The organism is Celeribacter indicus, from assembly GCF_000819565.1.
Taxonomy (GTDB): domain Bacteria; phylum Pseudomonadota; class Alphaproteobacteria; order Rhodobacterales; family Rhodobacteraceae; genus Celeribacter; species Celeribacter indicus.
The window spans coordinates 1-450,856 of the sequence record NZ_CP004393.1 but is presented as its reverse complement, the minus strand read 5'-3'; the positions used below and the strand labels follow the sequence as shown (position 1 = coordinate 450,856).

The following is a 450,856-nucleotide window of genomic DNA, read 5'->3' as shown; positions in this document are numbered from 1 at the left end:
CGACCGCGAGCACCACCCAGCCCCAGCGCAACAGATCGCCATGTCCGGAGAGAAGACCGAAATTCGCTCCGCGGTTCCAGGCCATGCGGAACACCAGAAAGGGTGGCAGGATCTCCACCACCCCCACGGATTTCAGGTTCAGCAGGTGCACCACGACCAGTTTCGACAGCTGATCGAGCACGAAGGTGACGAGGGCGGTCGAGATCGTGGCGCGCATCGTCCCGCCTCAGTGCCGGAAATGGCGCATGCCGGTGAAGACCATGGCGAGTCCCGCCTCGTTGGCCGCGTCGATCACGTCCTGGTCTCGCATCGAGCCACCCGGCTGGATGACGCAGCTCGCGCCCGCGGCGGCCGCTTCGAGGAGCCCGTCCGGGAAGGGAAAGAAGGCGTCGGAGGCGACGGCGGATCCCTTGGTCAGCGGCTCCGAAAGCCCCAGGGCCTCGGCCATGCGCTCGGCCTTCTTCGCGGCGATCAGCGCCGAATCCACGCGGCTCATCTGCCCCGCGCCGACGCCCACGGTCGCCTGATCCTTGACATAGACGATGGCGTTCGACTTGACGTGTTTCGCAACCTTCCAGGCGAACAGAAGATCCTGCATCTGCGCCTCGCTCGGCGCCTTCTCCGTCACGACCTTCAGATCGCCCAGACCGACGAAACCTGCGTCCTTGTCCTGAAACAGATATCCCCCCGCGACCTGACGGATGGTCGAGGGCTTCTCGAGCACGTTCGGCAGGCCCTCGGTCGTCAGGAGGCGCAGGTTCTTTTTCGCGGCGAAGACCTCCTTCGCCGCCTCCGACGCGCCGGGCGCGATGACGACCTCTGTAAAAATCTCGGTAATCGCCTTCGCCGTCTCAGCATCGAGCGCCGTGTTCAACGCCACGATTCCGCCGAAGGCCGAGGTGCGGTCGCAGTCGAAGGCTTTCCTGTACGCCTCGAGAAGCGTTGCGCCCTTCGCCACGCCGCAGGGATTGGCATGCTTGATGATCGCCACCGCAGGCGTCTCCGCCGGGTCGAATTCCGCGACGAGTTCGAAGGCCGCATCGGTGTCGTTGATGTTGTTGTAGGACAGTTCCTTGCCCTGATGCTGGACCGCGGTCGCCACACCCGGACGATTCGAGCCATCCACATAGAAGGCCGCCGACTGGTGCGGATTCTCCCCGTAGCGCAGCGTTTGCTTCACCGTTCCGGCGACGACGCGGCGGCGCGGGGTGGCTTCCCCGATCGCATTCGCCATCCACGTGCTCACCGCGGCGTCATAGGCGCCGGTGCGGGCATAGGCGATCTGCGCCATCTTCTGCCGGAAGGCATAGGTGGTCTGGCCGCCATGGGCCTCGAGTTCGGCAATCAGCGCGTCGTAATCCTCGACATCGACGACGGTCGTCACGAAACCGTGGTTCTTCGCCGCCGCGCGGATCATCGCCGGGCCGCCGATGTCGATATTCTCGATCATCTCCTCGTAGCCCGCTCCGCGCGCAAGGGCTGCCTCGAACGGGTAGAGATTGACCACGAGCAGGTCGATCCCGCCGATCCCGTGCTCCTCCATCGCCGCCACATGCTCCGCGTTGTCGCGCAACGCGAGAAGCCCGCCATGCACGCGCGGGTGCAGCGTCTTCACCCGCCCGTCCATCATCTCGGGAAAGCCCGTGACCTCGGAGACATCCTTCACCTGGAGCCCCGCGTCGCGCAACGTCCCCGCCGACCCGCCGGTAGACAGAAGTTCGACCCCCTTCTCGGACAGCGCCTTGCCCAGTTCGACGAGGCCGGTTTTGTCGGAAACGGAAAGAAGCGCGCGCTTCACGGGATAAAGATCGGTCATATGGCAGTCCCCAGAGGTCAGATATCTCTAAGTCTCGTCGTCCATCTCGAGGTCGCGGAGCGTCGTGGGCGTCTCCTGCGCCTTGGCGAGAGTCCAACGGACACGGGTCGCATAATCCATTGCCGCCGCCGAGAGAACCACTTGTTTGCTGCCGCGCGGCTTCAGGCGCCCTTTTTCGAGATAAACCGACCGCTCAAGGCTCAGACTCGCGATGCCGTCGTGGCGGAACACCCAGATTTCGCCGGACTTGAGCGCCATGGATACCGCCGCCCCGCCCATGTCGAGTTCCGCATCCACGTCGGGATGCAGATGGAAACGGACCTGGAACGGGATCCCCATGAGCCTGCGCCGGTCCATCATCCGGTCGAACTGCGCCTCGTTTTCGGCGGTGATCGTGGCGAGCGTGTCCTCGCCGGCGATCCCCCGCCCGTCGCGCGACAGCTCGATCTGGCGAATATGCGTCAGGCCGTGGGTCGGGACGTAACCGTCATGCCCGGCGACGAAACCGCCGCCATCCTCGGACCGCCGGAGTTCGAGACGCACCTCCGTCGGCACATCGACCAGAAGCTCCCGCAGATGCCCGCCAACGACCCTTTTCGATCCGAGCCGCGAGGAGGAGTAGCCCTCGATCCCGAGCGTGGAATGCGACGGCGTTGCACGCCCGGCGCGCCGCCATTCGGGCCCGAAACTGCCTCCTGCGCCGCAATTCACCACAAGCGGCCGACGCCCCGAGGTCACCTCGAACGCAAGCGTGGAGGCATGGGCGTTGTAGGACGACTCGAGCCGCGGCGGCGGCGCGGCATCCACGATGACCGAGGTACGCCCCGCCGACAGCCGCAGAAATCCCATATGGAGTTCCTGCCCCGGCGGCACCTTGTTGCCCGAGGCCGCGAGCGCCAGGTCGAGCCGCCCCTCGACGCCGCGCCCGCCGCCGTGAAACCGCGCCAGCCCGCCGTCGGAATGCCGCAGCGCGCGCAGCGTCGGCGCGATCCGGTCGATCGCCGCCAGAATGACCTCGTCGCCCACGCGCCCCGCCTCCGACAGCGCACCTGCCGCCCATGTAAGGAGCGTGAACACCTCGAGAAGCTCCTCTGGATTGCGCGTCGCGATCCCGCCTTCCGCATCCACATGGCTCTCGCATTCCCGCGACAGCGCCCTCACCGCGGGATCGACCCGGTCCTCCATCCCGACAAGCGACAGCCCGGCGTAGATGAGCCCCGTCAGCGCCTCGAACCGCGGCAGGCCCGGACTTGCCGTCTCCCAGCGACGCGAGAGAAAGATCGTCTGTTGCGCGAGCGTCTTGTAGAAGGCGGCGCACATCGCCGCATCCTGACCGTTGAGGAACATCAGCGCGTGATTGATCCAGCGGATGAGTCGCCGCCCGGTGAGATCGGGCGTCCAGCCGGGCCCCTTGCCCCCGCTGTAGCGGTCGATCCAAGCCGCGATCCAGGCCTGTGCCCGCTTGCGCGCATTCACATCGCCCACCGCCGCGAGGTCGTCGAGCCATGCGAATCCGTGGATCTCCTCGACAAAACCCGGCGCAGGGGCCGAAAGATCCCAGATCGCGGCCGCCGGCGCCTCCACGAGATACCCCGCGAACAGGAAATTCCCCGCGATGAGCTGTCGGCCACGCGCAAAGGAGCCAATGGATTTCGGTTCGGGCTGCGACACGAATCCCGTCGCGGGCTTCGCACGGGCGGCGCGCCAGGCATGATACCGGTTCATCCGGCGAACATGTTTTGCGCGCCAATCCTCGCGTTGCGACATCTCGGGCCTGCCTCACCCTGTTGACCGGGTCATTCTCGTTTGCCCCGGAAGATAACCGGCACACCCGTCCCTGTCATCGGGAAATGCCCGCCCGTTCAGCCGCGCCGGAAACCCGTGATGAAGAATCCGTCCATTCCGCCCAGTTCGGGCCAGAAATCCGGCCGCGTCCGCAGCCCTTCCGGCCCGATCCAGTCAGGCTCGACTCCGTCGATCCGCAATCGGTCTAGATCCAGGGTCAGGCCCGGATGCCGCGCCAGCGCGTCGCGCACCTGCTCCTCGCCCTCGTCGATCAGCAGGCTACAGGTACAATAGACGAGTCGCCCGCCCGGCCTGAGCATCCCGAGCGCGCGGTCGATCAGATGTTCCTGCAATTCGAACAGCCCCGGAAATTCCGTCCCGTCCTTGACCTGCGGCAGGTCGGGATGGCGCCGGATCGTCCCGGTCGCGGTGCAGGGCGCATCGAGGAGAATCGCGTCGAACGGCCCGCCCACGTAATCGAGCGCATCCGCGACAACCGTCTCCGCCGCCAACCCGCAGCGCGTGAGATTTTCGCGCACCCGCGCCATGCGACTTTCGGAAATGTCGAGCGCCGTCACCTCCGCGCCCATCGCCGCAAGCTGCATCGTCTTCCCGCCCGGTGCGGCGCACATGTCGAGCACACGCATGCCCGGCTCAGGCGCGAGAATGCGCGCGGGCAGTGCGGCGGCTGCGTCCTGCACCCACCAGTCCCCGGCCTCGAATCCCTCGAGCCGCGTCACCTGCACCTGACCCTCGAGCCGCACCGACCCCGTCGGCAGAACCACGCCGCCGAACCGTTCGGCCCAGCCCGCCGCATCGCCCTTCACCGTCAGATCGAGCGGCGCACCGCGCGCCTGCGCCGCCTCCATCGCCGCGACGGTCGCCTTTCCGAAGTCCGCGATCAGCGGCTTGCGCAGCCATTTCGGCAGCATCGGCGCCGGCAGCGTCTCCCATTTCGCTCGCTCGCCGTCGATCCGGCGCAGCACGGCATTCACCAGCCCCTTGAAATGACTTGATTTCGGACGCTCCTGCATCAGCGCTACATAGGCATTCACCACACCATGCGCCGCCTCGCCTTCCGCGCAGATCTCGCAAACGCCGAGCCGCAGCGCATTCATCACATGCGGCGCCGGGCGTTTCGCGAGATGCGGGCCCAGCATCCGGTCACAGCGGTCGATCACGCGCAGGCAGTCGGTCACAAGCCGCTGTGCCCGCGCACGGTCCTCAGGCGAAAGATCCCTTGTCCGCGGCAGGAGCACCTCGGACAGGAGCCGTTTCTCGACCGTCACCGCATCGAGCAGCGCAAGCGCGGCGCGGCGTGCGTCAAGTCCCGCAACGGGCGGTCTGGGGGCGGAGGATCTTGTCTTCATGGCTCTGGCCCGTATATCAGTTGCAAAGGAGCGACAAGGAGTTCCCGATGAGCGACGACACCCGAGCCCCGCAGCAGCGCGAGATTCCGCCCGCCGCGCAACGCGCGCTGGCCGAAGCCGACGAGCGGCGCAAGGCACGCGAGGCCGAGATCGCGAAGATGCCGACCGAGCTTGGCGGGCGCGACGGACCCGAACCGGTGCGCTATGGCGACTGGGAGAAAAAGGGCCTCGCCATCGACTTCTGAGACGCCCCGCGGGTCCAGTTCCGCCTCAGAGCCCGAGCACGTCGAGCATGTCGTATTCGCCGGGCTTCTTCCCCTGCCCCCAGAGCGCCGCCTTCACCGCGCCTTTCGCGAACAGCGACCGGTCGGAGGCGACATGGCGCAGCACAAGACGCTCGCCCTCGCCCGCGAAGATCACGTCATGTTCACCGATGATATCGCCGCCGCGGATGGCGCTGAATCCGATATCGCCACGCTTGCGGGCGCCGGTGATCCCGTCACGCGCGGCGTCGCGCACATCCGCGAGCCTCATCCCCCGCCCGTCTGCCGCGGCCTCTCCCAGCATCAATGCGGTGCCCGAGGGCGCGTCCACCTTGCGGTTGTGATGCGCTTCCACGATCTCGATGTCGTAATCCGCGTCGAGCGCGCTCGCGACCATCCTGGTCAGCTTCATCAGAAGGTTGACGCCGAGCGACATGTTGCCCGCCCGGATGATCGTCGCGTGACGTGCGGCGGCGGCGATCCGCGCCAGATCGTCCTCGCCCATCCCCGTCGTCCCGATCACATGCACGCAACGCGCCTGCGCCGCGAGCCCCGCGAATTCGACGGTCGCGGCGGGGGACGTGAAGTCAATGACCGCCTGCGCATGGCTGAACGCCTCGAGCGCATCGTCGGTCACGGTGACGCCGAGTGCCGCACCGCCCATCGCCTCGCCCACGTCTCGGCCGATCCAGTCATGCCCCTCCCGCACGGTCGCGCCCACCAGCCGGCACGCCTCGGACGCCGCGACGGTCCTGATCAGCATCTGGCCCATGCGACCGGAGGCGCCGGTGACGACAATGCCGGGAAGCTCGCTCATGTCTCAACTCCTTCAAAGCTCCGGCGTGGTTTAGCGCGGTGCGTGCGCTTTGGCAAAGCCAGCTTGCATGAGGCGCGGTTCGGCACTATCTCGCCCGCATGGCAAAGAGATCTCATTCCGGCGGCCCCTCGGGTTCGCACCGCACCCTCCGCATCGGCGAGGCGATCCGCCGCCGCCTGTCGGAAATGCTGACACGTGGCGAAATCCACGATCCCGACCTCACCGCGATGTCGATCACGGTGGGCGAGGTGCGCGTCTCGCCGGACCTGCGGACCGCGACGGCCTATATCCTGCCGCTCGGCGGACAGGCGGCAGGCACCGCGCTCGAGGCGCTGCGCCGCAACAGGGGCGAGATCCGCCACCAGATCGGCAAGGCGCTCGGGATCAAGCACACGCCCGAGTTGCGCTTCGAATTCGACGATACCTTCGATCGGATGGATGCGACGCGGCGGATGTTCTCGGATGAACGCGTGCAGCGGGATATTCACAAGAGCGACGACGAGGAAGAATAATGGCCCGCCGCAAGAAAGGCCGCGCAGTTCACGGTTGGCTGATCGTGGACAAGCCCGCCGGCATGACCTCCACCGCCGTCGTCAACAAGGTGCGCTGGGCGCTCGATGCGCAAAAGGCCGGTCATGCCGGCACGCTCGATCCCGATGCGACCGGCGTCCTGGCCGTGGCGCTGGGCGAGGCGACGAAGACCGTGCCTTTCATCACCGAAGCACTCAAATGCTACCGTTTCTCGGTCCGTTTCGGACAGGCGACGAACACCGACGATGCCGAGGGCGAGGTGATCGCGGAGAGCGATGCGCGCCCCAGCGACGAGGAGATCTCCGACGCGCTGCCGCGTTTCGAGGGTGACATCCTCCAGGTGCCGCCGAAATTCTCCGCCGTGAAGATCGACGGCGAACGCGCCTACAAGCGCGCACGCGAAGAGGAGGAGTTCGAGATCGCCGCCCGTCCGCTCTATGTCGAGGCATTGACATTCCTCGAACGGCCGGATCCCGATCACGCGATCCTGGAAATGACCTGTGGCAAGGGCGGATATGTCCGCGCCGTGGCCCGTGACCTTGGCGAGACACTCGGGTGCCACGCCCATGTGGAATGGCTGCGCCGCGAATGGTCGGGGCCGTGGGAGGCCGGAGAGGGCATTTCCATCGCGGAGGTGGACGAGATGGCCCGCACCGAAGCGCTCGACGCTTTCCTGCGCCCGGTCGAAGAGGGGCTTGCCGATCTCGACGAAGTTCTGTGCACCCCTGAGAGTGCAACACGGCTCAGGAACGGCAATCCCGGCATGGTCTATCCCGCCGAAGGCATCGAATACGGCGACGAGGTCTGGGCCTCGTTCGAGGGACGCCCCGTGGCGGTCGGCATCTACAGGGGCGGCGAACTGCACCCGAGCCGTGTCTTCAACCTCTGACGGAACTCCCCCTGCGCCGGCCGCGTTCTGCGGATATGACGTTCGCGCGCACCGACAGCTTCCTCCCTCTTCCCACCCTCCTCACCGTCGCGGGCACACCGCGCCGCACCGGGGTGGAGATCGAATTCGGCGGGCTGCCCGAGAGTGCCGCCGCACGGATCGTCCGCGACCTGTTCGGCGGAAAGATCGCCGCGAAGGGCTCCCACGGTTTCGTGGTCGAAGGCGGCGAGATCGGGAAGGTCGAGGTCTACCTCGACACCGCACTGCGCAAGAAATCCGACAGCCGGATCAGCGAGCTCGGCCTCGACCTGAGCCGCGCCGTCGTTCCGGTGGAGGTCGTGACTGCGCCGCTCGATGATCTGTCCCCGCTGACCCGTGTCATCCAGGCGCTGCGCGAGGCCGGCGCGGAAGGCAGCGGCGACGGCGTCTTCTACGGCTTCGGCGTGCATTTCAATCCCGAGGTCGTCGCGCTCGACGCGGAACATGTCGTCCCGATCGCGAAGGCCTATGCGCTGACCGAGAATTTCCTGCGTGCGGTCTGGCCGATCGACGCGGCACGGAATCTGCTGCCCTTCACCGACGACTATCCAAAAGCCTATCTCGACGCCATCGCCGGGCGCGCCTTCCCCACGCTCGGCGATTTCATGCGGACCTATCTCGACACGACGCCGAGCCGCAATCGCGGACTCGATCTGCTGCCGCTTCTGCGCGCCCATGACGAGGCCGCCTTCACCCGGCTCGCCCCCGGCATGCGTTCGGTCTCCGCGCGGCCGGCCTTCCACTTCCGCCTGCCCGACTGCCGCATCGACGAACCTGGCTGGAGTCTCGCCCAGGAATGGCGGCGCTGGATCTTCGTCGAGCGTGTCGCCGCGGATCCCGCGCGCCTTGCCGCGCTCGAAGCGGACTGGTGCGACTACAGCCGGACGCTCTTCGCCACGCGCAGCGACTGGATCGACCGCTCCCGCGCCCATGTCGCCGATCTCGCGCAGGAGGTCCTGGGCCGTGTCTAGCCATCGCAGACCGCTCATCGGCGTCACCACTTCCCGCCGCTCCGGCTGGCGCATCTTTCCCCTCATGGCGTTCAACATCTGGCTTGCCGGGGGAAAGGCGATCCGCTTCGGCACGGGTTACGGCAATCCGGTCAGCGAGGTGGACGGCATCGTCATCGGCGGCGGCGACGACATCTCGCCGGATCTCTACGCGGGGGAGATCATCGCCTCCGCCCGCCTTGATCCCAACCGCGATGCACTGGAGAAGGGACTCGTGCTGGAGGCACTCGACCGCGAGATGCCCGTCCTCGGTGTCTGTCGCGGGTCCCAGATGATCAACGTCGCCTTGGGCGGCACCCTAGATCAGGATGCCTATGGCACCTACGCCACGTCGCAACATGTCCGCACCATCCTGCCAAGGAAGGCGGTCTGCCCGGTGGCGGGCAGCCGGCTCGAGGAGATCGCCGGAGCGGGCGAGATGGTGGTCAACGCACTCCATTCCCAGGCGGTCGCACGGCTCGCCGCCGACCTGCGCGTCTGCGCCCGTGATCCGGGCGGCATGATCCAGGCCATCGAGCGGACCCGCGATCCCTTCGCCCTCGGCGTCCAGTGGCATCCGGAGCACCTGTTCTATGCCCACCGCCAGCGGGCGCTGTTCCGCGCCATCGTCACCGCGGCCCGCGCCTATCGCAGCCGCCGCGCGCAGATCGCCGCGGTGGATGCGGAACATTCTGCCTGAGACTTGTCAAACCCGGACCGGCAGGCCATTGAGAGGGCCATGATCACGCGCACCCATACCAAGGGCGATGCCCCTTCCACCGCCGTCTATTCCGATTGCGAACGCTACCGCTATTCCCTTTTGCGGACATGGGACCCGGAGGGCCGGAAGGCGCTCTTCGTCATGCTGAACCCCTCAACCGCGACCGAAATCCAGAACGATCCCACCGTCGAACGCTGCGAACGGCGGGCGCGGGCGCTGGGGTTCGGGGCCTTCTGCGTCACGAATATCTTCGCCTGGCGCGACACCGATCCGAAGAAGATGCGCGCGGCCGCGGATCCCGTCGGACCGGAAAACGACGCCGCCATCGCGGAATACGCGCATTGGGCCGATCAGGTGATCTGCGCCTGGGGAACGCATGGCGCCCATCTCGCACGCGGCAAGGCGGTGGAGGATCTGCTGCGCCGGACGGGGCGGAAGCTCTATCACCTCGGCCTCTCGAAAGGCGGACATCCGAAACATCCGCTCTACATCGCCTACACCCAGCAGCCAGAGCTCTGGCTCTGAGTTCAGCCGAGCGGGACCGGCCCCACCTCTACCACGATATCGTCGGCGGTGACGTTCGGTGCGCCCCGCAGCACCGCGACGAGTTGCCCGTTCACGACAACCCCGCTCGCCGTGCCATCCTCGCTCTGCACGACCTCGACCGTCGGCGCGGGCTGGCCTTCCTCTTCCGGCGCCAAAGTGATCCGCAGGAGGTCTTCTCCACGGGTGAAATCCGTGATCTCCGCATGCCCCGCCGCGTTCCCCGGCTCGAGGCCCAGCCTGAACAGGTCCGCCCCCGCGCCGCCGGATGCCGTGTCCGAAATGTCCATCAGGATCGTGTCCGCCGCCGCACCGCCATGGAGCGCATCCGCGCCTCCGCCGCCGGAAAGGATATAGTGCGATCCCGTATCGTCGCCCGCATGGATGACGTCGTCGCCCGCACCACCCGACAGGATCGCCGTGCCGTCACCGCCACGGATCATGTCATTGCCATCTCCCCCCTCGACGATCGCCGCCGCGTCACCCGTGACGATCGTATCGTCACCGGCACCCCCGATGACGATGTTGAGCGTGCCCTCCGTCCGGATCGCCGGCGCGCCGCTCTCATCCCCCGTCAGCGTGGCATCGAGCCCGCCCTCCATCGGATCATCGGGCAGGATCAGCGTTTCCCCTCCGTCGCCCAGTTCGAAGAGCCGCGCTTCTCCCGTCGCCGCGCGCAGAGACATATCCATATCCGTCTGCGGGGGCAGGACGATATCCTCCTCTCCGCCCGGAACGGGATCGTCCGGCACATCTGGATCGTTGACCTGCAACACCTCCTCGCCGTCGCTGCCTGCCGGGCCGGGCAGATCCGGCAGGTCGGGATCGTTCGGCGCGAGGGCGCCGAAATCCCCGAGTTCCGCAAGGCTGTAAAGACGCAGCTCCCCGGTCTCCGGATCCGTGATCTCGACGGAGATGTCGCCGAAGGGCAGGTCGGACATGCCGATAAAGGTCACCGTCGTCTCGTCCTCCTCGGTCGCGTAGGACAGGCTCACCCCGATCTCCGCTCCGTCGGCGTCATGGGCAGCCTCGACGATGAATTCCCCCTCGCCGCCGTCACCGATCCGCAGGGTCACATGATCCTCGCCCGGCCGGAAATCATGAAGCACGGTTTCGCCGGAGCCCTCCGCCACCTCGTGCTCGACCTCTTCCGCGATCCCGTCGCTTTCCACCTCCGGCACCGCCGCACTGTCCATCGCCTCGACATCGACGGCATCGTCCTCCGCGGAAAGATCGCCCGTCGGGGCGAGCAGGTCGATCGTCACCGAACCCTCCGCGCCCGTCTCTTCCGCTCCGGCCTCCTCCGCGCCGGGTTCCGCATCGGACTCCGTCTCTTCGGAGACTGTCAGATCGCTCACGGCCATCGCCGCAGGGAACAGTCCTATCAACGCCAATGCCCAAAGCATCGCGACACCTCACAGATCCACACTCCTCCTGAAAAATACGCGATCCGGCCTGATCTCAAAGGAAATAATCCCGAAAACTCAATCTAAATCCCTGTTTGAAAAGGTTAATTTCCCTCGTCGTCCGCAATGCGCTACAGAGAAGGGATCACAGGAGCAGGAGGAATCCCGGCGATGTCCGAAGACGGCGATGATTTGAAAAGCAATATCAAGGACCTGCGCGACGAGATCGCGCGGCTTAACAACCATCGCTTCATCCGAATCCACAATTCGACCCTCCGGCTCGTGTGGTTCCAGTTCCTCCGCGGCCTCGCCTTCGGCTTCGGGTCGGTCGTGGGGGCCTCGATCGTGGTCTCCATCGTGGCCTTCATTCTCAACCAGATCGACTTCGTCCCCATCGTCGGCGACTGGGCGAAACAGATCGCCGCGGAAATCCTATCGAACACCACACGGGTCGAAACCGGCGAGTGAGGGAGAAATTCCTTTCCTTTCCTGAAGAATCCGCCTATATGCGCGCATCTTCGGTCGAGCTGCCGAAGAGATTTCTCCAAGGGCCCTGCTGGACGACATCCCGGCTTGCGCCATAACCCTGTTTTCGAAAGGAGACCCCGATGTCGATCACGCCTGAAGAAAAGACCCGCCTGATCAAGGAATACGGCGCCAAGGACGGTGACACCGGTTCCCCCGAAGTCCAGGTCGCGATCCTGTCCTCGCGCATCGCCACGCTCACCGAGCACTTCAAGACGCACAAGAAGGACAACCACGGTCGCCGCGGTCTTCTGAAGCTCGTCGCCCAGCGCCGCAAGCTTCTCGACTACGTCAAGGCCCGCGACGAAGCGCGCTACCAGTCCCTGATCGAGCGTCTCGGCCTGCGCCGCTGAGCCGGCCGGATACCGAAAAGATTCCAAAAACCCTCCGGCCTGCCGGAGGGTTTTTTTGCGTTCAGGCCCCTCTGACGGTCAGATCAGCGGCCGCGGCTGAAATCCCTCCTCGGCCAGAAGCGCGATGTCCCTGAGCGCATCGAGATCCCCGATCTCCAGTTCCCCGTCCACCCAGGTCGCCAGCCCCTCGCCATGCAGGGCGCGCAGCGTCTTGTTCGTGTGCACGAGCGACAGGCCGAGCGAATCCGCGAGATCCTGCTGCCGGAACGGAAGGGGCACGCGCTCGCCGTCATCGAGGCCGAGCGCCGAGAGACGTTCGAACAGCTTCACCAGCGCCCAGGCGACCCGCTCCCGACCAGACCGCTGTCCCAGCGTGGTCAGGGCCTCTCCGAGAAAGCTCTCCTCCACCGCCGACATCCAGACGAGATCATAGGCGCGGTCCGGGTGCCGCTCGAACAGCGTCCACAGGTCACGGCGCTGGAAGGCGCAGAGGCGCATGTCCGTCTTCGCGTCCACGGAGTTCTGCGCCTCCCCCATCACGCTCGCCTGCAACCCGATGAAATCTCCTGGCAGGATGAAACCGATCACCTGCCGCCGCCCGTCCTCCAGCGTCTTGTACCTCATGCCCATGCCGCTCAGGACGGTATAGAGATGCGGCGCGTCCGATCCTTCGGTCACGAGCGTCGTACCCGCCTCGACCGCCAGTTCTCCCTTCTTGAATCCATTCATGAAATCCACTTCCGTTCCGGTCAGGGGAACGAAGGCGTTCTTGCTCTTCAGCGGACAGTTTTCGCACCTGTCGACGATCACGTTTCTTTCTCCGTCTATGTCACAGTTTAATGCGCAGAGGGTGCGTTTGGTTCAGCTTGCGGCAGCTTTTTTCGAACAGGATTCGCCCGCCATGCGCCGCCCGCCGCCTCGCCCTGCCGATCCGGTCTTCGTGATCCTCGCGCTCAACAGGGATTTTGCAGAACAGCTCCGGGACGCGCTCGCGCAGGCCCTGCCGGGGGCGGAACTTCTTATCGCCCGCTCGCCGGGAGACGCGATCGTCCTGCTCGGCGCCAACGACCGCATCACCGCGGTCTTTCTCGCCATGCGCCAGGACGAAATTTCGCTCGGATCCCTCGGCCGGCGGCTGACGCAGCGTGGCATCCGCACGATCTTCATCTCCGATGGCAACACGCCGGGAGAAAGCGGGGTGTCCGAAACACTCCGGTGGCCGCTCGATCCCGAACAGATCGAAACCCTGCGCGCGCCTCAGCGGCCCCGTTCGACCTGAAGGATGATCTCCGACACCTTCCGGCCGATCACATCGGATCCCTTCTTCGACGGGTGGATCATGTCGATGCCGTGATAGGAGCGGTCCCCGTCCGGCACGAGACCGGCGAGCGACAGGAAATACACGCCGGGATCCTGCGACGCCAACCGCGCGATCCGCGCCTCGAACCTGTCCCCGATCTCCCGGCAGCCGTCGATGACCGAGGGCACACCCGGACTGCGCAGGTAACCGAGATAGATCACCCGCGCCCCGGTCCGGCGGATCGCCGCGACGAGATCGGGGATAGCGCCCTGCCGCCCTTCCGCCCCGATCATCCGCGCCATCCGGCGATCGCAGGCCTTGCAGCCGCAGCCCAGCCAGAGGTCGTTGCCGCCGCCGTTGACGATCACCCAGTCCCAGGCCCCCGCCTTGAACTGCCGGGCGATCTTCAGCCCCATCGCGCCGGAAATCGGCAGACCGTAGAGGATGCGTGCACCGCCCACGGCCCGGTTGACAACGGGCTCCCCGAGCCGCCGCGCAACGACATCCGCGATGGAATTCCGGCTGACGAGATGCCAGGCCATCATCGAGTCCCCGATCGCCAGGATCCGCGGCGCGCCGGCAGGCCGGGCGGGGTCGCCCTCCTCGGCCAGTGCGGCGAAACCTGCCGCGAAGATGCCGACGCCAAGCGCCAGGAGAAGGGACAGAAAGCGGGTGCGCAGCATGGGCCATAGCCTCTCTTTTGTGTCGTCCAGAACGGGATTCGGTGGCCCACCCCTGCCGATATCCAAGTCTTCGCATACCGCACAGTTGGTTGAAAACGTCTAAATGCGCGGAATTCCGCGAGTAGCTGGAATTCCCAATATTCCCGGTTCGTTCTCGCCAAAATCCTGTTTGGCGTCCCGAATCTGGACCGCGACACATTATTTTGCGCAGGGGACCGTCTTTTTCTTGCCTTGCAAGCCGTCTTCTGCATGGTCCCCGCCCAAACCAACAAGGGGAGACATGTCATGGAAACCGGAGTCTGGATCAGCCTGATCCTCTATTTCGCGCTGATGCTCGGCATCGGCTTTTACGCCTGGCGCAAGTCCACGGACACCGCCGAGGGCTACGTGCTCGGCGGGCGCAATCTGCATCCCGCTGTCGCGGCCCTTTCGGCCGGGGCCTCCGACATGAGCGGCTGGCTGCTCCTGGGCCTGCCCGGCGCGCTCTACGCTTCCGGGCTGATCGAGGCCTGGATCGGCATCGGCCTGTTTGTCGGCGCCTTCATCAACTGGATCGTCGTGGCGCCGCGCCTGCGCGAACAGACCAAGCGCTACGACAACAGCCTGACGATCCCGGAATTTCTCGCGAACCGCTTTCCCTCCGCCGCGCTTACGCTGCGCGTCGTCTCCGCGGTGATCATCGTCGTCTTCTTTGCGGTTTATACCGCCTCGGGCCTCGTCGGCGGCGGCAAGCTCTTTGCCTCGGCCTTCGACGGCGGCTACATGACCGGCGTGCTGCTCACCCTCGGCGTCGTCCTCGTCTACACCGTCTTCGGCGGCTTCCTCGCGGTGTCGCTCACCGACTTCGTGCAGGGCTGCATCATGATGCTCGCCCTCATCATCATGCCCATCGTCATCCTCACCACCGGCCAGGGCGCCGGCGTGGACGCGGCGGCCGAACGCCTCGCGACGGAGGTCGACCCGAACTTCCTGTCGATGACCCACGGGCTGACGCTGCTGGGCTTCCTCTCGACATTCGCATGGGGTCTGGGCTATTTCGGCCAGCCGCATATCATCGTGCGCTTCATGGCCGTGCGCTCGCTGAAGGACGTACCGGTGGCGCGCAACATCGCGATGCTCTGGATGGCGATTTCCCTCGCGGGCGCGGTCGGCGTCGGCATCTTCGGCCGCACCTACATGGAGCGCAATGGGCTCATGCTCGAAGATCCCGAAACCATCTTCATCGTGCTCTCCGAACTGCTGTTCCACCCGCTCGTGACCGGCTTCCTCTTCGCCGCGCTTCTGGCCGCCATCATGTCCACGGTCTCCTCGCAACTCCTCGTCTCCTCCTCGTCGCTCACCGAAGATTTCTACAAGGTGTTCCTGAACCGGAACGCGACCGAGCACGAACTGGTGACCGTGGGGCGCATCTCCGTGGCCCTCGTCGGCGTCGTGGCGATCCTCATCGCCTCCAACCAGGACTCGAGCGTGCTCGACCTCGTCTCCAACGCCTGGGCCGGGTTCGGCGCGGCCTTCGGGCCGCTCATCATCCTGTCGCTGACGTGGAAACGCATGACCGGCGCGGGCGCCGTCGCAGGCCTCGTCGTCGGCGCGGGTACGGTGGGGATCTGGATCGCCGCCGGCCTCTCCGGGGTGCTCTACGAGATCATTCCGGGTTTCCTCGCCTCCGCCGCCGCCATCGTGATCGTCAGCCTGCTGACGAAGGACCGCGGCGAATTCCGCGCGCTCGAGACGTCTGCGGAGTGATCCTCACGATCAGGTGACGCAATGTGCGGGCGGGCCTCCGGGTCCGCCCTTTTCCTTTGCCCGGCGGATCGCCACCTCGACACCATGCGCGGCCCAATGATGGCTTTGCAAAACAGCCATTTTCCTGTATGGCCCTGCGCATCTGAGACGTAACGCAGAAGACCCCGGCGTTGTGAAATAGGATATGGGGTCGGCGGCAATGGGGCCGCCACGCAAAACGGGAGACGCGGGAGGGCCCGCGAGTGCTCCCAAACAGGATACACTTGATGTTCAACGAAGTGAAAAAATCTATCCAGTGGGGCGAGGAAACGCTCACGCTGGAAACCGGCAAGATTGCCCGCCAGGCCGACGGCACCGTCGTCGCGACCCTCGGGGAAACCTCGGTGATGGCCAACGTCACCTTCGCCAAGCAACAGAAAGAGGGCCAGGACTTCTTCCCCCTCACTGTGCATTACCAGGAAAAATACTACGCCGCCGGCAAGATCCCTGGCGGCTTCTTCAAGCGCGAGGCCCGTCCGACGGAAAAGGAGACGCTCACCGCGCGCCTGATCGACCGTCCGATCCGCCCGCTCTTCGCGCCGGGATTCAAGAACGAAGTGCTCGTGATGTGCACGGTTCTCTCCCATGACCTCGTCAACGATCCCGACGTCGTCGCGATGATCGCCGCCTCCGCGGCCCTGACCCTCTCCGGCGCGCCCTTCATGGGTCCGATCGCCGGCTGCCGCGTCGGCTTCGAGGATGGCGAATACATCCTGAACCCGACCGTCGACGACATGCAGGATCTGCGCAACAACCCCGACCAGCGCCTCGACCTTGTCGTCGCGGGCACCAAGGACGCGGTGATGATGGTGGAATCGGAAGCCTACGAGCTGACCGAGGACGAGATGCTCGGCGCCGTCACCTTCGCGCATGAACAGATCCAGCCGGTCATCGACTGCATCATCGACCTCGCCGAAGAGGCCGCGAAGGAACCCTTCGACTTCACCCCGCCGGATTACTCCGACCTCTACGAGACGGTGCGGAAGGCCGGCGAGGAGAAGATGAAGGCCGCCTACGCGATCCTCGACAAGCAGGAGCGCGTGGCCGCCGTCGCCAATGTGAAGGAAGAGATCAAGGCCGGCCTCACCGAGGACCAGCTCGAGAACACGAATCTCGGCTCCGCGTTCAAGAAGCTCGAATCGACCGTTCTGCGCTCCTCCGTCGTGAAGGACGGCAAGCGCATCGACGGCCGCGCCCTCGATCAGGTCCGCCCGATCGTCTGCGAAACCGGCATCCTGCCGCGCACCCACGGCTCTGCCCTGTTCACCCGCGGCGAGACCCAGGGCCTCGTGGTGACGACGCTCGGCACCGGCGACGACGAGCAGATCATCGACGCGCTGCACGGCAACTTCCGCTCGAACTTCCTGCTGCACTACAACTTCCCGCCGTATTCCGTCGGCGAAGTGGGCCGCGTCGGCTCTCCGGGCCGTCGTGAAATCGGTCACGGCAAACTGGCATGGCGCGCGCTTCAGGCCGTCCTGCCCGCCGCCACCGACTTCCCCTACACGATCCGGGTAGTCTCCGAGATCACCGAATCGAACGGCTCCTCCTCGATGGCCTCCGTCTGCGGCGGTTCGCTGTCGATGATGGACGCGGGCGTGCCGCTCAAGGCCGCCGTCGCGGGCGTCGCCATGGGCCTCGTGCTCGAGGATGACGGCTCCTTCGCGATCCTCACCGACATTCTCGGCGACGAGGATCACCTCGGCGATATGGACTTCAAGGTCGCTGGCACCGAGAATGGCATCACCTCGCTCCAGATGGACATCAAGGTGCAAGGCATCACGCCCGAGATCATGAAGCAGGCCCTCGCCCAGGCGAAGGCAGGCCGCATGCACATCCTCGGCGAGATGAACAAGGCGCTGTCGGGCGCGGGCGAATTCTCCGTCCACGCACCGCGTATCGAGACGATGACCATCCCCACCGACAAGATCCGCGAAGTGATCGGCTCGGGCGGCAAGGTCATCCGCGAGATCGTGGAAACCTCCGGCGCCAAGGTCGACATCAACGACGACGGCGTGATCAAGATCGCCTCCCCGAACGGCGACGCCATCCAGAAGGCCTACGACATGATCTATTCGATCGTCGCGGAGCCGGAAGAGGGCAAGGTCTACAAGGGCAAGGTCGTGAAGCTCGTCGATTTCGGTGCCTTCGTGAACTTCTTCGGCAAGCGGGACGGCCTCGTGCACGTCAGCCAGATCGAGAACCGCCGCCTGAACCACCCGTCGGATGTTCTGAAGGAAGGTCAGGAAGTCTTCGTGAAGCTCCTCGGCTTCGACGACCGTGGCAAGGTGCGCCTCGGCATGAAGATGGTCGATCAGACCACCGGCGAAGAAGTCAGGAAAGAGGAAGAGGCCGAGTAACCGGCGTCCCTCCCGGAAAGGAAAAGCCCCGCCTCCGGCGGGGCTTTTTGTTTGAGTATTTGAAGCACAAAGGAGGGATCAGCGCGCCGCGAACCACCGTTTCGCCGCCAGATCCTCGATGCTCTCCGCCTCGATCTGATCGACCTTGCGCATCACACGGCGCATGTGGTCGGCCTCGTTCTGGGTCATGTTGGAGCCCCGCGCGATCTTCTCCTGAAGCTCGGCATTCGAGCGGGTGTAATAGTGGTTGAGCTGGATATGGTCGGCGGAGTAGAAGCCCGGCGCCTTCCGTCCGGAGGCGGAAGCGCGCTCGCCCCTGTCGTTGACGCTGTCCGTCGATCCCTCCGTCTCGATCGAATGCACCCTGAGCGCGGTGACCCGGCTGGGGTCCACGATCATCTTGAAATTGCACATGCCTTTCAGCGGGCTCATCGGGTCCGGATGGCGGCGGGTGTAGTTCGGCACGACCCCGCCTTCCGGCGGGGTTTCGAACCCGTTGCGCCCGAACATGTGCCAGGGCAGCGATACATTCGCCTCCCCTTCGAGATGCGCAAGGCAGGAGATCAAATCGTCATGGGATTTCGGGACGAGGAATTCGTCAACGTCAATGAAGGACATCCATCGAAACCCGCTGCCGAAATTGCGCACGGCATGGGCATAGGCCAGCACCTGATTGTGGATCTCCGCCCCGGTGATGCCGTCGCGCAGCTTCTGGTCCCAGGGCATTACCGTGACGTTCTGCACGCCCACGGCGGCGACGAGCTGCACCAGCGTGCCGTCGGTCGAGCCGTTGTCGTAGACGTGGAAATGCCGCACCCCCGCCGCGAGGTGGAAGCGGGCCCATTCGCCGATATGGCGCTCCTCGTTGCGCAGGATGACAACGAGCGCCAGCCCCTCCCGACCCACGAACGGCCGGGGCGGATCGAGGGCGATACGGGAAATGGATCTGGTGCGGCGCAGGAACGACAGCATGGAAATCTCCTTTTCGCAGGGCAGCCTAGGCAAAAGCGGCGGGCGCGAACAGGGCGATCTTCGCCTCCGGACGCCGGGAGAGGGTGCTCAGAACGGACAGGGCGCGGTGAAGGAGAGGCCCGCACCACCGTCGGGATGGCGGAACCGCAGTTGCTCCGCATGCAGCATCAGCCGCGGCGCCTCCCGCGCGGGACCCTCGGCATAGAACGGATCGCCCATGATCGGATGGCCGAGCGCGAGCATGTGCACGCGCAGCTGATGCGACCGGCCCGTCTTCGGCATCAGCCGCACCCGCGTCTGCCCCTCCGCATGCCGCACCACCCGCCACTCCGTCACCGCGGGCCGGCCGTTCTCGTGATCCACCTTCTGTTTCGGCCGGTTCGGCCAGTCGACGATGAGCGGGAGATCGACGGTCCCCGTCTTCGGCGCGAGTTCGCCGTGGAGCCAGGCGACATAGGTCTTCTTCGTCTGGCGCTTCTCGAACTGGAGCCCCAGATGGCGCTGCGCATGCGGCGTCAGCGCAAAGACCATCACCCCCGAGGTGTCGCGGTCGAGCCGGTGGACGAGCAGCGCTTCCGGAAACACCGCCCGGATGCGCGACATGAGGCAGTCGGACAGATGCTCTCCCTTGCCCGGCACGGACAGAAGGCCAGAGGGCTTGTCGACCACGAGGATCTCGTGATCGGCATGGAGGATGCTCAGGGGCTCCTGCGGCGGGGCGTAATCGTCACTCATGCCCGCGCGGATAGCATGGCGCGGCGGTGCTGGCAAAGACCCGGTCGAGAATGTCCTGCAACGCGGTCGCATCCTCCGCGGTGAAGGCCGCGGCCCGGTCGCTGTCGATATCGAAGACGCCGATCAGATCGCCCTGCGCATTGCGCACCGGAAGCACCAGCTCCGACCGGGTCGAGGAGGAACAGGCGATATGCCCCGCGAAACGCTCCACATCTTCGACGATCTGTGCCTCGCCACTCCGCGCGCAGGCACCGCAGACGCCCCTGTCGAAGGGGATGACGAGGCATCCGTGACCGCCCTGATAGGGCCCGATCTTGAGGACGCCCTCGGAGACGACACGGTAGAAGCCGGTCCAGTCGAACCGATCGTCGCTGTGGTGGACCTCGCAGACGAGCGTCGCCATCAGCGCGACCGTGTCCTCCTCTCCGGCACAGAGGCTCCCGATCCGGGCCGACAGGGCACTGTAATCCATCCACTCCTCCTTCGTTTTTCCGGGATGTGCAAACCCATTGGTAAGAAATGCTGGCTAGAGTCCAGCCCATGCAGGGAACAAAGGGGCCACCGATGAAACTCAACCACCGGGATCTTGTGAATGTGCGCGTCGTGCGCGTCGACGAAAGCCGGATCGACGCGGCCTGTGCGATCCGGTTCAAGGACGAGATGCGCGCGCTGAGCGAGGACGGACCCGCGCGGATCGTCCTCGACCTCGGGCAGGTCGAATTCCTCGACAGCTCCGGCCTCGGCGCGGTCGTCGCCGCGCTGAAGGCCGTGCGCCAGGGCCAGCGCCTCGAGCTCGCCGACCTTCATCCGACGGTTCAGCGCGTCTTTCACCTGACGCGCATGGACAGCGTGTTCACGATCCACGACTCGGTTGCCGACGCGCTGGAGCGTGGCAGAGATGCGTGCTGAGGGCACAGCGGAGACGTCCCCCGACACCAGGGTAAGGATCATTCTTCCCGCCAACACCCTCACCGTGCGCCGCACGCTTCGCAGCATCCGTGCCGGACTGGAACCGCTCGGCATCGCCCGCGACGAAATCGCGAGCGTCGAGATCGTTCTGGCCGAACTGCTCAACAATATCGTCGAACATGCCTACGCCGGAATCGCAGGCGGCATGATCGACCTCCGCCTGTTACGGAACGCCGATGGCCTCTGCTGCACGATCCTCGACACGGGCAGGAGCATGCCGGGGGACGAGCCGCCGCCGGGTCGTCAGGCCGAGCCGGGGTGCGCGACCCCGGATCTCGCCGAAGGCGGCTTCGGCTGGTTTCTCATCCGCGCGCTGACCTGCGATCTCGAATACGTCCGGCACGGCCACTGCAACCGCACGAGCTTCCGCATGCCCGTCTCGCCCCGCCCCTGATCCGGGTCCGGCGCAGGTCAGTTCAACTGAAAATCGAGCGGATAGGCCCCGTCCTCGAACGGGCCGAAAAGTTCGGGCAGGTCGGGATGGTCCACCGGCTCCCCCGAATAATCCGCCATCAGGTTCTGCTCCGACACATAGGCCACATAGAAGCTCTGCTCGTTCTCCGCGAGCAGGTGATAGAAGGGCTGGTCCTTGCGCGGGCGCTGGTCCTCGGGAATCGCCTCGTACCATTCCTGCGTGTTGGAGAATTTCGCGTCGACATCAAAGACGACACCGCGGAAACGGTGCCGCCGGTGGCACACCACCTGTCCGAGATGATACTTGGCACGTGTCGACATCATGGCGTTGCAACCCCCATGAACGGTTAGTAGACCGTTGGAACCTCACCTGTCCACAAGGGACGGGCCCTAAATAGGGAAACAGACTGTGAACCTCGTCCTGACAGTGCTCGAAATCGTCTCGCCGGTCTTCCTGCTGGCGCTGATCGGCTTCGTATGGGTCCGCTCGGGCCATGAATACCGCCTCGAGTTCGTGACCAAGCTCACGATGACCCTTTCCGTGCCCGCGCTGATCTTCACCTCGCTTGTGACGGCCGATATCGACCCCGCGGCTCTCACCGCCCTGTCCCTCGCCGCGGCGGTGGCCTACGGCGGCGTCACCGTCGCCGCCTGGCTCTTCATCCGTGTGATGCGCCTCGACATGCGGACCTTCCTCGCGCCGCTGATCTTCGGCAACACCGGCAATCTCGGCCTGCCGCTCGCCCTCTTCGCCTTCGGCGAAACGGGGCTGAGCTATGCCGTCGTGGTCTTCGCCGTCATGGCACTGTGGTCCTTTACCTTCGGTGTCTATGTCACCGCCGGCGGCGGCTCGATCGGCAAGGCGTTCCGCGAACCGCTCGTCTGGGCAACCGCCCTCGGCGCGATCTTCCTGTGGCAGGGCTGGACCCTTCCCCGCTTCGCGATGAACACACTCTCGCTTCTCGGCCAGGTGGCGATCCCGCTCATGCTCATCACCCTCGGCGTCGCAGTCGCACGGCTGCATCCGAAGGGGCTGAGCCGCGCCGCGCTGATCGCACTCGGCAAGGCGGTGCTCTGCGCAGGCATCGCCGCGCTCGCCGGTCTCGCCTTCGGGCTCGAGGCCGTGCCCTTCGCCGTGCTCGTGGTGCAGCTCGCCACGCCGATCGCCGTCACCTCCTACATGCTGGCCGAGAAATACGGCGCCGATTCCGACACGGTCGCGGCCCTCGTCGTCGCCTCCACCCTGCTGTCGATCGTGGTCCTGCCCGTACTCCTCGCCCTGCTGATCTGAGCCCGCCGGAGCGCCAAACAGCACATACACCCTCACAGGAAAGACATTTCACACGGCGCATGAATTCGCTATTCTGCCGCAAAACCAAGAAAGCGAGAGGCAGAGATGAGCAGACGTCTTCGCGCCGTGGCCCTTCTTCTACTGGTGTCGGCCTGCGGCAGCGGCAATTTTTCCGCGCCGCGCGATCTCGACAACGCCTGTTCCATCGTGGCGGAACGTCCGGCCTATCTGCGCGCGATGCAGAACACCCAGCGCAAATGGGGCATCCCGGTAAACGTGCAAATGGCGACGTTCTATCAAGAAAGCAAATTCATCGGAGACGCCCGCACCCCCTACCGTTTCGTGCTGGGGGTGATCCCGATGGGCCGCCAGAGTTCCGCCTTCGGCTATGCCCAGGCGCTCGACGCCACCTGGGAGGAATATCGCAAGGAACAGAACCGCCGCGGTGCAAAACGCGACCGGATCCGGGACGCGACCGATTTCATGGGATGGTACATGAACAAGAGCTACGAAACGCTCGGCATCCCGAAGAACGACGCCCGCAGCCAGTATCTCGCCTATCACGAGGGCCGCAACGGCTATGCCCGCGGCAGCCACAACTCGAAGGCCTGGCTCCTGCGCGTCTCGGCCGATGTCGCAAAACGTTCGGCCGTCTACCGCGAACAGCTCATCGCCTGCCGCAAGCTCTGAGATCAGTCGAGCGGCGTGCCGCGCCGGCGCGCCTCCGAGCGGATGTTGAAGACACCGTCGGACACTGACCCGCCAAGGGACATCCGCTGAAGCTGCACCTCCGTCGTCGCGCCGCTCTCGTCATGCACGATCCAGGCCTTGAGCACCGGCGTGTTGCTGAAGATGAGGTCGATATATCCGTATTCCGGATGGTCGGGATCCTGCGCGCGCACGATCGTATCGCCATTGCGCTCCGTATGGGACACGACCATCTTCGCACGCGTCAGGTCGATGTTGCGGGCGAGGATGACGTTGAGCGGCGTCTGCGACATCGGAAAGCGCTGCGGCGGCTCGTTCGAGCCGGGATCGAACACCGCGACCTGCCCGCCCATGCCCAGCACCAGCGGATCCCCCGGTCCGCCGTATTCCAGGCGGATGCGCCCCGGCCGCTTGATCGTCACCGTTCCGTTCGAACGCGATCCGTCGTCATTGGTCTGGACGAACTCCGCCTGAACCGTCGACAGACCGTTGAGATAGGCCGAGAGGGTGGACAGCGGCAATTTCTCCGCCACCGCCGGAGCGACGGTCGAGAGGGCGAACAGGACGGCGGGCGCGAGAGCGGTCAGAAATCTTTTCATGACCGGAATATATGCCCGTTTTCGCGCACCGCCACATCTCTTTGCCTCACGAGCGCGCGAGACCGCCGAGAGCGCGCAAGTCACTGTTCGGGCACAAGGATCTCGCGCTTGCCGACATGGTTCGCGGGGGAGACCACGCCCTCCTCCTCCATCTGCTCCACCAGCCGCGCCGCCTTGTTGTAGCCGATCGCGAGCTTGCGCTGGATGTAGGAGGTCGAACATTTGCGGTCCTTGATGACGATCGCGACTGCCTGATCGTAGAGCGCATCTTCGCCGCTCGTGTTGCCGCCGGTGCTGCCGAGGCCAAGAACGGCGTCGATATCGGCCTCCTTCTCGCTGTCCGGCCCCTCGACCACACCGCCGACATAGTCGGGCGGCCCGTAGGACTTGAGGTAGGACACGACCTTTTCCACCTCCTCGTCGGAGACGAAAGGCGCGTGGCATCGCTGGATGCGCCCACCCCCGGCCATGTAGAGCATGTCGCCCATGCCCAGAAGCTGCTCGGCCCCCTGCTCGCCCAGAATGGTGCGCGAATCGATCTTCGACGTCACCTGGAAGGAGATCCGCGTGGGGAAGTTCGCCTTGATCGTGCCGGTGATAACGTCCACGGACGGGCGCTGCGTCGCCATGATCAGATGGATGCCGGAGGCCCGCGCCATCTGCGCAAGCCGCTGGATACAGGCCTCGATCTCCTTGCCCGCCACCATCATCAGGTCCGCCATCTCATCGACGATGACCACGATATAAGGCAGTTTCTCGGGCTGGAATTCCTCCGTCTCGAAAATCGGGTCGCCGGTTTCGTCGTCGAATCCCGTCTGCACCGTACGGGAGAACATCTCGCCCCGCGACAACGCCTCCTTCACCCGGCCGTTGTAGCCGTCGATGTTGCGCACACCCATCTTCGACATCTTGCGGTAGCGGTCTTCCATCTCCGCCACGACCCATTTGAGCGCCACGACCGCCTTCTTCGGATCAGTCACCACCGGGCTCAGCAGGTGCGGAATGCCGTCATAGACCGAAAGTTCGAGCATCTTCGGGTCGATCATGATCAGCCGGCAATCCTCCGGCGTCAGCCGATAGAGCAGCGACAGGATCATCGTGTTGATCGCCACGGATTTCCCCGACCCGGTTGTCCCCGCGATCAGCAGGTGCGGCATCTTGGCGAGGTTCGTGACGACCGGATCGCCGCCGATGTCCTTGCCGAGCGCGAGCGGCAGGGCATGCTTGCCATCGCCGAAATCGCGGCCCGACAGGATCTCGCGGAAGGACACCATTTCGCGGTTCTCGTTCGGAAGCTCGATCCCGATCACCGACCGCCCCGGTACGGTGGAAACCCGCGCCGACAGGGCCGACATCGACCGCGCGATATCGTCGGCCAGCCCGATCACCCGGCTCGCCTTCAGACCCGGCGCGGGCTCGAGCTCGTACATCGTCACCACGGGGCCGGGCCGGACCGACACGATCTCCCCCTTCACGCCGTAATCGTCGAGCACGTTCTCCAGCATCCGCGCGTTTTCCTCGAGCGCCTCGTCGGAAAGCGAATGGCGCACGATATTGACCGGATTTTCCAGAAGCGACAGCGGTGGAACCTCGTATTCGGCCTCCTTCGGGTCGAATTTCAGAACCGGCTGCGCCTCGGCCTGGGCCTGCCTCGAGGGCTGGACAGGCTTGCGCACCGGGTGCTGCACGACCTTTTTCGCCTCCGGAAGCGGGGCGGCGGGTTCGTAGCGAAGCGCCTGCGCCGCGACATAGTCCGGCGTCTCGAGGTCGTCGGGCTCGTCCCAACCGGCCTCTGCGGTCTCCATGCCCTCCCAGTTGTCCGCATCCCACTCCGCGTGGGAATAATCCTCGCGCACATAGCCGCCCTCCGCAGGATCGTCCATGCCGCTCAATTGCCCTGCATACTCGGCATAGTCGACATCATGACCGGCCCCGTAAGCCGCCCCGCCATGGCCGACCGCCTCTGCCCCGGCTGGCGCCTGCACCACGGACGGCGCCGCGACCGGCTGCGGCGCGGGCGGCGGGGTGAAGATCATCGGCTTCGGCCCCTTCTTGTACCTCGCGACAGCCTTTTGCGCGGCGGTCAGAGGCGGCTCGACCCGTTCCATGCCCGGCGTGATCGCCCGCGATCCGGCGCGGGCGCGCGCGTTGATGACATTCGCGATCTTGGAGCTGATCCGGTCTTCCTGACCCGGTGCGATCTCCACATCGGGCGCATAGCCACGCTCCACGAGTTCCGGCTCCTCGGCCGGCGCGCGCCTGAGCAGGTTCGGCACTTTGGCGAAAAGCGACGGTTTCGTCTCCGGCAGGGGCAGTTCGGGCGCCTCCTCACGCTCCACCACATCGAACGCGTCCTCGCGCTGCGCCCGCAGCACCCGCGCCGGCTGCGGCGCGGCCTGCGCGACCTGAAGCGCCTCGAGTTCGGCAAGCTCCGCCGCGGCCTGACGTCGCGCGTCGCGCCGTTCCGCCGCCGTGGCGGCAAGGCGCTGGCTGACCGCGACGGAACCGCGTGCGGAGCGCCCGAGAAGGTGCAGCACGAGCGCATAGAGCGACACGATGCCGATCAGCAGGAAGCGAAGCCCCGACACGAGTTCCGCACGGGTGAAGCCGAAGGCGAAGAGCGACAGGCCTAGCGCCGCGAAGAAGGCGCCGAAGGACAGCACCTTGAGGCTCAGGCCGGCGCCGAGCGGCACGATCTGGATCAGCGCGGCCAGCACCGTATCGCCAAAGAGCCCGCCGAAGGATTGCGGCGCCGAGGAGGCATGGGTCGAGGCATAGACGGCGGCGACGGCAATGGCGATCGGCGCGAAGACGGCACGTGACAGCGCCCGGTCCGATCCGCGATGCAGCACGAAGCGCAGCCCCCAGGCGAGGAAGACGAGCGCGAAGCCCCAGGAGGCGACGCCGACGATGATCATGAGCGGCGAGGCGACGGAGGCGCCGAACCGGCCGAGGATGTTGCGCACCGGCGCGTCCGTCGCCGCCAGCCAGCTCGGGTCCTCGGGCACGTAGGAACCGAGCATCAGCGCGAACAGCACGCCCACACCGATCAGGCCGATGCCGATCAGTTCCTTGCTGCGCCGCTCGAGCGCGGCCTGGGTGTTTCTGTCGAAAAGCGGATCGCGGCCACGTGCCTGATAGGATGCCATACCTGCCTCTTAACCTTTCCCGTACAAACAGTCGCGAAGCGTGACGAGCCCGCGCCGTGTCTCTTCTCTTGGGGCCACCAGCGCGACCCGGATATAGTCCTTGCCGGGGTTCTCCCCGTTCACCTCCCGCGACAGATAGGCCCCCGGAAGCACCCGGACACCCGTCTCCGTCCAGAGCTTCAGGGCGGTCTGCTCGCCATCGCCGACCGGCAGCCACAGGAAGAAGCCCGCATCCGGCGCCCCGGCGCCCTCGATGCCGGCAAAGATCTCGTCGGCGAGGTCGAATTTCTCGACATAGAGCGCCCGCGACGCCTCGACATGCGCCTCATCCGCCCAGACACGGGCGGAGACCGCCTGGATCGGGTCGGGCAGCGGCGCCCCCGCATAGGCGCGCAGCCGCCGGATGCGCAGCATGTTCTCCGGCCCGGCCGCGACGAACCCGGAACGCAGCCCCGGAAGGTTGGAGCGTTTCGACAGCGAATGGAAGATCGCCACCCGCTCCGGATCCGCCCCCATCTCCCGCGCCACTTCGAGCGCCCCCGCGGGTTTTTCACCGCGATAGATCTCGGAATAGCACTCATCCGCGAAGATCTTGAAGTCGTGCTTTTCGGCGAGCGCGATCAGCCCGCGCAGATAGTCCCGCGAAGCCACCGCCCCCTGCGGGTTGGACGGGCTACAGACATAGGCAATGGCCGCACGGTCGAGGATCTCAGCCGGGAGCCCCGCGTAATCGGGCAGGAAGCCCGTCTCCCGCGTCGCCGGCACGAAGACGGGCTCCGCCCCCACGGTCACGGCGGCCACGGCATAGACCTGGTAGAACGGGTTCGGGGTCAGCACGACCGGCTGGCGGCCGTTCTTTGTCTCGGGACACAGCGCGAGGCAGGCGTTCATCAGCCCCTCGCGCGTCCCGTTCACCGCCATGATCTCCGTCTCCGGATCGACCGCGATGCCGAAACGGCGCGACAGCCAGCCGGAAATCGAGGAGAGCAACGCATCGCTGCCGTAGTTGTTGGGATACTTGCCGAACCCCCCGATATTCTCCGCCAGCACCTCTCCGACGAAATCCGGCATCGCATGGCGCGGTTCCCCGATGGTCATGTGCACCACCTCGCCCCCCGGCGCATGCGCGTCGAGAAGGCTCCGCAAGCGCGGAAACGCATATTCCGGCAGGTTGGAAAACCGCTCAGGGAACGTCATGGATACTGCTACTGCCTCGGTTTGACGGATCTTTTCTTTTTGCCCGCGTGTTTGCGCTCAGGATAGCGGGCCGCTCCCGCCTGGTCCAGCAAAAGAGAGGGGTGGACAGCGGGGCGAATCGCCGGCTGTGGCTTTTAGGCCAGCGCCGCCTCTGCCGCCGCACCAAGCCGCAGGAGCCGCGCCTCGGTCATCGGCGGCGTCTGCAACAGGACGCCGCAGGACGGCACGCCCGTCGGCAGGGTCAGCGCCGGAAGCCCCATCAGGTTCGCGACACGGGTATTGCGCAGCGCGAGCAGGTTCTCCGTCACGTAATAGTCGGCGTCCTGCAACAGCCGCTCCGCATGCGGCGGCAGGATCGGCGCGGTCGGCAGGATCACCGCGTCATAGCCCGCCGTCGCCTCGAGATAGCGCGCGCGCAGATGCTCGAGCAGCTTCCACCCGGCGAGAACATCGGCCCCGCCAAAGACCCCGCCCGCCCGGAACCGGTCGAGGATGCGCGGATACATCATCTCCGGACGGCTTTCGATCAGGTCGCGCCATTCTGCATAGGCCTCTGCGGTGAAAAGGATGCCGGACAGGCCCATCGCCTCCGTCAACGCGCCGATCTCCGCCCGCACGATCTCCGCCCCCGCCGCCTCGAACCGTTCCGCCGCATGGTCGAACGCATCCCGCGGCGCATCCCGGATGTCGTCGAAGACCACGTTCTCGAGCACCAGAAACCGCCTGCCCTCGAGCGTCGCGCCGCGCAGGTCCGGCGCCGCCGAACCGTCGAGCACGGCGAGCGTCTCGGCGGCATCCTCCACCGTCTTCACGATGGGACCCACCGTGTCGAAGGCGGCAGCGAGCGGCACCACGCCCTCGAGCGACAGCCGGCCGGAGGTCGTCTTCAGCCCCACGAGATCGTTCCACGCCGCCGGAATGCGGACCGAGCCGCCGGTATCCGTCCCGATCGCGCCCGGCGCCAGCCCGAAGGCGACGGAGGCCGCCGCGCCGGAGGACGAGCCGCCCGACACCGCCTCGGCATCGTTCACGCAGGGCGGCGTGGCGGTGACGGGGTTGAGGCCGAGACCGGAGAACGCCAGTTCCGACATATGGGTCTTGCCGAGCGCCACGAGACCCGCCGACGAAGCCCGCCGCAGCACCTCGCAATCCCGCTCCGGCACCCGATCTTTCAAAAGCGCCGTGCCGGCCTCGGTCGCCACCCCCGCGGTGTCGAAGAGATCCTTCCACGACACCGGCACCCCGTCGAGAAGCCCGCGCCGCATCCCGGCCCTCTGCCGCGCGAAGGCGGCCTCCGCCTCCGCCATGGCACGGTCCTCCATGAGACGCGCGTAGATGCGATCCGCCAGCGGATGCGCCCGCGTGCGGTCGAGGCAATCGGCGGCAAGCTCGCGCGGGTCGATCTCCTCGCGACCGATGGCCCGGCCGAGCTCGCACATGCTCATGTTCTCGAAATCGCCCATCGTGTGCCCTTTCTCGTGCTTCGCGGCCAAGCTAGCGGCGCAGCGGCGCATGGACAATCCCGCGCCGCACGTCATATTGCCCCCCGAAGGAGGCCGCCATGACCACAGACGCAATCCCTGAAAGCGATATCCTGATCGTCGGCGGCGGGCTCAACGGCCCCGCCCTCGCCCTCGCCTGCGCCAATGCGGGTGTGACGGTGACCATCGTGGACACCCTGCCGAAGGCCGCGCGCACCAGCGACACGTTCGACGGGCGCGGCTATGCGCTCGCCCTGTCGTCGCAGCGCCTGCTGAAAGCGGTCGGCATCTGGGACGGCGTCGCGCAGAACGCCCAGCCGATCCTCGACGTGAAGGTGACGGACGGCAGACCGGACGAGGGCCCCGCGCCCTTCCTCCTGGAATTCCGCGACGGCGAAATCGACGAGAGCCCCATGGGCTACATGGTCGAGGACCGCTATCTGCGGCAGGCCTGCCTCGCCGCGCTCGACGCCCACCCGAAGATCACCCAGGTCGAGGGCTATGTGGCCGGCCAGACCGTCGATGAGGGCGGCGCGGAGCTGACGCTGTCGGACGGGCGGACCCTGCGCGGGCGGCTGATTGCCGGCTGCGACGGCCGCACCTCCGGCACCGCCCGGCGCGCCGGGATCGGGCGCACCGGCTGGGGCTACGGCCAGACTGCCCTGGTCTGCGCGATTTCCCATGAAAAGCCGCATCACGGCTGTGCGCACCAGTTCTTCCTCCCCTCCGGCCCGCTCGCGATCCTGCCCCTTCCCGGCAACCGGAGCTCGATCGTCTGGACGGAGAAGGACAAACTCGCAGCGGATATCGAGGCGCTGTCCGAGGAAGACTATCTCGCCGTCCTGCGCCCGCGCTTCGGCGATTTCCTGGGCGAGATCTCCCTGGCCGGGCAACGGTTCAGCTATCCGCTCAACATCACGCTCGCCAATGCCTTCATCGCCCCGCGCGTGGCACTGGTGGGCGACGCGGCGCACGGGATGCACCCGATCGCAGGCCAGGGCCTGAACGCCGGGCTGAAGGATGTGGCCGCCCTCGCCGAGGTGCTGGTCGATGCACGCCGGCGGGGCGAGGACATCGGCCGTGAGGAAGTTCTGGCGCGTTACCAACAGTGGCGTCGCTTCGACATCTCGACGATGGCGCTGATGACCGATGGCTTCAACAGACTGTTCTCGAACGACAATCCGCTCCTGCGTGTCGCGCGCGACATCGGCATGGGTGTCGTGAATTCCGTGGCCGGCCTGCGCCGCGCGGCGATCCGGGAAGCTGCGGGGGTCAGCGGCGACTTGCCGAAACTCCTGCGCGGGATACCGCTCTGAACCGCACCCTCCCCGCCGCGGGGCACAGCACGTCTGCGTTCCGCGGGATCAGTCCTCGAGCGTGCGCGCCTCGCTCACCAGCATGATCGGAATGCCGTTGCGGATCGGATAGGCGAGACCGGCCGTCTTCGAGATCAGTTCCTGTGCCTCCGCGTCGTAGACAAGGACGGCATGGGTCTGCGGACAGACCAGTGCCTCAAGCATGCGACGGTCGAATTGCGGCTGCGTGTCCATCACATCATCTCCTCGCTGGACCCGCCCCTCAGGGCGAACTCCATCAGCGTTACCAGAGTTTCGCGCCTCGTGGAAAGGGTCGGCGCCTCCAGGAGCGCCTGTTTGTCCTCCGGCTCGAACGGGCAGAGCATGGAGAGCGAATTGATCAGCAGCTCGTCCTCCGCCTGTCCGAGGTTGTCCCAGTCGGTGCGCAGGTCCTCCTGCCGGAAATAGCGTTTGAGCAGGTCCATGAACGCCTCCCGATCGAGCGCGGGATCGTGTTCGCTCGCGCCGAGATCCGCGCGGAAATCCGACCAGTCGACGATGAACCGGCGATAGGGCAGGAATCCCGTCGCCTCCCGCAGCGTGCGGAAGCGGGAAATGCCGGTGAGCGTGATCATGTAACGCCCGTCCTCGGTCTCCGAAAACCCCGTCAGCCGCCCGGCGCAGCCGATCGCGTTGAGCTTGCCCTCCGCGACCCCGCCACGCGGCTGGATCATACCGATCAGACGCGTTGAGCTCTTCAGGCAGTCCTCGATCATCTGGAGATACCGCGGCTCGAAGATGTGCAGCGGAAGCCGCGACCGGGGCAGCAGAAGCGCTCCGGGGAGCGGAAAGACGGGAATCGTCTCGGGAAGGTCGGCCGCGTTCAGCATGGGCCTAAGGATAGAACGCCGACCCTGTCAGGCAAATATCATGGAGGACAATTTGCGCCGCCCGTTCAGCACGATCGGATCGTTCGGCTTGAGGCTGTCGAAGATCTTGAAAAGCTGCTCCTTCACCGCCCCGCCGTTCCAGTCGCGATCCTGCCGGAACGCCGCGAGAAGGACATCGACCGCCTCCTGGACCTGACCGCTGGCATGGAGCGCCACGGCAAGGTCGAAACGTGCCTGCATGTCGGCCGGATTGGCCTCCACCTTCGCCATCAGTTCCGCGACCGGGCCGGCATTCTCCGCCTCCCGCGCCAGCGCGATCTGTGCGCGCACGCCCTCGATCGCCGCATCGGTCGCGGCTGCCGCCGGAACACCGTTCAGCACCGCCTCCGCCTGCTCGATCTCCCCCTTCGCGAGATAGCCGCGCGCAAGCCCGGCGAAGGCCGCGGCAAGGTCGGGATCCTCCTCGAGAATGGCGGCGAAGGTCTGCATCGCGTCATCCACGGCACCGGCCTCGAGCATCTCCTCTGCCGCAGCCACCGCCTCGGCAAGCCCGCCGTCCCCCGTGAGGTCCACGAGCTTCTTCACGAAATCCTTGATCTGCGAGGGCGGCAGGGCGCCCTGGAACCCGTCCACCGGCTGCCCCTTGTAAAAGGCATAGACGGTCGGGATCGACTGCACCCGCATCTGGCCCGCGATCATCTGGTTCTCGTCCACGTTGACCTTCGCCATCAGAACCTTGCCACCCGCCGCCTCGACCTCGGCCTCGAGCGCGGGCCCGAGCTGGCGGCAGGGGCCGCACCAGGGTGCCCAGAAATCGACGATGACCGGAACCTCCTGCGAGGCGTCGATCACATCCGCCATGAAAGTGGCTTCCGTCACGTCCTTGACATAAGCGCCATGCGCCGCAGCGCCGTTCGGTTGACCGAGTTCCATCTCGCAGATCTCCCCGTTTGACTGTGTAGCTGCCAGAGCTGTTCCTGCGCGATATATGCGCCCGCCCTGCCGGAATTTAAAGATCGAAGCTCGCAAAGACCGGGGCGTGGTCCGACGGCTGCTCCCATCCGCGCGCGGTCCGCAGGATGCGCGAGCCGTGCCCCGCGTTCGAGATGTCGGGCGTCGCCCAGACATGATCGAGCCGCCGGCCCTTGTCGGCCGCGTCCCAGTCCTTCGCCCGATAGGACCACCAGGAATAGAGCTGCCCTTCGGGAATGTCCTGCCGCGTGATGTCCACCCACCGGCCCGCGTCCTGCGCCGCGCCCAGATGCTCGACCTCGACCGGCGTATGCGACACGATCTTCAGAAGCTGCTTGTGGTTCCACACGTCGTCCTCGCGCGGCGCGATGTTCAGGTCTCCGACAAGGATCGACCTCTCCGGCGCGACCGCGTGGAAGGCATCGCGCATCTCCGTAAGGTAGTCGAGCTTCTGCCCGAACTTCTCGTTCACCTCGCGATCCGGCACGTCGCCGCCTGCGGGCACGTAGAAATTGTGGATCACCACCCCGTTCTCGAGCTCGGCCGCGATATGCCGCGCATGGCCCAGCGCGGCATAGTCATAGGCGCCCACCTCCCTGAGCGGCAGTTTCGACAGGATCGCCACGCCGTTGTACCCCTTCTGCCCGCGCGCGACCATCTGGGTGTAGCCCAGGGCCCGGAAACGCTCCACCGGGATCTTCTCCACCGGCGACTTGCATTCCTGGAGGCACAGGATGTCGGGCCCCTCCTCTTCGAGAAGCCTGCACACGATCGGTTCGCGCAGACGCACGGAATTGATGTTCCAGGTGGCGAGAGTGAACGGCATGTGGGCTCCTCGGTTCGTGGCGCGCAGAGCCTAATCGGCCTTGCGCCGCGATGCCACCCGGAATCCGGCAAAGCTCCCCCGCGAAGAATGCCGATGGAATCTCCAAGAAAAATGCCCGGCTCCTGGGAGCCGGGCAAAGTGAGTATCGGAACGAGGGAATGCGCATCCGTCCCCCGATGCGCCGGGGCTTCGACATTCCAACCCGCGAGCGGCCGGAAGGTTCCGCCGAATCTCACTCCCGCCACGACGGCAGGGCCCGCGCGCGGAAAAGCGCGAAAAAAAGCCCGGCTCCTGGGAGCCGGGCAAAGTCGGGAACGAGGGACATGCGCATCCTACCCCGATGCGCGAGGGCTTCTGTCGTCTCAACCCGCGGGCGCCGGACAGGTTCCCGCAGGTCGGAAAAATCTCACGAGGCGAGCCGGTAGCCGCCCGATTCCGTCACCAGGAGCCGCGCGTTAGAGGGATCGGGCTCGATCTTCTGGCGCAGGCGGTAGATATGGGTTTCGAGCGTGTGCGTGGTCACCCCCGCGTTGTACCCCCAGACCTCGTGCAACAGCACGTCCCGCGGCACGACCCCCTCGGTCGAGCGGTAGAGGAACTTCAGGATGTTCGTCTCCTTCTCCGTCAGGCGGATCTTCTTGTCATCCGCGGTGACGAGCATCTTCTGCGCCGGCTTGAACGTATAGGGCCCGAGCTGGAAGACGGCCGCCTCGGATTGTTCATGCGTGCGCAGCTGCGCGCGGATCCGGGCGAGCAGGACCGGGAACTTGAACGGCTTCGTCACATAGTCGTTCGCCCCCGCATCGAGGCCGAGGATCGTATCCGCATCAGTATCGTGGCCGGTGAGCATGAGGATCGGCGACTTGACCCCCGACTTGCGCAACCGCTTGCACAGCTCGCGGCCATCGGTATCGGGCAGTCCGACGTCGAGAATGATCAGGTCGTAATGCCCGTCCTTCGATTTCTCCATCGCCGCCGCACCGCTGTCGGCTTCGAACACGTCGAAATCCTCGGTCATCACGAGCTGCTCGCTCAGCGCGTCGCGCAAGTCGTCGTCGTCGTCGACGAGAAGAATCTTTTTCAGAGTGGCCATTGATGGGCCTCCTTTTTCCGTGTCTTGCCCGTGATGTGCGTCCCTCGGGGGTCCGCGGCAAGATTTGCAACATCCGGATCACGCAAGCGTGTGAAGATCGTGCGCCATGTTTCACTTTGTGTCAGGACTCGCTAGATGAAGGAACCTTCACACCGGACGGAAATCCCATGAGCCTCGCTCTGAGCCTGCCCGAAACCCTCGCCCGCGCCCGTGCCGACCTCAGGATGGGCGTGCCCGTCGTGCTCGAGACCGGAACCGGCGCCGCAATCGCCGTGGCGGCCGAAGGCGTGTCCGACAGCCGTCTTGCCGACCTGCGCGCGCTCGGCGCGCCCTATCTCGCCATCACCACCCGGCGGGCGGAAACACTTGCGGCGCGGCCCTATGACGGCGATCTCGCCCGGCTCGTCGTGCCGCAGGACGCCGACGTGACCTGGATCGAGGCCGTCGCGGACCCGGCGGACGACCTCACCCACCCGATGAAGGGACCATTCCGCTCCGCCCGCGGGGGCGACGCCGCCTGCGCGCGGGCCGCCATCGCGCTGGCCAAGACCGCGCGGCTCCTCCCGGCCGCGCTCATGGTCGATGTCCCCGACGCCCCCGCGCTCGCCTTCGCCAACGGGCTGACGATCCTTCCGGTGGACCGCGCCATGCCGCTCATGGCCGATCTGGCCCCGCTCGCCGATGTCATCCATGCCCGCGTCCCCCTGCTCGCCGCGGAGAATTCCCGCGTTCACGTCTTCCGCCCCGACGATGGCGGCGAGGAACATTTCGCCGTGGAGATCGGCCGGCCCGACCGCGCGAAGCCTGTCCTCGCGCGGCTGCATTCGGCCTGTTTCACCGGCGATATACTCGGCTCCCTCAAATGCGACTGCGGACCGCAGCTCAACGCGGCGCTGTCCCAGATGGGCGAAGCGGGCGAAGGCGTGCTTCTCTATCTCAACCAGGAAGGCCGCGGCATCGGCCACGCCAACAAGATGCGCGCCTATTCGCTTCAGGATCAGGGCTTCGACACGGTCGAGGCCAACCACCGGCTCGGCTTCGAGGACGACGAGCGCGATTTCCGCATCGGCGCGGCGATTCTCAAGGAAATGGGATTTTCCTCCGTCCGGCTGCTGACCAACAACCCCAACAAGATCGCGCGGATGACGGATCAGGGCGTCACCGTCACCGAACGCGTGCCGCTCAGGGTGGGGGAAAACCGCTACAACGCCGCCTATCTCGCGACCAAGGTGCGCAAGTCGGGACACCTGCTGTGACCTTCTCCCCGCGCGACATCGTCGTCACCCGCTGGGGCGCCCGCTTCATGGGGCGCCGCTTTCCCTGCGCCATCGGCAAGGGCGGGATCGTCGCCGACAAGCGCGAGGGCGACGGCGGCACGCCGGCGGGCATCCATCGCCTGCCCGCCCTGCTCTACCGCCCGGACCGCGTTCCCGCCCTGCCGGGACGGCAGATCGGCCCGCGCGACCTGTGGTGCGACGCGGGCGATCATCCGGCCTACAACCACCTCGTCCGCGCGCCCTTCGCGGCAAGCCACGAGCGCATGCGCCGCGCCGACCGCCTCTATGACCTCGTCATCCTCACCGACTGGAACTGGCCTGAGGCGACGCCCGGAAAGGGCTCTGCCATCTTCGTGCACCGCTGGCGCAAGCCGCGGCACCCGACCGAGGGCTGTGTCGCCTTCCGGGCCGATCACCTGCGCTGGATCGCAGAGCGGATCACGCCGGAGACGCGGCTGGTCATCCGGTGATCCGGTGCCCGACGCAAGCCCGACGCCAGGCCGACGCAAATCCGACAGCCGGTTTCAGGCATAATCCCGCGCTCCGAAGATCGCGGAACCGACCCGCACATGGGTCGCTCCCTGCGCGATCGCACTCTCGAAATCGTCGGACATGCCCATCGACAACCCCGCAATCCCGTTGCGTTTCGCGATCTTCGCCAGCAGTGCAAAATGCAAAGACGGCTCCTCATCGACGGGCGGAATACACATCAGCCCCTCGATCGGGAGCCCCAGATCCCGGCACTCCGCGATGAAGCCATCCGCCTCCCCCGGCCGCACCCCGGCCTTCTGCGGCTCCTCCCCGGTGTTGACCTGGATAAAGAGCTTAGGACAACGTCCCAACTCCTCCGCGATCCGCGCGATGCTCCGCGCGAGCCGCGGCCGGTCGAGCGTGTGAATCGCGTCGAACAGCTCCATCGCCTGACGCACCTTGTTGGTCTGCAACGGGCCGATGAGATGCAGCTCGACCCCCTGGAACCGCGCCCTGAAAGCCGGCCATTTCCCCGCCGCCTCCTGCACCCGGTTCTCGCCGAAGACACGATGCCCCTGCTCCAGAACCTCGAGGACGCGCGCGTCCGGCTGGACCTTGGACACCGCGATCAGCGTCACGCTCTCCGGCGCGCGGCCGACACGCTCCGCCTCCGCCGCCACCCGCGCCCTGATCTCCTGAAGCCCCATATCTGCCTCCAAATCCTCGATAATCCACACTCCGTGGAGTTCTATGCTCCCTTCGCACCAAGGCGCAACAGGTGTGTGACCAAGTTGCATCATTTTGGCGGGAGCTTGTCACGCGACCTCGCGTTTGCTTGACCGAAAAGTCATCTGGGCGCATTCCTCTGGCCATGTGTCGGGTAAGCCGGCATGCCTGATATTCAAAATCCACGAGGGAAAAAATGAAAAAGATCCTTCTTTCTTCCGCCGCCATCGTCGCCTTCGCCGGCGCCGCGGCCGCTGAAGTGTCCTGGTCCGGCAAGGCCGAGATCGGCTACAACGACGATTACGAAGACGGCTTCTACATCGATTCCGACATCTACATCACCGCGTCGCAAGAGCTGAACAACGGCTGGACCGCGGAACTGACCTTCGGCATCGAGCTGAACGACACCAACAACGACGATGACGAAGAAGACGGCTTCAACGCCGACGACAACGATCTGACCCTCAGCATCTACAACGACATCTACAACTTCACCTATGGTGATACCGAATACGCGCCGATTTCCTACTGGAGAGGCGTGTCGGACATGGTCGCTGACGGTGTCAACGAATACGACGACGAATCCGTGGTCCGTTTCGACGCTGACTTCGGCACCATCAAGGGCGGCATCTCCGCCACCGTCGACAATGATACGGGCGATCTCTACAGCGTGGGCGTCGGCTTCCAGGCTGACTTCGACACCTTCTACGTCTCCGGTATCTATCAGGAAGAAGACGAGGATCTCCTGGATGCTTGTGACGCCGACGGGCTCCCGGCTGGCTGTGACCCGGATACCATCCAGGATGATGATATCCTTGACAACCTCGCCCAAAACGGCGGCGACCTGAACGGCGACGGCATCTGGGGCCTCTCCGTGGGCACCGTGTTCGCTGGCGCCGATGTCCGTCTCGCCTACGCCTCCAACGATACCGACGACACGGAATCCGTGGGTGTCCAGGTCTCCTACCCGATCGGCCCGGTCACCCTCACCGGCTATTACGTGTCGGAAGACCAGGATCGCTCCTGGGGTGACGACTACACCTATGGCCTGACCGCCCTCTACGCCGACGGCCCGGTCACCGTTCTCGCCCACTACGAATCCTACGGCGGCGAAGAAGAATACAACCTCGAAGGCGCCTATGACTTCGGCTACGGCCTGGTTGTGACTGCCGGTTACATCGACGGTGACGACGAAGGCGATGACGACTTCGCGACCTACGTCGTGGCCGAATACGACCTCGGCGGCGGTGCGTCCTTCCTCGCCTCCTATGCCGATGCGAACTCCGACGCGGCCGAGTCCACCGACGACATCGACACCGGCGTCGGCGGCTACGAGCTGTATTCCGGCGGCACGCTGGCTCTGACCTTCGAATTCTGATCCCTTCCGGATCCGGATTTACGGGGGCCGCCCTTCGGGGCGGCCCTTTTCTTTTGCAATCTGGACACTTGTTCCCGCGTCCAACCGGTTATACGGTTGCCGCGATCTGGAAAGAGGGGAGCCCCTGCATGTTTCGCCGTATTCACGTCCTGGCCGCCGGCCTCGCCGCAACGCTGACACTCGCGGGCTGTGGCAGTTTCGGCTCGCTCGGCGACAGCATCGGCTCCGGCCCCTTCTCCGGCGGACGGACCGTCACCACCGCCACAGGCGAAGAGGAGGTCGTGGACACGCGCAGCACCGCGCAGGTGGTCGAGACCCCGCCGGGCGAAACCGTCATCGTCGAACAGCCGAGGCGCCGCATCCTCTTCGGCGGCGGGCGCGGCTCGATCGAGGATCGCGTGCAGGTGAACAAGTATATCTGGAACGCCGCGCTCGACGTGCTTTCCTTCCTGCCCGTGCAGGAGGCCGATCCCTTCACCGGCGTCATCATCACCGGCTACGGCACGCCGCCGGGCGGCGGCACGGCCTATCGCGCGGTGGTCCATGTCACCGATCCGGCGCTCGACGCGCGCACGCTGAACCTGTCGCTTTACACCCGCTCCGGCGCGGTGAGCGCGGAAACCGTCCACGCCGTCGAGGACGCGATCCTGACCCGCGCACGGCAGCTCCGCACAGGCCAGTAAGCACGCGTTCCGACTGGACCGCGGACGCTCCACGTTTTAAGACAACGCCGGGCCGGACGCCCGGCGTTTTTACTGACACTCCCGAAGGACTTCCCATGAGCCGCTACGCGCCGAGTGAGATCGAACCGAAATGGCAGACCGCCTGGACCGAGGCGGAGGTCTTCCTCGCGAAACGCGACGAGACGAAGCCGAAATACTACGTGCTCGAGATGTTTCCCTATCCTTCGGGTCGCATCCATATCGGCCATGTGCGCAACTACACGATGGGCGACGTGGTGGCCCGGTTCAAATCCTCCACCGGTCATAACGTGCTGCACCCGATGGGTTGGGACGCCTTCGGCATGCCGGCGGAAAACGCGGCGATGGCCTCCGGCGGGCATCCCGGCACCTGGACCTACCAGAACATCGACACGATGCGCGAACAGATGAAGCCGCTTGGCCTCTCGATCGACTGGACGCGCGAATTCGCAACCTGCGATCCCGAATATTATGGCCAGCAACAGGCGATGTTCATCGACATGCTGCACAAGGGGCTGGTCTATCGCAAAAACGCCACCGTGAACTGGGATCCGGTGGACATGACCGTGCTCGCCAACGAGCAGGTGATCGACGGCTGCGGCTGGCGGTCCGGCGCACCGGTGGAACGGCGCGAACTGGTGCAGTGGTTCTTCAAGATCTCGGACTATTCCGAGGATCTGCTCGACGCGATCGACGGGCTCGACAACTGGCCCGAAAAGGTCAAGACGATGCAGCGCAACTGGATCGGGAAATCGCGCGGCCTGCAATTCGCCTTCTCCCTGATCGACCGGCCGGAGGGCGCGGACCGGGTGGAGGTCTACACCACCCGCCCGGACACGCTCATGGGCGCCTCCTTCGTCGGCATTTCCTCCGATCATCCGCTGGCAAGGAAACTCGCCGCAGACGATCCCGAGATTGCCGCCTTCTGCGAGGAATGCCGCAAGGGCGGCACCACCGAGGAAGCCATCGAGAAGGCCGAGAAGCTGGGGCTGGACACCGGGCTGACCGTGCGCCACCCGTTCGACACGTCCTGGAAGCTGCCGGTCTATATCGCGAATTTCATCCTGATGGATTACGGCACCGGCGCGATCTTCGGCTGCCCGGCACACGACCAGCGCGATTTCGATTTTGCAACGAAATATGGCTTGCCGATCACCTATGTCTTCGAACCCGTCGAAGGCGAGCTGAACACGAAGGAAGCCTTCGTCCCGCTCAAGTCAGAGAAGGTCCGCTACATCCGCGGCTTTGCCGGCGACGAGATCCAGACCGGCGAGGAGGGCGTCGAGACGGCGGTCGATTTCTGCGAAGCAAACGGCGTCGGCCATGGCGTGACGAAATTCCGCCTGCGCGACTGGGGCCTGTCGCGGCAACGCTACTGGGGCTGCCCGATCCCGGTGGTCCATTGCGAGAGCTGCGGCGTCGTCCCGGAGAAGAAGGAGAACCTTCCCGTCCGGCTTCCCGAGGACGTCACGTTCGACGTGCCCGGCAATCCGCTCGATCGTCACCCGACCTGGCGCAACACGACCTGCCCGCAATGCGGCGGCGCGGCGCTGCGCGAGACGGACACGATGGACACCTTCGTCGACAGCTCGTGGTATTACGCCCGCTTCACCGCGCCACACGCGAACACGCCGACGGTGAAGGAGGACGCGGAATACTGGATGAACGTCGACCAGTATATCGGCGGGATCGAGCACGCGATCCTGCACCTGCTCTATTCGCGCTTCTTCGCGCGCGCGATGAACGAGACCGGGCATCTGCCGGACAAGTCCCGCGAGCCGTTCAACGCGCTGTTCACGCAGGGCATGGTGACCCACGCGATCTATCAGACCCGCGGCGCAGACGGGCGGCCGAAATACCATTATCCCGAAGAGGTCGAGCTGCGCGACGGCAAGGGCTATCTCAAGGACGGCGCAGAGGTGGAGATCGTGCCTTCGGCCAAGATGTCGAAATCGAAGAACAACGTCGTCGATCCGGTCGCGATCATCGAACAATACGGCGCGGACACCGCGCGCTGGTTCGTCCTGTCCGACAGCCCGCCCGAGCGCGATGTGGAATGGACCGCGGCGGGCGCCGAAGCCGCGAACAGGCATCTCGCCCGCGTCTGGCGGCTGGCCGCCGAGCTGGAGAGCATGCCGGAGACAGGCGAAGGCGACGAGGATCTCTTGCGCGCGACGCACAAGGCGATGTTCGAGGTGACCCAGGGCATCGAGAGCTTCGGCTTCAACAGCTCCATCGCGAAGCTCTACGCCTTTACCAACGCCGTGTCGAAATCGAAGGCGGGGCGCGAGGCGAAACGGTTCGCGCTCAGGACCATGGCACAGCTCATGTCGCCGATGACGCCGCATCTCGCGGAGGAGATGTGGGCCATGCTCGGCAGCGAGGGGCTCGTTGCGCAGGCGCCCTGGCCCGTGCCCGACGAGGCGATGCTCGTGGAGGACAGCGTGACGCTTCCGATCCAGATCAACGGCAAGCGGCGCGACGAGATCACCGTGCCGAAGGACATGCCGAAGGAAGAGGTTGAAAAGCTGGTTCTGGCGAACGAAGCTGTGCAGAGGGCGCTCGAGGGCGGGCAGCCCAAAAAGCTCATCGTCGTGCCGGGTCGCATCGTCAATGTCGTCATTTGATCGCCGCATCTTTCTGCTCTCGGCCATGGCCCTCACGGGCTGTGGCTTTACCCCCGCCTATGCGCCGGGCGGCGCGGGACGGGCGCTGAGAGGCCGGGTCGCGATCGACGCGCCCGACACCCGCGAAGGCTATGCGCTCGTCGAACAGCTCACGAAGTCCTTCGGCACCCCGACGTCTCCCGCCTACCGGTTGAGCTATCGCATCCGGACCGAACGGAATTCCGTGGGCATCACCCGCGATCAGGAGATCAGCCGCTATCACATCACCGGACGGGTGGCCTATACGCTGACGGAAATCGCCGGGGGCACGCCGGTGGCGAGCGGCGAGGCGCAGAGCTTCACCGCTTATTCCGCCACGGGCTCCACCGTCGCCTCCGTCACGGCGCCGCGCGACGCCTATAGCCGGCTGATGGTGATCCTCGCCGATCAGATCGTAAGCCAGATCCTCGTCCAGACCGGGACGGAGGCATGAAACTCTCTGCCCGCGATGCCATCGGCTATTTCGCAAAGCCCGATCCGAACAAGGCGGGCCTGCTTCTCTACGGTCCCGACACGATGCGGATCGCACTGCGCCGGCAGGAGGTGATCGCCGCGCTCATCGGCCCGCAGGGCGAGGAGGAAATGCGCCTGACCCGCATCGGCGGCGGAGAGCTTCGCAAGGACAAGGCGCTGCTGATGGACGCGATGAAGGCGGTGGGCTTCTTTCCCGGACCGCGCGTCGCCTTCGTCGAGGAGGCGACGGACCAGATCGCCGACATGGTCAAGGAGGCGTTGTTCGACTGGCGCCCCGGCGATGCCCAGATCGTCGTCACCGCCGGACAGCTCAAGGCCAGTTCCAAACTGCGCAAGCTCTTCGAAGGCCATCCCTCCGCCTATGCCATCGCGATCTATGCCGATCCGCCCTCGCGCGCGGAAATCGAGGCGACGCTCGAGAAGGCGGGCGTAGCCAATATCTCCCGCGAGGCGATGACGGATATCGAGGCCCTGTCGCGCACGCTTGATCCCCGCGATTTCCGCCAGACGCTCGACAAGCTCGCGCTCTACAAGTTCGGCGACACGAATCCGGTGACGAGCGAAGACGTGCAGACCTGCGCGCCGGCCACGTCCGAAGCGGAGGTGGACGACGTGCTGAATGTCGTGGCCGAGGGGCGTGCCACGGAACTCGGTCCGCTCATGGTGAAGATCGACGGACAAGGCATCGATCCGGTCACGCTGTCGATCTTCGCCATGCGCCATTTCCGCACGCTCCACGCCGCCGCCTCCGATCCCGGCGGCGCCGCTGCGGGTATCGGGCGCGCGCGTCCGCCGATCTTCGGCCCGCGCCGCGACCGCATGGTGCGCCAGGCTTCGACCTGGGGGATGCACAAGCTCGAGACGGCACTCGGGATCCTCACGGAGACCGATCTCACCCTGCGCTCCTCGTCGAAAGCGCCCACTTTCGCCGTCATAGAGCGCGCCTTCATCCGGCTTGCGATGCTCGCGCAACGGCGCTGAGCGGAATTCCACAGGCCCGCGGATTTGACCTCGCAGAAATGCGCACCCATGTCTGGCGGAAAGGAGAGGCCCATGATCCCCTATTCCCTGCTCGACCTCGCTCCCGTGCCCGAGGGCGCGACCATTGCTCAAGCGCTGAGGAACAGCGCGGATCTCGCGCGCCACGCCGAGGACTGGGGCTATAACCGGTACTGGCTGGCGGAACACCACAACATGCCGGGCATCGCCTCCGCGGCCACGGCCGTGGTGATCTCCCATATTGCGCAGCACACACAGACGATGCGGGTGGGCGCGGGCGGCATCATGCTGCCGAACCATGCGCCCTTGCAGGTGGCAGAGGCCTTCGGCACCCTGCGCGAACTCTATGGCGACCGGATCGACCTCGGCGTCGGACGCGCGCCGGGCACGGACATGCCGACCGCGCGTGCGCTGCGCCGCAACCTCCTCCCCGGTCAGGCGAATGCGGAAAGCTTCCCGCAGGATGTGCAGGAACTCATCGCCTACCTCGGCGACATGCCCGATGATGCGCCCGTGCATGCCTTTCCCGGACAAGGCACGCATGTCCCGGTGTGGATGCTCGGCTCCTCCACCTATGGCGCGGAACTGGCGGCGCTCCTCGGCCTGCCCTATGCCTTCGCCTCCCATTTCGCGCCCGCGGCACTCGACCAGGCGGTGCGCATCTATCGCGACCTGTTTCGCCCCTCCGATCTTCTCGACAAGCCCTATTTCATGCTCGCGACCAACATCTTCGCTGCGGAAACCGCGGAGGAGGCGTTGTTCCTGCGCTCCTCCATGATGCTGACCTTCGCCAATCTGCGCATGGGGCGGCCCGGCAAGCTGCCGCACCCTGTGAAGGACGTCGCCAGCGTCATACCGAAACAGTTCCTGCCCGCGCTCGAAGCGATCTTCGACGTCTCCGCGACCGGCACTCCGGACATGGTGCGCGATCAGATGGAGGCCCTGCTCCGGCGCTATCAGCCCGACGAGGTCATCATCACCGGCAATATCCATGACCATGCGGCCCGGCTGCGCTCCTTCGAGATCGCCGCGGAGGTCATGAAATCGCTCTGAGTGCCCCGAGCGCGGCATGGCGGCCCGTGGCCAGACAGGCGGTCAGGAGATAGCCGCCGGTCGGCGCGTCCCAGTCGAGCATTTCGCCTGCAAAGAACCATCCCGGCCTCGCCCTCGCCTCGAGATCTTCGGTGAGACTGTCGAACCTCACACCTCCCGCCGTCGAGATCGCCTCGTCCATCGGGCGAGGCACCGCGCCCGTCATCTCGAGCCGTTTCAGCGCCCGCGAAAGATCCTCCGGCTGCGGCCCCGCGAATTCCATCAGCAACGCGCGCTTTTCCGGCGGGAGGCGGAAGGCGCGGGACAGAAACCGGCTCGTGCTCTCCTTCGGCTTGCGCCGCGCCAGCGCCTCCTGCACCTTCATGTCGGGCCAGTCCGGCAGGAGATCGACATACAGCGGCGCGCCCTCCCGGATCTCCCGCGTGAGCGCATAGATCCCGCCGCCTTCCAGCCCGCTGGACGAGATCACGAATTCGCCGCGGCTTTCCAGCTCCCCCGCATGCAGCCTCACGCCCTTCACCGGCCGACCGAAATGCGGGCGCATGTGCGGCGTCCACCGGATCGACAGGCCAACGTTCGATGCCGCGAAGGGCGTGAGCGCGACGTGGGGCGACAGGAGGTCCGTCCAGGCGCCCGTCGAGCCCAGTCTGGCCCAGCTCGCACCGCCGAGGGCAAAGACGACGACCCCTGCCGACACGCAATGCACACCGTCGGGTGTGTCGAATTCCACCGCATCGCCTAGCCCGGCCATACGCCAGTTTCGCCGCAATTCGACGCCCTGCCCGTCGAGCCGCGCAAGCCAGGCGCGCAGGAGCGGAGAGGCCTTCATCGCCCTCGGAAAGACACGGCCGGAAGACCCGGTGAACATCTCCTGGCCAAGATTCTCGGCCCAGCCGATCACCTCCCGCGGTCCGAAGGCCGCGAGGGCGGCCTGCAAGGCGGGCGGTCGCGGACCATAGGCAGACATAAAGCGCGGGATCGGCTCATCCTTCGTCAGGTTCAGTCCCGATTTCCCCGCCATGAGAAACTTGCGCGCGGGTGATGGCTTTGCCTCCGCAACCACGGTGCGGAGGCCCGCGGCACCGAGCATCTCCGCGGCCATCAGCCCGGCAGGCCCCGCGCCGACGACAAGGGCGTCAACCTGTTCTGGCGGCTGGCTCACGACGGGATCAGCGCCTTGATCCCTGCCACATGGGCGGGATCGGCCGCACGTGCCGCCTCGGCGAGGGCAAGAACGGCCTCCGGCTGCTCCGACGCCGGAACGAGGCGATCGACAAGCCCCCAGCCGAGCGCCTCTTCGGCAGAGACCTTCTGACCCGCCATGAGGATCATCTTGGCCCGCGCGGGACCGACGAGCGTGCTCAGGCGCAGCGGATCGGAGGGTTGCGGCAGGAAACCGAGTTTCATCACCGGATAGAAGAAATGCGCACCGGGATCCGCAATCCTGATGTCACAGGCGAGCGCCATTCCGAAGGCGCCGCCGGCCAGCGTGCCGTTGAGCGCAGCGATGGTGAGGCAGGACAGGGCCGCGATCCGCCCCGACAGCTCCTCCCAGAGCGGCGAGGTAGCAAGACCGTTGCGCGCCTCCTCGAGATCCGCCCCGGCGGAGAATACTTTGCCCGCTCCCGTCAATACCAGAACCTTCGCCCCGCCCGCAGCAGCCGCAGCGATCTCGCACAGTTGCGTCAGCATGTCGGCGGTCAGGGAGTTGGCCTTTTGCGGCCGGGTCAGGGTCGCGGTCCAGAGATCGCCGTCCTTTCGAAGCTCGATCATGCGACCAGCCCCAGCCTGCGGCGAAAATCCTCGTCGCGGAGTTGCAACTCCTCGCCCAGATGCCGGTCCGCCTCCGGGCCGCACATCCACAGCAGCGCGTGAGCGGGCCAATCGGGCGGAATATGCTCCGACCAGTCGAGCTGGCTGACGGGATTGACACCCGAGGCCCTGATCTCCCGCTGCATCTGTGTCGCGACCGTACCCGGCGAGAGGCCCATGGCGCGAATGCCTTGCGCGCGCTCCTCGTGATCGAGCATCGCCGTCAGCATCGCCACCCCGGCCTTCGAACTGCAATAGGCGCTCCAGCCCTCGACGGGGCGATGCGCCGCGCCCGAGGAGATCGTGAGAACGGTGCCGCCGCCACGGGACACCATACCCGGCACGACGCGACGCATGGCGTGGAACACGCCCTTGAGATTGACGTCGAGCGCCGCGCCGTAGGCGGCCGGATCGGTCTCTCGAAGGCGCGAGATCGGCTCGATCACCCCGGCATTGTTCACCAGCACGTCGACGGGGCCGAGTTCGGCCTCGATCCGGCCGACCGCGGCGTCGATCGCGTCATACTCCGCGACATCGCAACTGAGGGAGAGGGCATCGCCCCCGATCTCCCGCGCGATCCGTGCCACCGCATCGGCACTGCGCGCGAGCAAGGCGACCCTCGCCCCGGCCTCCGCGAAGAGCCGCGCGGTCGCCTCTCCGATACCGCGGCTCGCGCCCGTCACGAGCGCGGTCTTTCCGGTGAGATCCGTCATGGTGCTGTCTCCCTCACGTTTCCCTCCGAGCTTACTCACAGCATTGTCGGGGTTCCAGTCTTGACCCCCCCGACAAAGAAGGAAACTGTGGGGCCGACCTTTTCGGGAGAAGAAGAAATGCAATCCAGAATCCTTGCCGCCGCCCTGTCCACGACCTGCCTCGTCGGTGCGCCGGCCCTTGCCGACGTCACGCCGGAGGACGTCTGGGAGTCCTATCGGGACATGATGACCGCCACCGGCATGGAAGTCAGCGCCGACGAAAGCCGCGATGGCGAGACGCTGGTCGTCCGCAACATGATCTACAGCATGACGATCGAGACGCCCACGGGCCCCGTCACGACGAGCGCGACCGCACCCGAGCTGCGGTTCGAGCAGCTGCCCAGGGGAGAGGTGAGCCTGCGCTTCGCCTCCCCCATCACCACCATATCGCGCGTGCCGGAGGATCCGGCACTCGGCACCCCCGCCTTTGAAAGCCGTGCCGAAATGACCATCGAGGGCGAGACCGTGGTCTCCGGCGATCCCCGCGATATGGTCTATGCCACGCAGGGAGGTGCCGTCGTGATGACGAGCGCACCGGTCGAAGTCGACGGACAGCAGCTCCAGCCGGGCGTCCGTCTGGCGATCGACCAGATCGACGGCAACTTCTCCCTGGTGCGCGAGCAGGAAACCCTGCGCTCGGAGACCGATTTCACCGCCGGCACCTTTACCTACGGGATCGACCCGTTCACCTCCGAAGGCGCCACGGTCGAGGCCGCCTTCACCGCCTCCGGCATCACCGGGACGGGCAATTTTTCCATCTCGGACGCGGGCACGCCGGGCGACATGGCCGCCTTCCTCGGCGGGGGCGTGATGGATTTCACGCTCAAGGCGGGCAAGAGCAGTTCGACCATGCGCGTCACCGGCGCCGAGGACAACGCGCCGCTCGATATCCTCGCCAATACCGGCCCGACCGATCTCGCCATCACACTCGACAAGGGCATTCTGACCTATGACGCGGCCGCGCAGAAGGTCGATCTGTCCTTCGCGGGGCCGCAGATCCCCGGCCAGCAGGCGCAACTCGTGGTCAACCGCTATGCCGCCGGGCTCACATTCCCCATGGGGGCGAGCGACGCGGATCAGCCCTTCCGCCTCAAGCTCGCGCTCGAGGAGGTGACGCTGCCGCCGATCGCCTGGGCAATGCTCGACCCGCAGAACGAGATGCCGCACGATCCGGCCACGCTGCGCTTCGAACTCGGCGGCACGGTGCAGAGCGACATCGCGTTCTACGACATGGAGCAGATCAGCCGGCTCGAAAGCGAAGGCGAGGAGGCCGTCACGCCGAAGACCGTGAAGATCCCGGAGCTGTTCCTGTCGCTTGCGGGTGCGCGCATCAGCGGAAGCGGCGACGGCCGGTTCCTCGACAAGGCCCCGGCAATCCCCGGCGGCCTGCCCCCGTTCGCGGGCACCCTGTCGCTCAACCTCAAGGGCGTGCCGACCCTCATCGACCGGCTGGCGAACTCCGGCCTGCTGCCGCAGGAAACGGCCATGTCCGCGCAGATGATGCTCGGCATGTTCGCCCGCCCCGGCGAAGCGCCGGACGAACTCGTCTCCGAGCTCGAGCTGACCGAACAGGGCCAGATCGTGGCGAACGGACAGCCGCTGCCCTTCTGACGTCGGATCCCGCACCGCTTGCATGCGGCCCGCGGGCGGCTTAACTGCTCTTTCGGGGCCCGCACGGCGGGCCTCGGAACGAAAGGGGAGCACATGACCCAGACCCTCGGCGAACTGACACAAGCGCTGCTCGATCAGGCGATGCGGGCGGGCGCGGATGCCGCGGACGCGATCGCGGTGGACGGCACTTCCGTCTCCATCGATGTGCGCGAGGGCGCGCTCGAACACGCGGAACGCTCCGAGGGCGTGGATATCGGCCTCCGGGTCCTGATCGGAAAGCGGCAGGCGACGGTCTCCGCCTCCGACACGCGTCCCGAGACGCTCGCGACCATGGCCGAACGCGCGGTGGCGATGGCCCGGCTCGCACCCGAGGATCCCTTTGCCGGCCTCGCCGATCCGGCACAACTCATCGCGACGACCGACAGCACCACGCTCGATCTCTTCGATCCGTCGGAGCCGCCCTCCCCGGAGGCACTGAAACAGGACGCGCTGCGCGCCGAAGCCGCCGCGCGCCGGATTGCGGGGATCAGCAAGGTCGAGGCCTCTGCCGCCTATGGCGCACGCCGTGTCCACCTGGCGGCGACCAACGGCTTTTCCGGCGGCTACCGGCGCACCGACCGCATGACCTCGGCCGTCGCCATTGCGGGCGAAGGCACGGGGATGGAGCGCGACTATTGCGGCGAAAGCCGGATCTACGGCGCCGACCTGCCGGACCCGGAGGAGATCGGAAGGCGTGCCGCGGAACGAACGGTCGCCCGGCTCGGCGCACGCAAGCCCAAGACCGGGGCCTCCCCCATCCTCTATGACGAACGCGTATCCTCCTCGCTTATCGGCCACCTGCTTGCCGCGATCAACGGCAGCGCCATCGCCCGCGGCGCGAGCTGGCTTCGCGATGCGATGGACGAACCGGTCCTGCCCGAGGGGCTGTCGCTGGTCGAGGATCCCCATCGCCCCCGCACCGCCGCCTCCCGGCTGTTCGATGCGGAAGGCATCGCAACGCGCAAGGCGGCGCTGGTGCAGGACGGCCGGCTGATGGAATGGGTGCTGGATCTTGGCACGGCGCGCAAGCTCGGGCTGGAGACGAACGGCCATGCTGCGCGCGGCGTCTCTTCCGCACCCTCGCCTTCGGTGACGAATGTGGAACTGACCCAGGGCAACAGGACACGCGACGAGCTGATGCGGGAGATGGGGACGGGGCTGCTCGTCACCTCGATGATCGGCGCCTCGATCAACCCCACCACCGGCGACTATTCGCGCGGAGCGAACGGGTTCTGGGTCGAGAACGGCGAAATCGCTTATCCCGTCAACGAATGCACCATCGCGGGCAATCTTCGGGAGATGCTCCGCACGCTCGTGCCCGCGAACGACGCCCGCACCTATCTCAGCCGGGTCGTGCCCTCGCTGCTCATCGAAGGAATGACCGTTGCGGGCGAATGACGATCTCGAGCTCCTGATCGAGGCGGCGAGGAACGCGGGCGACATCGCCCGGCCCTACTGGCGCGCGGAGCCGAAGGCATGGGACAAGGGCGGTGGCGCAGGACCGGTGACGGAGGCCGATCTCGCCGTCGACCGGATGCTGCACGAATACCTGCTCTCCGAGCGGCCGGACTACGGCTGGCTTTCGGAGGAGACGGTGGATACCACCGCGCGTCTCGGCCGGAACAGGGTCTTCATCGTCGACCCCATCGACGGCACCCGCAGCTTCATCGACGGGGATCGCAACTGGGCGCATTCACTTGCCATCGCCGAAGAGGGGGAGGTCGTGGCCGCCGTGGTCTATCTGCCGCTGCGAGACCGGCTCTTCACCGCGACGAAAGGCGAGGGCGCGCGTCTGAACGACGAGACGCTGCACACCTCCGGCCGATGCGATCTCGACGGGGCGCAGGTGCTCGCGACGAGGCATCACCTGCGGGACGAGCACTGGAAGGGCGGGACGCCGAAATTCGTGCACAAGTTCCGCCCCTCGCTGGCCTACCGCCTCTCGCTCGTGGCGCAGGGGCGCTACGACGCGATGCTGACGCTGCGCGAGACATGGGAATGGGACGTCGCCGCCGGAACGCTGATCGTCGCGGAGGCGGGCGGCCGCGTCAGCGACCGCCGCGGCGCCCCGCCACGCTTCAACCGCCCGATCCCGAAGATCGACGGCCTCGTCGCGGGCTGTCCGCCGCTCGCGCAGGGCATCCTCGACCGTCTCGCCTGAGCCTCAGGCGAATTCCGCCATGTCCTCCGCCACGGCGCGGGTCATCGAGGCGATGATGTCGGGATCGGCCGCGTGCACGCGACTCCAGTTCGAGATGAACGGCGTCTCCATCGGATTTTCCAGGAACACGTTGCCCGCACGAATGATGTTGTTGGCGAACATTTCCACGGCCTGCTCCTCCACATGCCGGTCGACGTGCAGACCGTTCATGCGCGCATCGTTGAAATAGGTCTCGATGAGATCGAGGGCGCCGCGGTAATATGTGGCCTTGATCGAGCGGAAGATCTCCTCGGTAAAGACCGTGCCATCGGCGGCGAGCTTGCGATAGAGCGCCTTACAGATATCGACGGACATGCGCGAAAGGCCGGTGGAGGCGTCCTCCTGGCTCAGGTCCTGATGCTTGTGGTCGTAACGGTCGGAGATCTCGACCTGACAGACCGCACGGGGACTGAGATTGCGCCAGGCTTCCGACAGGAGCCCGATCTCGAGACCCCAGTCCGAGGGAATGCGCATGTCCGGCAGGATGGAGGTCCGCATCGCGAATTCCCCTGCGAGCGGGTAACGGAAATCCGCCAGGAAATCGAGATAGTCGCGCGGCCCCAGCACCTTTGCGAGCGCGTGGATCATCGGCGTGACGAGAAGGCGGGAGACACGCCCGTTGAGCTTTCCATCGGCCACGCGCGGATAGAACCCCTTGGACATCTGGTAAGGAAAGGTCGGGTTGGCGACCGGATAGACCAGCCGCGCCAGCAATTCAGCGTTGTAGGTCACCACATCGCAGTCATGCACCGCCACGACGGCGCTGTCGGCACGGGCGATCGTGTAGCCGACGCAGAACCACACGTTGCGCCCCTTGCCCGGTTCCGAGGGCGACAGGTCGAGCTCCCTCAGCCGCGCATCCACCGCCTGGAGCCGCGGCCCGTCGTTCCATAGCACGACATGATCGGCCCGCAGCCGCGAGAAGAACCGGCAGGCATGGCGATATTGCGCCTCGTCCGCCCGGTCGAGGCCGACGACGATCCGATGGATGAACTCGACCTTGTTGAGCTCGTCTATGATGTTCGGAAGCGCATCGCCCTCGAGTTCGGAATAGAGCGACGGCAGGATCAGCGTGATTTTCCGCGTGGCGGCGAAGGCGTTCAGCTCGCGGTTGAGATCCGCTGCCGAGTTGAGCCGAAGGTTATGGAGCGTCGCGACCTGTCCGCCCTGATGGAAATCCGCCATGTTTCAGCCTCTCTGTTCATACTGCTCTGAAATACGTGCCAGAACCGCGCGATTCCAGCCTTCCGGGCCCTGCGCGGCGGTGCGGGTGATCCGCCCCTCCGCCTCGCCGGGAAGCTCCGCGATCCCCGGCCCGTGCAAATTCCTCACGATGACGCCGAAATCCGCCGCCTCGATCATCTCGACATCGTTGGGCGCATCGCCGAGCGCCATGGTGACGGCGCGGGGCGCAATCCCGGCGGCGATCTCCGCCATGCGGTCGGCCTTTGTCGCCCCGAAGGAGAGGGTGAGAAAACGGCCCCCCTGGCGGGCGACGATCCCGCCTTCGGCAAGCGCCGCCTCGAACGCCAACCGCATCTTTTCCGTGCCGCTCCAGAGGCCAGGCTCGGAAAACTGCCTTTGCACCGCAAGCCGCGCCTCCGGCAGGGCAAGGCCCGTGCGTGCGGCGACCTCCTCCACGCTCCAGTCCGAAAATCCCCGGAACGGGGCACGAAGATCCTGCGGCAGCCTGTCGAGACAGGCGAGAATGGCCTCATGGGCATCGCCTTGGACCGGCGCCTCCTGTCCCGCGGGAAGAAGCCCCGCCCCGTTCTCCACGATCGCGGGACAGTCCAAAAAACCCATGTCGGCCCGCAGGGGGGCGATTTCCGCCGCCGTCTTCGAACTCGCGAGCACGAGCGGAAGTCCGAGCGTCTTCATCAGCTTGAGCGCGGGAAGGGCCTGCATCCAGGAATAGCTGTCGTGACAAAGCAGGGTGCCGTCGAGATCGGAAAACACGATCAGTCGCGGAGCGGTCTTGGGGTCCGGTGTCATGGGGCCATGATGTCGCTAACGGTACCCGAGGGAAACAGGCAGCCCGAGGAATTGGTTCCTGCACTCTGCGGCGCGCCCAACAATTAGGCGACGCACCGCTCCTGCCTCCGTCAAATCATCTGTTTCACCTTTCCGGCGAAACGCATTAGGGTGCGCGCACACAGACCGGAGGTGTTCCATGGCCCAAAGACTTCATCTCGTATTCGGCGGGGAGCTCGTCGATCCGTCCAAGACCGTCTTCCGCAACGTGGACGAGATCCACATCGTCGGCATCTTTCCGGATTACCAGAGCGCCCATGCAGCATGGAAAGCCGAGGCACAGCGCACCGTGGACAACGCTCATATGCGCTATTTCATCGCGCATCTGCACCGTTTGAGGGATGAAGAACAGGTGGCCTCGGCCACCGAAGAGCTTGGAGCGTGAGGCCAAGGCCGAATGGCCCGACCACTCCTTCCCCTGTTTCTCTACAAGAGCCTGAACCGGCGTTCGGAGGCGCGTCTTTCCGGCCGGCTTGAACGTCTCGTCGCCGCCGGTCAACTGGCGCCGGAGCTTCGCGACGCCCGCCTCGCATGGAGCCTGCCGGCCCGGCCGAAAGGCCAATTGATTTGGTTGCACGCGGCAACCGCCCCGTCCGTGCGCCCCGCGATGGAGCTTTTTTCCCGCGTAGCGGAGGATCGGGCGGCGGTGCGCGGTCTCGTCACCGTCGGCTCGGGCAACCCCGTGACGTCCGTCGACACGCCCGAAGACTGCGTGGTCGGCCCCGCACCCGAAGAGGACCTGGCCGTGATACGCCGTTTCCTTACCCATTGGGATCCCGACTGCCTCGTCTGGATCGGCGGCAGGTTCCGCCCGCTCCTGATCGACGCGGCGCGGGAGCGCGGGGTGCCCTGCCTGTCGATCGACGCCCTGAAACCCGCGCTCCAGCTCGACACATCGACCCCCTTCCCCGGTCTCAGGTCCGCGATCCTGCGGTGCTTCGACCATGTCTTCGTCGCCAATGCGGAGGCCGCGGTGCCATGGCGCCGGGCCGGGCTCGATCCCGACGCGATCGACGCCGTCGGATTTCTCGAAGAAGGCGGAATGGCGCCCGCCTATGACGAGGAGGTGCTCGAACGGCGGCGCGGCGAGATCGGGACCCGCCCGATCTGGTTCGCCGCACATGTCCGGTCGGGCGAGGTCGGAGAGGTCATCCGGGCGCACAAGCGCGCCCTTCGCCGCGCGCACCGTCTGCTTCTCGTCCTCTCGCTCGCCGATTGCGCGGATATGCCGAGGGTGCTCGAGCAGTTCGAGAGCGCGAACCTGTCCGCTGCCCTGCTCGACCCGGAAACACCGATCCCGGAAGATCTCCAGGTGCTCCTCACCCACCCCGGCAAACGCGACGGCCTCTGGTATCGGCTCGCGCCCGTCTCCTTCCTCGGCAGTTCCCTGACCCCCTCCGGCGGGATCGACCCCTATCCGGCCGCCGCGATGGGATCGGCGATCATCCACGGTCCCCATGTGGCGGATGTCGCGGCCGCCTACGACAGGCTCGGCAAGGCAAAGGCGACGCGGAAGGTGCGCGACGGTTATGAGCTCGGGGAGGAGATCGACCGGCTCCTCGCCCCCGACCAGGCGGCGCTTCTGGCCGCGGCGGCATGGAACATCTCGTCCTCCGGCGCGGAGGCAACCGACCGCGTGGGCGCGGTGATCGAGGAGATTCTGGACCGGCGCGAGGGAGGGGGCACATGAGGGAACCGCGGTTCTGGTCGAACCCGAAGGAGCGGCCCGGCTGGCAGGCCGGGCTCCTGTCCCCGCTCGCCGCGCTCTATGCCCGAGCCACGGCACGGCGCGTCGCGCAGGACGGTTACAAGGCCGGTATCCCGGTCATCTGCATCGGGAACATCAACGCGGGCGGCACCGGGAAGACCCCGACGACCATCGCCCTCGCGCAGCGGCTGATTGCCCGCGGACAACGGCCGCATGTGGTCTCGCGCGGCTATGGCGGACGGCTCGAAGGGCCGGTCCGGGTCGATGAGCGCCGTCATGACGCGGATGCGGTCGGCGACGAGCCGCTGCTTCTGTCGGCCTTTGCGCCGGTCTGGGTCGCAAAAGACCGCGCCGCCGGCGTGCGCGCGGCCGAGGCGGCGGGCGCGAGCGTTGTCCTTCTCGACGACGGCTTGCAGAATCCGTCGGTACGGAAGGATCTCAGCATCGTCGTGGTCGACGCATGGCGCGGCTTCGGCAACGGGCGGGTGATCCCGGCCGGCCCGCTGCGCGAACCCGTCACCACGGGGCTTGCGCGGGGCGACATCCTTTTGTCCATCGGGAATGGACGGGCGCAGGCCAGGTTCGACACCGGCTGGGCCGCATCCGTCCCGATCCCGCGGATCCGGGGCGAACTCGCGGTGCTCGAGACCGGCCTCGACTGGCCGGGGCTGCGAGCCGTGGCATTCGCGGGGATCGGCCACCCGGAGAAATTCTTCCGCAGCCTGCGCGAGTTGGGCGTCGAGTTGCTGCGCGCGGAAGCGTTGCGGGATCATCAGCGACTGTCCCTGCCGCTGATGACACGTCTCGAAGCCGAGGCGCGCGCCCTGAACGCGCAGATGGTCACCACGGAAAAGGATGCGGTGCGCCTGCCCCGCGCCTTCCGGATGAAGGTGATCACCCTGCCCGTCAGGCTGGAGCTTGCGGACTGGTCCCCGCTCGACGCCCTGCTGAGCCGTCTGGGGCTGGACTAGCCCCTATTCCGCGAGCTTCGCGTCAAGGATCTCCTTGAGATCCGCATAGCTCATGTTCGAATGTTTCTCTCCGTCGATGACGAGCGTGGGCGTGGCATCGACATTGTGTTCCTCGATCTCGCGGGTGAACTTCGCATAGAGGGCTTCGGCCATCGCGCCGTCATTGAGGCAGGCGTCCAGGTTCTCGTCCGTGAGCCCCGCGCGCTTGCCGATCTTGCGCAGGTTCTCGACGATCTGCATCGTGTCCTTGCCACCGGCGAGCCAGTCCCGCTGCTCGTCGTAGAGCATTTTCTGAACGCCGAAATAGCGCATCTCGCCGCCGCAACGCGCGACCATCGAGGCCCAGAGGCCGAACTTGTCGAAATAAACCTCGCGATAGACGAACCGCAGTTTACCCGTGTCGATATACTCCCGCTTGAGAGGCTCGAAGACGCTCTTGTGGAATTCCGCGCAATGCGGGCAGGTGTAGGAGGCGTATTCGATCAGTTCCACCGGCGCGTCGGCATTTCCCAGCACGAGATCCGGCACCGTGACATCGCTTGCCTCCTGCGCATTGGCCGGAGCGACGATGAAATCCGTCACCGAGGCGGAGGGTTTGAGTGCCAGAACGGCACCCGCGCCAATGGCCGCCGAAGCGGTCGTGAGCATGAAAAAGCGACGATTCATTTGTCTTCCTTCGATTGACTGCGGTGTCGGGCGAGAAAAGTCCCGGCGAATGTTTCGAGCGCACGGCGCAGGGACTCGTCCTGAACACCCTCGGAGAGGGCCTTCGCTTCGGCGAGCGTCTCCGGCGTCGGCGCGGGACGGGCCTTCGGAGCGGCGCGCTCGAAGGCGACCCGGCCTTCGGAGAACCCTCCCGGTGCGGTCTGGGTGACGTGGATCCGGGCGATGGCGCTGTATCCATAGACCGCGTTCACCCTCTCACGGATCCGCGGCACTTCTGCCTGAAGCATCGGCGCATGGGCGCCCGTGGTCAGAAGCGTCAGGACCGCACCGAAGCCGCCCTTCGCATAGGACACCTTCACCGGGCGGGACATGGCGGCGATCCGGGTTCCGACGATCTCTTCCCAATGGGTGAGCAGGCGGGATTGCGAAAAGCCCCGCGCCTCGGTCGCCTCGCGGATACGCGCCTGCAAAAGCCCGGAGGTCATCTCGAACCCCCGCCTGCGGCGTTTTCCGCGCTCTGGTGCGATCGTGTTGCTCATCCCTGCCCATCTGGCTTATCCCGTCACGGTCCTTATCTTAGGGACACGCGCGTAACGCGCCAGAAGAAAGCACATGACGAGAGCTAAAGATTGCGTGACGCACTGAAACAGTCGGAGATTTCCGACCTCCTGCTGGAGTGGTACGACCGGCACGCGCGCAGCCTGCCCTGGCGTGTCAGCCCCGACGCGCGCCGCGCCGGGATCCGTCCCGACCCCTACCGTGTCTGGCTGTCGGAGATCATGCTCCAGCAGACGACCGTCGCCGCGGTGAAAGCCTATTTCGAGCGATTCACCTCTCTGTGGCCCGATGTCACCGCACTTGCCGACGCCGAAGACGACATGGTCCTCGGCGAATGGGCGGGCCTCGGATATTACGCGCGGGCGCGCAACCTGCTCAAATGCGCGCGCGTGATCCGCGACGACCATGGCGGGAGGTTTCCCCCGAGCCGCCCGGAACTCCAGGCCTTGCCCGGCATCGGCCCCTATACCTCGGCCGCCATCGCCGCCATCGCCTTCGACCGGGCGGAAACCGTGGTCGACGGAAACGTGGAAAGGGTCGTCTCGCGCCTGTTCCGGATCGAAACGCCCCTGCCGGCCGCAAAGCCCGAATTGACCGCCCGTGCGGAAACCCTGACGCCCGGAAGCCGTCCGGGGGACTACGCCCAGGCGATGATGGATCTCGGCGCAACGGTTTGCACGCCCCGCTCACCCGCCTGCGCGATCTGCCCGATCGCCTCGTTCTGCGCCGCCCGCGCCGCCGGAGACCAGCCGCGGTTCCCGCTCAAGGCGCCCAGGAAGGCGAAGCCGACACGCCACGGCCATGCCTATGTCGCGCGGACCGCGGCAGGCGAATGGATCCTCGAGAAACGTCCCGAAAAAGGACTGCTCGGCGGGATGCTCGGCTGGCCGGGCACGGACTGGCAGGAGGCTCATCCGCAGCGCGCGCCCTTCTCCGGCGCCTGGACGGAAATCGGCGAGGTGCGCCACACCTTCACCCATTTCCACCTTGTTCTGACGGTGCATGCCGCACGCCACGTCGAGCCGACCGAAGGCTATGTCCTGCGCGGCGACAATTCCTTCCGGGCGAGCGATCTGCCGACGGTGATGCGCAAGGCATTTGATCTCGCGCAACACTTTCTTGATGATTAGATCATAGCATCGTCGGGCGCACGCATATGGGGATGGCAATGAACGTGGCGGAAATCAGAACCCGGAACGCCCTGCCGTTCTGGCTCTCCCTCGGGGTGGTGCCGCTCCTGTGGTTCGGGGCGGTGCACGGCGGATGGGCGACCATCATCGTGCCGCTCTACGCCTGGTACATGTTCTCCGCGCTCGACGCGGTGCTCGGCCTCAACACCGGCAATCCGGACCCGGAGACGGAGGAGGACCGGTTGTTCTGGTACAAACTCGTCACGCTGATCTGGTTTCCGGTGCAGGCCGCCAACATCTTCGGGCTGATCTGGTTCGTGACCCATGGCGATCATCTGTCATGGCCGGAAACGATCGTGCTCTTCTTCGGCCTCGGCGTGTCCTCCGGCACGATCGGGATCGTCTATGCCCACGAGCTTCTGCATCAGCGCAACCCGTTCGAGCGCTGGCTTGGCGATCTGCTTCTGGCCTCCGTGCTCTATTCCCATTTCCGCACCGAACATCTTCTGGTCCACCACAGGCATGTCGGCACGCGGCGCGACGCGGTGACCGCGCTCTACAACGAAGGCTTCCATCGCTATTTCCTCCGGGTCCTGCGCGAATGTCCACGCTCCGCCTGGGAGGCGGAGAAGGCGATGCTGGCGCGGCGCGGCCTGTCGCCCTGGCATCCGCGCAACCCGCATTTCCGCTACTGGACCCTCCAAATCCTCATGCTTCTCCTCGCGGTGCTGATCGGCGGGGTGCCGGGGCTCCTTCTCTTTGCCTGGCAGGCTTTCGTCGCGATCTGGCAGCTTGAACTGACGAACTACGTCGAGCATTACGGGCTGACGCGGCGGCATCTTGGAGGGGGAAGGTATGAGCATGTGAAACCGCATCATAGCTGGAATGCGGCGCATGCGGCGACGAACTGGCTGCTGATCAACCTGCAACGCCATTCGGATCACCATTACAAACCCGACCGGCGCTTCCCGCTCCTGCAAACCTATGACGCGTGCGAGGCGCCGCAGCTGCCCTATGGTTATCCGCTGATGACGATGGCCGCGATGGTGCCGCCGCTCTGGCGTAAGATCATGAATCCAAAGGTGAAATCCTGGCGCCGGCAATTCTATCCGGACATGTCGGAGTTCGAGGACTGGGAACCTTACAAGCGCGGAACGCTGCCGCTGCCGCGGAGCTGACGAAAAGGGGCCCCGTCACGCGGACGGGGCCAGGAGGGTGCCGCGATGTCAGGCCGCAGGCACCAGGCAGTAACTTTTCGAATGTCGGATTTGCGTCGGGCATGTGTCGGACAAGCGTCGGACCTTTTCCGGCCCGACACCGTGCCCGGAGGACTACTGCATCTCCGCGCGGATCTGCTGGCGCAGCACGTCGATCGGCACCTGCTTGCCGTCGCGCCGGAACGTCCAGTAGGTCCAGCCATTGCAGGAGGGCGCGCCTTCGAGATGGGCGCCCACCTGATGGATCGACCCCTTGACGTCCTTGGCGATGAGCGTGCCGTCGGCGCGCACCTTCGCCTTGCTGCGCCCGTTCATCGACACGAGCTCCTCACCCGGCCGCAACAGGCCGCGCTCTACGAGCTGACCAAAGGGCACGCGCGGTTCGGCACGCTTGGAGGCGGAGACGGCAAGCGCCTCCCTGTCGTACTTGCGCACGCTCGCGATGCGTTTCTCCGCGACGACGCGATATTTCTCTTCCCGCTCGATCCCGATGAATTCGCGACCGAGCATCTTGGCGACCGCGCCTGTCGTGCCGGTGCCGAAGAACGGATCGAGCACGACATCGCCGGGATTGGTCGTGCCCACCAGAAGACGATGCAGCAGCGCCTCGGGCTTTTGCGTCGGATGCGCCTTTTCGCCATTCTCGTCCTTGAGCCGCTCACCGCCGTTGCAGATCGGCAGCACCCAGTCGGAGCGCATCTGGATCCCCTCGTTCAGGGCCTTCAGCGCCTCGTAGTTGAACGTGTATTTCGCGGCCTCGTTCTTCGACGCCCAGATCAGCGTCTCATGCGCGTTGGTCAGGCGCTTGCCGCGGAAGTTCGGCATCGGGTTGGACTTGCGCCACACGACATCGTTCAGGATCCAGTAGCCCTGATTCTGAAGCTCGGCGCCGAGGCGGAAGACGTTGTGATAGGAGCCGATCACCCAGATCGCGCCGTTCGGCTTGAGCACGCGGCGCGCGGCCTTCAGCCAGTCGCGGGTGAAATCGTCGTAAATCCTGAAACTGTCGAACTGGTCCCACGCGTCGTCAACCGCGTCCACCTTCGAATTGTCCGGCCGGTGCAGATCCCCGCGGAGCTGAAGGTTATAGGGCGGGTCGGCAAAGATCAGGTCGATGGACTCTTCGGGAAGAGCGTTCATCACCTCGATGCAATCGCCGGCCAAAATCTGGTTGAGCGGAAGCGTGGCTGCCTCCGAGCGGGTCTTCGTTTTCATCTTCTGCCTCTTGATCGCGCCCCTCGGTTGATCCTCGGTGGCTCGCTTTTGCCGCGCCGTTTTCGGCGTCGTCTTGTGGGGTCAAAGATGAGTCATTGCCGATTCGCAGTCAATTTCTTTTTCGAATCAGTTACTTACTGTTTCTTCTTGATACAAGATATTGTGCACCGGTTTGAACGAACGTCTATGGTGTGGGGTCACACCAAGATTTCGGAGGCCTTCGAGATGCAGCTTCGTGCCGTAGCCCGCGTTTTTCTCCCATCCATAACCGGGATGCTGTTGCGCCAAATCCACCATGAGCCGGTCGCGCCATGTCTTCGCCACGATGGAGGCCGCGGAGATCGACAGGCAGCGGGCGTCGCCCTTCACCACCGCCTCGGCATCCTGGCCCAGCCCCGCCGGAAGGCGATTGCCGTCGATCAGGACGTAATCGGCAGGTCGGGACAGCCCCGCCACCGCCCGCTCCATCGCGCAGAGCGAGGCGCGAAGGATGTTCATCCCGTCGATTTCCTCGACCGAACAGGCGGCGATGGACACATCCGCCACGGCAAGGATCTCCGCATAGAGCGCCTCGCGCCGTTTCGCGCTCAGCACCTTGGAGTCGTTGAGACCGTCGGGAATGCGAAGGGGATCGAGCCGGACGGCCGCGGCCACGACGGGACCGGCCAGCGGCCCGCGCCCGACCTCGTCCACGCCGACGATTCGGAGATATCCCCGCCGCGCGGCGGCCTCTTCGAAGGTGAAATCGGGAAGAACCTGCATCATGCCTCCGTGAAAGCCGAAGCGCGGCCCGAGAGCAAGAAAAAAGGCGGATGGTCCGAAAGGAAACCATCCGCCAGGTGCGCGGCGCTGTTGTTTGCCGCGGTCTGCTCGATCAGTGCTTCTTGTTGTAAGACGGGGCGCCGAACCGGACGGGTTCGTCGACGCGATAGCCGAAATTCGTCAGGCAGCCGAGATCATAGGCATCCACCCTGCCCTGGCGGGTCGGCAGCCGGGTTTCGCAGGCCCGTGGCAGGGGCGTCCGCGAGGCACGCGCGCGGGTGGCGCAACGTTCGGTGACCACGAGGCGGGACCGGTCGCGATATCCGCCGCGGCGGTCGTCGGCCGTGGCGCTGGTGACGCATTCGCGGGGAATGAGGTATTCGGCGTGCCGGCCGGCCGGCTTGCGGTCCTTGTGCTTCTCCTTGGACTTGTCGCGGTTGTTGTCGATCGCCTTGCCGATGACGACGATGGCCGCGAGACCGCCCAGCGCCTTCAGCAGATCCTCGTTGGCGGCACGGGCCGGCGCGGCGGCGAGTCCGGCCGCGGCGAGGGAAAGCGCCAGCAGTCCGGCGGTGAATTTTGTGAGTCTCATCGTTCCGTCCTTTCAGTGTCCCTGCCCGGCCCCGGTGACGGGAGCGGGGCGTGAGGGAGGGGGTGGGACGGTGATGCCGGAGGCGGCGACGATCGCTCAATAACGGCGCGGCGACATCCGATAGCGCGGTGCGCCCTGTGCTCTGTTATTGAATAGCAGGGCGATCTGCGCCATGCAGGGGCGCATGAAGACATGCCGCTTTCTCCCACTCATGACCGTGCTCTGCCTCGCGCCCGCCTTCGCCTCCGCCGAATGCTATGCGAGCTACAAGGCCAAGCGCGACGATCCGCTCCAGCTCCATTTCGGTGTGGCCGAGGTGGGGGATGGCAATTGTTCGAAGGAGGCCGCCGGAAAGGTCCTGGCCGGGCGGCTCGCCAGAGACGGCTGGATTCTCCTTTCCATCGTGGAGATGATCCCCGCGGACAGACTGGGCGAGGTGAAGGACCGTGCTGGCGACTATTTTCTCCGATACTGACAGCCGCAAGGTTTCGAAAGTCGTCGTCTACGGCGTGATTGCGGTGGTCGCGATCCTGCTCTTGGCGGCGGTCCTGCTGTTCCTGAACCTGCCGGATGCGAATGCGTTCAACGCGCGGGTCGAACGGATCTTTGTCGAGAACGATCTGACTACGCGGGCGGAGATCAAGCTGCTCGAGATCCTCGCACAGTCCGGGACGAGTTTCGCGGAGACGCTCACCTCCTACCGCATGGTGATCTTCGTGCTCCTGCTGTTCTCGAGCGCGCTCCTCGTCGCGACGCTCGTCTTTCTCATCACCATCGTGGCGCTCAACCGGCGGATGTCGGAGATCGAGAAGCGGGGTATCGAGGTGTCCTCGCTGCTGATCTCGCGGGCGGAGAACACGGTCTATCTCAACAACATGGAATTCAAGCTGACGCCCGCCGCGCTCGAGACGCTGTCGGTGCTCGCGGAGGCGCGGCTCGACGACGATGTGCTTTCGGGGGCGGAGATCGAGGCGGTGATCTCGGGACGCGCGGCGGCGGATTGCGACGAGGCGGCCGGGGCGACGCGGATCAAGCGGCTGCGCGACACGCTCGGCAACCAGATGGTGAGTGAGCTTCTGGTAAAGAATATCGCGCGCAAGGGCTACATGCTGTCCTGTCCGCGCGACGTGATCAAGATGATCTGACATGCGAAGGGAGCGGCCAGCGGGCCGCTCCCCTGTTTTGCGGGAGAAACGCGCTCAGAAACGGTAAGCGGCGCGGATCTGCACCATTTCCGCGTCGAGGTCGATGCTCTCGCCACCGATCTCTTCCACCTCGTCGAAGTCCTGCTTGCTGTATTCGAGACCGACCGAGAAACGGTCGCTGACGAGGTAGTCGACACCGATACCATAGGTGACGCCGGTTTCGGAGAAGTCGGCATCGTCGTCGATCACGTCGGTGAAATCGGAGGAGATGTTCGCCACGCCGAGGGTCACGTAGGGCAGGAAGCGACCGAGGTCGTAGCCCGCGCGGCCGCGGAGGCGCACGAGATCGGCCTCATCGGCTTCGTCGAAATCCGCCTTGTTGTAGTCGAGTTCGGCACCCGCGACCCACTGGCCGAAGTCCCACATGTAGCCGGCATGCAGACCGTAGGCGTCGAAGTCGTCTTCGTCATCGGCATCAACAAGGATGTCGTCGTCGAAGTCGAGGGACGCCGTGCCCTGGCCGTATTGGAGACCGGCGTAGAAGCCCGTCCAGTCCACGCCCGGATCGACAACCGCCACGGGGGCCGGTGCGGGTTCGATGACCGGCTCGGAATAGCCGCCGGCGAAAGCGGGGGCGGCGGTGCCGAGGGCCAGGGCTGAGACGATGAGGTAACGTTTCATTCTTTACACTCCTGTAAGATGTGATGGTGGACGAAAGATAGGTCTTCGATCCGCGGCGTCCTCCCCTCCAGGTGCAAGAAGCAAAACGAGAACCGTCACCTGTTGCAGAAATATCTCATGGCAAAAATCCGCTGAACTGCCCGCGACGCAGGCGCGCAGCGGGGTCGGCAGCCGTCGCGCGACCGGGCGGCGCTGGCATCGGTCCTGTCCGAAAGATCGCCGAAACACGCTCAGGCGCGCCTCGGGAGGACTGTCGGGGATCCTTCCAGCGCGCGATGGGGCGGGCCGGATGCCGGAGCGAATGGATTTCCGATAGAGCGCCCCCATTGACAAGGCCGAGGTCTGCCGTCTGCCGCCGCACAGATTCGCCCGCGCCGGCCCTGTGGACGTTGCAGGACATGCGGGAAACGGGTGGAGGCCGGGCTGGTGAATTCCGCGGGTGGGGAGCACCTGACCCAAGTTCAATTTTGGACTTTATTCATTTTGAATCAATTATTTACATGGTATTATTCTGTGTTTTCGGAGGGCAAGAAGCTTCACCTATATAGCGGCGCGTTTCCCCGCCATGCGCGCGTCAGCATCTCTGTCAGCGGGCCGGCTGCGAGCGGTCGGGGATTCGCATAGGGATTTTCCAACGCCATCTGCGCGACCTTCGCGATCCCGTCCTCCGGCATGCCGAGGTCGGAGAGCGACTGCGGTGCACCCAGATGCCGGGACAGGTCATACAGGGCGCGCGCAGGGTCGGCGCCAAGCAGGGGAACCAGCCGCGCCATGACCGGCGCGATAGCCGGCGCGTTATAGGCCAGCGCATGAGGCAGCATGACGGCATGTGCCTCCGCATGCGGCAGATCGAAACTCCCGCCCAGCGTGTGACAAATCTTGTGATGAAGCGACATCTCCGCCGCGTCCAGGCAAAGCCCGCAGAGCCAGGAGCCGTAAAACAGATCTGCGCGTAGGTCGACGTCGTCCAGCGCGTCCGCCAGGTCGGGCAGCGATTTTGCCAGAACGCCGATAGCCTCGAGCGCCATGAGATCCGTGACGGGATTCGCATGCGGCGCATAGAGCGCCTCGATGGCATGAGCCATCGCGTTCATCCCCGACAGGCCCGAAATGCCGAGCGGCAGACCGAGCGTCAGTTCGACATCGTAGATCACCGTCGTGGGGCGGATTTCGGGCGCGCGACGCGTGGTTTTCCGACCGCCTTCGGTCTCACCCAGAATATCGGTCATTTCCGAGCCGGAATAGGTCGTCGGGAGGCTGATGTGCGAAAGGCCTCTGCGTCCGGCCAGCGCCTTGCCCAGCCCGATGGTGGAGCCGCCGCCGACCGAAACGACACCATCCGCACCACAGGCATCGAAGCGGCGAAGTGCCTCTTCGGTCACGGCGACAGGCGTGTGCATGGCCGCTTCGGGGAACAAGGTCCAGTCGCGATGCGCGAGCGTATCGGAGAGTTGGTCAACCAAGCTCGCCCGTTGCTTTGTCGTCACAATCAACGGATGGGTCATGCCCAGCCGATCCAGTTCATTGCCCAGGGCCTTGCGTGCTCCAGGCGCGAACAGGATGCGGCGGGTATGGGACAGGTAGGTGAAATCTCTCATGAGAGCCTTTGGGGAAAAGGGCAGGTATTTCGGACGGGTCGCCGCAGCGGGTCTCCTGCCGGACGGCCCGCCGCTCTTTTGCCGCGTCACATCATGTTGGGAACGAGAAGGACAATCAACGGGAACGCCAGGATGAGCGCGACACGCAGGACGTCGACGGCCAGGAAGGCCACGAGCCCGCGGAAGATCGCACCGAGTTGCACATCCTTGACCACGGATTTCAACACGAAGGCGTTCAGCCCCACCGGCGGGGTGATATAGCTCACCTCCGTCACGATCACGACATAGATCCCGAACCAGATCAGATCGAATCCTTGCGCGGCCACGATCGGATAAAAGATCGGCACGGTCAGGGTGATCATCGACAGGCCCTCACTTTCCAGTTCATCGGCACGGAGAACTGATGCTCGCCCAGCACCTTCACCGGAAAGCCGCCGCCCTGTTTCATGAACAGGTCGATGTATTTGCGCACCCCCTCGCCGAGGAAATCCTCAAGCGGTTCGATATCTTCCCTGAAGGTCGCGAAGACCATACCGTTATAGGACTCGGTCCGCAGCTTTTGGAGCCCGTGCCGGGCCTTGTCGAAATCGTCGCCGTATTGCTCCGGGTAAGGCAGCGCGCGCAGGGAGTCGTCGAGACCGTAGCCCCAGCCGTGATAGGGGCACTGGAAGGACGAGGACTTGCCCTTTTTCACCTCGCAAATCGTCGCGGCACGGTGGCGGCAGCGGTTCACCATGCAGTGTATCCTGCCCTTGCGGTCGCGCACCACGATCACCGGCTCAAAGCCGACCTGCGACAGTTTGAACGATCCTTTGTCGGGAAACTCGCTGTCATGCGCGACCCAGACCCAGGTGTTCCTGAAGATCTTCTCCATCTCTTCGTCGAAGAGGGCGGGATCTTTCGTACATCGCGGTCGCGACCTTCGCGTTCTTGTCGTCATAGAGCGCATCGAGATCGCTGAACTTCGGCATATCGAGAGACATGTCAGTTCCTTTCATATGGCGGCCTCCCAGCCCACCCCCCCGAGCCCCACCATCTGAACCGCTCCGGGTTTGCCGGAGGCTCCAACTCTTGAGTAGGATGGAGCATCATGAGCAAGACAACGAACAAATATTCCCCTGAAGTGCGCGAGCGAGCGGTTCGTATGGTTTTGGACAACGCCGGTCAGCATGAGAGCCGCTGGCAAGCGATCGTATCGATCTCGGCGAAGATAGGCTGTTCGACGAACACGCTGAATGACTGGGTCAAAAAGGCAGAGATTGATCGTGGCGACCGTGCTGGGGTCAGTACCGAGATGGCCGAGAAGATGAAGGCGCTGGAGCGCGAGAACCGCGAACTCAAGCAGGCGAATGAGATCCTGCGGAAGGCGTCGGCGTATTTTGCGATGGCGGAGCTCGACCGCCGACCGAAGTCATGATCGCCTTTATCGACGATTATCGTGGAGAGCTCGGGGTCGAGCCGATCTGCAAGCACCTGCCGATTGCCCCGTCCACATACTACGATCATCTGGCCAAACGGGCCGACCCTGATCTGCGCTCGGATCGGTTCAAGCGCGACGACGAGCTTCGCCCCGAGATCGAGCGCGTGTTCGATGAGAATTACAAGGTCTATGGCGTGCGCAAAGTCTGGCGCCAGATGCGGCGGGAAGGATTTGATGTGGCCCGATGCACGATAGCCCGGTTGATGAAGGATTTGGGCCTGCAGGGCGTCATCCGGGGCAAGCCGCATAAAACGACGATCCCTGACAAGAAGCAGCCGTGCCCGATGGACAAGGTAAACCGGCAATTCCGGGTGCCGGCACCGAACATGCTCTGGGTCAGCGATTTCACCTATGTCGCCACCTGGCAAGGGTTCGTTTATGTGGCATTCGTGATCGACACGTTCGCGCGCCGGATCGTTGGGTGGCGCGTCAGCCGCACGGCTCACACAGGCTTCGTTCTCGACGCTTTGGAACAGGCTGTTCATCAGCGGCAGCCTGGTGTGGGACTGATCCATCACTCAGACCGCGGATCGCAATACCTGGCGATAAAATACACCGAACGCTTGGCCGAGGCAGGAATCGAACCCTCGGTCGGCAGCGTCGGTGACAGCTATGACAACGCTTTGGCCGAGACAATCAATGGTCTCTTCAAGGCGGAGGTCATCCACCGCCGTGGCCCGTGGCGCAGTCTGGACGCCGTGGAATACGCCACTCTGGAATGGGTCGACTGGTTCAACAATCGCCGCCTCCTCGAGCCCATCGGGAACATCCCACCAGCGGAAGCAGAGGCAAACTTCTACGCAGCTCTGGTAACTAAGACCATAGCCGCATAACTTAAACCAAACAGCCTCCGGCAAACCCGGAGCGGTTCAGTTTCCGAGAACTTGCAGCGATTCACGGGGTCAGTTAATCAAGAAATGCCCGCACCTAAGAACAACTAGTGGCTTTATCTACCCCGAAACCGACCGTCCAGAGGGTGGCGCTCCCGGTGGCCGGAAGCGCCTTGCCCTGTGGGCTGCGCCGGATGGCCCCGGCGTGACCTTTTCGGGGTGGTGTCAGGCAGGAACCTTCGGGCGCTGCGGCTCCTCCAACGGCCATTCGGCAACACAACGGTAGGTGCCCCGGTCGGGACCGTGCTTGTGGAAGAAGTAGAAGATGCGGTTGCGCAGCCGATGGCTGAACCACTCCTCCCAACTATGGTAGACACGGCTGCTGCCGCCATGCTCGTTGTAGTGCTCGTGGGCGGTGGGCATCTGCGGCTTGAGCGTCTTCGCGGCGTTTTCTGCGGTGACGCCCAACTGCGCCAAGGTGCTATATCCGTCGATGTAGTCCCATACCGTGAGCCCCCGCAGTGCTGCTCCGCGAGGATCCAGCGTGCAATTGCTTCGATAACAATGCGGCCCTCGCCGCTGCGCCAGTAGTTGCTTGCCATCCATTTGGCTCCTTTGATTCGGAACGCTGACAGACGGATCGGGCCACGCGGGCGCACAGACAGCGGACAGCCAGCGCAACCGGGGTTACACTTGGTCTTGTCGGCTCGCGGACCGGCGTAGTAATCCGCGATGAGGGCCTTCACCGTTCGCACCCAAAGGGCAGCCCCCGTTTCAAGGGGAGCAATTAAGCGACCGCGCTTCTGCTTGGCCCACCTATCCCGAAGATGGGGCCGCCAGGGTCGTGCGTCAACAGCAAGTTTTCCCTGAGCAGGTGTGCGGACCTATGCCTTGCCGTCGCGCTTCTCGATAGCCTTCACCGCGCCTTCCGACAGCGAGGCATAGACCTCTGCGACGTCCTTGGGCTCGGATATGGTCTTGTCCACGATGAGGTTGAGGAGCTTAAAGAGCGTCTCCGCTGTCGCCCGGTCGTCCCGCAGGTCGATTTGACCGGGATGCACGGCGCTGTTCCCGATGACGCGGACGGCATCGAGAGCCTGCTGCACCCTTGGGTCGAGACCGCCCCTCACCAAGGCGCCAATGTCGTCGTTGATGTTCTTTCCGGGCTGGCCCAGCTCCTTGCAAAGCTTCTGGATAGCAAGGCGGATAAGTGCTGCCGCCCCTCTGGGCGACTGGTCGAGGATCGTGCTTGCCTCGTCATAGTCCCGCCGAATGTCATCGGGCATGTCCGGGTTCGCCGCCGGAGCCTCGCCTGTTTGGGGGTAGGCGATGGAGTTGTTAACCCAAATCGCGATCTTGTTGCAGCTAACGCAACGACTTGCGAGAACGCTGGAAACGCCAATATTGTTCTGTCCATGCTTGAGTTCGAATAGCGTCGGCGCAAGTTCTTGCTGGTAGGAAAGCGCATCGACCAAGCCACGACCGCGCTCTGTGCTTTCGGCAGTTCCCGCGCCCCGAGCCCAAACCACTCCTGATGTGAGAACGCTCGGCAATTAGGGCAGTTGAACGCGGCTTCTCGGACGGACGGCGGGACGTACTTCATGGGCAACTCGCTGATGCTGGAAATCGCCCAAGCCATAGCATGACGCACGGGGAGATGGAACAAAGGGCGCACACCAAACCTTCTGGGCGACGGTTCGCAGCCCAGAGGAACACGGTTCGCGCACAGGATATCGAGTAAAATCAAGGAGAAGATGGTGACCCCGGCAGGACTTGAACCTGCAACCTATCCCTTAGGAGGGGATTGCTCTATCCAGTTGAGCCACGGGGCCTAATTTTCACCTTCATACGGTTCGGAACACGGTTCGTGCAAGGCTGCCTTTTTCCTAACCGCATGTCTCTCCATCTTCTTTCGGCCCCGGACCCTCCGCTTAGGAGGCTGCTCTATCCAGTTGAGCCACGGGACCACGCGGAACTCCTTTTGCCCGTTCACAACGCCATGCACAAGGGTGTTGAGGCGGGTAAGGCGCTTCAGGAGCGTGTTCAGCGGCAGGGAAGGGCAATAGCGAGGGGGAGCAAGTTGGCCCACCCCTCCCCCTCGGCGATCCTTTCCGGGCGTCGCGGGCGCGGGCCCGGCGCCTGAGGAGCGCATCGCACAGTTCGGACGCGCGCCGGAGGGAATGGTCCGGCATATCACGACTGTTATCGCTAACATAGCCGATGTGCGACGCGTGGACAAGGACGCGTTATGATGTAGAGTGAGCGAAACGGAACGGGGTAACGAAAGGTCGCGCGATGTCACAGGGTTCGAGGAACACGCCGGCAAGACGGCCTTTGACGCTCAGGGACGTCTCCGAGGCGTCCGGCGTGTCGGAAATGACCGTCAGCCGCGTGCTGCGGAACCGGGGCGACGTCTCCGAAGCGACCCGCACGAAGGTGCTCGAGGCGGCACGAGAGCTGGGCTATGTCCCGAACAAGATCGCGGGCGCCCTGGCCTCGAGCCGCGTAAACCTGGTGGCGGTCATCATTCCCTCCATGTCGAACATGGTCTTCCCCGAGGTGATGACCGGCATCACCGAGATTCTCGACGAGACCGAGCTCCAGCCGGTCGTCGGCGTCACCCATTACAAGCCCGAGCGGGAGGAGGCGGTGCTCTACCAGATGCTGTCCTGGCGGCCGTCCGGCGTCATCATCGCGGGGCTTGAACATACCGAGGCGGCAAAGGCGATGCTCGGCGCCGCGGGCATTCCGATCGTGGAGATCATGGACACGGACGGGGAACCGGTCGACTCGGCTGTTGGAATCTCCCACCGACGCGCCGGGCGCAAGATGGCGCGGGAGATCATCGACTCGGGCTACAGGCGGATCGGGTTTCTCGGCACGAAGATGCCGCTCGATCACCGCGCACGCAAGCGCTTCGAGGGGTTCACCGAGGTGCTGGCGAAGGCGGGGCTCGAGATCGTGGATTCGGAATTCTATTCCGGCGGGTCGGCTCTCGCGAAGGGACGGGAGATGACCGAGGCGATCCTGAAGCGCAACGAGGAAGAGCCGCTCGATTTCCTCTATTACTCGAACGACATGATCGCGGCGGGGGGGCTGCTTTACTGTCTCGACAAGGGCATCGACGTGCCGGGCGAGATCGGGCTGGCGGGCTTCAACCGGATTGAATTCATCGACGGTCTGCCGCGCAGGCTCGCGACGATGGATTCCTGCCGCATCGAGATCGGCCGCGCCGCCGCGCGCATCATCGCGCAGCGCGTCGAAAACCCGCAGGAAGGCATGGGAGAGGTGATCACGCTCGAACCCTCGATCGAGCTCGGGGATACGCTGAAGCGGCGCAAGAAGCCTCTCTAGGGTCGCTCGCCACCAGGCAGCCAGCGCAAGGATGGCGTGCAAAAAAGGGACGTCGGAGCCCGCGGCCGCGCCGCTTCCCCCACGTGTCTCAGCGGGTGTCGCCCCAACTGTCCGGAGGCGTCGCGACATGCGGCGAGAGGCGGCCGTCTCCCTCTCCGGCGTTCTGCAAGGCGCTGCGGCTCTGCCACGAATACGGGGAGGGAGGAGCCCGGAGCAACTTTATTCAAAGCTGCACATCCCCTCGTGACTGGAAATGGCGCGCCGAAAGTCTTATTGAGCGTCAAAGCCCGCCTCACCGCGGGCCCTCAGCCGTTCAGACAGGAAAGCCAAGACAATGCCACATTACAGATCCCGTCGCTCCACACACGGCCGCAACATGGCCGGCGCCCGCGGCCTCTGGCGCGCGACCGGCATGACGGACAGCGATTTCGGCAAGCCGATCATCGCAGTGGTCAATTCCTTCACGCAATTCGTGCCCGGCCATGTCCATCTCAAGGATCTGGGCCAGATGGTCGCGCGGGAGATCGAGAAGGCGGGCGGTGTCGCCAAGGAGTTCAACACGATCGCGGTCGATGACGGCATCGCCATGGGGCATGACGGGATGCTCTATTCCCTGCCCTCGCGCGAGGTGATCGCGGATTCGGTGGAATACATGGTGAACGCGCATTGCGCGGACGCGATGGTGTGTATTTCCAATTGCGACAAGATCACGCCCGGCATGATGATGGCGGCGATGCGGCTCAACATTCCCGTGATCTTCGTCTCCGGTGGGCCGATGGAAGCCGGCAAGGTGCAGATCGGTGATCTGGAACGCGCGGTCGACCTCGTGGACGCGATGGTCGCGGCCGCCGATGATCAGTATACCGACGAACAGGTGAACGAATTCGAGGCGAATGCCTGCCCGACCTGCGGATCGTGTTCCGGCATGTTCACGGCGAACTCGATGAACTGCCTCGCCGAGGCACTGGGTCTCGCGCTGCCGGGCAACGGCTCGACGCTCGCGACCCATGCGGATCGCAAGCAGCTTTTCCTCGAGGCGGGCCGCAAGATCGTGGAGATCACCAAACGCCATTACGAGGGCGAGGAGCCGGGGCTGCTGCCGCGCGAGATCGCGACTTTCGAAGCGTTCCAGAACGCGATGAGCCTCGACATCGCCATGGGCGGGTCGACCAATACGGTTCTGCACCTTCTGGCCATCGCGCATGAGGGCGAGGTGGATTTCACCATGCAGGACATCGACAAGCTCTCGCGCAAGGTGCCCTGCCTGTGCAAGGTCGCGCCGAACATCCACAACGTCCACATGGAGGATGTGCACCGCGCGGGGGGTATCTTCTCCATCCTGGGCGAGCTCTATCGCGGCGGGCTTCTGCATGGCGATGTGCGTACCATCCATGCGGACACGATGGCGCAGGCGATCTCCAAGTGGGACATCGCAGTCGCGAACAATCCCGAGGCCGAACAGTTCTTCCGCGCGGCGCCGGGCGGGGTGCGCACCACGCAGGCCTTCTCTACCGAAAACCGCTACAAGGAGCTAGACACGGATCGCAAGGGCGGGGTGATCCGCTCGGTCGATCATGCCTTCTCGAAGGATGGCGGTCTCGCGGTGCTGTTCGGCAATATCGCGGAGCGCGGCTGTATCGTGAAGACGGCGGGCGTGGACGAAAGCATCCTGAAATTCTCCGGCCCGGCGCATGTCTTCGAATCCCAGGACGATGCGGTGAACGGCATCCTGACACGCAAGGTCGAGGCGGGCGAAGTCGTGGTGATCCGCTACGAGGGGCCGCAGGGCGGGCCGGGGATGCAGGAAATGCTCTACCCGACCTCCTATCTGAAGTCGAAGGGGCTGGGCAAGAAATGCGCGCTCCTGACCGACGGGCGGTTCTCCGGCGGCACCTCCGGCCTGTCCATCGGCCACGTCTCCCCGGAGGCGGCGGAGGGCGGGCTGATCGGGCTCGTGGAGACCGGCGACATCGTCGAGATCGACATCCCGAACCGCACGATCAACCTGAAGGTCGACGATGCCACCCTCGCCGCGCGCCGCGAGGCGAAGGGGCCGCTGCCCTGGAAACCCACCGAGGAACGTCCGCGCGCGGTGTCGACCGCGCTCAGGGCCTATGCGATGTTCGCCTCCTCTGCGGACAAGGGCGGAGTGCGGATCCTGCCCGAGAACGCGGGCTAAGCGCAAGGCACAGGACGCCGCCCCATCGGGCGGCGTTTCGCGTCAGCGGCGGGCGGTGAGGACCGGTCCCTCCGGTCCGTGCAGGACCAGCGCCCCGTCCTCGGCGATCTCGAACCGGGAGGTCGAGGAAAGCGCATCGAGGAGCGCCGTCTCCTGCGCCATGAGATCCGCCGGACACATCATCCGCGTGGCGGCCATCGGGCCGAAGGCGATGCCCTCCCCGGTGATCTCGAGACCGCCTGAAAAGCGGTTGCACCCGGAAGTGCCCGCGACCCTGAGATCGTCGGAGATCGAAAGCTCCGGCATCCGCCCCTCGACCGGGACCGCCCCGTCGATCGTCTCCACCTGCCAATTCGCCCCGGCAAGAAGGTCGAGCGTGCGCCCTCCGCAACCGGACAGCTCCCGCTCACCCAGCCTGAGGGTGACCTTCTCCGGATAGGCCTGTCCACTCATCCCGTCGTAGCAGATCTCCCGCGACAGGCTCAGTGTCAGATCGTGATCGGGCAGCGTGTGCACCAGGCTTTCTCCCTCGCGCACCGGGGCGGTGAGATCAGCCTCGAATTCCGTTTCGCCGTAGTCAAGCTGCGCGGAGAGCCGCCCCTCCTCGACCGTCAGGATCCAGCCCGGTTCGTTGCCCTGGGCCCGCCAGGGCGTGTCGGGAAGTGTCAGGGCGCAGGACTGGTTTCCCGTTCCCGCCACCTGCAACAGCGCCTCCTCCCCTTGCAGCCAAAAGACCGTGTCGCCGGTCTCGGTCGCGTATTTCTCCCCGGAGGCGGAGGGAAGGCGCATCAGGTCGAACCGGGATCCGCGGAGGTACAGCAGGGCGGTGTCGCCGGCAAACCCCACGACGCCCGCCTCCGCCTCACAGGTTACCCGCGTCTCGAAACCGAAAGGGGTCGCGGCCGCCGGAGCACCGAGGGCGAATGCGAGAAGAACGGAGAGACCTCTGGGGAACATGTGACGACCTTTCGTGAAACGAGCTGCTCCGACAGTAGCCTGACAGTGGAAAGGGGCAAAACGCAAAGCGGTGCGCCCGGCCGATCTGACGTCAATGTGAGGCGGGGCCGCGGTGCACGCGGAGCCGGACAGAGCCGTCACGCGCGGCCGCCCTCCGGCCAGAACCCGTGCCGACCCGGATCAGCCGTCCCATTGCCGTGCCTGCGCCGGGCCGAGACGCAGAAGGTCTATGGCGCGGGCAGCGATCTGTTCGACCGCCGCCTCAAGGCTCGGGAGGCCGAGGTAGAAGGCCGGCACCGGAGGGAACACAATTCCGCCCAGTTCCGTCACCGCCAGCATGTTGCGCAGATGCGCGGCCGTGAGCGGCGCCTCGCGCGCGATCAGCACCAGCGGGCGGCGTTCCTTCAGCTGCACGCCAGCGGCGCGGGTCAGCAAGCTGTCGTCGAAGCCATGCGCAATCGCGGCGAGCGAGCGCATCGAACAGGGCGCGACGATCATGCCCGCAACCGGCACCGAGCCCGAGGCGATCGACGCACCGACATCCCCGACCGAATGGCTTCGGGTCGCGAGCGCGCGCAAGCCGGCGAGCGCATCGGGGCCGAGTTCCGCGGCAAGCGTGCGTTCGGCCGCGCGGCTCACCACCAGATCCGTCTCCACCCCCCGCACCCGCAGTCCGCGTGCCACGGCCAGCGCCAGCGCCGCCCCCGAGGCGCCCGCCACGCCCAGGACCACGCGCGGCGCGGTCATGCGCCCGGCCCCGGCATCAGCTCCGGCATCACCCGGCGCAACAGTTCGTCGGCAAACGCCGCATCCTCCGGCGCGGTGCGCATCACCTCGCCCCAGATACGATGGGTCTCCGCGCCGATCTTGGTGGTGGCGTCGATGCCGATCTTGCCTGCGAGCCCCGGTTCGGGCGAGGCGAAATCGAGATAGTCCATCGGCGTGTCCTTCAGCACCGTCACATCGCGCGCCGGGTCCATCCGGCTCGCCAGCGCCCAGGCGATGTCGTCCCAGTTGCGCGGGTCGATATCGGCGTCCACGACGACGATCATCTTGGTGTAGCTGAACTGCGCCAGCATGCCCCAGAGCGCCATCATCACCCGCCGCGCCTGCCCTGGATAGCGTTTCTCGATGGCGATCACCGCAATGCGGTAGGAGCAGGCCGCCGGCGGCAGCCAGAGATCGCGGATCTCCGGGATCTGGGCCCGGATCGTGGGCAGCGCGAGACGGTTGAACACCTCGCCGACGATGGCCGGTTCGTCGGGAGGGCGGCCAGTATAGGTGGAGAGGTAGAGCGGCGCGCGGCGCCGGGTGAGGGCACTCAGTTGCATCACCGGGAAGGGTTCGGCGGGGTTGTAATAGCCGGTATGGTCGCCGAACGGACCTTCGGGGGCGGTGTCCTGCGGCGCGACCCGGCCCTCGAGCACGATCTCCGCCCCGGCGGGCACCATCAACGGCACCGTGCGCGCGGGCACCATTTCCGGCCGGCGCCCGTTCATCACGCCCGAGAAGCTCAGCTCCGAGACCGTCTCGGGCAAGGGCAGCGCAGCCGAGAGCAGCGTGGCGGGATCGGCACCGAGCACGACCGCCACCGGCATCGCCTCGCCCGCCTGCTGCCAGGACCGGTGATGCGCCGCGCCGCCTCGATGCGCGAGCCAGCGCAGAATCAGCCGGTCGCGCCCGATCACCTGCGCGCGGTATATCCCGGCGTTGTAGCGCCCCACCTCGTCGGCGCTGCTGTCCCTTGGCCGGGTGATCACCACCGGCCAGGTGACCAGCGGCCCGGCGTCGCCCGGCCAGTGCGTCGGCACCGGCAGCCGCGCGAGGTCGATGTCGCCGCCGGTCAGCACCTCCTCCTGCACCGGCGCATGGCGCAGCAGGCGCGGACGCATCGACAGGGCCGCCTTCAGCATCGGCCATTGCGCCAGCGCCCCGCGCAGCCCGTCCGGCGCCTCGGGCGTGCGCAGCGCGGCGAGAAAGGCACCTAGGGCGTCGAGCCCTTCCGGAGCGATGCCGAGCCCCGCGGCCACCCGCCGCGTCGTTCCGAAGAGATTGGTCACCACCGGCACCGGCAGCACCGCCCCCTCCGCGTCCACCGGCCGTTCGAAACGCAGGACCGGACCGCCCGCCTCGAGTACCCGGCGGTGGACGGCTGTCATCTGGTGGCGGAGCGCCACGGGATCGGGAATGGAGGCCAGCTCGCCCTCCGCCGCACACCAGTCGAGAAAACGGCGCAGGGTTGGAAATTCGGGCAGGGTACGCACGGGGGAGCTCCGGTCTGTCTGGCGGCGCAAGGGTCTGCGCGCCGGGTCCGGCCGGAGCTAGCAGAAAGAAGCCCGCCGGGATGTGACGATCGTCACATCCCGCAGCGGCACAATCGCCTAAGAGCGGGGGAGCCACCGCGCCGAGGAGGAAAGATGTCCGACACCCGCCCAAGCCTGCCGCGTGTTCCGCGCCCCTTGGCACAGGCGCTGGCCCTCACCCCGCCCGGTGCGCTTTCCCTCGGCCTGACCCGCTACGCCCGCGCGGTGGCGACACGCCATCCGGCCATGTTCCGGCGGCTGGGCGCGCATGGCCAGGCGCGGTTTCTCATAGATCCGACCGACCTGCCCTTCGCGCTGCTGCTCGAGCCTGGCGGAGGACGCCCGCGCGTCACGCTTCTGCGCCGGAGCGCGCAGGCGCAGGCCACGGCCCGCATCGCCGGATCGCTTTCGGCGCTCCTCGGCCTCGTGCACGGCGCCTTCGACGGGGATGCGCTGTTCTTTTCGCGCGACCTCGCGATCGAGGGCGATACCGCGGCGGTGCTGGCGCTGCGCAATGCGCTCGACGATGCCGAACTCGACCTGAGCGAGGAAATCTTCGCATTTGCCGGCCCGCTCGCCTCCGGGCTCCGCCCGTTCGTTGGCCTTGTCGAGCGACACACGGGCGTGGTGCTGCACCGTCCCGCGGAGACGCTGCCATGGTGATGGAGATCGTCTGCCCGGCCGGCACGCCGGCGGCGCTGCGTGCGGCGGTGAAGGCGGGTGCGCATAGCGTCTATTGCGGCTTTGCCGATGCGACGAACGCGCGCAATTTTCCGGGTCTCAATTTCGAGCGGGACGAGATGCGGGCGGGGATCGACTTCGCCCATGCGCACGGGGTGAAGGTGCTGGTGGCGATCAACACCTTTCCCCGCGCAGGCGAGGCCGGCCCGTGGCACCGCGCGCTCGCGGATGCCGAGACGGCGGGGGCAGACGCGGTCATCCTAGCCGATCCCGGCCTGCTCGCCCATGCGGCCGACCGCCATCCCGGCCTGCGCCGCCACCTGTCGGTGCAGGCGGCAGCCTCGAATGCCGAGGTGATCAATTTCTACGGCCGCGAATTCGGAGTGAAGCGGGTGGTGCTGCCGCGTGTGCTCTCCGTCCCCGAGATCGCGGCGATCAACGCCGAGACCGACGTGGAGACCGAGGTCTTCGTCTATGGCGGCCTGTGCGTGATGGCCGAAGGCCGCTGCGCGCTTTCTTCTTATGCGACGGGGCTGTCACCCAACATGAACGGCGTCTGTTCGCCCGCCAGTCACGTCTCCTATCACGAGACGGCAGGGGAGCTCGATGCGAAACTCGGGGGCTTTACCATCCATCGCGTCCGCGCCGGCGAAAGCGCGCCCTACCCGACCCTGTGCAAGGGCTGTTTCCGCGCCAGCGGGACGGAGGGCCATCTCTTCGAGGATCCCGTAAGCCTCAACGCGACCGAACTGATGCCGCAGCTCGCGCAGGCCGGGGTACGCGCGCTGAAGATCGAGGGGCGGCAGCGGTCGCGGGCCTATGTGGCGCAGGTGGTGGCGAGTTTCCGCGCCGCGGTGGATGCGCTCGCGGCGGGCCACCCGCTGCCCGAGACGGCGCTTGCCGCACTGTCGGAGGGGCAGGCCACCACCACCGGCGCCTATCGCAAGACATGGCGTTGACCGGTCGCCGACCGGCAGGGAAGGAGTGAAAATGGACCTCACCGTCGGACCGAACCTGTTCTTCTGGCCGCAGCCGCGCCGCCTCGGGCTCTACGAGGAGATCGCCGATGCGCCGGTCTCGCATGTGGTGCTGGGAGAGGCGGTCTGCTCGAAGCGCGAGCCTTTCGTGGCGGCGGAGCTGGGCGCGGCGGTGGAGCGGATGCGCGCGGCGGGCAAGACCGTGGCGCTCTCCACGCTGGCGCTGGTGACCCTGCCGCGGGAACGGCGTGCCGCGCAGGCCCTGATCGGCACCGCCGCCGAGGCCGGCGCCGGGATCGAGATCGCGGATCTCACCGCCCTGGCCTGGCTGCCTGCGGGCACAGCCTTCTCGGTCGGGCCGCTCGTGAACGTCTACAACGAGGCGACGCTCGCCTGGCTCGCGGCGCGGGGGGCGCGGCGGATCTGCCTGCCGCCGGAGCTGCCGCTCGCTTCCGTGGCGGTGCTCGCGCGCGAAGGCGCGGCGCGGGGCGTGACGGTCGAGGTCTGGGGTCACGGACGGGTGCCGCTCGCAATCTCGGGCCGGTGCTATCACGCGCGGCTCCACGGGCGCACGAAGGACAGTTGCAAGTTTGCCTGCGAGGCCGATTCCGACGGGCTGACCGTGGAAACGCTCGATGGCCAGCCGTTTCTGGCGATGAACGGCGTACAGACTCTCTCGGAAAGCCATGCCTGCGCATTGCAGCAGATCGACGCGCTGCGCGAGGCGGGGGTGGCGGCGCTGCGCCTGTCGCCGCAATCCACAGGCTTCGGCGAGATCTGCGCGCTCTATCGGGCGGCCCTCGACGGGCGCCTTGATCCCGGCGAAGCGGTGCGGCGGCTGCACGCGGCGGCACCCATGCGGCTTTCGGATGGGTTCCTCACGGGCACGCGCGGCGCCGACTGGTCGACCGAGGAGGCGGAACCCGCGGGCGGCGCCTGAATGCCTCGCGCAGCGCGCAGCCGCCGCGCCAGTCACGTCACGCGGCGGCTGCGACGAAGGGAACCTGTGCCGGAGTGTTGGGACGCGCCCGGCACAGGCGCCGAGGGGGCGGAAAGGGATCAGCCCGCGCCCCTCGGCATCGGCAAGGACCCGGTCTTGTAGGGGGTCCAATCGGTGATTTCGGGATAGAACTGCCGCCGCCATGCCTTTACCCGCGGGTTGAAGATCCGCCGCCAGACCGGCGGGATCATCGCGAGGAAAGTCATCGGCGGGTAGCCGGTCGGCAGCATCGGCACCTGTGTTTCGTCGTAGATCTGCAAGAGCGGAAACCGGCGCAGCGGATGCAGGTGGTGATCGGCATGGCGTTGCAGGTTGATCAGCAGCAGACCGGACACCCGATGCGCCGAATCCCAGGAATGATGCGGCTTCACCGGCTCATATCGCCCGTCGCCCAGGTATTTGCGGGTCAGCCCGTAATGCTCCACATAATTGGTCAGCTCGAGCTGCCAGATCGCCACGATGGCCTGGAGGGCGAAGAGGCCGATGCCAGCCCATCCTCCCACGGCGAAGGCAAAGGCGAGAAAGAGGGCCTGTAGCGCGAGATATTTCCAGATCGGATTGCTGCGATGCCACGGGCTCCGCCCGCGCCGCGCGAGCATCGCCCGTTCGGCGCGCCAGGCGGAGGGAAAGCCGGTGCGCAAAATCCGGAAGAAGGCGCGGTGGAACCCCTCGTTGTAGCGCGCCGTCACGGTGTCGCGCGGCGTGCCGACCCAGGGGTGATGCACCAGCAGGTGTTCCGTGCGGAAATGACCGTAGAGCACCAGCGCCATGAGCAGATCGCCCAGATTGCGCTCGAACCGGTTGGTCTTGTGAAAAAGCTCATGGGCGTAGACGATCCCGACCGTGCCGGTGGTGACGCCGATCGCGAACATGATCCCCAGCGTCTCCGCCGTGGAATAGCCGTCCAGATGGGTCAGGCACCAGATTGCGCCGTAGACGAGGCAAAGTTCGAGCGGCAGCCAGATCCAGGTGAGCAGGCGGAAGGCGAAGAGTTCGCTGTCCGGCGTGTCGGGGTCGGGGTTGCGCAGGTCCTTGCCCAGAACCGTGTCGAGCAGTGGCATCAGCACCCAACCGTAGAAGGGGATCAGCAGGATCGTCCAGCCGCCCTGCCAGAGCGCCAGAGCGACCAGCGGCACGAAGGTGACGGTCAGCCAGTAGGGCCATGCGCTGAGACGTGCGGCGGCGGGAGCGATCGGGAGAGTGTCCGTCATGGGCGTGTCCTCGGGATCATGCGGAGGGTGTCGGAAGGCGCGGACGGAGCCGCAGGCGGATGCCGTCGGCGGAGCGCAGCGTCAGCCGGGCGGCGGGCACGGGCACGTCTCCCGCCACGGGGTCGAAACGGAAGACGTGCACCAGCATCGACAACAGCAGCGGCCCCTCCGCCATGGCAAATCCCGCACCGGGACAGACCCGCGGCCCCTCGGAAAAGGGGATATAGGCCAGGCGCAGCCCCTCGCGGCCGTTCCCGGTCTTCCAGCGGGCGGGATCGAACCCGTCGGGATTCTCCCAGATCCGTTCGTGGCGATGCAGGTGCCAGGGGCTTATCACGATCTGTGCCCCCTTCGGCACCCTGCGGGCGCGGAACCGCATCGGGCAGGCCGCCTCGCGCACATACATCGGCACCGGCGGGTAGAGCCGCAGGGCTTCGCGAAAGACGGCCCGGCTCGTCTCCAGACGTTTCAGCGTGGCGAGATCCGGCTCGGCACCGGCGCCCAGCACCGCCCCGGCCTCTGCGGCCACCCGCTCCTGCCAGTCGGGATGGGTGGCGAGCAGGTAGAGGGCCCAGGCGAGCGCCGCCGCCGAGGTCTCGTGTCCGGCAAGGAAGAAGATCGCCACCTGATCGACCATTTCCGCGGTGTCGAACACCCTGCCCGTCTCCGGATCCGGGGTGGTCATGATCCTTGTCGCCAGATCATCCGGCGCGGTGCCCGCGGCGATCTCCGCCGCGCGCATCGTGGTGAGCCGGACGATCAGAGTGCGGATGCGCGCCGCGCTCGCCCGTACCGCGCGCGAATGGCACCGCGGCACCCACTTCGGAAAGGGCAGGATCGCGGCGGCATTGGCCACCGGATGCGCCGCCTGGTGGTCACGGAATGCGACAAGGGCGGCCTGTGCGATCCCGCTCTCGATCGGTTGCGAGAACAGCGCACGGAAGATCACATCCATCGCCACATGGCTGGTCTGCGCCTCGATCTCCAGCGCACGACCATCGGCAAGCGGGGCGAGCCGTGCCACAGCCGCGCGTCCCGCTTGCCACATCGCCGGCAGGACCTCGCGCAGCCGCCCGCCTTCGAACGCGGGATCTATGATGCGCCGCTGGTGTTCCCAGAGCGCACCGTTGCTGATGAAGACGGAGCTGCGCAGCAGCGGCCGCAGCCCGATCCGCACCCGCTCCGACTTCGGGAAGTCGCGCACGGGTCCCCGAAGCACGCGGTGCACCAGCTCGGGATCGTTGCACAGGAAGGATCGGAAGAAGGGCGTGCGCATCTCCGCCATCCAGGCCCGAAAGAGATGTCCGGGCTGGGCAGAGAGAATGTCACGCCGGAAGAGGCGCAGATAGCCGAAAAGCGACACCCGCCCCGCCCGCGCCGCCGGTTTCGGCGGCAACGGCGCGGCAGATGCGAGCGCTGCGGACATGGGCAAGGGACGGTCGGTCATCTGGATCTGGCTCCGGCTTTGCGTCGGTGATAGCCGCCCGCCTGCCGCCGGTCTGTGACGGGTGTCACATCTCCTGCCCGCCCTGCCCCGGCTGATACGTTGCGTCGCACTGCCCGCCGCCACGTCGCCGCACTATGATGGCAAAATCCTTCATGAATTCCATTTGAGCGCGACCCGATCATGCCCCAGATTTCCGATCCGTCCCATCCCTGCGGCCGCTGCCGGTTCTACGAGGCAAGCCTGTGGCGCCCCGTCGCCGGATCCGACGCCGTGACGCAGCTCGCGCGCGGCTTCTCGCGGCGCGAACTCGCGGCGGGCGAGGTGCTTTTCGCCCAGGGCAGCGACAATCGTGGGGTGTTCTGCGTCTCGAAGGGGCTGATCGCCTTGCGCAGCCATCATCCCGACGGCCGGTCGATCCTGCTGCGCCTCGCCTATCCGGGGGAGATCGTCGGCTTCCGCTCCTTCCTCGGCCGGGGCGTGCACCAGACCGAAGCGCGGGCCCTGCTGCCCTCTCGGGTCTGCACTGTAGGACGGCGGAGCGCGGGACGGCTCCTGCGCGACCATCCGGCGCTTCTCGAGCGGCTGCTCGAACGCAGTCTGGAGGAGATCGACCGCAGCCACCGACGCATCATCGCCGCGGCCACTCTCGACAACAAGGAACGGCTCGCCGCCCTGCTGAACTGGCTGATGGAGCGCCACGGCACGCGCGAAGGCGTGGAGCTGCGCATGCGCCTGCCGTTGAGCCGCGCCGACCTGGCCGATCTGATCGGCGTGCAGCGCGAGACGATGTCGCGCCTTGTCCGCCGGCTCGAAGCCGAGGGGACGTTCCGCATCGACGGACGCGAGGTGCGCGTGCGCGCGCCCCTGGCGCGGGCCGGCGGGAGCTGACCTCGGGGACGGCCCCCGCCGCGTGCGGGCTCAGGCAGCCTTGGACAGGGACGTGCGCGCCGTTTCCACGAGTGTGCCGTGCAGCGCCGCGATCGCCGGCTTCAGCGCATCGCGCTCGAGGATGAACTGCACATCGACATTGCGCGGCCCCTGCGAGGCGCCGAGCGCATAGAGACCGGCACCCGCGATGGCCTGAAGCCCGTCGGTGAGCACGGAAAGCCCCGACAGGTCGCGTCCGATCGCGGACGCCATCGCGAGCGGTCGCGCGGAGACCTCGGCGTTCGGATAGGTCTCGGTAAGATCCTTCTCCACCCGGCGCATCACCTTGAGCGAGGCATCGAGATAATGGGTGATCGTGTTCGCGTTCGAGGTCTTCGACACGATGCGCACATTGTGGCGCGTCAGGATGTCGAGGATCGTCGCGTCATAGCCCTTCACACCGACCATGTCCTGTTCGAACACTTCGAGCGAGACGATGTCGAGCCCCGTCACCATTTCCACCGCGGGCGTCTCGGCGGGCTTGTCGTCGATCAGCGTGCCCGCGTCCTCCGGTTCGAAGGCGTTGGTCACGCGCAGCGGCACGTCGGCCTGACGCAGCGTCTTGGCGGCTTTCGGATGGATCGCCTCCATACCCATATTCGACATCTGGTCGGCCACGTCGTAATTCGTATGCCCGAGCTTGCGCGCCACGCCGTGCCCGACGAGGTTCGGATCGGCCGAGGAAAGATGGAATTCCTTGTGGATGATCGCCTCTTTCGCGCCGGTGAGCGCCGCGAGACGGGAAAAGGTCACCTCCGAATAGCCGCGATCGAATTCCCGCATCAGCCCCTCGACGCATTGCGCGTACCCAGTGACGATAGGCATTTCCCGCGCCAGGTCGAGATCGTCCATCGCCCCTGCGATCCGCGCATCGAGCGACACCTCTCCCCGGTCGCGCCAACCGGACAGGTCGACGAAACGTGCATTCACCCCGGCGCGCTGCAACAGAAGCGTGGTGACGAACGCGGAATGCGCCTCTCCCAGCCCCGACAACAGTTCGCGCACCTGCAACAGATGCCCGGCGAGGCGGAAATGGCCGTAGGAACACAGGCGCTGGAGGTCAATGAGGCAATTGCGCGTGCCTTCGATCCGTTCGGCGACAAAGGCCTCGGCCTGCGCGATATCGGCAGGATGGTCGAGCACGGCCTTGTGCGCCGTGCTCATCGCCTCCGACACCCGCGCCAGCGTTTCGTGCCAGCCGTGGTCGCTGTCGGCATCGGCATAGCGGGCGTAGACGCCCGGCTCGCCGGATTTCTTGTGCTCGAGCAACAGGTTTGTGATGCCACCAAAGGCCGAAACGACGAAGACACGTCCATAGAGATCCGCCCCTTCGCGCCCGCCGATGAACAGCGTGTCGCGCAACTCGTCCACGCGGGACATGCTTGTCCCGCCGATTTTCTCGACAGTATGTGCCATACCGACCGCCTTACGCCTCGAGCTCTTCGGCCGGGGCGTAGGATCCGTCCTCCCGGTGCACTTCCGTGCCGGTGACCGGCGGGTTGAAGCAACAGGCCATGTGCAGCTCTTCCTCGGCGCGCAGGATGTGCTTGTCGTGCAGGTTGAGCGCATACATCACGCCGGGACGGATCTCGTGGGTCTCGCCGGTGCCGAGATCGGTGATCGAGCCCTTGCCCTTCATGCAATAGACGCTCTCGAAGTGGTGCTTGTAATGGAACATGTGTTCCGAACCCGCTTCGAGCACGGTGATGTGGAAGGAAAAGCCCATTCCGTCTTCGGCCAGCAGCATGCGGGTCGACGTCCATCGGGCATCCGCCACATGGCGGTCGGTTTTCTTCAGGTCGTTGAAATCGCGAACGATCATGTCGGTTTCCTCGGTTGTCTCGTTTGGCTCAGGCGGCGGAGCGTTCCGCGAGCACCTCGCGGGTGGCCTCGAGCAGGATATCGAACCCTTCGCGCAGGAGCCTGTCGGGGGTGGTGAGCGGGGCGAGGCATTTCACGACCTCATCATGGGCGCCCGAGGTCTCGATGACGAGCCCCTTTTCATAGGCGCGTGCGCAGATCGCAGCGGCCAGATCGCCCGACCCGACGTCGACGCCCTGCATCAGGCCGCGCCCCTTGAGGGCGGCGCCGTCGATCAGGTCTGCCACCTCCTTGAAGGCGGAGGTCAGCATCACGGATTTCGCCGCCAATTCCTTCTCGAACGCGTCGTCCTTCCAGAATTTCTCGATTGCCACGCGGGCGGTCACGAAGGCATGGGTGTTGCCCCGGAAGGTGCCGTTGTGCTCGGCCGGCTTCCACACGTCGAGTTCGGGCCTGATCAGCAGCGCCGCAAAGGGAAGGCCGAAGCCCGACAGCGATTTCGCCTGCGTGATCATGTCCGGTTCGATGCCCGAGGTCTCGAACGAGAAATAGGTGCCGGAGCGGCCGCAACCGGCCTGGATGTCATCGACGATGACGAGCGCGCCATGTTTGCGGGCGATCCTTTCGATCCCGCGCATCCAGTCGTCGGAAGCGGCGTTCAGCCCGCCTTCGCCCTGGATCGGCTCGAACACGAAAGCCGCGGGCGCGTCGATGCCGGAGGAGGGATTGTCCAGAAGGCTCTCGATCATCTGAAGCGTGTCGACGCCGTCCCCCATCGCGCCTTCGAAGGGCATATGGGTCACGTCACCGAGCGACCCGGTGCCCGCGCCCCCGCGTTTCGAGGCATTGCCGGTGAGCGCGAGCGCGCCCATCGTCATGCCGTGAAAGCCGTTGGTGAAGGCGATCACGTTGCGCCGGCCGGTCACCTTGCGCGCGAGCTTGATGGCGGCTTCGACCGCGTTCGTGCCGGTCGGGCCGGTCATCATCACGCGGTAATCCATCCCGCGCGGCGCGAGGATATTCTCCTCGAAGGCACGCAGGAACGCTTCCTTCGCGTCGGTATGGAAATCGAGCGCGTGGGCGATACCGTCCTGTGAGATATGCGCAATCAGCGCCGCCTTCATGTCCGGGTCGTTGTGCCCGTAGTTGAGCGAGGAGCAGCCCGCCAGGAAGTCGATGTAGCGGTTGCCGTCCTCGGTGAACAGTTCGGAACCGCGCGCCTCCGTAAAGGTCGCCGGAAAGGCGCGGCAGTAGGAACGCGCTCCGCTCTCGCGGCGCGCATAGATGGTCTTCTCTTGTGCCATGTCTTTGGGCATGGGGAATCCTTCGGGTTTGTCGTGAGAGGGGAGTTACGCGGCGCTCTTCAGCGCGGCCTCGTCGGCCGGCAGCGAGATCGTCACCATATGTTCGGTGTCGTGCGCGCCGTCGAAATGCGTCTCCTTCACATAATGGGGTTCGTCGGTCAGTTCGCCGCCGATGGCACGGGCGAAGCTCCGGAACAGGCCCCAGGAGGCGTCATTGTCTTCGGTGATCGTGGTCTTGAGCGCCTTCGCCCCGGACAGCTCGTCGCGTCCGATCAGTTCGAACAGCATGGTCTTGCCGAGACCGAGCCCGCGCGCCTTTGCGCTGACAGCGACCTGCCAGACGAAGAAAGCGTCCTTGTTCGGGATCATGTGACCCGAGATCCAACCCACGATCTCGCCGTCGAGTTCCGCCACCACGCAGGTGTCGCGGAAATGATCGGCCTGGATCAGGTTCGCATACATGGAGTTCTCGTCCAGCGGCTTGCAGGCGCGCACGAGATCCCAGATGGCAGCCCCGTCCGTCGCATCAGGTTTGCGCAGGCGGGGCGCTCGCGTTCGGGGGCGATCTGTGTCCGGTGTCATCATGTCTTTCGGCATGAACCTCTGCTCCATGTTTGTTCGAAAGACTAAGTATCCTATGAGAGATAAAATTTCAACCTTCTAAGCTGTTTTTTCCGCTCATAGCGCGATTTCAGGAATTTTACGGGAAAGAAACCTATCAGAAAACAAAGCGCTTTGAGTCCATCCATCGTTCGACATGCGAAGCATTAGAGCGAATTGCTTCGACAATTGAAGGATCTTCCCGGATGTGGCATCTTGGGCCGCCATGACAGAGCAACATCGAGACAGAATCGACCAAAGCCTGATCGCCCTGCGCCGTATCCTGCGGGCGACGGAGCTCTATGAGCGCGATCTGGCGCAGGCTGCGGGCCTGACCTCGGCCCAGTTGCGGGTGCTCCAACTCGTCGGCGCGGAGGGCAGCACGACACCGAAGGAGCTCGCGTCCCGCATGGGCGTGACCCAGGCGACGATCACCGCCCTCGTGGACAAGCTCGTCGCGCGGGACATGGTGAAACGCGTTCCCTCGATCGAGGATCGGCGCCAGACGAACGTCACGATCACCGATGAGGGCAACAGCCGCCTCGCGGATGCGCCCGACGCGCTGCAACAGCGCTATGTGAAGGCCTTCAGCGCGATGGCCGACTGGGAACAGGCGCAACTTGTCGCTTCCCTGGAACGCGTCGCCGCCATGCTCGACGCGAAGGACATCGACGCCTCGCCGGTCCTGACCACAGGCGAAATCCATTCCGGCAAGAAGCATGAGTGACCTTCCCCTGACGCGCCGGGACCCGCGCGCGAGCCCCGGAGCGATAGCTGGGCCGGTCAGGCGAGACCCTCGTCCCTGAGCGCCTGACGCACGGCGGGCCGGCTTGCGATCCGGCCGACGTATTCACCGAGCTTCGGCAGCGACGACAGGTCGATCTGAAGATGAACTGCCCAGCCGGTCAGCGTGAACAGGTAGGCGTCGGCGACCGTGAACCCGTCTCCAACGAGATAGCCCGAGGGGCCGATCCGGTCCTGGGCCAGGGCAAGCTTGTCGCGGACCTGCGCCTCGACAACGGGGCGCATGTCCGCCGGCAGGCCCGGATGGAACAGGGGGCCGTAGGACTTGTGAACTTCCGTCGCCAGGAAATTGAGGATTTCCTGGAGTTCCCAGCGTCCTTCGGCGGTCACGTCCCCGAGCCGGCCGCCCTCCACCTGCGAGGCGATGAACTGAAGCACCACGGCGGCCTCGGCGATCCTCCTGCCGTCATCGGTGACGAGCGCCGGCACCAGCCCGCTCGGATTGATCTCGCGATAATCGTTGCCGTCGACCTTGTTGCCGTCTTCGGTCTTTTCCACCAGATGATATGTGGCGGGGATCCCGGCCTCGAGCAACGCGATATGCGGCGCCAGCGAGCAGGCGCCGGGAATGTAGTAAAGCTTCATGAATGTATGTCTCCCGTGGAAATGAAAGGGCAATCGGAAATTCCCGGCGCGATGCGCCGGGAACGGAGGCGATGTCGATCAGAAGCGCCAGACGACACCGGTCCGGACGAGCAGCGGATCGAGCGTCACCTTGACATCTGCCGGCGCACCGCCCAGCGAGCCGCTTGCATCCGTGTCGATCCAGATCTTGTTGACGTCGAAATAAAGGCCCATCCGGTCGGTGATCATGCTTTCGAAACCGACCTGCAATGCGGCGCCCCAGTTGTCGTCGACCTCGAAATCGATGACATCCTTGTCGTCGGTATCGAAGACGATCGTGTAGTTGATGCCAGCCCCGACATAGGGCATGAACTTCGGATTGTTCGTGGGGAAGCGATATTGTCCCATCAGCACCGCCGGCCCATAGGTCACGTTGCCCAGGCGGTAGCCGCTCAAAGTGCCCGATCCCTCGATCTCCGCCTCGGGCGGAAGACCGAGGCTGAAGGTCGCGGACCAGTTTTCGTTGAAACGGTAACCGATATCGACGGTCAGGGAATAGTTGTCGTCTATCGTGATATCCGTGCCGGGAACCTGGCCACCGGCGACGGACACATCCGCCCCCGGATCGAAGTAAACCCCGACGAGGCCGCCCCGAAGAAACCATCCCTCGTGTTCGACCTGCTGAGCGGAAGCCGGGCTGCTGCCCAGAAGGGCAGCCGAGCATATCGCCGTCGTCGCCAGAATTCGTTTCATTTTATCTCCTCCCTGTTTTTCAAGCTGAAACGTTGTTTGTATTTGCCGCCCCGGAGCCGGAGCGCGTCTTTCCTGCCGGTGTGAGCCTCCCGCTCACAGCAGTTTGCGCAGGTCCGGTGCGGTCTGGAGCTCGTCGCCGGCCGGGGAATATCCCCTGGCCAGCAGCCGCCGGACGATCGCCATGTCGCGCGGCGCGTCGAAGCAGATGGCGCCGACCAGCTTTCCGCCCGCAACGCAGAGGCGGGTGAAGGCGCCGCCTTCCCCTTGGCGCAAAAACACCTCTCCGCCGTCGGAGGCACAATCCCCGATCATCTGGAGGTTCAGATCGTACTGATCCGACCAGAACCAGGTGTTGACGGAATAGGCGCTGTTCTCTCCCATCATGTTCCGCGCCGCGGCCGCCGCCTGATCCTGCGCATTTGCCCAGGACTCCATGCGGATGCTCCGGCCCGTCTCATCCCGCATCGCCGCAACGTCGCCCGCCGCGAAGATGTGCGGATCGGAGGTCCGCAGGAACGGATCGACCACCACCCCGTTCCCGATTTCAAGACCGGCATCGCGGGCCAGTTCGACATTGGGCACCGCACCGATTCCGATCACGACGATATCGACGGGCAGCACCTCTCCCGAGGACAGGGTCACGGCTTCGACCGCATCCCTCCCGGCCACCTCCGTGATGCGCGTGTCCAGATGGATCTTCGTGCCGTGGTCGCGATGTATGCGCTCAAGAGCAGAACCGACCTCCGCGGGAAGGCAGCGGGCACACAGCCGCCCGGCCATCTCCACCACCGCCGCCTGCAAGCCCAGCTTGCGCGCGGTCGCCGCGACCTCGAGCCCGATCCAGCCCGCCCCCACGGACAACAGCGTCTTGCCGGGCGCCATCGCCGCACGCAGCCTTTCGGCATCGTCGAAGGTGCGCAGATAAAAGACATTGCTCTTGCCCGACAGAGGCCCGTCGATCAACCGCGGACGGCTTCCCGTCGCGATCAGAAGCCGGTCATAGGACAGCTCCCGACCGGAAGAGAGGATCACCTTGCGCCCGCCGCGATCAAGCGCGACCGCGCGATGTCCCCGCAGCAGATCGAGGTTCAGATCGACGAGAGCCTCCTCCGGGATGAGGGTGACCTTCGCCACGTCCGCCTCCCCCTGCAACACGGCCTTGGACAGCGGCGGGCGCTCGTAGGGCAGCCGGTTTTCTTCCGACACGATGGTGACGGATCCTCCGAAACCTTCGTCACGCAGGGTCCGCGCCGCGGTGGCGGCGGCCTGCCCTCCTCCCAGAATGACAAAATGCTCCATATGTCGTCCTCCCCGTCGTGTTGAGAATGCGCCCGCCTCCACAAGGAGGGCGCACCGTTTGCCGTCCGGCCCGCGCCCGGCGAGGCGCGGGCCGGTGCTTTCTCACGAGCCGATCTTGAAGCTCTCCGGGAAGGCCGCGCCCCAGGAGCTGAAGATCTGCTGATCCGCCGTCCACATCTTCGGTCCGGCCTTGCGATCCACGCAGCGCGGCATTTCCCCCGACAGTTCGTAACGGTTGCCGCAGGGTGTCCGGAAATAGGAATAGAGGTTGGAGCCGACAGCGTGGCGGCCGGGACCGGCTTCCGTGGTGATGCCGCCCCGCGCGAGCTGGTCGAGCATCAGCTTCATGAACTCGATATTGGGAATGTTCCACGCGAGGTGATCGAGGGTCTCATGCGGTGCCCCGGCGAACATCGCGACATCATGATGGTAGTCGCCGACATGCATCCAGGATGCGAGCCGGCCGGCGCCGCCGGGGAATTCCACGATGTCGGAGGCGCGGAAATCGACGTGGGTCGACAGGAACTCGATGGTTTGCGTCGCATCCGGCCCGACGCGCAGGGTGATGTGGTCCAGATCCACCGGGGCAAGGGCGCTCAGATGGTTCGTCGCACGCTGGGCCGGGTTGTAGTAATGCTGGCGCGCCTCGCGTTTCAGCAGAGCGATCTGCATCTTCTGGTTCTGCGGCGGCAGATCGAATTCGATGACGCGCACAACGCCCGGATCGGGGTCTGTCATCTCGCGCACTTCCACGCCGGCTCCCTCGACGCGCTTGCGATAATGCGCCAGGTCCTCTTCATCATCCGCGGCGATCGCGAAACTGATGACGCCCGTGCCGCCCTCGGTCACCGCGACGTCATAGGTTCCGTCGGTGCCGCAGGTCAGGTACACGCGGCCGTCCTCCCGGCCGATCTCTTCCAGTCCCAACACACTGGTGTGGAACTCGACCGACTCTTCGAGGTGCTTCACCCTGAGCGTGGCATGAGAAAGTTTTTGCAGGGCCATGTCCGGCTCCTCCTCCGTTTGAAATTTCACTGACAGTCAGATGAGAGAAGGCCCTTGCTCAGGGCGTCCTCCATGAAGGTGAGGCGGTCGTTGCCCCACCACATTTGATCCCCGAGGACCATGGTCGGAACACCGAACACGCCAGCGTCATGTGCGGCCTGGGTCGCCGCCTTCAGGCGCGTGATGGCCTCCTCCGAACCGCTCCAGGCGTCGAGCTCCTCGGGCTTGCAGCCACAGGCGATGGCCAGACGCTCCAGCAGCGCGGGATCCGCCGGATCTCCCCCGGTGTTCCAGACCCCGTCCCAGGCGGCACGCAGGAAATCCGGGCCCTTTCCCCTGTCGAGGGCAAAAAAATACGCCCTGTTGACTGCGCCCGTCTCCAGCGATTTCGGAGAGATCAGCGACACGCCATAGCGGCTTGCCCAGCGCGCGAGATCCATCCTGAGATAGCGGGCCTTGAGCGGGATGGTCACATTCGCGGGTCCGGTATTCCCGGCCAGCAGCTTGAGCTTCGGCAGATCGACCACATGGGACCGAAGCTCGAGACCGTATTTCTCGCAAAGACCAGGAAGCTTCTGGAACGCCAGATAGGAGAAGGGACTCATGAAGTCGAAGTAGAAGTCGAGGGGGCGTCTGCTCATGCCGATTGCCCGCCATCGAGTTCGGATGCGAGCTTCGCCCACTGGAGACCCGCCTCGCGCGCTCCGGCGAGCGCCGACTCGGGCGCGAGGTGATAGGGCGGGCGGCAGGGTCCGGCGGTCATCCAGCCCGCCGCATCCATCCGCGCTTTCTCGATACCGATATTGTGGACGGAGAATTCCTTGAACGACCCGTTCGGAAGAAGCGTGCGATAGGTGAACGCGATCCGGTCGGTGAGGGATTTCGCCTGCGTCCAGTCGCCGGTCCTGTTCGCCTCCGCCACGAGATCGCGCAACCGGATCACCGGCGAAGGGCCACAGACCGCGCCGCTGGTCCAGAAGGCCGTGCAGGCCTGCGGGTCGATCCGCGCGGCGGCGTAATAATCCACATCGAGCGGCATAAGGCGGATCCTGCGCCCGGTCAGGTTCAGGTCCATGTAAAGCGCCGCGATGTTCATGTATTTCGCAGAAACGACCTGGGGAATTTCCGCGATCTGCGCCCAGAACGGCCGCGGGAAATCGAACTTGAACGCTTCCGGATTGGCGTAGATGCAGATGGCCACGTCAGGGCAGGAGGCGGCGACATCGCGGAAGAACCGCACCGCCGTCGGCACATCGGGCTGGCACCACATCGGCGGTCCGAGCATGACGCCGTCGACGCCGATCTCGCGCACCGCCCTGGTCATGCGGATGGTGTCGCGGGTGTTGAGGCTGGTCGTCCCGCCGAAGACCGGCACCCGGCCTGCGACCGTCTCGACCACCGTGCGCAGGAAGGCCTGCTTTTCCTCCCAGGTCGTCGTCGCGGCCTCGCCAAGCGTGCCCTGCGTCAGGATACCGTCCACACCCGCCGCGACGAGAGCTTCCGCTGTGCGGGCGGTTTCCTCCAGATCGACGGTATCCGTCGCGTTGATATCGGACGCATTCGGCTTCGACGGCGTGGGCATGATCGCCCAGCAGCCGGACACGTCATCCACGGTAAGCAAAGTTCTTTTCATGAGCACTTCCAGCGTTGTGTCGCGCCCCATTCCGGAGGCGACCGGTTTTCTTTCGGGAGAATCGCCGGCGCAGCCCGGCCCGACAGCGATCCCTGACATTCGCCGCGTCAGAACGGATATTGCTGCCGGGGCGACTGGATCGTCAGCGCCTTCAGCTCGGTGAACTCGTCAATCACCGCGCGCCCTCCGCCGAAACGGCCCCAGCCACTCGACTTTGTCCCGCCGTAGGGCGCCTGAGATTCGCCGCCCACAGTCGAGCCGTTGATATGGACAGAGCCGGTCTGGATCCGCATCGCGACCGACATCGCGCGGTTGATATCGCTGCCGAAGACCGCCGCAGAGAGGCCGTATTCCGTGTCGTTGGCAATGCGCACCGCCTCGTCGGCATCCTTGACGCGGATCACCTGAAGGATCGGACCGAAAGCCTCTTCCCTGTAGATACGCATCTCGGGAGTGACGCCGTCGAGAACCGTGGCCGCCATGAGCGTCTTCTCGGCATGCCCGCCGGCTCGCACCCCGGCGCCCTTGGCGATGGCATCGTCCAGCAGCCCGTTCAGGCGATCGGCGGCTCCCTGGCTGATGATCGGTCCAAGGGCACAGGTCGCCTGGCTGCGCGGATCGCCGGCCTGAAGCGCCTTCGCGCGTTCTGACAGAAGCTCCACGAAGCTGTCCGCGATCGTGTCTTCGACGATCACCCGCTCCGTCGTCATGCAGATCTGTCCCTGATACAGGAAGGCGCCGAAGATCGTGGCGTTCACCGCGCCCTCGAGGTCCGCATCCGCCAGAACCACCATCGGCGATTTGTCCCCCAGTTCCAGCAGGCAGCGCTTGAGATGGCGACCGCAATGCTCCGCGATGATCCGGCCGACATGGGTCGAACCTGTGAAGTTCACGCGCCGCACCGCGGGATGCGCGATCATCGCCTCGACCAGTTCGGGAGCGTCCGTGGGATCGTTGGTAAGAAAATTCAGGGTGCCGGGCGGGAAACCCGCGGCATAGATAGCCTCTGCGATCAGTTCATGCGTCCTCGGGGAAGTTTCGGAGGCGCGGAACACGACCGTGTTGCCGCAGACCAGCGGATAGGCGATCGCCCGCGCCGCCAGAACCACCGGACCGTTCCAGGGTACCATGCTGAGGATGACGCCGACCGGCTGGCGCACGGTCATCGACAGGCAATCGGGCTTGTCCGAAGGAAGCGTCTCCCCCTGGATCTGCGTCGCCAGGGACGCCGCCTCGCGGAATTCGTTCGCCGCCATCATGACGTTGAAATGCGCCCAGAGGTCGCCCGCCCCGATCTCGGCCTTCATCGCGGCGACGAGATCGCCGGTCCGCGCCTCGAGCTCACCGGCGGCTTTAAGAAGAAGTGCGCGGCGTGTGCCCGGCCCGGTTTGCGACCATGTGGCAAAGGCGTGGTCCGCCGCCTCGATCGCGGCAATCGCATCTGCCCTGCTGGCGGCGGCGCCGGTCGTGACGACCTCGCCCGTCGCAGGTGACCGGCGTTCGAAACGCGCCTGCTCGCTGGCCGGGCGCGCCTCGTTGTCGATGTGCAATGTCGTTTCCATTGTAATTTTCCTTCCCTGTTTCAAGCCGCACCCGTTTGCCGCCGATCCGTCGGCGACAGCATGTCCTGTTGAAGCGTCGGACCAGGTCTTCAGAATTCGCCGAACTTCTCGGCCAGCTCGGCCCCCATGTTCGGTGAGGCAAAGCCGCGCATGCCGATGCCGCCGTCAAAATTCAGCACCACGCCGGTGGCCGGCCCGTTGTCCCGGCGATTGGCGAAGAACACGTATCCGCCGGCGTAGTCCTGGGTGTAGAAAGCCTTTTCGAGAGGCACGAGCCGTGGCATGAGCTCGTCGAACGGAATGTCGGAGAACCGATGCCCGTCCTGAGACAGCGCGCTCAGGCCCGCGAGGTTGCTGCCGCCGATACCGCCCGGCGCGACGCCGTTCACGCGGATATAGGGACCCCATTCATGGGCGAGCTGCTTGATCATCCCCACGACCGCGTGCTTGGTCGCGGTATAGAGAACGCCGCCGCCGCCGGGATAGAAACCTGCATTCGAGACGGTGAAGATCGCGTTGCCCCGGCTCTTGTAGAGCTCCGGCAGCGCGGCCTTGGCAGCGAGGAGATAGCCCCTGACGTTGATGCTGAACATCTCGTCGAATGCCGGAGAAACGGCATCGTCCGCCATTCCGGCGAGGGTCTGGTTGTAATCCCAGACACCGGCATTCCCCACGAGCGTGTCGAGCTTGCCGAAGGCCCTCACGCATTCAGCGACCGCTCGCTTGTGATCGGCCATCTCTCGCACGTCGCCGGCCACGCCGATCACGTTGTCCCCCAAGGCCCCGACCACCTCGTCTATGCGCTCCTGCGACCGGTCGAGAATGGCGACCCGCGCGCCCTCCTCGACGAACCGTTCGGCAATTGCGCGGCCGAGCCCGGACCCGCCGCCGGTGATCAGCGCAACCTGATCCTTGAGTTGCATGTTTCTCCCTCCCTGTCTTCTTGTTGCCTCAGCAGTCGACGTAGATGTCGCCGCCTTCGCATTTCGCCGGATAGACCTTGAGCGCCTGACAGGCGGGGAGAGCCTTCACCTTCCCGGTCCTCACGTCGAATTTCGCGAAATGAAGGCTGCATTCGATGATGCATCCTTCGAGGAAGCCGTCCGCCAGAGACCAGGTGTCATGCGTGCAGGTATCCTGCACGGCATGAATTTCCCCGTCCACGTTGCAGACCAGGATCGGCTCCGGTCCGCCGTCGAACACCTTCATGTCTCCCTCGGGCAGATCTGCCAGAGGGAATGCCTTGATCCATGCCATGAATATTCTCGTCAGAAGAAGAAGCTCAGGTTGTTCGACAAGATCGTGCTCTGGTCGATGAGGATCTTCCGCCGCACGATCTCGAAACCCGCCTCGCTGTCGGTGCGGCGCAGCACGTCCTGTCGCTCGCAGGCGAAGATGTCGACCTGACGCTCCTGCCGGGACCGGTAGGTGACCAAGGCGGAGATGGTGTGCAGCGTGTTGTCGTCCTCCGGCGAGATCATCACGTTTCCGATGATGTGACGCACGCGCGAGGCCGGGTTTTCCGACCAGCCCACGTCCGATGTGATCTTGCGGATACGGCCGTCCATCGTGGCCCAGGTATCATCGAAATGCGCAAAACCATGATCGTCGGCGTATTCCTTCTCCGCCTCCCGTATGAACTTCGTTTCACGAAGCGGCATCCAGTACCGGAGATCCTTCGCCAGGAGCGCGAACCACTCGACATAGCGCCGATCGGTCATGAGCTTCGCTTCCCAAAAGTAGAATTGTTCGACCTCATGCTGCAACTCGACGGGAACGAGCCCCGGTTTGACGGCGAAACGATCCGTCATCTTGTCATCAAGCATTCTTTCCTCCCATGTTTGGTGTCTGTCCGCCGCGCGGCTTCGACAGCGGACAGCGTCTTTCGCCTGGCCTGCGCGGCTCCTACTCCGCGGCGTGAGGCAGCGGGCTGATCGCCCGAATGGCATCCCAGTCCGGCGCGGTCATGATCTGTGTCCAGTAACGGTAGAAAGAGCGCGCGGCCTCCTCACCGTAGACATAGGCAAAGCTGACACCGGGGAAGCCGTCGGGGTTTTCGGAGGAAACAGTCTCCTGCGACATGCTGATGTTGAGCTTCGTCTGCCGGGCAACATGCCCGCGCAGAATAGCCTGCATATCGGTCCAGTTTTCCCCGTCGTCCTGCTCGAACACACCGCTGGCCGAGAAGGTTCGGATGATGTGGCGACGCCACTGTTCCTTGATGTCCTCCGGCGCCGACTTGTCGACCACGCCGAAGGTCCAGACCTCGATCTCGTTCGGACCGCGCGGCTGCCACATGCGCACGGTGTTGACACCGATCAGGAATGCGAGGTTGGGAAAGACATTCATGTGGCAGGTGTGGACATCCGCACGAGCCTGGCCCAGCCGTTCGACGGCTTCTTCGTAGGCAGGCCCGGAAATGAGGTAGTTCGTCACGTCCTCACCGAAGATGATCGGAAAGAAGCCCGGATTGCGCATGAATGTACCGCAGGCGTGGCCGTTGCCGATGTTGATGTTGTAGCCGGTGTTCGGAACCTGCATCTGCGACATGTCGAAATCCGCGGGAAGACCCGCCAGGATGCCGGACAGGTGCGCGGTGGTGCCAACGTGATAGGCATCGCTGCCGAATTGCTCCGCCGCCATTTTCCAGTTGCAGGGAATCACCCATTTCTGAATGCCGGTAATCGCCTCGGTTCCTTCGGCGCAACGGTCCAGCATGATGTCCATGTAGAACTTCGCATCGCCCAGATAGGTTTCGAGATCGGGCGCCGTCTCGTCCCAGTTGGCGAAGATCAGACCCTTGTAGGTGTCCACCCGCGCCTGTTTCGGGCTCCACTCCTTCTTGTCGAGGCAGCCGCCGAACGCTTCCTTTTCCATCGGAACGCTGACGAGGTTTCCGGCCCCGTCATAGGCCCAGCCGTGATAGCTACAGGTGAAAGACTTCGCATTGCCCGAATCGACGCGGCAGATCCGCATGCCGCGGTGGCGGCACTGGTTGAGGAAAACCCGGATGCTGCCGTCTTTCTGGCGCGCAACCACGACCGGATCCTCACCGATGTAAGACGTCATGAAGTCGCCGGCCTTCGGGATCATGCTTTCATGGCCCATACACACCCAGGTCCGGGCGAAGATCCTCTCCAGCTCAAGGCTGTAGAGGGATTCGTCGGTGTATATCTCGGGACTGTACACACCACTTTTTTCGTCGATCATTCCGAGAATCTCTTCATCGGAATATGCGGATACATTCGTAGTGTTTCCGGCGTTCGCCATCCTAAACTCCTCCCTGGCAGTTGCTGCGCGTCCCCTCCCAGGAGCGCATCCCTTGGTCGGGCCACGAAACCGGCCGTGAGGCGATCATGGCAACCAAGCTAAAAATAACAAAGCATGCTTTATATATTCGTGCAACCCTTTTAAGGGCTCGTCCGCCACTCGGCGAGAATCTCCTGAAGGCTCGTGACGGAGGGGGCCACCGCCGCCCTGACAGGGGCCTTTCCAAAGCGGGGTGCCGGCGCGGGCTGCACGATACCGTCGGCTTCGAGAAACAGCCCCCGCGCGATGTTCGCGGGATGCTCTTCCGCCTCCTGCATCGTCAGCACCGGCGTGACGCAGGCATCCACGGAGCTGAAACGCGCCGACCAGGCATCCCGCGGCCGCGATGCGAATATCATCGCCATCTCTGCAATCCGTTCGTCCTCTCTCGCCGGATCGGTGTCGGCAAACAACGCGGAGCCTGAAAGCCCCAGCGTTTCAAGCAACGCCTTGCGGAACTGGGGCTCGATCGCGCCCACGGCAATGTATTTCCCGTCGGAACAGACATAGGTTCGGTAGAAGTACCGTCCGCCGTCCAGCATGTTCCGGCCGACCGCCGCGCCATGTCTGCCCGCCTGTGCCAGACCCTTGATCAACGCGTAGAGCGCCGCCGATCCATCCACGATGGCGGCATCGACAACCTGGCCGTCGCCGGTCCGGCGCGCGTCGAAGATGGCCGCCAGCAGCCCGAAGGCGAGGAACGCTCCACCACCGCCCATATCGCCAACGAGCGGAGGAATGGCGGCCGGAAGCGCGCCGTCGCGTCCGAACAGCGACAACGCTCCCGACATGCCGAGGAAGTTCAGATCGTGCCCCGCGCTCGACGCAAGCGGCCCGTCCTGACCCCATCCCGTCATCCGCCCATAGACAAGGCGCCTGTTGACTGTCTTCAGGTCTTGGGGACCGAGGCCGAGACGTTCCATGACGCCGGGACGGAACCCCTCGACGACTGCATCCGCCTCCTGCGCCAGCGCGAGAACCGCTTGCCGATCCACCTCGGATTTCAGGTCCAGCGGCAGGATTTTCCTGTTGCGCTTCAGGATATCGAACTTCTCCGGCTCCCACGCCTCCCGTCCGGCGCCATCACCCGTGGTGGCCTTCGGGCGCTCGATGGTGACGACGCTCGCGCCGAGATCGGCCAGCATCATGCATCCGAAGGGCGCAGGTCCCAACGCGGCGAATTCGAGAATCCGCAGACCCGAAAGCGGCCCGGCGGGATGATCTTCAGTCTTGTCCATGCGCGTTCCGTTCCTTTCTTGAGCCGATTCGCCGGACACCTTTTCGGCCCTCCGGCTTCGGATAGGGGTCAGTTCATCGAATTGGGGAGAAAAAGCGCCAGAGCCGGCACGAAGAACACCAGAAGAAGTCGAAGGATATCCACGACGATGAACGGGAATATGCCGCGGAATATCGTCTGGACCGGGACGTCCGGAACCATCGCGCGGATGATGAAGGCGTTGATGCCGATCGGCGGCGTGATCATGCCGAGCTCGACCGCCATCACGAAGATCACACCGAACCAGATCGGATCGAAGCCGAGCTGCATGACCACCGGAAACAGGATCGGGATCATCAGGACGATCATCGCCATCGTGTCGAGGATACAGCCAAGCAGCAGCAGGAAGGCGACGATCAGAAGCATCGTGCCCCATCTTCCCAATTCCAGGCCGAGCAGCAATGCTGCGATCTTCTGCGGCGATTGCGTGATCGTCAGGAAATAGCCGAAGATATGCGCTCCGATCAGGATCAGAAGGATCCCGGCAGACACCGTCACGCTCTCGATCAGGCTGTCGAGCAATCCGCGCAGGTTCAGCTTGCCGCGAAAAAGGCTCAGCAGGATCGCACCGCAGGCCCCCATGGCAGCCGCCTCAGTCGGAGTGAAAAATCCGCCGTAGATGCCACCGATCACGAAGAGGAACAGGATGACGATGGCCCAGATGCCGCCGAGCGCGTGTAGCCGTTTGGACCAGGACGCACGCTCCTGAAGTGTGACGTCGGGTTTTGAGATCGTGAAATAGGCCGCAACGGCGATCAGGTAGAACACCATCGCGATCAGGCCGGGCACGATGCCCGCGATGAAGAGCTTGCCGATGTCCTGCTCGGTCAGGACACCATAGATCGACAAGGCTATGGAGGGCGGGATCAGGATGCCCAGGGTTCCACCCGCGGCGACTGTTCCGGTCGAGATGGAGTCGGGATAGCCATGGCGCCTCATCTCCGGGACTGCGATCTTCGACATGGTCGCGGCAGTGGCCAGCGAAGAACCCGAGATCGCGGCGAACCCTCCGCAGGTGGCAATCGTCGCCATGGCGAGGCCGCCCTTGCGATGACCGAGGAAGGCGCTCGCCGCGGCGAAGAGTTCGCCACTCATGCCCGAACGCGAAGTCACGACACCCATCAGGATGAACATCGGAATCAGTCCGAGGCTGTAATCGGTGGCCGCGCTCAAGGGAGAACTCGCCAGTAGGTTGAGTGCCGGGTCGATGCCCGCGATCGAGGCGAAGCCGGCGGTGCCGACCAGGGCAAGTGCCACACCCACCGGGACGCGCGCCGCGATCAGGAGGAACAGCCCGGCAAAACCGAGGAGGGCGACCGCATCACTGCTCATCCGGATTTCCTTCGTCTTCGGCGAGCTTGCGACCGGCCAGCCGCGCCGTCACCCGGCCGATCATGATCGCACATCCCATCACGCCGCCCAGCCAGGCGAGCGCGTAGAATGGCCAGACCGGCAGATTCAGCTCGTAGGTCTTCAGCCCTGCGCGCATTTCGTGGAGAATGTATCCCGCCATGTTCCAGCTCATCAGCAGGAGGAAAACGGCAAAGGCCGTGTCGGCAATAAGATCCATGGCCTTCCGAACAACCCGCGGCATCGCCTGATAGACCAGATCCACTCGAATATGGCTTCCGCGATAACAAGCCACGGCAAGCCCCCAGAAGATGGAGACGCCGAGCATCAGCCGCGACAGGTCGAAGACACCGGGAACGTGCACGCCGGGCAGAGGGCGCAGCACAACCATGACGAAGGTCAGAAGCGTCACCGTCGCCAGCAGGATGGCGGCAAGGATATTGACGGTTCCGACCGAGGCACGCATGAGGCGCGAAAATGAAGACATGTGGACCTCCCTGGTGAAAAAGAACCGGTCGGCGGACCGCCACTCCGGCGTCGCCTCTCAGTCCTCGACCAATGCGCCGGCGCTGCCGAGCCGGTTCCGCAACTCCTCGAGCACAACCTGCGGATCCTTGCGCGTATGCCCGGATGCCGCGACTTCGGATATCCACTGTTCTGTCAGGGGCGCGGCGGCGTCCTTCCACTGCCGGATCTCGTCTTTCGACGGTGCGTAGACGGTCTGGCTCTCCTGCCCATAGTAGGCATCGCGGCCGCCATCCTCGGCCTCTTCCCCTGCCCAGTTCGCCGCCATCTTTCCGGCCCAGGCACCGTTGCAATGATCGTCGATCACGGCCTTTTGGTCATCGGACAGCCGCTCATAGGCCGAGCGGTTCATCACCAGCGCGAAGTGCGACACATACATCGGCATATCGAGGTGATAGGTCAAAAGCTCTGTCAGGTGGAAATCGACGATGGACTTCCAGCGGAAAAAGGTCGTGTCGAACAGACCGCGTTCCAGCCCGTCGCGCATTTCCGGGACCGTGACCTGGAACACCTGGCCGCCGAGCGTCGAGACGAGCCGGCTCAGACGCTCGTTCACGGGGCGCACCCGCTTGCCTTTCAGATCGTCAGGCACCCTGATCGGCACCGTCGAATGGATCGAGCCGGGGGTGGAGACATACATCATGCAGAACTTCACGTCCGGCATCTCGGTTGGTGCGTATTCCTCGTACCAGTCCGAGATCTCCACCGAGCCCGCCACGGCGTCGCCCACGAAGAACGGCAGTTCGGTTACGCCGGCGATCGGGAAGGCTCCGGGGGAATAGCTGACCGCGATCCAGGACAGGTCGGAGATCCCATCGCGTGCCATGTTGTAGTGGTCCGCCGCCTTGCCGAGCTGCTGGCCCGGAAAGAACTGGAACTGGATCGAACCGCCCGACGCCTCGGTCACCGCATCCGCCCAGATGTGCAGCCCGATGTCATTGGTATTGCCCGGCGGCACCCAATGTGCGAGCCGCAGGGTCACCTGCGAGTCCTGTGCCGCGACCGGCGCGTTCGCCATGACAATCGCAATGAAAATCCCAGCGATAATTTCCCGTATCTTCCGTCCCATTCTCGGGGTACCTCCCTTTTTCTCGTTGGTTTCGCCAGTTTTCCGGTCACTCGCGATCATTCAGCACCGCACCGCTGGGGGAACGCTCAAACACGAATGCAACATCAGCGACGCAGCTTTATTTTATTGATTATTCAATGATATTATATTTTCAAGCTTTTTCGAGACCAGAGGTCCAACGGGCGCCCTTTCCCGCCTAGGGATCTATTCGTCCACCCGGTCGAGAACCTGCACGATGCAGGATGAGCCCGCGCCAAGCAGATGGCAGACCCCGACCCGGTCCCCGCAGTCGCGGAACCGCCGGCGCGTCTCGATCAGTTGCAGCACGCCGCTCGGCCCCGCCGGATGGCCGCGCCCGATCAGGCCGCCATCGGTCGAGAATTCCGGCAGGCCGGTCCTCGCCCGCGATCCGGGGCCGAAAGCCCCCTGCTCGAGCAGGGCCTCGGCGCCGCCAGGTTCGACGAACCCGAAAAGCTCGTAGTATTCCAGTTCCTCAATGGCGAAGGCGTCGTGGATCTGGACCACGTCCACCTCGCCGCGTACCCGGCCGGCGGCCGTCATCGCCGCGTCGAACGTGGTGCGGCTGATCGCCGGCGGGCCGACGATCGCACCCTCGAAGATATGGTAGTCTTCATACACCTCCGTCCGCCATTCGCTCGCCGCGATACGCGGCATCGGCCAGCGCGCTCCGGGAAGGCGTTCGAGACCTTTTCGCGAGGCCAGGATCACCGCCGCGGCACCGAAAACCCAGGAAGTGCACATCATCGTCGTCAGCGGCTCGGCCACCATGCGGCTGGCCAGCACTTCGTCCACGCCGACCTCATGGTCTGACCGGCGGGCGGCATAGGGCACGGTCCGGGCATAGTTCCAGTTCTTCGCGGTGACCATCGCCAGATGCTCGGACCGGGAGCCGTGATCGTGCATCCGCCGGCGCGCCCACATGGCGAAAAGCGCCGGCGGCGGCAGGAAGCCCTGCCGCGCGAGAGGGTTTTCGTCCCAGTCCGGCGCGTCGTAGCCGAGAACCATGACGACATCGTGCCGGCCGGACTCGATCGCCATCATCGCCTGATGCACGGCGGCAAGACCGCTGGCCGAGGCGTTCGTGATCTGCACCACCGGCAGACCGGTCAGGCCGAATTCCTTGGCGACCGCCACGGCCCTGGGACTGGCCGGCATGGCGACGCCGCAATAAAGGGCATCGACCCCGGTGAAATCGATCCCGGCATCGGCCAGCGCGGCCCGTCCGGCCTCGCGCGCCAGAGCGCGGCCGGCGCCGAGGGGATGCTTGCCGACGGGAACGGTTCCGGCCGCTGCGACGAAGACCTCACGCACGGGCAAACCTCCATCCGGCGGCACCGTCGTCGGCCGCCGCCGCCTCCAGACGGTAGACTGCTCCGATCTCCGGCACACCGGGCGCAAGCACACACTGGATGCGCACCTTCTCGGGCAGATCCACCTGCCCGTAGAAGCGGCCGCCCATTTGCGTCCAGGTGTGGAGAATGCCTTCCCGGCTCAGCTCCACTTCCTCGCAGCGGGTCAGCGCGCCATCGGCGGAAAGCGTCCGGGGCGGGAAATAGACCTGCCCGGTCGCCGGATCCCGGCTGCCGAGAAGGGTCGGCGGATCCGCCCGAAATCCATGATCGCCGCTCATTTGCCGCGGAACTCGGGCTTGCGTTTTTCGATGAAGGCGCGCGTGCCCTCCAACATGTCTTCGGTCGCAAACATCTGCTGATGCGCCATTCTCTCCATTTCAAGCGCGGTCGGCAGCGCGACTTCGGTGCCGTTGCGCACGACCTTCTTGATCGCCTGCACGGTCAGCGGCGGCAGGCGGGCGATCTTCTGCGCGATTTCCAGCGCGCGATCCTCGGCCCGGCCCTCGACCACCTCGCTGACAAGGCCGAGCGTCGCGGCGCGTTCCGCCGAAATCGGATCGCCTGTCAGCAGCATAAGCATCGCGGGATAAAGGCCGATCGCGCGGGGCAGGTACTGCGTGCCGCCCAGGCCGGGGATCAGGCCCAGTTTCACCTCGGGCTGGCCAAAGATCGCATCCGTGCCGGCGATGATGATATCGCCGTTCATCGCATATTCGCACCCGCCGCCCAGGGCGTAGCCGTTCACGGCGGTGATGACCGGCTTGCGGCAGCGGCCGATCCCGTCGGTGATTTCGGCATTGATCCGGTCGACCATCGTCGAGGCGCCGAATTCGCGGATGTCGCCGCCGGCGGCGAAATGTTCCCCCACGCCGGTCAGCACCACGCAACGCACGTCAGGATCGGCGTCGAACTCCCGGAACGCGGCGTTGATCTGGCTGCGGACGGCTCCGTTCAGGGCGTTGCGCACTTCGGGCCGGTTGATGCGCGCGACGGCAACGCCGGCGACCGGTTTTTCGACTATGACTTCAGACATACGCTCTTCTTCTCGTTAGGGGCAGGCGATGGATCAGGCGATTTCGTTGCTTTCGGCAACCATCTTGCGCAGCTTGTGCTTGAAGACCTTGCCCGAGGGGTCGCGAGGAAAATCCTCGACCACGAGCACCTTGCGCGGCAGCTTGTCCGGCGACAGAACCTTTGCCAGATCGGCACGCAGACGGTCGGGCGCGCCGGGTTCCGGCCGTTGCAGCGTCACCGCTGCCATCAGGCTTTCGCCATAGACCGGATGCGGCACGCCGAAGACGGCGCCATCGGCAATGTTGGACAGGGCCAGCAGCACGGATTCGATCTCGGCAGGATAGATGTTCGAACCGCCCGAAATCACCATGTCCTTCTTGCGGTCCTTGACGAAGAGATAGCCGTCGTCGTCGATGCAGCCGATATCGCCCGACCGGATGAGCCCGCCGGTATTCAGACTGTCGCGGTCGCCCTGGCGATTGCGATAGGTGAAATTCGCGAAGGCGCTGTTCGTGCCCGCAATCTCTCCGTCGGTGCCGGGGGGCAGAAGGTTGCCGTCGTCATCCAGGATCGCAATGGTGCAGCCGTCGATGACCCGCCCTGCGGTACCCGGCCGGGCCAGGTATTCCGGCGAGGTGACATAAGTCAGCGGGCCGGTTTCGGTCGAGCCGTAGAATTCGTTCACCACCGGACCGAACCATTCGATCATCTTCAGCTTGACGTCCACCGGACAAGGCGCGGCCGAGTGCACCACGTTGCGCAGCGACGAGACATCATAGCGCGCCCTCACGTCCGCAGGCAGTTGCAGCAGCCGGATGAACATCGTCGGAACCATCCACATATGGCTGATCCGCGCGTCCTGGATGATCCTCAGGACCGTCTCGGGATCGAAACGGGGGGTCAGATGGACCTCTCCATCCGTCTTCATCGCCCCGAGGGCCGAGCGCAGATAGGCCGCCGGCGCGGCATGGTAGAGCGGCGCAAGCAAAAGCGTGCGCATCCCGTCCTCTGCCCCCCAAAGAAAAGCCTGCTGCCGGGCCTGCGCCAGCTTGGCAGCGTCCGAGGCATGGGCCTCGCGCACCACGCCCTTGGGCTTGCCGGTGGTGCCCGAGGTATAGATGATCGCCGGGCGCGCGGGTTCGGGCTTGCCCGCCCAAGGGCTTTGCGCCGCGATCCAGTCGTCCCAGCCGATCACATCCGCAGAGGCAGGCGCGGCGGCAAGGGCCAGCGATTCCGCCGTCGCCTGTGGCAGTGGGACCGAAATTACCGGAATCCTCCCCTTCGCCGCCTCCAGTGCCACCGGCAGCAGGGCATCATGCACCACGATCGCGCTGACCTCCGCATCCGCGACGATATAGGCGACCTCATCAACCGTACTGCGCCAGTTGATCGGGACGGAATAGGCGCCGAGCGTCGCGAGCGCCTGCGTGCAGGCGATCATCTCGAGTTCGTTCACCATCAGCAGGGCGACGGCCGCACCCCGACCGATCGACATGTCTGCCAGACCGGATGCCGCACGCCGCGCAAAATCTTCCATCTCCGTCCGGGCCAGACACCTTTCGCCGGAATAAAACCTGATCACGCTCTGCAATCCTCCCTTCGGTCTCAACACGATGACCCTCTCCTGTCGGGGAATCCCGAGGGGTGGTCATATTTATTGATTAATCAATGATCTTGATCTTGGCAACCTGATTTTGGTCATCTACAGTTCAATTTCCCAGACGGGCCCGTTCTGTCCGCGCGGTGGGAACAGCAGGCGATCAGAGAGATGCGAAAAGAAAATCCAGAAGGCTCCGGCGCGCAGGGCGCGGATGAGGATTACGACGAGATCGTTCTCGAGAGCTTCCTCACCTACAAGATCAGCATCCTTGCCAAGCTCATCGACCGACGGACGATTCGCGTGATGGCACAGGAATTCGACCTGAAGCTGTCTGAAATGCGCGTCCTTGCCCAGCTGGCGAACCACAGCCCCGGCACCGTGCGCTACCTGGCACGGCGGATGCACATGGATCGCGCAGATGTGAGCCGGGCCACCTCCGCCCTGATCGAAAAGAAATACATTCTCCGCAAGGTCGACAAGAGCGACGGGCGCAGTGCGCTTTTCCAGGTGACGCCGAAGGGGCTCGAGCATTATCGCAAGATCCTCCCCACGCGGGTTGCCGAAAATGCCCGCATCAGCAGTATTCTGACGGAGGAGGAAAACACAGTCCTGCGCAGGGCCATCGCGAAGCTGACGGCCGAACTCACCGCCGAAGCGGAAGTCCTGGACCAGAAGCCGTAGCCCACCCGCGCCCGCCGACCAGGACGCTTCAGAGCGCAAGGGCTCATGCCACCCGGAACCCGCTCCTCGAGCACATACGGATCGAGACCGCAGGCGGGATTCATACATCCTCCATGATCATGCTTGCGGCCTTTTCCCCGATCATGATCGCCGGTGCATTGGTGTTGCCGCCCATGATCGAGGGCATGATCGAGGCATCGGCCACGCGAAGCCCCTCGATCCCGTGCAGTTTCAGTCGCGGAGAGACCACCGCATCCGGCCCGACGCCCATGGCGCAGGTGCCGACCGGATGATAGATCGTGCTGCCCTGTTCGCGGGCGAAGGCCTCCAGATCCGCATCGCTCTCCCTGCCGTCTCCGGGGACGACTTCCTGAACGCCATAATGTTCGAAAGGACTGGAACGCAGGATCTCGCGGGCGCGCTTCAACCCGCGCACGATCGTGTCGGCGTCCTCCTGCTCGCGCAGCAGCGCCGGGTCGATCCGGGGCGGACCGGAGGGATTGTCGGGATCGAGGGTCACGCTGCCACGGCTCTTGGGGCGCATGACGGAGGCATGGAGCGCGATGCCGTGCCCCCATTCCACCATCTTGCCGCGATGGCTCTTCAGGCCCGGCACGAAATTGAACTGGATATCCGGCCGGTCCAGCGAAGGATCGCTGCGCCAGAACCCGCCTGCTTCAACGACATTCGAATTGAACAATCCCTTGCGCACCGTCAGGAAGCGCAGCGTGTCCCAGGCAAGCCGCGGCAGGGCCGGCACCGAAATGCCGTAGGGCGCCCGGTGGCGGGTGCGGGCGATGATCCGGGCATCCACATGGTCATGCAGGTTCCGCCCAACTCCCCGCAAATCCAGGACCGGCTCGATTCCCGCCTGTTTCAGCTCCCCGGCCGGCCCTATCCCGGAGCGCAACAGGATCTCCGGCGAGCCGATGGCCCCGGCGCAAAGCACGATCTCCCGTCGTGCGATCAGGGTCATGTCGCCCTGCGGCGTGGAGATCTCGACCGCCTCCGCCCTGCCCTCCGCCACCCGGATGCGCCGCACGCTGGCCTCTGTCATGACCGTCAGGTTGGGACGCGACCGGACCGGATCGATGAAGGCGTTGCTGCTGGAACAGCGCAGACCTTTCTTCTGCGTGACCTGGAAGAAGCCCAGCCCCTCCATCTCACCGGAATTGAAATCGGTGTTGCGTGGCATTCCGAGCGTATCGCCCGCCCGAAGGAAGACGTCGCACGCCGGATTCGTCTCGCGGATGTCGGACACCCACAGCTGACCGTCCTTGCCATGCCAGTCGGGATCCGCATCGGGCCGGGTATTGCGTTCGGACTTGCGAAAGACCGGCAGCACATCCTCCCAATCCCAGCCGGTACAGCCGGCAGCCGCCCAGTCGCGGTAATCGTCGGGATGGCCGCGCATGTAGCACATACCGTTCAGGGCCGAGGTCCCCCCGAGGACCTTGCCACGCGGCATGAAGATCCGTCGCCCCGCCATACCCTCCTGTGGCGTGGAGAAATATCGCCAGTTCAGCCGCTCGGACTTCATCAGCCACATCACCCCGAGCGGCATGGCGATCAGCGGCCGACCGGCATCCGGCCCTGCCTCGATCAGACAGACCGTTTTCGACGACTCCTCGCTGAGCCGCCCTGCCACCACCGATCCGCTCGACCCCGCGCCGATAACGATATAGTCGTATTGCTGTCGCTGATCTTGCATCATGCCATGTGCCTCCCCACACATGCTGTCGCGCCGAGTGACCTCGATCTTCCGCAACTTTAAAGCATACTTTGTATTTTCATTGGATAGTCAGTGAAATTGGCTGCGCCTGGAATTGTCACAGATCCAGCACCAGCCGGGGCGTCAGGCTGCCGGAGCAGCAAATCAGCATCTTGTCGCCAGCCGCCTTCTCCTCCTCGGAGAGATAGCTGTCACGATGATCCGGTGTCCCCTCCAGAACCCGCGTCGCACAGCTGCCGCAGGTGCCGCCCATGCAGGAATATTCCACGAGAATCCCCTGCTCCAGCACGGTCTCGAGGATCGTGTAGCCTTCGGGGACCGTCAGGACGAGACCGGACTGCGCGAGTTCCACCTCGAAGCCGCCTTCCGCCGCCTCCGCGACGGCGAAACTTTCGGTATGGGCGCGATCCGACACCATGAAGGTCGCGGCCCGGAAATCGTCCAGCAAAGTGTCGGGGCCGCAGCAATAGAGATGATCCTTCGGCCCGATGCCCCCGACGATCCGGGTCAGGTCGAGCCGCTCCCCCTGATCGGAGAACGCGATTTCCACCTCGGCGCCGCAATCGGCGGCCAATGCCCTGACCTCGGCCAGAAAGGGAGCGCGTTCGGCACGCCTGGCCGCGTAATACAATCTCCAGGGCCGGCCCTCGCGGGCCAGAGACTGCGCCATGCACCAGATCGGCGTGATGCCGATGCCTCCGGCGACCAGAACCGACACCCCCGGCCCGTCGTGAAGCCGGAAGGCATTGCGGGGTGTATGCACCCCGACCGCCGTCCCCGCCGCCAGGCTGCAAAGCTCCCTTGAGCCGCCGGTGCCATCGGGACAGACCTGAACGGCAATCTCATATCCTTCGAGATCGGCAGGTGCATTCACCAGGGAATAAGCGCGCTCCTCTCCCGAGGGCAGGACGAGCCGGACGTGGTCCCCCGGTGCAAAGGCCAGTTCGGAAGTGCCATCCACCGGCTCAAGCCTTATGGCGCGCGTATCCTCGGCAATGGGTGCCGAACGCGCGATGCGGAAGTCATGGATCTCCATCGTCGCTCCTCCTCTCAGGCACTGATGACGCGGATCTGGGTGAATTCGACCAGACCTTCCTCGCCGAATTCGACCCCGATCCCGGATTGCTTCGCGCCGCCGAAGGGAATGTGCGGTGCCAGATCAGCATGTTTGTTGATCCAGACCGTTCCTGCCTCGATCCTCTCGGCCAGCGTCCGTGCGCGCGCGGCATCACCGGACCAGACGGAGGCACCGAGCCCGAAATCGGTCTGGCCCGACCTCGCCAACACCTCCTCCGGGTCCGCGAAACGGATCACCGGCAGGATGGGCCCGAACTGTTCCTCGTCCACGAGACGGCAGCCTTCACGCATATCCCCGACGATGGTCGGCGGAATGAAGTACCCCGGTCCGTTGCCGAGCCGGCCGCCGGCAAGGATCGTCCCCTGCCCGCGGGCTTCGTTCAGCAGGTCTTTCAGCTTCTCGAACTGCATCCGGTTCTGGACCGGCCCGAAATCGACATCTTCCTCCAGACCGTCGCCGACCTTCGCCGCCTCCGCCAGCCGGGCGAGGCCCGACGTGATCCGGTCATAGGCGCCCTCCTGAACATAGAGGCGCTTCACCGCCAGACAGACCTGCCCCGAATTGAGAAAGGCGGCCCGGAACAGCGCCGGCACGACAGCCTCCACATCCACATCGTCGAGCACGATGGCGGCATCGTTGCCGCCGAGCTCCAGCGTGAGACGCTTGAGCGTTCCGGCGGCCGAGGCCATGACCTTGCGCCCGGTGGCGGTCGAGCCGGTGAAAGAGACCTTGCGGATGCCGGGATGGCTGCTGATCGCATCGCCCAGATCGTTATCGTCGGTGACGATGTTGACGACGCCGGGCGGCACAAGATCCGCGATGATCTCGCCGAATTTCAACGTCGAGAGCGGCGTCGTCGGGGACGGCTTGATGAGGACGGTATTGCCCGCCAGAAGGGCGAACGGGACCTTGAAAGCGATGGTCATCAGCGGGAAGTTCCACGGGATGATCGTCGCCACCACGCCGAGCGGCCGGCGCTGGACGGACAGGTCGCGGCCGTCTGCATCGGTGTAGCGCTTTTCCGGGAGGTCGAGCGTGGTCACATAGCGGAAGAATCCCGCCATGGCGCCGAGTTCGCGTCTGGCCTGCGCGAGCGGCTTGCCCTGTTCGCGGGTCAACAGCTCGGCCAAAGGCGCGGCGTTGGCGGTAATGGCCTCGGCGATCGCGGTCAGTCGCGCCTTGCGTTCGGCGACCGGGGTGGCGGCCCAACCGGCAAAGGCGTGCTCCGCGGCCGCCACGGCGTGATCGAGCTGGGCGCGCGAAGCCAGCGGCGCGTGGTCGAATGCCTCGCCCGTCGCCGGATTGATCACCGGCAGGCTTCGTGCGCCGGCAACGAGGTTGCCGCCGATCAACAGCGAATAAGTCATGCAAGTCTCTCCGTCAGAAACGTGGGGCTGTCGTGGGGTCGGGCGCATGGCGAAGCCGCCGCACGCCCGACCCGTTCGGTCAGACCAGTTCCGGTGTGTTCAGGCGATAGCTGATGGGCAGCGTCTTCAGGCCGCCGACAAAGTTCGTTTCGAGCCATTGCGGCTCGCCGTCGAGGCTGACCTCCCTCAGCCTCGGCAGGAGCTGACCGAAGAACATCCGCAGCTCCAGCTTGGCAAAATGCTGGCCAAGGCAAAGATGGGGACCGTAACCGAAACCCACGTGCCGGTTCGGCTGGCGGTCGATACGGAACTCCTCCGGCGCCTCGAACACGCTTTCATCGCGGTTCGCGGACGGATAGAGCAACATGATCGAATCGTCCTTGCGGATCGTCTTGCCGCCGATCTCGTAATCCGCTGTCGCCGTTCGCATGAAGTGAAAGACCGGCGAAGCCCAGCGCACCGCCTCGTTGATCGCGTCCTCCAGCAGGGCAGGGTTTTCCTGCAAACGCCGCAACTGATCGGGATGTTCGACAAGCGCGTGCATGAAACTCGCCATCGTCAGGCTGGTGGTGTCGTGCCCGGCCACGGCGACGATGAAGAAATAGGAATTGCGCTCGAAATCGCTGATCGGCTGCCCGTCCACCTCGGCGTCGGCCAGCAGGGTGAACAAGTCGTTCTTCGGTTCCTTACGGCGCTCGGCCACCTTTTCGTTGAAATAGGGGAAAAGCTGCGCCGCCGCCGAGGTGATGTCGGTCTCCTCGTTGTCCTCGTCAAAGGTCGACGGATCAGTCCCGGCAAAAAACTGCTGCGTCAGCTTGAGAACCATCGGTTCGTCTTCCGGCGGAACCCCGAGGATTTGCAGGATCGCGCGCAGCGGATAAAGGCTGGCGATATCCTTCGCGAAATCGCAATTGCCGTCCAGGCTTTCCATCCGGTCTATGAATTCGCCGGCGAGCCGCTTCATCGCGGGTTCCAGCGACCGCAGCTTGCCGGGCATGAACCATGCCTGGCTGAGGGCGCGATATTTCCGGTGGTCCGGCGGATCCATCTGGAGCAATGTGCGCACCATCTGATAGGATCCCGTCATCTTGCGGATGTTTTCCTCCTGCGCAAAGGTCCGCAAGGCCGTGCGCGGCGCACTGATGAAAAGGTCGGGCTGCCGCTCGATCTCCATGATTTCGGCATGGCGGGCGATGGCCCAGAACGGACGATATCCCTCGGGTTCGCACCACCGCACCGGCTCCTCCCGGCGCAGCCGTTCGAACAGCGCATACATTTTGCTCGGGTCCCCGTAGGTCTTCGGGTCCGCGATCGCATTGCTGGTGGTCTGCTGATCCATGAGCGCTCCTCCCTGCGGCATGTTTCGTAGGGAATTCTCGCTCTGCGTGACTTCATTAGTCAAATGAATTATGATAATTGTGAGTATAGATGAAACTAATAAGATGGTGCCATGGACCTGCGCAACCTCGATATCCGCCTGCTCTACACGCTCGACGCGATCCACCGCACCGGCTCCCTGACGATGGCCGCGCAACAGCTCCATCTGAGCCAGCCGGCAATCAGCCATACGCTTCGGCAGCTGCGCGACATCTTCAGCGACCCGCTTTTCGTACGCACCGCGACGGGGATGACCCCGACGCCGAAAGCCACCGCCCTTGCCGGAAAGATCCGCCATATCGAGGCCTTCCTCCAGCAGGAGCTTTCAGCGGAACTGCCTTTCTCTCCGGCGGCGCTCGACACCTGCTATACGCTTTGCATGAACGACGTATCGGAGCTGGTGCTGTTGCCCGTCATCGTCAACTGGCTGCGCGACGCGGCACCGCACAGCCAGTTGCAAACGATGTCACTGTCGGCCCCTGAAATTCCGACCGCGCTGGATCGCGGTGAGGTGGATCTGGCCATCGGCCCCTATCCCGACCTGAAGCGGGCGGCGCTGAACTCGACTCCGCTTTACCGCCGCGGCTTCATGGCGCTGGTCTCATCCCGGCATCCACGCATCACCGGCGATGCCCTGACGCTGGATCAGTTCCAGAGCGAGCCGCAGATGAAGGCCTCCTTCGCAAACCTCTCGGAAGAGCTTTTCGACCGTTTCGTGCGCGCCAACCAGTTGCGGCGCAACGTGGTGCTGACCGTGCCGCATGCGCTCAGCGTCATGTCCGTCGTGCAGAAATCCGAGTTGATCGCCATCGTGCCGGTGGCGGTCGGGCGGTATTTTCGCCAGTTCAACACTGTGCGTGCCTTGCCGCTCGCCTTTGACGGGTTCGAACTGCCCTTCACCGAAATATCGGCCTATTGGAGCAAGCGGTTCGACAACGATCCCCGCAACAGGTGGCTGCGGGAATTCGTCGTCGACACGTTCAGCGAGCCTCAGTCCGGCACCGGCTGAGATCACCGGCGCGCCATTTCAGCTCCAGTTGTCCGGATGGGCGGCCTGAAAGGCGGGCAGCCGCAGGCATCGTCCAGCCAGCCCCGCCAGCGCCGTGAAGTCCGACACATCGATCCCGAACCGCTCCGCATTCCGCAACTGCGGGACGATCATCAGGTCCAGCATGCCGGGGGTGTCGGCGGCGGCGAATTCATGCGGTGATTTCCGGACGAAATCCTCCACCGGCGCGAGGCCTCGGCGGATCCAGTGGGTCAGCCAGCCGTGGATGGCGGCGTCGGGCAACCCACAGTCCTCCTCGAGATATCTCTGGACGATGCGTGCCTGGACCGGCGAGGTGTCCGCGGCGATCATCAGGCATTGCGCCTCGACCTGCGCCTTCTCGACCGGATCATCCGGCCAGAGCGCCGGCGCGGGGCGCAGCGTTTCGAGATAGGCGATGATGGCCAGCGACTGCGCGATGACCCGACCGTCTTCGAGCTCGAGGCAGGGAACCAGGCGCTGCGGGTTGAGCGCGGCGTAGTCCGCGCCCTGCTGTTCGCGGGCCAGCATGTCCACCGTCACATAGTCGACCGCCAGCCCCTTGAGCGCCAACGCGATCCTGACGCGATAGCTGGCGCTCGAATGAGCGAAATGGTGAAGCCGCATCATGCCGGCCATGTCACCTCCTGGTCGATCGCACCCATGACGGACTTGCCCTCCCGGTCGAAAAGCTCGATCCGCACCCGGTCGCCCGGCTGCATGAAGGCCAGTTTGGCGCTGCCGGTCTGGATCGTCTCCATCGCGCGATACTCGCCGATGCAGCCGGCGCCGATGGACCAATCGGTATCCGCCGCCTCGTTGGACACGGTGCCGAGGCCGATGATCGTGCCGGCGGGGAAGTTGCGTGTCTTGGCCACATGGGCGATAGCCTGCCCGTAGTGGAAGGGGCTGTCGATGCCGGTCTCGATATTGCCGATCTGTTTGCCGCGCAGCGTGACCTTCATCGTCCCGGAAACCATCTTCCCGTCCCAGAGATCGCCCAGCTCGTCCGGCGTCACCGCGAGGGGCCCGAGGAAACTTTCCGGCTTCGAGGTCAGGAAGCCGAAGGTCCGCTTCAGTTCGGGCGCCACGATGCGGCGCAGGGAGGTATCCTGCAAAAGACAGAACAGCCGGATGTACCGCGGCGCCTCATCGGCGGACACGCCGCGCGGCACGTCGCCGGTGATCGCGGCGATCTCCGCCTCGAAATCGATCATGTCGGCGGGATTCTGGACGATAGGGTCGTTCCAGGCGCCGTAGCCGTGCGATATGCCCTGATAGATCAGCGGCGCGTCGAGGATGTCGTCGGGCAGCGTATCCCCGCGCGCCTCGCGGTTGCGGCGGATGTGGCAGACGTAACAGGCTCCGTCCAGATACTGATAGGCACGCGGAAGCGGCGCGGCGAGATCCTCGAGTGCGAGCGTGAACGCGCCTTCGGCGGTTCCCGCATTCAGAGCGTCGTAGACATCCTGAAGCCGGCTCTCCAGCCTGTCCCAATCATCCAGCGCAGCCTGGAGCGTCGGTGCGATATGGGGCACTTTCGCGGCCCTGCTCAGGTCGCGCGAAACAATGACGAGTTCTCCGTCGCGCCCGCTTTTCAATGAGGCCAGTTTCATGTCTTCTCCGTACTCGTTCGCAGCCCTGTCCCGGCCGCGGTCATGGATGCGGGGCACCAGCGGAAGATGCCCGCGGATATGTGCGCTCCGGGGGAGCGAACAGGCGCATCGGGTGAAGGCCGCCGGAACGCCGCCTTCAGCGATCCGGCGACGGCGTTCAGACCCTGAAGTTGCGTTTCAGCCCGTCCCAGCAATCGGGATAGGAGGTGTCCACCCTCTCGAGGTTGGAGGCATAGGCCGTCGGATCCTGCACGAAGCGCGTCTCGAACATGAAGGCCATGGTGCCTGACAGTTTTTCCGGCTCGAGCGATTTGGTCGACGCCTTCGCGAACGCATCCGTATCCGGCCCGTGCGCGATCAACGAGTTGTGCAGCGACATGCCGCCCGGAACGAAACCACCGGGTTTCGCATCATAGACCCCATAGATCAGGCCCATGAATTCGGACATGACGTTCATGTGGTACCACGGCGGGCGGAAACTGTCCTCCATGACCAGCCAGCGCTCCGGGAAGATCACGAAATCGACGTTCGCAGTCCCGTGGACCGGCGACGGAGAGGTCAGGACCGTGTAGATTGACGGGTCGGGATGGTCGAACAGCGTCGCCCCCACCGGGCTGAACCGGCGCAGGTCGTATTTGTAGGGCGCATAGTTACCGTGCCACCCGACCACATCGAGCGGGGATTGCCTCAGCCTCGTGCGGAACAGGCGGCCCTGCGCCTTCAGGTAAAGCTCGCAGTCGCCTTCGAAATCCTCGTAGGCCGCGACCGGATACAGGAAGTCGCGTGCGTTCGCGAGGCAGTTCGCACCGATCGGACCGCGTTCCGGCAGGGTCATGGCCACCCCGTAATTTTCACAGACATAGCCGCGAATGGGGCCCTCGACGAGATCGACGCGGAATTTCACACCTTTCGGCATCACGACGATTTCTCCGGGAGAGGCGATGATGATCCCGAATTCCGTAAGCAATTTGATGCTGTTTTCCTGCGGAACGATCAGCATTTCCCCGTCGGCATTGTGGAAATACCGCCGTCCCATGGAGGCATTCGCAACATAGGCATGCGTCGCGATCCCCTCGCCGATTGCGGCATTTCCGCAGGTTGTCATCGTTCTCAACCCGCTCAGGAAGTCGACATCCTCTCCCGAAGGTAGCTCGACCGGCTGCCAGCGAAGCTGCATCGAGGGCAGCGTGCTTTCACGACAGGGCGCGGTGCGGAGCATTCCCGCATCGACTTCCTCGAATCCCGTGCCGTGCTTGACCGAGGGAAGGATCCGGTAGAGCCACGATCTCTTGTTGTCCGCGCGCGGCGCCGTAAAGGCCGTGCCCGAAAGCTGTTCTGCATAGAGCCCGAGAGGCGGTTTCTGCGGCGAATTCCGTCCGATGGGGAGCGCTCCGGCCTCCGCCTCGGTGCTGTGCGTGTTCCCGAAGCCGGGAATATATCCGTAGTCGGGGCTGGCATGCTCCATGCGCCCGCCCCTGATCAGATGTTCTTCCGTCTTCATGAAGACCTCCTCTCTCAAATATCGCGCAAGCCTGACCTGACGCGGTCGACCCTCCTCTGAACCGCCGAAATCCCTGCGGGAGGGACGCGCAAAGGCATCGCAACGAGTCCCCGATCCTTGGTTCGGAAGAGCGCGATTCAGCTTGCCCATGGAAAACCTATATACAACACTAGCAACAGTAAAGTTATATTATTTAATGACCGCGAAGGGGCTGAGCCGCTTCGGAAAACCGAGATGGAGCGTGTTGCCGTCCCGATAGACTTCTGGAGGCGAAAAATCTCCCCCTTGATTTGATATTATATCATTATATACAATATTATCACCAAAATCCAAAGCCGCCGCGCCGCTGAACAGCTTCGCGTGCCGCCCCGGAGTTCCAGCCGGAAGGACATGAATGATGCCGAAAAAGCCCAAGATTCTCATTTCAGGCGCCGGGATTGGCGGTCTCACCGCAGCCCTGTCCCTCCTGCGACGCGGATTTCCCGTGGAGGTGTACGAGCAGGCCCCGGTTCTGGGAGAGGTCGGCGCCGGGTTGCAGATCGCGCCGGACGGCAGCCGCATCCTGATTGAGCTGGGTCTGGAAGATGCCATGGAAGCCGTCGTCTGCGAGGCGGATTCCAAGGAGGTGCGGCTGTGGAACACCGGCGAACGCCGGAAACTTTTCGACCTGGGCGCGGATTCTCGGGAACGGTTCGGCGCGCCCTACTGGTTCGTGCATCGCGGCGACCTGCATCGGGTGCTGCTCGACGCGGTTCTGGAGGCGGATCCCGACTGTGTGCATCCGGGCCGGAAATGTATCTCCTACTCGGACGACGGCCAGCACGTCAGCTTGCAGTTCGAGGACGGCTCCACCGCCACCGGCGATGCGGTCATATGCGCCGACGGTGTCCATTCCATCCTGCGCGGCCAGGCCTTCGCCTCCCCGAAACCCGAATTCACCGGCATGATGTCCTGGCGCGGGATCGCGCGGATGGAGGATCTGCCGGAAGACCTCCGGACCCACGCGGGCACGAACTGGGTCGGACCCGGCGGACATGTCGTCAGCTACGCGCTGCGCCGGGGCGAACTCATGAATTTCGCCGGCATCGTCGAGCGCCCCGACTGGACCACGGAATCCTGGTCGACCAAGGGCACCCATGAGGAATGTCTCGCGGATTTCGCCGGATGGAACAGCAGTATCCACGACCTGATCCGGGCTGTGGACCAACCCTTCAAATGGGCACTGGTCAGCCGCAAGCCGCTCTCGAACTGGTGCAAGGGCCGGTTGACCCTCCTGGGCGATGCCGCGCATCCCACATTGCCCTTTCTGGCGCACGGTTCGATCATGGCACTCGAAGACGGATATATCGTCGCCCGCTGCCTCGACACGACACCGGAGGATCCCGAACTGGCCTTCAGGCGGTTCGTCGCGACCCGCATCGACCGCTGCACCGCGATCGTCGACGGTTCGGCCGAGAATGCGAAACGGTTCCACAACCCGCTGCTGGCGGATCACGACAGGGCGATCCGGTATCTCGACGAACAATGGGCACCCGAAAGGGTGCGCCAGCGCTACGACTGGCTGTTCGAATTCGACGCCATCACCGTTCCGCTCGCGGAAAGCCGCGAAACCGCCTGAAGAAATTGGCCGGCCCGTCCTCGCGAGGGCGCCTGCTTGTCGCTACCGAGCAGGATGGCTTCGAATTTGCGCCCGGTCGCGGGAGGTTCTATGAATTGCCATGGACTCCGCGCCGGTCGGTCGTGACACGGGCGCCGACCTCAGCAGGAGCGTGATGCGATTGACCCGACAAGACAAGGACATGAGCGAGAGCCGCGGCATCCAGTCGATAGAAATCGGGTGCCACATCCTCAGATCGCTCGCCAACGCCTCCTCCGCCATGGCGCTCAAGGATCTCGCCGCGGCCAGCGCAATGCCTCCGAGCAAAGTTCGGTTCTATCTCGTCAGTTTCCTGCGCGAAGGCATCATCGTGCAGGACTCGGCTACCGGACATTATTCGCTCGGCCCCTTCGCCGTTCAGCTCGGGCTCTCCGCCCTGCGGCAAAGCGATATCGTTTCGGTTTCGCGCGAGATCATGCTCGGCCTGCGAGACGCCACCGGCCTGTCTGTCTTCCTGTCCATCTGGGGCAATCGCGGACCCACGATCGTGCAGAAATTCGAGGGGCGCGAACACAGCCCGCTGAATGTCAGGGTCGGGTTCGGCCTTCCGATCACCTCGTCGCCGACGGGAAACATCTTTTGCGCCTATCTGCCGAAATCCGAGGTCGAACCAATCCTGAAACTGGAAAAATCCGGGCTGATCTGGGTGGGGCCGAAATCCAGGAGCCTCTCCTCCATCGCCACGGAACTGGCTGCAATCCGTGAAAGGGGCTATGCGCTTTCCCGCAACCAGTTGAACGAAGGCTACGCCGCCCTGTCGGTCCCGATCTTCGACGCGACCGGTGATCTCGCGGGGGCCCTCTCCGTGCTGGGCTCCAGCCTGCATTTCGACAACGAGCAGGAAGAGGCGGACTTCATCGACGCCACCAAACGCGCTGCCGCCGCGATCTCGTCTCAGCTTGGCTATCCGGACCCGGAGTCGCGGCGGCCTCTGCCTGCCGGAGAAAAGGACTGATCCGCGGGCCCGACCGAAAAACGACCGGGCCTCAGCCGATCTTTCCGCGCAGCCCCTCACCGACCTGTCCGCGATGGAGCAGCAGATGGTCGAGGATCACGCAGGCCATCATCGCCTCGCCCACCGGCACCGCGCGGATCCCGACGCAGGGATCGTGCCGCCCCTTCGTGATCAGGTCCGCGTCCTCGCCGGATTTCGTCACGGTCCTGCGCGGCGTGAGGATCGAGGAGGTCGGCTTCACCGCAAAACGCACGACGAGATCCTGCCCGGTAGAGATCCCGCCGAGGATGCCGCCGGCATGGTTCGAGGCATACTCGGGACCCTCCGGCCCCATGTGCATCTCGTCGGCGTTTTCCTCGCCGGTCAGAGAGGCGGCATTCATGCCCTCGCCGATCTCGACGCCTTTCACGGCGTTGATCGACATCATCGCCGCGGCAAGATCGGTGTCGAGCTTGGCATAGATCGGCGCTCCGAGACCCGCCGGAACGTTCCGCGCGACGAGTTCGATCACCGCACCGACGGATGACCCCGCCTTGCGGATCCCGCCCAGATATTCCGCCCATTTGTCGGCAGTCGCGGCGGAGGGCACCCAGAAGGGGTTGTTGTCGATCTCCGTCATGTCGCGCTGCCCTTCGATCCCGTGCGGCCCGATTTGGGTCATGTAGCCCCGGATCTCCAGAGCGGGCACCAGGTCGGCCAGGACCGCCCGCGCAATGCCACCCGCAGCCACTCGCGCGGCGGTCTCGCGCGCCGAGGACCGCCCGCCGCCGCGATAGTCGCGGATGCCGTATTTCTGCCAATAGGTGATATCGGCATGGCCGGGCCGGAACTTCTCCGCGATGTCGCCGTAATCCTTCGACCTCTGGTCGGTGTTCCGGATCATGAGCTGGATCGGCGTACCCGTCGTCCTGCCCTCGAACGTGCCCGACAGGATCTCGACCTGATCGGCCTCCCGCCGCTGGGTGGTGAATTTCGATGTGCCGGGCTTGCGCTTGTCGAGCCAGACCTGGAGCATCTCCTCACTGACCGCAACGCCCGGCGGGCACCCGTCCACCGTCGCGCCGAGCGCGGGACCGTGGCTCTCCCCCCAGGTGGTGAAGCGGAAAAGACGGCCGAATGTGTTCATGCTCATGGGCGGCTCCCTCGGGTTTCCCCCGCTTTAGCCGAAGTCGCCTCGCTGGGCAATCGCGGCAGGACAGGCACCGTCAGGCCGGAGCCGCCTCCGGACGGTCCAGAAACTTTCCGATCCATGGAGCAGTTGAGGACACATAAACGAGCTATGCGGGAATTTGGGTGATGGTGTGATTTGAAGTGCGGCGTATTGTGGCGGGTGTTGAAGCCGGCCAGAACCTCACGAGGAGCAATACGCCTATGAAGAACGATACAACGATCCTGCCCTTTCGCCAATCGGAATCGATAGCGGATCCATTGACAGAAATTGCACGGGAAGGTGCGCGCCGGATGCTGGCGGAGGCGCTGAAAGCCGAAGCTGATGCGTTTGTCGCCAGTTTTGCCGCTGAGCACTTGGAGGATGGCCGCCAGCGGATTGTGCGGCATGGATTTGGCCCTGAACGGAAGATTCAGACGGGGATCGGTGCTCTGGATGTCCAGCGGCCCAAGGTGCGCGACCGGATGGCGTCCTGTGATGGGGCAGAAAAAATCCGCTTTACCTCGAACATTCTGCCGAAATGGGCGCGCCGCTCGATCAGCTTGGACGCGCTGCTGCCTGTTCTTTATCTGAAGGGCATATCGACGGGCGATTTCCAGGACGCGCTGTCGGCCATCATGGGGCCGGATGCACCCAACCTCTCGCCAAGCGTCATCTCGCGTCTGACTGCCGGATGGCAGGTTCAATATGATGCCTGGGCACGGCGGGATCTGTCTGCCCGCCACTATGTCTACATCTGGGCGGACGGCGTCTATCTTCAGGCGCGGATGGAGGAAAATGCCGAATGCATGCTGGTGATCATCGGCGCGACACCGGAGGGCAAGAAAGAGCTGATCGGCTTTCAGGTCGGCCTGCGGGAGAGCGCGCAGAGCTGGCATGAGTTGCTGACCGACATCAAAGGCCGCGGGCTGTCCGTCGCACCGGAAATTGCGGTTGGGGATGGAGCCATGGGGTTCTGGAACGCACTGGACAAAACGTTTCCAGGCACAAAGCACCAACGGTGTTGGGTGCATAAGGTAAAGAACGTCCAGAACTGTTTTCCCAAGCAGATGGCCCTGGCGGTCAAGTCAGATCTGGACGACATCCAGCACGCCGGAACGCGCGCAGAAGCCGATGCTGCGTTGGCAGTTTTCTCCGAAAAGTATGGCGTCAAATACCCAAAAGGTGTTGCCTGCCTGACAAAGGACGAAGAGGCGATGCTTGCATTCTTCGACTTCCCAGCTGAGCATTGGGGCCATCTGCGCACCTCGAACCCGATTGAAAGCGTGTTCGCCACTGTTCGGCACCGAACGGTGAGGACCAAAGGGGCGCTGTCACAAAAGACCGCAAAACTGATGGTCTTCACCCTCATTCAGGCAGCATCGAAAAAATGGCTGCGCCTCAAGGGCAGAAATCAGTTGCCAAAGGTTATCGAAGGAATCAAGTTCACAGACGGTATCGAACACACAAACGATACCGAAAACCGCGCCGCCTGATGATGCGCGTCACCCAAATTCAAGCATAGCTCCACATAAACCAACAGGGGATCAGACATGACAGACACGGCTCACGGCTCCGGCGGGCAGGGGGGAAGGATGTCCCTCACCGCCAGGATCATGATCGGGATGGCTGCGGGCGTGGTGCTCGGTGTCGTCTTCAACCGGATCGACAGCACCTTCATCAACACGCATATCGTCGCCGGGCTGTTCGGCATGGTCGGCACGATGTTCGTCAACGCGCTCAAGATGCTTGTCGTTCCGCTCGTCTTCTTCTCCCTGCTCACGGGGGTGACGGGGATAGGAGACATACGGCTCCTCGGCCGTGTCGGCGGCAAGAGCTTCGGCCTCTACCTCATGACCACGGCGCTCGCGATCGCCATCGCGATCCTCATCGCATTGCTCGTCGGACCGGGCTCGGGCTTCGACATGACCGGCATCGACACGACCGGGGTCGAGGGCCGCGAGGCGCCGCGCGTCTGGCAGGTCTTCGCCGCCATCGTGCCCGCAAATCCGGTCGCGGCCTTCGCCAGCGGGGAAATGCTCCAGATCATCTTCTACACCATTCTTCTGGGTATTGCGGTGCTGATGCTCGGCGGGCGCTCGAAACCCTTTGTCGAGGGATGCGAATACCTCAACGAGGTGATGATGAAGATCGTGACGATCGTCATGGCCTTCGCACCCGTCGGCGTCTTCTGCCTGATCGCGAAGACCTTCACGGAGCAGGGGATCGAGCTCTTCCTGCCGGTCCTGGCCTATGTCGCCACCCTGACCGGTGCGCTGTTCCTGCATCTCTTCGTCACGCTGATGCTGATGCTGAAGCTGATGACCGGCCTCAATCCCTTCACCTTCATGGCAAAGATCCGGCCGGCGCAGATCTTCGCCTTCTCCACCGCCTCCTCGAATGCGACGATCCCGATCACCCTTCGGTCGGTGACAGAGCGGATGGGGGTGGACAACTCCGTCGCCTCCTTCTGCGTGCCCTTCGGTGCGACGATCAACATGGACGGCACCGCCATCATGCAGGGGGTGGCGACCGTCTTCCTCGCGAATGTCTATGGCATCGACCTCGGCCTGACAGGCTATCTCACCGTAATCGCCATGTCGGTCCTCGCCTCTATCGGCACGGCCGGCGTGCCGGGGGTCGGCCTCGTCATGCTGACCATGGTGCTCGGGCAGGTAGGGCTCCCGATCGAGGGGATCGCGCTCATCCTCGGCGTCGACCGGCTCATGGACATGATCCGCACCGCGGTGAACATCACCGGCGACGCGGTGGTGACCACCATCGTGGCGAAGGGCGAGGGCAAGGTCGATCTCGCGCTGTTCAACGATCCAGAAGCGGGCCTCCTTGCCGATCAGGACATCCATATCGACGCGGAGGCGGAGAAGGAACTCGCGATCGCCGCGCACAAGCATTGATCCCTGCCGCATCCGTCCGGCGACGGGAGGGCCTTGCGCTCGGCGCGGCGGATGACTAGCGTCGGGGCCACCTCGGGGTGCCCGGTTCCGGCCGGCTGAGATGCGCGAAGCGAACCCGTTGAACCTGAACCGGCTAACACCGGCGGAGGGAAGGTTTCAGCCCTGAGAAGCTGCCTTTTTCTTCGCCCATTTCCGATGGAGCGAGCCATGAAACCCGGATTGATCCTTGCGGCGACCCTCGCCGCCTCCGCAGCACAGGCGGAGACCCTGACCGTCTATGCCCCCGATTACTTCGCCTCCGAATGGGGACCCGGTCCCGCGATCCGGGACGCGTTCGAGGCGGAATGCGGCTGTGAGCTCGAATATGTCACCGGCGATCTGTTGCCCCGCATCCTGCTCGAGGGCGAGCGGACACGGGCGGATGTCGCAATCGGTTTCAATTCCGACGTGATGAAACAGGCGCGCGAGACGGGGCTCTTCGGCCCGCACGGGCTGGACCTGTCGCCGCTGACGTTGCCGATCGACTGGGACGACGACATCTTCGTGCCGTTCAACTGGTCCTATACCGCCTTCGTCTACGACAACACGAAGATCGAGAACCCGCCGCAGTCCTTTCATGAACTGGTGAATTCGGAGGAAGACTGGACCATCGCCATCCAGGATCCGAGAACTTCGATTTCCGGCCTCGCGATGGTGCTCTGGGGCAAGGAAGTCTTCGGCGACGAGGCGGAAGACGCCTGGGCGAAACTGGCGCCCAAGGTGACGACGGTGACGCGCGGCTGGTCCGAGGCCTACGGGCTCTTTACCGACGGGGAGGTGGACATGGTTCTTTCCTACACGACCTCGCCCGCCTATCACATCATCGCCGAGGAGGACGAGACGAAATCGGCCGCACTTTTCGAGGAGGGGCATTATTTCCTCGTGGAAACCGCCGCGAAGCTCGGCAACACGGATCAGCCGGAGCTGGCCGACCGGTTCATGGCCTTCATCCTCTCACCCACCTTCCAGGAGATCATTCCGACCGCAAACTGGTCCTATCCCGCAGCGCTGCCCGAGGATCAGTGGCCGGAGGCGTTCTCGCAGCTGAACTATCCGGAAAAGGCGATCTTCCTGAACGAGGACGAGGCCGCGGCGCTTCGCGATGAGGCCATCGAAGAATGGCGCGCCGCGTTTTCGCAATAAGCCTCTGGCCGGGACTGATCGCGGCGGCGCTGGTCGCGCTCCTGAGCCTCGGCACATTGGCGGCGGTCGCATTGCGGGCGGAGAGCTTCTCCGCCCTCAACCGCTTCGACTGGCTCGCGGTCCGCTTCACGCTGGTGCAGGCGGCCCTGTCTGCAGCGCTTTCTGTAGGCTTCGCGATCCCGGCGGCACGGGCACTCGCGCGCCGCCGGTTCCGGGGCCGGACGCTGCTCGTCACGCTGCTCGGCGCGCCCTTCATCCTGCCGACCATCGTGGCGATCCTCGGGCTGACTGCCGTCTTCGGACGGAGCGGTGCCGTCTCCGTCCTGCTCGGCTGGGCGGGATTCGAGCCGATCTCGATCTACGGCTTTCACGGCGTGGTGCTCGCCCACGTCTTCTTCAACCTGCCGCTCGCGACGCGGCTCCTGCTTCAGGGCTGGGGGACGATCCCGGCAGAGCGGTTCCGCCTCGCCGCGGCGCTTCAATTCGGACCCCGCGACCTGTTCCGTCACATCGAGATCCCGATGCTGCGGGAGATCGTACCGGGGGCGCTCACGGTGATCTTCCTCATCTGCACGACCTCCTTCGCGGTGGCGCTGACGTTCGGCGGCGGCCCGCGGGCGACGACGGTCGAGCTCGCCATCTACGAAGCTTTCCGCTACGACTTCAATCTCGGAAAGGCCTCGCTCCTCGCCCTCATCCAGGTGCTGATCTGCGTGGCCGCCGCGCTCGTTTCCCTGCGCTTCGGCGTACCGCAGATCGGTCAGGTCGGCCTCGACCGTACCGTGCAGAGATTCGATGCCGCCGGGATCGGGACACGCAGCGCCGATGCCTTCTGGATGGCGCTGGTGAGCCTGTTCCTGCTTGCCCCGCTCGTCGCCATCGCCCTGCGGGGCGCGACCGGGCTCGCGGATCTGCCCGCCCCCGTCTGGGAGGCGGCACTGCGCTCGCTGCTGACCGCGCTCGGCTCGGCCGCGCTCGCGATCGTGCTGTCCCTGACGCTCGCCCTCTCCGCCCTGCGCTGGCGCTGGCTCGAGGGTGTCGGCATGACCGCCATCGCCGCGTCGCCGCTGGTGATGGGCACGGGGCTCTACATCATGCTCTTTGCCGTGACCGATCCGGCGAACTGGGCGCTGCTGATCACCGCACTCGTCAACGCGGCCATGTCGCTGCCCTTCATCCTTCGCGCCCTCGGCCCGGCACTCGCAACGGCGGAACGCGACTATGGCCGGCTCGCCGACAGCCTCGGCATGACCGGCCGGACGCGGCTGCGCTTCGTGCTCCTGCCGCGGCTCGGCGCGCCGCTCGGCTTTTCGGCGGGGCTCGCCGCCGCCCTGTCGATGGGCGACCTCGGCGTGATCACGCTTTTCGCCCGACCCGACTCCGCGACGCTGCCCTTGCAGATCTACCGCCTCATGGGCTCCTATCGGATGGATCAGGCGATGGGGGCCGCATTGCTGCTCCTGGGGCTGAGCCTCGCGCTGTTCTATATCTTCGATCTCTGGGGGAGACGCCGTGCTTGAACTGAAGGATGTGAGCCTCACCCAGGGAGATTTCATCCTCACCGCCGACTTCGGAATTCCCGAACAGGCGCGGGTGGCGGTGCTCGGCCCGTCGGGGGCGGGAAAATCGACCCTCCTCTCCGTGATCGGCGGCTTCGAGACGCCGGATCGGGGGAAGGTCGTCTGGAACGGTACAGACTTCGGCTCGAAACCCCCGTTCGCGCGGCCGATTTCGCACCTGTTCCAGGACAACAACCTGTTCGGCCACATGAGTGCGGCGCAGAATGTCGGGCTCGGCATCCGACCGGACCTGAAACTGTCCCCCGCCGACCGCACCCGCGTCTCGGTGGCGCTCGGCGCGGTCGGCCTCACCGGGCTGGAGACGCGCCGGCCTGCGGAATTGTCCGGAGGACAGCAAAGCCGGGTCGCCCTCGCCCGCGTGCTGGTGCAGGAAAAACCGCTCGTGCTGCTCGACGAACCGTTCTCCGCGCTCGGACCGGCGATGCGGCGGGAGATGGTGGACCTGGCACGGCAGGTCGGCGACCGGCTCGGCGCGACCATGCTGATGGTCACCCATGACATCCCGGATGTAGAGGCCTTTGCGGATCAGGTGATCTGGGTGGAACAGGGCCGTTGTCATCCGCCGCGCCCCTGGGACGCGCTTCTGGCTGATCCGCCCGAAGGGTTCCGCGCCTATACCGGCACATGAAAAAGCGCCCCGCGGGGCGCTTTTCCTTTCTTCTCGGTCACCCGCTCAAAGCGTGATCTTCTTGCCCTTGTGGGGCGCCCAGAGCTTCTTGTTCGTCAGATAGAGCAGGCAGGTCAGCACGACGAGGAAGCCGACGGCAAGGAAGCCGGCCTTCTTGCGCGCCATCATCTTCGGTTCGGCCGCCCACATCAGAAAGGCCGCGACATCCTCGGCCTCGTGATGCAGCTCGGTGGAATGACCATCGGCGAATTCGACATCATCCCCGTAGAGCGGCGGTGCCATGGCGATCCAGCCCGTCGAGAAGGCGGTGTTTTCGTAATAGGTGGTGCCCGCTTCGACTTTCTCTTCGCCGGTATAACCGGTGAGGATGGAGACGATATATTCCGGCCCGCCGATACCCTGGAGGAACTGGTTGATGCCGGTGCCGGCCGGTCCGTGGAAGCCCGCGCGCGCTTTCGCCATGAGCGACAGGTCGGGCGCGTTCTGCGACTGGTTGGCCGGAAAGTGATCGTTCTCGGTCAACGGCCGCGCGGCACCCTCGTCATAGTCGTAGAGGTGCATGTTCGCCGCCTCGTCCGCCACGAGGAACTGGGCAGCATAGGCGCGCACCTGCTCCTCGGGAAGGTGCGGACCACCTTCGTCGGCCAGCGTGCGGATCGGCACGTATTGCAGGCCGTGGCAGGAGGAACAGACCTGGGTATAGATCTGAAGGCCGCGCTGGAGCTGCAACTGGTCGAATTTCCCGAACGGACCCTCGAAGGAGAAATCGACGTCATGGGTGTGCCCGGTTTCGCCCGCGGCCAGTGCGGCCGTGGCGGAGAGGCCCAGAGCGGTGAGGGCGGAGAGGGTAAGTTTCCTGATCATTGTCCCTGTGTCCTTTCTCACTCGGCCGGCTCTTTGGCCGCATCCGGGTAATGCGCGAGGAAATCTTCTTCGATGGTGGCCGGCATCGGCAACGGCTTCTCGAACACGCCCAGAAGCGGGAGGATCACGAAGAAATAGCCGAACCAGTAGGCGGAGCCGATCAGGGCGAAGCCCGGAGCGGACATGCCGATGGTGTTGTCGAAATCGGCGCCCGAGAGGTTCTGCATGAACACCGGATGGCCGTCGAGCACGCCGAACATGATCAGGTCGGTGCCTTGTGCACCGGCCCAGGTCAGGCCGATGAAGAAGAACGCCAGAAGCCAGAAGGCATTCTTGAACATCGGGCGATACTTGCCGGACCGCACGGAAGAGGTGTCCGTCCAGGGCACAAGGGCCATGGCGAGGATCGCGCCGAACATGGCCAGCACACCGAAGAATTTCGCGTCGACGATCCCGCCGGTGAGGAAGCTCACGATCTGGACGAGCCAGACATCGCCGGTAAAGGCCCGCAGGATCGCATAGAACGGCAGGAAGTACCATTCAGGGACGATATGCGCCGGCGTCGAAAGCGGGTTTGCCTCGATATAGTTGTCCGGGTGGCCGAGATAGTTCGGCATGAAGCCGACGATGGCGAAGAAGACGATCAGGACGACGCCGAGGGCGAAGAGGTCCTTCATCACGAAATAGGGCCAGAACGGCAGCGTATCCTTCTCCGCCTCGGCTTTCGAGGTCCGGCGCACTTCGACGCCCGTCGGGTTGTTGTTGCCGGTGTTGTGGAAGGCCCAGATATGGACGATCACGAGCCCGGCGATCACGAAGGGCAGCAGGTAGTGCAGCGAGAAGAAGCGGTTGAGTGTCGCATTGTCCACCGCCGGTCCGCCCAGGAGCCAGGTCTGGATCGGCTCCCCGACGAACGGGATGGCGCCGAACAGGCCGGTGATCACGGTCGCGCCCCAGAAGGACATCTGACCCCAGGGCAGCACGTAGCCCATGAAGCCTGTGGCCATCATCAGCAGGTAGATGATCATGCCGACGATCCAGGTGATCTCCCGCGGGGTCTTGTAGGACCCGTAGTAGAGACCGCGGAAGATGTGCAGATAGACGGCGAAGAAGAACAGTGAGGCCCCGTTGGCGTGCAGGTAGCGCAGCATGTGGCCGCCGTTCACGTCACGCATGATATGCTCGACCGAGGCGAAGGCGAGGTCGACATGCGGCGTGTAATGCATCACCAGGACGATGCCGGTGACGATCTGGAGGACGAGGCAGAAGGCAAGGACGATGCCCCAGATCCACATCCAGTTCAGGTTCTTGGGCGTGGGGATCATCAGCGTGTCGTAGAGGAGGCCGATGATCGGAAGACGGCGCTCGACACCCTTGGTGAAGGTCGCCTTCGGTTCGTAATGGTCGTGCGGAATACCAGACATGAGTTTCTCCCTTAGCCCAGAACGATCTCGGTCTCGCCGTCGAACGCGGCCACGGGAACCGGAAGGTTCTCCGGCGCCGGTCCCTTGCGGATGCGACCGGCGGTATCGTAATGCGAGCCGTGGCAGGGGCAGAACCATCCGCCGAAATCCCCGGCGCCGTCGCCGAGCGGCACACAGCCGAGATGGGTGCAGACTCCCATCATGACGAGCCATTCGCCGGCTTCGTCGATCGTACGGTTCTGGTCCTCGGCATCCGCGCCGTCCTCGAGGTTGTTGTTGCGCGCGACCGGGTCGACGAGTTGGTCCATCGTGACGGCACGGGCCGTGTCGATCTCCTCTTGCGTGCGCCGGCGGATGAAGACCGGCTTGCCGCGCCACTTGACGGTGAGCTGCGTGCCGGTTTCGACGGCGCTGATGTCCACGCGGACCGAGGACAGGGCCTGGACGTCGGCAGAAGGATTCATCTGATTGACCAGAGGCCAGACGGCGGCCCCCACGGCGACTGCACCGGCGCCACCAGTGGCGTAGTACAGGAAATCGCGGCGGGTGCCTTCGTGTTCGTCTACGTGGGACACGAGCAAATCTCCATTCTCTCAAGCCGGCGGCGACCGGCCAATGCGTGAGAAGCCGCGGTTCGTCCCCGCAGCCCTTCGAGGCGCTTTTAGCGAGAGGGAGGGCTTGCGTCTAGCATTCAATGGGTCGTGAAGATGCGCGATCTGTCGCGGTGTGTCTCCGGGGGAACGGGATCGGCGGCGCCTTGCGGGCATGTGCCCCCTAACCGTCCGCCGCGCGGGAATTTCCCGGAAAACCATCGGACCCGCCTCGGGATGCCCTCCGTCGTATTTTCGGATGACAGCGGCGGACGGAACAACGGCGCGGCTTCATGCGGTGAGGCGGGCCCCGGAGATGCCGGTGATCGTGGCACGAAGAAGCGCCCCTTCCCTCTGCGGCGTGGCAAAGGCGACCTCGGTGAACTGTTCGGTCCGGCCCATCCGGTCGTTTTCCATCAGCACCATGTGCGCGCGACCGACCTGCGCCGCGAGGTGCTTCTCGACCTGGCGTTCGCCCGCGGCCCTCAGCCGCGCCGCGCGGTCGCGGATGACCTTTCCGTTCACCTGGCGGGGAATCTTCGCTGCCGGGGTGCCCTCCCGCTTCGAATAGGGAAAGACGTGCAGCCAGGTCAGATCGCATTCCGCGACGAGTCGCAGCGAATTCTCGAAATGTGTCTCCGTCTCGGTCGGAAAGCCGGCGATGATATCCGCGCCGAAGGTCATTTCGGGACGCAGCTTGCGCGCTTCCTCGCAGAACCGGATCGCGTCGTCGCGCAGATGCCGCCGCGCCATGCGCTTGAGGATGAGGTCGTCGCCATGCTGAAGCGACAGGTGCAGATGCGGCATGAGGCGCGGCTCCGTCGCGATGGCCTGCATCAGCATCTCATCCGCCTCGATGGAATCGATGGAGGAGATCCGCAGCCGCGGCAGGTCCGGCACGAGCTTGAGAATGCGCATCACCAGATCGCCCAGACGCGGCGCCGCCGGAAGATCGGCACCCCATGAGGTCAGGTCGACCCCGGTCAGCACCACCTCGTTGAAGCCCTTGTCCACGAGACGCCTGATCTGGTCCACCACGACACCCGCGGGCACGGAGCGCGAATTGCCCCGCCCGTAGGGAATGATACAGAAGGTGCAGCGGTGGTCACAGCCGTTCTGCACCTGCACATAGGCGCGGTGCCGCCCGAACCCGTCGATCAGGTGACCCGCCGTTTCCGTCACCGACATGATGTCGTTGACCTGCACGCGCTCGGTCTCTCCGACGAAATCGGGTCCCATCGCCTGCCAGGTCTCGGCCTGCATCTTTTCCGAATTGCCGATGACGAGATCGACCTCGGCCATCGCCGAAAAGGTCTCCGGCTCCGTCTGCGCGGCGCAGCCGGTGACGATGATCTTCGCCGCCGGGTTCTCGCGCCGGAGCTTGCGGATCTCCTGGCGGGCCTTGCGCACGGCCTCGGCCGTGACGGCGCAGGTGTTCACCACGACCGCGTTCTCGACCCCCGCGCTCGCCGCGAGCTCCTTCATCGCCTCCGTTTCATAGGCATTGAGGCGACAGCCGAGCGTCGCGAAGACGGGCGCGTTGTCGGACATCAGACCCGCTCCAGGAAGGAAAGATCGAACCGGCCGGCAAAGACCGTTTGCGTCGGCCCCGTCATCCAGACCCCGTCCTCGCGCCAGTCGAGCGTGAGCCAGCCGCCGTCCACTTCCATACGCACGGTCCTGTCGGTCAATCCGCGCACATGCGCCGCGACCGCCGTCGCGCAGGCGCCCGACCCGCAGGCCAGGGTAATGCCCGTCCCGCGTTCCCAGACGCGCATGCGGATCTCGTCGCGTGCGCGGATTTCGGCAAATTCCACATTCGTGCGTTCGGGAAACAGAGGATCGCATTCCACCCTGCGGCCCCGGCCCGCCACGTCGACATCGCGGATATCGGGAACGAAGAACACCGCATGCGGGTTTCCCATGCCGACGGCCACCGGCTCCCCCTCGAGCGGGAGGAAATCCGTGTCGACGGGATGGGACAGCGGGATCTCGTCCCACATCCGCTGCGGATGCCCCATGTTCACCGACACTTCCTCGCCCGCACGCCGCGCACTCAGCACACCGCGTTCGGTGCGGATCGACACGCTGTCCCGACCGCTCTCGTCGAGCATCAGCCGACCGACGCAGCGCGTCGCATTCCCGCAGGCGCCGGCCCGCGACCCATCCGAATTCCAGAAATCGAGCGCGATATCCGCCTCCTCCGCGTCGCGGATCTCCGCGAGCTGGTCGAAACCCACACCGCGATGCCGGTCCCCGATAGCGCGCGCGAGCTCCGGCGAGACAAGGGCATCGCGCCCCCGTGAATCGATGATCACGAAGTCATTGCCCAGCCCGTGCATTTTCAGAAAGGGCAGGTCTGTGGAGGCCAGATCTTGTCGCATGGCCGCGCATATATACCCTCGTGAAACCTTTTCCAAGAATTTCTCAGTTTTCGGCTTGACGCTCTCGTCTTGCGACGTTAGTTCCCCCGCACAGCCCGACGCGGGCTGCCGAGAGTGGGCCGTTAGCTCAGTTGGTAGAGCAACTGACTTTTAATCAGTGGGTCGCAGGTTCGAATCCTGCACGGCTCACCACTTCTCCAAATGACGATTGTCGGGTGACACCCGACTTGGCCATTTGTGACAGGTTTCTGTCCATTGGTGCAATCTCGGTCAGCAGAGTTGCTTGGTCAAGGTTGGCTAACTGAAAAATGGCTCCACTGCTGCAGTGACTGAACTCTAAGCGATATCCGTCCGAACACCATCAGGGATCGTTTCGTGGCACGTACCTAACCGTACATGCAACATGCAGGGCTCGCTTTGACCTTCCAAAACGATCAAGCGGTAATTAGCTCAGCGATCTTGGCCGCGACTTCCGCCATCGACTCTTCGGCAGTACTCAAACCTGCCCTGGACGCCAATAGAAGGCTAACTGCCTCAAGCTCCTCATAGGTTGTTCCATGAACAACCGGGACTAGTCGCTCGCGTCGTAGGAGCGCAGACAGTTCTTTGTCCGCGACTCCTTCTGCTGGTAGTCGTCGCAACATCGCGGGTGTCACCAAAACGATACCAACGCGCGAATTTACCAAGCCCCTATCAATTGCGCGCATCATTGGAACACCGAGGCCAAGATCTTTCTCACTGAACCACACGCGCACACCTTGGGCTTCGAGCAAGTCATGCAGTTCTTTGGCAGAGCCTTGCCTGTCATCCCAAGCATGGCAGAGAAATACGTCTCGAAGATCAGGCTGGGAGGCTGCCAGGTGCTCCACATTTTCTCGAATCGGCGTGAGCGCCAGCACTTGCTCAGGCGTATACAACATAGCCGAACTAGCACCCGACCACCGCGGTTTCACGGTGCGACGGCCTGCGCCACCGCTGGCCCTACTACTGCTCCCTGAAGAGCGCGAAGGAGGAGCGCTTGAAGCGTAACTGCTATATCCGCCGCCGAACCCGCCGTAGCTTCTAGATCGACCGTAACGTCCTCCACATGCGGGACAATTGGCCGCTGCTGCCGCTGATCTGTGACCGTATACTGGTGCCGTGCATCTAGCCATGCTTTTTCCTTTATTTCACCGCGGCCCGACTTGGCGGAAATGCGGATGCATATTTGCTGTTGTTAACCATCGTCTGAAATACTCATTGGTTATCTCTCTCGGACAGTGGTGTTCGGATTCGCCTTGCCGTGCTTCGCAGTAACGAACCGGCCACTGATAGCGCTGCGATAACTCCCATTGGTTGATCCGCTCTTCCCCGGCGCCTCCTTCACTGTCGTCCGCGGATGCGACTTCCCGTACGACTTTGTCACGTAGCGGCCAGATTTTGCACTGCGGTATCCACCGCCACCATTTCCCTTACCAGCCATTGAACTGCTCCTTTCTGTTGCATTTTGAACTGAGTGGACTAATACTTCCATTGAGTCCCTATATGGACAGTCTATATAAGGACTTTTTTGACAGTCAAGTCCAAAAGAGGACGGCAGGAGGATTCATGCAATCACACATAGGCTCTGCGCCCGGACAAGGCGCGGAAGCGTTTAGGATTCCAGCCATCATGGACGCTTTTTCTAGGCTTGCGGAAGACTGGGAGCTCTCGACTGATGAACAGATTACGCTGCTTGGCTCGCCAGGGCGCTCAACTTTCTTCAAGTGGAAGAAATCGGGGGGTAATCTCCCCCACGATACTATTGAGCGTATTTCTCACTTGCTCGGCATTTACAAATCTCTGCAGATAGTCCTGCCCAACCCTGAAGCGGCCGATGAATGGGTAAAAAAGCCTAACGCTTTTTTCGATAATCGAAGCGCACTCGACGTGATGCTCGATGGAAACGTTGTCGATATCTACAAAGTGAGAGAATACCTTGATGCACAACGCGGCGGATGACTTTGGTGTCACGCAAATCAACGATGTCTTCTATGTACTTATACCTTCGCGTTTCCCACCCGTACCGCTTTATCAGCGCATAGCGGGTGGGCATGACGATGAGGTTGCAGCGGTCGCAGAACTTCACAATCCGCGTGTCAAGGAAAAGCAGCGCCTGCTCGGGCAATGGGGTGTAGCCGTAGACGATGCGTCTCCACGTTTTCAAAACTGGAACCATGCTCCGTTCGCCTATTCGAACCCGGAAGGGAGTTGGTTCTTCGATCGGTTCGTACGCTGCCTGGAAATGTCGCAAGATAAACAGACTGCTTTGGCGGTCTCTGTCGCGAAGCGAGAGCTATTTCTTAATCGCACAGCAGAAGCTCCGACCGGACTAGACATGCGAATGTTGAGCCGAAAGGTATCTGGTCAGTTTCTGGACCTGCGGGCGGTATCCGTCGAACTTTCCCAGTCGGAGCGGCGTAAACTTGGAAAGTCACTATTGGAGCGCGCCATGGCGGAAGGTCTGTCAGGCGTGCTATTCCGTTCCACCGAGCGACCAAGCGGCATTCGTATCTGCGTAACGGACGGCGATGTCCTTGATCGAGCTATTCAAGGAGAGCACTTCAGGTATTCATGGGACGGTGAAAAAGTTGCGTCTCTCTATGCGTTCAACAACTCTGGCGATGACGAACAAAACCTAATCGACCCCCGAACCCTAAGCCTAGATGCCGACATCCTCGCTGCATAGTACCCGTATTTACTAGCTTAAACCGCTGTGTGTGGGAGGCGAAAAGTCCCGATTCGACAAATGCAGCGCGCGGGGATCAGATTCCCATTCGTGTTGTCGTCGTTCTGTAAGCCTATACCCCTTCAATGTCTCCCATCCCTTCTTCAAAGGACTCGATGAAGTCGACCATCCGTTTCGCAACGCGCTCCACAGAGGGTTCTCGCGGAAGAATGCCGGGCACTTCGGCCATGATCGCAATTACCTCATCGGTCAGCGGGCGCTTGCTGGAAAACTGATAAGCTTCCAGCAACCCGGCAAAACCTTCACGATCCAACCTTTCTTCTATGTAAATCGCTTGGAATGCCGCTTCGCGCTTCTCTGCCCAGAACTCTTCGAACGTCGCAGTAGTCTGGTGGGCGCTTGTTATTGTGGGCAGATCATGGGATGCGCCCAACGAAGAGTGGTAAGCGGCGTCTGCGGCCCACGTTGTAGATGAGCTCTGGCGCTGCGAGGTGATACCCATCTCATGATGGGGAGTGCGTTTCGCAATGTGCGCCACAAATTCGTTTCTCAAATCTCTGGGCGTCGAGATCTACGCGTCGGGTCACCGGCGCTGGCCGGACGATGCTAAGGCTCGCGCTGTGGCAGAGACCTTGGAGCCGGGGGCGACAGTGTATGCTGTGGCCGGTCGGTATGGCATCCGCCCAAACCAGCTCTCCGCCTGGCGGCGCTTAGCAAAGCAGGGACAGCTGGTTCTCCCCGCCGAGGAGATCGGCGGTCCTGTCTTCACGCCGCTGGTCGTTTGCGATCCGGCCGAGATGAGCGGGCCGGCGAGCGCGACGCCCGAGCATATGATCCGGATTATCAGGGGAGCGATGCAGATCGAGCTGTCGCCCGACACACCGGCAGATCGGATCGCGGCGATCGTGCATGCTCTGGAAGCACCGACGTGCTGATGCCGTCCCAAGGCGTCCGCATCCTGGTGGCGACGAAGCCGGTAGACTTCCGCAAGGGACATGATGGCCTGGCCGCCCTGGTGCAGTCGACCCTGGCCGAGGATCCGTTCACCGGGACGGTCTTCGTCTTCCGGGCGAAGCGCGCGGACCGGATGAAGATCCTGTTCTGGGACGGCAGCGGCCTCGTCATGGCCTACAAGCGGCTGGAAGAGAGCACCTTCACCTGGCCCGCGATCCGGAATGGGGCGATGACGCTGAACCGCGCCCAGTTCGAGGCGCTGTTCGCCGGGCTGGATTGGCGGCGGGTGCGGTCCCTGGAAGCGCGCCGCCCGGCTGTGGCAGAATGACTCAGGGGCGGGAAAGCCTGCCTGCCGAAGACGGGAGCAGGGTATGATCCCGCCATGTCCAGCGCCCCATCCCTCGACCTGTCGGCCATTCCGGAAGACCAGCGTGAAGCTGTTCTGGCCGTGCTGCGTGAGCGCGATGCACTCAGGGAAGCCAACAAGCGCCTCGAGCATCTCGTCGCCGAGCTGAACCAGGTCGTGCATGGCAAGAAGTCCGAGAGGCTCAGCGAGGACGAGCGGCAGCTGGCCTTCGAGGACCTGGAAACTGCCGTTGCCGAGGTCGAGGCGCAGCAGGATGAAGACGCCCCGGCCTCGTCCGGTCCGCGGCGAGCCAAGACCGTCCGGCGCAACCGAGGCAATCTGCCCGAAGGACTCCCCCGGACCGAGCAGGTGATCGAGCCGGCCAGCCTGGACTGTCCGTGCGGCTGCGGCACGATGCACCGGATCGGCGAGGACCGCAGCGAGCGGCTGGACATCGTGCCGGCCCAGCTCCGCGTCATCGTGACGGTCCGGCCAAAGTATGCCTGTCGTGCCTGCGCCGAAGGGATCACCCAGGCTCCGGCCCCCGCCCACCTGATCGAGGGCGGGTTACCGACCGAGGGCGCCATCGCGCATGTGCTCGTCGCCAAGTTCGCCGACCATCTGCCCTTGTATCGCCAGAGCCAGGTCCTCGCGCGCTCTGGGATCGAGCTCCAGCGCAGCACGCTCGCCGATTGGGTCGGCACCGCGGCCTTCCACCTTGCCCCGGTGGTCGATCGGCTCGCCGAGCATTTGAAGAGCTCGGGAAAGCTCTTCATGGACGAAACCACGGCGCCGGTTCTGGAACCCGGGCGGGGCCGAACGAAGACCGGCTTCCTCTGGGCGCTGGCCCGAGACGATCGGGGTTGGGGCGGCGATGACCCGCCCGGCGTGGTCTTCACGTATCACCCGAGCCGCGCCGGCGTGAACGCGGAGCAGATCCTGCAGGGCTTTGACGGCATCCTGCAGCTGGACGGCTATGCCGGCTACGATCGGCTGACGCGCCCCTCGCGCACGGGCGGGGCGCCGATCACGGTTGCACACTGTTGGGCACATGCGCGCCGAAAGCTGAAGGAAGTCTTTGACCGCGACGGATCGGAGGTCGCCGCCGAGGGGCTGCGCCGGATCGCCGAGTTCTACCGTATCGAGACCGAGATCCGCGGCATGGGACCGGGACAGCGCCTGTCGGCGAGACAGACACGCACCGCGCCGCTGGTGGCCGAGTTCGGCGAATGGTTGCAGTTCCAGCGCCGCCGGGTCTCCGCCAAGTCCCGCCTCGGAGAGAAACTCGCCTACATCCACCGGCAGTGGGACGGGCTGCAGACCTTCCTGCAGGACGGCCGCGTCGAGATCGACTCCAATGCCGTGGAGAACCTCATCAGGCCGATCGCCCTGACACGGAAGAACGCACTCTTTGCTGGGCACGATGAAGGCGGACGCACCTGGGGCCGCATCGCCTCGCTCATCGCCACCGCAAAGATCAACAGCGTGGAGCCCTTCGCCTACCTCAAGGCGACGCTCGAGGCGATCGCGGCAGGCCATCCTGCGCACCGAATCGACGAGCTCCTGCCGTGGAACTTCACGCCGTCAAGCTGAACTCCGGTGGGGCGCAGACGCCGCTTACGAAGAGTGAGCTCAGAAGGAGCACCACTGAGAACCAGCCTGCGACAACTTTGGCTCCAATCCACAAGTTGAACTCCAGCGTCTTCGGTGCAACTATCAGGCCAAACAAGCTGGCGGCATCCTCAGAAAATACGGCCAGATAGCACATCGCAGAACAATCTAGAATTTTGAGGCTTTCTCCATGGCGTTTCACCGCAACCCCAATCAGCAGGACCTTTCGTGGTTCATCGACATGCAGACACAAAATCGCCTCGAATTTGATCCGCCCTATCAGAGGAAGAGTGTATGGACTTACAAGGATAAGCAATTCTTCCTTGACACAATCTTCAATAACTACCCGTGCCCAGCTGTCTACCTTCAAAAGGAAAATACGGCAAAAGGGCCCCTCTACAATGTTGTCGACGGCAAACAAAGGTTGAGCACGGTCTTGGATTTTCATGCCGGGAAAATTCGCATCGGCAAAGACTTCAGCGTTGCCCGGCTGCGAGGCAAGAAATTCATTGAAATCAGTGACGAAGACAAAACACACTTCTACAACTACATTTTCATGGTCGAACAAATCCGCTCGGAGGCAGAGGTCGATTGGGGCGAAGTCTTTCAAAGGGTCAACAAGAACCAGAAGAAACTTGGAGAGCAGGAGCTTCGCCATGCTCGCTTTGATGGTTGGCTAATCAACCGCGCTGAAAAAGAGGCAGTGGACGAAACCTTTTGGCGAGATGTCGGCGTGTCGAGTCAAGCCAAGTCTGCCCGGATGAAAGACGTCGAATTTATCTCTGTCTTAGCGCTTGTGCTGTTGGAAAGCGATTTCGTCGGCTTTCCTCAAAGCCACATTGATGAGCTTTATGCGAAATATGACTTTGACGAGGATCAGCTCCCTGAGAGCGAAGCCGACATCGAGGATGCCGAGTCCGATGATTTTCCAGATAGCGAGTTTACAAAAGATGACCTTAAAAATTTCGAAAGCGCTTTCCAGAAGGCTCGAAACACACTGAAAGCTATGGAAGAGCACAATCTGAACCGCTCCGGGTTTGCCGGAGGCTGTTTGGTTTAAGTTATGCGGCTATGGTCTTAGTTACCAGAGCTGCGTAGAAGTTTGCCTCTGCTTCCGCTGGTGGGATGTTCCCGATGGGCTCGAGGAGGCGGCGATTGTTGAACCAGTCGACCCATTCCAGAGTGGCGTATTCCACGGCGTCCAGACTGCGCCACGGGCCACGGCGGTGGATGACCTCCGCCTTGAAGAGACCATTGATTGTCTCGGCCAAAGCGTTGTCATAGCTGTCACCGACGCTGCCGACCGAGGGTTCGATTCCTGCCTCGGCCAAGCGTTCGGTGTATTTTATCGCCAGGTATTGCGATCCGCGGTCTGAGTGATGGATCAGTCCCACACCAGGCTGCCGCTGATGAACAGCCTGTTCCAAAGCGTCGAGAACGAAGCCTGTGTGAGCCGTGCGGCTGACGCGCCACCCAACGATCCGGCGCGCGAACGTGTCGATCACGAATGCCACATAAACGAACCCTTGCCAGGTGGCGACATAGGTGAAATCGCTGACCCAGAGCATGTTCGGTGCCGGCACCCGGAATTGCCGGTTTACCTTGTCCATCGGGCACGGCTGCTTCTTGTCAGGGATCGTCGTTTTATGCGGCTTGCCCCGGATGACGCCCTGCAGGCCCAAATCCTTCATCAACCGGGCTATCGTGCATCGGGCCACATCAAATCCTTCCCGCCGCATCTGGCGCCAGACTTTGCGCACGCCATAGACCTTGTAATTCTCATCGAACACGCGCTCGATCTCGGGGCGAAGCTCGTCGTCGCGCTTGAACCGATCCGAGCGCAGATCAGGGTCGGCCCGTTTGGCCAGATGATCGTAGTATGTGGACGGGGCAATCGGCAGGTGCTTGCAGATCGGCTCGACCCCGAGCTCTCCACGATAATCGTCGATAAAGGCGATCATGACTTCGGTCGGCGGTCGAGCTCCGCCATCGCAAAATACGCCGACGCCTTCCGCAGGATCTCATTCGCCTGCTTGAGTTCGCGGTTCTCGCGCTCCAGCGCCTTCATCTTCTCGGCCATCTCGGTACTGACCCCAGCACGGTCGCCACGATCAATCTCTGCCTTTTTGACCCAGTCATTCAGCGTGTTCGTCGAACAGCCTATCTTCGCCGAGATCGATACGATCGCTTGCCAGCGGCTCTCATGCTGACCGGCGTTGTCCAAAACCATACGAACCGCTCGCTCGCGCACTTCAGGGGAATATTTGTTCGTTGTCTTGCTCATGATGCTCCATCCTACTCAAGAGTTGGAGCCTCCGGCAAACCCGGAGCGGTTCACTTGGCTCTGTTAGCAGCCTTCGGGGTAAGCGCAATTCTTGGTGACGAACTTCGAAAAGCTTGGGCGGATCATAGGAGCAATACACAGCAGTCAAAGGCGAGGTACGTGATATTGCTCATTTCGGGAGCCTTTCTATTGCCCCTGATCGCAGTGCTTCTTTTGATCGGGTTCTTTTCTTTTCACTACTCAATGGAAAACCTCGCCGACGCACTCGCGCGCTTAAGAGACCACTTACTGGCACAGATTTAGCGAAGTTCATCCCCCAAAATCTACCTGGGCCAGCACCCTACCCAGTCATCGAAACCCAGTGCATCCTGCGATTTTCTACGCATTCTTGGCCGCCCGATGGGCGGCCTTTTTTGTTGCCCTAACGCGACCGTCCCAGCCAGCTAGGTGCCAAACCAACTGTCGAAAAGAGCCGATTTGTTGTCGGAGCCACGCCTTCGAATTACAAGAAAACAGGTGCTTGCATAAACTCCAGGCGCCAAACTATGTGTCGTTCGACACCAAACGAAAGACGACACCAGATGTCGGGGTGACACCTGATTTGTCCCGTGCATCGGAACGCTCGGCGTTGTCCGAACTGGATTCGCGCTTCCATCCCATATATTCGGGTTACGAGGCGTTGGCGGACCTGCGTCGCAAAACGTGTCAGCCTCGGGCCTTCGAGGACGGGTGACCATGCTGCTCCAACCGCAACCAACCGAGCGCCCGATGACACAAGGATAAGAAACGCATGTCCCGATCCATCGACCGAGAAGCCCGGCACGTGAACCTCGAGGAGTTAGCCGGCGACGAAATCTATGAGCTGGTGTCCCATAATCCCGGTCACCTCCTGAGGCGCGCCTATCAGGTTTTCCTCTTTTTCTTCGACGACACGATGAAGGGGCTCAACATGACCCCGCTGTTGTGGATTCTCCTCACCGTGACCTATTGCTATCCCCGGCGCTCGGTCACGGACATTGCCGAGCTGTCGAGGATCGACAAGGCAAGCTGCGGACGGGCGGCAACCCTGCTCGAGAAGCGGGGCCTCATGCGGATCGGAACCGGCGAGAAAGACCGCCGGCAAAGGGTTCTCGAACTGACCCCGCACGGGCACGAGGTCGTGCTCGACGGCATGTCCCGCACTCTGGAGATGCAGAAGAAGCTGCTCCAGTGCTTCGATCAGGAAGAGGCAAGGCAGTTCAGCCATACACAAAAGGTCGGACACTCTCGACATTCGTGACGCGCAACACGCATATGACACGCCTCCAGAAGGACTGAGCCCTGGCAGAGCCCGGCCGCCGCACCTCCGGCCTCTCGCGCTAAGAGAAAGGGTCGCGCCCGCGGCACGACCCTTTGCCTGATACATGCAGAGAACGGCTCAGCCGTTCACGCTGTCCTTCAGCGCCTTCGCGATCGTCATCTTCACGACCTTGTCGGCTTCCTTCTTCATCTGCTCGCCCGTCTGCGGGTTGCGCACCATGCGCTCGGGACGCTCACGGCAATAGATCTTGCCGACACCGGGAAGGGTCACGGCACCGCCGGCGGACACTTCCTTGGTGATGATGCTGGTGATCGCCTCGAGGGCGGCACCGGCGGATTTCTTGTCGGATCCCATCTCGTCGGCGAGAGCGGCAACCAGCTGGGTCTTGGTCATCGGTTTCGTCATGTCTGTATCTCCTCGTCATCCCCCATGACTTTGGGGGTTATTGCGCATTTCTAAGCGAATATTGAGGGGACGCACAACGCCTAGTGTACGTTACGGGGCGTTTTTCGCCCATTTCGAAGCGAAAATGCCGCTCAGAGGAAGGCTGTCTCCTCGAAAGACCGCAATTTTCGGCTGTGAATGCGTTCGATTGGCATTTCGCGCAGGATTTCCATTGCGCGAATTCCAATGAGCAAATGCCGCGCAACCTGCGTCGTATAGAACTCGGAAGCCATCCCCGGCAGCTTCAGCTCGCCATGGAGTGGCTTGTCCGAGACGCAGAGGAGCGTGCCGTAAGGCACACGGAAGCGGAATCCGTTCGCCGCGATGGTCGCGCTTTCCATATCGAGCGCGATCGCACGCGACTGGCTCAGCCGCTGCACCGGCCCCGACTGGTCGCGCAACTCCCAGTTGCGGTTGTCGATGGTCGCCACCGTACCCGTCCGCATGATCCGCTTGAGCTCGTAGCCCTCGAGCTCCGTCACCTCCTCGACCGCGTCCTCGAGCGAGGTCTGGATCTCTGCCAGCGCCGGGATCGGCACCCAGACCGGAAGATCGTCGTCGAGCACGTGGTCCTCCCGCAGGTAGGCATGCGCCAGCACGAAATCGCCGAGCCGCTGGGAATTCCTCAACCCGGCGCAATGGCCGACCATGATCCAGGCATGCGGCCGCAGCACCGCAATATGGTCCGTCGCCGTCTTCGCGTTCGACGGCCCGACCCCGATGTTCACCAGCGTCACCCCCTGCCCGTCCGGGCGCTTGAGATGGTAGGCCGGCATCTGCGGCATCTTCGCCGTCGGCGGGATCAGCGTGTCGGCCTCGGTGATTTCCACATTCCCCGTCGACACGAAGCTCGTGTAGCCGCTTGCCGGATCGGCCAGCATGGCCCGCGCATAGGCCTCGAATTCCGTGACGTAGAACTGGTAGTTCGTGAACAGGACATGGTTCTGGAAATGCACCGGATCGGTGGCCGTATAATGCGACAGCCGCGCGAGCGAATAGTCGATCCGCTGCGCAGTGAAGGGTGCGAGCGCGGCGGACCCGTCCGCATGCTTGAAATCGAACCCGTTGACGATGTCGTCGTGGGTTGTCGTCAGATCGGGAACGTCGAAGACGTCGCGCAGCGGATAGGACATCGCGCCCTCCTGCGGCACGGTGATGTTGTCATCCGTCGCCACTGCGAAATGGATCGGAATCGGAGTTTGCGACGGCCCCACCTCCACGCTCACGCCATGGTTGCGCACGATCTGGGCGATCTGCTGCACGAGATAGTTGCGGAAGAGATCGGGCCGGGTGATCGTGGTCGAATAGACGCCGGGCCGCGCCACATGTCCGAAGGACAGGCGGCTGTCCATCTTCGCATAGGAGGTGGTCGCCACCCGGATCTCGGGATAGAAGGCGCGGTAGCGCGCCTTCGGGGCACCGCCGCGAGCCAGGTCGGAAAATCTCTCCGTCAGGTAGCCGGTCGCCTCGGCATAGAGCGCCTCGAGACAATCGACCGCCTCCGACGGATCGGTGAAGCTGCGCGGCGCGCGTGCCGGCGGTGTCTCGACATTCAGGGTCCTGGTCCTGCTGTTCATCCCTTTTCCCTTGTTATTATATGTCTCTCGGCATCGAACCGGCGCGCGGCATGTTCCGGATCAGTTGAGACCAAGACGGCGGCGGACGCAAGACCCGCCCCATGGAGGCAAATCGCATGACGAGACCACACCTGTTTTCCTTCGGCCACGGCTACAGCGCGCAGGCCCTCGCCCGGCATCTCCTGCCGCGGGGCTGGACGATCACCGGGACCACGCGAACGCCCGCAAAGGCGCAGGAGTTCGAGGCGGCGGGCGTCCGGCCGCTGCTGCTCGGGCAGGATGCGGTGCCGGCGGATCTTTGCGGTGCCACGCACCTTCTCGTGTCCGCCGCTCCCGATGCGGAGGGCGACCCGATGCTCCGGGATTGGCACAGTGCCCTGCGCGCCGCCGCGCCGCAATTGCAATGGGTCGGCTATCTCTCCACCACCGGCGTCTACGGCGATCATCACGGCGGCTGGGTAGACGAGGACACGCCGCTCACCCCCGCCACGCGCCGCGGCATCGCACGGGTGCAGGCCGAAGCGGACTGGCAGGAGGCGGCGCGCACGCTCGGTTTTCCGCTCGCCATCTTTCGCCTCGCCGGGATCTACGGACCGGGGCGCGGCCCCTTCGCAAAGCTCCGCGCCGGAACCGCGCGTCGGATCGTGAAGCCCGGACAGGTCTTTTCCCGCATCCATGTCGAGGATATCGCGCAGGTGCTCGAGGCCGGCATCGACCGGCGGTCGCAGGGGATCTTCAACGTCTGCGACGATCTTCCCGTACCGCCGGAGGAGGTGATCGGATATGCCGCCGAACTCCTCGGCCTGCCACTGCCGCCGGCGGAGGACTTCGCACCCGCGGAGATGACGCCGATGGCGCGCAGCTTCTATGCTGAAAGCAAGCGCGTGCGGAACGACCGGATGAAGCGCGAGCTCGGCATCACGCTCCTCTATCCCGACTACCGCTCCGGCCTGCGCGCGCTGCGCGCCGGGATGCGGCGATAATCCATCAGGGTGATCGCATAAATGATCGCTCCGCCCAGCGTCAGTGCCGCACCGACATAGCCCGCCGAGGGAAACCCGTAGCCCCGCGCGATGAAGAGCGAGGCGACGAACGGCCCTAACGCATTGGCCACGTTGAAGGCGGAGTGATGCAGCGATGCCGCCAGCGACTGCGCCTCTCCCGCGACCAGCATCAGCCGCGTCTGCCCGAGGATCGGAAATCCGCCCGCCAGTCCCATCGCGACCACGAAACCGAGCATGCCCCAGGCCTGCCCCGCCAGCGCGGGCAGCGACAGCATCAGTCCGATATTGATCGCGAACAGCAGGAAAACGGAGAGGTTGAGCGCGCGATCCGCCGCCCAGCCCGCGATCAGCGTGCCAAAGGTCATGCCGATGCCCATCACCGCGAGGTAGAGCGGCACCACATCCTCGCGCAGATGCGTCACCTCGAGGAGGATCGAGGCGAGATAGGTATAGATCGCAAAGAACCCGCCGAATCCCACCGCGCCGCTCAGGAGCGTCAAAAGCACCTGCCGGTTGCCCAGCGCGGAAAGCTCGCGCAGCGGATCGGAACTCGCCCCGCCTTTCGGCCCCCGCGGCGCGTAGGTCAGGATCAGCACCCCCGTCACCGCCGCCAGCACCGCGACAAGCGCGAAGGCCCAGCGCCAGCCAACGCTCTGTCCCAGCACGTTCGACATCGGAACGCCGAGCACGGTCGCGATGGTGAGCCCGAGCATGAGCCGCGCCACCGCCTTGCCCCGCTGGTTCGGCGCCACGAGCGACGCCGCCATCAACGCGGCAATGCCGAAATAGGCGCCGTGCGGCACCCCGCTGAGGAACCGGAACAGAAGCATCGTGCCGTAATCCGGCGCGAAGGCCGACATCAGGTTCGCGACACAGAACAGGCCCATCAGCGCCACGAGGAGCCGCCGCCGCTCGAACCGCGCCGCCAGCACCGCGATCACCGGCGCCCCGACCACCACGCCCAGCGCATAGGCGGAAATCACATGGCTCGCCTCCGCCTCCCCGATCCCCAGCCCGCGCGCGAGATAGGGCAGAAGGCTCATCGAGGCGAATTCCGTCGTTCCGATGGCGAATCCGCCCATCGCCAGCGCGAATTGGATGATGCCGGGCCGGATATGGGCCGGGGCCGTGGCGAGATCTGTCATCCGTCGGAAATCCTGCGTGGGAGGACGCGCGCGCGTCCGGTCTGTGCGTGGCCCAAGACTTCGCCGAACCGCCAGGGCCGATCAACCGCGATTGCGCGCCCTTTTGCTCAAACCCGGTCCGCGGAGACTGCATATCCGCACCGGCGCGTAAATCGCCGTGGGCATGCTGAACCAATTCCTCGCATCGCGCGTTGTCCCGCCATCAGGGTCCCATGAGCAGGTTCATGCCAGAAATCCGCACCGTCAACGACATCCTCACCGCGCTGGACCACGCCTGTAGCGGAGACGCCGTGACCGTGGACCTGATTCTCGACGAGATCGGCCATAGCTCCTTCGCGCCCGCGCTGCTGGTCCCCGCCCTTCTGCTCGTCTCCCCGCTCTCGGGCATCCCCGGCATGCCCACCGTCGGCTCGGTGATCATGCTGCTCTTCGCGATCCAGGCCATTCTCGGTGTCGACCACCTCTGGCTGCCCGGTGTCATCCGGCGCCGGCAACTCCCCTGCGGCCGCGTCTCCAATGCCGTGGGCTGGCTGCGCAAACCCGCGGAATGGATCGACAGGCGCACGGGGCGGCGCATCGCCGTGCTCGCACGTCCCCCCTGGAACAACCTCGTCTATGTGACGATCGTCCTGTTGTGCATGATCATACCGTTTCTCGAGCTGCTGCCGATGGTGACCTCCGTCGCCTGCTTCGCGATCAGCCTCTTCATGATCGGCATCATGGTGCGCGACGGCCTGCTCGTGCTCTTCGGCTATGCGACAGTGGCGGGCTTCGCCGTCGCCGTCGTCCTGCTCACGCAGAAACTCGCCGGGCTCTAGGCCCGCCGGCTCGCAAGATCCGCGACACCGAGCGTGGCGAGCACCTTCGCCTCGATATCTGCCACGCTCAGCCCCGCGATCCGGTACATGGCCTCGGGGCTGGCCTGGTCGATGAAGATGTCGGGCAGCGTCATGGAGCGGAATTTCAGACCGCGGTCGAATACGCCCTCGCGCGCGAGGAAATCGGCCACATGCGACCCGAATCCGCCGATCGCGCCCTCCTCGAGCGTGATCAGCGCCTCGTGATGGGCGGCAAGATCGCGGATCAGCGCGTGATCGAGCGGCTTGGCAAAGCGCGCATCCGCGACGGTGCAGGAAATCCCCTTCGCCGCGAGGTTCTCCGCCGCCTGCTGCGCATGTTCGAGCCGCGTGCCGAAGGACAGGAGCGCCACGCGCTCCCCCTCGCGCACCACACGGCCCTTGCCGATCTCGAGCGGTTCTCCACGTTCGGGCATCTGAACGCCGACCCCCTCGCCGCGCGGGTAACGGAAGGCGATCGGCCCCGTATCATGCGCGGCTGCGGTCGCGACCATATGTTTCAGCTCCGCCTCATCGGCCGCCGCCATAACCACCATGCCCGGAAGGTTGGAGAGAAAAGCGATGTCGAAGGACCCGGCATGCGTCGCCCCGTCCGCCCCCACGAGCCCGGCGCGGTCGATGGCGAAGCGCACGGGCAGCCGCTGGATCGCAACATCGTGGACGACCTGATCGTACCCGCGTTGCAGGAAGGTCGAATACATCGCGCAGAACGGCTTCATCCCGCCGGCGGCAAGGCCGGCACAGAAGGTGACGCCATGCTGTTCCGCGATCCCCACGTCGAAACACCGTTTCGGAAACCGCTCCGCAAAAAGATTGAGCCCCGTCCCGTCCGGCATGGCGGCGGTCACCGCGACGATCTTGTCATCCGCTTCCGCTTCCTGGATAAGCGCCCTGGCGAAAACCGAGGTATAGGACGGCGCATTCGACGCCGCCTTCTTCTGCTCGCCGGTCACGACGTCGAACTTGCCGGTCGCATGCCCCTTGTCCGCGCGCCCCTCGGCCGGGGCGTAGCCCTTGCCCTTCTGCGTGATCGCGTGGATCAGGATCGGCCCCGTGGCCCGCGCCTTCACCACCCGCAGCACGCTCAGGAGCTGCTCCATGTCATGCCCGTCCACCGGCCCGACATAGGAAAACCCGAGCTCCTCGAACAATGTCCCGCCGATGGCCATGCCCTTGAGCATCTCCTTGGCCCGCTTCGCCCCCTCCTGGAACGGATGCGGCAGGAGCGACACCGCGCCCTTCGCCGCTGCCTTCAGCTCCTGGAACGGCGCGCCGGTATAGAGCCGCGTGAGATAGGAGGAGAGCGCCCCGGTCGGCGGTGCGATCGACATGTCGTTGTCGTTCAGGACGACGATCAGCCGCTTGCCGAGATGGCCCGCATTGTTCAGCGCCTCGAACGCCATCCCCGCCGACATGGATCCGTCGCCGATCACCGCAATACAATCGCCGATTCCGTGCTCCGGCGCCCCGCCGAGATCGCGCGCCACAGCAAAGCCCAGCGCCGCCGAGATCGAGGTGGAGCTGTGCGCCGCCCCGAACGGGTCATAGGGGCTTTCCGACCGTTTGGTGAACCCCGACAGCCCGCCCTCCTGCCGCAGGGTGCGGATCCGGTCGCGCCGTCCGGTCAGGATCTTGTGCGGATAGGTCTGATGCGAGACGTCCCAGACGATCCGGTCCCGCGGCGCGTCGAACACCGCATGGAGCGCCACCGTCAGCTCCACCACACCGAGCCCCGCCCCCAGATGCCCGCCCGTCACCGACACCGCCGAAATCGTCTCCTGGCGCAACTCGTCGGCCAGACGCCTCAGCTCCGCGTCGGACAGGACTTTCATATCGGCGGGAACGGTCACCCGGTCGAGGGTCGGCGTGGCTGGACGGTCGGACATGGCGTCTCGCTTTCTCAGGTTTCCCGCGAGATAACGAACCGGGCCAGATCTCGCAAGGCTTCCGCCCGTGTGCCATAGGGGCTCAATGCCGCACAGGCCTCGTCCACAAGAGAGCTAGCACGGGCCTTCGCGCCCTCAAGTCCGAGCAGGGAGACGAAAGTGGCCTTTCCCGCCCGCGCATCCTTGCCCACGGCCTTCCCGGTCTTCTCGGCATCGCCCTCGACATCGAGGATGTCATCCCGGATCTGGAAGGCGAGGCCCAACGCCTGCGCATAGCGCCCGAGCGGCTCCGGATCCGCGCCGCCGAGAATGGCCCCCGCACGCGCAGACCATTCGATGAGCGCGCCGGTCTTGTTTGCCTGAAGCTCGGTGATCTCGTCGAGCGTCAGCGGCGCCCGCGCCGTCTCCGCCGCGATGTCCTGCGCCTGGCCCCGGACCATGCCGCGCGCCCCGGCGGCTTTCGCCAACGACGCGACCAGCGCGCCCCTCGCCTCCGCCGGTGCATCCAGTTCCGGCCGCGTCAGAAGCTCGAAGGCAAGCGTCTGGAGCGCATCGCCCACCAGCACGGCGGTGGTCTCGTCCCACCGCTTGTGGACCGTCGGCTGCCCCCGCCGCAGATCGTCGTCGTCCATGCAGGGCAGGTCGTCGTGGACGAGGCTGTAGGCGTGAAGCGCCTCGATCGCGGCCGCGGCCCAGACCGACCGCTCGGGACTGACCCCGTGCAGCGTCGCACCCTCCATCACCAGAAAGGCGCGAAGCCGCTTGCCGCCATTCACGGCATAGCGCATCCCCTCCTCGACGGGCAGCGTCCCGAAGCCCTCGAACACCGTGTCGAAACAGGCGTCCACCGCCGCCCGGCACCCGGAAAGTGCGTCCTGCATCAGACGTCCGCCTTGCTTGTCCCCGCTGCGTTGCCATCCGGTCCGACGGTGATCTTCTCGACCTTCTCCTCGGCCTCCTTGAGCTTGCGCTCGCAATGCGCCTTCAGCGCCGCGCCGCGCTCGTAAAGCCGGATGCTGTCCTCCAGCGCCACGTCACCGCGCTCGAGCTTGCTCACCACCTGATCGAGTTCCGCCATCGCCTGTTCGAAGGACATGTCACTGACCTGAGTCTCGCTCATCTTCCTGCTCCCGGTTGCTACCGGTCCTCCATAACGCCTTTCCACGGGGAAAGGCCAGTTCGCGTTTATTCCGGCGTCAGCATGTAGCCCGCCCCGCGCACGGTCTGGAGATAGCGCGGCTGGCGCGGGTCGTCCTCGAGCTTGCGCCTGAGCCGCGTGATCTGCACATCCACCGCCCGCTCCTGCGCCTGCCCGCCGTCCCGGCCCAGCCGTTCCACGAGATCCGTCCGCGACACCGGCTCTCCCGGCGAGGAGACGAAGATCCGCATGAGCTGGGCCTCGGTCGCCGTCAGCCGCACCACCTGCTCCCCTTCCCAGAGCTCGCCGCGCTCCACGTCGTAGCGCAACCGCCCGAGATGCAGGTACTTCGGCGGCGCCTCCGCCTCCTCGACATGCGGAACCCGGCGCAACACCGCGTTGATCCGCAGCAGAAGCTCCTTCGGCTCGAAGGGCTTCGGCAGATAATCATCCGCCCCCGCCTCGAGCCCGGCGATGCGGTCCGCCGTCTCCCCCTTCGCCGTCAGGAGCAGGATCGGGGTCGACATTCTCTTGCGCAGATCGCGCGTCAGCGAGATCCCGTCCTCTCCCGGCATCATCACGTCGAGCACGATGAGATCGAATTCCAGCCCGGCGAGCAGCCGCCGGGCATGCGCCGCATCCCGCGCAGCCGTCACGCAGAACCCGCTGCGGATCAGGAATTTCTGCAACAGCCCCCGGATCCGCTCGTCGTCGTCCACGATCAGCAGGTGAATCTCGTTGCTCACCCCTTCCCCTCCTTCACCGCGTTGAAATGCTCCGACTGGTCCTGATCCATCATCGCCTCCAGAACCCGCCGGAATCCCGCGACCGCCTCGTGACCCGCCTCCCGATAGGCCGCGCGCATCCGCGCCCGCTGCGCTTCCGACAGCTCGGCCTCCAGCGCAAGCCCCTTCTCCGTCAGGAACAGATGCCGCTCGCGCTTATCCTTCGCCCCCACGCGGCTTTCTACGAGACCGTCCTCGACCAGCGTCCTGAGTACGCGGTTGAGGGACTGTTTCGTCACCCCGAGGATATCCAGCAGGTTGTTGACATTCGTCCCCGGCGAGCGTCCGATGAAATGCACCGCACGATGATGCGCACGCCCATAGCCGTATTTCTCGAGAATACGATCCGGATCGGCGGTGAACCCGCGATAGGCAAAGAACATCGCCTCGATCCCCTTGCGAAGCTGCTCGTCCGTCAGGAACAGGAGCGCCTCGCCGCTTTTCGCTCCGCCCGTCTTGCCGTCCGCCATGCGTCGCCTCGTCTCCGTTCTGCATAATTTCCGGTCAGTTTAAGTCAGTGTTGTTGACATTCCAAGAATGAATTGGTAGCGAATCCGGGATTTCGCGCAACATTAGATCTTGCTTCAGGTCGTTTTGCGCAACTTCGTGAATTCTGAAAAGAAAAGGAGAACCCGATGGCGGGCAGTTACGAAGATCGCGACGGCTTCATCTGGATGGACGGAAAGCTTGTCGACTGGCGCGACGCACAGGTTCATATCCTCACCCATGCCATGCACTACGCCTCCTCCGTCTTCGAAGGCGAGCGGTGCTACAACGGCAAGATCTTCAAGTCGGTCGAACATTCCGAACGCCTGCGCCGGTCCGGCGAGCTTCTCGACATGCCGGTGCCCTATTCGGTCGAGGAGATCGAGAAGGCGAAATACGACATGCTGAAGGCGAACGGCTGGACCGATGCCTATGTCCGCGTGCTCGCCTGGCGCGGCGCGGGCGACGACATGGGCGTCGCAGCGCACCGCAACCCCGTGCGCATGGCGGTCGCCGGCTGGGAATGGGGCGCCTATTACGGCGATGCAAAGACCAGCGGCGCCAAGCTCGACATCGCGAAATGGAAACGCCCCTCGCCGGAGACGATCCCCACCTCCGCCAAGGCCGCCGGCCTCTACATGATCTGCACCATGTCGAAACACGCTGCCGAGGCCAAGGGCTGCTCGGATGCGCTGTTCATGGACTATCGCGGCTATGTGGCCGAAGCGACGGGCGCGAACATCTTCTTCGTGAAGGACGGCGAGGTGCACACGCCCATCCCCGACGCGATCCTCAACGGGATCACCCGCCAGACCGTCATCTCCATGCTGGAGGACAAGGGCGTCACCGTCCACGAACGCCGGATCGAGCCCTCCGAACTCGAGGGCTTCGAACAGTGCTTCCTCACCGGAACCGCGGCAGAGGTGACACCGGTTGGCCAGATCGGCGACTACAGCTTCGAGGTCGGCGCCCTCACCCGCGACATTGCGGAAAGCTACGAAACCCTCGTGCGCAGCTGAGTTAACCGGACATCAAGGGCTCTCGGCCATCCTGTCGCCGACTGACTGGCCGGAGCCCGCCCGTGTTCAAACGCGACACCCTCATCATCCTGCTCATCGCCGTGTTCCTCGTGACCCCGGCGCTCCTCGCGCTCGCGATGTACGTGGTGACGAAGAACCCCTCCCTCCGCCCGCTCGGCATCACCCTTGAACGGCTTGTCGAGGCCGGGCTGATGGAGGACCGCAGCCTGATCGTCGTTCAGGTCGACATCGGGTCAAAGGCACCCGCAGTCCACACGCGGGACGACTACGCAACCGCCATCGAAACCGCCTTCGCACGACTGGACGCCGAGGCCCGCGTCAGGTTCCGCACCGTGCCGGAGGACCGTTCGGTCTCCGTCACCTATCTCGTCGGAGAAAGCCGGATCGGCCCCTTCCCCATGTCCCGCGCGGCAGAGGGCGTTCTCGCCGCCGTCCAGGCCGAACGCCTCCTGGTCCGGCAACGGCGCACCACCGCCGAGGCAGACGAGCGCAGGACGGGGGACGGCTTCTGGCACCGCCTGTTCGACTGACTCACAGCGTCTCCGTGCGCTTGCGCCGCTCGTCGTTCAGCCCGAGCTGGCGCTCCCGCCAGATGATCGCGATCCCGGCCGCAATGACGATCACCGCCCCGACCATCATCGCCCGCGTCGGCACTTCGCCGAACACGACATAGCCGATGACCAGCGCAAAAATCATCGAGGCATATTCGAACGGCGCGATCAGCGAGGCATCGGCATAGCGATAGCAGGAGGTCAGGAACACCTGCCCGACCCCACCGATCAGCCCCGCGAGCACGAGAAGCGTCGCGTAATACGGGGAGGGAACCACCCATTCGGAAAACGGCAGGGTGAACAGGCCCGCGACCGTACAGGAGACCGAGAACCAGAAGACGATCGAGGTGGTGGACTCGGTGCGCACCATGTTGCGCACGTGAAGCTGCACGATCGCCGAGAGGCACGCACCCCCCAGCGCCACCGTCACACCGAGCTGTTCGCGCGGATCGGGCACGCCGTCCAGCATGGTGATGCGCGGCAACATCACGATGACGACCCCGGCAAGCCCCGCGACCACGGCGGTAAAGCGGAAAAACCGCACCGTCTCCCCCGCGAACATCGCGGCAAAGACGACCAGCAGCAGCGGCGCGGCATAGCCGATGGCCGTCGCCTCGGGAAGCGGCAGGAGCGAAAGCGCGAAGAAGTTGAGAAACATCGTCGTCGCCCCGATCATGCCGCGCCAGACATGCCCCATGGGCGAGCGCACCTTCAGACCCGCCGCGAATTCATGCCGCCGCGCAAGCCAGATGAAAATGATCGGCAGGGTGAAGAGCGACCGGAAGAACACCGTCTCCCCCGGCGGCACCTCGACGCTCGCGGCCTTCACGAGTGCGGCCATGATGACGAAACAGGTCACGGATGCGAGTTTGAGGCCAATGCCCCGCAAGGGGTTCATCGCGACGGCTCCCGGCTCAAGGGTGGAAAACCCAACGTTTCACGAGTCCGACAGGCGCGCAACGGCCCAACGCGCCGCGTCCCGCACGACGGGATCGGCATCTTCGCACAAGCCGCGGGCGACCTCCGCCAGCGCCGGCGACCCGGAATTCCCGATCGCGTAGAGCACGTTGCGCACGAACCTGTCGCGCCCGATCCGCTTGATCGGCGACCCGGAGAACTTCGCGCGGAACGCCGCATCGTCGAGCCCCGCGAGCTCCGCGAGCGGCGGATCGAGAAGATCGGCGCGCGCGGCATAGCGCGTCTCCTTCGCCACCTGGGCGAACTTGTTCCACGGACAGGCGGCGAGGCAATCGTCGCAGCCGTAGATACGGTTTCCCATCAGCGCCCGCAAGTCCTCGTCCACCGGCCCGCGATGCTCGATCGTCAGATAGGAGATGCAGCGCCGCGCGTCGAGCTGGAACGGCGCGGGGAAGGCCGCCGTCGGACAGGCGTCGAGACAGGCGCGGCACGATCCACAATGCTCGTTTTCCGCCGGATCGGGGTCGAAATCGAGCGTGGTGAAGATCGCGCCGAGAAAGAACCAGCTTCCCAGCTCCCGCGAGAGGAGATTGGTGTGCTTGCCCTGCCAGCCCAGCCCTGCGCGGGCGGCGAGCGGCTTTTCCATCACCGGCGCGGTGTCCACGAAAACCTTGATCTCCTCCCCCTCGCCCGCCTGCTCGAGAAGCCAGCGCCCGACACGCTTCAGCCGCTTCTTGACCATGTCGTGATAATCACGATTGCGCGCATAAACCGAGATTGCGCCGGATTCGGGTCTTTCCAACGCCGCCATCGGGTCTTCCTCGGGCGTATAGACCTCGGCGAGCATGATGACCGAGCGCGCCTCCGGCCAAAGCGCGGACGGATCGCCGCGCCACCCCATCCGCTCCTCCATCCATCCCATCTGGCCATGCCGCCCCTCGGCCACGAAGGCCCGGAGCCGCTCCATCGCGCCGGGGAGGTCGGGACGGCCGAATCCGACCTTGGAGAATCCTTCCTCCAGGGCCTTCGCACGCACCGTCTCCTTGTCGGGAAGTGTCACCGCCGCCCCCTTCATCTGCTTTCAAATATCCTCGGGGGGAATTGCCCGTCAGGGCAAGGGGGGCGCGAGCGCCCCCTCAGAAATCGAGGTCCGCGTAATGCGCCGGCGGCGGAAAACCGGGCACCTGGTCGGCAAGGAGCGACCGGAAAGCCGGGCGCGACTTGATCTTCGCATACCAGTCCTTCACCACCTCGTGCCGGTTCCAGTCCACATCCGAGATGTAGTCGAGCGCCGACAGATGCGCCGCCGCCGCGAAATCCGCGAGCGTCATCGCATCGCCCGCCAGCCACCGCCGCCGATCCAGGAGCCACGCCATATAGTCGAGGTGATACTTGATCGCCTTCGCCCCCGCCTTCACATTCGCCGACACGGGATAGCCGGCCTTCATCAGTTTCCGGTTGACCCGCTCGTAAAGCAGGTTGGACGTCACCTCGTTGTGGAACTTGTCGTCGAACCACGCCACAAGTCGCCGCACCTCGTAGCGCCCTTCGACGTCGCGCGGCATCAGCGGCGGGCTCGCATAGCGTTCCTCGAGATATTCGCAGATCGGCGTGCTCTCGGCGAGCGTCATGTCGTCGATGCGCAGCACGGGCACCTTGCCCGCCGGATTGCGCCGCATGAAATCCGGATCGCGCTCCCAGTATCGCTCCTCCACGAGCTCGACCTCGAGCTTCTTCTCGCCGAGGCACAGGCGCACCTTGCGGCAGAACGGGGAAAGCGGGACGTGGTACAATCGGATCATGGTGGGACGACTACTCGCAGGTTTTCTCCTACTTGCCGCAACGGCACCGGCAGTTCAATGCTCGAAACAGGCCGCGCGGCCGTCTCGCGCGATCGTGGCGGCCCCGTCGACGATCTGCGCGGCTCTCCGCCGAACGAAGTGACCGGGGTTTCCCGCATCGCGATCCTTCGGTGCCGGAAGCACTGCGGCGAGCTGCGCGGCCTGCCGCGCGGACAGGGCCTCCGGCCCGATGCCGAAGTAATGCCGGGCCGCGGCTTCCGCGCCGAACACCCCCGTGTCGAACTCCGCGACGTTCAGATAGACCTCAAGGATCCGCCGCTTGCTCCAGGTCAGCTCCACCACCGGCGTGATCAGCGCCTCGAGCGCCTTGCGCGGCCAGCTCCGCCCATGCCACAGGAAGGCGTTCTTCACCGTCTGCTGACTGATGGTGGAGGCGCCGCGCGACCCGCCCGCGGCGATGGCCTGACGGATCGCATCGAGGTCGAAGCCCCAGTGACGACAGAAATTCGCGTCCTCCGCCGCGACGACCGCCCGCGCGAGATGCGGGGATATGCGCTCCATCGGCACCCATCGGTAATCGACACTCTCCCGGTGGCGGATGGCTTCGGCCAGCATGTAGGGCGTGCGCCACGGCGCGATCACCGAATAGGACAGGATCCAGAGGAGCCCCAGCAGCACGAGCAGGAACAAAAGCCGCAAGCCCCGGCGCAGAAGCGCGCCGCCCCGGCTGCCCCGCCTTTTCTTCGCTGTCTGCGTCTTTGCCCGTTTCGCCATGCAGGCAGGAACCACGGCGCTGCCCGGCAGGTCAAGACAAAGGCCGCCGCGAACGAAAAAAGCCCCCGGATCCGGGGGCTTTTGTCACGTCTTGCGGAAGTCTCACTCCGCCGGAATCGCACCCTGCTCGATCGTGAGCGGCATCGGCAGATGGGCCAGCATCTCCTTCGGGCAGACCTGGAGGAAATTCGCCTTCTCCTCCGCCCAGTTCGACAGGATGTCCTGTGCCTTGAGCGAATTCGTCTCCTTCGCGTGCCGCGTGACGAGCTCCCTGAGCTCCCCTTCCCAGTGATCGACGGTCACCGGACAGGTCACGAGCGTCTCGAGGTTCATCAGGTCGAGCGCCTTGCCCTCCGGGTCGTAGAGATAGGCCATGCCGCCCGTCATCCCGGCACCGAAATTCGCCCCGATGGAACCGAGGATCACCGCGACGCCGCCGGTCATGTATTCGCACCCGTTGGAGCCGCAGCCCTCGATCACCACCGTCGCACCCGAATTGCGCACGGCAAAGCGTTCGCCCGCCCGGCCCGCCGCGAACAGGTAGCCTGCCGTCGCGCCGTAGAGCACGGTGTTGCCGATGATCGTGTTCTCCGCCGCCACCAGCGGCGAATGCATCGGCGGGCGCACCACGACCACGCCGCCCGAAAGTCCCTTCGCGACGTAGTCGTTCGCATCGCCGGAGACCTCGATCTTCAGCCCCGGCGCGGCGAAGGCGCCGAGCGACTGGCCTGCCGAGCCGGTGAGCTTCACCGTCAGATGGTCGGGCTGGAGATTGTTGCGCATCCCGAAGCGCGAGACGATATGCGAGGAGGTGCGCGTGCCGATGGTGCGCAGCGTGTTCTGCACCGCATAGGACAGTTGCATCTTCTCGCCATCGTTGAGGAAGCGCGCGGCATCCGTCACAATCTGCGCATCGAGCGTGTCCGGCACGGCGTTGCGCGGTTTCGAGCGGTCGTAAACGATCTTCTCCGCCCCGTCCACGCTGATCAGGAGCGGGTTGAGGTCGAGGTCGTCGAGATGCGCCGACCCGCGGCTCACTTGGGTCAGCAGATCGGCGCGGCCGATCACCTCGTCGAGCGAGCGCGCCCCGAGCTGGGCGAGCAGCTCCCGCACTTCCTGCGCATAGAAGGTGATGAGGTTCACCACCTTGTCGGCATTGCCGGTGAACTTGGCGCGCAGGCGCTCGTCCTGCGTGCAGACGCCCACCGGACAGGTGTTCGACTGGCACTGCCGCACCATGATACAGCCCATCGCGATCAGCGCGGCGGTGCCGATGCCGTATTCCTCGGCCCCCATCATCGCCGCCATGACGATGTCGCGCCCGGTGCGCAGGCCCCCGTCGGTGCGGAGCGTCACCCGGTCGCGCAGGTTGTTCATGGCGAGCACCTGATGCGCCTCGGTCAGCCCCATCTCCCACGGCAGGCCCGCGAACTTGATCGAGGTCGCCGGCGACGCCCCCGTGCCGCCGTTATGGCCGGAAATCAAGATGATATCCGCCTTCGCCTTCGCCACGCCGGCGGCAATGGTGCCCACACCGGAGGAGGCCACGAGCTTCACCGTCACCTTGGCCTTCGGGTTGATCTGCTTCAGGTCGTAGATGAGCTGCGCCAGATCCTCGATGGAATAGATGTCGTGGTGCGGCGGCGGCGAGATCAGCGTCACACCCTTGGTCGAATGCCGCAGCTTCGCGATGAGGTCGGTAACCTTCATCCCCGGAAGCTGCCCGCCCTCGCCGGGCTTCGCCCCCTGCGCCACCTTGATCTCGAGCTCTTCGCAATGGAGCAGGTATTCGGCCGTGACGCCGAACCGCCCGGACGCCACCTGCTTGATCTTCGCGGAGGCATTGTCGCCGTTGGGCTCCGGCGTGAAATCGTCGGGAGACTCGCCGCCCTCACCCGAATCCGACTTGGCACCGATCCGGTTCATCGCGATCGACAGCGTCCGGTGCGCCTCCGGCGACAGCGCGCCCAGCGACATCCCGGGCGTCACGAAACGCTTGCGGATCGAGGTGATGCTCTCCACCTCCTCGAGCGGCACCGGCTTGCCCAGCGGCTTGACGTCGAGAAGATCGCGCAGGTGGATCGGCGGCATCGACTGCATCTTCGCCGAATACTGCTTCCACATCTCATAGGACGCCCGGTCGCAGGCCGATTGCAGCATGTGCATCGCCTGCGCTTCCCAGGCATGGGTCTCACCCGACTTGCGCGCTTTGTAGAACCCGCCGATGGGCAGCGTATTGCCCCCGAGCCAGCCCTGCCTGTGCACTTCGACGAGCTTCTTCTGGATGCCACCGACGCCGATACCGGAAATCCGCGAATGCATGCCGGGGAAGAACTCGGCACACATCGCACGCGACAGACCGACCGCCTCGAAGTTGAGACCCCCGCGATAGGAGGAGATCACCGAAATCCCCATCTTCGCCATGATCTTCAACAGGCCCTGGTCGATCGCGTTGCGATACCGCGCCACCGCCTCGGTCAGGCTGCAATCGAGAAGGCCGCGGTCGATCCGGTCCGCTATGCTGTCCTCGGCAAGATAGGCGTTCACGATGGTCGCACCGCAGCCGATCAGCACCGCGAAATAATGCGGGTCGATGCACTCGCCGGACCGCACGCCCAGCGAACAGAAGGTGCGCAGGCCCTTGCGCGTCAGCCAGCTATGCACCGCCGAGGTGGCAAGGATCATCGGCATCGCAACACGCGTCTCGCTCTGGCTCTGGTCGGTCAGGATGATGTGCCCGCCACCCGACCGCACGGATTCTTCCGCCTCCGCGCGGATCCGCTCGAGCCCCTCGCGCAGCGCGTTCGGGCCGCCGTCCACCGGGAAGGTACAGTCGATCTCGGTCAGCGGCGCGTTGAAATGCGTCTTCAACGCCTCGAGCTGGGCATTGGCGACGAAGGGGCTTTCCAGCACGATGATCTCGGTCTGGCTGCTGTCCTCGTCAAGCACGTTCTTGAGGTTGCCGAACCGCGTCTTCAGGCTCATCACGCGATATTCGCGCAGCGAGTCGATCGGCGGGTTCGTGACCTGGCTGAAATTCTGGCGGAAGAAATGGCTGAGCGGACGGTATTTCTCCGACAGCACGGCAGAGGGCGTGTCGTCGCCCATGGAGGCGAGCGCCTCCTTGCCGTCCTCGGCCATCGGCGCGAGCACCTGCTCGAGTTCCTCGATGGTGTAGCCCGCCGCGATCTGGCGCTTCTTCAACTCGGGGCCGGAATAGATCGCCGTCTCGGCAATACCGGACAGCTCCTCCTCGAGATCGTTGATCTTGCCGACCCATTCGCCAAAGGGCTGTGCGTTGGCGAGACGGTCCTTGATCTCGACATCGTGGTAGAGCTTGCCCTCCTTCATGTCGACGGCAAGAAGCTGCCCCGGCCCGAGCGCGCCCTTTTCCTTCACGATCGCCTCGTCGGTCGGCACCATGCCCACCTCGGAGCCCGCGATCACGAGCCCCTCCCCGGTCACGACATAGCGCATCGGGCGCAGCCCGTTGCGGTCGAGCCCGGCACAGACCCAGCGGCCGTCCGTCATGGCAAGCGCCGCCGGCCCGTCCCACGGCTCCATTACCGAGTTCACGTAGGAATACATGTCCCGCCAGGCCTGCGGCAGTTCCTCGGCATTCTTGGACCAGGCCTCGGGCACGAGCATCGTCTTCGCCATCGGCGCCGAACGCCCCGCGCGCACCAGCACTTCGAACACCGAATCGAGCGCGGCGGAGTCCGACGATCCCTGCGGGATGATCGGCTTGATGTCCTCGGCCATCTCCCCGAAGGTCGCGGAGGCCATGCGGATCTCATGGCTCCTCATCCAGTTGGAGTTGCCCTTGATCGTGTTGATCTCGCCGTTATGGGCGAGCATGCGGAACGGCTGCGCCAGCCACCACTGCGGGAATGTGTTCGTCGAATAGCGCTGGTGATAGATCGCGAAGGCGCTCTCGAACCGCTCGTCCTTCAGGTCGGGATAGAATTCCGCAACCTGTTCGGCCAGCATCATGCCCTTGTAGATGATCGAGCGGCAGGACAGCGAACACAGGTAGAGATCGCGGATCCCCGCCGCCTGCGCCGCCTTCTCGATCCGGCGGCGGATCACATAGAGTTCACGCTCGAAGGTTTCCTCGTCCACGCCCTTGGAATTGGAGATCAGGATCTGCTCGATCTCCGGCCGCGTCGCGTTCGCCTTCTCGCCAAGCACTTCGGTATTCACCGGAACATGGCGCCAGCCGTAGATGTAATAGCCCATGCGGAGCACTTCCGTCTCCACGATCGTGCGGCAGGTCTCCTGCGCGCTGAAATCCGTGCGCGGGAGAAAGACCTGCCCGACGGCGAGCAATTCGCCCTGCCGCGCCTCATGGCCGGTGCGGCGGATCTGGTCGCCGAAGAAGTGATGCGGGATCTGGACATGGATCCCCGCGCCGTCGCCGGTCTTGCCATCGGCGTCCACCGCACCGCGGTGCCAGATCGCCTTGAGAGCAGCGATACCGTTCTCGACCACCTTGCGGGATTTCGACCCGTCGATGGACACGACGAGACCCACGCCGCAGGAGGAATGCTCGTCCTCCTCGCGAAACAGCGAGTGCTCGGTCATCCACTGGCGTTTGGCCTCTTCGCGGGCGGCCCAGCTTGCGTCAAACTTGGTCATGGTATTAACCCTTCCTTCATCTGGTGGGTCAGGACGACTGTCCTTTTAAAACTCTTGTCCCTGCGGGGCGGCGAATTGCGGTCGACAAAAGTCCGAGGGATATCCGACAGGTTTCCGACCGACAGAAACCGCGTCCCGGCCTCACTCGGCGGCAACCGCCGCGGCCTGGTCGAGATAGGCGGTCATCGCGTCCGCCGCCTCGCGCCCGTCGCGGATCGCCCAGACGACGAGCGAGGCGCCGCGCTGGATGTCGCCGCAGGCATAGACGCCCTCGAGCGAGGTCGCATGGCTCTGGAAATCGGCGAGCACCGTGCCCCAGCGGGTCACTTCCAGCCCGTCGACACCCCAGAGCGTCGGCAGATCCTCCGGCTCGAAGCCCAGCGCCTTGATCACGAGATCGGCCTCTTCGACGTAATCCGCACCTTCGATCACCTCGGGGCTCTGGCGGCCCGTCGCATCGGCCTGGCCAAGGCGCATCTTCTGCACCATCACGCCCGTGACCGGATCGCCCGCAAAGCCTTTCGGCGCGGAAAGCCACACGAATTCGACGCCTTCCTCTTCGGCATTCTGCGTCTCCCGCTGCGAGCCCGGCATGTTCGCACGGTCGCGGCGGTACAGGCATTTGACCGAGGTGGCGCCCTGCCGGATCGCCGTGCGAACACAGTCCATCGCCGTATCGCCGCCGCCGATCACGACGACCTTCTTGCCGTGGGCATTGAGGTCGCCGCTCTCGTATTCCTCCACCTCGTCGCCAAAGGAAACCTTGTTGGAGGCGGTGAGATAGTCGATCGCGCGCACGATCCCCTCGGCGCCCGAACCGGGCCCGCCGAGGTCGCGGGACTTGTAGACGCCCGTCGCGATCAGCACCGCATCATGCTTGCCACGGATGGCATCGAAGGAAATATCCTCGCCCACATTGCAGTTGAGCACGAAATCGACGCCCGACTCCTCGAGCTGCTTCACGCGGCGCAGCACAACGTCCTTTTCGAGCTTGAAGCCGGGAATCCCATACATCATCAACCCGCCCGCGCGGTCGGCGCGTTCATAGACCGTCACCTTGAACCCGGCGCGGCGCATGCGGTCGGCGGCCGCAAGGCCACCGGGCCCGGACCCGATGATCCCCACGCTTTCCTCGCGTTCCACGACCGGGGCAAAGCTCTCGACCCAGCCGTTTTCCCAGGCCGTGTCGGTGATGTATTTCTCCACGGAGCCGATGGTGACGGTGCCGTGACCCGACTGCTCGATGACACAGTTGCCTTCGCAGAGACGGTCCTGCGGACAGATGCGGCCGCAGATTTCCGGGAAGGTATTCGTCGCCTGGCTGATCTCGTAGGCCTCCCGCAACCGGCCGGTCGCGGTGAGGCGCAGCCAGTCGGGGATGTTGTTGTGCAGCGGACAATGGGACTGACAATAGGGCACGCCGCATTGCGAACAGCGCGACGACTGCTCCCTGGCCTTCTCGTCAATGAACTCGCCGTAGATCTCCAGGAAATCGTCCTTGCGATCCTCCGCATTCCGCTTTTCCGGCATATCCCTGCCCACGGTCACGAATTTGAGCATCGGCTCTTTCGCCATGACACCACATCTCCGAAGGTTGGTAAAATTCTCCGACTGGATACAGCGCCCTTGGAAAAAAGAAAAGTCAGAAACGCTGTCTTAATTTCCGATTCTCCGGCCTGCCTTCGGAGAAGAGCTGCCACTGATCCTCAAATATATGTCATATATGCTGTCTTAAATGCCTTCTTCTTATTGATAACAAATAGGTTTACGGTGGCTCCGAAACGCACAGGGACGGGGTCGCCATGAGTCTTTTATATCTCCTTATTGTCGCGATCGTTCAGGGAATTACCGAATTCCTGCCGATTTCCTCCTCCGGGCACCTGATTCTTCTGCCGCATCTCATTGGAGTCCAGGACCAGGGACAGGCGATTGACGTCGCCGTGCATGTCGGCACGCTGGGCGCGGTCATGCTCTATTTCTGGCGCGACGTGCGCGTCGGACTGGCAGGCATTCCGCGGATGCTTACCGGACGCATCGACACGCCCGGTTCGCGGCTGGCCTTCCTCTTGCTCGTCGCGACGATCCCGGTGATCCTGCTGGGCCTCGTGCTGAAGGTCACCGGCCTGTCGGACGCCATGCGCTCGACGGCGGTAATCGGCTGGACCATGCTGATCTTCGGTGTCGTGCTCTACTGGTTCGACCAGAAGGGCGCGGAGGTGAAGGCGGAGCAGGACTGGTCGCTGTCCGACGCGATCAAGCTCGGGCTCTGGCAGGCCGTCGCGCTCATTCCCGGCACCTCGCGGTCGGGGATCACCATCACCGGCGCGCGTGCTCTGGGCTACAAGCGCGAGGATGGCGCGAAGATCGCCATGCTGATGTCGATCCCGACCATCATGGCATCGGGCCTCCTGCTCGGTGCGGAGGTCGTGGGCGATGCCGATTGGCCGATGCTCCGCGACGCGGCGATCGGCGCGGTCTTCGCCTTTGGCGCCGCACTTCTCGCGCTCTCGCTCATGATGCGCCTGCTGAAGTCGGTGAGCTTCACGCCCTATGTCATCTACCGCGTGATACTCGGCGCAGTGCTTCTGATGATTTCCTACAGCTGACGGTCGAACGAAAAACGCGCGCCTACGTGGGCGCGCGTCATCCTCATACGGACTGAAGTCAGATCTTGCGCATGTTCTTCGCGCTTTCGCGGATCGCGTCATACTGCCCCGACGGGCGATAGACCCAGAGATAATCCGGAAGCACAGCCTCCATTGCGGTCGGCCGGATCCCGAGATCCGCGAAGGTCTTCGCATCCGGCGAGACGACGTTGTCCGCCTTCAGATTGGCCACCTGGTCGCGCGTCAGCACCTTGTTGTGGAACAGACCGCCCGTGATCAACTGCAACAGCGACAGCCCGCCGCCAATCAGGTTGCCCATCCAGAACGGCAGGTTCACGATGAAGCGGTTGCGATGGATCATGCCGAGCATGTCCCGCATCAACCCCGACAGCGTATCCACATCGGGACCGCCCAGTTCATAGATCCCAGCCGGCGCCTCGCCGAGCACACCCTTCACCGCAGCCTGGGCAACGTCGTCCACATAGACCGGCTGAAATTTTGTTTCGCCGCCCACGAGGCCCAGAATCGGCCCGTTGCGGGCCATCTTGGCGAACCGGTTGAAGAACCGGTCCTCTGTCCCGAAGATCAGCGACGGGCGCAGGATCACGGCACCGGGATAAGCGGCGAGCACGGCCTCCTCGCCCTCTGCCTTCGTCCGCGCATAGGCGCTTGCGGACTGCCGGTCGGCGCCGAGCGCGGAGATATGGACGAATTGTCCGACGCCCTCTTCCGCCGCGATCCGCGCGACACGCCCCGCCCCTTCGGATTGCAGCGCCTGGAACGTGTTCTTGCCACGTTCGGTCAGCACGCCCACACAGTTCACCACCGCATCGGCCCCGGCCATCGCCGCGCGCACCGAGGCGTCGTCGCGGATGTTGCAGAAGACCGGCTCGACCTGGCCAACGGCACCGTAGGGTTTCACGAAAAGCGACTCGTTGGGACGACGCACGGCAACGCGGACGCGCCAGCCCTCCTTCGCCATCCGGCGGGCGATATACCGCCCGACAAAGCCCGCGCCGCCATAGATGGTGACAAGTTTCGTCATCTGCATCTCCAATGCCAAATCGTCGCTTTTCCTTAGCTTTTAGCGCGGAAAGGAACAAGACGCTATGACGTCGCACGAAAAGGATTAAAAACGCCGTTGACACTCGGCCCGGAGGTCATTACATCGCGGCTTCACGACATCTGTGCCCAGATGGCGGAATTGGTAGACGCGCCAGCTTCAGGTGCTGGTGTCCGTATGGACGTGGAGGTTCGAGTCCTCTTCTGGGCACCATTTTCCCGAGACGACGATCTCTTGCCCCGGCTCAGCCGACGCACTATTGACGGGGAAACCGCCTGATCGTGAGGAGCCTGTCGTGGCCAATTTTCTCTACCAGAACGACCTTCCCGACGATCTCGACCTTGGTCCCGTCGTCGCCATCGACTGCGAGACGATGGGTCTGAACCCGCATCGCGACCGGCTCTGCCTTGTCCAGATGTCGGGCGGCGACGGCAACGCGCATCTCGTGCAGATCGCCCGCGGGCAGACCGAGGCGCCGAATCTGTGCCGCATGCTGGCCGATCCCGACGTGCTGAAACTCTTCCATTTCGGCCGGTTCGACATCGCGGCGATGTATCACAGCTTCGGCACGCTCGCCTCTCCCGTCTATTGCACGAAGATCGCCTCGAAACTCGTGCGCACCTTCACCGACCGGCACGGGCTCAAGAACCTGCTCGAACAGCTGCTCCGAGTCGACATCTCGAAATACCAGCAGATGAGCGACTGGGGCGCAGTGGAACTGACCGAGGCGCAGCTCGACTATGCCGCGTCGGACGTCCTCCACCTCCACGCCCTGCGGGAGAAACTCGACGACATGCTCCTGCGCGAAGGGCGCTTGGAGCTTGCGCAGTCCTGTTTCGATTTCCTTCCGACACGGGCGAAACTCGATCTCGAGGGCTGGCCCGAGATCGACATCTTCGCACACTGAGGATCCCTTCCGATGGGCGACACCACCGCATATCTCGACACCGCGCGCCGCGTTATCCGGCAGGAAGCCGACGCGCTCACCCTTCTCGCCACAAGCCTCGGGAACGGTTTCGAAACCGCGATCGAGACGATTCTCGCGGCGAAGGGCCGCGTCATCGTCACCGGCATGGGCAAATCGGGCCATATCGCGCGCAAGATCGCGGCAACACTGGCCTCCACCGGCACGCCCGCGCATTTCGTCCATCCCGCCGAGGCCAGCCACGGCGATCTCGGCATGATCGGGACGCAGGACGTCTGCCTCGTGCTGTCGAATTCGGGGGAGACGCCGGAGCTTGCCGATCTCATCGCCTATAGCCGCCGGTTCCAGATCCCGATGATCGGCGTGGCCTCCAATCCCGACAGCTCCCTGATCCGCGCCTGCGACGTGGCCCTGATCCTGCCGAAAGCGGCGGAGGCCTGCGGACACGGGATCGTGCCGACCACCTCGACGACGATGACGCTCGCCCTCGGGGACGCGCTCGCCATCGCGCTCATGGAACATCGCGCCTTCACCGCCGACAATTTCCGGGTGCTCCATCCGGGCGGCAAACTCGGGGCGCGGCTCACGAAGGTGCGCGACCTGATGCACAAGGACATGCCGCTCGTCACCGCCGGAACACCGATGCGCGAGGCGCTGTCGGAAATCACCCGCAAGGGCTTCGGCGTCGTCGGCGTCGTCGACGCGCAGGGCATTCTGACGGGAATCATCACCGATGGCGACCTGCGCCGGAACATCGACGGGCTCCTCGACAAGACCGCCGGCGAGATCATGACACCCGATCCGCTCACCATCGCGGAAGATGCGCTCGCCGAGAAGGCGGTCGCGCGGATGGACGAGCGGGCGATCACCTGTCTGTTCGTGCGGAATCCTGCCGAAGACGGCCGGCCCTGCGGCATTCTCAAGATTCAGGACTGTCTCCGCGCCGGCGTCGTGTAGGACCTCTTCATGAGCCGGTACGACAATCCCTATTCCCGCTTCGTTGCCCTGGCGAAGATCGTGTTGCCCCTCGCGAGCCTCGCGATGCTCGCCACGCTCTTTCTCTTTGCCCGCGGACGGGAGTTCGAAGTGTCGATTCCCTATGCCGAGGTGGATCTCGAGCAGCTTGCCCGTGAACAGCGGCTGGAATTTCCGTCCTTTGCTACCGTGACCCGTGACGGTTCCCAGCTCGAGCTCGCGGCGGACATCGTGCGCCCGGACCTGTCGACGCAGGATGTGGTGAATTCGAACGGCATCCGCGGTTCGCTTCGGATGCCGGGGAGCGGCACGGTCACCCTGAAGGCCGACGATGCGGTATTGGACGGTCCGAGCCGGATCGCGGAACTGTCCGGCCATGTCGAGGTGCAGACCTCCACGGGCTATCTCATTATCTCCGAACGCGTGGCGACCATGCTCGATGTCTCCAGGATCGAAAGCCCCGGCGCGGTCTCCGCCGAAGGCCCGCCGGGAACGCTCGCGGCCGGATCCATGGAAATCTCTCAGGACGTGGAGAGCGGCGACTACCTTCTGGTTTTCAAGAATGGCGTGAAGCTGGTATACGAGCCCGAGACTTCAGAGGAATGATGCCTTGATCCTTCGCCACCTGTCGCAACGCGCCCTGTTCGCCCTCGCCCTGTCGGCGCTCGCCTCCTCCGGGTTCGCACAGGGGGCCGAAGTGGCCTTCGGCGGACTCAGGCACGACAGCTCGCTGCCGGTCGAGGTATCGTCCGACCAGCTCAGCGTCGACCAGAGCACCGGCAAGGCGCTGTTCTCCGGCAATGTGGTGATCGGCCAGGGCGCCCTGCGCCTTGCCGCCGAAACCGTCGAGGTCGTCTACGGTGCAGGCGGCGGCACGATCGCCCGGCTGCTGGCCACCGGCGGCGTCACCATCACCAACGCCGGTGAGGCGGCGGAGGCGGATCAGGCGGAATACGATCTCGAATCGGGTCAGGTAATCCTGACCGGAGATGTCCTTCTGACCCAGCAGAACAATGCGCTTTCGGGCGAGCGCATGGTCATCGACCTGAATACCGGCACCGGCCGGATGGACGGTCGCGTCAAGACGATCCTCCAGCCCGGACGTCAGTGATGTCGGAAACCACCGGGCTCAGGGTGCGCAATCTGCGCAAGGGATACCGCAAGCGGACGGTCATCCGGGACGTGTCCCTCGACCTCGAACGGGGCGAGGTGGTCGCGCTTCTGGGGCCGAACGGTTCGGGCAAGACCACCTGTTTCTATTCCATCGCAGGACTCGTCATGCCGGAGGCCGGCGAAGTCACCGTCGACGGGCGCAACATCACGCTCCTCCCCATGTACCGGCGCGCGAAGATGGGAATCGGGTACCTGCCACAGGAGGCGTCGATCTTTCGCGGGCTCTGTGTCGAGGACAACATCCTCGCGATTCTCGAGGTCGCGGAGGACGACCCGCTGATGCGGCGCGAGCGGCTCGAGGACCTGCTCTCCGAATTCTCCATCGCGCATCTGCGACGCGCCCCCGCGCTCGCGCTTTCGGGCGGCGAACGCCGCCGCGTCGAGATCGCCCGCTGCCTCGCCTCCAATCCCTCCTACGTGCTGCTCGATGAACCCTTCGCCGGGGTCGATCCGATCGCCGTGGCGGAAATCCGCGGACTGGTCTCCGAACTGCGCACCCGTGGCATCGGAGTCCTCATCACGGATCATAACGTTCAGGAAACGCTCGGAATTATCGACCGCGCCTATATCCTTCACGATGGCACGGTGCTGATGTCCGGCACGCGCGAGGAAATCGTCGCGGACGAAACCGTGCGCCGCGTTTACCTTGGAGACAATTTCCGGATCTGAGCGCGGGTTTCGATTGACAACCCCCCGCGATCTGCCGCCAAATACAGGTGATGCAAGACGCTCGTATGACAGTCTGCGCCGCGGCCCCAACACGCCTTCAGGCGCCGGTTCGCCACCCCGACGGGTCGTCCGGGTCCATTTACCAGCGTTTGCATTCGTATCCCGCTTTCAAACAAAATCCAGAGACCCGTCCGCACCAGCGGTAACCACGGCGCGCACGGGCCCCAATGAGAAGGAGGTATCTATGCGGTACCAAATCAGCGGAAAACAAATCGACATCGGATCGGCGCTTCAGACACATGTCCAGACGGAGCTTGGGACCGTGCTCGACAAGTATTCCCAACGTCCGACGGATGCGAATGTGGTGTTTTCGAAAAGCGGGGCGGAATACACCTGTGAAGCCGTGGTGCATCTGTCCTCCGGCCTGACGGCCCAGGCGAGCGCGCACGCACATGAGATCTATGCGGCCTTCGACGGCTGCACCGAAAAGATGGACAAGCAGTTGCGCCGCTACAAGCGCCGCCTGAAAGATCATCACAAGGTGCGGTCCGAACCTGTTGAACTCCTCGAAGCTTCCCAGTATATCCTCGCGGCGTCGGAATATGACGAGGATCAGGAGCCGGAAACCCTTCAGCCGATGATCATCGCCGAGATGGAGACGAGGATTCCGACACTCACGGTCGGCGAGGCGGTGATGCAGATGGAACTTGCCGGCGCGCCGGTGCTTCTGTTCCATAATGAAGGTAAAACTGGTTTGAACGTGGTCTACCGCCGCCCTGACGGGAATATCGGCTGGATCGACCCGGACAACGCGAAATAAAGATCGGCCCGCCGCGACGGGTCGGGGCGGGTGCACCTAATGGATATCTCAAAGATCTTGGATCCGCAGGCTGTGAAGGTCGTCGGGAAGATGACCAGCAAGAAGCGCCTGTTTCAGGACCTCGGAGAAATTGCGGCGAGCGCCTATGGCCTGTCGGTCAACGACACGTTCGATGCTCTCCAGGAACGCGAAAGCCTTGGTCCCACCGGTGTGGGCCATGGCGTAGCCTTGCCGCACGCCCGGATCGCCGGGCTCGACCGCGTCGTGGGTGCCTTCCTGCGGCTCGAAAGTCCGATGGATTTCGATGCGGTCGACCGGCAGCCGGTGGACCTCGTCTTCGCACTTTTCGCACCCGCCGAATCGGGCGTCGACCATCTGAAGGCGCTCGCTCTCGTCTCCCGCACGATGCGCGACGGAGACGTCTGTACGAAGCTGCGGGCGAACGCGGATCCGGCAACACTCCACGCCATCCTGACCGAAGGCCCGGCGACAAAGGCCGCCTGACGGCCCCCGCGCCCGGTTCAAGCCTTCCAGGGGCCGAATCCGAACATCATGTAGTCCCGCTGGTAAGCCGCGCGCACGGCCTCTTCTATGTCGGCGTCATAGATCTCAGAGAGCGCGAAGGGGGTATCCTCCGGCTCCGCGGCGAGAGCAACCGCTGTGCTTCCCACGGCGGAGGCGAGAGTGCCGATTCCGGCCGACAGATCCTCCTCGCGAAGGATCAGGTCGGGTAGGGAGAAATCCGCGAACCCCTTGACCACCTCGGACTGGGAGGCCCATGTCCCGTCCACCCGCACGGAGGTCTGCCCGTTCAGGTTGCCCCTCACGAAATCCGCGAACTTACGGAAGGCCTCCCGATGCCGGTCGACACCATAGCTTTCGTCCGGAGCCTCCACCGGCAAAGGCAGCTTGTAGGTCGTCCGCAACATGTCACGGATCTCCCGATAGGTCTGCGGACCGAGATTGAGGATATAGCGACAAAAGCTGCGGTGAAGCCGGACTGCCGGATGGGCGATCACGGTAAAGCTGCGATGTCCCTTGTTCTTCCGCTTCCACTGACGCAGGGATTTCTGGGTGAAACCCTCCAGAAGCGCCTCCTCCTCTGGGTCGAGCGCGGAAAGCCAGTTCCGCACCGCACGCTCCGGTCCTCCCCGCACGGGCATATAGAGAAGCGGCGTCCGCACCGCCGCCACATAGGATGGCACGGCCGGTCCCCGTGCCGGCTCGAAATTCGGCGTATCCGACAGGTTGAAATGGTCGATGGCGGAAAGCGCGGAGACCATCTCCGCATAGTTCACCACCTTGTCCTCGATCCGCGCGGGATTTTGAACCTTCGTCTTCTGGGTGGTCTTCTCGCGCGGGGTGTCGACGCCGAGAAAGCGCGCGAGGCCGTTCAGCACCTCGATATCCTGAATATCGTCATAGCTGATGTAGAACGCCGTCTGGCCGGTCGTCTGCAAGTGCCGTTGCAGGAAGCGCTGAAACCCCTTCAGCTCGTCGAGCAGCTCCTGAAACTCTCCCGGCTCGAACCGCACCTTGGCCGATCTGGCATCCTTGAGATCCCCGAGCCGCCACTGTCCCGTGGCCGACGCGATCTTGCGCGAGACGTAGCTGTCGAGCGGGTTGCGCGTGAGCACGATCTTGGCGCAGCGGGAATCACCGAGCACATGGGTGAGCACGCGCGGATCGTGATCGTGGAAGAACCGGAAGCCCGCAAGCCCATCGGTCCTTTCCCGCAATGTCCCGAGAAGCGCCAAAGGATCCGCCTCGCGCGCCGCCATTCCGATCCCGACGAGTTCGGTCTGGCCGGATTTGCCGATGAAGGCCGGATTGAAGGCTTCCCCCCAGCATTTCAGCCCCGGATAGGCGTTCAGGTTCTCTTCGAGAAAATTCGATCCGGTCCGCATTTCCGCGAAGATCACGAAATAATCGAAGGCATCAGACATATTCATTTCACCAAATAGGGCCGTTTCCGTCCGGCAAGACGGGGATTCGGATCATTTCCGGTGGGGAAATCTCCCATCAGATGAGGTTTCATCCCCTGATTTTTCAAATTCTGCAAGAATTGCGCGAATCCCGTCAGATCGCGCATCCGCGGTGCCTCCGTCAGCCGGCGCACGTTGCGCGGCATGATCTCGTCAATGATCGTCTGCAACGGCTCCATCCCGGCCTCGAGGAAATCCGCCATGGTCCAGATCCGCACCCGCGCCTTCACATGCTGCGAACGCAGGATCTCCAGATGCGCGGCCTCGATCCGCTGAAGCCGCGCCGCCTCCCGGCGAATATCGGAAAAATTCAGGTTGGAGCGGAAGAGGCTCACCGCCCAAGCTCCGGAAATCACCGAGATCTGGGCATTCGCATCCGTGGCGATGAGCCAGTTGATGTCCTGATTGTCGCGCGGGCCGAACATGAAACACTGCCGCTCCCCGCGCGTGTTCCAGAGGAGCGAGGTGAGAAAGGCGCAGGGATTGTAGTCACGCAGGGAGGCACTGTCCGAAAGCGCGCCGGCAAAGAGCTTCTGCCCCCCGGAAAACTCCACCCGCTCGGGCGCGAAGAGATGGCCGTGAACCCGCGCCCCCACCGCGCGCGACAACCAGCTGTCGAAATCCTCGAACAGGTCCGAAAACCCCTCGAAGACCGAATAGGGCGACGAGGTCTTGCCATGGTCCTTGCCGGGACCGGGCAGTCGGCTCTGCATATAGAGTCCCGCGCGCCCCCTGGTGCGCCGCTCGACCGCCTTGGCGAAGATGCGGTCGATCTTGCCGGGATTGGGCTCCGCACCCTTCATCGGATCGACATCGCTGTTGAGGAAGGTCTCGTAGAGGCGTTCCGCCTGCGGCCAGATCTTCCGCGCGACAAAACAGTCCGACCGTCGCAGGAGCTGGAGGTGGTCGTCGTAGAAGACATGGGGCTTGCCCTGAAAATCGAACTTCGACAGGGTCAGGGACCGGCTTTCGATCGTATTGGAATGAAGCCGCACGAGCGTCTGATAATAGCTTTCGTCGGGAATCCAGACCCGCCTGAAATAGGTATCGTAGAGCTTGCGGTCCGGGTCCTCGAGAATGGCGGAAAGGGTCTGGCGCGTCAGGCACCACCATTGGCTTCCAAGATGCGGCACCAGCCGTGCGGGGATCCGGCGCTCGACCTTCAGCCGACGTTGCAGCGCGACGTAACGGTCGAAAAGGCGGCGGTGCCTTTTCCACGAGAACGGAAAGCGCAGGGTGAACCGTTCGGTATCGAGCCCGCCCACCGTCCAGGGCACATCCTCGATCGTCACGCTTTCGATGAAATTCGTCAAAGGGCGCGCGGCCAGATATTGCTTCAGGTCCTCCACCGGACGAAGCGGCAGGCACGATCCGGAAGCGAGGTAGACATGCCTCACGTCCCCGAAGCGTTCGAGCATCAGCTCGGACGCGTCCTGCGAGGCCGCGACCAGAGACCATGTGCCCCATTCGCAGGCGTGACGCCGTGAAAACAGCACGTTGTCGAGATCGCTGAGGCTTTCGACGAAGGGCTGGTACATCTCCCGCCTCACCCGCCGGTCGACATGGATCACCACAGGACAGCCATGGTTCGCCCAGTGCCGCGCAACCTGTTCCGCGCGGTGCAGCGCGGTATGCACGAGCATCACGAAGCCGACCGTCATGCCCAGTTCCCCTTGGACATGAGGCCGAGGATCTCAAGCTGGCGCCAGTTGATGTATTTCTCCGACCAGTTGCACCAGAGATCGGGATCCCGCTGGAGCCGGTCATGGTAGATGACATATTCCCGGCTGCCCGCATAATGCTGGCGCCGGGTGAGTTCCTCCTCGGTCTTCTCCATGAATGTGTCGAGAAACTTCGCGTGGAGCAGCGCGCCCGACGCCTTCTCCCCGCCTCGGGTCTCGTAGACGAGGTTGAGGCCCCGCGGCAGGAGCATGTGGGTCGATTGCAGATAGGCATAGCTGCGATGCCATTTCACGAGCGGGATCTTGTTGAGCGCCGGGGCATTGACCGGCTCCTCCGCAAAAAAGAGACGCGCGCGCGGTCCGCCCTGGATCCACAGGTTGCGATAGACCGGATTGGTGGAAATCATGTAATTCCCGCTGTCGAACCACTCGGCGATCTCGAAGGGATCCTGCCCCTCGCGATAGGGCTGCGCGTCGATCGGTCCCTTCGGGTACATGTCGATGAGCATCGCCGAAAAACTGCGGATGCCGGAGGAGTCCAGCCAGTCGGTCAGGGCCGGAATGGGGCGCGTGTCGCAGAAGGGGAAAACGAGGAATTCGTCCACATCGACGGTGAGCGTCCAGTGTCCGTGGCAATATTTTCCCGCGATCCAGTTCATCCAGTGCACGCCGAAAAGCGCGTTGCGATAGCTCGCGGTGGTATGCCAGACGGAGACGTCCTTCTGGCCGAGCAGGTATTCGCGCGTTCCGTCGTCACTGTCGTTGTCGATCATCAGGAAATGGCGCACGCCCATGCCACGGTAATAGGAAAGGAAATAGGGCAGTCGGACACGTTCGTTGCGCAGCGTGGACACAAGCAGGAGGTCATCGTGGCGGATGCGCGGCGTGTTGTCCTGAACGCAAGCCAACTGCCGACGTGCCCGGAAGGCCCGCCAGAGTGCACGTTTGCGTTGAAGCCGCAATCTATAGTGCCCGAGCCTGCTCACCGATCTAGCCTTCGTCCCCTCCGGACTCATCTCGCGACAGGGTCATGAGCCCGAATATTTGTATGAATTTACCGGATCAAGGTAAACAATTGAAAATTAAATCCGAAAATTGTTTCGACATTCTTACCTCAGACGCGGTCAATCTGCATCAGTCATCCACGAACCGCGGCTGAGCAGTCCCAATGCCTCGAGCTGCCGCCAATCCTTATAGGCGACGGAACCCGCATAAAAGAAGTCGGGCGCCGCAATTACCGCATCGTAATAGGTATCGAAGGCCTCCGGCTGGCCGAAATGCTGCTTTCGGCTCTTTTCCTCGCGCGACTTCTCGATCGCCACGGGCAGAAATTTCGTATGGAGCAGGACGCCGCACAAGCGGCTGTCTCCCGGCCCGTCATAGGCGAAATTGAGCGCTTTCGGCAACATCGCATGGGTCGAGTTGATATAGACGTAACGCCAGTGCCATTTGACGAGAGGCAACTTGTTGAGCGTCGGCCCGCGCCGCGGGTTCTGAGCAAAGAACATCCGCTCCCGCGCGCCACCCTGAACCCAGAGGTTCCTTTTTCGACGCTGCCGTTGCGCGCGGTAGGGCCCCGGATCGAAATGGGTCAGCACCTCCCGCGGATCCTGCCCCGCTTCGTGGGAGATGCCGTCGATCGGCCCGACCGGATAGAGATCGAGCATCAGAGCGCCCATCGCAACCGCGCCTTCACTTTCGAGATGGAGGACGAGATCGTGCAGTGTCCGTGTCTCCTCGAAGGGATAAGCGAGCAACTCGTCCGCATCCACCGTCAGGCACCAGTGGCCGCGCCCATATCTCGCCAGGAGCCGGTTGGTCCAGTCGAGACCGAATCGAGACGCCTTGTAACTTGCCGTCGTGGACCAGAGGGACACGTCCGGCTGTTCCTGGAGAAAGGCCGGTGTGCCATCTGTGCTGTCATTGTCGATGAAAAGGAAATGATCGACACCGAGCCGCCTATAATACGCGAGGAAGAAGGGAAGGCGCTCCGCCTCGTTGCGCACGCAACACAGGCAGAGGATCGACTTCGGCGCGATGCTCTTGGTCCTATCCCGCACAAGTCTGAGATCGCGACGCGACCGGAAGGCGCGCCAAAGCAGATAACGGCGCAACATGCGCAGTCTGTAATTCTGCCAGAGCCGCCCCACTGTCTGCCTCTCCCACGTTTTCAGGGAGAGTAGCGAAACCGACTGATTTGTCACAGATTATTTGTGGTAATGCCCTGTCCTGTGCCAACGCCAGGCATCGCCGATCATCTGTGCCAGATTCGACCGAGCCGGCGACCAGCCAAGTTCCGTGATCGCGCGCTCCGATCCTGAGACCAGTTTCATGCAATCGCCGGGACGCCGGTCGCCTTCGACATAAGGCACATCCATGTTGGTCACGGCGCGCGAATGGTCGATCACTTCTCGCACCGAAAACCCCTTGCCGGTGCCGAGGTTGAACACCCGGCTGCCCTTGCCGTCCTCGAGCCATTTCAGCCCCAGAACATGCGCGTCCACGAGGTCGCAGACGTGGACATAATCGCGAATACAGGTGCCGTCGGGCGTGTCGTAATCCGTGCCGAAAATCGTGAGTGCGTCCCGCTTGCCCGAAATCGCGTCGAGCATCAGGGGAATGAGATGGGTTTCCGGCTGGTGGAACTCGCCGACCTCCGCCTCGGGATCGCCGCCCGCGACGTTGAAGTAACGGAAGATGACGTGATTGAGCCCGTGGGACTGGCCGAAATTCTCGAGAATATTCTCCACCGCCCGTTTCGAGGCGCCGTAGGAGTTGATCGGCATCTGTACCGTATTCTCGTCGAGCACAACATTGTCCTGGTCGCCATAGGTCGCACAGGTGGAGGAGAAGACGAAATTGCGGCACTCCGCCGCCACCGCTGCCTCGACCAGCGCAAGCGAGCCCAACACGTTGTTGCGCCAGTATTTCCCCGGTTCCTTCATGCTTTCGCCGACCTGGGAGAAGGCGGCGAAATGCATCACGGCCGCGGGCCGGTGGCTGGCGAAAACCGCGTCGAGGCGATCACGGTCGAGAAGGTCTCCCTTCTCGAACGGACCGAATTTGACCGCCTCCTCCCAACCCGTCGAGAGGTTGTCATAAGTGACCGGCGTATAGCCCGCGGCCCGCAGCGCCTTACAGGCGTGCGAGCCGATATAACCGGCACCGCCGGTCACGAGCACGGTTCCTGTCATGAACGGACCTTACTGCGCGGCCGCCCGGACCGACGAGAGTTCGTCGAGATATTCCTGAAGCTCGTCGCGCAGATCGTCGCGCGACAGGCCGAAGGCGATGGTCGCTTGCAGGAAGCCCGCCTTGGAGCCGCAATCGAACCGCTGCCCTGCGAAACGATAGCCATAGACGCCGCGTTCGGTGTCGATCTCGTCCGCGATGGCATCGGTGAGCTGAATCTCGCCGCCCGCGCCGGTCTTCATCTGGTTGAGGTTCTTCATCACCTCGGGCGCGAGGATGTAACGGCCGATCACGGCGAGGTTGGACGGCTCGGTGCCCGGCGCCGGTTTCTCGACCATGCCCTTCACGGAGACGGAATTGCCGAGATCCTCCTTCACGTCGAGAACGCCATAGGCGGAGACCTTGTCGGCCGGAACTTCCATGGCGGCAACCATGGAACCGCCGGTGTCCTCATAGGCCTCGACCATCTGCTGAAGACAGGGTTTGTCGGCCGCAATCACGTCATCGGGCAGGATGACGGCGAAGGGTTCCTTGGGGTCGAGCAGGCGGCGGGCGCACCAGACGGCATGGCCGAGGCCCAGCGCCTTGTGCTGGCGGATATATGCGATCGCGCCGCTGTCCATGTTCGTGGATTTCAGAACCTCGAGAAGCTTGTCCTTGCCCTTCTTGCGCAATTCCTGCTCCAGCACGGGCGAATGATCGAAATAGTCTTCGAGCGCGCCCTTGCCGCGGGAAGTGACAAAGATGAATTCCTTGATGCCGGCGGCCCGCGCCTCGTCGATCGCATATTGGATCAGCGGACGGTCGACGAGCGTCATGATCTCCTTCGGAATGGACTTCGTCGCGGGCAGAAACCGCGTCCCGAGACCGGCAACCGGAAAGATCGCTTTCGTCACTTTACGTTTCATCTTTACTCCTCTCGGCCCGTACTCATGAGCCGTTTTGTCAAACGTTCACACTGAACCCTATGCGGTCGCCGCATCCGGGTCACCCACAGCCTAGTCCATTTGCATGGAGTTGGCACAGAATTGCGACTCCGCAAGATGCTATCACGGAAACCGCCCAGGAATTAACCGAAACCTGCCGTCGCGTCTCAATCCACCCCCATGGTCGCAAGCATACGTTCGATACGCGAAACATCTTCGGGATTGTTTAGTTCCCAGAACTCCCGCCCCCGCGCCTCGACCTCGACGCAAAGCACCGGCCGCTCCTGCTCCAGAAAACGCAGCTGCTCGAGCCCCTCGAGCGTCTCGAGCGGCCCCTGCGGCCACTTCGGATAGGCCCCGAGCGCCGAGGGACGATAGGCATAGACCCCGACGTGGTGGAACACCGGCGTCAGTTCGGTCTCGTCATAGGTCTTCGAGGTGTAGGGAATGACTTCCTTGGAGAAATACAGCGCCTTATGGTCGGAGCCGAAGACTGCCGTCGTGCCGCCGACACGTCCCGCGCGGCGATCCTCGAGAAACCCGTTGAGTGCGCGCCCGTCGCAGCGGAGCACGGGCGTCGCCACTTCGGCTGTCGGATGGGCGCGCAATCCGGCGACGAGCTCCTCGACGAACCAGGCGGGCGTCAGCGGCGCGTCGCCTTGCAGGTTGACGACGATATCGTAGCCCCCGCCAAGGGTCTCGAGAGCCTCGGAACAGCGCTCGGTCCCATTCGCGCAGGTTTCGGAGGTCATCACCACCTCGGCGCCGAAACCTTCCGCCGCCGTCCGGATACGCGCATCGTCCGTCGCCACCACGACCCGGTCGATGCCGGGCACCGAGACGGCCGCTTCCCAGCTTCGCTGGACAAGCGATTTCCTCCGGCCGGACGCACCGGCAAGTTCGACCAGCGGCTTGCCCGGATAGCGCGTGGATGCGTAGCGGGCGGGAATGACGATCAGGACAGCCATCAGACCGACTTCAGATCCACGCCCGGTGCGCAGGCGATGAAGAAGGGATTGGCATATCCTTCCTTGCCGTAGTGCAGCGGTTCATGGGTATCGAATCGCACGACCTCCCCACCCGCGCCGGACAGAACGGCATGCCCGGCGGCAGTATCCCATTCCATCGTGCGCCCGAGCCGTGGATAGAGATCGGCCTCCCCCGTCGCCACCAGACAGAACTTGAGCGAGGAGCCGGCGGACTTGCTGTCCTTCACCGCGTACTTTCTGATGTAATCGTCCGTGGCCTGGTCGCGGTGCGATTTGGAGGCAACGACCATCAGCGCGGCATTGTCGGGCGTCGAGACGGAGATCCGCGTCCACTCGCCGGGCCTGTTCAGATCGAAGGGGCCGGTTTCCTCATAGCTCTGCCCGTCGGCCGCGGTGATGAACAGACGCTCCTTCGCGGGAGCATAGACTACGCCGCGCAGGGGCCGCCCTTTCTCCACATAGGCGATATTCACGGTGAAATCACCGCGACGCTGGACGAATTCCCGCGTCCCGTCGAGCGGATCGACAATCAGGAAGGTCTCCGCCTTGAGGCCATGCGAGGCCGCCTGTTCCTCGGTGACGAGCGTCACCTCAGGAAACGCCTCCCTCAGCCCGGCGGAAATCAGCGCATCCGCCGTCTCGTCCGCCACCGTCACGGGGCTCTCATCGGATTTGGTCCTCACCTCGAACTCATCCGAATTGTAGATCTCGAGGATTCTCTCACCGGCTTCGATGGCGAGCCTGCGCATCAGGGGGACGAGCTTTTCAAAATCCAAAGACTTGCTCCTGTTTGATCTGGATATGTGTTTTCATTGAAAGAAAGCGTCAACGACCTTATGCTACGCGGTCAAGCAGACGGCAAGAAATCCCTTTTCGAGTCGGCAACGACAGGCAGGCACAGGACCCCAGGCGGATGTTTCAGCATGCAAGAAGCCAAAGCGGCGTGTCCGCCGCCCTGTCGATCCTTCGGCTGATCTTCGTCAACACGGTCCGTCATGTGCGCAAGAGCCACGGGAACCCGCTCCTCGGCCTGCTGGTGAATATCACCCAGGCGATGATCCTCGTGGCGGTCTTCACCTTCATGTATTCGATCCTCGGCGTGCGCGGCACCGCCATCCAGGGCGATTTCATCCTCTTCATCATGTCGGGGATCTTCCTGTTCCTGACCCATAACAAGGCGCTGGGCGCCGTTGCCGGGGCCGAAACCGCCGCCTCTCCGATGATGCAGCATGCGCCGATGAACACGGCGATCGCGCTGACCTCCGCCGCGCTGAGCACGCTCTACACGCAGATCCTCTCGGTGACGGTCATCCTCGTCGGCTACGAGCTGCTCTCCGGCGCCGTCGAGTTCCAGAACCTGACCGGTGCCTTCGGCATGCTGATGATGGCATGGGCCTCGGGTGCCGCGATCGGCACCGTGGTTTTCGCGGCCAAACCCTGGGCGCCGCGCTTTGTCCAGATCGTCCAGACGATCTACACACGCGCCAACATGTTCACCTCGGGCAAGATGTTCGTCGCCAACCAGACTCCAGGATACATGCTCGCCATGTTCACCTGGAACCCGCTGTTTCACACGATCGACCAGGCGCGGGGCTTCACCTTCGTGAACTACAACCCGCACAACAGCTCGGTAACCTATCCGATCTATTTCTCGCTCGTCTTCATCACCATCGGCCTGCTCGCGGAATTCTTCACCCGCCGCCGGATCTCGCTCAGCTGGAGCGCGCGCTAAGTCACGACCCGGAGTGTCAGGTTGATCCGCCCGCCACCGCGCAGGAGGGTGCTGGTGCCCGGCTTGATCCGGTCGATGCCGTGGTAGAGCAGGCGCGCCTCCCCGCCCATGACCATCACGTCACCCGACGACAGCCAGACGCTTTCCGTGGATCCGCCGCGCGTCTTGTTCCCCACCCGGTAAAGCGCGTCGTCGCCCAGCGAGACCGACACGACCGGCTGGGAGAAATCGGCCTCGTCGCGATCCTGGTGCAGGCCCATCCGCGCCCCTGCCGCGTAAAAGTTGACGAGGCAGCATTCCGGCATCCTCGCCTCGGGCGCGACGGCCGTCCAGGCGCCGAGAATGGAAGCGGGAATGGGGGGCCAAGGCTGCCCCTCCGGATGGGTTTCGCTATAGCGATAGCCACGCCGGTCGGAGACCCAGCCGAACCTGCCCGCTGAGGTCATGCGCACCGACATCGGCTTGCCGTAAGGGGTCATCGGGGAAAACAGCGGCGCGGCCCGCGTCACATCGCGCAGCGCCTCGACCATCTCCTCCTGCGCATCGCGGGGGATCAGCCCCTTGTAGATCGACAGTCCGCGCAGCTCCAGTGGTGCCGACAGTTGCATGACCATGCCTCCCTTCGCCTTCCCCGATGAAATGACTCCATTTTTCCGCGCGTCCAACCCGTTGCACAACTTGCAGGCGCGAAATCCCCTCCTTATATACGCCGAGAGCAACGATCGGCCCAAACAAGACCGGTCAAAATCACTGGGATCGACGGCGGGCGCCGATACGGGCCCCTCGTCACAACATCGCCTAAGAGAGGATTTTGAGCATGGCCAAAGTCATTGGTATCGACCTCGGGACCACGAACTCCTGTGTCGCCATCATGGACGGTTCGCAGCCACGTGTGATCGAGAACTCCGAGGGAGCGCGCACGACGCCCTCCATCGTGGGGTTCACCGACAGCGAGCGCCTCGTCGGCCAATCGGCCAAACGTCAGGCAGTCACCAACCCCGACAACACCATTTTCGCCGTGAAACGCCTGATCGGCCGCCGGATCGGCGATGCCGAGGTGGAAAAGGACAAGAAGCTGGTGCCCTATTCCATCGTGGATGGCGGCAATGGCGACGCCTGGGTGGAAGTGCGCGGAGAGAAATATTCGCCCTCGCAGATCTCTGCCTTCATCCTCGGCAAGATGAAGGAAACCGCCGAGTCCTACCTCGGTGAAGAAGTGACGCAGGCCGTCATCACGGTTCCCGCCTATTTCAACGATGCCCAGCGTCAGGCGACGAAGGACGCCGGCAAGATCGCCGGCCTCGAAGTCCTGCGCATCATCAACGAACCGACGGCCGCCGCGCTGGCCTATGGCCTCGACAAATCCGACACGAAGACCATCGCGGTCTACGACCTCGGCGGCGGCACCTTCGACGTGACCGTCCTCGAGCTCGGCGATGGCGTCTTCGAAGTGCAGGCCACCAACGGCGACACCTTCCTCGGTGGTGAAGACTTCGACATGCGCATCGTGAACTACCTCGCCGAGGAGTTCAAAAAGGAGCATGGCGTCGACCTGACCAAGGACAAGATGGCGCTGCAACGCCTGAAGGAAGCCGCCGAAAAGGCGAAGATCGAACTGTCCTCCTCCTCGCAGACGGAAATCAACCAGCCGTTCATCTCGATGGACCCGTCCTCGGGCACGCCGCTTCACCTCGTGGTCAAGCTGACCCGTGCGAAGCTCGAAAGCCTCGTGTCCGACCTGATCAAGCGCTCCATGGATCCGTGCAAGGCGGCGCTCAAGGATGCTGGCCTGTCCACCTCCGACATCGACGAGGTCGTGCTCGTCGGCGGGATGACCCGTATGCCGAAGGTCATTGAAGAAGTGACCAAGTTCTTCGGCAAGGAGCCGCACAAGGGCGTGAACCCGGACGAAGTCGTGGCCATGGGCGCCGCCATTCAGGCGGGCGTTCTGCAAGGTGACGTGAAGGATGTCCTGCTGCTCGACGTGACCCCGCTCTCGCTCGGCATCGAGACGCTCGGCGGCGTGTTCACCCGCCTCATCGACCGCAACACCACGATCCCGACGAAGAAGTCGCAGATCTTCTCGACGGCCGAGGACAATCAGTCCGCCGTGACGCTGCGCGTCTTCCAGGGTGAGCGCGAGATGGCCGCCGACAACAAGCTGCTCGGCCAGTTCAACCTCGAAGGCATCCCGCCGGCACCGCGCGGCATGCCGCAGATCGAGGTCACCTTTGACATCAACGCCGACGGCATCGTCGAGGTGGGTGCGAAGGACAAGGGCACCGGCAAGGAGCAGAAGATCACGATCCAGGCCTCCGGCGGTCTGTCGGACGACGACATCGAACGCATGGTGAAGGACGCCGAGGAGAACGCCGAAGCGGACAAGAAACGCAAGGGTCTCGTCGAGGCGAAGAACCAGGCGGAGAGCCTCATCCATTCGACCGAGAAGGCGATGGAAGAGCATGGCGACAAGGTCGATCCGACGACGATCGAAGCGATCGAGCTTGCCATTGCCGCGCTCAAGGATCAGCTCGAAGGTGACGACCCCGAGAAAATCCGCTCCGGCATCCAGAACGTCACCGACGCCGCCATGAAGCTCGGCGAGGCGATCTACAAGGCCGAACAGGCGTCTTCGGGGAATGCCGACGATATCGACACCGACGAGGGCCCGTCCTCCGTCGATGACGACATCGTGGATGCCGACTTCGAAGATCTCGACGACGACAAACGCTCGTAAACCGTAATCGCGGACACGATCGACCGGTCCGGCATTCCGGGCCGGTCATCGCGTTCCAGAAGGAGTAAAATCCATGGCTAAACGCGATTTTTACGAGGTTCTCGGCGTCTCGAAGGGGGCAGATCCGGCGGAGCTCAAGAAGGCCTATCGCAAGAAGGCGATGGAGTTCCACCCCGACCGCAACAAGGACAATCCCGAAGCCGAAGCCAGGTTCAAGGAAGTGAACGAGGCTTACGACACGCTCAAGGATCCCGACAAGAAAGCCGCCTACGACCGGTTCGGCCATGCGGCGTTCGAACAGGGTGGAATGGGCGGCGGGCGTCCCGGCGGCGGCTTCGGCGGCGCGGGGCAGGGCGATTTCGCCTCCGCCTTCTCCGACGTCTTCGACGATCTCTTCGGCGATTTCATGGGCGGCCCGCGTGGCGCCGCAGGTGCCCGGTCGCGAGCGCAACGGGGCTCGGACCTGCGGTACGACATGCGCGTGACGCTCGAGGAAGCCTATCAGGGGGCGCAAAAGACGATCAACGTTCCCACCTCCGTCGCCTGCGGAAGCTGCAATGGCACCGGGGCGGCGAACGGCGCGGAACCGCAAACCTGTCCCTCGTGCTCCGGCATGGGGAAGGTGCGTGCGCAACAGGGTTTCTTCACCGTCGAACGCACCTGCCCGGCCTGCGGCGGCCTCGGCCAGATCATCAAGGATCCCTGCCCCGACTGCCGTGGCGCGGGTCGCGTCGAAAAGGATCGCTCCCTGTCGGTCAACATCCCCGCCGGGGTGGAAACCGGCACCCGCATCCGACTTGCCGGAGAGGGGGAGGCGGGGCTGCGCGGCGGACCGACCGGAGACCTCTATATCTTCATAGAGGTTCGCCCGCACCAGATCTTCGAACGCGACGGCGTGCACCTGCATTGCACGGTGCCGGTGTCGATGACCGCGGCCGCGCTCGGGGGCGATATCGAAGTGCCGACGATCGACGGCGGCCGCTCGCGGGTGAAAATCCCCGCCGGCAGCCAGTCCGGGCGGCAGATGCGCCTGCGCGGCAAGGGCATGCCGGCACTGCGAGGCGGCGGGCATGGCGACATGTTCATCGAACTCGCGGTGGAGACGCCGGTGAACCTCACCGCCAGACAGAAAGAGCTGCTTCAGGAGTTCGAAAAACTCGGCGAGGACAGCAACAACCCGGAAAGCTCGTCCTTCTTCAGGAAGGTCAAGACATTCTGGGACGGGATGAAAAGCTGAGTGAGGGCGCTTCGGCGCCCTTCCTCATGCGCCGTTAATCCCTTTTTCAGAGAATCGGGTCATGGATTGCTTCATGACCACGACACCGTCCCCCTCCGCGTTCCGGGAAATGCCCGGCTGGCTCTTCGATCTCGAGGAGGCCCGGCCGGTCGCGCTTCCCTCTCGTCCTCCGAGCTACCTGCGCGATCACAGGAAGCATCTACAGGAACGGTTCTTCGACGGCGGCGCGCAGGCGATGCCGGACTATGAATTGCTCGAGCTCGTTCTCTACCGTGCCCTGCCCCGCAGCGATGTCAAACCCATCGCGGCCGCGCTGCTCGCGGCGCTCGGAGATTACAACCGCGTCATCTCCGCCCCCGTTTCGCGCCTGCTGGAGATCGAGGGCGTGGACATCGCCGTCGCCGAGGATCTGAAGATCGTCGAAGCCGCCGCACATCGCCTTGCCCGCGCCCGTATCATGCAGCGGCCCGTGATCTCGAACTGGGATGCCGTTCTGGACTACTGCCGCACGACCATGGCCCACCGGGAGACCGAACAATTCCGCGTGCTCTATCTCGATCGCAAGAATATCCTGATCGCCGACGAGGAGCAGGCCCGCGGCACCGTGGACCACGTTCCCGTCTATCCGCGCGAGGTGGTCAAGCGCGCGCTGGAACTCAATGCCTCCGCCCTCATCCTCGTCCACAATCACCCGAGCGGCGATCCGACGCCGTCCGATGCCGACGTCGCCATGACGAACCGGATCCGCGACGCAGCGGAGGCGCTCGACATCCAGTTACACGACCATCTGATCATCGGGAAATCTGCGGAAGTGAGCTTTCGCGATGCATGCTATCTCTGATCGCGGACCCAGACCTCGACGCGCCGATTGAGCGAGCGCCCCCATGCGACGTCGTCGCAGGCAAGCGGCATCGCTTCTCCGAAACCTGCGCTCGTCAATGTCACGCGGTCAGCCTCGAACGCCTCCCCGAGGGCCTTCCTCACCGCTGCGAGGACTGCCTGTGCCCGCCGCTCCGACAGCCCCCTGTTCACGGCAGGGCTGCCATGGCTATCGGAAAAGCCGGAAAAGATCAGCGTCTTGCCATCATAGACCCCCGCCTCGAGCAATTCGGCGAGGAGAAGGACGTTGGAACGCGATTGTGCATCGAGACGGACCGACCCACCCTCGAACCGAAAGCCGAGGGTGAGCCGGCGCGCGCCCTGGAAGGCGGTCGTCACGGCTTGCAGATCCGCGAGCGTGATTTCCGGCCCTGCCCGGCTGATCGCATTGGCAAATCTCTGACCTTGGTCCCGGAAGCTGAGTTCGTCCACCCCCTGATCCACGAAGGGCGTGCGCGCCACGACCATCTGCGCGGCGGGCGACACCACGAAGTGCAAAAAATCCCGCGCCAGAGCCGGAAGCCGCCGGGCCGGCGTGTAAAGAAGGACCGAACGCGTAAGAGGATAGTCTTCCGTCTTGATATCGCTGCTGCTCACCTCGGCGGCGAACCCGCAGGCACCGGTGAGACCGAGTGTCCTGACCGACCCGCCGCCCGACAGGCGCGCCATGCCAACGGCATAGGGATCGGCTTCGACCGCAGCGATGAGATCGCCATAGCTGTCATGTGTCACCACCTGTTCCGCGACTCCCTCATGCAGCACCATCTGCGCAAAGGCACTCGCGGCAAGCATATCGTCACGGACGAGATGGGCGACGACGGGCGCATCCTGGCCGCCGATCTCAGACCAGTTGGTGACCGATCCGTCGAACAGGCCGCCGAGCGCCTCGAGCGACAGCGCCTCGAGACGGTTGGATCGCGACACGATGGGCACGAGCGCGTCGAGCGCGATCACCCGCGCCCGAAACGGATCGTGGAGATCGCCGAGGCCCGCCTCCTGGGCGAGCGCGCGTTCCTCACGGGTCACCCGGCGCAGCGACACGACAATATCCGCGTTCTCCGCCAGGAGATCCGCGAATCCTTCAGCGCTCGACGTTTCCGACAGCACGAATTCTGCGACGGTGAGATCGGCATCGGTGTCCTGAAGGCGCATGAGCTTTCGCCCGTCCGGCGTGATCGCCTCATCGGTGCTGTATCCGTTGCGCAGGGCGAAAGCCGTGATAAGCGCGGGCAGCAGGCTCTCCGTCGCGCTCGCCTCGCCCGAGAGCCGGATCTGCGCGAAATACCCTTCGAGATCCGGACACCCCGGTCCTTCACAGCGCACGCCGGAACTGTCGACGGTAAGGATGCCGAGATCCGTATCCACCCGATAGAACTCACCATCGAAGCTCAGGAAATTCCCGCTGATCTCGATGGCCCCGTCCCGCGACAGCAGAGTCACGTCCTGCGCCATCGCGGCGACGGGAAGGAGAAGGGAGATGACGAATGCGGCGATCCGCGTCATGCCGGAAACGACCATGATATTCCGGCCCCGTTTCCGGACCGCCCGTAGTTGATCTGGCGCGGATATTCGGCGTCCGGACGGCCTTTTTCAACCCGATAAAGCGACTTGGCGGCGGCCACGGGCCTCTTCCGTGCCGCGTCGCCCTGCCTGCGGGGGGAGAGCGCCCGATGCCGGACGACGCGGGTCAGACCGCGCCGTGGCAATGCTTGAATTTCTTGCCGGAGCCACAGGGACAGAGATCGTTCCGTCCCGGATTGCCCCAGGTCGAGGGGTCGTTCTCGTCGAAGCCCGGAACGGCATTGGGATGGCCCTCCTCGGGTTCGCCCACGGGCTGCGGCTGACCTTTCGCCGCGACCTCGGCCTGCTGCTGAATGAGCTGCTGGAGCATCTGCTGGCGCTCGGCCTCGGTCATCGGGCGCACGCGCGACAGTTTCTGTGTTACCTCGGCACGCAGGCCGTCGAGCATGGACTCGAAGAGCTGGAAGGCCTCGTTCTTGTATTCATTGAGTGGATCGCGCTGTGCATATCCGCGGAAGCCGACGACGGAGCGCAGATGTTCGAGCGTCAGAAGGTGCTCACGCCATTTGCTGTCGATCGTGTTCAGCAGGAACTGCTTTTCGATCTGCCGCATCTGATCGCCGCCGAAGGCTTCCGCCTTCTCCGCCATCAGCGCGTCGGATGCCTTTTCGATGCGCTCCACGATCACGTCGTCGTCGACGCCCTCCTCATCCGCCCAGTCGGCCACCGGCAGATCCATGTTGAGCGTCTCGGCCACGGAATTGTGCAGGCGCTCCATGTCCCATTGGTCCGGATAGGATTTCGGCGGGATCGCCTCCGCGACCAGATCCTCGATCACCTCGTGGCGCATGTCCTCGACGATCTCGTTGACGTCGCCGGATTCCATGATCTCGCGCCGCTGGGAGAACACGACCTTCCGCTGGTCGTTCATCACGTCGTCGTATTTCAGAAGCTGCTTGCGAATGTCGAAGTTGCGGCCCTCGACCTTTGCCTGCGCCTTCTCGAGCGACTTGTTGACCCAGGGATGCACGATGGCCTCGCCCTCCTTCATGCCGAGCGAGGAAAGCATCTTATCGAGCCGGTCCGACCCGAAAATCCGCATGAGATCGTCCTCGAGCGAGAGGAAGAACAGCGATCTGCCCGGATCCCCCTGCCGGCCCGAACGGCCGCGCAGCTGGTTGTCGATGCGGCGGGATTCGTGACGTTCGGTCGCGAGCACATAGAGACCCCCGGCCTCGAGAACCCGCTTCTCTTCCTCGGCGTGTTCCGCCTCGATCTTCGCGCGGATCTCGTCGGGATGCGCCTCCGGATTGGCGGCGAGCGCCTCCATCACCTTCATCTCGACATTGCCACCAAGCTTGATGTCCGTGCCGCGGCCGGCCATGTTCGTCGCGATGGTCACCGCGCCCAACTTCCCCGCATCCGCAACGATCTGCGCCTCCTGCTCATGGTGGCGCGCGTTGAGCACGTTGTGGGGGATCCCCCCGCGGGTGAGGAGCTGCGACAGTTCCTCGGACTTCTCGATGGACGTCGTACCCACCAGCACCGGTTGCCCCTTTTCATGCGCCTCGCGGATCGACTCGACCACGGCGTCGAGCTTTTCCTTCTCCGTCCGATACACCCGGTCATGTTCGTCGATCCGGGCGATCGGCCGGTTGGTCGGCACCTCGACCACACCGAGCTTGTAGATCTCCATGAATTCCTCGGCTTCGGTCGCCGCGGTGCCGGTCATGCCGGAAAGCTTTTCGTAGAGCCGGAAGTAGTTCTGAAAGGTCACCGAGGCCATGGTGATGTTCTCGGGCTTGATATCGACCCGCTCCTTCGCCTCGATCGCCTGATGCAGACCCTCGGAGAGGCGCCGCCCGGCCATCATGCGGCCGGTGAATTCGTCGATCAGCATCACCTCGCCATTGCGCACGATGTAATGCACGCCGTTCTGGAACAGCTTGTGCGCCCGCAGGCCCTGGTTGACGTGGTGCACGATGGTGGTGCTTTCCGGATCGTAGAGCGTCTGGCCCTCGGGAAGCAGGCCGTTCTGATGCAGGATCTGCTCGAGGAATTCATTCCCTTCCTCGGTGAAGGTCACCTGCCGGGCCTTCTCGTCGATCTCGTAGTGCTCTTCCGTGAGCGAGGGGATGATCCCGTCGATCGACTGGTAGAGTTCGGAGCGGTCGTCGGAGGGACCGGAAATGATGAGCGGCGTGCGCGCCTCGTCGATCAGGATCGAGTCGACCTCGTCGACGATGGCGAAATGGTGCCCGCGCTGCACCATGTCCTTGAGCTCCGCCTTCATGTTGTCGCGCAGGTAGTCGAACCCGAGTTCGTTGTTCGTGGCATAGGTCACGTCGCAGGCATAGGCGGCGCGCTTCTCGTCCTCTGGCTGTTGGCTGTAGATCGAGGAGCAGGTCATCCCCAGCGCCTCGAAAACCTTCGCCATCCATTCCGCATCGCGCTTGGCGAGGTATTCGTTGACCGTCACCACATGGACGCCCTTGCCGGTAAGGGCATTCAGATAGGACGGAAAGGTCGCGACAAGCGTCTTGCCCTCGCCGGTCTTCATCTCCGCGATATTGCCCTGGTGCAGGAAGATCCCTCCCATGAGCTGCGTGTCGAAGGCGCGCAGGCCGAGCGCGCGCCGCGCCGCTTCCCGGCAGTTCGCGAAAGCTTCCGGCAGGAGCGTGTCAAGGCTTTCGCCCTCCGCGTGCCGTTTCCTGAACTCCTCGGTTCTGGCGATGAGCCCGGCGTCGTCGAGCTTCTCGAACTCCGGTTCCAGCGCGTTGATCTTCGCGACCAGAGGTCGGGTCGCCTTGATCTTGCGATCGTTGGGTGTCCCGAAGACCTTTTTCGCGAGTGTACCGATGCCCAGCATATTTTCTCCGCTCGATGCGTCCTGACAGGATCGTGTGAGAGGAGGGATTGCTCCATTGCCCCGGACCTCATAGAAACGGTCGCAAAGGCTCCTCTTCAGTGACCTCTCGCGATGTAGTGGGCCATATCAGGACTGTCAACGTCGGGCCCCGGAATGGCTACGACAGGAAGGATAATCTCGATGACATATCGCCTCACGACCGCCGCGCTCGTTTCCGCCGCGTTCATGGCCATCACCCCGGCCCTCGCGCAAGAGGAGACGCCGGTCGACACCTCCCCCGACACCGTCGTTGCAAAGGTCAACGACACGGAGATCACCCTCGGCCACATCATCGCCGCGCGCCGGAGCCTTCCCCCGCAGTATCAGAGCCTTTCCGATGAGCAGCTTTACGACGGGATCGTGAACCAGATCGTCCAGCAGGAACTGCTCAGGCAGTCCCTTGGCGAGCCGACCGACGCGCTCAGATATCAGCTCGAGAACGAGGAACGCATGGTGATCGCCGGTCACATGCTCGAAAACGTTGCCTACGAGGCGATCACCGACGAGGCGCTCCAGGAGGCCTATGACGCGAAATTCGCCGATTTCGAGCCGGGTCGGGAATATCACGCCGCACATATCCTCGTGGAAACCGAGGATGAGGCGAAGGAAATCGTGACCGAACTCGAGGGCGGCGCCGATTTCGCCGAGCTCGCGCGTGAGAAATCCACCGGTCCCTCCGGCCCGAACGGTGGCGATCTCGGCTGGTTCGGCCTCGGCATGATGGTCGCCCCCTTCGAGGAAGCCGTCGTCGACATGGAGGAAGGCGCGGTCTCCGAGCCCGTCCAGACCCAGTTCGGCTGGCATGTGATCAAGCTCATGGAAACCCGCATGGCGGAAGTACCGCCGCTCGAGGAGGTCCGCGATGAGCTGGCGGCCGAGATTCAGGATGCCGCCATTCGCGAAAAGATGGAAACGCTCGAGGCCGAAGGCACCGTCGAACGGGTCGAAGGCATAGATCCTGCTGCAATGCGCAATGACGAACTTCTGAACGACTGAGTTCTCTCGCGCGACGCAAAGGACGCCGATCATGGCCAAGATCACCCATGTTTCCCCGCTGGCTCCGAAAGCGGGCTTTCCCTCCCTTCCCGTCATTGACGGCGTCCGCTTTGCCGCTCTCGAAGCGGGGGTTCGCTATTCCGGCCGCACCGATCTGATGCTTGCGGACCTGTGTGAGGGCACGACCGTCGCGGGCGTCTTCACCCGGTCCAGCACACGCTCTGCCGCCGTGCTGGATTGCGAACAGAAGATCGGCCTCGATCTCGACGGACGCGCCGCGATCCTCGTCAATTCGGGCAATTCCAATGCCTTCACCGGCAAGAGCGGGTTCGACGCGGTGGCGAAAATCACCGGAGCGCTCGCCGAAGAGACCGGTGTCGACGCACAGCGCATCTTTACCTCCTCGACCGGCGTGATCGGGGAACCGATCAAATGGGAACGGATCACCGCCAAGATCGGCGAACTGAACGCGGCGCTCGATGCCGACGGGATGGAACTGGCCGCGCGTGCCATCATGACCACCGACACGTTCCCGAAGGGTGCGACACAAACCGTGAGCCTCGACGGGGCCGAGGTGAAGATCGCCGGTTTCGCCAAGGGCTCCGGGATGATCGCGCCGGACATGGCGACGATGCTCGCCTATATCTTCACCGATGCCGCGATTTCGCGTGACGTGCTTCAGCAATGCCTCTGGCTCGCCAATGCGAAGACCTTCAACTGCGTGACCGTGGACGGCGATACCTCGACCTCTGACACGGTGCTCCTTGCCGCAACCGGCAAGGCGGAAATGGCACCCATCACGGAATTTTCCGACCCGCGCGTGGAGGCCTTCCGCACGGCGTTGCACGCCGTCATGAAGGATCTCGCGATCCAGATCGCCCGCGACGGCGAGGGCGCAACGAAGCTCATCGAAGTGCAGGTGACAGGCGCCAATGCGAACGGTCCGGCGCATCGGGTGGCGAAGGCCATCGCCAATTCCCCGCTCGTGAAAACCGCCGTCGCCGGCGAAGATCCGAACTGGGGTCGCATCGTGATGGCGGTCGGAAAGTCCGGCGAGCGGGCGGAGCGGGATCGGCTCACGATCTGGTTCGGCGATATCCTCGTCGCCGAAAAGGGCTGGGTCTCCCCGAGCTACACGGAGGAGGCCGGCGCCGCCTACATGAAGAACGACGAGATCCTGATCCGCGTGGATCTCGGGCTCGACGATGGGGCGGCGACGGTCTGGACCTGCGATCTCACCCATGGCTACATCACGATCAACGCGGATTACCGTTCGTGAAACTCGTGCTCGTTTCGGCGGTCGCCCTCATCGACATCGAGGGCCGCGTCCTTCTGGCGCAGCGTCCCGAGGGGAAGGCGATGGCGGGTCTGTGGGAGTTCCCAGGCGGGAAGGTGGAGCCGGGCGAAACGCCCGAGGCGGCGCTGGTGCGCGAGTTGCACGAGGAACTGGGGATCGAGACCTGGAATTCCTGCCTCGCCCCACTGACCTTCGCCTCTCACAGCTATGACGACTTCCACCTGATGATGCCGCTTTTCGCCTGTCGCAGGTGGAACGGCATTCCGTCGCCGCGCGAGGGGCAAGTGCTGAAATGGGCAAAGGCGTCGGAGCTACGTGACTATCCGATGCCGCCCGCCGATATTCCGCTGATTCCCATCCTGCGCGACCTTCTGTGAGGCACCACTCTTTGCTCAACATTTGTGCTGTTTTCGGGCAAATGTTCTAAATTTGTAAATGATTTTGAAAGCGTTTTGCGATAACTCAATCGCACACGTCATTCAATTGGGGGGCAAGTGCAATGATGCGTTCAATCACTCTCGGCAAGTATATTTCGGTTCAGGGGCACTATGTCGGCGAGACGTCGAACGGGAACATCCTCGTTCGCGTGGGGGACAAGACCTTTACCGGCAAGCCCGTATCCTACAAGAAAGTCGCCTGACGCGCACTTTCTCCGCGTCTCGATGTATCGCGATGAAAAAGGCGAGCCATGACGGCTCGCCTTTGTCTTTTAGCTAACTGCGGGGTTCGGAAACTCAATCGAGCTTCCGCTCCACTTCCTCGCGTTCGAAGATCTCGATCACATCGCCCGGACGGATGTCGTCGTAATTCTCGAACGCCATCCCGCATTCCTGGCCGGAGATGACCTCCTTGACCTCGTCCTTGAAGCGCTTGAGCGTCTTCAGCGTGCCTTCGTGGATCACCACGTCATCGCGGAGAAGGCGCACGCCGGCGGAGCGGCGCGCCACGCCCTCCGTGACCAGACAACCCGCGACCTTGCCGACGCCGGAGACCTTGAAGACCTCCTTGATCTGGGCATAGCCGATGAAGTTCTCGCGGATCTCCGCAGAGAGCAGGCCGGAGGCCGCCGCCTTCACATCGTCCACGAGATCGTAGATCACCGAGTAATACCGGATTTCCACGCCCTTCTGGTTCGCGGCGTTCCGCGCCGGAGCGTTCGCCCGGACGTTGAAGCCGATGACCGGCGCACCGGAGGCCTCGGCCAGACCGATGTCGGTTTCCGTGATCGCGCCCACACCGTAGTGGAGCACACGCACGCGCACCTCGTCGTTCCCGATCTTCTCCATCGCCTGGACGATCGCCTCGGCGGAGCCCTGCACGTCCGCCTTCACGAGGATCGGCAGTTCGGCCACGTTTTCGTCCGCCTTCGCCTTGGCGAGAAGCTGGTCGAGCGTGGTCGCGGCACCGGCGGCGGCGCGTTTGTCCTTGGCGGCCTGCTCGCGGTATTCGGCGATCTCGCGCGCCTGCGCCTCGGTCGAGACGACGTTGAGAACGTCACCCGCCTCCGGCGTGCCGTTGAGACCCAGAACCTCCACCGGGACGGAGGGTCCCGCCTCGTCGACGCGGTCGCCCTTGTCGTTCACGAGCGCACGGACCTTGCCCCATTGCTCGCCCACGACGAAGATGTCGCCGCGCTTGAGCGTCCCTTTCTGCACGAGCACCGTCGCCACCGGACCGCGACCCACGTCGAGCTGGGCTTCGATCACGGCACCCTCGGCGGCACGATCCGGGTTGGCCTTCAGTTCGAGGATCTCGGCCTGGAGCGCGATCGCCTCGAGCAGGTCATCGAGCCCCTTGCCGGTCTTCGCGGAGACTTCCACGTCCTGAACGTCACCGGACATCTCCTCCACGATCACCTCGTGCTGGAGAAGCTCGGTGCGCACCTTGTTCGGATCCGCGTCCGGCTTGTCGCACTTGTTGATCGCCACGATCATCGGCACTTTCGCCGCCTTCGCGTGGTTGATCGCCTCGATCGTCTGCGGCATGACCGAGTCATCGGCCGCCACAACGAGCACGACGATATCCGTGACGTCCGCGCCGCGCGCCCGCATGGAGGTGAAGGCCGCGTGACCCGGCGTGTCGAGGAAGGTCAGCGTCGCGCCGCTGTCGGTCTGAACCTGATAGGCACCGATGTGCTGCGTGATGCCGCCGGCCTCGCCGGAGGTGACGTTGGCGTTGCGGATCGCGTCGAGCAGCGAGGTCTTGCCGTGGTCGACGTGGCCCATGATGGTGATCACCGGCGGACGCGCCTTCTTGTCCTCGGGCTTGTCCTCGAGCTGCTGGATCACGTCCTCGACATCGGCATCGGACACGCGCTGGATGCGGTGGCCGAATTCCTCGACGATCAGTTCGGCGGTATCCGCGTCGATCGACTGGTTCTGCGTGACCATCATGCCCATTTTCATGAGCGACTTCACGACATCGGCAACGCGCTCGGCCATGCGGTTGGCAAGTTCGGAAACGACAATGGTTTCCGGCACCTGAACGTCGCGCACAACCTTCTCGCGCTGATCGGGGCCGCCCATGGCCTTCTGGCGCATGCGCTCCTGCTTGCGCCGCATCGAGGCGACGGAACGCTGCCGGCCGCCTTCGCCGCCGTCGAGCGCCTGCTTGATGGTGAGCTTGCCGGAGCGGCGGTTGTCGCCGCCCTTGCCGCGCCCGCCACGGTCGTCTTCCTCGCGGGTCTCACGCCCGCGCGGCGGTGTGACGACGGCCCGGCCCCCGCGCTCCTGCTTCTGGATCGCCGCCTGGGCCGCAGCCGGATCGTCCGTCTTCGGCGCAGCCGGGGCGGCGGCGGGTGCCGCAGCCGGTTTCTTGCGCGCTTCCGCCTCGCGTTTCTTGGCCTCTTCGGCCTCGCGACGGGAACGTTCCTCTTCTTCTTCCTTGGCCTTCAGCGCGGCTTCGCGTTCGGCATCTTCGCGGGCCTTCTCCTCGACCTCGCGACGACGACGCTCGCGCTCTTCCTCGCGCTGGCGCTCTTCTGCCTCACGCTTCCTGGCCTCATCGGCCTCCGCGGCCTTCGCCGCGGCGAGCGCCTTCATCCGGCGCTCCATCTCGGCGTCGGAAATCCCCGCAGGCCGCTTCTTCGGATCGCCGAAGGCAGACGAGCCGGAGCCCGAACCGGACGACTTCGCGGCACCCGGCTTCGGGACCACGACACGTTTCCGCTTCGTTTCGACCACGACGTTCTTCGTGCGGCCATGGGAGAAGCTCTGCTTCACCGACCCGGAGCCGCCGCGAATGCCGAGGGTTTTCTTGCCGTCTGTATCGCTCATTTCGTCGTCTTACCCTTTCCGGCGGAGCCCTCTCCACCGTTTGTCTCGCGCATGCCCATAAGGCGGTTGGCTTCCTCTACAACACGTTTGCCGAGTCCGCCACCTGCGAGCGCGCCATGTATCACACTTTCACGGCCAAAAGCCAAACCCAATTCGGCACTGGTCATATGCCCGAACCAGCGTCCCCCTTCCGGGGTCCAGAGCTTGCCCTTGCCGCGCTCCGATCCGTCGGAAGCCTGCAACAGCACTTTCGCGCGCCCCTCGGCAAGCCAGCTCTTCACCTTCTCGAAACCGCAGACCGCCTCGCCCGCCTTGCGCGCGAGCGAGATGAGATGCACGACCCGGTCCGCAAGCCCCTCCTCGATCAGATCGACAAGCCCGTCGGGAACTGTCACGTCCGCGCGGGCGGCTTTCGAGAAGAGGCGTTTCTTCACCGCCTCCTCCAGAGCCGCGCGGTCGGCGGCGACCCAGATCCCGCGACCCGGCAGTTTCTCCGCCAAATCCGGTACGAGGAGACCGTCGGGGGAGACGACGAACCGGATGAGCCCGCGCTTCGGCTGCGCTTCGCGCGTCACGATGCAGCGCCGTTCCGCTTCGTCCCTGGTTTTCGTCATCCCGCCTCGGGTCATCTCACACCTCGCACGAGGCCTGAACTCAGGCCTCGCTTTCCTCTTCCACTTCGGTCTCTTCCTCATCGGACGCCAGATCCGCCGGATCGACCCAGCCGAGCTGGATCCGTGCCGTCATCACAAGGTTCTGTGCTTCTTCGAGAGAGACGTCGAACTTCTCAAGGACGCCGTCGTCCTTCACGCGCTCGCCGTTCACCGTGGTCCAGCCACCGGCCAGCTCCCAGTCGGCGCAGGTCGCGAAATCCTCGAGGGATTTCACCCCGTCCTCGGCCAGCGCCTCAATCATTTGGGGTGTCAGGCCCTCGAAGTCAACCAGGCTGTCCTCGACACCCAGCTCGCGGGCATGGGCAAGCGCGGACCGGTTCGCCTCCTCGAGCACGTCGCGGGCACGCGCCTGCAACTCGGTCGCCGTTTCCTCGTCCACGCCGTCGATCACCAGAAGCTCGTCGACATCGACATAGGCGACTTCCTCGAGATTGGTGAAGCCCTCGGACACGAGAAGCTGGGCAAAGAATTCGTCGAGATCGAGACTGTCCATGAACAGCTTCGTGCGTTCGGCAAACTCCGCCTGACGGCGCTCGGATTCCTCGGCCTCGGTGAGGATGTCGATGTCGAGGCCGGTGAGTTGCGAGGCGAGGCGCACGTTCTGGCCACGCCGGCCGATGGCGAGCGAAAGCTGCTCGTCGGGCACCACGACCTCGATCTTGCCGGCATCCTCGTCGAGCACGACTTTCGACACTTCGGCCGGTTGCAGCGCGTTCACGAGGAAGGTCGGCTGATCGTCGTTCCACGGGATGATGTCGATCTTCTCGCCCTGGAGCTCGTTCACAACCGCCTGCACGCGCGAGCCGCGCATACCGACGCAGGCGCCAACCGGGTCGATCGAGCTGTCGTAGGAAATCACGGCGATCTTCGCGCGGCTGCCGGGATCGCGGGCGACGGCCTTGATCTCGATGATGCCGTCGTAGATCTCGGGCACTTCCATCTTGAACAGCTCGGCCATGAATTCCGGCGCGGTGCGGCTCAGGAAGACCTGCGGCCCGCGCACTTCGCGGCGCACGTCCTTGATGTAGCAGCGGATGCGGTCGTTGGGGCGATAGGTTTCGCGGCCGATCTTCTCATTGCGGCGCAGAATGCCCTCGCCGCGGCCGATATCCACGATGACGTTGCCATATTCCTCGCGCTTCACGACGCCGTTGATGATCGTGCCGACGCGGTCCTTGAACTCGTCATACTGGCGATCGCGCTCGGCTTCGCGGACCTTCTGAAGGATGACCTGTTTCGCCGATTGCGCGGCGATCCGGCCAAGCTCCACCGGCGGGACCTCGTCCTTGATCTCGTCCCCGATCTGCGGGTTCTCGAGATATTGCTTCGCCTGTTCGACGGTCAGCTCGGCCTGATAATTCTCGAGCTCGTCGTCGGGCACGACGGTGCGCACGCGGGTAAAGGTCGCGCGGCCGGTCTTCCGGTCGATCGAGACGCGGATATCCATATCCGCGCCGTAGCGCGACTTCGCGGCACGGGCGAGGCTCTCTTCCATCGCCTCGACCACGAGACCGGGGTCGATCATCTTCTCGCGGGCCACGGCCTCGGCGGTTTGCAACAGCTCAAGCTGGTTTGCAGAGGTGATTGCCATCTCTTCGTCCTCTCTCAGTCCTCTGAAGACCCGTCGTCGGTCTCGATATCGTCAAATTGGGTTTCGTCTATCGCGCCCGACTCCTTGCGCTGGCGCAGCATCTCGCGGATCAGGTCGTCGGTCAGCACGAGTTTCGCATCCGACAACCAGTCGAAATTCAGGCCGATCGTGACGTCCTCGCCGTTGTTGTCGATGGACAAAAGCACCTCGTCGCCCTCGACACCGGCCAGCTCGCCCTTGAATCGGCGGCGGCCGTCGATCATCTCGGTCGTCTCGATCTTCGCCTCGTAACCCTCGAAGGTCTCGAAATCCTTCAGCCGGGTCAGCGGGCGGTCGATACCGGGGCTCGACACCTCGAGCGTGTATTCGTCCTCGATCGGATCCTCCACATCGAGGATAGCAGAAACGGCGGTCGAAATCTCGGCACATTCGTCGACCTCGATCCCGCCCTCGGGACGTTCGGCCATGATCTGAAGCGTCTTCGACTTCGTCGAGGACATCAGGCGCACGCGCACAAGCTCGAACCCCATCCCTTCGATCACGGGGCCGACGATTTCCGCCATGCGGCGATCAATCGCAGTCTTTGCAATCAGATCGGACATTTCCGGACTGCCTTTCGGATTCTTTCAGATTCTGGTGACGTCCCCGCATCAGGGCACAAAAAAACGGGCGCGCGGCCCGTCGATCTTTCCCGGTGGTGCCTCGGGAGAGCCCGACAGCGCCGCTGTTGGCAAGGCATATACGCGGCCCCGCACGAATCTGCAAGCCCTATCCAAGCTCCTGCGCAATCCGGTCCATGGTCCGGACGAGCGCCTGGGTGATCCCCGGTTCGGACAGCGCGTGCCCGGCCTGTCCGACCATGATGAGCCGGGACCGTGCCCAGCGCTCATGAAGCTCATGCGCGGTCCTCGGCGGGCAGATCATGTCGAACCGCCCCTGCACGATCGTACCGGGCACCTCCGCCATGCGCGGAACCTCCTCGAGAAGCTGGCCATCGCGATTAAGGAAGGCGTCATGGGTGAAGTAGTGGTTCTCGAGACGGGCGAAGGCACGGGCATAGTCCGGCGCCGGCTCTCCCGTCGCCCCGTCCGACCCGATGGCCGCCAGTGCATTTTCCCAGCGGGACCAGATCCGGCCGAAATGCACCTCCTCACGATAATCTCCTGAAAACAGGCGTTTGTGATAGGCCGCGATGAGATCGTGACGCTCTCCCGGTTCCACCGCCTCGGAAAAGTCGCGCCAAAGGTCCGGCCAGAACTGGCCCGCACCCCCGCCGTAGAACCAGTCGAGCTCGCTCCGGCGCGCAAGGAACACACCGCGCAACACCAGATGCAGCACCCGCCCGGCATGTGCCTGCGCATAGGCGACACCCAGCGTCGCGCCCCAGCTTCCGCCGAAGACGATCCATCGGTCGACCCCGAGCGTCTCCCGGATACGTTCGATATCGGCCACGAGATGCCATGTCGTATTCGCCTCGACCGAGGCGAAAGGCCGCGACTTTCCGCACCCGCGCTGATCGAACAGGATGATCCTGTACCGCGACGGATCGAAATAGCGCCGCATGTAGGGGCTGCACCCCCCGCCAGGACCGCCGTGCAAGACGACAACGGGAATGCCGTTCGGATTCCCGCTCTGTTCGACGTAAATCCGGTGCCCGTCTCCCACCTCCAACATCCTGTGGTCATAGACCGCGATTTGGGGATAGAGATAGCTGTATGCGCTCTTTTGGCCTGAGACCTTGTCCATGACGTTCCTATATAGCGCGGGATGCCGGCAGTTGAACGGCCAGACGACTTGAACACGAAGGAGAGGATCATGCAAACGCATCAGTCCACCATCGACCCCTCCGAGGTCGCGAAATTCGAGGCGATGGCCGCCGAATGGTGGGATCCATCCGGCAAGTTCAAACCGCTCCACATGATGAATCCGGTGCGGCTTGACTACATCGTGTCGCAGATCGCCGCCGAATTCGCGCGGGATCTCACGGCGGACAAACCCTTTGAGGGTCTGCGGCTTCTGGACATCGGCTGCGGCGGCGGTCTCCTGTCGGAGCCGATGGCGCGGCTCGGCGCGACGGTGATCGGGGCGGATGCCGCGGAACGCAATATTCCCGTGGCCCAGGTCCATGCCGAGCAATCCGGCCTCGACATCGACTATCGCCATACCACGGCCGAAGCCCTGGCGGAGGCGGGCGAGCAATTCGACGTCGTACTCAACATGGAAGTGGTCGAACATGTCGCCGATCCGCTCGGTTACCTGACCGCTTGCAGGACACTGCTGAAACCCGGCGGGCTGATGATCTGCTCCACGCTCAACCGCAATCCGAAAAGCTACATGATGGCCATCTTCGGCGCCGAGGTGGTGATGCGCTGGCTGCCGAAGGGCACGCATGAATGGAAAAAGTTCATCACTCCCGGCGAGCTTTTCGACCTGATCCGCAACGCGGGGCTCGAGCCGGTAGACCGCAAAGGCTTCGTCTTCAATCCGGTGCTGTGGTCCTGGTCGATCTCGGAACGCGACCTTTCGGTGAATTACGTCACCGCGTCGGTGAAACCGGCGTAGACGATCCGTCGTCCTCGAGCCTTATCCGCATCTCCCGCAGCACGGGCAGCGCGGCCTTCACCCGGTCGGTTCCGATGGCCTCGACGATCTCCGACAGGATCGGCGCGATAGCCGCAAGCGCGGCGTCCCGCGCCGCACGCCCGGCGGGGGAGATCGACACGAACTTGCGTCGTGCGTCGTCCCAATCGGGTCGGATATGGACATATCCTGCCCATTCGAGCTTGCTCAGCGTATTGGTCATCGCCCCGCGCGTGACGTGAAACGCCCGTGCAAGCTGCGCCGGGGACCGTTCGTCGCCAAGGCGCGCGAGGTGGTTGAGCACGGAGAAATGGCTGATCTCCATCCCCTTGGGCAGCGCCTTCGTCAGCCGGTTCCGCGCAAGCTGGTCGGCCATGAACACCTCGGAAAACAGCGCGACCGACAACGACTCGTTTTGCGGGTTGCCGCTCATCTCGGCTCCTCGAACGCCCGATCGTGATCGAGGGAAGGGATCCGTTTCCTGGCTTTCCCGACCTCGGCGAGATCGAGGTCGACTAGCGCGACCCCCGGCGCAACCCCGCCGTCGCACAGCACCTCTCCCCAGGGCGAAACCGCGAGCGAATGGCCATATGTCCGCCGCTTGCCGGGCGGCGTCTCCTGATGATGCCCGGTCTGCGCCGGTGCGAGGACGAAACAGCCCGTCTCGATCGCGCGGGCGCGCAACAATGTGTGCCAATGCGCCTCGCCGGTCACGGCGGTGAAGGCGGACGGCACCACAAGCACCTCGGCCCCGCTCTTGGCAAGGCTGCGATAGAGGTAGGGAAACCGCAGATCGTAACAGATCGTCATGCCGAACGTCGCCAGCGGCGTCTCGACGGTCACGGCCTCCCGCCCCGGCCGGTATCCCGCGGATTCACGATAGCTTTCCCGGTCGCTCACATCGACGTCGAACATGTGGATCTTGTCATAGCGCGCCGCGATCGTGCCATCCGGCGCGATCATGAAGGACCGGTTTGCAAAACGGCCGTCGGGGTCGTCGGTCTGGAGCGCGAGAGAGCCGATGAGAAGCCATATCCTCTCCTCCGCCGCCGTCTCCCGCAGCGCCGCGAGGGTAGGATCCTCCGCCTCGCGCCGCAGCACCGAGCGCTGATGCGACCGCGACGAGGAAACGCAATTCGTGACCTCGGGCGTCAGGACGATCTGTGCCCCGTCGCGGGCGGCATCGCGCACGAATCCCTGCGTGACCGGCAGGTTCGCCGCCGGATCGTCGCTCGCGTTCAGGGTGACAAGGCCGGCCCGGACCATCGCTCAGCCCGCCAGGAGCGCGTCCAGCCTGCCCGCGCGCTCGAGCGCATGCAGATCGTCGCATCCTCCGACATGGGTCTCCCCTATGAAAATCTGGGGCACGGTATGACGCCCGTGCGCCTTTCGCATCATTTCCTGGCGGCGCGACGGGTCGGCCATGACGTCGATATCGGTGTATTCGACGCCCTTGCTGTCCAGAAGCCGTTTCGCGGCGATGCAATAGGGGCAGATCGGCGTGGTGTAGAGTGTGACGGGTTGCATGGCAAATCCTCATGTCTTTCGGGGACTATAAGGATTTAGTGCTCCCTGTCCACGCGCGCCAGCACTGCCACGAAAACGCCGGCCGCCCCTGCCCTGCGACAGGCATTCGCACATTGGGCAAGCGTCGCTCCCGTCGTCATCACATCGTCGATCAGGAGGACCGGTCGCCCAGCAATCGCGGCACGACGCCTTTCATTGAAGACAATCGCGCCAGCGACCGTTTCCGACCGCTGGACCGCCGTCATCCCGTCGAGCGTCCGGGTGGCAATCGGACGGCGCAGAAGGTCGGGAATGTAGGACAGGCGGTGGAGTTTCGCCACCTGCTGTGCCAGGAGCGCGGACTGGTTGTAGCGTCGCCGGAGGAGCCGCATCCAATGCAGCGGCACCGGCGCAACGATCATGCCGTCGACGAGAAGCGGTTTTGCCGCCTGCGCGAGCCATGCCCCGGCCGGTCGGGCCAGATCGGTCCTGTCCCCATGCTTCAGCCGCAGGACCACCCCGCGCGCATTGTCCGCGTAGAGCATCACCGCGCGGCCGCGTGACCAGGCGCGCGGCATGCTTCGGCAATCGTCGCACAGGTCGCCCGCCTGCGTGTCTCCGATCAACGGTTTGCCGCAGGCATCGCAGGGATGATCGACGATGAACGGCGTCCTCGACCAGCAGCTTGGGCACAATCTTCCCTCGCTCTCGACCATTTCGTCGCAGGTGAGGCATTGAGGCGGGTAGATCAGCCTGGTCAGTCTTTGCATTTGCCCCTCGGTTTCCTACATTGTCGCGAAACGCGCTGGTTCAGTTGCCGGAAAGAGCACACGACATGTCCGAAACACTCCCCCTGGTCGACCGGGAACAGCTTTCCCGCTCCCGCCGTCGCGCGGACAGACAGGGGGGCGATTTCTTCCTCCACGAGGAAGCCCGGTTCGAAATCGAGGATCGCCTGGACATGATTAACAAGTCGTTTACGGCTCCCGCGGTCGTGACCGGTTTTCCGCGGCTCTGGGCGAACTGGTTTCCTGAGGCGACGGTCGTGCCCGATGACGATCTGCTGTCGCTCGAGGAAGGCGCCCACGATCTCGTCATTCACGCGATGGCGCTGCACTGGGCGAACGATCCGGTCGGGCAACTCATCCAGTGCAACCGCGCGCTCAGGCCAGATGGCCTCCTGCTCACCGTCTTTCCGGGCGATCAGACACTCAACGAGCTGCGCGCCTGTCTGGCTCAGGCGGAAACCGTGATTGCGGGCGGACTGTCGCCGCGGGTGCTCCCGATGGGAGAGTTGCGGGACGTCGGCGGCCTTCTCCAACGCGCCTCCTTCGCGATGCCCGTCGCGGACAAAAGCGTGCGCCGCGTGACATATCCCTCCCTTTCCCGCCTTGCCCGTGACCTGCGTGGCCTCGGGGAGACCAATGCCTTGACGGCGCGGCGGAAAACCACGTCGCCGCGGGCGCTTTTCCGGCTCGCGGAAGATCTCTACCGCGCGCATTTTTCCGAGGACGACCGGCTCGTCGCCACCTTTGATCTCATTTGCCTGACCGGATGGGCCCCCGACGAAAGCCAGCCGAAACCGCTCATGCCCGGCTCCGCAAGGATGCGGCTGTCGGACGCGCTCGGCGCCACCGAATTCAAGCTGCCGCAAAGCTGATCCGGCAAGAACCACATAGACAGAAACAGGACAGAACGATGGGATTGATGAAGCCGACACGATTGAACGTGAATGCGCCGGACGCGCGCTGTCCGGCCCATGCGCAAAAGGACCACCTGCGCATCCCAAGGGAAAAGATCGGCATCCTTCTGGCCAATCTTGGCACACCCGACGATACGGATTATCGCTCCATGCGGCGCTACTTAGGCGAATTCCTCTCGGACAAGAGGGTGATCGACTATCCCTCCTGGAAATGGCAGCCGATCCTTCAGGGCATCGTCCTGTCCGTCCGTCCGTTCAAGTCCGGCGCCGCCTACCGCTCGATCTGGAACGAGGAGGCGGGTGAGAGTCCGCTCATGACGATCACGAAGCAGCAGACTGCCGCGATCCGCGCCGCCCTGGCCGCCGAATATGGCGACCGTGTAATGGTCGATTTCTGCATGCGATACGGCAATCCCTCGACCCAGTCGAAGGTGGCGGAACTCACTGCCGAAGGCTGCACCAGGATCCTGTTCTTCCCGCTCTACCCGCAATATGCCGGCGCAACGACGGCCACCGCGAACGACCAGTTCTTCCGCGCACTGATGGAGGAAAACTGGCAGCCCGCGTCGCGCACAGTCCCGCCCTATTTCGACGATCCCGCCTATATCGAGGCACTCGCGCAATCCGTCGAACGCGCCTGCGCCGCGGCCGAGCACAAGCCCGACATGCTCATCTGTTCCTATCACGGATTGCCGCAACGCTATGTCACCGAGGGCGGCGATCCCTATCACTGCCAGTGCCAGAAGACGACGCGCTTGCTCAAGGAGCGTCTCGGCTGGACCGATTCACAGATCATGACGACGTTCCAGTCGAAATTCGGCCCGGAGGAATGGCTGCAACCCTATACGGTGGAGGAAGTGGCGCGTCAGGCAGAAAAGGGCAACAAGCGCATCGCCATCTGCGCCCCCGCCTTTTCCGCCGATTGCATCGAAACGCTGGAAGAGATCAACGAGGAGATCCGGGAGAGCTTCGAACACGCCGGGGGAGAGGAATTCCTCTATATCCCCTGCCTGAACGCGGACCCTCTGCATATCAAGGCGCTCGTCGGCCAGATCCGCACAAATCTCGCCGGCTGGACATGAGACGGGGGCGGTCGGGCGGAATGCTCAGAACGAATTAGCTTCGGTCAAAATAAAAGGGTGGCTCGAAAGCCACCCTTTTGAATTTCCATCGCGCGAGACGATCAGTCGGCGGCAACAGCAGCAGCCACGAGCGCGAGCACGAGAAGCGGCACAACGTAGCCAGCGGAAGAGGAAGAAGTTTCTTCCACGACGACCGGAGCTTCGATGACCGGCTCGGAGTAACCGCCGGCGAAAGCGGCGGAACCAGCGAGAGCGAACACAGCAGCAGCAGCGAATTTTTTCATTTTCAGTCCTCCAGAACCCCTGCTTTCTCTAACAGGGCGGGTTAGTTACACGTAGGTAGCTATATGTCCCAACCCAATTGAAAATCAATTCTTCCGTGATCGCGCCACATTTTTCACGCCGCTTGGCGTCAAATAAGCAACACCTGTGTTCCCACTTTCGCAAGATTGAAAAGCTCGGCGATATGTTCGTTGTAAAGACCGATGCACCCGTTCGACGAACGGCGGCCGATCTTGCGCGTATCATGCGTCCCGTGGATGCGGTAATACTGCCACGACAGGTAGAGCGCGTGAGTCCCAAGCGGGTTGTCCGGACCGGGACCGACGAAATCGGGCCATTCGGGGTTTCGCTGCTTCATCGCCGGGGTCGGCGACCAGCTCGGCCCCTCGACCTTGCGGACCACCTCTGTGCGCCCGCGCCGCGTCAGATCCTCGGTCAGCGGGACCGACGTCGGGTAGAGTTTGTAGATCGACTGATCCTCGCTCCAGAAATGCAGCGCGCGCGAGGTCGTGTCGACGAGAATCCCCCCGTTATGCAGATCGCCGAAATAGGGCCGCCAGTCCAGCGAGCGGAAGCTCGAGATATTGCGACGGGTGACGGTGGAGATATCCTTTTCCATCTCCGTCGTATTGGCGGTTTGTGCGAATGCGGGGGCCGCGATAACAGCGGTCGAACCGGCTATGAAAGCGCGCCGGGAAACCGCATGGACCGGATTCTTGCTCATAAGACCTAAGCCATTCATGTAATGGGACACGATTCCTTCTATATATGGCGCGAATACCTCAGTCGCAAATCAAACAATCGTTGCTCCCCAAATCACGAGAACAAGATTTGCCCCCGCCTCCCAAAAAGTTTAGGTGATGCCAACCACGTGCACATGGAGTGACATGAATGCCCCGGATTATCGCTCTTTTCCTGATCGCCCTTCTCGGCCTGTCCGCCTGCGAGACACCGCCGCAACGACTGGGCCCCGACGGAAAACCGCTGCCGCGCGTCTATCGAATCAGCGAGCGGGACGAGGCGACGATCCAGTATCGGATGCTTGATTCGATCAATGCCCTGCGCTCCGCCTCCGGGGCTGCGCCGGTCGAACTGAACGCCAATCTCACCGCGGCCGCGGCAACGCATGCCCGTGACATGCATGTCCAGAACCGTCCGTGGCATTTCGGCTCCGACGGTTCCTCGCCCCTCGATCGCGTCGCGCGTTCGGGTTATTCCGGCCAGATGCTCGGGGAAAACATCTCCGAGACCTACGAGACCGAGCTTGAAACCCTCTCCGCCTGGATGGAGCAGCCGGATACGCGCGACGTCATTCTCGACCGCCGCGCGACCGATATCGGCTTTGCGTGGTATCAGGAAAACTCTGGCAAGCTCTGGTGGACGCTCCTGATCGGTGCCCGGTCGGCCGCGCCCGCCTTCGCCCAGTTCCAGTAACGCCGGCTCAGGGGAAGATATCCACCTGCGTGCCGTCACGCACCATCATGTAGATCTTTTCGATGTGGCGGTCCTTCACGGCGATACAGCCGGCGGTCCAGTCCCGGCCCTTGCCGCGGTTTTCCCCAGCGCGGCCGTGGATGAAGATATCGCCTCCCGGACGCCGGCCGAACGCTTCCGCATAGGCCACGTCCTGCTCGTTGGGATAGGAAATCCCGAGAGAGAGGTGATAGGCCGACCGCGGATTGCGCCGGTTGATCATGTAGCTGCCTTCCGGCGTCTTGCCGTCGCCCTCGAACCGCTTTGGCCCGAGCGGATTGCCACCAAGCCCGATCCTGAATTTCTTCACGACCTTCTCGCCGCTCAGAAGATACAGGCGTCTGCGTTCCTTGTGGATGACTACACGCGTGATGAGCGGCCCCTTGTAGGGCTTCAGCTCCCGCGCGTGTACCGTCGCAGGCAGACATACAAATGCCCCTGCCGAAATGAGGAAGTCCCGTCGATCCATCTCACTACCCGATTTGTTTTTCGCTTCTTATACACGATCGACGACGCCGAAGGAATTCTCCTTATCTTATACCGCCCGTGAGAATCGCGCGGCAATCTCGACGTGAGTCGACCACCGGAACTGATCTACCACTTCGACCCAGTCGAGACCAAAGCCCGCCTCGATCAGTCTCCGCGCATCTCGCGCAAACGTGATCGGATTGCAGGACACGTGCCCGAGCACCGTCAGTCTACTGCATGCGATCTCCTCGATCTGCGCGGCGGCTCCCGCACGTGGCGGGTCGATCACGGCGGCGTCATAACGGTCGAATTCCCCGGCGCGGAGGGGATGGCGGAACAGATCCCGCGTCTCTACGGAAACGGCACGCAACCCCTCGGCACCGCGCCAGGCTTTCGACAGGGCGGAAAGCATCTCGGCCACCCCCTCGACCGCGTGTACCTCGGCCCCCTGCGCCAGGGGCAGGGAGAAGGTGCCGCATCCGGCGAAGAGATCCACGATCCTGCCGGCGCCCGCAACCGCGCGCCTCATCGCATCGACGAGCCGCGCCTCTCCCTCCGCCGTCGCCTGGAGGAAGGCGCCGGCGGGAGGCACCACACGCGCCCTGCCGAAGTTCAGGAACGCCGGCCCCTCCCCCGCCACCGGTTCGCCGTTCCACGAGAGGCGCGCGAGGCCCGCCGCGCGTGAAACCTCCGCCACCCGCACACGCAGGTCGAGGTCGAGCGGCCGCGCGCCGGTCACGGCGACATCCAGCCCGCCTTCGGAGGAAATCACAGCGAGATCCATTTCACCCCGCCGCGACACGCCCAGCGCCACGAGGTCCTCGAAGGCGGAATAGCCCGCCATGATCTCCGGCGTCATCAAAAGGCAGTCCGGCACCGCCACCACACTTTCGGAGGCGCGGGCATGCAGCCCGAGCAGCACGCCTTTCTTCGTCCGGCGCCCGTGAAACACCGCGCGGCGCCGGGAATGCGGTGGAGAGACATGGACCGGCCCGATTTCTGCGGAAATGCCCTGATGACGGAGCGCCGTTTCGACGACCCCCCTCTTCCATGATGCGACGAAATCGTCGGATGCGTGCTGAAGCGCGCACCCGCCGCAAGCCTTGTAATGGCGACAGGGTGGTCTCACACGGTCGGGCGAGGGCGTGACGATCTTCGGATCCGGAATCCGATCTCCCTCGCGCTCACCCTCGACCACCTCACCCGGCAGCGCATTGGCCGCGAACAGCCCGTCCGCGGTCACCCCATCGCCCCAGTGTCCGAGCCGGACGACCTCATGTCTCATCGTCGCCATCCTCATCGGCACGCTGCAACAATGCCGCGCGGTCCAGGGAAAATCCGCTGTCGATCCATGCCTTCTCGAGACGGCGCAGGCGCTCTCCGAGGGCGGGACCGGTAAATTTCGGCGTCAGATCCTTCGCGCTCACGGGAAAGATCTCGCCTTCGGCACGCTCGAGACGCGCCTCGAGATCAGGGGCGAGCGGCTGCCCGAAAAGGGCCGCCCGCAGGAGAGCGACGGAGCGGGCGAGATCCGCGCCCTCACGATAGGCGATCTCGCACAGGTTCTCCGTCCCCGCCATCGCCCGGCGGAGATAGTCATAGCGCCGGATCAGGCTCTTCCTGAGCCGCAACAGAGCGGCCACATCGAATTCACCGAGGCTCGCAAGCCGCCGGATCGGCTCCGGCTCCGGCTCGAGCGCGGCCAGAACAAAAAAGATCTTCGTCTCCGCCCCCGGCAAGACCGCCCTCAGCACGCCGCTGCGGTCCATGGCCCCGAGCGCAAGCTCGGGCGCGGGCGCGGACAAAAGCTTCAGCATCTCCGCGCCGATCCGCTCCTTCGACAGCGTTCCGATCCCCTCGACATTCCGCGCGCAGGCGGCAAGCCCCTCCGGATCGAGCCCCTGCGCATCATCGCCATACCAGGCATGGAAGCGGAAGAACCGCAGGATGCGCAGATAGTCCTCCCGGATACGGGTGTTCGCGTCGTCGATGAACCGCACGCGCCGCGCCTCGAGATCGGCCAGGCCGCCCAGCGGATCGTGGATCCTCCCCGTCCCGTCGGCATAAAGCGCATTCATGGTGAAATCGCGCCGCCGCGCATCCTCCTCGAGCCTGTCCGCATAGGCGACCACGGCGCGGCGGCCATCCGTTTCGACGTCACGCCGGAAAGTGGTGATCTCGAACGGTTCGCCTTCCGCGATCACCGTCACCGTACCGTGGTCGATTCCGGTGGGCACCGCCTTCAGACCGGCCTCCGCGGCGAGCGCAAGCGTCCGTTCCGGCCGGACCGGGGTCGCAATATCCAGATCCGTCACAGGCACGCCGAGCAGGGTGTTGCGGATGCAACCGCCCACGAAATATGCTTCTTCGCCGGCGCGGGCGAACAAGGTCATCACCTGCCGCACCGCCTCCCGCGCGAGCCAGTCCGCCTCGAGCCGCGTCACGATGCCACCCGCTCGGCCAATGACCGCAGGATGCGGGCGGTGGCACCCCAGATGTAATAGGGACCATAGGGCACCGTGAAATAGCTCCGCGTCTGGCCGCGCCACCGTCTCGACTGCACATGGAAATTCGCCGGATCGAGCACATGCGACAGGGGTACCTCGAAGACTTCGGACACCTCACCCGCCTCCGGCACCGGCGTGAAGTCGCGCCGTACCCAGCCCAGTACCGGATACATGCGGAAGCGGGTCACCGTTTCATGCGTCGGCAGCCCGCCCAGCACCTCCACATTCTCCACCCGCAGCCCGATCTCTTCCTCCGCCTCCCGCAGCGCCGCCGCCACGGGGTCGGCGTCCCCCTCGTCCACCCGACCGCCGGGAAAGGCGATCTGGCCCGGATGGTGGCGCAGTGCAGAAGAGCGCTTGGTCAGGATGAGCCGCGGGCCGTCAACGTGGCTGCGCAGGGCGACGAGCACGCCGGCAGCCCGCAGCGCCGCCGCTTCGGTCGGACGAAAATCCGGGTTGAGATCGAAATCGGAGGACGCCTCCCCCGCGCCGGACAGCGCCGCCTCGATCACCGCCCTGTCAATCGTCGTCACCATCCGGATCTTTCTCCGCCTCGAAGCCGAGCGTTTTCGGGTCGAGCACGTAATGCGCGCCGCAGAACTGGCAATCCGCGGTCACCACGCCCTCGTCCGTCGTCATGTGAGCGATGTCGCGGGCGGAATAGATTGAAAGGCTCTGGCGCACCTTGTCTTCCGAACAACTGCATCCGAATTCGATCGGCCGGGGATCGAAGACGCGCGGCCGATCCTCGTGGAACAATCGCACCAGGAGCTCGGTGAGCTGGACCCGCGGGCCGATGAGCTCCATGTCCTCGACCGTGTCGAGAAAGATATTGGCGCGATTCCAGCCCTCGAGATCATCCTCGTTGAGGATATCGGAGGCGCTCAGCAGCCCCTCGGTCCCGTCCGTCTCCTGGGGCGCGGCAAAGGGCGAGGCTTTCGGCATCTTCTGGAGCATGACGGCACCGGCACGCCAGCTCTCGCTCGACCCGGAGAGGCGCGATTTGCCGAAGGAGGTCGAAAAGCGCGTCGGCAATTGCTCCGACTGGGCGAAATAGGTCTCCGCGCAGGACGCGAGCGATCCGCCCGCGATCGGGGTGATCCCCTGATAGGGCGTCATTCCCTTGCCCTGGTCGATCAGGATCGCGAAATATCCCTTTCCGATCTGCGCAAACGGGTTCACCCCGCGCACGAGACGCTCCTCGTCGAAGGAGGCATAGGCGCGGATCTGACCCGGCTCGCCATCCTTTTCCGGCGCGTAGTAATCCGTCGCGATCAGCCGCGCCGGCCCATCGCCGCGGACCTGGAGCGACAGTTTCCAGCGCAGTTTCATGCTGTGGCCGATCATCGTCGTGAGCAGCGCCATTTCCGCGACCAGCGCCTCGATTTCCGGCGGATAGTCATGCTGCGACAGGATCCGGTCGAGCACCCCGTCGAGCCGGACCACCCGCCCGCGAATATCGGACGCGTCCAGTTGGAATGGCAGGACGGTGTCGTCCCAGGCAATCTTCGATCCGAGCATTTGTGCTTTCCCTCGCGTTCGGCGCTGGCATATCCTGTTCATATAGGCGGAACAACCGCCGAAAGAAGGTGAGGTCGGGCGATGAGGCGATATGGAGATCCGCGGCGCGAGGGGCAATCCTATCGCGCACGGCCCGGTGTCTACGCGATCCTTCCAAGGGATGGTCGCCTTCTTCTGACCTATCAGGCCGGCATTCACAATGAGGTGCAACTGCCCGGCGGGGGCGTCGATCCGGGGGAGAGCCCCGTCGCCGCGCTGCACCGCGAAGTCTATGAGGAGACCGGGTGGCGTGTCGCCGGTCCCAGGCGCCTCGGCGCCTTCCGGCGGTTCGTTTTCATGCCGGAATACGAGATCTGGGCGGAGAAGATCTGCCACATCTACCTGGCCCGGCCCGTGAGAGAGCTGGGTCCCCCGCCGGAACCCGAGCATTCCGTGCACTGGACCACACCCGACCTGGCGCTTCGCAGCCTCGCCAATCCGGGCGAGCGATCATTCCTTCAACGGGTCTTGTGACGGTCGAATTCAAGAAGGACCGCGGAGATGTCGTCGGGAAAATCGCGGTCGCGGTTGACGTCGTTCAGGTCCCACAGGAACGTGTCGAAAAAGGCGCTCCCCCGCTCCCCGGACAGCTTCGCGACCAGCTCCGCCACGCCTGTCTCGCCGAGCATCCCGTCCGCGCCGTCCGGGCATTCCGTGATTCCGTCGGAACAGATCAAGATACGGTCCCCATCCCTGAGGGAAATCCGCATATCCGCGTATTGCGCGCCGGGAATGAGCCCGACCGGCAGTCCGCCCTCCCCGAAATAGGTGACCTCACCGCCCGCGCGTTGCACCAGGGGATGCGGATGGCCGCATTGCACCATGACGAATTCGGCACTGCGCAGGTCGAAGTAGCCCAGAATCATCGTGAAATAGAGGTCCGTTTCCATTTCCTCGAGCATCAGGCGATTGAGCCTCGCCGCGACCCTTGAAGGAGCTTCCGGAGCGTAACCGCCACCGGGCACACGCCTGAGCGCGAGGTTCTGTTCCGGCGTCGATCCGGTCAGATAGGCGGCGAGCCGCGCCGTCATGAGGGCGGAGGCGATGCCGTGGCCGGACACGTCGAGGGCAAAGACACCGAACTGGTCCGCATTGATCGGAAAGAAGCCGACCAGATCGCCGCCCACATGGCCGCTGGGACGCAACAGCAGGGCGACTTGCGCGGCGCCGAAATCGTGGGCCCTCTCGCGCACGAGCGATTGCTGCAACTTGCGGGCTTCGATGAGATCGCGGTCCAGGGAGTCGTAAAGCTCCGAAATCTCTTTCAGCGTCGAACTGACAAGCCGGTTCTTCTCCGTCAGCTCGCGCTCCATCCTCAGAATGCGTTCCCCGGCGCGGATCCGCGCGAGCAGTTCATCCCCCGCCACGGGTTTGGTCAGGAAATCATCCGCACCGGTGTCGAGTCCCTGCGCGATTTCGGCCTTCTCCGATTTCGACGTGAGCAGGATGAAATAGCCGTAATGTTCGCGTTCCAGCGCGCGAAAGGCCCGGCAGAAGTCGAGCCCGCTCATGCCCGGCATCATCCAGTCGGACACAACGAGGTCGATCGGCTCGCGCTGGCAGAGTTCGAGCGCCTCTGCCCCTGATCCGGCCTCTCGCACGACATATCCCCATCGCCCGAGATAGGAGGACAGGATCCGCCGCTGGGCACGGGAATCGTCCACCACCAGGACCGTGTTGACGACTCCGCGCTCCGGCACGGCTTGAATATATGCCACTTTCTCTTGCGCGATGGCCACGTCCAGAAGCCTCTCGATTCGACAGGACTTCCGGCAGACTGACCGCCTGCACTTAACGCCTTCTTAAATCCGGCATTTTACCGAAACCCCTATCCCCTCGTTACCTGATGGTAAGGTTTTTCCCGCAGGACTGGAGGGAAAGGAGACCCGCCATGATCGACTGGGACCGTGTGAATGAGCTGAAGGCCGAGGTCGGCACCGAGGATTTCCGCGAAGTGGTGACCCTCTTTCTCGAGGAGGTCGACGAGGTCATCGACCGCCTGAAATCCCGTCCCGACAGCACCAGATTCGAACAGGATCTGCACTTTCTGAAGAGCAGTTCGCTCAATCTCGGCTTTGCGACATTCTCCGGCCTTTGCCGTGACGGAGAACGCGCGGCACGGGAGGGGCAAACCGCCGCCGTCGATCTCCCCGAATTGATCGCCGCCTATCTGAGTTCCCGCTCCGAATTCCTTGCGCGCGTCAACGGGTGAACGTCACAGCACGAATTCCGACAAGGCCTGATCCCCGGTGATGTCGCGATAAACCAGCCCGGCCGCATCCATCTTCGCGAACAGCACCTCGAAGTTCGACGGCGTCTTCGTTTCGATTCCGATGAGCACGGAGCCGAAATTCCGCGCGGATTTCTTCAGGTACTCGAACCGCGCAATGTCGTCCTCCGGGCCGAGGAGATCGAGGAAGTCCCGCAAAGCACCGGGGCGCTGCGGCATCCGAAGGATGAAATACTTCTTCAGGTTCCGGAACCGCTGGGCCCGCTCGCGCACTTCGGGAAGCCGCTCGAAATCGAAATTCCCGCCCGAGGCCACACAGACGACCGTCTTTCCGCGGATCGCCTCGCGAATGTCCTGAAGCGCATCGAGCGACAGCGCGCCAGCCGGTTCGAGCACGATCCCCTCGACGTTCAGAAGCTCGACCATGGTCGAACAGATCCGATCCTCCGGACTCGTCAGGACATGACCGCGCGGCACGGTTTTCAGGATCTCGAAGGGCAAGGCGCCGATCCGCGCCACCGCCGCGCCGTCGACAAAACTGTCGATCTGCCTGAGCGTGACAGGTTCTCCCGCCTCCAACCCCGCGGCCAGGGACATTCCGCCCGTCGGCTCGACCAGATAGACCTCCGTCTGCGGCGAAACCTCCCTCAGATAGGCGATCACCCCCGCCGACAACCCGCCTCCGCCGACCGGCAGGACCACGACGTCCGGCTTGACCTGCGTCAGCATCTCCACCGCGACTGTCGCCTGCCCCTCCATGACGTCGAGATCGTCGAACGGGGCGAGGAAATAGCCCTGCGCCTCCTCGCAATACTGCCGCGCCGCCTCGAGCGTCCGGTCGAAATAGTCGCCCGTCAGCCGGATCTCGATCCAGTCTCCACCGAAAGTGCGGGTCTTGTCGATCTTCTGCTGCGGCGTCGTCACCGGCATGAAGATGACGCCGCGCACGCCAAGCTGGCGACAGGCATAGGCCACGCCCTGTGCGTGGTTCCCGGCCGAAGCGCAGACGAAAAGGCTGATGTCCGGGTCCCGCTCCCGCGCCCGGATCATCGCGTTCCAGGCACCGCGCAGTTTGTAGGAGCGCACGGGCGTCAGATCCTCGCGCTTCAGCCACAAGTCGCAGTCATAGGCGTGGGAGAGATGCGCATTGCGCAAACAGGGAGTCGGCGGAAACAGGCGCCGCACAAGCGTTTCGGCCGCCTGCGCACGCCGGGTGAAATCGCTGAAATCAGCCATCGGATCGGGACCTCATGGAAAGTTCGTAGATCGACGACAGCAGGCTCACGTTCACCATCAGAACGACCCAGCCGGCGACGAGTTCGTAGAGCAACCCGACAAGCCCGCCACCGAGAAGGACGCTCGGGATCTGAACCACGGCAAGGGCGAGAATGCCGAGAACGGAAACCTGCAGGATCGCGCCGCCGAAGGGTTTCGTTGCTTGCCAGGCCTCCTGAAACCGGAGCTTTTCCCCGATCGCGATGGCGGGCAGCACCGGCGAGACCCGGAAGAAACCGTACAGGGCCGGCAAGCCGATGATGGCAGTGACGAACAATCCCCCAAGCATGGCAAGCGCCTGTCCGAAGAGCAGGGCGAGAAGGAAAAAGAACACGCCAATGAAGAGACCGATCAGAAGCGCGATGCCGACGAAGACAAAGAGGTAGACGAAGACGCGCGACCCGCTCCAGCGCGGGAAGGCGGAGGTGGGACGCCACCCTTCGAGGGCGAAGCGGTGCCATTCCACCGCGATCCAGCTCGACCCCACGGCCGTCGCGACATTCGTCAGAAGAAGGAGGAACATGGTCCGCCCGCTCACCGTCGTGACCTCTCCGCTGGCGATACCGTCGAGATCGACGCCGCTGAAAATCGCAATCTGAACGATGAGGATGCCGATCCAGATCAGGCCGGACACGGCGAGCGCCTCGTAAATATTGTGAAAGACGCGCTCTGTCGCGTGCTGCAACAACTGAAATCCGGTCATATGGGGGCCCCGAAACTTGGTTTGAGCCTGATTTAGGCGTTTTGGCGGGAAAGCTAAAGCATTCTCGGCATGTTAAATGTGCAAAACCTTGCTCTTGACCCGAAAACCCGATAATCGCGCCTGCGGTATCCGAAGAAGGGAAGTCCCATGTCCGCGCCCAAGAAAGTCGTTCTCGCCTATTCCGGCGGTCTCGATACGTCGATCATCCTCAAATGGTTGCAGACCGAATATGGCTGCGAGGTCGTGACCTTCACCGCCGATCTCGGCCAGGGCGAGGAGCTCGAACCGGCCCGGCAGAAGGCGGAGCTTCTGGGGATTCGACCGGAAAACATCTATATCGAGGATGTTCGCGAGGAATTCGTGCGCGATTTCGTCTTCCCGATGTTCCGCGCGAATGCGGTTTACGAAGGGCTCTACCTGCTCGGTACCTCGATCGCGCGGCCGCTGATTTCCAAGCGGCTCGTGGAGATCGCGGAGGAAACCGGCGCGGATGCGGTGGCGCATGGCGCGACCGGCAAGGGCAATGACCAGGTGCGGTTCGAACTGTCCGCCTATGCCCTCAACCCGAATATCAAAGTGATTGCGCCCTGGCGCGAATGGGATCTGACGTCGCGAACGAAACTTCTTGATTTCGCGGAAAAAAACCAGATCCCGATCGCAAGGGACAAACGCGGGGAGGCGCCTTTCTCGGTCGATGCGAACCTTCTCCACACCTCGTCCGAAGGCAAGGTCCTGGAGAACCCGGCCGACATGGCGCCGGACTATGTCTACCAGCGCACTGTGAACCCCGAAGAAGCCCCGGACGCACCGGAATTCATCGAGGTAACCTTTGAAAAAGGCGATGCCGTGGCGCTCAACGGAAAGGCCCTTACGCCGGCCAACCTTTTGACATCGCTCAATGAATATGGCCGCAAGCATGGAATCGGGCGGCTCGATTTCGTCGAGAACCGCTTTGTCGGGATGAAGTCCCGCGGCATCTATGAGACGCCGGGCGGGACGATCCTTCTCGAGGCGCATCGCGGGATCGAGCAGATCACCCTCGACAGCGGCGCGGGCCACCTCAAGGACAGCCTCATGCCGCGCTATGCGGAACTGATCTACAACGGCTTCTGGTTCTCGCCGGAACGCGAGATGTTGCAGGCGGCGATCGACAAATCACAAGAACATGTGTCGGGGACCGTACGTCTCAAGCTCTACAAGGGCTCGGTCTTTACCGTCGGCCGGTGGTCGGAGGCGTCGCTCTATTCCGAGAAGCACGTCACCTTCGAGGAGGATGCGGGGGCCTATGACCAGAAGGACGCGGCGGGATTCATCCAGCTCAACGCACTGCGCCTGAAACTGCTGGCAGCACGCAATCGGCGCCTGAAATAGGCGGTCGGCAAAGCGTCGGACTTCTGTCGGACGTGCGTCGGGCAGCCGTCAGCCAGAACAAAGGGCGCCGTGAAGGCGCCCTTTTTGCATGAGCCGGACGGCGGAGACGGACCCTATGTTCCGGTCTGCGCATCGGCACCATCGCGGCCGTCGGCCATCTCGTCGCATTCGAACCGGCTGCGCGCGGCAAGGAGCACCCGCATGCAGGTCTCGACATCCTCCCGCGACACGCCGGAAAGGGAAAATTCGTTCACCGCCCTGGCCTGCGCCAGACATGCGCTCTCGAGCTGGCGGCCGCTTTTCGTCAGGAAGATGATGTTCTTGCGGTGGTCCGTCGGATGCTTGTCGCGGACGACGTATTTCTGATCGGTCAGACTGCGCAGGGCCGAGACGACAGTCGGAGCCGCAACCCCGGTCCGCTGAGAGATTTCGGACTGGGAAATCCCGTCCTGGATCCACAGGACCCGCAGGACATACCATTGCCCCAGAGTCACGCCAAGCGGTGCGATCCGTTTTCCGAGTTCACGCTGAAAGAAACGGTTCACGTCCCGGATCATGTGTCCGAAACTACGCTCTGGGGGAAGATCACTCATCTAACGGCTTTCCAGTATGAGCCCGGCAAATTCCCGTGGTGCAGGAGGGACGGGATTTTTTCATTATTTTTCATTATGTCGATCGAAGCAAAAATTCGCAATGTGAAGTCTCGATCTCTCCCTCGATCGTGGCGCCGATGAGGTTGAAGAGCTTCTTGTAGTCCGGAGATTTCTGGAATTTCTCGGTGTGGGCCTCGACGTCGTCCCATTTCACAAGGCAGAAATAGTGGCGGGGATGCTCGAACGACCGCAGGACCTCGATGCCGTGGCATCCTTCGGTGGCCTTGAACAGGGGCATCGCCTCGTCCATCGCCTGTACGAAGGCGTCTCCCGTTCCCTCTTTCACGGTGATGCGGACAATTTCCAGTATCATTTGCGTTCCTTCCCTTTCACGATGCCGCCTGCGTCGGGCCGGCCGCTGCGCCATTGGTCGAATTCATCATCACGATCAGATTATGTTCCGTCCTGTCCTCGCCGCGGAGTTCCCCGACCAGACGGCCGTCCGCGAAAACCCCTACCCTGTCGGCAAGTTCGACGACCTCGCCGGGATCGCTCGAATAGACGAGGACGACCAGGCCCGACCGGGCGAGGTCGCGGATGGTCCGGTGGATTTCGAGACGGGCATGGATGTCGATCCCCCGCGTCGGATCGTCGAGGAGAAGCAGCGAAGGCTCTGCTTCGAGCCATTTGGCAAAGACGACCTTCTGCTGGTTGCCGCCGGAGAGTTCCGAAACGGTCTGGTGGACCGAAGCCATCCTGATCCCCAGTTGCACGCATCGTTCCTCGGCCCGTTGGACCATGCGTTTGCGCCGGATGAAGGCGCCGTCGCCGCCGAGGCCCAGCGCACGAACGCTCCCGATATTCTCCGCGATGGTCTGGCGCTGCATGAGGGCGACCGCCTTCCGGTCGGCCGGGAGATAGGCGACACCGGCGCGCACGGCGTCGGGAGGGGTCGCGGCGGCCGAGCGCCCGCTCGGCAGGACCACCTCCCCGGACCTGGCCGTTTGCAGGCCGAAAAGCAGTCCGAACAGGTCGGTCACCCCCGAGCCGATCAGGCCGGAGATACCGTAGATCTCACCGGGGGCGACCGTCAGGTCGTCGATGTCGAGCCCGGTGGCCGTGGTCAGCCCGGAGATGCGCAGGGGACCGTTCGCGCGGCGGTCCGGCAGATCGAGGAGCGGAGCATCCGTCCCGCTGTCGAGTGTCGAGTCCGTGGCCTCGTCTCCCAGCATTGCCGCGACCAGCCGGGGCAGGCTGTCCGGGGCGCGCAGATCCGGCGCCTCGACACGGTGCCCGTTTCGCAGCACCACGGCGGTGTCGCAGACGTCGAGCAGATCCTCGAGGAAATGCGACACGTAGACGATCGAGACCCCCTCCTCGCGCAGGCGGATCAACTGCCTGTGGAGCCTTTGCACCTCGACGCTGTGGAGCGATGATGTCGGCTCGTCGAGGATCAGGACACGGGGCTGCTGGAGGAGCGCACGGGCGATTTCGACGAGCTGCTGGTCGGCGAGCGTCAGGTGGACGAGCCGGATCCCAAGATCGTAATCGAAACCCAGCTCGTGCAGGATCCGGCGCGCATCCGCGCGAAACGCCGCCCGCGACGGCCAACTGCGATGTCCCTTCACCAGAGCGAGGTTTTCCTCGACGGAAAGGGAGGAGAAGAGGCTGAGCTCCTGCGAGACGATGGCGATGCCGGCGCGCAGGGCCTCCTCGGTGGAGTGGAAGTCCACCTTGCGGCCGTCGACCTCGAGCGTGCCCGTATCGGGTTGCAGGGCGCCGGCCAGGATCTGCAACAGTGTCGACTTGCCTGCCCCGTTCATTCCGACGAGGCCGGTGATCCGACCCGCGTGCAGGTCGAAGCCGACATCTTCGAGGGCGACAGTCGATCCGAATGTCTTACCGATCCCGCGGGCGCTGAAGATTTCGCTTTTCATGATGGTTCCCAGACGAGGACATTGGCGGCGGCTCGTGAAAGCCGCCGCGGCGCGCTTATTCGGGCGGACGGTTGTAGTCGCTTGCCGGGCGCAGAGTGTCGAGCGGGGTGTCCCGCACGGCGAGGATCTCCTCGTCGAAGAATTCCCGCAGGTTCGTGCCGTCCTCGTTCCAGGCGGCGATGTAGCTTTCGACATTGGACTGGTCGATCACCTTGTGGGGCACCTCGATCCAGCCGACGGGGAAGTCCTCTCCCTCGTTCATCAGCGCCCTCACCGTCGCCCAGACCGCGACATATCCTTCGGTGAAGCGGTTGGAGGAGACGATGGCGGTCACTTCGCCGTCCTTCAGCGCCTCGCGAGCGATCTCCGGATTGTCGTAGTAGACCTGCGGCACGTCGATCCCGTCGTCCATGCGGATCTTCTGGATGTTCTTGTTGGCGTCCTCGCAGGGGTCGGAATAGAACAGCGCGTTGGGGTATTTCTGGATCGCCTGGTTCCATGCCGCATAGCTTTGCGTCAGGTCCAGCTTTGAATCGAACGGCCGCAACACGGTCGCATTGGGCACACGTTCGGCCAGGGTCGCCTCGATCGCGGCGATCCGCTGCGTCAGGACCGGCAGGCCCGGCACGCAGAGCCCCTGGACGACCTCGCCCGACAGTTCGGCGGCCGGCACGCCGTGCTGCGCCTCGAGCGCGTCGAGGATCAGGTTCACCCCGGCCTCGCCGGTGGCATAGGCGTTCGCGCCGACGTAGAAGGCGTTCTCCACCTCGTCGGGCGGCGCCGAGACCACCCAGGTCACCGGCACGCCGCGGTCGGCCAGGATCGCCGCGGGTTCGATCATAGCGCCCGGCGCGACGTTGGACAGGATCACCGCATCCGTGCCGCGCTCGACCTCGTTCAGGGCGACCTGCGCCTGCTTTGCGAGTTCGAAGCCCGCAGGCCCCTGGACCCGAAGCTCGACCTTGTCCTCCCCGATGTCGGCCACGGCCGCGCGGGCCCCGTCCGCAAGCTCCGAGGCCCATTCCTGAACCGTCAGGATCTGGATCAGGGAAATGGTGATCTTGTCCTCTTGGGCCGTGGCCGGCGCACCGGCCATCGCCAGCGCGGCAAGTCCCGCGGCCGGCAGTTTCAGCCATTTCACTGTCGAATTGGATACCGACATGTCTTCCTCCCTTTTTGCATGTTTGGTGCCCCATCGGGTCACGACGGCTTTCGGCGCTTGGCCAGGCGGTCCAGCCCGATGGCGGCGACGATCACCGTGCCCGTCACGAACTGGGAATAATCCGGGTCGATGCCGTAAAAGACGATCCCGCTGTCGATCAGGGTGATGATGAGGGCGCCCAGCGCGGCGCCGAGGATGGTTCCCGACCCACCGGCAAGGGACGTGCCGCCGATGACCACCGCGGCGATGACGCGCAGCTCGATCCCCATGCCGATCGTCGGTTCCGACGCTTTGAAGAAGGCGAGCGTCAGGATGCCCGAAAGCGCGGCGAGAAAGCCCACGAACATCGTTGTCAGGATGCGGATCCGGGCGACCCTGAGACCCAGGAAGGCGGCCGCCTTCGGATTGGAGCCGATCGCGCGGACGCTTGCGCCGTATCGCGTCCGCCACAGGACGACATGGAGAACGAGGCCGGTGGCGATCGTGATCCAGACCGTCATGGGCAGGCCGAAATGGGTTCCTCCGATAGTGGTGAAGAAGGAATGGTCCCTCGGCATGCCGAAGACCGCGAGCCCGCCCGAGATCATCAGGTTCAGGCCGAAGAACATCGACATGGTCCCCAGCGAGATGATGATCAGCGGCACCTTGAACAGCGCCGCGAGAAGGCCGTTCAGCAATCCAAGGGCACAGCCCGCGAGAAGCGCGACGGCCGCGGCGGCCCAGGGATCCACACCGGCCTTGATGAGCAGCGCCATCGACATTCCCGCGACCGCGTAGATGCCGCTGACGGAGAGGTCGATTTCCACCATGGCGACGAGGAAGACCATCCCGAAGGCGATGATCGCGACGAAGGCGGTCTGGCGCAGCACCGCTTCGAGGGAGCCGGCATTGAAGAATTCGGGATGGGGAATGCCGATGAGCAGCACCAGGAAGATGAAGCCCAGGAGCAGCCCCGCCTCGTCGAAGCCCGTCAGGCGGCTGAGCAGGGATCCCGCCCGGCGCGCCTCAGGCCGTCCGGAGGCGTCGGGTGTCACGTCGTGAGACATTGCAACTTGTCCTTGTCACGCAGGAGTCAGATCGTCTTGACCGAACCGGCATCCACGGTCAGGGCCATGCCCGAAAGCGACCCGGCCCGCTGCGAGGCGGCAAAGCAGATCGCCGCGGCAATCTCTTCCGGCCAGACCATGCGGCCGGTCGTCATGCCGAACATCTTCGGGATGATCTCGTCGCGCAAGGTCTCCACCTCGACACCCTGTTCCGCGGCCATCATGTCGAAGGCCCCTCCTTCGCGGGTCCAGTGCGGGGTCAGAACCGCGCCGGGAGACACCGCCACCACCCGCACGCCCTGCGGATTGAACTCCTCCGACAGGCATTTCGTCAGGTTTAGTGTGGCTGCCTTGAACGCGCTGTAATCGACGAGGCTCGGGGTCGGCGTGGTGCCGAGCGTCGAGGCGAGGTTGACGATCACCCCCTTGTTTTCGATCAGATGCGGCATTGCGGCACGGGACGCGCGCACGTTCGACAGGAAATTGGTGCGGAAGATCATGTCCCAGTCGTCATCCTCGACACCGAGAAAGCCGCTGCGGAAGATCGTCACGCCGAGGTTGTTGATCAGGATATCGAGCTTGCCGAAACGGTCGACCGTGCGCTGCACCAGTTTCTCGGGGTTGCCGGGTCTGGAGAGATCCAGCGCCGTGGTGTCGACCGTGCCGTCCTTGGTGAGTTCCTCATAGGCCGGGTCGATCTCGATATCGCCCATCATCACCTTTGCGCCGGCCTGCTTCAATTCCCTGATCGTCGCCCAGCCAATGCCACCCTTGCGACCGCCGCCGCTCAGCGCGACGACTTTGTCCTTCAGACCAAGATCCATTTTATCCTCCCTTGCAAATCCGATTTCAGGTCGCGGCGTCCTGCGCCTGGACCGCGCGACAGGCTGCCGCGCAAAGATGCGCGGCCTCCCTTGCCGAACATTCGTCGAGTTCGGCGGAAAAAACCTCCGGCCCGTAATCCCGCACACCCATGCGGCCGAGCTGGTCCAGGAGATCCCCGAGCGGGAAGGCTCCCTCGCCCGGCAGCCGCCGGTGTTGCAGGCAATCCTCCAGAAGGCCCGCCTCGACCGGGGATTGCGCCCCGTCAGCCAGTTGCACGGCGAGGAGCCGGTCGGGGGGCAGGGCCTTCAACGCGGTCCAGTCGCTGTCGCTGCGGAAGAAATGCCATGTGTCGAGCACCAGTCCGCCGTTCGGCGCGCCGGCGGTCTCCACGATCTCCATCGCCGCACCGAGGGTCGGAATGCCCCAGAACGGGATGAATTCCAGCCCCACGCGCAGCCCGGCACCGGCGGCACGGTCGCAGAGCCTGCCGAAATGATCGACCAGCTCGTCGAAAGACAGCGCATCGCGATCGAAGCTCCCTATGGCAAGCAGGGACCTGGCGCCCAGGGTCTCCGCCATCTCGAAGGCGATATCGACATGGTGATCGAGAAAGCCCCTGAGCTCGGGATTGCCGGGCGGATAGCGGACGGGAAGCCAGCCCGTCACCGCGTCCACCCAGTCAATGCGGACCCCGCTATCCGCGGCAAGGCGGGCAATCTGCGCGCCGGTCTGGCCGGCCTCGCGTGCAGCGAGATAGGTGGCGGAATTCACGGCGATGGACGCATATCCGGCGTCGGCAGCGGCGGCGATCTGCTGCGGCAGCGGATGAGAGCGTACACAGGCCGGCCAAAGCGTCAGGTCAGGTGGTGCGCCCTTGCCGGCGCCCACTCCCTTATCGCGGTCCTCACGCGACATAGAGCACTCCTCCCAAAGTGTATTTAGTTTGTTAGCTTTCTAATCTTTTAGGAAAGCGTAGTGGCGTGCCGCGCGTCGTGTCAACATTATTTTACAGGAAATATCCAAGATTGACAGGTGATTTCAGAGGCACTATCCCTTTCCCACATTTAGTTCGTTATCTAACTAAAAGGAGGAGGAGACATGCCCGCAGAGTTTTGGCCCGACGGAGCGCGCCTGGTCGTGTCCGTTTCCATGCAGTTCGAAGCCGGAGCCCAGCCGGAAAAGGCGCCCTACAGCCCCTTTGCGGAGATGGATCCCGAGACGCCGAACATCGCGACAGGCAAGTGGTTCGACTACGGGGTGAAGGAGGGCCTTCCGCGGCTGCTCGACCTCTGGGACCGCAAGGGAATCAAGGTGACGTCGCACATGGTCGGGCAGGCCGTCGAGCGCCATCCCGAGCTCGCCCGCGAGATCGTGGAGCGCGGACATGAGGCCGCCGCCCATGGCCATACATGGGAGCCGCACTGGCGCATGTCGCCCGAGGAGGAACGCGGCTCCTATGAGAAGAACATCGCCGCCATCGAGGCGGCGACGGGCACGCGCCCGGTCGGTTTCAACGCCTTCGCCCTGCGCAACAGCGCGGAAACGCTGGGTATCCTGCAATCGCTCGGCTTCATCTATTACATCGACGACACCAGTCGGGACGAACCCTTCACCGTCGAGGTCGCGGGCAAGCCGTTCGGGGTCGTGCCCTACACGCGGCGCAACAACGACATCGACCGTTTCCACATGCTGTCACTGTCCGGCGCCGCCTTTGGATCCGATCTTCGCGACGAGTTCGACACGCTCTATGCCGAAGCCGACCACCGGCGACGCATGATGTCGCTCAGCGTGCATGACCGCATCGGCGGCCAGCCCGGCATCTCGAAGGTGATCGGGGAATTCGTGGATTACGCGCTGAGCCATCCCGGCGTAGTCTTCATGCGCAAGGACGAGATCGCGCGCTGGGCGCTCGAACAACCGGATACACCCCATGAACCGGCCACGGCCGCAGAGTCCTGAACGAAAGAACCGGAACCAACATGGACATTCTCGCGTCGCCGTCGCTGTTGCCGTCTCTCGAAACCTCGTTCCCGGCGGTCTTCGGGATCTGGGCCCTTATCCTGCGGATCTGGGTCGGATCAGTCCTCGTTCTCTATGCCCTGAGGGCGAGTTTCGGATTCTTTCCGAACACCGGAATGCCCGTCCAGACCGTCGCCGGGACGGCGGCCTACATGGAGAAGTTCGGCTGGAAACCCGGCCTGTTCTGGGCATGGCTCTCGACCGTCAACAACCTTGTCGGCGGCGCGCTTCTGGCGCTCGGCCTGTTCACGCGGCCGGTGGCGCTCACCTGCGCGCTGCTGCTGTTCCTGTCGGCGGTCCATCATATCAAGGACGGCTTCTTCTCCAACCAGAACGGGTTCGAGCATTACGCCCTCTGGGGCTTTTGCGCCCTGTTCTTCGTCTTCTACGGCGGCGGCCCCTATGCGCTCGACGCGCTGCTGGCGCTGACATTCTGATCCGAGGGGATCGGCATCGCTCATTCATGACTGCAAGACAGAAAGGGAGGTACCAATGACATATAAACTCGAGGGGCGAACCGCGATCGTCACGGGCGCCGGGTCCGGGATCGGCCTTGCCACGACGAAGCGCTTTCTCGAAGAAGGCGCACAGGTCGTCGCGGCGGATCTCGATATCTCGGCCATCGCGGAACTGGACGGGACGGTCACGGCAGTGGAGGTCGACCTGCGCACGGACGGAGCCGAACGCATGACGGAAGCCGCGCTCGACATGTCCGGGCAGATCGACGCCATGGTCTGTTGTGCGGGTGTCGCGCCGACGCGGGAGGGGCTGGCCTCCACCCTCGACGAGGACGTGAAGAATACATTCGATGTGAACGTGCTGGGCATCATGCGCTGTGCGCGGGCCGTCACGCCACATATGGTGAGCAAGGGGAAAGGGTCGATCGTCGCGATCGCATCGGATTTCGGCCGCATGCCCGAGCCGCTGTTCTACGACTACTGCATGTCGAAAGCGGCCGTCCTGAGCTTCATGAAGTCGCTTTCGATCGAATTCGGGCCGCAGGGCATTCGCGCGAACTGTGTCTCGCCGGGCGCGACGCGGACGCCGATCTGGGAAAAGCCGGGCGGATTCATCGACCTGCTCGCCAAGTTGTATGGCGGCATGGATCGGGACAAGGTCGTCGATCATTTCGCGAAGGAGCACAAGAAATTCGCCCTGCAACGCATCGGCGAACCGGAAGAGATCGCGGAGGTCGCGGTCTTCCTCTCGTCGGACCGGGCGAGTTTCGTCACCGGCTCCGACTACTGGGTGAACGGCGGCTCTATTCCGGTGTATTGAGGCGGACGCCCATCGGGCAGGACAGCAAGAAGGGGCGCCGTGAGGGCGCCCTTTTCATGATGGAGATACCCGAAAATCCCGGACGTCCGCGGCCGAGGGGATCGCATCGGCGGTTCCGTGGCGCGTAACCTTGAGGGCCGCCGCCCGGCCCGCCCACTCCATCGCGGCGCGGATCGGCATGCCGAGGTCCAGGCCTGCGGCGACATAGCCAATGAAGGTGTCGCCCGCGGCCGTGGTGTCGACCGGCGTCACGCGGGGTGCGGCGACCTCGATCTCCTCTCCAGTCCGGTTCGAACGCCACATGGCCCCCTTTGCGCCCAAGGTCACGAGCACTTCCGGGACCGGAATCCGGTCGAGATCCATTCCCGTCGCGGTGCAGAGCTGTTCCGCCTCGACGGCGTTCATCACGAGCATCGTCACATGGGGAAGGACGGCACGTACCGCGCCCACCGAGAAGGGTGCGGCGGAATAGATCACGCGCATACCCTTCGCGAGGGCGGCCGCCGCCGCGTCCGGCTGGAGATCTGTTTCGTTCTGGAGCAGAAGCGTATCGCCCGCCCCCGCCCGCCCTATGGCGGAAAGGACGAAATCCCTGTCCTGGTTCACATTCGCGCCGGCGGCGATCACGATCGAATTCTCCCCGGCCGCATCCACGCAGATCATGGCGTGCCCGGTGTCCCCCGCGACCTCACGCAGACAGGTGCAGTCGACGCCGTATCCCTCCATCCGCTCGCGCACCCAGCCGTCCCGCACGCCGATGGCACCGATATGCCAGACCTGCGATCCCGCCTTCGCCGCTGCGACGGACTGATTCACGCCCTTGCCGCCAAGGCCGACGGTGTGGCTGGTGGCACCCAGGGTTTCACCGGGCGCGGGCAGGTGCGGAAGCGTGTAGACATGGTCGATGTTGACCGACCCGAAGTTGTAGACGGCCATGCGGGCCTCCCTCCGTTGCTCCTATGCGGTCTGCCCTACCTTGCAGGCGGCGAGGATCGCCATGTTCAGGATGTCGTTGACGGTCGAGACGGTCGAACAGATCTGGATCGGCTTGTCTACGCCGGTCAGGATCGGACCGATCACCGTCGCACCGGCCATCTCCTGCATGAGCTTCACCGAGATCGAGGCGGAATGGCGCGCAGGCACGACCAGGATGTTGGCCGGTCCGGTGAGCCGGCAGAAGGGATAGGCCGCCATCGCCTCCGGGTTCAGGGCGACATCGACGGTCATCTCGCCCTCGTATTCGAAATCGACGCCGCGCCGGTCGAGAACCTGCGGCGCAAGGTGCATCTTGCTCGCGCGTTCGGACACGGGATAGCCGAAGGTCGAGAAGGAGACGAAGGCGACGCGCGGCTCGATCCCCATCGCCCGCGCGACCTGCGCCCCGGCCGTGGCGATATCTGCGAGATCCTCCTCCTCCGGCCACTCATGCACCAGCGTGTCCGCGATGAAGATGATCCGGCCCTTGTGCAGGAGCGCGGTGATCCCCACCGCGCCGTCCTTTGCGGTCGCGTCGAAGACGGTGTTGATCCGGTCGAGCACATGGGCGGATTTACGGGTCGCGCCGGTGACGAGTCCGTCGGCATGGCCATGGGCCAGCATGAGCGCGGAGAAGGCATGGCGGTCCCGCGCGGCGAGGCGGTGAATGTCCTTCTGGTCGTGGCCCGAACGCTGAAGGCGCGCGTAGAGGAAATCCTTGTAGGTCTGAAGGTGAGCCGTTTTGGCGGCGTTGACGATCTCGAGCTCCGCATAGGCTTCGCCGAGACCTTCCTCCTGAAGTTTCCGGCGCACGTCGTCCTCGCGTCCCACGACAAGGGCACGGCCGAAGCCGCCCCGGACATAGGCGACAGCGGCCCGCAGCACGCGCGAATCGTCCCCCTCGGCAAAGACCATCGTGGCCTGCGCCTGGCGCGCGCGGGCATAGAGGCCCTGGAGGATCTGGGCGGTGGGGTCCATCCGCGCCTGAAGATCCTGGGCATAGCCCGCCATGTCGATGATCGGACGCCGGGCAACGCCGGTGTCCATTCCGGCCTGCGCGACGGCGGGCGGAATCGTGTAGATGAGACGCGGATCGAAGGGGGTCGGGATGATGTAGTCCCGCCCGAAGGTCAGTTTGCGCCCATAGGCGAGCGCGACCTCGTCGGGCACGTCCTCGCGTGCGAGTTTGGCGAGCGCCTCGGCGCAGGCGATCTTCATCTCGTCGTTGATCGCGCGGGCGTTGATGTCGAGCGCGCCGCGGAAGAGATAGGGAAAGCCCAGTACGTTGTTGACCTGGTTGGGATAGTCCGAGCGGCCGGTGGCGACGATCACGTCGTCGCGCACCGCATGGACATCCTCGGGCGTGATTTCCGGATCGGGATTGGCCATGGCGAAGATGACGGCGTTCGGCGCCATGGATGTCACCATCTCCTGCGTCACCGCACCTTTCGCCGACACGCCGAGGAAGACGTCGGCGCCGACCATCGCCTCGGCCAGGGTGCGCGCGTCGGTGACGGCGGCGTGGGCGGATTTCCACTGGTTCATGCCCTCGGTCCGGCCCTGATGGATCACGCCCTTGGTGTCGCACATGATGCAGTTGTCCTGCTGTGCGCCCATCGCCTTCACCAGTTCGAGACAGGCGATGCCCGCCGCGCCCGCACCGTTGAGGACGATCCTGCACTCCTCGATCTTCTTGCCCGCCAGGTGCAGCGCGTTGATGAGGCCGGCGGCGCAGATGACCGCGGTGCCGTGCTGGTCGTCGTGAAAGACGGGAATGTCCATCTGTTCCTTAAGCGTCTGCTCAATGATGAAGCACTCGGGCGCCTTGATATCCTCGAGGTTGATGCCGCCGAAGGTCGGCCCCATGAGTTTCACCGCGCGGATAATTTCCTCGGGATCCTCGGTATCGAGTTCGATGTCGATGGAATTCACGTCGGCAAAGCGTTTGAAGAGGACGGATTTCCCCTCCATCACGGGTTTGGAGGCCAATGCGCCGAGATTGCCGAGGCCGAGAACGGCGGTGCCGTTGGAGATCACCGCGACCAGATTGCCCTTGTTCGTGTAATCGTAGGCGGTTTCCGGCGCTTCGGCGATCGCTTCGCAGGGCACGGCCACACCCGGAGAATAGGCCAGCGACAGGTCGCGCTGCGTCGTCATCGGCACGCTCGGCGTGATGTCGAACTTGCCGGGGCGCGGTTCCATGTGAAATCTGAGCGCTTCTTCGCGGGTGTGTTTGGGTTTCGCCATTCGGTCCGGCCTCCTCGTCCTCGGTGGCGATGTCTTATCGGCAGGCGCCCGATGCCTCAACAAAAAGAACGCTCGGAAGGTCTTTACGCCACATATGGGAGGGGTAAGTTTGGCCGAAACGAAAACGGGGACAGGATCGTGGCAGAAGAAACGCCCGCAGCGACGCCGATGATGGCGCAATATCTGGAAATCAAGGACCGGCACCGCGATGCGCTGCTGTTCTATCGGATGGGCGATTTCTACGAGATGTTCTTTGACGACGCGGTCGCGGCGGCCGAGGCGCTCGACATCGCACTCACGAAACGCGGCAAACATGCGGGCGACGACATTCCGATGTGCGGCGTGCCGGTGCATTCTTCGGAGACCTACCTGCTGAACCTCATCCGCAAGGGATTCAGGGTCGCGGTCTGTGAACAGCTCGAGGATCCGGCGGAGGCGAAGAAACGCGGCTCGAAATCGGTGGTCCGGCGCGATGTGGTGCGGCTGGTGACGCCGGGCACGCTGACCGAGGACAGCCTGCTCGACGCGCGGCGGCACAATTTCCTCGCCGCCTATGCCGAAATCCGCGGGGACGGCGCGCTTGCCTGGGTGGACATTTCGACGGGCGCGTTTCATGTCCTGCCCTGCCCGCGCGTGCAGCTCGGCCCGGAGCTGGCGCGGCTGGGGCCGTCAGAGATCGTGATCTGCGAAGCGCAAGAGGCGGATCCGGCCGGATTCGTCCCTGAGTTTCGCGACCGGATGACGGAGCTGTCGCGCGCCTCCTTCGACAGCAGTTCGGCGCGCAGGCGGCTCACGGGGTTGTTCGGGGTCTCCTCGCTGGATGCCTTCGGCGCTTTCACCCTGCCCGAAGTATCGGCCATGGGCGCGATCGTCGATTATCTCGACATCACCCAGAAAGGGAAACTGCCTCTGGTGCGCCCGCCGGTGCGGGAGTCCCTACGCGGCACGATGCAGATCGACGCTGCGACGCGCCGCAACCTCGAGATTTCGCAATCGCTGTCCGGCGGCCGCGAAGGCTCGCTGCTCACCGCTATGGACAGGACGGTCACCGCCGCGGGCGGACGGCTCCTGGAGCGGCGGCTGTCGAGCCCGTCGCGGGACGTGGAGGTGATCCGCGACCGGCTCGATGCCGTGAGCTTCGCCATCGACAACCGCCGGACGGCGGAGCGGCTGCGCGAGGAACTGCGCAAGGTGCCGGACATGGAGCGCGCGCTGTCGCGACTGGGGCTCGAGCGGGGTGGACCGCGCGACCTGGCGGCGATCCGCAGCGGCCTGACGCAGGCGGAAACGCTCGCCGAGACCCTGTCGGCGGAGCCGGTTTCGACCCTGATCCGGCAGAATATGGGTTTTCTGACCGGGCACGCGGAGCTGATCGACCTGCTCGACGCCGCCCTCATTGCCGAACCCCCGCTTCTGTCGCGCGACGGCGGCTTCATCGCGCCGGGCTTCGACGGCGATCTCGACGAATGCCGCACGCTGCGCGACGAGGGGCGCGGGGTGATCGCCTCGCTCCAGCAGAAATACGCGGAAATGACCGGGGTGACTTCGCTGAAGGTGAAGCACAACAACGTGCTCGGCTATTTCATCGAGACCACCGCCACACATGCCGAGAAGATGCGCGCGCTCTCGGACACGTTCATCCATCGCCAGACCACGGCGAACCAGGTGAGGTTCACGACGCTCGAACTGTCAGAGCTCGAAACGAAGATCCACAATGCCGGCGGTCGCGCGCTCGAGATCGAGAAGCGCCTGTTCGAAACGCTGCGCGTCGCGGTGCTCGACCGTGCTCCCGCGATCAACGATGCGTCGAAGGCGCTCGCGGAGCTCGACCTGACCACCGCGCTCGCGGATCTGGCGGTGTCGGAGAACTGGAACCGGCCAGAGGTGGATCAGGGTCGTGAATTCCTCGTCACCGGGGGCCGTCATCCGGTCGTCGAACGCGCGTTGCGCAAGCAGGGGGGCGAGAAATTCGTCGCCAATTCCTGCGCCCTTTCGGACGGAGGGGACGGCGCGGCGATCTGGCTTCTGACAGGGCCGAACATGGCCGGCAAATCGACCTTCCTGCGGCAGAATGCGCTCATCGCCCTGATCGCGCAGGCCGGCTCCTATGTTCCGGCGGAAAGCGCCCGGATCGGGATCGTGTCGCAGCTCTTCTCCCGCGTGGGGGCGTCTGATGACCTCGCGCGCGGGCGCTCGACCTTCATGGTGGAAATGGTCGAAACCGCCGCGATCCTCAACCAGGCGGATGACCGGGCGCTCGTGATCCTCGACGAGATCGGGCGCGGCACGGCGACCTATGACGGCCTGTCGATTGCCTGGGCCACGCTCGAACATCTGCATGACGTGAACAGGTGCCGCGCCCTTTTCGCGACGCATTATCACGAGATGACCGCGCTTTCCGACAAGCTCGTCGGGGTGGAAAACGCCACCGTTTCGGTCAAGGAATGGGAAGGCGAGGTGATCTTCCTGCATGAGGTGGTGAAGGGGAAGGCAGACCGGTCCTATGGGGTGCAGGTCGCCCGGCTCGCAGGATTGCCCCCGGCGGTGGTTAAACGGGCGCGAACCGTTCTGGACGCTCTGGAGAAGGGACAGGCGGACAATGCCGCCCGTCCGAAGGCGATCATCGACGACCTGCCGCTCTTTGCCGCTCAACCCCCGGCGCCGGCGCCCGCCGCACCGAAGGAGAGCGCCGTCGAGAAAAAGCTCGCCGGAGTCTCCCCCGACGAGCTGTCTCCGCGAGAGGCCTTGCAGCTTCTCTACGATCTGAAGGCGCTGATCTAGGCGGGGGTCGAGGAGACGCCCACCTGGGCCGGCCGCAGCAACCGGTCGTGGAGCATGAAGCCCACGTTCATCACCTGGATGATGTCGCCGGCCTTCGTGTTCGGCACGGGGGCCTCGAACATCGCCTCGTGCCGGTTCGGATCGAATTTCTCGCCCACATCTGGCGTGATGATCTGGATTCCGTGTTTCGAGAAGACGTTGAGAAGCTCGCGCATCGTCAGCTCGATCCCCTCGATCAGCGCCGCCTGTTGTTCACGCTGTTCCTCGGTGATGGCGTCGATGGCGCGTTTCATGTTGTCGAAGACCGGCAGCATGTCGCGGGCGAGTTTCGAGCCGCCGTAATTCTCCGCCTCCCGGCGGTCCCGGTCCGCACGCTTGCGCGCATTCTCCGCCTCCGCGACCGCACGGATGAAACGGTCCTTGAACTCGTCGCGCTCGGCCCGCAGGAGCTCGAGCTGGTCCACCTCCTCCTCGACAGGCTCGGCGGCCTCCGCCGAAGTGATGTCGATCAGATCCTTCTCGATGCCGGTCTCGGTCTCGTCAGCGATGTCTTTCTTTGGGTCCGTCATGTTCCACCTTTTCACGTCTTGCCGGACAGCATCCGCCCGACAAGTTGGGCCGTGTAGTCGACGATCGGAACGATCCGCCCGTAGTTCAGGCGGGTCGGTCCGATGACACCCACGGCACCGATTATCTTACGGTCCGCGTTCATATATGGAGAAACCACCAAAGAGGAACCCGAAAGCGAGAAAAGTTTATTCTCTGAACCGATAAAAATGCGCACACCTTCGCCCTCTTCGGCGCCCTCGAGAAAATCCGCGATATCGCGCTTCTTTTCAAGATCGTCGAACAGTTCACGGATGCGCTGAAGCTCCTCCGCCTCGGGGCTGGATTCGAGCAGATTCGCACGCCCGCGCACGATGAGGCGTTCGTAGCTCGTCCCCTCGCCCTCCCAATGGGCGAAGCCGCTTTCCACCATCTCCGCGGCGAGGCTGTCGAGCTCCTGGCGCCGCGCGTCGATCTCCCGCTCGACGACATGGCGCAGTTCTGCAAGCGTGCGCCCCTCCGCAAGCGCGTTGAGGAAATTCGCAGCCTCCCGCAGCGAGGACGGCGTCTGGCCGATGGGCGGGGTGAAGACGCGGTTCTCGACATGGCCATCGGCGAAGACCAGCACCACCAGCGCGCGATCGGGTGCAAGGCTCACGAATTCGATATGCTTGATCGGGGCTTCGTGCTTCGGCGCAAGGACGAGGCTTGCGCCATGCGTCAGCCCGGACAGCGCCGAGCCGATCCGGTCGAGCACAGAGCCGACATCACCGCGATTGCCGCTGCTCACCGTAGCTTCGATCTTTTCGCGATCGTCCTCGGTCACCTGGCCGATCTCGAGAAGCCCGTCGACGAACATCCGCAAGCCGAGCTGGGTCGGCATCCGTCCCGCTGAGACATGGGGGCTGTCGAGCAGGCCGAGATATTCGAGATCCTGCATCACGTTGCGGATCGTCGCGGCGGAGACCTTCTCGCTCATCGTGCGCGTCAGGGTCCGCGAGCCGACCGGGTCGCCGGTCTCCAGATAGCCTTCGACGACGCGGCGAAACACTTCGCGCGAGCGGTCGTTCATTTCGGAGATGAGATTTGCGCGTTCGGTCATTCTGGCAGGACGTGGGGGCTCCGGTTCACTTAAATGACAACTCTTCCGCGGGTCAATCGGGCTTGCGTCTTTCGCGCGCCGTTGGCTATGTGTGCGGCAACGGAAACGGAAGGACAGACGATGCGACCCTCGGGTAGAAATTTAGACGAGATGCGGCCGATTTCAATCGAAACGGGCGTCACGAAACATGCCGAGGGCTCCTGTCTCATCCGTTGCGGTGACACCCATGTCCTGTGCACCGCGACCATCGAGGAACGCGTTCCGCCCTTCATGCGCAATTCCGGCCAGGGCTGGGTCACGGCGGAATACGGAATGCTGCCGCGGTCGACCACGTCGCGGATGCGGCGCGAGGCGACGCAGGGCAAGCAGGGCGGCCGCACGGTGGAGATCCAGCGGCTGATCGGCCGGGCGCTGCGCGCGGGCGTGGACCGGGTCGCCCTGGGCGAACGGCAGATCACGGTGGATTGCGACGTGATCCAGGCGGACGGCGGCACCCGTTGTGCGTCGATCACCGGCGGCTGGGTCGCGCTGCGGCTCGCGGTGAACAAGCTCCTGAAGGCGGGCGATATCGTGTCCGATCCGCTTCTGTCCAATGTCGCTGCGGTGTCCTGCGGGATCTACGCGGGCCAGCCCGTTCTGGATCTCGACTATCCGGAGGACAGCGAGGCGGGCGTCGACGGCAATTTCATCATGCTTGCGAACGGGCGGCTGATCGAGACGCAGATGAGCGCGGAGGGCGCCACCTATTCGCGCGACCAGATGAACGCGCTGCTCGACCTCGCGGAAAAGGGCGTCGCGGAACTCGTCGCCGCACAGAACGCGGCGGTGATCTGATGCGGAGCTTTGACGGAGATCGCCTCGTCCTCGCCTCCCACAACAAGGGAAAGCTGAGCGAGATCGCGGAGCTTCTCGCACCCTACGGGATCGAAGTGGTCTCGGCGGGCGATCTCGGTTTCGAAGAACCTGAGGAAACCGAGGACACATTCGCCGGAAACGCCCGGATCAAGGCCCATTTCGCCGCAAGGGCGAGCGGCCTTCCCGCGCTCTCCGACGACAGCGGCATCATGGTGGACGCGCTCGACGGCGCGCCCGGCGTGTATACGGCGGATTGGGCGGAGACGCCCGCGGGCCGCGATTTTCCCATGGCGATGAAGAAGGTCTGGGATCTTCTCGAGGAAAAATCCGCGCCGGAACCGCGCACCGCGCGCTTCTGCTGCACGCTCTGCCTTGCCTGGCCCGACGGGCATGACGAAATCTTCGACGGCACGGTCGAGGGACGGCTCGTCTGGCCGCCGCGGGGCGAGAACGGCTTTGGATTCGATCCGATCTTCCTTCCCGAGGGCGAGACAGAGACCTTCGGGGAAATGGATCAGGCACGCAAACAGGCGATGAGCCACCGTGCCGACGCGTTTCGTCAACTGGTCCGCGGACCTTTCAAGGATCTCTCGAAATGAGTGAACGCAAACTGATCTCCTCCGGCTCCGACTTCGAAAAGGTCATGGGCTATTCCCGTGCCGTCGTGCAGGGCGACTGGTGTTTCGTATCCGGCACGACCGGCTACGACTATGCCACCATGACCATGCCGGAAAGCATCGCCGATCAGGCACGCAATGCGTTCAAGACCATTTCCGGCGTCCTCGAAGGAACGGGTTTCTCCCTCTCCGACGCGGTGCGCGTCCAGTACACCATCACGGATACGGCATTGGTGGACGAGGTGGTGCCGGCGCTCGGCGAATATCTGGCCGACATCCGGCCTGCCGCGACGATGGTGGTCGCGGCGCTCATCAAACCGGAGATGAAGATCGAAATCGAAGTCACCGCATACAGGGACCGATGATGGAAGACTGGCGGAACGGCGGGTTCGGGCTTTATATCCACTGGCCGTTCTGTCAGGCAAAGTGCCCCTATTGCGACTTCAATTCCCATGTCGCGGCGAACATCGACCAGACGGCATGGGAGCGGGCCTATCTTTCGGAGATCGAGCGCGTTTCACGGGAAACATCCGGCCGCGTCCTCAATACCGTATTCTTCGGCGGCGGAACGCCCTCGATGATGGATCCGGACCTCGTGGAAAGCCTTTTGAGCCGGATCAGAGCCTCTTGGCCGATGTCCAACGATGCCGAGATCACGCTCGAAGCGAACCCGACCTCGGTGGAAGCGGGTCGGTTCAAGGGCTATCGCGAGGCCGGCGTCAATCGCATTTCCATGGGAATCCAGTCTCTGCGGGACGACGATCTGCGGAGGCTCGGTCGCCTTCATACCGTCGCCGAGGCACGCGCGGCATTCGAGATCGCCCGAAACACCTTTGATCGGGTCAGTTTCGATCTGATCTACGCGCGGCAGGGTCAAAGCGTCTCCGCCTGGCGCGCGGAACTGCGCGAGGCGCTGTCCATGGCGCTCGACCACCTCTCCCTCTATCAGCTGACGATCGAGGCCGGAACCGCCTTTGGCGACCGGTACGACCGCGGGATGCTGAAGGATCTGCCGACGGATGATGCCGCCGCCGACATGTATTTCGTCACGCAGGAAGAATGCGCGGCCGCCGGCATGCCCGCTTACGAGATTTCCAATCACGCGCGGCCCGGCGCGGAAAGCCGTCACAATCTGATTTACTGGCGATATGGCGATTATGCCGGCATCGGCCCCGGCGCGCACGGTCGGCTCACCCTCGGGGGCGAGAAATACGCCATCGACACGCCGCTCTCCCCTGCCCTTTGGCTCGACCGCGTCTCTGCGCTCGGTCATGGGGAACAGTCGCGCGACGCGCTGCCGGGCCGGGATCAGGCCATCGAATATCTCATGATGGGTCTGCGCATCCGGGAGGGAGTGGCGCTCGATCGGCTCAACACTCTGTATGGTAAAGAATTTCCGTTTGAAAACAACAACTTGTTTGAGGGCGGATTCTTGGAGACGGAAAACGGACGGCTCCTCGTCACCGAGAAAGGCCGTCCGCTTCTCAATGCAATCATCCGTGCCCTGATCCCCGACGCCTAGACACCCCGCGACAGGAGCTGGCAAAGCGAATCGAGTTCGTCCAGCGTGCCGTAGGAAATGCTGATCCGACCGTTTTCCGCACCGTCCCGGTGGTCGATTTCGACCTTCATGCCCAGAGTGGCGGAGAGATCGCCCTCCAATGCGCGGGTGTCAGCGTCTTTCGCCTGGGACGTGCCGGAAGACGCGGATTTGCGTTGTGTCGGAGCCCGTTCGCCCCTTACAAGCTTTTCGGTTTCCCGGACGGAGAGATTGCCACGAATGATCTGCCGCGCCAGGTCGGAGGGATTGTCGGCCGTCACCAAGGCACGCGCGTGACCGGCGGACAGATCTCCATTCACCACGAAATCCTGGACATCTTCCGGAAGTTGAAGAAGCCGCATCAGGTTGGCGATGTGGCTTCGGCTCTTGCCGAGCGCTTCGGAGAGCTTCTCTTGTGTGTGGCCGAACCTTTCCATCAACTGCTTGTAGCCCGCAGCCTCCTCAATGGCGTTCAGATCAGAACGCTGGATGTTCTCGATGATCGCAACCTCAAGCACTTCCGTGTCGCTATAGGCCCGCACGAGCACCGGAAGCTCATGCAGCCGCGCCATCTGCGACGCCCGCCAGCGACGTTCGCCGGCGACAATCTCATAGATTCCCGCCTCTCGCGGGCTTTCCCGCACGATCAGCGGCTGAATCACGCCTTTTTCCCGGATCGAATCCGAAAGTTCCTGAAGTCCCGATGGATCGAAACTGCGCCGAGGCTGATCTGGGTTTGGGATGATCTTTTCGATCGGAACCATCATGTCCGGGCGACGGGGCGTTCCCGCCTCCTCGGCCGCCGCGTTTTCCTGCGTCACATCCGCCATCAAGGCGGACAGTCCCCGCCCCAACCCTCGGCTTTTCGGTTTGCTCGGCATGGCCATCGTTCAGAGTCCTTTCTTGGCGGCGACTTCCTTCGCCAGCGTGCGATACGCGATACTGCCTTTCGACACCGGATCGTATTGGAGCACCGGCAGAGCAAAGGACGGCGCCTCGCTTACCCGCACATTCCGGGGAATCACCGTCTCGAACACAAGATCCCCGAGATTCTCCCGCGCGTCGAGTTCGACCTGCCGGGAGAGGTTGTTGCGTTGATCATACATCGTCAACACCACACCTTCGATACGGAGCTTTGGATTGGCACTCTGCCGGACCTCGCGGACCGTCAACATGAGCTGCGACAGGCCTTCGAGCGCGAAGAACTCGCTTTGCAGCGGCACCAGCACGGAATCGGCCGCCACCATGGCGTTCACGGTAAGAAGGCTGAGCGACGGTGGGCAATCTATCAGGATGAAATCAAGGCGATAGTCGTCAATCGCCGGCTGGCGCAACGCATCGCTGAGCAGGAAACTGCGCTTTTCGTTCGACACCATTTCCAGGTCGGCCGAACTCAGATCTATCGTTGCGGGAGAGATCCAGAGCCCTTCGATATCCGTGGTCTGGATCACCTCGTGAAGATCCACATCCCCGAGAAGGAGATCGTAGGTCGTGTAGCCGCGATGTTCGGTGTCGATCCCGAGGCCGGTCGACGCATTGCCCTGTGGATCGAGATCCACCACGAGCACGCGTGCCCCGATTTCCACCAAGGCGGCGGCAAGGTTGATCGCGGTCGTGGTCTTTCCCACCCCGCCCTTCTGGTTCGCGACGGCAATGATTTTCGGACTCGGCGGACGGGTGGGGTCAGACACGTTCGATATCTCCAATGCGCAGAATCATGGCGGCCTCATCTGTCTGGCTGCGGATTTCCTCATATGCGAAGCGCCAGTCGTCCTGCGCCTTGCAGATCTCCTCCCGGAAACTTTCCCCTTTGAGAAAGACCGCAATACCCGCTGGCCCAAGATGACGCGCGGCATAGTCCAGAAGTTTCGGCAGCGGCGCTAGGGCGCGGGCGGACAGGATTTCCGCCCCAAGCGGCGGCACTTTTTCCACCCGATCGCAGATCACCTCTGCTTCGAGTGCCAATTCACGGGCGACGGTGCGAAGAAACGTCGCCTTCCTCATATCCGATTCGACGAGAACGAAACGCGTCTCCGGTGAAAGTTCTCTGGCCAGAACGGCGCAGACAAGACCGGGAAATCCGCCTCCGCTCCCCAAGTCTACCCAGAGCGCCTCGTGTCGTGGCACAAGTCCGAAAACCTGAGCAGAATCGACGAAATGACGGTCCCATACGTCCTCCATCGTGGATTTCGCCACGAGATTTATCGCTGGCGTCCATTTTCGCAACAAGCGGTGGTATTGCTCCAGCTGCTCCAACGTTTCACGTGAAACATCCATGCCGGCAATCTGCGGGCGCATCATCAGGAGGCCTTCGCCTTTTTCGCCTGCCTGACCCGCGCAAGGATCAAGGTCGCAGCCGCGGGGGTCATGCCCTCCACGCGCCCCGCCTGCGCAATCGTCTGCGGCCGGGTCTTTTCGAGCTTCATCCGCAGTTCATTCGAGAGCCCGACGAGCGCGGCGTAATCGAAATCAACAGGGATTGCCTGCTGTTCATCCCGCTTCATTGCCTCGACATCGCGTTTCTGCCGGGCGATATAATTGGCATAAAGCGCATCTTTCGCCAGTTGATCCCGGACCTCGTCGGGAAGATCCCCCAGTCCGGGATCCAACGCGAGGAGCTGATCGAAAGAGCTGTCCGGGAAGGACAACACCGTGTAGAGCGTGCGCCGTGAGCCGTCATCGCTCACCGCAATTCCAGCTCCCGCCAGCTCCCGCGGAGTGTAGGTCCTCGCCTCCAGCAACGACCGCGCCCTTTCGAGCGCCGTCATCTTCTCCTCGAACGCGACGCGACGTCCTTCCGTCACGAGGCCGAGATCAAGTCCCAACGGAGTCAACCTTTGGTCCGCGTTGTCGGCCCGAAGCGACAGGCGAAATTCGGCGCGGGAGGTGAACATGCGGTAAGGCTCAGTCACGCCACGCGTCACCAGATCGTCGATCATCACGCCGATATAGCTGTCCGAGCGGCGGAACACCGCCTGCTCGCGGCTCAATGCCTTGTGCGCCGCATTCGCACCCGCCACCAGTCCCTGCGCCGCGGCTTCCTCATATCCTGTCGTCCCGTTGATCTGCCCCGCGAGGAAGAGTCCCGGCACATCCTTGAGTTCGAGCGTCGTTCGCAAGGCGCGCGGATCAACGTAGTCATATTCGATGGCATAGCCCGGCTGAAGGATTTCCACCGCCTCCAGGCCGCGAATCGACCGGACATAAGCCTCCTGCACATCCAAGGGAAGCGAGGTCGAAATGCCGTTGGGATAGACGGTATCGTCGTCGATCCCTTCCGGCTCCAGGAAAATCTGGTGCGACGGCTTATCGGAAAACCGCACCACCTTATCCTCGATCGAGGGGCAATAGCGCGGACCGACGCCGGCGATATGTCCGCCATACATCGCAGACCGATCAAGGTTCTTCCGGATGATCTCATGCGTCTGTTCATTGGTATGAGTGATACCGCAGGCGACCTGCGGCGCCGACGGCCGTCGGTTCAGGAAGGAGAACATGACCGGCACATCGTCTCCGGGCTGCCTTTCCAGGATGCTCCAGTTGATCGTTTTTCCGTTGAGGCGCGGTGGTGTACCGGTCTTCAACCGTCCCATGGGAAGCCCGAAGCCGTAGAGACGTTCAGCGAGCGCGAGCGAAGGCCTGTCCCCCATACGCCCACCCGGACGCGACACGTCGCCAATATGGATCAACCCGTTCAGAAAAGTTCCGGTCGTGAGTACGACGGATACCGCACGAATCTCTGCACCATCTGCGAGCACGACCCCGGCCACCGCGTCCCCCTCGAGGAGAAGGTCCGAAACCTCGGCCTCCAAGATTTGCAGATTTGGCGTGCTTTCCAGTTCCGAAAGCATCTCGCGGCGATAGATTTTGCGATCGGCCTGCGCCCGTGGCCCCTGAACGGCCGGACCCTTCCGACGGTTCAGCAGACGGAACTGGATCCCGGCCTTGTCGGCAATCCGCCCCATGACGCCGTCGAGCGCGTCGATCTCGCGCACGAGATGGCCCTTGCCCAGCCCGCCGATCGCCGGATTGCAGGACATGACGCCGATCCCGTCCCGGCGCAGCGTAACAAGGGCGGTACGGGCGCCCGCCCGCGCCGCCGCCGCCGCGGCGTCGGACCCGGCATGGCCACCGCCCACGACGACAACATCGAAATCGCTATGTTTCACGTGAAACACTCCCGGCGTTCCCATTCATTTTCCGATACAGAAACTGGAGAAGATTTCCCCCAGAACCGTTTCCACATCTATCCGGCCAACAAGGCAATTGAGGCTGTGGACCACCTTTCGCAACTCTTCCGCTGCGATCTCAGTCCTGTCCGCGCCGATCAATACCTCATTTCGCGCCGATTCCAAAGAGGCCATTGCCTCCTTCATCGCGATCTTGTGGCGGTCGCGGATGGCCGACGAGGCGGACAGGGCGCGCGACGATAAAATCCCGGAGATATGACTCACCATCCGGTCGATCCCCTGCCCCGTTTTTCCGGAAACCGACAGATCATCCTGACCGGTGTCATCCTTCCCGACGAGAACCAGGTCGTCAGGTTCCGGCCGCATCTCCGGCACAGCGCCGGCATGAGGCAGGAGGATGACCCGGAGGTCGGCCTGCTGCGCACGACTGCGGGCGCGTTCGATGCCGATGGCCTCCACCGCATCCTCGGTCTCCCGCAGGCCGGCGGTGTCAAGCAGTGTCACCGGCAATCCACCAAGTTCCATCCGCACCTCTATGACGTCGCGCGTTGTTCCCGCAACTTCCGAGGTGATTGCCGCTTCACGCCCCGCCAAGGCATTCAAAAGCGTAGACTTTCCTGCGTTTGGCGGTCCAACGATCGCGACCTCGAAGCCATCGCGGATCCGTTCGGACATCGCCGCACCCGCGAGTTCGGTTTCCAATTCGATCATCACTTCCGCGATCAGTACCAGCACCTCTGGCGAGACGTCACTCGGCACCTCTTCATCCGCGAAATCTATCGTGGCTTCGAGCAAGGCCGCAGAGCGAACGAGCGCGTGCCGCCACCGCTCCACCTTCTCACCGAGGGCACCGGAAAACACCCTCAGCGCCTGGCGCCTTTGCGCTTCCGTCTCCGCCTCGATGAGGTCGGCAAGCCCCTCCACCTGAGCAAGATCGAGACGGTCGTTCTCAAGCGCGCGGCGGGTGAACTCTCCCGGATCGGCCATGCGAAGCCCATCAATCTTCGCCAGGGTGCGCAGGACCGCGTTGACGATGGCGACGGAGCCATGGAGTTGAAGCTCCGCGCTTTCTTCTCCCGTGAAAGACGCCCCTTTTTCGAAGCAGATCACCAGCGCCTCGTCAAGAACACCACCCTCGCGATCCTTCAGGAGCCGAAGCGCGGCCCGTCGCGCCGGGGGGACGTCGCCTGCCAGGATTTCAACAGCCCAAAACGCAAGCGGCCCGGAAATCCGGACCACTGCAACACCCGCCTTGCCGCGGGCGGACGCCAGGGCGTAGATCGTATCCACAGGTTTAACCTATTGATAATGTGAAAATCAGGCGTTCATCGAGTCGAAGAACTCGGCGTTCGTTTTCGTCTGTTTCAGCTTGGAGATCAAGAACTCGATCGCATCCGTCGTGCCCATCGGGTTGAGGATGCGGCGCAGGACATAGGTTTTCTGGAGGTCCTTCGGATCGACAAGGAGATCCTCCTTCCGCGTCCCGGACTTAAGAATGTCCATCGCCGGGAAGACACGTTTGTCCGCGACCTTGCGATCGAGCACGATCTCGGAGTTGCCCGTGCCCTTGAATTCTTCGAAGATCACCTCGTCCATCCGGGAGCCGGTGTCGATCAGCGCGGTCGCGATGATGGTGAGCGAGCCGCCTTCCTCGACGTTCCTGGCCGCACCGAAGAATCGCTTCGGACGCTGGAGCGCGTTGGCATCGACGCCGCCGGTCAGGACCTTCCCGGAAGAAGGCACGACCGTGTTGAAGGCGCGCCCGAGGCGCGTGATAGAGTCGAGCAGGATGACGACGTCGCGCTTGTGCTCGACCAGGCGCTTCGCCTTTTCGATCACCATTTCGGACACGGCAACGTGACGCTGCGCCGGCTCATCGAAGGTGGAGGAGACAACCTCCCCCTTCACCGAACGCTGCATGTCGGTCACCTCTTCGGGTCGTTCGTCGATCAACAGGACGATGAGATAGCACTCGGGATGATTTTTCTCGATCGAATGCGCGATATTCTGGAGCAGAACCGTTTTGCCGGTGCGCGGCGGTGCGACGATGAGCGACCTCTGACCCTTCCCGATCGGCGCGACGAGGTCGATGATCCGGGCCGAGCGGTCCTTGATCGTCGGGTCCTCGATCTCCATTTTCAGGCGCTCGTTCGGGTAGAGCGGCGTCAGGTTGTCGAAGGCGATCTTGTGACGCGCCTTCTCCGGTTCCTCGAAGTTGATCTGCGTCACCTTGGTGATCGCGAAATAACGCTCGTTGTCGCCCGGCGCGTGCATCACGCCCTCGACGGTATCTCCGGTGCGCAGCCCGTACTGGCGGATCACATCGGGCGAGACATAGATGTCGTCGGGACCGGGAAGATAGTTCGCCTCGGGAGAGCGCAGGAAGCCGAACCCGTCCTGGAGGACCTCGAGCACCCCGTCGCCAGAGATCTCCCAGCCTTCATCCGCGCGTTCGCGGAGGATCTGGAACATCATCTCGCCCTTGCGCATGGTCGAGGCGTTTTCGATTTCGAGATCCTCGGCCATGGCGAGAAGTGCCTTGGGGCTTTGGGCTTTCAGGTCGGCAAGGTTCAGGGCATCTGTCATGGAAAATCCGTGGTGACCGGCGAGATAGGCGGTCGGGCTGTGAAATGTCGCTGGAGAATCCCTCTGGCCGGACGGCGGGGATTTGCGCCTAGATAGGAGCGGTAGCTCCCGGAGTCAATCTTTCTCAGAAAGGTTTAGCGATAATCATGATCACGATGACGATCAGGAGAAGCGTCGGAAATTCGTTCATCATGCGATATTGGCGGCCGGTGCGGGTGTTTTTCCCTTCCACGAAATCCTTGCGGCGCAGGGCGAGCCACATGTGAAACCAGGTCATCGCGATCACGGAAGCGGCCTTGATCCAGCTCCAGCCGGCGCTCCAGTCGACCACGCCAGGCGTGAAGACAAGGCAGAGGCCGAAGATCCAGGTGGAGATCAGCGCCGGATTCATGATGAGTTTCAGCAGCTTCCTTTCCATGTCCTGAAACAGGAGGTCGGTTTCGCTGCCTTTTTCGACGCTTTCCGTGTGCCGGACGAAGAGGCGGGGGAGGTAGAAGATCCCGGCCATCCAGGCGACGATCGAGATCACATGGAAAGATTTCGTCCAAAGATATGCGTCGGCCAGGAAATTGCCCATCGGAGCCCTCGTCGTTACTGGACCCCTTCATAAAAGATAAAAAAGAAAAGAAAAGATGATGTATTTGTAGGGACTGTGGAAACTGGGGATTAATGCCTTATCCACGATCTTTTCCCGCGTGGATAGTTGGAAAGAATCTCGTCCACATTTGGGGATGATATATTTTTCCCCTTTAAAAACATGAATTTATTATCTTCATCTCGCCGGTGAACCTGTTGACGGACGCCCTGTGTCGCGGGAGAAGCGTACTTTCCCGTCACAGTCCGGGTTTCTTTTCCCCGGAGGACAAAGGGCAGGTGATTTCCGTGGGAGCGCTCTGTTATCCCAAGGCGGGAGGGGGTGTGCGGTTCACCCTCCGGAGATCAACGGAAACACACAGGAGTTTTCAACAGCACCATGAACAGCCGGCCCGTTCTTGTCCTCGCTTCCGGTTCGCAGATCCGTCAGCAGCTCCTGCGTAATGCGGGCGTGCCCTTCGAGGTGAGCGTCGCTAGGATCGACGAAGAGAGCGTCAGGAGTGCCCTTCTGGGCGAGGGTGCGCGCCCGCGGGAGGTCGCGGACGCGCTTGCGGAGGGCAAGGCGCGCAAGGTCTCCTTGAAGAGGCCGGAGGCGATGGTGATCGGCTGCGATCAGGTGCTTTCCTTCGAGGGGGAGCTGGTGTCGAAGGCGGAGAGCCCGGAGGAAGCCCGCGCGCTTCTGTCGCGGATGCGGGGCGAGCGCCACAAGCTCCTTTCCGCGGTTGTCCTCTATGAGAACGGGGAGCCGAAATGGCGCCACGTCGGGGAGGCCCGGCTCGAAATGAACGATGTATCCGATGCCTATCTCGACGCCTATCTCGCGCGGAACTGGGACAGTGTCCGGGATGCAGTCGGGTGCTACAAGCTCGAGGAAGAGGGCGTGCGCCTGTTTTCGCGCATCGACGGCGACTACTTCACGGTCCTGGGTTTGCCCCTGCTTCCGCTTCTGGCATATCTGTCGCTGAGGGGGGTGATAGCATCATGAGTGGGAAAATTCCTTTGGCAGGCGTGATCGGTGCGCCGGTGGGGCACAGCAAGTCGCCGAAGCTGCACGGATACTGGCTGAAGCGCTACGGCATCGACGGGTATTACGTTCCGCTCGAGATCGCGCAGGCGGATCTCGCGGAAGCGCTCAGGATGCTGCCGAAGCTCGGTTTCGTCGGCGCGAACGTGACGATCCCGCACAAGGAATCCGTCCTCGGCCTCGCCGATATCGTGACCGACCGCGCGGCGCTGATCGGGGCGGCGAACACGTTGATCTTCCGGCCGGACGGCAAGCTCCATGCGGACAACACGGACGGGTACGGGTTCGTGGAAAACCTGCGCAGCGGCGCCGAGTGGGATCCGAAGGCGGGGCCCGCGGTGGTGCTCGGCGCGGGTGGTGCGGCGCGGGCCGTGATCGCCTCGCTTCTCGAGGTCGGCGTGCCCGAGATCCGGCTCGCCAACCGCACGCGTGCGCGTTCGGACGTGCTCCGCGCGGAATTCGGGACGCGGATCTCCGTGTCGGAATGGATCAACGCCGGCGACATGATGGAGGGCGCGCGCACGGTGGTGAACACAACCTCCCTCGGCATGGTGGGTCAGCCGGAACTGAACGTGTCGCTCGCGCGGCTGAGCGCGAAGGCGGTGGTGACCGACATCGTCTATACGCCGCTGCGCACCGCTTTTCTGGAACGGGCGGCGGAGGTCGGCTGTCAGACGGTGGACGGGCTCGGCATGTTGCTGCACCAGGCCGTGCCGGGGTTCGAACGGTGGTTCGGAACGCGCCCGGCGGTCGATGATGCGACGCGCAACCATATCCTGAGCGTATGACCCGGCCCTTCGTCATAGGCCTGACCGGCTCCATCGGAATGGGCAAGAGCACCACGGCGCAGTTCTTTGCCGACGAAGGTGTGCCGGTCTGGGATGCGGATGCGGCGGTGGCCCGTCTTTATGATGCGGGGGGTGCGGCCGTGGCGCCGATCGCGGCGCGCTTTGCTGATGCGATTGAGCGGGACACGGTGTCGAAAGAGCGTCTCAAGGAATTGATCGCCGCGGATCCCGGTATCCTGGCGGAGATCGAGAAGATCGTGCATCCGCTCGTCGCCGCGGATCGGCGGGCGTTCATCGCCCGCGCCGAGGTACCCGTCGTGCTGGTGGACATCCCGCTCCTGTTCGAAACCGGGGGAGAAAAAGCGGTCGATGCTGTCGTGGTCGTGTCCGTGGATGCCGCGACACAGCGGTCCCGCGTGCTCGCCCGTCCCGGCATGACCGACGCCCGGTTCGAAGCCATTCTCGCACGGCAGATGCCGGATGAGGAAAAGCGCGCGCGCGCGGATTTCGTGATCACGACCTCGTCTCTTGAAGCCGCGCACGCACAGGTGCAGGATGTGCTCTCACAAATCAGGAGCAGATTGCAAGATGCGTGAGATCGTCCTCGATACGGAAACCACCGGCTTCGACCCGTTCAGCGGCGACCGCCTCGTCGAGATCGGGGCGATCGAGCTGGTGAACCACATGCCGACGGGGCGGACCTATCACCAATATATCCATCCCGACCGATTCATGCCGGACGAGGCCTTCGGCGTGCATGGTATCGGTTGCGACCTGCTGCAAAATCCACGCCCGCCGAGGGAGGGGGAGGTGATCCTGAAGGACAAGCCCTTCTTCAAGGCGGTCGGACAGGCCTTTCTCGATTTCATCGGCACGGATTCGAAACTCGTCATCCACAACGCGAGCTTCGACATGAAATTCCTCAATGCCGAATTGAAATGGATCGGCCTGCCAGAGATTCCCTTCGTCCGCGCGGTCGATACGCTCGCCATGGCACGGCAGAAATTTCCCGGATCGCCGGCGACGCTGGATGCGCTTTGCCGGCGGTTCAACATCGACAATTCCGCGCGCACCTTGCACGGGGCGCTGCTCGATTCCGAAATTCTCGCGGAGGTCTATCTCGAGCTGATCGGCGGGCGGCAGCCCGATCTTGTGTTGGCGCCGGTGAAAAGCGGCACGTCGGGCACGAGCGCGGCTTCGGCTGAAAACTGGCGGCCGACACGCCGGCCGGCACCGCTGCCGCCAAGGATCACGGAAGAAGAAGCCGCCGCCCATGCGGCTTTTGTGGAGACCTTGGGCGACGGCGCAATCTGGAAGAAATATTCGGAAGCGTGAGCCTCAGTTCGTGGTTGCCGTCGCCTTTTGCGCCTCGGCGCGGCGCAGCAGATCCTGACGGTAGAGCTGGACCCAGTCGATATTGTCGAGGTTGAGCGGCGGGAAACCGCCGTCGCGGGTGATGTCATGCACGACCCGGCGCAGGAACGGGAACAGCATCCGGGGGCATTCGATCATCAGGAAGGGGTGCATCTGTTCGTCGGGCACGTTCTCGATATGGAAGACACCGACATAGTCCAGTTCGAGGATGAAGATCGTCTGATCCCCGCTCTCGGTCTTGCTTTCCACCTTCACCCGCGTGCCGACCTCGAACTGGTTCGCGTCGTCGCGCTTCTTCGCGTCGAGCGCGACCTGGACGGAGATGTTCGGGCGTCCTTCGACCTTGAGCCCCTTCTGGGCGAGGATGTTTTCGAAAGACATGTCCCGGATGAACTGGCCGAGAGTCTGCATCTTCACCGGCGCGGGCTGTGCCGTGGCGTCGGGCGGGGTCTGGGTTTCGCCGTTTTCGGCCATCTGTTCTGTCCTTGAAATTTGGAAGTCGTGGCTTTGTATCAGACCGCCCGCAGCGTCTCAATGGCGAGTCCAGCCTGACTGGCCGGGATTTTCGGGCCGCTGTGGATCGACCTCTTCCCATTCGCCCTCGATGGTGCTGGACCCCTGTGCCTCGTCCGGGAACGGACCGGAACGCCGATACTGTGCGCTGGCTCCTCCGACGGTGAAGCGCTCGACCGTCACCCGCTTGCGCAGCTCGCGCAGGACGAGATTGCGAAAGGCCGGGACAAGAAGGAGAAACCCGAGGCTGTCGGTGAAGAACCCCGGTGTCAGAAGGAGCGCACCCGAGAACAGGATCATCGCGCCATGGGCGAGCGGTTCGCTCGGATCGTTCAGTTCATTGAGCGACCGGCGCAGTTGCGAGAGCGCGAGCGCGCCCTGTTGTCGCACGAGCCAGGTTCCGAGAAACGCCGTCACGATCACGATCGCGAGCGTCGGCCACAACCCGATCAGCCCGCCCACCTGTATGAACAGCGCGATCTCGATGATCGGAACCGCGACGAAGAGTGCGAAAAGCCACATGGGATCTCCTGTTTTCTTTACGGCCGCGCTGGTAGACTTGGCGACCACGGTCACCTACATAAGAACGCGAAACAGCTTTTGCCACGTTCCACGGAGACGAAGCGCCGATGGGTAATTCCCTTCTTTCCATTCTGGTCCTTGCCGGGATCGCCATTTTTCTGATCCTGCGCCTGCGCAGCGTTCTCGGAACCCGTGAAGGATTCGAGAAGCCGCGGGTGGAGGTGTCAGACCAGGTGCCGGAGCCGAACCGGGCGCGGCGCGACTTCGAGGTGATCGAGGGCGGCGCCGATCACGACATCATCGACAATGTCGAACCGGGCACCCGCGCCGCGGAGAACCTCGCGGCGATCAAACGCGTCGAACCGGGTTTTTCAGTGACCGAATTTCTGTCGGGCGCACGGGGTGCCTATGAAATGATCCTCATGGCCTTCGAACATGACAATCTCGACAGTGTGCGCGATTTCCTGTCCGACGATGTCTACGACGCTTTCGCGGAGGTCGTCGCCCAGCGTCAGGAGGCGGGTCTGACCATCGACAGCCAGTTCATCGGCATGCGGGAGATCCAGATCATCGACGCCGATTTCGACCGCGCGAGCGATGAGGCGGAGATCAAGGTTCGTTTCGTTGGGGAGACGACCTCGGTCGTGCGCAATTCCGACGGGGCGATCGTCGAGGGAGATCCCAACGAGATCAAGCGCCAGAAGGATATCTGGACCTTCGCCCGCATGGTCGGGACGAACGACCCGAACTGGCAGCTCGTCGCCACCGGTGCGTGATGCGCGCGCGGCTCGCTGTCGCCTTGCTGGCGGGCTGTCTCGCCTCCGGTGCGCAGGCTGCCTCTGAGGACGCCACCGTGAAGGTTCTTGCCTTTTCCGATCTGGCCGGATGGGCCGCGGACGATCATGCCGCGGCTCTTTCGGTCTTTTCCCAGACCTGCGATCTCATCAAGGGGCGCGAATGGCCGCAACTTTGCGCGCTGGCGCAGCAGGTCCCGGATGCACGTGCCTTCTTCGAGCTCTTCTTTCGTCCGGTCCTGATCGAGGACGGGGCGCCGATGCTCTTCACCGGCTATTTCGAGCCGGAGATTGCGGGCGCGCGGCAACGGGACGAACGTTTCCGCTATCCGGTCTACCGCCTGCCGTCCGACATCGTCTCCGGCACGCCCTATCTTACACGCAGGGATATCACCGAAGGCGCGCTCGACGGGCGCGATCTCGAGATCGCCTGGGTGGACGATCCGGTGGATCTGTTCTTTCTCCAGGTGCAGGGCTCCGGCCGCATCCGGCTTGCGGATGGCTCGACCATCCGCATCGGCTATGCCGGCCATAACGGCTACGAATACCGCTCCATCGGGCAGGAGCTGATCCGGCGTGGGATCTATGACGCGCATCAGGTCTCCGCAAAGGTCATCCGCAACTGGGTGCGCCGCAATCCCGGCGACGGTCTGGAGCTGCTGAACGTCAACCAGTCCTATGTCTTCTTCCGCGAATTGCCGCGTCTCGCCTCCGACAAGGGGCCGATCGGCGCCATGCACCGCTCTATCACCACGCTGCGGTCCATTGCGGTCGATCCGTCCTTCGTCCCGCTCGGAGCCCCGGTCTGGATCGAAAAGGAGGGCAAGGCACCGATGCGCCGGCTGATGATCGCGCAGGACACCGGCTCCGCGATCAAGGGCGCGCAGAGGGCGGATATCTTCTACGGCACGGGGGATGCCGCGGGCGATGCGGCAGGACAGGTGCGCGACCCCGGACGGATGCTCGTTTTCCTGCCCATCCAGCTTGCCTATGCGCTCGTGGAGCGCGCGGAGGGATGAGCCGCCGCGGGAGGAAGAAGGGGCTTTCCGACGAGGATCGCGATCTCTGGGACAGGGTACGTCAGACGGCGCGGCCGCTGCGCCCGACGCGCATGGATCCTCTTGCCGTCAAAGCGCCGCCCCCTGAGGAAAAGGGCGCACCGAACAGGCAGCCTGTCGAGCGTTTCGACTTGGAGATCGGCAAGTCCTCTCCGACACGCTCAGAGGCTCATGATCTCGTCCCTTCCCTCTCCGATCGCCTCTCGGCCGCGCCGCTCCGGATGGACCGCAAGCAGTTCGGCAAGATGCGCAAGGGCAAGCTCGCGCCCGAAGCGCGGATCGACCTGCATGGCATGACCCTGGCGCAGGCCCATCCCGCGCTCACCGGCTTCATCCTGAAATCCTGGGCGATGGACCGGCGGCTCGTGCTCGTGATCACCGGCAAGGGCAAGCATCGCGACGACGAAGGCCCGATCCCCGTGCGCAAAGGGGTGCTGAAACACCAGGTGCCGCATTGGCTGCACAGCTCGCCCCTGCGCGAAGCCGTGCTTCAGGTGACCGAGGCGCATCTGAAACACGGTGGCGCAGGGGCGTATTACGTCTATCTGCGCCGCCGGAAGTGACGGCGCAGTTTCACGTGAAACCGTTCAGAGCATGTAGCGGCTGACGTCCGTGGCTTTCGCCATCTCGTCGACATGGGCATGGACATAGGCCGCATCCACCGTGATCTTTTCGCCGGGTGTGTCGGGCGCGGCGAAGGACAGTTCCTCGAACACCCGTTCCATGATCGTGTAGAGGCGGCGGGCGCCGATATTCTCGATGGAGGTGTTCACGTCGGCGGCGAGCTTCGCGATGGCGGCGATCCCGTCCTCGGTGAAATCCACCTCGACCTCTTCCGTCTTCATCAGCGCGGTATATTGCCGGGTCAGCGCATTGTCGGTTTCCGTCAGGATCCGGACGAAGTCGCCCTCTTCGAGCGCGCGCAGTTCGACACGGATCGGCAGGCGGCCCTGGAGTTCCGGCAAAAGATCGGACGGCTTCGCGATATGGAAGGCGCCCGAGGCGATGAACAGGATGTGGTCGGTTTTCACCGGCCCGTATTTCGTCGAGACGGTGGTGCCTTCGATCAGCGGCAGCAGGTCGCGCTGCACGCCTTCGCGGGAGACGTCGCCGCCGCGGGCCTCCTGCCGTGCGCAGACCTTGTCGATCTCGTCGATGAACACGATGCCGTTTTCTTGCACCGCGGTGAGCGCGGTGCGGTTCACCGTTTCGTCGTCGAGCAGCTTGTCGGCCTCCTCGCCGATCAGGACGTCATAGCTTTCCGCGACCGTCATCTTCTTCTTGACCGTCCGGCCGCCGAACGCCTTGCCGAAGATATCGCCGAGATTCATCATCCCGCCCATCTGCGGCTGCCCCGGCACCTCGAACATGCCCATCGGCGAGGCGCTTTCCTGGATCTCGAGTTCGATCACCGTGCCGTCGAGTTCGCCCGCGCGGAGCTTTCTGCGGAACATCTCGCGCGTCTGCTCGCGCGCATCGCGGCCGGCGATGGCCTCGATCACCCGTTCCTCGGCGGCACCCTGGGCGCGCGCCTTCACCTCGTCGCGCATGTAGTCGCGGGTCTGCGAAATTGCCGTGTCCACGAGATCGCGCACGATTTGTTCCACGTCGCGGCCGACATAGCCGACCTCGGTGAATTTCGTCGCTTCGACCTTCACGAAGGGCGCCCGCGCGAGTTTCGCGAGGCGGCGGGAGATCTCCGTCTTGCCGACGCCGGTCGGGCCGATCATGAGGATGTTCTTCGGATAGACCTCGTCGCGGAGATCGTCCGATAGCTGCTTGCGCCTCCAGCGGTTGCGCAGTGCGACCGCGACCGCGCGCTTGGCGTCCTTCTGGCCGATGATGTAGCGGTCCAGTTCGGACACGATTTCGCGGGGAGTGAGATCAGTCATTTGGAAATCTTCTCGACCGTCAGGTTGCCGTTGGTATAGACGCAAATGTCGGAGGCGATGGCCATCGCCTTGCGCGCGACGGTTTCCGCGTCGTGTTCCGTTTCCATGAGGCCCCGCGCGGCGGCGAGGGCGAAATTTCCGCCCGATCCGATCGCCGCGATATCATGCTCGGGTTCGAGCACGTCGCCCGCCCCCGTCACGACGAGAAGCGTGTCGCCATCGGTGACGATCAGCATGGCCTCGAGCTTCGAAAGATACTTGTCGGTGCGCCAGTCCTTTGCCAGCTCGACACAGGCGCGGGCAAGCTGGCCGGGCGTCGCCTCCAGCTTTGCCTCGAGCCGTTCGAGAAGCGTGAAGGCGTCCGCCGTCGAGCCCGCGAAACCGCAGACCACGTCGTGCCCGCCCGGCGACAGCCGCCGCACCTTTCGCGCGGTGCCCTTGATCACGGTCTGGCCGAGACTCACCTGTCCGTCGCCCGCGACCACGACCTCGCCGCCGCGTCGCACGCCGATGATCGTGGTGCCATGCCAGCCGGGGAATTCTTCTTTCGCCATGAACATTCCTTTCGTTCGCCTCTATATGAGGCACGGCCTCTGGGGCTGCAAGTTCGCTCACGAAAAAGGGCGCCCGAGGGCGCCCGAATTCATTGGGTTTTGACGATCTTACGCTTCTTCGGCGATCCAGTTCGCAAGCGCCGCCTTGGGCGCTGCGCCGATCTTGTTGGAGACGACTTCGCCGCCCTTGAACATGAAGAGCGCGGGAATGGACCGCACTCCGAATTGAGCAGGCGAATTGGGGTTTTCGTCCACGTTCACCTTCACGATCTTGACCTTGCCGTCGTATTCGTCCGCCAGCTCCTCGAGCGATGGGCCGATCTGCTTGCACGGGCCGCACCATTCGGCCCAGAAATCGACGACCACGGGGATGTCGGAGTTGAGCACTTCGTCGGCGAATGTATCGTCGGACACTTTCACGGTAGCCATGGGGTTCTCCTGATGTCTGAACTTGGGGGAAAACCTATGGCGTGACCGTCCGAGGGTCAAGATGTGGCGGTGGATTGCAAGGCGGCCCTCACGATATCGGAAGGCACGGGACAGAGCGTCGCCGTTCTGGTCCAGAGGATCGCGGTCTCGATCCGGCGGCCGGGATAGATCTCCGCGACCGCTGCCGCATAGGCCCCGAGCTGACGCAGGAGCCCCTCCGGGATGTCCTCGACCCTTTCCGGGATCACCGTGTTGGACTTGTAATCGACGATCTGCACGCAATCGGGTGTCACGATCAGTCGGTCGATGATCCCGTGAATGATGCGACCCCCGAGCCGTCCGCTGAAAGGCACCTCGGCCAGCGATTTCGAACCGAAGACCTCCCAGGGATAGTGGCCGGAAATCACCCGCTGCGCCTCGTCGAGAAGGGCGGGAAGCTCCTCCTCGAGAACGCCATCCTCGCCGGTGTCGAGGACGAAGCGGGCGACCTCCTCCATCTTCTCCGGCGGTACACCGGGAAGCAGTTCGATCAGCCGGTGAAGCTGTCGGCCGCGCCGCATGGCGCTGTCCTTGTCAAGCAGCCCCTCCTCCCCTGGCAGCGCCTTTGCGCCGCCGAGATCGGAGGGCGTGAGCGGAAGCTCCGCCACCGGCGGCAAGGGAGCGGGACGGCGCGCCCAGTCCGGAAGCGTTTCGGGACGGGCGGCCGCGGTGGCGGCGACGGGCCTCGGGTCCGGCCAGTCGCCATAGGAAAACCGGAGACCCTCCGTCCCTCCGAAATCGGTGCGCTCGGCCGGAAGGGTTTCAAGCCCGCGCCGCACGAGATTGTACCAGCTATCCGGCTCCCGCTTGTCCTCACCCGCGCCGCAGACCACGAGCCATTTCTCCGCCCGCGTCATCGCGACGTAGAGAAGCCGCCGGTCTTCTTCGAGATCGGCCTCCCTGATCCGGCTCAGGCTCTGTTTCAGCCGGTCGGAACGCTGTTCCTTCTGCCCTTTCCAAACGAGGCGTCCGGCGTCCATCTCGACGAATTGCTCGCGCGTCTCGCGCAGGGATTTCAGCGTATCGGGAAGGATGACGATCGGTGCCTCGAGTCCCTTCGAGCCGTGCGCAGTCATCACCCGCACGAGGTTCGAGTTCTCGTCCAGAACCCGCTTGAGCTGCACCTCCTGCGCCTCGAGCCAGGCGATGAAGCCGGTGAGGCTTGGCGTTTCCGTGGTCTCGTAGCTGCGCGCCTGATACAGCAGCGCGTCGATGCCGTCCTCCGCCTCATTGCCGAGCCTGGCGAGGAGCTTGCGCCGGCCGTCATGGCGGATGAGCATGCGCTCGATCAGGTCGTAGGGCCGCAGAAAATCGGAGACCTGCCGGAGATCGTCGAGCACCGCATAGGTCTCCGGCCATTCGGCACGTCGCTCGTAGAGGGCGCGCCAGAGTGTGATCGTCGTGCGGCCATGGGCGAGGCGGTAGAGATCGCGCTCCGACCAGTTGAACAGCGGGGAGCGGAGAACCTCGGCAAGCGCCAGGTCGTCGTCCTGAAGCGAGAGGAAGGCGAGCAGCGCGCGAATGTCCTTAACGGCGAGCTCGTCGCCCAGCGTCAGGCGGTCCGCGCCGGCTACGGGAATCCGGGCCGGATGGCTCTTGAGACTGCGCAGGATCCGCCCGAAAAGCTCCGACCGGCTGCGCACGAGGATCATGATGTCGCCGGGCTCTATCGGCCGGCCGGTGCCGTCCCGATCCGGAATCGCACCGTTTTGCAGAAGGTCCGCGACGAAATCCGCGACGCTTTTCGCGAGACGTGCGGAGTGATGTTCGGGGGTGACGATGTCGACCGGATTCTGCCAGTCCTCAGGGTCCTTCTCCGTCGGCTCCGGCTCGATCAGGGACCACAGATCGACGCGACCCGGAATGTCGTCGAAAAAGGCGATATGCTCGGTGGCGCCGCCGACGCCGACACCGGCGCTTTCCGCAAAGACCGCATCCGTCGCCTGGAGAATGGCGCGGGAGGAGCGGAAGGAATGCCGGAGCGACAGGTCCTGCAAGGGCTGACCGACCGCCTCGAGCCGTGCGCCGAAATGCGCCTTCATCTCGTCGAAGGCCTCGGGTGCCGCGCCCTGGAAGGAATAGATCGACTGCTTGTGGTCGCCGACGACGAAGATCGTGCGCGTGACGCCGGGCCGGGCGCCCTCCCCCGCGGTGAACTCACCGGCGAGAAGCTGTACGACACGCCACTGGTCCGGGCTTGTGTCCTGCGCTTCGTCGACGAGAATATGGTCGATGCCGCCGTCAAGCCGGTAGAGCACCCAATCCGACACGTTCGAGATCGAGAGGAGGTCGCGGGCGCGGCGGATCATGTCGTCGAAGTCGAGCAGCCCGAGCCGCGCCTTGCGCTCGAGATAGGGCGGGAGGATCGCCTGCGCGAGGCGGTGGAGCGCGTGCGTGCGCTGCGCATCGTGAAGATCGAAGAGGCGGGGCCGGACCGCCTCGATCCGCGCCATGAACTCCTCGAGCGGGCGCAAAACCTCCGGATGCGCCTCTCGCAGGGCCTTGGCAGGCACGCCGCCATGCCGCGCGCCGAATTTCGAGCCATGGGGCGCGGTTTTCGAGTCCTCCTTGAACAGGAGTGTTTCGCAGCAGGCGGCGACCAGCGCCAGATCGGGCGCGGAACCGGCCCAGTTGCGCAACTGCGCGGCGAGTTTCCGGTCCGTCGCGCCGGAGGTGTCGAGAAGCGTGGCGACGGTTGAAAACATCTCCCGCTCTCCGCCGAGAAACACCTCGTAGAGCAGCCCCGCCTCGTCATAGCCTTCGGGCAGATCGAACCAGTTCCAGATTTCCGCCGGCGTCTTCGCCGGCAGGAAGCTGTCGCGCCTGGCGACAATCGACAGGGCAAGCGCGGTCAGATCGAGGTCGTTGACATAAAGCGCCGCGGCGTCGATCACCTCGCGCTGCGGGCCGAGGGCCAGCTCCTCCACAATGTCGGAGATCATGCGGCGGGACTGGCGTTCGTCGAGCTCGGTGAATTGCGGCGACACGCCGGCCTCGAGCGGAAAGCGGCGCAGGAGGGCGCTGCAAAACGAATGGATCGTCTGGATCTTCAGCCCGCCGGGTGTCTCGATGGCACGGGCGAAGAGCGTGCGGGCATGTCGCAAGGTCTCCGGTTCGAGTGTCTTGTCGGGGGCGAGCGCGGTGAGTTCCGCCCGCAAATCGGCATCGGGCAGCATGGCCCATGCACCGAGCCGCGCGAAAAGCCGGTTCTGCATCTCCGCCGCTGCCGCTTTCGTGTAGGTGAGGCAGAGGATGTGCTGCGGGTGCGTGCCGTCGAGCAGAAGCCGCGCCACGCGGTCTGTCAGAACCTTTGTCTTGCCCGATCCCGCGTTGGCCGAGAGCCATGTCGACATGTCGGGCCGCGCGGCCATGAATTGCCGCCTGGTCGCGTCGTCCATCGTCATTCGAGATCCTCCGGCACCGGATCGTCCGCTTCCGACCATTCGCCATAGCGTGCCAGATGATCGAAATCGCCGGGATAGTTCACCCTTGCCATCATCCGGCGCGAACTGTAGCCCCGCGCCGGATCGTCGTAGTTCCCCACAAGCTCCCGCAACTGCTCGGTGACCCGGCGGATATCCTCCGTTTCGAGCGGGATCGCGGTTTCCTTGAGACGCGTGTCGAGGCCGAGATAACAGACTTCCGACACGCGCCCCTCGGGCAGCGCCTCGAACCGCCCCGCCTCGAGCATTGCGGCTTCGAGCAGGAGCTGGACGGCGAACACCCGCGTCTGCTGTTCGCTGGGCGGCGAACCGGATTTGTAATCGTAGATCGCGAAGGTTCCGTCCGACTTCCGGTCGATCCGGTCCGCCTTGCCGGTGAGGGAGAAATCGACCTCGGGAAAATGCATCGCGCCCGAAACTTCCAGTTTCTCGGGTGTCCCGGTCTCGAGCCTTGCCCGCTCACGGCGCACCAGTTCTCCCGCGATCCGCCGGATCCGCCCGAGCCAGACACGGCGGGCGGCGGGCCAGGCGACTTCCTTCTCGAGCACATGCTCGGCTGTGGCAAGAAGGCGGGCGAGCCCCTCCTCGAAGGTTTCTTCCCGCAGGGTCGTCAGATAGGCCTCCATGATGGCATGGAGCGCCGTGCCGCGCTCACGTACATCCGGATCGCGGCTCAGCGCGTCGAGTTTGTCGAGGCGCAGGATGCGGCTCGCGTAGATTGCGTAGGGATCCCGGATCAGCGTCTCGATCCGGGTGACGGAAAGCTGGCGCGGACGGGCCGCGACCGGGGGGCGGGGGCTCGGGCGCCGCGCGGGTGCGACGGGGGTTTCCGGCATGTCGAGCGTTTCGGCGCGCCTCAGCCAGAGCGCGCCACGCTCGCGCATCCCCGCCAGCGACAGGCGTCCCTCCTCTGACATTCCGGCCATCAGGTTCGTCAGGCGGATGAGCCAGCGCGAGGCCACGGTTTCCGCCTCCGCATCCCGTTTGGCGCGGGTCAGGATCACCTCGCGTGCGCCGATTGCCTGCTGGAAATCGTGGGCGGAGAGCCCGATCCCCTGCTCCGGCGACACCAGGCCGGCCTGCCGTCGCATGTCCCGGCTGAACCATGGATCCTGGCCCGCGGCCTGCGGCCAGACACCTTCGTTGAGCCCGCTCACGATCACGAGATCCGCGTTCAGCGCCCGCGCCTCGAGCGTGCCCCAGATCATCACGCCGGGATGTTTGGGTTCGGGATCGCGCGCGAGACCGCGACCGAGCACGGCCCGGAAGAGATCGGCGAATTCCTGTGTCGTCAGCCGGCCTCCGTGACCGGAGGCGCGTTCGAGATCGGTGAGGATGCGGCGCGCTTCGCGTCCGGCTCCCTGTGCCCAGAGCTCGCGGTCGTCTTCGCCGTGCGGTCCCTTCACAATCCGGCCGGCGACGGCGGAAAGCTGTCTCACATGTGCTGCGATCTCCGTTTCCTGCCCGGTGGCCAGCGTTTCGAGGATCGTGGCGACCCAGTCGGCCCAGATCCCGCGATCCACCGCGTCGTCCTTGCCGCGCCCGGATGTTTCCGCCCATTGCCGCAGGTCGTCGCGCGCGGGAAAGGCCGGTCCCTTGCGACGCAGGTGCACCTCGAGTTCGCGGGTCCAGAGAAGGTGGAAGCCACGTCCCTCCTGCCCCGCCGTCCCCCGCGCGCTCAGCGGATGCTTGAGCAGCACGAGAAGATCTTCGGCAGAAACCGCACGGCCGATGAAGCCGACGACATGCCGCAGCAGACGGCCCGGCGGGGTCTGGTTGAGCGGGATGCCGGCGCTGTCGTCCGGTTCGATCCCCCAGCGGTCGAGCAGCGCGGTCACCCGCCGCGCCAGATCGCGGTCGGGCGTCACAAGGGCCGCGCGCCTGCCGTCCTCCGCCGCCTTGCGCAGGATCAGTGCGACCGCATTGCTTTCGAGCCGCAGATCCGGCGCTTCGAGGAGGGTGACGGCCGCCGTTGCCGCCGCCACGCCTTCGAACTCCGGCCCCTCCTTCATCCACTGGTGCGTGACCGGAGCGGGACGCAGGGCGAGGGAGACGAGCCGGTTTCGGGTCGCATCGGGCGCGACAGCCCCCGACCAGTTTCGCAGCTCGCCGCGTTCCAGGCCGAGACGGCGGACGATCCGCACCGTCCTTTCCTGCGGATGTTCGATGGCGGGGCGGTCTGCCGTGCCATCCCCGGCGATCTGGCGCCATGCGTCAGTGGGCATGTCGAAATCCACGCCGGGCAGGATCACCGCGCCCATCGGCAGGCTGGCGACGAGATCCATGAACCGCGCCGTCGTGCCGCGCGACCCGGTGGATCCGGCGACGAGGATCGGATGATCCGGGGGTGCGCTGCGCCATCGGGTTTCCAGGCGGTCGACGACCATGCGCAGACGGTCTTCCGCACTGGGTTCAAACCCGGCAGAGGGATCGAAATAATTGAAGATGATCGACAGGAAGCGAAGGGATTTTTCCCAGTGGCCGGAGGCGTTCGGCACGTTCAGGTTGCGGATCGTCTCCGGCGCGACCCCCTCGTCCTGCATCTCGGACAGCAGGAGTGCAAGGCTGTCGGCAAGATCGTAGACCGAAGCACGCGTGGCGAATTGCGGTTCGCTTTCGAGGAACCGTGCGACGAGCTGGGCGAGCTCGAGCCGGCGATGAAGACCGTTTGCGGGCAGGGGCAGGTCCATGAACTCGTGGCCGGAGCCGAGGTCGGACAGAAGCCTTACCCGAGGCAGCAGGCGCGTCGTCCCGTCATCGAATGCGGCCAGGATATCGCGTTTCATCCGTGAGGTGTTCACGAAGATCTCCGTGCGGGCGAGCTGTTCGGGTGCCGCCTGCGCGAGACGCGCGAGCAGCCCGCGCTTGATCTCCCGCGGATAATCCACACCGCAGGGCAGGCCGAAGAGATGAGGGGCGTCACCAGGCTCGAACATCAGGCGTCCTTCAGCACGCGTTCCGCGACGGCGATCCCTTCGGGATGGCCGACATCGCACCACTCTCCCGGATAGACCGCGCCGAAGATGCGCTTCGTTTCCAAAAGTCTCTCCCAGACGGTGTTCAGCGAGAAACAGCGCTCTGCGATGTCGTCGAGCGTCGAGGTCCTGAGGATCTGGAGGCCGGTATAGATGGTCTCGCGACCGCGGACCAGATGCCCCTCCGGACCGATGTCGAAGTCGCCCGGCCCCGCGTGGCCATGCGCGTGCGCGTGCGGCACGGTGAGCAGGAGCGCGTCCATTCGGGTCGGATCCCAGGCGGCGGCAAGCACCTCCGCGGCGCGGGGGCCTTTCCACACCGCATCGGTATTCATCGTGAAGACCGCCTCCCCCGTGAACCTGTCGAGCGCGTTCTTCAGGCCGCCGCCGGTCTCGAGAAGCTCCGGCTCGAACACGGTTTCCACGCCCGCGGAGGCGAGATGTGTTGCGAGCTTCTCGGGGAAGTAGTGGAGATTGGCGACGAGGCGTCCGACGCCGGCGAGCTGCGCGATAGCGTGATCGACGAGCGGGCGCCCGGCGACCTCGATCATGGGTTTCGGCAGATCGCGCGTCAGCTCTCCCATTCGGGTGCCGCGCCCGGCGCAGAAGATCATTGCAGAGTCGGGATGGTTCCGCATCGGTCCTTGAGGCTTTGGAGAACATGGGTGTCCGGCGCGGGCAGATGCGCGCGGACCAGTCTTGCGAGGGGAGCGAGATCGGGATGATCGAGGTCGCGCTGGAGGTGAGCCCACACACGGGGAATGAGATCGACGTAATGCGGTTTGCCGAAGTGCAGGGACATCCGGGAGAAGATCATGAGGATCCGCAGATTGCGCTGGACCGAACAGGTCGCCGCGGCGCGCGTGAACTCGACGGGGTCGAGGCCGAGCGCGGTGGTGAAACGCGCCATGCACCTTTCGCGGATGGTGCCGGAGACGTCGCGGCGGGCATCCGTGGTCAGGGAGATGAGGTCATAGGCGGGATGGCCGAGCATCGCGTCCTGGAAATCGAGCAGGCCGACCCGTGCCGCGCCGTCGCGCTCGGGAAGCCAGAGCAGGTTTTGCGCGTGGTAGTCGCGCAGGATCGTCACCCGCCCCGGTCCCAGCGTCGCGATCAGCGGGGCGAGCACCGCTCGGGCCGCTTCCGCTGCCTCCGTCATGTCATGGCCGACGACGGGTGCGGCATACCAGCGGTAGGAGGAGAGCGCGAGGTCTGTCATCAGCGGGGTGTAATCCGCGGCGTGTGCCAGCGGGGGCGCGGCGGCGAGGCGCAGGAGCACGTCGACCGCCGCATCGTAGAGCTCAGGCTCGCATGCGGGAGTCCGGGCGCAGAGACGATCGAAGAGGGTTTGGCCGAAATCCTCGAGGATCAGGAAGCCGCGTTCTTCATCCGTTTCGAAAATGCGCGGGGCGGACAGTCCGAGCGACTGGAGGTAGGCACCGACGGCGAGGAAGGGCCGCACGTCTTCGCCGGCTTCGGGAGGCGCATCCATCAGGATCGCCCCGCGGCCGTCGGACCGCGAGAGTCGGAAATAGCGCCGGCGTGACGCATCGCCGGCAAGAGGGGTGACCTGCGCCCCTGCCCAGTCCCCCGCGTGCAGAAACTCCTCGAGAAGGCCGGCCCGGTCGATGGGGGGTCTGTCTGGCGTCATGGGGATGGTCACGGGAACGGGCCTTTCGGAGCGGGAGTGATGTCGCCCGACTTTAGGCAGCGCGCGCGCGGACACAAGGGGCTCGGGCGTCTAGATCTCCAGGAAACGGCTTTCCGCCTGCGGACCGAGCGGCGGACGCAGCGGCGTGGTGCGCGCCTCGGGAGAGAAGCCGACGAGCGTCTGACCGGAAGGGAGCGGCACGAACCGGCAGGTCAGCCGGCGTCCGTCCCAAAGCCGGGTGGCGCCGGTCCATTCGTTGCGCTCGCCCATACGACCGACGAAATCGCGAATGTCGCCCCACATCGGGCTCGGCGCGCATTTCGAATGCCAGAGGCGGGTGGCCTCCGTGATGGAGGTATCGGCAAGCCCCTCTGTCTTCTCAAGACCCCAAAGTGTGGTGTAGGAGAGGTTCGAGAAGACGAGTGTCCCTTCGTTCGAGAAGACGGCGATGGCCTCCTTCAGGCTGTCGAGCGCGGCCTGCCCCGTCTCGATCTGCGCACGGAACCGCCGGGTAAGCGACATTTCGGCGGAGATGTCCTCGAACAGGAAGGCGATGGCGCCGTCGGGATGCGGTCGGCCGGAGACGCGGTAGGTCACGCCACCGGGCAGGGACCAGAGTTCCTCGTATGTGCCGTCCTGCGCAGCGGTTTCGAGCGCGGCCATGGCCTCCCGCCAGGATTTGTAATCCTTGGGCTCGGGCATCATCCGGCGGTCGCGCAGCCGGTCGAGAAAGGCGATGAGCGTCGGGCGCGCGATGAGGAAATCCGGCGGAAGGCTGGTCAGATCGGTCAGCGCCGGGTTGAACAGCGCGAGCCGGCGGTCACGGTCGAAGATGGCGAGCCCGATGGTGAGGTGAGCGAAGGTTTTCGTCAGGGTTTGCGTGAATTCCCTCAGGGCTTCCTCCGCCCTGACGGTGCGGTCGACGGAACTGGCCGCGAAGAGATGGTCGCCGCCGATTTCGAAGCGGTGGACCTCGAACCAGCGGAGGGTGCCGTCCGGGGATGGAACGCTGAGACGCCTGGCCTCGCCCTCCGCCGCGCCGCCGAGAAGGGCGGTATCGAACAGCGTTGCGGGCGGCCAGCTTGCCGTCTCCTCCTCGCAGACCGTCTCATCGGCAAGCGAGAGATAGGCGGCGTTCGCCCAGCAGATCGTCCCCTCCGGCGTCTCGCGCCAGACCAGAGAGGGAAGGTGCAGGCCGATCTCGCGAAGGGTGTCGAGCTCCTGTTCCATCGCCGTGAGCGCATGGCGGTCGAATTCGACCCGGTCCGTCGCGGCGCTGCGGTCCAGCAGCGCGAGCCGGGCGAGCCCCTGGCGCCATTCGCATTTCAGTGCGGCCTTTCCGTCGCGGGCCTCCAGGAGCATCTCGCCCCGCTCGGCAAGTTCGAACATCTCGCTTCGGAGGTCGGGAAAGCGGGGAAGGAGCACGCAGAGAAAGCGCGACCAGTCGGAGCCGGTCGCCGTCGCCGTCTCAAGGAGGCGCCTTGCGGCGGGCGTGGCGTTCACGATCGTCTCGTCGTCGAAGAGAAAGATTACCTCCTCCGGCTCCGCGTCGATGGAGATCCTCTTCCTCCGCTCCCGGTGCGAGGCGAGCCAGGCGAAGACGTAGAGCGCGATGAACGCGACACACAGGCTTCCCAGGGCGAGGGACACAAGGTTCGAAAGAAGATCCGTCGTCATGCTGATTCCCGCTGCTGGACATGTTTCTGCAACGGGCCGACTGTCGGATCTGTTGGTTAATGGGCGGTTAAGCGTCCGAACGCTCACGCGGTGAAGGGGGTGTTCTTGCCAAGCGCCCTCTTCTGTTCGCCCTCGGGCACGCCGATCCGCTCGCGCGGCCAGCTCAGTTCCACGATGGCGCCCGAGCGGTGCCCGGTATGCGGGGACATGTCATGGCGCTCCGTGCCATTGGCAAAAGAAATCTCGGCCCCGGTGCGTTCGAGCAGGGTCTTGGCGATGAAGAGGCCGAGTCCCATGCCCTCGTATCCCGGTCGTTTCGAAATATCCTGTTCATTGCGGCGCTTGCGGACGAAGGGATCGCCGATGCGCCCGATCACCGAGGCCGGAAAGCCCGTCCCGTCGTCAATGATCCGCACCACGATCTTCCGACGGGTCCAGCTCACGTCGATCCAGACGGTCGTCTCGGCGAAATCGACGGCGTTCTGGACGAGGTTGCGCAGGCCGTGGATGATCTCGGGACGGCGGTAGACATAGGGCTGTTCACCCTCGGAGGTCTCGTCCTGCACGTCCACGACCACGCTCTTGCCGCGTTCCATATGCGGGTGCGCGGCCTCTTCGACCACCGTCTGAAGCGGGACGAAATGCATGTGCAGATCGTCCTTTCCGGCTTGTCCCATGGAGCGCAGGATATCGCGGCACCGATCGGCCTGTTCGCTGATGAGCTGGGCATCCTCCTTCATCGCGGGAAAGTCGCGCAGATCGTCCACGAGTTCGCCGGAGACGAGCTTGATCGTTGCGAGTGGCGTGCCGAGTTCATGGGCAGCCGCGGCGACGACGCCGCCCAGGTCGGTGAGCTTCTGCTCCCGCGTGAGGGCCATCTGGGTGGCGAGCAGGGCCTCGGACATCGTGTGGATCTCCGAGGCGACGCGCCAGGAAAAGACGCCGAGAAAGACGACGCCGATCACGATGCCCGCCCATTGCCCGAACAGGAAGATCGAGGGGATGGACAGGACCGTGCCGCTGCCGGTGACGAGCGGAACGTGGTAGAGCGACAGGAGCGTGACCAGCGCGATGGCGGCCCCGCCGATGAGAACGGAGGATTTGGGACGCAGGGCCGAGGCCGAGATCGACACCGGCGCGAGGATCAGAAGCGCGAAGGGGTTGTTCAGCCCGCCCGACAGGTAGAGCAGTGCCGAGAGCTGGCAGATGTCGAAGAGCAGCATGAGCGTCGCGCCGCGTTCGGTCAGGCGGGTGTTTTCCGGAAAGACGACGGTGGTGACGATGTTCAGGATGAGCGAGGCGCCGATCACGAGGGCGAAGCCGCCCGGCGCGAATTCCAGCCCGAAGGCCAGCACGGCAACGGCGAGCGTCACCACCTGCCCCGCAATGGCGATCCAGCGCACCATGTTCAGGGTGCGCAGGCGCACCCAGTTCGACCGACGCTCCTCGGTGATGAGATCCGTGCTGTTTTCCGGTGCTGACAGAGTTTTTATCCTTCTGCGTCAATAAATCCCTTGTTAGTCCCTGCGATTGTGCCGATCAATGCCGCGAAACGCGTGGAGGAAAAAGATGTCGACGAAAACGCTTGCCCTTGCCGCCGGTGTTGCGGTTGCCGCCCTCCTGGCCGCAACGGCATGGTACGCCCTGCGTCCCGGCCAGGAGGAGGATCGCTTCGCGCAATGCCGCGGGTCTGCTGTCAGCGGCGGGGCCGGGGCGATCGGCGGACCCTTCGAGCTCGTGAACGAGGACGGTCAGACCGTGACCGACAGTGAGGTCTTCACAAAGCCGACGATCCTCTATTTCGGGTATACGTTCTGCCCCGATGTCTGCCCGCTCGACAGCATGCGCAATGCCGATGCGCAACGTCTGCTCGAGGAGCGGGGCTATGAGGTGCAGACCGCGTTCATCACCGTCGATCCCGAGCGGGACACACCCGAGGTGGTGAAGGAATTCACCGACGTGTTCCACGAGGACATGATCGGTCTGACGGGATCGCCCGAGCAGGTGAAGGCCGCCTCCCAGGCCTACAAGACTTATTACAAGAAGCAGGAGGGTGATTCCGACTATTATCTCGTGGATCATTCTACCTTCAGCTATCTCGTCTTCCCCGAAGTCGGTTTCGTCGACTTTTTCCGGCGCGAGGATACGCCCGAGCAGATGGCCGATCGCATCGCCTGTTTCGCGGACGCCGCAGGGTAAGGTTTGACCGGCCGACGCGGTCGCTTTAAAGTGCCGCGACCTTGAAACGTGCGCGCGAAGGCAGGAGGAACCTCATGTCCGAGGAGGAAACGCTGAATCTGGGCGAGGATCTCTCGCTGCTTCTGGTCGATGACGACGAGCCGTTTCTGCGCCGTCTGGCCCGCGCGATGGAAAAGCGCGGCTTCCAGGTGGAAACGGCCGAGACCGTCGCGGCCGGCAAGGCCATTGCCACCGCCCGTCCACCGGCCTATGCGGTGGTCGATCTGCGGCTCGAGGACGGCAACGGCCTCGATGTGGTGGAAGTCCTGCGGGAGAAGCGCCCCGACAGCCGTATCGTCGTGCTCACCGGCTACGGCGCCATCGCCACCGCCGTCGCGGCGGTGAAGATCGGCGCGACCGATTACCTGTCGAAGCCTGCGGATGCCAATGACATCGTCAATGCGCTTCTCGCGCGCGGCGACGAACTCCCGCCCCCGCCCGAAAATCCGATGTCGGCCGACCGCGTGCGCTGGGAGCATATCCAGCGCGTCTATGAGCTGTGCGACCGCAATGTGTCGGAAACGGCACGGCGCCTGAACATGCACCGCCGGACGCTGCAACGCATCCTCGCCAAACGCTCTCCGCGCTGAACCTTCCGCATCTTCCGCGGGCAGGATGTGCGCTCCCCGTGCCTTGATGGGACGGGGGTGATTTGCTGCGCGGGCCGGGATTCGGCGGGTGGAGAGATCGGAACGGCTGTTGTCGTCTGCGGCGGTGTCCGTACAATGCACTGAAATCAAACGGCTTATCCTGCGGCTGGCGCAGCAACGCTCTCAAGCCGAAAAATCTGTTGCCCGGATCGGTTTTTTCGGCTTAGCCTGAAAGCGCTACATCTGTAGCTACAAGTCCCGTGATCGTGGAGATCCATCGGGACGCATAAGGGAGGAAATCATGAATCAGCAAATAACCGACGGTGTCGGAACGATGGAGCTTGTCCAGCGTGCAGCCGAAGCGGCTCCGGCAGTTGCCGAACACGCGCAGGAAACGCTCGCCCTGAAGCGGCCCGCCGACGCGGCCATCGCGGCCATCGTCGAGGCAGGTCTGCCGCATATGACCCTGCCGACCTTGCGCGGCGGCAGCCAGGCCGCGACCACGACCCAACTCGAGGCCTATGCCGCGATTGCCGAGGCGGATGCGTCTACGTCCTGGGTGGCGTGTATCTACAACGCTGTCGGGCACATGATCTGCGGCTTCGGCGATCAGGCGCTCGACGAGTTTCTCGAAAGCGAAAAGCCCTACGCGGCGGGCATCTTCGCCCCCACGGGAAAGGGGCGCCGCGCGGAGGGTGGCTACATGGTGTCGGGCAAGTACGCCTTTGCCTCCGGTCAGCATCACGCGGGCTGGATCTTTGTCCCGATGATGCCGGAGGAAGGCGGCCCGCCGATCGCCTGCCTGATCCCGAAAGAGGCCTTCGAGGTGCAGGACGACTGGCATGTGTCGGGCTTCATCGGCACCGGGTCGAATGCCGTGGTGCTCGGCGAAACCTTTGTGCCCGATCACCGCACGATTCCCTTCATGGATATCGTGAACGGCAATTATCGCGAGTCCGCGCTCTCCGGCGATCCCTATTACAGACAGCCCTTCGTGCCGATCATGTGTGCCGTGTCCACCGGCACGCCGCTCGGGCTCGCCCGGCGGGCGCTGAAGCTGTTCCGGGAACGGATTGCCACGCGCGGCATCACCTATACCAGCTATTCCAAACAGGCTGAGGCGCCGATCACCCATCTGCAACTCTCCGAGGCGCAGGCGAAACTCGACCAGGCCGAATTCCACGCCTATCGCCTTACCCGCACCGTGGACCAGCACATGACCACGGGCGCGGCATGGGACATGGAATCGCGCGTGCGCTGCCGGTCGGATATCGCCTGGACGATCAGGCTGGCGCGCGAGGTCTGCGAGATCGTCGAACAGGGATCGGGGGCGAGTGCTATCCACCTGAAGGACGCGATGCCCGCGATCCTGCGCGATATCCGCACGATCTCGGTGCATTCCTTCCTGTTGTTCAACACCAATGCCGAACTCTACGGCCGCGTGCTGGCGGGGATGGAGCCGGATATCCCCTTCGTCTGAGGCAACCCGGACGGCTCGGCGCCGGGATCAGGTGTCCGGTGCCGATGCGCTTTCGGGTGCGCCGTGCTCGGCGTCCAGCCAGCGCAGCAGGATTCCTTCGACCTCGTCAGGGTCCACGGCGATCTCGGGATGCAGGAGATGATCATGGCACAGACCATCGAGCCCGGACACGATCAGCGTTGCCTGCATCGGCGGATTCGGGAAATCTGCGGCGCGGAGCGCCTGCTCCACGATGCCGTTAAGCTTCCGCCGTCCGGTCAGGATCGCCTCGTGAACGGCGGGGCGCCGCAGCCCCTCGAGCGAGAGCTCGTAACGCGCGATCTGCCGCGTATCGCCGGCGATCCAGTCGCGAAAGGCCTTGGCCAGCACCTCGACGATCCTCGTCCGGCTCATCGCTTCCCCGACGGTGGCTTGTTTCTGCCAAGACGAAATATGCGCCACCTCGACGTCGATCAGCCGCTGCACGACGGCGGTCATGAGGGCGTCGCGGGTGCGGAAATAGCGGCTCGTGGTGCCTTCCGGCCAATCGAGATGGCGGTCCACCGCGCGATGGGTCAACCCGCGGCTGCCATGCGCCGCCAGGACCTCGATCGCCGCATCTCCGATCTGCGTCGCGCGGGTGTTCTGATCGCGCTTTCCGTCTGCGCCCTGGTCCGACATCTGTTCTGCTCCTTCCGGCCTCGCCGGGAGCATAGTCAAATCGCAGTCGAGTGCCACCCGCTTTACCTCCGGCAGGGTGGCCTCCCCTTCCCTATCCCCCGACAACCACAGACAAATCAGGTGCTCTCATGATGACAAAGGACCAGTTCCGCAACGCCCTCTCGGGTTTTCCCAGCGGCGTCACAATCGTCACCACCACGGATGCGGAGCGAGGATGGTGCGGCTTTACCGCCAGTTCCTTCTGTTCGGTCTCGGCAGAGCCGCCGCTGGTGCTCGTCTGCCTCGCCGATACCGCGGAATGCCATGCGGCCTTCCTGGCCGCCCGCCGCTGGAACATCCATATCGTCGACGAGGCGCATACCGGGCTCGCGACGCGTTTTGCCAGCCGCGGCGCCGACAAGTTCGCGGGCAATGCGTTCGAGGCCGACGCACATGGAATCCCGCGGCTGCGCAACGCCTTCGTCACCCTGCAATGCCGACGCCACGAGATCCACGCGAGCGGCGATCACGCCATTCTCGTCGGGGAGGTGGTCGATGTGGACATGACCGACAGCGCGCCGGTTTTCTATTATCGCCGCGCCTTTCACCCGGTGGAAAAGGCGGGGGAGCCGACCTCCTGAGGGTCTGCAAGCGATGGGGAGAGAGAGTCTCTGCCCGTACTGGGATGGGTTTTGGGTGCGGGAAAACCTGTCCCGTTGTGCGAGCGGCAGGTGCGGTGCAAGATGATTTTTTCGCAACGTAACATTCTGAAAAATAATAGTTCAATCAAGACAATAGCTTGAAGGCGCCCCTACGGCGGCCTCCGCTAATTTTCTCATTTCGCAAGCAATTGTCCAATATGGAAATCGTGGCTAGCGTTTTCTGACGGCGCCACACGCCTTTGGGAGGAGGCATGCGAGGGTCTGGCCCTGCGGGAAGCCGTCGGATGTCCCTGTGCCATCCGGATCGTCCCCGCATCCAGTCTGACGCAGATCGAAACAAGAGGGCGCCGCAACGGGAGGAACTACATGAAGACCTTTACCAACACGCTTGCGGGCGCGGGGTTTTGTCTTGCCGGTTTCGCGCTCAGCCCCGCCTGGGCCACGAACGGCACGCAACTCACCGGCTACGGCAGCAAGGCACAAGGCATGGCCGGCGTTTCGCTGGCATTTCCGCAGGATGCGCTCGCCGCGTCGAACAACCCCGCCGGGATGGCCTTCGTCGGTCACCGGCTCGATCTGAACGCGCAGTTCATCATGCTGCGGATGGAAGGCACTTTCGGAGGCTTCGACAACGAGGGGACCGGTTTCGCCCCGGTGCCGGAGATCGGGTACAACCGCCCGCTCGGGGATCAGTGGACCATCGGCGTCTCGACCGCTTCGGGCGGCGGGGCGGCGAAATACGACGATCAACTCTACACGGGTGGGCCGGACGAGACCAAGGGTCTCTACACCTCCACGATCATCCTACCCACCGTCACCTACAAACCCGCGCCGGATCTTGCCTTCGGCGCGTCGCTGGCGGTCGGAGTCCATGTCCTCGATCTCGACAACCTGCCGGGCGTCGGGGATCACGGGCTGGAAGCCGCGGCCGGTGTCGGCCTGCGGGCGGGCGTCCTGTGGAAGCCGACCGATACCGTGAGCGTCGGCGCGATGTATGGGAGCAAGATCGACATGGGCGAATTGTCGGGCTATTCGGAGGATATCCTCGCCCCCGTGGATGGGAAGATCGACCTCCCCGAGCAATGGGGGATCGGCGTCGCGGTGGAGCTGAGCGACAGGCTCACGCTGGCGGGCGACTATCTCAGGATCAACTGGAGCGACACGCAGTTCAGCGATCTGTTCGGGTTCCGCAGCCAGAACGTCTATCGCGTCGGCCTGTCCTACGAACTGCGCTCCGACCTGACGCTGCGCGGGGGCGTGGCGGTTGCGGACCGGCATTTCGATACGGATTTCGTCAACAACCTGCCGCTTTTGCCCGCCATCGACGCGAACGTCGTTTCGGCGGGTTTCACCAAGGATCTTGGAAACGGCCGGGAGCTGACCGGCGGGATCGAGTATGATTTCGACAGCCGCGCCATCGGCACCGGGCCCAGCGACGGCGCGGAAATGGACACGGATTTCCTCATCGTGTCCATCGGCTACGGGTGGAGGTTCTGACGGTTTTCGGGTGAGGCGCAGGGCGTGACCGTCCTGCGCCGCTCAGGTCGCGACACGCACCCTGCGGGAGGAACCCGTGGCCGCCGAGGGTGCGCGCACCACGCTGCATGTGCGGCAGAAGTTCAGCAGGGTGGCGATCTCCGGCGCGTCGGGACGGACCGTTTCCGGCGCGACCCCGACAAGCGTCACGACCGCCTGCGCCTCCCCCTGCCAGTCGATGATGGGTGCGGCGGCGGCGACGAGGCCGGGAATGAAATCCCCATCCACACGGGCATAGCCCTCGTCGCGGATCCTGTCGCGCAGGCTGTCCAGCCCTGCGCCGGTCGCGGGGATGTCGGGCAGCAGGGAGGGTTTGCGCGCGGCGCGGCGCAATTCCCTGTCGCGCGCCTTCCGCGTGGCGATGTCCGAGCCGTAGGCAAGGAAGACGCGGCCGGTTGCCGAGGTCAGCAGCGGCATCGATGAACCCAGCCCGATCGACGTCACCGTCGGGGAGATGCCGCGTTGCCAGCGCACCACGATGGCTTCGTCATTGGCCCAGACCGCGAGCAGCGCGGTCATGCCGGTCTGGAGCGTCAGCTCGGGGAGTCCGTCGGCGGTGGTGTTGACGAAATCGTGCCGCGCAATGGAGGCAAGACCAAGCTGCATCGCCTCCGGCCCGAGATCGTAGCGCCCGGACCGTCCCTCCTGTTTCACCAGACCGGCGCTGACGAAGGAGGACAGGTAGCGGTGCAGCTTGCTCGGCGGCATGGCACAGCTGCGCGCGATGTCGGTGAGGGTCATCGGGCCGTCGCACCGGGCCATGAAGGCCAGGACGCCCAATGCGGTATCGAGCGATTTCAACCCCTGCCCCGCCTCTTCGGTCATGTCGTTTTCTCCAGTCTGCTGCGCAGGGCGCCGATGTCCCCCGCGACAATACCGGTTTCGCCGCGGATGAAAAGGCAGCGGACTTCGCGCCCCTCGAAGGCGATACGGCCATCGACGCGGCCCTCATAGGCGAGGGTGACGCTCCTGCGCGACCAGTTCGCGTAGGAGGTATGGATCTCGAGAAGATCGCCGTCTCGAATCGTGCTGCGGAACTGGGCCTGCGCATCGGCGAGGCCGAGACCGATGGTGCCGAACTCCGCGCAAACGGCGTCATGGCCACCGAGCGGCCGGAGGAGTTTCTGGAAGGCGGCGTCCATCCACCGAAAGATATTTGGATAGAAGACGATACCGGCCGGGTCGCAGTCTCCGAAGGTCACGTCGACGGTCAGAACAGAGGGCATTTCTTTTCCTGATTATGAAAATAATTGCATGATTTAGAAATATATCTTATCCACGACCTAAGGTCCAGAGCCGTGGAAGGGAGGAACCATGTCCACATTGAGCAAGATCGAAATCCTCGGGGGCGGGCCCGGCGGGCTCTATACCGCTATCCTGATCCGCCGCCTGCTGCCGCATGTGAAACTGCGCGTGACGGAGCAGAATCCCGAAGGAGCGACCTTCGGCTTCGGGGTGGTGTTTTCCGACCGTGCGCTCGATTTCCTGAAAGCCGACGATCCGGAGACGCATGACCTGATCGTGCCGCATATGGAACGCTGGCAGGACATGACGCTGAACCTGCCTTCCGGTCAGGTGACGCTGGATGGCGTGGGCTTCACCGCCATCGGGCGTCTGGAGCTGATCGAGATCCTGAAGGATCGCGCCCGCGATCTCGGCGTGGAGATCCGTTTCGGCACGGTGGTGCAGTCGCTCGACGAATTCGACGCGGACCTGGTGATCGGAGCGGATGGCCTGAATTCGCTGATGCGCCGGTCGCTCGAGGATCAGTTCAGGCCGACCGTCGAGCATTTCGACAACCATTTCGCGTGGTTCGGGGCGACGATTCCGTTCGATACGCTGACCCAGACCTTCATCGAGACGGACAAGGGACCGCTGAACGCGCACCATTACCGGTTCGCCCCGGATCGCTCGACCTTCATCGTCGAATGCGAGGATGCGACCTACAGGGCCTATGGGTTCGAGGAGATGGGCGAGGAAGAGAGCGCGAAGCTGTGCAGCGAGCTGTTCAGCGATGTGCTGAAGGGCACGCAGCTCGTCACCAACAAGTCCATGTGGCGCCAGTTCCCGCGGCTTTGGTGCGAAAGCTGGATCGCCGGACGCAATGTCCTGATCGGCGACGCCGTGCACACGGCGCATTTCTCCATCGGGTCCGGCACGCGCCTCGCGATGGAGGATGCCATCGCCCTCGTTCATGCGCTCAAGGATCACGACGACATCGGCGAGGCGCTTGCGGCCTATCAGGCCGAGCGCCCGCCGGTGGCACGCAAGATCGTGGATGCCGCCAACACCTCGGCCAGTTGGTACGAGAGTTTCGGTGAGAAGATACGCCTCGAGCCGATGGATTTCGCCCATGACTACCTGATGCGCTCCGGCCGGATGACGGAGGAGAGGCTGCGGCAGATCGCACCGAAATTCGCCGCCGACTACGCACGAAGAAATACCGTAACAGGCTGATTTCTCGCCGGGGTACGCGCACGCCCCGGTTCTCTTGTTTGAAACGCATGCCGGACGGGGACCAGAAGTGCCCGCACCGGAGTCCACAGCTATGTCCGGGAGAAGACATGACTGACATGACCACCTCGCACACCACCGCCACGATCACCGATCCGGTCGCGGAGACCACCTCGGGATCGGAAGAAATCGGCTTTGTCAAAGCCGATCACGGGAATTGTTCGGAGATCCTCTGGCAGAACCTGGCGCGCAATCCCGACCGCACCGCCGTCCTCAGCCCGCTGGGAACGCTGAGCTATGCCGAATTGATCGCGGAGGCGTCCCGCTGGGGCAATGCCTTTGTCGCCGCGGGTCTCACGCGTGGCGAGCGGATCGCCTTCTTTCTCGACGACACGCCGAGCTTCCCGGCCGCCTTCTTCGGTGCGGTGCGCGCGGGTTTCGTGCCGGTCCTGCTGAACATCCAGACGAAATCCGACGTCCTCAACTATTTCCTGAAAGACAGCGGCGCACGCTTCGCGCTTGTGGATGCCGCGTTGGCCCAGGTCTTCGGCGGGGAGGCGCTCGACGGAACCGAGCTCGAGACCACGATCGTCGTCAACGGCGCGGTCTCCGGTGCGGCTCAGATCACTGCCGCTGAGTTCCTGTCCGGCCATTCCACCAGGATGGAGGCGGCGGAGACCGGCCCTGACGACATGGCGTTCTGGATGTATTCCTCGGGGTCCACGGGCCGTCCGAAGGGCATCGTCCATCTGCATCACGACATGGCCTATGTGCAACAGAGCTTCGGCGCGCATGTGCTCAGGCTCGAGAAGGACGATATCTGTTATTCGGTGCCGAAGGCCTATTTCGCCTATGGTTTCGGCAATTCCATCATCTTCCCCTTCTCCATCGGCGCCACGTCCCTCTGGATGCCGGGCCAGCCGCGTCCCGAGGTGGTGCTGGAGGCAATCGAAACCTACCGCCCGACCGTGTTCTTCGGGCTTCCGACACTCTATACGGCCCTGGCCCGCGCGGACGCGATCACCCATCATGACTTGTCCTCGCTGCGTCAGTCGATGTCGGCGGCGGAAATCCTGTCCGAGGATGTCTATACCGCGTGGAAGGCGTTGGTTGGTCATGGTCCGACCGAGGGGCTTGGCTCCACCGAGCTTTTGCACGTCTACCTGTCGAACGCGCTCGACGATCACCGGATCGGCGCGGCCGGGGCGCGGGTTCCGGGCTACGAGGTGCGCCTCGAGACGCCCGAGGGCACACCCGCCCAGCCAGGCGAGGAAGGGGTGATGTTCGTGCGCGGCCATTCTTCCGCGCCGACCTACTGGAACCGACCCGACAAGACCGCCGACACGATGCGCGGCGACTGGATCTATACCGGCGACCGCTTCATCGAGCGGGACGGGTATTACTACTTTCAGGGCCGGGCGGACGAACTGATCAAGGTGTCGGGACAATGGGTCTGGCCGCTGGAGGTGGAGCGATGTCTCAACGAGCATCCGGACGTGCACGAATGCGCCGTGCTGGCGGTGCAGCTCGCGGACAAGCGGATGGCGCTCCGGGCGATCGTCAGCCTCGTTGCGGGGGTGGGAGCCGGCGACGACCAGACGCTCAAGCTGCGCGACTATGTGAAATCGCAGTTGACTCCATTCAAGGCGCCGCGCTTGTTCGAATATGTGGAGGAACTGCCCAAGACAGGTACCGGAAAGATCGACCGGCAAGCGCTGGTCGAGACCGGGGAGTCCTGAACGGGAACGGAGACACGCACGAAAGACAGTCTTCATTATCATCTGGGAGGAAACGCGATGAAGATCCTGAGAAACCTGGCAATCGCCTGCGCCGTCACGGTCGGGGCATCATCTGCCGCCGTGGCGCAGGTGTCGTCCTTTTCTACACCGCCGCAAGGCTCTGTCTGGAACACGATGGCGAGCGTCATCGCCGGGCAGGCGCGCGAAAGCGGTGCGATGAACGTGGTGGTGCAGCCCTATGGCGGCAATGCGCAGATGATGCAGGCGGTGAACGACCAGCTTGCGGAATTCTCGCTCAACGACGTTAATGACGTGATCACCGCTGTCCAGGGCACGGGTGAATATCGCATGGCCATGCCGAACCTGCGCCTGGTGGCACGGGTCAATCCCTTTCCCGTCGGTCTCTATGTCAAGGAAAGCTCGGGCATGACCGCGGTCTCAGATCTCGAGGGCAGGAGCGTACCCTCCGGCTGGGACGCGTTCCCCATCGCGCGTTCGCACATTTCCGCCATTCTCGCCGCCGGCGGTCTGACGTGGGACGATGTGAAACAGGTGCCGGTCCCCGAACTGATCCGCGGATCGGACGACATGGCCTCCGGCCGCGTCGACAGCGCGTTCTTTGCCCTGGGCGGGCCGAAAGTGGCCGAGGTCGATGCCGCGGTGGGTGGCGTGCGCTACCTGACGGTCGAGGCCAACGAGGAGACGCTCGCAAAGATCCAGGAGGTGCGCCCGGCCTTCTACTTCACCGAGGTGGAACCGGCCCCCGTGCGCGTCGGGGTCAAGGAGCCGATGGCCTTCGTGACCTGGGACAACGTGCTGCTGACTGGCGCGCATGTCTCCGATGAACAGGTCGCCGATCTGCTCGCCGTGCTCTTCGATGAGAAGGAGGCGATCGCCGCCGCCTATCCGCCGCTTGGCGCGCTGGATCTCGAAACCGCCTACAAGGCCTACCCCGGTGTCGAATACCATCCCGGCGCGGCGGCCTTTTTCGAGGCGCGCGGCATCGCGCAGACCCCGGCGCAATGACCCTGTCCCGATACATAAGGGAGGCGTCCTGCGCCTCCCGCGACCAAGACGTGACGCCATGACACGCGCCTCCCCTCTCCGCGGATCGTCCGCCATGATACGCCGGGTCGTCGGCCTTCTCGCCGGCCTGCTGACCGTCTTCACCGTGATACAGGCCTCCGGTCTCCCCGCGCGGTTCGGGCTGTCCTATTACACGGAACAGTTCCTGGCCCTCGTGCTGGGGCTCAGCCTCGCGCTCGTTTTCCTGATGAAGGGCAAGGCGGAAAAGGGTGAGGCGCAGAAAGTGAGCGGGCGCGGCATCGACTGGCTCCTCGCCGCGCTTGGCCTCGGACTGTCGCTCTATATCGCCTTTGCCTATCCAAGCCTCGTCGGCCGGGCCATGAGCCTGCCGGCGGATGCGCTGATCGTGGGCGGGCTGATGTTCCTGCTCATCCTCGAGGGCCTGCGTCGGACCGTCGGCTGGACGCTGGTCATCGTCGTGCTGGTGATCACCGGCTACGGCATGATCGGACATCTCGTGCCCGGCGCGCTCCAGACCCGCGAGGTCGCGCCCCCGCGCCTCGCGGTCTATCTCGCCTTCGATCCGAACGGGCTGCTGGGCCTGACACTGAACGTCGCGGCAACGGTCGTCGTGGCCTTCGTCTTCTTCGGTCAGCTCCTGCTGCGGTCCGGAGGGGCGGAATTCTTCAACGATTTCGCCATCGCGACCATGGGGAAACAGCGCGGCGGCGCGGCAAAGATCTCCATCGTCGCCTCCGGCCTCTTCGGCTCCATCTCCGGCGTCGTCGTCTCCAACATCGTGGCGACCGGCGTCGTGACGATCCGGCTCATGGTGCAGTCGGGCTTCAAACGCACGACCGCCGCCGCGGTGGAGGCCGTTGCCTCCACCGGCGGACAGATCGCGCCACCCGTGATGGGCGCCGTCGCCTTTCTCATGGCGGATATTCTCCAGATGCCTTATTCGGAGATCGTGGTCGCCGCCATCGTGCCCGCGCTCCTCTACTATGTCGCGCTTTTCGCCCAGGCCGATCTTCAGGCCGCGAAACAGAAGATCACCCCTCTCGACACGTCCGAGATCCCGCCCCTGCGCAACGTGATGCGTGCGGGATGGGTGTTCCTCCTGCCCTTCGCCGCCATCGTGAGCGCGCTGTTCTTCTTCAACCAGCGTGCGGAAACGGCGGCGCTCTGGGGCGGGGCCATGGCCCTGCTCATCGGTCTGACGACAGGATATGGCGCAATCCGCATGAAACTATCGGACCTCTGGCAGGCGGCGGTGGAAACCGGCCATTCGATCACCGATATCATCATGATTTCCGCGGCGGCTGGATTCATCATCGGGGTGCTGAACGTCACCGGTCTCGGCTTTGCCGCCACCTTCGCGCTGGTCGGGTTGGGCAAGGGCAGCCTTCTGACCCTCCTGCTGATCTCCGCGGTGGTCTGCCTCGTCCTCGGGATGGGGATGCCGACCGTGGGGGTCTACCTGCTCCTCGCCGTGCTGATCGCGCCTTCACTCGTGCAATCGGGTGTCGAACCGATTGCCGCACACCTGTTCATCTTCTACCTCGGCATGATGTCCATGGTGACGCCGCCCATCGGCATCGGCGCCTTCTTTGCCGCCGCGATCGCAAAGGCGCCGCCGATGGCCACCGCCTGGGAAGCGATGCGCTTCGGCTGGACCGCCTATATCGTGCCGTTCCTGTTCGTCTTCTCGCCGGCACTCCTGCTGATCGGGGATCCCTTCCATATCGTGACCGCGGTGGTGACGGCGGTGATCGGCGTCTATGCCATCTCGGCGGCCTTCGTCGGATGGCTGCACGGGCCGACGGGGATGATGCGCCGCGTGCTCATCGGACTTGCGGGTCTCGCCCTGCTCCTGCCGCCGGGGATCGGCGGGGAGGCGACGCTCTGGATCAACGGCGCCGGCTTTGTCGCCCTCGCCATCCTGTGGCGTCTGGGGCGGGCCGAACATCTCCCGGATACGCCCCCTGCGCAACCCGGCCACTGACATGACGCCCCGTTCCGACGGGGCACACCGAAACAAAGGAAAGGACCGATCTCATGAGCTATGTATTTCCGCCTGCGCTGCCTGCGAGCGTTGCGGTTGAGGGGGTGGACGAGCGTCTGCCTGTGCGGCGGATCTTCTGTGTTGGTCGCAATTATGCGGCGCATGCGCGGGAGATGGGGCGCGATCCGGACCGGGAGCCGCCGTTCTTCTTCACCAAGCCGGCGGATGCGGTGGTCGACAGCGGCGAGACCGTCGCCTATCCGCCGGAGACGGAGAACTTCCATTACGAGGCCGAGCTGGTCATCGCGATCGGCACCGGCGGGAAGAACATTGCGGAGGCCGACGCGCTGTCGCATGTCTGGGGCTATGCCATCGGCAACGACCTGACGCGGCGCGACCTTCAGCTCAAGGCGCGCGAACAGGGGCGGCCCTGGGACTGGGGCAAGGCCTTCGACCGCTCCGCCGTCATCGGCCCGGTGCATCCCGTGTCGCAGGTCGGCCATCCGGACACGGGGTCGATCCGGCTCACGGTGAACGGAGAGGTGAAACAGGACGCCGATCTCGCGGAGCTGATCTGGTCGGTGCCGGAGATCATCGCGATCCTGTCGCAGTCGATGACGCTCCAGCCGGGCGACCTGATCATGACCGGCACGCCCGCGGGCGTCGGGCCGCTGGTGCCGGGCGACACCTGCGTCGTGGAGATCGAAGGCCTGGGCAGGATCGAGACCCCGATCGGCCCGCGCGAAGACTGAGGAGCCTGAGGCGATGACGCTGAAGCTGCACAATTTCTTCCGCTCCTCCACCTCGACGCGGCTCAGGGCCGCGTTGAACCTCAAGGGGCTGGAATATGACTATATCCCCTATGTGCTGCGCGACGGGGAGACCCGCAGGCCGGACTACCTCGCGAAGAACCCGCAGGGTCTGGTGCCGACGCTCGAGACCGGGGAGGGCCGGTTCCTGACGCAGTCGCTCGCGATCATCGAATGGCTCGAGGAGACCCACCCCGAGCCGCCGCTCCTGCCCGCCGATCCCGACGGGCGGGCGCGGGTGCGGGCGCTGTCTTATATGATCGCCTGCGAGATCCACCCGCTCAACAACCTGCGCGTGCTGTTCCGGCTGCGCGACCAGTTCGGGGCCGACGAGGCGGCGCAGAAGGACTGGTTCACCCATTGGGTGACGCTGACCTTCGACGCGCTGGAGGCCGAGCTGTCGAGATCGAAGGACACCGGCACCTATTGCCATGGCGAGACGCCGGGCCTGGCCGATTGCTGCCTCTATGCGCAGGTCTGGAACAACCGCCGCTTCGGCATCCCGCTCGACACCTGGCCCACCCTCGCGCGCATCCAGGAGGCGCTCGAGCATTTGCCCGCCTTCACCAGGGCGGCCCCGCCCAATCAACCGGACGCCGCGTAAGGCGTTCCCTTCCCAAGGAGGCCCAGCCATGCTGACCGATACCCGCGACCACGACACCGTCGACCATGCGATGCAGCCCGAGGACACGCCCGAGCTGCGCGCGCTCTACAAGGGGTTCGAGGACGAAAGCCTGATCCCGCTCTGGACCCAGCTCGGCGACCTGATGCCGATCCATCCGAAATCGAAGGCGGTGCCGCATGTCTGGAAATGGTCCGCGCTGCTGCCGCTGGCGGAGAAGGCGGGCGAGCTGGTGCCGGTCGGCCGCGGCGGCGAGCGCCGGGCCATCGGGCTGGCCAATCCCGGCCTCGCGCCCCATGCCTATATCTCGCCGACGCTCTGGGCGGCGATCCAGTATCTCGGCCCGCGCGAGACCGCGCCCGAACACCGCCACAGCCAGAACGCCTTCCGCTTCGTCGTCGAGGGCGAGGGCGTCTGGACCGTGGTGAACGGCGATCCGGTGCGCATGAGCCGCGGCGATCTGTTGCTGACGCCGGGCTGGTGTTTCCACGGCCATCACAACGACACGGATCATCCGATGGCCTGGATCGACGGGCTCGACATTCCGTTCAGCCAGCAGATGGATGTGGGCTTCTTCGAATTCGGCTCGGACCGGGTGACGGATTACGCGACGCCGAACTTCTCGCGCGGCGAGCGGCTCTGGTGCCATCCCGGCCTGCGGCCGCTCTCGGGGCTGCAGGACACTGTCGCCTCGCCGATCGGCGCCTATCGCTGGGAGTTCACCGACCGGGCGCTGAGCGAACAGCTTTTGCTCGAGGACGAGGGCCAGCCCGCCACCGTCGCGCCCGGCCATGCCGCGATCCGTTACGTCAACCCGACCACCGGCGGCGACGTGATGCCGACGATCCGCTGCGAATTCCACCGGCTGCGCGCGGGGACCGAGACGGCGACGCGCAACGAGGTCGGCTCGACCGTGTTCCAGGTCTTCGAGGGCCGGGGCGCGGTGGTGCTGAACGGCGAGAGGACCCCGCTCGAGACGGGCGACATGTTCGTCGTGCCCTCCTGGGTGCCGTGGTCGTTGCAGGCGGAGACGCAGTTCGACCTGTTCCGCTTCTCGGACGCGCCGATCATGGAGGCGCTGTCCTTCATGCGCAGGAAGGTCGAGGGGCAGGTCTGATGGCCGCGGAAGACATGCCGGACGACACTGCGGGCGACCGCGACGGCGCGGCGCGGGCCGCGCTGAAGGCCCGCCAGGGCAAGGGCGCGCGCTACGACGCCGCCCGCGCCCCGGCGGAGGACCTGCTGCTGGCGCGCCGCGGCACGGCCTATTTCGCGCGCAAGCTGATGGAACTGCCGGATGCGGATCTCTCCGGGCCCTCGGCCCTGCCGGGGCTGACGCGCGCGCATGTCGTGGCCCGCGTGAGCTATGCCGCCCGCCACGAGGCGCTGGCGCTCGAGGCGCTGGCCGGGGGCGACGAGGGCAGCGGCGTGGGCGCGATCCCGCAGCTGCCCGAGGCCCTGCCCTCCCCCGATCTCGCCGCAACCCTGCCGGCGCGCGCGCTGCGGCACCTGTTCCACCATTCCGCGGTGCATCTCAACGTCTGCTGGCGCGACCTCACCGACGCGGACTGGGACCGCCAGATCACCCTGCCCGACGGCAGCATCACCACCCCCCGCACCCTGCCCCGCCGCCGCGCCCGACACATCTGGCAGGCCGCCATCGACCTCGCCAACGGCGCAAGGCCACAAGACATCCCAAAATACCTCAGAAACGCCTGAAATCACGCGACCGGAAGGTCCGGGGCGCGCGCCCCTCCTGCGGCTTTCGCAGGAGGGGCGATGCCGCGCACGATGGCATCTGCCTTGCCTTTCTGCATTTGCAGCATCTTCATGATTTTTCCTCATGTTCCGAAGACCGAAGTTTCATTGGGGAATATCAGGCGCCTGCACTACGCTCTCTCCATCCGCCCTGCCGGACAGCACCTCGACCGTCGTGCCGCGACCATGGATCAAGAAGGGAAATCCCGGAAGAATCCTGCGGCCAGCCGCGTGGAGCCGGCAGGATCGGATTGAAAACCGATACGACGGGAGTCCCGAGGGGGAACTCCACGGGAGGAGGATAAATCATGAAACGTCTTGCATGCGCTGTAATGGCAGCGCTTTCTGTTTGCATGTCTGCCGGGTCCCCGGCTCAGGCTGAGGAAGCCCAGCTTCGCGCGGGAGTTTTCGTTCCCAACAAGACCTATCTCTCGCGCCAGGCCTTCGACGAATTCGTCGATGCGGTGAATGCGGAGGGTGACGGGCTCGTCAAGATCGGGCCGGTGGTGAGCAATGAATCCGTGCCCGCCCCCGACATGCCCGCGGCGCTCCGGAGCGGTGTGCTCGATCTCATTGCGGTGCCGCCGTCCTATTTCGCCGCTTTCGTGCCCGGTGCCGAGGGCCTTCCGGCCGCGCGCGTCTCGCCCGAGACCCAGCGGGAGAACGGCGCCTGGGACCTGCTCAACGACGCGCTCGCGGAGCGGGCAAATGTGCGGCTTCTGGCGCAATATGGCGCGGGCGCGCCGCTTCATGTCTTTACCACATTCGATGTCAACGGGCTGGACGACCTGAAGGACCGGCGGCTGGGATCGTCGAACACCTGGAAGTCGTTTTTCGAAGGGGCGGGGATCCAGGCGATCAACACGCCGGTCAACGATTATTACACCGCGGTCGAACGCGGTGTGATCAACGGGTTTGCGAATGTGAATTCGATCCTGCCGGCGCTTGGCCTGCATGAGGTCGTCAACTACCGCATCGACCCAGGCTTCTATTCGGCGGTGGTCGTCGTGGCGATCAACCTCGACACCTGGGAAGGGCTGTCCGAGGAGCAGAAGGCCTATCTCCACGAGAAGGCACTCTATCTCGAGAACCAGATTTCCGCGAGCATGGCGGAAAAGGATGCCGCGATCGGCGCGCAGATGGTCGAGGAAGGCAATATCGAGATCGCGACGCTGCCCGAGGGAGATGCCGAACGCTTCACGCAGATCGCCTATGACGCGACCTGGGACATTATCAGGTCGCGGGCGCCGGAACTCGGTGAAAAGCTCTATGGCCTCATGACCGGCGCACAATAGCCAAAGACTCCCCCGCTCATGCGGGGGACCGCTTCAGCCATAAATTCAGGGGCTTTCACCATGAATACCGTTCTCCGGTCCTATGACCGCCTCATCGTCGGGTTGGGACATCTGCCCGGCATTCTCATCCTGTGCATGGCCGTCGGCGTCTCCGTCGATGTGCTGATGCGCAACCTCGGCTATGGCGGTCTCGAATATACCGTCGATGCCGTCCGATACTGCATCCTCTTCATCACCATGAGCGGCGCGGCCTGGGTTCTCCGGCTGGGCCGGCATGTGCGGATGGATGTGGTCGTCGCCATGCTGCCACGGCGTGGGCGCGTCGTCGCGGAGGCCTTCGTCCTTGCGCTTTCGGCCGCCGTCTCCGCGGTCCTTGCCTGGTATGGCGTCACGACGGTGGCGGATTCCTATCGCTCCGGCGCGATGCTCTACCTGTCCTTCGACATCCCGGAATGGATGCCGCTCACGCTGGTGCCCTTCGGCTTCACGCTGTTCACGCTCGAGAGCCTCCGGGGGCTCTGGATCGTGCTCACCACCGGCATTCCGAGCGAAGCCGACCACAGGGAGGAGATCTGAGCATGGAGTGGTACCTCGCACTTCTCCTGATGATCGGACTGGTCGTCGGGCTGATGCTTTTCGGCACCTATGTCGCCATGGCCTTTCTCGCCGCCAATATCGTGGGGGCGCTGGTCTTCCTCGGCGGCGGGCACGGGCTCGACCAGCTGGTGCGCAACATCACCAGCGGCCTGGCGCAGTTCAACCTCGCCCCGATCATGATGTTCATCCTGATGGGCGAGATCCTGTTCGAGACGAAGGTGGCATTTCGCGCCATCGACGCGGTCGAGCGATTGTTCGCCCGTGTTCCGGGGCGCCTGTCCCATGCCGCCGTCATGGCCGGCACGGTCTTTGGCACCCTCTCCGGCTCGAGCCTCGCGAACACCTCGCTGCTCGGCGCGACGCTGATCCCGGAGATGCTCAAGCGCGGCTATCACAAGAGCATGGCGATGGGGCCGATCCTCGGGTCGGGCGGGATCGCCATGCTCATCCCGCCCTCGAACCTCGCGGTGTTGCTGGGCTCGCTTTCCGGGGCCTCGATCTCCGGCATCCTGATCGCCGCCGCGATCCCCGGTGTGTTCATCGCCCTGAGCAACGTGATCTATATCGTGGCGCGCTGCCGGATGAACCCGAGCCTCGCGCCGAATTACGAGATCCCCGTCATGTCCTTCGGGGACCGGATCAAACCCTTCCTCATCTATGTGATGCCGCTCTTCGCCCTGTTCATGATCGTGGTCGGCAGCATTTTTGCCGGCATCGCGACGCCGACGGAATCGGCCGCGCTCGGAGCCGTCGGCGCGCTGATCGCCGCCGCCCTCTATCGCAGCCTGACCTGGGAAAACTTCATGCGGTCGCTGCGCGAGACCGGCAAGATTTCGGTGATGATCTTCTTCATCATCGGCTCCTCGCTGACCTTCTCGCAGATTCTCGCGTTTTCGGGGGCGACGCAGGGGCTGTTGTCGGTGCTCGGACAGTTCGATCCGACGCCTTTGACGATGGTCTGCGCGATGATGCTGGTGGTGCTGGTCATGGGATGTTTCATGGACCCGCTCAGCATCATCCTGATCACCCTGCCCTTCTTCATCCCGATCGTCGACCTGATCGGTTTCGACAAGATCTGGTTCGCGGTGATCATGCTTCTCGCGCTCGAGATCGGGCAGATCACCCCGCCCTTCGGCCTGTTGCTGTTCTGCATGAAGAGCGTGGCGCCAAGCGGGACGACGATGCACGATATCTACAAGGCGGTGACGCCGTTCATCCTGCTTCAGATCCTGACGCTGGTCGCGCTGATCCTCATGCCCTCGCCGGCGGGTTGGATCGCGACGGTTCTGCGCTGAGCGGGACCGGGGCGGGCGCGGATCAGGAGGCGCCCGCCACCACCCCACGACGCGGAAATGTCGTGAGCGTGTCGTTCCACGGCCTTGTACCCTCGGAACCGCGTTTTTCGACCGATACGGAATGCACATCGAACCTTGGAAAGGACCCTCATGCCCCAGATCGAACTCACGGCGAGCGACGGCCACGTTTTCGGCGCCTATCTCGCCATGCCGGACACCGCCCCGCGTGGCGGCGTTATCGTCATCCAGGAGATTTTCGGCGTCAACATCCACATCCGCAACATCTGCAACCGGCTTGCCGCCGAAGGCTATGTCGCGATCGCGCCCGCGATCTTCGACCGGATGGAGCCGGGCTTCGAATCCGGCTATTCGCCCGAGGAAATCACCCGTGCCCGCGCCTTCGTGCCGCGGCTGGACTTCGACGCCTGCATGCTGGACGTGGACACCGCGCGAGCCGAGCTGTCGCAATACGGAAAGGTCGGGATCACCGGCTTCTGCCTCGGGGGGACCATCGCCTTTCTCGCTGCGACACGCCTTTCCGGGATCGCGGCGGCCTCCGGTTACTATGGCCGGCTCATTCAGGATTTCGCGGATGAAGTGCCCCGTTGCCCGGTGCAGCTTCACTACGGCGCGCTCGACGAAGGCATCCCGCCGGAGAATTACGAGGACGTGCGCGCCCGCCGTCCGGAGGTGGATCTGTTCGTCTATGAAGGTGCCGACCACGGGTTCAACTGCGACCGACGCCCGAGTTTCGAGCCGGTGGCGGCAAAGCTCGCCTGGGCGCGCACGATGGAGCTGTTTGCTGCCGAAATAGGCTGAACGTGACCGGCTCCGTCCGCGGCTGGCAGGCGGAGCCGACTGTGTCTAGTGCGGTTTCGCGACGAAGCGGTTGCGCAGGGTGCCGACGCGGCTCACCTCGACCTCCACCACGTCACCGGGACGCAGCAGCACCTTCGGATCCCGGCCGTATCCGACACCGCCGGGCGTGCCCGTGCTGATGATATCGCCCGGCCGCAGCGTGTACCAATGCGAGAAATACGAGATCACGCGCGCCACCGGAAAGATGAAATCGCTGGTATTGGCCTGCTGCATCACGGCACCGTTCACCCGTGTCGTGAGGGTCAGATCGCCGGGATCCGCGATCTCGTCGGCGGTCACCATCACGGGCCCCATCGGCGCGAAACCGGGATATTGCTTGTCCATGTGCACATGATCCCACGCGACCCGCGCGTCCGGGGTGGTCTTGGCAGCGCCGATCATCGGGACGGCGTCGCGGGCGGAAAGGTCGTTGGTCACGGTATAGCCGGCGACATAGCGCATCGCCTCCGCCTCGGTGACGTTGTGACAGGTCCGGCCGATCACCACGCAGAGCTCGCCTTCGAAGTCGACGAGATCCGCAGCCTGCGGCGGCAGGGCGATCTCCGCTTCGGGCCCGGTGATTACGGTGGGCGATTTCAGGAAGCCGTGCGGCTCCTTCGGCAGGTTGCCCTTCATCTCCGCCACATGCGACCGATAGGCCTGCCCGACGGAGACGATGAGGTTCGGATCGGGCAGCGGCGCCAGAAGCCGGGTGTCGGCGGGCAGCAGGCCGCCCTGCGCCCGCAGCGCATGGCGTTCTGTCTCGTCCAGCCCCTCGACACGCTCCACGATGCGGCGCACGAGGTCGAGCCCCTCCTGCCCCGCCGCCAGAATGTCGCGCAGGCGCGGTGGCAGCCAGGTCTCCGCCGTGCCCGGCGCGGCGGCGCGCGCCAGATGAAGGATTTCGCCGCTTTCCAGAACGGCGCCGGGTTGACCGCCGGGGACGCAGTCCAGGGTGACGAGTTTCATTCTGCGGGCCTCCGGAAGCTCAGGCCGATTTTCCAGCTTTTGATGCGCCAGCCCGCATCCGTGCGGACAAAGCCGCCGTGAAACAGCACGAGGGAATCCGGCGTGCCGAGCGGCGCTTCCTCACCTTCCGCAAGCTTTCCGCGATGGCCGAAGACGAGCGCATAGGCCTGGCCCGTGGCAGTGGTCTCGTCCACCACGTCGATCAGGATATTGCTGACGAGATGGCGGGTGATGCGGTTCCGGTCGCGCCGGTCGAGCACGGAACGCAGGCCCTCATGCCCCTCGAAGGTCTCAGTCCCGCGTGTGAAGGTACAATCCGGCACGAACAGCGCCATCGCGCGATCGTATTCGAACGTATCGCTGCAAAGCGAAAATGTGGTCATCAGCCGTGTGCAGTCCGCCTCGATGGCAAGGCGTTCGATGGTCTCCATATTGCATCCTTTCCATTGCAATGTGCCTGCCCTGCGCAGGGACCAGCCCTTTGGTCGCGGACATGACTTCAGGAGCGCCCCCCGATATGGGGGGCGCTTTGGGTGTCTGACATCCCGGTGTGGGGGATGCGGCGCGACGTCAGGCCGGCATGCGCGCCGCGCGGTGACGGGCCGCCGCCATCCGGACCGCCTCGACGATCTGCGGATAGGTGCCGCAGCGGCAGAGATTTCCCGTCAGGTAATGCCGGATGTCATCCTCGCTCGGCTCGGGATTGTCCGCGATGAGCTGTCGAGTCATCAGGATGAATCCGGGCGTGCAGAACCCGCACTGGAAGGCGCCGGCCTCGATGAAGGCCTCCTGCACGGGGTCCAGTTGCTCCTCGCCGTTCTCGATGGTTTCGATCGTGCCGCCGTCGGCCAGTGCCGCCAGAGACAGGCATCCGGAAACCGGCTTTCCGTTCATCACCACGGTGCAGCAGCCGCACAGCCCCTGGCCGCAACTCTGCCGCGCGCCGTACAGGTCGAAGCCGCGCTGAAGCAGATCGACAAGGGTCCAGTGGATCTCGATCTCGGCCGAAACCGGTTTGCCGTTCAGGGTAAAGCTGATTGTTCTGGTGTCAGAGTGCGACATCCTGATCCTCCTCGAGCGGGTCGTTGGCAGCCTTGCGCAGGGCGCGATAGACGGTTTCGCCGGTGATCGGCATCTCGTGAACGCGCACGCCCACCGCGTCGAACACTGCATTCGCCACGGCCGAGGATACGCAGAACGTCCCCGTCTCCCCTGCACCCTTGGCTCCGAAGGGACCACCGGCCTCCTCGCCCTCGAGCAGGGCGTTCTCGATCGCCGGAATGTCGAGCATGCTCGGGATCTTGTAATCTGCGAAGGAGGCGTTGGTGACCTGGCCGTAGTCGAAATGCACTTTTTCCTGCATCGTCTGCCCGAGTTGCATGATTGACGCGCCGGAGATCTGGTGATCCACGATCTGTGGGTTGATCGGCGTGCCGGCATCCGCGACGTTCACCAGCCGGAGAATGGTCACGCGTCCGGTTTCTGTGTCGACCTCGACCTCCGCGCCAGTGGCCCCGACCATCCAGTAGGGCGTGATGTCGCTCGACTGGCCGGTCATCGGGTCGGGCGGGACATGGCCCGGCGGCGTAAAGCTTCCGGTCCCGATCACATTTCCGACCGGCAGCCCGTTCTTGCGCGCGAACAATTCCCAGATCGGCACGTTCGAGCCGCTTTCTGCCGCCATCTCCTCCAGTTTCGCCCTTGCGTCCAGTGCGGCAAGGCGTATCGCATGCCCCATGTGGTAGAGCGTCCGGGATCCCAGTGTGCCGGTATCGTAGGGCGTCACGTCAGTGTCGGGATGCACGATGTTCACTCGCTGCACGGGTATGTCCAGCACCTCGGCGACGATCTGGGCATGTGCGGTGTCCGCGCCCTGGCCCATGTCGACGCTGCTGCAATAGAGCGTGGCGCTGCCGTCCGAGCTTACCCGGACCATGGCTTCGGAGGTCGAGGGGGCGATCGAAGCCTTGATCCCGATTGCGAAGCCGCGACCGCGTCTGATCGTGCCGTTGCCCTTGTCGAAGGGCTTGCCCCAGTTCAGCCGCTCGGTCACCCGATCGAGCGCCTTTTCCACCGCGGACGTGTTGAGCGCCGTGCCGGTGGCATGGACGCTGCCTTCGCGCAGGATATTGCGCCGGCGGAAGTCGAGCGGGTCAATGCACAGCTCATGCGCCATCATGTCGGTGTGGTTCTCATAGGCCCAGATCAGCTGCGGATGGCCAAAGCCCCGCATGGCGCCTGCGACGGGCCGGTTGGTGTAGACTGACAGGGAGTTGATCGCCACATCGGGAATGTCATATGGCCCCGCCGCGGTCATGCCGGCGTGGAAGGCCACCGCCGGGCCGATATCGGCATAGGCACCGCCGTTCCAGTAGACCTCGCATTTGCGCGCGGTGATACGCCCGTCCTTGTCCACGCCGCTCTTGATGCGCAGCGTCGCGCCATGTTTTGTGATGGTGTAGAACTGCTCTTCCATGCTGAGCGAGACCTTGACTGGCCGCTTCGCCAGCAGGGCCGCTGCCGCCACCAGCGCTTCGAGCCGGATCCAGAGCTTTGCGCCGAACCCGCCACCGAGATAGGGCACGCGCACACGCACCTTGCTTTGCGGCCAGTTCAGCAGGCGTGCGATCTCGTAGGCAACGAACGAGGGACTCTGGTTCGCGGTGTGCAGCGTCAGGCCCGGACCGGTCGGCTCCGCCACCGTGACCGGCGGCTCCAGCGGCACATGGGCCGAGGGATGCGTGCGGAATTCGTGTTCGAACACATGCTCGGCCGCCTCGAAGGCCGCATCCACGTCGCCGCCATGGCGCAGCTGATAGGGAAAGCCGACGTTGGTGTCGCGCACGCCCTTCAGGAACTGGATTTCGGGGACGCCGGGCTTCAACTCCTCATGCACATAGCTCGTGGAACTCAGCGCATCCACCTCGTCGAACACCGGCTCCAGCTCATCGTACCGCACGTCGATCAGGGCCACCGCCTCGGCGGCGACATTGGGATCGGCGGCCAGGACCAGCGCGACGGGCTCGCCGACATAGCGCACCTTGTCGAGCGCCAGCACCGGCTGGTCATGGAACATCACGCCGAAATAGGGCTCCGGCATGACCTTGCGAATGTCTTCGCCGGTCAGGACGAGTTCGACACCGGGATGGGCCTCGGCCTCGCTCGTGTCGACGCTGACGATCCGGGCATGGGCCACGGTGCTGCGACAGATCTTGCCATGCAGCATGTTCGGCAGGCGGAGGTTGTGGATGTATTCGATACGTCCGGTCACCTTTTCCCTGGCCTCGCGCCGCGGATGCGAGGCTCCGACAGCGCGACTCTGGGTAGTCTGGTCATTCATTGGAATACCTCAGGCGTTCTGGTTCACGACCGCGCGCAGCGCGCGCTCGACATGGACGCGGACGAGCTGTGTCTTATAGGCGGCAGAGCCGAGTTCGTCCGGGATAGTCTCGACCGAGGCGGCGGCCGCCTCGCCCGCGTCGCGGATCACCCTTTCCGTCATCTGCTGTCCGTTGACGACAGCCTCGACTTCGGACACGCGGAGGGGACGTTCGCCCACCGATCCGATGACGAGCCGCGCGTCGCGCATGCTGTCGCCGTCCAGATCGGCCGAAAGCGCCACGCCGAGCGCGGGCCAGTCCTTTACCGCGCGGGTGGTGCATTTCAGGTAGCTCGCGCGCCGGTCCTGTTGCGGCGGAATGATCACTTCGCGGATCAGCTCGTCGCCGCGCAGCACGGTTTCGTAATAGCCAAGATGGAGCTCCGCGACCGGGATCCGCCGCGAGCCCTCGGGGCTTTCCGTCACGACCTCCGCATCGAGCGCCACGAGCACCGGCGGCAGATCCATATGCGGATCGCCATGGGCAAGCGCGCCGCCGACGGTCGCGACATTGCGCACCCGCACGTTCGAGAGCAGGTACATGGTCTGGCGGATCACCGGCGCGAAGGCCGCAAGCGCGTCATTGTGTTCCATCTGCGAAAGCGTGCACATCGCGCCGATGCGAAAGCTGCCGTCCGGCATCGGACCCATTTGGGACCAGGTCTCCTCGATCCGCCGCAAACTGATGAGACGGGTCGGATGGAAGACGTCCGTCTTCATCATCAGCATCAGCGCCGTTCCACCGGACATCACCCGAATCGTCGGATCCTCGGGATCGAGAAGCGCAACCGCCGCTTTCAGCGAGTCCGGCATCTCAAGCTCGAAGGCGTTCATTGCGCGCCTCCCCCGGTGCTTTCGAGCGCAAAGGCCTCCCGTAACCGCTTGGTGAACTCGCGCTCCATCTCGCGCGCCTTCGATTTCAGGACCGGCTGTCCGATGCTGCCGAGCCGCCCGGTCAGATGCGAGTCGATCACATAGTCGATGATGGTTTCGTCCCCGTCCGCGATCAGTTCGGTGGTCGCTGTGGAGGTCAGCCTGCCCACGATGCCGGCGGGCGTGCCGGTCACCTGCGCCTCGATCAAGACCGGCTCCTCGATGCGGGTCACAGTCACCTCCACATCAAAGGAGAACCGGATATAGGCGACCTTGGTCTTCAGAACGGCGGTATAATTGCGATCGTCGATCTCCTTGAGATCGCTTACGCCCTGGACGCAGCTTGCGAAGAATTCGGCATCGCGCATCGCCGCGAATACACGCTCGCGCGGGGCATTCGCCCGGATTTGGCCCGTCAGTTTCATGTGCTGGTACCCCCATGTGCAAAGGCACAGGCGGCGGACCGCATTTCGTCAGAAAACGGCATTCTTTCCTCCCTTTATTTTTGGACTGTCGTCTTGCTCCTGCTCCTCCCACAGGTCCCCCGCTCCCGACGGGGGAAGACGCAGCATGAGTTAAGCTAACCCTGAAATTCATCTTGGGCAAAATGATGAATCTTCACTCACGGGATGATAAATCGGAATGATCGCCGATGCGCCGATCCGTGGCGGCGAAACCAGGAAAGTCTCCCTGCCCCGCATTTCTCAGGCTTTCGGTGGTTTTCGCGGGATCTGGGGCGGGATACGGCCCGTCCGGCGCCTGACCTTCTGCCGCAAGGACGATTCAGGTGAGACGGTCATGAGTTTTGGGAACTTCACCCGACAAAAATGCAATCCCGTCCCGGCGTTGCGGGACGGGGTCGACTGCACGAATTCGTTCTGGAAGGCGGCACTGTCACGGATCTCCCGTCGATCCCGTCGCTCAGGCGGTCTCCGCGAAGAAATCGTGCATCATGCGATAGGACCGGCGGCAGAGCGCCTCGTCATATTGCGCTCCCTCGAAATTCGCCGAAGGGACACAGAAGGAATGCACGGCATTGCTGAAAAGCACCGTCTGCCATTCCACCCCCGCGCCGGTCAGCTCGTCTTCCATCTTCGTCAGCATGGGTTTGGTGGTCACCGGATCCTTGGCGCCGTGGATGGCCAGAACCCGACCGCTCACCTTGCAGGGCGTGTCCGGGACGACAGGCGACGGATTGGTGATGTGCAGCACCGTGAGCGCGTCGAACTCCGCTCCGGCGCGTGCCTGTTCCATCAGGAACCCGCCCCCGGCGCAGTAGCCCACCGCGAATTTCCTTGCATCGTCCTGCACCAGTCCGCGCTTGCGCGCCTCGGTCAGCATCCGCTCATAGGCGGTATTGCCGCAGTCCAGCGTGAAGCCGAGATCCTTGTGCACCGCCAGCATGCCTGCCAGAAGCTCGTTGAATCCCTTGGTCTCCGGCTGATAATCGGTGCCGAACATGTCCGCCAGCAGCACGACATAGCGTCCGGCGGCAAGCTCCCGCGCCTGGGCGATCGTCTCGGGCCAGACGCCGTACCAGTCCGGCTGCATGAACAGGACCGGACGTCCGGCCTCCGCTGCGTCCTCGTCGCAGACGATCCGGCCCGCAAAGCTGCGACCGCCGATCTCATACGGCACGGTTATTTCGATCATGGTCTTCCTCCCTGTCCCTCCGACAAGCGCACCGGTTCTGGCGGGGCGCGATGCAGGAGAGCCCACTATAGCGACACGGACGCCGGCGCGCCATCGGGGCGCGCCGGCGCAACTGCTCGGCTCGGCCTTATTCTTCGTAGCGGTCGCCGAAGTCGAAGGCATCCTCGTGCACCGAGCCACCGTCGTAATATTCGATCTCCCAGAAGTTTCCGTCCAGGTCCTCGAGGTAGAAGGAATAAATCCCGTGCCGCATGACCGGTTCCGTGATGCTGCGGATCTTGTATTTGTCCTTCATTTCGATGGCCGCCTTATAGGCGTCGTCAACCTCCTCCTTGGTGGCGACGTCGAGACCCCAGTGGTTGAGCATAGTCAGCTTGTTCATCGGCGTGTCGGTCTGAAGGCAGACGATGCTGAACTTCATGCCGCAGCGCACATGCATCCCGTCGGGATTGTGGCGCACACATTCCATGCCAAGGAATTCCTCGAGAAATTTGCGCGTTTCCGTGAGATTGCGGCTTTCCATCGTGCCGTGCGTCATCAGCAGCGGCTTGACCACGGCGTTTTGGTTGTCGGGTTTGAAAATCGGATCGGCGATCTCGATCATGGCGTTTCTCCTCTCTTTGTTGTTATCGTGTGCCGGTGCCGGGTTCAGCTGGCAACGGCCTTGGCCAGATCCGCCTCGGTGGTGAAGGGATCGGCAAAGAATTCGGCCTCGTCCATGCCTCTCAGGCCGGTGAAATCGGCACGGGCAGCGTCGACCATGTGGGGATTGCCGCAGGCATAGACCTGATAGCCGGACATGTCGGGGATGTCCTCGAGCACGGCCTGGTGCACGAACCCCGTGCGCCCGGTCCAGTCGTGCTCCGGCTCCGGATCGGACACCACGGGCACGAATTCGAACTGCGGATGGTCTTTCGCCCAGCTTTCGGCGAGCTCCCGCATGTAGATGTCCTGCGGGTGACGTCCGCCCCAGTAGAGCGTCATCGGACGTTCGATGCCTTCGGACAGCGCGTATTCGATGATCGACTTGAGCGGAGCGAAACCGGTGCCGCTGGCAAGGAAGACAATTGGCTTGTCGTTGTCTTCGCGCAGGAACATCGTGCCCAGCGGGCCTTCGAAGCGCAGGATCTCACGGGCTTTCATGTTTGAAAACACATGGTCGGTAAAGGCTCCGCCCGGCGAGTGGCGCAGGTGCAACTCGAGGTCGATCACCCCGTGCACGCTGGGTTTGTTGGCGATCGAATAGGACCGGCGCCGGCCGTCCTTCAGCAGCACGTCGACATATTGCCCGGCGACGTGGCGGAATTCCTCGTTCTGCGGCAGTCGCAGGTTGACGATGGCGATGTCATCGGTGAGCCGCTCGATCCCGTGGACCCGGCAGGGGATCACCTTCGGCGCCTGCGCCTGCAAGGTCAGTTCCGTCGCCTCGATGGTGAGATCGCTCAGCGGCTTGGCCTGGCAGAGAAGCGCATAGCCCTCCGCCTTTTGCGATTCCGGCAGCATGGCCGCGATATATTCGCCGTAATCCACCTTGCCGCTGGTGATCTTGCATTTACAGGTCGCACAGGTGCCACGGCGGCACGAATAAGCCAGTTGATGACCGGATTCGAGCGCGGCGTTCAGAATGCTCTGGCCTTCCTCCACCTCGAATGTGGCGCCGCTCGGTTCAAGCTCGACACGGAAACTCATGCGTATTCCTCCCAGATCCGCTGAGCGCCACGGCCTTGTGTGGCGCAATTGCTTCTATCCCTGAGCAAGCTATACTGAGCGCGAGGGGGAGGTGACAAATGACGTTAACTCATCTTTTGTATGACTAATCAGAATGAAAACCGGCGCTCAAGGCGGCTGACGCCTGCGATTTCCGCGCTCGCGGCATTCGAAGCCGTCATGCGCAACGGAAGCTTCACCGCCGCCGCAGAGGAGCTTGCGCTGACGCAAAGCGCGGTGAGCCGACAGGTCGCCGGGCTCGAGGAATTGCTCGGCGTTCCGCTGCTCGAAAAGAACCGGCGGCGGCAGATCGTGGCCACCGCCTCCGGCGCCTATTACGCCGAGCAGATCCGCCAGATCCTGACCCATCTCACCGCCGCCACGACCGAGGCCATCACGCTTGGTGACAGGGGCGGGGTTCTGCGGCTGGGAATTCCGCCAACCTTCGGAAGTCTTTGGCTCATTCCCCGGATGCAGTCGTTTTTCAAGACTTATCCGAATGTTACCGTGGAATTCTCCACCCGCCTGCCCTCGCGACCTCATGCGAGCCCCGGAGAGTTGCATGCGGTGATTGATTTCGCACCGGCACCGGGCTCTGACGCAGTGTGGGAAGAGCTGATCCATCTGGAGCTTCGCGCCGTGGCCTCCGAACAGGTAGCCGAGGCCATCCAAAAGGGGGACAAGGGGGCCCTCTCCGGAATTCATCTGCTTCTGCACACGAGTGAGCGGGCCAACCGGTCGAACTTCTTCGATGACCTGAAGCTCGAGGTCCTGCGGTCGAGCCCGCTTCTGACCTTTGAAAACTACACCATGCTCCTCGAAGCGGCTGCGCGTGGCCTTGGCGTTGCGCTGGCGCCCAAGGAGTTGCTGGGCAATGACATCCTGTCGAAACGGCTGGTCCATGTGACCGACCTGTCGATCAAGTCCCGCAGCATCAGCTATCTCGTCTATCCGGAGGAGATGCAGTCCTACCCGCCGCTCGTCGCCTTCCGCACCTGGCTTCACGAGATCATGGCCGCCGACATACAGGCCGTCGCGGAAGCCGGATGAGGGCGTCCGACGGGCGTCGCGCCGCCTCGGCCAATCATGAGCAAACGGAATATCTTGGCAAGGTGGAAAAAGCCCTTTTCATGGGGTGAAACCGCCCGTATCCGGGCGGTGCCTTCCGCTCGTGTCTGTAACGCGCTGGGGCGGAATGCCGGGGCTCAGAGCCTGGCCAGCCAGGCCCGCGTCGTCTTGCAGACATGCGCGAGCACCGCCGCCGCCCCTTCCGCGCGCTGCATCCGCGTCATCGGCACTTCGAGCGAGAGCGGCAGGTCGCGCGGCAGGGCGTTCACGAAAGCGGCAAGGTCGATCTCCCCTTCGCCCGGCGGCAGGCGCTCCTCGCGTGCGTTGAACAACAGCGTCTCGGTCGAATAACTCTCCTGCACCGCCGCATCGCAGAGATGGGCAAAGGGCAGGCGCTCCGGCGGGATTGCAGCAAGCGTGTCGAGCGAGGATCCGGACCGGTCGAAATGCAGGCTGTCGACGAGCAGATGCACCTCCGGCCCCGCCGCCTCGACCACCCTGAGCGCGGTGGCGAGATCGGGTACATCGGTCCAGGGAAAGAATTCGTGGATGATGGCGACCCCGCGCGAGCATCCCGCATCCGCCAGGGCCGCGAGCGTGTCCGACAGCCGCGACAGGTCGGGATCGTAAGGCGCGGTGATCAGGTGATGCGCGCCCAGTTCGGCCCCCATGTCCAACAGCCAGTCGCAGTCCGCGACCCGCGTCTCGGGCGTCACCTTCAAAAACTCGATATCGCCCACGCCGATGCCCGTCGCGGCCATGGCCGCCTTTGTCGCGCGCAGCATGGCGGGATCGTCGCGGAGCGGATAGCCGGGTGTCGTCTCGGTCACGCGCAGGAGGCGCAGCCCCACCCCATCGAAGCCCGCGCGGGCGGCGGCTTCGATGAAGGCGGGCGGCGGCAGGTCGATGGCGGTGAGATGGGCGACAGACAGTGTGCGCGGCATGATCAATGCTCCCCTGTGGCGGCGTGACGCCCGGCGATGAAGCCGAAAGTCATCGCGGGGCCGAGGTTGATGCCCCCCGCCGGATAGAACCCGCCGAAGACATTGGCGTTATCCGTGCCCGCCGCGTAAAGCCCGGGCACCACCGCGCCTGCGGCGTCCAGCACCCGCGCAAAGCCATCGGTCCTGAGCCCCGCAAAGGTGCCGAAACTGCCCGGAACGACCTCGACGGCGTAAAACGGAGCCGTTTCGATCGGGGCGACGTTGGGATTGGGTGTCTGTTCGGGATCGCCCTGCAACCGCATGTAGGGCGTGCTGCCCCGTCCGAAGGCCGGATCTTTGCCAAGGTGTGCGTGGCGGTTCCATTCTGCGAGCGTCGCTTCGAGTCCCTCGGGTTCGATCCCGCAGGCCAGGGCGAGCTCCGTCGCGGTTTTCCCGGTCTTCAGGTATCCCGATCTGATCCATCCGCCAAAGGGCACGGGCGTCGGACGCACGATGCCCAGGCCGTAACGCCGCAGGAAGCGATGATCGCAGACGAGCCAGGAGCGTGCGGGCGTGTCCTCCGGCACCGCGTCGAGCAATGCGGTCACGTAATCGTGGTAGCCAAGCCCCTCGTTGCAGAACCGCCGCCCGTCCGCCAGAACACCGATGAGTCCCGGTTTCCCGCGGTCGATGATATGCGGAAAGGTGCCCGTCGTGCCGTCGCGCCAGGGCACGCGCGACACCGGGCAATAGGCGGTCGCGCTCGCAAGCTCCGTGTCCATCACGCCGCCCGCCGCCTCGCCCAGTCGCAGCCCGTCACCCGTCGCGGAGGGAACGGCCAGCGTCAGGTTTTCCGCATCGCGCAGGAAAAGCTGCGCCCGCCGGACCGGATCGTGGCCGAAGCCGCCGCAGGCGAGGACCACCCCACGTTTCGCGTGGATCTCCTGCCTGTCCGACAGGCGCAGCCCGGTGACGCGCCCGCCCTCGGACATCAGCCCGGTGACCGATTGCGACACGCGCAGCTCGACACCCGCATCTTTCGCCGATTTCAGCAGCCGTCCGATCAGCGCCGCCCCGTTGCGCAATTCCATCCCGCGCCCATGCAGCGCGAGATCGCGAAAATGGCGCAGAACACGGCGCGTCACATGAGCGAGGGATCGGGGTGACCGGGTCATGGTCATGAAAGCCCTGAGATCGGGGCCGGCCTGAATCGTCATTCCCTTGAACGTCGTCTCCGGCATCGGCTTGCGCAGGATCGCAACCGTTTCCCCGAGTTCACGCGCATCGAAGCGCGCGGCGATCACAGAGCGACCGCCGGTGCCTGCCCCCGGCTGATGCCCGTATGTATCGGGGATGGCCAGGCCACCCTCGAACTGTACCGCGGTTTCGGTTTCGTAAAAGGCCACCATCTCCGGTGCGGCTTCGAGAAAGGCGTTGACCTTTTCTGCCTTGAAATAGGGGCCCGTGACCGCCTTCAGATAGGTGCGCGGCGCGTCGATCTCCTCGATAATGCCTGCGCGGACCGCGACGGGGTTGCGTGGGGCAAAGATCCAGCCGCCGGACCAGGCGCTGGTGCCGCCCATGACCGGCTCCTTTTCGAGCACCAGGACGCGCAGTCCCTTCACCGCCGCCGTGACCGCCGCACTCAGACCGCCCGCACCCGATCCGATGACGACGAGGTCGAAACTTTCGCGGGATCCGGCCTTTCCAGATGACATGCTGTCCTCCTCAAAACTGGGCAGCAATTTCCCGCCTTGACGGATTAACGTCAAATGTCATTTCATCACCCCTATTAACTTTAGGTTACTTCTGGAGAGAGCGGCCCGTCCCATGCGCGACATCACCCTGCGTCAGATCGAGGTCATTCGCGCCGTCATGATGCGCGGGACCATCAACGGTGCGGCGGAATACCTGGGCGTCTCCGCTCCCGGCATCAGCCGGCTGATCAAGCATACCGAAGAGACCCTGAACCTGCGCCTGTTCGAGCGCCGGGCGGGGCTTTTCGTCCCTTCGGTCGAGGCACAGGCGGTATTCGATCAGATCCGCGCCGTTTACAAGGGCGTCGAAAACCTCCAGCTTGCGCTCGACAGTCTCCGGAAGGGCGAGGATGTCGAGCTTTCCTTCGCCTCTGCGCCCTCCGTCGCGCAGTTCATAGCCGCCCGCGCGATCCGCAACATCCGCACGAGATTTCCGGATCTTTATATCGACCTCAACATCCTCAAGATCGAGGAGACGGTCGACTACCTGCTTCTCGAACGCGGCGAATTCGTCATCATGAGTTCCAAGGTCGACAACCCCGGCATCGAGAACGAGGAGATTGCCGCGACCTCCCTCGTCTGTGTGCTACCCGAGGGACATCACCTTGCAGAGCGGCCGGAAATCTCCGTCTTCGATCTGGTGGACGAGCCGCTGGTAGGCGTGGACCCGGACGATCCCTATGGCGCGATACTCATCAAGCCCTTCGTTGATCACGGCATCGACGTGCGCCACAGCATGCGCGGCCGCTTTGCGCAGACCGTGGTGAGCCTCGTGCGCCACGGCCTCGGCGTGGCGCTGATCGACCGCTTTTCCGTTGCCGAGGTCTACATGCCAGGAATCATCCGCCGCCCGCTCAAGGAACCGAGCTGCATCCGCTCCTACGTGGTCAGGAAACAGGGCAGGGTGCTCTCAAGCTTTGCCGAACACGCGATCGCGCAGTTTCGCAAGGAATTGACCCTCGCGGCGCAGGAACCACTAAGTCACTAGTATAGGGGCTGAATTCCTGCCCTTCGTCCGGTTCACATCACTCTGGCAGCACGAAAAATAACTTAAAGTTAATAAATTCTAAAAATCTGTATTTGACGTTACTCCCTCAGGGGATAATCCTTGTCTGGAGCCGGACGCAGGGGAGCGTCCCGCATGTCATGAATGGGAGGACCTCCATGAAACGCTTTCTCATCGGCGCCGTTTCGGCGCTTACCCTCGTCGCCGCATCCGCTTCCGCCCAGGACTATCCGACCAAGGAAATCCAGGGCATCATCCAATGGGGCGCCGGCGGGTCGACCGATACCGTGATGCGTGCCGTGACGCCCCATGCCGAAGACGTGCTCGGCGGCACAATCGTGCTTCAGAACATGACCGGCGGCGTGGGCGCCATCGCGCTCAACAACGTCGCGGAAGAGGATGCCGATGGCTACAAGCTCCTGATGGGTGCAGAAAACCCGCTGCTCTACAAGGTGATGGGCCTCGGTGATCGGGATTATTCCGATTTCACGCCGATCAACATTCTCGCACGCGGCACGCCGATCCTCGTTGCCAACAACGATGCGCCCTTCGACGACTACGAGGGCATGATGCAGTATATCGAGGAAAACCCCGGTGAGCTGCGGATCGGTTCCACCGGACCGGGCGGCCTGCCCTCAGTCGTGACCGCGATGGTCGAGGCTGTCGAAGGCGATCTCGACGTGATCTCCGTGCCCTACGATGGCGACGGCCCGGCGCTGACCGCGCTTCAGGGCGGTGCGATCGACGTCATGCCCGCCGTGCTGGGCGCCTCGATCGAGGCGATCAAGGCCGGCAACATGAAGCCGCTCGCCGTGGTGGCGCCCGAAGCGAACGAGTTCCTCCCGGATGTGCCGCCGGTGACCGACTTCAACGACGGCTACAACACCTATCTTCCCTGGGGTCCGTTCTTCGGCATCTTCGTAAAGAACGGCACGCCCGAGGAGATCGTGACCAAGCTCCGCGATGCCTATACCGAGGCGGCCGAACAGGATAGTTTCAAGGAGCTGATGTCCTCGCGCGGGTACACGCTGATGAACATCTCCGGTGACGAGGCGCAGGACTTCCTGACCAACTGGCAGCAGGGTACCGCCTGGCTCCTTCAGGATGCCGGCATGGCCAAGAATTCGCCGGAAGAGTTCGGCATCGCCCGTCCCGGCGAGTAAGCCGTCCGGCGAAAGCCACGCAGAACCGGGGGCAGCGCCCCGCCAGAGGCGCCGCCCTTTTCCGGTAAGGGGCGGCGTTTTCAATTTTTTCAATTGAAGAGATCCAGGCTCCGGGAGGAGAGATGCAGGACAACGTTCACCACCATGACCCGGCACGCGACGGCTCGTCCGACGCCACGCCCGGCGGCATGCCCGACAAGCGCCGCCCCGGCGAGCTGACCTTCACCGTCCTCCTCGTGGTCTTCAGCGGTGCACTGCTGTGGAACGCTTACGGGATTTCCGGGTTCGAGGCACTTTCCGGCGCAGGCTCGGTGCCGATGGCGACCGCGGCCGTCATGCTCGTGAGCGCGCTCGTCGTGCTCTGGCAGACCGCGAAACGCGCCCGCACCGAGGATGAAACGGTGATGCAGGACATCACGCCGCCGCTCGTGATCATCTTCGCGCTCTTTCTCGTGGCCTATGGCATCCTGTTGCGGCCGCTCGGTTTCCTGCCGACGTCGGCCCTCTTCCTGATCGCCTCGATCAAGCTGTTGTCAAAGCGCGGCTGGGGTTTCACCCTCGCGGTCTCCCTCGGCAGCCTGATCCTGATCTACCTAGTCTTCCGCATCGTCTTCACGGTGCTCATGCCCGCGGGCATCGTGCCCGAGGCCGAGATGCTCCAGCTGTTCCGCAACCTGTTCTCGGGAGGCGCATGATGGACGCTTTTATGGCTTTCCTCACGGTCTTCACCCAGCCCGAGCTGCTTTTGCTCGTCGGGCTCGGCACCTTCGCGGGCGTCTATGTGGGCGCGATCCCCGGCCTGTCGGTGACCATGGCGGTGTCGATCCTGATCTCCTTCACCTTTTCCTGGGACGTGCTTCCCGCGATCTCGCTCATGATCGGGATCTACATGGGCGGGGTCTATGGCGGCTCGCGCACGGCGATCCTGCTGAACATTCCCGGCGCGCCATCGGCCATCGCCACGGCGATGGACGGCTATCCCATGGCACAGCGCGGCGAGGCGGGCGAGGCCATCGGCACGACCACCGTCATGTCCTTTTTCGGCGGGCTCGTCGGCATCGTCGTCCTCGCGCTCCTCGCGCCCGTCGTGTCCGATTTCGCGCTTACCTTCCAGCCGCGCGACTACATGCTGATCGCGATCCTCGGTATCCTGCTCGTCGGCTCGCTTTCCTCCGGTTCGCTGGTCAAGGGCATTTTCGCCGGCGCCTTCGGCATCGCCATCGGTGCGGTCGGGATGGATCCGCTCACCTTTACCGAGCGCTTCACCTTCGACATTCCCCTGATGCGCGGCGGGATCAACTTCATCGCCGTGATGATCGGCATGTTCGGCGTGTCCGAGGCGCTGATGCAGCTTCACCATGTCGATACTCCCGCCATCCGGCAGAAGATCTCGCGCATCGTTCCCTCCTTCGGCACGATCCGCAAGCACCTGCCGCTGTCGCTCCAGACCTCGACGCTCGGTGTGCTCATCGGCGCGCTTCCAGGCACGGGCGGGGACATCGCGGCGCTGATGGCCTATGACCATGCCAAACGGGTGACGAAGAAGCCCTCCCGCCCGTTCGGCGAGGGGGCGATCGAGGGTCTCGTCGCGCCCGAGACCGCCAACAACGCCGCCGTCGGCGGGGCGTTCATCCCGATGATGACGCTGGGCATTCCGGGCGATGCGGTGACCGCGATCATGATCGGCGCGCTGTTCATCCACGGGCTGAATCCCGGCCCGATGCTCATGGTCGAGCAGCCGGACATGTTCTGGTTCGTCGTCGGTGCGCTGGTGACGGCGAATTTCTTCATGCTCCTGTTCGGCCTGACAGGCATCAAGCTCTTCACCCGGATCGTCGAAATGCCGCGCCCGGTGCTGATCCCGCTCATCCTCCTGCTGTCGATCGTCGGCGCCTATGCGGTGAACACCTCCATCACCGATGTCTACTGGATGCTCGGGTTCGGGATCGTGGGATATTTCATGCGCCATTACGGCTATCCGCTTGGACCCGTCATCCTCGGCGTGATCCTGTCACGGCTTCTGGACGACAATTGGCGGCGTGCGATCATCTCGGAACGCGAGGATCTCGGCCGTTTCTTCCACGGCATCGTGACGAGCCCGCTCTCGCTCACGCTGCTCGTGGCGGTGATCCTGATCTTCGTGTCGCAAACCCCGCTCTGGACCCGGTTCCGCAAGAAGGAGACCACCGCAAAATGAGTGCTCCCGATATCCTCCTCGGCCTGATCGGCGACAATATCGCCGCGTCCCGCTCGCCGCGCCTGCATGAGCTCGCCGGCGAACAGAACGGCTTGCGCGTGCGCTACGACCGGCTCGTGCCGCAGGCGCTCGGGCAGAGTTGGGAGGAGATCTTCGACGGGCTGGCCGCGAAAGGCTATCGCGGCACCAACATCACCTATCCCTACAAGGAAAAGGTGGTCGGGCGCCTCACGATCGACGATCCGCTGGTGAAGGCCATCGGCGCCTGCAACACAGTGATCTTCGAGGGCGAAACAGCAAAGGGATACAACACGGATTATTCCGGTTTCGTCGCCGCCTACAGGCGGGAACGCGGTGAGGTGTCGACCGGGATCACCCTGATGATCGGAACGGGCGGCGTGGGTCGTGCGGTCGCCTTCGGCCTCATTGCCCTCGGCGCACCGGAGATCCGGCTCGTGGACATGGACCGTGCCAAGGCGGAGGCGCTGGCCGCCGATCTGCGCGCCGCCTCTCCCGAGACCGCCGTGGCCATCTTCGACAGTGCCGCCGAGGGAGCGGAGGGCGCCGCCGGTCTCATCAACTGCACCCCCGTCGGCATGGTCGGCAAGGAAGGCACTCCCCTGCCGGCCTCCGCCATGACCAGTGGCACCTGGGCCTTCGACGCGGTCTATACGCCTGCCGACACCACCTTCCTGACCGATGCCCAGGCATGCGGTCTCGACGTCATCTCCGGCTGGGAACTGTTCTTTTATCAGGGCGTTCACGCCTGGACCCTCTTCACCGGCCTGCCGCTCGACGAAGACCGTCTGCGCGCCGACCTTCTCGCCTAAGGAGTTCACGCCATGAAAACCTCGATCGCGACCGTATCCGTTTCCGGCGATCTCCGCGAAAAACTCGAGGCCATCGCGGCCGCGGGGTTCGACGGGATCGAGATTTTCGAACAGGATTTCATCACTTATGACGGAAGCCCGCGCGATGTCGGCAACATGATCCGCGACCACGGACTTGAGATCTCCCTGTTCCAGCCGTTCCGCGATTTCGAGGGCCTGCCCGAACCGCTCCGCGCGAAGGCCTTCGACCGGGCGGAGCGCAAGTTCGACCTGATGCAGGAGCTCGGCACGGATCTCCTGCTCGTCTGTTCCTCCTGCCATCCGCAGGCGCTGGGCGGGATCGACCGCGCCGCTGCGGATTTTCGCGAGCTGGGAGAACGTGCGGCGAAGCGGGGGCTGCGCATCGGCTACGAGGCGCTCGCCTGGGGCAGGCATGTAAACGACCATCGCGACGCCTGGGAGATCGTGCGCCGCGCCGATCATCCCGCGATCGGCCTCATCCTCGACAGCTTTCACACGCTTGGGCGCAAGCTCAGCCCCGAAAGCATCCGCGCGATTCCCGGCGACAAGATTCTTTTCGTTCAGATGGCCGATGCGCCCGCGATCGAGATGGACCTGCTCTACTGGTCGCGCCATTTCCGCAACATGCCGGGCGAGGGCGATCTCGACGTCGTGGGCTTCCTGCGGGCGGTCATGGCGGCGGGCTATGCCGGTCCCGTCTCGCTCGAGATCTTCAACGATCATTTCCGCGGCGCGAACACGCGGCAGGTGGCACAGGACGGCTATCGCTCGCTCATCGCGCTGATGGACGACGTGCGCCGTGCCGAGCCGGATCTCGCGCTTGGCGGCCTGCCCGAGCTTCCGGCCCGCGTGAAACCGACCGGCGTGTCCTTTGTCGAATTCGCCTCGCGCGGGAAGGAGGCGGCGGCGCTCGGCGATCTGCTCGGCACGCTCGGTTTCGCCCGCGCGGCGACGCACCGCAACAAGGATCTGACGCTCTGGCAGCAGGGCGAGATCCGCATCGTCGTCAACGAGGAGAAGGAAGGCCATGCCGCCCACGCCTTCAACGCGCGCGGCACGACCGTCTGCGATCTCGGCCTGTCGGTCAGTTCCGCGCAGGACACCCTCACCCGAGCCACCGCGACTGGCGCGGAGGCGTTTTCCCAGCCGCTCGAGATCGGGGAGCTCGACATTCCCGCGATCCGCGGTCTAGGCGGTTCGGTCCTGCATTTCGTCGACAGCGCGACGGGACTCGACCGGGTCTGGGAGGTCGAATTCGATCCGATCCCCGGCGCCGACACGGCCGGCGCGGGGCTGACGCATATCGACCATATCGCCCAGACCATGAGCTACGAGGACATGTTGAGCTGGACGCTGTTCTACACCTCGATCTTCGAGGTGACCAAAAGCCCGATGGTCGATGTGATCGATCCTGACGGGCTGGTGCGTTCGCAGGTGATCGAAAGTCCCGGAGGGGCGTTCCGCATCACCCTCAACGGTGCGGACACCCATCGCACGCTGGCAGGCCGCTTCCTTGCCGAGACCTTCGGCGCCTCGGTTCAGCATCTCGCACTCGCCACCACGGACATTTTCGGGACCGCTGCGCGCCTTGCCGAGCGCGGCTTTGCGCCCTTGCCGATCTCGGCCAACTATTACGACGATCTGACCGCGCGCTTCGATTTTCCGCCCGGACTGCTCGAGCGGATGAAGGCCGCAAACGTGCTCTACGACCGCGACGAGAAGGGCGAATTCTTCCAGCTCTATTCCGGCAGCTTCGCGGGCGGGCTGTTTTTCGAGATCCTGCAACGCGGCAGTTACGCGGGATACGGTGCGCCCAACGCGCCCTTCCGCATCGCGGCACAGAAACGCCGGCTCCGCCCGAAGGGGATGCCCGCGCGCTGATATGATCCGGCCCGCGGACGGCGAGGGTTTCATCTTTTGACATTGAGCCGACCATGCGGCACGGCCTCGGCGAGGGAAAATCACATGAAACAGACCCGCATTGCAGTGATCGGCGGCGGTGCCATCGGACGGACGCACGCGGTTGCGATCCGCGACTGTCCGGGAACCGAACTCGCCGCAATCGTCGATCCGTTCGAGGCGGGCGCCGCACTTGCCGGTGAGCTTGAGGCGCTTCACCTCACGGAGCTGGACGCGCTTTTCGACACCAGGATCGACGGCGCCGTGATCGCCACGCCCAATGCACTCCATGTGCCGCAGGCGACCATGTTGATCGAGGCGGGCATTCCCGTGCTCGTGGAAAAGCCGCTTGGGGAGAATGCCGCCGCCTGCCGGGCTCTCGTGAGCCTGTCAGAGCACACCGGCGTGCCGGGGCTCGTCGGGCATCACCGCCGTCACAATCCCATCATCCGTGCCGCAAAATGTGCGATTGAAGACGGGCGTTTCGGTGCGCTCGTCTCCGGCACGATCAGCGCCACGCTGCACAAGGCCGACAGCTATTTCGACGTGGCATGGCGGCGCGAGAAGGGTTCGGGCGGCCCGGTTCTCATCAATCTGATCCACGAGATCGACCTCGTGCGCCATCTCTTCGGGGAGATCGGCGAGGTCTTTGCCATGGCGTCGAACGACCGGCGCGGTTTTGAAGTGGAAGACACGGCGGTGATCCTGCTGCGGCTGTCGGGCGGGGGCATGGTGACGGTCGCGCTCACCGATGCGGGCGTCGGACCCTGGTGCTGGGATACCACGGCGGGGGAGAACCTCGCGCGCTTCCCGGCCATGCCCGCCGTCTCGCATATGTTCGCAGGCACGCGGGCGGGGATGAGCCTGCCGGATCTGTCCTTCTGGACCCATGACGGGCCGGCAGACTGGACTGTGCCCCAGGTGAACCGCCCGCTCGAAATCGTCCCCATGGACAGCTATGTCAAACAGATCCGTCATTTCGCCGCGGTCATCGCGGGCGAGGAACGCCCGCGCATCACGCTTGCGGATGGAGCCGCGAATATTGCCGTGATCGAGGCGATCCGCACCTCCGTCGCGCAGAGACGCCCCGTCGCTCCCGACCTGACGGGGCAGGACGCCGAGCGGCAGACGATGGTCGAGTGAGACGGCGCACCTCTGCGGGACATTGAGGAATTCAGTGCCGAGCCGGGCCACCAAGGCTGTGCCTGCCGGTCTGTTCGCCGCTTTTTCCGTCGCCGGCGGGAACCTTGCCCGAATGGGGAGGTTTCAGTTCCGATCGCCTCGGCGCTGACCATGGGAGGCGGCGGAAGGAGGAGACCATGGCACGGCATTTCTGGAAAGACCGGCCCGTGCGCAATGTTCTGGCGAAAGCCTCGCGAAGGCGTCCTGCCCGCGCGGGGCACGTCGGCGCGGCGAGCGCGCTCGCATATGAGTTGAGCTATCACATGAACCGGCGCGTGAGCCTCTGACGCTCATAGGCCGGCCATCAGCGCCGCATGACGGGCGGTGAAGGCGGCGCGGGTTTCCACCGGCGGGCGCAGGCGGATCCGAAATCCGGTGACGAGTGCGGGATCCATCCGGCCGAAGAACCTGTCGCTCTCGGGCTCCGAGAAGCCTGCGATCTGCGTGGCTTCGAGCCAGGCAGAGACCTTGTCGGCCTTCTTGATCTTCTTCTTGATCGCTGCGGGAGTCTTCGCGGGAAGGCCGAACCGCAGATGGATCGCCGCCGCAAGCCGTTCGTCGAGTTCGCCATATTCCGCCCCGACCGCGGCCTTCACAGGGGAGATCATGTCCCCGATCACGTATTCGGGCGCATCGTGAAGCAGCGCGGCGAGCTGCCATTTCACCGGCTCGGCAGGGTAGAGCCGGCGAAAGATTTCCTCGACGAGGATCGAATGCTCCGCCACGGAATAGGCGTAGTCGCCCTTGGTCTGGCCGTTCCAGCGGGCCACGAAAGCCAGTCCGTGCGCGATATCCTCGATCTCTATGTCCATCGGCGTCGGGTCGAGCAGGTCCAGCCTGCGTCCCGACAGCATTCTCTGCCACGCGCGCTTTTGTGCCATTCTGTCTGTCGCCTCATTGGGTTTTCGCCCTAGGTAACGCCCGCGCCTCCCGGTTGCCACGATTCTCCTGTTCATGCTGCCAAATCAACGCCTCTGCGTTGTAAGAACGCGGGCAAGCTGGTAACCAGCGCAAAAACGACCATGTCAAGCAGGAGCCACGCGGATGGGCAAAGACTACATCGTCAAAGACATTTCCCTCGCCGATTACGGTCGCAAGGAACTCGATATCGCCGAGACCGAAATGCCGGGCCTCATGGCGTTGCGCGAAGAATATGGCGCGACAAAGCCGCTCAAGGGCGCGCGCATCGCCGGCTCCCTGCACATGACCATCCAGACCGCGGTCCTCATCGAAACGCTCGTTGCGCTGGGTGCGGAGGTGCGCTGGGCCTCCTGCAACATCTTCTCGACCCAGGACCATGCCGCCGCTGCCATTGCCGCCGGCGGCACGCCGGTCTTCGCGATCAAGGGCGAGACGCTCGAGGAATACTGGGACTATGCTGATCGGATCTTCCATTTCGACGGGGAAGGCGTGGCCAACATGATCCTCGACGACGGCGGCGACGCGACGCTTTACATCCTGCTCGGCGCGCGGGTCGAGGCGGGCGAGGAGGATCTCATTGCGGTGCCCACCTCCGACGAGGAAGTCGCGCTCTTCAACCAGATCCGCAAGCGGCTCAAGGAAAGCCCCGGCTGGTTCACGAAACAGCGTGACGCGATCCGGGGCGTGTCGGAAGAGACCACCACCGGTGTGCACCGCCTCTACGAGCTCAAGAAGAAGGGCCTGTTGCCCTTCCCGGCGATCAACGTCAACGACAGCGTCACCAAGTCGAAATTCGACAACAAGTATGGCTGCAAGGAATCGCTCGTGGACGGCATCCGCCGCGCCACGGATACGATGATGGCGGGCAAGGTCGCGGTGGTCTGCGGCTATGGCGACGTGGGCAAGGGCTCGGCCGCCTCGCTGCGGGGAGCCGGTGCGCGGGTGAAGGTGACGGAGATCGACCCGATCTGTGCGCTCCAGGCCGCGATGGATGGGTTCGAGGTCGTGCGCCTCGAGGATGTGGCAGCCTCTGCCGACATCTTCGTGACGACGACCGGCAACAAGGATGTGATCCGCATCGAGCACATGCGCGAGATGAAGGACATGGCCATCGTGGGTAACATCGGCCATTTCGACAATGAGATCCAGGTCGCGGCCCTGCGCAACCACAAATGGACCAACATCAAGGAGCAGGTCGACATGATCGAGATGCCTTCGGGCAACCGCATCATCCTGCTCTCCGAGGGGCGGCTGCTGAACCTCGGTAATGCCACCGGGCATCCCTCCTTTGTCATGTCCGCCTCCTTCACCAACCAGGTGCTCGCGCAGATCGAGCTCTGGGGGAACGGCGACAGCTATGAAAACGACGTCTATATCCTGCCCAAGCATCTCGACGAGAAGGTGGCGCGCCTGCATCTCGACCGGATCGGCGTGAAGCTCACCGAATTGTCGAAGCAGCAGGCGGATTACATCGGTGTCACGGTCGAAGGACCGTTCAAGCCGGAACATTACCGCTACTGACGCGCTTGTGTCCGCATGGGCATTCCGCGACGACATGACAGGCCGCCCGCATCGCTGTGGGCGGCCCTTTTCCTGCTGATGGCGGGCGGGATCGCCTATCTCGGCTGGCAGATCATGGTTCACCCGCGCACACCGCTGCCGCCGGAATGGAATCCGGTGGTTCCCCTGAAGATCGCCCATCCGCTCACTCCGCTGACGGTCTGGAAGCTCGGCCGCGCCGAAGAAGAGTTCGCCACCTGCCTCGCCGCGCTCGAGGGCGGCGCGGAACTGGAGCGGATGGAGCCCTATCAGGGGCCCGGCGCCTGTGGCATAGCGGCACGGGTACGGCTTTCCGCGGTGGGGCCGAGCGGCCTCGATCCGGTCGAGACTTCCTGCCCCGTCGCCCTGCGGCTGGCGATGTGGAACCGCCACGGGGTGCAACCCGCCGCGCAGGAGATCTTCGGTCAGCCGGTTTCGGTGATCCGCCAGCTCGGCAGCTACAACTGTCGTCCGGTCCGCACGCCATCGGGGAGAAGTACGCGCCTGTCCACCCATGCGACGGCTGAAGCGATCGACATCTCGGGCTTCGACCTTGCGGACGGGCGCCGGATCCGCCTGCTCTCCGACTGGAGCGATGGCGGCGATGCGCAACGGTTCCTTCGTGCCGTCCGGGACAGCGCCTGCACCTATTTCGCTACGACCCTCTCCCCCGACTATAACAACCTGCACGCTGATCATTTCCACCTCCAGTCGCGCGGGCGCGGGGCCTGCCGCTGAGATCGCCGCGAAGGGTGAAAGCGCTTTGAACTTTTTCCTTTTTTCGTGTGGGTTTCGCCCTTACCGTTCCTGTGCGTGCCGAAAGTGGCGCGAATTTCAAACAGTCACAGCAATATGGTGGGATTGAACGATGGGAAAAAGAGAAGAACTGATCGCGAAATATGCGGAGGATCTGAGATCGAAATGCGGCATGGAACCGGACCTGGATCTTCTGACCAAGGTGACGATCGGATGCGGCCCGGCGATCTACAACGATGACGCCTCCACGGTCGCGTCCAGTCAGGACGGTGAGCTCGAAACCGTGAAGAACAATTTCCTCGTCAAGAAACTCGGTCTTGCGGACGGGGCCGAACTGATGGATGCGATCAATTCCGTGATCGACACCTATGGCCGCTCCGAACGCAACAAGTATCGCGCGGTGGTCTATTACATGCTCGTCAAGCATTTCGGCAAGGAGGCGGCCTACGCCTGACGGTTTCGCCCGGCCAGTCGTCCGCCCTGCCCGGTCGGGGCGGTCGCTGCCGGCAAAAACTTAAGAGAAGGTTTCAGTTTCCCTTACAAACCTAGAGATTTGGCGTTTGCGCGGAATCGCGGGTTTCTCTACCTTGATCTCACGGACCAGGACGGCCCGGACCCTGAAATTCGAACACGTGTGGTGCTATGGGAGCACGTGGGGTGGTGGAGGGTCCCGAGGGGTCGGGGCCCTCCCTTTATTCTCATGATATCAGATGCGTGCGATCAGGACGGATCCGTTCCGCCGAGTTCGCAGATCACCGCCCATTCCTCCGGCGTGACCGGTTGAACCGACAGGCGCGAGTTGTTGACGAGGACCATCTCCTTCAACCGCGGCTCTTCCTTGCACATGGTGAGGGTCACGGGCGTTTGGAATGGCCGGACGGCCTTGATATCCACGCACTCCCAGCGCGGATCGTCCGCTTTGCTGTCGGGATGTGCCTCGGCACAGACTTCGACGATGCCGACGATCTCCTTTTCCGCGCGGGAGTGATAGAAGAACCCCCGGTCGCCGAGTTTCATCGCCCGCATGTTGTTGCGCGCCTGATAGTTGCGCACGCCGTCCCATTCTTCGCCCGCCTCGCCTTTCGCGACTTGCTGGTCCCAGGACCAGACCTCGGCTTCGGATTTGAAGAGCCAGTAATTCATTCTCAGATCACCTTGTTCCACACTTCGATCCGCACATCCGCGAACAACCCGGCCTTCGCATAGGGATCGTTCGCGGCCCAGTCCTCCGCCGCGGCGCGATCCGCGACTTCGATGATGACGAGGGATCCGGACATGGTCCCGTCGGAATCGAGAAACGGACCGGCCTGCTCGACCACGCCGGAGGATTTGAGATAGGCGGCATGATCGGGCCGCGTGTCGAGGCGGATCTGAATCGCGCCCGGCTTGTCGGTGCAGATGATGGCGAATTTCATCGGTTATTCCCTCTTGAGTGGACGGGTGAGAAGCTGTTCGACAGCCTCGGGTATGGACAGTTTCGCGTCCAGAATATCGGTGACGGTCCGGGTGATCGGCATGTCGATCCCGGCCTGGCGCGAGAGTTGCGCGACGGCGCGGGCGGTGGCGACCCCCTCGACGGTGACACCCGGATCGACGGTTTCGCCGCGGCCGAGCCTCAACCCGTGCGAATAGTTGCGCGATTTCTCCGAGGTGCAGGTCAGCACCAGATCGCCGAAGCCCGCAAGCCCGGCGAGCGTCAGGGGATCGGCGCCGAAATGCCCCGCCAGACGCTGCATCTCCGCAAAGCCGCGGGTCATGAGCGCCGCCCGCGCGCTTTCCCCCAGCCCCTCGCCCATGGCAAAGCCGCAGGCGATGGCGATCACGTTCTTCATCGCGCCGCCGAATTCCACCCCCACCGGATCAAGGCTCGAATAGAGCCGGATGTTGTCGGTGGACAGCCGTTCCTGGAGGTCGCCCACCAGATCGGCGTCGCGCGCGGCGATGGTGAGCGCGGTCGGCAGCCCCTCGGCGATGTCCACGGCAAAGGACGGACCGGAGAGAATGGCGACGGGTGTCGCTGGCAGCGTGTCCTCGATGACCGCGAGCGGCCCGCGGTTCGACGCGAGGTCGACGCCCTTGCAGCAGGCCACGAGGATCCTGTCGCGCAACTCCGGCCGACGGGACGCGACGAACTCCGCAAGCTGCTGCATCGGCACGGCGAGCAGAAGGACGGGCGCCGTACAGGCAAGGGCGAGATCGTCGGTCGCCTCCAGCGAGGCGGGAAAGCGACGGCCGGGCAGGCGGCGGGAATTCACCCGCGCTGCCTGCATCTCCCGCGCCGCGCCGGGGTCGCGCGCCCAGAGCCGCACCGCCTGTCCCGAGCGCGCGAGGGATATGGCGAGCGCGGTGCCGAAGGCGCCGGCGCCGAGGACGGAAATCTCACCCATCTTCTGCCATTCCTTTTCGTTGCGGGTTCGGAAACATTGTTCGGATCCTTCTTGGGAGGTATCACCGTGGACAGCGCCAGACAATCCCGAGACCCAGGTGACCCGGACCCTTCTCATCACACGTCCCGCAGACGATGCCCGCCGCCTCGCCACCGAAATTCGACAGATCGACCCGGAGCTCGTCCCGGTCGTGGCGCCGGTGCTGGAGATCGTGCCTGTCGCCTTCGAACCGCCGGGAGAGGATTACGAACTGACGATCCTCACCTCCCGCCATGCGGCGCAGGCGGCTGCCGAACACTTTCCCGACCTGACCGCCTGGTGCGTCGGTGCGGCGACTGCGGCCGCCGGCGAGGCGCTTGGCCTCGCGACATGGTCGGTCGATGGCACCGTGGAGGATCTTCTGGCCGCGCTGGCCCCGCGAAAGGGCGCGCGTGTGTTGCATCTGCACGGCGCCCACAGCCGCGGCGCACTGACGCAGAGGTTGCGGGCCGCGGGGGTGCGTGCCGATGATTGCGTCGTCTACGCTCAGGAGGAACGTCCGTGGTCGCCGCAGGAGCGGGCGGAGATCGCGCATGCGGCGCGGATGGGCGAGGTGATCGTGCCGCTCTATTCGCCGCGCAGCGCGCGCCTGCTGGGGCGGCGGCTCCGGGACCTGGGGATCGGGGAAACACTCACGCTGGTGGCGATTTCCTCGTCCTGCCTCGAGGCCTGGAGCGGTCCTGCGCCCCGGCGCGCCCTTGTCGCCGCGGCGCCGAATGCGGAGGCGATGAAAGCTGCCCTCGCGACCCTGAGGGGATGATCGCGGCTTGAGAGCGCGGGGAGGAGGCTCTAGGTTCTAGTCCAGACAGCCAATCCCGGTTCCGGATTCGAAAGGTATGCCTTGTGACAAGTGGGAAGAAAACTCCGCAGGAAACGACAGCGACTGACGCCGGAGACGGCCGGGAGCCAGAGGCGGAGGTCGGACCCGCGACATTGGATCTGGAACAGGACGGGATGCAGACGGCTGAGGATGCCTCCGAGGAGAGCGGGCAGGCGCAGGACGAGGCCCTGCCGGACGCAGAGATGAGCGAGACGGCTGAACCGGAGACGGAAGACGACCCGCAGGCCGAGCTTCCGCCCGCGTCCGATCCCGCCGCCGCACCGCCTCCCGAAACGGTCATCGTGAAACGCGGTGGTGTTCTCGCCGCGCTTCTGGGGGGCGTGATCTGCCTTGCCCTGGGATATGCCGCCGCGCAGTTCGTGAAACCCGAGGGGTGGCCGTTTCCCGGCTCGAATACCGAAGAAGTTTCGGCTCGCGTCGATCGGCTTCAGGACGAGGTCGCCGCGCTGACGGCCGCGACGGAGGATCGGGCAGCCGCGGATCGGCAGGTACAGGAGCGGCTGGAGGCGCGCCTGTCGGAGATGGATCCGGCCGCGGCGGTCGAGCCGTTGTCGGACCGGATCACCGCCCTCGAGGACCGGCTCACCACGCTTGAGGCGCGTCCCGTCGAGGAGGCGGTGCTTTCGCCCGAGGCGACCGAAGCCTACGAGCGGCGCCTCACGGAGATGCAGGAGCGCCTGAACAGCGAGATCGAGCGGTTGCACGCCGCGGAATCGGAGGCGCAGGCCCAGGAGGCAGTCGCCGCCGCCGCGACCCTGCGTTCCGAGCTGAGGGCGCGCGTGGAGGCGGGCGATCCCTTTGTCGAGGAACTCGACGCGCTCGGGACCGAGGTGCCGGAGGGGCTGCGCGCAGCGGCCGCGGAGGGAATCCCCGGCGTGACCGAACTTCAGGATAGCTATCCCGAAGCTGCGCGCCGTGCGCTGACTGCGGCCTCGCGCGCCGCCTATGAGGCGGGGGAGGAAGGCTGGGTCCGGACCGCGCTGCGCACGCAGCTCGGATTGCGCTCGACCCGGCCGAAGGTGGGGGATGACCCGGACGCAATCCTGTCGCGCGCCGAGCAATCCGTGCGGGAGGCGGATTTTGCGGAGGCGATCGCGACGCTTGAGGCGCTGCCGGAGGCGGGCAGGGCGGAGATGCAGCCCTGGATCGACACGGCGCAGAGGCGTGTCGATGTGCTCACGGCGCTCAACGATATGTCCGGTCAGTAAGGAAGGCGAAACATGCTCTGGTCTCTCATCAAGATTGTCCTTTTCGTCCTTCTCGTGGGTCTGCTTGCCTATGGCGGCATGCTCCTGATGGACACGGAGGGCGGTGCCCAGCTCGCATTCGGCGGTTATGAGATCACCCTCAGCCCCCTGCGCGCGGTGATCGCCCTGCTCGTCCTGATCGCGGTGCTTTTCGTGGTGATGAAGCTCGTCGGCCTCCTCGTCGCGGTGGTGCGTTTCCTGCTGGGCGACGAGACCGCGATCTCGCGCTATTTCGACCGCAACCGCGAGCGCAAGGGGTATGACGCCTTTGCCGATGGCCTCATGGCGCTTGCCTCCGGCGAGGGACGCGTGGCGCTGTCCAAGGCCTCGCGGGCGGAGCGGTACCTGCACCGTCCTGAACTCACCAATATCCTGAAGGCGCAGGCGGCCGTCATGACGGGCGACAGGCGCACCGCGGAACGTGCCTACAAGGCGCTGGCGGTCGACGAACGCACGCGCTTTGTGGGGGTTCAGGGCATCATGAAGCAGAAGCTCGAGGAGGGCGACACCGACACGGCGCTGAAGCTTGCGGAAAAGGCCTTTGCTCTCAAGCCGAAACATGTCGAGACGCAGGACATCCTGCTGCGGCTCCAGGCGGAGAAGGGCGACTGGACCGCAGCGCGCTCGACGCTGGCCGCGAAGCTCAGGAACGGCACGATCCCGCGCGACGTGCACAAGCGCCGCGACGCCGTTCTGGCGTTGCAGCAGGCCAAGGGCGTGATCGCGGAGGGTGCGTCGATCGAGGCGCGCGAGGCCGCGATCGAGGCGAACAGGAAGTCGCCGGATCTCATCCCGGCGGCGGTGATGGCCGCCGACGAATACGTGACCGAGGGCAAGCAGCGGCAGGCCGCACGGGTTCTGAAGAAGGCGTGGGACGCGCAGCCTCATCCCGATCTCGCCGCGGCCTTCGCGCGTATCGCGCCCGAGGAGACACCGGAGCAGCGGCTGAAGCGGTTTTCCACCCTGACGAAGATCCATCCCGAGAATCCGGAGACGAAAATGCTCCTCGCCGAGCTCTATATCGCCGCGGAGGACTTTCCTGCCGCGCGCCGTGCACTCGGCGATCTCGCGGAAATCAATCCGACCGCACGGAGCCTGACGATCCTTGCAGCCGTCGAACGCGGCGAGGGGGCGGACGACGTGGTGGTTCGGGGCTGGCTCACCCGCGCCCTGACTGCGCCGCGCGGGCCGCAATGGGTCTGTGACAACTGCCAGACGATCCACCCCGAATGGATGCCGATCTGCGACCATTGCGGCGGATTCGATACCCTGAGCTGGCGCAAGCCGATCGGGGAGGAAGTCGCGATGCCCTCGGGCACGGAAATGCTCCCGATGATTGTCGGGACCGGCGCCCATGCGACGGAGGAGCCGCTTCCCGAGGCGCCCGAAGAGGAGGAGCCCCGGCAGGGACTGGTCGACGTGACGCCGGCGGCGGAGGTGGAAAAACCGAAGGTCGAAAATTAGGGCTACACACCCGCGAAAGAGGGTGCTAAAGAGCCGACCACATCGGGGCGTGCGCGCCTCGACCGGAAAAGTGCCGGTGTAGCTCAGCTGGTAGAGCACGTCATTCGTAATGATGGGGTCGGGGGTTCGAGTCCCTTCACCGGCACCACTTTCCACCAGACAGAAAGGCCTCCCGATCGGGAGGCCTTTTGCATTTCGCCGCAGTCAGCTGCGCGGCCGTTCCTTTCTCGGATCGTAATGCGGGAAGGTCGTGAGTCTTGCGCTGTAGCGTTTGAGATGCCCGTCGAGCTGTCCGATCTCGACCGCCGTGCCGGGTTCGGCATGGGCGACGTCGACGCGGGCGAGGGCGATGAGCTGTCCCGTGCGTGGCGAGCGCATGGCGGAACAGATTTCCCCGATCTGCGCGCGGCCGATGCGCAGGCAATCGCCATGGGCCACCGGCTCCTGTCCCTCGATTTCGACGCCGACGAATTTGCGGGCCGGGTGTTCCTTTCTCCGCAAAAGCGCCTCGCGTCCGACGAAATCGGCGGTTTTCGACTTCAGCGGCACGGTAAAGCCGATGCCGGCCTCGAACGGATCGGTCTGGTCGGAGAAATCGTAGCCTGCGAAGACAAGTCCCGCTTCGATCCGCACGAGATCCAGGCCGGCAAGGCCCATCGGGCGGATGCCATGGGCCTGACCTGCCTCCCAGACGGCGCGGAACACCGCATCTCCGTCCTTCGGGTGGCAGAAGATCTCGTACCCGAGTTCGCCGGTATAGCCCGTTCGGGAGAGCACCACCGGAACCCCATCGGGCCCGCCGATCCGACCGATGGTGAAGCGGAACCAGTCGAGTTCCGCAGCCGGTGTCCGGTGCGGAGCGGTCCAGACGATTTCACTCACGAGTTCGCGCGATTTCGGGCCTTGGACGGCAAGATTGTGCATCTGGTCTGTGGAGGCACGGATCATCACGTTGAGGCCGAGCGCCTGCGCCTGTTCACGCATCCAGACGCCGCCCTCGTCGGAGCCGCCGATCCAGCGGAAATTCGTCGGTCCGAGCCGGAACAGCGTGCCGTCGTCGAGCATACCGCCATGTGGGTAGCACATCGCGGAATAGACAACCTGGCCCGTGCCGAGCTTTTCCACGTCGCGCGTCAGCACCCAGTTCAGCAGTGCTTCGGCATCTGGTCCGGTCACCTCGAATTTCCGAAGCGCCGACAGGTCTATGACCACGACATCCTCGCGGCAGGCCCAGTAGCTTTCGACCGGATCAGTCTGAGGGAAGGCGTTCGGCAGCCAGAAGCCGCGATACTCGACGAAGTCGCTCGTCAGTTCGGCGAAGTTCTGGTGAAAGGCGCTTTCGCGGGTCATGACGGGGTCCTCGTCGGGCAGGGCGCGCCAGGCGACAGCGCGGGAAAATCTTTCCTCGCCGGAATAGGTGCGCACGTGAATATCGGTGAGATCCCAGCCATTCGCCGGGGAGGTGTCGTCGGGGCAAGCCGAAGAGACGCAGATGAGATCGGTGAGGGCGCGAAGGAGCACGTAGTCGCCCGGCCGCGACCAGGGCTCGTCGGCCAGAAGGACGCCATGCGCATCGACCGAGGTGTTGAAGAAGAAGTTCGCCGCCATCCATCCCTTGCGGCCAGGGATGCCATAGGTGGCGAGCGCGCCGTTGAAATTGTCGGAACAGTTCGGGTGGCCCGGATAGCCGATATCGTCGTAATATTTCGACGAACAGGCCAAGGCGAAGGCGTCATGGCGGCCGCAGGTGTCCTGGACCACTTCGACCAGCGCGGTGTTGTCATGGTCGAAATATTTTCCGTGCAGGCCGGGCATCGGGTAGGCGTGGCCCTGAATCGTGCGGCTCGTGGTGACCGACAGGGGCAGGTAGTCGCCCCTGTCGACCTTGCGCGCATCGAAACACTGGAAATCGGTGCACTGACGTCCGTCGATATCCATGATCTGAATGAACTCACCCGCGCGCACGAAATAGGATTGCGCGGTGGCAGAGGCGATACGGAAGTTCTGGAGCGGATCGGCAAGGGGATCGGGCAGGGCAAAGCGGTTCCTGGCCCTGGCCTCCTTGCGCCGCACGGTCACACGCAGCGGCGTTGTGGTGTCCTGCGCCTCGGGATCCATCTCACCGCCGGGAGCGGCGACGATAATCCAGCCCGGAGCCTGAGCGGTGAAGGTCGCGCGGTCTCCCGCGGGGCTTTCGGTGCCGAAAAGCGTGAGAGCATGTGCGTCGGACAGATCCATATTCCGCCGGATCAGTCCCTTTTTCAGCTTGTCCAACCCCGCCAGAGGCGACAGCAGCATCGCCCGCAGTCCCGCTGCCGGACTATCGGCGCGGGCGCCGATGAGGCCGCAATCAAGCCGTCCGTCGGGATGTGCAGCGAGGATTTCACAACGCTGTCCGCCCTCAATATTCTCGATCTCGATCCGGTCGCCCGGTTTCAGTTCGACGAGCGTCGCTCCGGAACCGGGGACAGTCTGACGCTCTTCGTTCGACGCGAGACCATAGGCGGCGGCCCGCCTCGGGTGCGAGGCAGGCGGGGGACCGGGGCGCAGAAGGCTCGCAGGGATGTGCGCTTGCATGGGCTTGTCCTTGGGAAAGGGTATCGCGGGTTCAGGGAGGAGCCGGACCCGCCGTCTTTTCGGGTCAGGTCCGGAGATAGGTGTCCATACTGTCGTCCAGCGCGTCCTTCCATGGGGTGTGATGGACCGGTGCCATCGTGCCGGTGATCACCGACTTGTAGCAATTGTCGCGGAACGCCATGATATCCTTGGCCTTGTGTTTCTTCCATTCGAAGAAGGCTTCGCAGGCGCCGTCGATGTCGAAGCTTGGATAATCGGTCTCTGCGACCAGTTCCTTGACATAATCGGCCTGATACCGGATCGCATATTTTACGTCGTCATCCGCCTCCTCGCGAGCTTCGCGCTCCGCTACGTCGGCCATGAGGACCTGTTTGTCGGCTGGAACCTGGATCCGGCCGAGGATGATGTCGCGCACGTACCACGCCTGGGCGTCGAACATGTTGAAGGTGAACCACTGGTCCTGCATCCCGAGATAGAAGAGTCCGGGATTGTGGACATAGACCACACCCTTGTAGAGATCGGCGGTAGCGAGTCTGTTCCTGGTCTTGAGGCGCAGGTCGTCCGGCAGGAACGGGAAATAGTGCCTGTAGCCGGTGCACAGGATGATCGCGTCGACATCCTTGCTCGTGCCGTCGGCGAAATGGACGGTTCTGCCCTCCACCTTATGAAGCGCGGGCTTTTCCTCCCAGTTGTCCGGCCAGCGGAAGCCCATCGGCGCGGAGCGATAGCAGGTGGTAATCGACTTCGCGCCGTATTTCCAGCATTGCGACCCGATGTCCTCCGCGGAGTAGGAGGCGCCGACAAGCAGCACATCCTTGCCTTCGAATTCCCGCGCGTCGCGGAAATCGTGAGCATGGACGATGCGGCCGTTGAACTGGTCGAAGCCGGGATATTCGGGTACGTTCGGGGAGGAGAAGTGACCGGAGGCGACGATGACATTGTCGAAACGCTCCCTGTAGACCCTGTCCTCGGCCATGTCGTGCACGGTCACTTCGAAATCGCCGGTCTCGGCGTGATACTCGACCCAGCGCACCACGGTGGAAAACCGGATCCAGTCGCGGACATCCGCCTTGAGCACGCGCCCCTCGATATAGTCGAACAGCACGGCACGCGGCGGGTATGAGGCGATCTGCTTGCCGAAATGCTCCTCGAAGGAGTAATCTGCGAATTCCAACCCCTCTTTCGGCCCGTTGGACCACAGGTAGCGATACATGGAGCAGTGCACCGGCTCCCCGTTTTCATCGACCCCGGTGCGCCAGGTGTAATTCCACAACCCGCCCCAATTGGACTGTTTCTCGAAACAGACGATTTCCGGTATCTCCGCACCGTTCTGCGCGGCGGATTGAAAGGCGCGGAGCTGTGCAAGTCCGGACGGACCGGCTCCGATGACTGCAACACGTTTCGGCATGTCGTTCTCCCAATTGGTTCCTTTCGTTGGACTGAACCGGATCAAAAAACTGGTTCAATCGGTATGAACCAAATGGCAGTCGACTTTTTTAGTGGTCAATGAAATTTCTTTTTGGGAATATTGATGTGAGGTGGAATTCCGGAACCGATAACGAAATTTAGGCGACAGATGAAATAATGAGCGGACCAACCCTGTCACAACGCCTGCTCGTCAGCGGCTCCCTGCCCCGGCTCACCGGGCAGACACGGGCGCCGGTGCGGCTCGGCTTCCTGATTCCCATGTCCGGGCGGGAGCAGGGCTGGGGATTGCCGGGCTATGAGGGCTGCAAGATCTGGGCCGACTGGATCAACGCCCATGGTGGGCTGATGGTCGGCGGCCGCCGCCGGCGGATCGAGCTCAGGATACATGACAGCGCCACGGGAGCGGAGCAGACCCTGCGTGCGGCCCGCGACATGGTCGAACAGGACGGGGTGCCGCTGGTCTTCATCCTCGGCGGCAACGACATGGGACCCGCGCTCGACTACCTGATGGCACGGAAGACTCTCGTCGCAACGCTTCTGCCGTCGGATCTCTCCCCGGACCGGCCCTATCTCATCGCGCCTGCGGAGGTGCATCCGCTGTTCAATGTTACGGGCGTCGAATGGCTCGCGCGTACCGAACCTGCCGCGCGGAGAGTTGCGCTTTGCAGCCAAGAGGACCTGATGGGCCTTCCCTCGCTTGCGGTCTATCGCGCCGCATTCGAGGCGAGGGGGCGCGAGATCGTGCGGGAAATCCGTTACGAGGTGACGGACCGGGACGCGTCCGCGATGGTGGCGGCGATGCTGGAGCGGGAGCCGGACATCCTGTGCTGGTGCTCCTCGCCGCCGCCGATGGTGAAGGCGCTGACGGAAGCCGCCTACAGGTCCGGTTTTACGGGACATATCCTGTCTTGTACCGGCGACAATTACGACCGCATGATCGCACGCACCTCGCCCGAATTCATGGAGCGTTTCATCTTCCAGTTTCCCGATTTCGACGACCCGAAGCTCGCGGACAAGGCCTTTTTCTTTCATCGGCCCAAGGCGTTTTTCGACACCTATCGTGCACGGTTTCCCGGTGCATGGGGGGCGGTGAGCTGGGAATATGCGTCGATCCTCGATCTGTGGCACAATGCGGTCGAACTGGCCGACAGCCTGACGCCGGTCTCCGTTCTGGCGGCGATGAAGCGTGGCCGGCGTATGCCGCATGCCTTCGGTCCCGCAAGCTGGTGGGGCGAGGAGATCTTTGGCATCGACAACGCGCTCGTGGGGGATTGGCCGGTCGTGGGCATCCGGGATGGAAAGGCGACCATCCTCGAATTCGGCTCGGTGCTCGACTGGCTCGACCGCCACGGCGCCGATCTCAGACGCCATCTGTCCGATCTCGGGCAATTGTGGGATCAGAGGCTCAGGACGAGACAGGCGGCGGGGCCGGCCCCGCGACCGGTGACATCCGGACATTACGAAGAGAGGACAGAGCATGAGCAAATCCCAGAGCACCCTCCATCAGGATCCCCACGCAATCCGCGACACGCGGGAAAAGAACCTTGAGGTCGCCATCGGCCGCCAGGTCCGGGATCTGCGCAAGCGTCAGCGCATGACGGGGGCGGATCTCGCAGGGCGCGCCGGACTGTCGGTCGGCATGCTCTCGAAGATCGAGAACGGCGTGATCTCGCCGTCGCTCAACACGATCCAGACCCTCGCCCATGCCCTGCGCGTCCCGCTCGTGCAGCTGTTCTCCGGCTATGAGGAGGAGCGGGGCTGCATGCATGTCAAGGCCGGCGAGGGCGTGGAGATCGAACGCGCCGGAACGCGCGCTGGGCACCAATACAACCTTCTCGGCCATATCGGATCGAACAACTCCGGGGTGGTGGTGGAGCCCTATCTCATCACGCTGGACAGCGAGAGCGACCGGTTTCCCACCTTCCAGCACGAGGGGATGGAACTGCTCTACATGCTCGAGGGTGTGGTCGACTACCGCCACGGAGACAAGCGCTACCTCCTCAAGCCGGGTGATTCTCTCCTTTTCGACGCGGATGCCCCGCACGGGCCGGAGGAGATCGCCCAGCTTCCGGCGCGGTATCTTTCGATCATCACCTATCCCCAGCAGAAGTGATCGGTTCGCGATCCGCCCGAATTTTGGGCGGAACCGCGGGCGGGGTGGCGATTTCGCACGATTTGAAGGCAAGATATTCGCAAGTAAAAAAACTTCATCCTCACGAGAAAAACTTTCTTGATGAGAAATAACATTACCTTCTAGTCAGGTCCCGACGGTGGAGACGCCGGGAACCTGATGGAGGGATCTATGTGTGGCATTGTAGGCCTGTTCCTGAAAAAGGACGAACTGCGCCCGAAGCTCGGCGACATGCTGACCGATATGCTCGTGACCATGACCGATCGTGGCCCGGACAGCGCCGGGATCGCGATCTACTGCGAGGAGACGGACGGCAACGTCAAGATCACCGTCCAGTCGGATACGCCGGCTGCCGACTTCGACGATCTCGATGCCACGGTTTGCGCCGCGATCGACGCGCCGGTGACGATCAAGGTGATCGACACCCATGCCGTTCTCACCCTGCCTGAGGAGAAGGAGGCGGAGGCCATCGCGCTGCTTGAGGAACGGGGCCTGCGGATCATGGGCGCTGGAGTGTCGATGGAAATCTACAAGGAAGTCGGTCTTCCGCGGGATGTCGCCGCCCGGTTTGGCCTGCGGCAGATGGGTGGTTCGCACGGGATCGGCCACACACGCATGGCGACCGAATCCGCCGTGACGACGATGGGCGCGCATCCCTTCTCGACGGCGGATGACCAGTGCCTCGTGCACAACGGCTCGCTGTCGAACCACAACCAGATGCGCCGCAAGCTCGCGAAGAAGGGCGTCCTCACCCGTTCGGAAAACGACACCGAGGTGGGTGCCGCCTATATCTCCTCGCGCATCGCGGAGGGTGCATCGCTCGGGGAAGCACTCGAGGGCACGTTGAAGGATCTCGACGGCTTCTTCACCTTCGTCACCGGCACCAGGAATGGCTTTGGCGTCGTCCGCGATCCGATCGCCTGCAAGCCCGCCGTGATGGCGGAGACGGACGATTACGTCGCCTTCGCCTCCGAATACCGCGCCTTCGCGGATCTGCCGGGCATCGAGACCGCGAAGGTCTGGGAACCCGAACCCGCCACCGTCTATTTCTGGGAGCGCTGAGCCATGACCACCACGCTCGATATGGCAACGACCGAACTACGCGAGGTCAACACCACACTCCAGGGTGCCGCAAAGGCGCAGGCCAACGCGAAATATGTCATCGTCAATCCGCGCGGCAGTCACGCAATGGCGTGCGGTCTCGACGGTGCGCTCGATGTGACCATCAAGGGTTCCACCGGCTATTACTGCGCCGGGATGAACAAGGAGGCCACCATCACGGTGGAAGGCTCCGCCGGACCGGGCGTCGCGGAGAACATGATGTCCGGGACCGTGACCATCGAGGGCGACGCCTCGCAATACGCGGGAGCGACCGGCCACGGCGGACTTCTGAACATCAAGGGCAATGCGTCGAGCCGTTGCGGCATTTCCATGAAGGGCATCGACATCGTCGTCCACGGCAATATCGGCCACATGTCCGCCTTCATGGCGCAGAAGGGCAACCTTGTCGTGCTCGGCGATGCAGGCGATGCGCTGGGCGACTCGCTCTATGAGGCGCGGCTCTTCGTGCGCGGCAGCGTCAAATCCCTCGGCGCCGATTGCATCGAGAAGGAGATGCGGACCGAGCACATCGACCTGCTGAAAAAGCTGCTCGAACAGGCTGGGGCCGATGCTCGGCCCGAGGAGTTCAGGCGCTATGGCTCCGCCCGTAAGCTCTACAATTTCAACATCGACCACGCCGGCGAATACTGAGGAGCGCGACATGGACAAGACACCGCAGACCGAACCGCGCCAGAACTGGACGTTCTCCACGTCGATCAACTCGGAAATCCGTCGCGCCGCCGCGACCGGGATCTACGACATTCGCGGCGGCGGCGCGAAACGTCGCGTGCCGCATTTCGACGATCTCCTGTTCCTCGGTGCTTCGATGAGCCGCTACCCGCTCGAAGGCTATCGCGAGAAATGCGATACGTCCGTCACGCTCGGCACGCGTTTCGCCAGCAAGCCGATCGAGTTGAAAATCCCGATCACCATCGCGGGCATGTCCTTCGGCTCGCTGTCCGGTCCGGCGAAGGAGGCGCTCGGACGCGGCGCGACGATGGCGGGCACCTCGACCACCACCGGCGACGGCGGTATGACCGAGGAGGAGCGCGGCCATTCCGAGAAACTCGTCTATCAGTACCTGCCGTCGCGCTACGGGATGAACCCCGACGATCTGCGCCGCGCGGATGCCATCGAGGTCGTGGTGGGGCAGGGCGCAAAACCGGGCGGCGGGGGAATGCTGCTCGGCCAGAAGATCACCGAACGTGTCGCGGGGATGCGCGACCTGCCCGTTGGCATCGACCAGCGTTCCGCCTGCCGTCATCCCGACTGGACCGGTCCCGACGATCTCGAGATCAAGATTCTCGAGCTGCGGGAGATCACCAACTGGGAGAAGCCGATCTATATCAAGGTCGGCGGGGCGCGTCCCTATTACGACACGGCGCTGGCGGTGAAGGCGGGTGCGGATGTGGTCGTCCTCGACGGGATGCAGGGCGGCACGGCCGCGACGCAGGATGTCTTCATCGAACATGTCGGGCAGCCGACGCTCGCCTGTATCCGTCCGGCCGTTCAGGCGCTTCAGGATCTCGGCATGCACCGCGAGGTTCAGCTCATCGTGTCCGGCGGCATCCGGTCGGGCGCGGATGTGGCGAAGGCACTCGCGCTGGGGGCGGATGCGGTGTCCATCGGGACGGCTGCGCTCGTCGCCCTGGGGGATAACGATCCCAAATGGGAGGCGGAATACAACAAGCTCGGCACCACCGCCGGTGCCTACGACGACTGGCACGAGGGCCGCGACCCGGCTGGGATCACCACGCAGGATCCCGAGTTGATGCAGCGCCTCGATCCCGAAGCCGCCGGTCGACGCCTGCGCAACTACCTGAACGTGATGACGCTCGAATGCCAGACCATCGCGCGGGCCTGTGGCCATAACCACGTGCACAACCTCGAACCCGAGGACCTCTGCGCGCTGACGATGGAGGCCGCGGCGATGGCGCAGGTGCCGCTCGCAGGCACCAACTGGTATCCGGGCAAGCCGGGCTTCTGAGCGAAACGATCTGAGCGGAAGGCGTCGCAAGCCGCCTTCCGTCCGCATCCAACAGGGACCGAAGGAAACGAAAAAATGTCGGCATTGACCGCCTTCGCCAAGGAAAACGGCGTCAAGTATTTCATGATCTCCTACACCGATCTTTTCGGCGGCCAGCGTGCGAAACTCGTACCCGCCGAAGCCGTGGCCGATATGGAAGAGGGCGGCGCGGGCTTTGCCGGTTTCGCCACCTGGCTCGATCTCACCCCCGCCCATCCGGACATGCTGGCCGTGCCGGACGGCGTCGCGGCGATCCAGCTTCCGTGGAAGCCCGAAGTGGCATGGGTGCCCGCCAATTGCGTGATGGAAGGCGCGCCGGTCGATCAGGCCCCGCGCAACGTACTGCGCAAACTCGTCGCCGAAGCGGAAGGAGAAGGTCTTCGTGTCAAGACGGGGATCGAGGCCGAATTCTTCCTCCTGACACCCGAGGGGGATCAGATCTCCGACCCGTTCGATACCGCCGCGAAACCCTGTTACGACCAGCAGGCGGTGATGCGCCGCTATGACGTGATCGCGGAAATCTGCGACTATATGCTCGCGCTCGGCTGGAAGCCGTATCAGAACGACCACGAGGATGCGAACGGCCAGTTCGAAATGAACTGGGATTATGACGATGTGCTGGTGACCGCGGATCGCCACAGCTTCTTCAAGTTCATGGTGAAATCGGTCGCGGAAAAACACGGGCTGCGCGCCACGTTCATGCCGAAGCCGATCGAGGGGCTGACCGGCAACGGCTGTCACGCCCATATCTCGGTCTGGGATCTGGACGGCAAGGTGAACGCCTTCGCGGACACATCCCGCGAACTCGGTCTCTCCGAACAGGGGCGCCATTTTCTCGGCGGTATCATGAAGCATGCGGAGGCGCTTGCCGCGATTACCAATCCGACGGTGAATTCCTACAAGCGGATCAACGCGCCGCGCACGACCTCCGGGGCGACCTGGGCACCCAACACTGTGACCTGGACCGGCAACAACCGCACCCATATGGTTCGCGTGCCGGGACCCGGCCGGTTCGAGCTGCGCCTGCCGGACGGCGCGGTGAATCCCTACCTGCTTCAGGCGGTGATCATCGCCGCGGGGCTGTCGGGGATCCGGTCGCAGGCCGATCCGGGCAAGCGCTATGACATCGACATGTATGCCGAGGGCCATCTGGTGAAGGACGCACCGCGCCTGCCGCTCAACCTGCTCGACGCCATCCGGGCCTATGATGCGGACGAGGATCTCAAAACCATGATGGGAAAAGATTTCTCGGCCTCTTACGCGAAGATGAAGATGCAGGAATGGAATTCCTTCGTCTCGCATTTTTCGCGTTGGGAGCGCGAGCATACGCTGGACATCTGACAGATCGCCCCTTTTCCCGAGTCCTGACGGCTCCTTCGGGGGCCGTTTTCTTTACGGGTGCCGGCGCAGCGTGGAGGGCGGTTTGCCGAAATGGCGGCGGAAACTGTCGGCAAAATGCGCCTGGGTGCCGAAGCCGGTCATGAGCGCGATCTCGGAGAGCTTCAGCCGCGATTGCCTTACGAGATCCCTCGCGGTTTCCAACCGGATCTCACGGTAGGTTTCCATCAGCGAGGTGCCCAGGGACTCCGAGAACTGCCGCTGGAGCTGGCGCGTGGACAGGCCCGACAGGCTCGCGATCTGTTCGGCGTCGAGCGGGTCGGCGATATGCGATTCCATCAGTTCTATCGCGGCAAGCACCGGCGCGGGCAGGGTGCCGTAGCGGGCCGCGATGCTCGCCTGCTGCGGCGCGTCGGCCCGGCGGACTTCGGTCTGGATGAACCAGTCGCTGATCCGCTGCGCGAAACTCGTGCCATGCTCGCGCGAGATGATCGCGTGCATCATGTCGAGCGGCGCCGATCCTCCCGCACAGGTATAGCGGTCGCGGTCGATCACGAAGAGGCGCCGTTCGAGCAGAAGGTCGGGAAACAGGCGTTCGACATCGGCATAATGGTGCCAATGCACCGTAAAGCGGCGGTTTTGCAGGAGGCCCGCCTCCGCAAGGATCGTTGCACCGCCGGAGATCCCGCCGAGCGGCACGCCTTCTCTGTCGAGACGCCTGAGCCAGTGCGCCACGGACCTGGTGCGCCTCTCCAGCGGATCGCCGCCCGCGACGACGAAAACGAGGTCGAAGGCGAAGCCCGCCTCCGCGATCGGAACGGTATCGAAACGCGCCCCCACCGAGGCGCGCGCGACCGGCTCCTCGACGGAGAGAATGCGCACGTCGTAGAGCGGTTCGCGGGAAAAGAGGTTGGCCGCACGCAGCGGTTCGAGCGCCGCGGCAGTCGACATCAGGGCATGTCCGTCAAGTAACAGAAATCCAAATCGTTTCATCATGTCGTTCCGGCGCAGGTCGTGTCGTTATAGCGAAAATATACGACGTAAAACAGAAATAAATATCAGGCGGGATCGGCTAGTAAAGGGGAGGACGGATTGGAGCGACCAAGATGAGATTCTCCGGGTTCAGAGTGGTGAAGGAGGCCTTGACCGGCCATAAGGGATGGACGCCGCTCTGGCGCACTCCCGACCCGAAGCCCGCCTATGACATCGTCATTGTCGGCGGCGGGGGTCACGGGCTTGCCACCGCCTTCTACCTCGCGAAGACCTTCGGACGGCTTAACGTCGCAGTTCTGGAAAAGGGGTGGCTCGGGTCGGGCAATATCGGACGGAACACGACGATCATCCGCTCGAACTACCTGCTTCCCGGAAACGAGCCCTTCTATGAGTTTTCCATGAAGCTTTGGGAAAATCTCGAACAGGACACCAATTTCAATTCGATGGTCTCCCAACGCGGGATCATCAACCTGATCCACTCCGACGCCCAGCGGGATGCCTATCGCCGTCGCGGAAACGCGATGCACCTCGCCGGGGCGGGCGGGACGCTTCTGTCGCGCGACCAGCTACGCGACATGGTGCCCTTCCTCAATTTCGACAATGCGCGTTTTCCGATCAAGGGCGGGCTTCTGCAACCGCGGGCGGGGACGGCGCGGCATGACGGCGTCGCCTGGGGCTATGCGCGCGGGGCGGATATGCGCGGCGTCGACATTATCCAGAACTGCGAGGTGACGGGCTTTCGGATCGAGAGCGGCAAGCTGTGTGGCGTCGAGACCAGCCGTGGCTATATCGGCGCAAGGAAGGTCGGCGTGGCTGTCGCAGGATCGTCGGGCCGGGTCATGGCGATGGCGGGCATGCGCCTCCCGATCGAGAGCCATGTGCTCCAGGCTTTTGTCTCCGAGGGTCTGAAACCGACCGTTCCCGGCGTGATCACCTTCGGCGCGGGTCATTTCTACGTCAGCCAGTCCGACAAGGGCGGGCTTGTGTTCGGTGGCGATATCGACGGCTACAATTCCTACGCACAGCGCGGCAACCTTCCGGTGGTCGAGGACGTGCTCGAAGGTGGCATGGCGCTCATGCCGATGATCGGCCGGGCGCGGCTGTTGCGGGCCTGGGGCGGGGTCATGGACATGTCGATGGACGGCTCCCCGATCATCGACAAGACCCACGTCGACGGCCTCTTCTTCAACGGCGGCTGGTGCTATGGCGGGTTCAAGGCGACCCCGGCCTCCGGCTTTGCCTTTGCGCATCTGCTTGCGACCGGCCGCCCGCATGAGACCGCGACGGCCTATCGCCTTGACCGGTTCAGCCGCGGCCATGTCATTGACGAAAAGGGCGCCGGTGCCCAGCCAAACCTGCATTGAGGAGCGACCATGCTGATCCCCCATCCCCTCCTCGGTCTGCGCGATGCGCAGGAATTCACCTATCTCGGTGACGCTTCGCTGATGAACCGTCCCGATCCCGGCGCGCCCGATGCCGAAGCGGCGTTTTGCGATTACGTCTTCCTGCGGGACAACCCGGCGGGTGTGCATCGCGAGCTGTGGTTCCACGAACAGGGCGACCGGTCCTGGCTCGTCGTGACCCGCAACACGCTCACGCATGAAATTCTCGGGGCAGAACTGGCCGCCGATGTGAAGGTCGGAGGAGTAAAATGACCCGCCTTGCCGGAGGGCTCATCGACCGGAGCCGCCCACTGTCCTTCACCTTCGACGGCAAGGGGTATCGAGGGTTCGAGGGCGACACACTCGCCTCCGCGCTGCTCGCAAATGGTGTGCGGCTGATGGGGCGGAGTTTCAAGTACCACCGTCCGCGCGGCGTCTTCAGCGCCGGATCTGAAGAGCCGAACGCCCTCGTCGAACTGCGCGAAGGCGCTCGGAAGGAGCCGAACACGCGCGCGACGGTCGCGGAGCTTTACGACGGGCTGGTTGCGAGGTCACAGAACCGCGTCGGCTCTCTCGCCTTCGACGCGATGGGCGTCAACGATCTGCTTGCGCCCTTCTTCGCGGCGGGGTTCTACTACAAGACCTTCATGTGGCCTCGAGCTTTCTGGGAAAAACTCTATGAACCCGCGATCCGGCGCGCGGCCGGTCTGGGCAGCCTGTCGATGGAGGCAGACCCGGATGCGTATGACAAGGGCTTCCTGCATTGCGACCTGCTTGTCATCGGCGGCGGGGCGGCGGGTCTTGCCGCGGCACTGACCGCCGCGCGCTCCGGCGCGAGCGTCATTCTCGCGGACGAGGATTCCCGGCTTGGGGGGCGTCTCCTGATGGAGAGCCACAAGCTCGACGGTGCGCCTGCGGCGGAGTGGATTTCAAGTATCGAGGCCGAATTCGAGACGCTTCCGAACCTTCGCGTGATGCGGCGGACCACTGTTTTCGGTGTCTACGATCACGGGATCCACGGCGCGGTGGAACGTGTCGCCGATCACCTTAGGGAACCGGGCGACAAGGTGCGTCAGACACTTTGGCGGATCACCGCGCGACGGGCTATTCTGGCGGCGGGCGCGACCGAGCGGCATATCCCCTTTGCCAACAACGACCGTCCCGGCATCCTGCTCGCTGGCGCGATGCGGGCCTATGCAAACCGTTGGGCCGTCGCGCCCACCGCCGCCGCGACCGATCCCGTGGCGATCTTTGCCAATAACGACGACGGGCACCGCACCGCGCTTGATCTTCTGGCGAAGGGCGTGCCGGTTCTTGGCGTGATCGACCCCCGTCCCGATGCGCCGAGGTTCGGGGAATACGAGGTTTTCGCCGGCGCGACGGTGACCGGCACGAAGGGACAGCTCGGCCTGCGCGCCATTGAGATCACGCACAATGGCCGGGCGAGTTGGCATGACTGCGCGGCGTTGGGTGTCGCAGGGGGGTGGAATCCCAACGTCCATCTCGCGTCCCATCATCGCGGGCGCCCGGTCTGGGATGAGGAGCGGCTCGCCTTCCTGCCGCCCTCAGATGGTCCACAGGGGCTCTTGCCGGCCGGAGCCTGTGCCGGGCGTGGCACGACGGCTCAGGCGCTCGCGCATGGGAGCGAGGTCGCAAAACAGGCTCTGATCCAGCTCGATATTCCTGTGTCCGGGATGCGGCTGCCCGAGGCGGAGGATATCGCGGTCGCGCAGGAGGCGTTCTGGCATGTGCCCGGCAGAAAGCGCGCCTGGGTGGATTTCCAGAACGATGTGACGGTCAAAGATATCGTGTTGGCGCACCGGGAAAACATGACGCCCGTCGAGCATCTGAAACGCTGGACCACGCTCGGCATGGCGACCGATCAGGGGAAGACGTCGAATGTCTCCGCGCTCGCGGTCATGGCCGAACTCACCGGGACATCCATTCCGGAGACCGGCACTACGATCTTCCGTCCGCCTTACACCGGTGTGTCTCTCTCGGTCCTGGGCGGCGGCGATACGGGTCCCCATTTCCGCCCGCGCCGCCTGACGCCGACCCATGTGTGGGCGCGTGCGCAGGGCGCGGCCTTTGTCGAGGTCGGTCAATGGATGCGGGCACAGTATTTTCCGAAGCCGGGAGAAACTCACTGGCGTCAGAGCGTGGACCGTGAGGCGCGCGCCGTCCGCTCCGGTGTCGGGCTTTGTGACGTGACGACCTTGGGCAAGATCGACGTTCAGGGTGCCGATGCGGGAGAGTTCCTGAACCGGGTCTATTCCAACTTGATGGGCACCCTGCCGGTGGGGAAGGTGCGCTATGGCCTCATGCTGCGCGAGGATGGACACGCCTATGACGACGGCACCTGTGCGCGGCTGGGCGAGGATCACTATGTGGTCACCACCACCACGGCGAATGCGGGTCTTGTCTATCGCCAGATGGAATTCGCGCGACAGTGCCTGTGGCCCGATCTCGACGTGCAGCTCATCTCGACTACGGATGCTTGGGCCCAGATCGCGGTCGCGGGGCCGGAGTCGCGCACACTGGTGTCGCGGATCGTCGACGGGTTCGATCTTTCGAACGAGGCCTTCCCCTTCATGGCCTGCGCCGAGCTGAGCCTGTGCGGCGGGCTGCGTGCGCGGCTGTTCCGGATCTCCTTTTCGGGCGAACTTGCCTACGAAATCGCCGTTCCGGCCCGCTATGGCAATGCACTGATCGAGCGCCTGATGGCGCTCGGCGAAGATCTGGGCGTGACACCCTACGGGACCGAGGCGCTGGCCGTGCTCAGGATCGAGAAAGGCCATGCGGCAGGTGCGGAACTCAACGGCCAGACCACGGCGGGAATGCTCGGGCTCGGCAGGATGGTCTCTGCAAAAAAGGACTCGATCGGGGCGATCATGTCCCGCCGTGACGGCCTCGCGTCAGATCGGCGGCGCCTCGTCGGGCTCCAGCCAACCGACCCGGACATGCGTGTTTTCGCCGGATCTCACCTGTTCACGAAGGGGGCGCAGCGGACGATGCAGACCGATCAGGGGTGGGTGACCTCTGCCTGCTATTCGCCGCATGTCGAAAGCCATATCGCGCTTGGCTTCCTCGAGGACGGCGACAGCCGCCTTGGGGAGGAGATCGTCGCGGCCAATCCGCTCGAACGCAACGAGGTAGCCGTGCGTGTCGTCTCCGCGCATTTCATCGACCCTGAAGGAGAGCGTCTTCGTGACTGACCTGACACCGATCACCGCGCTGGGCGGCACGATCGCCCGCTCTGAGACCCATGGGCTCCTGACCTTGACCGAACGGCCGGACATCGCCCTCGCCTCTCTGGCACGCCGCAGGAATGGCGAGGTGCCGGAACCCTTTGGCTTGACCCTTCCCGAAGCTGGGAAACGTATCGAATCCGGCCCAATTGGCATTTTCTGGTCTGCGCGGGATCAATGGATGGTCGAGGCGGAGGGGCGCGCGGAAGAGGATTTCGCGGCTACGCTGAAGGTAGAGGTGCCGGGTGCTTCCGTGACCGAGCAGACCGATGGCTGGGCGGCGCTCGACCTCGGATCGGCGGATGGCGCGGCACCCGTCCATGCGCTGTTGGAGAGGCTGATGAACGTGGATCTTTCCGCGTTCGGCCCCGGTTCCGCGACACGAACCGGGCTGGAACACATGGGCGTCTTCGTCCTGCGGATCACGGAGGATCGGCTCCGGATCTGGGGCATGCGCTCGTCCTATGCAACGCTGTGGCATGCCGTGGGGCAAGCCGCGCGACGGTTGGAGACCAGATGATGTCCGCAACGCTGATCGACGGAAAGAGTTTCGCCGCGAAGGTCCGGGAAAAAGTGGCGGTTCAGGTGGCCAGGCTGAAGGACGAGCACGGGGTGACGCCCGGCCTTGCCGTGGTGCTTGTCGGGGAGGATCCCGCCTCGGAGGTCTATGTGCGCAACAAGGGCAGGCAGACGCTCGAAGCCGGGATGAACTCCTTTGAGCACAAGCTGCCGGCGGAGACGACCGAGGCGGATCTGCTGGATCTGATCGGGCGGCTGAACCGCGATCCGGCGGTGCATGGGATCCTCGTTCAACTGCCTTTGCCGGACCATCTCGACAGCGATCTGGTGATCAATTCCATCGACCCGGCGAAGGATGTCGACGGGTTTCATGTCTCCAATGTTGGCTTGCTTGCCACGGGGCAGAAGGCGATGGTGCCCTGTACGCCGCTGGGTTGCCTGATGATGCTGCGGGATTTGTACGGTAGCCTGTCTGGTCTCGACGCCGTTGTCGTCGGGCGCTCGAATATCGTCGGAAAGCCGATGGCGCAGCTCCTTCTGCGCGACAGTTGTACCGTGACGATCGCGCACAGCCGGACAAAGGATCTTCCGGCGGTGTGTCGCAGGGCGGATATCCTTGTCGCCGCCGTCGGCCGGCCCGGAATGATCCCCGGAGACTGGATCAGGCCGGGCGCGGCCGTGATCGACGTCGGGATCAACCGCATCGAGCACGACGGGACGCGCCGGCTTGTTGGCGATGTGGATTTTGACAGCGCGCGCCATGTCGCGGGAGCGATCACCCCCGTTCCCGGCGGCGTCGGTCCGATGACCATCGCCTGCCTGCTCGCGAACACCCTGACCGCATGTTGCCGGGCGAACGGCCTGTGCGAGCCGCAGGGTCTCACCGCATAACCAGAAACTCACCAATGAGCCGGATCGGTGTCGAAAACGCCTTGAATTCGGCACCCCAACAAGGAGCACATGATGACTGCCAAATACTGCCTGACCGTCGCCTGCAAAAGCCAGCGCGGCATCGTCGCCGCGATCTCCACCTTCCTTGCGGAAAAGGGCTGCAACATCACCGACAGCTCGCAATTCGACGATATGGAAACCGGAAAGTTCTTCATGCGGGTGAGCTTTGTCTCTGAGAAGGGGATTGACAAGGATACCCTGTCGGAGGAGTTCAGAGAGGTGGCGGAGACGCTCGGAATGACCTGGGCCTTCCATGACGAGGCCCGGAAGATGAAGGTCGTGATCATGGTCTCCCGCTTCGGGCATTGCCTGAACGACCTGCTCTATCGCTGGCGTATCGGGGCTTTGCCGATCGACATCGTCGCGGTGATCTCGAACCACATGGATTACCAGAAGGTCGTGGTGAACCACGATATCCCGTTCCATTGCATCCCGGTCACGAAGACGAACAAGCCGCAGGCGGAGGCGCAGATCATGCAGGTGGTCGAGGAGGCCGGCGCCGAACTCATCGTGCTCGCGCGCTACATGCAGATCCTGTCCGACCAGATGTGCCAGAAGATGTCGGGCCGCATCATCAACATCCACCATTCCTTCCTGCCGTCGTTCAAGGGTGCCAACCCCTACAAGCAGGCATACGAGCGCGGGGTGAAACTCATCGGCGCGACCTCGCATTACGTGACGGCGGATCTTGACGAGGGGCCGATCATCGAACAGGACATCGTGCGCATCACCCATGCGCAATCCGCTTCCGACTATGTCTCCCTCGGACGCGATGTCGAAAGCCAGGCGCTCGCCCGCGCGGTCCACGCCCATGCGCATCACCGTGTTTTCCTCAACGGAAACAAGACGGTGGTTTTTCCGGCGTCGCCGGGATCCTACTCCTCCGAACGCATGGGCTAACCCCGCCGTCTGTCTGCCTTTTTCGCGCCCTGCCTCGTTCCCGCGGCGGGGCGTTTTCTTGCTCTGGATTCTCCTGTGAGGAAAGCGTTATCCTGCGGTCCATCGAGTTGACCATTGCCGACGCGTCCAAGGACCAGACCGTGACCCAATCCCCGCCCGCTCCGGCGCCGACTGCCGCGATGCAATCCTTGCCCGGCGCAACCGTGCGTTACGTGATTGACACGCTCAGCACCCGCATTGTGGCGCAGGAATTCGTGCTCGACGAACGTCTCCCCTCCGAGCGGCAGCTGGCGCAGGATCTCGGCGTCGCGCGCAACACCGTGCGGGAGGCGCTTGAGCATCTCGAACTGCGCGGCATGATCCGCCGGCGTGCGGGCTCCGGTTCCTTTGTCACCTACAATCCCGCCGGAACGGATCAGGCGGTGTCCTCCGTCGCGTCGGAGACCGGGCCGCTCGATCTTCAGGCCGTGCGCGGGATCTTTGAGCCGGAAATGGTCCGGCTCGCGATCATCGCGATGTCGCCGAGGCAGATCGACGCGCTGTCGGAGGTACTGTCGCAGATGGAAGGTGTGCAGACGGACGCGCTCGCCTTCATCCGTCTGGAGGAGGAGTTTCACCGGCTGATCGCGGAGGGAACGGGAAACCCGCTCCTGGTCGCGTGCTATAACCTGGTGATCGATGCCCGCCGGCAGTCATTCCGCGCCGCGATGTATCGCCGTCACCTGACACCGGCACGGATTGCCACCTACCAGCGCGGATACAACGGACTCTTCAACGCCATCGCCGCCCGCGACATCGAGGAGGCGACGGAATTCATGAAACTCGCCCTGATCGAGGATCAGAAACTGCTCCTCCAGGACGATTGAGGTGCCGTGAACCGATCCGGTCGCTGGCCGTCCTGACACTCTCGCGCCCTGCCGGAGCGCCACGCGACCTGCGGTCTCGGTGCCGCGAATCCCCCGGAACCCCGGATTTGCCTGCATGCCGAAACGCTCCCGGCTCTTCATCGCGTGATTAAATATGTACCAAAGGCACCGAAGAACGCGGTGAATTGGTTCAAAGCTCCTGCGCGATAGAATTCTTCCAAGGAAAAATTATTGATTTTCAGTGATGACTGGACGCGTCATTGCAATACCCGAGATACCAATTTTGGGAATTGGTTCAGGCCAAAAGGCCGGGCCGCCAATAACGACCTTCCACAGACAGGGAGATCTCAAGTGGAACAGGACCTCGCTACCTTGGCCTCGACGGTTGCGGAGCTGCAAAGCAGCATCGCGGCGACGAACGGCACGTTTTCCGAAACGTTTTACTTTCTGACGATCCCGCTCATGGTGCTTATCCATGTCGGGTTCCTCGCCTATGAAATGGGAGCATCGCGCTCGAAGAACGCGCTCGCGTCGGGGATCAAGAACATCCTCGCCTTCGCGATGATCGTGCCCTTCTTCTACTTCATCGGCTGGTGGATCTACTGGGCCTTTCCGACTGGCCTCACCGGCTCCGAGGGCGGCTTTGCCATTTCCGGCTTCAGCTACGCCACCTCCGTCGCGGCCCCTTGGAGCGAATTCATGGGGCCGAACCTGGACGACCGGTCCTCCGGCGTGTTCTTCGGCGCCTTCGTGCTCTTCGCGGCGACCACGGCCTCGATCCTCTCGGGCGGCGTGATCGAGCGAATCCGGCTCACGGGCTTCGTGGTGCTCGCCATTGCGCTCGGTGCCTTCGTCTGGATCCTGGCGGCGGCCTGGGGCTGGCACGCGGACGGCTGGCTGGTGACGAAATTCGGTTATCACGATTTCGGCGCCGCGGGTGTCGTGCACATGATCGCGGGGTTCTTCACCCTCGGCGTGCTCCTCAACCTCGGGCCGCGGATCGGCAAGTTCAACGTCGACGGCAGCGCCAACCACATACCGGGCCATTCCATGCCGATGACTCTGATCGGGCTGATGCTGATCATCGCCGGTTTCTGGGGCTTCCTCATGGGCTGCGTGATCGTTCCGGGTGAGGCCTGGTCCTGGTCGGGCGTGATCGAGGGCACCATCTACGGCACGCCCATGACCATCTCGGGCATGACCTTCAACACGCTCATGGGATTCGCCGGCGGGATCATCGGCGCGTGGATGATGACGCGCGATCCGTTCTGGATGATGTCCGGCGCGCTGGGCGGGATCATCTCCTGCGCGGCCGGGCTCGACCTCTGGTATCCGCCCATGGCCTTTGCCATCGGTTTCCTCGGCGCCTGTGCCATGCCCTTCGTCGCCTCCTTCGTCGAACGCCGCGGCATCGACGACGCCGTGGGCGCCTTTGCGGTGCACGGCTTCCTCGGCATGTGGGGCCTGATCGCGGTCGGCATCGCCGCCCAAGGCTATCCCGCCATGTTCGGCCAGGAGGTGATCGAAACCTCCTTCATGGGCCAGATCATCGGCGCGCTGGTCATGGGCGGGCTGGGCTTCATCCCCGGCTATGCCATCTCCTTCATCCTGAAGGTCACCGGGCAGCTCCGCGTGCCGGCAGAGGCGGAAGTCCTCGGCCTCGACAAGGTGAAAGTCCCCGCATCGGCCTATCCCGAGGCCCTGCACCCCTCCGTCAGCCCCGCTGAATAACCCAGACAGGAAAGGAAAGACCTATGGAAGCTCCCTTTGAAGCCACGAGCTGGGACGGGATCACGGGCGCGATCTATGCCGGGTACGGCAGCGTCGAAGGTCTCTGGCTCGCCCTCGTTCTCGCAATGGTCGTCCTCGCCGTCATGCTCGGCTGGCGCCATGAGAAACACGCCTATGACGCGACCATGAAAAAGGGCTGACGCCCCGGTCCGGGCGCCCTGACCATCGGCGCCCGGACCCTCGCGACCACAGACAGAAGACAATCCGAAGGAAACAAGTTTCATGACCGCATCGTGGAGATTTTCGGCGCTGGCGGACCGGCATCGCGCGCTCGGCTCGACCCTCGAGGACTGGAGCGGGATGGGTACGGCCTGGACCTATGACAAGGATCAGACCGAGGAGTATCTCGCCATCCGGACGAGGGCAGGCGTGATGGACGTCTCCGGCCTCAAGAAGATCCATCTCATGGGGCCCCATGCCCAATACGTCATCGACAAGGCGACGACCCGCGACATCGAGAAGCTGAAACCCGGCCGCTCGACCTACGCCACCATGCTCAACGACGAAGGCAAGTTCGTCGACGACTGCGTGATCTACCGCATGGGGCCGCACAGCTTCATGGTGGTGCACGGGTCCGGCGCGGGGCATGAACAACTGGCGATGTATGCTGCGGGCCGAAACGTCGTGATGCTGTTCGACGACGATCTGCATGACATCTCCCTTCAGGGACCGCTTGCCGTCAACTATCTCGAGAAACACGTACCGGGCATCCGGGATGTGGTCTATTTCAGCCATATCCAGACGACGCTCTTCGGCAAGCCGGTGATGATCTCCCGCACCGGCTATACCGGCGAACGCGGCTACGAGATCTTCTGTCGCCGCCAGGATGCGGTGGAGATCTGGGACAGGATCGTGGCGGAAGGCGCGGAGATGGGGATCATCCCGACCCGCTTCACCACGCTCGACTTGCTCAGGGCGGAAAGCTATCTGCTCTTCTTTCCCTATGACAATTCCGAGATGTATCCGTTCGAGACCGAGAAGGCGGGCGACACGCTCTGGGAACTCGGCCTCGATTTCACAGTGTCCAAGGGAAAGACCGGCTTTCGCGGGGCGGAAGAGCATTACCGGCTCCAGGGAAAGGAGCGCTTCAGGATCTACGGCGTGAAACTCGAAGGTACCGAGCCTGCCGTCGAAGGTGCGCCGGTCCTGAAGGATGGCGAACAGGTCGGCGTCGTGACCATGTGCATGTATTCGCCGCTCAACGAGCACACAGTCGGCATCGCGCGGATGCCCGTCGATTGCGCGGTCGAAGGCACGAAGCTCACGATCCGGAACCCCGACAAGGAACTCGCGGCCATCGCCCATCCGATGCCCTTCTACGACGTCGACAAGAAACGGCGCACCGCGAAGGGCTGATCCGACATGACGGAGGGGCAGGGCGCGGGACGGCGCCCGCCCCATTGAGCAACAGGAAGATCCGATGCCGAACACTCCATTCTCACCGTCGATTGACAGCCGGCCCACCTATGCGCGGCTGATGCCCCAGGGAGCGGCGCCCGCGGTCATGGTCGCTGATGGCGAAGGGGCGCTCGCCCTGATCGACCTCGCCGCGCGCGATGCCGCCGTGCTCGATCTCGCGCATGTCATCTATGTTCCGAAGGGATGCGGCCATGGCGCGCGTCTCGCGGCCCTCGATCCGAAGGGCTATCACGAGGAACCGTCGCTCGACGCCGCCATGCCGCTGATCGAACGCCTTCTCGATGCGGCCCATATGGGAACGCAGCTCTATCTCGCGGGGACGGAGGGTCTCATGGGCCGAGTCTCCGCGCTGGCCATGTCACGGGGCATGCCTCTTGAGGCGATCCAGATGGAGCATCGCGGCTCCGTCGCGCGCCGGATGCAATGCGTTCATTGCAAGGGCATGACCGAGGACGTGACCACCGATCCCTTCACCTGCGGGCATTGCGGGCTGACGCTGTTCGTGCGGGATCATTTCTCCCGCCGGCTGGGCGCATTCCAGGGCGTCTGCGTCGACGCGGAGGTGCCCGGCGACATTCCCGAAACCGTGGAGATCCAGCCATGAGCAGACAGATGCTTCTCGAGGTCGCCGCCGTCGAAAGGCTCACACCGCTCGTGACGCGTTTCCGGTTCGAACACCCGCAGAAGAAGGCGCTGCCGATCTTCTCGGGCGGAGCTCATGTCGTGGTGGAAATGCCCGATGGCGACCTGCTGCGGCGCAACTCCTATTCGTTGATCTCCGATCCGAACGATCCCTCGGGCTACGAGATTGCCGTGAGGCGCGAGGACGTCGGGCGGGGCGGGTCGCGCTACATGCACACCAGGGTCGCGGTGGGCGACAGGATGCGGGTCTCGGTGCCGGCGAACCTTTTCGCGCTCGACATCCGGGCGCGCAAGCATGTGCTGATCGCGGGAGGCATCGGCATCACGCCCTTCCTCGCCCAGCTTCACCAGATCGACTTCCTGCAACAGCCCTTCGAGCTGCGTTATGCGGCGCGCACGCGCGAGGAGGCGGCCGGCCTTGCCTTGCTGCCGAAGTCGGGCCGCATTCATGTCCACATCTCCTCGGAGGGAAACCGGATGGACCTGGGCGAGATCCTCACCGGACAGCCGCTCGGCACCCATGTCTATGTCTGCGGACCCACGGGCCTGATCGCCGCGGTGACGGACGCCGCCGCGCGGCATGGCTGGCCGAAATCGGTGATCCATTCGGAAGCCTTCACCTCGCCGCCGCCGGGCATGCCCTTTGCCGTGATGCTGGCGAAATCCGGCCGCAGAATTGAGGTCGGCGCGCATCAGAGCCTTCTCGAGGCGCTCGAAGCCGCGAATGTCGAACTCGACTGGAGCTGTCGCGGCGGCGCCTGCGGGCGCTGCGAGACCGGCGTGATCTCCTGCAAGGGGCAGATCGAACACAACGACCATTGGCTGAGCCGGGACGAACGCGCGGGCCAGAAGAAGATCATGCCCTGCATGTCGCGCTTTACCGGCGACGAGCTGGTTCTGGATCTCTGAGGGAGACACACATGACCCTGCAATTCAACGACGAAACCTTTCGTGGCGATTACAGCTATTACAACACGGATCGGGCGATCCGGCGCTTTCCCTTTCCGTTCGACCGTGATGACTACATGTATTCGGTGAACATCGAACCGCATCCCGGCGGACCGGAAGGATCGGTGTTCGAGCATCGTTTCGATGTGGACGAACATTATGTCTCGGAGATGCGGGACCGCGCGATCACGCTCGACGAGGATCCGCTGCGCTGCCAGTCGCTGCCGCATATGGAGCTTGCGGGCTGGGATCTCCTGGAGATCATCATGGTCTCGAAATCGGAGGATTACCCGGATCTGTTCGCGCTTCACCGCGACGGCAATCGCTGGCACTGGATCAACAGGCCGCTCGGCATCGAGCAGCGCTTCACCTTCCTCGACCCGACCACGCTGCCCTGCGGGCCGATGGAATACATCACGCGCCAGACGCAGGGGGATTTCGCCCTTCTCGACGAACGCGAGGGCAACCTGTGGATGGACGCCGGCATGGTGACCTCCCAGGCCGACTGGTCGCTCGATTTCGATGTCGGGATGAACTTCTTCGAATGGCACGCCCCGGTGCCAAAGGCGAAACGGTTGGGGGTGTTCGACCGGGCGCTGAAATTCCTTCTCGCGATGCGGCAGGGACAGGAGTACCGGCGCCTCAACTGGACGATGACGGTCAATCCGCGCCTCGACACGAGTCCCGAGAACTATCACAAATGGGGGCCGGAAAAGCGCACGGTTACGCCGGAGAATGTCGGTCGCAAGCAGCACCTTCGCGTGGAACTCCAGACCTTCTGGCGTCTGCCGCGCTCCAACGCCATCGCCTTTCCGATCCGCTGTTACCTCGCCTGTCTCGAGGACATCTGTACCCAGCCGAAATGGGGTCGGCGCCTGCACCGTGTGCTGCGCGACATCGACCCCGCGCTCGCCGAATACAAGGGCTTCGCGGTGAACCAAAAGGTGATCGTCGACTACCTCGCGCAGTTCGACGACGGGGCGCCGACCTCGGCGGGGATCTTCCCCGATCGCTGACGTTCACACAATTTTAGAGGTTAAGCGCCTCTTCACCTCTGCCTGCTACCTCTTGTTCCGGGTGAACATGAGGTGGTGGGATGAGCGGCAAGGACAATGCGCCGGTTATCATCAAGAGAAAGAAGGTCGTGGCTGGCGGGGGCCATCACGGCGGGGCATGGAAGGTCGCTTACGCCGATTTCGTGACTGCGATGATGGCGTTCTTCCTCCTGATGTGGTTGCTGAACGCGACGACGGAAAAGCAGAGGAAAGGCATCGCGGATTACTTCAATCCGACGATTCCGGTGAACCGGATCTCCGGCGGCGGCGACGGGTCGTTCGGCGGCGATTCCGTCTTTACGGAGGAAACCCTGTCGCAGAACGGCACGGGCGCCTCCAACGCGAATTCCACGGATCAGAAGGGCGCGGCCGCCGGGGAAGCCGAGGCAGAGCGCGCCCACGCGCTCGAGGCAAAGGCGTTCGCGGAGGTTCAGGACCTCCTCACCGCCTTCAGCGGTGAAAGCATGGCGGCCGACGAGGCGATGCGGCATATCGTGACCCGCGTCACGGACGAGGGCCTCATTATCGAGTTGTTCGATCTCGAGGGCGAACCGCTCTTTGCCGGCAGGGGCAGCGAACCGACGGAGATCACGGGCCTTCTCGTCGGCATGTTGTCGGAGGTGTTCCGCATCGTGCGCAACGACATCGCGGTGTCCGGCCATGTCAGCGCACAACCCATCGTGGTAGCGGACAATCCCGTCTGGGACATCTCCACGCGCCGCGCCGACCGCATCCGCCAACTGCTCGAAACGAACGGAACGCCCCCGAAACGGATCCTCCGCGTCACCGGCTATGCCGATCGCCGGCCCGCTGTCGGCAATCCCATGTCGGTGCGCAACAACCGCGTGGAGATCGTCCTCCTGCGCAACCAGATCCGCGGGAAATAGATCGGATTTTAGCCGTTAGCGGCGCGTTAAGGAGTATCGGGCATATTGTGGGACAGGCTTCAGCAGCAGAAAGGCGCTTTTCATGTCCATCTCCTCCTCGCTCAACGCGGGCGTGGCCGGCCTGGCCGCCAACGCCACGCGGCTGGCGACGATTTCCGACAACATCGCGAATTCGGGCACCTATGGCTACAAGCGCGCGGAGACGGATTTCGCCTCCTTCGTCATCTCGAATTCCACCAACACGGGAACCTATTCCGCCGGTGGCGTGCGCGCCACGACCTCCCGCCTGATCGGGGAACAGGGCGGGCTCGTCTCGACCTCGAACGCGACCGACATCGCGGTGTCCGGCAACGGCTTCATCCCCGTCACGACCGAAGTGTCGCTCGACGGGACGATGGGGGACCAGCCGCTGATGATGACGACGACCGGCTCGTTCCACACCGACGCCGACGGTATCCTGAAGACCCAGTCCGGTCTTGTTCTGCTCGGCTGGCCTGCGGAGGCCGACGGAACGATTTCGACCTACCCCCGCGACACGATGACCGGGCTGGAACCCGTGATGATCAACTCGAACCAGACCGCGGGTGATCCGACGACGCGGATCAATTTCGGCGTGAACCTCCCCGCCGAGGATGCGACGACCACACCGCTCGCGGTGGAGTATTTCGGCAACCTCGGCACGTCGGAATCGCTCGACATCACCTTCGTGCCCGACGGCGTGACTGCCAACACCTGGACCATGACGATCACCGACTCCGCCTCCGGAAACGCGATCATCGGGGAATATACGCTCGTCTTCGACGATACGCGCGGGGCCGGTGGCACGCTGTCCACCGTGACGCCGACCGTCAACAATCCCTCGGGGGCGACCTACAGCACCTCGACCGGTGCCCTCGCCCTTACCGTCGCCGGCGGGCCGATTGAAATGACGATCGGCAGACCCGGCGACACCAACGGGCTGACGCAACTCTCCAACAGTTTTTCCCCGACCTCGATCACGAAAGACGGTTCGCCGGTCGGGAAGCTGACGTCGGTGGAAATCGACGATGGCGGCTACATCACCGCGACCTATGACACCGGCTTCACACGCCGCATCTACCAGATCCCGCTGGTCGACGTTCCAAATCCGAACGGGCTGAGGGCGCTTGGCGACCAGACCTATCAGGTCTCCCCGGATTCGGGCTCCTTCTTCCTCTGGGACGCCGGCGACGGTCCCACCGGAACGATCGAAGGTTATGCGCGAGAGAGTTCGACGACCGATGTGGCGGCTGAACTGACCGATCTCATCCAGACACAGCGCGCCTACTCGTCGAACGCGAAGGTGATCCAGACCGTCGACGAGATGTTGCAGGAGACGACCAATATCAAACGCTGACGAAAGCGGCGGAGCAGGAGGATAGAGGATGAGCATTTCGAACGCTCTCGCAAATGCGCTAACGGGACTGAACGCCGTCTCGCGCGCGGCCGACGTGGTGTCGTCCAACGTCGCGAATGCCCTGACGGAGGGCTATGGCCGGCGCGAGATCGAGCTCACCTCCACGCAGACGGGGAGAAGCGGTTCCGGCGTCGCCGTAGTCGGCGTCTCCCGGTATCACGATCCGGTCACCACCGGCGAACGCCGTCTCGCCGATGCCGAACGCGCGCTCGAGGACACGCGCGCCGGCTTTTTCGCGGCCTTCGCCACCGCCATGGGGCGTGCTGACGAGGCCCATTCGGTCGGGGGCCGGATCACCGGGCTGGAGACCGCCCTGATCGAGGCGGCGAGCCGGCCGGACTCCCCGGCGCGGCTCGCCTCCGTCCTGGACGCGGCGGAGGATCTCACGGCCAGGCTCAACAGCGCTTCCGACGATCTCATGGACCTGCGCATCTCCGCCGACAGGCAGATCGGACAGACGGTGGACCTGTTGCAAAGCACGCTCGACCAGGTCGTCGAACTGAACGTCGCCATCCGCAAGCAGATCTCCAACGGCTATGACGCGAACACGCTCATGGACCAGAGACAGGTTCTGATCGACCGGATCGCAGAGATCGTTCCGGTCACGGAAATCCCGCGCGAGAACGGAATGGTCGCTCTCTACACGACGGGCGGGGCGGCCCTCGTCGAATCGAAGGCCGCGACTGTCTCCTTCACTGCGACACCGACGATCACGCCCGACATGACGCTCGCCAACGGCGCCCTGTCCGGCCTGTCCATCAACGGGATGCCGGTGTCCACCGATGCCGGAAAAGGTGCCATCGCGGGCGGAAAGCTCGCCGGCCTGTTCGAATTGCGCGACGAGCTCGCGCCGCAGGCGCAAAAACAACTCGACGCGCTCGCCCGCGACCTGATCGAGCGTTTCGCCACGACAGACGCCGACCCTACCCTGGCGCCGGGTGCCGCGGGGCTGTTCACCGATGGCGGACTCGCCTTCGACGCGCTCTCCGAGGAAGGACTTGCCGGCCGCATTTCCGTCAATGCGCTCGTGAAACCCGCGGCGGGTGGCGATCTGTGGAGGCTTCGAGACGGGCTCGGCGCAGCGGCGGAAGGCGAGCAGGGTGACGCCACGATTCTGAGTTCACTTTCGGGCGTGCTACGGGCTACCCGCGTCGCATCCTCGGGGGATCTCGTCGGCATCGGGCGAACCGCGCTCGGATTTGCGTCGGACATCTATTCCCTCGTCGAAACCAGCCGGCTCCATGCCGAAGCCGAGCTTACCCATGCCGCCGCGCGCCAGCAAACGCTCCATGCCATCGAGTTGGAAAATGGCGTCGACACAGATCACGAGATGCAGCAGCTTCTTGTTATCGAACAGAGTTACGCCGCGAATGCCAAAGTCATCGAAACGATCCAGGCACTGATGGATCAGCTTATGAGGATCTGAGGATGAGCTCCATTTCCCTGGGGGACATGGCCTCCACCCTGCGCACCATGCGGTTTACGACACAGGTGAAGCAGGATCTGGAACGATACACGTCCGAGCTGTCCAGCGGTCGGAAACAGAACATCGCGGCGGCGGTGTCCGGAGATTTCACGCCGCTCTCCTCGATCGAAAGATCCCTGCGGACGCTGGCCTCCTACGATCTCTCGATCAGGGAGGCCGATCTGTTCGCGACCTCCATGCAAACCACGCTCGGAACGATCGCGTCGCATCTGTCGGACAGCGCGACGGGGCTCCTGACGGCGGCCGCGAATGGAGGCGAAACCAGCATATCGGTGGCCGCGGGCGATGCACAGTCGCGGTTCCGTTCCATCCTCTCGGCGCTCAACACCCGCGTCGGTGACCGTGCCCTCTTCAGCGGAGCGGCGACGGGTGCCACGGCTTTCGCGCCGGCCGATGACATTCTCGCCGATCTTCAGGCCGTGGTCGCGAGCGCAACGACAGTCTCCGATGTCGAGACGCTTCTCGACGACTGGTTCATGGTCTCCGGCGGCGGGTTCGAGACGACAGCCTACCGCGGTTCGACCCGTCATCTATCCGGCTTCACACTCGGCGATGGCGAGAGCGCAAGCCTGGAGGTTCGGGGCGACGATCCGGCACTTCGCCAGGTGCTGAAGGGACTGGCACTCGCCTCCCTGCTCGATCAGGGCTTGTTCGACGGCGATCCGGACGCGCGGGCGCAATTGCTCCGATCCGCGGGCGAAACGCTCATGGGCGCGCAGGCAGGACTCACTGATCTTCAGGCGCAGGTCGGCTCTGTCGAGGCCAGGATCGAGGAGGCGGGGGCCGCGAATGCCTCGATGAAATATTCCTACAGTCGTGCGAAGTCCGACATCGTCTCGGCTGATCCGGAGGACACCGCCTCTCTGCTGCAACAGACGGAGACCCAGTTGGAGCTCATCTACACGCTCACTGCGCGGCTGTCGCGCCTGACCCTCGCGGATTATCTGTGATGATGAAAGCGGTCCTCGCGGCTCTGTTCTGGTTCTGCCTCGCTCTTCCGTCCCTGGCCAATCCGATCCGGATCAAGGATCTCGTCGAGTTCGACGGCGTGCGCGGCAACGATCTGGTGGGATATGGCCTGGTCGTTGGTCTGAACGGCACCGGGGATGGCATCCGGAACGCGCCGTTTACGGAGGAGATCATGTCGAACCTGCTCGAGCGGCTCGGCGTGAACGTCACGGGGGAGCAATTTCGTCCCAGGAACGTGGCGGCGGTCTTCGTCACCGCGACGCTGCCGCCCTTCGCGCGCGCCGGGGGCAAGATCGACGTCACCGTCTCCGCGATCGGCGATGCGAAAAGCCTTCTGGGCGGCACGCTCGTGATGACGCCACTGAACGCGCCCGATGGTCAGATCTACGCGGTTGCGCAGGGGACGGTCATTGCCGGGGGCGCATCGGCCGAAGGCGATGGCGCTTCCGTTGTGCAGGGCGTTCCGACGGCGGGCGTCATCCCCTCTGGCGCGCGGGTCGAGCGGGAGATCGACTTTGACTTCACACAGTTGAAATCGCTCAGGCTTGCCCTGCGAGAGCCCGACTTCACCACGGCAGAACGAATCGAACGGGCAATCAACAGGGATTTCGGTCGCGTCGTCTCGCGTATGCTCGATGCGGGGACGGTTCTTCTTGACGTCAAGGCCACGCGCGAACTGTCGCCGGCCCACGCGCTCGGTCGCGTCGAGAACATTTCGGTGGAACCGGAACGCAAGGCCCGCGTGGTCGTGGACCAGCGTTCGGGTACGATCGTGATGGGCGAAGATGTGCGGATTTCCCGCGTCGCCGTGAGCCAAGGCAACCTGACGCTCCGGATCGAGGAGGAGCCGCTGGTGGTACAGCCCAATCCCTTTGCCGAAGGTGCGACGGTGGTTGTCCCCAGAACGCGGGCGGCATTGGAAGAAGAACCGGGAGTCGGACTCGCCGAAGTCCGGGAAGGCACCTCGCTGTCCGAAGTGATCGCAGGGCTGAACGCGTTGGGCGTGTCGCCGCGAGACATGATCGACATCCTGAAAAGCATCAAGGCAGCCGGCGCCCTACATGCCGAATTTCTTGTACGGTAAGGGATTGAACATGTCGTGATCGCACCGCCGTTCGGGCTGTTCCGCCTGCCGGACCGGGGAACGAACATCATTGCGAAGGACCCGGTCCAAGGCACCCTGCGACCACTTGGCGGTGTCTACTCGTGGGGCAGTTCCTGAAGTGAGCCAGGACTTAGGATTTCAATCCAGTCAACATATTGATCTGTCATTAAGATCTGACTTTGTTCCAGAACAACAGACAGGAGCGGAGCCCGTCGGGAGCATGCTGTCTTTCAGACCAGGCAACGGCGGTGACCAGGCTGCCGCTACCGAAGAACCGGTCCGCTGCGCAGCGGTTGGACGATGGACGGGCGATTAGCGGCACTTTCCATGCTCTGCGTTCGGGAGCAGGATTGCGCGGCCGTCAATAGTCCGCACACCACGTTCGATAATCGGTTCAGCCGCTGAAGCCACAAGGGGCTCTAGGATGCAGATCGTCACGCAGCTTTCGGTGCAACTGGACTGGTCCAAAGAATTTGGGCGTCGACAGTTCTGTTGACCGGACGCACGTTTCCGCCCATGGCGGAGTTAAGAGGAACAGAATGTGATCCGGCGATCAAATTCCCCCGCGAACGGGGCGCAAGCTCAGGTCGTTCAGATGGCGGTCCCACGTCAGGCGCGAATATGAATTGGGCCTTGGTTTCTCCCTCACTCGCCCTTACCATCGCTCCGAAGTTGTGTATCGCGGTGCGGTCCCGCAAAAGGCCGCAGGCCGACCGCAGATTCGATGCCTCAGGCTTGGGCTCGATTGTGGCGACGGGGCAGGCGGACGTTCTGGACACCTCGCGATTTCGTGTCCTCAAGCTCGGGCTGGGGTGCGCTTCCTGATCCTGCGCGCAAGAGGATTTGAATGAAACGCGCGGCGGCTGTCAAACGGCTCCTGTCGGTGAGACGGGTTTTCTGGTATGGGATATTCATCCTCCGGCTCCCCGTTCTGTCTTGGCATCTCATCCCCCTGACGTCGATGAGCAATCTGCCGAGAGTTCGGCGACAGGCAAATCTCGTCCTGCGTGATCCGTTCAGAAATAGCTGCGAACCAGTGCGCTCGAGACCAGCGCCCATCCGTCGGAGACGACGAAGAAGGCGAGCTTGAACGGAAGCGATACGATGGCGGGAGGAACCATCATCATGCCCATGGACATGAGGATCGCGGAGACGACGAGATCGATGATCAGAAAGGGCAGGAAGATCAGGAATCCGATCCGGAACGCCCGTTCGATCTCCGACAACAGAAAGGACGGGATGAGAAGCGAGAGTGGCGCCGAAGGCGATACGCCCTCGATATCGACGAGATCAGCGCGCAGCGCCTGAAGTTCGGAGAAAGTTTCGGGATCGATGCGGCCGGACATGAAGCCCCTGAAGGGGTCAACTGCGCGGGAGAAGGCTTCTTCGAGCTCGATTTCGTTATTGACATAGGGCTGGACGCCACCTTGCCAGCTTTCGGTAAACACCGGCTCCATGACGAAATAGGTGAGGAACATCGCGAGACTGATCATCAGCATGTTCGGTGGCGATTGCTGTAGACCAATTGCCTGCCGCAGGATCGAGAGCACGGTCACGATGAACGGAAAACATGTGAGCGTGATCGCGAGGCCGGGGACGATGCTGAGAACAGTCACCAGCAGCAGCAGCTGGATTGACCGGGTTGCGAGGGAGGCGGTCTCGCCGAGGTCGATCGCGATCTCCTGCGCGGTGGCCGCATCGGCACAGGAGATCAGTGCGAGCACTGCCAGAACGGCAAGAGGATGCTTGCGCATCGGCTAGAGCCCGTTCTTCAGATCGGCGACCTCGGTGAGACGTACCGCAAGCTGACCCGTCTGATCGCCATCAAGTTCCTGCAACTCTCCGCGCGCGATGAGCTTATCGCCGATATAGAGTTCGACAGGGTCTTCGATATTCCGATCGAGCGGCAGCACGCTGTCGCTTTGCAGCTTCAGAAGATCCCTGACCAGCGGCCGCGCCTTGCCCACGGAGATCGTGATCTCGATCGGCACCCGTGAAAACGGACTGTTCGCGCCGCCCTCGATGTCCTCACCCATGTTTCATGACCTCCTCGTTCACGGCATAGACCGCCCTGATCGCCCGCTCGATCTGCTCGACCGCGGCCTCCATGTCGATCTTCTTCTCTGTCTCGCCCAGTCGCAGATAGACCTGGCCGTCTGCGAGGCTGGGCTCCTCAATGATGTCCAGTGGAAAGGTTACCGAGTCCTCGACAAGGCGCTGGATCGCGGGCCGGGACCTGGGGGAAATCACGACCTGAACCGGCGTGTCTGAGGCCGCTTCGGCCAGCGGCAGGATCTGTTCGAGGATCGTCTCTCCGAGCGTTTCCGAGACGAGGCGGGGCAGCACCTTGCCGGTCATTTCGGACAGAAGCGGCTCCAGCGCCTTCATCACATGCGAACGTGCCTCATGAAAGGTGAAGCCGAGCTCCTGAAGATTGCGTGCGAAGGCGGCATCGATGCGAGACCGGTCCTCGGCTTCCGCGCGTGTCGCGTCGTCCCAGCCGGCACTGTAGCCCTTTTCATAGGCAGCCATGCGTTCCGCCTCCAGCTCTTCCGCTGTGGGCGCGGGGGACGCGGTCTGGGGAGAGGCTGCGGACACCGGCGGCTCAGCCGCCGCGGGTTCGGGTGCCGCATTGCCGAAGTCCTCGAGCGGGAAAGGCGGGGCCGTCACGCGTGTTCCTCGCTGTCTTCCATCCAGCTGCGCAGGATTTCCACCGATTCTTCCTGCCGGTCCTCGATGAGCCTCCTGAGACGCTTCACCGGGTCGGTCGGAACGCCGATGTCGTCATCCCCCAAGTCGAAGTCCGAGACGAAGCCGAGCGTCGGAAGCTCGAACCCGTCCGTGTCGATTTCACCGTCGAGCGCGGCGGGAGGCGGCATCTCAGCGATCGGGATCGTCGGGGGAAGCGAAGGGGTGGCTGCATCGGGGGCGGGCAGCGCGACCGCGGGCCTGGCGAGGATCGGACGCAGGACGAAGAGACCGAGCACGAGCGTGACCATCGCCAGGACGGCGAGCTGAATGATCGACATGAGATCCAGAGTGAGGCCCGAAAACAGTGGGGTCCGCCGTTCGGTGCCATCCGCGAAGACCGGTTCGAATTCCATGCTCCGGATCGTTATCCGGTCGCCGCGGGCCTCGTCGAAGCCGATGGCGGAGGCAACCAGATCGCGCAGGGCATCAAGTTCGTCATCGCTGCGCGGCGTCCAGCTTTCCTCCGACGTGACGGGATCTGTCGTGCGGATGCCGTCGATGAGCACGGCGACCGTGAGCCGCCGGATCGCCCCCGGCGCGCGATGCAGTTCTCGCCGGGTCTCGGACACCTCGTAATTCACCCGCTCGCGTGTCTCGCTGTTGCTCGCGGTCGAATCGCGCCCGGCATTCCCGGCTCCGTCAGGCAGGTTGGAGGCGACGGTGACGGCGCCGCTGCCGCTGTCCTGAGAGGTGTTCGACCGCTCCTCCGTCTCAGAACTGATCGCCACCCGTCCCTCGGGATCGAAATGGCGTTCGATGACCGATTCCTGTTCCGTGACGGTTTCGACGGAGACCTCGACGACCGCCTTGCCCGCGCCCACGCGCGCCGCGAGGAGACGCTCGACATTCCGGCGCAGGTCCTCGGCGCGATCGCCTTGGGCCGGAGCGCCGGCCCCATCCGTCGCGCCGGGCACCACGACGCCGGAGCGACCGTCGATGACCGAGACCTCTTCCGGCGAGAGCCCAGCGACGGCGGAGGCGACGAGAAACCGGAATGCGTCTGCCTGATCCGCCGAAATCGCACCGCTCGTCGCCGTCACAGTGACGGAGGCGGAGGCGGCGATCTGCCGCCTGAACGGCTGGGACGAGGGATTCGCGATGTGGACACGCGCGCTGCGGATCTGCGGTGAGGAGACGATCGTGCGTGCGAGCTCCCCTTCCTTCGCGCGCCAATATGCGGCGTCGAACATCTGCGATGTCGTGCCGAAGCCGGAGAGCGAGTCGAGCAGCTCGTATCCGGTGGTCGAATTGGCCGGCAGACCCTCCGAGGCGAGTGTCATCCGCAGCGCGTCGCGCAGATCGGCAGGCACGAAGATCGCGCCGCCGCGAATCTCGTGAGAAACCCCCTGCGCCTCCAGTGACTGGACCACCTCGCCCGCGGCGCCCGGTTCGAGACCCGCATAGAGCAGGGCCATGGATGGTTTCGCCGCAAGCGTCGACAGGCCGAGTACCGCGGCAAACATCAGCACCGTGGCGCCGATGACGATGATCCGCCGCTTCGGATCGAGGCCGGACCAGATTGAAAGGATCTGTTGCAAGAAGACACTCCACGGATGTGCGGGCTTTTGCCCCCGTCTGTGCCCAGAAATGCCTGATCGGCCTTAACAATCGGTTAGCCACCACCGGGTTAAAACGGATTCGCGACATTTTTCCGGACGGGACCATGGCCGAAGACGAACAGCTCGACGACAAGCCGAAGAAGAAATCCAGACTTCCCCTTATCGTGGGGCTGGTTCTTATGCTTGTGCTCGGTGGCGGCGGGTTTTTCGCCGTCTATTCCGGACTGCTCCTCGCGCCGGAGGTCGCGCATGAGGCGGAGACGATGGGGGAGGCACCTGTCATGCCGCTGCCGGATGTCGCCTTCGTCCCTGTCGAGCCGCTGATCGTGAACCTCGTCGACACCTCCGGCCGGGGCCGGCATCTGAGATTCCAGGTGCAGCTCGAAGTGCCCGCGGCGCATCAGCAGGAGGTCGTGGCGGTCATGCCGCGGCTGGTCGACGTGCTGAACGGCTATCTGCGCGCCGTCGATGTGGTGGAGCTCGAGAATCCTTCCGCGCTCGTGCGTCTGCGCGCGCAGATCCTGCGCCGTTTACAGATCGTCGCGGGGGAGGGGCGGGTGAAGGACGTTCTCATCATGGAATTCGTGATCAACTAGGGAGATCGGCATGGAACTGATCGCAGACATCCTGATGATCGCGGCGACCCTCGCCGTTGCGATCTACTGCATCGTGCTGGCCAGGCGCCTGAGCCGGTTCACCGATCTGGAGAAGGGCGTCGGCGGAGCCATCGCCGTGCTTTCGGCACAGGTTGACGACATGACGCGGACCCTCACGAAGGCACAGCGGACCGCGGCGGGATCGGCGGCCCGGCTCGACGAGTTGACGGAACGTGCGGAGGACGTCTCGCGCCGGCTGGAACTTCTGATCGCGTCGATGCACGACCTGCCGAACGGTGGCGTCCCCGCCACGGGGCCGGCGCCTGAGGCGGAACCGGGGGAGGCGCTGTTCCTGAGCCAGCGCAGCCGGGTGGAGGCCGCCGAATGACCGCGGCGAAATCGAAGCGTCAGCGGCGCGCGGGGCGCGGCGCGCTGTGGATGATCGCGCTCATCTTTGTGCTTTCGGCGGCCGTGCGGCTGGCGTCGGGCACCGGTGCGGCGATTGCACGGGAGCTCTCCGACCTGTCGCAGGGGACGCTTGACGACGCGCCGGCGTCTGAAAACTTCTGTCGGAGCGATGAGGAGACCGGGACGCTGGTCCGGGCGCTGGTCTCGAGGGAAAAGGAGGTCCGGGAAAAGGAGCTGATGATCGCGCAAAAGATGAAGGCGGTGGAACTCGGGAAGGCCGAGGTCCTGGAAAATCTCGCCGCGCTCGAGGAGGCGGAGCAGAGGCTCGCGGCCACCATGACCCGTTCCCAAACTGCGGCAGAGGACGATCTGTCGAAACTGACCGCGGTCTATGAAGCGATGAAACCAAAGGAGGCCGCCGCGCTTTTCGAAGCGATGTCACCGGAATTCGCGGCGGGTTTCCTGGGGCGGATGCGCTCCGACGCGGCGGGCGCGATCCTTGCCGGGCTGACGCCGGAGACGGCTTATACGGTTTCGGTCATTCTGGCCGGCCGGAACGCGGCGGCGCCGCGTGAATAGGGGGATCTGGCGAGGCTTTCTTAAGGGTTTGATGCGAAGCTCGGGAGGAGTCAGGCGTCGGAGGACTGAAACATGATCGGTATCGTCGGGATCTTGCTGATCTTCGTCATGGTGTTCGGCGGCTATATCGCCGCGGGCGGGAAACTCGGGATCATCCTCAAATCGCTTCCCTTCGAGTTCATGATGATCGGCGGTGCGGCGGCCGGCGCCTTCATCATCTCCAACGACATGGCGGGGATCAAGCACACGCTCAAGGACATGGGAAAGGTCTTCAAGGGTCCGAAATGGAAGCCGGAAGATTACAAGAACCTTCTCTGCCTGCTCTTCGAGCTCATCCGCCTCGCACGGCAGAATCCCGTGGGCCTGGAGGAGCATATCGAGGCACCCGAAACCTCGCCGATCTTCACGAAATATCCGAAGATCGTTGCGGACAAGGAGGCGGTGGCCCTGATTTGCGACACGCTCCGCTCCGCCTCGATGAATTACGACGACCCTCATCAGGTCGAAGAAGTCCTCGAAAAACGGCTTGAGGAAAATCTCCATCACGCGCTGCATTCGTCGCATGCAATGGCGGCGATGAGCGACGGGCTTCCCGCGCTCGGCATCGTCGCGGCGGTGCTGGGCGTCGTCAAGACGATGGCCTCCATCGACCAGCCGCCGGAGATTCTGGGCAAGATGATCGGCGGCGCGCTGGTCGGCACCTTCCTCGGCGTTTTCCTGGCTTATGGCCTCGTCGGACCCTTCGCCGCGAAGATGAAGGATGTGATCGAGGAGGACAGTCATTTCTACCAGCTGATCCGCGAGGTTCTGGTGGCCAATCTCTACAACCACGCGACGAATATCTGCATCGAGGTCGGGCGGCAGAACACGCCCGGCCGGTATCGCCCCAGCTTTTCCGAACTCGAGGAAGCGCTGAAGGATGTCAAATCGGAGGCTGCATGAGCAGATTGTCCGTCATTCTGCTGCTTCTGATCGTCCTGCCGTCGATCGCGCGTGCCGCGGAGACGATCCGGATCGCGTCGGGCGAGCATGCCGACTTCTCCCGTCTCGTCATGCAATTCCCGGAAACGGTCGAATGGGTAGTCGGACGCACCGGGCATGGATACGTGTTTCAGGTGGCGCAAGAGGAATTCGAGTTCGACGTCGGCGAGGTGTTTGCCCGCATTCCCAGAACGCGCATCTCGGAGGTTACACCGAAGGGGGACGGCCTCGTGATCGAAACGGCCGAGGGGTTCCATGCGGATGCCTTCGAACTCCGCGCCGGCCGGATCGTCATCGACATCAAGGACGGGCCTCCCCCGCCCGGTTCCCCCTATGAGCGGCCTCTGCCGGATGGAGACGACGGGGGTGGGACCGATCCGGTTCCGACTGCCCTAAGCCCTGAAGAGCCGGATGCCCCCTCACCACAACCGCTCCTGACCGGCGGGAGCGGGCATTCCAGTCTTGGTGGTCCCGACGGCGCGGGATCGGATCTGGTGGGGACTGACCCGCCCGACTTCCCGCTCCTGTTCGACAAGGCGTCCCCCGCGCAATCCCTTTCCGGGGAACGGTCCGCCGGACTGGCATTGCCCGATGACGACCAGCAGGAGCGCGCCGACCGGCTGGAGCGGCAGCTTGTCGAACAGATCGGCCGCGCCGTCGCCCAAGGCCTGCTCGACGCGGATGTCTCCGCGACCGAAGACGCGCTGGAGGCCGCGTCGTCCCATAGGCAGGACGACCCACCGTCCCGTCCCGACCGCCGCCCGATGCCTGTCGATCCCCCGCCGCCCGAGCCGCAGGAGCCCGAAAGCCATGTGAGGATCCAGACCTCCGTCGACGAGGCACAGGGGCGGTCCGCGCCTGCGGTTTCGACAGACCGGAACGGGACGTCCTGCATTCCGGATGAGGCGGTCGATATCGCAAGCTGGGGCGATCCGCCCGAGAACGGTTTGAAACTCTCCGAATTCCGGTCCCGGCTGATCGGTGAATTCGATACGCCCGATCCGGAAGCGGTCGAGCGGCTGGCGCGCTATTACCTGTTCCTGACCTTCGGGGCGGAAGCCAAGTCGGTCCTTCGGAATTTCGATGTGCCGATCCACAATCGGGACATCCTCCTCGCCATGGCCGAGATCATGGATCAGGGGGAAAGCACCCTTTCCCGGCGGCTTGGCGGACAATTCCGCTGTGCCGGCATGGTCGCCTTCTGGTCCGTGATGTCGAAGGAGCCCCTGAACAGCTGGGAGAGCTATAATCAGGAGGCCGTGCAGTCGACCTTCTCGGCGCTTCCGGGGCATATCCGGCGCCATCTCGGCCCGACCCTTTCGGAGCGGTTTCTGCGGATCGGAGACGAGGCGAGTGCGGAGTTCATCCAGGAGGCGACCCTGCGTTCCGGAGGCGATCACCGCGATGCCTTCGATCTGCTGGAGGCCGAGTTCCAGCTCGCGGAGGGTCGGAAGGCCCAGGCACAGCAGAGCTTCGAACGGGTGGTGGCCGGCGACGGGCCCAAATCGGCGGAGGCCCTGATCCGTCTGATCGAGACACGGTCGCGCCTGGGGGAACCGATCGACGGGAGGGATGCGGAACATGCGGAGGCGCTGACCGTAGAGCATCGGGGCAGCGCCATGGAACATGGGCTGAGGCGCGCGGCAATACTCGCACGATCCGGCTCCGGGGATGCCGATATCGCCCTCCGCGCTGCGCTCGCATTGCCTGCGGAGGATGCGAAGGCCGAGGATGAGAGGGACGCGCTGATTTCCAGTGCTCTCCTTCAGCTCGCGGCGACGAAACCCGACGGTGTCTTTCTGAGGATCGTGAGTCCGGAACTCGATCGCCTCGCCGATGCGGGTCTTTCAGACCCTGCACGCCTGAAAACCGCCGAACGTCTGGTATCGCTCGGCTTCGACAGGGAAGCCTTGAGGCTCATGTCCGGCTACGGCGGACAGGAAAGCGGCGCGGCGCCTCTCGTGATGGCGCAGGCATTCCTGGGCATCGGAGAATTCGAGGCCGCGGAGCGCTACGCGTCGCGCGCGGACACGCCCGATGCGTCTGAGATCCGGGCTTTCGCGCTGTCCGCGCTGGGACGCGCGCAGGAGGCCGCTGACGCCTTCCCGGCGGACATATCCGGCCAATGGGCGGATGCCTTCGCCCTGCTCGCCGAAGACTGGCCGCGACTCCGGCAAACGGGTTCGGCGGACCTGTCGACGCTCGCGGATGCGGTCCAGCACGCGGCGAAGGTGGAAACACCCCTTCCGACCCTGTCGGAGGCGCAGACGCTTCTGGACCGGAGCCGCGAGGTACGGCAGGCGCTGTCGGCGGTGTTGCAACAGCCATAAACGTTTTATCAACCGCGCGCGGCCTACAATCGGAGCATCAGGCCAGAACGAATCCGGACGAAGACATGAACATCACGATCTCCGGTATCTTCAAGCCCACGATCCTCCTTGCCCTCGCCCTGATGGTCGTGATCGTGATGATGGTGCTTCCGGTTCCTTCCTGGATCCTCGATCTCGGACTCGCGGCGAGTTTCGCTCTCGCCATCCTGATCTTCACGGTGACGCTTTTCATCGAGCGTCCGCTGGATTTCTCCGCCTTCCCCACGGTGCTGCTCGCGAGCCTCATGCTCCGCCTCTCCCTCAACGTCTCCTCCACGAAGCTCATCATCGGGCAGGGACATACCGGCACCGGCGCGGCCGGTCACGTGATCGAGGGCTTCGCGAGCTTCGTCATGAGCGGGTCGGTCCTGCTTGGCCTCGTCGTCTTCACGGTTCTGCTGATCGTGAACTTCATGGTCATCACCAAGGGTGCGGGGCGCATGGCCGAGGTCGGTGCGCGCTTCGCCCTCGATGGAATGCCGGGCCGCCAGCTCGCGATCGACGCGGACCTTTCCGCCGGGGCCATTACCCATGAGCAGGCCAAGGAGCGCCGGGAACGCGAACTCGCGGAAACGACGTTTTTCGGCTCTCTCGACGGGGCGTCCAAATTCGTCAAGGGTGACGCGGTCGCGGGCCTGCTCATCACCCTGATGAACATCGTCATGGGGCTGATCAACGGCGTGGCCGGGCACGGCATGCCGATCGGAAAGGCGTTCGAGACCTACGCCATCCTCACCGTGGGCGACGGTCTCGTCAGCCAGATTCCTTCCGTGATCATTTCCATCGCGGCCGCGCTTCTGCTCGCGAAGGGGGGTACCTCCGGTTCCGCGGATCTCGCCCTGTTCAGGCAACTCGGCCGGTATCCGCCCGCTCTTTACACGGTAAGCGTCCTGATGGGGCTTTTCGCCTTCGTGCCGGGATTGCCCTTCGTGCCCTTCATCGGCGGGGCGGCAGGCCTCGCCGCGGCGGCTTTTCTCGTCTCGCGCCGCCATGACCGGGAGGAGGCGGAGCGGGTCCGACGCGCGAAGGCGGCGCCGGAGCAGGCGGAACGAAGGGACTCGATGGGGGATATTCTCGATCTCGACGACATCCATGTCGAATTCGCGCCGGATCTCGTCTCGATGGTCCTCGATCATCAGACGGGCCTCGATGCGCGCATCGTCAATATGCGCAACCACATCGCGACCGTCTTCGGCCTCATCCTGCCGGAGATCCGCCTGACCGACGACCCCGCTCTGCCGCCGGGAACCTATGTCGTGCGCATCCAGGGAGTCGAACAGGCGCGCGCGCGGCTGAAGAAGGATCAGGTGCTCGCGCTGGTGGCGGGCGACGCGGGCATGATGCCGCTTGGAGAGGATGTCGCCGAGCCGGTCTATGGCGCGCCTGCCCGCTGGATCGACCCGTCGCGGAAAGAGGACGCGGCCCTGATGGGATCGACGGTGGTCAGTGCGACGGAAGTGCTCGCCACGCATCTTCTCGAGGTGATCAAGCGCAATTTCCCCCGTCTGCTGACGATGAAATCCCTTCGCCGGCTGCTGGACGAGATGACGAACCTTTCCGATGCAGCGCGCGGTGAGGCGAACCAGCGCCTGCTCAACGAACTCGTGCCGGATCGCGTGCCGATGGATCTGCTTCTTTCCGTGTTGCGCCTTCTGCTGGAGGAACGTGTGTCGATCCGCAACATGGCCCTTATCCTCGAGGCGATCTCGGAGGCGCGCGGCGCGCATGCGACGCCCGAATCCATCTGCGAACATGTGCGGCAACGGCTGGGTTTCCAGATCATCTCGGAAATCAGGAGAGAGGATGGCACGCTCCCGCTCTTGCAGCTTTCGCCGGAATGGGAGGAAAAATTCATCGCCCATCAGTTCGAAGGCGAACGGGGCCACATCGACGTCGCGCTCCCGCCGGAGGATTTCAACCGCCTTGCCCGCTCCATGGCCGACAAGATCGCCAGGGCGGGGGAGAGCGGCATCTATCCCGGCATTGTGACGTCCACCCGCCGCCGGCGCTTCCTGCGCACGCTCCTCGCCGCGCAGGGCATCCAGAATCCTGTCTTTTCCTTCGAGGAAATCGGCACGGATGCGAAACCGTCCCTCGTCGGCCTGGTCGCGGCATGACCGAACCGCTGGCCTCCCTGCTCGCGGTCGCGCAGAACAGCCTGCTCACCGCCTTTCTCGTCTTTCTGAGGATCGGGGCGGTCATGGCGGTGCTGCCGGCCTTCGGTGAACGTTCCGTTCCCGAACGTGTCCGCCTCGTGCTCGCCATCGGCTTCACCGCGATCGTCTTTCCCGCCGTATCGGAGGGGCTCGCTCCGCTCGCGGCGTCCCAGGAAAAGGTTGCGGCGGCGCTGCTGACCGAAGTGATCTCTGGCCTGATCCTCGGGCTTTCCCTGCGGCTCTTCGTCATGGTGCTACAGATCGCCGGGGCGCTGATCGCCCAATCCACATCGCTGTCGCAGATCTTCGGCGGGGGCGCAGTCGAGGCACAGCCGGCGATCGCGCATCTCTTGTCGGTGGCGGGGCTGGCGCTCGCCGTCATGATGGGCCTGCATGTCCGCGTCGCGGAGCTTCTCATCCTCAGCTATGACGTCTTTCCGGCCGGCTTCATGGCGCCTGCACGGGATGTCATGATCTGGAGCGTCGATCATGTCGGGAGGATCTTCGCCCTGTCCTTTACCCTCGCGGCCCCCTTCATCATCGCCTCGCTTGTCTACAATGTCGCCCTCGGCGTCATAAATCGGGCAATGCCGCAACTGATGGTCGCCTTCGTCGGTGCGCCGGCCATCACGCTTGGCGGGCTTCTGCTGCTCTTCGTCTCCGCGCCGCTCCTGCTCGAGACCTGGGAAGCCGGGTTCGCGCGCCTCCTCCTCGATCCTTTCGGAGCACGTTGATGGCGGAAGAGGGCGGAGAGGACAAGCAGTATGAGCCGTCGCAGAAGCGCCTGGACGAGGCGCGGAAGAAGGGCGAGGTGCCGCGCGCGGCCGATCTGACAACGGCGGCATCCTATTTCGGCTTCGTGCTCGCGGCCATGGCGACCGGTGCCGCAGATCTTCTGGACCTTGGCGAGGCGCTGCGATCCCTTCTCGACGCCGCCGATCGCCATGCGGAACTCTGGTTCACCGGGTCCGGCGGGCCGTGGACACTTGGCCTCATGTGGGAGATCGGAGCGGCCGTGATCGCCTTTTTCCTGATCCCGGCGATGCTGGCACTCGTCACGATTTTCGCGACCCGAACCCTGGTCTTCGCGCCGGGAAAGCTCGCGCCGAAACTTTCGAAGATCTCGCCCGTCGCCAATGCGGCAAACAAATTCGGTCGCGCCGGACTGTTCGAATTCGCGAAGAGTTTCTTCAAGCTGCTGCTCTATTCGGTCGTGCTCGGGATCTATCTTTTCGCCAAGCTTCCCGAGATACTCGCCACCGCCTCGCTCTCGCCCGGTGTGGCGGTCACCGTCCTTCTGAAGCTCTGCGTCGGCTTTCTCCTTATCGTCCTGATGATCTCCGCCCCGGTGGGGGCAATCGATTACCTGTTTCAACGCGCCGAACATCTGCGCAGGCACCGCATGTCGCGCAATGAGTTGACCGACGAGGCGAAGGAACAGGAAGGCGACCCGCATTTCAAGCAGAAGCGCCGGCAGAAGGGCGTCGATATCGTGATGAACCAGATGCTTTCCGAGGTGCCGAAGGCCGATGTCGTGATCGTCAACCCGGTCCATTATGCCGTCGCATTGAAATGGGACCGGATGCGCGGCGGCGCGCCGGTCTGTGTCGCAAAGGGGATCGACGAGATCGCCGTGCGTATTCGTGAGGTGGCGGCCGAGACCGGAGTGCCGCTCCACCGCGACCCGCCGACGGCGCGGGCGCTGTACGCGACCGTGGAGATCGGGGAACAGATCCTGCCCGACCATTACCGTGCCGTCGCCGCGGCCATCCGCTTCGCCGAGGAGATGCGACGGAAGATGCGCGACCGGATCGGAACCCGATGACGATGGCGGGAGATCGCGGCAAGCTGGTCCGGCTGCGGGAGATCGCCGAGCTCGCGCTGAACGCGGAGCTTGCGGCGCTGTCGGCGATCCGGGCGGAGGAGGAGCGGCCGCATGCCCGTCTGCGTGAGATCGAGGAGGCGATCCGTGCGCGCGTGCTGTTGGCCGCGTCATCGACGGCCTTCGACCCCGCGCGTCTTTCGGGGGCGGAGGAGGCCTGGAGCAGGTGGGCGGATCGCGAACGTCGTGCGGCGTTTCGCGACCTTGCCCGGATTGCCGAACGCAAGGAGGCCCAGCTCGCGCGGACCCGCAGGGCCTTCGGCAGGAAGGAGGCGCTCGGTCGTCTGGCCGAACGCCTGGCGCGCTGAGCCGACCTGCCGGATCAGCCCAGGTCCTGCCGGACGATATCCATCACCAGAACGTCCCGGACCTCCGGTCCGATCACGTTCTGCGCCACTTCGAGAAGTGCGCGGCGCAGATTGGTCATCGTCCGGCTTTCGGTGAAGGCGCCGCGGAATCCGCCGGTATTGGCGTGATCGAACAGAACCTGGAGAAAGGCATCCCGCAACTTGGGTTCGCGTGCATAGATCGTCTCGCGCGTGCCTGTCGTGGTTTCGAGGCTGAGCGAGAGGACGATCATCGCCGTGACCTTTCCGTCCTCCAGGTCGGGAATGACGAACTGGTTGTTGAGCTTCACGTAATCGAAGGACGCCTCTCTATCCCGCTCGGCCTCCTGTGGCCTGCTCTTGGGGGTGGCGGCCTCACTGTCGCCACCGGAGGCGAGGGGAACGACCTCCGGCGTGGGGCGCAGCATGAGACCTCCGGCGATGCCCGCGCCCAGACCGACGAGCGCGAGGATGAGCGGAAGAAGTTTTTTCAGCATCGCACGGTTCCTCAGAAGGGCAGAATTATATCCGCGATCTGCTGTCCGTAGCGCGGCTGTTGCACCTGCATGACCTGCCCGCGTCCGCCGTAGGAAATCCGCGCCGAAGCGATCTTGTCATAGGTGATGTCGTTCTGGCGCGAGATGTCCTGCGGCCGCACATATCCCTCGATCAGAAGCTCGCGGATATCGTAATTTACTCGGACTTCCTGCGACCCCTTGATGTGGAGCACGCCGTTCGGCAGCACATCGACGACGGTCGCGGCGACCATGAGTTCGAGCTTCTCGTTACGCTTTACGCTGCCATTGCCAGAGGAGGAGGAACTCGAATTCGTCGCGACCGCCGAGCCCATCGAGGCACCGGCAGGGAGAGAGTCGTTCAGCCGCTCCGGAATGCCGAAGAGCGAGGGTACGCCCATGGTTTCGCTGCCGGAGCGGCCGCGGTTCGAGCTGTTCGACATTTCGGCACTGTCGTCGATTTCGATGACGACGGTCAGGATATCGCCCCGTTCCACGGCCCGACGATCGCCGAGAAGCGATTGTCTGGAAGCATTCCAGAGCGACGCGCCGTCCGCCGGTCTGCGCGGTTCGATCCGTTCGGGCAGCGGTGGCGTGAGCATCGCGGACGTCTCCGCGGAGGATTGGACCGGCGTGAACTCCGGCAGGCGGCCGACCTCCCGGAGATCGGAACATCCGGTGAGGCTGGCGAGAACGGGCAAGAGGAGCAGATGGCGCATTGGGAGTCCTGTTTACTGAGGGGGCATGCCGCCGACATGGACGGTGCCGTCCGGGGCGACGACGCCGGACAGCGTGGTTTTCGAAGCGAGGTTCATGACCCGCAGCAGGTCGCCGGATGCGGCACGGCCGAGCGCCCGCGCGTCCGCGGTGATGACCAGTCCGCCCCGGCTGTAGACGAGGGAGACGATCTGGTTGCGTTCGACGATCGCGGGCGGACCGATGTCACCGGCGGAAACCGGGCGTCCGGCATAGAGCATGACCTGCGCCTCGAGCCCGACCGCCTCCTCGATCGCGGAAATCGCGCCCGGCACATCGCCCGGCACAACCGCGAGATCCGCCTGTTCCAGGACCGATTGCGCGCGCACCGTGCGGGCGGCCACCACCGTGTCGCCGGCGGCGGCATGTGCCGAAAGACCGATAAGCAGGCTCGGGAGAAACGTGGATCTCATCGGATCTGCGTCGTCGCAGACAGCATCTGATCGGCGGCCGTGATCACCTTTGCGTTGAGCTCGTAGCCGCGCTGCGCTTCGATCAGTTCGGTCACCTCCCGCACCGCATCCACCGAACTGTCCTCGAGATAGCCCTGCCGCAGCGTTCCGAGCCCGTCCACGCCAGGTGTCGAGACGAGCGCCGGGCCGGAGGCCGTGGTTTCGAGGAAGAGGTTGGAGCCGATGGCTTCGAGCCCCTTGGCATTGGAAAACCCGGCGAGGGTGAACTGACCCAGAAGCTCGGCTTCGACCCGATCGCCGAAATAGGCGTAGATCTCGCCGTCGGAATTGATCGAGATCGACCGCGCATCGTCGGGAATCGTGATGCCGGGCACGACCGGATGCCCGTCTGAGGTGACGATGAGTCCGTCGGCGGAAGGCTTGAGTCCCCCGTCCCGCGTATAGGCCGATTGGCCCGAGGGCAGCGTGACTTCGAGATAGCCTTCCCCCTCGATCGCGATGTCGAGATCGCCACCGGTCTGCGAGAGAGATCCCTGCGCGATCTGCACCGTCACGGAGGAGGGGCGCACGCCGAGGCCGAGCTGGATCCCGGTCGGCAGGATCGTTCCGTCCGCCGAATTGATCGTACCGGGCCGCGCCATCTGCTGATAGTGCAGATCGGCGAATTCCGCGCGCCTGGCATTGTAACCCGTGGTGTTCATGTTCGCGAGGTTCTGGGAGATCGTTTCGACCCGCATCTGCTGGGCACTCATGCCCGTGGCTGCAATCCGGAGCGCGCGCATGGCCTGTTCCTTTCCTAGCGGCCGAGCGTGGAGATGACGGTTTTGATCCGCTCATGCTCCTGCTCGATGAATTTCTGACCCGTCGTATAGGCGTGCTGGACCTCGATCATGCGCGCGATCTCCGTGACCGCATCGACGTTCGAGGTCTCGAGATGGCCCTGGAGGAGGACCGAGCCTTCCTGCGGCACGACACCCCCGGTCGGGATGAAGCGGACACCGTTCGTGCGGAGGAGTGTGAGCGGATCCTCCGGCATGTAGAGGCCGATCCGCGCGAGCGGTTCGCCATCCGCCGACAGGGTCCCGTCGGCGGAGACGGAGATCGTCCGCGCCGCCGGCGGGATAAAGATCGGCGCGCCGCCATCATCCATCAGCCGGGCACCGTCATGGCTCGTCAACTCTCCCTGCTCGTTCGTGGTGAAGGCACCGTTGCGCGTCAGGGCCTGCCCCTCCGGCATTTGCAACAGAAAGAATCCCTCCCCCTCGATGGCGAAATCATAAGTCCCGCCGGTCGCCGCCAGAGGTCCCTGGGCAGCGTGCGTCAGGCGCACGTTCGCATGAGCCATGGACAGGCTGTCCTCGTCGCGACCGAGCGCGGAGACATGTTCGGAAAACAGCATGCCCTCCTTGCGGAAGCCGGTCGTCGACACGTTCGCGATGTTGTTCGCGATCGCCTGCATCTCGCGGTTCAGCCCGGAGAGGCGGGTAAGGGTCGTGTAACCTGCGCTGTCCATCACACACTCGCGATCAGCGGGACGATGCGACCGGTGAAAAAGCCGGTCAGGGTCTCCGTCATGACGCCCATCGTCATCCAGAAGACGATGAGCATCGCGACGAGTTTCGGCACGAAGGTGAGCGTCATCTCCTGAATGCTCGTGAGCGCCTGGAACAGGCCGACGGTGAGGCCGGCGATCAGGGCAACGGCGAGGGTCGGCGTCGCGATCATCGTCGCGATCCAGAGCGCCTGTCGCAACGTATCGTAGAAGACCATCTCATCCATGGTTCACACCGGCATCCGGAGGATTTCCTGATAGGCTTCGACCACCTTGTCGCGGACCGTGACGGCGGCCTCGACGGCGAGCTCGGTCTGCGCGAGCGCCTGGACCAGTGCCTGGCTGTCGGCCTTCCCGGTCATGGCGGCCTGCGCGATGTCCTCCCCGCGTTGCAGCGTGTCGGCGAAACTCGCCGCCGCCCCGGCGAGGAGATTTTGCGGCTCCCCCTCCGTCTCCTGTTTCGGTGCGGTTGCAGGCCGCGTGGCGGCATATCCCTGGGCGGCAAGTGCGGAACGGATGTCCATTCTGGTCTCCTGTGGCTGGTGTGGTGTCTAACGGCGCAAGAGGTCGAGCAGGGATGACGACATCTGGCGTGCCTGATCGAATATCCTGAGATTGGCTTCGTAGCTGCGCTGCGCCTCGCGCGCGTCCGCCACCTCGATCATGAGTTCGACATTCGAGCCGTCGTAGAAGCCGTCCTCCCCGGCGAGCGGATGGCCGGGATCGTAGATCCGGCTGAGCGCCGCACGATCGAGCGCGACCGGACCGGTCGTCACCGCGCCGGTCTTCCGGCCGCGCTCCAGGGTCTCCTCGAAGGAGACGGTCTTGCGATGATAGCCGGGCGTGTCCGCGTTCGCGATGTTTTCGGAGACGTGCCGCAGGCGGTTGGCCTGCGCCGTCATCCCGGAGGCCGACAAGGCGAGAATGCTCTGAAGATCGGACATGACGTCTCCTTATCTGCGCCCGATGGCGCCGCGCAGAATGTTCAACGAACTCTTGTAGACAGAGAGCGCGAGCTCGTGCTCGTGCCTGACCTGGCTCGCTTTCATCATCTGGGTTTCGAGCGAGACGGTGTTGCCATTCGGCGATGCGGCGTCCGGCGTGTCGTGGACGCGGATCGGCGCAGCGGTGTCATCGGATGCGGCGAAATGCGCCTCGCGCGTCCGGCGCATTGCCGTAGCTGCGGAGCGCGCCTCATAGCTGTCGGCGAAGGACGCGACATCCTGCGCGCGATAGCCGGGAGTGTCTGCTTGCGCGATGTTTGTCGCGATGACTTCCTGACGGCTGACGGCGTGGCGGGCGAGGCTTTCCGCGGTCCTGAAGATTTCCAGAGTCTCGAACATCGGGGCTTCTCCTCCGAGTTGTTTCAACCAAGGCTTAACCCCGATTCCTTTAGAAAGAGTTGTCGGACGCGGAGGAATGGATGCGCAGTATCGGATTCGAGATGGTCCTGGCCGAGGTGGCGGCGGTGAAACCCGTCCGTTCCGTCGGCCGCGTGACCGAGCTGTCGCGGGGCGTTCTGACCGTATCGGGGTTGAGCGGCATCGTTGCGCTGGGCGATCTCGTCGAGATCGGTCACGGGACCCAGGTCCGGCTTGGCGAGGTTCTTCAGCTCGACCGCACGGGCGTGACGATCCTGCCAGACGGCGGCCCCGACGGGCTCTCGATCGGCGACCCGGTTTGCCATCTGGGGAGCAATCACATCGCGCCCGACGAGACCTGGATCGGGCGCGTCATTGATCCTTTTGGCCGGCCGCTCGATGGAAGGCCGATCCTCACGGGGACTCGCCCGCGCGCCCTGCGCGGAACGCCGCTCAATCCCACGGCACGCCGGCCTCTGGGACCCAGGCTGGAGAGCGGACTTGCCGTGTTCAACACCCTGCTGCCCATTGTTCGGGGACAGCGCGTCGGCCTGTTCGCGGGCTCCGGCGTGGGCAAGTCGACCCTTCTCGCCAGGCTTGCCAGCGGTATCGACGCGGACATCGTCGTCATCGCCCTGGTGGGAGAGCGTGGGCGCGAGGTGCGTGACTTCGTCGACCGCGTCCTGGGGCCGGCGGGGATGACACGGACCGTGATCGTCGCCGCCACATCGGATCAGTCTCCCATGGTGCGCCGGCGCTGCGCCTGGGCGGCCATGTCGGTGGCGGAACATTTCCGGGATCGTGGACGGCAGGTGCTCTTCCTCGCCGATTCCGTCACCCGCTTCGCCGAGGCGCATCGGGAAGTCGCGCTGGCCATGGGAGAAGCCGGCTCGTTGCGGGGATTTCCCCCGTCCACCTCGCATCTGATCACCACGCTCTGTGAGCGGGCCGGACCCGGCCTCGGTGAGCAGGGCGACATCACCGCCGTCTTCTCCGTCCTCGTCGCGGGCTCCGATATGGAGGAGCCGGTGGCCGACATCCTGCGGGGCGTCCTCGACGGACATGTGGTTCTGGATCGCCAGATCGCGGAACGTGGCCGGTTTCCGGCCATCGACCTCTTGCGCTCGGTATCGCGGGCGCTGCCGCAGGCGGCGTCGGAGGCGGAGAATGAGATGATCGTGCGGGCACGACGGCTTCTCGGGGTCTTCGATCGCGCCGAAATGATGGTCCAGGCGGGCCTCTACAGCAGGGGAACGGACCCTCTGATCGACGAAGCCGTGGAAACCTGGCCCAAACTTGACGCTTTTCTCGGACATACCGAACCTGAGGACAGCGCTTCGAGTTTTGCCCGCCTCGCGTCCTGTTTCAGCACGCAATGAACGCAGGCTATCCGCGCAGAAGAGCCAGGGCACGGGATGCCGCGGAATTGCCGAGAGTGCCGGAGGTGAGCTCGGACCGGATCAGGTAGAGCTTGATCAGTTCTTCGCGCTTCTGCGGGTTAGCGAATTGCGCTACCTCAGGATCGCCGAAATACCGGTCGGCTTTTTCCCGGAAGTTCGTCAGTTGCTGGTCGAGATCCAACGCGCTGAGCGAGCTTGGTAGCCCGAGAGCGGTCTCGAAGACGGTCCGAACCGCCTCGTTGCCCATGACGGAATACCATCGTCCGTTCTCGGTCGTGTCTTTCTGGGCGATCTCCGTCAGGGCCGTTTCAAGATGGAGGGCGAGCCGCATGTCTTCGTTCTGCTCTCCTATCGCGATTTCGAATTGCCGGCTCTGGTAGGAGGTGATGATTTCGTCCGCGAAATCGCTCAGGACCGTGTTCGGCGTGTCGAAATTTCCGAATCCGAAGGCTTCGGAAAGTTTGTAGTAACTCTTGTCCGACAGCTTGTTTGCCAGCGACTCATCGTCGAGCGTCCCTTCTTCCAGAACCTTCTGAATGAAGTATTTGTTGTTGATGTCCTCGTGGAGTCCGAAGGCGCCGAGTGCGACCTTCAGCAGACGATAGTCGGACATCAACTGGTCGACGGTCTGAACCTTGCCGATATTGTCGCGGAAATAGTCCACCTCTCTTTGCATTTGCTGGGAGGTATTGAACGCCTCCTGCTGTGTCTCTTTGGTGCGCTGAAGAACGATCCATCCGGCGTAACCGCCGAATGGGACAACAGGTTGATAGCTCATTGGACTCTCGCCGCGGAGAGAAGACGCTCCTCGCGTGGCAGAAGCGTGCGCAGGGCTTTGAGCGCCTGGTAGAACTGGGCATTCCGAATCCCGGTGGTCGCGTCCGCAAGGATGCTGCGGCTGTCCGAGTCGGTCAGAACCTGGCTGAGCTGTTCGATCCCGCGCATCAGTTGAAGGCTCGCCTCTTTCGGATCGGCATCGCCCGACAGCACGAGCTGCGCAATATAGCAGACGCGCCTGACCGGTGTCGTGACCTCTTCGGGATGGATCGCGTCCCGCAACCTCAGGATATGCGCGTTCGGCGTCATGATGGACAGTCTGGAACGCCGGTCGCCATTCTCGATGACGGCGCCGTTGATGAGAACACGTTCTTTCGGTCCGAGCTTGAGAACAAGGCCGCTCATCATTCGCCCTCCCGCTGAAGGCCGCGCATGATGGCCGTATTAATGTCTATGAGCGCAGTCTCGTCCACCGTGCCGGACAGGATGGCGGAGGTATGGGCCGCAGTGAACTGAGCGAGGTAGAAGATGCGCGCCCGCAACTCCGTGGGAAGCGCGTTTTCCCTGTCGGCCACATTGGCGGCCAGGAGGGTCCAGAGGCGGCGGTTTTCGTGGAGCGCCTTGACATAGGCAGGATAGGCCTTTTCCTTGTCCTGGGCAGCGAGACGGAGGCGGTGCGTAATGCGCGCGAAGGCCTCGTATTCGGTCCCGCGTGGTGTCCTGATGGGCGCGGCTGCATTTGAATAGGCCGTTCGGGCCATTTGAAGAGCGTTCACGTCGTATCCTTCCGGTGACAATGAATTCCGAGGCGGTTTTCCGCGGTGGGTCCGGGCGCCCTGCGCCCGGACAGCGCGTCATCAGCCGAAGAGCGACAGGATCGTTTGCGGTGCCTGGTTCGCGATCGAAAGCGACTGCACGCCGAGCTGCTGCTGGACCTGAAGCGCCTGGAGCTTCGCGGAGGCCTCTTCCATATCCGCATCGACCATCGACCCGATGCCGGATTTCAGAGCGTCCGTCAGGTTCGAGATGAACTTGGACTGGGTTTCGACGCGACCCTGTGCCGAACCGAATTCCGCAGCGGCGTCGATTGCGTTGTTGATCAATGTCTCGATATTGCCCAGCGCCGCGTCGGCGCCCGAGTTGGTGGTGACGTCGATATTGTCGAGACCGAAAAGTCCGCCGGATGCGGTTCCGCCGTCTTCGCCGGCGACGGAAATCGCGAGAGAGGCGGAGCCGCTGCCGTCATTGTCGATCTGCAACGTCCAGTTGCCATTGTCGTCCTGTGCGGCTCTGGTTGTCACGCCATCGAGCTTGCCGGCGTCGACGGCGGTTTTCAGGCCGCGCACCACATCTTCGGCGGTTTCGCCCTTGCCGGCGATATAGTCGTAATTCGTGGAGCCGACGGTGACGCGGTAGCTGTCTCCCTCGTTGACTTTTGCCGTCTTGTCGAAGGTGAGCGTTTCGGCACGTTGACCTACCGTGACCGTCCCGGTCGCCCCGGCACCAGCGCCGTCAATATCGAAGGTTCCGGCCCCCGAACCGCTGCCGTTGACCGAAATCGAGAGATCGTCGAATCCCTTGGAGTTGGTGATCGTCACCGTTCCCGCGGAATTGGCAGCGGAGACCCCATCGAGACCGAGCGCGTTGATTGCAGCCGCGAGCGCATCACCCGTGGTCGTGGCATCCGTGTCGCCGGCGATCGTCACGGTGTTTCCGCCCACGCTGACCTCGAAGTTCGCAGTGTCCCAGTCTGTCGCGTCGAGGGCAAGATCGGTGGACCGTCCCGTACCCGAAGCGGTGGTGGAGGACTGGGTGCCGGCGGTATCGGTATCGGCGTCGATATTCGAGGTGAGCGAGGTGCCGCCGCCGCCGTAGGAGCCCGCGCTGGTGCTGAGATCCTGGCGCGAAACGGTGATGTCGGAGGCGGTCACCGAGCCGTCGGGGGAGCGGTCGAGCGAAGAGAGAATGCTCACGTCCTCCGTGCCCTTGACGAGATTGAGACCATTGATCTGGGCCGCGCCGACCACCGATTTCACCTGGCCGATGAGGGCGTCGATATCCGTCTGGATCTTCTCGCGATCGACGTTCTCCTCCTGCGCCGAGACGACCTTCTCCTTGATGTCCGTCAGGAGGTCCGTGACGGTTTCCGCCGCCTTGGCGGCAACGGAGAGGGTCGATTCTCCAAGCGCGAGGCTGTCGGAGATCGCCTGGAAACCCGCGACGTCGGATTCCATGACCTTCGAGATTGCCCAGATGGAGGAATTGTCCTTCGCGGAGGCCACTTCCTTGCCGGTGGAGATCATGGCCTGGGTCTTGGACAGATCGGAGTTGATGGAGCTCAGGGTCTGGAGCGCGACCATCGCGCCGTTATTGGTCAGAATGCTGGACATGAATATGTTCCTTTGGTCCGGGGACGCATTTTGCGCCCCGCAAGTTTCGGGGTCCGTCCTTTTGGGGCGGAGTCGGGAGCGTCATTCTGACTGAATACGGATGGCCCGTTCGGGCCGGCCGTGCCATCCTCTTGGGATGCACATTGATCCTGGAGCCGAAAGGCTAAGGCTTTCCTAAGCTCCGATCTTCTGATGCCTTGAATTTAAGTCAAAATTGCGGCGGCTGTCAGAGTTTCGTCGTCACGGTTAATGGCTTGCCGCCAATGGCCATTGTCTGTCCTGCCGGGCCGTAGGCAGTAAAGGAGCGCGAGGAGGCCCGCATTGCGATCAGTCGCTCCTGTGCCGCTCGGACTCCCTCCGCGCAGGCATCCAGCAACCTGCCGTTGCGCTCCGCCCGGTGCTTGAGTTCGGCGAGAACGGGCTCGGGGAGCTTCGCCTGGGCAACGAGGGCGAGCAGGCTCTGCTTTGTCGCAAGAAGCCTTCCGAGAGTGTCGAAATCGGCCTTGCGTATCGCTTCGCGCTCCTTGTCCAGAAGCTCGGAGAGAGCCGCCGCCGGGCGGAATGTGTCAAGGATCGTCATGGATGGTCTCCCGCAGCGCGTTGAAAATCTGTTCGGCAAGTCCCAGCCCCCCCGCCTCGACCATTTTCTCGGCTTGCGCATGCACGAGGAAGGACGAGAACTGATCCTCGCCTGCCCCGCCTCCGAACGCCTCGCGCGTCTGGCCGAAGCCAGCACTCTTCAACATCTCGGCCAGAAACGTGGCTTCGAGCTGACGCGAGACGGTGCGCAGCCTTTCCTCCGTCCCTGGCGGCCCGGCGGTTTCGGGCGGCGGTTTCGGGGAGACATGCATGACATTTTCCTTCCAATTCTAGGCTCAGGACCCATTGATTTGTCGGGCTTGTCGTGATTCACGGCTCCGCAAGGAGGCCGATATGACGAGCAACTTGTTCTGGTTGACGGAGGCGCAGATGGAGCGCCTTCGGCCCTTCTTCCCAAAGAGCCATGGGCGCCCTCGCGTTGATGATCGTCGTGTCCTGAGCGGCATTATCTTCATCAATCGCAACGGCTTGAGGTGGTGTGACGCGCCTTCGGAGTATGGGCCTCCAAAGACGCTCTACAACCGCTGGAAGCGATGGAGCGAGCTCGGTGTCTTTGCCAGGATCTTCGAGGGGCTGGCCGCGGAGGCCCCTGAGCCCGAGACCATCATGATCGATGCAACCTACCTGAAGGCGCATCGCACGGCATCCAGCCTGCGAGCAAAAAAGGGGGGCGCGGACGCCTCATCGGCCGAACGAAAGGCGGAATGAACACAAAGCTCCACGCGGTCACTGACGGCGAGGGCCGCCCCCTGCGCTTCTTCATGTCCGCGGGCCAAGTGAGCGACTATACCGGCGCACGGGCGATGCTGCGCGATCTCCCACCTGCGAAGTGGTTTCTCGGCGATCGCGGCTATGATGCCGATTGGCTCAGAGAAAGTCTGCAAGACAAGGGCTTGCGGGTCTGCATCCCGGGCCGAAAGGGACGGAAGACACCAGTCCGATACGATCGGCGACGCTACAAGCGCCGCAACCGGATCGAGATCATGTTCGGCAGACTGAAGGACTGGAGGCGCGTTGCAACCCGCTACGACAGGTGCCCGAAGGTTTTTCTCTCAGCCATCGCCCTCGCCGCAACCGTCCTTTTCTGGCTATGAGATGCTGTAACGGGGCCTGCGTCACGCACGACCGTTGCCACTTGTCAGATCAGCACCGCGCTGTCGCCATTCCCGTATTGAACCCAGATGGAGGATGACGGGATGAAGCTATTTATTGGATTGGATGTGTCGTTGGCGAAGACCGCAGTTTGTGTGGTCAGCGAGCATGGCCAGATCGTCAAAGAGGCGGAGACTGAAAGTGAACCGGAAGCTTTGGCGCATTGGTTGGACGAACTTGACGGCAGTATCGCAGCGATTGGCCTGGAGGCCGGGCCACTGTCGCAATGGCTGCACAGAGGGCTGACCGAAGCTGGACTGGAAGCGGTGCTCATGGAAACGCGCCAGGTGAAAGGAGCGTTGAAGGCGATGCCGATCAAGACGGATCGCCGCGATGCAGAAGGGATTGCACGCCTTCTTCATCTCGGCTGGTTCCGCCCGGTTCACTGTAAATCCGTCTCTGCTCAGGAAACCCGGGCAGTTCTCGGCGCTCGAAAGGCTATCCAGCAGAACATGATCGCTCTGGAAATGTCGGTGCGCGGATTGCTGCGGAACTTTGGCCTCAAGGTCGGTGCGATCTCCCGCGGCAAGTTCGAGACACGCATTCGGGAATTGGCAGATGGCAATCCGATGCTGGAAGCCGCGACTGAACCGATGCTGCGGGCCCGAGCGTCCCTACGACAGGAACTGGCCGATCTCGAAAAGTGCGTGCGGCGGTTGGCCTGGGATGATCCGGTTTGCCAACGCCTTATGTCGATGCCAGGAATCGGTGTCGTCGTAGCACTGACATTTCGTGCTGCGGTCGATGATCCGGCCCGCTTTCGGTCTTCGAAAAGGGTCGGACCCTGGGTTGGTTTGACGCCTTCACGCAACCAGTCCGGTGAACGGGACGTGTCGGGTGGTATAACCAAAGCTGGCGATGTCAATCTGAGAAGGGCGTTGTGCCAGGCTGCAACTGTCATGATGAACCGTGGCCGATCGACTTGGCTGAGAACGTGGGGAGCCCAACTCGTGCAGCGGCGCGGACGCAAAGTTGCGATGGTCGCCCTCGCACGCCGCATCGCTGTCATACTGCATCGGATTTGGGTCGATGGCACAACCTTCCAATCAGATGCGGCGCCAAACCCTGCCTAACAGGATGACACCCCACCCGTTGCCTGCCTGATCGCAGGCCTTTGAGGTCCCGCAGGGACGTGGTTCCGATGATGCCGTGGTCAGGACTGTCGCTGGTTTTTGCCAAGCACGCCTATGAGATGGGCACATCGGAATTACATCGAACCAGCATCATGTTGGCAGCCATCGCGCTGACCACGAACCGAAGCATGTTCCCCAAGGATCTCAGCTATAGGCCGCGAAGGAAGCCAGGACCGGCACCAAGTATATCAAAGTAACCTCTACGGCGGGTCAATTGTTGTGCGCAAAACCGCTTGACTGGGACGCCCCCGTTACCGAAGTCCTGAGCCTAGATCCCGGACGAAGGTGACCTCGGCCGGAATACCCTCCTCGGGAGAGACGAGCCGGACGTGCTCGGGCCGGACGGACAGTTGCGCGGCACCGGATATAACCCCGATGCGGTCGCCCTCGCGGATCGGGAGTCGATGGCCGAGGACGGAAATCGCGTCCCCCTCCACCTCGCAGGGCAGGAGGTTCGTCGTCCCGATGAAGCCCGCAACGAAGGCGTTGGCAGGGTTATGATAGATCTCCATCGGGGCGCCGGCCTGCTGGATCACGCCGTCCTTCATCACGATGACCAGATCGGCCATCGTGAGCGCCTCCTTCTGATCGTGCGTGACGACAATGGTCGTGACGCCGAGGCCCTGCTGAATTTGGCGCAGTTCGATCTGCATATGCTCGCGCAGGCTGGCGTCCAGCGCCGAAAGCGGTTCGTCCAGAAGGAAGACCTTCGGATTGATCGACAGGCCGCGTGCGATGGCGACGCGCTGGCGCTGGCCGCCCGAAAGCTGATGGATGCGGCGCGCTCCCATGCCGGGCAGCCGCACGAGGTCGAGCAACTCCTCCGCCCGCGCCCGGCGCGTCGCCTTGTCGGCGCCGCGGATGGCGAGCGGATAGGCGATGTTCTCGGCCACGTCGAGATGCGGGAACAGCGCGAGCGACTGGAACACCATGCCCATGCCGCGCTTGTGCGTCGGCACCGCGGTCTGGTCCTCTCCGCCGAGAAACACGCGCCCGGCGCTCGGGTTCTCCAGTCCCGCAATGACGCGCAGGAGCGTGGTCTTGCCGCAGCCCGAGGGCCCCAGGAGACAGACGAACTTTCCGTTCGGAATGTCGAGCGAGACGTCGTCGAGCGCCGTGAAGGAGCCGAAGACCTTGCTTAGCCCGTCGATCCGCAATTCCGTCATGAGCGTCCTTTCAGCGTGAAAAGACGCGCCGCGGCGAAAGAGGAGGCCGCGGCGCGAGGGGAGTTGGCCTCAGCCGGTGATCCGCTCTGACCACATCTGGTTGATCCAGTCGCCGCGGTCGACATAGATCTCACTCATCGGCAGGATCGGCGTTGCGTCCGAAGAGACCGCCGCGAATTCCTCGTCAGTGAGATCGGTCAGCTCTCGCGGCACGGTCGGGGCGGTGCCGACGAAGCGCGACAGTTTCGACTGGATCTCCGCCTGGGCCATGTAGTCGATGAAGACCTGCGCAGGTTCGATCGCCTTCGAGGCCTTCGACACCACCCAGGAGCCGCTGTCGAGAACCGCGCCCTCTTCGGGGAAGGTCGAACGCACCGGCTTGCCCTGCGACGCGGCAAGGCCGGTGACGTCGTGGTAATATTGCCCCATCGGGATCTCCCCGGTCTCGAGCGCCTGCTGGAACTGACCCTCGTCGCGATACCACAGGCGCACGTTGGGTTTGACCTCCGCGAGCTTGTCCATGACCTGTAGCACGCCGTCGTCGGTGGTCAGGATCTCGGTGCCGCCGAAATGGGTGGTCGCGGTGATCTCCAGGAGGAAGGAATTCGTCGCCATCGACATGAGCCCGAGCTTGTCGGCATTCGCGGGATCCCAGAGCGCGGTCCAGGAACCTGGCGCGTCCGGGTAGGCGTCGGTATTCGTGACGAGCGTGATGTACCAGCTCACGGCGCCGGTCCCGTAGAGTCCGCCATCCTCGTAGCGATGCACGAAATGGTCCGGCAAGTTGGAGAGATTGCCCATCGCACTGTCGTCGAGCGGCGCCCAGAGACCGGAGCGTTCACCCTTGATCCGCGCGAGCTGCGCCATCATCGACACATCGGCGGGCGCCTGTCCGGCGCGGGCCGCCTGCGAGAGCTGCACGAGCCACGCCTCGCCGGTGGGCTCGGCTATGCTCTCGATCTCGATGCCGGTGGCGGCGGTGAAATCAGGATAGATATATTCGTCGAAACTTTCCTGGAAATAGCCGCCATAGGTGCCGACCCTGAGCCTGTCCGTGGCGGCGCGAAGGACCGAGGGGGCGGAAAGGGCGGCCATGGTGGCGGCGCTGGCCTTGAGGAACTGACGTCTTTGCATTGGTGGATTACTCCCTGAGATCCGGCTTTGGTTCAGCGACCCTGCGGCACGCCGGGCAGCGCACAGAGCATTTCGAAAAGGAAGTTCGCCGCGATCACGGCCGTATTACCCGCCGGGTCGTAGGGCGGTGACACCTCAACGAGGTCGCAGCCCACAAGGTTCAGCCCGGCCGTGCCGCGGATGATCTCGAGCCCCTGCATCGTGGTGAGCCCGCCGACCTCGACCGTGCCCGTGCCCGGCGCGAAAGCCGGATCGAGACTGTCGATATCATAGGAAAGATAGACCGGCGCGTCGCCGATTTTCTCGCGGATCTCCGCCATCAGCGGCGTGAGCGACCTGTGCCAGCACGCCTCGGCCTGGATGCAGGTCCAGCCGCGCTCCCTGCCCCAGTCGAAATCCGCCCGGCTGTAGCCGGTGCCACGCAGCCCGATCTGGAACACCTTGCCGTTCTGAAGGCAGCCCTCTTCCCACGCGCGGCGGAACGGGCAGCCGTGGGCCTCCCTCTCGCCGAACATCTCCTCGTTCGTATCGGAATGCGCGTCGACATGGATCAGCGCGACCGGCCCGTGCCGTTCCGCCACGGCGCGCAGGATCGGCCATGTCAGCGTGTGATCCCCGCCCAGGGTAAGGGGGACCGCGCCGTGGCGCAGCACGCCGCGATAGTGTTCCGCGATGATCTCCACCGACTTCTTCAGGTCGAAGAGATTGACCGGCACATCGCCGATATCGGCCACCTGAAGGTGTTCAAAGGGCGCGGCACCCGTCGCCATGTTGTAGGGCCGGATCATCCTGCTCTCGTCGCGGATCTGCCGCGGTCCGAGGCGGGTGCCGGGCCGGTTCGAGGTGCCGATATCCATGGGAATGCCGAGAAAGCAGGCGTCGAGCCCCTCGGCCGTCCCCGCGGCGGGCAGGCGCATCATCGTGGCGGGGCCTCCGGTGCGGGGCATCGCATTGCCGCTCAGGGGCTGGTTGAACCGGTGCGCGCTCATTGGAGATCTCCCTTGCATCGGGATCAGCATGCACCGGTCGATACCCCTCACGAATATCGTGGTGACGATATTCACTTCGACGAACATCGAAGTGGCGATCAGAGGCGGCCTGTTTTTTGGGCAAACCCCTTATAGAGCTTTGCCAGTTCCTCCCGCATCGCCTGCGCGAGCGGCGAGGCTTCCGCATCGGGCCGGCTGATCGCCTCGAAGGTGCAGCGATAGATGAAGCGGTCCGGCAGAAGCGGCTTCAGCCGTCCTGCCGCCACCCAGCGCGCCGCGGAATGGTCGGGCATATAGCCGACGAAGGCTCCCGAAAGGATCATCACGAGCTGCTGTTCGAGCCCCTGCGCCATCGCCGTCGAATTCGGAAAATCGCGGTTGTTCCAGTGATCGTCGCGCCAGTAGCTGCGTCCGACCGCACGCATCGTGGCCACGAATTCCGGGGTCAGGTCACCATCGGGAACGGACCAGAGCGGGTGACCCTGCGCACAGTAAAGATAGTTCGTCTCCGTATAGAGAGGCGCGTAGTCGAGGCCCGTGACCTTATGGGGAAAGGACCCGATGCCGAGATGCAGGGAACCCTCGCGCACCCGCGCCTGAAGCTCCTGCGGGCTGCCCTGCGCCAGTTCGAAGCGGACGGAGGTGGCGCGGTTCTCCAGGGCGGCAATCGCCTCCGACAGGCGGAAGTTCGGATCGGTGACGACGTGATCGACGATTCCGATCCGCAGCGTGCCCGAGAGCGCGCCGCGCAGGGCTGCGGTTTCCGACACGAATTCCTCGGTCGCGGCAAGAAGGCGCATCACGGCGGCATGCACCGCCTCGCCGTTCTGCGTCAGCTGGAAGCCCGCCCGGCCGCGCCGGCACAGTGTCATGCCGAGCCGGTCCTCCAGCGCCGCGATCTGGGTCGAGATCGTGGACTGGCTGACGTTGAGCTCGGCCTGCGCCGCGGCAAGACCGCGATGGCGCACCACCGCGTCGAACACGCGCAGGAGCCGGATATCCGTGCCGGAAAGCTGCATCACATCCCCTTGCCGATCTGCCTCAGGTCCCGGTCCTGGGTGGACAGCAGCGCGGGATCGTAGCGCGGCTTCAGCGTGGCGAGAAGCAGGCAGGGCAAGGCTCCCGCCTGGGCGAGCACCTGCCCGTCCGGTCCGGCGATGGTCGATCCCCCGAAGAACTCGAGATGTGCCTCACGACCGCAGAGATTGGCATAGACGATGGCAAGCCGATGATTGGCGGCCATCGCCGGGACCACATGCACCCCGACATGCTCGAACGGGCGCATGGCCGCCGTAGGCACAAGAATGACCTCGACTCCATGCGCCCTCAGCGCCGCGACATGCGGGGCGAATTCGATATCGTAACAGATCAGGATCGCCGCCTTGCGCCCGGCGAGTTCAAAGATCGTATAGGCGTCGCCCGGCTGAAAGCGCCGGGCTTCGGTTTCGCCATAGAGCTGGATCTTGCGATGATTGGCCAGCAGCGCACCGCCCCCGGAGATGCAGAGCGCGGAATTGGCGATGCCCTCCTCCCGGCGCTCGGGATAGCCGACACAGATCGCACAGCCCGCCTCCCGCGCCAGAGGGGCGAGGCGCTCGGCCATCTCGGCCTCGCCCAGAGCAAGGTCGGAAAGATCCTCACGTTCATAACCGGTCAGGAAGAGTTCGGGGAAGACGATCGCATCGGCGCCCGCAAGCCCCGCCGCCCGTGCGGCGCGGCCGATCTGTGCGAAGGCACGTTCGCGGTCCCCCGCCACCGTTTCCGCCTGCCAGAGCGCAAGCGTCAGGCCGTTGTCGTTCCCGGTCATGATCCCCGCACCGCCTTGATCTCCGTTATGTCCCGCGGCGCGGATACCCGCCTCCGCGCCCGCTGGCGGCACAGGCCTTGCCGCCGAACCGCCTGCCGCAACTATGCACCGCTCCGTCGCAATGCACCATCCCCGCACAGGGCCACACCGCTCCGGCCCCTTAAGCAGTCGTTAACCAAATCTCCTTCAAAATGGGGAAGGACGTAACCGCTTTAGGCGACCACAATGGATGACTTCCGCACGACCCCCCTGTCTGAAGATGTTGCGCATCGACCCCGTCCGGCGCCAAGGCACGTCCTCCTGTCGTCCATGGCCTGCGTCGGACTGCTCCTCGTCGCACCCGCGCTTCATGCCGACATGGCCTCCGGTGTCGCACCCCTCCTCGAGATGTGGGCCCCCGACAGCGTGATCCACGAGCAGGGGAAACTGACCGTGATCCTGCCGCAGGACCGCATCACGGAACAGATCTACCTCTCTGTCATCAGGTTAGGTCTCTGCATGGCGCCGATTCAGGGCATGGACGTGCAGGCCGTCGAGACCGTGGAAATCCTGAACCGGCATGCCGCGCAGGGCTTCGTCTACGAACGCGGCCTGACGGACTGCACGCTCTTTAACGACAGGCCGGCGAGCGACCGGACCACCGATATCGAGATCCTGGGGAACACGCATTGGTATCCTTGAAGCGTATGACCATGCCGGCCGTCCTCGCGGCCGCTGCGACCCTGTCCGCCGAAGCCGTTGCCCGCGAGCTGACGCAGGACGAACGAGAGAGGATCGCCCACCTCGTCGCGCTGGAGTTGCGGGACGCCGAGACCGCCCTCTTCGAATGGCCCGACGTCGACATCCCCGAGGCTGGGACGGAGTTCGTGGACTATTGCGGTTGGGTCAACGGCAGGAACGCCTACGGCGCCTATGCCGGTTTCGTGTCGTTTTCGGTGTGGCTGCTGGTGCAGGAAGGGACAATCATCGACATGCAGATCCCCGCGGGACCGGGGTCTGGTGGCGTGCCGAGCCTCGACGCGCTCTGCGTGGAGTCGGGATACGGGCGGTCCTGAGCGCCGAGGCGCACAACCGGCCGCCGAGAGGGGCGCAAGGGGGAGCGCGGATTGGCGCCTTCATCCCCTCCCTCACCAAGCCATGTCTGCCAGTCATATGCCCGGCGCGGCAGAGGCATCAGAACCGTCGCGCCGGAGACCGATATGCCAAGAACCGCGGTGTCAGCGCGTGTAGACGGCCGTGATCTGCGTTCTGCCGAGCGTATTGGCATTGATCATGAATCCGGCAAGGGCGTTGCTGGCCGTCTCGGGAATATCCAGCACCTCGACGCCAAGGGCGTGAATGGTGAAGACATAGCGATGCACCTCCCCCGCCGGAGGACAGGCACCGCCGAAACCGGTCGCACCGTAGTCATTGACCAGCTCCAGCGCGCCGTTGTCGAGCGCGCCGCTGATGCCGGAAGGGAACTCCGACACCGAAGCAGGAATGTTCACGACGGACCAGTGCCACCAGCCCGACCCCGTGGGCGCGTCGGGGTCATAGGCCGTCAGCGCGAAACTCTTCGTGCCCTCGGGCGCATCGCTCCAGGCGAGCTGCGGAGAGACATTCCCGCCCGAACATCCGAAGCCCCCGAACACCTGCGCAGCCGACAGCTGCGCCCCTTCGGAAATGTCGGTGCTCGTCAGGGTGAAGTCCCCGGCCACAACCGGGGCGGACATCACCAGGGTCGCGGCACAGGCAAGGGCAAATTCAAGACGCATTTCATATCCTTTCCATCTGCTTTGGATGGATATGCGATGCCATGCGGGCGCTGCGCACGCTTCCACGGATCGGTCAAAAAATGTCGAATTCCGTTCAATCTCCGGCGGAACGAATTGCTTTCGGCGCCATTCCGAAGCGTTTTCGGAAAGAGTCGCTGAAATGCGACGGCGTCCCGAAACCGCTTTCCAACGCGATGCGGGAGATCGGCAGTTCCGTCGTCTGCAAAAGACCCAGACCGCGCTCGAGCCGCGCGTTGTGCAGGATCTTCGCGAAACCCTGCCCCTCTGCCGCGAGCCTCCGGCGCAGTGTCGCCTCGCTCATGGCAAACCGCCGGGCGATTTCGGAGAGGCGCCAGTCATGGGTGAGATCCGTTTCGACGAGCCGCCTCACCTGCTGGATCGGATGATCATCGCGGGGCAGGGTCGGCTCGAGACCGTGATGGCGCAACCAGATCAGCGGCTCCATCAGACGATGCCGACGGATCGGCTCCGGCAGGTCTTCGGCATCGACCGTGGCGGCGAGGGGCGCGAAGAGATCATAGCCCTCCTGTTCCGCCGCAGGGAGGATCCGGATGCCCGTTCGGCGCGGTCCCTGAGAATCGGGGGATGAGGCGGCCAGCAACAGATCATGCGAGAGATACGCGCCATCCGCCCGATAGGCCGCATCGCGCAAGGGACGGTTTTCGAGCGTGACGAAAGACTCGGGCGGAAAGACGATGAGATCCCCCTCCGACGCCGTCATCTCGCCGTTGACGGGACACAGCACCTTTTTCGTTCCGGCCCGCACCACGCAAAGAAACGTCTGGCCGATATAGAGGCCATGGAAGATGGCCGCCGAGGCCTGGGTGATCGAAAAAAGGGTTACATCCGACATCTTGCGTCCGGCCTCCGCCGCCTTACCTGTCACGACCTCTCGCGCCGCGCTTTTGCAGGACAGGTTTGCCGCGGCGGATGCAAGGCATTTCGACTGCGCCAGCGACTGCATTCGAGGGCCGATCGAGAAACGGGTGTCGCTGCGTTGCAGTCTGTCTGATGTCAGGGAAAATCCGGCAAGAACACACCGCGTAGCCGCCTGCGCAGGGCAATCCGTGATGGCGAAAGGGCAAGTGCCCCCGTTTGTGGATAATTGATGTCGAGAGTCACCGGATTTGTCCTTTCGGCCTTCGGCAATCCCTTGAAAACGCACTCTCCGATTTGGGATCGGCAAAGAAGGTGCCCTTTTTTTCACGGGTTTTGTCCGGCGGGCACAACCCGAGGGGCGGCATTGCGGATGCTGTTGCCGCTCAGGGATAGACCTGCTCGACAGCATTAGACGAAACAATCATTCCCGGCGTCACGATGGCCAAGTTTCTCATCCACGCCCAGCACATCTCCCTGTCTGTGGCTTCAATACAAGGAAAATGGCCTATTCGGTTCTCCAGCAAAACCTCCCCAAGCGGGGCGTCTATTGTTGTGACGTCCCGGAGGGGCTTCGGCATGGTGAGCATAACACCTGCGTTGAGAGCTGCTGCAAACGGAAGCTCGGCATTGTAGAATTTTCCGTTTTCGAACATCAATTCAGGATCGTATGGCATTCCTATTGCCACAACCAAGGCATACAGCGCCATCGGTCCAAGATCGTAGCTTTCGGCCCTCACAGCCTCCAGGCCTGTGATCCGAAAGACAGCATAAGCCTCGTGCTCAATGAACAGGTCCAGCGGGGCCTCGGTAACGCCCTGCTCTTGGTCAACATAGATTACGACCGGGCCACCGCTCGATGGGCGGATCACGCCCACTGACGCCCAGTCACCGGATTCATTCTGCCGCACGATTCCATCGAAATCGTTGAGGTTGTTTCGAAAGACCAGATCGCCGGGAAGCCAGTCCCAGGCCGCCTCGGCCATCATCCCGCTATAGTCGGGTTCCTGCGCGAAAGCGGAGGGGCCGGTAAAAGCCGCCAGAACCAGAGAAAGACAAAGAAGGATGTGCCGCATGGGATCTGCTCTGTTGTTCTGGTTGCGCCGATCGTCAGGCCTGTTCCGAGCGAGGGCAACCCAAAGGCCGAATTTTCATGAAGCGGCGCACCCGCGCAGCGGGTGCAGATAAGGTGTTTGCCCTCTAGCGGCGGGCAAACCGAGCCAAGGCGCAGCGGCACCCAAAGGGCAAATGCCCTGACTATCGAAAATTGAATTATTGGTCGGAGCGAGAGGATTCGAACCTCCGGCCCCTGCCTCCCGAAGACAGTGCTCTACCAGGCTGAGCTACGCTCCGACCGTGACGGGCGGGATATAGCGCCGCGCGGGGTTTTGCAAGTGCCAATTATGCCTCCTCCGCGCTTCTCGGTTTCGACCGTCGCAGGAAGGGTGAAATCCGGAAGGACATGGCCGAGGACGCCCGCGAGCGCGTGCGCAGGACGGGGGTGTTTTCCGAACGCCCGCCCCGCGATTCGCGGAAGACGATGTAGAGGCCGGAGAGGATGATGATCGACGCTCCGAGGACGGTGGCCCGGTCGACAGTTTCTCCGAAGATCAGATAGCCGTAGATCGTCGCCCAGATGATCTGGGAATATTGCATCGGCGCGACGATCGCCGCCTCGGAGGCGCGATAGGCGAAGATGAGGACGACGCCGCCGGTGAAGCCCAGGAGCGAGATCATGGCGACGCCGCCCAGGTCGAGGATCGGAAGCGGTTTGTAGAAAAATGTCATCGCCGTGCCCATCACCGCGAAATTCGCGGTGAGCGGATAGAGCATCAGCACGGCGGTGCGTTCCTCCTGACCGATCTTGCGCACGATGATGGAGGTGAAGGCTCCGAAGAAGGCACAGGACAGCGCGGCGAGATGGCCGAGGGAATAGTCGATGTCCCCACCCGGACGCAGCACGACGACAACCCCCACGAGCCCCGCGACCACGGCCGCCCAGCGGTGAAAACCGACATGTTCCCCCAGGATCGGGATCGAGAGGATGGTGATGACCAGAGGCGTGGCGAAGATCAGCGCATAGACCTGCGCCAGCGGCAGGACGGAGAAGGCGTAGAAGGCCGAGACGGTGTTGACCATCGCCGCGACGGTGCGGAACAGGGTCCACCACGGGTGGACGGGGCGCAGGTGGCCCTCGGTCCGGTCGCGAATCAGCATGAACATGACGAGCGGGAAGGAGAACAGCGTCGAGAAGAAGATGATCTGGAAGGGGGCGTAGTGGCCGCCGAGGAACTTGATCACCACGTCATGCGTCGAAAAGATCGCGAAGGCCGCAAGCGCATAGAACGCGCCGGTAAGTTTCATCCGTTCCGTCCCTTCTGGCCACTTCGATGTTGGCGCTATCACGTCCTGCCTTACGTTGGCGGTTTTCGGTGTCACATTCAAACGCTGTCTTGCCAGTCCAACGAGAACCCCCCAAATGGGTTCCATGTTCAGATCCCACAAATCCGCGACCTGCTGCTATTGCGGCACGAGAACGCTCCTGACGCTCGGCGGTCAGGCGCAGCACGAATTGAAATGCGCAGCCTGCGGCGCGCCCCTGTCCCGGCTGAAGGCCCTGCGCGAGGATCATGTCGAGGATGCCTTCACCGTGCGGGGAAAGAAGCGGTCGCACCCGGTCGGCCCGCAGAAGAAAAAGGCGAAGAAGGGGAAGCGGCGCAAGTCGACGGCACATCGGCTGTTCGACCTCGCCGAAGAGGTGTTCGACATCTTCGACTGAAAGAGCGTCGATTGAAAAAGGGCGCCGCCGGCGCCCTTTCCGTTTCGCGGTGCGCAGGGTGCGATCAGAGTGAGGCGTCGAGCGCGGCAACGATCTTGTCGCCCATCTCGGAGGTGGAGACGGGGGTGGCCCCCTCCTCGCCCAGAAGATCCGCGGTGCGCACGCCATCGGCAAGCACCTTCTCGATCGCCTTCTCGAGGCGGGTCGCCTCCTCGCCCTCGTCGAAGGAATAGCGCAGCGCCATCGCGAAGGAGAGGATACAGGCGATCGGGTTCGCCTTGCCCTGGCCGGCGATGTCGGGGGCGGAACCGTGAACCGGCTCATACATGGCTTTCGGACGGCCGTTCGCCATCGGCGCGCCGAGCGAGGCCGAAGGCAGCATTCCGAGCGAGCCGGTGAGCATCGCCGCGGCGTCCGAGAGCAGGTCGCCAAAGAGGTTGTCGGTCACGATCACGTCGAACTGCTTGGGCCAGCGGCAGAGTTGCATCGCGCCCGCGTCGGCGTACATGTGCGACAGCGCGACATCGGGATAATCTTTACCCACCTCGGTGACGACTTCGCGCCAGAGGATGCCGCTCTCCATCACGTTGGCCTTTTCCATCGAACAGAGCTTCCTGTTGCGCCGCATCGCCAGTTCGAAGGAGGACCGCGCAACGCGCTCGATCTCGGACTCGGTGTAGCGCTGGGTGTTGATCCCCACGCGCTCGTTGTTCTCGGTGATGATGCCGCGCGGCTCTCCGAAATAGATCCCGGAGGTGAGTTCCCGCACGATCATGATGTCGAGACCGGCGACCACGTCCTTCTTCAGCGAGGAGAAATCCGCAAGCGCGTCGAAACATTGCGCCGGGCGCAGGTTCGCGAAGAGGTCCATCTCCTTGCGCAGGCGCAGGAGCCCGCGTTCGGGTTTCACGGAGAAGTCGAGCGTGTCGTATTTCGGCCCGCCCACCGCGCCGAGCAGCACCGCATCCACCTCCTGCGCCTTCGCCATCGTCTCGTCGGAAAGCGGCACGCCATGCGCGTCATAGGCGGCACCGCCCACCAGATCCATCGTCACGTCGAACGTCAGCCCGCGGTTTTCGCCGTACCAGTCGATGATCTTGACGACTTCGGCCATCACTTCGGGGCCGATGCCATCGCCGGGAAGAATGAGGAGGGAAGGCGTGCTCATGTCCGTCGAGTCCTTGATTTTTAGGGTTGGCCCGGCGTAGCGGCTCCGCGACGGCACGTCAAGGAAACGCGGCGAGATCGACCCAGACGAGCCCGTGCCTGAAACCGTCTTCCGCTGCCCAGGCCACCCCGCTCGCAACGACCTGGAGATCCGCCGACGGCAGGACATAATCGACGCGCAGGTTGCCGGGAACCGGATCGTCCCAGTCGGCGGTGTCCAGCCCCGGATCGCCGTTCTGTCCGGGCGTGGCCCGCGCGGCGGCGTGGTCCGATCTCGGACGCGGATCCTGGATCCGAGGATCGGCAAGCAGCATCGCCATTTGCGCGCGCAGCCCCTCTCCGTCCGCCGGATCGAGATTGCTGTCGCCGAGAAGCACGAAGGAGGCCTCCGGGGGTGCGAAATCGAGTGCACCGTCGAGATAGCGCAGCCAGAAGGCGGTTTCGTCGGCATTGCGCCGGCCATTGCGGTCCTCCTCGCCGTCGAAGACGGGCGAGGTCGCGGCATAGGCGAAGAGGTGGAGCGGCCTCCCGTTCCAGAGGAGCGGAATGTCCCAATGCGCATGGGAGGAGAGCGGCAGCCGCGCGAGATCCTCCGTGGAGAAATACCCCTCCGGAATGCGCGCGCCGGGCAGGTCCTGCCAGAGCAGGCCGGAGAAGTCGCGCACCGCCTCTGCCTGGATCGGCAGGCGCGACAGGAGCGCCATGCCGCCCTGCCCGGTGAAGGCGCCATAGGACAGGGCATCCTCCGGCTCGCCCGCTCGCCCGTCCTTGTCCATGTCGATCCCCGACGCGCGGCCCTCGTTGCCCGGCCGGGTGAAGACATGCGGGTAGCCCGCCGCCTTGGCGAAGAGCCGTGCCGCATGGCCGTCTGCATCCGTGTCGAAGTCGTTCAGAAGCAGGAGATCCGGGGAAATCTCCGCAATCAGCCGCTGCGCGGCGAGGACCTGCGGATCCTCCTCGAGAATGTCCCGCAGCAGGATCCCCGGCCCCTCACGCGACAGTTCCACGGTCCAGATTGCGACGCGCAGCAGATCCTGTGCCCCCCCGGCGACAGGCCAGAGGCCAAGGGCGAGGATCGCGCCGAGGAGCCGGATCACGCCGGAAGGTGATCGAGATCGGCGCGGGCATAGGTCTCCCGGCGTTTCATCTCGATCATCGTGGCGACCCGCCCCATGGCGATGCCGCGCATGAACAGCGAGGACGGCAGGAAGGCCCAGGCGGCGACGGTCCAGATCAGCGACTGCACGGACGTCACGTCGAGCGCACCGAACAGGTCCGACGCGGAATGCAACACCGCCGGGATGACGAAGGGCAGCAGGAAGCCGATCAGGATGTTGATCCGCGCGTCGCGTTTGAGCCGGGCAACGACATCGCCCCCTGCCGTCGGATCGAAGGTCGGCAGGTTGATCCAGACGTTGAACGAGCCGTTCCGCGCCGGCCAATAGCCGACACGCAGCGCGATCAGGAAGAAGCACAGCGACACGAGCGAGATGAGATAGCTCATCCCGGCGGCGATGCGCATCAGTTCGAAATCCCGAAGCGTTGCGGTGTGAGGCAGCGCCTGTATCATCAGCCGGACGGGAGAGCCCGGAAAATCGAGCACATAGCCGATGAGCCCGCCGATCGCAGTCACGAGCACGGAGGCGACCGAAGGATAGGTGAAACCGCGCATGATGAGCGAGAGCAGGAAGACCGTGATCAGAAGCGAACCGAAGCGCAGCCGGTTGAAGGGCGGGGCGTCGCGAAACTCGATCAGGCCGGGATAGGCGGAAACATATTCGAAAAAGGCGAGCGCAGCGCCGAAGACCGCGACGAGCGCGACGACCTGAGCCGTGTCGGCACTCACCTCCGGCAACATGAGGGAGGGTGTGATGATCAGAAGGACCACCAATGCCGCTCTTGCGAGCGCACCGAAGATGCGATGAACCACTACCCGTTTCCCTTCAAACTGGTCGGAGGCGATACGGTGCCGCCCCCTTTTCCCACTTTGATGCCGCCAGCTCTGGCGTTTTGCCTCGTTCTTGCCCAACTTTTGCCTTCTTTCGCTCTGCCCAGCAAGGAATGGTTATGGTTAACGCGGAAAATCGGGCCGTTTCATGGACAAAGCGGTGCGATTTTGCATCATTTTCGACACGAATAGCGCTGAAAAATCCTATTTCTACAAGATGTTGTAAACCTTTGCCCCCATAATTTCCGCAACATGACTCCGCCAGGGCGCGCCCGGCTCGACCCGCAACATGGCCGCAGCGGGACAAGGGATCCGGAACCGGCACCGATACCAGGGAGACGACGATGCAACTTGCGATATCCCTCGACGAGGCGGTCAGGCTGATCCCGGACGGAGCGACGGTCATGCTGTCGGGCTTCATGGGCGCGGGTGTGCCCGACGGCATCGTTCACGCGCTGGCGGAGGCCGGCAAGAGGGAGCTCACGCTGATCTCCAACGACACCGCCCGCGACACGACCGGACCGGGACCGCTTTTTGCCGCAGGCTGCGTGAGAAAACTGATCTGTAGTCATATGGGCCTGAACACCATCGTGCAGGCACAATTCGCCTCCGGCGCACTCGAGGTGGAACTCGTGCCGCAGGGAACGCTCGTGGAACGCATCCGCTCGGCGGGCGTGGGCCTCGGCGGCATTCTCACGCCCACGGGAGTCGGCACGAGAATCGCCGAAGGCAAGCGGATCATCGAGGTGAACGGGCGCGATTATCTGCTCGAGACGCCGCTCAGGGCAGATTTCGCGCTGATCGCGGCACGCAGCTGCGATTATGTCGGCAACCTCGCCTACATGCTGACCGCGACGAATTTCAACCCGATCATGGCGCTCGCGGGCGACACGGTGATCTGCGAGCCCGAGGAAATCGTGCCCGTCGGGATGATCCCGCCCGATCTCGTGAAAACGCCGGGCATTCTCGTCGACTATGTCATCAAGAGATCGGCCTGAGGAAGTAACGCCATGGATCCCAAGGAACTCATCGCCCGCCGCGTCGCGCTCGAAATCAGGCCGCGCAGCCTCGTCAACCTCGGCATCGGCATTCCGACCCTCGTCTCCGACTATCTCGACGAATCCCTCGGCGTGTTCTTCCAGGCCGAAAACGGCGCCGTCGGCATGGGCCATCGCCCGCCGGAGGGAATGACCGACCGGCATCTCACCGACGCGGGCGGGCGGTTCGTGTCCTTCGTGCCCGGCGCCTCGACGATCGATTCCGCCTTTTCCTTCGGCCTGATCCGCGGCGGGCATCTCGACCTTACCGTGCTCGGCGCGTTGCAGGTCGATGAAAAGGGCCATCTCGCGAACTGGATGATCCCCGGCCACTACACCCCCGGCATGGGCGGAGCGATGGACCTGGTGACCGGCGCGAAGAAGGTCATCATCGCGATGCAGCACACCGCGAAGGGTGTGCCGAAGATCGTGCGGGAATGTTCTCTGCCGCTCACCTCGCAGCGGCGAGTGGACCTGATCGTGACCGAAATGGCGGTGATCCGGCCGGAAAAAGACGGGCTGCACCTGCTCGAAAGGGCACCCAACGTCTCGGTCGAAAGCATCGTCGCGGCGACCGAGGCGACGCTCTTCGTGCCAGGCGACGTGCCGGAAATGCGGCTCGCCGCCTGATGCACCCGGCTCAGCTTCGGTGGGCGCGCAAGTAGAGGCCGAGGCCGATCAGCGCGAAACCGTCGATCAGGAGCTCGATCCCGAAAAAGAGCCCCAGAAGCGCGAGGGAGGCGGTGGCAAAATTGGCCGCGATATAGGCCCCGAGCAGCACCGAGATCGCGCCGGAGAACAGCATCGTCCAGAAATACCCGGTCTGGCGTATCTGCCAAGCCATCACGAGCCGCACGACACCGGAGGCGATGAGGAGCGAGGTCACGAGCAGGGTCAGCGAAATCGTTCCCCCGATCGGATCGGCGATGAAGCTGATGCCGATGGCGAGGCTCAGCAGCCCCCAGAGGATCGAGATCCAGCGATGCTCATGGGCGAAGCCCTTGAACGTCGCCCAGAGCTGCACGATGCCCGCAATCGTGAAGAAGATGCCAAGAAGAATGGTGATCGCCAGCGACGCCGCGACGACGTTTCCAAGCGCCAGCGCGCCGAAGATGAGGCAGACCAGTCCGATCAGCACCCAGATTTGCCAAGGTCTCATGATCCCTCCCGAGGTTCAGCGGTATCCGTTTCCCGCAGTCTAGGCATTCCGCGCGAAAAGGAAACGTTGCCTGAGGACCCTATGGTCCGAAAAGCGTTTCAAGGGCCATTTGCAAAAATTCACCTCAATGTGGGCGCAACTCCCTGTGCCGGCACCGGATGCGCGGAAAAGCGACGAACCGCATCGCGGTCTTCCGCCACCGGCGATCCCCCGCCGGGGGTGTTCGCAAGGTTCCGCCGCCGGCAGGCGCGGGGTTCCGCCGCCGGGAGGCAAGGTTCCGCGCGTCGTATTTTGTCGCGTTTTCCATGGGTTGATGAAGGTCCTCGGGTGGATATCTGTCATGGGCGACGGGCAGAGCCCCGTCCCAAGCCCTCGTACCGAAGGCCCGTCCGGAGGCGACGGGGGAGAACCTGAAAACGGAGTACTGATATGAAAACCATCGCTCTTGGCGTCACCACCGCCGCCGCTCTCATGACCACGCCGCTTTTCGCGCAGACGATGATCGAGGATACGGACGGCAGCGGGACCTATTCGATGGCCGAACTTTCGGTCGCCTACCCGGAGCTGACGGAGGACATGTTCATCGCCATCGACGCCGATGGCAGCGGCGATGTGTCCCCGGAGGAACTCGGCGCCGCGCAGGCGAATGGCGTGCTTCCGACGACGGAATAACCATGAAAACGGCGGCCCAAGGGGCCGCCGTTCCAATCTTCTGCCGGGACCGGGTCAGACCCAGGGACGCGACTGCGCCATGCCGGCCTCGTAGGCGTCGATCTCGCCGACATGCTCCATCGTCAGACCGATGTCGTCGAGCCCTTCGAGCAGGCAGTGCTTCTTGAACGGGTCCAGATCGAAATGGAACGCCTCGCCGTCCGAGGTGGTGACCGTCTGGTTTTCCAGATCGACGATCATCCGCGCGTTGGAGCCTTTCTCGGCATCCTTCATCAACACGTCCACGGCATCCTGCGGCAGCACGATCGGCAACATGCCGTTCTTGAAGCAGTTGTTGTAGAAAATGTCGGCGAAGCTGGTCGACACGATGACCTTGATCCCGAAATCCGCAAGTGCCCACGGAGCATGCTCACGCGACGAGCCACAGCCGAAGTTGTCGCCCGCGACCAGGATCTGCGCCTCGCGATACTGCGGCTTGTTCAGCACGAAATCGGGAAGCTCGTTGCCCTCGCTGTCATAGCGGATTTCCTTGAACAGGCTCACGCCCAGGCCCGAGCGCTTGACGGTCTTCAGGAACTGCTTGGGGATGATCATGTCGGTGTCGACATTGACCTGCGGCATGGGCGCCGCAATGCCGGTGAGCTTGGTGAACTTTTCCATTGTCAGGCCTCCTTATGCGTCTTCGGTCATCAGTTCGCGGACATCGGTCAGACGACCGGTGACCGCGGCGGCAGCGGCCATGGCGGGGCTCACCAGATGGGTCCGGCCCTTGTAGCCCTGACGGCCCTCGAAGTTACGGTTCGAGGTGGAGGCGCAGCGCTCTTCAGGCGCCAACTGGTCGGGGTTCATCGCGAGGCACATCGAACAACCCGCCATGCGCCATTCGAATCCCGCGTCGATGAAGATCTGGGCGATGCCCTCTTCCTCGGCCTGCGCGCGGACGAGGCCAGAGCCGGGCACAACCATGGCGCGGATGCCATCCTTGATCTTGCGGCCCTTCAGGATTTCCGCCGCGGCGCGCAGATCCTCGATCCGCCCGTTGGTGCAGGAGCCGATGAAGACCGTGTCGATCTCGATGTCGGTCAGCTTCATGCCGGGGGTCAGGCCCATGTAGGAGAGCGACCGCTTGACCGCCTCGACCTTGCCGCCCTTGAAATCCTCGGGCGCGGGCACGGTGCCGGTGATCGGCAGGACATCCTCGGGCGAGGTGCCCCAGGTGACGACCGGCTCGATATCCTCGCCGCGGATGGTGACGACCTTGTCGTACTGCGCACCTTCGTCGGTGTAGAGCGTCTTCCACCAGGCCAGCGCGGTCTCCCATTGCGCGCCCTTGGGCGTATGCGGGCGACCCTTGACGTATTCGAAGGTGGTCTCGTCAGGCGCCACCAGACCGGCGCGCGCACCGCCCTCGATGGCCATGTTGCAGACCGTCATGCGGCCTTCCATCGACATGTCGCGGATGACGTCGCCGCAATATTCGATGACATGACCGGTGCCGCCGGCCGTCCCCGTCGCGCGGATGACGGAGAGCGTCACGTCCTTGGCGGTCACGCCGGGCCGGAGCTTGCCGGTGATCTCCACCTTCATGTTCTTGGATTTCTTCTGGATCAGCGTCTGGGTGGCCAGCACATGCTCCACCTCGGACGTGCCGATGCCATGCGCGAGCGCCCCGAAGGCGCCGTGGGTGGCCGTGTGGCTGTCCCCGCAGACGACGGTCATGCCCGGCAGGGTCCAGCCCTGTTCCGGCCCGATGATATGCACGATGCCCTGGCGGATATCGTCCACCGGATAATAGACCAGGTCGAAATCCTTGGCGTTCTTTTCCAGCACTTCGAGCTGGATGCGGCTGTCCTCGTTCTCGATCACGCCGTTGATGCGGTCGGTCGTGGTCGGCACGTTATGGTCCGGCACGGTGATGGTCTTCTTCGGCGCGCGCGCCTTGCGGCCGGCCATGCGCAGCCCCTCGAACGCCTGTGCGCTGGTCACTTCGTGGACCAGATGGCGGTCGATATAGAGCAGACAGGTTCCGTCCTCCTGCTCGTGGACGACATGGGCGTCCCAGATCTTGTCATAGAGTGTCTTCGGGGCGGTCATTTCGCTCTCCCGTGGATTGTCGTGAAATATGGAATGTCAGTGCCGGCCCGCCGCGCAGGCCGAAAGCCGAAAGGAGCCCTGACGTCAAAGTCGGGCTAGAACGGAGCGCATCGCACCGTGGAAGCGCCACGGGAGCCAGGCGCGATCAGTGATCTCGAACATTCGTTCCATCCCGCTCAAATAACCGCTGGCAGCGAGTCCTGCAAGAGATATGGCAGCACTTGCCCGCCGAGCCGTGGCTGTGCCACTCTCGGGCGAGGAGGCACGGCATTGGACCCCACGCAATTTCCCGACGTCGTCAACGAAACCGGCGGGGCCGTCCTGGCCTTCCTTGAAGGGTTGTTGCGACGCTGGAATCTCTACCAGATCGTCGTGGTGCTCGTCGCGCTCGCGCTCGCAGTCGTGCTGGGGCGCCTTTGCAGGACGCGGATGCGCAGATGGATGCGCGGGCTCGAAGGCCGCCCGAAATGGCAGCTTCGGTATCTCCTGGCGATCGAGAAACGGCTGACCTTCATCGTCTGGGCCGTCCTGCTCTGGGTAATTTTCCTCGCGCTGCACGAGGTGACCTGGCCCTCCCGCTCCTATCTCATCGGTATCCTCGCGCGCGTCGTCTCCGCCTGGATCGCGGTCGAATTCCTCGTCCAGCTCATGCGCAACCGCGCGCTCAGACGGGTGACGCGCTGGAGCCTGTGGATCTATGTGACGCTCTATTTCTTCGGTGGGCTCGACGAGACCGCGCAGGCCCTCGACAGTCTCGCGATCCGCTTCGGCGACTTCCGGCTTTCCGCCTTCTCGGTGCTGAAGGCGCTCGTCGTCACCGCGATCCTCGTCACGGTCGCTCGGCTCGGCGCGAGCCAGACGTCGACCCGAATCCGGCGCAACGAAGACATTTCCCCCTCCATGCGCGAGTTGATCATTAAGGTCGTGCAGGTCTCGCTTTACGGGGCGGCGCTGTTCATCGGGTTGAAGGCGGTGGGCTTCGACCTCACCGGGCTTGCGGTCCTTTCGGGCGCCGTCGGCGTCGGCCTCGGCTTCGGTCTCCAGAAGGTCGTTTCCAACCTCGTCTCGGGTGTCATCATCCTGCTCGACAAGTCGATCAAGCCCGGCGACGTGATCTCGCTCGGCGACACGTTCGGCTGGATCAACACGCTAGGCGCGCGCTACGCCTCGATCACCACGCGGGACGGAAAGGAATACCTGATCCCGAACGAGGATCTCATCACGAACCAGGTGGTGAACTGGTCGCACACGAATGATTTCGTGCGCCTCGACATTCATTTCGGCACCGCCTACGGCGACGATCCGCATCTCGTGCGCCGGGTGGCGATCGCTGCGGCAGCCAGCGTGGACCGGGTGCTCGCCTCGCGCCCGCCGGTCTGTCACATCGTCGGTTTCGGCGACAGTTCGGTGGATTACATCCTGCGTTTCTGGATCACCGATCCCTCCGGCGGGCTCACCAATGTGCGCGGCAATGTCTATCTCTCGCTTTGGGATGCGTTCAAGGAACACGGCATCTCGATCCCCTTCCCGCAGCGCGAGGTCCGGATACTCGACGGCTCGACTCTGGCCACGAAGACGATAGATTGAAGACGGGGAGGGCGGAACATTGAGATTTGGACCCGCCGATGTTACCTTAGGGGCATGCCCAGCGCCGGGGCCTGTCGGCGCGTAGCGAAGGAGGACTATGTCCTGTCTCACGTTCAAAGCGCGGCCGGCAAGGCCGCATCGTCGGACGCGTCCATGACGGAAACCGCGCCGCACCCGTTCGGAGGCCAGAAACTTCTGGACTTCATCATGCACTCCCTCGATCAGGACAAGGCCGAAGACCTCGTATCCATCGACTTGCGCGGCAAGTCGGAGGTCGCGGATTACATGGTCATCTGCTCCGGTCGCTCGACCCGCCAGGTCAGCGCCATGGCGGAAAAGCTCGCCGACAGCCTCAAGCAGGATCACGGCGTCTTCAGCCGCGTGGAGGGCAAGGATCAGGGCGACTGGGTCCTGATCGACGCGGGCGATGTGATCGTCCACATCTTCCGCCCGGAAGTGCGGGATTTCTATCAGCTCGAAAAGATGTGGATGTCGCCCGAAGAGGCGAAGGCCGCGATGGCCGGAAAGACGTCCTGAGAGCCCGATGAAGGTGAGCATTTGCGCCGTGGGCCGGCTCCGTTCCGGCCCGGAGGCGGCGCTGATCGACGACTACACCACCCGGTTCGACCGCACCGGGCGCGCCCTTGGCCTCGGCCCTCTGACCGTGTCGGAAATCGAGGACAGAAAGGGCGGCGGCATGGCGGCGGAGGCGCAGCTTCTGGAGCGCGCCATCCCGAAAGGCGCCGTGCTCGTGACGATGGACGAACGCGGACAGATCCTTTCATCCCCGGATTTCGCGGAAAAACTCGCCGGATGGCGCGATGCCGGACGTTCGGACCTGACCTTCGTCATCGGCGGTGCGGACGGGATCGACCCCAGCCTGCGGGCACGGGCGGATTTTTCCGTTTCGCTCGGAAAGATGGTCTGGCCGCATATGCTCGCCCGCGTGATGCTGAGCGAACAGCTCTACCGCGCCGCGTCCATCCTGGCCGGATCGCCCTATCATCGGGCCTGACCCCCGGAGTATTTTTGCCTCGACCAAGCGGGAGAGGTTCACCCGGCGCGGCGAGCGCGCTAGAAGGTGAGCGAATGATTACGAAGGAGCCCGTTATGGCCGCACCGAAACCCGTCGTTCTCTGCATTCTCGATGGCTGGGGCATCGGCCCCACCGAGACGGCCAATGCGCCGGTTCTGGCGAAGACGCCGACCTTCGACCGGTTGATGGCCGACTGCCCCTCGAGCACGCTGATCACCTTCGGCCCCGATGTCGGCCTGCCGACCGGCCAGATGGGAAATTCGGAAGTCGGGCACACGAATATCGGCGCCGGCCGGGTCGTGGCGATGGATCTCGGACAGATCGACCTCGCGATCGAGGACGGCTCGTTTTTCATGAACGAGCCGATCCTCGCCTTCATCGAAGCGGTGAAAACCGCGGGAGGGACCGCGCATCTCATGGGCGTGATTTCGGATGGCGGGGTGCACGGGCATATCGACCACACGCTCGCGGCGGCACGGATGATCACCGACCACGGCGTGCCGGTGGTGATCCACGCGATCACCGACGGGCGGGACGTGGCGCCGAAATCGGCGGACCGGTTCATCCCCGATCTCGTCGCCCGGCTGCCGGAGGGTGCGACGGTCGGCACAGTGATCGGTCGCTATTACGCCATGGACCGCGACAATCGCTGGGAACGTGTCGCGCAGGCCTATCGCGCGATGGTCGACGGAACGGGCGTCGAGACGGCTGTCACCGCGCAGGAGGCGGTAAGCAACGCCTATGCCCGCGGTGAGAGCGACGAGTTCATCAGGGCGACGGTGATCGGCGGCTATACGGGCGTGAAGGACGGCGACGGCTTCTTCTGCAACAACTTCCGCGCCGACCGCGCGCGCGAGATTCTCCGTGCCATCGGGGAGCCCGGATTTGCGGAATTCGAAACGGGAGAGCGCCCGCAGTATGCCGCACTGCTCGGCATGGTGGAATATTCGGCCGGGCACAACGCCTACATGGCCACCGCCTATCCGAAACGCGAGCTCGTCAACACGCTCGGCGAATGGGTGGCAAAGAAAGGTCTGACGCAGTTCCGGCTCGCCGAGACGGAAAAATATCCGCATGTCACCTTCTTCCTGAACGGCGGCAAGGAAGAGCCGGAGGTGGGCGAGGACCGCTTCATGCCGAAATCGCCGAAGGTGGCGACCTACGATCTCCAGCCGGAGATGAGCGCGCCCGAGGTGACGGAGAAATTCGTCGAGGCGATCGAAAAGGGCTATGACCTCATCGTCACCAATTATGCCAATCCCGACATGGTGGGACATACCGGATCTCTGGAGGCGGCGGAGAAGGCTTGCGAGGCGGTGGATCAGGGACTCGCGAAGGTTGTCGCCGCGCTCGCAAGGGTCGGCGGTGCGATGGTGGTGATCGCCGATCACGGCAATTGCGAGACGATGATCGACCCGGTGACGGGGGGACCGCACACGGCGCATACCACGAATCCCGTACCCGTGATCATATTCGGTGGTCCCGAAGGAAGCCGCCTGCGCGATGGCGGACGGCTCGCGGATGTGGCCCCGACGATCCTCGATCTCATGGGCCTCGACAAGCCCGCGGAGATGACCGGCCAGAGCCTGATCGTCAGATGAGACTGCTTGCAGCCGTTTTGGGACTTGCGCTTGCCGGCGCGCCGCTTGCCGCGCAGCAGGACAGCCCTGCCGCACTGGCCGAGACGGCGCTTGCACAGTTCGATGCGGCGCATGAAAAGCTCGAGGCCGCACAATCCGCGACAGACCGGGTCAAGGCACTGACCGGCGTCGTGCAGGCCTATGAGGAAGGGCTCGAGGCGATGCGCGCGGGGCTGCGCCAGGTCTCGCTGCGCGAGGCGGAGATCGCGCGCGAATTCGAGGACGAGAGCGGACAGGTCGCCGCCCTTCTCGGCATTCTCATCAACCTCAAGCCGGACGCCTCGCCCGAGGCGCTGGTCCATCCCGACGGTCCGCTGGGCCAGGCGCGGGCGGGTATGCTGGTCTCCTCGGTCACGCCCGCGATGCAGGCGCAGGCGGAGGATCTCCGGGTCAAGCTTCAGGAGGTGCAGATCCTGCGCGAGTTGCAGGACGAGGCGCTTCAGACCCTTTCGCGCGGGCTCTCCGAAGTGCAGCGGGCGCGCACGGAGCTGTCGCAGGCGATGTCCGACCGGACCGATCTGCCGCACCGCTTCACGACCGATCCCGAACGGATGCAGACCCTGATCGACAGTTCCGCGACGCTCGAAGCCTTCGCATCCGGGCTTGCCGTCATGGACGTGGTGGACGGGATCGCCCCCCTGCCCTCCTTCAAGGAGGACATGGGCAATTGGCCGATGCCCGCACCGGGCAGGCTGGTGCGCAGTTACGAGGAAGAGGACGGCGCAGGCGTGGCGCGTCCCGGCTGGCTCTGGGCGACACGTCCGCTCACCCTGGTGACGACACCATGGCCGGCGACAGTACGCTACAAGGGGCCGTTTCTCGACTACGGAAACGTGATCGTGCTTGAACCTGCAAATGACGTATTGCTGGTTCTGGCGGGTCTCGATGAGGTCTATGGTGACGTCGGCGCGGTGGTGCCGGCCGGAACGGCGGTCGGCCTGATGGGCGGCGCCTCGCCCGATCTCGACGACTTCGTCGAAAATGCCGTCCAGGGCACTGGCGCAGCGCTGTCCGAGACGCTTTATATTGAGATAAGAGAAGGCGGGAAGCCCGTGAATCCCGAGCGGTGGTTCGCAAACGCTCCGCTTTGACGCGATGATGGTCCGAGTCCGGGCCGGAGAGGAACGGAAATGAAGAAATACATGATGGCGGGCGTGGCGGGCGTTCTTGCCGGCACTCTGATCTCGACACAGTTCGCCGGTCCGCTTCTGGCGCAGGACGCCGGAAAATCGAACAATGTCTACGAGCAGCTCGACCTGTTCGGCGACGTCTTCGAGCGGATCCGCGCGCAATATGTCGAGGAGGTCGACGCGAAGGACCTGGTCGAGGCCGCCATCAACGGCATGCTCTCCTCGCTCGATCCGCATTCCTCCTACCTCTCGCCCGAAGATGCGGCGGACATGCGGGTGCAGACTTCCGGCTCCTTCGGCGGTCTCGGCATCGAGGTCACGCAGGAGGAAGGCTTCGTCAAGGTCGTTGCGCCGATGGACGGTACTCCCGCCGACATCGCCGGGATCGAGGCGGGCGACTATATCACCCATGTGGACGGGGAGAGCGTTCTCGGTCTGACGCTGGACGAGACGGTGGACCTGATGCGCGGGCCGGTCGGCTCCGAGATCGTCATCACCATCGTGCGCGAGGGAACCGACGAGCCGTTCGACGTCTCGATCGTGCGCGACACGATCAAGCTCACCGCCGTGCGGTCCCGCGTCGAAGGCAATGCCGTCGTGCTGCGCGTCACGACCTTCAACGACCAGACCTATCCCAATCTCCAGGCCGAGCTGAACAAGGGTGTCGAGGAGCTCGGCGGGCTCGATAATGTCGACGGGTTCGTCGTCGACCTGCGCAACAACCCCGGCGGCCTGCTCGACCAGGCGATCAAGGTCTCCGACGCCTTCCTCCAGGAGGGAGAGATCGTCTCCACCCGCGGCCGCAATCCCGAGGACAGCGAACGCGTCAACGCGACCGAGGGCGATCTCGCACAGGGCAAGCCACTCGTGGTGCTGATCAACGGCGGCTCCGCCTCGGCCTCCGAAATCGTCTCGGGCGCGCTCCAGGATCATCACCGCGCCGTGGTCATCGGCACGAAATCCTTCGGCAAGGGGTCGGTCCAGACAGTCATGCCGCTTCGGTCCGACGGGGCGATGCGGCTGACGACGGCCCGCTACTATACGCCCTCCGGCCGCTCCATCCAGGCGCTCGGCATCTCTCCCGACATCGTCGTCGAACAGCCGCCGCGCCAGCCGCAAGAGGAGACGGCCGAAGAGTCGACCGCGCCCCGTCTGCGGTCCGAGGCCGACCTGCGCGGCGCGCTCAACAACGACAGCCTGACCGAAGACCAGCGCCGGAAGATCGAAGAGGAACGCACCGCCGCCGATGAGGCCGCGAAACTGCGCGACGAGGATTTCCAGCTCGCCTACGCGGTGGATCTTCTCAAGGGCCTGTCGAAGATCGGCCAGTGACTGCCGGGGCGCCCAAAGGGTGCCCCTTTTCCACCGCAAGAGAGACTTCCATGACTGAGTTTTCCGATCTTCCCTATCGTCCCTGCGTCGGGATCGTCCTGACAGACGGGGAGGGTCGCATCTTCGTCGGGGAGCGCATCGACACGCCCGGCGCTTGGCAGATGCCACAGGGCGGGATCGACGCGGGCGAAGAGCCGCAGGAGGCGGCGCTGCGCGAACTGGGCGAAGAGATCGGCCTCGGCTCCGAACAGGTCGAGGTGCTCGCGCGCACGGCCGACTGGCTGACCTATGACCTGCCCGATCACCTTCTCGGCAAGGTCTGGAACGGGAAATACAAGGGGCAGAGGCAGCTCTGGTTCCTGCTGCGCCTCACGGGGCCGGAGGAGGCGATCGACATCGCGACCGATCACCCCGAATTCTCGCGTTGGAAATGGACGGACAGGGCCGGCCTTCTGTCCGATATCGTGCCGTTCAAGCGCGATATCTACGAGGAAATTGTCCGGGAATTCTCCGCCTCTCTGGCGTGAGCCGCCTCAGCGCAGGTGACGCATCAGCTCCTGCGACGGATAGCCGTCCGGCGTCACGCCGATCGAGCGCTGGAAGGCGCGGATGGCATTGACCGTATTCGGACCGATGATGCCGTCGATCTTGTCATCGAGAAATCCGCGGCGTGTCAGGAGCTGCTGCATCTGCTTCTTCTCGTTGAACGACAGGGGCGCATATCCGCGCGGCCAGGAGGCCTGGATCGCGGGGCCACCCCTCAGCCGGTCCGACAGATGTCCGACGCCGATCACATAGGCATCCGCCTTGTTGTAGCGTTCGATCACCGCGAAATTGTCGAAGATCATGAAGGCTGCGCCCTGCGCTCCCGCGGGCAGGAGGATCGAGGCACGCCCGTAATTCGGCACCGGGCGCCCGTCGATCCCGACGACGCCGAGCCGCGCCCAGTCGTCCGGGGAGCGCATGACATCGCGCCGCGCCGAGCTGTAGTCGAACCCGGAGGGAAGCCGCACTTCGACACCCCATGGCTGCCCCTTGTTCCAGCCGTGCCGCGCCAGATAGGCCGCGGTCGAGGCGAGCGCGTCGGTCGGGTCGTCGGACCAGATATCGCGCTTTCCATCCCCGTTTCCGTCTACCGCAAAGGCGAGGAAGGAGGTCGGGATGAACTGCGTGTGCCCCATCGCGCCGGCCCAGCTCCCCGTCATCCGCGCGGGCGTCGTGTCGCCTGCCTGAAGGATCTTCAGCGCCGCGATGAGCTGGCTCTCAAAGAACGATCCGCGCCGCCCGTCATAGGCAAGGGTTGCCATCGCCTCGATGATATGGACGTCGCCGCGATGCTCGCCATAGGCGCTTTCCAGTCCCCAGACCGCCGCGACCACGTATTTGTCCACGCCATAGACCCGCTCGACCCCGTCGAGCACGGCGGCATATTTCCGCATCGCCGCCTGACCGTTGCTGACCCGTGTGGGGGAGGCGGCACTGTCGAGATAATCCCAGATCTGCTTGGTGAATTCGGACTGCCGCCGGTCCTTTGCGATCACGTCCGAATTGTAGTGCACGCCCCGAAAGGCCCGGTCGAAGGTGGTGGCGGAGATTCCCTCGCGCAGGGCGCGGCTGCGGAATCCCGCGATCCAGGACTGGAAACCCGCCTCGGCGGAAGCAGATGCGAGGTGCATGTTCGTCTGCCCTTTCATCTGGCCGGGGAGTGTCGGGGTGTAATCGACCGGTTGCGCCTTGGCTGCGACAATGCCGAAGGACAAGGCAATACCGGTGAGGGAAAGAGAAACTGCTCGCATTTTTTGACCTGCTCCGATGTATTTTTCAAAGCGTAAACCGAAGATCCCGCATCCATGAAGCAGACAAAACACGCACCGGCGAATTCTTGCTATCGCCGGCGGCGTTCGACCTTCCTGCGCGTCTTGTCCCGCCTCGCCTTGTTCTTGTTGACCTTGCGCCGCACCACGCCGGCCTTTGCCCGTCGCGGACCACGCGGCAGGCTCGCCCCCTCGACCGAGAGAAGTTCGAGCTCGAGTCCGCCGGTCACCGGAACGGCCTCCGCGATCCGCACCACGACCTTTTGCCCGACGGATATCACCGTACCGGTATCCGCCCCCATGAGCGTCTGTTCCTTCGGATCGTAGTGAAAGAATTCAGCCCCGAGGCTTCGCACCGGCACGAGCCCGTCCGCACCGGTCTCGTCCAGCTTGACGAAGACGCCGAATTTCTGAATGCCAGAGATATGGCCGGTCATCTCGTTTCCGACCCGTTCGCTGAGATAGGCGGCGAGGTAACGGTCCGTGGTGTCCCGTTCCGCCGTCATGGAACGGCGCTCCGTCTCCGAAATGTGCTTTGCCGTGGCTTCGAGCCTCTCGGTATCCTCGGCGGACAACCCGTCCTTGCCCCAGCCATGTGCGGAGATCAGCGCGCGGTGCACGATCAGGTCCGCATAACGCCGGATCGGCGAGGTGAAATGCGCATAGGAGCGCAGCGCGAGGCCGAAATGGCCGAAATTCTCCGGATGGTAATAGGCCTGCGTCATGGAACGCAGGGTGGAGATGTTGATGAGCTCGTCGTGATCCGTCCCCTCGGCCTGCGCGAGAAGCTTGTTGAGATGGGATGTGTGGATCACCTGACCCTTCGCGAGCGTGAAGCCGGAGGCCTGCGCCACCTCGCGCAGCGCGTCGAGCTTTTCGAGCGAAGGCTCCTCGTGAACGCGGTAGAGAAGCGGCCGGTTGCGATGGAACAGTTCTTCCGCCGCCGCGACATTGGCGAGGACCATGAATTCCTCGATGAGCCGGTGGGCATCGAGGCGTTCGGCGAGCGCGACCGATTTCACCCGTCCGTCCTCGCCCAGCACGATCTTGCGTTCGGGAAGGTCGAGATCCAGAGGCTGCCGTGCCTTTCTGGCCCGTGCGAGCGCCTCGTAAGCACCGTAAAGCGGCGTGATGACACTCTCCATGAGCGGCGCACATCTGTCGTTCGGCTGGCCGTCGCGCGCCGCCTGGACCTCGGCATAGCTGAGCGTCGCCGCCGAGCGCATCAGACCGCGCATGAACCGGTGCGACAGCTTCCTGCCCTCGGCGTCGATCACCATGCGCACAGCGAGGCAGGCGCGCGGCACGCCTTCGTGCAGCGAGCACAGATCGCCGGACAGCCGGTCGGGCAGCATCGGCACGACCCGGTCGGGGAAATAGGTGGAATTCCCGCGCTTCCACGCCTCACGGTCGAGCGTGGAACCGGGCGTAACGTAATAAGCCACATCCGCAATGGCGACCCAGAGGACGAAACCGCCCTCGTTCTTCGGATCCGGGTCGTATTCGGCCCAGACCGCGTCGTCGTGGTCACGGGCATCCGCCGGGTCGATGGTCACGAGCGGCAAGTCGCGCAGGTCCTCGCGCCCCTTGAGCCCCGCCGGTTTCCTTGCATCCGCCTCCGCGATCACAGCGTCGGGAAAGTCGTCGGGAATGCCGTGCTGGTGGATCGCGATGAGGGAGACGGCCCTGGGTTCGCTCGGGTCGCCAAGCCGCGTGATCACCCGCGCCTGCGGCAGCCCAAGGCGGTTTTTCGGCCCGGCCTGCTCGGCCTCGACCAGTTCGCCGTCCTTCGCGCCCTGCTCCTGCCCCGCGCGCACGAGCCAGTCCTTGTCGTTGCCCTTGTCGATGGGTACGACCCGCCCGCCTTCCGCCGACTTGCGGAAAACGCCGAGGATCTTGCGCGGGTTCGATCCGATCTTGCGGATCAGCCGGGCCTGGTACTGATGATCCTCATCCGTCACCTCCTGAAGCTTGGCCAGGATACGTTCGCCTTCGCCCACGGCCGGATCGCTTTCGCGCAGCATCAGAAGGATCCGCGGCTCCGGCCCCTCGCCCGCCCATTCGAGCGGCTTGGCGAAGAGATCGCCCGAGGCATCGGGCGCGAGCACGGAAAGGACCGACACGGGCGGCAGCTTTTCACGGTCGCGATAGGTCTTGCGGCGTTTCTGAAGGTGGCCTTCGTCCTCAAGCTCCTTGAGGACACGCTTCAGGTCGATGCGCGCGGCTCCCTTGATCCCGAAGGCCTTGGCGATGTCGCGTTTCGCGGTCTGGGTCGGATGGTCCGAAATCCAGCGAAGGATCTCGTCCCTTGTCGGAATGCTGCTCATGTACCGACGCTATCATGCGCCGCCTGTGCCGACCACTGGCAAAGCGCGGACCGGAGGGAATTCGCGCCGCGGTGCCGAGGCGTTTCAGCCCCTCGAGTTCGTCCACACCCGGCAACATCCCCGGTCCGCGCCCGGTCCCGTCCGGGACCGCGGACCTCACAATGGCATCACCATGTCGCGGTGCGGAATGCCGCCATCGAGATATTCCGCGCCCACCGGTTCGAAACCGAAGCGCGCGTAGAAACCGATGGCATGGGTCTGCGCGCCCAGCTTCGCCCGCGTCAGATGCGGCCGCAGGCGCAGCTCGGCCAGACAGGCCTCGATCAGCGCCGCGCCGAGGCCGGTCCCGCGATGCTCCCTCGCCACACAGACACGTCCGATCTTGCCGGTTCCGTCGATTTCGACGATCCGCGCCGTGCCGACCGGGCGGCCTTCGGCATCGCGTGCGATGAAATGGGTGGCGACGGGATCGAGATCGTCCACCTCCTCCTCGACAGGAACCTTCTGCTCATCGACGAAGACGGCGAGCCGCAGGGCGAGGCAATCGGCGAAATCCTCGGTCTTCTCAATCGGCGGGATCATGAAAAATAGTCTCCGATCAGGCAAAGATAGACATCCCTCAGCGCCGTGATCTGCGCCACCGGGACATGTTCGTCCACCTTGTGCATCGTCTTGCCCACGAGCCCGAATTCCACGACCAGACAGTGGGACCTGATGAACCGGGCGTCCGATGTGCCGCCGGAGGTCGACAGCATGGGCCGACGGCCCGTGACCGTCTCGACCGCATGCGACACGATCTCCACGAACCGGCCGGGCGGGGTGAGGAAGCTTTCGCCGGAGATGGAGACCCGCAGGCCGATCTCGATGCCGGTCTGCGCACTCAGGGCGGCCGCCCGCGACCGGAGCCAGTTCGACAGCCCGTCTCCCGTATGGGCATCGTTGAAACGGATGTTCACCGTGGCGCGACACTGGGCGGGAATGACATTGGTCGCAGGATTGCCCGTATCGAAGGTGGTGACGGCAAGCGTCGAGGGATCGAAATGCCGGGTGCCCTGGTCGAGGCTGTGCGCCGAAAGCTCCGCCATCAGCCGTGCGAGGACCGGCACCGGGTTCTTCGCCAGATGCGGATAGGCCGCGTGCCCCTGAACACCGCGCGCGGTGAAATGGGCGGTGAGCGAGCCGCGCCGCCCGATCTTGATCATGTCGCCGAAATTCTCCGGGCAGGTCGGCTCCCCGACGAGGCAATCGCTCATCTTTTCCCCCTGGTCCGCCATCCAATCGAGAAGCGCGACGGTCCCGTCGGTGGCGTCGCCCTCCTCGTCCCCGGTCAGGGCGATCACGATCGCGGTATCGCCGGGCTCTCGCCCCGCCACATAGTCGCAGGCCGCCGCGACAAAGGCCGCGACCCCGGATTTCATGTCCGTCGCACCACGCCCCCAGAGGATGCCGTCGCTGATCTCCCCGCCGAAGGGATCCTTTGTCCAGTCGCCGGGATCTCCGACGGGCACGACATCGGTATGGCCGTTGAAGCCGAGCGTGCGCGGTGCGGCCCTGTCACCCCAGCGCGCGAAAAGGTTGGGCGTGCCGTTGCGATCGACCCGGACGCAATGGAATCCCGCCTCGGCAAGCCTGCGCCCGATCAGAACGAGCGCACCGCCCTCCTCCGGCGTCACGCTGGGGCAGCGGATCAGGTCGGCGGTCAGTTGCACGGGGTCTAGCGTCATCGGAAGCTCCTTCATCGGCCCACATCTACCCTCCCCGCCCGGCTTCGGCAATGCAGGCCGTGGACGGGGCGCGGAGCGATCCGCCGCCGCGAAAGCCGATTGAAAGGCGCCCCGTCTCTGTGGCATAGGCGAGACGTTCCGGGGGTGTTTGAAATGACGCATTTTTTCCGATGTCTGGTTGGGCTTCTGCTCTGCCTTCCGCCGCTTGCCGGTGGCGCGCAGGATCTGACCCTCGCCACGGTGACGCGCCCGCCGTTTTCCATGGTCGAGGACGGGGAAGAGACAGGCTTTGCCATCGACCTCTGGCGGGCGCTGGCCGAGGATCTTGGCTGGGACTACGAAATCCGGCGGGTCGGATCCTTCCCGGACATGCTCGGGCTGATCGAACGGGGCGAGGCGCATGCCGCGATTGCCAATATCTCGATCACGGCAGACCGGGAACTGGTCATGGATTTCAGCCAGCCGATCTTCGAGGCTGGGCTTCAGATCATGGTGCCGGCCGACGATTCCACCCGCTCCGTCTGGTCTCTGATCCTGTCGCGCGACCTGCTCGTCGACATGTTCGCGGCTTTCTGCCTGCTCTTCGCCTGCGGCATGCTGATGTGGTATTTCGAACGCCGCAAACAGCCCTATTTCGACATGCCCGTCCGCCACGCGATGTTCCCGGCCTTCTGGTGGGCGCTCAACCTCGTGGTGAACGGCGGTTTCGAGGAGCGCCAGCCGCGCTCGCTCCTCGGCCGCCTGTTCGGCGTCGTCCTCGTGATCTCCTCCCTGTTCGTCGTCTCGATCTTCGTCGCCCGGATCACCACCCTCCTGACGATCGACGCGATCCAGTCGAACGTGAATGGCCTGAACGATCTCTACGGCAGGCAGGTCGGCACCATCGGCAGTTCGACCTCCGCCGCCTTCCTCGACCGCCGCGATCTGCGGTATGTCTCCTTCGACACTCCCGCCGCGCTGTTCGGGGCATTCGAGGAGGGCAGGATCGACGCCGTGGTCTATGATGCCCCCCTTCTGGCCCATTACGTGAACACCGCGGGCCAGGGTGAGGCGCGGCTGATCGGGCAGATCTTCCTCCCCGAGAATTACGGGATCGCGCTGCCCTCGAATTCGCCCTATGCCAACGCGCTCAACCACAGCCTCCTGAAGCTGCGCGAGGACGGCACCTATGACACGATCTATCGAAAATGGTTCGGGGCGAAATAGGGACCCGACGGGTTCATCCCGACCAGAAATCGGGATGCCCGAAGCCCCAGAGCGCGGCCGAGGCGGCGATGACCAGCAGCGCGGAGATCGCGAGGCTGATCCGCACCGAGGTCGCGTGTGCCTCGCTTTTCCAGCGGCGCGGGCGGATGCCCTTCAACACGAAGACGACCTGCGCCGCGAGGTTGATGGCGATGACGTTGACGGCGACGCTCACCAATGCGCGCGAGGCCATGCTCCAGTTTCCGCTGCCGACCAGCAGTCCGAAGGCCGCAAGCGGTGGCAGCAGGGCGGCGGCGACCATCACGCCGATCAGACCGGAGGTGCTGCCTCCGGCAATGGTCAGGGCGGCCGCGGCGCCCGAGGCAAGGGGCAGGATCACGGTGCGGAGCGAGAGCACGCCGTCGTAGTCGAGCAGCGTGCTTTCGCTCGAGGCGGGATAGATCTGGCCGATCAGGGCGGCAAAGAGCACGGAAACGGCGATGCCCGCGCCGAGCGAGCGTGCAGAGATCCGCAGCAGGTCGAGATTGCCCAGCGCCGTGCCGAAGGCGAAGGCCATGATCGGCCCCAGAAGCGGTGCGATCACCATGGCACCGATCACCACCGCGACCTGACCCGAGTTCAGTCCGATCGCCGCCACGCAGGTCGCGAGCGAGGAGAGGATGAGATAGTCCCGCGTCAGCGCCGCCCCGGAACGCACATCGGAATAGATCTCTTCGCGCGTGGCGGAGACTTCCCGCTGCGCGAGCCGCTCCCGCGTTTCCTCGTCGTCCATCTCCGGCAGGTTCGATTCAGTGGCCACGGAATAGAGCCGCCAGTCCTCTCTGCCCTCGAGCGTGTCTGAAAGCCGGTCGATCACGTCCTGCGCGTCGGCCTTGTGCAGGGAGACGAACACGGTGAGGCGCGCATCCTCGCCCTCACCCGGTACGGCCCACCAGTCACGCGGGGAGATCTCCCGCAGACAGGCCGTCACCCGCTCGAAATCGCTCCGGGATACGACGAGCTGGACCAGCCTGTCGGCCATCTCAGTGTCTCACGCCCGTGTCGCCCTCGAAGAACGGCGTCATCTGCGCGACGACGACGGAATTCTCCTCGAGCGCCCGCTGCATCAGTCCGCGCTCCTCGTCGGAAATCTCATGGCCGAGTTCGATACGCTCCTCAAGCGTGCCGTACCCCGTCACATCGAGCGGCGCGAGATCGGCCTGCTTGAGGAGCGCGACGGCCTCACGGACCGCCTCTGCCTCGTCCACACCCGAGGAATAAAGCATCAGCGCGGCGCCGGTCGCGCCTTCAGGCAGGCCGTCTCCGGCCTTCCGCCCGACCTCGACGAGCAATGTATAGACTTTCTGGCGGGACGGTTTGGGCGTCTTGTTCATGCCTTCCTTTGCGAATTGCCCGTGCGAAAGTCAAGCGTCGCCAAGGAGACCATCACGGGAGATTCCTTGGCTCGGGAAAGATCACCCTGCCCAACCACATGCTCAACAGCCGCGACGGACGGAAGGTCGCGGTCATCGTGAACGACATGTCCGGGGTGAACACCGACGCTGATCTCGTGCGTCAGGGCGGCGCGAATCTGTCGCGCACCGAGGAAATGCTGGTCGAGATGAGCGACGGCTGCATCTGCTGCACCCTGCCGGAGGAACTTCTGTCCGAGGTGTGCAGGCTCGCGGAAGACGGGTGCTAAAGCGTTTCGGCTTGAATTTGAATCGGCGGGGGTTTCCTTGAGGTGGCTGATGTGATTCATCCTGTTTGGGAGGATGGATCATGTCAGCACCTTTGCCGAATGCGCTTCGGGCGCGGTTTCAGGAGTATATTGAGGAAGGGTTAAGCGGGCGGGCGGCGGCGTTGCGCCTGAAAGTGTCTGCGGCGACAGGCGCGCGGTGGGCGCGTCAGGTTCGGACCAAGGGCCATGCGGAGCCCGCACCGCAAGGCCCGCCACGTGGTCGGGGAAAGCTGGCAGCGCATCAGGCTTTCCTGAAGGAACTGGTCGCGCAAGACCCCGACATCACGCTCTTTGAGTTGCGCGACGCGCTGGCGGCCGCGGCAGGCGTGCGGGTGCATCATTCTTCCATCGCCAACCTGCTGTCCCGGCTCGGTTTCACATACAAAAAAAGTCGCTGGTCGCCACCGAGCGCGGTCGCGCCAAGGTAAGACAGCAGCGGACTGAGTGGTTCAAGCATCGGCTGCCTGCCATTGCGGCCTTTCCCGAACGCGTTGTCTTTATTGATGAAACGGCAGTGAAGACCAACCTGACCCGTCTGCGTGGCCGGGCCAAGCGGGGTCATCGCCTGACCATGGATGCACCGTTTGGCAGTTGGGGAACCCAAACGCTGATCGCCGGGCTGGCCTCGGATGCTTTGATCGCACCATGGGTCATCAAGGGTGCCATGGATGGCCCCGCCTTTGCCGTCTACATCCGAGAAGTGCTTGTCCCGGAGATCGCCCCCGGCACCGTTGTCATCCTGGACAATCTGGCGACCCATCGGAACAAGGAGGCGGCTCAGGCCTTGCACGACCACGGCTGCTGGTTTCTGTACCTCCCGCCTTACTCGCCGGATCTCAATCCCATCGAGCAAGCATTCTCCAAACTGAAAGCTCACCTTCGAAAGATCGGCGCCAGAACCTTCACCGAAGTCTTCGACGCCATCGGCGCAATCTGCGAGCTCTACGACCCAACAGAGTGCTGGAACTACTTCAAGGCTGCTGGATATGTCTCGGGTTAAAGCCGAAACGCTTTAGTCTATCTCCTCATCGAATCGGCCGGAATCGCGGAGTGGCGGCCTCCTTCGTCTACCGCATCCGCCGGGCCTTCGACCCGGAAGCCATAAACAATCTCGCCGCCGCGCTGCCGTGGTCGCCACGCTCCGCGCGCCGGATCTGGCGGAAGGCGCTGAAACAGCCGCACGGCTGCGATGGCCCCGCCCTCGCAGCCTCGGCGCAGCGGAGCGACAACGCCTCGGACAGGACGTCCTTTACCCGGACAATCCCGAGGACGGCGCCCGACGCGCTGCGCCGCTCAGCTTCTCACCTGCCGGACGATCCAGATCAGGAGACTGGCCCCGATGATCCCGACCACGAGTTGCGGCAGCCAACTGCCCTCGGCATAGATCCCGACGAGCGACAGGATCAGGTTGAGCACCACCGCCCCGACGATGCCGAGGATGATGTTGGTGAACAGCCCTGTATCGGCTTTCATGATCATGCTGGCGATCCATCCGGCCAGGCCGCCGACAATGATCGACGCGAGTATTCCGAGACCCATGTGCAGTTCCTTTCGTTACTCAACAAGACGAAAACGCGCGAAGGTCGCCCCTCGCGCGTCGAACCTTCAGATCTCAGATAGACCGCTTCAGTCGCGAAGCAACTCGTTGATGCCAGTCTTGGAGCGCGTCTTCTCGTCCACCCGCTTGACGATCACCGCGCAATAGAGGTTCACGCCATTCTTCGAGGGCATCGTGCCCGCGACCACCACGGAATAGGGCGGCACCTCACCATAGAAGACCTCGCCGGTCTCGCGGTCGACGATTTTCGTGGACTGGCCGAGATAGACACCCATGCCGAGCACGGACCCCTCGCGCACGATCACGCCCTCCGCCACCTCGGCACGCGCGCCAATGAAACAGTTGTCCTCGATGATCACCGGACCTGCCTGGAGCGGTTCGAGCACGCCGCCGATACCGGCGCCGCCCGAGAGGTGCACATTCTTGCCGATCTGCGCGCAGGATCCCACCGTCGCCCAGGTGTCGACCATGGTGCCCTCGTCCACATAGGCGCCGAGGTTGACGAAGGAGGGCATCAGGACCACACCCGGCGCGATATAGGCCGATTTGCGCACGACGCAGTTCGGCACGGCCCGGAAACCGGCGGCCTTCCACTGTTTCTCTCCCCAGCCCTTGAACTTGCTGTCGACCTTGTCCCACCAGCCGGAGCCCTGCGGACCGCCGTCCTGCATCTCCATGTCCTTGATCCGGAAGCCAAGCAGCACCGCCTTCTTGGCCCACTGGTTCACATGCCAGTCGCCGCCCTCCGTCTTCTCGGCGACGCGCAGGTCGCCGCGATCGAGCGCGTTGAGCGTGTCCTCGATCGCCTCGCGCGTTGCGCCGGTGGTGGCGGGCGTGATCGTGTCGCGCGCCTCCCAGGCGGCTTCGATGGCGGATTCGAGCTGTGCATTCGACATGGTGGTCTCCCGGATCGTCATGGAATATCTGTTGCAGGAGCCTATAGTCGGTCGGTGCCTCGCGCGCAACGCAGGAGACTTGCCAGAACACCGACCGCGCGGAGACAAGAACCACATAACGCACCGAAAGACATTCAGATGACCGAGCAGACCCCGCATCGCCGCCATCCCCTTCGTGACAGCGAAACGGATATGGAAGCGGCGCGCCACCGGCCGGATACGCCCCAGACGCGCTCCCCCTCCTATGAACTGGCGTTTACCGACGACGACTTCATGTCCCGCGACGAATTGCGGCCGGTGCGCCTGCAACTCGAGCTCCTGAAACCCGACCTGCTGATGAACGAATACGGGGTCGAGAGCACGATCGTCATGTTCGGCGGCGCGCGCATTCCCGACCCCGCGCATCGCGACCGCGCCCGCACGCAAACGCTCGCGGAACTCACGCGCTATTACGACGAGGCCCGCGATTTCGCCCGGCGGATGACGGAAAGATCCATGCAGAACGGTCACCGCGAGAATGTCATCGTCACCGGCGGCGGACCGGGCGTGATGGAAGCCGGAAACCGCGGTGCGGCGGATGCCGGCGGCATCTCCATCGGGCTCAACATCGTTCTGCCGCATGAGCAGGCGCCGAATGAATACGTGACCCCCGACCTGTGCTTCAACTTCCACTATTTCGCGGTGCGGAAGATGCATTTCCTGATGCGGGCCAAGGCAATCGTGGTGTTTCCGGGCGGTTTCGGCACGCTCGACGAGATGTTCGAAAGCCTCACGCTGATCCAGACCGGACGCATGGCGCGGGTGCCCTTCCTGCTGTTCGGCCGCGACTTCTGGCGCACGATCATCAACTGGGACGCGCTCGCCGAGGCGGGCACGATTTCGCCCGTCGATCTCGATCTGTTCAAATTCGTCGAAACGGCGGAGGAGGCCGTCGAGGCGATCGACACCTGGCCGCTCGAAGGCACGCGGGACAGCATCGTGGGGCGTTGAGGTCAGCCTGATCCCGTCAGGCCGATCTCCCCGGAAGGGGCAGCCTGGCCGGACGGCCGCGTTCCTGACATCGCGCAGTTCATATAGCGTTCCAGCGCCATGTCCTGAACGAGCAGGCCGATGGTCTTTCCACTGTCGCGGGCGAGAAGGTGCAGCATTTCAACCGTGCTTGCGTTGAGCAGGAGCGTGAGTTTTTCCATGTTCGGAACCTTGTGCGGGGTCAGAGCGGCAGGACCGGTGGTCCGGAATGCGGCGAGGCGGGACGAGGAGACCGATGGTCCGGAAAGGGCGCGCCGAAGCGTTTCATGAGCATGGCGCAAGGCTGTCCGATCTCCGCAGCTTCGCAGAGCCGCTCCCCCTCCACCGTCTGAAGCACGAGGTCGTCCTTGCCCCCGGCCAGCGCGTAACCCTTTGCCCGCAGCAAGTCCCGCAGCTCCGCCCATCCCTCCGCCTGAGCGAAATCATGGGCGAGATAGGCCCGAAGCGCATGCGGGCGGCGCGGCCCCCTGTAGCCGAACGCCCCTTCGCCGGGGCGTACGGCCCGGTCGGGGCCGGGACGACGAAAGGAAACGGGGCGCGCATTCGCCGGCCCCGCGGCGCAGGCGCCGTCGGTGACGGAATATTGGTCGAATCTGATCTCTGTGCAGTCCATGTCCGGAATGTATCCCGGAACGGTTAAGACCGCGTTAGCGGCGGGAAAGGATCAGAGCCGCGCTTCCGCCTCGATCTGGGCGCGGGACTTGCGCGCGCGCTCGGTCGCGGACTTGAGCTGGCCACAGGCAGCCATGATATCCTCCCCCCGCGGTGTGCGGATCGGGGAGGCATAGCCCGCCTGCATCAGGATCGTCGCAAAGGCGCGGATCCGGTTGTTCGAGGACCGCTTGTAGGGCGCACCGGGCCATTCGTTGAAGGGAATGAGGTTCACCTTCGCCGGAATGCCGTCGAGGAGCTTCACCAGGCGACGCGCATCCTCGTCGCTGTCGTTCACGTCCTTGAGCATGACGTATTCAAAGGTGATCCGCTCCGAATTCGTCGCCTTCGGATATTCGCGCAGCGCCTCGAGCAGCTTTTCGATGTTCCATTTCCTGTTGATCGGCACGAGCACGTCGCGCGTCTCGTCGGTCGTCGCGTGGAAGGACACGGCCAGAAGGCAGCCGATCTCCTGCGCGGTGCGATGGATCTCCGGCACGACGCCGGAGGTGGAGAGCGTGATACGGCGACGCCCGAGCGCGATGCCTTCGCCGTCCATCACGATTTTCATCGCATCACGAACGTTCTCGAAATTGTAGAGCGGTTCGCCCATGCCCATCAGCACGATGTTGGACAGAAGCCGCGTCTCGTCCTTCGGCGCGCCCTTTTCCGGCCACTCGTCCAGATCGTCGCGCGCCATCATCACCTGGCCGACGATTTCGGCGGCGGTCAGGTTGCGCACGAGCTTCTGCGTGCCGGTGTGACAGAAGGAACAGGTGAGCGTGCATCCGACCTGGGAGGAGACACAGAGCGTGCCCCGGCCCTCCTCGGGGATATAGACCACCTCGACCTCGTGGCCGCCGGCGATCCGCACGAGATATTTCCGCGTGCCGTCCTCGGAGACGAGCTTCGACACGACCTCGGGAATGCGCAGCTCGAATTTTTCCGCGAGGTCGGCGCGATAGGCTTTCGCGAGATTCGTCATCTCCGCAAAATCGCGCACGCCCCACTGGTAGATCCATTGCCAGATCTGTCCCGCACGCATCTTCGCCTGTTTCTCCGGGGTGCCGGCGTCGATCAGCGCCTGCCGCAACGCGTCCCGCGTCAGGCCGACAAGGTTGATCTTGCCCGATCCCGTTTCCTTGCGGGGAATGGTCAGGACATCCTGCGTGATGGGAGCGCTGGTGGACATGGCGTTTCTCTTATGCGGGTGGTCAAGCGGGCCTCATACAGGATTCTGCATCCGATGGAAAGGCGCATGGAAAAGGCCCCGCTCCGGCAGGGCCTTCCGTCACAGCTCCGCGAGCGCGCTCAGCTGTCGCAGCGTTTCGCCGCTTCCTCGACGGAGGCGGTGAAGCCAAGCAGGGAGAAGGTGTCCTTCGTCACCGTGCCGCGCGAGGAGTGACCGGTCAGCGTGGCGGCCGCCCCGCGCTTCATCGATGCGACGATCTTCTCGTCATCGGCCGCAGTCGCCGCCCAGGCCGTCTCGCCGTCGGTGAAGAGCGCGAAGCTCGTCCCGCCGATGTCGAGCGTCACCTCGGAGCCGGACGCGAAGGGATAGCCCCCCGCGAAGGAGATCTGCCCCTTCACACCGTTCGACGGCGCATAGGAGACGAAAAGCAGGATCTCGCCCCGGCGCACGGATTTGATCCGGCCGGCCTCATCGGTGTTGACGGTCTCCTTCGGCTTCGAGACGACCCAGCACTGCTTGGACGGGTTGGCCTCCTCGAAGACATACCAGTCCGTGTTGGACGCGACCTGATTGCTGCTTTCCTGGGCGACGGCGTGGCCCGCCGCCAGTGCGAAAGTTGCCGCAAGGAAAACCTGTTTCACGGAAAAGCTCATTGATCTTTCACTGCCCCTAACTAGTCCGGCCTTGATGTCTGATACCACCGCCGCATCCCGGCCCGGATCAGAACGGCGGTTTTTCAGCGCTTTTATGCCTTTTTCGCCATTTCGCGAAGACCCTACCGCAATTCCGCCGCCTTGGAAAAGGGCCGCAGGCAGAAATTCGCTGAAACGTGAAGCGCGGTTCAGAACCAGTCCCAGACGAGCTTGAGCGCGAGCGCGGTCGAGGCGGTCACGAGGACGGGCCGGATGAGCCGCGCCCCTGCCCGGCTGGCGAGGGTCGAGCCGAGATAAGCGCCCGCGATCTGCGCCGCGCCCATGAGGAGACCGAGCATCCAGAAGGGCTTGGCAACGAGCAGGAAACCTGCGAGCCCCCCGACATTCGAGGCGAAATTCAGCAGCTTGGTATGCGCCGTGGCTCTGAGGATGCCATAGCCGGCGAGGCTCACGAAACCGAGCATGAAGAAGGCGCCGGTGCCGGGACCGAGAAGCCCGTCGTAGAACCCGATCACCGGCACGAAACCCAGCGCGAAGGCAAGCGGTCCGATCCGTGCCGTGCGGTCGATGTCGGACAGGCCGGGGCGCAGCGCGAAGAAAAGCGCGATCGCGATGAGCAGGACCGGCAGACCGAGGCGGATCACATCCGTCGGGAGCGACCCCGCAAGCAGCGCCCCGAGTACGGCGCCGGAAAAGGAGAGCGCGGCAGGGCCAATCTGCCGGCGCAGGACGACATGCCCGGCGCGCGCGTAGGTGACCGCCGCCATGCCTGCACCGAACAGCCCCTGGACCTTGTTCGTGGCGAGCGCCGTCACCGGCGGAATGCCTGCAAGCAGGAGCGCGGGAATGGTGATGAGGCCGCCACCACCCGCGATGCTGTCGACAAATCCCGCGGCAAAGGCCGCGGCGACGAGGATCAGGACGAGGTCGAAGGAGATCTCAAGCACCCGAGAACTCGGACTTCGCGTAGCCCTGGATATAGAGCAGCGCCGACAGATCGCCGTGGTTGATGCGGATGTCGCATTCGGCCGCCACCGAGGGTTTCGCATGCAGCGCGACACCGAAGCCCGCGAGCTTGAGCATGCCGAGATCGTTCGCCCCGTCGCCCACCGCGATCACGTCGTCATGGCTGATCCCGAGGCGCGCGGTGATCTCCTCGAGCGCCTGCACCTTCGCCTCGCGTCCGAGGATCGGCAGGCCCGGCTTGCCGATCAGCGTGCCGTTCTCGATCAGGAGCGTGTTGGCGCGGTTCTCGTGAAAACCCAGTGCCTCCGCAACATGGCCGGTGAAGGCGGTGAAGCCGCCCGAGACGAGCGCGCAATAGGCGCCGTCGCGCTTCATCGTCGCGATGAGCTCCTGTCCGCCCGGCATGAAGGTGATGCGGTCCTCGATCACCTGCGCGATGACGGTTTCGGGCAGGCCCTGAAGAAGCCCCACGCGCTCGGTCAGGGCGCCCTCGAAATCGAGCTCGCCGTTCATCGCCTTGGCGGTGATCTCCTTCACGCGCTCTCCGACACCCGCGACATCGGCAAGTTCGTCGATACATTCCTGCTGGATCATCGTCGAATCCATGTCGGCGAGCAGCATCTTCTTGCGCCGGTTCTTCGCCGGCAGGACCACGAGATCGACGCCCTGACCTTGCAGATCCTGCCAGACCTCCCACCGATTCGCGGGCACTTTCCCGACCATGAATTCCGCGGCCTCTCCCAGGGCCAACCACCTGAGATCGCGCCCCGCCCAGGCCGAGCGCAACGCCTCCGCCATGGCCAGGTCGAGCGAAGGGGCGGAGGGATCGGTCAGGAGGGTCACGGCGAACATGGAGAGCTCCGTAGGGATGTCAGTCCCGCGCCTGATAGCCCGTGCGCCGCTGTCTTTCCAGCGAGAAGCAACGGCGTGTGGCGCCGGGAGAAAAGTTCGGGAGATGAAAATGGGAATTGCCAGAGGCGGGAAAAGGGTCTATCTGCGGCGGCGGGACACCTCTCCCCAACGAGAGGCATATATCTGCAAGGATACCAGCAATGGCTGACAAGCATCCGGTCGCGCGTCCGGCAAATCCGCGCTTTTCTTCCGGCCCCTGTGCCAAGATCCCCCATTTTTCCCTCGACCTGCTTTCCGACGCGCCGCTCGGCCGTTCGCACCGTGCCAAGATCGGCAAGGAGAAGCTGAAAGCGGCGATCGAGACGACCCGCGATGTGCTCGGCATCCCCGCCGACTACCGCATCGGGATCGTGCCCGCCTCCGATACCGGCGCCGTCGAGATGGCCATGTGGTCCATGCTCGGTGCCCGCAAGGCCACGATGGTGGCCTGGGAATCCTTCGGCTCCGGCTGGGTCACCGATGTGGTGAAACAGCTCAAGATCGACGCCGAGGTGAAGACCGCCGACTACGGCCGGATCGTCGATTTCGCCGAGGTGGATTTCGATACCGATGTCGTTTTCACCTGGAACGGGACGACTTCCGGGGTGCGTGTGCCGAACGGGGATGCGATCCCCGCGGAGCGCGGCGGCCTGACGATCTGCGACGCGACCTCCGCAGCCTTCGCGATGGACCTGCCGTGGGACAAGCTCGATGTCACCACCTTCTCCTGGCAGAAGGTGATGGGCGGCGAAGCGGCGCATGGCATGATCGTGCTGTCCCCGCGCGCCGTCGAACGGCTCGAGAGCTACACCCCCGCATGGCCGCTGCCGAAGATCTTCCGCATGACCAAGGGCGGCAAGCTGATCGAGGGCATCTTTGTCGGCGAGACGATCAACACGCCCTCCATGCTCGCGGTCGAGGACTATCTCGTCGCGCTCGAATGGGCGAATAAAATCGGCGGAATTCAAAAGCTTATCGAACGGTCCACGACCAATGCGAAGGTGCTGTGGGACTTCTGCGACCGCCACGACTGGATCGCCAACCTAGCGGAGGATCCGGCGACGCGGTCCAATACCTCGGTCTGCCTGAAGTTCACCGACGACCGCATCAAGGACGGTGCGGCCTTTGCCAAGGCGGTGGCGAAGAAGCTCGAGGATTACAACGTCGCCTATGACATCGGCGCCTATCGCGATGCGCCTGCGGGCCTGCGCGTATGGTGCGGGGCGACGGTCGAATCCTCCGATATCGAGGCGCTGACCCTCTGGCTCAAATGGGCCTTCGAGGAATGTATCGCCGCGCAATGAACGGCTGAATTGCCGGTCGGCGGGACGTCGGACTTCTGTCGGACTTCCGTCGGCCCCCTGCCGGGCGGCACGCGCCCGGCCACCATCCCCCATATTTCCCGAGGAGTGCCCAGCATGGCCCCCAAAGTTCTCGTCTCCGACAAGCTTTCGGAAACCGCCGTCCAGATCTTCCGCGATCGCGGCATTGATGTCGATTTCATGCCCGAGCTCGGCAAGGACAAGGAAAAGCTCGCCGAGGTGATCGGCAAGTATGACGGTCTCGCGATCCGCTCCGCGACCAAGGTGACCCCCACCCTTCTGGAGAAGGCGACCAATCTCAAGGTCGTCGGCCGCGCCGGGATCGGCACCGACAACGTCGACAAGGAAGCGGCGTCGAAGAAAGGCGTGATCGTGATGAACACGCCCTTCGGCAACATGATCACCACCGCCGAGCATGCCATCGCGCTGATGTTCGCGGTGGCGCGCCAGATCCCCGAGGCCGATGCCTCGACCCAGGCGGGCAAATGGGAGAAGTCGAAATTCATGGGCGTCGAGCTGACCGCCAAGACGCTGGGCGTCATCGGCGCCGGCAATATCGGCGGCATCGTATGCAACCGCGCGCTCGGCCTGAAGATGAAGGTCGTCGCCTACGATCCCTTCCTCTCCGAAGAGCGCGCCGCCGAACTCGGCGTCGAGAAGGTGGAGCTCGACGAGCTTCTGAAGCGCGCCGACTTCATCACGCTGCACGTGCCGCTGACCGATTCCACGCGCAACATCCTCTCCAGGGAGAATCTCGGGAAGACCAAGAAGGGCGTGCGGATCATCAACTGCGCCCGTGGCGGTCTCGTCGACGAGGTGGCGCTCGCGGACCTGATCAAGTCGGGCCATGTGGCCGGCGCGGCCTTTGACGTGTTCGCGGAGGAGCCGGCGACGGACAACCCGCTCTTCGGCCTGCCGAACGTGGTCTGCACCCCGCATCTCGGCGCCTCCACGACCGAGGCGCAGGAAAACGTCGCGCTCCAGGTGGCCGAGCAGATGTCGAACTACCTGATGGACGGCGCCGTGGAAAACGCGCTCAACATGCCGTCGATGACCGCCGAAGAGGCGAAGGTCATGGGCCCGTGGGTGAAGCTCGCGGAATCGCTCGGCTCCTTCATCGGACAGGTGACCGAAGAGGCGATCGAGACGATCAACATCACCTTCGACGGCGTCGCCTCCGAAATGAACCTCAAGGCGCTCGAAGCGGCCGTCGTGGCGGGCATCATGCAGGCGGTGAACCCGGACGTGAACATGGTCTCCGCCCCGCTCATCGCGAAGGAGCGCGGCATCCAGATCTCCCGCACCACGCAGGACGCCTCCGGCGCATTCGAGGGCTATATCAAGCTCGACATCCAGACGGTCGAGAAATACCGCACCATCGCGGGCACGGTGTTCAGCGACGGCAAGCCGCGCTTCATCCAGATCAAGGGCATCACCATCGACGCCGAGGTGGGCGAGCACATGCTCTACACCACCAACAAGGACGTGCCGGGCATCATCGGCCGTCTCGGCACGCTGCTGTCCGAGCATGACGAGAACATCGCGAACTTCACCCTCGGCCGCTCCGCGCCGGGCGGCGATGCGATCGCGATGACCTTCCTCGACACGCCGATCAAGCCGGAGACGGTGAAGGCGCTCAAGGACAGCGGGCTGTTCCAGCGCGTGATCCCGCTGCATTTCAAGGCCTGATCCGCAAGGCCGGAGTGCAAAAAGGCATGGGGTGAGCCGCTGGTGTTTTCCGGCGGCTCTTCTATTTTGACGGGCAGGAGCAGGAGGCAGGCATGCGCATCTACGCGATCGGGGACATCCACGGTCAACTCGACATGCTCAAGGCCGCGCATGCGCGGATCGCGGCGGACAAGGCGCGGGTCGGGGACAAGGGCGCGCGCATCATCCATGTCGGCGATTACGTGGACCGCGGCCCGGACAGCCGGGCCGTGATCGACTACCTGATGGCGGGCATCGCGGCGGGGCATCCGTGGCGCGTGCTCTGCGGCAATCACGACCGCATGTTCACCCGTTTCGTGCGGCACGGCATCGCCCATGACGACAACATCAAGTCCGGCAAGAGCTGGCTGCATCCCGCGCTCGGCGGGGCGCGGACGCTGGCCTCCTACGGCGTCGAGGCCGAGGACGGGGCATTCGAGGTTGCACAGATGCGCGCGGCGCGCGCGGTGCCGGAGGCGCATCTCGACTTCCTCGAAACCGCGCCGCTGACCTATGCTTGGGGCGACTACCTCTTTGTCCATGCCGGGATCCGTCCGCGTGTCCCGGTCGAACGGCAGACGGAGAACGACCTGATCTGGATTCGCGCCGGCTGGCTCGACTATCGCGGCCCGCTGCCCTTCACCGTAGTGCACGGCCATACGGCGCTCGACGAGCCGACGCATTTCGGGCATCGCATCGACATCGACAGCGGGGCGGGCTATGGCCGGCCGCTGACCGCGCTGGTGATCGAGAACGGCATCGAGGAGGTCGTGACGGAGACGGGACGCGCTCCACTCGCCCATGCCGTGCCGGGATGACCGGATCCGCCGCGCAGGTTTCCGCCGCCGATTAACGGTCTTTTCATCCTGACCGTGCCACCCTGTCGCAAAGGCCCGGCCGGACCGGCGCGGGCAGGGTTCGACGAGGGTCAGGATGACGATTTCGGAAACGCTTGCACAGGAACGCCGCGCGCGGCTGGCCGCCGAACGACTGCTGGAACTGAAACAGGCGGAACTCTACGCGGCGAACCGCAAGCTGTCGCAACATGCCCGGCACCTGTCCGACGAGATCATCGTGACGCGCGAGCAGACCGAAGTCCTGCGCGACGAGAACCTGCGCACGAAGGAGGATCTCGAGCGGGCGAACACGGCGGTCGTGATCGCGGAGCGGCGGCTGTGGGATTCGATCGAGACGATCGCGGACGGATTCGCGGTGTTCGACCCCTCCGACACGCTGATCGCGGCGAATCCGGCCTATCTTCGGATCTTCGACGGGCTGGAGGCGGTGCGGCCGGGGATCGCCTATTCCGACATCGTGCGGCTTGCCATCGAGGAGGGCATCGTCGACATCGGCGATCAGAGCCGGAGGAGTTTCCTCGAGCGGGCGCTGGAACGCTGGCGCGCGCCGGCGCGGGAGCCGCAGGTGATCCGGCTGTGGAACAACCAGTTCGTGAAGCTCGTGGACCGCCGCTCCTCGGACGGGGACATGGTGTCACTCGGGCTCAACATCACCTCCACGATCCGCTACGAGGAGCGGCTGAAGCGGGCGCGGAGCAAGGCGGAGGCGGCGAACCGGGCGAAATCCGCCTTTCTCGCCAACATGAGTCACGAGATCCGCACGCCGATGAACGGCATGGTGGGAATGGCGGAGCTTCTGGCGGAGACGGATCTCACCGAGGAGCAGACGCTCTGTGTCGAAACGATCCGCTCCTCCGGCGAGGCGCTTCTCGGGCTGATCAACGACGTGCTCGACTACTCGAAGATCGAGGCGTCGAAACTTTCGCTGCATCCGGTTCCCTTCGACCTCGAACGCTGCATCCAGGACGTGATGGTCCTGTTGCAGCCGAGCGCGGCGCAGAAGGGCGTGGATCTCATCATGGATTACGACATGTTCATGCCGACGACGTTCGTGGCCGATCCGGGGCGGGTGCGGCAGGTGCTGACGAATCTCGTGGGCAATGCGGTGAAGTTCACGCATGAGGGCCATGTGATCGTCCGTGTCGTCGGCCTGCCGGAGGCGGGCGGCACGCGCCAGCGGGTCCATGTCTCGGTCGAGGATACGGGCATCGGCATCGCGCCGGAGATGATCGAGCATGTGTTCGGGGAGTTCAACCAGGTGGAGGACACCCGCAGCCGCAAGTTCGAGGGCACGGGTCTCGGCCTCGCGATCACGCGCCAGCTCGTGCAGCTCATGGGCGGGGAGATCTGGGTCGACAGCGAGGAAGGGGCGGGATCGTGTTTCGGCTTCCGGATCGGCATGGAGGTGGTGGCGGAGGCTGCCGCCGGCCAGCTTCCCTCCTGGATGCACAAGGCGGCGCTTGTGGACCACATCCGCGCGACCTCCCTGATCCTGCAAAAGCAGCTCACCGCGCTCGGCTTCGAGGTGTCGGCCTTCGCGACCGCGGCGGAGCTTCTGGCCTCGCCGCTCGACGCGCAGGTCTATCTCGTGGACGACAAGCTGCCGGGGACGGACATCGCGGCGCTGATCGGCCGGCTGCGCGGGCAAGGCGTGACGGCGCCGGTGCTCGTGATGACCTCGGGGCCGGTGCGGGCGGAGCAGTTCGGGATAGCGGAGGCGACGCTGCAAAAGCCGCTGCTGCGCGCTGATCTCTGGCGGGCGCTCTCCACCCTCGTCCCGGCGGGACCGGCGGCGGAGGGGGAGGCGCCGGGACGGCGGATGCGCATTCTCGCCGCGGAGGACAACAAGACGAACCGGCTCGTCTTCGGCAAGATGCTGAAGGATCTGGAGATCGACCTGCGATTCGCGACGAACGGGCGTGCGGCGGTGGAGCAGTTCGTCGGCTTCCGCCCCGACCTGATCTTCATGGACATATCCATGCCCGAGGTCGACGGGAAGGAGGCGACGCGCCAGATCCGCATGCTGGAACGCGGGGACGGCGGCCATGTACCGATCGTGGCACTCACCGCACACGCGATGGCGGGCGACGAGCAGGAGATCCTTGCCGCAGGGCTCGACCACTACATGACAAAGCCGCTCAGGAAGGCGGCGATCATCGACCGGATCCTGACCGAAGTCCCGAACGACTGCCGGCCGGTCCTGCCCGGCGAGCGGGCCGAGCCCGGCCTGCCGGAGGCCGCGCTGGCGTGATCGGACGAGCTCGCACACCCCGATCATGGCGGGACCGAAACGGTCAGCCTGATGTGCCCCGGCGAGCCGCACGAAGCCGTCGAGGGCGCGGGGGCCTGCCGCACGACCTTCGTGATCCGGGAGGCGGGGAGGCTCATCGGCTTGAACGTGCCGCGATTTCATCGGTCGGTGCTGCCCGGCGGGCGGGTCGAGCCTGCCCCGCCGGAGGCCGCGCGGGCGCAGGCGTGATCAGACAGACCCGAGCACCTCGATCATGGCGGGACCGAAGCGTTCGGCCTGACGCTCCCCGACGAGCCGCGCGAAGCCGTCGAGGTCGCGGGGGCGTTGCCGCACGATCTTCGTGATCTGGGAGGCGGTGAGGCTCATCGGCTTGAGCGTGCCGCATTCGCCGCGCGTGAGGCGGCTGTGGACATCTTGCAACCGGTCGAAGAGATCGCCGCCGCCGGAAGCCGAGAGCTTGCGCCGCGCGGGGTGCATCTCCGGCGCGGGCGCGCCGAGGATCACCGACAGGAAGGCCTCGCCGTAGCGTTCGAGCTTCTTCGCGCCGACGCCGCCGATCCGCGCCATCTCGTCCAGTGTCGCGGGTCGCTTTTCGGCCATTTCGATCAGCGTGCGGTCGGCGAAGACGACATAGGCCGGCACGCGCGCCTCCTCGGCGAAGGCGCGCCGCTTTGCCTTGAGGGCGGAGAGAAGCGGCGCGTCCTCCTCGGACACGAGCGCCTTCGCGACCGGGCCCTTGCGTGCCACCGCGAGCGTGTCCTTGCGCAGCGTGACGGTCCCCTCGCCCTTCAGGATCGGGATTGCGGCCTCGGTCATATAGAGCGCCCCGTGCCGTTCCGGGTTGGGCCGCACGAGATCGGCGCCCATCATCTGCCGGAAGATCGCGTTCCATTGCCGCTTGTCATATTCGCGTCCGACGCCGAAGACGGAAAGCCGGTCGTGGGTCCACTGGCGCACCTTGTCCGTCGCCTTGCCCGTCAGCACGTCGATGAGATGCCCCGCGCCGAAACCCTCGTCGCAGCGCAGCACCGCCGACAGCGCCTTGCGTACCGCGGTCGTACCGTCGAAGAGCGCAGGCGGTGTGTCGCAGAGATCGCAGTTGCCGCAGGGCTCGGCCGCCTCGCCGAAATAGGCCAGGAGGGTCTGGCGCCGGCAGTGCTGCGCCTCCGCGAGCCCGAGGAGGGCGTTGAGCCGGGCGTGGTCGGCGGCACGGCGTTCGGGCGGCGCGGGACTTTCGTCGATCTGGCTGCGGCGGAAGCGGATGTCGTCGGGGCCGAACAGGGTCAGCGTCTCGGCGGGGGCCCCGTCCCGGCCGGCGCGGCCGATCTCCTGATAATAGCCTTCCACGCTTTTCGGCAGGTCGGCATGGGCGACCCAGCGGATGTCGGGCTTGTCGATGCCCATCCCGAAGGCGACGGTGGCCACGACGATCAGCTCGTCCTCCTGCTGGAACCGGCGCTCGACATCGCGGCGCAGGTCCGGCTCCATGCCCCCGTGATATGCGAGGGCGAGGTGCCCCGCCTCGGTGAGCGCGCGGGCGAGGCTTTCGGTCTTGGCCCGCGTGCCGCAATAGACGATGCCCGACTGGCCCTTGCGGGCGCGCGTGAAGTCGAGGATCTGGCGGCGCGGGCTGTCCTTCACCGCGAAGGCGAGGTGGATGTTGGGCCTGTCGAAGCCGCGCAGGAAGGTATCCGGTTGCCGTCCGTCGAACAGGCGCGTGACGATCTCCGCGCGGGTCTCCTCGTCCGCCGTCGCGGTGAAGGCGGCGAGCGGCACGCCCAGCGCACGCTTCAGCTCGCCGATCCGGAGGTAGTCGGGGCGGAAATCATGGCCCCATTGGGAGACGCAATGCGCCTCGTCCACGGCAATGAGCGTCACGCCGGAGCGGCGCAGGAGCGGCAGGGTGCCGCCGGAGGCGAGCCGTTCGGGCGCCATGTAGAGGAGTTTCAGCTCCCCCCGCGACAGGGCGGCGAAGACGGCATCGGTCTCTTCGTCGGTATTGCCGGAGGTGAGCGCGCCGGCGGCGACGCCCGCGGCCTGAAGCCCCTGGACCTGATCGCGCATGAGCGCGATGAGCGGGGAGATCACGACCGTCAGCCCGTCGCGCACGAGGGCGGGCAGTTGATAGCAGAGCGACTTGCCCCCGCCGGTCGGCATGATGGCAAGCGTATCGCGCCCGTCCACGACGGCCCCGACGATTTCCGCCTGTCCGGGTCGAAAGGCGTCGAAGCCGAAAACGGAGGAAAGAAGCGCCTGCGCCGTGTCCATATCTGCCTGCTCTTGTGATTGGCGGCAGATTCGCACGGGCGGGCGCGAGGCTCAAGGGCGAATGATCAGATGAAGAGGCCGGCGTTGTTGCGGATCACGATCTCGATCGCATAGATCGCGATGAAGGCGATCAGCGGCGCGAGATCGAGGCCGTTCATCGGCGGCAGGATCCGGCGGATCGGCCGATAGATCGGTTCGAGAAGGCGGGTGAGACCCTCCCAGATCTGGTAGACGAGCGGCTGGCGCATGTTGAGCACCTGGAAGTTGATGAGCCAGCTCATGACGATCTGCACGATCATGACGAATTTGACGACGCCGAGGATCATCAGGATGATTTGCAACAGGGACAGCATGCGGTTCCATTTTCCGAAAATGTGGGTCGCTCTCTCACCTAAGGTTTCCAGCCCCTGCGCGCAAGATGCAGGTCGCCGCAGCGCGTGCCGCAACGTTCCGGCTTGACCCGCGCTGCCGCGATTGCGAGAGCTTCGGGCATGTATCCGTTCGTCCGCATGTCCTATCACGTCTGGAAGGCCCGCAAGGCGCCGAAGCTTGACCTGTTCGACACCCATGTGTCGCAGCACATCTGCATGCCGTGGGACATCGACATATGGCTCGAACTCAACAACGGGCGGACGCTGACGCTGTTCGATCTGGGGCGTCTGCCGGCGTCGATCCGCACCGGGGTTGCGGACGCGGTGAAGGATGGCGGATACGGCATGGCGGTTGCGGGCGTCTCTGTCCGCTACCGGCGGCGCGTGACGGCCTTTCAGAAGCTCGAGATGTGGACGCGCTTCGTCGGGTTCGACGGGAAGTTCTTCTACATCGAGCAGTCGATGTGGGACCGGAAGGGGGAATGCTGCAACCATATCCTCGTCCGTGGCGCCTTGTTGAAGAACCGCCGGATGGTCCCGCCCCACGAGTTCATGTCGCAACTGTCGCCGGATATCGAGCCGCCCGCACTGCCCGACTGGGTGCGGGCCTGGTGCGAGGCGGAGCAGATGCGGCCATGGCCCCCGACGCAGGACGCCGGCGCATAGACGTTGCGCGCGCAGGGTTTTCCCTGTTCTATCCTCCCGATAACAGGCAAGGGGCAGGGTATGGACGCGCCGGTTCACCGCAAACGCATCTGGGGCTGGATGATGTATGACTGGGCGACACAGCCCTTTCACACGCTGATCCTCACCTTCATCTTCGGGCCCTATTTCGCCGAGCAGGTGATCGCCTCGCTGGTGGCGGGCGGCATGGATGCGGCCCATGCAAAGGCGGAGGCCCAGTCGATCTGGGGCTATGGACTCACCATCACCGGGCTCCTCATCGCCTTCAGCGCACCGCTGCTCGGGGCAGTCGCGGACGAGAGCAAGCGCCGGATGCCGTGGATCCGGGTCTTTTCTCTCCTTTATGTCATCGGATCGGCGGGGCTCTGGATCGCCCGTCCCGAAGATTTCCCCACCACGGCAGTGCTGGTGTTCTTCGGGCTGGGCCTGATCGGAGTGGAATTCACCACGATCTTCACCAATGCTCTGTTGCCCGCGCTCGGCAGCCGCGAGGAGATCGGGAAGATCTCCGGCGACGGCTGGGCCTGGGGCTATGTCGGCGGGATCCTCGCGCTGGTCATCATGCTGCTGTTCTTTGCCGAAAACGCGGACGGTGTGACGCTTCTCGGCAGCCCGCCGCTTTTCGGCTTCGATCCGGCGGCGCGGGAGGGTACGCGGTTCGTCGGACCCTTCGTCGCGCTGTGGTTCGTGCTCTCCATGATCCCGTTCTTTCTCTGGGTGCGGGAGCCGAAGCTGCCGGGGCTCGGCATGGCCGGCGCGGTGCGCAAGGGCCTGCGCGATCTCCGGCAGACGATCGCAAGCCTGCCGCGCCGCAAATCGCTTTTCGCCTATCTCGCCTCCTCGATGTTCTATCGCGACGCGCTGAACGGCGTCTTCACCTTCGGCGGCATCTACGCGCTCGGCGCGCTGGAATGGAGCGTCGTGCAGGTCGGGGTCTTCGGCATTCTCGGTGCGTTGTCCGGGGCGATCTTCACCTATTTCGGCGGGCTTGCGGACCGGCGCCACGGGCCGAAGCCGGTGATCCGTGCCTCCATCCTCGTCCTGATCGCGACCTGCCTCGTGATCCTGACGATCACGCGCGAGAGCGCGCTGTTCGTCACCGTCGGACGCGACAGCGCCCTGCCCGATATCGCCTTCTACATCTGCGGCGTCTCGCTCGGGGCGGTGGCGGGCGTGCTGCAATCTGCCTCACGCACGACGATGGTGCGGCAGGCCGATCCCGCGCGCATGACCGAGGCCTTCGGCCTCTATGCCCTGTCCGGGAAGGCGACGTCCTTCCTCGCGCCCGCGCTCATCGCGGTGATCTCGGACATCACGAATTCGCAACGCGCCGGCATCACTCCGCTCATCGCCCTTTTCATTGTCGGTCTGGTGCTGCTAGCGTGGGTTCATCCCGAGGGTGAAAAGGTGACCGATCATGCGTAGATGGATGACCCTGGCGGCATGCGCGCTTCTGGCGGGCTGCGTCGGGGGCAAGGAAGAGACTGCGGTCGCGACGACCTCCCGCGCCGAGGTCGCGGCCAGCGATTTCCGGCCCGCCAAGGAATTGTTCGGGAAGGTCGCCCTGCCCTCGCAACAGGTGCCTGCCTCCTTCGGCGGCTATTCCCAGGGCTGCCTGTCCGGCGCCGTCCAATTGCCCGAGACTGGCCCGACCTGGCAGGCGATGCGCCTGTCGCGCAACCGCAACTGGGGTCATCCGACGCTCGTTGCCTTCCTTCAGGACCTGTCGCGCTCCGCCGCGCGCCAGCCGAGCTGGAACGGGCTCTATATCGGCGACATGAGCCAGCCGCGCGGCGGACCGATGCTGACCGGCCACGCGAGCCATCAGGTCGGCCTCGATGCCGATATCTGGATGCTGCCGGCGAGCCGGCTCGATCTCAGCCGCGGCGAACGGGAAAGCCTGTCGTCGATTTCGACACGGCGCGCCGCCGGGGCCTATGTGAACGGCAATTGGACGCGCCAGCACCACGAGATCATCAAGGCCGCCGCTTCCGACCCGCGGGTCGCGCGGATCTTCATCTTTCCCGGCGCGAAAGCGCAGATGTGCAACGACGAGACCGGCGACAAGAGCTGGCTTCGCAAGGTGCGGCCATGGTGGGGCCATCACTACCATTTCCACGTCCGCCTCAACTGTCCGTGGGGCGACAGGTCCTGCGTCGCCCAGGATCCGCCGCCGCCCGGCGACGGCTGTGCAGATGCGCAGCAATGGGTGAACAACATCCTGAACCCGCCGCCGCCGGATCCGAACGCCAAGCCCGTGAAACCGAAGCCGCCGATCACCCTCGCGAGCCTGCCTCAGCAATGCACCTCCGTCTTGTCGTCGCGCTGATCGCGACCCTCCTGCCTGTCGCCGCCGCGGCGGTGGAGGCGCGCTTTCTCGGTGCCTACACCTGGGTCTCTCAGGACAAGCGGGTGGGCGGGCTGTCGGGACTCGAACTGTCGGAGGACGGCCGGCATTTCATCGCGCTTTCGGACCGGGCGATCGTCTTCGAGGGCGACCTCCAGCGCGATGCAAAAGGCGTCGTCACGGCGGCGAAACTCGCACGGGGCGTGCCGCTGCGGGCCGAAGACGGCGGCGCGCTGCCGAAATACCGCGACGACAGCGAGGGGCTGACCCAAACGCCCGACGGGACGCTCTATGTCTCCTTCGAGGGCCAGCACCGCGTGGCACGGCTCGATCTCGAGACGGGACGGCTGGTCGATCTGCCCTCTCACCCCGATTTCGCCGGAATGCAGATGAATTCCTCGCTCGAGGCGCTGGCGGCGGATGCGGAGGGGCGGCTCTACACCCTGCCCGAGCGGTCGGGCGCGGTCGGACGTCCCTATCCCGTCTACCGGTTCAACGGGACGCAATGGGAGAAGCCGTTTTCCGTGCCGCGCGACACGGATACGGATTTCCTTCCCGTGGGGATGGATATCGGCCCTGACGGCAGGATGTATCTGCTCGAACGCTGGTTCACGGGGATCGGCTTCGCCTCCCGCGTGCGGCGGTTCGAGATCACGGAGGAGGGCCTCACCGGCGAGACGGAGCTCCTGCGCACGCTCACCGGACATCACGACAACCTCGAGAGCATCGCGGTCTGGCAGGACGAGGCGGGCATTCACCTCACGATGGTGTCCGACGACAACTTCCGGTTCTTCCAGAAGACCGAATTCGTCGATTACCTCGTTGCCGAATAGGGCTTGATCCGCCTCTGCCGGAGGGTTACACGCGCCCATCGCCCCGTCGCGGGGCCGAGTTGCCGTCACCTTCGATAAAAAACGGATCATATATCATGACACGCATCCTTCCGGGCATTGTCGCCATGGCCGCCATCGTCGTGGCCTCCAACATCCTCGTGCAGTTCCTGCTGCTCGACGGGCTCCTGACCTGGGGCGCCTTCACCTATCCCTTCGCCTTCCTCGTCACCGACGTGATGAACCGCGTCTACGGACCGGCCGCGGCGCGGAAGGTCATCCTCGCCGGCTTCGTCACCGGCGTCGCCTGTTCCCTCATCGGCACGCAGGTCACGCTCCAGGGCGATGGCTTCACCTATCAGGCGGTCGCGCTGCGTGTGGCGGTGGCCTCCGGCACGGCCTTCCTCGTCGCGCAGCTCGTCGATGTCTTCGTGTTCAACCGCCTCCGCGGCGGGCAATGGTGGACGGCGCCCTTCGTCTCCTCCCTCGTGGGCTCGGTCCTCGATACGGCGATCTTCTTCACCGTCGCCTTTTCCCAGAGCATCGCGATCTTCGGTGCGGGCGCGGACATGGAAGTGTCCTGGGCCTGGGATCAGGTGCCGTTCCTCACCTTCGGCGCCCCCCTGCCGCTCTGGGTGACGCTCGCGGTGGCCGATTGGGGGCTCAAGTTCGCCCTCGCTTTGATCGCTCTCGCGCCATTCCGCCTCATTGTTCATCGCCTCACCGCACGGATGGTATAAATTTACTTGCCATACACCAAATCTGTGCCACCATCCTCTTATCGGCAACTTATCGAAAGGAGGTGGTCCAGTGTCTAGAGTGATGTTGGAGAGCGAGGTCAAGACAGTCGGGGGGGCCGCTACCTAGAGGCAGACTTCTGGGTAAAACATTCCCGATTGGGCTTTCCTAATTGGCCCATCTCCTGAGATCTCGGAGGGCTGTCTGATCTGGACAGCCCTTTTCCGTGTCCGCCCCCTGCCCTACCCTGGGCCGAACAGAAATCACCGGACGTCCCATGCCCCTCATCGTCACAGACAAGATCGACATCGCCGACTGGGAGATCACCGAACAGTTCGTCCGGAGCTCCGGTCCCGGCGGGCAGAACGTGAACAAGGTCTCGACGGCGGTCGAACTGCGTTTCGAGGCGGCGCGCTCGCCCCATCTGCCCGAGCCGGTGAAGACCCGCTTGAAGCGTCTTGCCGGTCGGCGCTGGACCAAGGACGGCGCGGTGGTGATCCAGGTCGAGGACACCCGGTCGCAGGCGCGGAACAGGGAGATCGCGCGCGAACGGCTGGTGGAGCTGGTGCAGAAGGCGCTCGTCGTGCCGAAACGGCGGGTGAAGACGAAACCGACAAAGGGCAGCGTGGAGCGGCGGATCAAGGCGAAAAAGGAGCGCGGCGAGGTGAAGAAGTTGCGGGGGCGGGTGGATTAGGCCCTTTTCATTTCAGAATATCTCTTCTCAGAAAATCCGCGAACATGGGGCCGGCAGATCATTCCCTTCTTGATGATGGCGGCGTTCCACGCCCGAACCTAAACCACAACCTCCAACGCCTCCTGCTCCCCGACCCCGAAGACGCGTTTGTAGCGTTCGATCTCCGTATCCGGGCCCATTGCCTTGTTCGGGTTGTCGGAGAGCTTTACCGTCGGCCGGCCCTCTGCGCTCATCGCCTTGCACACGAGCGAGAAGGGCGCCAGCGCGTCGCCGGGGGCGAGGCCGCGGAAGTCGTTGGTCAGGAGGGTGCCCCAGCCGAAGCTGGTCTTTACCCGACCCTGGAATTGCCGGTGCAGTTCGATGATCTTGTCGGTGTCGAGCCCGTCGGAGAAGATGATGAGCTTCTGCGTGGGATCTTCGCCGCGGCTTTTCCACCATTCGATCGCAGTTTCGGCGCCGATGGCGGGGTCGCCTGAATCGACGCGGATGCCGGTCCAGCCGGCGAGCCAGTCTGGCGCGTTCTCCAGAAAGCCCCTGGTGCCATAGGTATCCGGCAGGATGATGCGCAGGTTGCCGGAATGCTCCTCGTGCCAGTCGCGGAGCACCTGATAGGGCGCCTGCGCAAGTTCTTCGTCGCTTTCGGCCAGCGCGGAATAGACCATGGGAAGTTCATGGGCGTTGGTGCCGACCGCCTCCAGATCGCGCTTCATCGCGATGAGGCAGTTGGAGGTGCCGGTGAATTTCTCCCCCAGCCCCTCGATCATCGCCTGGACGCACCAGTCCTGCCAGAGATAGGAATGGCGACGGCGAGTGCCGAAATCGGCGATCCTGAGACCATCAAGCGCCTGGAGCCGCTCGATCTTTTCCCAGAGCTTCGTCATGGCGCGGGCGTAGAGCACCTGAAGCTCGAATTTCTTCATCCCGTTCAGGACCGCGCGGGACCGCAGCTCCATGAGGATGGCGAGGGCGGGAATTTCCCAGAGCATGACCTCGGGCCATTTGCCCTCGAATGTCAGCTCGTATTGCCCGTCGCGCTTCTCCAGCTGGTAGGCGGGGAGGCGGAGCTTCTCGAACCATTCCATGAAGTCGGACCGGAACATCTGGCGCTTGCCGTAGAAGGTGTTGCCGCGCATCCAGGTGGATTCGCCGCGTGTGAGGGAGAGGGAACGAACGTGGTCGAGTTGCTCGCGCAGTTCGCCCTCGTCGATCATCTCGGCTAGGCGGATGTCCTTCGAGCGGTTGATGAGAGAAAAGGTGACATGCGTGTCCGGGCGATTGCGGAACACCGACTGGCACATGAGCAGCTTGTAGAAATCCGTGTCGATGAGCGACCGGACGATCGGGTCGATCTTCCATTTGTGATTGTAGACGCGGGTGGCGATATCGACCATGGCAGACCCCCTCCGGAAACGATGGTTCGGTTAAAGCAGGGGGCGGCAGGGTTTGGCAAGCGCGGGGGGCCTACTTGTCGCGCGGGGTCCAGTCCGGATCGTCGACGCCGCGGCGTGCCAGCCGCAGGGCGAGGCCGAGCGCGATGCCGGTGCCGATCGCGACGGTCAGATCGGTGACGACGGTCAGCACGAGCGTGATGAGGAGAAGCGCACGGTCCGAGGGGCGGGACCGCAGGTAGGCGCCCCAACGGTTCGGCTCGGACATGTTCCAGGCGGTGAGCAGCAACAGGCCCGAAAGCGCAGGAAGGGCGAGATAGCCCGCGAGCGGTGCGGCGAGCATCATGATCGCCAGAAGCGTGAGCGAATGGATGATACCCGCGACCGGGGTCTTGCCCCCCGCGCGCACGTTGGTCGCCGTGCGCGCGATGGCACCGGTGGCCGGCAGGCCGCCGAAGAGCGATGAGCCGATATTGGCCCAGCCCTGCGCCATGAGTTCGGCATTGGAGCGGTGACGCCCGCCGATCATCCGGTCCGCGACCATGGCGGACAGGAGGGATTCCACACCGGCGAGGAAGGCGATGACCAGCGCGGAGGGAAGCAGTTCGCGCAGGCTCGCGAGGCTCAGCTCCGGCAGGCGCGGCGCGGGGAGGCTCTGCGGCAGTTCGCCGAAGCGGGACCGGATCGTCTCCACCGGCAGGTCGAGAAGCGCGACCGCGGCGGAGGTCAGTGCGACGGCGACGATCAGGCCCGGCAGGCGGGGAAAGGCCCGGCGCAGCAGGACGATGAGCGCCATGGTGACAAGACCCGTGGCGAGGGAGGCGGGATTGAGCGCGGGCAGGGCCGCGACGAGGGCCGGGATCTTTTCGAGAAAATCGGCGGGGAAGGAACCGGCGAGGCCGAGGAAATCGGGGATCTGGCTCGTGGCGATGATGACCGCGATGCCGATTGTGAAACCGTTGATCACCGCCTCGGGAACGTGGCGGACGAGTTGACCCGCGCGAAACAGGCCGGCAATGACGAGCACGATCCCGGCGAGAAAGGTGGCGGCAACGAGGCCGTCATAGCCATGGGTGGCGATGACGCCGGCGACGACGACGATGAAGGCGCCGGTCGGGCCGCCGATCTGGACCCGGCTGCCGCCGAGGGCGGAGATCAGGAACCCGGCGACGATGGCGGTGACGAAGCCCGCCGCGGGGGCGGCCCCGGAGGCGATGGCAATGGCGATGGAGAGCGGAAGGGCGACAAGCGCCACGGTCACACCCGCGAAGAGGTCGGCGCCGAATTCGGCGCGGGTGTAGGTTTTCAGCGTCGTGAAGAGTTTCGGCGTCATGGTCTAACGCACCTCGACCCCGGCGGTCCTCATCCCTTCGAGCGCCGCGGCGAGAGAGCCGTCCATGTCGATGGCGCGGCACAGATCGGTCCGCACCGCGACCGCGAAGCCCAGCCGGGCGGCGTCCACGGCGGAAAAGTTCACGCAGAAATCGGTCGCGAGGCCGACCATGGTCAGGCTCTCGATGCCGCGCGTGCGCAGGTAGCCCTCGAGTCCGGTGGGCGTGACGTGATCATTCTCGAAAAACGCGGAATAGCTGTCGATGGCGGGGTTGAACCCCTTGCGGATGATGAGATCGCCATCCGTGCGCAGGGCGGGGTGGAAGGCCGCCCCATCTGTGCCCTGGATGCAGTGATCGGGCCAGAGCACCTGCGTGCCGTAGGGCATTTCGGTCGTGGAGAAGGGGGCGGCGCCATGGGTGGAGGCAAAGGAGGAATGGCCGGCGGGATGCCAGTCCTGCGTGAGGATGACGGCGGGAAAATCCTCCATGAGCGTGTTGACGCCCGGCACGATCTCATCGCCCCCGGCAACCGCCAACGCGCCGCCGGGGCAGAAGTCGTTCTGGATGTCGATGACGATGAGGGCTTCGTTGGACGGGCGCATGGCGGATCTCCTTTGGCTTAGGCGTAACGCCCGAAGGCGCCTGCGGCAAGGCAGGACTGCGCGCCGCTACCCCTGAAACCGGAGACGCAGGACGCGGCCGCCGCGGTCCAGCGTGAGGAGCAGCCCACCGCGCACGGACTGGGCGGCCGCCGCAAGGGCATCCGAATCCGCAATCTCCGCCCCGTTCAGGGCGAGAATGCGGTCGCCGGGCCGCAGCCCGAGGCGCGCCGCATAGCCCCCGGCCTCGAGCACGATCACACCCTCCGACAAGAGCGGCAGGCCGTATCGCTCCACCAGCGCGGGGGTCAGATCGGCGACCACGAGCCCGTCGAGGAGTCCGGGGGAGGAGATCGTCACCGGCGCGGGTTGCTCGGATCCCGGCGCGGGGATCAGGGACAGGTCCAGCGTGACGGTTTCTCCGGCGCGCACCGCCTCGAGCGTCACGCTTTCGCCTACGGGCAGGATCGAGAGCCGGTATTCGAGATCGGCCGGCGAGAGGATCGGCTGGCCGTCGAGCGTGAGCAGCACGTCGCCGACCGCGAGCCCGGCCCTGGCGAAGGGCGATTGCGGATGCAGTTCGGCGAGCACGACGCCCTCGGGTCTGGGCAGGCCCAGCGCCTCCGCGACGGCATCGTCCACCGCCTGCGTGGTGACACCCGACCACGGGCGCACGAAGGAGGTCTGACCCGCCTCGGCCTGCCGGGTGAATTCGCGCACGAGGTTGGAGGGGATCGCAAAGCCGATGCCGATGGAGCCGCCGGTGCGGGACAGGATGGAGGTGTTGATGCCGACGAGCCGGCCGGACATGTCGACGAGCGCGCCGCCGGAATTGCCCGGATTGATCGCCGCGTCGGTCTGGATATAGGAGCCTGCGCCGCCCGGAATCGCGCTTCCGGAGCGCGCGAGGCCGGAGATGATGCCGGAGGAGACCGTCTGTCCGACGCCGAACGGATTGCCGATGGCGAGCACGAGATCCCCGACCTCGAGCGCATCGCTGTCCGCGAGCGGCAGGGCGGGCAGGTCCTCCGCGTCCCTGAGCCGCAGGACCGCGACATCGGCGTCCTGGTCGGCCAGCACCACCTCTCCCTCGTATTCGCGCCGGTCGGAAAGCACCACGCGGATCTCCGACGCCTCCCCCACGACGTGGTAATTCGACACCACGAGCCCGTCCTCCGACACGATCACCCCGGAGCCGAGCGACCGCTGGACGCGCTGGCGCGCCGGGCCGCTGCGGAAGAACTGGGAAAAGAACGGGTCATCGGCAAAGGGGGACAGGCGCTCCTCGACCACGCGTGAGGCGTAGATATTGACGACGGAGGGCGCCGTTTCCCGGACGATGGGGGAGAAGGAGAGCTGGAGCTCGGCGCGGCTTTCGGGAACCGTCGGCGTCTGGGCGAGGGCGGTTCGGACCGGGAGGGTGACGGAAATGGCCAGAAAGGCGGCGATCAGGACGTTTCGCGGCATCGCGGGACCTCATGTCTTGTCACGGGATGGCTCTAAAGAAGCCGCCGGAAGATGATTTTCAAGCCCTTGCCTGACGGGGAGGCGAGGCGTATCGAGCACATTATGTTTACCGTATGCGCCCTGTATCACTTCACCCGTTTCGACGATCCCGCCGGGCTCCGGCAGGGGCTTCTGGATCTGTGCCGTGGCGAAGGGATCACGGGCACGCTGCTTCTGGCGCAGGAGGGGATCAACGGCACGGTGGCCGGGCCGACGCCTGCGGCGATCGAGCAACTGCTTTCCCATATCCGCGCCCTTCCCGGCTGCGCCGGCCTCGAGGTGAAGCTGTCGACCGCGCAAGACCAGCCCTTTGCGCGGATGAAGGTGCGGATCAAGCGCGAGATCGTCACCATGGGCCAGCCGGATGTCGACCCGAAGGCGCGGGTCGGACATTATTGTACGCCGGAGGAATGGAATGCGCTGATCTCCTCCGGGGATGTGGCGGTCATCGACACACGCAACGATTACGAGGTGGAGATCGGCACGTTCCGTGGCGCGATCGACCCGCAAACCCGGAGCTTTCGCGAATTTCCGGAGTGGTGGGAAAGGAACAGGGACCGCTTCCACAACAAGAAGATCGCGATGTTCTGCACCGGCGGGATCCGCTGCGAGAAATCGACGAACTACCTGCTCGGGCAGGGTGTGGAGGAGGTCTATCACCTCAAGGGCGGCATCCTGAAATATCTCGAGGAGATGCCCGAGGAGGAGAGCCTCTGGGAGGGCGACTGCTTCGTCTTCGACGGGCGCGTGTCGATCGGGCACGGGCTTGCCGAGGGGCCGCACGAACTGTGCCACGCCTGCCGCCGCCCGATCCTGCCGGAGGACAAGGCACATCCCGCTTTCGAGGAAGGCGTCTCCTGTCCCCGTTGCGTGGACGAATTCGATGCCGCTCGCAAGGAGCGGTTCCGCGAGCGCCAGCGGCAGATCGCGCTGGCGAAGGCGCGGGGAGAGCGGCATCTGGGGCGGGAGTGACATGCGGCGCGGTCAGGCCTCCAGCATCGACTGATGGCGGCGGATCGCGCGCGCAACGTCGTTGAACCACATCGCCTTGCCGTCTTCGAGGAGGACCGCTGCGTCGCAGAGGCTTCGCACCAGCCCCATGGAATGCGATACGAGGATCGCGCCCGACCTCTTCAGCCGCGTGCGGATCACCGCCTCGCTCTTCTCCCGGAAGGCGGCGTCGCCCACCGATGTCACCTCGTCGAAGAGGTAATGGTCGAAGTCGATGCCCATCGAGGCGGCGAAGGCGAGGCGCGCGCGCATTCCGGCCGAATAGCTGCGGAAGGGCGCGTCGAAATGGGCGCCGAGGCCGGACACTTCCCTGGCGAAATCGACAAGGTGCTGCGTGTCGACGCCATAGACCCGCGCCACGAAGCGCAGGTTCTGGGCGCCGGTGAGATCGGGGTGGAAGGAGCCCGCGAATCCGACCGGCCAGGACACCGTTCCCGTGACCTCGATCCGGCCCGATTGCGGTGGGATCATTCCGGCGATCATCTGGAGGAGGGTGGATTTCGGGAGTGTCATGAACTATGTGTATCTGGCCCGGCCCATGCGGTTTCAGATACTCAAGCGTCGAAGCGCTCGCCGAACATTATGGCGAACTGGTTGCGGGCTGCAAACCATTCCCGGACATTTCGGCCATCCTTTTCGAATTTGCGGATTGCCAGATAGATCAACTTGGTTGCGGCCTCGTCGGTCGGGAAGGAGCCCCGCGTCTTGATCGTTTTCCGGATCACGCGGTTCAAGCTTTCTATGGCATTCGTGGTGTAGATGATTTTCCGGATCGCGGGATCGAAACCAAAGAACGGGATCACCTCCTGCCATGCCCGGCGCCAGGCCGGGGCGATGGAGGCGTATTTCCCGGCCCATTTCTCCTCGAAGGCATCGAGCTCGGCCTCGGCCATATCGGCGGTCGGGGCACTGTAAATCCGGCGTAGGTCCGCAGCCACGGCCTTGCGGTCCTTCCAAGAGCAGAAATTCAGGGAATGGCGCACCAGATGCACGATGCAGGTCTGGACCATGGCGTCCGGGAACGCGGCGGTGATGGCCTCAGGAAAGCCCTTCAGCCCGTCCACGACCGCGATCAGGATGTCCTGCACGCCCCGGTTCTTCAACTCGTTCATCACCGAGAGCCAGAATTTGGCGCCCTCGTTCTCGGCGGTCCACAGGCCCAGAACCTCACGGCTCCCATCACGGGTGACGCCCAGGGCGACGTAGACGGCCTTATTCTTCACTGTCCGGCTGTCGGCGTCACGGATCTTCACCCGTAGAGCGTCGAAGATCACGATGGGATACATCCGATCCAGCGCGCGGGTCTGCCATTCCCTGACCTCGTCCAGCACCGCATCGGTGACGCGGCTGATCAGGTCGGGCGAGACCTTCAGGCCGTAGAGATCAAGCAGGTGAGCCTGGATGTCCCGGACCGTCAGCCCGGCCGCATAAAGCCCGATGATCTTGTCATCGATCCCGTCGATCCGGGTCTGGCCCTTCTTCACCAGCTCGGGCTCGAAGCTGCTGTCGCGGTCGCGAGGCACCGCCAGCGGCAGTTCGCCGTCTTGGCTCTTCAGCACCTTGCTCGAGGCGCCATTGCGGCGGTTGGTCTGGCCGGGTGGAGCGTCTTTGCCTTCCTCGTAGCCAAGATGCGCCGTCAGCTCCGCGCCCAGCATTCGTTCCATGAGCTTGATCTTCAGCTCTTTCATCAGCCCGGCATCGCCGAGCAGATCCTCAGGGCGCTCCACACCCTTAAGCAGTTCGTCCAAGATGTCTTTCGAAATAGTCATTCATGCTTCCTTTCGGTGCAGCATGAACCGGATCAGCCATACACAAAAGGTCGGACACTCTCTGGATTTCCCGGCGCCGTTCCGCCCCAGGATCGCGACGCATTGCCGGGGCCGGAACTCCATCGAGAGCCTGTCCGCCACGATCTTGCGCCGGGTTCCGGTCCGAAAGGACATCGAGACATTGTGCAATCGGATCGTCATCTTCTGTCCTTGATCGAGTAGAAGATCAGAAGCCCGAGCCCCCAGAGGCCACTGAGCAGCAGGAGCGTCAGGCCAAGGATAATCGGCCGGCGCGGCCGGGTCGCGGCCTCGGCCAGGGCCGGCTCGTCATAGACTGCGAGATAACGGCTCTGGCGCCCGGCCTCCGCAAGCGCGGTATCGTAGTTCGCACGCGCGGCCAGATAGCGCTGTTCGGCGAATTCCCGGTCCACCACAAGGCTTTCGTAGTCGGACACGATCCGCGAATAGCCCGGCCCTTCCTCCCCGGCCCCCGCGCCGAGATGGGCACGCTCCTGTTCGATCCGGTCGCGGATGATCGCGATGCGCCGCTCCGATTGTTCCAGCCGCGGATCGTTCTCGCGCGTGGTGGAGGTGCGGATCAGGTTATTCGCAATCATCTCCTCGGCAAGGGTCGTCCGAAGCGCGTTCAGCAAACCCATCTGGCCCTGGATATCGGCGTCGGGATCGACCATCCGGTTCTCCACGCGAAACCCGGTCAGGCGCCTGCGCGCCTCCCTCAGCTGTCCCGCCGCCGCCTCCATGTCGTGCCGGGCGAATCGCACCGTGTCCTCCCGCGCGATATCGGACAGGTCGTTGATCTTCTCCGTCGACAGGGCGAGTACGGCGCGGGCGATCCGGTAGCTGTCGCCGGGATCGAAACTGCGGATATCCATTTCGATCAGGCCGGAATTGCCGTCGTAGGACACCTGCGTCATGCGGGACCAATAGTTTGTCAGATCCTCGATCGTCGCCCCCGCGCGCAAGCGGAAGACCGGATCCGAAGGCGGCTTCGTATAAAGCGCGCGCAGGTCGAGTTCCGCGTCGATTCGGGCGACGAGATCGCGGCTGCGCAGGTATTTGTAGAGGATATCTGCATCGCGCGCGCCGTTCGACGACACGCCGATGAGCGAGGAGACCAGGGACGCGGCCGGCGCGGCGGTTTCCGTCCGCACGGAAAAACCGAGGGTCGAGACATACTGGTCGGAAGCCGCCCGCCAGAGATAGGCCGCGGCGGCGGCCGCCGGCAGAAGCACCGCAAGCAGGAAACTGACGAGAATCGCCTTGTGGCGCGGGCGCATGAACGCCTCCGGCGCGGTGAGCGGCACCTCGACGAGAAAGATGTTCCTGCTCCGCTCCGCCCGCGCCTGAGCGGCGGCTCGGGACGGACGTCTCTGTCGGGCGTCGTTCATGACGCGATCTCCTTTCATCCCTCTGCCCGCGTTCATTCAACATCAACTTTCTTAAGCAATGGTGGCGACAGGACGGTTTTCGGCGCCGGACCATCGTCGCCGCCGACCGGACTCAAAAGGAATTCGAAAGGAAAGAACCGATGTCGCAGAATGCGCCGATCGGAATACGGCTCCCGCAGAGACCCGCGCCCCATGGCACCCGCTTCCTGCGCACCGTTGTCGCGCTGATCCTACGGGAGGTCGAAACCCGGTATTCGCGGGTCTTCGGCGGCTATCTCTGGACCGTGGCCGAACCGATCGCCGCGATCGGTTTCCTGACGCTGGTCTTCTCCATGATCGCGCGCCACCCGGCCCTCGGCACCAGCTTTCCGCTCTTCCATGCCACGGGCTTCCTGCCGTTTTCCGTCTTCCTCGCGATCTCGAACGACCTGGCGCGGGCGGTCCGGTTCTCCCGCCCGCTGCTGCACTATCCGGCGATCTCCTTCGTGGATGCGCTGGCGGCCCGGCTCGTGCTCAATCTGGTCACCCAGGGGCTCGTCACCGTTCTGGTCCTCGTCATGATCGTCAGCATCTGGGACATCCCGCTCATCCTCGACTGGTCCGGCCTGATGCTCGGCATGGCGATGGCGGTCGCCTTTGGCTGTGCGGTGGGCGTCGTGAACTGCTACCTGTTTCTCGCCGCGCCAATCTGGGAAACCCTCTGGTCGATCCTGACGCGCCCGCTCCTGATCGTCTCCGGCGTGATCTTCCTGCCGGAGAGCCTTCCGGAACAGGTCCGGAGCCTCCTCATGTTCAACCCGCTGTGCAGCATCGTCGCCGTGTTCCGCACGGGCATCTACGCCACCTATGACGCGCCCGCGGCCCTGCCGGGCTTCGTCCTGTTCCTGTCCCTGGGGCTGGGCGTGCTCGGCTTCCTGCTTCTGAGCCGAAACTACAAGAGCCTGCTGCTGCGCTGAATCAGGACGCGGCAGCCCATATTTCAGGAGACCGGCTTTCCATGAGACCCGCCCAACGGATGAAAAACGCCCTTCGCTTCGTGATCGCAACCTCCGAAGAACGCGCCTATGCCCGCGAGTTGCGCGCCAGCGGGCTTTTCGACCGCGCCTTCTACACCGGGACACTCCCGAGGCTGCACAGGCTCTACAAGATGGACCCGGAGCGGCATTACGTGATCTACGGGGAGCCGCTGGGGCTGCGGCCGAACGGGGCCTTCTCCCCGGCGGCCTATCTCAAGCACAATCCGGACGTCGCACGGGCGCGGGAGCGGCCGTTCCGACATTACATCCGGTCGGGCCGGCACGAATGCCGCGTGACCTGCGACCTGGCCTCCGCGGAGATCGAAGCCGGGGCGGAGTTTCCGGTCCTGCGTGTCGATCCCGAACGGCCAAAGGCGCGTTTCGCGGTCGTGGTGCATCTTTTCTACATCGAGATGTGGGAGGAAATCGCCGCCCATCTCGCCCGCCAGCGATTCGCCTTCGATCTCTTCGTCTCCTATGTGAAACTCAAATCTCACGAGACCGATCCCCGCGATCTCGTGCTGGCGCGGTTTCCTGAGGCGACGGTGCATGCGGTGCCCAATCACGGCCGCGACATCTATCCGTTCCTGCATTTCGCGAATGCCGGGCTGCTCGACGGATACGAGGCGATCTGCAAGCTGCATACGAAGAAGAGCCCCCACCGCGTCGACGGCGACACATGGCGGCAGGCCCTGATTTCCGGTATCCTCGGCGATCCTGTTCGGACGCGGCGGCGTCTCGAGCGGTTCGTGCGGGCCATGGACACCGGCTTCTGGGTCGCGGACGGGCAACGCTTCGGCGGCGCGCAATGGTGGGGCTCCAATGTCGAACGGACGAGATCCCTGCTCGACCGGATCGAGGTGCCCATGGACGTCCGGACCCTCGCCTTTCCCGCCGGTTCGATCTACTGGCTCAAGCCGACCGTGCTCCGCCTTCTCAAGGGACTCGAACTCGGCCCCGCGGATTTCGAGCCGGAGGCGCAACAGCTCGACGGGACCACCGCGCATGCGGTCGAGCGGGCGCTGGGATACATGTGCCGGGCCGCCGGGCTGAGCATTCTCCAGGCGAGCGAACTCGACACGCAGGAGATCGCCCCGCCCCCGCCACGTCCCGCTTTCGTCACTGCCTTCTACCTGCCGCAATTCCACCCGGTTGCGGAAAACGATCTGTGGTGGGGGAAGGGATTTACCGAATGGAGCGGTGTGGCACGCGGCAGGCCCAACTTTCGCGGCCACAGGCAGCCGGTCCTGCCGACCGACCTGGGTTTCTACGACCTGCGCGTGACCGAGGTGATGGCGGAACAGGCCAGGATGGCGGCCTCTGCCGGCATCGACGCGTTCTGCGTCTACCATTACTGGTTTGACGGCCGCAGATTGCTCGAACAGCCGCTCGACCGGCTCCTCGAACGCCCGGAGATCGACTTTCCCTTCTACCTGTGCTGGGCAAACGAGAGCTGGCGGCGCAACTGGGACGGGCTGAGCGGCGAAGTGCTGATGCCGCAGAGCTATGCGCCAGGCTTTGCCGCCGCCTGCGCCCGCGACGTGGCCAGATACATGCACGATCCGCGATACCAGCGGGTCGACGGGACGCGGCCGCGGTTCGTGATCTACAGGCCGGACGACATGCCCCGGCCGGAGGCAGCCGTGGAGGAGATGCGCCGAACCTGGCGCGAGGAGGGTCTCGGTGAGGTGGAACTCGGCGCGGTGCTGTTCCACGTGGAAGGGGAAAGCCCGGTGCCCGAGGGGCTGTTCGACTTCTGGGTCGAAATGCCGCCGCACGGGCTGGTCGGGCGCGAGGCCTATCTCTGCGGCGGTCCCGGCGGCAACCGGATGCACGCCGCGGTGACGCCCGGTTTCCGGGGGCTCGCCTATGATTATACGAGTGTCGCGCGGCGCTCGGTCTCCGCGGATTACATGAAGGCGCTGCCACGGAACACGATCGCCGGGGTCATGCCGTCCTGGGACAACACCGCCCGCCGCGGGACAGCGGCCCATATCGCCTACGGCGCGAATCCCGGCACCTTCCGGGCCTGGCTGAGCGCGCTCTCGCGGACCCGCCTGACGCGATCCTACCGAGGCGAGCTCTGGATCAACGCCTGGAACGAGTGGGCGGAAAAGGCGATGCTGGAGCCGTGCCAGCAATATGGATCATCGGCTCTCGAGGTGCTGGCGGAATTCTGCGCGGCGCCGGAAAGCGCCGGCTCCTGAATGCCCCGCCTCATCCTCCATATCGGCACGCACAAGACCGCGACGACGCATATCCAGGACACGTTTCACAAGAACCGCCGCCTGCTGCGCCGCCACGGTCTCCTTTATCCCGCGATCGGGGCGCAACGGGGGCATCACGGACTCGCCTCCGCCTGGATTCCGCTGAACCGGACCTACGCCTATCGGGACCCGGCCCGCGCCTGGGCAAGGTTGCAGCATTGCCCGGACCGGAAGATCCGGGAAAGCGATACGATCTTCGTCAGTTCGGAGGAATTTTCCCGCTGGGCTCCGCATCGCGTCGACATGGCGCATCTGCGCAGGATGGTGTCGCATTTCGACGAGGTGCGGGTGATTTGCGTCCTGCGTAATCAGGCGGCCTTCATCCAGTCCGTGTACCAGCAGGTCTCGGAGGACCGCAATCCCGGCCCGATCGAACCCTATCTCGCCAGAACGCTGGAAAACGATCTGGTCGAGGGGCTGTTCACCGATTATCGCCGCCTCCTGAAGCATCTCTACAGCGGTTTCGATCCGGGGGAAATCCGCCTGCTGAGCTACGAACGGGCATGCGGCCATGCGCATGGCATCCTCGGCGCGGTTCTGGAGGAGGTCGCGCAGGGGGTCGATCCCGCGGACCTCCTGCCCTTCGGCGCGCAGAATTCCAACATGTCGCCGGAACCGCTCGCGACGCTCTGCGCCAATCTCGTCGCGACGGAGCGCAAGGCGCCGCCATGGCTGCTGCGCGCGGCGCGCCTCTCCGTCGAGGGCCGGTTCGGGCCGGCACGGCGCACGACACTTTTCACCGAGGCGGAGATCGCGCGGATCGCGGCGCATTACGAACCGCTCAACCGGGCGCTCGAGAGGACTGTGCGCCCGGTGCAGCCGCGGTTCCGCATGCCGGAGATCAGCGCGGCGCTCGCCGGCCGCGTCACGCGCGAGGAGATGGACGCCGCCCTATTCATGACGCTCGCGCGACATCTTGTGGCGGACCAGCAAAGGGAGTGAACTCCATGGCCCATCTTCTCCTGCATATCGGCGCGCACAAGACCGGGACCACCTATGTCCAGCGGACGCTGTTTCGCAACCGGGCACGGCTGGCGGAGGCGGGGGTGTTCTATCCCGATCTCGGTCCGAATCCGGCGCATCACGTGCTGACGGCGAAATGGATCCCCGATCCGGCTTTCGCGCGCTGCCTGGCCGGGGCGGGCGGCATCGACGCGCTGTGGCACCGGGTCGTGACCGGATATGCCGATCGGGAGGGCACGCTGATCCTGTCGGGAGAGCCGTTCAGTCGGCTGGCTCCGGCGCGGGTCGATTTCGCGGAGCTTGCAGAGATGGTCAGGCCCTTCGCCTCGGTCCGGCTGGTCTATGTCGTCCGCGACCAGGTCGGGTTGATCCAGTCCGTCTGGCAGCAGGTGGTGAAATCCGGTCGCATGCCCAATCTCGCGAATTTCGTCGATCATGCCATCGCGGAAGGGCTGGCTTCCGGCGTTCCCGTCGATCACGGGCTGGTTCTCGATCAGGTGACGCGGGGCTTTGCCCCGGAACGGATCACCTTCCTCGACTATCGGAGCGCCCGTCGCCATCCGGGCGGGGTGCTCGCGGCAATCCTCGCGGCGGCCGGGCTGGACGGGCTGTGCGACGGGCTCGAGGCGCCTCCGCCCGGCGATCGCAACAGCTCGCCACCGCCCCTGGCCCATGCGCTCGCTGCACGGATTGCGCGACCGGGACCCGCGACACCGCGGCTCATCGACACCGTGGAGCGGGTGCTCGCAGATCACTTCGGCGCCCGACCGCGGTCGGCGCTCACCCTGTCCCAGATCGCGGCCATCCGGGAGGGCTTCGCCGGTCGGAATGCCGCGCTGGCACAGCGGATCCGCGCGGTCCAGCCGGACTTCGCGCTCTCCCCCGATCCGGTCGAGACGGAGGAGCTGGTGACACCGCACCATGTCGCAGCACCGGTCGCGCTCGACATCGCCCGCGCCCTCTATCGGGCGAAACCGCCGCCTGTCCGATAAAATTGGAGGATCTTGCCGCGATCTCGCCCGATTTGATGAAAGGATCGTTAAATCCCTGACGCCATCCTGCCTGTGTGGGATACAGGAGGGTGGCATGGGCGCCTTGTCGGTGATCGAGACGATCTTTGCGGAGGATGCGGTTTTTCTCAGCCAGGTGACGACGGTGGTCTGCTCCGCCGACGGCACGATCCGGCTTTACGATGCCGCGTCGGGGACATATGCGACAGGCACGATCCGGGAGGGATCGCCGCTTGTCTTCTCCGCGGGAAACATGGCGGACGGCAACGCCGCGATCCTGCCGATCGGCGGCTCGGATCATGTGCTTTCCGACGCGGCGATCCTGACGCTTTCCGAGGGTTCGGCGGGCGGATCGCAAAGCGTGCAGTTGAACCTATCGCCCTCTCACGCGAACCGGGCGGAGATCTGCACCTTCGAGGTGGGCGGGACGACCTATGTGGCCGCGGCCCTCTCCGCGGGCTCTGGGCTGTCGGTCTTCGCGCTCGACGGGGACGGAAGGCCGGGCGCGCCCGTACATGTCGAAGACGGGGTGGATCTGCATCTCGACCGGATCAGCGCGATTTGCGCGGTCGACACGGGCGGAAAGACCTATGTCGTCGCGGCCTCCGCGACGGAGCACGGGCTGACGGCGATGGACGTTTCCGACGACGGCCGCCTGCGCGTGACCGACAGCTATGGCGCGGCAGACGGCCTGCCGGTCGCGACGCCCACGGCCATGGCGACGCTCACCATCGAGGGCCGCGCGTTCGTCTTTCTCGCCGCCGCGGACAGCGGGTCCGTCACCGTGCTCGAGCTGACCGAGGAGGGCGAACTCCTCGCGCGCGATCAGGTGAACGATTCCCTGCACACGCGCTTCGGCGGCGCGGCGGCACTCGACGCCATCACCTATGCCGGAACCTCCTACCTCGCCGCAGCAGGCAACGATGGCGGCGTCACCCTGTTCAAGATCCTTCCTGACGGCTCTCTGGTGGTGTGGGACAGCTTCATAGACACGGACCAGACGGCGCTCCGAAACGTCTCCCACCTGAATTTCGTCGAGACGGAAACCGGTCTGGACCTGATTGCGATATCGACGGGCGACACGGGGTTGACCCGGCTGGCCGTGGATCTGCACGATCAGGGGCAGGTGTCGACCGGCGGCACCGGAACGGCAAGGGCGGACGTGATCTTCGCGACCGCGGGCGGCGGTACGGTGCAGGCCGGGGGTGGTAACGACATTCTCGTCGACGGACCCGGCGTGGACGTCCTCGTCGGCGGCAGCGGCGCGGATCTGTTTCAACTCCGACCGGACGGAAAGACGGACCGTATTTCGGATTTCGACTACCGGCAGGACCGCATCGACCTGTCCCACTATCCGTTGAGCGGAACAGTGGCCAGCGTCGGGATCGAGATGACGGCCGAGGGGTTTGTCCTGACCCTCGGCGACGAAGAGCTGCATGTCACGACACATGACGGGATGCAGGTTCCGGCCGCCGCCTTTGTCGACGCGCTCCTGTTCAATGCCGACCATGTCACACTCGAACCGAGACACGCAGGTGCCGGACGCCAGATCACGGAGGGCGGCGCGGGCCACGACCGGCTCCAGGGCACGGCTTCGGCCGATTTCCTCTATGGTCACGGGGGCGACGACATCTTTATCTCGACGCGCGGCAACGACCACATGGACGGCGGCGAGGGGTTGGATACGGTGGATTACAGCCTCGCGACGACAGCGGTGGTGATCAACCTGGAAAACCAGGCACTGAATGCCGGTGCGGCGGCGGGACACCGGCTGGTCTCGGTCGAGAACGTGATCGGTACGACCCTTGACGACACGATCCGGGGCGATCAAGCGAACAACATCCTCAAAGGCTACAGTGGCGACGACGTGCTGGCGGGCGGCGCCGGAGACGACATCCTGTTCGGCGGCATGGGCGCGGATGTTCTCGACGGAGGATCGGGTATCGACACGGCGAGCTATGAGGAGTTCACGACGGATCTCGTGCTGAACCTCGCGACTCCCGCCGAGAATGTCGGCGAGGGCGCCGCCGGCGACCGCTATATCAGCATCGAGAACCTGACCAGCGGGGACGGAAACGATATCGTCTATGGCGATGACGGGGACAACCATCTCTACACGCGTCTCGGCAACGACGTGATCTATGCCGGAGCCGGGGACGATGTCGTGGTGGCCAGCCGGGGAAACGACATAGTGTATGGCGGGCCGGGCAATGACGTCCTGAACGGCGGATACGGAAGGGATTTCCTCTACGGGGAGAGCGGGAATGACCGGCTCATGGGCGAAGACGGCGACGATACGCTCATCAACGAGGAGGGCGTGGGCTGGCTGATCGCCGGGCCGGGTGATGACTTCCTCATGGATGGCAAGGGCAACAGCGTTCTCGCGGGCAACCAGGGGAACGATCGCCTGATCGGGGGCGGCGGCGCGGACACGCTCCTTGGGGACGATGGAAACGACGTCCTCAACGGAGGCAATGGCCCAGACCGGCTCACCGGGGGCGCGGGACAGGATTATCTCGTCGGCGGGGGCGGGGCCGATATCTTCGTATTCCGGAAGGGGATGGAGACGGATCGCGTGGCGGATTTCACGCCCGGCGAGGACCGACTCTTCATCGAGGCGCAGCTGCTCGACGGGGTCACGACGCCGGACCAGATCGTCGCCCGCTACGCGGCGGTCGGCGCCGGCAGGACTCTGATCGATTTCGGCAACGGCGACATCATCATTCTCGAAGGCGTGAGGGATCTCGGCGGCCTCGCCGACAGCATGCTCATCGTGTTCGACTAGGGCACGTACTCAATAAGTGGATTTCCGTTTGTAGGGTGTTGTGATTCACTTCTGCCAAAAGCGGGAGGGTTTCATGGCGCGGTACGATCTGAGCGACGAGGAGTGGCAACTGGTGGAGCCGCTCATTCCGAAGCCTGGCAAGGGCAAGCGTCGGGTTGATGACCGGCGGGTGGTGAACGGGATATTTCACGTGCTGCGGACTGGCGCACCTTGGCGCGATCTGCCGGAGCGATATGGCCCATACACGACCGTCTACAACCGGTTCAACCGCTGGGCCAAGCGCGGTATCTGGCTGAAAGTGTTCGAGGAACTGGCACAACGATCGCCGCAGTCGCTGCAGTTGATCGACAGTTCCATCGTCCGCGCCCATCAGCACGCCGCAGGTGGAAAAAAGGGGGCGAGGCTCACGCCATCGGCCGTTCTCGTGGCGGACTGAGCACCAAGATCCACGCCGTGGTCGATCAGGACGGCTTGCCGGTCCGGCTGCACATTACGGCCGGACAGGCCTCCGACAAGACGGTGGCTCCGTTGCTCTTGGACGACCTGCCCCCCGGCATCGTCGTCGCAGACCGAGGATACGACAGCCTGGCCTTGGTAAAGCGCGTGGCGGCGCGGGGTGGCGAAGCACATATCCCGACCCAGAGCCGCGTCCGCCTGCAACGCAGCGTCCCGCCCGATCTCTACCGCCGCCGCAATCTCGTTGAACGATACTTCTGCAAAATCAAACAGTTTCGCCGCATCGCCACACGCTTCGAAAAGCATGCGGTCAACTTCCTCGCAGCAGTCGCCCTCGCCTCAACAAGGATCTGGTTGCGATCAATTGAGTCCGCGCCCTAGCCGGCTCGACGGCGGTCTTTACGGAAGCGGATCGGACAGCATCGCGCGCAGCATGTTGTGCGCGCGGCTCGTCCATTGCTCGGGAGCGAAATGCCTGTGCCAGGCCCGGCCCGCCTCTGCCCGGTGATCGGGAAATTCCCGCAGAGGGGCCCAGAGGTTTTCGATCCGACGCGCCGCCTCTTGGGGCCGCCCGGCCGGCAGGGCGGTCGCGAAGGGATGGGTCGCAAGAAAGATGCGGTTGCCGTGGATGTCGCTCAACGCAAGGGGCAGACCCGCCTGGAAAGCCTCATGCACGCCGATGGACATCCCTTCGTAGCGCGAGGTGGAGAGGTAGAGATCCGCTCGGTCGAGCGCCGCTCCGACGTCGGACACCGCACCATGGAAGCCGACGGAGGAGATCGAGGCACCCAGGACTCGCCGGAAGGCGCGAACCAGCCGGGGCGAGTCCGTACCGCTGCCGTAGAGATCCAGCCGCCAGGGGACGCGCAACGCAGCCACCAGATGTGCGGCGGCCACGAGGTTCTTCTGATATCCCGGACGCGTCGTCATGATCAGCCGCAGCGGCGTCCCCGAAGCGGGGCGCGGCGCCGGGGCGGGCGCGAGGCGACGGTGGGAGGTGGTGCCGAGGATGTGCAACGCGTGGCGCTCCGTCACCCGGCCGAGCATCCGACGGTAGAGCGCCGCGTCCCCCTCCGTCAGGAGGTGGATGTGATGCGGCTGCGTGTGGCGCAGATGGCGCGCCTCGACACGCAGGGACAGCAGGCGGAGCATCCGGCGGTGTCCGGGGTCGAAGGGCAGGCCGTGCAGGCTGACCGCAAGACGTGTTTGCACCGGGGGCGTACCGGAAAACAGTTCGCGGCACAGATGCACGGCCGCACGCGCATGCGCCCAGACCAGATCGGGGCGTTCGTCGGCGATGGTCCGCGCCAGGTTGCGGCGCGCCTTGCCGTAGGTCAGCGGGTTGAACGAGCTCGCCAGCCCCTCCAGCGCCACATGACGCACGCCAAGGGCGGGCAGGCGGGAATATCCGCCGCGATCCGCCTCGGAAACCACGACGCATTCGACCTCCGGCCCGAGCGCCTCGACCATGCCGAGGATGAAGGCCGGTACGCCGGAGGGCTGCCCAGAGCCGCCGATCATGAGGATTTTCGGACGCTCAGACACGGTTCAGCCCCACGGCCGACAGGAAGCCGATCTGCGACAGCATGCCCTGTCGCCGGACGGGCAGACGCACCATCGCCAGAACCCGCTCCGGAGCGCCACGCCGGCCGCGGGCGCTTTCGAACGCTGCCAGAAGCGCGCGGTTCTCCGGCGTCAGCCGCTCTTCAAGACATGCGAGGGCGGCGCAATGCCGATCGAGTCGCTCACGATAGGCACCGCCCAGAACGCGCAGCCGGTTGCCGAACCAGCGTCCACCGCGCTCGCCCGCGCCGAGCAGGTTGGCCTCGTGCTGGCGATAGTCGAGAACCGGAACGGGATCGTGCAGGACGGTGCCGCCAACCCCGGTGATCAACTGGTAGAGCCACCAGTCATGGGCGAAGACATCCCTCCCCAAATCGGCGGTCTCCCGTGCGAGGCGGAGCGCCGCGCGGTTCATCACGATCGTGTTGCCCGGCGCGATATTCTCAACCAGCGCATTCGCGAAAGAGGGCGGGTGGCGGTAGAGCCGCGACACGGCGGTGACACCTCCCGCGGTGAGGATGTTGCGGCGTGCGCAATAGAGCGCGGGACCGTCCGGCGCGTCAGAGAGGGCGCGCACCGCGCGTGCAAGCTTGGTCGGGTGCCAGATGTCATCCTGATCCGACAGGGCGGCCGCATCGCAATCATCGGGAAGGTCGCACAGCCCGGAAAGGAAATTGGACACGAATCCGGCGGACCGGACGGATCTGTAGACGATCCGGGCATCACCCCCGATCTCTTTCCGAAGCCTCCCGGTCTCCGGCGCGGGCGGGCCGTCGTCCCGGAGCAGGAGCATCCAGTCGCCGTGGCTCTGGTTCCGGATGGAGGCGATCTGGGCGGCGATGTAAGGAAAGGGAGCGTGCAGTCCCAGGACGATCCCGACCTTCACTCTCGCCTCCCCGTCCCTGCCTGGCCGTCCCCCCGGACCGCCCCTGTCACGCGTCCAGGTTCTCCACGTTCAGCGCATTGTCCTGGATGAATTCGCGGCGCGGTTCGACGACGTCGCCCATGAGCTTGGTAAAGATATCGTCCGCCTCTTGGAAATCCTCGATCTTCACCTGGAGGAGCGTGCGCGCCTCCGGATCGAGCGTGGTTTCCCAGAGCTGATCGGGGTTCATCTCCCCGAGACCCTTGTACCGTTGCAGCGCGAGGCCCTTTTCCCCCTCGTCGAGGATCGCCTTCAAAAGCTCGCTCGGCCCGTGGATCAGCGTCTCGCGGTCCTTGCGTACCAGCCTGGAGGGGTCGTGATAGACGCCCTGGGTGGCCGCGACCTCCTGATGGATGCGCCGCGCCTCGCCTCCGCGCAGGATCGCGCCGTCGAGTGTGCGGACCTCCTCCACACCGCGCAGCACGCGGGTCAGGCGGATGCCGGCATCCTGGGTCGGACGCCCGGTCCAGCCGCGTTCGTATTCGAGCGCGATCATGTCGAGACGCCGCGCCACGGCCTCGGCGACGCCCGCGAGATCGGCATCGGCCCGACCCGGCTCGAAGGCACCGGCCAGCGCCGCCTGTTCGACGATGTGACGCGGGTAATGCGTCGGGAAATGCTCGAGAATGCGCTTGAAGGCGCGCGCGCCCTCGACCACGCGGGCCAGATCCTGCCCGGCGATTTCCTCGCCGGTTTTCAGCCGCAGCACCGCACCTTCGACTCCCTGCTGGATGAGGTAATCCTCCAGCGCGGCCTGGTCTTTCAGATAGACCTCGGACTTGCCGCGCGAGACCTTGTAGAGCGGCGGCTGGGCGATGAAGAGATGGCCCGCCTCGATCAGTTGCGGCATCTGGCGGAAGAAGAACGTCAGCAGGAGCGTGCGGATATGCGCGCCGTCCACGTCGGCGTCGGTCATGATGACGATCTTGTGGTAGCGCAGCTTGTCGAGATTGAACTCGTCGCGCCCGATCCCGGTGCCGAGCGCCATGACGAGATTGCCGATCTCCTGGGACGAGAGCATCCGGTCGAACCGCGCGCGTTCCACGTTGAGGATCTTCCCGCGCAGCGGCAGGATCGCCTGCGTGCGCCGGTCGCGTCCGGTCTGCGCGGAGCCGCCGGCGGAGTCGCCCTCCACAAGGAAGACTTCGGTCTGGGACGGGTCTTTCTCCGAACAATCCTTCAGCTTGCCGGCAAGGAAGTTCACGTCCATCGCGGTCTTCCGCCGGGTCAGTTCACGGGCTTTGCGCGCCGCCTCGCGTGCAAGCGCGGCTTCCACGATCTTGCCCACGATCATCCGCGCTTCGTTCGGGTTCTCGTCCATCCATTCGGTGAGCTTCTCGCCGACGAGGTTCTCGACCGCCGGGCGCACCTCGGAGGAGACGAGCTTGTCCTTCGTCTGCGAGGAGAATTTCGGATCGGGCACCTTCACGGACAGCACGCAGGTCAGGCCCTCGCGCGCGTCATCGCCGGTGAAGCTGACCTTCTCCTTCTTCGCGATCCCGCTTTCCATCGCGTATTTCGTAAGCGTCCGCGTCAGCGCGCCACGAAAGCCCGCGAGATGGGTGCCGCCATCGCGCTGCGGGATGTTGTTGGTGAAGGGCAGGACGTTCTCATGATAGCTGTCGTTCCACCACATCGCGACCTCGACCCCGATCCCGTCGCGTTCGCCGGAGACGAAGATCGGCTCGGGTATCATCGGGCTCTTGGAGCGGTCGAGATACTTGACGAATTCCTTGACCCCGCCTTCGTAGAACAGTTCGGTGCGCAGAGGCTCCGCCGGGCGTTCGTCCTCGAGGATGATGCGCACGCCGGAATTGAGGAAGGCGAGCTCGCGCAGGCGCTTCTCCAGCGTCTCGAAGGAATAGTCGAGGTTGGAAAAGGTGCCCTCTGGATCGCTCGTCTTCGCGGAGGCGAGAAAGCGCACTTCGGTGCCGGTCTCATCGCCCGCGTCGCCGACGACCGCCAGATGCTCCGCCGTCTCGCCCCTGACGAACTTCGCCTTGTGCACCTTGCCGTTGCGCCAGATCGTGAGCTCGAGCCATTCGGACAGCGCGTTCACGACCGAGACACCGACGCCGTGGAGGCCGCCCGAGACCTTGTAGGAGTTCTGGTCGAACTTGCCGCCCGCATGGAGCTGGGTCATGATGACCTCGGCCGCGGAAACCCCCTCCTCCTCGTGGATATCGGTCGGAATTCCGCGCCCGTTGTCGCGCACCGAGACGGAGTTGTCGGCGTGGATTTTCACGGAGACGAAGTCCGCGTGACCGGCCAGTGCCTCGTCGATGCCGTTGTCCACGACCTCATAGACCATATGGTGCAGGCCGGAGCCGTCGTCGGTATCGCCGATATACATGCCGGGACGTTTCCGGACGGCTTCCAAGCCCTTGAGAACCTTGATGGAACTGGCGCCGTATTCGGAGGGCTGCTGCGCAGGATCGGACATGCGGAATTCCTTGTTTTTCGTTGCGCTTTTTATACGCGAGCAAGGGGCGGATGTCACGTCCGCGACACAAGATTTTGCGGCGCGCGCGGCTACGTGAACGGGATGATGAGGGCAACGAGGATGAGCAGGCTGCCGGCAGAGACGTTCATGCGCCTCAGCGCCTGCGGCGAGGACATGATCCGCCGCAGTCCGCCCACCGAGGCGCCGAGGATCAGGTTCCCGAGGAGCGGGATCAGCGCGGACACGGTACAGATCGCGAGGATATCCGGCACGCCAAGCGTCGAGAGATCGAAGAAGCCGGGCAGGAACCCCATGTAGAACAGGATCGCCTTCGGATTGCCGAGGATCGCGACGAGTCCGGCGACGAACCCCGCCCACATGCCGGGCCGGGTGAGCCGGCTGTCTGCGGCGATCTTCTTGTCGGCGTGGCGGATGAGCAGGATCCCCATCGCGAGGAACATCGCCACGGCAACCCAGCGCAGAAAGGTCAGGAATCCGGTGAATTCCGACACGATCCAGGAGACGCCGAGGATCGCGAGCAGCGACCAGAGCACGTCCCCGATCACCACGCCGAGCGCGAGCGGCCAGGCGGCGTTGAACCCGCCGGACAGCGCGCGTGCGAGCATGGCGAGCCAGACCGGGCCGGGGGTAATGAAGAGGATCAGGAGCGCAAAGGCGTAGAGCCCGAGATCGACGGCGGTGATGGTCATCTGTACTCCCTGACACTCGAGACACCCTGGTCCTCGTGCACTTCGTATGAGGCGGCGCGCGCACCCAGTTCGGCGAAGAGTTCCGGCCCGGTGCCGGTCATGAACGCCTGTGCGCCAAGGGCGCAGATCTCGTCATAGAGCGCGGCGCGGCGGTCCGCGTCAAGATGAGCGGCCACCTCGTCGAGGAGGTAAATCGGCGCTGCGCCGAAATCCTCGGCCAGCGCGCGGCCGTTGGCAAGGATGAGCGAGATCAGGAGCGCCTTTTGCTCGCCCGTCGAACATTGGTCGGCGGGCACGCCTTTGGTGGTATAGACCGCCCCGAGATCGGCGCGGTGCGGCCCGACGAGGGTGCGCCCGGCGGCAAGGTCGCGCGGCCGGGTGTCGCGCAGGGCCGCAATGAGATCCACCTCCCCCTCCGGCAGGGGCATGTCGTCTGAAGACCGCAGCGCGAGGGCCGCGGCGGGAAATGCGGTCTCTGCCCCCGCCTGAGCCCGCTCGAGCCGGTCGAGCGCGGAAAGCCGGTTCGCCATGATCGCCGCGGCGTGCCCGGCCATCTGGGCCTCGAGCGCATCATACCAATGCGCGTCGCGCACCATGTCCTTCAACAGCCTGTTGCGCTCCCGCATCGCCTTTTCATAGGCCAGAACCGCCTCGGCATGGGTCGGCTCAAAGCTCATCACCATCCGGTCGAGAAAGCGCCGGCGCCCCTCCGCCCCCTCGATCCAGAGCCGGTCCATCGAGGGCACGAGCCAGACCACGCGGGCGATCCGGCCCAGCGCGACCTGTGGCGCCACCTTGCCATCGATGCGCACGGAGCGCGACTGGCCGGGCTCGGCCCAGGTTTCGAGTTCGTGGCGCTGATGCAGGGATATGAGGTCCGCGCGGATCTTCCAGCCGAGATTTTCCGGCTTACGCGCGATCTCGTCCGGCGCGGCGCGGCGCAGCCCGCGGCCCGGCGAGAGGAGCGAAACAGCCTCGAGGATATTGGTCTTTCCCGCCCCGTTCGGCCCCCAGATGGCCACAGGCCGCCCGTCCAGCTCGAGACGCGCGGCCTTGTGGGAGCGGAAATGCGACAGGCTCAGTTCTTCGAGGAACAGCCTGCCCATCACGCCGCTCTGATCTTTTTGCTGCCGGAAATACTCACACCCGCATCGGCATCACGACATAGACTGCGGAGGTGTCGTTGCCCTCGCGCATCAGCGTCGGATCGCCGGAGGAGTTGAACAGGAAGACGGCGTTCTCGCGATCGACCTGCGAGGCGATCTCCAGGAGGTATTTCGCGTTGAACCCGATCTCCAGGCGTTCATCGCTATAGGCAACCGCAAGCTCCTCCTCCGCGGCGCCGCTGTCGGGCGCGTTCACGGAAAGCGTCAGCCTGTCGTCCTCGAGCGTCAGCTTCACCGCGCGGGAGCGCTCGGAAGAGACCGTGGCCACGCGGTCCACGGCCTTCGCGAATTCGGCGGCGTCGACTTCGAGCTTGCGCGAATTGCCCATCGGGATGACGCGCGTGTAATCGGGGAAGGTGCCGTCGATCACTTTCGAGGTAAGCGTGATCTCGGGGGTGGCGAAGCGCACCTTCGCCTCGGACACGGAGACCGCGATCTGCATCTCGTCGTCATCGAGCAGCTTGCGCAGCTCGCCCACCGTCTTGCGCGGGACGATCACGCCCGGCATGTCATCCGCCTCGGGCGGCAGGGCGGCGTCGATCCGTGCGAGCCGGTGGCCGTCGGTCGCCACGCAACGCAGCACGCGGCCGTTTTCGCCCTCCGCAACATGCATGTAGACGCCGTTGAGGTAATAGCGCGTCTCCTCCGTCGAAATCGCGAATTTCGACTTGTCGAACAGGCGGCGCAGCACCGGCGCGGGTACGGCGAAATTGCTGTCGTACTCCGCCGAGGCCATCACCGGGAAATCTTCCTTGGGCAGCGTAGCAAGGGAGAAGTTCGACCGGCCCGCCTCGACCGTCAGGCGTCCCGTCGCGCTGTCGTCGGTGAGCTGGACCATGGCCCCGTCGGGCAGCTTGCGCACGATCTCGTGGAGCGTCACGGCGGACACGGTGGTCGCCCCGGCCCGTTCGACCATGGCCGAACATTTGTCGACGACCTCGATATCCAGGTCTGTGGCACGGAAGGAGACGGTGTCGCCCTCCGCCTCGATCAGCACATTGGCGAGGATCGGTATGGTGTTGCGGCGCTCGACCACGGATTGTGCCTGACCAACGGCTTTGAGAAGCGTGCCGCGTTCGATGCTGATTTTCATACCACCCTCGTGTCTCTCCTAGGCCGGGGCGACGACCGTAGACGATCCGCCGCCAGGCGCAAGAATTCTTTGTTCCCGGACTGTGTTGGCAACCGGCGCGGTCGTCAAGAGAGGCGCGCACCGCCGAGGGCTTTTGTCCCGGTGGTGCAGCGATTGGGACTCACGTTGCCTGCGGCGCCCGTCACGCCTCGAGCGCGCGGCGCAGCAGTTCTATGTCGTCGGCGATCTGGCTGTCGGTCCCCTTCAGTTCCTCGATCCGCCGCACGCCGTGCATCACGGTCGTATGGTCGCGTCCGCCGAAGCGGCGCCCGATCTCGGGCAGAGATCGCGATGTGAGCTGCTTGGCGAGATACATCGCCACCTGGCGCGGCCGCGCGATGGAGCGCACACGCTTCGGGCCGATCATGTCGGAGAGGCGGATCGCATAATGTTCGGCAACCTTGCGCTGGATTTCCTCCACCGTGACCTTGCGGTCGGACTGCTTGAGGATGTCGGACAGGCATTCCTGCGTCAGATCGAGCGTGATCTCGCGCCCGACGAGCGAGGCGAAGGCGAACAGGCGCATGAGCGCGCCCTCGAGCACGCGCACGTTGGTGGAGATGCGATGTGCGAGGAATTCGAGCACGCCTTCCGCAAAGCGGAGGTCGGGATATTGGGCGCGGTAAGTCTCCGCCTTGGTCTGGAGCACGCCGAGGCGCAGCTCGTAATCCGTCGGGTGCAGATCGACCACGAGGCCGCATTGCAGGCGGGAGCGGATGCGGTCCTCCATATCCTTGATTTCGCCCGGCGCACGGTCGGCGGAGATGATGATCTGCTTGCCCTGGTCGACGAGCGCGTTGAACGTGTGAAAGAATTCCTCCTGCGTCGAATCCTTGCCCGCGATGAACTGCACGTCGTCCACCATGAGCACGTCAACGGAGCGGAAGATCTGCTTGAAGTCGATCATCTGGCGGTCGCGCAGCGCCTGGACGAAGCGGTACATGAACTGTTCGGCCGACAGATAAAGCACCCGCAGTTCGGGACGGCGCTGGCGGATCTCGTGGGCGATCGCGTGCATCAGGTGGGTCTTGCCGAGGCCGACGCCGCCATAGAGAAACAGCGGGTTGAAGGTGACGGGCCCGCCCTCCGCGACGCGGCGCGCGGCGGCGTGGGCCAGTTCGTTGGGTTTTCCGACCACGAAGTTGTCGAAGGTGAAGCGCGGGTCGAGCGGCGCGCCGGGAAGATCCTCGCCCGCCGGTGCGGCGCCGGGGACCTCCGGCGTGGCGTCAACGGGCTGTGCCGACTTCGGTGCGGTGGCGACGGGAGCGGAGGAGCCGGAATGCGGCTCGACCCTGAATTCAACCCGCGAGGCCGGGACGTCGGCGCCCTTCAGATGCGTGAGAATCGTGTCGGAGAAATTGCGGGCCACCCAGTTGGCCATGAAATTGGTCCGAACGGAAAATTCAGCGACCCCGTTATCCACCCGTTTCAACTCGAGCGGCTCGATCCAGTTGGCAAAATTGTTCGGCCCCACGGACTCGAGCAACCTGTCTTTCACACGTCCCCACGTATCGTTGTTCAT

At 64.3% G+C, this 450,856-nt stretch carries 444 protein-coding genes, 5 tRNA genes, 3 pseudogenes, 1 riboswitch and 2 other annotated features (1 of these 455 cut by a window edge); of the genes and pseudogenes, 208 read left to right on the top strand and 244 right to left on the bottom strand.

The genetic code is table 11. From position 1 onward, the window contains the following. The 4 genes from lspA to P73_RS02245 all read right to left on the bottom strand — a co-directional run. Positions 1–217, bottom strand: the 5' portion of a protein-coding gene (gene lspA, locus P73_RS02260) for a signal peptidase II (protein ID WP_043868276.1). 257 nt of this gene lie to the left of the window's left edge; 217 of the gene's 474 nt are visible here — the first part of the coding sequence; it begins with the start codon at positions 215–217; its stop codon lies beyond the left edge, outside the window. A 9-nt stretch (positions 218–226) separates the two neighbouring features. After that, positions 227–1,816, bottom strand: a complete 1,590-nt coding sequence (gene purH, locus P73_RS02255; RefSeq protein ID WP_043868275.1) for a bifunctional phosphoribosylaminoimidazolecarboxamide formyltransferase/IMP cyclohydrolase — start codon at positions 1,814–1,816, stop codon at positions 227–229. Positions 1,817–1,843: 27 nt separating this feature from the next. Then, a complete protein-coding gene (locus P73_RS02250) occupies positions 1,844–3,541 on the bottom strand; it encodes a heparinase II/III family protein (protein ID WP_174446899.1) in 1,698 nt (565 codons plus the stop codon). A gap of 137 nt (positions 3,542–3,678) precedes the next feature. After that, entirely contained in the window at positions 3,679–4,971 is a 1,293-nt protein-coding gene (locus tag P73_RS02245) for an RsmB/NOP family class I SAM-dependent RNA methyltransferase (protein WP_043868273.1), read from the bottom strand. 47 nt (positions 4,972–5,018) lie between these two features. Between P73_RS02245 and P73_RS02240 the strand changes: the two genes are divergently transcribed. Continuing rightward, on the top strand, positions 5,019–5,216 hold the full coding sequence (locus P73_RS02240) for a DUF1674 domain-containing protein (protein WP_043868272.1): 198 nt from the start codon (positions 5,019–5,021) through the stop codon (positions 5,214–5,216). Positions 5,217–5,241: 25 nt separating this feature from the next. Here the strand turns inward: P73_RS02240 and dapB are convergent, their stop codons facing one another. After that, positions 5,242–6,051 (bottom strand): 4-hydroxy-tetrahydrodipicolinate reductase, encoded by an 810-nt coding sequence (gene dapB / locus P73_RS02235; RefSeq protein WP_043868271.1) that lies wholly within the window; start codon positions 6,049–6,051, stop codon positions 5,242–5,244. A gap of 98 nt (positions 6,052–6,149) precedes the next feature. Between dapB and rbfA the strand changes: the two genes are divergently transcribed. From rbfA to P73_RS02210, 5 genes are all read left to right on the top strand, one after another. Then, the gene (gene rbfA, locus P73_RS02230) at positions 6,150–6,563 is read left to right on the top strand and encodes a 30S ribosome-binding factor RbfA (protein WP_043868270.1); all 414 of its coding nucleotides are present in this window, start codon (positions 6,150–6,152) and stop codon (positions 6,561–6,563) included. Further along, positions 6,563–7,471 (top strand): tRNA pseudouridine(55) synthase TruB, encoded by a 909-nt coding sequence (gene truB / locus P73_RS02225; RefSeq protein ID WP_043868269.1) that lies wholly within the window; start codon positions 6,563–6,565, stop codon positions 7,469–7,471. The genes rbfA and truB overlap by 1 nt, the downstream gene beginning before the upstream one ends. 35 nt (positions 7,472–7,506) lie before the next feature. Beyond that, positions 7,507–8,481, top strand: a complete 975-nt coding sequence (locus P73_RS02220) for an amidoligase family protein (RefSeq protein ID WP_043868268.1) — start codon at positions 7,507–7,509, stop codon at positions 8,479–8,481. Positions 8,482–8,545: 64 nt separating this feature from the next. Next, entirely contained in the window at positions 8,546–9,199 is a 654-nt protein-coding gene (locus P73_RS02215; RefSeq protein WP_245629266.1) for a gamma-glutamyl-gamma-aminobutyrate hydrolase family protein, read from the top strand. Positions 9,200–9,238: 39 nt separating this feature from the next. Then, positions 9,239–9,745, top strand: coding sequence for a DUF1643 domain-containing protein (locus P73_RS02210; protein ID WP_043868266.1), 507 nt, complete (start codon positions 9,239–9,241; stop codon positions 9,743–9,745). Positions 9,746–9,747: 2 nt separating this feature from the next. On the opposite strand, the gene P73_RS24230 is transcribed toward P73_RS02210, so the two are convergent. Beyond that, positions 9,748–11,121 (bottom strand): calcium-binding protein, encoded by a 1,374-nt coding sequence (locus tag P73_RS24230; protein WP_139267181.1) that lies wholly within the window; start codon positions 11,119–11,121, stop codon positions 9,748–9,750. A 219-nt stretch (positions 11,122–11,340) separates the two neighbouring features. Here P73_RS24230 and P73_RS02200 point away from each other — a divergent pair, with 219 nt between their 5' ends. Together P73_RS02200 and rpsO are read left to right on the top strand one after the other, a co-directional pair. After that, positions 11,341–11,637, top strand: coding sequence for a DUF5665 domain-containing protein (locus P73_RS02200; RefSeq protein ID WP_043868265.1), 297 nt, complete (start codon positions 11,341–11,343; stop codon positions 11,635–11,637). A gap of 140 nt (positions 11,638–11,777) precedes the next feature. Beyond that, positions 11,778–12,047, top strand: a complete 270-nt coding sequence (gene rpsO, locus P73_RS02195) for a 30S ribosomal protein S15 (protein ID WP_043868264.1) — start codon at positions 11,778–11,780, stop codon at positions 12,045–12,047. A 78-nt stretch (positions 12,048–12,125) separates the two neighbouring features. Here the strand turns inward: rpsO and P73_RS02190 are convergent, their stop codons facing one another. Next, positions 12,126–12,857 carry a Crp/Fnr family transcriptional regulator gene (locus tag P73_RS02190; protein ID WP_245629223.1) on the bottom strand — a complete coding sequence of 244 codons (732 nt, stop codon included), beginning with the start codon at positions 12,855–12,857 and terminating at the stop codon, positions 12,126–12,128. A 91-nt stretch (positions 12,858–12,948) separates the two neighbouring features. On the opposite strand from P73_RS02190, the gene P73_RS02185 reads away from it, so the two are divergent. Further along, positions 12,949–13,326 carry a hypothetical protein gene (locus P73_RS02185; protein WP_043868263.1) on the top strand — a complete coding sequence of 126 codons (378 nt, stop codon included), beginning with the start codon at positions 12,949–12,951 and terminating at the stop codon, positions 13,324–13,326. Here P73_RS02185 and P73_RS02180 read toward each other — a convergent pair. Continuing rightward, on the bottom strand, positions 13,305–14,030 hold the full coding sequence (locus P73_RS02180; RefSeq protein WP_043868262.1) for an SGNH/GDSL hydrolase family protein: 726 nt from the start codon (positions 14,028–14,030) through the stop codon (positions 13,305–13,307). The genes P73_RS02185 and P73_RS02180 overlap by 22 nt on opposite strands. Before the next feature lie 285 nt (positions 14,031–14,315). Between P73_RS02180 and putP the strand changes: the two genes are divergently transcribed. Next, complete coding sequence (gene putP / locus P73_RS02175; protein ID WP_043868261.1) at positions 14,316–15,776, top strand: sodium/proline symporter PutP; 1,461 nt, start codon at positions 14,316–14,318, stop codon at positions 15,774–15,776. Between the two features lie 266 nt (positions 15,777–16,042). Further along, a complete protein-coding gene (gene pnp, locus P73_RS02170; protein ID WP_043868260.1) occupies positions 16,043–18,175 on the top strand; it encodes a polyribonucleotide nucleotidyltransferase in 2,133 nt (710 codons plus the stop codon). Positions 18,176–18,253: 78 nt separating this feature from the next. On the opposite strand, the gene P73_RS02165 is transcribed toward pnp, so the two are convergent. The 3 genes from P73_RS02165 to P73_RS02155 all read right to left on the bottom strand — a co-directional run bounded on the left by P73_RS02165 (position 18,254) and on the right by P73_RS02155 (position 20,354). After that, positions 18,254–19,147 carry a glycosyltransferase family 92 protein gene (locus P73_RS02165; RefSeq protein ID WP_043868259.1) on the bottom strand — a complete coding sequence of 298 codons (894 nt, stop codon included), beginning with the start codon at positions 19,145–19,147 and terminating at the stop codon, positions 18,254–18,256. 87 nt (positions 19,148–19,234) lie between these two features. Then, positions 19,235–19,882 (bottom strand): RluA family pseudouridine synthase, encoded by a 648-nt coding sequence (locus P73_RS02160; RefSeq protein ID WP_043868258.1) that lies wholly within the window; start codon positions 19,880–19,882, stop codon positions 19,235–19,237. Next, positions 19,875–20,354 (bottom strand): GAF domain-containing protein, encoded by a 480-nt coding sequence (locus P73_RS02155; protein ID WP_043868257.1) that lies wholly within the window; start codon positions 20,352–20,354, stop codon positions 19,875–19,877. Before P73_RS02155 ends, P73_RS02160 begins: the two co-directional genes overlap by 8 nt. 92 nt (positions 20,355–20,446) lie before the next feature. Between P73_RS02155 and P73_RS02150 the strand changes: the two genes are divergently transcribed. Beyond that, positions 20,447–20,791 (top strand): STAS domain-containing protein, encoded by a 345-nt coding sequence (locus P73_RS02150; RefSeq protein WP_043868256.1) that lies wholly within the window; start codon positions 20,447–20,449, stop codon positions 20,789–20,791. Next, the gene (locus P73_RS02145; RefSeq protein WP_043868255.1) at positions 20,781–21,245 is read left to right on the top strand and encodes an ATP-binding protein; all 465 of its coding nucleotides are present in this window, start codon (positions 20,781–20,783) and stop codon (positions 21,243–21,245) included. Before P73_RS02150 ends, P73_RS02145 begins: the two co-directional genes overlap by 11 nt. A 17-nt stretch (positions 21,246–21,262) precedes the next feature. Here the strand turns inward: P73_RS02145 and hspQ are convergent, their stop codons facing one another. Beyond that, positions 21,263–21,589: a heat shock protein HspQ gene (hspQ, locus tag P73_RS02140; RefSeq protein ID WP_043868254.1), complete on the bottom strand. Its 327-nt coding sequence runs from the start codon at positions 21,587–21,589 to the stop codon at positions 21,263–21,265. An 85-nt stretch (positions 21,590–21,674) separates the two neighbouring features. On the opposite strand from hspQ, the gene P73_RS02135 reads away from it, so the two are divergent. Next, positions 21,675–22,556, top strand: coding sequence for an AEC family transporter (locus P73_RS02135; protein ID WP_043868253.1), 882 nt, complete (start codon positions 21,675–21,677; stop codon positions 22,554–22,556). Positions 22,557–22,661: 105 nt separating this feature from the next. Continuing rightward, positions 22,662–23,246 (top strand): transglycosylase SLT domain-containing protein, encoded by a 585-nt coding sequence (locus P73_RS02130; protein WP_043868252.1) that lies wholly within the window; start codon positions 22,662–22,664, stop codon positions 23,244–23,246. A gap of 2 nt (positions 23,247–23,248) precedes the next feature. Here the strand turns inward: P73_RS02130 and P73_RS02125 are convergent, their stop codons facing one another. From P73_RS02125 to P73_RS02110, 4 genes are all read right to left on the bottom strand, one after another. After that, a complete protein-coding gene (locus P73_RS02125; protein ID WP_043868251.1) occupies positions 23,249–23,863 on the bottom strand; it encodes a LolA family protein in 615 nt (204 codons plus the stop codon). Positions 23,864–23,943: 80 nt separating this feature from the next. Then, positions 23,944–27,012, bottom strand: coding sequence for a DNA translocase FtsK (locus P73_RS02120; RefSeq protein WP_043868250.1), 3,069 nt, complete (start codon positions 27,010–27,012; stop codon positions 23,944–23,946). A 9-nt stretch (positions 27,013–27,021) separates the two neighbouring features. Beyond that, complete coding sequence (locus P73_RS02115) at positions 27,022–28,209, bottom strand: aminotransferase class I/II-fold pyridoxal phosphate-dependent enzyme (protein ID WP_043868249.1); 1,188 nt, start codon at positions 28,207–28,209, stop codon at positions 27,022–27,024. 134 nt (positions 28,210–28,343) lie between these two features. Next, a complete protein-coding gene (locus tag P73_RS02110; protein WP_043868248.1) occupies positions 28,344–29,672 on the bottom strand; it encodes an amidase in 1,329 nt (442 codons plus the stop codon). 98 nt (positions 29,673–29,770) lie between these two features. On the opposite strand from P73_RS02110, the gene P73_RS02105 reads away from it, so the two are divergent. Continuing rightward, complete coding sequence (locus P73_RS02105) at positions 29,771–31,006, top strand: FAD-dependent monooxygenase (RefSeq protein ID WP_043868247.1); 1,236 nt, start codon at positions 29,771–29,773, stop codon at positions 31,004–31,006. 48 nt (positions 31,007–31,054) lie between these two features. On the opposite strand, the gene P73_RS02100 is transcribed toward P73_RS02105, so the two are convergent. The 5 genes from P73_RS02100 to P73_RS02080 form a co-directional block, all read right to left on the bottom strand. Then, positions 31,055–31,240: a Trm112 family protein gene (locus P73_RS02100; protein WP_174446898.1), complete on the bottom strand. Its 186-nt coding sequence runs from the start codon at positions 31,238–31,240 to the stop codon at positions 31,055–31,057. After that, a complete protein-coding gene (locus tag P73_RS02095; RefSeq protein ID WP_043868245.1) occupies positions 31,240–31,875 on the bottom strand; it encodes an LON peptidase substrate-binding domain-containing protein in 636 nt (211 codons plus the stop codon). Before P73_RS02095 ends, P73_RS02100 begins: the two co-directional genes overlap by 1 nt. 27 nt (positions 31,876–31,902) lie before the next feature. After that, the gene (locus P73_RS02090) at positions 31,903–32,808 is read right to left on the bottom strand and encodes a thioredoxin family protein (RefSeq protein ID WP_043868244.1); all 906 of its coding nucleotides are present in this window, start codon (positions 32,806–32,808) and stop codon (positions 31,903–31,905) included. A gap of 76 nt (positions 32,809–32,884) precedes the next feature. Next, positions 32,885–33,673, bottom strand: coding sequence for an exodeoxyribonuclease III (locus P73_RS02085; protein WP_043868243.1), 789 nt, complete (start codon positions 33,671–33,673; stop codon positions 32,885–32,887). Positions 33,674–34,079: 406 nt separating this feature from the next. Continuing rightward, positions 34,080–34,766, bottom strand: coding sequence for a response regulator transcription factor (locus tag P73_RS02080; protein WP_043868242.1), 687 nt, complete (start codon positions 34,764–34,766; stop codon positions 34,080–34,082). A 167-nt stretch (positions 34,767–34,933) separates the two neighbouring features. On the opposite strand from P73_RS02080, the gene ribA reads away from it, so the two are divergent. Next, a complete protein-coding gene (gene ribA / locus P73_RS02075; protein WP_043868241.1) occupies positions 34,934–36,022 on the top strand; it encodes a GTP cyclohydrolase II in 1,089 nt (362 codons plus the stop codon). A gap of 47 nt (positions 36,023–36,069) precedes the next feature. Continuing rightward, complete coding sequence (locus P73_RS02070; protein ID WP_052453527.1) at positions 36,070–36,513, top strand: L,D-transpeptidase family protein; 444 nt, start codon at positions 36,070–36,072, stop codon at positions 36,511–36,513. 54 nt (positions 36,514–36,567) lie between these two features. On the opposite strand, the gene P73_RS02065 is transcribed toward P73_RS02070, so the two are convergent. Then, entirely contained in the window at positions 36,568–37,221 is a 654-nt protein-coding gene (locus P73_RS02065; protein WP_043868240.1) for a YggS family pyridoxal phosphate-dependent enzyme, read from the bottom strand. 215 nt (positions 37,222–37,436) lie between these two features. On the opposite strand from P73_RS02065, the gene P73_RS02060 reads away from it, so the two are divergent. The 6 genes from P73_RS02060 to P73_RS02035 all read left to right on the top strand — a co-directional run bounded on the left by P73_RS02060 (position 37,437) and on the right by P73_RS02035 (position 44,511). Further along, positions 37,437–38,618, top strand: a complete 1,182-nt coding sequence (locus tag P73_RS02060) for a porin (protein WP_043868239.1) — start codon at positions 37,437–37,439, stop codon at positions 38,616–38,618. 128 nt (positions 38,619–38,746) lie between these two features. Beyond that, positions 38,747–39,301: a DUF3576 domain-containing protein gene (locus P73_RS02055; protein ID WP_043868238.1), complete on the top strand. Its 555-nt coding sequence runs from the start codon at positions 38,747–38,749 to the stop codon at positions 39,299–39,301. A gap of 95 nt (positions 39,302–39,396) precedes the next feature. Beyond that, positions 39,397–41,946 (top strand): leucine--tRNA ligase, encoded by a 2,550-nt coding sequence (leuS, locus tag P73_RS02050; RefSeq protein WP_043868237.1) that lies wholly within the window; start codon positions 39,397–39,399, stop codon positions 41,944–41,946. Then, positions 41,933–42,418 carry an LPS assembly lipoprotein LptE gene (gene lptE, locus P73_RS02045; protein WP_043868236.1) on the top strand — a complete coding sequence of 162 codons (486 nt, stop codon included), beginning with the start codon at positions 41,933–41,935 and terminating at the stop codon, positions 42,416–42,418. Before leuS ends, lptE begins: the two co-directional genes overlap by 14 nt. Continuing rightward, complete coding sequence (gene holA, locus P73_RS02040; protein ID WP_043868235.1) at positions 42,415–43,440, top strand: DNA polymerase III subunit delta; 1,026 nt, start codon at positions 42,415–42,417, stop codon at positions 43,438–43,440. The genes lptE and holA overlap by 4 nt, the downstream gene beginning before the upstream one ends. Before the next feature lie 72 nt (positions 43,441–43,512). Next, entirely contained in the window at positions 43,513–44,511 is a 999-nt protein-coding gene (locus P73_RS02035) for an LLM class flavin-dependent oxidoreductase (RefSeq protein ID WP_174446897.1), read from the top strand. Here P73_RS02035 and P73_RS02030 read toward each other — a convergent pair. The 3 genes from P73_RS02030 to P73_RS02020 are packed head-to-tail and all read right to left on the bottom strand — an operon-like array spanning position 44,495 to position 47,036. Then, positions 44,495–45,613, bottom strand: coding sequence for a TIGR03862 family flavoprotein (locus P73_RS02030; protein ID WP_052453526.1), 1,119 nt, complete (start codon positions 45,611–45,613; stop codon positions 44,495–44,497). The two genes, P73_RS02035 and P73_RS02030, sit on opposite strands and share 17 nt — an antisense overlap. A 56-nt stretch (positions 45,614–45,669) precedes the next feature. Then, positions 45,670–46,284, bottom strand: coding sequence for an enoyl-CoA hydratase/isomerase family protein (locus P73_RS02025; RefSeq protein WP_043868233.1), 615 nt, complete (start codon positions 46,282–46,284; stop codon positions 45,670–45,672). Next, positions 46,281–47,036 carry an SDR family oxidoreductase gene (locus tag P73_RS02020; RefSeq protein ID WP_043868232.1) on the bottom strand — a complete coding sequence of 252 codons (756 nt, stop codon included), beginning with the start codon at positions 47,034–47,036 and terminating at the stop codon, positions 46,281–46,283. The genes P73_RS02025 and P73_RS02020 overlap by 4 nt, the downstream gene beginning before the upstream one ends. 117 nt (positions 47,037–47,153) lie before the next feature. Here P73_RS02020 and P73_RS02015 point away from each other — a divergent pair, with 117 nt between their 5' ends. From P73_RS02015 to P73_RS02005, 3 genes are all read left to right on the top strand, one after another. Next, positions 47,154–48,686: a DUF2125 domain-containing protein gene (locus P73_RS02015; RefSeq protein WP_043868231.1), complete on the top strand. Its 1,533-nt coding sequence runs from the start codon at positions 47,154–47,156 to the stop codon at positions 48,684–48,686. Between the two features lie 93 nt (positions 48,687–48,779). Next, complete coding sequence (locus P73_RS02010) at positions 48,780–50,123, top strand: TldD/PmbA family protein (protein ID WP_043868230.1); 1,344 nt, start codon at positions 48,780–48,782, stop codon at positions 50,121–50,123. Then, positions 50,110–50,886: a 3'(2'),5'-bisphosphate nucleotidase CysQ gene (locus P73_RS02005; protein WP_043868229.1), complete on the top strand. Its 777-nt coding sequence runs from the start codon at positions 50,110–50,112 to the stop codon at positions 50,884–50,886. Before P73_RS02010 ends, P73_RS02005 begins: the two co-directional genes overlap by 14 nt. Positions 50,887–50,889: 3 nt before the next feature. Here P73_RS02005 and P73_RS02000 read toward each other — a convergent pair whose 3' ends face one another. After that, a complete protein-coding gene (locus tag P73_RS02000) occupies positions 50,890–52,110 on the bottom strand; it encodes a glycosyltransferase family protein (protein WP_043868228.1) in 1,221 nt (406 codons plus the stop codon). Between the two features lie 3 nt (positions 52,111–52,113). Beyond that, a complete protein-coding gene (locus tag P73_RS01995; protein ID WP_043868227.1) occupies positions 52,114–52,920 on the bottom strand; it encodes an HAD-IIB family hydrolase in 807 nt (268 codons plus the stop codon). A gap of 178 nt (positions 52,921–53,098) precedes the next feature. Between P73_RS01995 and P73_RS01990 the strand changes: the two genes are divergently transcribed. The 3 genes from P73_RS01990 to lpxK are packed head-to-tail and all read left to right on the top strand — an operon-like array spanning position 53,099 to position 55,638. Continuing rightward, the gene (locus P73_RS01990; protein WP_043868226.1) at positions 53,099–53,344 is read left to right on the top strand and encodes a DUF4170 domain-containing protein; all 246 of its coding nucleotides are present in this window, start codon (positions 53,099–53,101) and stop codon (positions 53,342–53,344) included. A gap of 12 nt (positions 53,345–53,356) precedes the next feature. Then, the gene (locus P73_RS01985; RefSeq protein WP_043868225.1) at positions 53,357–54,649 is read left to right on the top strand and encodes a 3-deoxy-D-manno-octulosonic acid transferase; all 1,293 of its coding nucleotides are present in this window, start codon (positions 53,357–53,359) and stop codon (positions 54,647–54,649) included. Continuing rightward, positions 54,646–55,638 (top strand): tetraacyldisaccharide 4'-kinase, encoded by a 993-nt coding sequence (gene lpxK / locus P73_RS01980; protein WP_043868224.1) that lies wholly within the window; start codon positions 54,646–54,648, stop codon positions 55,636–55,638. Before P73_RS01985 ends, lpxK begins: the two co-directional genes overlap by 4 nt. Positions 55,639–55,641: 3 nt before the next feature. Here the strand turns inward: lpxK and P73_RS01975 are convergent, their stop codons facing one another. Both P73_RS01975 and P73_RS01970 read right to left on the bottom strand, forming a co-directional pair. Next, entirely contained in the window at positions 55,642–56,304 is a 663-nt protein-coding gene (locus P73_RS01975) for a DsbA family protein (RefSeq protein WP_043868223.1), read from the bottom strand. After that, positions 56,301–56,843 carry a DUF721 domain-containing protein gene (locus tag P73_RS01970; protein ID WP_052452997.1) on the bottom strand — a complete coding sequence of 181 codons (543 nt, stop codon included), beginning with the start codon at positions 56,841–56,843 and terminating at the stop codon, positions 56,301–56,303. The genes P73_RS01975 and P73_RS01970 overlap by 4 nt, the downstream gene beginning before the upstream one ends. A 90-nt stretch (positions 56,844–56,933) precedes the next feature. On the opposite strand from P73_RS01970, the gene mutY reads away from it, so the two are divergent. Both mutY and P73_RS01960 read left to right on the top strand, forming a co-directional pair. Then, a complete protein-coding gene (mutY, locus tag P73_RS01965) occupies positions 56,934–57,992 on the top strand; it encodes an A/G-specific adenine glycosylase (RefSeq protein ID WP_245629221.1) in 1,059 nt (352 codons plus the stop codon). A 38-nt stretch (positions 57,993–58,030) separates the two neighbouring features. After that, on the top strand, positions 58,031–59,170 hold the full coding sequence (locus P73_RS01960; RefSeq protein ID WP_043868222.1) for an alkane 1-monooxygenase: 1,140 nt from the start codon (positions 58,031–58,033) through the stop codon (positions 59,168–59,170). Between the two features lie 153 nt (positions 59,171–59,323). On the opposite strand, the gene P73_RS01955 is transcribed toward P73_RS01960, so the two are convergent. The 3 genes from P73_RS01955 to P73_RS01945 form a co-directional block, all read right to left on the bottom strand. Next, positions 59,324–60,424, bottom strand: a complete 1,101-nt coding sequence (locus P73_RS01955; protein ID WP_043868221.1) for a site-specific DNA-methyltransferase — start codon at positions 60,422–60,424, stop codon at positions 59,324–59,326. 126 nt (positions 60,425–60,550) lie between these two features. Next, entirely contained in the window at positions 60,551–61,186 is a 636-nt protein-coding gene (locus P73_RS01950; RefSeq protein WP_420836126.1) for a ribonuclease HII, read from the bottom strand. Between the two features lie 112 nt (positions 61,187–61,298). After that, the gene (locus P73_RS01945; RefSeq protein ID WP_043868219.1) at positions 61,299–61,778 is read right to left on the bottom strand and encodes a hypothetical protein; all 480 of its coding nucleotides are present in this window, start codon (positions 61,776–61,778) and stop codon (positions 61,299–61,301) included. Between the two features lie 184 nt (positions 61,779–61,962). Here P73_RS01945 and P73_RS01940 point away from each other — a divergent pair, with 184 nt between their 5' ends. Further along, the gene (locus P73_RS01940) at positions 61,963–62,253 is read left to right on the top strand and encodes a hypothetical protein (protein WP_043871324.1); all 291 of its coding nucleotides are present in this window, start codon (positions 61,963–61,965) and stop codon (positions 62,251–62,253) included. Then, the gene (locus P73_RS01935) at positions 62,225–62,923 is read left to right on the top strand and encodes a winged helix-turn-helix domain-containing protein (protein ID WP_043868218.1); all 699 of its coding nucleotides are present in this window, start codon (positions 62,225–62,227) and stop codon (positions 62,921–62,923) included. The genes P73_RS01940 and P73_RS01935 overlap by 29 nt, the downstream gene beginning before the upstream one ends. 54 nt (positions 62,924–62,977) lie before the next feature. On the opposite strand, the gene P73_RS01930 is transcribed toward P73_RS01935, so the two are convergent. From P73_RS01930 to P73_RS01915, 4 genes and pseudogenes are all read right to left on the bottom strand, one after another. Beyond that, positions 62,978–63,604, bottom strand: coding sequence for an outer membrane protein (locus tag P73_RS01930; protein ID WP_043868217.1), 627 nt, complete (start codon positions 63,602–63,604; stop codon positions 62,978–62,980). A 536-nt stretch (positions 63,605–64,140) separates the two neighbouring features. Beyond that, positions 64,141–65,202 carry a maleylacetate reductase gene (locus P73_RS01925; RefSeq protein ID WP_043868216.1) on the bottom strand — a complete coding sequence of 354 codons (1,062 nt, stop codon included), beginning with the start codon at positions 65,200–65,202 and terminating at the stop codon, positions 64,141–64,143. A gap of 86 nt (positions 65,203–65,288) precedes the next feature. Continuing rightward, positions 65,289–65,576, bottom strand: a pseudogene (locus P73_RS01920) (TRAP transporter large permease subunit); the annotation flags it as partial. Beyond that, positions 65,561–66,076 (bottom strand): aromatic ring-hydroxylating oxygenase subunit alpha, encoded by a 516-nt coding sequence (locus P73_RS01915; RefSeq protein WP_245629220.1) that lies wholly within the window; start codon positions 66,074–66,076, stop codon positions 65,561–65,563. The gene P73_RS01915 and the pseudogene P73_RS01920, both read right to left, overlap by 16 nt. A 216-nt stretch (positions 66,077–66,292) precedes the next feature. Here P73_RS01915 and P73_RS01905 point away from each other — a divergent pair. After that, positions 66,293–67,515, top strand: a protein-coding gene (locus P73_RS01905) for an IS3 family transposase (protein WP_420836116.1) whose coding sequence is annotated in 2 segments (ribosomal slippage) — positions 66,293–66,581 and positions 66,581–67,515 — 1,224 coding nt in all. Because the reading frame shifts where the segments join, the coding sequence is not laid out codon by codon here. After that, positions 66,574–66,690, top strand: a sequence feature (AL1L pseudoknot). Its footprint overlaps the gene before it by 117 nt. Before the next feature lie 222 nt (positions 67,516–67,737). Here the strand turns inward: P73_RS01905 and P73_RS01900 are convergent. From P73_RS01900 to P73_RS01890, 3 genes are all read right to left on the bottom strand, one after another. Beyond that, positions 67,738–68,118, bottom strand: coding sequence for a hypothetical protein (locus tag P73_RS01900; protein WP_043868214.1), 381 nt, complete (start codon positions 68,116–68,118; stop codon positions 67,738–67,740). 278 nt (positions 68,119–68,396) lie between these two features. Further along, positions 68,397–68,987 (bottom strand): DUF4145 domain-containing protein, encoded by a 591-nt coding sequence (locus P73_RS01895; protein ID WP_202966933.1) that lies wholly within the window; start codon positions 68,985–68,987, stop codon positions 68,397–68,399. A 280-nt stretch (positions 68,988–69,267) separates the two neighbouring features. Continuing rightward, positions 69,268–69,344 (bottom strand) — tRNA-Arg (locus P73_RS01890). A gap of 463 nt (positions 69,345–69,807) precedes the next feature. Between P73_RS01890 and P73_RS01885 the strand changes: the two genes are divergently transcribed. Both P73_RS01885 and ilvD read left to right on the top strand, forming a co-directional pair. Continuing rightward, the gene (locus P73_RS01885) at positions 69,808–70,866 is read left to right on the top strand and encodes a LacI family DNA-binding transcriptional regulator (RefSeq protein WP_043868213.1); all 1,059 of its coding nucleotides are present in this window, start codon (positions 69,808–69,810) and stop codon (positions 70,864–70,866) included. 334 nt (positions 70,867–71,200) lie between these two features. After that, the gene (gene ilvD, locus P73_RS01880; protein ID WP_043868212.1) at positions 71,201–73,045 is read left to right on the top strand and encodes a dihydroxy-acid dehydratase; all 1,845 of its coding nucleotides are present in this window, start codon (positions 71,201–71,203) and stop codon (positions 73,043–73,045) included. A 42-nt stretch (positions 73,046–73,087) separates the two neighbouring features. On the opposite strand, the gene P73_RS01875 is transcribed toward ilvD, so the two are convergent. The 3 genes from P73_RS01875 to P73_RS01865 all read right to left on the bottom strand — a co-directional run bounded on the left by P73_RS01875 (position 73,088) and on the right by P73_RS01865 (position 76,266). Next, complete coding sequence (locus tag P73_RS01875) at positions 73,088–74,002, bottom strand: META domain-containing protein (RefSeq protein ID WP_052452995.1); 915 nt, start codon at positions 74,000–74,002, stop codon at positions 73,088–73,090. 180 nt (positions 74,003–74,182) lie between these two features. Further along, on the bottom strand, positions 74,183–74,749 hold the full coding sequence (locus P73_RS01870) for a UbiX family flavin prenyltransferase (RefSeq protein WP_043868211.1): 567 nt from the start codon (positions 74,747–74,749) through the stop codon (positions 74,183–74,185). Beyond that, entirely contained in the window at positions 74,746–76,266 is a 1,521-nt protein-coding gene (locus P73_RS01865; RefSeq protein ID WP_043868210.1) for a UbiD family decarboxylase, read from the bottom strand. The genes P73_RS01870 and P73_RS01865 overlap by 4 nt, the downstream gene beginning before the upstream one ends. Before the next feature lie 153 nt (positions 76,267–76,419). On the opposite strand from P73_RS01865, the gene ubiT reads away from it, so the two are divergent. From ubiT to ubiV, 3 genes are read left to right on the top strand one after another with little or no spacing between them, the layout of a single operon-like run. After that, positions 76,420–76,968, top strand: a complete 549-nt coding sequence (ubiT, locus tag P73_RS01860) for a ubiquinone anaerobic biosynthesis accessory factor UbiT (RefSeq protein ID WP_043868209.1) — start codon at positions 76,420–76,422, stop codon at positions 76,966–76,968. Further along, the gene (gene ubiU, locus P73_RS01855; protein WP_043871321.1) at positions 76,968–77,945 is read left to right on the top strand and encodes a ubiquinone anaerobic biosynthesis protein UbiU; all 978 of its coding nucleotides are present in this window, start codon (positions 76,968–76,970) and stop codon (positions 77,943–77,945) included. The genes ubiT and ubiU overlap by 1 nt, the downstream gene beginning before the upstream one ends. Before the next feature lie 31 nt (positions 77,946–77,976). Continuing rightward, positions 77,977–78,903 (top strand): ubiquinone anaerobic biosynthesis protein UbiV, encoded by a 927-nt coding sequence (ubiV, locus tag P73_RS01850; protein ID WP_043868208.1) that lies wholly within the window; start codon positions 77,977–77,979, stop codon positions 78,901–78,903. Between the two features lie 119 nt (positions 78,904–79,022). Here the strand turns inward: ubiV and P73_RS01845 are convergent, their stop codons facing one another. Together P73_RS01845 and P73_RS01840 are read right to left on the bottom strand one after the other, a co-directional pair. Beyond that, the gene (locus tag P73_RS01845) at positions 79,023–80,174 is read right to left on the bottom strand and encodes an alkane 1-monooxygenase (RefSeq protein WP_052452994.1); all 1,152 of its coding nucleotides are present in this window, start codon (positions 80,172–80,174) and stop codon (positions 79,023–79,025) included. Positions 80,175–80,190: 16 nt separating this feature from the next. After that, on the bottom strand, positions 80,191–81,621 hold the full coding sequence (locus tag P73_RS01840) for a cytochrome P450 (RefSeq protein WP_052452993.1): 1,431 nt from the start codon (positions 81,619–81,621) through the stop codon (positions 80,191–80,193). A 180-nt stretch (positions 81,622–81,801) separates the two neighbouring features. On the opposite strand from P73_RS01840, the gene P73_RS01835 reads away from it, so the two are divergent. Beyond that, positions 81,802–82,509, top strand: a complete 708-nt coding sequence (locus P73_RS01835; RefSeq protein ID WP_052452992.1) for a Crp/Fnr family transcriptional regulator — start codon at positions 81,802–81,804, stop codon at positions 82,507–82,509. A gap of 30 nt (positions 82,510–82,539) precedes the next feature. On the opposite strand, the gene P73_RS01830 is transcribed toward P73_RS01835, so the two are convergent. The 4 genes from P73_RS01830 to ectA are packed head-to-tail and all read right to left on the bottom strand — an operon-like array spanning position 82,540 to position 86,270. After that, a complete protein-coding gene (locus tag P73_RS01830; protein ID WP_043868207.1) occupies positions 82,540–83,964 on the bottom strand; it encodes an aspartate kinase in 1,425 nt (474 codons plus the stop codon). 10 nt (positions 83,965–83,974) lie between these two features. Further along, entirely contained in the window at positions 83,975–84,370 is a 396-nt protein-coding gene (locus P73_RS01825; RefSeq protein ID WP_043868206.1) for an ectoine synthase, read from the bottom strand. 28 nt (positions 84,371–84,398) lie between these two features. Beyond that, entirely contained in the window at positions 84,399–85,685 is a 1,287-nt protein-coding gene (gene ectB / locus P73_RS01820) for a diaminobutyrate--2-oxoglutarate transaminase (RefSeq protein ID WP_043868205.1), read from the bottom strand. A 33-nt stretch (positions 85,686–85,718) separates the two neighbouring features. Next, the gene (gene ectA, locus P73_RS01815) at positions 85,719–86,270 is read right to left on the bottom strand and encodes a diaminobutyrate acetyltransferase (RefSeq protein WP_043871317.1); all 552 of its coding nucleotides are present in this window, start codon (positions 86,268–86,270) and stop codon (positions 85,719–85,721) included. Between the two features lie 229 nt (positions 86,271–86,499). Between ectA and P73_RS01810 the strand changes: the two genes are divergently transcribed. Further along, positions 86,500–87,000 carry a MarR family winged helix-turn-helix transcriptional regulator gene (locus P73_RS01810; RefSeq protein WP_043868204.1) on the top strand — a complete coding sequence of 167 codons (501 nt, stop codon included), beginning with the start codon at positions 86,500–86,502 and terminating at the stop codon, positions 86,998–87,000. A 56-nt stretch (positions 87,001–87,056) separates the two neighbouring features. On the opposite strand, the gene P73_RS01805 is transcribed toward P73_RS01810, so the two are convergent. The 19 genes from P73_RS01805 to P73_RS01715 all read right to left on the bottom strand — a co-directional run bounded on the left by P73_RS01805 (position 87,057) and on the right by P73_RS01715 (position 105,304). Continuing rightward, positions 87,057–87,662, bottom strand: a complete 606-nt coding sequence (locus P73_RS01805; protein ID WP_043868203.1) for a glutathione binding-like protein — start codon at positions 87,660–87,662, stop codon at positions 87,057–87,059. A 78-nt stretch (positions 87,663–87,740) separates the two neighbouring features. Continuing rightward, complete coding sequence (locus P73_RS01800; RefSeq protein ID WP_043868202.1) at positions 87,741–88,394, bottom strand: OmpW/AlkL family protein; 654 nt, start codon at positions 88,392–88,394, stop codon at positions 87,741–87,743. A gap of 93 nt (positions 88,395–88,487) precedes the next feature. Further along, positions 88,488–89,693, bottom strand: a complete 1,206-nt coding sequence (locus P73_RS01795; RefSeq protein WP_043868201.1) for an NAD(P)/FAD-dependent oxidoreductase — start codon at positions 89,691–89,693, stop codon at positions 88,488–88,490. A gap of 102 nt (positions 89,694–89,795) precedes the next feature. Continuing rightward, on the bottom strand, positions 89,796–90,698 hold the full coding sequence (locus P73_RS01790) for a VOC family protein (protein ID WP_043868200.1): 903 nt from the start codon (positions 90,696–90,698) through the stop codon (positions 89,796–89,798). Between the two features lie 26 nt (positions 90,699–90,724). After that, complete coding sequence (locus P73_RS01785; protein WP_043868199.1) at positions 90,725–91,339, bottom strand: 2-hydroxychromene-2-carboxylate isomerase; 615 nt, start codon at positions 91,337–91,339, stop codon at positions 90,725–90,727. Beyond that, positions 91,336–92,331 (bottom strand): dihydrodipicolinate synthase family protein, encoded by a 996-nt coding sequence (locus P73_RS01780; RefSeq protein ID WP_043871316.1) that lies wholly within the window; start codon positions 92,329–92,331, stop codon positions 91,336–91,338. Before P73_RS01780 ends, P73_RS01785 begins: the two co-directional genes overlap by 4 nt. A gap of 107 nt (positions 92,332–92,438) precedes the next feature. Further along, positions 92,439–93,893, bottom strand: a complete 1,455-nt coding sequence (locus P73_RS01775) for an aldehyde dehydrogenase (protein WP_043868198.1) — start codon at positions 93,891–93,893, stop codon at positions 92,439–92,441. Between the two features lie 89 nt (positions 93,894–93,982). Then, entirely contained in the window at positions 93,983–94,816 is an 834-nt protein-coding gene (hcaB, locus tag P73_RS01770) for a 3-(cis-5,6-dihydroxycyclohexa-1,3-dien-1-yl)propanoate dehydrogenase (RefSeq protein WP_043868197.1), read from the bottom strand. A gap of 28 nt (positions 94,817–94,844) precedes the next feature. Beyond that, on the bottom strand, positions 94,845–95,150 hold the full coding sequence (locus P73_RS01765) for a non-heme iron oxygenase ferredoxin subunit (protein WP_043868196.1): 306 nt from the start codon (positions 95,148–95,150) through the stop codon (positions 94,845–94,847). Between the two features lie 11 nt (positions 95,151–95,161). Further along, positions 95,162–95,719, bottom strand: a complete 558-nt coding sequence (locus P73_RS01760; RefSeq protein ID WP_043868195.1) for an aromatic-ring-hydroxylating dioxygenase subunit beta — start codon at positions 95,717–95,719, stop codon at positions 95,162–95,164. A 79-nt stretch (positions 95,720–95,798) separates the two neighbouring features. Beyond that, entirely contained in the window at positions 95,799–97,163 is a 1,365-nt protein-coding gene (locus P73_RS01755) for an aromatic ring-hydroxylating dioxygenase subunit alpha (protein ID WP_043868194.1), read from the bottom strand. Between the two features lie 140 nt (positions 97,164–97,303). Continuing rightward, positions 97,304–98,440, bottom strand: a complete 1,137-nt coding sequence (locus P73_RS01750; RefSeq protein WP_043868193.1) for a CaiB/BaiF CoA transferase family protein — start codon at positions 98,438–98,440, stop codon at positions 97,304–97,306. 68 nt (positions 98,441–98,508) lie between these two features. Beyond that, entirely contained in the window at positions 98,509–99,810 is a 1,302-nt protein-coding gene (locus P73_RS01745) for a TRAP transporter large permease (protein ID WP_043868192.1), read from the bottom strand. After that, positions 99,800–100,315 (bottom strand): TRAP transporter small permease, encoded by a 516-nt coding sequence (locus P73_RS01740; protein ID WP_052452991.1) that lies wholly within the window; start codon positions 100,313–100,315, stop codon positions 99,800–99,802. The genes P73_RS01745 and P73_RS01740 overlap by 11 nt, the downstream gene beginning before the upstream one ends. 57 nt (positions 100,316–100,372) lie before the next feature. After that, positions 100,373–101,371 carry a TRAP transporter substrate-binding protein gene (locus tag P73_RS01735; RefSeq protein WP_052452990.1) on the bottom strand — a complete coding sequence of 333 codons (999 nt, stop codon included), beginning with the start codon at positions 101,369–101,371 and terminating at the stop codon, positions 100,373–100,375. A 255-nt stretch (positions 101,372–101,626) separates the two neighbouring features. Then, positions 101,627–102,754: a thiolase family protein gene (locus P73_RS01730; RefSeq protein WP_074743408.1), complete on the bottom strand. Its 1,128-nt coding sequence runs from the start codon at positions 102,752–102,754 to the stop codon at positions 101,627–101,629. After that, positions 102,747–103,073 carry a PhlB family protein gene (locus P73_RS01725; RefSeq protein ID WP_043868190.1) on the bottom strand — a complete coding sequence of 109 codons (327 nt, stop codon included), beginning with the start codon at positions 103,071–103,073 and terminating at the stop codon, positions 102,747–102,749. The genes P73_RS01730 and P73_RS01725 overlap by 8 nt, the downstream gene beginning before the upstream one ends. Next, positions 103,070–103,828, bottom strand: a complete 759-nt coding sequence (locus P73_RS01720; RefSeq protein WP_043868189.1) for an enoyl-CoA hydratase-related protein — start codon at positions 103,826–103,828, stop codon at positions 103,070–103,072. The genes P73_RS01725 and P73_RS01720 overlap by 4 nt, the downstream gene beginning before the upstream one ends. Before the next feature lie 33 nt (positions 103,829–103,861). Then, on the bottom strand, positions 103,862–105,304 hold the full coding sequence (locus tag P73_RS01715) for an AMP-binding protein (RefSeq protein WP_245629219.1): 1,443 nt from the start codon (positions 105,302–105,304) through the stop codon (positions 103,862–103,864). A gap of 273 nt (positions 105,305–105,577) precedes the next feature. On the opposite strand from P73_RS01715, the gene P73_RS24225 reads away from it, so the two are divergent. After that, a complete protein-coding gene (locus P73_RS24225) occupies positions 105,578–106,090 on the top strand; it encodes a MarR family winged helix-turn-helix transcriptional regulator (protein WP_052452988.1) in 513 nt (170 codons plus the stop codon). Positions 106,091–106,190: 100 nt separating this feature from the next. Here the strand turns inward: P73_RS24225 and P73_RS01705 are convergent, their stop codons facing one another. The 4 genes from P73_RS01705 to P73_RS01690 all read right to left on the bottom strand — a co-directional run bounded on the left by P73_RS01705 (position 106,191) and on the right by P73_RS01690 (position 111,771). After that, complete coding sequence (locus tag P73_RS01705) at positions 106,191–107,804, bottom strand: GMC family oxidoreductase (protein ID WP_043868187.1); 1,614 nt, start codon at positions 107,802–107,804, stop codon at positions 106,191–106,193. Between the two features lie 115 nt (positions 107,805–107,919). Further along, entirely contained in the window at positions 107,920–108,858 is a 939-nt protein-coding gene (locus P73_RS01700) for a PDR/VanB family oxidoreductase (RefSeq protein WP_052452987.1), read from the bottom strand. Positions 108,859–108,872: 14 nt separating this feature from the next. After that, positions 108,873–110,267: an aldehyde dehydrogenase family protein gene (locus P73_RS01695; RefSeq protein WP_043868186.1), complete on the bottom strand. Its 1,395-nt coding sequence runs from the start codon at positions 110,265–110,267 to the stop codon at positions 108,873–108,875. A 79-nt stretch (positions 110,268–110,346) separates the two neighbouring features. Further along, positions 110,347–111,771: a cytochrome P450 gene (locus P73_RS01690; RefSeq protein ID WP_202966932.1), complete on the bottom strand. Its 1,425-nt coding sequence runs from the start codon at positions 111,769–111,771 to the stop codon at positions 110,347–110,349. Here P73_RS01690 and P73_RS01685 point away from each other — a divergent pair. Beyond that, positions 111,718–112,653 (top strand): LysR family transcriptional regulator, encoded by a 936-nt coding sequence (locus P73_RS01685; protein ID WP_043868184.1) that lies wholly within the window; start codon positions 111,718–111,720, stop codon positions 112,651–112,653. The two genes, P73_RS01690 and P73_RS01685, sit on opposite strands and share 54 nt — an antisense overlap. An 18-nt stretch (positions 112,654–112,671) precedes the next feature. Here the strand turns inward: P73_RS01685 and maiA (P73_RS01680) are convergent, their stop codons facing one another. The 3 genes from maiA (P73_RS01680) to hmgA all read right to left on the bottom strand — a co-directional run bounded on the left by maiA (P73_RS01680) (position 112,672) and on the right by hmgA (position 115,788). Beyond that, a complete protein-coding gene (gene maiA / locus P73_RS01680) occupies positions 112,672–113,310 on the bottom strand; it encodes a maleylacetoacetate isomerase (RefSeq protein ID WP_052452986.1) in 639 nt (212 codons plus the stop codon). Further along, complete coding sequence (locus P73_RS01675) at positions 113,298–114,287, bottom strand: fumarylacetoacetate hydrolase family protein (protein WP_043868183.1); 990 nt, start codon at positions 114,285–114,287, stop codon at positions 113,298–113,300. The genes maiA (P73_RS01680) and P73_RS01675 overlap by 13 nt, the downstream gene beginning before the upstream one ends. A 157-nt stretch (positions 114,288–114,444) precedes the next feature. Continuing rightward, positions 114,445–115,788: a homogentisate 1,2-dioxygenase gene (gene hmgA, locus P73_RS01670; protein WP_139267206.1), complete on the bottom strand. Its 1,344-nt coding sequence runs from the start codon at positions 115,786–115,788 to the stop codon at positions 114,445–114,447. Positions 115,789–116,182: 394 nt separating this feature from the next. Between hmgA and P73_RS01665 the strand changes: the two genes are divergently transcribed. Both P73_RS01665 and P73_RS01660 read left to right on the top strand, forming a co-directional pair. Further along, positions 116,183–117,406, top strand: coding sequence for an FAD-dependent monooxygenase (locus P73_RS01665; RefSeq protein ID WP_338032880.1), 1,224 nt, complete (start codon positions 116,183–116,185; stop codon positions 117,404–117,406). A 181-nt stretch (positions 117,407–117,587) separates the two neighbouring features. After that, positions 117,588–118,400 carry an IclR family transcriptional regulator gene (locus P73_RS01660; RefSeq protein WP_052452985.1) on the top strand — a complete coding sequence of 271 codons (813 nt, stop codon included), beginning with the start codon at positions 117,588–117,590 and terminating at the stop codon, positions 118,398–118,400. A gap of 31 nt (positions 118,401–118,431) precedes the next feature. Here P73_RS01660 and aroC read toward each other — a convergent pair whose 3' ends face one another. Then, on the bottom strand, positions 118,432–119,532 hold the full coding sequence (gene aroC, locus P73_RS01655; protein ID WP_043868182.1) for a chorismate synthase: 1,101 nt from the start codon (positions 119,530–119,532) through the stop codon (positions 118,432–118,434). Positions 119,533–119,771: 239 nt separating this feature from the next. Here aroC and P73_RS01650 point away from each other — a divergent pair, with 239 nt between their 5' ends. The 5 genes from P73_RS01650 to P73_RS01630 all read left to right on the top strand — a co-directional run bounded on the left by P73_RS01650 (position 119,772) and on the right by P73_RS01630 (position 125,852). Beyond that, complete coding sequence (locus P73_RS01650; RefSeq protein WP_043868181.1) at positions 119,772–121,043, top strand: IS256 family transposase; 1,272 nt, start codon at positions 119,772–119,774, stop codon at positions 121,041–121,043. Between the two features lie 57 nt (positions 121,044–121,100). Then, positions 121,101–122,462: a dicarboxylate/amino acid:cation symporter gene (locus tag P73_RS01645; RefSeq protein ID WP_052452984.1), complete on the top strand. Its 1,362-nt coding sequence runs from the start codon at positions 121,101–121,103 to the stop codon at positions 122,460–122,462. Positions 122,463–122,525: 63 nt separating this feature from the next. Further along, positions 122,526–122,630, top strand: a riboswitch (TPP riboswitch). 39 nt (positions 122,631–122,669) lie between these two features. Next, on the top strand, positions 122,670–123,644 hold the full coding sequence (gene thiB, locus P73_RS01640) for a thiamine ABC transporter substrate binding subunit (RefSeq protein ID WP_043868179.1): 975 nt from the start codon (positions 122,670–122,672) through the stop codon (positions 123,642–123,644). Further along, positions 123,620–125,164: an ABC transporter permease family protein gene (locus P73_RS01635; protein ID WP_043868178.1), complete on the top strand. Its 1,545-nt coding sequence runs from the start codon at positions 123,620–123,622 to the stop codon at positions 125,162–125,164. Before thiB ends, P73_RS01635 begins: the two co-directional genes overlap by 25 nt. Beyond that, the gene (locus P73_RS01630; RefSeq protein ID WP_043868177.1) at positions 125,157–125,852 is read left to right on the top strand and encodes a thiamine ABC transporter ATP-binding protein; all 696 of its coding nucleotides are present in this window, start codon (positions 125,157–125,159) and stop codon (positions 125,850–125,852) included. The genes P73_RS01635 and P73_RS01630 overlap by 8 nt, the downstream gene beginning before the upstream one ends. 45 nt (positions 125,853–125,897) lie before the next feature. Here P73_RS01630 and P73_RS01625 read toward each other — a convergent pair whose 3' ends face one another. The 5 genes from P73_RS01625 to dapF form a co-directional block, all read right to left on the bottom strand. Further along, positions 125,898–126,716 (bottom strand): cytochrome c1, encoded by an 819-nt coding sequence (locus P73_RS01625; protein ID WP_043868176.1) that lies wholly within the window; start codon positions 126,714–126,716, stop codon positions 125,898–125,900. A 17-nt stretch (positions 126,717–126,733) separates the two neighbouring features. After that, positions 126,734–128,140 carry a cytochrome b gene (locus P73_RS01620; RefSeq protein WP_043868175.1) on the bottom strand — a complete coding sequence of 469 codons (1,407 nt, stop codon included), beginning with the start codon at positions 128,138–128,140 and terminating at the stop codon, positions 126,734–126,736. Between the two features lie 11 nt (positions 128,141–128,151). Then, a complete protein-coding gene (gene petA / locus P73_RS01615) occupies positions 128,152–128,715 on the bottom strand; it encodes a ubiquinol-cytochrome c reductase iron-sulfur subunit (protein ID WP_043871307.1) in 564 nt (187 codons plus the stop codon). Between the two features lie 306 nt (positions 128,716–129,021). After that, positions 129,022–130,281, bottom strand: a complete 1,260-nt coding sequence (gene mtaB, locus P73_RS01610; RefSeq protein ID WP_043868174.1) for a tRNA (N(6)-L-threonylcarbamoyladenosine(37)-C(2))-methylthiotransferase MtaB — start codon at positions 130,279–130,281, stop codon at positions 129,022–129,024. Then, positions 130,281–131,114, bottom strand: a complete 834-nt coding sequence (gene dapF, locus P73_RS01605; RefSeq protein WP_043868173.1) for a diaminopimelate epimerase — start codon at positions 131,112–131,114, stop codon at positions 130,281–130,283. The genes mtaB and dapF overlap by 1 nt, the downstream gene beginning before the upstream one ends. Before the next feature lie 116 nt (positions 131,115–131,230). Between dapF and P73_RS01600 the strand changes: the two genes are divergently transcribed. Next, positions 131,231–131,306 (top strand) — tRNA-Lys (locus tag P73_RS01600). Between the two features lie 242 nt (positions 131,307–131,548). Here the strand turns inward: P73_RS01600 and P73_RS26300 are convergent. After that, the gene (locus P73_RS26300; RefSeq protein ID WP_245629218.1) at positions 131,549–132,034 is read right to left on the bottom strand and encodes a toll/interleukin-1 receptor domain-containing protein; all 486 of its coding nucleotides are present in this window, start codon (positions 132,032–132,034) and stop codon (positions 131,549–131,551) included. A gap of 667 nt (positions 132,035–132,701) precedes the next feature. Here P73_RS26300 and P73_RS01595 point away from each other — a divergent pair. Continuing rightward, positions 132,702–133,094: an antitoxin Xre/MbcA/ParS toxin-binding domain-containing protein gene (locus tag P73_RS01595; RefSeq protein WP_043868172.1), complete on the top strand. Its 393-nt coding sequence runs from the start codon at positions 132,702–132,704 to the stop codon at positions 133,092–133,094. Continuing rightward, positions 133,075–133,821: an RES family NAD+ phosphorylase gene (locus P73_RS24690; RefSeq protein WP_074743480.1), complete on the top strand. Its 747-nt coding sequence runs from the start codon at positions 133,075–133,077 to the stop codon at positions 133,819–133,821. Before P73_RS01595 ends, P73_RS24690 begins: the two co-directional genes overlap by 20 nt. Positions 133,822–133,933: 112 nt before the next feature. On the opposite strand, the gene P73_RS01590 is transcribed toward P73_RS24690, so the two are convergent. Beyond that, positions 133,934–134,323 (bottom strand): type I restriction endonuclease subunit R, EcoR124 family, encoded by a 390-nt coding sequence (locus P73_RS01590; RefSeq protein WP_043868171.1) that lies wholly within the window; start codon positions 134,321–134,323, stop codon positions 133,934–133,936. A gap of 13 nt (positions 134,324–134,336) precedes the next feature. Here P73_RS01590 and tnpA point away from each other — a divergent pair, with 13 nt between their 5' ends. The 4 genes from tnpA (at position 134,337) to P73_RS01565 (ending at position 137,792) form a co-directional block, all read left to right on the top strand. After that, a complete protein-coding gene (gene tnpA, locus P73_RS26730; RefSeq protein WP_420836115.1) occupies positions 134,337–134,756 on the top strand; it encodes an IS66-like element accessory protein TnpA in 420 nt (139 codons plus the stop codon). Then, entirely contained in the window at positions 134,756–135,103 is a 348-nt protein-coding gene (gene tnpB / locus P73_RS01580; RefSeq protein WP_082033335.1) for an IS66 family insertion sequence element accessory protein TnpB, read from the top strand. The genes tnpA and tnpB overlap by 1 nt, the downstream gene beginning before the upstream one ends. 54 nt (positions 135,104–135,157) lie before the next feature. After that, a complete protein-coding gene (gene tnpC, locus P73_RS01575; RefSeq protein WP_043868168.1) occupies positions 135,158–136,714 on the top strand; it encodes an IS66 family transposase in 1,557 nt (518 codons plus the stop codon). A 208-nt stretch (positions 136,715–136,922) separates the two neighbouring features. Then, positions 136,923–137,792, top strand: coding sequence for a DUF262 domain-containing protein (locus tag P73_RS01565; protein WP_052452983.1), 870 nt, complete (start codon positions 136,923–136,925; stop codon positions 137,790–137,792). A gap of 1 nt (position 137,793) precedes the next feature. Here the strand turns inward: P73_RS01565 and P73_RS01560 are convergent. Continuing rightward, positions 137,794–139,016 (bottom strand): IS3 family transposase gene (locus P73_RS01560; RefSeq protein WP_420836116.1). Its coding sequence is split into 2 segments (ribosomal slippage): positions 137,794–138,728 and positions 138,728–139,016, totalling 1,224 coding nucleotides; the frame shifts between segments, so codons are not numbered across the junction. Then, positions 138,619–138,735 (bottom strand) — a sequence feature (AL1L pseudoknot). It overlaps the preceding gene by 117 nt. 790 nt (positions 139,017–139,806) lie before the next feature. Between P73_RS01560 and P73_RS01550 the strand changes: the two genes are divergently transcribed. Beyond that, positions 139,807–140,295 (top strand): MarR family winged helix-turn-helix transcriptional regulator, encoded by a 489-nt coding sequence (locus P73_RS01550; protein WP_043868164.1) that lies wholly within the window; start codon positions 139,807–139,809, stop codon positions 140,293–140,295. 138 nt (positions 140,296–140,433) lie between these two features. Here the strand turns inward: P73_RS01550 and P73_RS01545 are convergent, their stop codons facing one another. Together P73_RS01545 and P73_RS01540 are read right to left on the bottom strand one after the other, a co-directional pair. Beyond that, positions 140,434–140,721: an HU family DNA-binding protein gene (locus tag P73_RS01545; protein ID WP_043868163.1), complete on the bottom strand. Its 288-nt coding sequence runs from the start codon at positions 140,719–140,721 to the stop codon at positions 140,434–140,436. 131 nt (positions 140,722–140,852) lie between these two features. Further along, a complete protein-coding gene (locus tag P73_RS01540; RefSeq protein ID WP_043868162.1) occupies positions 140,853–142,337 on the bottom strand; it encodes an AMP nucleosidase in 1,485 nt (494 codons plus the stop codon). A 116-nt stretch (positions 142,338–142,453) separates the two neighbouring features. On the opposite strand from P73_RS01540, the gene P73_RS01535 reads away from it, so the two are divergent. Then, positions 142,454–143,320 carry an SDR family oxidoreductase gene (locus P73_RS01535; RefSeq protein WP_043871305.1) on the top strand — a complete coding sequence of 289 codons (867 nt, stop codon included), beginning with the start codon at positions 142,454–142,456 and terminating at the stop codon, positions 143,318–143,320. On the opposite strand, the gene P73_RS01530 is transcribed toward P73_RS01535, so the two are convergent. After that, positions 143,275–144,486: an MFS transporter gene (locus P73_RS01530; protein WP_052452982.1), complete on the bottom strand. Its 1,212-nt coding sequence runs from the start codon at positions 144,484–144,486 to the stop codon at positions 143,275–143,277. The genes P73_RS01535 and P73_RS01530 overlap by 46 nt on opposite strands. A gap of 224 nt (positions 144,487–144,710) precedes the next feature. Here P73_RS01530 and P73_RS01525 point away from each other — a divergent pair, with 224 nt between their 5' ends. Further along, positions 144,711–145,304, top strand: a complete 594-nt coding sequence (locus P73_RS01525; protein ID WP_052452981.1) for an exopolysaccharide biosynthesis protein — start codon at positions 144,711–144,713, stop codon at positions 145,302–145,304. Here P73_RS01525 and dxs read toward each other — a convergent pair. From dxs to P73_RS01500, 5 genes are all read right to left on the bottom strand, one after another. Then, positions 145,301–147,229, bottom strand: a complete 1,929-nt coding sequence (gene dxs / locus P73_RS01520) for a 1-deoxy-D-xylulose-5-phosphate synthase (RefSeq protein WP_043868160.1) — start codon at positions 147,227–147,229, stop codon at positions 145,301–145,303. The two genes, P73_RS01525 and dxs, sit on opposite strands and share 4 nt — an antisense overlap. A 14-nt stretch (positions 147,230–147,243) precedes the next feature. Continuing rightward, on the bottom strand, positions 147,244–148,110 hold the full coding sequence (locus tag P73_RS01515) for a polyprenyl synthetase family protein (RefSeq protein ID WP_082033091.1): 867 nt from the start codon (positions 148,108–148,110) through the stop codon (positions 147,244–147,246). Then, positions 148,110–148,349, bottom strand: coding sequence for an exodeoxyribonuclease VII small subunit (locus tag P73_RS01510; RefSeq protein WP_043868159.1), 240 nt, complete (start codon positions 148,347–148,349; stop codon positions 148,110–148,112). Before P73_RS01510 ends, P73_RS01515 begins: the two co-directional genes overlap by 1 nt. Positions 148,350–148,414: 65 nt before the next feature. After that, positions 148,415–149,113, bottom strand: a complete 699-nt coding sequence (locus P73_RS01505) for a response regulator (RefSeq protein WP_043868158.1) — start codon at positions 149,111–149,113, stop codon at positions 148,415–148,417. Further along, complete coding sequence (locus tag P73_RS01500) at positions 149,110–149,622, bottom strand: MarR family winged helix-turn-helix transcriptional regulator (protein ID WP_043868157.1); 513 nt, start codon at positions 149,620–149,622, stop codon at positions 149,110–149,112. The genes P73_RS01505 and P73_RS01500 overlap by 4 nt, the downstream gene beginning before the upstream one ends. Before the next feature lie 165 nt (positions 149,623–149,787). Here P73_RS01500 and P73_RS01495 point away from each other — a divergent pair, with 165 nt between their 5' ends. Then, on the top strand, positions 149,788–150,657 hold the full coding sequence (locus tag P73_RS01495) for a branched-chain amino acid aminotransferase (RefSeq protein ID WP_043868156.1): 870 nt from the start codon (positions 149,788–149,790) through the stop codon (positions 150,655–150,657). A gap of 62 nt (positions 150,658–150,719) precedes the next feature. Continuing rightward, positions 150,720–151,208 carry a hypothetical protein gene (locus tag P73_RS01490; RefSeq protein ID WP_043868155.1) on the top strand — a complete coding sequence of 163 codons (489 nt, stop codon included), beginning with the start codon at positions 150,720–150,722 and terminating at the stop codon, positions 151,206–151,208. 1 nt (position 151,209) lies between these two features. Here P73_RS01490 and P73_RS01485 read toward each other — a convergent pair whose 3' ends face one another. The 6 genes from P73_RS01485 to P73_RS01460 form a co-directional block, all read right to left on the bottom strand. Continuing rightward, the gene (locus P73_RS01485; protein ID WP_043868154.1) at positions 151,210–152,127 is read right to left on the bottom strand and encodes a DMT family transporter; all 918 of its coding nucleotides are present in this window, start codon (positions 152,125–152,127) and stop codon (positions 151,210–151,212) included. A gap of 39 nt (positions 152,128–152,166) precedes the next feature. Further along, on the bottom strand, positions 152,167–153,207 hold the full coding sequence (queG, locus tag P73_RS01480; protein ID WP_043871302.1) for a tRNA epoxyqueuosine(34) reductase QueG: 1,041 nt from the start codon (positions 153,205–153,207) through the stop codon (positions 152,167–152,169). Positions 153,208–153,283: 76 nt separating this feature from the next. Further along, a complete protein-coding gene (gene fzlA, locus P73_RS01475; RefSeq protein ID WP_043868153.1) occupies positions 153,284–153,949 on the bottom strand; it encodes an FtsZ-binding protein FzlA in 666 nt (221 codons plus the stop codon). Between the two features lie 54 nt (positions 153,950–154,003). Next, positions 154,004–154,723 (bottom strand): monofunctional biosynthetic peptidoglycan transglycosylase, encoded by a 720-nt coding sequence (mtgA, locus tag P73_RS01470; protein ID WP_043868152.1) that lies wholly within the window; start codon positions 154,721–154,723, stop codon positions 154,004–154,006. 102 nt (positions 154,724–154,825) lie between these two features. After that, on the bottom strand, positions 154,826–159,361 hold the full coding sequence (gltB, locus tag P73_RS01465) for a glutamate synthase large subunit (protein WP_043868151.1): 4,536 nt from the start codon (positions 159,359–159,361) through the stop codon (positions 154,826–154,828). Positions 159,362–159,502: 141 nt separating this feature from the next. Then, a complete protein-coding gene (locus P73_RS01460) occupies positions 159,503–160,936 on the bottom strand; it encodes an NAD(P)-dependent oxidoreductase (protein ID WP_043868150.1) in 1,434 nt (477 codons plus the stop codon). A 227-nt stretch (positions 160,937–161,163) separates the two neighbouring features. Here P73_RS01460 and P73_RS01455 point away from each other — a divergent pair, with 227 nt between their 5' ends. Beyond that, entirely contained in the window at positions 161,164–161,967 is an 804-nt protein-coding gene (locus P73_RS01455) for an undecaprenyl-diphosphate phosphatase (protein ID WP_043868149.1), read from the top strand. A 58-nt stretch (positions 161,968–162,025) separates the two neighbouring features. Here the strand turns inward: P73_RS01455 and P73_RS01450 are convergent, their stop codons facing one another. Further along, on the bottom strand, positions 162,026–163,012 hold the full coding sequence (locus P73_RS01450; RefSeq protein ID WP_043871301.1) for a complex I NDUFA9 subunit family protein: 987 nt from the start codon (positions 163,010–163,012) through the stop codon (positions 162,026–162,028). Between the two features lie 144 nt (positions 163,013–163,156). On the opposite strand from P73_RS01450, the gene P73_RS01445 reads away from it, so the two are divergent. From P73_RS01445 to P73_RS01410, 8 genes are all read left to right on the top strand, one after another. Then, positions 163,157–163,243 (top strand) — tRNA-Leu (locus tag P73_RS01445). An 82-nt stretch (positions 163,244–163,325) separates the two neighbouring features. Continuing rightward, positions 163,326–163,937, top strand: coding sequence for a ribonuclease H-like domain-containing protein (locus P73_RS01440; protein WP_043868148.1), 612 nt, complete (start codon positions 163,326–163,328; stop codon positions 163,935–163,937). A gap of 12 nt (positions 163,938–163,949) precedes the next feature. Then, entirely contained in the window at positions 163,950–164,912 is a 963-nt protein-coding gene (locus P73_RS01435; protein ID WP_043868147.1) for a KpsF/GutQ family sugar-phosphate isomerase, read from the top strand. Between the two features lie 9 nt (positions 164,913–164,921). Next, complete coding sequence (locus P73_RS01430) at positions 164,922–165,536, top strand: hypothetical protein (RefSeq protein ID WP_043868146.1); 615 nt, start codon at positions 164,922–164,924, stop codon at positions 165,534–165,536. A 7-nt stretch (positions 165,537–165,543) separates the two neighbouring features. Next, entirely contained in the window at positions 165,544–166,041 is a 498-nt protein-coding gene (gene lptA / locus P73_RS01425; RefSeq protein WP_052453522.1) for a lipopolysaccharide transport periplasmic protein LptA, read from the top strand. Then, the gene (gene lptB, locus P73_RS01420) at positions 166,041–166,772 is read left to right on the top strand and encodes an LPS export ABC transporter ATP-binding protein (protein WP_043868145.1); all 732 of its coding nucleotides are present in this window, start codon (positions 166,041–166,043) and stop codon (positions 166,770–166,772) included. Before lptA ends, lptB begins: the two co-directional genes overlap by 1 nt. Positions 166,773–167,016: 244 nt before the next feature. Beyond that, the gene (gene hpf / locus P73_RS01415; protein WP_043868144.1) at positions 167,017–167,592 is read left to right on the top strand and encodes a ribosome hibernation-promoting factor, HPF/YfiA family; all 576 of its coding nucleotides are present in this window, start codon (positions 167,017–167,019) and stop codon (positions 167,590–167,592) included. Between the two features lie 39 nt (positions 167,593–167,631). Continuing rightward, positions 167,632–168,096: a PTS sugar transporter subunit IIA gene (locus P73_RS01410; protein ID WP_043868143.1), complete on the top strand. Its 465-nt coding sequence runs from the start codon at positions 167,632–167,634 to the stop codon at positions 168,094–168,096. Positions 168,097–168,113: 17 nt separating this feature from the next. Here the strand turns inward: P73_RS01410 and P73_RS01405 are convergent, their stop codons facing one another. From P73_RS01405 to cysQ, 8 genes are all read right to left on the bottom strand, one after another. After that, positions 168,114–169,538, bottom strand: coding sequence for a nodulation protein NodH (locus P73_RS01405; RefSeq protein WP_043868142.1), 1,425 nt, complete (start codon positions 169,536–169,538; stop codon positions 168,114–168,116). 2 nt (positions 169,539–169,540) lie between these two features. Next, a complete protein-coding gene (locus P73_RS01400; protein WP_043868141.1) occupies positions 169,541–171,238 on the bottom strand; it encodes a DUF5927 domain-containing protein in 1,698 nt (565 codons plus the stop codon). After that, a complete protein-coding gene (locus P73_RS01395) occupies positions 171,235–172,221 on the bottom strand; it encodes a glycosyltransferase family 2 protein (protein ID WP_043868140.1) in 987 nt (328 codons plus the stop codon). Before P73_RS01395 ends, P73_RS01400 begins: the two co-directional genes overlap by 4 nt. A gap of 162 nt (positions 172,222–172,383) precedes the next feature. Further along, positions 172,384–173,376 (bottom strand): glycosyltransferase family 2 protein, encoded by a 993-nt coding sequence (locus tag P73_RS01390; protein WP_082033090.1) that lies wholly within the window; start codon positions 173,374–173,376, stop codon positions 172,384–172,386. 90 nt (positions 173,377–173,466) lie between these two features. Further along, positions 173,467–174,453 carry a UDP-glucose 4-epimerase GalE gene (galE, locus tag P73_RS01385; protein WP_043868138.1) on the bottom strand — a complete coding sequence of 329 codons (987 nt, stop codon included), beginning with the start codon at positions 174,451–174,453 and terminating at the stop codon, positions 173,467–173,469. A 9-nt stretch (positions 174,454–174,462) separates the two neighbouring features. Next, positions 174,463–175,359 carry a UTP--glucose-1-phosphate uridylyltransferase gene (locus P73_RS01380; protein WP_043868137.1) on the bottom strand — a complete coding sequence of 299 codons (897 nt, stop codon included), beginning with the start codon at positions 175,357–175,359 and terminating at the stop codon, positions 174,463–174,465. Positions 175,360–175,544: 185 nt separating this feature from the next. Beyond that, entirely contained in the window at positions 175,545–176,345 is an 801-nt protein-coding gene (locus P73_RS01375; RefSeq protein ID WP_043868136.1) for a 3-deoxy-manno-octulosonate cytidylyltransferase, read from the bottom strand. Beyond that, entirely contained in the window at positions 176,345–177,142 is a 798-nt protein-coding gene (gene cysQ / locus P73_RS01370; protein WP_043868135.1) for a 3'(2'),5'-bisphosphate nucleotidase CysQ, read from the bottom strand. Before cysQ ends, P73_RS01375 begins: the two co-directional genes overlap by 1 nt. A 137-nt stretch (positions 177,143–177,279) precedes the next feature. On the opposite strand from cysQ, the gene P73_RS01365 reads away from it, so the two are divergent. Further along, entirely contained in the window at positions 177,280–178,098 is an 819-nt protein-coding gene (locus tag P73_RS01365; protein ID WP_043868134.1) for an ABC transporter permease, read from the top strand. Here the strand turns inward: P73_RS01365 and P73_RS01360 are convergent. After that, a complete protein-coding gene (locus P73_RS01360; RefSeq protein WP_043871299.1) occupies positions 178,095–178,706 on the bottom strand; it encodes an alpha-ketoglutarate-dependent dioxygenase AlkB family protein in 612 nt (203 codons plus the stop codon). The two genes, P73_RS01365 and P73_RS01360, sit on opposite strands and share 4 nt — an antisense overlap. Before the next feature lie 209 nt (positions 178,707–178,915). On the opposite strand from P73_RS01360, the gene dnaK reads away from it, so the two are divergent. The 3 genes from dnaK to radC all read left to right on the top strand — a co-directional run bounded on the left by dnaK (position 178,916) and on the right by radC (position 182,913). Next, positions 178,916–180,835: a molecular chaperone DnaK gene (gene dnaK / locus P73_RS01355; RefSeq protein ID WP_043868133.1), complete on the top strand. Its 1,920-nt coding sequence runs from the start codon at positions 178,916–178,918 to the stop codon at positions 180,833–180,835. Between the two features lie 73 nt (positions 180,836–180,908). Next, a complete protein-coding gene (gene dnaJ, locus P73_RS01350) occupies positions 180,909–182,072 on the top strand; it encodes a molecular chaperone DnaJ (protein ID WP_043868132.1) in 1,164 nt (387 codons plus the stop codon). A 73-nt stretch (positions 182,073–182,145) separates the two neighbouring features. Then, positions 182,146–182,913 (top strand): RadC family protein, encoded by a 768-nt coding sequence (gene radC / locus P73_RS01345; protein ID WP_043871298.1) that lies wholly within the window; start codon positions 182,146–182,148, stop codon positions 182,911–182,913. On the opposite strand, the gene P73_RS01340 is transcribed toward radC, so the two are convergent. Together P73_RS01340 and secA are read right to left on the bottom strand one after the other, a co-directional pair. Then, positions 182,904–184,469, bottom strand: a complete 1,566-nt coding sequence (locus tag P73_RS01340) for a phosphate ABC transporter substrate-binding/OmpA family protein (protein WP_052452979.1) — start codon at positions 184,467–184,469, stop codon at positions 182,904–182,906. The genes radC and P73_RS01340 overlap by 10 nt on opposite strands. Before the next feature lie 169 nt (positions 184,470–184,638). Then, a complete protein-coding gene (secA, locus tag P73_RS01335; RefSeq protein WP_043868131.1) occupies positions 184,639–187,341 on the bottom strand; it encodes a preprotein translocase subunit SecA in 2,703 nt (900 codons plus the stop codon). A gap of 180 nt (positions 187,342–187,521) precedes the next feature. On the opposite strand from secA, the gene P73_RS01330 reads away from it, so the two are divergent. The 4 genes from P73_RS01330 (at position 187,522) to P73_RS26145 (ending at position 190,313) form a co-directional block, all read left to right on the top strand. Further along, complete coding sequence (locus tag P73_RS01330; RefSeq protein WP_043868130.1) at positions 187,522–188,376, top strand: peptidylprolyl isomerase; 855 nt, start codon at positions 187,522–187,524, stop codon at positions 188,374–188,376. A gap of 31 nt (positions 188,377–188,407) precedes the next feature. Continuing rightward, complete coding sequence (argJ, locus tag P73_RS01325; protein ID WP_043868129.1) at positions 188,408–189,655, top strand: bifunctional glutamate N-acetyltransferase/amino-acid acetyltransferase ArgJ; 1,248 nt, start codon at positions 188,408–188,410, stop codon at positions 189,653–189,655. Continuing rightward, entirely contained in the window at positions 189,652–190,050 is a 399-nt protein-coding gene (gene mutT / locus P73_RS01320) for an 8-oxo-dGTP diphosphatase MutT (RefSeq protein WP_043868128.1), read from the top strand. The genes argJ and mutT overlap by 4 nt, the downstream gene beginning before the upstream one ends. A 122-nt stretch (positions 190,051–190,172) precedes the next feature. Further along, positions 190,173–190,313 (top strand): hypothetical protein, encoded by a 141-nt coding sequence (locus P73_RS26145; protein ID WP_043868127.1) that lies wholly within the window; start codon positions 190,173–190,175, stop codon positions 190,311–190,313. Positions 190,314–190,407: 94 nt separating this feature from the next. Here P73_RS26145 and infB read toward each other — a convergent pair whose 3' ends face one another. The 5 genes from infB to pip all read right to left on the bottom strand — a co-directional run bounded on the left by infB (position 190,408) and on the right by pip (position 196,959). Then, the gene (infB, locus tag P73_RS01310; RefSeq protein WP_043868126.1) at positions 190,408–192,948 is read right to left on the bottom strand and encodes a translation initiation factor IF-2; all 2,541 of its coding nucleotides are present in this window, start codon (positions 192,946–192,948) and stop codon (positions 190,408–190,410) included. Then, positions 192,945–193,577, bottom strand: coding sequence for an RNA-binding protein (locus P73_RS01305; protein ID WP_043868125.1), 633 nt, complete (start codon positions 193,575–193,577; stop codon positions 192,945–192,947). Before P73_RS01305 ends, infB begins: the two co-directional genes overlap by 4 nt. 25 nt (positions 193,578–193,602) lie before the next feature. Next, positions 193,603–195,213: a transcription termination factor NusA gene (nusA, locus tag P73_RS01300; RefSeq protein WP_043868124.1), complete on the bottom strand. Its 1,611-nt coding sequence runs from the start codon at positions 195,211–195,213 to the stop codon at positions 193,603–193,605. Positions 195,214–195,227: 14 nt separating this feature from the next. Continuing rightward, positions 195,228–195,815 carry a ribosome maturation factor RimP gene (rimP, locus tag P73_RS01295; RefSeq protein ID WP_043868123.1) on the bottom strand — a complete coding sequence of 196 codons (588 nt, stop codon included), beginning with the start codon at positions 195,813–195,815 and terminating at the stop codon, positions 195,228–195,230. Between the two features lie 166 nt (positions 195,816–195,981). Next, positions 195,982–196,959, bottom strand: coding sequence for a prolyl aminopeptidase (gene pip / locus P73_RS01290; protein WP_043868122.1), 978 nt, complete (start codon positions 196,957–196,959; stop codon positions 195,982–195,984). A 69-nt stretch (positions 196,960–197,028) separates the two neighbouring features. Between pip and ubiG the strand changes: the two genes are divergently transcribed. After that, positions 197,029–197,775 (top strand): bifunctional 2-polyprenyl-6-hydroxyphenol methylase/3-demethylubiquinol 3-O-methyltransferase UbiG, encoded by a 747-nt coding sequence (gene ubiG / locus P73_RS01285; RefSeq protein WP_043868121.1) that lies wholly within the window; start codon positions 197,029–197,031, stop codon positions 197,773–197,775. Here ubiG and P73_RS01280 read toward each other — a convergent pair. The 4 genes from P73_RS01280 to P73_RS01265 are packed head-to-tail and all read right to left on the bottom strand — an operon-like array spanning position 197,750 to position 200,069. After that, a complete protein-coding gene (locus tag P73_RS01280; RefSeq protein WP_043868120.1) occupies positions 197,750–198,226 on the bottom strand; it encodes a MarR family winged helix-turn-helix transcriptional regulator in 477 nt (158 codons plus the stop codon). The two genes, ubiG and P73_RS01280, sit on opposite strands and share 26 nt — an antisense overlap. Then, positions 198,223–199,059, bottom strand: a complete 837-nt coding sequence (locus tag P73_RS01275) for a carbon-nitrogen hydrolase family protein (protein WP_043868119.1) — start codon at positions 199,057–199,059, stop codon at positions 198,223–198,225. The genes P73_RS01280 and P73_RS01275 overlap by 4 nt, the downstream gene beginning before the upstream one ends. A gap of 3 nt (positions 199,060–199,062) precedes the next feature. Beyond that, entirely contained in the window at positions 199,063–199,320 is a 258-nt protein-coding gene (gene grxC / locus P73_RS01270; RefSeq protein WP_043868118.1) for a glutaredoxin 3, read from the bottom strand. Between the two features lie 35 nt (positions 199,321–199,355). Further along, positions 199,356–200,069, bottom strand: a complete 714-nt coding sequence (locus tag P73_RS01265; RefSeq protein WP_043868117.1) for a ComF family protein — start codon at positions 200,067–200,069, stop codon at positions 199,356–199,358. Positions 200,070–200,134: 65 nt separating this feature from the next. On the opposite strand from P73_RS01265, the gene P73_RS01260 reads away from it, so the two are divergent. Then, the gene (locus P73_RS01260; RefSeq protein WP_043868116.1) at positions 200,135–200,959 is read left to right on the top strand and encodes a methyltransferase domain-containing protein; all 825 of its coding nucleotides are present in this window, start codon (positions 200,135–200,137) and stop codon (positions 200,957–200,959) included. Positions 200,960–200,997: 38 nt separating this feature from the next. Continuing rightward, complete coding sequence (gene hemH, locus P73_RS01255) at positions 200,998–202,083, top strand: ferrochelatase (RefSeq protein WP_245629217.1); 1,086 nt, start codon at positions 200,998–201,000, stop codon at positions 202,081–202,083. 101 nt (positions 202,084–202,184) lie between these two features. On the opposite strand, the gene P73_RS01250 is transcribed toward hemH, so the two are convergent. Both P73_RS01250 and P73_RS01245 read right to left on the bottom strand, forming a co-directional pair. Continuing rightward, positions 202,185–202,367 (bottom strand): hypothetical protein, encoded by a 183-nt coding sequence (locus P73_RS01250; RefSeq protein WP_043868115.1) that lies wholly within the window; start codon positions 202,365–202,367, stop codon positions 202,185–202,187. A 128-nt stretch (positions 202,368–202,495) separates the two neighbouring features. Then, a complete protein-coding gene (locus tag P73_RS01245; protein ID WP_043868114.1) occupies positions 202,496–203,089 on the bottom strand; it encodes a L,D-transpeptidase in 594 nt (197 codons plus the stop codon). 167 nt (positions 203,090–203,256) lie between these two features. Between P73_RS01245 and dalA the strand changes: the two genes are divergently transcribed. After that, positions 203,257–203,799 (top strand): divisome-associated lipoprotein DalA, encoded by a 543-nt coding sequence (gene dalA, locus P73_RS01240; RefSeq protein ID WP_043868113.1) that lies wholly within the window; start codon positions 203,257–203,259, stop codon positions 203,797–203,799. 7 nt (positions 203,800–203,806) lie between these two features. On the opposite strand, the gene P73_RS01235 is transcribed toward dalA, so the two are convergent. The 5 genes from P73_RS01235 to hslO all read right to left on the bottom strand — a co-directional run bounded on the left by P73_RS01235 (position 203,807) and on the right by hslO (position 208,334). Then, positions 203,807–204,307, bottom strand: coding sequence for a L,D-transpeptidase family protein (locus tag P73_RS01235; RefSeq protein ID WP_043868112.1), 501 nt, complete (start codon positions 204,305–204,307; stop codon positions 203,807–203,809). Between the two features lie 66 nt (positions 204,308–204,373). Beyond that, positions 204,374–205,591 (bottom strand): class I SAM-dependent RNA methyltransferase, encoded by a 1,218-nt coding sequence (locus P73_RS01230; protein ID WP_043868111.1) that lies wholly within the window; start codon positions 205,589–205,591, stop codon positions 204,374–204,376. Further along, positions 205,581–206,750, bottom strand: a complete 1,170-nt coding sequence (locus tag P73_RS01225) for a CCA tRNA nucleotidyltransferase (RefSeq protein ID WP_043868110.1) — start codon at positions 206,748–206,750, stop codon at positions 205,581–205,583. The genes P73_RS01230 and P73_RS01225 overlap by 11 nt, the downstream gene beginning before the upstream one ends. Then, a complete protein-coding gene (locus P73_RS01220; protein WP_043871295.1) occupies positions 206,747–207,349 on the bottom strand; it encodes a CoA pyrophosphatase in 603 nt (200 codons plus the stop codon). Before P73_RS01220 ends, P73_RS01225 begins: the two co-directional genes overlap by 4 nt. Then, positions 207,333–208,334, bottom strand: a complete 1,002-nt coding sequence (gene hslO, locus P73_RS01215; RefSeq protein ID WP_043868109.1) for an Hsp33 family molecular chaperone HslO — start codon at positions 208,332–208,334, stop codon at positions 207,333–207,335. Before hslO ends, P73_RS01220 begins: the two co-directional genes overlap by 17 nt. A gap of 81 nt (positions 208,335–208,415) precedes the next feature. Between hslO and P73_RS01210 the strand changes: the two genes are divergently transcribed. Continuing rightward, on the top strand, positions 208,416–208,847 hold the full coding sequence (locus P73_RS01210) for an NUDIX hydrolase (RefSeq protein ID WP_043868108.1): 432 nt from the start codon (positions 208,416–208,418) through the stop codon (positions 208,845–208,847). Here P73_RS01210 and P73_RS01205 read toward each other — a convergent pair. Continuing rightward, a complete protein-coding gene (locus P73_RS01205; RefSeq protein WP_043871294.1) occupies positions 208,832–210,091 on the bottom strand; it encodes a PP2C family protein-serine/threonine phosphatase in 1,260 nt (419 codons plus the stop codon). The two genes, P73_RS01210 and P73_RS01205, sit on opposite strands and share 16 nt — an antisense overlap. A 173-nt stretch (positions 210,092–210,264) precedes the next feature. Between P73_RS01205 and P73_RS01200 the strand changes: the two genes are divergently transcribed. Continuing rightward, the gene (locus tag P73_RS01200) at positions 210,265–210,585 is read left to right on the top strand and encodes an Hpt domain-containing protein (RefSeq protein WP_043868107.1); all 321 of its coding nucleotides are present in this window, start codon (positions 210,265–210,267) and stop codon (positions 210,583–210,585) included. Positions 210,586–210,588: 3 nt separating this feature from the next. On the opposite strand, the gene ilvA is transcribed toward P73_RS01200, so the two are convergent. Both ilvA and P73_RS01190 read right to left on the bottom strand, forming a co-directional pair. Beyond that, positions 210,589–211,839 (bottom strand): threonine ammonia-lyase IlvA, encoded by a 1,251-nt coding sequence (gene ilvA / locus P73_RS01195; protein ID WP_043868106.1) that lies wholly within the window; start codon positions 211,837–211,839, stop codon positions 210,589–210,591. Beyond that, a complete protein-coding gene (locus P73_RS01190) occupies positions 211,832–212,581 on the bottom strand; it encodes a hypothetical protein (RefSeq protein ID WP_139267148.1) in 750 nt (249 codons plus the stop codon). Before P73_RS01190 ends, ilvA begins: the two co-directional genes overlap by 8 nt. Before the next feature lie 147 nt (positions 212,582–212,728). Here P73_RS01190 and P73_RS01185 point away from each other — a divergent pair, with 147 nt between their 5' ends. Then, entirely contained in the window at positions 212,729–213,952 is a 1,224-nt protein-coding gene (locus P73_RS01185; protein ID WP_043868104.1) for an argininosuccinate synthase, read from the top strand. A gap of 113 nt (positions 213,953–214,065) precedes the next feature. Here the strand turns inward: P73_RS01185 and P73_RS01180 are convergent, their stop codons facing one another. From P73_RS01180 to P73_RS24220, 7 genes are all read right to left on the bottom strand, one after another. Beyond that, positions 214,066–214,497 carry a MarR family winged helix-turn-helix transcriptional regulator gene (locus tag P73_RS01180; RefSeq protein ID WP_158401906.1) on the bottom strand — a complete coding sequence of 144 codons (432 nt, stop codon included), beginning with the start codon at positions 214,495–214,497 and terminating at the stop codon, positions 214,066–214,068. A 121-nt stretch (positions 214,498–214,618) separates the two neighbouring features. Continuing rightward, complete coding sequence (locus P73_RS01175; protein ID WP_052452977.1) at positions 214,619–214,918, bottom strand: antibiotic biosynthesis monooxygenase family protein; 300 nt, start codon at positions 214,916–214,918, stop codon at positions 214,619–214,621. A gap of 16 nt (positions 214,919–214,934) precedes the next feature. After that, positions 214,935–216,482, bottom strand: coding sequence for a sugar ABC transporter ATP-binding protein (locus P73_RS01170; RefSeq protein WP_043868103.1), 1,548 nt, complete (start codon positions 216,480–216,482; stop codon positions 214,935–214,937). Between the two features lie 55 nt (positions 216,483–216,537). Continuing rightward, complete coding sequence (locus tag P73_RS01165) at positions 216,538–217,644, bottom strand: sugar ABC transporter substrate-binding protein (protein WP_043868102.1); 1,107 nt, start codon at positions 217,642–217,644, stop codon at positions 216,538–216,540. Between the two features lie 38 nt (positions 217,645–217,682). Further along, positions 217,683–218,690 (bottom strand): ABC transporter permease, encoded by a 1,008-nt coding sequence (locus P73_RS01160; protein WP_052452976.1) that lies wholly within the window; start codon positions 218,688–218,690, stop codon positions 217,683–217,685. Between the two features lie 26 nt (positions 218,691–218,716). Continuing rightward, positions 218,717–219,514 (bottom strand): SDR family NAD(P)-dependent oxidoreductase, encoded by a 798-nt coding sequence (locus P73_RS01155; RefSeq protein WP_043868101.1) that lies wholly within the window; start codon positions 219,512–219,514, stop codon positions 218,717–218,719. A gap of 25 nt (positions 219,515–219,539) precedes the next feature. Continuing rightward, positions 219,540–220,430: a sugar phosphate isomerase/epimerase family protein gene (locus P73_RS24220; protein WP_052452975.1), complete on the bottom strand. Its 891-nt coding sequence runs from the start codon at positions 220,428–220,430 to the stop codon at positions 219,540–219,542. A gap of 183 nt (positions 220,431–220,613) precedes the next feature. Here P73_RS24220 and P73_RS01145 point away from each other — a divergent pair, with 183 nt between their 5' ends. From P73_RS01145 to P73_RS01135, 3 genes are read left to right on the top strand one after another with little or no spacing between them, the layout of a single operon-like run. Continuing rightward, positions 220,614–221,474: a polysaccharide deacetylase family protein gene (locus tag P73_RS01145; protein WP_052452974.1), complete on the top strand. Its 861-nt coding sequence runs from the start codon at positions 220,614–220,616 to the stop codon at positions 221,472–221,474. A gap of 20 nt (positions 221,475–221,494) precedes the next feature. Beyond that, on the top strand, positions 221,495–221,971 hold the full coding sequence (locus tag P73_RS24215; protein WP_052452973.1) for a DoxX family protein: 477 nt from the start codon (positions 221,495–221,497) through the stop codon (positions 221,969–221,971). A gap of 55 nt (positions 221,972–222,026) precedes the next feature. Continuing rightward, positions 222,027–222,812 carry an SDR family NAD(P)-dependent oxidoreductase gene (locus P73_RS01135; protein ID WP_043868100.1) on the top strand — a complete coding sequence of 262 codons (786 nt, stop codon included), beginning with the start codon at positions 222,027–222,029 and terminating at the stop codon, positions 222,810–222,812. A 54-nt stretch (positions 222,813–222,866) separates the two neighbouring features. Here P73_RS01135 and P73_RS01130 read toward each other — a convergent pair whose 3' ends face one another. Further along, positions 222,867–223,748: a ribokinase gene (locus P73_RS01130; protein WP_043868099.1), complete on the bottom strand. Its 882-nt coding sequence runs from the start codon at positions 223,746–223,748 to the stop codon at positions 222,867–222,869. Between the two features lie 21 nt (positions 223,749–223,769). Continuing rightward, positions 223,770–226,034 (bottom strand): NADP-dependent malic enzyme, encoded by a 2,265-nt coding sequence (locus P73_RS01125; RefSeq protein ID WP_043868098.1) that lies wholly within the window; start codon positions 226,032–226,034, stop codon positions 223,770–223,772. A gap of 168 nt (positions 226,035–226,202) precedes the next feature. Here P73_RS01125 and mutS point away from each other — a divergent pair, with 168 nt between their 5' ends. Next, complete coding sequence (mutS, locus tag P73_RS01120; protein ID WP_043868097.1) at positions 226,203–228,815, top strand: DNA mismatch repair protein MutS; 2,613 nt, start codon at positions 226,203–226,205, stop codon at positions 228,813–228,815. Here mutS and grpE read toward each other — a convergent pair. Together grpE and hrcA are read right to left on the bottom strand one after the other, a co-directional pair. Then, a complete protein-coding gene (gene grpE, locus P73_RS01115; RefSeq protein WP_043868096.1) occupies positions 228,812–229,384 on the bottom strand; it encodes a nucleotide exchange factor GrpE in 573 nt (190 codons plus the stop codon). The two genes, mutS and grpE, sit on opposite strands and share 4 nt — an antisense overlap. A gap of 11 nt (positions 229,385–229,395) precedes the next feature. Continuing rightward, entirely contained in the window at positions 229,396–230,463 is a 1,068-nt protein-coding gene (gene hrcA / locus P73_RS01110) for a heat-inducible transcriptional repressor HrcA (protein WP_043868095.1), read from the bottom strand. 120 nt (positions 230,464–230,583) lie between these two features. On the opposite strand from hrcA, the gene rph reads away from it, so the two are divergent. From rph to hemW, 4 genes are read left to right on the top strand one after another with little or no spacing between them, the layout of a single operon-like run. Then, the gene (gene rph, locus P73_RS01105) at positions 230,584–231,297 is read left to right on the top strand and encodes a ribonuclease PH (RefSeq protein WP_043868094.1); all 714 of its coding nucleotides are present in this window, start codon (positions 230,584–230,586) and stop codon (positions 231,295–231,297) included. Then, positions 231,297–231,917, top strand: a complete 621-nt coding sequence (gene rdgB, locus P73_RS01100) for an RdgB/HAM1 family non-canonical purine NTP pyrophosphatase (RefSeq protein WP_043868093.1) — start codon at positions 231,297–231,299, stop codon at positions 231,915–231,917. Before rph ends, rdgB begins: the two co-directional genes overlap by 1 nt. After that, positions 231,914–232,300 carry a RidA family protein gene (locus P73_RS01095; protein WP_043868092.1) on the top strand — a complete coding sequence of 129 codons (387 nt, stop codon included), beginning with the start codon at positions 231,914–231,916 and terminating at the stop codon, positions 232,298–232,300. The genes rdgB and P73_RS01095 overlap by 4 nt, the downstream gene beginning before the upstream one ends. After that, positions 232,300–233,457: a radical SAM family heme chaperone HemW gene (gene hemW, locus P73_RS01090; RefSeq protein ID WP_043868091.1), complete on the top strand. Its 1,158-nt coding sequence runs from the start codon at positions 232,300–232,302 to the stop codon at positions 233,455–233,457. The genes P73_RS01095 and hemW overlap by 1 nt, the downstream gene beginning before the upstream one ends. On the opposite strand, the gene P73_RS01085 is transcribed toward hemW, so the two are convergent. From P73_RS01085 to hemJ, 7 genes are all read right to left on the bottom strand, one after another. Then, a complete protein-coding gene (locus P73_RS01085) occupies positions 233,454–234,356 on the bottom strand; it encodes a ParB/RepB/Spo0J family partition protein (protein ID WP_043871287.1) in 903 nt (300 codons plus the stop codon). The genes hemW and P73_RS01085 overlap by 4 nt on opposite strands. A gap of 9 nt (positions 234,357–234,365) precedes the next feature. After that, the gene (locus P73_RS01080) at positions 234,366–235,166 is read right to left on the bottom strand and encodes a ParA family protein (protein ID WP_043868090.1); all 801 of its coding nucleotides are present in this window, start codon (positions 235,164–235,166) and stop codon (positions 234,366–234,368) included. Further along, the gene (gene rsmG / locus P73_RS01075) at positions 235,159–235,776 is read right to left on the bottom strand and encodes a 16S rRNA (guanine(527)-N(7))-methyltransferase RsmG (RefSeq protein WP_043868089.1); all 618 of its coding nucleotides are present in this window, start codon (positions 235,774–235,776) and stop codon (positions 235,159–235,161) included. Before rsmG ends, P73_RS01080 begins: the two co-directional genes overlap by 8 nt. Next, positions 235,776–237,644, bottom strand: coding sequence for a tRNA uridine-5-carboxymethylaminomethyl(34) synthesis enzyme MnmG (gene mnmG, locus P73_RS01070; protein ID WP_043871286.1), 1,869 nt, complete (start codon positions 237,642–237,644; stop codon positions 235,776–235,778). Before mnmG ends, rsmG begins: the two co-directional genes overlap by 1 nt. A 24-nt stretch (positions 237,645–237,668) precedes the next feature. Continuing rightward, on the bottom strand, positions 237,669–238,955 hold the full coding sequence (mnmE, locus tag P73_RS01065) for a tRNA uridine-5-carboxymethylaminomethyl(34) synthesis GTPase MnmE (RefSeq protein WP_043868088.1): 1,287 nt from the start codon (positions 238,953–238,955) through the stop codon (positions 237,669–237,671). 27 nt (positions 238,956–238,982) lie between these two features. Continuing rightward, entirely contained in the window at positions 238,983–240,251 is a 1,269-nt protein-coding gene (gene rho, locus P73_RS01060) for a transcription termination factor Rho (RefSeq protein ID WP_043868087.1), read from the bottom strand. 124 nt (positions 240,252–240,375) lie between these two features. Further along, on the bottom strand, positions 240,376–240,828 hold the full coding sequence (hemJ, locus tag P73_RS01055; protein ID WP_043868086.1) for a protoporphyrinogen oxidase HemJ: 453 nt from the start codon (positions 240,826–240,828) through the stop codon (positions 240,376–240,378). Between the two features lie 396 nt (positions 240,829–241,224). On the opposite strand from hemJ, the gene P73_RS01050 reads away from it, so the two are divergent. From P73_RS01050 to dnaQ, 4 genes are read left to right on the top strand one after another with little or no spacing between them, the layout of a single operon-like run. Continuing rightward, on the top strand, positions 241,225–241,830 hold the full coding sequence (locus P73_RS01050) for a Maf family protein (protein ID WP_043868085.1): 606 nt from the start codon (positions 241,225–241,227) through the stop codon (positions 241,828–241,830). Beyond that, a complete protein-coding gene (locus tag P73_RS01045; RefSeq protein WP_043868084.1) occupies positions 241,827–242,657 on the top strand; it encodes a shikimate dehydrogenase in 831 nt (276 codons plus the stop codon). The genes P73_RS01050 and P73_RS01045 overlap by 4 nt, the downstream gene beginning before the upstream one ends. Further along, on the top strand, positions 242,654–243,253 hold the full coding sequence (gene coaE / locus P73_RS01040) for a dephospho-CoA kinase (RefSeq protein ID WP_043868083.1): 600 nt from the start codon (positions 242,654–242,656) through the stop codon (positions 243,251–243,253). Before P73_RS01045 ends, coaE begins: the two co-directional genes overlap by 4 nt. Further along, positions 243,246–243,992 carry a DNA polymerase III subunit epsilon gene (dnaQ, locus tag P73_RS01035; RefSeq protein WP_043868082.1) on the top strand — a complete coding sequence of 249 codons (747 nt, stop codon included), beginning with the start codon at positions 243,246–243,248 and terminating at the stop codon, positions 243,990–243,992. Before coaE ends, dnaQ begins: the two co-directional genes overlap by 8 nt. Positions 243,993–243,995: 3 nt before the next feature. Here the strand turns inward: dnaQ and secB are convergent, their stop codons facing one another. Continuing rightward, entirely contained in the window at positions 243,996–244,505 is a 510-nt protein-coding gene (gene secB / locus P73_RS01030) for a protein-export chaperone SecB (RefSeq protein WP_043868081.1), read from the bottom strand. A gap of 57 nt (positions 244,506–244,562) precedes the next feature. Then, positions 244,563–245,066, bottom strand: a complete 504-nt coding sequence (locus P73_RS01025; protein ID WP_043868080.1) for an FxsA family protein — start codon at positions 245,064–245,066, stop codon at positions 244,563–244,565. A 107-nt stretch (positions 245,067–245,173) separates the two neighbouring features. Between P73_RS01025 and P73_RS01020 the strand changes: the two genes are divergently transcribed. Genes P73_RS01020 through P73_RS01010 form a run of 3 tightly spaced genes read left to right on the top strand, consistent with a single transcriptional unit; the run spans position 245,174 to position 247,481 of the window. Continuing rightward, on the top strand, positions 245,174–245,842 hold the full coding sequence (locus tag P73_RS01020) for a Tim44/TimA family putative adaptor protein (RefSeq protein ID WP_043868079.1): 669 nt from the start codon (positions 245,174–245,176) through the stop codon (positions 245,840–245,842). After that, entirely contained in the window at positions 245,842–246,879 is a 1,038-nt protein-coding gene (gene mltA, locus P73_RS01015; protein WP_043868078.1) for a murein transglycosylase A, read from the top strand. Before P73_RS01020 ends, mltA begins: the two co-directional genes overlap by 1 nt. Continuing rightward, the gene (locus tag P73_RS01010; RefSeq protein WP_043868077.1) at positions 246,876–247,481 is read left to right on the top strand and encodes a Smr/MutS family protein; all 606 of its coding nucleotides are present in this window, start codon (positions 246,876–246,878) and stop codon (positions 247,479–247,481) included. The genes mltA and P73_RS01010 overlap by 4 nt, the downstream gene beginning before the upstream one ends. A gap of 24 nt (positions 247,482–247,505) precedes the next feature. On the opposite strand, the gene hslU is transcribed toward P73_RS01010, so the two are convergent. The 9 genes from hslU to regB all read right to left on the bottom strand — a co-directional run bounded on the left by hslU (position 247,506) and on the right by regB (position 261,005). Then, positions 247,506–248,810, bottom strand: coding sequence for an ATP-dependent protease ATPase subunit HslU (gene hslU / locus P73_RS01005; protein WP_043868076.1), 1,305 nt, complete (start codon positions 248,808–248,810; stop codon positions 247,506–247,508). After that, positions 248,807–249,364, bottom strand: coding sequence for an ATP-dependent protease subunit HslV (gene hslV, locus P73_RS01000; RefSeq protein WP_043871285.1), 558 nt, complete (start codon positions 249,362–249,364; stop codon positions 248,807–248,809). Before hslV ends, hslU begins: the two co-directional genes overlap by 4 nt. A gap of 108 nt (positions 249,365–249,472) precedes the next feature. Next, the gene (trxA, locus tag P73_RS00995) at positions 249,473–249,793 is read right to left on the bottom strand and encodes a thioredoxin (protein ID WP_043868075.1); all 321 of its coding nucleotides are present in this window, start codon (positions 249,791–249,793) and stop codon (positions 249,473–249,475) included. Between the two features lie 56 nt (positions 249,794–249,849). After that, positions 249,850–253,236, bottom strand: a complete 3,387-nt coding sequence (gene addA, locus P73_RS00990; RefSeq protein WP_043868074.1) for a double-strand break repair helicase AddA — start codon at positions 253,234–253,236, stop codon at positions 249,850–249,852. Beyond that, positions 253,233–256,211 (bottom strand): double-strand break repair protein AddB, encoded by a 2,979-nt coding sequence (gene addB, locus P73_RS00985; protein ID WP_043868073.1) that lies wholly within the window; start codon positions 256,209–256,211, stop codon positions 253,233–253,235. Before addB ends, addA begins: the two co-directional genes overlap by 4 nt. Then, a complete protein-coding gene (locus tag P73_RS00980) occupies positions 256,211–256,834 on the bottom strand; it encodes a nucleotidyltransferase family protein (protein WP_338032871.1) in 624 nt (207 codons plus the stop codon). The genes addB and P73_RS00980 overlap by 1 nt, the downstream gene beginning before the upstream one ends. Before the next feature lie 26 nt (positions 256,835–256,860). Further along, on the bottom strand, positions 256,861–257,901 hold the full coding sequence (locus P73_RS00975; RefSeq protein ID WP_043868071.1) for an aminoglycoside phosphotransferase family protein: 1,041 nt from the start codon (positions 257,899–257,901) through the stop codon (positions 256,861–256,863). A gap of 90 nt (positions 257,902–257,991) precedes the next feature. Further along, entirely contained in the window at positions 257,992–259,578 is a 1,587-nt protein-coding gene (locus P73_RS00970; protein ID WP_043868070.1) for a PAS-domain containing protein, read from the bottom strand. Positions 259,579–259,661: 83 nt separating this feature from the next. Beyond that, the gene (regB, locus tag P73_RS00965; RefSeq protein WP_420836125.1) at positions 259,662–261,005 is read right to left on the bottom strand and encodes a sensor histidine kinase RegB; all 1,344 of its coding nucleotides are present in this window, start codon (positions 261,003–261,005) and stop codon (positions 259,662–259,664) included. A gap of 142 nt (positions 261,006–261,147) precedes the next feature. Between regB and P73_RS00960 the strand changes: the two genes are divergently transcribed. The 3 genes from P73_RS00960 to P73_RS00950 all read left to right on the top strand — a co-directional run bounded on the left by P73_RS00960 (position 261,148) and on the right by P73_RS00950 (position 263,886). After that, positions 261,148–261,777, top strand: a complete 630-nt coding sequence (locus P73_RS00960) for an SCO family protein (protein ID WP_043868068.1) — start codon at positions 261,148–261,150, stop codon at positions 261,775–261,777. Positions 261,778–261,851: 74 nt separating this feature from the next. Further along, entirely contained in the window at positions 261,852–262,406 is a 555-nt protein-coding gene (locus P73_RS00955; protein WP_043868067.1) for an ActR/PrrA/RegA family redox response regulator transcription factor, read from the top strand. A gap of 301 nt (positions 262,407–262,707) precedes the next feature. Then, positions 262,708–263,886 carry an acyl-CoA dehydrogenase family protein gene (locus tag P73_RS00950; protein WP_052452972.1) on the top strand — a complete coding sequence of 393 codons (1,179 nt, stop codon included), beginning with the start codon at positions 262,708–262,710 and terminating at the stop codon, positions 263,884–263,886. 27 nt (positions 263,887–263,913) lie between these two features. Here P73_RS00950 and P73_RS24210 read toward each other — a convergent pair whose 3' ends face one another. Then, positions 263,914–264,546, bottom strand: coding sequence for a TetR/AcrR family transcriptional regulator (locus P73_RS24210; protein WP_052452971.1), 633 nt, complete (start codon positions 264,544–264,546; stop codon positions 263,914–263,916). Positions 264,547–264,674: 128 nt separating this feature from the next. On the opposite strand from P73_RS24210, the gene P73_RS00940 reads away from it, so the two are divergent. Together P73_RS00940 and P73_RS00935 are read left to right on the top strand one after the other, a co-directional pair. Next, positions 264,675–265,166, top strand: a complete 492-nt coding sequence (locus tag P73_RS00940) for a flavin reductase family protein (RefSeq protein ID WP_139267150.1) — start codon at positions 264,675–264,677, stop codon at positions 265,164–265,166. 387 nt (positions 265,167–265,553) lie between these two features. Further along, complete coding sequence (locus P73_RS00935) at positions 265,554–266,684, top strand: OmpP1/FadL family transporter (RefSeq protein ID WP_043868066.1); 1,131 nt, start codon at positions 265,554–265,556, stop codon at positions 266,682–266,684. A 42-nt stretch (positions 266,685–266,726) separates the two neighbouring features. On the opposite strand, the gene P73_RS00930 is transcribed toward P73_RS00935, so the two are convergent. After that, positions 266,727–267,548: an IclR family transcriptional regulator gene (locus P73_RS00930; protein ID WP_052452970.1), complete on the bottom strand. Its 822-nt coding sequence runs from the start codon at positions 267,546–267,548 to the stop codon at positions 266,727–266,729. Next, a complete protein-coding gene (locus P73_RS00925; protein ID WP_043868065.1) occupies positions 267,545–267,949 on the bottom strand; it encodes an acyl-CoA thioesterase in 405 nt (134 codons plus the stop codon). Before P73_RS00925 ends, P73_RS00930 begins: the two co-directional genes overlap by 4 nt. Before the next feature lie 88 nt (positions 267,950–268,037). Between P73_RS00925 and cehH the strand changes: the two genes are divergently transcribed. From cehH to P73_RS00865, 13 genes are all read left to right on the top strand, one after another. Continuing rightward, positions 268,038–269,180 carry a salicylyl-CoA hydroxylase gene (gene cehH / locus P73_RS00920; RefSeq protein ID WP_043868064.1) on the top strand — a complete coding sequence of 381 codons (1,143 nt, stop codon included), beginning with the start codon at positions 268,038–268,040 and terminating at the stop codon, positions 269,178–269,180. 116 nt (positions 269,181–269,296) lie between these two features. After that, positions 269,297–270,916: a salicylyl--CoA ligase gene (cehG, locus tag P73_RS00915; RefSeq protein WP_052452969.1), complete on the top strand. Its 1,620-nt coding sequence runs from the start codon at positions 269,297–269,299 to the stop codon at positions 270,914–270,916. Between the two features lie 57 nt (positions 270,917–270,973). Continuing rightward, positions 270,974–271,942, top strand: coding sequence for a TAXI family TRAP transporter solute-binding subunit (locus P73_RS00910; protein ID WP_043868063.1), 969 nt, complete (start codon positions 270,974–270,976; stop codon positions 271,940–271,942). 94 nt (positions 271,943–272,036) lie between these two features. Continuing rightward, entirely contained in the window at positions 272,037–273,947 is a 1,911-nt protein-coding gene (locus P73_RS00905; RefSeq protein ID WP_202966931.1) for a TRAP transporter permease, read from the top strand. A gap of 53 nt (positions 273,948–274,000) precedes the next feature. Next, a complete protein-coding gene (locus P73_RS00900; RefSeq protein WP_043868061.1) occupies positions 274,001–274,699 on the top strand; it encodes a fumarylacetoacetate hydrolase family protein in 699 nt (232 codons plus the stop codon). A 13-nt stretch (positions 274,700–274,712) separates the two neighbouring features. Beyond that, entirely contained in the window at positions 274,713–275,360 is a 648-nt protein-coding gene (gene maiA / locus P73_RS00895) for a maleylacetoacetate isomerase (protein ID WP_043868060.1), read from the top strand. 28 nt (positions 275,361–275,388) lie between these two features. Next, positions 275,389–276,495 carry a cupin domain-containing protein gene (locus P73_RS00890; protein WP_043868059.1) on the top strand — a complete coding sequence of 369 codons (1,107 nt, stop codon included), beginning with the start codon at positions 275,389–275,391 and terminating at the stop codon, positions 276,493–276,495. Next, positions 276,495–277,097 (top strand): maleylpyruvate isomerase N-terminal domain-containing protein, encoded by a 603-nt coding sequence (locus P73_RS00885; RefSeq protein WP_202966930.1) that lies wholly within the window; start codon positions 276,495–276,497, stop codon positions 277,095–277,097. The genes P73_RS00890 and P73_RS00885 overlap by 1 nt, the downstream gene beginning before the upstream one ends. Positions 277,098–277,157: 60 nt before the next feature. Then, positions 277,158–277,391 (top strand): hypothetical protein, encoded by a 234-nt coding sequence (locus P73_RS25440; protein ID WP_144401200.1) that lies wholly within the window; start codon positions 277,158–277,160, stop codon positions 277,389–277,391. A gap of 53 nt (positions 277,392–277,444) precedes the next feature. After that, entirely contained in the window at positions 277,445–278,431 is a 987-nt protein-coding gene (gene dctP, locus P73_RS00880) for a TRAP transporter substrate-binding protein DctP (protein WP_082033084.1), read from the top strand. A gap of 60 nt (positions 278,432–278,491) precedes the next feature. Further along, a complete protein-coding gene (locus P73_RS00875; protein WP_043868057.1) occupies positions 278,492–279,007 on the top strand; it encodes a TRAP transporter small permease in 516 nt (171 codons plus the stop codon). Positions 279,008–279,009: 2 nt separating this feature from the next. After that, a complete protein-coding gene (locus P73_RS00870) occupies positions 279,010–280,323 on the top strand; it encodes a TRAP transporter large permease (protein ID WP_043868056.1) in 1,314 nt (437 codons plus the stop codon). 150 nt (positions 280,324–280,473) lie between these two features. Further along, positions 280,474–281,142 carry a dienelactone hydrolase family protein gene (locus P73_RS00865; protein WP_043868055.1) on the top strand — a complete coding sequence of 223 codons (669 nt, stop codon included), beginning with the start codon at positions 280,474–280,476 and terminating at the stop codon, positions 281,140–281,142. A 45-nt stretch (positions 281,143–281,187) separates the two neighbouring features. Here P73_RS00865 and P73_RS00860 read toward each other — a convergent pair whose 3' ends face one another. From P73_RS00860 to P73_RS00820, 9 genes are all read right to left on the bottom strand, one after another. Beyond that, positions 281,188–282,150 carry a fumarylacetoacetate hydrolase family protein gene (locus P73_RS00860; protein ID WP_052452968.1) on the bottom strand — a complete coding sequence of 321 codons (963 nt, stop codon included), beginning with the start codon at positions 282,148–282,150 and terminating at the stop codon, positions 281,188–281,190. Then, positions 282,147–282,581, bottom strand: coding sequence for a nuclear transport factor 2 family protein (locus P73_RS00855; RefSeq protein WP_043868054.1), 435 nt, complete (start codon positions 282,579–282,581; stop codon positions 282,147–282,149). The genes P73_RS00860 and P73_RS00855 overlap by 4 nt, the downstream gene beginning before the upstream one ends. Positions 282,582–282,720: 139 nt before the next feature. Continuing rightward, complete coding sequence (locus P73_RS00850) at positions 282,721–283,212, bottom strand: (2Fe-2S)-binding protein (protein WP_043868053.1); 492 nt, start codon at positions 283,210–283,212, stop codon at positions 282,721–282,723. Beyond that, positions 283,199–285,490 (bottom strand): xanthine dehydrogenase family protein molybdopterin-binding subunit, encoded by a 2,292-nt coding sequence (locus P73_RS00845; protein ID WP_043868052.1) that lies wholly within the window; start codon positions 285,488–285,490, stop codon positions 283,199–283,201. Before P73_RS00845 ends, P73_RS00850 begins: the two co-directional genes overlap by 14 nt. Before the next feature lie 9 nt (positions 285,491–285,499). After that, a complete protein-coding gene (locus tag P73_RS00840; RefSeq protein WP_043868051.1) occupies positions 285,500–286,363 on the bottom strand; it encodes an FAD binding domain-containing protein in 864 nt (287 codons plus the stop codon). Next, on the bottom strand, positions 286,360–286,827 hold the full coding sequence (locus P73_RS00835) for an SRPBCC family protein (RefSeq protein ID WP_043868050.1): 468 nt from the start codon (positions 286,825–286,827) through the stop codon (positions 286,360–286,362). Before P73_RS00835 ends, P73_RS00840 begins: the two co-directional genes overlap by 4 nt. Before the next feature lie 496 nt (positions 286,828–287,323). Next, complete coding sequence (locus P73_RS00830; protein ID WP_043868049.1) at positions 287,324–288,055, bottom strand: dienelactone hydrolase family protein; 732 nt, start codon at positions 288,053–288,055, stop codon at positions 287,324–287,326. A 127-nt stretch (positions 288,056–288,182) separates the two neighbouring features. Beyond that, positions 288,183–288,659: a VOC family protein gene (locus P73_RS00825; protein WP_043868048.1), complete on the bottom strand. Its 477-nt coding sequence runs from the start codon at positions 288,657–288,659 to the stop codon at positions 288,183–288,185. A 44-nt stretch (positions 288,660–288,703) separates the two neighbouring features. After that, positions 288,704–289,744, bottom strand: a complete 1,041-nt coding sequence (locus P73_RS00820; protein ID WP_043868047.1) for a CDP-6-deoxy-delta-3,4-glucoseen reductase — start codon at positions 289,742–289,744, stop codon at positions 288,704–288,706. A gap of 198 nt (positions 289,745–289,942) precedes the next feature. Here P73_RS00820 and P73_RS00815 point away from each other — a divergent pair, with 198 nt between their 5' ends. Continuing rightward, entirely contained in the window at positions 289,943–290,812 is an 870-nt protein-coding gene (locus P73_RS00815) for a LysR substrate-binding domain-containing protein (protein WP_158401905.1), read from the top strand. A 155-nt stretch (positions 290,813–290,967) separates the two neighbouring features. On the opposite strand, the gene P73_RS00810 is transcribed toward P73_RS00815, so the two are convergent. Beyond that, positions 290,968–291,774 carry a sugar phosphate isomerase/epimerase family protein gene (locus P73_RS00810; protein WP_043868046.1) on the bottom strand — a complete coding sequence of 269 codons (807 nt, stop codon included), beginning with the start codon at positions 291,772–291,774 and terminating at the stop codon, positions 290,968–290,970. Between the two features lie 2 nt (positions 291,775–291,776). Beyond that, positions 291,777–293,471: an FAD-dependent oxidoreductase gene (locus P73_RS00805; protein ID WP_043868045.1), complete on the bottom strand. Its 1,695-nt coding sequence runs from the start codon at positions 293,469–293,471 to the stop codon at positions 291,777–291,779. Positions 293,472–293,583: 112 nt separating this feature from the next. Here P73_RS00805 and P73_RS00800 point away from each other — a divergent pair, with 112 nt between their 5' ends. From P73_RS00800 to P73_RS25875, 8 genes are all read left to right on the top strand, one after another. After that, a complete protein-coding gene (locus P73_RS00800; protein WP_043868044.1) occupies positions 293,584–294,498 on the top strand; it encodes a LysR family transcriptional regulator in 915 nt (304 codons plus the stop codon). A 176-nt stretch (positions 294,499–294,674) separates the two neighbouring features. Further along, the gene (locus tag P73_RS00795) at positions 294,675–295,679 is read left to right on the top strand and encodes a Bug family tripartite tricarboxylate transporter substrate binding protein (RefSeq protein ID WP_043868043.1); all 1,005 of its coding nucleotides are present in this window, start codon (positions 294,675–294,677) and stop codon (positions 295,677–295,679) included. A 122-nt stretch (positions 295,680–295,801) separates the two neighbouring features. Then, on the top strand, positions 295,802–296,374 hold the full coding sequence (locus P73_RS00790) for a tripartite tricarboxylate transporter TctB family protein (RefSeq protein WP_043868042.1): 573 nt from the start codon (positions 295,802–295,804) through the stop codon (positions 296,372–296,374). Beyond that, positions 296,374–297,876: a tripartite tricarboxylate transporter permease gene (locus P73_RS00785; RefSeq protein ID WP_043868041.1), complete on the top strand. Its 1,503-nt coding sequence runs from the start codon at positions 296,374–296,376 to the stop codon at positions 297,874–297,876. The genes P73_RS00790 and P73_RS00785 overlap by 1 nt, the downstream gene beginning before the upstream one ends. Beyond that, positions 297,873–298,706 (top strand): shikimate dehydrogenase family protein, encoded by an 834-nt coding sequence (locus tag P73_RS00780; RefSeq protein ID WP_043868040.1) that lies wholly within the window; start codon positions 297,873–297,875, stop codon positions 298,704–298,706. Before P73_RS00785 ends, P73_RS00780 begins: the two co-directional genes overlap by 4 nt. Before the next feature lie 12 nt (positions 298,707–298,718). Further along, complete coding sequence (locus P73_RS00775; protein ID WP_043868039.1) at positions 298,719–300,608, top strand: bifunctional sugar phosphate isomerase/epimerase/4-hydroxyphenylpyruvate dioxygenase family protein; 1,890 nt, start codon at positions 298,719–298,721, stop codon at positions 300,606–300,608. An 84-nt stretch (positions 300,609–300,692) separates the two neighbouring features. Continuing rightward, positions 300,693–301,769, top strand: a complete 1,077-nt coding sequence (locus P73_RS00770; protein WP_043868038.1) for a Gfo/Idh/MocA family protein — start codon at positions 300,693–300,695, stop codon at positions 301,767–301,769. A 176-nt stretch (positions 301,770–301,945) separates the two neighbouring features. Beyond that, on the top strand, positions 301,946–302,095 hold the full coding sequence (locus tag P73_RS25875) for a hypothetical protein (protein WP_158401904.1): 150 nt from the start codon (positions 301,946–301,948) through the stop codon (positions 302,093–302,095). Positions 302,096–302,098: 3 nt separating this feature from the next. Here the strand turns inward: P73_RS25875 and P73_RS00765 are convergent, their stop codons facing one another. Further along, positions 302,099–302,689 carry an HD domain-containing protein gene (locus tag P73_RS00765; RefSeq protein WP_043868037.1) on the bottom strand — a complete coding sequence of 197 codons (591 nt, stop codon included), beginning with the start codon at positions 302,687–302,689 and terminating at the stop codon, positions 302,099–302,101. A gap of 163 nt (positions 302,690–302,852) precedes the next feature. On the opposite strand from P73_RS00765, the gene ahcY reads away from it, so the two are divergent. The 3 genes from ahcY to P73_RS00750 all read left to right on the top strand — a co-directional run bounded on the left by ahcY (position 302,853) and on the right by P73_RS00750 (position 305,478). After that, entirely contained in the window at positions 302,853–304,250 is a 1,398-nt protein-coding gene (gene ahcY / locus P73_RS00760) for an adenosylhomocysteinase (RefSeq protein ID WP_043868036.1), read from the top strand. A 78-nt stretch (positions 304,251–304,328) separates the two neighbouring features. Further along, a complete protein-coding gene (locus tag P73_RS00755) occupies positions 304,329–305,006 on the top strand; it encodes an extensin-like domain-containing protein (protein ID WP_245629216.1) in 678 nt (225 codons plus the stop codon). Between the two features lie 130 nt (positions 305,007–305,136). Next, positions 305,137–305,478, top strand: coding sequence for a DUF2853 family protein (locus P73_RS00750; protein WP_043868035.1), 342 nt, complete (start codon positions 305,137–305,139; stop codon positions 305,476–305,478). 266 nt (positions 305,479–305,744) lie between these two features. Here the strand turns inward: P73_RS00750 and P73_RS00745 are convergent, their stop codons facing one another. The 3 genes from P73_RS00745 to P73_RS00735 are packed head-to-tail and all read right to left on the bottom strand — an operon-like array spanning position 305,745 to position 307,411. Next, complete coding sequence (locus P73_RS00745; protein WP_043868034.1) at positions 305,745–306,167, bottom strand: EVE domain-containing protein; 423 nt, start codon at positions 306,165–306,167, stop codon at positions 305,745–305,747. Between the two features lie 2 nt (positions 306,168–306,169). Next, entirely contained in the window at positions 306,170–306,439 is a 270-nt protein-coding gene (locus P73_RS00740) for a YciI family protein (RefSeq protein ID WP_043868033.1), read from the bottom strand. A 3-nt stretch (positions 306,440–306,442) separates the two neighbouring features. Continuing rightward, complete coding sequence (locus tag P73_RS00735) at positions 306,443–307,411, bottom strand: NAD(P)H-dependent glycerol-3-phosphate dehydrogenase (protein WP_043868032.1); 969 nt, start codon at positions 307,409–307,411, stop codon at positions 306,443–306,445. A gap of 97 nt (positions 307,412–307,508) precedes the next feature. Here P73_RS00735 and P73_RS00730 point away from each other — a divergent pair, with 97 nt between their 5' ends. The 4 genes from P73_RS00730 (at position 307,509) to P73_RS00715 (ending at position 311,150) form a co-directional block, all read left to right on the top strand. Further along, positions 307,509–308,210: a uroporphyrinogen-III synthase gene (locus P73_RS00730; protein ID WP_052452965.1), complete on the top strand. Its 702-nt coding sequence runs from the start codon at positions 307,509–307,511 to the stop codon at positions 308,208–308,210. Between the two features lie 194 nt (positions 308,211–308,404). Next, positions 308,405–309,499 (top strand): COG4223 family protein, encoded by a 1,095-nt coding sequence (locus tag P73_RS00725; RefSeq protein ID WP_043868031.1) that lies wholly within the window; start codon positions 308,405–308,407, stop codon positions 309,497–309,499. Positions 309,500–309,511: 12 nt separating this feature from the next. Further along, positions 309,512–311,002 carry a heme biosynthesis protein HemY gene (locus P73_RS00720; RefSeq protein WP_043868030.1) on the top strand — a complete coding sequence of 497 codons (1,491 nt, stop codon included), beginning with the start codon at positions 309,512–309,514 and terminating at the stop codon, positions 311,000–311,002. Positions 311,003–311,074: 72 nt separating this feature from the next. Next, a tRNA-Thr gene (locus P73_RS00715) sits at positions 311,075–311,150 on the top strand. A gap of 56 nt (positions 311,151–311,206) precedes the next feature. Here P73_RS00715 and P73_RS00710 read toward each other — a convergent pair. After that, a complete protein-coding gene (locus tag P73_RS00710) occupies positions 311,207–313,579 on the bottom strand; it encodes a trimethylamine N-oxide demethylase (RefSeq protein ID WP_043868029.1) in 2,373 nt (790 codons plus the stop codon). Positions 313,580–313,643: 64 nt separating this feature from the next. After that, entirely contained in the window at positions 313,644–314,987 is a 1,344-nt protein-coding gene (locus P73_RS00705) for an NAD(P)-binding domain-containing protein (protein ID WP_043868028.1), read from the bottom strand. A gap of 176 nt (positions 314,988–315,163) precedes the next feature. Here P73_RS00705 and P73_RS00700 point away from each other — a divergent pair, with 176 nt between their 5' ends. The 6 genes from P73_RS00700 (at position 315,164) to glnT (ending at position 321,606) form a co-directional block, all read left to right on the top strand. Beyond that, positions 315,164–316,555: an ABC transporter substrate-binding protein gene (locus tag P73_RS00700; protein WP_082033080.1), complete on the top strand. Its 1,392-nt coding sequence runs from the start codon at positions 315,164–315,166 to the stop codon at positions 316,553–316,555. After that, positions 316,485–317,120 (top strand): helix-turn-helix domain-containing protein, encoded by a 636-nt coding sequence (locus tag P73_RS00695; protein WP_043868027.1) that lies wholly within the window; start codon positions 316,485–316,487, stop codon positions 317,118–317,120. Before P73_RS00700 ends, P73_RS00695 begins: the two co-directional genes overlap by 71 nt. Before the next feature lie 189 nt (positions 317,121–317,309). Continuing rightward, entirely contained in the window at positions 317,310–318,200 is an 891-nt protein-coding gene (locus P73_RS00690) for a class II glutamine amidotransferase (protein WP_043868026.1), read from the top strand. 3 nt (positions 318,201–318,203) lie between these two features. Next, a complete protein-coding gene (locus tag P73_RS00685; protein WP_139267180.1) occupies positions 318,204–318,890 on the top strand; it encodes a GltB/FmdC/FwdC-like GXGXG domain-containing protein in 687 nt (228 codons plus the stop codon). 10 nt (positions 318,891–318,900) lie between these two features. Then, positions 318,901–320,226, top strand: a complete 1,326-nt coding sequence (locus P73_RS00680; RefSeq protein WP_043868025.1) for an FMN-binding glutamate synthase family protein — start codon at positions 318,901–318,903, stop codon at positions 320,224–320,226. A 75-nt stretch (positions 320,227–320,301) separates the two neighbouring features. Beyond that, positions 320,302–321,606, top strand: a complete 1,305-nt coding sequence (gene glnT, locus P73_RS00675) for a type III glutamate--ammonia ligase (protein WP_043868024.1) — start codon at positions 320,302–320,304, stop codon at positions 321,604–321,606. A gap of 51 nt (positions 321,607–321,657) precedes the next feature. Here glnT and P73_RS00670 read toward each other — a convergent pair whose 3' ends face one another. After that, positions 321,658–322,554, bottom strand: a complete 897-nt coding sequence (locus P73_RS00670; protein ID WP_082033079.1) for a GlxA family transcriptional regulator — start codon at positions 322,552–322,554, stop codon at positions 321,658–321,660. A gap of 155 nt (positions 322,555–322,709) precedes the next feature. Between P73_RS00670 and P73_RS00665 the strand changes: the two genes are divergently transcribed. The 18 genes from P73_RS00665 (at position 322,710) to P73_RS00585 (ending at position 342,178) form a co-directional block, all read left to right on the top strand. Further along, complete coding sequence (locus P73_RS00665; RefSeq protein ID WP_043868023.1) at positions 322,710–323,960, top strand: sarcosine oxidase subunit beta family protein; 1,251 nt, start codon at positions 322,710–322,712, stop codon at positions 323,958–323,960. 9 nt (positions 323,961–323,969) lie between these two features. Then, positions 323,970–324,251: a sarcosine oxidase subunit delta gene (locus tag P73_RS00660; RefSeq protein ID WP_043868022.1), complete on the top strand. Its 282-nt coding sequence runs from the start codon at positions 323,970–323,972 to the stop codon at positions 324,249–324,251. After that, a complete protein-coding gene (locus P73_RS00655; RefSeq protein WP_043868021.1) occupies positions 324,248–327,193 on the top strand; it encodes a sarcosine oxidase subunit alpha family protein in 2,946 nt (981 codons plus the stop codon). Before P73_RS00660 ends, P73_RS00655 begins: the two co-directional genes overlap by 4 nt. Continuing rightward, positions 327,186–327,746 (top strand): sarcosine oxidase subunit gamma, encoded by a 561-nt coding sequence (locus tag P73_RS00650; RefSeq protein WP_043868020.1) that lies wholly within the window; start codon positions 327,186–327,188, stop codon positions 327,744–327,746. The genes P73_RS00655 and P73_RS00650 overlap by 8 nt, the downstream gene beginning before the upstream one ends. Next, positions 327,746–328,636, top strand: coding sequence for a bifunctional methylenetetrahydrofolate dehydrogenase/methenyltetrahydrofolate cyclohydrolase FolD (gene folD, locus P73_RS00645; protein ID WP_043868019.1), 891 nt, complete (start codon positions 327,746–327,748; stop codon positions 328,634–328,636). The genes P73_RS00650 and folD overlap by 1 nt, the downstream gene beginning before the upstream one ends. Before the next feature lie 72 nt (positions 328,637–328,708). Then, positions 328,709–329,596 carry a formyltetrahydrofolate deformylase gene (gene purU, locus P73_RS00640; protein ID WP_043868018.1) on the top strand — a complete coding sequence of 296 codons (888 nt, stop codon included), beginning with the start codon at positions 328,709–328,711 and terminating at the stop codon, positions 329,594–329,596. A gap of 179 nt (positions 329,597–329,775) precedes the next feature. Beyond that, a complete protein-coding gene (locus tag P73_RS00635) occupies positions 329,776–330,462 on the top strand; it encodes a FadR/GntR family transcriptional regulator (protein WP_052453520.1) in 687 nt (228 codons plus the stop codon). Positions 330,463–330,813: 351 nt separating this feature from the next. Then, positions 330,814–332,193: an ammonium transporter gene (locus P73_RS00630; protein WP_043868017.1), complete on the top strand. Its 1,380-nt coding sequence runs from the start codon at positions 330,814–330,816 to the stop codon at positions 332,191–332,193. A 23-nt stretch (positions 332,194–332,216) separates the two neighbouring features. Further along, a complete protein-coding gene (locus P73_RS25870) occupies positions 332,217–332,393 on the top strand; it encodes a hypothetical protein (protein ID WP_158401903.1) in 177 nt (58 codons plus the stop codon). An 82-nt stretch (positions 332,394–332,475) separates the two neighbouring features. After that, the gene (locus tag P73_RS00625) at positions 332,476–333,609 is read left to right on the top strand and encodes an aminomethyl transferase family protein (RefSeq protein WP_043868016.1); all 1,134 of its coding nucleotides are present in this window, start codon (positions 332,476–332,478) and stop codon (positions 333,607–333,609) included. Between the two features lie 64 nt (positions 333,610–333,673). After that, positions 333,674–334,276 (top strand): dimethylamine monooxygenase subunit DmmA family protein, encoded by a 603-nt coding sequence (locus P73_RS00620; RefSeq protein ID WP_043868015.1) that lies wholly within the window; start codon positions 333,674–333,676, stop codon positions 334,274–334,276. Beyond that, positions 334,273–335,223, top strand: a complete 951-nt coding sequence (locus P73_RS00615) for a PDR/VanB family oxidoreductase (RefSeq protein WP_043868014.1) — start codon at positions 334,273–334,275, stop codon at positions 335,221–335,223. The genes P73_RS00620 and P73_RS00615 overlap by 4 nt, the downstream gene beginning before the upstream one ends. Positions 335,224–335,234: 11 nt before the next feature. Next, on the top strand, positions 335,235–336,278 hold the full coding sequence (locus P73_RS00610) for a heme-dependent oxidative N-demethylase family protein (protein ID WP_043868013.1): 1,044 nt from the start codon (positions 335,235–335,237) through the stop codon (positions 336,276–336,278). An 80-nt stretch (positions 336,279–336,358) separates the two neighbouring features. After that, positions 336,359–337,204 (top strand): OmpA/MotB family protein, encoded by an 846-nt coding sequence (locus P73_RS00605; protein ID WP_043868012.1) that lies wholly within the window; start codon positions 336,359–336,361, stop codon positions 337,202–337,204. 82 nt (positions 337,205–337,286) lie between these two features. Continuing rightward, complete coding sequence (locus tag P73_RS00600) at positions 337,287–338,579, top strand: flagellar hook protein FlgE (RefSeq protein ID WP_043868011.1); 1,293 nt, start codon at positions 337,287–337,289, stop codon at positions 338,577–338,579. A 28-nt stretch (positions 338,580–338,607) separates the two neighbouring features. Beyond that, positions 338,608–340,065, top strand: coding sequence for a flagellar hook-associated protein FlgK (gene flgK / locus P73_RS00595; protein WP_043868010.1), 1,458 nt, complete (start codon positions 338,608–338,610; stop codon positions 340,063–340,065). A gap of 2 nt (positions 340,066–340,067) precedes the next feature. Continuing rightward, positions 340,068–341,075, top strand: coding sequence for a flagellin (locus P73_RS00590; RefSeq protein WP_043868009.1), 1,008 nt, complete (start codon positions 340,068–340,070; stop codon positions 341,073–341,075). Continuing rightward, positions 341,075–342,178 carry a flagellar basal body P-ring protein FlgI gene (locus P73_RS00585; protein WP_043868008.1) on the top strand — a complete coding sequence of 368 codons (1,104 nt, stop codon included), beginning with the start codon at positions 341,075–341,077 and terminating at the stop codon, positions 342,176–342,178. The genes P73_RS00590 and P73_RS00585 overlap by 1 nt, the downstream gene beginning before the upstream one ends. Positions 342,179–343,215: 1,037 nt before the next feature. Here P73_RS00585 and fliP read toward each other — a convergent pair. From fliP to fliF, 4 genes are read right to left on the bottom strand one after another with little or no spacing between them, the layout of a single operon-like run. After that, a complete protein-coding gene (gene fliP / locus P73_RS00575; protein WP_043868006.1) occupies positions 343,216–343,953 on the bottom strand; it encodes a flagellar type III secretion system pore protein FliP in 738 nt (245 codons plus the stop codon). A gap of 3 nt (positions 343,954–343,956) precedes the next feature. Further along, positions 343,957–344,235, bottom strand: a complete 279-nt coding sequence (locus tag P73_RS00570; protein ID WP_043868005.1) for a FliM/FliN family flagellar motor switch protein — start codon at positions 344,233–344,235, stop codon at positions 343,957–343,959. Next, complete coding sequence (locus P73_RS00565) at positions 344,228–344,869, bottom strand: FliH/SctL family protein (RefSeq protein ID WP_043868004.1); 642 nt, start codon at positions 344,867–344,869, stop codon at positions 344,228–344,230. The genes P73_RS00570 and P73_RS00565 overlap by 8 nt, the downstream gene beginning before the upstream one ends. After that, positions 344,866–346,488, bottom strand: coding sequence for a flagellar basal-body MS-ring/collar protein FliF (fliF, locus tag P73_RS00560; protein ID WP_043868003.1), 1,623 nt, complete (start codon positions 346,486–346,488; stop codon positions 344,866–344,868). The genes P73_RS00565 and fliF overlap by 4 nt, the downstream gene beginning before the upstream one ends. Positions 346,489–346,613: 125 nt before the next feature. Here fliF and P73_RS00555 point away from each other — a divergent pair, with 125 nt between their 5' ends. From P73_RS00555 to P73_RS00515, 9 genes are all read left to right on the top strand, one after another. Then, entirely contained in the window at positions 346,614–347,105 is a 492-nt protein-coding gene (locus P73_RS00555; protein WP_043868002.1) for a flagellar basal body-associated FliL family protein, read from the top strand. A 10-nt stretch (positions 347,106–347,115) separates the two neighbouring features. Beyond that, positions 347,116–347,493 (top strand): hypothetical protein, encoded by a 378-nt coding sequence (locus P73_RS00550; protein ID WP_043868001.1) that lies wholly within the window; start codon positions 347,116–347,118, stop codon positions 347,491–347,493. After that, entirely contained in the window at positions 347,490–348,092 is a 603-nt protein-coding gene (locus P73_RS00545) for a MotE family protein (RefSeq protein WP_043868000.1), read from the top strand. The genes P73_RS00550 and P73_RS00545 overlap by 4 nt, the downstream gene beginning before the upstream one ends. Positions 348,093–348,164: 72 nt before the next feature. After that, complete coding sequence (gene motA / locus P73_RS00540; RefSeq protein ID WP_043867999.1) at positions 348,165–349,034, top strand: flagellar motor stator protein MotA; 870 nt, start codon at positions 348,165–348,167, stop codon at positions 349,032–349,034. Then, on the top strand, positions 349,031–351,403 hold the full coding sequence (locus P73_RS00535; protein WP_043867998.1) for a hypothetical protein: 2,373 nt from the start codon (positions 349,031–349,033) through the stop codon (positions 351,401–351,403). The genes motA and P73_RS00535 overlap by 4 nt, the downstream gene beginning before the upstream one ends. A gap of 65 nt (positions 351,404–351,468) precedes the next feature. After that, positions 351,469–353,559 (top strand): flagellar biosynthesis protein FlhA, encoded by a 2,091-nt coding sequence (flhA, locus tag P73_RS00530; protein ID WP_043867997.1) that lies wholly within the window; start codon positions 351,469–351,471, stop codon positions 353,557–353,559. Next, a complete protein-coding gene (locus P73_RS00525) occupies positions 353,556–354,332 on the top strand; it encodes a flagellar biosynthetic protein FliR (RefSeq protein WP_052452964.1) in 777 nt (258 codons plus the stop codon). Before flhA ends, P73_RS00525 begins: the two co-directional genes overlap by 4 nt. Continuing rightward, positions 354,332–355,423, top strand: a complete 1,092-nt coding sequence (locus P73_RS00520; RefSeq protein ID WP_043867996.1) for an EscU/YscU/HrcU family type III secretion system export apparatus switch protein — start codon at positions 354,332–354,334, stop codon at positions 355,421–355,423. Before P73_RS00525 ends, P73_RS00520 begins: the two co-directional genes overlap by 1 nt. Then, a complete protein-coding gene (locus tag P73_RS00515) occupies positions 355,420–355,788 on the top strand; it encodes a hypothetical protein (RefSeq protein WP_043867995.1) in 369 nt (122 codons plus the stop codon). The genes P73_RS00520 and P73_RS00515 overlap by 4 nt, the downstream gene beginning before the upstream one ends. A 14-nt stretch (positions 355,789–355,802) precedes the next feature. On the opposite strand, the gene P73_RS00510 is transcribed toward P73_RS00515, so the two are convergent. The 9 genes from P73_RS00510 to P73_RS00470 are packed head-to-tail and all read right to left on the bottom strand — an operon-like array spanning position 355,803 to position 360,385. Further along, on the bottom strand, positions 355,803–356,303 hold the full coding sequence (locus P73_RS00510) for a flagellar basal body-associated FliL family protein (RefSeq protein WP_043867994.1): 501 nt from the start codon (positions 356,301–356,303) through the stop codon (positions 355,803–355,805). Between the two features lie 11 nt (positions 356,304–356,314). Beyond that, on the bottom strand, positions 356,315–357,040 hold the full coding sequence (gene flgH, locus P73_RS00505) for a flagellar basal body L-ring protein FlgH (RefSeq protein WP_043867993.1): 726 nt from the start codon (positions 357,038–357,040) through the stop codon (positions 356,315–356,317). A gap of 12 nt (positions 357,041–357,052) precedes the next feature. Then, on the bottom strand, positions 357,053–357,490 hold the full coding sequence (gene flgA, locus P73_RS00500) for a flagellar basal body P-ring formation chaperone FlgA (protein ID WP_043867992.1): 438 nt from the start codon (positions 357,488–357,490) through the stop codon (positions 357,053–357,055). Continuing rightward, entirely contained in the window at positions 357,487–358,272 is a 786-nt protein-coding gene (gene flgG, locus P73_RS00495) for a flagellar basal-body rod protein FlgG (RefSeq protein ID WP_043867991.1), read from the bottom strand. Before flgG ends, flgA begins: the two co-directional genes overlap by 4 nt. Before the next feature lie 14 nt (positions 358,273–358,286). Beyond that, positions 358,287–359,003, bottom strand: a complete 717-nt coding sequence (locus P73_RS00490; RefSeq protein WP_043867990.1) for a flagellar hook-basal body complex protein — start codon at positions 359,001–359,003, stop codon at positions 358,287–358,289. Further along, a complete protein-coding gene (locus tag P73_RS00485) occupies positions 359,003–359,269 on the bottom strand; it encodes a flagellar biosynthetic protein FliQ (RefSeq protein ID WP_043867989.1) in 267 nt (88 codons plus the stop codon). The genes P73_RS00490 and P73_RS00485 overlap by 1 nt, the downstream gene beginning before the upstream one ends. Before the next feature lie 3 nt (positions 359,270–359,272). Then, positions 359,273–359,566 (bottom strand): flagellar hook-basal body complex protein FliE, encoded by a 294-nt coding sequence (gene fliE, locus P73_RS00480; protein ID WP_043867988.1) that lies wholly within the window; start codon positions 359,564–359,566, stop codon positions 359,273–359,275. Positions 359,567–359,593: 27 nt separating this feature from the next. After that, the gene (gene flgC, locus P73_RS00475; RefSeq protein WP_043867987.1) at positions 359,594–359,986 is read right to left on the bottom strand and encodes a flagellar basal body rod protein FlgC; all 393 of its coding nucleotides are present in this window, start codon (positions 359,984–359,986) and stop codon (positions 359,594–359,596) included. A gap of 9 nt (positions 359,987–359,995) precedes the next feature. Further along, positions 359,996–360,385 (bottom strand): FlgB family protein, encoded by a 390-nt coding sequence (locus tag P73_RS00470; RefSeq protein WP_043867986.1) that lies wholly within the window; start codon positions 360,383–360,385, stop codon positions 359,996–359,998. Positions 360,386–360,465: 80 nt separating this feature from the next. Between P73_RS00470 and P73_RS00465 the strand changes: the two genes are divergently transcribed. Next, positions 360,466–361,782: a FliI/YscN family ATPase gene (locus P73_RS00465; protein WP_043871269.1), complete on the top strand. Its 1,317-nt coding sequence runs from the start codon at positions 360,466–360,468 to the stop codon at positions 361,780–361,782. Between the two features lie 7 nt (positions 361,783–361,789). Here P73_RS00465 and P73_RS00460 read toward each other — a convergent pair whose 3' ends face one another. The 6 genes from P73_RS00460 to P73_RS00435 all read right to left on the bottom strand — a co-directional run bounded on the left by P73_RS00460 (position 361,790) and on the right by P73_RS00435 (position 365,821). Next, positions 361,790–362,581 (bottom strand): DUF1217 domain-containing protein, encoded by a 792-nt coding sequence (locus P73_RS00460; protein ID WP_043867985.1) that lies wholly within the window; start codon positions 362,579–362,581, stop codon positions 361,790–361,792. Further along, positions 362,578–362,985, bottom strand: coding sequence for a flagellar biosynthesis repressor FlbT (gene flbT, locus P73_RS00455; RefSeq protein WP_043871268.1), 408 nt, complete (start codon positions 362,983–362,985; stop codon positions 362,578–362,580). Before flbT ends, P73_RS00460 begins: the two co-directional genes overlap by 4 nt. Beyond that, the gene (flaF, locus tag P73_RS00450) at positions 362,985–363,356 is read right to left on the bottom strand and encodes a flagellar biosynthesis regulator FlaF (RefSeq protein ID WP_245629215.1); all 372 of its coding nucleotides are present in this window, start codon (positions 363,354–363,356) and stop codon (positions 362,985–362,987) included. The genes flbT and flaF overlap by 1 nt, the downstream gene beginning before the upstream one ends. An 81-nt stretch (positions 363,357–363,437) precedes the next feature. Next, the gene (locus P73_RS00445; protein WP_043867983.1) at positions 363,438–364,970 is read right to left on the bottom strand and encodes a flagellin N-terminal helical domain-containing protein; all 1,533 of its coding nucleotides are present in this window, start codon (positions 364,968–364,970) and stop codon (positions 363,438–363,440) included. Between the two features lie 226 nt (positions 364,971–365,196). Further along, positions 365,197–365,550, bottom strand: a complete 354-nt coding sequence (locus tag P73_RS00440) for a flagellar protein FlgN (protein ID WP_043867982.1) — start codon at positions 365,548–365,550, stop codon at positions 365,197–365,199. Beyond that, entirely contained in the window at positions 365,537–365,821 is a 285-nt protein-coding gene (locus P73_RS00435; protein ID WP_043867981.1) for a rod-binding protein, read from the bottom strand. The genes P73_RS00440 and P73_RS00435 overlap by 14 nt, the downstream gene beginning before the upstream one ends. 82 nt (positions 365,822–365,903) lie before the next feature. Here P73_RS00435 and P73_RS24685 point away from each other — a divergent pair. Next, a protein-coding gene (locus tag P73_RS24685; RefSeq protein ID WP_139267087.1) for an IS5 family transposase occupies positions 365,904–366,664 on the top strand; the annotation gives its coding sequence in 2 pieces (ribosomal slippage) (positions 365,904–366,228 and positions 366,228–366,664; 762 coding nt in all). A 102-nt stretch (positions 366,665–366,766) separates the two neighbouring features. Further along, on the top strand, positions 366,767–367,795 hold the full coding sequence (locus tag P73_RS00420; RefSeq protein WP_043867978.1) for an IS110 family RNA-guided transposase: 1,029 nt from the start codon (positions 366,767–366,769) through the stop codon (positions 367,793–367,795). Positions 367,796–368,106: 311 nt separating this feature from the next. Here the strand turns inward: P73_RS00420 and P73_RS00415 are convergent, their stop codons facing one another. The 5 genes from P73_RS00415 to P73_RS00395 all read right to left on the bottom strand — a co-directional run bounded on the left by P73_RS00415 (position 368,107) and on the right by P73_RS00395 (position 372,951). Continuing rightward, entirely contained in the window at positions 368,107–369,021 is a 915-nt protein-coding gene (locus P73_RS00415) for an ABC transporter ATP-binding protein (RefSeq protein ID WP_052452963.1), read from the bottom strand. A gap of 69 nt (positions 369,022–369,090) precedes the next feature. Then, on the bottom strand, positions 369,091–370,155 hold the full coding sequence (locus P73_RS00410; RefSeq protein ID WP_043867977.1) for an ABC transporter substrate-binding protein: 1,065 nt from the start codon (positions 370,153–370,155) through the stop codon (positions 369,091–369,093). A gap of 32 nt (positions 370,156–370,187) precedes the next feature. After that, entirely contained in the window at positions 370,188–371,144 is a 957-nt protein-coding gene (gene speB, locus P73_RS00405) for an agmatinase (RefSeq protein WP_043867976.1), read from the bottom strand. 98 nt (positions 371,145–371,242) lie between these two features. Next, on the bottom strand, positions 371,243–372,163 hold the full coding sequence (locus P73_RS00400; protein ID WP_043867975.1) for a LysR family transcriptional regulator: 921 nt from the start codon (positions 372,161–372,163) through the stop codon (positions 371,243–371,245). Beyond that, positions 372,163–372,951 (bottom strand): nitrilase-related carbon-nitrogen hydrolase, encoded by a 789-nt coding sequence (locus tag P73_RS00395; RefSeq protein ID WP_052452962.1) that lies wholly within the window; start codon positions 372,949–372,951, stop codon positions 372,163–372,165. The genes P73_RS00400 and P73_RS00395 overlap by 1 nt, the downstream gene beginning before the upstream one ends. A 225-nt stretch (positions 372,952–373,176) precedes the next feature. Here P73_RS00395 and P73_RS00390 point away from each other — a divergent pair, with 225 nt between their 5' ends. Together P73_RS00390 and P73_RS00385 are read left to right on the top strand one after the other, a co-directional pair. Then, positions 373,177–373,632: a hypothetical protein gene (locus tag P73_RS00390; RefSeq protein WP_139267216.1), complete on the top strand. Its 456-nt coding sequence runs from the start codon at positions 373,177–373,179 to the stop codon at positions 373,630–373,632. Beyond that, positions 373,629–374,006, top strand: a complete 378-nt coding sequence (locus P73_RS00385) for a hypothetical protein (RefSeq protein ID WP_139267215.1) — start codon at positions 373,629–373,631, stop codon at positions 374,004–374,006. Before P73_RS00390 ends, P73_RS00385 begins: the two co-directional genes overlap by 4 nt. A gap of 162 nt (positions 374,007–374,168) precedes the next feature. On the opposite strand, the gene P73_RS00380 is transcribed toward P73_RS00385, so the two are convergent. The 5 genes from P73_RS00380 to P73_RS00360 all read right to left on the bottom strand — a co-directional run bounded on the left by P73_RS00380 (position 374,169) and on the right by P73_RS00360 (position 377,969). Further along, positions 374,169–374,708 (bottom strand): YbhB/YbcL family Raf kinase inhibitor-like protein, encoded by a 540-nt coding sequence (locus P73_RS00380; RefSeq protein ID WP_043867972.1) that lies wholly within the window; start codon positions 374,706–374,708, stop codon positions 374,169–374,171. Positions 374,709–374,802: 94 nt separating this feature from the next. Further along, positions 374,803–375,936, bottom strand: a complete 1,134-nt coding sequence (locus P73_RS00375; RefSeq protein WP_245629214.1) for a helix-turn-helix transcriptional regulator — start codon at positions 375,934–375,936, stop codon at positions 374,803–374,805. A 55-nt stretch (positions 375,937–375,991) separates the two neighbouring features. Continuing rightward, positions 375,992–376,681, bottom strand: a complete 690-nt coding sequence (locus P73_RS00370; RefSeq protein ID WP_043867971.1) for a hypothetical protein — start codon at positions 376,679–376,681, stop codon at positions 375,992–375,994. 200 nt (positions 376,682–376,881) lie between these two features. Continuing rightward, a tRNA-Pro gene (locus tag P73_RS00365) sits at positions 376,882–376,958 on the bottom strand. A 48-nt stretch (positions 376,959–377,006) separates the two neighbouring features. After that, positions 377,007–377,969 (bottom strand): DMT family transporter, encoded by a 963-nt coding sequence (locus P73_RS00360; protein ID WP_043867970.1) that lies wholly within the window; start codon positions 377,967–377,969, stop codon positions 377,007–377,009. A 124-nt stretch (positions 377,970–378,093) separates the two neighbouring features. Between P73_RS00360 and P73_RS00355 the strand changes: the two genes are divergently transcribed. Continuing rightward, entirely contained in the window at positions 378,094–378,384 is a 291-nt protein-coding gene (locus P73_RS00355; RefSeq protein WP_043871264.1) for a hypothetical protein, read from the top strand. A gap of 64 nt (positions 378,385–378,448) precedes the next feature. Here the strand turns inward: P73_RS00355 and leuB are convergent, their stop codons facing one another. The 3 genes from leuB to P73_RS00340 are packed head-to-tail and all read right to left on the bottom strand — an operon-like array spanning position 378,449 to position 381,481. After that, on the bottom strand, positions 378,449–379,552 hold the full coding sequence (leuB, locus tag P73_RS00350) for a 3-isopropylmalate dehydrogenase (protein WP_043867969.1): 1,104 nt from the start codon (positions 379,550–379,552) through the stop codon (positions 378,449–378,451). A 58-nt stretch (positions 379,553–379,610) separates the two neighbouring features. Further along, positions 379,611–380,648 carry an endonuclease/exonuclease/phosphatase family protein gene (locus tag P73_RS00345; protein ID WP_158401902.1) on the bottom strand — a complete coding sequence of 346 codons (1,038 nt, stop codon included), beginning with the start codon at positions 380,646–380,648 and terminating at the stop codon, positions 379,611–379,613. Further along, positions 380,645–381,481, bottom strand: a complete 837-nt coding sequence (locus tag P73_RS00340) for a hypothetical protein (RefSeq protein ID WP_043867968.1) — start codon at positions 381,479–381,481, stop codon at positions 380,645–380,647. Before P73_RS00340 ends, P73_RS00345 begins: the two co-directional genes overlap by 4 nt. Positions 381,482–381,843: 362 nt before the next feature. Here P73_RS00340 and P73_RS00335 point away from each other — a divergent pair, with 362 nt between their 5' ends. Next, positions 381,844–382,497, top strand: a complete 654-nt coding sequence (locus P73_RS00335) for a CoA transferase subunit A (protein WP_043867967.1) — start codon at positions 381,844–381,846, stop codon at positions 382,495–382,497. Between the two features lie 12 nt (positions 382,498–382,509). Next, positions 382,510–383,166 carry a 3-oxoacid CoA-transferase subunit B gene (locus P73_RS00330; protein WP_043867966.1) on the top strand — a complete coding sequence of 219 codons (657 nt, stop codon included), beginning with the start codon at positions 382,510–382,512 and terminating at the stop codon, positions 383,164–383,166. A gap of 10 nt (positions 383,167–383,176) precedes the next feature. Here P73_RS00330 and P73_RS00325 read toward each other — a convergent pair whose 3' ends face one another. Beyond that, positions 383,177–383,695, bottom strand: coding sequence for an HdeD family acid-resistance protein (locus P73_RS00325; protein WP_043867965.1), 519 nt, complete (start codon positions 383,693–383,695; stop codon positions 383,177–383,179). A 429-nt stretch (positions 383,696–384,124) separates the two neighbouring features. Here P73_RS00325 and P73_RS00320 point away from each other — a divergent pair, with 429 nt between their 5' ends. Next, positions 384,125–384,367, top strand: a complete 243-nt coding sequence (locus P73_RS00320; protein WP_043867964.1) for an EF-hand domain-containing protein — start codon at positions 384,125–384,127, stop codon at positions 384,365–384,367. Positions 384,368–384,421: 54 nt separating this feature from the next. Here P73_RS00320 and leuD read toward each other — a convergent pair whose 3' ends face one another. Continuing rightward, positions 384,422–385,027 carry a 3-isopropylmalate dehydratase small subunit gene (gene leuD, locus P73_RS00315; protein WP_043867963.1) on the bottom strand — a complete coding sequence of 202 codons (606 nt, stop codon included), beginning with the start codon at positions 385,025–385,027 and terminating at the stop codon, positions 384,422–384,424. A gap of 12 nt (positions 385,028–385,039) precedes the next feature. Continuing rightward, positions 385,040–386,461 (bottom strand): 3-isopropylmalate dehydratase large subunit, encoded by a 1,422-nt coding sequence (gene leuC, locus P73_RS00310; RefSeq protein WP_043867962.1) that lies wholly within the window; start codon positions 386,459–386,461, stop codon positions 385,040–385,042. Positions 386,462–386,731: 270 nt separating this feature from the next. On the opposite strand from leuC, the gene P73_RS00305 reads away from it, so the two are divergent. The 7 genes from P73_RS00305 to P73_RS00275 all read left to right on the top strand — a co-directional run bounded on the left by P73_RS00305 (position 386,732) and on the right by P73_RS00275 (position 393,713). After that, a complete protein-coding gene (locus P73_RS00305) occupies positions 386,732–388,048 on the top strand; it encodes a mechanosensitive ion channel family protein (RefSeq protein WP_043867961.1) in 1,317 nt (438 codons plus the stop codon). A 153-nt stretch (positions 388,049–388,201) separates the two neighbouring features. Then, positions 388,202–388,585, top strand: a complete 384-nt coding sequence (rsfS, locus tag P73_RS00300; protein WP_043867960.1) for a ribosome silencing factor — start codon at positions 388,202–388,204, stop codon at positions 388,583–388,585. A gap of 7 nt (positions 388,586–388,592) precedes the next feature. Further along, complete coding sequence (rlmH, locus tag P73_RS00295) at positions 388,593–389,063, top strand: 23S rRNA (pseudouridine(1915)-N(3))-methyltransferase RlmH (protein ID WP_043867959.1); 471 nt, start codon at positions 388,593–388,595, stop codon at positions 389,061–389,063. 95 nt (positions 389,064–389,158) lie between these two features. Continuing rightward, entirely contained in the window at positions 389,159–390,685 is a 1,527-nt protein-coding gene (gene gpmI, locus P73_RS00290; RefSeq protein WP_043867958.1) for a 2,3-bisphosphoglycerate-independent phosphoglycerate mutase, read from the top strand. Further along, positions 390,682–391,815: a murein hydrolase activator EnvC family protein gene (locus tag P73_RS00285; RefSeq protein ID WP_043867957.1), complete on the top strand. Its 1,134-nt coding sequence runs from the start codon at positions 390,682–390,684 to the stop codon at positions 391,813–391,815. Before gpmI ends, P73_RS00285 begins: the two co-directional genes overlap by 4 nt. Positions 391,816–391,854: 39 nt before the next feature. Continuing rightward, on the top strand, positions 391,855–393,186 hold the full coding sequence (locus P73_RS00280) for a S41 family peptidase (RefSeq protein WP_043867956.1): 1,332 nt from the start codon (positions 391,855–391,857) through the stop codon (positions 393,184–393,186). A gap of 50 nt (positions 393,187–393,236) precedes the next feature. Continuing rightward, on the top strand, positions 393,237–393,713 hold the full coding sequence (locus P73_RS00275; RefSeq protein ID WP_043867955.1) for an RNA pyrophosphohydrolase: 477 nt from the start codon (positions 393,237–393,239) through the stop codon (positions 393,711–393,713). A gap of 6 nt (positions 393,714–393,719) precedes the next feature. Here the strand turns inward: P73_RS00275 and P73_RS00270 are convergent, their stop codons facing one another. The 4 genes from P73_RS00270 to dapE all read right to left on the bottom strand — a co-directional run bounded on the left by P73_RS00270 (position 393,720) and on the right by dapE (position 399,051). Next, complete coding sequence (locus P73_RS00270; RefSeq protein WP_043867954.1) at positions 393,720–394,982, bottom strand: lytic murein transglycosylase; 1,263 nt, start codon at positions 394,980–394,982, stop codon at positions 393,720–393,722. An 89-nt stretch (positions 394,983–395,071) separates the two neighbouring features. Then, positions 395,072–397,327 carry a ribonuclease R gene (gene rnr / locus P73_RS00265; RefSeq protein WP_043867953.1) on the bottom strand — a complete coding sequence of 752 codons (2,256 nt, stop codon included), beginning with the start codon at positions 397,325–397,327 and terminating at the stop codon, positions 395,072–395,074. Positions 397,328–397,483: 156 nt separating this feature from the next. Further along, positions 397,484–397,909 carry a GNAT family N-acetyltransferase gene (locus tag P73_RS00260; RefSeq protein ID WP_043867952.1) on the bottom strand — a complete coding sequence of 142 codons (426 nt, stop codon included), beginning with the start codon at positions 397,907–397,909 and terminating at the stop codon, positions 397,484–397,486. Then, positions 397,906–399,051 (bottom strand): succinyl-diaminopimelate desuccinylase, encoded by a 1,146-nt coding sequence (dapE, locus tag P73_RS00255; protein ID WP_043867951.1) that lies wholly within the window; start codon positions 399,049–399,051, stop codon positions 397,906–397,908. The genes P73_RS00260 and dapE overlap by 4 nt, the downstream gene beginning before the upstream one ends. 153 nt (positions 399,052–399,204) lie before the next feature. On the opposite strand from dapE, the gene P73_RS00250 reads away from it, so the two are divergent. Continuing rightward, on the top strand, positions 399,205–400,257 hold the full coding sequence (locus tag P73_RS00250) for a transporter substrate-binding domain-containing protein (protein WP_043867950.1): 1,053 nt from the start codon (positions 399,205–399,207) through the stop codon (positions 400,255–400,257). Positions 400,258–400,270: 13 nt separating this feature from the next. Here the strand turns inward: P73_RS00250 and P73_RS00245 are convergent, their stop codons facing one another. Together P73_RS00245 and P73_RS00240 are read right to left on the bottom strand one after the other, a co-directional pair. After that, on the bottom strand, positions 400,271–401,278 hold the full coding sequence (locus P73_RS00245; protein WP_043867949.1) for a TIGR00341 family protein: 1,008 nt from the start codon (positions 401,276–401,278) through the stop codon (positions 400,271–400,273). Position 401,279: 1 nt separating this feature from the next. Next, positions 401,280–401,630, bottom strand: a complete 351-nt coding sequence (locus P73_RS00240) for a hypothetical protein (protein ID WP_043867948.1) — start codon at positions 401,628–401,630, stop codon at positions 401,280–401,282. 14 nt (positions 401,631–401,644) lie between these two features. On the opposite strand from P73_RS00240, the pseudogene P73_RS26375 reads away from it, so the two are divergent. From P73_RS26375 to P73_RS26725, 3 genes and pseudogenes are all read left to right on the top strand, one after another. After that, positions 401,645–401,929: pseudogene (locus P73_RS26375) on the top strand (GTP-binding protein); the annotation flags it as partial. An 89-nt stretch (positions 401,930–402,018) separates the two neighbouring features. Next, a protein-coding gene (locus P73_RS24675) for an IS630 family transposase (protein WP_144401203.1) occupies positions 402,019–402,977 on the top strand; the annotation gives its coding sequence in 2 pieces (ribosomal slippage) (positions 402,019–402,360 and positions 402,363–402,977; 957 coding nt in all). Then, positions 402,935–403,129 (top strand): annotated as a pseudogene (locus P73_RS26725) (hypothetical protein); the annotation flags it as partial. The gene P73_RS24675 and the pseudogene P73_RS26725, both read left to right, overlap by 43 nt. A 141-nt stretch (positions 403,130–403,270) precedes the next feature. On the opposite strand, the gene P73_RS00220 reads toward P73_RS26725, so the two are convergent. Continuing rightward, positions 403,271–403,516 carry a GlsB/YeaQ/YmgE family stress response membrane protein gene (locus P73_RS00220; RefSeq protein WP_043867944.1) on the bottom strand — a complete coding sequence of 82 codons (246 nt, stop codon included), beginning with the start codon at positions 403,514–403,516 and terminating at the stop codon, positions 403,271–403,273. An 87-nt stretch (positions 403,517–403,603) separates the two neighbouring features. Then, entirely contained in the window at positions 403,604–404,431 is an 828-nt protein-coding gene (gene dapD, locus P73_RS00215) for a 2,3,4,5-tetrahydropyridine-2,6-dicarboxylate N-succinyltransferase (protein WP_043871262.1), read from the bottom strand. Positions 404,432–404,569: 138 nt separating this feature from the next. Between dapD and P73_RS00210 the strand changes: the two genes are divergently transcribed. Beyond that, positions 404,570–405,421, top strand: a complete 852-nt coding sequence (locus P73_RS00210; RefSeq protein WP_043867943.1) for an LOG family protein — start codon at positions 404,570–404,572, stop codon at positions 405,419–405,421. A gap of 2 nt (positions 405,422–405,423) precedes the next feature. On the opposite strand, the gene P73_RS00205 is transcribed toward P73_RS00210, so the two are convergent. From P73_RS00205 to serB, 6 genes are all read right to left on the bottom strand, one after another. Then, positions 405,424–405,621: a hypothetical protein gene (locus P73_RS00205; RefSeq protein ID WP_043867942.1), complete on the bottom strand. Its 198-nt coding sequence runs from the start codon at positions 405,619–405,621 to the stop codon at positions 405,424–405,426. A gap of 20 nt (positions 405,622–405,641) precedes the next feature. Continuing rightward, positions 405,642–406,073: a hypothetical protein gene (locus P73_RS24205; protein WP_052452960.1), complete on the bottom strand. Its 432-nt coding sequence runs from the start codon at positions 406,071–406,073 to the stop codon at positions 405,642–405,644. A gap of 51 nt (positions 406,074–406,124) precedes the next feature. Next, positions 406,125–407,303, bottom strand: a complete 1,179-nt coding sequence (gene rlmN, locus P73_RS00195; RefSeq protein WP_043867941.1) for a dual-specificity RNA methyltransferase RlmN — start codon at positions 407,301–407,303, stop codon at positions 406,125–406,127. 119 nt (positions 407,304–407,422) lie between these two features. Beyond that, complete coding sequence (locus tag P73_RS00190; protein WP_043867940.1) at positions 407,423–407,956, bottom strand: invasion associated locus B family protein; 534 nt, start codon at positions 407,954–407,956, stop codon at positions 407,423–407,425. A gap of 188 nt (positions 407,957–408,144) precedes the next feature. Next, positions 408,145–408,903 carry a TSUP family transporter gene (locus P73_RS00185; protein ID WP_043867939.1) on the bottom strand — a complete coding sequence of 253 codons (759 nt, stop codon included), beginning with the start codon at positions 408,901–408,903 and terminating at the stop codon, positions 408,145–408,147. Continuing rightward, positions 408,896–409,774 carry a phosphoserine phosphatase SerB gene (gene serB / locus P73_RS00180; protein WP_043867938.1) on the bottom strand — a complete coding sequence of 293 codons (879 nt, stop codon included), beginning with the start codon at positions 409,772–409,774 and terminating at the stop codon, positions 408,896–408,898. Before serB ends, P73_RS00185 begins: the two co-directional genes overlap by 8 nt. Positions 409,775–409,974: 200 nt before the next feature. Here serB and P73_RS00175 point away from each other — a divergent pair, with 200 nt between their 5' ends. The 5 genes from P73_RS00175 (at position 409,975) to P73_RS25865 (ending at position 416,178) form a co-directional block, all read left to right on the top strand. Next, entirely contained in the window at positions 409,975–411,117 is a 1,143-nt protein-coding gene (locus P73_RS00175; protein ID WP_043867937.1) for a phosphoserine transaminase, read from the top strand. Between the two features lie 114 nt (positions 411,118–411,231). After that, on the top strand, positions 411,232–412,824 hold the full coding sequence (gene serA / locus P73_RS00170; protein WP_043867936.1) for a phosphoglycerate dehydrogenase: 1,593 nt from the start codon (positions 411,232–411,234) through the stop codon (positions 412,822–412,824). A 92-nt stretch (positions 412,825–412,916) separates the two neighbouring features. Further along, positions 412,917–413,660, top strand: a complete 744-nt coding sequence (locus tag P73_RS00165) for a metallophosphoesterase family protein (RefSeq protein ID WP_043867935.1) — start codon at positions 412,917–412,919, stop codon at positions 413,658–413,660. Between the two features lie 115 nt (positions 413,661–413,775). Further along, positions 413,776–415,950 (top strand): ATP-binding protein, encoded by a 2,175-nt coding sequence (locus P73_RS00160; RefSeq protein WP_043867934.1) that lies wholly within the window; start codon positions 413,776–413,778, stop codon positions 415,948–415,950. A gap of 51 nt (positions 415,951–416,001) precedes the next feature. Further along, positions 416,002–416,178, top strand: coding sequence for a hypothetical protein (locus tag P73_RS25865; RefSeq protein ID WP_158401901.1), 177 nt, complete (start codon positions 416,002–416,004; stop codon positions 416,176–416,178). Here P73_RS25865 and recQ read toward each other — a convergent pair whose 3' ends face one another. After that, on the bottom strand, positions 416,179–418,218 hold the full coding sequence (recQ, locus tag P73_RS00155) for a DNA helicase RecQ (RefSeq protein WP_043867933.1): 2,040 nt from the start codon (positions 418,216–418,218) through the stop codon (positions 416,179–416,181). Between the two features lie 65 nt (positions 418,219–418,283). Continuing rightward, positions 418,284–418,571 (bottom strand): YggT family protein, encoded by a 288-nt coding sequence (locus tag P73_RS00150; RefSeq protein WP_043867932.1) that lies wholly within the window; start codon positions 418,569–418,571, stop codon positions 418,284–418,286. 138 nt (positions 418,572–418,709) lie between these two features. On the opposite strand from P73_RS00150, the gene P73_RS00145 reads away from it, so the two are divergent. The 6 genes from P73_RS00145 to arfB all read left to right on the top strand — a co-directional run bounded on the left by P73_RS00145 (position 418,710) and on the right by arfB (position 423,882). Continuing rightward, complete coding sequence (locus tag P73_RS00145; RefSeq protein WP_043867931.1) at positions 418,710–419,255, top strand: acyl-CoA thioesterase; 546 nt, start codon at positions 418,710–418,712, stop codon at positions 419,253–419,255. Between the two features lie 60 nt (positions 419,256–419,315). Continuing rightward, positions 419,316–420,698 carry an MFS transporter gene (locus tag P73_RS00140; RefSeq protein WP_043867930.1) on the top strand — a complete coding sequence of 461 codons (1,383 nt, stop codon included), beginning with the start codon at positions 419,316–419,318 and terminating at the stop codon, positions 420,696–420,698. Then, the gene (gene mepA, locus P73_RS00135; protein ID WP_420836145.1) at positions 420,688–421,602 is read left to right on the top strand and encodes a penicillin-insensitive murein endopeptidase; all 915 of its coding nucleotides are present in this window, start codon (positions 420,688–420,690) and stop codon (positions 421,600–421,602) included. The genes P73_RS00140 and mepA overlap by 11 nt, the downstream gene beginning before the upstream one ends. Beyond that, positions 421,575–422,453 (top strand): esterase-like activity of phytase family protein, encoded by an 879-nt coding sequence (locus P73_RS00130; RefSeq protein ID WP_043867928.1) that lies wholly within the window; start codon positions 421,575–421,577, stop codon positions 422,451–422,453. Before mepA ends, P73_RS00130 begins: the two co-directional genes overlap by 28 nt. 95 nt (positions 422,454–422,548) lie before the next feature. Next, the gene (locus P73_RS00125; RefSeq protein ID WP_043867927.1) at positions 422,549–423,190 is read left to right on the top strand and encodes a queuosine precursor transporter; all 642 of its coding nucleotides are present in this window, start codon (positions 422,549–422,551) and stop codon (positions 423,188–423,190) included. A gap of 275 nt (positions 423,191–423,465) precedes the next feature. Continuing rightward, entirely contained in the window at positions 423,466–423,882 is a 417-nt protein-coding gene (gene arfB, locus P73_RS00120) for an alternative ribosome rescue aminoacyl-tRNA hydrolase ArfB (RefSeq protein ID WP_043867926.1), read from the top strand. Between the two features lie 98 nt (positions 423,883–423,980). Here arfB and pncB read toward each other — a convergent pair whose 3' ends face one another. The 4 genes from pncB to P73_RS00100 all read right to left on the bottom strand — a co-directional run bounded on the left by pncB (position 423,981) and on the right by P73_RS00100 (position 428,670). Continuing rightward, on the bottom strand, positions 423,981–425,273 hold the full coding sequence (gene pncB, locus P73_RS00115) for a nicotinate phosphoribosyltransferase (RefSeq protein WP_043867925.1): 1,293 nt from the start codon (positions 425,271–425,273) through the stop codon (positions 423,981–423,983). Positions 425,274–425,343: 70 nt separating this feature from the next. Further along, positions 425,344–426,603: a SulP family inorganic anion transporter gene (locus P73_RS00110; RefSeq protein ID WP_043867924.1), complete on the bottom strand. Its 1,260-nt coding sequence runs from the start codon at positions 426,601–426,603 to the stop codon at positions 425,344–425,346. A gap of 3 nt (positions 426,604–426,606) precedes the next feature. Beyond that, a complete protein-coding gene (gene pncA / locus P73_RS00105; RefSeq protein ID WP_043867923.1) occupies positions 426,607–427,206 on the bottom strand; it encodes a bifunctional nicotinamidase/pyrazinamidase in 600 nt (199 codons plus the stop codon). A 66-nt stretch (positions 427,207–427,272) separates the two neighbouring features. After that, on the bottom strand, positions 427,273–428,670 hold the full coding sequence (locus P73_RS00100; RefSeq protein ID WP_043867922.1) for a trypsin-like peptidase domain-containing protein: 1,398 nt from the start codon (positions 428,668–428,670) through the stop codon (positions 427,273–427,275). Positions 428,671–428,772: 102 nt separating this feature from the next. On the opposite strand from P73_RS00100, the gene trhO reads away from it, so the two are divergent. Continuing rightward, positions 428,773–429,681, top strand: a complete 909-nt coding sequence (trhO, locus tag P73_RS00095) for an oxygen-dependent tRNA uridine(34) hydroxylase TrhO (protein ID WP_043871260.1) — start codon at positions 428,773–428,775, stop codon at positions 429,679–429,681. A 12-nt stretch (positions 429,682–429,693) separates the two neighbouring features. Here the strand turns inward: trhO and P73_RS00090 are convergent, their stop codons facing one another. From P73_RS00090 to P73_RS00075, 4 genes are read right to left on the bottom strand one after another with little or no spacing between them, the layout of a single operon-like run. Continuing rightward, on the bottom strand, positions 429,694–430,233 hold the full coding sequence (locus tag P73_RS00090; protein WP_174446896.1) for an ABC transporter ATP-binding protein: 540 nt from the start codon (positions 430,231–430,233) through the stop codon (positions 429,694–429,696). Between the two features lie 41 nt (positions 430,234–430,274). Next, positions 430,275–431,489, bottom strand: coding sequence for an IS256 family transposase (locus P73_RS00085; RefSeq protein ID WP_043867921.1), 1,215 nt, complete (start codon positions 431,487–431,489; stop codon positions 430,275–430,277). Next, a complete protein-coding gene (locus P73_RS26240) occupies positions 431,490–431,690 on the bottom strand; it encodes a hypothetical protein (protein ID WP_043867920.1) in 201 nt (66 codons plus the stop codon). Beyond that, on the bottom strand, positions 431,687–432,898 hold the full coding sequence (locus tag P73_RS00075; protein ID WP_052452959.1) for a KpsE/RkpR family capsule polysaccharide export protein: 1,212 nt from the start codon (positions 432,896–432,898) through the stop codon (positions 431,687–431,689). The genes P73_RS26240 and P73_RS00075 overlap by 4 nt, the downstream gene beginning before the upstream one ends. A gap of 140 nt (positions 432,899–433,038) precedes the next feature. Between P73_RS00075 and P73_RS00070 the strand changes: the two genes are divergently transcribed. The 6 genes from P73_RS00070 to P73_RS24670 all read left to right on the top strand — a co-directional run bounded on the left by P73_RS00070 (position 433,039) and on the right by P73_RS24670 (position 441,776). Beyond that, entirely contained in the window at positions 433,039–433,854 is an 816-nt protein-coding gene (locus P73_RS00070; RefSeq protein WP_052452958.1) for an ABC transporter permease, read from the top strand. Positions 433,855–433,895: 41 nt separating this feature from the next. Then, positions 433,896–436,121 (top strand): glycoside hydrolase family 99-like domain-containing protein, encoded by a 2,226-nt coding sequence (locus tag P73_RS00065; protein WP_043867919.1) that lies wholly within the window; start codon positions 433,896–433,898, stop codon positions 436,119–436,121. Beyond that, positions 436,122–437,123 carry a hypothetical protein gene (locus P73_RS00060; protein WP_043867918.1) on the top strand — a complete coding sequence of 334 codons (1,002 nt, stop codon included), beginning with the start codon at positions 436,122–436,124 and terminating at the stop codon, positions 437,121–437,123. 5 nt (positions 437,124–437,128) lie between these two features. Beyond that, positions 437,129–438,136 carry a hypothetical protein gene (locus P73_RS24200; protein ID WP_052452957.1) on the top strand — a complete coding sequence of 336 codons (1,008 nt, stop codon included), beginning with the start codon at positions 437,129–437,131 and terminating at the stop codon, positions 438,134–438,136. Positions 438,137–438,230: 94 nt separating this feature from the next. Further along, complete coding sequence (locus tag P73_RS00050) at positions 438,231–440,939, top strand: calcium-binding protein (protein ID WP_043867917.1); 2,709 nt, start codon at positions 438,231–438,233, stop codon at positions 440,937–440,939. Between the two features lie 73 nt (positions 440,940–441,012). Beyond that, positions 441,013–441,776 (top strand): IS5 family transposase gene (locus P73_RS24670; RefSeq protein WP_144401199.1). Its coding sequence is split into 2 segments (ribosomal slippage): positions 441,013–441,343 and positions 441,343–441,776, totalling 765 coding nucleotides; the frame shifts between segments, so codons are not numbered across the junction. A gap of 18 nt (positions 441,777–441,794) precedes the next feature. On the opposite strand, the gene P73_RS00035 is transcribed toward P73_RS24670, so the two are convergent. From P73_RS00035 to dnaA, 7 genes are all read right to left on the bottom strand, one after another. Then, positions 441,795–442,916 carry a glycosyltransferase gene (locus P73_RS00035; protein WP_043867915.1) on the bottom strand — a complete coding sequence of 374 codons (1,122 nt, stop codon included), beginning with the start codon at positions 442,914–442,916 and terminating at the stop codon, positions 441,795–441,797. A gap of 16 nt (positions 442,917–442,932) precedes the next feature. Next, the gene (locus P73_RS00030) at positions 442,933–443,844 is read right to left on the bottom strand and encodes a glycosyltransferase (RefSeq protein ID WP_052452956.1); all 912 of its coding nucleotides are present in this window, start codon (positions 443,842–443,844) and stop codon (positions 442,933–442,935) included. Positions 443,845–443,890: 46 nt separating this feature from the next. Continuing rightward, positions 443,891–446,326, bottom strand: a complete 2,436-nt coding sequence (gene gyrB, locus P73_RS00025; RefSeq protein ID WP_043867914.1) for a DNA topoisomerase (ATP-hydrolyzing) subunit B — start codon at positions 446,324–446,326, stop codon at positions 443,891–443,893. A gap of 89 nt (positions 446,327–446,415) precedes the next feature. After that, positions 446,416–447,036 (bottom strand): LysE family translocator, encoded by a 621-nt coding sequence (locus P73_RS00020; RefSeq protein WP_043867913.1) that lies wholly within the window; start codon positions 447,034–447,036, stop codon positions 446,416–446,418. Next, a complete protein-coding gene (recF, locus tag P73_RS00015; protein WP_043867912.1) occupies positions 447,033–448,142 on the bottom strand; it encodes a DNA replication/repair protein RecF in 1,110 nt (369 codons plus the stop codon). Before recF ends, P73_RS00020 begins: the two co-directional genes overlap by 4 nt. A 34-nt stretch (positions 448,143–448,176) precedes the next feature. Continuing rightward, complete coding sequence (gene dnaN, locus P73_RS00010; RefSeq protein WP_043867911.1) at positions 448,177–449,295, bottom strand: DNA polymerase III subunit beta; 1,119 nt, start codon at positions 449,293–449,295, stop codon at positions 448,177–448,179. A gap of 181 nt (positions 449,296–449,476) precedes the next feature. Continuing rightward, positions 449,477–450,856 carry a chromosomal replication initiator protein DnaA gene (gene dnaA / locus P73_RS00005; RefSeq protein ID WP_043867910.1) on the bottom strand — a complete coding sequence of 460 codons (1,380 nt, stop codon included), beginning with the start codon at positions 450,854–450,856 and terminating at the stop codon, positions 449,477–449,479.

Coding starts and splice junctions, on each gene's coding strand:
- purH (WP_043868275.1), bottom strand. CDS start 1,816: ATGACCGATCTTTATCCCGTGAAGCGCGCGCTTCTTTCCGTTTCCGAC.
- P73_RS02250 (WP_174446899.1), bottom strand. CDS start 3,541: ATGAACCGGTATCATGCCTGGCGCGCCGCCCGTGCGAAGCCCGCGACG.
- P73_RS02245 (WP_043868273.1), bottom strand. CDS start 4,971: ATGAAGACAAGATCCTCCGCCCCCAGACCGCCCGTTGCGGGACTTGAC.
- P73_RS02240 (WP_043868272.1), top strand. CDS start 5,019: ATGAGCGACGACACCCGAGCCCCGCAGCAGCGCGAGATTCCGCCCGCC.
- dapB (WP_043868271.1), bottom strand. CDS start 6,051: ATGAGCGAGCTTCCCGGCATTGTCGTCACCGGCGCCTCCGGTCGCATG.
- rbfA (WP_043868270.1), top strand. CDS start 6,150: ATGGCAAAGAGATCTCATTCCGGCGGCCCCTCGGGTTCGCACCGCACC.
- truB (WP_043868269.1), top strand. CDS start 6,563: ATGGCCCGCCGCAAGAAAGGCCGCGCAGTTCACGGTTGGCTGATCGTG.
- P73_RS02220 (WP_043868268.1), top strand. CDS start 7,507: ATGACGTTCGCGCGCACCGACAGCTTCCTCCCTCTTCCCACCCTCCTC.
- P73_RS02215 (WP_245629266.1), top strand. CDS start 8,546: ATGGCGTTCAACATCTGGCTTGCCGGGGGAAAGGCGATCCGCTTCGGC.
- P73_RS02210 (WP_043868266.1), top strand. CDS start 9,239: ATGATCACGCGCACCCATACCAAGGGCGATGCCCCTTCCACCGCCGTC.
- P73_RS02200 (WP_043868265.1), top strand. CDS start 11,341: ATGTCCGAAGACGGCGATGATTTGAAAAGCAATATCAAGGACCTGCGC.
- rpsO (WP_043868264.1), top strand. CDS start 11,778: ATGTCGATCACGCCTGAAGAAAAGACCCGCCTGATCAAGGAATACGGC.
- P73_RS02185 (WP_043868263.1), top strand. CDS start 12,949: ATGCGCCGCCCGCCGCCTCGCCCTGCCGATCCGGTCTTCGTGATCCTC.
- P73_RS02180 (WP_043868262.1), bottom strand. CDS start 14,030: ATGCTGCGCACCCGCTTTCTGTCCCTTCTCCTGGCGCTTGGCGTCGGC.
- putP (WP_043868261.1), top strand. CDS start 14,316: ATGGAAACCGGAGTCTGGATCAGCCTGATCCTCTATTTCGCGCTGATG.
- pnp (WP_043868260.1), top strand. CDS start 16,043: ATGTTCAACGAAGTGAAAAAATCTATCCAGTGGGGCGAGGAAACGCTC.
- P73_RS02165 (WP_043868259.1), bottom strand. CDS start 19,147: ATGCTGTCGTTCCTGCGCCGCACCAGATCCATTTCCCGTATCGCCCTC.
- P73_RS02160 (WP_043868258.1), bottom strand. CDS start 19,882: ATGAGTGACGATTACGCCCCGCCGCAGGAGCCCCTGAGCATCCTCCAT.
- P73_RS02155 (WP_043868257.1), bottom strand. CDS start 20,354: ATGGATTACAGTGCCCTGTCGGCCCGGATCGGGAGCCTCTGTGCCGGA.
- P73_RS02150 (WP_043868256.1), top strand. CDS start 20,447: ATGAAACTCAACCACCGGGATCTTGTGAATGTGCGCGTCGTGCGCGTC.
- P73_RS02145 (WP_043868255.1), top strand. CDS start 20,781: ATGCGTGCTGAGGGCACAGCGGAGACGTCCCCCGACACCAGGGTAAGG.
- hspQ (WP_043868254.1), bottom strand. CDS start 21,589: ATGATGTCGACACGTGCCAAGTATCATCTCGGACAGGTGGTGTGCCAC.
- P73_RS02130 (WP_043868252.1), top strand. CDS start 22,662: ATGAGCAGACGTCTTCGCGCCGTGGCCCTTCTTCTACTGGTGTCGGCC.
- P73_RS02125 (WP_043868251.1), bottom strand. CDS start 23,863: ATGAAAAGATTTCTGACCGCTCTCGCGCCCGCCGTCCTGTTCGCCCTC.
- P73_RS02120 (WP_043868250.1), bottom strand. CDS start 27,012: ATGGCATCCTATCAGGCACGTGGCCGCGATCCGCTTTTCGACAGAAAC.
- P73_RS02115 (WP_043868249.1), bottom strand. CDS start 28,209: ATGACGTTCCCTGAGCGGTTTTCCAACCTGCCGGAATATGCGTTTCCG.
- P73_RS02110 (WP_043868248.1), bottom strand. CDS start 29,672: ATGGGCGATTTCGAGAACATGAGCATGTGCGAGCTCGGCCGGGCCATC.
- P73_RS02105 (WP_043868247.1), top strand. CDS start 29,771: ATGACCACAGACGCAATCCCTGAAAGCGATATCCTGATCGTCGGCGGC.
- P73_RS02100 (WP_174446898.1), bottom strand. CDS start 31,240: ATGGACACGCAGCCGCAATTCGACCGTCGCATGCTTGAGGCACTGGTC.
- P73_RS02095 (WP_043868245.1), bottom strand. CDS start 31,875: ATGCTGAACGCGGCCGACCTTCCCGAGACGATTCCCGTCTTTCCGCTC.
- P73_RS02090 (WP_043868244.1), bottom strand. CDS start 32,808: ATGGAACTCGGTCAACCGAACGGCGCTGCGGCGCATGGCGCTTATGTC.
- P73_RS02085 (WP_043868243.1), bottom strand. CDS start 33,673: ATGCCGTTCACTCTCGCCACCTGGAACATCAATTCCGTGCGTCTGCGC.
- P73_RS02080 (WP_043868242.1), bottom strand. CDS start 34,766: ATGGCCACTCTGAAAAAGATTCTTCTCGTCGACGACGACGACGACTTG.
- ribA (WP_043868241.1), top strand. CDS start 34,934: ATGAGCCTCGCTCTGAGCCTGCCCGAAACCCTCGCCCGCGCCCGTGCC.
- P73_RS02070 (WP_052453527.1), top strand. CDS start 36,070: ATGGGGCGCCGCTTTCCCTGCGCCATCGGCAAGGGCGGGATCGTCGCC.
- P73_RS02065 (WP_043868240.1), bottom strand. CDS start 37,221: ATGGGGCTTCAGGAGATCAGGGCGCGGGTGGCGGCGGAGGCGGAGCGT.
- P73_RS02060 (WP_043868239.1), top strand. CDS start 37,437: ATGAAAAAGATCCTTCTTTCTTCCGCCGCCATCGTCGCCTTCGCCGGC.
- P73_RS02055 (WP_043868238.1), top strand. CDS start 38,747: ATGTTTCGCCGTATTCACGTCCTGGCCGCCGGCCTCGCCGCAACGCTG.
- leuS (WP_043868237.1), top strand. CDS start 39,397: ATGAGCCGCTACGCGCCGAGTGAGATCGAACCGAAATGGCAGACCGCC.
- lptE (WP_043868236.1), top strand. CDS start 41,933: ATGTCGTCATTTGATCGCCGCATCTTTCTGCTCTCGGCCATGGCCCTC.
- holA (WP_043868235.1), top strand. CDS start 42,415: ATGAAACTCTCTGCCCGCGATGCCATCGGCTATTTCGCAAAGCCCGAT.
- P73_RS02035 (WP_174446897.1), top strand. CDS start 43,513: ATGATCCCCTATTCCCTGCTCGACCTCGCTCCCGTGCCCGAGGGCGCG.
- P73_RS02030 (WP_052453526.1), bottom strand. CDS start 45,613: ATGGCCGCGGAGATGCTCGGTGCCGCGGGCCTCCGCACCGTGGTTGCG.
- P73_RS02025 (WP_043868233.1), bottom strand. CDS start 46,284: ATGATCGAGCTTCGAAAGGACGGCGATCTCTGGACCGCGACCCTGACC.
- P73_RS02020 (WP_043868232.1), bottom strand. CDS start 47,036: ATGACGGATCTCACCGGAAAGACCGCGCTCGTGACGGGCGCGAGCCGC.
- P73_RS02015 (WP_043868231.1), top strand. CDS start 47,154: ATGCAATCCAGAATCCTTGCCGCCGCCCTGTCCACGACCTGCCTCGTC.
- P73_RS02010 (WP_043868230.1), top strand. CDS start 48,780: ATGACCCAGACCCTCGGCGAACTGACACAAGCGCTGCTCGATCAGGCG.
- P73_RS02000 (WP_043868228.1), bottom strand. CDS start 52,110: ATGGCGGATTTCCATCAGGGCGGACAGGTCGCGACGCTCCATAACCTT.
- P73_RS01995 (WP_043868227.1), bottom strand. CDS start 52,920: ATGACACCGGACCCCAAGACCGCTCCGCGACTGATCGTGTTTTCCGAT.
- P73_RS01990 (WP_043868226.1), top strand. CDS start 53,099: ATGGCCCAAAGACTTCATCTCGTATTCGGCGGGGAGCTCGTCGATCCG.
- P73_RS01985 (WP_043868225.1), top strand. CDS start 53,357: ATGGCCCGACCACTCCTTCCCCTGTTTCTCTACAAGAGCCTGAACCGG.
- lpxK (WP_043868224.1), top strand. CDS start 54,646: ATGAGGGAACCGCGGTTCTGGTCGAACCCGAAGGAGCGGCCCGGCTGG.
- P73_RS01975 (WP_043868223.1), bottom strand. CDS start 56,304: ATGAATCGTCGCTTTTTCATGCTCACGACCGCTTCGGCGGCCATTGGC.
- P73_RS01970 (WP_052452997.1), bottom strand. CDS start 56,843: ATGAGCAACACGATCGCACCAGAGCGCGGAAAACGCCGCAGGCGGGGG.
- P73_RS01960 (WP_043868222.1), top strand. CDS start 58,031: ATGAACGTGGCGGAAATCAGAACCCGGAACGCCCTGCCGTTCTGGCTC.
- P73_RS01955 (WP_043868221.1), bottom strand. CDS start 60,424: ATGAAAACGAAGACCCGCTCGGAGGCAGCCACGCTTCCGCTCAACCAG.
- P73_RS01950 (WP_420836126.1), bottom strand. CDS start 61,186: ATGCAGGTTCTTCCCGATTTCACCTTCGAAGAGGCCGCCGCGCGGCGG.
- P73_RS01945 (WP_043868219.1), bottom strand. CDS start 61,778: ATGAGACTCACAAAATTCACCGCCGGACTGCTGGCGCTTTCCCTCGCC.
- P73_RS01940 (WP_043871324.1), top strand. CDS start 61,963: ATGAAGACATGCCGCTTTCTCCCACTCATGACCGTGCTCTGCCTCGCG.
- P73_RS01930 (WP_043868217.1), bottom strand. CDS start 63,604: ATGAAACGTTACCTCATCGTCTCAGCCCTGGCCCTCGGCACCGCCGCC.
- P73_RS01925 (WP_043868216.1), bottom strand. CDS start 65,202: ATGAGAGATTTCACCTACCTGTCCCATACCCGCCGCATCCTGTTCGCG.
- P73_RS01915 (WP_245629220.1), bottom strand. CDS start 66,076: ATGGAGAAGATCTTCAGGAACACCTGGGTCTGGGTCGCGCATGACAGC.
- P73_RS01900 (WP_043868214.1), bottom strand. CDS start 68,118: ATGGATGGCAAGCAACTACTGGCGCAGCGGCGAGGGCCGCATTGTTAT.
- P73_RS01885 (WP_043868213.1), top strand. CDS start 69,808: ATGTCACAGGGTTCGAGGAACACGCCGGCAAGACGGCCTTTGACGCTC.
- ilvD (WP_043868212.1), top strand. CDS start 71,201: ATGCCACATTACAGATCCCGTCGCTCCACACACGGCCGCAACATGGCC.
- P73_RS01875 (WP_052452995.1), bottom strand. CDS start 74,002: ATGTTCCCCAGAGGTCTCTCCGTTCTTCTCGCATTCGCCCTCGGTGCT.
- P73_RS01870 (WP_043868211.1), bottom strand. CDS start 74,749: ATGACCGCGCCGCGCGTGGTCCTGGGCGTGGCGGGCGCCTCGGGGGCG.
- ubiT (WP_043868209.1), top strand. CDS start 76,420: ATGTCCGACACCCGCCCAAGCCTGCCGCGTGTTCCGCGCCCCTTGGCA.
- ubiU (WP_043871321.1), top strand. CDS start 76,968: ATGGAGATCGTCTGCCCGGCCGGCACGCCGGCGGCGCTGCGTGCGGCG.
- ubiV (WP_043868208.1), top strand. CDS start 77,977: ATGGACCTCACCGTCGGACCGAACCTGTTCTTCTGGCCGCAGCCGCGC.
- P73_RS01845 (WP_052452994.1), bottom strand. CDS start 80,174: ATGACGGACACTCTCCCGATCGCTCCCGCCGCCGCACGTCTCAGCGCA.
- P73_RS01840 (WP_052452993.1), bottom strand. CDS start 81,621: ATGACCGACCGTCCCTTGCCCATGTCCGCAGCGCTCGCATCTGCCGCG.
- P73_RS01835 (WP_052452992.1), top strand. CDS start 81,802: ATGCCCCAGATTTCCGATCCGTCCCATCCCTGCGGCCGCTGCCGGTTC.
- P73_RS01830 (WP_043868207.1), bottom strand. CDS start 83,964: ATGGCACATACTGTCGAGAAAATCGGCGGGACAAGCATGTCCCGCGTG.
- P73_RS01825 (WP_043868206.1), bottom strand. CDS start 84,370: ATGATCGTTCGCGATTTCAACGACCTGAAGAAAACCGACCGCCATGTG.
- ectB (WP_043868205.1), bottom strand. CDS start 85,685: ATGCCCAAAGACATGGCACAAGAGAAGACCATCTATGCGCGCCGCGAG.
- ectA (WP_043871317.1), bottom strand. CDS start 86,270: ATGCCGAAAGACATGATGACACCGGACACAGATCGCCCCCGAACGCGA.
- P73_RS01810 (WP_043868204.1), top strand. CDS start 86,500: ATGACAGAGCAACATCGAGACAGAATCGACCAAAGCCTGATCGCCCTG.
- P73_RS01805 (WP_043868203.1), bottom strand. CDS start 87,662: ATGAAGCTTTACTACATTCCCGGCGCCTGCTCGCTGGCGCCGCATATC.
- P73_RS01800 (WP_043868202.1), bottom strand. CDS start 88,394: ATGAAACGAATTCTGGCGACGACGGCGATATGCTCGGCTGCCCTTCTG.
- P73_RS01795 (WP_043868201.1), bottom strand. CDS start 89,693: ATGGAGCATTTTGTCATTCTGGGAGGAGGGCAGGCCGCCGCCACCGCG.
- P73_RS01790 (WP_043868200.1), bottom strand. CDS start 90,698: ATGGCCCTGCAAAAACTTTCTCATGCCACGCTCAGGGTGAAGCACCTC.
- P73_RS01785 (WP_043868199.1), bottom strand. CDS start 91,339: ATGAGCAGACGCCCCCTCGACTTCTACTTCGACTTCATGAGTCCCTTC.
- P73_RS01780 (WP_043871316.1), bottom strand. CDS start 92,331: ATGAAAAGAACTTTGCTTACCGTGGATGACGTGTCCGGCTGCTGGGCG.
- P73_RS01775 (WP_043868198.1), bottom strand. CDS start 93,893: ATGGAAACGACATTGCACATCGACAACGAGGCGCGCCCGGCCAGCGAG.
- hcaB (WP_043868197.1), bottom strand. CDS start 94,816: ATGCAACTCAAGGATCAGGTTGCGCTGATCACCGGCGGCGGGTCCGGG.
- P73_RS01765 (WP_043868196.1), bottom strand. CDS start 95,150: ATGGCATGGATCAAGGCATTCCCTCTGGCAGATCTGCCCGAGGGAGAC.
- P73_RS01760 (WP_043868195.1), bottom strand. CDS start 95,719: ATGCTTGATGACAAGATGACGGATCGTTTCGCCGTCAAACCGGGGCTC.
- P73_RS01755 (WP_043868194.1), bottom strand. CDS start 97,163: ATGGCGAACGCCGGAAACACTACGAATGTATCCGCATATTCCGATGAA.
- P73_RS01750 (WP_043868193.1), bottom strand. CDS start 98,440: ATGGACAAGACTGAAGATCATCCCGCCGGGCCGCTTTCGGGTCTGCGG.
- P73_RS01745 (WP_043868192.1), bottom strand. CDS start 99,810: ATGAGCAGTGATGCGGTCGCCCTCCTCGGTTTTGCCGGGCTGTTCCTC.
- P73_RS01740 (WP_052452991.1), bottom strand. CDS start 100,315: ATGTCTTCATTTTCGCGCCTCATGCGTGCCTCGGTCGGAACCGTCAAT.
- P73_RS01735 (WP_052452990.1), bottom strand. CDS start 101,371: ATGGCGAACGCGCCGGTCGCGGCACAGGACTCGCAGGTGACCCTGCGG.
- P73_RS01725 (WP_043868190.1), bottom strand. CDS start 103,073: ATGAGCGGCGATCATGGATTTCGGGCGGATCCGCCGACCCTTCTCGGC.
- P73_RS01720 (WP_043868189.1), bottom strand. CDS start 103,828: ATGTCTGAAGTCATAGTCGAAAAACCGGTCGCCGGCGTTGCCGTCGCG.
- P73_RS01715 (WP_245629219.1), bottom strand. CDS start 105,304: ATGTCGATCGGTCGGGGTGCGGCCGTCGCCCTGCTGATGGTGAACGAA.
- P73_RS24225 (WP_052452988.1), top strand. CDS start 105,578: ATGCGAAAAGAAAATCCAGAAGGCTCCGGCGCGCAGGGCGCGGATGAG.
- P73_RS01705 (WP_043868187.1), bottom strand. CDS start 107,804: ATGATGCAAGATCAGCGACAGCAATACGACTATATCGTTATCGGCGCG.
- P73_RS01700 (WP_052452987.1), bottom strand. CDS start 108,858: ATGGAGATCCATGACTTCCGCATCGCGCGTTCGGCACCCATTGCCGAG.
- P73_RS01695 (WP_043868186.1), bottom strand. CDS start 110,267: ATGACTTATTCGCTGTTGATCGGCGGCAACCTCGTTGCCGGCGCACGA.
- P73_RS01685 (WP_043868184.1), top strand. CDS start 111,718: ATGGACCTGCGCAACCTCGATATCCGCCTGCTCTACACGCTCGACGCG.
- maiA (WP_052452986.1), bottom strand. CDS start 113,310: ATGGCCGGCATGATGCGGCTTCACCATTTCGCTCATTCGAGCGCCAGC.
- P73_RS01675 (WP_043868183.1), bottom strand. CDS start 114,287: ATGAAACTGGCCTCATTGAAAAGCGGGCGCGACGGAGAACTCGTCATT.
- hmgA (WP_139267206.1), bottom strand. CDS start 115,788: ATGAAGACGGAAGAACATCTGATCAGGGGCGGGCGCATGGAGCATGCC.
- P73_RS01665 (WP_338032880.1), top strand. CDS start 116,183: ATGATGCCGAAAAAGCCCAAGATTCTCATTTCAGGCGCCGGGATTGGC.
- P73_RS01660 (WP_052452985.1), top strand. CDS start 117,588: ATGAGCGAGAGCCGCGGCATCCAGTCGATAGAAATCGGGTGCCACATC.
- aroC (WP_043868182.1), bottom strand. CDS start 119,532: ATGAGCATGAACACATTCGGCCGTCTTTTCCGCTTCACCACCTGGGGG.
- P73_RS01650 (WP_043868181.1), top strand. CDS start 119,772: ATGAAGAACGATACAACGATCCTGCCCTTTCGCCAATCGGAATCGATA.
- P73_RS01645 (WP_052452984.1), top strand. CDS start 121,101: ATGACAGACACGGCTCACGGCTCCGGCGGGCAGGGGGGAAGGATGTCC.
- thiB (WP_043868179.1), top strand. CDS start 122,670: ATGAAACCCGGATTGATCCTTGCGGCGACCCTCGCCGCCTCCGCAGCA.
- P73_RS01635 (WP_043868178.1), top strand. CDS start 123,620: ATGGCGCGCCGCGTTTTCGCAATAAGCCTCTGGCCGGGACTGATCGCG.
- P73_RS01625 (WP_043868176.1), bottom strand. CDS start 126,716: ATGATCAGGAAACTTACCCTCTCCGCCCTCACCGCTCTGGGCCTCTCC.
- P73_RS01620 (WP_043868175.1), bottom strand. CDS start 128,140: ATGTCTGGTATTCCGCACGACCATTACGAACCGAAGGCGACCTTCACC.
- mtaB (WP_043868174.1), bottom strand. CDS start 130,281: ATGTCCGACAACGCGCCCGTCTTCGCGACGCTCGGCTGTCGCCTCAAT.
- dapF (WP_043868173.1), bottom strand. CDS start 131,114: ATGCGACAAGATCTGGCCTCCACAGACCTGCCCTTTCTGAAAATGCAC.
- P73_RS26300 (WP_245629218.1), bottom strand. CDS start 132,034: ATGTTGTATACGCCTGAGCAAGTGCTGGCGCTCACGCCGATTCGAGAA.
- P73_RS01595 (WP_043868172.1), top strand. CDS start 132,702: ATGCAATCACACATAGGCTCTGCGCCCGGACAAGGCGCGGAAGCGTTT.
- P73_RS24690 (WP_074743480.1), top strand. CDS start 133,075: ATGCACAACGCGGCGGATGACTTTGGTGTCACGCAAATCAACGATGTC.
- P73_RS01590 (WP_043868171.1), bottom strand. CDS start 134,323: ATGGGTATCACCTCGCAGCGCCAGAGCTCATCTACAACGTGGGCCGCA.
- tnpB (WP_082033335.1), top strand. CDS start 134,756: ATGCCGTCCCAAGGCGTCCGCATCCTGGTGGCGACGAAGCCGGTAGAC.
- tnpC (WP_043868168.1), top strand. CDS start 135,158: ATGTCCAGCGCCCCATCCCTCGACCTGTCGGCCATTCCGGAAGACCAG.
- P73_RS01565 (WP_052452983.1), top strand. CDS start 136,923: ATGGCGTTTCACCGCAACCCCAATCAGCAGGACCTTTCGTGGTTCATC.
- P73_RS01550 (WP_043868164.1), top strand. CDS start 139,807: ATGTCCCGATCCATCGACCGAGAAGCCCGGCACGTGAACCTCGAGGAG.
- P73_RS01545 (WP_043868163.1), bottom strand. CDS start 140,721: ATGACGAAACCGATGACCAAGACCCAGCTGGTTGCCGCTCTCGCCGAC.
- P73_RS01540 (WP_043868162.1), bottom strand. CDS start 142,337: ATGAACAGCAGGACCAGGACCCTGAATGTCGAGACACCGCCGGCACGC.
- P73_RS01535 (WP_043871305.1), top strand. CDS start 142,454: ATGACGAGACCACACCTGTTTTCCTTCGGCCACGGCTACAGCGCGCAG.
- P73_RS01530 (WP_052452982.1), bottom strand. CDS start 144,486: ATGACAGATCTCGCCACGGCCCCGGCCCATATCCGGCCCGGCATCATC.
- P73_RS01525 (WP_052452981.1), top strand. CDS start 144,711: ATGCCAGAAATCCGCACCGTCAACGACATCCTCACCGCGCTGGACCAC.
- dxs (WP_043868160.1), bottom strand. CDS start 147,229: ATGTCCGACCGTCCAGCCACGCCGACCCTCGACCGGGTGACCGTTCCC.
- P73_RS01515 (WP_082033091.1), bottom strand. CDS start 148,110: ATGCAGGACGCACTTTCCGGGTGCCGGGCGGCGGTGGACGCCTGTTTC.
- P73_RS01510 (WP_043868159.1), bottom strand. CDS start 148,349: ATGAGCGAGACTCAGGTCAGTGACATGTCCTTCGAACAGGCGATGGCG.
- P73_RS01500 (WP_043868157.1), bottom strand. CDS start 149,622: ATGGCGGACGGCAAGACGGGCGGAGCGAAAAGCGGCGAGGCGCTCCTG.
- P73_RS01495 (WP_043868156.1), top strand. CDS start 149,788: ATGGCGGGCAGTTACGAAGATCGCGACGGCTTCATCTGGATGGACGGA.
- P73_RS01485 (WP_043868154.1), bottom strand. CDS start 152,127: ATGAACCCCTTGCGGGGCATTGGCCTCAAACTCGCATCCGTGACCTGT.
- fzlA (WP_043868153.1), bottom strand. CDS start 153,949: ATGATCCGATTGTACCACGTCCCGCTTTCCCCGTTCTGCCGCAAGGTG.
- mtgA (WP_043868152.1), bottom strand. CDS start 154,723: ATGGCGAAACGGGCAAAGACGCAGACAGCGAAGAAAAGGCGGGGCAGC.
- gltB (WP_043868151.1), bottom strand. CDS start 159,361: ATGACCAAGTTTGACGCAAGCTGGGCCGCCCGCGAAGAGGCCAAACGC.
- P73_RS01460 (WP_043868150.1), bottom strand. CDS start 160,936: ATGGCGAAAGAGCCGATGCTCAAATTCGTGACCGTGGGCAGGGATATG.
- P73_RS01455 (WP_043868149.1), top strand. CDS start 161,164: ATGAGTCTTTTATATCTCCTTATTGTCGCGATCGTTCAGGGAATTACC.
- P73_RS01450 (WP_043871301.1), bottom strand. CDS start 163,012: ATGACGAAACTTGTCACCATCTATGGCGGCGCGGGCTTTGTCGGGCGG.
- P73_RS01435 (WP_043868147.1), top strand. CDS start 163,950: ATGGGCGACACCACCGCATATCTCGACACCGCGCGCCGCGTTATCCGG.
- P73_RS01430 (WP_043868146.1), top strand. CDS start 164,922: ATGAGCCGGTACGACAATCCCTATTCCCGCTTCGTTGCCCTGGCGAAG.
- lptB (WP_043868145.1), top strand. CDS start 166,041: ATGTCGGAAACCACCGGGCTCAGGGTGCGCAATCTGCGCAAGGGATAC.
- hpf (WP_043868144.1), top strand. CDS start 167,017: ATGCGGTACCAAATCAGCGGAAAACAAATCGACATCGGATCGGCGCTT.
- P73_RS01410 (WP_043868143.1), top strand. CDS start 167,632: ATGGATATCTCAAAGATCTTGGATCCGCAGGCTGTGAAGGTCGTCGGG.
- P73_RS01405 (WP_043868142.1), bottom strand. CDS start 169,538: ATGTCTGATGCCTTCGATTATTTCGTGATCTTCGCGGAAATGCGGACC.
- P73_RS01400 (WP_043868141.1), bottom strand. CDS start 171,238: ATGACGGTCGGCTTCGTGATGCTCGTGCATACCGCGCTGCACCGCGCG.
- P73_RS01390 (WP_082033090.1), bottom strand. CDS start 173,376: ATGTTGCGCCGTTATCTGCTTTGGCGCGCCTTCCGGTCGCGTCGCGAT.
- galE (WP_043868138.1), bottom strand. CDS start 174,453: ATGACAGGAACCGTGCTCGTGACCGGCGGTGCCGGTTATATCGGCTCG.
- P73_RS01380 (WP_043868137.1), bottom strand. CDS start 175,359: ATGAAACGTAAAGTGACGAAAGCGATCTTTCCGGTTGCCGGTCTCGGG.
- P73_RS01375 (WP_043868136.1), bottom strand. CDS start 176,345: ATGGCTGTCCTGATCGTCATTCCCGCCCGCTACGCATCCACGCGCTAT.
- P73_RS01365 (WP_043868134.1), top strand. CDS start 177,280: ATGTTTCAGCATGCAAGAAGCCAAAGCGGCGTGTCCGCCGCCCTGTCG.
- P73_RS01360 (WP_043871299.1), bottom strand. CDS start 178,706: ATGCAACTGTCGGCACCACTGGAGCTGCGCGGACTGTCGATCTACAAG.
- dnaK (WP_043868133.1), top strand. CDS start 178,916: ATGGCCAAAGTCATTGGTATCGACCTCGGGACCACGAACTCCTGTGTC.
- dnaJ (WP_043868132.1), top strand. CDS start 180,909: ATGGCTAAACGCGATTTTTACGAGGTTCTCGGCGTCTCGAAGGGGGCA.
- radC (WP_043871298.1), top strand. CDS start 182,146: ATGACCACGACACCGTCCCCCTCCGCGTTCCGGGAAATGCCCGGCTGG.
- P73_RS01340 (WP_052452979.1), bottom strand. CDS start 184,469: ATGGTCGTTTCCGGCATGACGCGGATCGCCGCATTCGTCATCTCCCTT.
- secA (WP_043868131.1), bottom strand. CDS start 187,341: ATGCTGGGCATCGGTACACTCGCGAAAAAGGTCTTCGGGACACCCAAC.
- P73_RS01330 (WP_043868130.1), top strand. CDS start 187,522: ATGACATATCGCCTCACGACCGCCGCGCTCGTTTCCGCCGCGTTCATG.
- argJ (WP_043868129.1), top strand. CDS start 188,408: ATGGCCAAGATCACCCATGTTTCCCCGCTGGCTCCGAAAGCGGGCTTT.
- P73_RS26145 (WP_043868127.1), top strand. CDS start 190,173: ATGATGCGTTCAATCACTCTCGGCAAGTATATTTCGGTTCAGGGGCAC.
- infB (WP_043868126.1), bottom strand. CDS start 192,948: ATGAGCGATACAGACGGCAAGAAAACCCTCGGCATTCGCGGCGGCTCC.
- P73_RS01305 (WP_043868125.1), bottom strand. CDS start 193,577: ATGACCCGAGGCGGGATGACGAAAACCAGGGACGAAGCGGAACGGCGC.
- nusA (WP_043868124.1), bottom strand. CDS start 195,213: ATGGCAATCACCTCTGCAAACCAGCTTGAGCTGTTGCAAACCGCCGAG.
- rimP (WP_043868123.1), bottom strand. CDS start 195,815: ATGTCCGATCTGATTGCAAAGACTGCGATTGATCGCCGCATGGCGGAA.
- pip (WP_043868122.1), bottom strand. CDS start 196,959: ATGGACAAGGTCTCAGGCCAAAAGAGCGCATACAGCTATCTCTATCCC.
- ubiG (WP_043868121.1), top strand. CDS start 197,029: ATGCAAACGCATCAGTCCACCATCGACCCCTCCGAGGTCGCGAAATTC.
- P73_RS01280 (WP_043868120.1), bottom strand. CDS start 198,226: ATGAGCGGCAACCCGCAAAACGAGTCGTTGTCGGTCGCGCTGTTTTCC.
- P73_RS01275 (WP_043868119.1), bottom strand. CDS start 199,059: ATGGTCCGGGCCGGCCTTGTCACCCTGAACGCGAGCGACGATCCGGCG.
- grxC (WP_043868118.1), bottom strand. CDS start 199,320: ATGCAACCCGTCACACTCTACACCACGCCGATCTGCCCCTATTGCATC.
- P73_RS01265 (WP_043868117.1), bottom strand. CDS start 200,069: ATGCAAAGACTGACCAGGCTGATCTACCCGCCTCAATGCCTCACCTGC.
- P73_RS01260 (WP_043868116.1), top strand. CDS start 200,135: ATGTCCGAAACACTCCCCCTGGTCGACCGGGAACAGCTTTCCCGCTCC.
- hemH (WP_245629217.1), top strand. CDS start 200,998: ATGGGATTGATGAAGCCGACACGATTGAACGTGAATGCGCCGGACGCG.
- P73_RS01250 (WP_043868115.1), bottom strand. CDS start 202,367: ATGAAAAAATTCGCTGCTGCTGCTGTGTTCGCTCTCGCTGGTTCCGCC.
- P73_RS01245 (WP_043868114.1), bottom strand. CDS start 203,089: ATGAGCAAGAATCCGGTCCATGCGGTTTCCCGGCGCGCTTTCATAGCC.
- dalA (WP_043868113.1), top strand. CDS start 203,257: ATGCCCCGGATTATCGCTCTTTTCCTGATCGCCCTTCTCGGCCTGTCC.
- P73_RS01235 (WP_043868112.1), bottom strand. CDS start 204,307: ATGGATCGACGGGACTTCCTCATTTCGGCAGGGGCATTTGTATGTCTG.
- P73_RS01230 (WP_043868111.1), bottom strand. CDS start 205,591: ATGAGACATGAGGTCGTCCGGCTCGGACACTGGGGCGATGGGGTGACC.
- P73_RS01220 (WP_043871295.1), bottom strand. CDS start 207,349: ATGGTGACGACGATTGACAGGGCGGTGATCGAGGCGGCGCTGTCCGGC.
- hslO (WP_043868109.1), bottom strand. CDS start 208,334: ATGCTCGGATCGAAGATTGCCTGGGACGACACCGTCCTGCCATTCCAA.
- P73_RS01210 (WP_043868108.1), top strand. CDS start 208,416: ATGAGGCGATATGGAGATCCGCGGCGCGAGGGGCAATCCTATCGCGCA.
- P73_RS01200 (WP_043868107.1), top strand. CDS start 210,265: ATGATCGACTGGGACCGTGTGAATGAGCTGAAGGCCGAGGTCGGCACC.
- ilvA (WP_043868106.1), bottom strand. CDS start 211,839: ATGGCTGATTTCAGCGATTTCACCCGGCGTGCGCAGGCGGCCGAAACG.
- P73_RS01190 (WP_139267148.1), bottom strand. CDS start 212,581: ATGACCGGATTTCAGTTGTTGCAGCACGCGACAGAGCGCGTCTTTCAC.
- P73_RS01185 (WP_043868104.1), top strand. CDS start 212,729: ATGTCCGCGCCCAAGAAAGTCGTTCTCGCCTATTCCGGCGGTCTCGAT.
- P73_RS01175 (WP_052452977.1), bottom strand. CDS start 214,918: ATGATACTGGAAATTGTCCGCATCACCGTGAAAGAGGGAACGGGAGAC.
- P73_RS01170 (WP_043868103.1), bottom strand. CDS start 216,482: ATGAAAAGCGAAATCTTCAGCGCCCGCGGGATCGGTAAGACATTCGGA.
- P73_RS01165 (WP_043868102.1), bottom strand. CDS start 217,644: ATGTCGGTATCCAATTCGACAGTGAAATGGCTGAAACTGCCGGCCGCG.
- P73_RS01160 (WP_052452976.1), bottom strand. CDS start 218,690: ATGTCTCACGACGTGACACCCGACGCCTCCGGACGGCCTGAGGCGCGC.
- P73_RS01155 (WP_043868101.1), bottom strand. CDS start 219,514: ATGGATCTTGGTCTGAAGGACAAAGTCGTCGCGCTGAGCGGCGGCGGT.
- P73_RS24220 (WP_052452975.1), bottom strand. CDS start 220,430: ATGTCGCGTGAGGACCGCGATAAGGGAGTGGGCGCCGGCAAGGGCGCA.
- P73_RS01145 (WP_052452974.1), top strand. CDS start 220,614: ATGCCCGCAGAGTTTTGGCCCGACGGAGCGCGCCTGGTCGTGTCCGTT.
- P73_RS24215 (WP_052452973.1), top strand. CDS start 221,495: ATGGACATTCTCGCGTCGCCGTCGCTGTTGCCGTCTCTCGAAACCTCG.
- P73_RS01135 (WP_043868100.1), top strand. CDS start 222,027: ATGACATATAAACTCGAGGGGCGAACCGCGATCGTCACGGGCGCCGGG.
- P73_RS01130 (WP_043868099.1), bottom strand. CDS start 223,748: ATGGCCGTCTACAACTTCGGGTCGGTCAACATCGACCATGTCTACACG.
- P73_RS01125 (WP_043868098.1), bottom strand. CDS start 226,034: ATGGCGAAACCCAAACACACCCGCGAAGAAGCGCTCAGATTTCACATG.
- mutS (WP_043868097.1), top strand. CDS start 226,203: ATGATGGCGCAATATCTGGAAATCAAGGACCGGCACCGCGATGCGCTG.
- grpE (WP_043868096.1), bottom strand. CDS start 229,384: ATGACGGACCCAAAGAAAGACATCGCTGACGAGACCGAGACCGGCATC.
- hrcA (WP_043868095.1), bottom strand. CDS start 230,463: ATGACCGAACGCGCAAATCTCATCTCCGAAATGAACGACCGCTCGCGC.
- rph (WP_043868094.1), top strand. CDS start 230,584: ATGCGACCCTCGGGTAGAAATTTAGACGAGATGCGGCCGATTTCAATC.
- rdgB (WP_043868093.1), top strand. CDS start 231,297: ATGCGGAGCTTTGACGGAGATCGCCTCGTCCTCGCCTCCCACAACAAG.
- P73_RS01095 (WP_043868092.1), top strand. CDS start 231,914: ATGAGTGAACGCAAACTGATCTCCTCCGGCTCCGACTTCGAAAAGGTC.
- hemW (WP_043868091.1), top strand. CDS start 232,300: ATGGAAGACTGGCGGAACGGCGGGTTCGGGCTTTATATCCACTGGCCG.
- P73_RS01085 (WP_043871287.1), bottom strand. CDS start 234,356: ATGCCGAGCAAACCGAAAAGCCGAGGGTTGGGGCGGGGACTGTCCGCC.
- rsmG (WP_043868089.1), bottom strand. CDS start 235,776: ATGATGCGCCCGCAGATTGCCGGCATGGATGTTTCACGTGAAACGTTG.
- rho (WP_043868087.1), bottom strand. CDS start 240,251: ATGACAGATGCCCTGAACCTTGCCGACCTGAAAGCCCAAAGCCCCAAG.
- hemJ (WP_043868086.1), bottom strand. CDS start 240,828: ATGGGCAATTTCCTGGCCGACGCATATCTTTGGACGAAATCTTTCCAT.
- P73_RS01050 (WP_043868085.1), top strand. CDS start 241,225: ATGAACAGCCGGCCCGTTCTTGTCCTCGCTTCCGGTTCGCAGATCCGT.
- P73_RS01045 (WP_043868084.1), top strand. CDS start 241,827: ATGAGTGGGAAAATTCCTTTGGCAGGCGTGATCGGTGCGCCGGTGGGG.
- coaE (WP_043868083.1), top strand. CDS start 242,654: ATGACCCGGCCCTTCGTCATAGGCCTGACCGGCTCCATCGGAATGGGC.
- dnaQ (WP_043868082.1), top strand. CDS start 243,246: ATGCGTGAGATCGTCCTCGATACGGAAACCACCGGCTTCGACCCGTTC.
- secB (WP_043868081.1), bottom strand. CDS start 244,505: ATGGCCGAAAACGGCGAAACCCAGACCCCGCCCGACGCCACGGCACAG.
- P73_RS01025 (WP_043868080.1), bottom strand. CDS start 245,066: ATGTGGCTTTTCGCACTCTTCGTCGCGGTTCCGATCATCGAGATCGCG.
- P73_RS01020 (WP_043868079.1), top strand. CDS start 245,174: ATGGGTAATTCCCTTCTTTCCATTCTGGTCCTTGCCGGGATCGCCATT.
- mltA (WP_043868078.1), top strand. CDS start 245,842: ATGCGCGCGCGGCTCGCTGTCGCCTTGCTGGCGGGCTGTCTCGCCTCC.
- P73_RS01010 (WP_043868077.1), top strand. CDS start 246,876: ATGAGCCGCCGCGGGAGGAAGAAGGGGCTTTCCGACGAGGATCGCGAT.
- hslU (WP_043868076.1), bottom strand. CDS start 248,810: ATGACTGATCTCACTCCCCGCGAAATCGTGTCCGAACTGGACCGCTAC.
- hslV (WP_043871285.1), bottom strand. CDS start 249,364: ATGGCGAAAGAAGAATTCCCCGGCTGGCATGGCACCACGATCATCGGC.
- trxA (WP_043868075.1), bottom strand. CDS start 249,793: ATGGCTACCGTGAAAGTGTCCGACGATACATTCGCCGACGAAGTGCTC.
- addA (WP_043868074.1), bottom strand. CDS start 253,236: ATGACGATGGACGACGCGACCAGGCGGCAATTCATGGCCGCGCGGCCC.
- addB (WP_043868073.1), bottom strand. CDS start 256,211: ATGTTCGAGCCTGGTGACGCCCCTCATCTCTTCGGCCTGCCCTGCGGT.
- P73_RS00980 (WP_338032871.1), bottom strand. CDS start 256,834: ATGGGAGAGCTGACGCGCGATCTGCCGAAACCCATGATCGAGGTCGCC.
- P73_RS00975 (WP_043868071.1), bottom strand. CDS start 257,901: ATGACGCCAGACAGACCCCCCATCGACCGGGCCGGCCTTCTCGAGGAG.
- P73_RS00970 (WP_043868070.1), bottom strand. CDS start 259,578: ATGACGACGGATCTTCTTTCGAACCTTGTGTCCCTCGCCCTGGGAAGC.
- P73_RS00960 (WP_043868068.1), top strand. CDS start 261,148: ATGTCGACGAAAACGCTTGCCCTTGCCGCCGGTGTTGCGGTTGCCGCC.
- P73_RS00955 (WP_043868067.1), top strand. CDS start 261,852: ATGTCCGAGGAGGAAACGCTGAATCTGGGCGAGGATCTCTCGCTGCTT.
- P73_RS00950 (WP_052452972.1), top strand. CDS start 262,708: ATGAATCAGCAAATAACCGACGGTGTCGGAACGATGGAGCTTGTCCAG.
- P73_RS24210 (WP_052452971.1), bottom strand. CDS start 264,546: ATGTCGGACCAGGGCGCAGACGGAAAGCGCGATCAGAACACCCGCGCG.
- P73_RS00940 (WP_139267150.1), top strand. CDS start 264,675: ATGATGACAAAGGACCAGTTCCGCAACGCCCTCTCGGGTTTTCCCAGC.
- P73_RS00935 (WP_043868066.1), top strand. CDS start 265,554: ATGAAGACCTTTACCAACACGCTTGCGGGCGCGGGGTTTTGTCTTGCC.
- P73_RS00930 (WP_052452970.1), bottom strand. CDS start 267,548: ATGACCGAAGAGGCGGGGCAGGGGTTGAAATCGCTCGATACCGCATTG.
- P73_RS00925 (WP_043868065.1), bottom strand. CDS start 267,949: ATGCCCTCTGTTCTGACCGTCGACGTGACCTTCGGAGACTGCGACCCG.
- cehH (WP_043868064.1), top strand. CDS start 268,038: ATGTCCACATTGAGCAAGATCGAAATCCTCGGGGGCGGGCCCGGCGGG.
- cehG (WP_052452969.1), top strand. CDS start 269,297: ATGACCACCTCGCACACCACCGCCACGATCACCGATCCGGTCGCGGAG.
- P73_RS00910 (WP_043868063.1), top strand. CDS start 270,974: ATGAAGATCCTGAGAAACCTGGCAATCGCCTGCGCCGTCACGGTCGGG.
- P73_RS00905 (WP_202966931.1), top strand. CDS start 272,037: ATGATACGCCGGGTCGTCGGCCTTCTCGCCGGCCTGCTGACCGTCTTC.
- P73_RS00900 (WP_043868061.1), top strand. CDS start 274,001: ATGAGCTATGTATTTCCGCCTGCGCTGCCTGCGAGCGTTGCGGTTGAG.
- maiA (WP_043868060.1), top strand. CDS start 274,713: ATGACGCTGAAGCTGCACAATTTCTTCCGCTCCTCCACCTCGACGCGG.
- P73_RS00890 (WP_043868059.1), top strand. CDS start 275,389: ATGCTGACCGATACCCGCGACCACGACACCGTCGACCATGCGATGCAG.
- P73_RS00885 (WP_202966930.1), top strand. CDS start 276,495: ATGGCCGCGGAAGACATGCCGGACGACACTGCGGGCGACCGCGACGGC.
- P73_RS25440 (WP_144401200.1), top strand. CDS start 277,158: ATGCCGCGCACGATGGCATCTGCCTTGCCTTTCTGCATTTGCAGCATC.
- dctP (WP_082033084.1), top strand. CDS start 277,445: ATGAAACGTCTTGCATGCGCTGTAATGGCAGCGCTTTCTGTTTGCATG.
- P73_RS00875 (WP_043868057.1), top strand. CDS start 278,492: ATGAATACCGTTCTCCGGTCCTATGACCGCCTCATCGTCGGGTTGGGA.
- P73_RS00870 (WP_043868056.1), top strand. CDS start 279,010: ATGGAGTGGTACCTCGCACTTCTCCTGATGATCGGACTGGTCGTCGGG.
- P73_RS00865 (WP_043868055.1), top strand. CDS start 280,474: ATGCCCCAGATCGAACTCACGGCGAGCGACGGCCACGTTTTCGGCGCC.
- P73_RS00860 (WP_052452968.1), bottom strand. CDS start 282,150: ATGAAACTCGTCACCCTGGACTGCGTCCCCGGCGGTCAACCCGGCGCC.
- P73_RS00855 (WP_043868054.1), bottom strand. CDS start 282,581: ATGGAGACCATCGAACGCCTTGCCATCGAGGCGGACTGCACACGGCTG.
- P73_RS00850 (WP_043868053.1), bottom strand. CDS start 283,212: ATGTCGCACTCTGACACCAGAACAATCAGCTTTACCCTGAACGGCAAA.
- P73_RS00845 (WP_043868052.1), bottom strand. CDS start 285,490: ATGAATGACCAGACTACCCAGAGTCGCGCTGTCGGAGCCTCGCATCCG.
- P73_RS00840 (WP_043868051.1), bottom strand. CDS start 286,363: ATGAACGCCTTCGAGCTTGAGATGCCGGACTCGCTGAAAGCGGCGGTT.
- P73_RS00835 (WP_043868050.1), bottom strand. CDS start 286,827: ATGAAACTGACGGGCCAAATCCGGGCGAATGCCCCGCGCGAGCGTGTA.
- P73_RS00830 (WP_043868049.1), bottom strand. CDS start 288,055: ATGATCGAAATAACCGTGCCGTATGAGATCGGCGGTCGCAGCTTTGCG.
- P73_RS00825 (WP_043868048.1), bottom strand. CDS start 288,659: ATGATCGAGATCGCCGATCCGATTTTCAAACCCGACAACCAAAACGCC.
- P73_RS00820 (WP_043868047.1), bottom strand. CDS start 289,744: ATGAGTTTCCGTGTCGAGCTTGAACCGAGCGGCGCCACATTCGAGGTG.
- P73_RS00815 (WP_158401905.1), top strand. CDS start 289,943: ATGCGCAACGGAAGCTTCACCGCCGCCGCAGAGGAGCTTGCGCTGACG.
- P73_RS00810 (WP_043868046.1), bottom strand. CDS start 291,774: ATGCCGCGCACACTGTCTGTCGCCCATCTCACCGCCATCGACCTGCCG.
- P73_RS00805 (WP_043868045.1), bottom strand. CDS start 293,471: ATGTCATCTGGAAAGGCCGGATCCCGCGAAAGTTTCGACCTCGTCGTC.
- P73_RS00800 (WP_043868044.1), top strand. CDS start 293,584: ATGCGCGACATCACCCTGCGTCAGATCGAGGTCATTCGCGCCGTCATG.
- P73_RS00795 (WP_043868043.1), top strand. CDS start 294,675: ATGAAACGCTTTCTCATCGGCGCCGTTTCGGCGCTTACCCTCGTCGCC.
- P73_RS00790 (WP_043868042.1), top strand. CDS start 295,802: ATGCAGGACAACGTTCACCACCATGACCCGGCACGCGACGGCTCGTCC.
- P73_RS00785 (WP_043868041.1), top strand. CDS start 296,374: ATGGACGCTTTTATGGCTTTCCTCACGGTCTTCACCCAGCCCGAGCTG.
- P73_RS00780 (WP_043868040.1), top strand. CDS start 297,873: ATGAGTGCTCCCGATATCCTCCTCGGCCTGATCGGCGACAATATCGCC.
- P73_RS00775 (WP_043868039.1), top strand. CDS start 298,719: ATGAAAACCTCGATCGCGACCGTATCCGTTTCCGGCGATCTCCGCGAA.
- P73_RS00770 (WP_043868038.1), top strand. CDS start 300,693: ATGAAACAGACCCGCATTGCAGTGATCGGCGGCGGTGCCATCGGACGG.
- P73_RS25875 (WP_158401904.1), top strand. CDS start 301,946: ATGGCACGGCATTTCTGGAAAGACCGGCCCGTGCGCAATGTTCTGGCG.
- P73_RS00765 (WP_043868037.1), bottom strand. CDS start 302,689: ATGGCACAAAAGCGCGCGTGGCAGAGAATGCTGTCGGGACGCAGGCTG.
- ahcY (WP_043868036.1), top strand. CDS start 302,853: ATGGGCAAAGACTACATCGTCAAAGACATTTCCCTCGCCGATTACGGT.
- P73_RS00755 (WP_245629216.1), top strand. CDS start 304,329: ATGGCGGGCGGGATCGCCTATCTCGGCTGGCAGATCATGGTTCACCCG.
- P73_RS00750 (WP_043868035.1), top strand. CDS start 305,137: ATGGGAAAAAGAGAAGAACTGATCGCGAAATATGCGGAGGATCTGAGA.
- P73_RS00745 (WP_043868034.1), bottom strand. CDS start 306,167: ATGAATTACTGGCTCTTCAAATCCGAAGCCGAGGTCTGGTCCTGGGAC.
- P73_RS00740 (WP_043868033.1), bottom strand. CDS start 306,439: ATGAAATTCGCCATCATCTGCACCGACAAGCCGGGCGCGATTCAGATC.
- P73_RS00735 (WP_043868032.1), bottom strand. CDS start 307,411: ATGGGTGAGATTTCCGTCCTCGGCGCCGGCGCCTTCGGCACCGCGCTC.
- P73_RS00725 (WP_043868031.1), top strand. CDS start 308,405: ATGCAGACGGCTGAGGATGCCTCCGAGGAGAGCGGGCAGGCGCAGGAC.
- P73_RS00720 (WP_043868030.1), top strand. CDS start 309,512: ATGCTCTGGTCTCTCATCAAGATTGTCCTTTTCGTCCTTCTCGTGGGT.
- P73_RS00710 (WP_043868029.1), bottom strand. CDS start 313,579: ATGCAAGCGCACATCCCTGCGAGCCTTCTGCGCCCCGGTCCCCCGCCT.
- P73_RS00705 (WP_043868028.1), bottom strand. CDS start 314,987: ATGCCGAAACGTGTTGCAGTCATCGGAGCCGGTCCGTCCGGACTTGCA.
- P73_RS00700 (WP_082033080.1), top strand. CDS start 315,164: ATGAGCGGACCAACCCTGTCACAACGCCTGCTCGTCAGCGGCTCCCTG.
- P73_RS00695 (WP_043868027.1), top strand. CDS start 316,485: ATGAGCAAATCCCAGAGCACCCTCCATCAGGATCCCCACGCAATCCGC.
- P73_RS00690 (WP_043868026.1), top strand. CDS start 317,310: ATGTGTGGCATTGTAGGCCTGTTCCTGAAAAAGGACGAACTGCGCCCG.
- P73_RS00685 (WP_139267180.1), top strand. CDS start 318,204: ATGACCACCACGCTCGATATGGCAACGACCGAACTACGCGAGGTCAAC.
- P73_RS00680 (WP_043868025.1), top strand. CDS start 318,901: ATGGACAAGACACCGCAGACCGAACCGCGCCAGAACTGGACGTTCTCC.
- glnT (WP_043868024.1), top strand. CDS start 320,302: ATGTCGGCATTGACCGCCTTCGCCAAGGAAAACGGCGTCAAGTATTTC.
- P73_RS00670 (WP_082033079.1), bottom strand. CDS start 322,554: ATGTCGACTGCCGCGGCGCTCGAACCGCTGCGTGCGGCCAACCTCTTT.
- P73_RS00665 (WP_043868023.1), top strand. CDS start 322,710: ATGAGATTCTCCGGGTTCAGAGTGGTGAAGGAGGCCTTGACCGGCCAT.
- P73_RS00660 (WP_043868022.1), top strand. CDS start 323,970: ATGCTGATCCCCCATCCCCTCCTCGGTCTGCGCGATGCGCAGGAATTC.
- P73_RS00655 (WP_043868021.1), top strand. CDS start 324,248: ATGACCCGCCTTGCCGGAGGGCTCATCGACCGGAGCCGCCCACTGTCC.
- folD (WP_043868019.1), top strand. CDS start 327,746: ATGTCCGCAACGCTGATCGACGGAAAGAGTTTCGCCGCGAAGGTCCGG.
- purU (WP_043868018.1), top strand. CDS start 328,709: ATGACTGCCAAATACTGCCTGACCGTCGCCTGCAAAAGCCAGCGCGGC.
- P73_RS00635 (WP_052453520.1), top strand. CDS start 329,776: ATGCAATCCTTGCCCGGCGCAACCGTGCGTTACGTGATTGACACGCTC.
- P73_RS25870 (WP_158401903.1), top strand. CDS start 332,217: ATGGAAGCTCCCTTTGAAGCCACGAGCTGGGACGGGATCACGGGCGCG.
- P73_RS00625 (WP_043868016.1), top strand. CDS start 332,476: ATGACCGCATCGTGGAGATTTTCGGCGCTGGCGGACCGGCATCGCGCG.
- P73_RS00620 (WP_043868015.1), top strand. CDS start 333,674: ATGCCGAACACTCCATTCTCACCGTCGATTGACAGCCGGCCCACCTAT.
- P73_RS00615 (WP_043868014.1), top strand. CDS start 334,273: ATGAGCAGACAGATGCTTCTCGAGGTCGCCGCCGTCGAAAGGCTCACA.
- P73_RS00610 (WP_043868013.1), top strand. CDS start 335,235: ATGACCCTGCAATTCAACGACGAAACCTTTCGTGGCGATTACAGCTAT.
- P73_RS00605 (WP_043868012.1), top strand. CDS start 336,359: ATGAGCGGCAAGGACAATGCGCCGGTTATCATCAAGAGAAAGAAGGTC.
- P73_RS00600 (WP_043868011.1), top strand. CDS start 337,287: ATGTCCATCTCCTCCTCGCTCAACGCGGGCGTGGCCGGCCTGGCCGCC.
- flgK (WP_043868010.1), top strand. CDS start 338,608: ATGAGCATTTCGAACGCTCTCGCAAATGCGCTAACGGGACTGAACGCC.
- P73_RS00590 (WP_043868009.1), top strand. CDS start 340,068: ATGAGCTCCATTTCCCTGGGGGACATGGCCTCCACCCTGCGCACCATG.
- P73_RS00585 (WP_043868008.1), top strand. CDS start 341,075: ATGATGAAAGCGGTCCTCGCGGCTCTGTTCTGGTTCTGCCTCGCTCTT.
- fliP (WP_043868006.1), bottom strand. CDS start 343,953: ATGCGCAAGCATCCTCTTGCCGTTCTGGCAGTGCTCGCACTGATCTCC.
- P73_RS00570 (WP_043868005.1), bottom strand. CDS start 344,235: ATGGGTGAGGACATCGAGGGCGGCGCGAACAGTCCGTTTTCACGGGTG.
- P73_RS00555 (WP_043868002.1), top strand. CDS start 346,614: ATGGCCGAAGACGAACAGCTCGACGACAAGCCGAAGAAGAAATCCAGA.
- P73_RS00550 (WP_043868001.1), top strand. CDS start 347,116: ATGGAACTGATCGCAGACATCCTGATGATCGCGGCGACCCTCGCCGTT.
- P73_RS00545 (WP_043868000.1), top strand. CDS start 347,490: ATGACCGCGGCGAAATCGAAGCGTCAGCGGCGCGCGGGGCGCGGCGCG.
- motA (WP_043867999.1), top strand. CDS start 348,165: ATGATCGGTATCGTCGGGATCTTGCTGATCTTCGTCATGGTGTTCGGC.
- P73_RS00535 (WP_043867998.1), top strand. CDS start 349,031: ATGAGCAGATTGTCCGTCATTCTGCTGCTTCTGATCGTCCTGCCGTCG.
- flhA (WP_043867997.1), top strand. CDS start 351,469: ATGAACATCACGATCTCCGGTATCTTCAAGCCCACGATCCTCCTTGCC.
- P73_RS00525 (WP_052452964.1), top strand. CDS start 353,556: ATGACCGAACCGCTGGCCTCCCTGCTCGCGGTCGCGCAGAACAGCCTG.
- P73_RS00520 (WP_043867996.1), top strand. CDS start 354,332: ATGGCGGAAGAGGGCGGAGAGGACAAGCAGTATGAGCCGTCGCAGAAG.
- P73_RS00515 (WP_043867995.1), top strand. CDS start 355,420: ATGACGATGGCGGGAGATCGCGGCAAGCTGGTCCGGCTGCGGGAGATC.
- P73_RS00510 (WP_043867994.1), bottom strand. CDS start 356,303: ATGCTGAAAAAACTTCTTCCGCTCATCCTCGCGCTCGTCGGTCTGGGC.
- flgH (WP_043867993.1), bottom strand. CDS start 357,040: ATGCGCCATCTGCTCCTCTTGCCCGTTCTCGCCAGCCTCACCGGATGT.
- flgA (WP_043867992.1), bottom strand. CDS start 357,490: ATGAGATCCACGTTTCTCCCGAGCCTGCTTATCGGTCTTTCGGCACAT.
- flgG (WP_043867991.1), bottom strand. CDS start 358,272: ATGCGCGCGCTCCGGATTGCAGCCACGGGCATGAGTGCCCAGCAGATG.
- P73_RS00490 (WP_043867990.1), bottom strand. CDS start 359,003: ATGGACAGCGCAGGTTACACGACCCTTACCCGCCTCTCCGGGCTGAAC.
- P73_RS00485 (WP_043867989.1), bottom strand. CDS start 359,269: ATGGATGAGATGGTCTTCTACGATACGTTGCGACAGGCGCTCTGGATC.
- fliE (WP_043867988.1), bottom strand. CDS start 359,566: ATGGACATCCGTTCCGCACTTGCCGCCCAGGGATATGCCGCCACGCGG.
- flgC (WP_043867987.1), bottom strand. CDS start 359,986: ATGTCCGATCTTCAGAGCATTCTCGCCTTGTCGGCCTCCGGGATGACG.
- P73_RS00470 (WP_043867986.1), bottom strand. CDS start 360,385: ATGTTCGAGACTCTGGAAATCTTCAGGACCGCGGAAAGCCTCGCCCGC.
- P73_RS00465 (WP_043871269.1), top strand. CDS start 360,466: ATGCGCAGTATCGGATTCGAGATGGTCCTGGCCGAGGTGGCGGCGGTG.
- P73_RS00460 (WP_043867985.1), bottom strand. CDS start 362,581: ATGAGCTATCAACCTGTTGTCCCATTCGGCGGTTACGCCGGATGGATC.
- flbT (WP_043871268.1), bottom strand. CDS start 362,985: ATGAGCGGCCTTGTTCTCAAGCTCGGACCGAAAGAACGTGTTCTCATC.
- P73_RS00445 (WP_043867983.1), bottom strand. CDS start 364,970: ATGTCCAGCATTCTGACCAATAACGGCGCGATGGTCGCGCTCCAGACC.
- P73_RS00440 (WP_043867982.1), bottom strand. CDS start 365,550: ATGACGATCCTTGACACATTCCGCCCGGCGGCGGCTCTCTCCGAGCTT.
- P73_RS00435 (WP_043867981.1), bottom strand. CDS start 365,821: ATGCATGTCTCCCCGAAACCGCCGCCCGAAACCGCCGGGCCGCCAGGG.
- P73_RS00420 (WP_043867978.1), top strand. CDS start 366,767: ATGAAGCTATTTATTGGATTGGATGTGTCGTTGGCGAAGACCGCAGTT.
- P73_RS00415 (WP_052452963.1), bottom strand. CDS start 369,021: ATGACGGAATTGCGGATCGACGGGCTAAGCAAGGTCTTCGGCTCCTTC.
- P73_RS00410 (WP_043867977.1), bottom strand. CDS start 370,155: ATGCAAAGACGTCAGTTCCTCAAGGCCAGCGCCGCCACCATGGCCGCC.
- speB (WP_043867976.1), bottom strand. CDS start 371,144: ATGAGCGCGCACCGGTTCAACCAGCCCCTGAGCGGCAATGCGATGCCC.
- P73_RS00400 (WP_043867975.1), bottom strand. CDS start 372,163: ATGCAGCTTTCCGGCACGGATATCCGGCTCCTGCGCGTGTTCGACGCG.
- P73_RS00395 (WP_052452962.1), bottom strand. CDS start 372,951: ATGACCGGGAACGACAACGGCCTGACGCTTGCGCTCTGGCAGGCGGAA.
- P73_RS00390 (WP_139267216.1), top strand. CDS start 373,177: ATGGATGACTTCCGCACGACCCCCCTGTCTGAAGATGTTGCGCATCGA.
- P73_RS00380 (WP_043867972.1), bottom strand. CDS start 374,708: ATGCGTCTTGAATTTGCCCTTGCCTGTGCCGCGACCCTGGTGATGTCC.
- P73_RS00370 (WP_043867971.1), bottom strand. CDS start 376,681: ATGCGGCACATCCTTCTTTGTCTTTCTCTGGTTCTGGCGGCTTTTACC.
- P73_RS00360 (WP_043867970.1), bottom strand. CDS start 377,969: ATGAAACTTACCGGCGCGTTCTATGCGCTTGCGGCCTTCGCGATCTTT.
- P73_RS00355 (WP_043871264.1), top strand. CDS start 378,094: ATGTTCAGATCCCACAAATCCGCGACCTGCTGCTATTGCGGCACGAGA.
- leuB (WP_043867969.1), bottom strand. CDS start 379,552: ATGAGCACGCCTTCCCTCCTCATTCTTCCCGGCGATGGCATCGGCCCC.
- P73_RS00335 (WP_043867967.1), top strand. CDS start 381,844: ATGCAACTTGCGATATCCCTCGACGAGGCGGTCAGGCTGATCCCGGAC.
- P73_RS00330 (WP_043867966.1), top strand. CDS start 382,510: ATGGATCCCAAGGAACTCATCGCCCGCCGCGTCGCGCTCGAAATCAGG.
- P73_RS00325 (WP_043867965.1), bottom strand. CDS start 383,695: ATGAGACCTTGGCAAATCTGGGTGCTGATCGGACTGGTCTGCCTCATC.
- P73_RS00320 (WP_043867964.1), top strand. CDS start 384,125: ATGAAAACCATCGCTCTTGGCGTCACCACCGCCGCCGCTCTCATGACC.
- leuD (WP_043867963.1), bottom strand. CDS start 385,027: ATGGAAAAGTTCACCAAGCTCACCGGCATTGCGGCGCCCATGCCGCAG.
- leuC (WP_043867962.1), bottom strand. CDS start 386,461: ATGACCGCCCCGAAGACACTCTATGACAAGATCTGGGACGCCCATGTC.
- rsfS (WP_043867960.1), top strand. CDS start 388,202: ATGACGGAAACCGCGCCGCACCCGTTCGGAGGCCAGAAACTTCTGGAC.
- rlmH (WP_043867959.1), top strand. CDS start 388,593: ATGAAGGTGAGCATTTGCGCCGTGGGCCGGCTCCGTTCCGGCCCGGAG.
- gpmI (WP_043867958.1), top strand. CDS start 389,159: ATGGCCGCACCGAAACCCGTCGTTCTCTGCATTCTCGATGGCTGGGGC.
- P73_RS00285 (WP_043867957.1), top strand. CDS start 390,682: ATGAGACTGCTTGCAGCCGTTTTGGGACTTGCGCTTGCCGGCGCGCCG.
- P73_RS00280 (WP_043867956.1), top strand. CDS start 391,855: ATGAAGAAATACATGATGGCGGGCGTGGCGGGCGTTCTTGCCGGCACT.
- P73_RS00275 (WP_043867955.1), top strand. CDS start 393,237: ATGACTGAGTTTTCCGATCTTCCCTATCGTCCCTGCGTCGGGATCGTC.
- P73_RS00270 (WP_043867954.1), bottom strand. CDS start 394,982: ATGCGAGCAGTTTCTCTTTCCCTCACCGGTATTGCCTTGTCCTTCGGC.
- rnr (WP_043867953.1), bottom strand. CDS start 397,327: ATGAGCAGCATTCCGACAAGGGACGAGATCCTTCGCTGGATTTCGGAC.
- P73_RS00260 (WP_043867952.1), bottom strand. CDS start 397,909: ATGATCCCGCCGATTGAGAAGACCGAGGATTTCGCCGATTGCCTCGCC.
- dapE (WP_043867951.1), bottom strand. CDS start 399,051: ATGACGCTAGACCCCGTGCAACTGACCGCCGACCTGATCCGCTGCCCC.
- P73_RS00250 (WP_043867950.1), top strand. CDS start 399,205: ATGACGCATTTTTTCCGATGTCTGGTTGGGCTTCTGCTCTGCCTTCCG.
- P73_RS00245 (WP_043867949.1), bottom strand. CDS start 401,278: ATGGCCGACAGGCTGGTCCAGCTCGTCGTATCCCGGAGCGATTTCGAG.
- P73_RS00240 (WP_043867948.1), bottom strand. CDS start 401,630: ATGAACAAGACGCCCAAACCGTCCCGCCAGAAAGTCTATACATTGCTC.
- P73_RS00220 (WP_043867944.1), bottom strand. CDS start 403,516: ATGGGTCTCGGAATACTCGCGTCGATCATTGTCGGCGGCCTGGCCGGA.
- dapD (WP_043871262.1), bottom strand. CDS start 404,431: ATGTCGAATGCACAGCTCGAATCCGCCATCGAAGCCGCCTGGGAGGCG.
- P73_RS00210 (WP_043867943.1), top strand. CDS start 404,570: ATGACCGAGCAGACCCCGCATCGCCGCCATCCCCTTCGTGACAGCGAA.
- P73_RS00205 (WP_043867942.1), bottom strand. CDS start 405,621: ATGGAAAAACTCACGCTCCTGCTCAACGCAAGCACGGTTGAAATGCTG.
- P73_RS24205 (WP_052452960.1), bottom strand. CDS start 406,073: ATGGACTGCACAGAGATCAGATTCGACCAATATTCCGTCACCGACGGC.
- rlmN (WP_043867941.1), bottom strand. CDS start 407,303: ATGTCCACCAGCGCTCCCATCACGCAGGATGTCCTGACCATTCCCCGC.
- P73_RS00190 (WP_043867940.1), bottom strand. CDS start 407,956: ATGAGCTTTTCCGTGAAACAGGTTTTCCTTGCGGCAACTTTCGCACTG.
- serB (WP_043867938.1), bottom strand. CDS start 409,774: ATGTTCGCCGTGACCCTCCTGACCGATCCCTCCGCCCCTTCGCTCGAC.
- P73_RS00175 (WP_043867937.1), top strand. CDS start 409,975: ATGGCTGACAAGCATCCGGTCGCGCGTCCGGCAAATCCGCGCTTTTCT.
- serA (WP_043867936.1), top strand. CDS start 411,232: ATGGCCCCCAAAGTTCTCGTCTCCGACAAGCTTTCGGAAACCGCCGTC.
- P73_RS00165 (WP_043867935.1), top strand. CDS start 412,917: ATGCGCATCTACGCGATCGGGGACATCCACGGTCAACTCGACATGCTC.
- P73_RS00160 (WP_043867934.1), top strand. CDS start 413,776: ATGACGATTTCGGAAACGCTTGCACAGGAACGCCGCGCGCGGCTGGCC.
- P73_RS25865 (WP_158401901.1), top strand. CDS start 416,002: ATGTGCCCCGGCGAGCCGCACGAAGCCGTCGAGGGCGCGGGGGCCTGC.
- recQ (WP_043867933.1), bottom strand. CDS start 418,218: ATGGACACGGCGCAGGCGCTTCTTTCCTCCGTTTTCGGCTTCGACGCC.
- P73_RS00150 (WP_043867932.1), bottom strand. CDS start 418,571: ATGCTGTCCCTGTTGCAAATCATCCTGATGATCCTCGGCGTCGTCAAA.
- P73_RS00145 (WP_043867931.1), top strand. CDS start 418,710: ATGTATCCGTTCGTCCGCATGTCCTATCACGTCTGGAAGGCCCGCAAG.
- P73_RS00140 (WP_043867930.1), top strand. CDS start 419,316: ATGGACGCGCCGGTTCACCGCAAACGCATCTGGGGCTGGATGATGTAT.
- P73_RS00130 (WP_043867928.1), top strand. CDS start 421,575: ATGCACCTCCGTCTTGTCGTCGCGCTGATCGCGACCCTCCTGCCTGTC.
- P73_RS00125 (WP_043867927.1), top strand. CDS start 422,549: ATGACACGCATCCTTCCGGGCATTGTCGCCATGGCCGCCATCGTCGTG.
- arfB (WP_043867926.1), top strand. CDS start 423,466: ATGCCCCTCATCGTCACAGACAAGATCGACATCGCCGACTGGGAGATC.
- pncB (WP_043867925.1), bottom strand. CDS start 425,273: ATGGTCGATATCGCCACCCGCGTCTACAATCACAAATGGAAGATCGAC.
- P73_RS00110 (WP_043867924.1), bottom strand. CDS start 426,603: ATGACGCCGAAACTCTTCACGACGCTGAAAACCTACACCCGCGCCGAA.
- pncA (WP_043867923.1), bottom strand. CDS start 427,206: ATGCGCCCGTCCAACGAAGCCCTCATCGTCATCGACATCCAGAACGAC.
- P73_RS00100 (WP_043867922.1), bottom strand. CDS start 428,670: ATGCCGCGAAACGTCCTGATCGCCGCCTTTCTGGCCATTTCCGTCACC.
- trhO (WP_043871260.1), top strand. CDS start 428,773: ATGTTTACCGTATGCGCCCTGTATCACTTCACCCGTTTCGACGATCCC.
- P73_RS00090 (WP_174446896.1), bottom strand. CDS start 430,233: ATGACACTCCCGAAATCCACCCTCCTCCAGATGATCGCCGGAATGATC.
- P73_RS00085 (WP_043867921.1), bottom strand. CDS start 431,489: ATGACTATTTCGAAAGACATCTTGGACGAACTGCTTAAGGGTGTGGAG.
- P73_RS26240 (WP_043867920.1), bottom strand. CDS start 431,690: ATGACGATCCGATTGCACAATGTCTCGATGTCCTTTCGGACCGGAACC.
- P73_RS00075 (WP_052452959.1), bottom strand. CDS start 432,898: ATGAACGACGCCCGACAGAGACGTCCGTCCCGAGCCGCCGCTCAGGCG.
- P73_RS00070 (WP_052452958.1), top strand. CDS start 433,039: ATGTCGCAGAATGCGCCGATCGGAATACGGCTCCCGCAGAGACCCGCG.
- P73_RS00065 (WP_043867919.1), top strand. CDS start 433,896: ATGAGACCCGCCCAACGGATGAAAAACGCCCTTCGCTTCGTGATCGCA.
- P73_RS00060 (WP_043867918.1), top strand. CDS start 436,122: ATGCCCCGCCTCATCCTCCATATCGGCACGCACAAGACCGCGACGACG.
- P73_RS24200 (WP_052452957.1), top strand. CDS start 437,129: ATGGCCCATCTTCTCCTGCATATCGGCGCGCACAAGACCGGGACCACC.
- P73_RS00050 (WP_043867917.1), top strand. CDS start 438,231: ATGGGCGCCTTGTCGGTGATCGAGACGATCTTTGCGGAGGATGCGGTT.
- P73_RS00035 (WP_043867915.1), bottom strand. CDS start 442,916: ATGATCGGCGGCTCTGGGCAGCCCTCCGGCGTACCGGCCTTCATCCTC.
- gyrB (WP_043867914.1), bottom strand. CDS start 446,326: ATGTCCGATCCTGCGCAGCAGCCCTCCGAATACGGCGCCAGTTCCATC.
- P73_RS00020 (WP_043867913.1), bottom strand. CDS start 447,036: ATGACCATCACCGCCGTCGATCTCGGGCTCTACGCCTTTGCGCTCCTG.
- recF (WP_043867912.1), bottom strand. CDS start 448,142: ATGGGCAGGCTGTTCCTCGAAGAACTGAGCCTGTCGCATTTCCGCTCC.
- dnaN (WP_043867911.1), bottom strand. CDS start 449,295: ATGAAAATCAGCATCGAACGCGGCACGCTTCTCAAAGCCGTTGGTCAG.
- dnaA (WP_043867910.1), bottom strand. CDS start 450,856: ATGAACAACGATACGTGGGGACGTGTGAAAGACAGGTTGCTCGAGTCC.